The organism is Planococcus sp. FY231025, assembly GCF_052078085.1.
Taxonomy (GTDB): domain Bacteria; phylum Bacillota; class Bacilli; order Bacillales_A; family Planococcaceae; genus Planococcus.
In genome coordinates, this window is sequence record NZ_JBQJJG010000004.1 from 228,488 (window position 1) to 636,846 (window position 408,359).

Sequence of the window (408,359 nt, forward strand, 5' to 3'; positions counted from 1 at the left end):
TCGCCAACCAGGTGCCGATGCGCGTGGACCAGGTGGTCGCGAATCACCGCGTCCTGCTGGATGCCTTGCGCACGCGGGATAAGAAAAAAATCCAAAAAGCGTTCTCCAATCATTACACGGCGGCGCTGAAGGATCTGGCAAAAGTATCTGCAACCAAAGATTGAAGGGTGGTGGAAGCATGTTATTGGAAGTCAACAATATGTCGCTGGCCTTGAAGCGCGCTGGGAAATATTCGAAAATTCTGGAAGGACTCACGTTCTCGATGGAGCAAGGGGAAACGCTCGGCATTGTCGGCGAATCGGGCTGCGGAAAAAGCATGACCGCCTTGTCGCTCATGCAGCTCCTTCCTGAGAAAGCCCGGCTCGGCGGGGAAGTGAAGCTCCAGGGGGAAGCGATTTCGGGTTACTCGAAGCGGAAATTGGAAAAAATCCGCGGCAACCAGATGTCGATGATTTTCCAGGACCCCTTGACTTCGCTGAATCCGCTGCAGACCGTCGGCGTCCAAATCGAGGAATCGCTTATCCTGCACACGAAGAAAAGCAAAGGGGAGCGCCGGGCCCGTGTGCTGCAGCTCCTGAAAGCGGTCGGGCTGCCCCGTGCTGAAGAACTGATCGATGAATACCCGCACCAGCTGTCGGGCGGGATGCGGCAGCGGATCATGATCGCCATTGCGATGGCGTGTGAACCGCAGCTCCTGATCTGCGACGAACCGACAACCGCACTCGACGTCACGGTACAGGCGCAGATTCTGGAATTGATGAACGACATCAAACGGCAGACCGATATGGGGATCATCATGATCACCCACGACATGGGCGTCGTGGCAGAAGTCTGCGACCGGGTCATCGTCATGTATGCCGGAAAAATCGTGGAGGAAGCGCCGGTCGTCGAATTGTTTGAAAATCCGAAACACCCTTATACCCAAGGGCTGCTCGCATCCATCCCGAAACTCGGCCAGCGGAAAGAAAAGCTCGGATCGATCCCGGGGACGGTCCCGACGCCGGGGAGCATGCCAGTGGGCTGCCGGTTTGCAGACCGCTGCCCGCACGTCATGGATATTTGCCGGAACGTAACGCCGGAGATGATCCGCATCAAAGAAGGCCATCAGACCGCTTGCTGGCTCTACGATGAAAAGGAGGGGAAAGCGAATGCCGCTGCTGGAAGTGACCAACTTGAAACAGCACTTCACAACTAAAAAAGGTTTTATGGGCGATAAGACGGTCGTCAAAGCGGTCGACGGCGTCTCGATTACGATCGATGAAGGCAAGACGCTCGGCGTCGTCGGCGAATCGGGCTGCGGCAAATCGAGTTTGGGCCGCTCCATCCTCCGCCTGGTGGAACCGACCGAAGGAAGCATCAAATTCGAAGGCAAGGAAATCGTCGGCATCTCCGCCAAGGAAATGAAAGAACTCCGCAAAGAGATGCAAATCGTCTTCCAGGATCCCTACGCTTCCCTGAATCCGAGGCGCACCGTGCGCCAGATTCTGGAGGCGCCGCTCATCATCCATGGAGTCGGGGATAAGAAGGAGCGCAAAGAGCAGATTGAAAGCCTTGCCGGGAAAATCGGGCTGCGCAAAGAGCAGCTGAGCAATTACCCGCATGAATTTTCCGGCGGCCAGCGCCAGCGGATCGGCATCGCCCGTGCGCTCACGCTCAATCCGAAGCTGATCATCGCGGACGAACCCGTTTCCGCGCTTGACGTCTCGGTGCAGTCGCAGGTGCTCAACCTGATGCTTGATCTGCAGCGGGAGCGGAACTTGAGTTATATGTTCATTTCGCATGATTTGTCGGTCGTCCAGCATATTTCGGACAAAGTTGCGGTCATGTACCTCGGCAAAGTGGTGGAGATTGCCGATGTCGCCAAAGTTTACGATACGCCGCTCCATCCGTATACACGGGCGCTGCTGTCGGCGCTGCCAGTGCCGGATCCGACCCGCATCAAGAGCCGGATCATCCTGCAGGGAGATCTGCCGAGCCCGTCCAATCCGCCGTCGGGCTGCACATTCCATACGCGCTGCCCGATGGCCACAAAGGAATGTGCCGAAATCGTGCCGCCTCTTGAGGAAAAGGAGCCGGGCCATTTCGCAGCCTGCATCCACGTGTAGAAAAAAGTGACAAAAGGGGGACAGCCTAATGGACGCCTTACGTTTTATCGGAAAACGCCTGCTGCTGATGATTCCGATCCTGATCGGCATCAGTATCCTGACTTTCGCTATTTCCAATACCATCCCCGGAGACCCGGCGCGGCTCATCCTGGGCCCGAAAGCGACTCCCGAAGGGCTGGAAGCGCTGCGGGAAGATATGGGCTTGAACGATCCGCTCTACGTGCAATACGCCAAATACATGGGCGGGATCTTCCAGGGCGATCTCGGGGAAAGCACGTATTCCCAGCGACCGGTCATGGACGATCTGCTGCGGTACTCGCCGGCGACATTCGAACTGACGCTGTTCGCGATGTTCATTACATTGCTCGTCGGCATTCCGTTCGGCGTCATCAGCGCCAGCAGGAAAGACAGGATGGCCGACCAGTTCACCAGGGTGTTCGCGCTGATCGGCGTGGCCATGCCGGCGTTCTGGCTGGGCCTGCTCCTGCTGTTGTTCTTCTATTTGAAGCTCGGGGTGCTCCCGGGATCCGGCCGGCTCGACGGAGGGATGTCCCCACCGGACTACATCACCGGCATGTATACCGTTGATGCCCTCCTGACCGGGAATTGGCCCGTATTCTACGCCGCCGTCATGCATTTGATTCTCCCGGGTATCACGCTTGCGGCCGTGACGGTCGGCATGATCACCCGGATGACGCGGTCGAGCATGCTGACGGTGCTGCAGAGCGATTACATCCGCACCGCCTTCGCAAAAGGCGCCCCGGAAAACCGGGTGCTTTACGGCCATGCGCTCCGAAACGGCATCATGCCGGTCATCACGCTGCTCGGGATGGCATTCGGCCATGCGCTCGGCGGCAGCGTCCTGGTGGAAGCCGTATTTTCCTGGCCGGGGCTGGGGCAGTATGCGGTCAATGCCATCAATTACCTGGATTTCCCGGCGGTCATGGGTGTGACGATGCTGATTGCGGTCATGTTCATCATCGTCAACCTGATCGTCGATACGCTGTATTTCTTCATTGATCCGCGCTTGAAACATAATTGAAGGGAGTGGTCGAGTTGGTGCGAAGAATCTTCAGCAGCCCGTTGACAGTGCTTGGGCTCTTCATCGTATTGGTCATATTGATAGCTGCATCGTTTGCTCCGCTGATCGCCACCCACAGCCCAACGGAAGTGGATCTGCTCAGCAAGCTGGAAGCGCCGAGCGCCGAGCATTATTTCGGCACGGATGAAGTCGGCCGGGACATTTTCAGCCGGATCATCTACGGCACGCGGATTTCATTGCGCATCGGGCTCTTGGTGGTTTTAATCGCCTTCCCGATCGGCACCATCCTCGGGGCGATCGCCGGATATGCGGGAGGGCGCATCGATCAGGTCATCATGCGCATCACCGATGTGTTCCTGTCGTTCCCGGGCATCATCCTGGCGATGTCGATTGCGGCAGCGCTCGGGCCGTCCATCGAGAACGTCATGCTGGCGCTCGCCGCCACCTGGTGGCCTTGGTATACGCGGATCGTCCGCTCGTCGGTGCTGTCGATCAAGCATTCGGAATTCATCGAAGCTTCCCGTGCGCTCGGCGCCAATCCGTTCCGGATCCTGTTCAAGGAAGTCATCCCGAACTCGATCGCGCCGGCCACCATCCAGGCATCGCTTGATCTCGGCTTTGTCATCCTCTCCGCTGCCGGCCTCAGCTTTATCGGCCTCGGCGCACAGCCTCCTTCTCCGGAATGGGGAGCGATGCTGTCAAACAGCCGCGAAATACTGCGCGAAGCCTGGTGGGCAGCTACGTTCCCCGGCCTTGCCATCCTGTTGACCGTGCTGGGCTTCAATTTGCTCGGCGACGGCTTGAACGATATTTTGGATCCGAAACAACGCTGAGCCTGTGCTGAAACCATTGAAAGGGGGATAGAGGTTGTCTGCTGCTGCCGTTTCCGTAAACAACACTCAAACAAAGGGGGAAATACAGTGAAGTTCAAAAGCCAATGGTTGAAACTATTCCTATTCCTTATCATCGCTGTGTTAGTGCTTGCAGGCTGCCAGAATTACAATGAAGAATCAGAAGGTGCAGAAGGCACGGATTCACCGGAAGGCACTGCAGCAGAGTCGAATGAAAACTTCGATGCAGAAGTCTTCAATTTCGCGACCAACCAGGACATTCCGGGGCTCGACCCCCATGGATCAGCGGCAAATACGACGTTCCGTGTCATCTATGAATTTTACGATCGCCTGGTGACGTATGAAGGCACATCGACTGATCCGACGCCGATGCTGGCTAAGGAATGGGAAGTATCCGATGACGGGCTCGAATACACATTCCATCTTGTCGAAGACGCAAAATTCCATGACGGCTCCCCGGTGACAGCGGAGGCGGTGCAGTATTCCTTCACGCGCGCCATCGATGTCGGGAAATCCGCAGCAGGGATCTTCAGCAAAGTCATCGACAAGGACAGCTTTGAAATCATTGATGACTATACGATCAAAATCACCTTGAAAGAACCGTTTGCGCCGTTCATCAGCACACTCGGCACGGCATTCGGGAACATCATCAACCCGGCGCTGGAAGAAAACCACGGCGATGACCTGGGCGAAAGCTTCCTGGCTGAAGCCGAAATGGGATCCGGCCCTTACGTTCTCGAGAGCTGGGACCGCGGCGAAACGCTTGTCATGAAAGCGAACCCGGATTATTGGGGAGAAGCGCCGACAATGGAAACCGTCAACATCCGGTTTATCACGGAAGCTTCGACTTCCCGCCTGATGCTGGAAAAAGGGGAAATCGACTTGATCGACAACACGGTCATTTCGCCTGAAGTACTCGAACAGATGAAGGACACAGAAGGCATTGAAATCCTGGAAGCGGATAGCTACCAGATCGACTATATGCCGATGAACACGGAAAAAGGCGCATTGGCTGATCCGAAGGTTCGCCAGGCGATCGCCCACAGCATCAATTACGATGCGCTCTTGGAAAGCGTTTATCTTGGCCAAGCAGAACGCATTGTCGGAGCGGTTCCGAAAGGGATGTTCGGGTTCAGCGAAGATGCCAAGCTTTATGATTATGACCTTGATAAAGCGAAGCAGCTGCTGAAAGAAGCAGGCCATGAATCCGGCCTGACGCTTGAAATCGCGATTTCCGAAGACAACGAAGTGCGGAGCAACACCGCTCTCCTTCTGCAGTCCGACCTGGAAAAAGTCGGTGTGACGCTGAACATCAAAACGTACGCATGGCCGACATTCCTAGATCTGGTGACAAGCGGCAAGCACGATTTCGGCCTGGTTTCCTGGACGCCGGATTATCCGGATCCCGATTATAACTTGTGGTACTTTGCCCATTCATCAAGCAAAGGCCCGGGATTCAACTTGGCGTTCTATGAAAACAGCGAAGTCGACAGCCTCTTAGAGGAAGCGCGGACTTCGACAGATGAAGCGCTCCGCGAGAAGAACTACGTGGAAATCCAGAACATCATGGCGGAAGAAGTTCCATATATCTTTGTCGCTCAGCCGAAAGTGCAAGCACCGATGCGCACTTGGGTCAAAGGGTATGAACTGAACCCGATGAACTCGTGGTACGTTCCGTTCCACAAAATCACAAAAGAAGAATAGGCAGACTGGGAGCGGTTGTGGACACACAGCTGCCTCCCTCTTTTTTAGAAAATGGAATTTAGTGCATCTTGAACAGTGCTGAAGGGAGGAAGACTCGTATGGGAGACACCTGGAAAATTGCCAATTTATCAGCTGCTGCCGACGAAAAAACAAAAGGCCGCCTGGAGCTGCCGTCAATCGAGGAGAAACTGCCGGCGTTTTTGGCGAATGGATCCCAAGAAGGCCCGGCTGTCCTGGTGATGGGCGGCATCCATGGCTGTGAATACACATCCATCGACGCTGCTTTGAAAATCGGGGCCGCACTGGAACCGGAAAAGCTGAAAGGGAAAGTGGCGGTCCTGCCGATTGCCAATCCGGCATCCTTTTACGCGCGCAGCATCTATGTGCATCCGCGTGACGGAAAAAACCTGAACCGCATGTTTCCGGGAAGCGAACACGGGACGGACGCAGAGCGGCTGGCTTTTTGGCTCAACAAAGCGGTCTTCAGTGAAATGGACTACATCATCGACCTTCACGGAGGCGACATGATTGAAGCGCTCGTGCCGTTCACCATCTATCACGTTACGGAAGACAAGGGAGTCCAACAGGCTTCGAAGGAAATGGCGTCCCTTTTTGATATCGAGTATGTGATCGGCAGCAGCGGCCAGGTGCCCGGGTCTACATACGGCTGCGCCGCGGAACGGGGAATTCCGGCCATCATCGCAGAAGCAGGTCAGCAGGGGATTCTGGGCAAAGAAGAATCCAGGGTGCTGCAGGACGGCGTCTGGAAGATCCTTGCGTCCATCGGCGTCCTGGAAGGCGGGACCGAAGCCGGTGAGAAGACGGATATTGCGGTGTTCGACTGGTACCGTTCCGATCTGCAGGGGCTCTGGTATCCGGAAATCAGCATCGGGGAGCGGGTGGCGGAAGGGCAGCTTCTGGGCCGCCTGGCGGATGAATTCGGCGAGACGGTCCGGGAAGTTTATTCAAATACCTCGGGAGTCGTCCTGTTCCTTGTCAGTTCGCTCGCCATCAATCCAAACGATCCGCTGCTCGCGGTGGGGGCGTAGCTATGGATCATCTCCTGGATCTCCCGCTTACCGACCTTGCCAAGCTGTACCGGAAGACCGAAGTGTCGCCGGTCGAAATCACAAAACTGGTTTTCGAGCGGCAGCGGAAGCTGGAACCCGCGCTCAACGCCTTCACTGAACTGGCGGAAGAGGATGCGCTGTTGGCGGCGGAAACGGCGGAAAAGCGTTTTTTGGCGCATAAGCCGTCCCATCTGCTCACCGGGGTTCCGTATTCTGCGAAAGACCTGTTCTATACAAAAGGCATCCGGACGACCTGCGCCTCGAACGTGCTGAAGGATTTTGTGCCCGACTATACCGCCACTGCCATCAGCAAGCTCCAGGCAGCGGGCGCCGTGCTGATCGGCAAGAACAACATGCTCGAATTCGCCTATGGCATTGTCCATCCCGATTTCGGCAAGACCAACAATCCGTGGGACCTCACGAAAACCTCCGGCGGCTCGTCAAGCGGCTCGGCGGCAGCAACCGCGAGCGGCATCGGCTTCTTCTCGCTCGGCACCGATACCGGAGGGTCCATCCGGATTCCGGCGTCGTACTGCGGTGTGGTCGGCTTGAAGCCGACCCGCGGCCTGGTCAGCACGCACGGCGTTTTTCCGCTGTCGTGGTCGCTCGACCATGCCGGGCCGATTGCGCGCAATGCGCTGGATGCGGCCGTCGTGCTCGAAGCGATCGCCGGGTTTGATCCGGAAGATCCGCATTCGCGCGCCGGCAGCCTCGGGGAAGTGGATGCCGGAAATTTTGCGGCGCTCGGCGCCAAGCATGTCGGCGTGCTGCCCGAGCCTTTGCTTGCCGGGCTTTCGCCGGATGTCCGCCGCGTTTACAAAGAGGCGCTCGGCCATATGGAGGCGCTTGGCTGGCACATCGAAGAAGTGGTGATTCCGGGTTGGCAGCACACGGAATCGATCATCATGGACGTGCTGCTCCCGGAAGCGGCGCAGATCCACCAGCCATGGCTCGCACGGAAAGCCGACTACGCCGAGATGACGTACCGGCAGATCCAGATGGGGCTGGAAGCGAAAGCGGTCGATTACCTGAACGGCTTGCGCGGCCTGCGGCAATATACGGACGCGGTATCGGAGCTGTTCACGACAGCGGACCTCCTGATGATGCCGACGGTGGCATTTGCGGCGCCGGCAGAAGATCCGGTCATCGGAAGCGAAGAGGAAGACGAAATGGTCTTCACGGGCCCGTTCAATATTTCCGGCCATCCGGCAGTCACTGTCAATATGGGGTTCACGGAAGGCGGGCTGCCGGTCGGCATGCAGCTGATCGCCCCGCATTTCCAGGACATCGAACTCCTTCGGGCCGCCCATCAGCTTGAAGAGCGGCGGCAGATGCCGAAACCGCCATTGATCAGAAAAGGAGTTTAGCCGATGCCAACTATTCTGGAATACCTGAAACAGCATTCGACAGATATGGAAGAGACGCTGGTCCGGCTCGCCCGGGCGGAATCGCCGTCGCGCAACAAGCGGCTGTCCGACCGCTGCGGCCGGGTGCTGGCGGATTTGTTCAATGAACTTGTCGGCGGCGAAACGGAAATGATCGAACAGGAAATCGTCGGCAATCAGTACCGCTTCACGTTAGGCAGCGGCACCGGGCAGATCCTCATAATCGGCCATTACGATACCGTGTGGGACGAGGGCGACATTCCGCTGCGCGAAGAAAACGGGCTGCTTTACGGCCCGGGGGTTTTCGACATGAAAGGCGGGCTTGCTATTACTTTATGGGCGCTGAAGGCACTCAAGCATGCGGGCGTACCATTCAATAAAAAAGTCGTCTTCCTGGTGACGTCGGACGAAGAGATCGGCAGCCTCCATTCGCGCACGCTGATCGAGGAAGAAGCGAAAAAGAGCGAATTGGTGCTGGTGCCGGAATCGAGCATCTCGAATTCGGGGGCGGTGAAGACATTCCGCAAAGGAATCGGCATCTTCCGGCTCGAAGTCGGCGGCAAGGCGGTACACGCCGGCATCAATCCGTGGGAGGGCGTCAGCGCGATCGATGAACTCGTGCTGCAGCTCCAGGACCTGAAAGGTCTCGATGACCGGGAAGCCGGCGTGTCGGTGAACATCGGCACGATTTCTGGCGGCACCCGCACGAATGTCGTGGCCGATTATGCGGAAGCCGTGATTGACGTGCGTTTCCGGACCCGGGAACAAGGGGAGGCGCTCGAAGCTGCTTTTCAGAGCCGTCCGGCATTCACGGCGGGAGCGGCTGTCCACGTCAAAGGCGGCATCAACCGCTATCCGATGGAAGAAACCGAGGAGGTGCTCGCGCTTTACAGCGAGCTGAAAGCCATTGCCGCAGAGCACGGCTATGCACTCGGACACGGCGGCTCCGGCGGGGCGAGCGACGGCAATTTCACAGCAGCGCTCGGCATTCCGACCATCGATGGGCTGGGGCCGGTCGGAGACGGCGCCCATGCCGTGCACGAACAGGTCCTGCTTGAAAATCTGCCGTACCGCGCAGCTTTGATTGCGCAATTGCTTGAACGCCATTTGGACTGAAGGGAGCATGCCGCTAATGGATATGATGACAATGAATTTAAGCGATTTTGAAGAAATGCAGAAGACCGTCAATACGGTGCTCTTGCCGATCGGCATGATCGAAGCGCACGGGCCGCATTGCGCGCTCGGGACGGATGTCCTGATTCCGCGCGAATTCGTACGGCGGCTGGAAGAAGCGAGAGGGGACCGCCTCCTGATGGCGCCCGAAGTGGCATACGGCCATTCCTGGGGCCTTGCGCCGTTTCCGGGGACGATCGACGTTTCCGCGGAAGCGTTCGGCAATTACGTATTCGAGATTTGCAGAGGGTTCCACCAGAACGGCTTTACGAACATTATCCTGTTCAATGGGCACGGCGGCAACATCTCGAGCCTCGACATTGTGACGGAGAAGCTTGCAGACCTCGGGGTGCGGACACTGACAATCAACTGGTACATCGACTACCGCGAAGACATCAAGAAAATCGCGCCGGATCCCGGCCATGCGGGGGAAGATGAGACGTCGCTCGTCCTGGCGATCGATGAGCGCTACGCGTTCACTGAAGGGGTCGGCAGCCATGAAATTCCACTGGCGAAGCGCTTCCGGTTCAAGAACGGCGGCATCGCCCTCTACCCGGAAGCCTTTTCCGGCAATGCAGAAGCGGCGACGGCCGAAAAGGGCGCGCAGCTGTACCGCATGATGGTCGATTTGGTGCTCCAAGACATTGATACGCTTTGGGAAATTGAACAGCAACTCGAAAGGGGATAGAAGAATGACGTTACGTTGGACTCCGCAGCCGACAGGCGATGCGATTGTCGATATTGTACTGAGCTTGAACGAACAGGCGAAAGCGATGCACGGAACCGAAGTGGCGACGGCAAGCTACAGCAGCCTCAAGCCGTCGCTTACAAGCCTCGATGCCATCGCCCGGAAAATCGAAGAGGTGGAAAAGGACATCCGGAACCTCGAAGGCCACCCGGGCAGGTACCTGCGTTCGATGCTCAATGCCAAAGGCTATTTCGTGCGCAGCCTGCAAGGCGACGATCTGCCATATGCCGAATATATCGCGAACATCCAGGAGCTTCCGTCTACGCTGATTCCGGAAGAGGCCATGGCGGGCCACCGCGAGCTGGTGGAAGCGGGGCTCACGAATCTCGGCTACCAGGGAACTTTAAAGGAAAAAGCGGAAAGCTGGCTGAAGGAGACCTTGATTGCGCCGGACAATGTGGTCGAAGTGGCGGAATCGATGAAAGACAAAAGCAAAATCGGCACGCTGCAGCGTGTCATCGGGCTGCCGGAAGAGGACGGAATCGATTACATCAAGTCCATCCGCGGGGTGTTCTGGAGCGGCTATTCCAAGTACACCGGCGATTTCCGCGGAAACCTGACATTCAATATCGACCGCCCGTGGACCGAACCGGTACTGGCGCAGATTATGACGCATGAAGGCTATCCGGGCCACCAGGCGTTCTATTGCCGCTGGGATTACCTGTTCCTGCAAGGAGAGCTGCCGCTTGAAGCGTCGTACTACCTCATCAACACCCCGACAAACGCCTTGTTCGAAGGCGGGCCGGAAAGCGCCCTGCATTTCCTCGGCTGGGATCGGGACGAAGAAGAGACGGAAGGGATTCCGCTTGCCCAAAAAGCGCAGTACAAGCTTGCGCGCGACTGGATCGACATGCAGCGCATGGCGATGACGAACGCCTGCTATCTGTTCAATACCGGCGAAATGGACAAGTCGGAAGCGGTCGCCTACATGATGGAGAAAGGGCTGCTCGGGGAGATCGAAGCGAACAATTGCTACCGCTTCTTCTCGGACCCTATCCAGAAAACCTATTATCCGTCCTATTATTATGGGCGGTGGATGGTGGGCAAAGCGTATGATTCAGTTGCGAAAGAGCAGCGCGCCGACTTTTTCAAAATCCTTTACGACACGCCGCATACCACGAACACCTTCATTGATGCCGTCAGTGATTTGAGCGGGAGGAAATTTCAGCCGTTTGAACAGGTGAAGACGGCAAAAGAGGATTTCGTCCTTTGATCGTCGGAGGATAAAGGCAGCTTGTCAGAGAAAGGAAGTGTTGGGCATGGCCACCGATTTGAATGAATTGCAAAAGGGTCTGGTGGAGGCCGTTTCTGCCGATGGACTGATGGCCTTCACTGCGGCAATCGCAAAAGAAGTGCGGCTTTCGGGTTCGCCCGAAGAACTGCGGGCGTTCGAATATGTGAAAGGGGTGCTTGACGGCTTCGGAGCGGAAACTGCGTTGACGTTCCATGACGGGCTGATCAGTCTGCCGGTTTCGGCAGAACTCGAAGCCGGGGGCGTCCGCTTTCCGTGCATCACCCATTCGATGTCCGTTTCGACCGGCGACGGAGGGATGGAAGGGGAACTGATTTACAAAAAATCGTTGGCTCCAGGCATGGAAGCGGCGGGTAAAATTGTGCTGACCGACGGCATTGCGACGCCCGGCGGGGTAGAAGCCCTGGAGAAAGCGGGGGCACTTGCCGGCATATTCATCAACGGGTCGATCACCCACGAAATGACCGTGTCCCGTGTATGGGGCAATCCGACTCCCGAAACGAAGGGCGAGTTTCCGAAAATCCCAGTGCTGTCGGTCACGGAAACCGAAGGTGCGGTGCTGCTTGAGCAATTGGCGCGCTCCAACGAACCGGTGAAAGCGTGGCTGAAAACGGTGGTCGATACCGGATGGCGGAAAATCCCGACGCTGACCGCGGATTTCAAAGGCGAAACGGAACCCGAGAAATTCATCCTGTTCAGCGGACATATCGACTCCTGGCATTACGGCGCGATGGACAACGGCAGCGCGAACGCGGCGATGCTGGAAACCGCGAGGGTGCTCGTGGAAGGGGAGGTGCCGCTCCGCCGGACGCTGCGGCTCGCGTTCTGGTCCGGACATTCACATGGCCGTTATTCGGGATCCGCCTATTACAACGACATGCACTGGGAAGAGCTTCATGAAAACTGCCTCTTGCACGTTTACGCCGATTCGCTCGGCGGCAAAGGTGCGGTGATCCTCGGCGAAAGCAATTGCATGGCCGAAACCCGCGAATACGGGGGTTCATTCGTCAAGGCGCTGACCGGCGAAGAATTCATCGGCAAGCGCTTTGGCCGAGGCGGCGACCAGTCCTTCTGGGGAACGGGGATTCCAGCGCTGTTCATGGGCATGTCCGAACAGCCCTTGAGCGACGATGTGGCATCGCAGACGCTGGTCCGGCTGTTCGGCGGCATCAAATCCGGCGGTTTCGGCTGGTGGTGGCATACGACCGAAGACACGCTCGACAAATTGGACCCGGCCAACTTGCGCCGCGACTGCCAGGTCTATGTGTCGGTGATCCACGATGCCTGTACGCGGAAGGTCCTGCCGTTCGACCATGCGGCGGGCGCAAGGGAGATCCGGATCGCGCTTGAGGGCTATCAGCAAGTTGCTGCCGGCAGGCTGGACCTGTCGCGGGCGCTTGAAAGGGCCGCCTTGCTCCAATGGCTCGGTGAAGAGCTCAAGAAAGCCGTAGAAGACAGGGACTGGACCGATGAAGCGGCCAAAGCGTTCAACAGCGGGATGCTGTCGATAGCGCATGAGCTCATTCCGCTCAACTACATCAGCGGGGACCGGTTCGACCAGGATCTGGCAATGAACCAGCCGGTGGTGCCGCTCCTGAAAGACATCGGCCGGCTCGCTTCGGCGGAACCGGGAAGCGAAGAGGAGCTGGAATGGCAGACATTCCTGAAAAGGCGGCTCAATAAAGTCGAATACGGACTCCTGAAAGCATGCCGCATTGCTGAAGGGCTAATTGAATAAGGAGGGGAAGAGATGTCTGAAGTGAACGGAAAAGTCATCGTCATCACCGGAGCCTCAAGCGGCATCGGCGAGGCGACAGCACGGAAATTCGCAGAGGAAGGAGCAAAAGTGGTGCTCGCTGCCCGCCGTGTGGACCGGTTAGATGCGCTGAAGGCGTCCATTGAAAAAGGGGGCGGCGAAGCGGCAGTGAAAGTGACGGACGTTACGTCCCGACAGGAGATGGAAGACCTTGCGCAATTCGCAATCAGCACTTTCGGCCAGCTCGACATCATGTTCAATAACGCCGGCCTTATGCCGCTGTCGTATATGGACAAGCTGAAAGTCGACGAATGGGACCGGATGGTCGACGTCAACATCAAAGGGGTGCTCTACGGCATCGCGGCGGTGCTGCCGCATATGCAGGAGCGCAACAGCGGACACATCATCACGACCGCGTCAGTTGCGGCCCATGGGGTCTTCCCGTCCGGAACCGTCTACTGCGGCACAAAATACGCGGTCCGCATCTTCATGGAAGGGCTAAGCAAGGAGTTGGCACAGACCAACATCAAGACGACAAGCATTTCGCCCGGGGTCGTCGAGACGGAATTGGCGTCATTCATCACAGACGCGGACGTCAAACCGCGCTTTGAAGACCCGAACATCCCGTCGCTAACCAGCGAAGACATCGCAAACGCCGTCTTCTATGCCGCTTCGCAGCCGCTCGGCGTGGCAGTCAACGAAGTGATTGTGCGTCCGCTCCAACAGGGATAAGAACAAAAGGCGGTCCTTTGGGATCCGCCTTTTTCATTTTCCGGGAAATATGGCTAGCTCCGAACCGGAACGGGTATACGGAGAGCAAAGGGAAATTTACGAAGGAGGCGAAGGCATGCCGAAACTTGGAATGGTCGGCGGGACGGGCCCGGAATCGACAGTTGAATACTATCAGGCAATCATTAAGCGCTATCAGGACAAAACCGGCAACCCGGAAGAACTCCCGGAATTCTTGATCCACAGCATCAATATGTATAAAATCTTCGACTTGCTGGACAGCGGTGAAGAAGGGGAACTGGTGGCATACTTGGCGGAAGCTGTCCGCGACCTGCAGAAAGCAGGAGCCGATTTCGCCGTGCTCGCCGCCAATACGCCGCATATCGTCTTCGAGGAAGTCCGGCAGGAATCCGGCGTTCCGATGATCAGCATCGTTGAGGAAACGTTCCGGGAAGCGGACCGGCTGAATCTTGGAAATGTAGGACTGATCGGCACGAAATTCACGATGGAAAACGACTTTTTCAAAGAGCCGTTTCTGGCGAACGGCAAGAAGCTCGTGGTACCGAATGGGGCCGAACAGGATTATATCCACGAAAAAATCGTCGATGAACTGGAAAAGGGTATCGTCAAGCCGGAGACGAAGGACGAATTCCTGAACATCATCTCCCGGATGGTGGAAGAGGATGGGATCGATGGCATCATCCTGGGCTGTACGGAACTGCCGATGCTCATCAAGCCGGAAGACACAAAAATCCGTCAGCTGGATACACTGGAAATCCATGCCGCTGCAATTGCAGAAGCGATGGTGGGGGAATAAAACCGGTACAGAAGAGGCAGGAAACTGCGCAACGGCTCAAGTTTTTGAAAATGCACCTTTTCCTGTAACCATTTTTTTCCTGGAAGCGTCTACTCAGTGAATTATAAAACCACTGGGGGTTTTTCCATGAAAAAATTATCATTTTTATTGCTCTTTTCCATAATTCTCTCAGCTTGCGAATCGGCTAATGCTGTCCCCAACCAGAGCGGGGAAGATGTTGAAAAACAGAAATTGCACCAAAAGGAGGAAACGGCGACTATCATTGATTGGGTGGATTTCGTCCAATTTGAAGGCACGCATTATGTTTCAGCCGACTCTGCTGTCCTCGCCGAAAAGAACAGCATCGGAAAGGAGATTGGAGTTGTAGCTTTCCAAGTGGCAGACAACATTAATGACCCGTATTACAAAGTCGAAAATGGCGATGCGGCTTTTTGGAAGGAGGGCACCGCGCTTTTCGGCGTCAAGGAGATGCCGGACTTCCTCGCTATCGCCGATGAAAGCAAAGTGAATGGCTACCAGCTCTATTTGGCAGAACAGAAGGGTGAAGAATTTCCCCCTCATTTCAAAGACGTTAAACTCGAATCGGTGGACCTTGTTGAAATATACGCAACCGCTAATGAGCCGGAACTGCTGAACCGCATTGAGGGAGAGAAGCTGGATACCTTCAAAGAGTTGTTGAAGCAAGGAGCCGAACCTCCCGCTGGAGGCCGGGTTTACAGCCAGGAGGACCCCGAAATTTACCAAATGATCCTCTATACCGGTGAACCGTTTGCCCACGCCTTCCATATTTACAACGAAGGTGGACAGTGGTTATGGTATCCGTGGGATGAAGAACTTCTTTCCGGAGAGATAGAACATTTCATGATTCCATAACTCTGATATCTTTTTAGAAAGCCGGAACATTTGAAGCACTGCTTGGCAGCCGATACACTGAAAAAGCAATAACTTATCAAGCGGAAGGAGGTTCAAAACATGGTGAAAGCGATAGACTCAGCAGAATACGCCGAGCGCGTGAAGAACAGCAAGCCGTTCGTGCTCGATTTCACTGCCGACTGGTGACCCAGCTGCCGTTTTTTGGGGCCGGTGGTCTCAAGCGCAGCTGAACAACTGGATTCAGCAGATTTTTATGAAGTGGACGTTGACCAATCGCCGGACTTGGCCCGGCAATTCGGTGTGCAAAGCATCCCGACATTGATCCTGATCATAGACGGCGAGGAAGTGAAACGGTCGGTCGGCTTTATTCCGGAAGAGGCAATCATCGAATTTGCCCGCTCGTAATCAAAAAAGAAAGGATTCCCGAATTAAGGGAATCCTTTCTTTTTGCATTTAATTTTAAAAATTCGGCAGCAAAGAAAATCCGTAGCCTTGGTTCCGGATCGCCCGGATCAGTTCCGGCAGGAGATCGGCGGTGTGCTGCAGTTCGTGAAGCAGGATCACGGCCCCGTCTTCGAGGTTGTCGATGACCGTAGAAATCACCTTTTCCGGCGTTTTCTGAAGCTCCCAGTCCATCGAAGCTACGCGCCACATGACGGGCACCATGTCCAAAGCTTTTACCGCTTTCAGCGTATCATCATTGAACTGGCCGAACGGGGGACGGAAATATTTCACGGTACCCCCGGTTACGAGCCGGATCTTTTCGACGCTGTTATTGATGTCGTCGTACTGTTTGGCGTACGGGAGAGCCGCCAGATTGCTGTGCTTGAAGGAATGCGAGCCGATCTGATGGCCTTCAGCCAATACGCGCGCCCATGGCCGCGAAGGATGCAGGAGGCGGCTTTGCCAGAAGAAGACTGCCTGCACATCCGCCTCCCGCAAAGCCTCAAGAATGCGTGGCAGTGCCCGGCTAGGGCCGTCATCAAAGGTCAGGACAACGCTCTTTTTATCCGGTGCCGGGCTATGTGTCAGGATGTCAGGGTTGGAAGAGCCGTACACGACTCTGGAAAAGTCAACTGCTCAAGGGCTTTTGGTCATGCCCATTCCTCCTTGTCCGTTCAGATTTCAGCGCCAAAGAAATAATCCTGGGACTGAGACTCGTATGTTTCTTGGTATTCCGTTTCCGTGAAGTCTTGCGGCAGGCCGTCAAAGATCACTTTGCCATCCTTCAACGCGACGATGCGGGTCGCATAGCGTTTGGCAAGTTCGATGTCATGCACATTGATGATCGTCAACAGGCCGTGCCGCTCGTGCATTTCTTTCAGCAGCGTGAAGATCCGGTTGGACGTGCCGGGGTCCAGGCTTGCGACGGGTTCATCCCCGAGCAGTACATTCGGCTGCTGGATCAGGGCGCGGGCGATGCCGACGCGCTGTTTCTGTCCGCCGCTCAGCTGTTCGACCCGGCGGTCCATCATTTCGGAAAGCCCGACTTCAGCAATGACGCTCCTTGCAAATTCCAATTCCTCGGCGGAAAACCAGCCGATCAGGTTTTTGAACGACGGCCGGTAGCCGAAAGTGCCGGTCAATACGTTCTGCAGCACGCTGAGGCGGGGGATCAAGTTGAAATGCTGGAAAATCATCCCCATTTCACGCCTGATTTTCCGCAGCTCGTCTTCGCTGGCATTCGTGATGGTGTTGCCGTTCAGGAGGATTTCCCCGGACGTCGGCTTCTGCAGGCCGTTGATGCACCGGATGAACGTGGACTTGCCGGCGCCGCTTTTACCCAGCACGCAGATAAAGTCCTCTTTCTCGAATGACAAGTTCACGTCAGAAAGCGATTCCTCGGTGTTTCCTTCGTAGAGGACAGAGAGGTTTTTTATTTCGATCATGGAAAGGGCCTCCTTCATATAATCCGCTTCCTGACGGAGCTGGCCAGGAAGTCGATGATGATGACCATGATCATGATGATCAGCACGTCCAGTGAGACGGAAGAGTACTGGAAGGTTTTAAAGTCGTTGAACAGGCGCTGTCCGATCCCGCCGCCGCCGATAAACCCGAGAATCAGGGACGTGCGGATGGCCACTTCGAAGCGGTAGAAAAACTGGGACAGCACGTTCGGCCAGATTTGCGGCAGGATGCTGAAAAGATTGGCGACCCAGGTTTTCGAGCCGACCGCTTTCATCGCTTCCTGCGGCCCCGGGTCTGCCGCTTCGATCAATTCGGAGATCAATTTGCCGAAAACGCCGACATTATGGAACATGATGGCGATCACGGCCGGAAACGGCCCAAGCCCGAGCGTCGTCAGCAGGATCAACCCGAAGACGATCTCCGGAATCGAGCGGACAAAGCTCAGCACGATGCGCGAGGTTTGGAATAAAAACGGCGAAGGCGACGTGTTGCGCGCTGCGATAAAGCTGATCGGCAATGCGATCACCAGGCCGAGCACGCTTCCGAGGAAAGCCATCGCCAAGGTTTCGAGCGTATCCTGCACCATGTCCGGCAGCAAAGAGAAATCCATCGGGAACCATTGCGACAGAAAGTCGATCATATTGCGGAAATCCTTGAATTTCGACAGATCGAATTCCGTCAGCCGCATGCTGAGGAACACGAACAGGATCAATATAGCCAATGTCAGTAGATTGCTTTTTTTAAACCACACCCGTAATCAACTCTATTCTTTAATGATTCCCTGCTTGATGGCTGCCTGTTTGATGCTTTCGTAATCTGCATTTGTAGCTTCCGTGAAGCCGCTCGCACCGAAAGCGTCGAGGATTTCAGGATCTTCGATGGCCAGGAACGTTTCCTGCAATGTCTTGATGGTTTCCTCATCCGTGCTCTCCAGGACTGCCCAAGGGTATTGGAACAATTCCTCGGATTTCCAGATGGTCTTGAACTGGCTGCCGTCGATTTTTCCGGATTCCACCAGCTGGTCGTAGATGGCGCTGTCGATGGCGCCGGCATCCACTTGCTTGTTCAGGACTGCCAATGCTGTCGCATCGTGCGAACCGGTGAAGCGGACTGTGGCGAATTCGTTGTCATCTTCCGATGTATAGACGCCGCGGTCCTGCAATTCGATTGAAGGAATCAGGGAACCGGAAGTCGAGTTCGGGTCGCCGAATGCAAAATCGGTTTCGCCGGCTTTGGCCACCAGGTCTTCAATGGAAGCCAACGGGCTGTCTTTGTGGGTAATAATGTATGAATGGTAATACGGCTTGCCGTCGATCAATTGCGTGATGATTGCTTTGGCATTGCTGTTGGCTTCGGCGATGACGTACGTCAACGGCCCGAGATAAGCCATGTCGATCTGGTCGTAGTTCATCGCTTCCACTACGCCGTTATAATCCGGATACACTTCGATGGAAACTTCGCGGCCCAGTTCCTCGGTCAGGAGGGTCTGGAGCTTTTTCATCGCCGTATCCATTTCGCCTTCCGTCTGTGCAGGGATGACGCCGATCGTAAAGGCATCCTTGTCCGGTCCGCTGCCGGATGATTCTTCTGAACTGCTTCCGCAAGCTGCCAAGACGGTTGTCAGGAGCAGGAGGAAAGCGAGCAGGCTCCATTTTTTCAATGGGAGCACCTCATTTCGTTTATTTTTTCATATAGCACTTTCGGGCATTATGTAAAACAAGGACTCGAGCGGAGTCCTTGTTTCAGAATTAAATCACGTGGATGCGGCCGGCGTTTTCGCTCGTTACTTCGCCGATGACGGCTGCCTGGACGTTTTTATCTTGCAAGTCGCGCAGCAATGCGTCCGCTTCTGCAGCCGGCAGGGAAATCAATAATCCGCCGGATGTCACAGCGTCGCAAAGGATCAATTGGTCGAGCATGGAGATGCTTTCATCGTAATCGATGTCTTTGGCCAGCCAGCTGTGGTTCTTGTACGTTCCGCCTGGAATGACTTTCTTTTCCGCAAGCTCTTTCGCTTTTGAAAGGACCGGCACGTCTTGATTCGAAATGGTCACGCCGACGCTGCCGCCTTTGGCGATTTCCATCGTGTGGCCGAGCAGGCCGAAACCGGTAATGTCCGTACAGGCGTTAACCGTGTAGGAATCCATGGCTTCCGCTGCCGCTTTGTTCAGCGTCGCCATGACGTTCATCACTTCATCCAAATCCTCTTTGTCCAAAAGGCCCTGCTTGAGGGCGGTCGTCAGGATGCCGACGCCGATCGGTTTTGTCAGGATCAGGCGGTCGCCCGGACGTGCACCGGCATTGGAGCGGATGCGGTCCGGATGGATTGTGCCGGTGACCGACAGCCCGAATTTCGGCTCCTGGTCATCGATGGAATGCCCTCCGACCAATGTGGCGCCGGATTCTTTCACTTTATCGGAAGCCCCGGCAAGGATGTCTGCCAGGATGCCCTTATCAAGCGTGTTGATCGGGAACGCGACGATGTTCATGACGGTCAGCGGTTTGCCGCCCATCGCATACACGTCGCTGAGCGAGTTGGCGGCGCCGATCTGTCCGAACATATACGGATCATCCACGATAGGCGTGAAGAAATCCAATGTCTGGACGAGCGCGACGTCCTCGCTGATTTTATAAACGCCTGCATCGTCTGCTGTATCCAGCCCGACGAGCAGATTAGGGTCTTCTACATTTCTCGGTAAGTGGCGCAGAACCTGCGCCAGGTCCTCAGGACCAATTTTGCAGCCTCAACCGCCTTTAGATGATAAAGATGTCAATTTAACCATATCTTTTTCAGTCATTTTGATTCGCCTCTTTTCCTTTTGTTTTAACGCTCTTGCTGCACGATGCTGCGGTATATTTCCAGCAAGGCTTCCGCTTCACGTGAGGCGGAATGCCGATCGGCAGCATACTGTTTTGCCTGCTGCCCGATCTGGCGCCTTGCGTCGCCGTTTTCCATAAGCTCTCGAGCAAAGTGGAAGAATTCTTCCTCATCCTTGTACAAATACCCGGTCCTGCCATTCTCAACCATGCCGCTGTTGCCGGGGACGTCCGATACCAATACCGGCAATCCATAGCCCATCGCTTCGGTAATCGCGGCAGGCTGGCCTTCCGATAAGGAAGAGTTCAGCACGGCATCGGCATTCTCATAAACAGCACCCATCTCTTCGTGGGGCAGTTCGCCGAGATAGCGGACCCAGCCGGCATGCTGCTCGACAAGGCGGAGCACGGTTTCCGCTTCCGCCTCTTCAAGCACCGGACCCACGAGCCAGAGCCGCAGCTGCGGGAACTCCGCGTGCAGCTTGGCCAGCGCCGATATGGCGAAGGGGATGTTCTTCACTTTGCGAATCCCTGCTGGCAGCACGAATAAAAACGTGCCCGCTTCCTTGCGGATTTCCGGATGGCCGGAAGGGAATTCGCCGGCGCCTTGGGGGATTGGGAATACCTTGTCGTCAAATTGCGGTGCTTCCTTAAGAAGCGCTTCTTTAGCCGCTTCGTCGAACACGTGGATCGCTTTTGCGCCGGCCAGCGTTTCTAGGACACCGCTGCGTTTCTCGGGATGGTACAGGTCCACATTCAGATCGGTGCCGGTCATCGTGATGATATAGGCATCCGGCTGTTGGCCGAGCTGCTGCAGAAACTGATGGAAATAATAAGCATGAAAGCCGTGCACCAGGTCGGCAGGGGGCAGCGAATGCGCCCTGTGGCTGCCGGTCGCAGCGACGATTTCGGTCTCGACGCCGAGTTTCTCCAAGTTTGCGGCAATTCGCCGGACCGTCACAGTATTGCCCCGCGGCTGCGGGTAATTGGGCGCGGCCAATACAATTTTCATGGAAGAATCACCCCCCTTTTTCTGCTCCGTACAGTATGGAACGTGGCCAAACGGCGGAAGTATTCATTCCATCCTTTGATTATCCTGAAACTAGGGGAGTTTGTCATCTCTGGACCCTCCGGCCAGCCGGATTATTTTGATAGAAAAAGGCCGCCCGGCAGGCGGCCTTTTTGAGTGGTCGAGAAAATACAACTCTTCCGCGCTCTATTTAGTGTCGAGACTTCAACGGCCAGCTCCTCGGGACATAAGTCAACCCAGCTGTGTGGCAAAGACCGCCACTTCGCTGGTTTGCCTTATGCCTTTCAGAGCTAAACGGGCCGTTTCCGCTTTTCGTATTGTATGTATGGCGGGATCGTGTGGGAATCGAACCCACCGAGCCTGGCACGCAGGCCCCTCAGGGTTTTGAAGACCCAGGAAGACACCAGTCACCCATCCAACCCCGTATCGTTGAAGCGTATTAATTGTATATCGGAACGGCCTGAACTGCAAGGAAGGTGCTCCGGAAAACAGCCTGCCGGACCATTCGAAAAGCGGTTTTTGCGATTCAGGGCGCCCTTCGCTTGAAACCCCTGCGGCGGAAGCTTAAAGTGAAGATAAGATCAATCAAAAAAGGCGCGTGAGGGCATGGAAGAGACTTACTACACAATCGGCATGGCCGGGCATATCGACCACGGAAAGACAGCGTTGACGAAAGCGCTGACAGACGTCGATACGGACCGGCTGAAAGAAGAAAAAGAACGGGGCATCTCAATCGAACCGGGCTATGCGCCGCTGCAGACGGAAGACGGCACGCACATTTCCATCATCGACGTTCCCGGGCATGAACGTTTTATCCGCCAGATGATTGCGGGAGTGGCCGGCATCGATTTGGTGGTGCTTGTGGTGGCAGCGGATGAAGGCGTCATGCCACAGACCGAAGAGCATATTGAAATCCTCCGTTTTCTCGGCATCAAACAGTGCATCGTCGCGATCACCAAAATCGACCGTGTGGATGACGTCATGCTGGAACTGGTCAAGGAAGACATTGAAGAGCGCCTGGCGGGGACCATTTTCGGTGGTGCGCCGAGCGTTATGGTCGACAGCCTGTCGGGAAAAGGCATCCCGGAATTGAAGCGAACGATTTTCGAAGTACTGAAAAAGGTGGAGTTCCGCGATGCTTATGGTTCATTCCGCCTGCCGATCGACCAGGTCTTCACCGTGCAGGGGCAAGGGACCGTCGTCCGAGGCACGATCTACGAAGGGGCTATCCGAAGGGGCAGCCAGCTGACGCTGCTCCCGAAAGGGTTGAAAGTCAAGGCGCGCCAGATCCAGGTCCATCATGAGGAGCAGGAGAACGCACGGGCAGGCCAGCGGACAGCGATCAACCTGGGCGGAGTCGACCGGGACCAAGTGGCACGGGGCGACGTTCTCGTTGCGTCCGATCATTTTATTGCGACCGGCACGATTGATGTGGCGCTCACGCTTGCTGGCGGCAAATTCGCGCCGCTCAAACAGCGGGCACCGGTGAAAGTCCATACCGGCACTTCGGAAGTGATGGGGAAGATCGTCTTTTTCGACCGCAACGAACTAAACGGCACGGACGAGGAAGTGCTGTGCCAGATCCGGCTCGATGAAGAGATCGTCGTCCGGCGCGGCGACCGCTTTATCCTGCGGCGGCCGACGCCCGTCGAGACGCTCGGCGGCGGCTGGATCATCCAGCCCGAAGGCGGAAAATACCGGTTCGGCGCAGAAACGGTGGAAAGGCTTCGTGCGATGAAAGAAGGGACGCCGGAAGACTTGGTCGAGGACGCGCTTGCAAAAGGGATTCTGCTGGATGCCAAAGGGCTGATCCAAGGGACGTCGCTCGATGAACACGTGCTGCAGGAAGCGATTGCGGCCGGCTTAGACAGCGGGCGGCTGCTCGAATTGCCGCACCAGAAATACACCCTCGCCAAAACATTCTCGAAAATCCGTGGTGAAATCACCGGGCGGCTCGAAAGCTACCACGACGAGTTTCCGATGCGCCCCGGCATCCCGAAAGCGGAATTGCTCCAGTCGCTCGGAGCCGGCTATCCGAAAACGTTCATTGAATACAGCCTGAACGCGCTGGCCGAAAAGGGCGAAGTGCGGAAGGACGGTCAATTCATGGCGCTGGCTGGTTTCAGCCCGCACTTGCCGAAGCAATGGAAGGTGCGGATGGAAGGGATCATCACGTCGCTCGAGAAAGACGGGCTCCAGGCGAAGAAATGGGATGAATACCTTGAAGGGACGCCGCTGCCAAAAGGCAGCATCCCGGATTTCACCGCCTATCTGCTCCAGAGCGGAGAGGCTTACCGCTTGGCGGAAGACACGCTGATCCACCGCACCGCATTTGCCGAATCGGCTTCAAAACTGAAAAGCGGCACCGGAGCGGCGTTCAGCTTGAAAGAGGCGAAAGATGCACTCGGCGTCTCGAGAAAATACCTGATCCCGTTTTTGGAGCTGCTCGACTCGCTGGGCGCCACAGTGCGCGAAGACGAACAGCGCCGCTGGGCGGATCCGGCACAATAAAGGAGGTGGCACGCATGAAGCACGAAATCAGAATCGAATTTTGCATGCAATGAAACTACGCACCCAAAGCCGCAAGTTTTGCGGCAGAACTGTTCAATCATTTCCGCACGGACATCGCATCACTGGAACTGGTCCCGAGTTCCGGCGGGGCATTTGAAGTTTTTGTGGATGGAAACATGATCCATTCGAAACTGGAGACCAAACAATACCCGGTGCTTGATGAAGTCATCCGGGCAATTGAGACATGAATGCTGCAGCTGGAGGAGAAACGGGACGCCCCAGGCAAAGCAGTTAATAGATGGAGGATCCCAAAATGAAACAATATTTGCGCCAGCTCCCCCCGATACATGAATTGCAGAAAGACCGCCGCTTCCAGGAACTTTTGGCCGCATCCGGACTTTCTGCCGAACAAGGAACAAAATTCATCCAGCAGGAAGTGGACCTTTTGCGCAACAGCCTGCTCGAAGGGGAGGCGCCTGTTTCTCCGTCCCTGGAAAATTTCAGCGGCCTTATTTTCAGCGAGGCAAGCAAGAAGGCGTCCTTGTGGACCGGCGACCGTTTGAAGGGGGTCATCAACGGAACCGGGACGGTGCTGCACACCAATCTTGGGCGGGCCAGGTTGAGTGGACGGGCGGTGGACCATGTCGTCCGTGCAGCACAGAACTATTCGAACCTTGAATACCGGACGGCTGAAGGCAAGCGCGGTTCGCGGCACGATATCTTGGAAGATCTGCTCATAGGGGCGACCGGGGCGGAAGCAGCGATGGTCGTAAACAACAACGCTGCGGCAGTGTTCCTGGTGCTGAATGCGCTGGCGAAGGACCGGGAAGCCATCGTCTCGCGCGGCCAGCTGGTTGAAATCGGCGGGTCTTTCCGCATTTCTTCGATCATGGAAGAAAGCGGCGTCCGGCTGGTGGAAGTGGGCACGACAAACAAGACGCACCTGGCTGACTACGAGCGGGCGCTGAGCGGCGACACCGCCATGATCATGAAAGTCCATACGAGCAATTTCCTGATGCTTGGTTTTACGGAGACGGTGGAGACCGAGGCTCTGGCGGAATTGAAGGAGCGAAGCGGGGATGTCATTTTTTACGAAGATCTTGGAAGCGGAGCCCTCTATGATTTCAAGAAGTATGGCATCGGGGACGAGCCGCTGGTCCGGGACGTGCTCGCAGCCGGCGCCGATCTTGTTTCCTTCAGTGGCGACAAGCTGTTGGGCGGCCCCCAGGCCGGCATCATTGCCGGAAGGAAGAACCTGATCGACCGCTTGAAAAAACACCAGCTTGCCCGGGTGCTGCGGGTCGACAAGCTGACGTTTGCCGCACTGGAAGAAACGCTCAAAGCTTACCTCGATGGAAGCGCCGAGCGGGAAATTCCGGCAGTGCGGGATATCATGCGGCCGGCTGAAGCGATCCGGCAACAGGCCGAAGCGTTTATCCGGAACGTGGAAGCGCAGACATCCGCTTATCGGCTGGAAGTGCTGGAAAGCACATCGCAGATCGGCGGCGGCACGATGCCGGGCGTCGAATTGCCGACTTTTGTCGCCGCTGTCAGCCACGGCGGCATGCCGGCGCATGACCTTGCAGCCCGGCTCCGCGAATGCCGGACGCCGGTCATCACCCGGGTGCAGGAACACAAGGTCTGCATCGATTTCCGGACGGTAAGCGAAGCGGAAGCGGCGGCAGTGGCGGAAAGCTTGGCAGAAATCGCGCAAAACTGGTAGGAATCAAGCGGTGGATGTGGAATAAAACAAAGAGGGCTGTTTCGCCCGAAAAGGAGGAGATTACGTGCTATTGGAAAAAATACAAGATGTAGAGCTGACAGGCATGGATGGCCAGAAAGTGAAAATCAGCGATTTCAAAGGGAAGAATACCCTGATTTTCATGTGGGCTTCCTGGTGACGCTGCCGTGGACAACTGCCAGGTTGGCAGAAAGTGTATGAACAATTCAAAGACGAGAACTTCGAAATCCTTTCGGTCGCCGTTGATGGACGGGGGCCGGAAGCGGCGAAGCCGTTTGTCGGCGGCACCTCATTCCCGACAGTGGTCGACGAAAACAACCAGTTGGTGAATCTGTTCGGCTTCAAAATCGTACCAAACGGAATTTTCATCGACGAAAAAGGGACCATCCGCATGATCAAAGAAGGCTTTAAGGTGGAGAACCCTGAACACGTCAAAGCCGTAGAACAATTGCTGAAGGGAGAAGCCGAAACGGTCCGGTTCGATGAAGAAACTGCTAAGAATGAACCGCCGAACCTTCAGCTTCAGCTGGCCCAGACCAAATTCAAACTGGGCATGGAATATGTTAAGCAAGGGCGCCAGGAAGAAGCGCTGAAGGAACTGGACGATGCCATTCTGCTGGATCCGGACAATTTCACCATCCGCAAACAGCGCTGGTATATCCGGTACCCTGAAAAATTCAGCCCTAATATTGATTTTGACTGGCAGAAAGGCCAGCTGGAAAAAGAGAAACGGGAAGAAGAGGAGCATCGGAACCAAGGGCTGATTTGCGGCCCTGACGGCTGTTTTCTTCCGGCAAAATAGCAGCTGGTCATCAAAAATCTATAAAAGGAGAGACCGCCATTCCCATAAGGCACCAATGGGATGGCGGTTTCTTTTATAGCTTGGCGGCATCGCCGCTTTTCGATGAAAGCCCATTTGACAACACGGGGCAATGCGAGTAGATTTTAGCTAACGAAGCTTGCTGAGGAGAGGATTCAGCAGGCGATCTTATGGACATCTTAGAAAAGAGGGAATGCACGTGAAAAAGCAAGTGGTGGTCATCGGCCTCGGCCGGTTCGGAACCAGCGTCGTCAAAGAGCTTAACCGCCTTGGCCATGAGGTGCTGGGAATCGACTCAAATATGGAGCGGGTGGACGCGGTCCGGGACTTCGCGGCGCACGCAGTTGTCGCAAATGCCACTGACGAAAGCGAGCTCAAGTCGCTCGGCGTCCGGAATTTCGAACACGCCATCGTCGCAATCGGCGATGATCTGCAGGCGAGCGTACTGTGTACACTTATGCTGAAAGAAATCGGCGTCGCGAAAATCTGGGTCAAAGCGCGTGACCTGCAGCACCAGAAGATTCTCGAGAAGGTCGGCGCCGACCGGGTCATCCAGCCGGAATTCGAGATGGGCGTGCGTGTCGCACAGCACGTGGGCTCCGAGAAAATCGTCGATTACATCGACTTATCGAAAGACTACAGCATTCTTGAGTTTGCGGCGACAAGCAAAATCGCCAACAAATCGCTGTCGGAGCTGAATATCCGGGACCGTTACAAATGCATCGTCCTTGCCATCAAGCGGGGAGAAGAAGTGAACATCGCACCGGTTCCAAGCGATCCGGTCCGGCTGAACGATGTCCTGATCGTCATGGGGCACCGGGATGATTTGAAGCGCTTCGAGGAAAGAGGCTTATAAGGGAGAAACCACCGTTCAATCGAGCGGTGGTTTTTTATTTGGCATACCATTTTATTTTATATAATATTAATATTGCCTTTATTAGGACTTATCTATATACTTCAGATTAATATGGTATACCATTTTATGGAACAAGGAGTTTTCCTATGATTGAACTGAATGAAGTGAAAAAGAACTCCGTCTACGACTACCTGTTCAATGCCATCCGTTCGGGCGACATAAAGCCGGGGCAGACGCTGACGGAGCGAGGGCTTGCCGAGAAGATCGGCGTCAGCCGCACACCGGTGCGCGAAGCGATCCGCAAGCTCGAAGAACAGGGCATCGTGACGCACGAACCGCATAAAGGCGTGAAGGTCATTACGCTGTCAGAAGAAAAAGTGACGCAGCTCTATGAGGTGCGGGAGCTGCTCGAAGGACTCGCTGTCCGCAGGCTAGCGGAGCGCCAGACGCCGCAGATAATCGAAGAGCTGCGCGGTTTTATCGAAAGGGCTGAAAAAGAAGCGGTCGAAAATAATGTCAGGGAAATGGCCGAGATCAATTCGGAATTCCATCTGGCGCTTGCCCGCTTGTCAGGCAATGTCTACCTCGAAACGATCATGAACATGCTGCAGACGCAGATCAGCCTGATGATGTCGGCTTCCTTGTCTACATCAGGACGGCCGCTGCAGAACATCGAAGAACACAAGGGGCTGATCGACGCCATCCGTTCAGGCGACGGCGAGTTCGCGGAAAGCATTGCCAAGCACCATGTAAGAAAAGCGCGTGAACACGCAATGAAAAAATTGGCAGGAGGCGAATGAAGATGGTGACAAAACAATTGGTGGAAAACTTATTGAAGACAAAAATGGGCGATATTCCGGAAGAGGTCAAACTCCACGGCAAAAAGAGCCTCTACAACTGGATGGGCGTGGCGATCGGCGCGGCCCACCACCCTTCAGTCGATATGGTGCTGGGGTTAAAAGAGGATATCGAGTCGGCAGGACAGATTTCGGTATTCGGGCGCACTGAAAAAGTGGATATCTTGCTGGGAAGCCTGATCAACGGCATGTCATCGCATATTTTCGACTATGACGATACTCATCTTGATACGATCCATCATCCGAGTGGCCCGGTGGCACCGGTCGTTTTGGCGCTCGGAGAGAAGATGAATCTGACGGGCGAACAGGTCCTCCATGCATTCATTCTCGGCTGCGAGGCAGAACTGCGCATTGCGAACGCCGTCTATCCGAGCCATTACCATCTCGGCTACCACATCACGAGCTCCACCGGGGTATTCGGAGCGGCTGTCGCGGCGGGCATCCTGCTCGGGCTGGACGAAGAACAGATGGCTTGGGCTCTGGGCATCGCCGGTACGCAATCGTTCGGCCTGCGAGAGATGTTCGGCACGATGACCAAGCCATTCCATCCCGGGAAAGCGGCGCAGAACGGCCTCATGGCGGCGCTTCTGGCGAAAAAGAACTTCACGAGCTCCACGGAAGTGCTGGAAGCAAAACGCGGGTTTGCGAATGTCCTGGCGCCGCAGCATGATTTGTCGAAAGTGAACGTCCGCTGGGGCACCGACTGGGAGCTTTTGAAAAACGCCTTCAAACCCTACGCATGCGGGATTGTTCTCCATCCGTCAATCGACGCGTGCATCGCACTCGGAAAGCAGGCGAAAGCGGAAGACATCGAACGCATTGAATTGACCGTCAATCCGTACGTGCTGGAGCTGACGGGGAAACCGACGCCGCCGACCGGGCTTGCCGGCAAATTCAGCATCTACCACACCGGTGCCATTGCATTCCTCGAAGGCGATGCCGCCGAAGCGCAGTACGCGGATGAGAAAGTCCATGATCCGGCGGTGGTAGCATTCCGGAAGAAAATCAAACCGAAAGTCGATCACTCCGTGAAAGAAGAAGAAGTGTATGCGAAAGCGTACCTGAAAGACGGCAGCATCATCGAGCAGACCGTCAAACATGCCACTGGCAGCATCGAGAATCCGATGGACGACGCAGCACTGGAGCGCAAGTTCAACAACCTGGTGCATCCGATCATCGGAGCGGAACAGGCGGAAGCGCTGCGAAAATCTTTATATAAATTAGATGAAATTAATAGTCTTGGCGATTTAATAAACTTAACAAATCCAATATATTAAATACTTTCTTAAATTCTATTTAGAAAGAGCTTCCTTAGAAATTTGGTTGCTCTTTCTTTTCTATAAGAAAAATATTTTAAATTTGTTTCTATTTTATAAAAGCTTATAAGTGAATAAATATTATATTAGCCAGATTATTTATTGCTCTATTTTAAGTTAATTGAAGTCAGTTTTAATATTGAATTAAAAATTACTATGCAAATTTAATTCGTATATTATTTCAGAGTAAAGTAATTGGAATAATATATTAAAAAAATATTGAAAATTCTAAATATATAAATTACCATGACATTATAGTGTCGGCTGTCGACAGTATAATGCCGACAGCATTTGATTAATTGATATGAGGGGGGAAGGTATGCAGCAAAAAACTTTAGAAAAAGCAGAACCCTACTACATGCAGTTGCAACAAACTATAAAAGAAAGAATTTGGAGTGGATATTATAAACCAGGAGATCGATTATATGAAGCCCAGCTGGCTAAGCAATTTGAAGTTAGCAGAAGTCCGGTTCGCGAAGCAGTAAGAACTTTGGTTAATGAAGGACTCCTTTCTGTTGGATCTAATTCAGAGATAACTGTTTATGAACCTTCCTTGCAAGATGTACAGGATATCTATGAGTGCCGTATTGCACTTGAATCAACTGCTGTAGCTCTTACGGCTAAAAAAGCAAGTCTTGAACAATTAAAGGAAATTGAAAGTGTTCTCTTTGAAACTCAAGAAGCCATAGAGAAAGGAGACAAAGAGAAAATAGTAGAGTGCAATGTCCATTTTCACGAATTAATAATTAATATAAGCGGAAATATTAGATTGAAAAAAATAATCGAAGATTTGCATTCATTAATTTATTATTATCGCATGCTTAATACTGATGAAGGACATCGCGGAAGCACAATTTTAAAAGGTCATCAAAAGATTTTTGAAGCTATAAAAGAAAGAGATTCTGAAAAAGCAGTAGAGTGTATAGCAATGCATACTAAAGAAGATTTGGAGAACCTGGTAACACTTTTCAAAGAAAAAGAAAATGAAGTACTCAGAAATTATTGAAGTAAATTAATGAGTAATTTAAAAAAATTTCACCGCATTTAAGAAAGCGCTTACAAATCTATTTGTTTTACCAATCAGTTATTTAAAGAAAAAGTAATATATAAACTTTTAGGAGGTGATGGCTTAACTAGTACATGATTGAAAGTGCTAAATAGCCGTAAAGTCACGGGTTTTTTTGAAAGTCAATTCAAAATTATAGGGGGTAAATTATGAGAAATTCAAAAAGAAATTTTCTGGTTCTTCTTTCCATTACGATGTTGTTAATTTTATCGGCTTGCGGAAGCGGCGGTTCCTCTTCAGAACCTAGTTCTGCTGGGGAAAACGAAGTGCAAGAAGTGACAATTAAACTTGCTCATGAAGTAGCTGAAAATACATCTCAACATGTTGGGTCAGTGGCAGTCAAAGATTACATTGAGAAAGAATCGGAAGGTAAAATCAAAGTTCAAATTTATCCAAATGGACAGTTATTTGGAGATAAGGATGTTTATCAGCAATTAGTCGCAAACAATGTTCAAATTACACAAATTGATTTATCGAAATTAGTGGGAGAAGACCCGCGTTTCAATATTCCTTCTATGCCTTACCTCTTTAATGGGGACGATGAAGCAGTTAAGTTTTGGGATAGCGAAAAAGGTATGGAAATACTAACTAGTTTAGATAGTGATGGAATTTATGGAATAGCTATGTGGCCAAACGGTCCGAAACATTTAACGAATGCTGTAAAACCACTTAAGAAGCCTGAAGATCTAGAAGGGTTGAAGTTCCGTACACAAGGTGGTCAAGTCCTCGAGTCAGTCTTTTCTACTCTTGGTGCCGGTTCAGTTTCGATTCCATTCACTGAGCTTTATACTGCCTTGCAGCAGGGTACGGTTGATGGACAAACAAATACTTTTGTGAACATCGATTCAAAAAAGTTTGATGAAATCCAAAAGTATTTGACGGTTTCTGGAGAAACACGTGTGGATCTTGGGTTGTTTGTGAATCAGAAATTCATGGATGGTCTTAACGAGCCTACAAGAAAGATTGTTGAAGATGGCTTAAAAGCGGGCACTGAAGAAGCGCGCAAAGCTGCAAAAGTAATGAATGAAGAAAGCCGTAAAAATCTAGAAGAAAGAGGAGAAATTGAAATTTATGAGCTTTCTGAAGAAGAAATAGAAGCTTTCAAAGAAGCTTGGGCTCCTATTTACGATGAATACACATCGATTATCGGTGAAGAGTACATTGAAGCTGCAAAACAGGCAAATGAATAAGAAGTTTACACAAGATTACAGCCTAGGCTGTAATCTTGTTATTAATCATTGCCTAATAGATGCAAAGGAGGTTGGCTGAAATGAAAAAAGTTCTGTGGATTATAGAAAAAGTAGAAGAGAGTATAGCTGCTTTCTTTTTTATTGCGGGATCCTTAATCGCAGTTTATGGCGTATTTATGCGTTATATTTTCAACAGTCCAGCGGCTTGGACAACTGAGATTTTTGAAATGTTCATGATAATAGCCATTTTTATTGGTTTTGGCATGGCTTTGAAAGATGATCGGCATATCGTAGTTGATTTGCTTTATGACAAGATGCCTCCATTAATTAAAAGAATTTTTAACGTAGTAAGCAATGTGCTAGGGGCTGCTTTTAGTGGTTTTCTCACCGTAATGGGAATTGAAATGGTCAGCATTGCACGTATCCAAGGCGGGGCAACTGTCGATGTTGGAATTCCAATTTGGATTACCTATTTAATTATGCCAATTGGTATGGGACTGTTGACATTCTACTTCCTAATACGAATTGTAAGGTCACTGCGCGACCCTCTTCCAAGTGAGGAGCAGGAAGAGAGAGACCGTATTAACAATGCCATATAAGGAAGGGAGGAATTTTTATGAGTCCAACACTTGTTTTACTGATTTCTTTTTTTGTCCTTTGTTTAATTCGAGTTCCGATTGCTGTAAGCCTTGGATTAGCAAGTTTATTCTCATTAAGTATGATTGATTTCACAATGTATGCTGTAATACAAAAAATGTTCACCTCAGTAAGTTCTTCGGCGTTAATGGCGATTCCTGGTTTTATTTTTGCCGGAATCATAATGTCGAAAGGCGGAATTTCTTTTCATTTGATTGCAGCATTAAGATCATGGATTGGCCACTTTAGAGGTGGACTTGCTCTTGTTACAATTTTTGCCTGTATGATTTTCGCGGCTATTTCAGGGTCTAGTCCTGCAACTGCGGCTGCTGTCGGCGCGATTATGATTCCCGCAATGGTAGAAGCTGGGTATAGCAAACGTTACTCGATGGGGCTTGTTGCGGCTGCTGGCACTCTGGGCATATTGTTGCCTCCTTCTATTCCACTCATAATTTATGGAGTCGTTTCCGAACAATCCATTGGAGATTTATTTACGGCTGGTATTCTGCCAGGTTTGTTCTTAGGCTCTTTGTTGGTGATATCCGCTGTGATAAATGCGCGAATAAATAACTATGGTACGTTGCCGAAAGAAAGCATGCGAGAAAGAATGCGTAAATCCCGAAAAGCGATATGGGGTCTTGTATTGCCTTTCTTAATCCTTGGAGGAATTTATACAGGAGTTATGACGCCAACGGAGGCCTCTTTCATGGCAGTTCTTTATTCTGTAATTATTTCGGTATTTGTATATAAAGAAATGAAGATTCCTTTATTCGGAAAAATAGTAAAAGAATCAATAAATGTGACGGCAATGATTTTCCTCATTATCGCCGCCGCAAATATTTTTGGAATGTTCCTTACTACTGAACAAATTCCTCAATTGGCTACAGAGTGGATCCAATCAAGTGCAGCAAACGTCTGGATTTTCTTAATTGCTGTTAACTTAATGTTTTTTGTATTAGGCATGTTCCTAGACGCAGTTTCTATTATTTTAATTACCTTGCCAATTTTGCTTCCAATTCTCGCATTGTTCGATTTAAACTTGATTCACTTTGCGATAATTATGACCATAAACATGGAATTAGGGATGATAACTCCTCCTGTAGGTTTGAATTTATTTGTAGTAAGCGGCATTACCCGAGAGAAAATAGGAAATGTCGTTCAAGGTGTTTTACCATTTTACGCTGTATTGGTAGTTGGTTTAGTGATAGTTATTGCATTTCCAGCAATCTCTTTATGGTTAATTCAATAACTGTAGAACGAGTTAATTGAAAGGCGGAGAATAAATGAAGACGATGGAAGAATTATTAACTTACGATATCGAAAAAGTCGCGAAGCTTATTGAAGAGCAGAAAATTTCTCCAGTTGAATTAACGAAACAGTTGCTTGAGCGCATTGAAGAAATTGATCCATTAATTAACTCTTTTATTACAGTGAATAAGGAAAAGGTTCTGGAACAAGCAGTTAAAGCCGAAAAAGAAATCGAAAATGGGAAATATAGAGGTCCGTTACATGGAATACCTATAGGATTAAAAGATTTGATCTATACTAAAAACTTGAAGACAACGATGGGTTCAGATATATATCAGAACTTCATTCCAACATACGATGCAACGGTAGTAGAAAAATTAGCAGAAGCAGGCGCAATTATAATCGGGAAATTAAACACTCACCAATTTGCCTATGGACCGACAGGTGACCGCTCCTTTTTTGGACCTGTACGGAATCCCTACGATTTAGAAAAAATGACAGGAGGGTCGAGCAGTGGCTCCGCAGCTGCAGTTTCAGCTTGTTTATGTTTCGGATCATTAGGTACTGATACAGGTGGATCAATAAGAGTTCCAGCTTCTTTCTGTGGTGTAGTCGGAATGAAGCCGACGTATGGGCTTATCAGTAAACATGGAGTCTACCCTCTTTCCTGGACACTTGACCATATTGGGCCGTTAACTAGAACTGTTAAAGATAATGCATTATTGTTGAACGCTCTTGCAGGTTCTGACCCAGCGGATCCGCTTTCTGTTACACATGAAAAAGAAGATTATACAAGAGATATTGGAAAAGGAATTGAAGGGATGGAATTTGGATTGCCTTCAAGCTTCTTTTTTGAAGATATGAATGAAGAAGTTAGGATGGTAATTGATAAAACTATTGAAGTCTTACGAGATATGGGTGCTATTGTTACTTCAGTGGATTTGCCTAATATAGAGAAGTTCTCTGATGCACATAAAGCAATACTGCGAAGTGAAGCTTTTGCAGTGCATGAAAAAAACCTGAATGATTATCCGGATAAATGGGACGATGAGGTAAAGGAAAGATTATATACTGCCTTAGAAACAAAAGGGTATGAATACGCTCAAGCTTTGCAGACCCGGCAACTTGCAAAAGAGGAATTTAATCAAATTCTTACAGAAGTTGATGTAATTCTAACTCCTACTTTACCTATTCTTCCACCAAAAATTGAAGAGCGGCATGTGAATATTGAAAAATATATTGGTCAACATATTCGATGGTCAATCATTAAGTTAACTGCTCCAACTAATTTGAATGGTTTTCCAAGTCTATCAATACCATGTGGTTTTTCTAAAGAAGGAATGCCAATCGGTATTCAGCTCATTGGTAAAGAATTTGATGAAGCTCTTTTGTATAGAGTTGGTTATTCACTAGAAAAAGAGTTATCAATTGATACAGCAAAATATGAAATCAACCATAAGTAATGAAAAACTAGTTCAGTAAATTATGATTTGTTGGTTAGCAAATGGAGGGATAGAGGATGGATGAAACGAAAAAATTCAAGCTGGCTGTAGTGCCGGGAGACGGCATCGGCAAGGAAGTGATAGCAGCAGGGCTGCAGGTGCTGGACCATATGGCGGAAGAATCAGGCGGCCGCTTCGCTTTCGAGAAAGACAGCTTCCCGTGGGGGTGCGAATACTATCTCGAGCATGGCAAGATGATGGACGAAGACGGCGTAGAAAAAATGAAGGAATATGACGCCATCTATTTCGGGGCGGTCGGCTTTCCGGGCGTACCGGACCATGTATCGCTGTGGGGACTGCGCCTGGCGATATGCCAGGGGCTCGACCAATGGGCGAATGTGCGCCCGATCGAGTTTCTGCCCGGGGTGCCAAGGCGCCTCAACCATCCCGACGTCGATACGCTCAATTGGGTGCTTGTCCGCGAGAATTCGGAAGGGGAATACTCCGGCATCGGCGGCCGCAATTTCGCAGGACGCGGCCCGGGCAAGGAAGTCGCTGTCCAGTCCGCGCTTTTTACGGAACACGGCTGCGAGCGCATCATCCGTTTTGCCTTTGAACTTGCCCGCACGCGCAAGCGCAAACGGGTGCTCAGCGTCACCAAAAGCAATGCCCAGCAATACGGCATGGTCCTGTGGGATGAAGTGTTCGCCCGTGTCAGTAAAGAGTACCCGGACGTCGAAGCGGAACAGGGGCTGGTCGATGCCGTCGCCGCCCACTTTGTGCTGCGTCCGGAGGAGCTAGAAGTAGTGGTGGCGTCGAATTTATTTGCCGACATCCTTTCCGATCTCGGCAGTGCGCTTGCCGGCAGCCTCGGCCTTGCGCCGAGCGCCAACCTGGACCCCGAACGGAAAGCGCCGAGCATGTTCGAATCGGTCCATGGCTCTGCGCCGGATATCGCCGGACAAGGCATCGCCAACCCGATCGGCTCGATCGCCAGCGCCGCGATGATGCTCAGCCATCTTGGGCTCGAAGAAGAAGCGGAACAGCTCAACCGGGCGATTGCCGAAACGACGCGCCAAGGCATCATGACGCGCGACATCGGCGGCACGCACGACACCGCAGGTGTGACGGAAGCCATTATCCGGAACCTCGCAGCAGTCAAAGCAACCGAATAAAACCTAAAACCCCCGTTCCGGAAAGTTCCCGGGACGGGGGTTTGTGCGTCACTCCAAATCCAATTCAACGTAGACGAAATATTCATCAATGGTCACTCCATCGTCAAAAAGTGTCAGCACCAAGTCGTCCTCAGCATTTGAGAAGGTGAGGGTGCCTTCGGGTTCCGGCAGCTCCCATTCGTGCGTCTCCTCCCGGCGCCCGCTGTTGATGGCCTCGATGGCTTCTTCAATTTCGCGCGCATCTTTGGTCTCGAAGAAGGTCATCCCGCCTTTTGCGGCTTCCATGCGGCTGTATTCGCCGGTGATCAACGGAGGGCCATTGAAGCAGCCGGCGAGCAGGAAGAGCGGCAGCAGCAAGATTCCATGCAACTTTTTCATAAGCGGCTCCGTTCACGGTTTCTTTTCATCATATGCTGTTGGAAGCGAATTTACAATAGTGGAAAGGGCTTCCGGAAGCGAAAGGTGATAGGATGGAAACGGTACATAAGCAAGGGAGGTTTTAGTTTGAGTGGAAATGCCAAGAAGTTGTTGTTCCTCTTGGGAGCGGGAGCGGTCCTTGTTGCCGTCTTGCTGTCGGCCAAGGCCTACTTCAGCTACAAGGAAACCACAGCTGTGGCGGATGCCTGCTATGAAAAAGGCGGGTTCCCGGCGATCAAGAAAAGCGGCCTGAAAATCGTCTATTTCGAATGCCATATGGACGCCGCAAATTGAAAACAAGGACTCCCCATTCCCGGGAAGCCCTTGTTTTCAGCATGGTAAGAAAGACATAAAGTGCTTTTTTAATTGGTCAATCGATATTCCGCAAAACAGCTTCGCTCCATATCTTAGATAGCACTTTAAAAAAGAATAGAGTCACCTAATTCTTAATAAACATAACCAACGCCGGCGCGTCCACGGGCTAGGCAATAAAATGGCCCAAAAGCAGTTTGGGTCATTTTATTTGCGACGAAGCTAGTGCAGCGATGCAGGAGCAGAAGGCTTCTCGACAAATTGAAAACAAGGACTTCCCATTCCCGGGAAGTCCTTGTTTTTTTAGAATGCATATTGGTACAAACCGTAATAAAGCGGCCCGAGCAGGATCACCGTCGACAGGGCAAGGAAGAACGTGCCGGTCAGGCCGGCGACTTCTTCGCGTTCGCCTGCGAATTCCTGCTTGAGCTTGAATGCGAAAAGGATGTCCCAGAGCAGTCCGCCGAAAAAAACGAACTTCCAGACAATCGGTTCGAAAAACTGGTTGCCGGTGACAAAGCCGAACAGGCCGATCCATGTCACGACTGAGACGGCCAAATCGAATTTGACCGGAAAATTCAGCGGCCCGCTGTGGATGATGAATCCGACGGTTGCAGTGCCGAGGATAGCTGCATAGATAAACCATAAAATTTGTTCCATTTGGTAAAACCTTCTTTGTTTAAGACTCTCCTCATTATAGAAGAAAAAGAAAGGGAAAGAAAACCTTTTCCGGAAATCAATCCGGAAAAAACAAGGGAAAAGCGCGGCTACGCGTTACGGGCAGGCTCGGTTTTGCTGAGTCCGACTTTGTGTTCCACGATTTCCCGGATATACTTCATTGTCCGCTTCTGGGCTTCCTCCGGCGTGTAATGGTTCCGGTTGTTCAGCAAGGTGGTGAACATCCCTTGCCAGACAAGATTGGTCAGTTCGTTCACTTCTTCGGCCTGGATTTCGCTCAACAGTCCGGCTTTTACAAGTGGGCCGATCGTAAAACGCCCGCGGTCTGCGATATTGCGCTCCATCAATGCCGGCTGCAGTTCTTCCGGTATTGCCATCAAATCTGATGGGTAAAGCTCATAATAACTTGCAAGTAGGGTTTTTGGATGGTCTCCCAGGTCCATCAGGAAGACCGTCTGGAAAATATCCGGGATCTTGAACGAATATTCACTGAAGCATTCCCAGGCAATAAGGTACTTCTCAACCGGGTCATCGGTCTTTTCCATTTCCCGGCTGACTGTTTCCAGATATGGCTTCAAAAACTTCAAGGAAGCAAAAAACAGCAGATGCGAGAGTTCGCCGAAGTAATTATAGATGGTGGCACTGTTGTAGCCCGCCTTGTCCGCGACTTTTCGGATGGTCACCTGCTGGAAACCTTCAGTCTTGATCAGTTCTTCAGTTGCGTCGATAAAGAACGTCCACATGCGCCTTTTCTTGAGTTCTTTATTATCCATAATGCCCGCACATCCTTGAAATTAAAATATTTTGAAAATACATTGATTATTATTATAGTCTCATGATACCCTATTTAACAACAAAAGTAATCATGATTATAAAATAACTTTGATTACTATTGGGGAGAATTCAAAAGGGGAGTATTCATGGGGAAAGTAAAGATTGATCCACTGGTATTTTGGTTATCGTTGAGCGTCATCGTTGTAGCAACTCTGACGCTGGTCATTTTTCAGGATTCCGCTGAACCGGTACTGAACAAAATGATGACAGGCATCACTTACAATCTGGACTGGACGTTTCAATTCCTGACGTTCGGCTTGTTCATCCTGCTGATCTGGCTGGTCTTCAGCCGTTACGGCAAAGTGCGCTTGGGGGAAGAAGCGCCGGAGTTTTCCACATTCAGCTGGGGCGCCATGCTGTTTTGTGCAGGCATGGGAACGAGCATCATGTTCTGGTCAATGATGGAGCCAATGTATTACTATATGGGGCCGCCATTCGGCATAGAGCCGAACAGCGGTCAAGCCGCGGAATGGGCTGTTGCATACGGCATGTTCCATTGGGGGATTTCCGCCTGGTCGCTTTATGCACTGCCGACTGTGACGATTGCGTATTCCTTTTTTGTGAAGAAAAACCGCTCGCTGAAAATCAGCACAGCGTGCCGTGGCATTTTGGGCAGGCATGCAGACGGCCCAGTCGGCAAAATTATTGATATCCTGGTGATTTGGAGCCTTGTGGGCGGTCTCGGGACTTCTCTTGGACTGGGCGTTCCGATGGTTTCTGCAGTCATCGGCGAAATCTTCGGTGTCCAGCAATCGCTGCAGCTGAGCATCATCATCATTGTTATCTGGACCGTCATCTACAGTGCCAGCGCTTACATGGGCTTGTACAAAGGCATCCGGAAGCTGAGCGACTGGAACGTCTACCTGGCTTTGGGCTTAGCGCTGTTTGTGCTGTTAGCTGGTCCGACTTTGTTTATCCTTTCAAATTTCACAAATAGTTTCGGGTTGATGCTGCAGAATTTTGCCATGATGAGCTTTTCGACAGATCCGGTCGCCAAAGGCGGATTCCCGCAGGCATGGACCGTTTTCTATTGGGCCTGGTTTGCTGCGACGGCGCCGTTCATCGGGTTGTTTGTAGCGCGCATCTCCAGAGGCCGCACCATCCGCGAACTGATCATCCACATCCTGTTATGGGGTTCGCTCGGAAGCTGGATTTACTTCGGCATATTCGGCGGCTATACACTGAACCTGCAGTTGACCAATCAATTGAATGTCGTGGAAATACTCAATAGCAGCGGCGGTCCGGCGGCCATCGTCGAGGTTCTGAAAACGATTCCGCTCAGCTTTTTGGTGATGCCGTTCTTCGCGGTGCTCGCTTTCATCTTCCTGGCGACGTCGCTCGATTCGGCCACTTATATCCTATCGGCCATCGCCACCAAAGAATTGGTCGGGGAACAGGAACCGGCGCGCTGGCACCGGATGCTGTGGGGAGCAGTGCTGGCGGTACTGGCGATTTCGCTGTTGATGATCGGCGGGCTGAAAGTCATCCAGACTTCGTCCGTCATCGTCTCGGTGCCGGTCATTGTCCTCTATGTCCTTCTGACGCTGTCGCTGCTCAGATGGCTGAAGCAGGATTATCCGGAAGTGCCTGCACGCGAGCCGGCAGAAGTGCAGGAAATCCGGCACACTAGCGCAGAAGGAAGAGAGAAAAACGCATCAAAAGTGGTTCTGAGACAAGCTAAAGAGGTGAAGGAATAATGGTTTTTAACGTACGGGAAAGCACACGCGGCACGAGGAGGGAATTTCCGCATGAAGTGGAAGTGACGGACCACATCTGGATCCCGATGTCCGATGGCACGCGCCTGTCTGCGAAGCTGTGGATTCCGAAAGGGGCAACCGCCCATCCGGTTCCGGCCATCCTGGAATACCTGCCTTACCGCAAAAATGAGTTCACTGCGCTCCGGGATTCGATCCGCCATCCGTATTTTGCGGGCCACGGCTATGCGAGCGTGCGGGTGGACATGCGCGGATGCGGCGATTCCGAAGGCATCCTGACAGACGAGTACGCCAAACAGGAGCAGGACGATGCACTCGAAGTGCTCGACTGGATCGGTAAGCAGGACTGGGCAACCGGCTCGGTGGGAATGATCGGCAAATCGTGGGGCGGGTTCAACGGCCTCCAGGTTGCCGCGCTGCAGCATCCGGCACTGAAAGCGATCATCACGCTATGCTCGACCGATGACCGCTATGCAGACGACGTGCATTATAAAGGCGGTGCCCTGCTGGCATCCGATATGCTGTGGTGGGCGTCCACGATGCTCGTCTATAATGCACGGCCGGCCGACCCGGCACATGTCGGGGGCGCGTGGCGCGAAAACTGGCTCGAGCGGCTGGAAAAAACGCCACCATTTGTTGAAGAGTGGATGCGCCATCAGCGCAGGGACGAGTACTGGAAGCACGGCTCGGTATGTGAGGATTACAGTGCCATCAAAATTCCGGTCTATGCCGTGGGCGGCTGGGCGGATGGCTATACCAATGCCGTGTTCCGCATGATCCAGAACTTGAAAGGGCCGAAGAAGGGGCTGATCGGGCCGTGGGCGCATGAATATCCGGAAGTCGCCGTTCCCGGGCCGCAAATCGGCTTTTTGCAGGAATGCCTCCGCTGGTGGGATCAGTGGCTGAAAGAAGAGGAAACCGGCATCATGGACGAGCCGGTCCTTCGCGTGTGGCTGCAGGATGCCGTGCCGCCGAAGACCGATTACCATGTCCGTCCGGGCGAGTGGGTGCTGGAAAACAGCTGGCCGAGCCCGAATGTGCAGGAAAAGGCCTACTACCTCGCCAGCCAGCAGCTGTCAGAAGAGCCGGGACATGGGACAGAAACATTAATGACCCATCAGCACCACGGGCTTTACGCCGGCGTATTCTGTCCGTTCGGCCAGGAAGGGGATATGCCTTCTGACCAGGGAATCGAAAACGGGCTGTCGAACACGTTTACAAGCGAACCGCTGGTGGAAGAGCTGGCAATCCTCGGTTTCCCGAAATTGCAGGCGAAACTCCTAAGCAGCAGCAAACGGGCAAACCTTGCCGTGCGTCTAAGCGATTTGTCGCCTGCCGGAACGTCGAAATTGATTTCCTGGGGACAGCTGAACCTCACGCACCGGAACAGCCATGAATTCCCGGAAGATGTGCCGGTGGGGGAAGAGTTCATCGTGACAGTGGAGCTGGATGCGATCGGCTATAAACTGCCGAAAGGCCACAGGCTGCAAGTTTCATTGTCGCCCGTCTACTGGCCGCATATGTGGCCAACGCCGGAAGAAGCGGAACTCACGGTGGTGAAGGATGCAGATACGCGGCTCATTCTGCCGGATTACACAAACACCACGGAAGAAGCGGAGATTGTTCCGTTCGAACGTCCGGAAACGGCAGCAGTCATGGAGCGGGAAGTGCTGCGCGAATCCGGCCGTACCCGTGAAATCCGCCACAACACCGTGACGAACGAATGGATCCTGGATGACTTTTCGGATGAAGGCTGCCGGCGCCTGCCGGCAAACGGCCTTGAATACGGCAGCACGAATCAAAATATCTATCGCATCACAAAAGGCGATCCGCTGTCTGCTTCCGTCCAGTGCGACTGGACCCTGACAGTCGGCCGTGGAGAATGGCAGACCCGCCTGGAATCGACGAGCACCATGAAGGCGGACGAAAGGAAGTTCTATGTCTCTAGCCAACTCAGAGCTTTGGAAGGCGATTTGGTGGTTTACGATACCACCCGTAATTTTGAAGTTGAACGCGATTTCAATTGAGGCCATTTTGGAGATAGGCAGGTGACCCTGTGAATTCCATCTTTTTTCTCATCATCATTATTAATGTCTCGTATATGACGCTGTTCACCCTGCGGCTGATCCTGGTCATCAAGGGCTACCGGAAAACGGCATCCTTCCTGTCCATGATCGAAGTGTTCATCTATTTGATGGGATTGACGATCGTGCTTGATAATTTGGATGATCCATTGAACATTGCCGCTTATTGTGCCGGCTGGGGGCTTGGGGTCTATCTTGGCGGAATTATTGAAAACCGCATGGCGCTTGGTTATATCGTATTCGACATCATCGTAGATGCCCATGAATCCAGCTTGCCCGCGCTGATCCGCGAGAAAGGCTACGGCGTCACTGCATGGCCCGCTGAAGGAAAAGACGGAATGCGGATGTGCATGAAAGTATTGGCCAAGCGGAAAAATGAGAAGAAGCTGCGTGATCTTGTAACCGGGAAATGCCCAAAAGCGTTCATCATCTCTTATGAACCGAACCGGTATAACGGAGGATTCCTGACAAACCCCATCAAATCCACCGGCTGGATCGGCAGAAGAGCTTAAAATTTCGAAGCGGGCGCAATTGCGCCTGCTTTTTTCATTGCCGAGCCGCTATAATGGATGAAACGGGACGGAAATCGTTCGCCGTTTGGAATCTTCAGGGGGTGCAGGTATGGGAACGAAAAGCCACGGCCTGAAACACGGCTGGACATTGATTGCGGACAAATCTTTCAAACTGTTCTCCAACGCCAACGACTATATCCTGGTGGATTACGAGCAGGATACCGTGCTCCATTTCACAGTCACCGATTCCGAGCTGGAAGTTGTCTCCGCAAACTGGGGGCTGCGCTTTAAAGTGATCCTTGGCTTCAAGACGATTAAAATCCTGGAAGTTGCAGAGGAAGAATAAAAGCAAAAAGAGCATTCCGATTTTCCGGAATGCTCTTTTCTATTGGGAAAAAATCAGGCTCTGTAGCCAAGTTTAACGGAAATTCGATCGCCCGTCTCTTTCGCTTGATCAATCAAATAATCGAGCCGTTCATCTGTAAGTGTGTAGCTGACAACACCAATGCTGAGGGCTCCCTGCACCTTGCCGAACCGGTTCAGGATCGGTACGCCGACAGAAGAGGTTCCTTCCGTCCGTTCACTGTGGCTGATTGCATAGCGCTGTTCCCGTATCTGCTCCAGCAGCTGGCGGAAAGCGGCTTGGTCTTCTTTGGCAATAAATGCATTGAGGATCTTCTTTACATCGCCATTCGGCATGAAGGCAAGCATCGATTTATTGGCGGCTCCGATATGCATCGGAATCCGGGAGCCGAGCTTGTCATAAACCCGAATGGCGTGGTTCTCATTGTCGATGCGCTCAGTGATCAGCGCCTCATTTCCCATGGGCTGGCTCAGGTAGACGCTTTCTCCGGTCAGTTCCGCGAGCCGCACCAATTCAGGCCGGATCGTGCTGACATAGTCGATTGTATCGTACATATGCAGACCATATTCAAGCCAGATGTTGCCGAGGTTGTAGCGCTTCGTTCTTTCATCCTGCTCGATCATTCCGTGGACCGCCATCGCTTTTAAGATGCGGTGCATCGAACTCACGGGAAGCCCACATTCGTTGGCGAGTTCCGTGATGGAGAGGCCTTCTTCAGAAGCATTCGCCACCAATAATTTCACAATTCCCATAGCCCGGTCGATTGACTGCATAATTCACACCTATCCTTTGAAAAATAAAGTTGTTGGAACATTTAAAACTTATTGACATTATAACACGGCTATTTTATATTACTAAAAATATGTTTTCGCATTATGGAATAGTTTTCCGCATTGTGGAAAAGGAGGATGGCAATGAAATATAACTCATCAATGTTTGAGCCGCTGGAGCGGGTGATTGTCAAGGACCCGGCGGATGCATTCATCAGTCAGGAGCACATTGAAAAAGAATGGCGAAAGGTCAATTACCTTTCAGAACCCGATTTCGTAGAGGCACGGAAAGAATACGCAGCGTTCATCGCGCTTCTGGAGCAGCACGTAACAACCATCGATTACCTGCCTAAGTCGGATGCCGTCAGCATGGATTCCATCTATGCGCACGATCCGGTCAAATTCACACCGGACGGGGCAATCATCCTGAAATCCGGAAAGGCACTGCGCCAGCCGGAAGCGGAAGTTTATAAGAAGTTCCTCGAGGAGAAAGGGATACCGGTGATCGGGGAACTGACGGGCGGGGCGACAGCAGATGGCGGAGACATCGTCTGGCTGGATGACCGGGTGCTGGCTGTTGGAAACGGTTACCGGACCAATGCAGAAGCAATCCGCCAAATCAAGAACATGACAGCGCACCTCGTTGATGAATTTATTGAAGTCCAGCTGCCGCATGCAGATGGCGAGGAAGAATGCCTTCATCTGATGTCATTCATCAGCCTGGTCGATAAAGACCTGGCAGTCGTCTACTCGCCTCTGATGCCGGTCGCTTTCAGGAAACTGCTGCTGTCGCGGGAGATAAAACTCATCGAAGTGCCGAAAGCGGAATACGACCTTCTTGGCTGCAATGTGCTCGCGGTTGCCCCGCGCGTCTGCATCATGGTGGCAGGGAATGACTCCACCAAACAGCAATTGGAACAGGCAGGGGCGACGGTATACGAATACAATGGGGAAGAAATCAGCATCAAAGGAACCGGCGGGCCGACATGTCTGACAAGTCCGGCGGTAAGAGTGCCAATAAAAGAGAAAAGGGGATTGACGCATGTTTAAGAATGTCATTGTAAAAACACCAGGGAAAAGCTACGTAAATGGATTGACCACTTCGGATCTTGGAAAACCGGATTATGGGCGGCTGCTTGAACAGCATGCGGCATATGTCGAAGCGCTGAAAGCATGCGGCGTCGAAGTGACGCACTTGGCCGAAAGCGAGGAATATCCCGATTCGACGTTCGTTGAAGATGCAGCGGTCGTGACGCCGGAATTCGCCATCATCACTAATCCGGGAGCGGAAAGCCGCAACGGTGAAAAAGAGGAAATCGAAGCGGTGCTGAAAAATTTCTATTCCAAATTCCATTACATTACGCTGCCTGGAACGCTTGACGGAGGAGATGTCCTGCAAGTGGACAAGCATTTCTATGTTGGCATTTCAGAACGAACGAACCGTGAAGGCGCTGAGCAGTTCAAGAACATTGCCGAAACGGAAGGGTATACAGCAACGATTGTGGAGCTGCAGGAGTTTTTCCATCTGAAAACAGGCATCGCTTATCTTGGGGACAATACGATTGCCGCGGCAGGAGAATTTTTGGATCATCCCGATTTTTCCGAGTATGAAAAAGTGGAAATTCCGGATGCAGACGAATACTCTGCGAATTGCATCAAAGTGAATGATTTCGTCATCATTCCAAAAGGCTTTAATGAGACGAAACGCAAACTTGCCGAACGCGGATTGAAGACCATCGAACTTGAAATGTCTGAATTCCAGAAGCATGACGGCGGCCTGAGCTGCTTGTCGCTGCGGTTTTAAGAATCAATAAGGGGTGCAAGAAAACATTGGGGAAGGGGAATGTAAATGATTAAAACACCGGAAGTGCCTGCTGCGAATCAGTTGAACCGTTCCATGAAAAGCCGCCACCTGTTCATGCTGTCACTTGGAGGCGTTATCGGGACCGGATTGTTTTTGAATGTAGGGTATACAATCAACCAATCGGGAGCCGGAGGCGCATTAATCGGCTATTTGATTGGCGGGTTGATTTTGTACATGGTCATGGTGTGCCTCGGGGAACTGGCTGTCCATATGCCGGTCACCGGTTCTTTCCAGGTCTATGCTTCAAAATACATTAGCCCATCAGCAGGTTTTTCGCTGGGCTGGATGTACTTTGTGGGATCCGCCGCCACGGCAGGAGTTGAGTTCACCGCTGCCGGCATCCTGATGAAATATTGGTTTCCGGAAACGCCGATCTGGATATGGTGCGCTGTATTTGTAGTCCTCCTGTTCTTCCTGAATGCGCTGACGACAAGAGGTTTTGCCGAAGCGGAGTTCTGGTTCGCCGGTATCAAAGTGGTAGCGCTTCTGCTGTTTATCGGCATCGGGGCAATGGCGATATTCGGTTTTATTCCGTTGGCTGACCGCCCAGCGCCGTTCATGGAGAACCTGGCTCCGAAAGGGCTGTTCCCGGCTGGCATCGCAATCATCTTCGTGACCATGATGAATGTCATTTTTTCTTATCAAGGCTCGGAACTTGTTGGAATCGCTGCAGGGGAGACGGAAAACCCGGAAAAGAACATCCCGAGAGCTATACGCAATATCCTTTTCCGGATCATTGTCTTCTATATCGCTTCCATTATTATTCTGTCCGCAATCTTCCCAGCGTCAGAACTCGGCCTGCTTGCAAGCCCGTTTGTCACGCTCATGGAAGTGGCAGGCATCCCGTATGCCGCAGGCATCATGAACTTTGTCATTCTGACAGCGATCTTGTCAGTGGGGAATTCTTGTTTATATGCTTCAACCCGACTTCTGTGGGCCATGGCCAATGAAGGCATGGCGCCCCGGATTTTCAGTACGCTGACCAAACGGAAGGTTCCGCTTATGGCGTTGATTTTCACGATGTCGTTTTCATTGCTGTCGCTATTGACGAGTGTCATGCAGGCAGATACCGTATTTATCCTCCTGATGTCCATTGCGGGGATTTCCGTCACGATTTCCTGGATGGGCATCGCCGCCTCGCAGCTGATGTTCCGCTACCGGTATATCAAGGCGGGCGGAAAGACGGAGGACCTTAAATTCAAGGTTCCATTCTATCCGTTCGTGCCGATTTTCTGCATAGCCTTCTGTCTGCTGATCCTCGGGTTTTTGGCTTTCGATCCAACGCAGCGAATTGGCTTGCTGTACGGCATCGGATTCTTCGTTGCCTGCATGGTGTTCTACAAAGTGAAATTGGAAAAAGTGAATGGTGCCCCATCCGAAGTAGAAGTGGAAGCGGAACCGGTCAAATAAGGAGGAAATGGGAATGGAAAGATTGTTGTGGGGGACGCCTGCATCGTTGAAATCGCTGTTGTGTGAGCTGGTCAGCTGGGAGAGCCGGACATTGACGGAAGGGGAAAAAGAATTCCCCTATAAAGTCAGGGAAAAGCTGTTTGGCCTTCAGTATTTCCAGCAACATCCTGAGCTTTTGGCAGTTCATGAAGCGGACGCTGGAAGGAATTTGCTGATGGCGCTTTATACGCATTCGGAAGCAGCCGACACCATTGTCCTCATCAGCCATTTCGATACGGTACAAACGGAAGAATACGGAGATCTTGAACTGCTGTCCTGTCGCCCGGAAGAGCTGACGCGTATGCTGCATAGCCGAAAGAGTGAATTGCCTAAAGAGGCGCGTCTGGACCTGGAATCGGGGGATTATCTTTTCGGCCGCGGCACGATGGACATGAAAATGGGCTTGGCGCTGCACATGGCGCTCATTGAACGGGCGAGCGTGGAACAGTGGCCGCTCAACCTGGTTCTGCTTACAGTGCCGGATGAAGAAGTCAATTCGGCTGGCATGCGTGCAGCCGTCGAAGAACTGGTGAAACTGCGCAACCTGCATGGGCTGACGTATAAAATGTTCTTCAACAGCGAACCGGCCTTTTCCCAGAAGCCGGGTGACGAGAAGCATTACATCTATTCAGGGACGCTCGGTAAAATCATGCCCGCTGCTTTGTTCTACGGGAAAGAAACGCATGTCGGAGAACCGCTGAAGGGAATGACCGCAAATTACATCGCTTCGTATCTGACCCAGGCGATGGAATGGAGCGAGCTGTTCCACGAAACGGCTTTCGGTGAAAGCACGCCGCTGCCGGTCTCGCTCCAGCAGAAAGATTTGAAGGCGCAGTATTCGACCCAAACGCCTTACCGGGGCACCGCACTTTATAACATCTTCCTCATGAAGCGCAATGCCGCAGAAGTGATGGTGCTGTTTGAACAAGCCGCAAAGCAGGCTGCCTTGTTGTGCAATACGGCATATGGCGAGCTCTGCAAGCGGGAAGGCATACACGGCATCGGCGAGGTTCGGGTTCTGCGCTATGAGGAATTGCTGGCGTATGCAGAAAACAAACGCGGATCGGCGTTTGTCAGCGGCCTCAAGGCCGAAGTTCTGCAGCATACAGGTTGGGACGAACGCGAAAAATCCCTCCGCATCGCTGATAAATTGATGATTCAATGCCATGAATTGGCGCCTGCCATCGTTCTGCTGTTCGCACCGCCTTATTACCCGGCAGTCAACTCTTCGGAAGATCCGCTGATTGAGGAATGTGTGGCCACCGTGAAAAGGGCAGCCGGTGAAATCGGCATCGAAGTGGAGCAGATCCATTATTTTAACGGACTCTGCGATCTGAGCTACGTGAATTACCAAGACAGCGGAGAAGGCTGGAACTCCTATGAGCGCAACACGCCGGTCTGGGGAAAAACCTACAGCATTCCGTTTTCGGACATGCTGCAGCTGCAGGCGCCGGTATTGAACGTCGGGCCGTTCGGGAAAGACGCTCACCAGTATACAGAGCGGCTGCATATGGATAGCGCCTTTGTCCACACACCGTATCTGCTGGAGAGCCTGATGAAGAACCTTTGCAAACAAGTGGTTGAAACCGTCTAAGGATTCCAAGGACAACCCGCAAGGATGGACTGGAAATGAAAAAAGAGCTGCCGGGAGGTTCCCGGCAGCTCTTTTGCTCTTTTAGATTTGCACTAATTCCTTTGTTTCACTCTCAGCTTGGGCTGCTTTCGCTTCCTGGCGGTAAACGTCGAGCAGATCGCACGGGCGGCCGATGAAATCGGTGCAGCCGTCTTTGATCTTGACGATCCGGTCTGCCAGGATGTGGGCATCTTTTTCGTCATGCGTCACAAAGATGGACGTGATGTCGGCTTTTTTCAAGATGTCCCGCAGTTCCTTGCGGATCTTCTCCTGCAATTCCGCGTCCAGATTGCTGAACGGTTCATCAAGCAGCAGAAGGTGGGGGTTCGGGGCGAGCGCACGGGCGATTGCCACCCGCTGCTGCTGCCCGCCGCTCAATTGATGCGGATAGCGCTTCTCGTAGCCCTCCAATTCAACCAATTCGAGCACTTCCTGAAGGCGCTTCTTCTTTTCCGCTTTTTTCATGCGGAATAGTCCGAAGAAAATGTTCTCGGCAACGGTCATGTGTGGAAACAGGGCATAATCCTGGAACACCATGCCGATGCCGCGCTTTTCAGGCTGCAGGAATGTCCGGTCGTCGAAGAGGACCTGTTCCTGGATGGCCACTTTGCCGGCAGCCGGCATTTCCAATCCGGCAAGCAAGCGCAGGACGGTGCTTTTTCCGCTGCCGCTGCGGCCAAGGATGGAAATGACTTCGCCTTTTTCAATCTGCAAAGAGAAGTTGTCGAGTGCGGCGGTTTTTGCGTTCGGGTACGAAAAACATAAGTTTTCAATCGATACAAACATAATTAATCCGACTCCTTTTCCAGAAACTTATAGAATACGATAATGGCTAACGCGCTGATGCCGACGATCAAGAGCGAAGACTGGGAAGCCTCCATGATCTTTTCATCGCTGGCGTATTGGAATGCTTTCGTGGAAAGCGTATCGAAATTGAATGGGCGCAGGATCAACGTCAGCGGGATTTCCTTCAGCACATCGATAAACACCAGGATGAAACCGCTGGCGATGGCGCCTTTCATCATCGGCATGTCCACTTTAAAGAAGGTTTTCGTCAGGCCGGCACCGAGCAGGCGGGAAGCATCCCGGAAGTTGGTGCCGATTTTGTCGTAGCCGGTCTCAATGGAACTGTAGCCAATGGCGAAAAAACGGATGATGTAAGCCGACATGAGAAGGACGATGCTGACGCTGAGGACGAGCGTCGTATCGAGCCCGGCCATTCGGTAGAGTGGCGCCAGGAACCCGTCCAAAGCGATGAAGGCCGTGACGACCGCTACCGCGATGACTGCACCGGGAATCGAGTAGCCGAGCACGGTCAGCTTTGGCAGGAGCTTCGCAGCCCGTCCCCGGACCATGCGGGCGAAATTGCCGACGATCAACGCAAAGACGATGATTGCGGCGGCGCTGAATCCGGCCACAAAGACGGAGTTCCTAATATAGGAAAGAAAATCATCTGCCGGAATGGTGCCGAATGTCAGGATCGTCCAGTCGACCAATTGGATGATCGGGATGAAGAACCCGAGCGACAAGACCGTCAGGCCATAGCCGGTAGCGGCGAATGCTTTCCAGCCTTTCAGCCGGATCAGCGGCAAAGGCCGGACTTTCGTAGTGGAATAGCTGTACTGGCGTCTGCCGCGCAGCACTTTCTCGATCAGCAGGATGATGATGACAAAGCCCATCAGTGATGCGGCGAGCTTGATTGACGATTCGATGTCGCCCAAACCGAACCAGGTCTGGAAGATCGCCGTTGTGAATGTCTGGATGCCGTAGTATTTCACCACGCCGTAATCGTTCAGCACTTCGAGGACCACCAGGCTGGCGCCGGCGATGATCGAAATCCGGGATATCGGAACCACCACCTGGAAGAACGTGCGCCAAGGGCCTTTGCCGAGGAGCCGTGTGCTTTCGATCAGGGAAGCGGATTGCTGCGACAGGAAAACCTGCGTAATGGTATAGACGTAAGGATACAGGAACACCGTGTAGATGAAAATAGCACCCGGCAAGTTCATAATGTCAAAGAACGCCGGATCCAGCGCCATCCCGAAACGCTCCCGCAGCGTTGTCTGCACCACGCCGGTGTAATTGACGATGCCGTGGTACGTATAAGCGCCGATAAACGGCGGGATGGACAGGGGCAGGATTAACGCCCATTTCAAAAACCGCCGGAAAGGGAACTCGTACTGGGCAATCAGCCAGGCGAGGCTCAGCCCGATAAAAATCGTTGAAGCCGCGGTCGCCGTGACAAGGATCAAGGAGTTCTTAATAAATGAAACCAGAACGAATTCCTTCATGTGCTCCCAGTTTTCATTGGAGGGAGTGAACAAGCCCGATACAATCGTCAGATTCGGCAAGAACAGTGCGGCAATGATGGCGAGGGCGCCGATTGTCCACATATTGATGTTCGCCATTCTTCTTTGCATGTCTTAGTTTCTCCCTTCCAATCGCAAGAAATCCCTTGCCGCGAAGACACGCAGCAAGGGGATTGCTTATTGTTTATTTCCAGCCGACTTCATTGAAGATCAAGATTGATTTCGCGTTGTGCTCTCCAAGAGTGGACAACGGAATATCCTGTTCCTTGAATTCGCCCCATGATTTCAGCAGCTCGGAAGGTTCGACTTCTTCGTTTACCGGATATTCATAGTTGGCTTCTGCGAATGTTCCCTGAGCTTCAGGTGCAGAAAGGAATTCAAGCAATTTGATGGCATTTTCTTTGTTTTTCGATGATTTGACAACGCCGGCACCGCTGACATTGACGTGTGTTCCAGTTGTTTCTTGGTTCGGGAAGAACAGGCCAAGCCCTTCAGCCACTTCGACTTCTGCAGGATCTTCGGAATTCAGCATCTGGCCGAAATAGTAGCTGTTCATGACAGCGACATCGCCGACACCGGCAGCAATCGCTTTCGCCTGGTCGCGGTCTCCGCCTTCAGGGTCGCGGGCAAAGTTCTTCACAAGGCCGGCTGCCCATTCTTTCGCTTTTTCCTCGCCATCGATTTCAATGAATGACGCAAGCAGCGACTGGTTGTAAACATTTTCGGAGCTGCGGATCAACACACGCCCGTTCCATTGGTCTTCCGTCAACGCTTCGTAAGTTGACAAGTCTTCAGGTTTCACAGTTTCTTTGTTGTAGACAAGGACGCGTGCACGTTTCGTCAAACCGTACCACATCTGGTCGGTATCGCGGTAGTTTTCCGGAATCTGTTTGTCCAGCGTTTCACTTGAAACAGCTTGCAGCAAGCCGTCATCTTTTGCACGGAACAGGCGTCCGGCATCTGCAGTCAGGAATAAGTCGGCTTCGGTGCCGTCCCCTTCGCGTTTGATGCGTTCAAGCAGTTCGTCCGCTTCGCCTTTGATCAGGTTCACTTTGATGCCAGTTTCTTCTTCGAATTTCTTATATAGTTCATCATCCACATCGTAATGGCGGGCCGTATAGAGATTGACTTCTTTGCTTTCAGTTGATTCTTCCGGTGCTTCTGTAGCAGCCGGTTCGGATGCCGTATCGCTTCCGCAAGCCGTCAAGACCAGAAGCACGAATGCTATTAAAAGATAAAAAAGTTTTTTCATCATTGATTCTCCCTTTGCTATGTAATTGAAAACTGTTCTCAATCTCAATTATAGGGACGCAATTGAGAAAGTCAACCGCATTTGGTGAACACTATTAAAAATTTTATATTTTGTTTCGAAGTTGAGCAACGAGAATGGGCCTTAAGACCTTCGAAGGAGAATAGGGCTTTCCACTGTAAAGAATGAAAACAGGCAAAAAACGCTGAAATAAAGTATAATTCCATTAAAATTCATTAAAAAGCATCAAGCCCCTTCTTGTACCCGGTGGCGTAAAATTCTTGAACCAAAAAGGTTTCAAATGCCGGAATCGGGTATAGAGAGAGAAATGCAGCGGTTACAGAAACGCGGCGGTGCCGGATACGCGAGCCGCCGCACGTATGGCCGTTGCATTCCATATTCAATTCCGGCACGACCCCTTCAAATCAGAAGGCCTTCCTTAATGGGAGGCCTTTTTTGTGTTGGGGTGGATAAATTAGAAAAAGGTATAAATAGTTTAAAAAGTTGTATTATTTGCGCAATTAATATTACACCCCATTCTTTATACTGAATAATCAACAACGGCATACAGCGATTGAAGAGGAGGGAAACGATGATTGATTTGCTTTTGGTGCATGGAACGGTAATAACGATGGATCCCAGCCGCCGGATCATCTACGGGGGAGCAGTAGCGGTCCATGAAAGCAGGGTTTTGGAAGTGGGAAGCTCTGCGGAATTAATGGAGAAATACGAAGTGCAGCAGATAATTGATTGCAGCCATCATTGTGTATTGCCTGGTCTGATTGATGTCCATGGGCATGGCGGACACTCCATGTTCAAAACGATTGCTATGGAGAACCTGGAGCAATGGATGCCCATCATGACCAATACATACAACCATTACGTTACGGATGACTTCTGGTATTACGAAGGAAAGATTTCAGCGCTTGAACGGCTGAAAGCCGGCATCACCACGGGCGTCTCCGTTATTGGCTCCACGCCGAGGTCGGATGACCCTATTTTCGCGTTGAATCATGCAAAAGCCTATAACGAGGTCGGCATCCGCGAGATTGTCTGCACGGGTCCGGCAAATCCCGTTTGGCCGAAGCTTTATAGCCGCTGGAAAGACGGCAGGAGAATTACGAAGGAAGTCGACTACGAGGACGTCCTGAAAGGGGCGGAAGCGGTCATCGAAGCGCTGCATCATGCGAACGATGACCGGACGAGGGCGTTCATTACGCCGTTTGTCATTGTCACGTCCATTGAAGGTTCGGGACCTACGCCGCCTTCGAGGCTGCATTGGCTGACTGATCACGACCGCTACCAGGCGCGTAAAATCCGGGAAATTGCAAGAAAACACGAAACGAGGATCCACTCGGATGCTTTTGGCGGGATGATCCATATGGCGATCCAGGACAAAGACTATGCCTTGCTTGGGCCGGATGTCCACTTGCAGCATTGCCGCGGCATTTCATTTGATGAAGCAAAGATTCTCGCCGATACCGGGACGAATGTCAGCACCAGCCCGAGCGTCACCCAAATCAGCGCAAGAACGCCGATTGTGGAATTGATCGAACTTGGCGCGACTGTTGCCATTTCAACAGACGGGACTTCTCCATCGACGAGCTTCGACCTGTTCCAAGCGATGCGGAAAACTCAGCTGATCCATCAGGCTGCCATGCGGGATGAGCATTATTTGCCGCCAGGGAAGCTGTTGGAAATGGTCACCATTGATGCTGCTAAATGCGTCGGGTGGGACGATGAACTCGGTTCGATTGAAGTCGGGAAAAAGGCGGATCTTATCACTGTAAACATGAAGCAGGCGCACCTGACCCCGGAAACTATGCACGTCCACCGCCTGGTCCATCAGGCGGTTGGAGGGGATGTCAATCATGTCATTGTCGATGGGAAAGTTTTAATGGAAGAAAGAAAGACGGCGGCAGTGGATGAAAACCGCATTATCGAAGAAGCGAATGCAGTGGCGCTTGAAACCATTGAACGCGCCGGTTTGGAAAAGTACATGGCGCCTACCGATTATTTCTGGGGGCACACACGGGCATATGTCGACGAGAAACGATTTGATGAAACGGATTATCATTTTACGATCACCGAGGAGGAAGGGCTATGAAGACGAAACTGAAAAGCAGCTATGTTATAGGGTATGACGGAGGGGATCATGTTCTCTTGAGGGACGCGGAAGTTGTCTACGAAGGAGATTCCATCATTTATGTCGGGAAAGCGTACGCAGGGCAAGTAGATGAAACGATTGACTGCGGAAACGCTGTGCTAAGCCCGGGATTCATTGATTTGAATGCATTGGGAGACATCGACCATGACATCCTCCATATTGAAGCGGATGCCGAAAAGTCGAAAAATCTATTATGGTCGCAGGCGTACATGGATCAGGGGCCGCATGAAGCCATGATGGCTGAAGAAGAGGCGTTCAAATCGCTGTACGCCTATACACAATTGATCTTAAACGGCATCACGACTGCCATGCCGATTACGTCTGTCTTCTATAAGAAATGGGCAGAAACCTATGACGAGTTGGCGGCGGCAGCCCACCATGCAGGGGAACTGGGACTCAGAACGTATTTGGGGCCGAGCTATCAGTCCGGAATGCGTGCTGTTCAGCCGGATGGCGAGATCCGGTTGGTATGGGATGAGGAAGCGGGCAGAAAAGGGCTGGAGCGAGCCGTTCAGTTCATAGAGGAATTTGACGGTGCGTACGATGGCCTCATCAAAGGCATGCTCGCGCCGGAGCGGGTGGAATGCCAGACGGAAGAAAGCTTGAAGCAGACAAAAACCTATAGCGAGCAATTGGATGTGCCGATCAAGCTCCATGCTGCGCAAGGAAGCTTTGAATATCATACAATTGTCGATAAATATGGCGTAACTCCGATTCAGTTTTTAGGCAAGTTAGGGTTTTTGGGGCCAAAAACTGGAATTCCGCACGCGCATTTCATCGCCGGCTACAGTGAAGCGATGGCAGGAGAAGGAGATGACATCGGCATATTGGCGGACACAGAAACGACCGTCATCCATTGTCCGCTTATCATGGGTAGGCACTCGGGCGGCTTGGAATCATTTGCGAAATACCAACGTTCCGGCGTCAACTTGGCCATCGGAACCGATACATTCCCTCCCGATATGTTCCAGAACATCCGCACAGGAAGCATGATTTCCCGCTTGCATGAAAAAAAGGTGGAAGATTCCACATTCGCCGATTTCTTCCGGGCTGCGACGCTTGGCGGCGCAAAGTTTTTGGGAAGAGACGATCTGGGCCGCTTGGCGCCAGGAGCAAAAGCGGACATCATCGCAGTGGATTTGGATGGCTATCATATGGGGACAACCGATGACCCGATCCGCACGATAATCATGAGCGGTTCCGGCAGGGACGTCAAACTGTCCATCATCAATGGAAGGATCGTCATGCGGGACCAGCAGATTCCAAACGTTGATTTGAAGGAAATTCAACGCAAAGGACAGGGCTATTTTGAAAAGATGAAGCGTGCATATCTTGAAAGGGATTACCAGAAATTGCCGGAGCAAGCGCTGTTCAATCCATCCTTCCCCCTGGTTGATTCACTCGAAAATGATTCACGTAAAGATTATGTAAAAGTAAGTAAAGAAAGTGAAACTTAATTATCAGAATATTTTTTATAATGAAACCAGCAAAAAAATCGAAACTCGAGGGGGAAGCAATGTGGGGAAATTGATACGGATAAGAAATGGACTTGTTCTGGCATTGATCATTATGTTTATGGCGGGCTGTTCAATCGGAGAAAAAGCGGCATCGACAGAAGACGGCGAAGCAAAAGCCGCAGGCGCGGAAGATACGCTGATCATCGCCAGGCTGTCTGATGCGGAAAACTTGGATCACCAGTTCATGTCGACCATCAACGCAGCAAGTGTCACGCACGGAAAAATCTACGAAGGCCTGGTCGGCCGTGACAAAAATGCGGAACTGCAGCCGCTTTTGGCAGAAAGCTGGGAACAGCTGGATGACACGACATGGGAATTCAAGCTGCGCCAGGACGTCACCTTCCATGACGGAACGGATTTCACTGCCGAAGCGGTGAAAGCGACCTTCGACCGTCTATTGGATCCGGAAGTCGGATCGCCGCGGGCCGGTGTCTTGGCTATGGTGGATGAAGTGAAAGTCATCGATGACTATACGGTCCAATTCCTATTATCCCAACCTTATTCACCGCTCCTCTCGATTTTGGCCAGCCACGAAGGGGGCATCATCAATCCGAAAACAATCGAAGAGTTCGGCGCGGAAGTGATCCAGGAACCGAATGGCACAGGACCGTTTGTCTTTGAATCCTGGACGCCTGGACAAGAAATTGTCTTAGTGAAAAACGAAAGCTACTGGGGAACGCCAGCAAAAGTAGGTAAAGTGGAATTCAAAGTAGTGCCGGAAGAAGCGACGCGCACGTCGATGGTTGAAACGGGTGAAGCCCATATTGCCGAGCCGTTGTCCATCTCCCAATTTGATGCCGTCAACGCTTCACAGAATTCCGAAGTTTATCAAAGCGAAGGTTTCGGGACAGAATACATCACGTTTAACGTCGAAAAAGAGCCGTTCAACGATGTCAGAGTTAGAAAAGCGGTATCCCACGCAATCCAGATGGATGCCATCCGAAAAGGCGTCTACAACAATATCGGAGGGGAAGCGAATTCGCTGTTAGGTTCGAAAGTTTTCGGCTACCACGAAGGGCTGGAAACTTATGAATATAACCTTCAAGAAGCCAAGCGGCTGCTCGCCGAAGCCGGCTACTCGGACGGCCTAGAAATCAAACTGACAACGATGGACAGCAAAGAACGAATCAGCTTGGCGGAAGTGGTCCAGTCCCAGCTGAAAGGCATCGGTATTAAAGTGAACATTGAAGTCATGGAATACGGGACATTTGTCGATACCACAAGCTCAGGCAATACGGAAATGTTCATCATCAGCTGGCGGAATGCCACGGGAGATGCTGATTATAACCAGTACAATCTCATGCATTCGAGCTCAAAAGGCGGCAGCGGCAATACCTCCTTCTACAGCAATCCCGATGTGGACAAGCTGATCGAGGAAGCACGTATTGAATCGGATTCGGAAAAGCGCATCGAATTGTATGCCAAAGCACAGGAAATTCAAATGGAAGAAGCTGTTTATATCCCGGTGCGCGTGATTGAGAACGTAGCGGCGATGTCCAAAGACGTCAGCGGCTTCGCCATCAGCCCATCCGGCTACTTGGAAATCAACAACGTATCCATCAAATGATCGGAATGAAAGGGATATCCGAAAGGGTAGCCCTTTTGTTTTGTATAATGAAGGCAAAGTGGAGAAATGGGAGGCATGAAGATGTATGTATTAAAGAACATTTTATTGGAAACGGGCTACACCAGAGAAAATGGCCGGGTCCTGGCAACAGAGACAAAGACCGTCCATCTGAAAATCAGCGACGGGTTCATCACGGAAATCATGGATGCGGAAAAGCCGCTTGCAGAAGAAGGGGAAACGGTGGAAGGCAATGGGCTGCTCGCTTTGCCGCCTTTTGCAGAAAAACATGTGCACCTAGATAAAACGTATATGGGAGAGCCGCGGCGCGCATGCATCCCGGCAAAATCCGTCATCGAAAGGAGCACCATCGAAAAGAATATCCTTTCCGAAATCGGCACCCCTACGGAAAAAAGGGCGGAAAATCTGCTGGATGTCCTGCTGTCCCATGGATCGACTGCCGTCAGAACCCATGTCGACATTTATCCGGAAGCAGGACTGAGCAATCTTGAAGGCGTCCAGTCGGCGTTGGCAAATTACACGCATAAAGTGGATTCGGAAATCGTGGCGTTTGCCCAGCACGGGCTTCTTCGCGGCAACACGCCCGCCCTGATGAGAGAAGCGGTGCGAAACGGCGCAGGCCTTGTCGGAGCAGTCGATCCGGCAACAGTTGATCTGAACATCGAAGCGTCGCTCGTCGAACTGATGGACATCGCGGTCGAAGGCGGTGCGGGGATCGACTTGCACCTTCACGACCCGGGACATCTCGGCACCTTCACCATGAAGCGGCTGGCAGCCCTCACAGAAGAGGCGGGCTGGCAAGGGAAAGTGGCGGTCAGCCATGCATTCGGGCTAGGGGACGTGTCGCCCCAGGAAGCAAAAGAGGTGGCGCTGTTATTGAAAGAAGCAGGCGTATCGATCATCTCAAGCTTGCCGGTCGGTCGGAACGTGCCGCCGGTCGCCTTGCTGGATGAAGTCGGTGTCAACGTAGCGCTTGGCAATGACAATATCTTCGATTCCTGGTGGCCGACGGGGAACGGGGATGTGCTGGAGCGGCTCGGAAGATTGGTCGAGATGAGCCGGTGGACCGATGAATTGTCGCTTTCGCAATCACTTCGGTTTATCACGGATGGCCTGACGCCGCTGACGAAGGACGGCGAGCAGGTGTGGCCGGTGGAAGGAGACCGCGCCAATTTCGTGTTGGTCGATGCGACGTGTTCCGCTGAAACGGTCGCCAGACGCTCGCAGCGGAAAGCGGTTTTCCATAAAGGCACCCTCGTTGCAGGCGAATTGAAATAAAGAAAAGGCGCTGTCCAAAAAGGCTGTTGTCCATTGCGGCGGACGCTTTCCGCGGGCTTGCGACGAAGTGCGCAGCACTGCAACGGTTTTTCATGTCCCGAAGCTAGCGCAGCGATGCAGGGACAGGAGCACAATGTTTGCACTCGCCGCCTCCATTCCCAACAGCCATTATAGGATAAAGAGAAAGTCAGATGAGAAAAGCATTGCTTTTTCTCCTCTGGCTTTTTCGTTTTGGGCTTTTTAGACAGCCTTTTTTTATTTGAGCTGTTTTTGGATAAAAACGGTTTGGACCCAATAGAAACTGATATACAGAACGGCAGAAACGGCGATTCCCAAAAGCGAGGACATTGTATAGAACACTTCAAGGGCATCAATGCGGCTGCCGAGCAAGCTCAATCCGCCTGCCAGAACAGTGGCGAGCAGAGCTGGTACCTGGAAAGAGGCGGCGGGCTGCTTTCCGGGGAGGCCATAGACCGTGTCCAGATCAATCATTTTTTTGGAGATGAAATAATAATGGATCAGCATCACGCCGATCACCGGACTCAACAGCGCCCCGACCAGATTAAGAAATGCGAAAATGCTTGTGGCGTTCTCCATAAGCTTCCAGGGCAGCAGCACAACCCCGATGGCGGCAACGGCAAACGCGCTTTTTTTGAAATTCAATTTGTCGGGGAACAACGAGGTCAATTGATTGGCTGCCGGGATGACGTTCCCGACGATATTCACGGACAAAGTGGCAAGTGCAAGTGTCGTCAGAGAAAGGATGACCGCGAAGACGCTATCGAATTTATCGACCACTTCGAGGACGTTCCAGACCGGTACGCCAAAAGCAATTTCAGAACCGATAATGATCGAGATGCTGGCAAGCGCGAACAGCAGATAGGTGGCCGCAATCCCGGCGAACTGGCCGGTCGAATGGGCGCGGTCCGAACGCGAATAGCGGGTGATATCCGAAACGCTCAAAATCGGTGCCACCCATGTGGCGACAATTGCGGATACGCAGGAAATCAGCAGGAAGAGGCTGACATTCCTGCTGCCCGCAGGTTCGAACGCGAGAATCGGGGCGATGCCGCCCGCCAACTGGATGGACCAGACGGACATTCCGCCGAACACGATAAACACAAGGACCGTTACCGTTTTCGTCAATTTCCCGAGCGTATTGACGTCAGCGAAGATAAAGAGGATGTTGATGAGCCAGAAAAGCACGAACGACAGCAGGCTGGGTAAACTGAGGCCTAAAAAATCGAAATTGCCGCCCATTGTCAGAAAGCCAGGAAAAAACGTGCCGATAAAGATGGAGACGGCAATGCTGCCGGCATAGGTCTGGAGGCCGAACCACATGATGCCCGCCACGATGCCGCGGAAAAAGCCCGGAAGGATAGCCCCTTTGCCGCCGTAGCTGGCACGCAGGAGGATGGAGAACGGGATGCCGTATTTATTGCCGGCGTGGCCGTTCAGGACGAGCAGGATGGCGACCAGCAGGGCTGCACACGCGATGACAGCGAAAACCTGGCCGGTGGAGAGGCCGAGCGCAAAAAATCCTCCGATCGTGACGTAGGAAGGGATGTTATGGACTGAACCCATCCATACCGAAAAGTAATGGCTGAAACTCCACGTCCGGTTTTCCGGCCCGGTCGGGAGCAGATCCAGGTTGATGGAAGGGGGATTTTTAGGCAAAACATTATTTTGTGTCATACGGCGGATCCTCCAATTTCAGGCTTTTGCGGAATCGGTTTCGGACAGCTTTTTTAATGATGAAAATCCCGCAGACAATGCCGGAAAGCAGAAAGCTGACCCAAACGGATTCGAAATACGTAGTGAATGGATAGGAGGCGAAACCGGACGCGATTCCGACAAACGACGACAGGACCGGCGCAAGCGTCTCCCGGCCTTTGCTGAAGACGATATAAAGGATGGCGAAAATCATGGAACTGTAAATATTGCCGAAAAAGAACAGCAATTGCAGCGGATAGGGCGTCAGGAGAAGGGCTGCCAAAAATAGGATGGCAATCAGCCCCAGCGAGAAAACATTCTTGTACTTGAACTGCTGTTGGGTCGACAATTCGCGGAACTCACCGGCGACATTGCGGATGAAAAGGGAATTCAGCGAATGCAATTCCGAACTGGCGGCTGACAGGACCGCTGCGAAGCAGAACAGGATGAATACAAAAATCAATGCGTTCGATTCCAGGATACTGACCAATTCGAAAATGAGCGAATAGGTGTTTTCAAACGTGCGCCCGGAAATGGCCAGCAAAAAGAGCGAGGTGATGGCGATCGGAATCGTGAACCAGATCATGCCGGTCAGCACGAACGCCATTTTGACCTTTTCTTTTTTGATGATGAACACACGCTGCCATGTCGCCCGATCCGTCAGCATCTGCCCGGAAAACACTAGCAACCCTGTAAAGATGAACCACAGGGATTCCTGGTTTTTCGTAAACAGCAAGTAGGGATGGTACAGTTGGATGCCTTCGAAAATGACCGTCACTCCTTGCTGCATATACGAATAGACAGGAATGAGGATGATGGTGCCGAAAATCAGGATGACGCTGATCCCCGCCAGCTGATGGATGCGGTATAGGCCGCCGATGCCGCCAACCAAGTACAAGAGGGCAAGGAAGAACACCATGCCGATGGCGAGCGGAATCGGGAACAGCATATACAGCAGCAGCCCGGCGCCCATCACCTGGATAAAGAGCGAATATACGCCCATGATTAGCAGCAGCGTCATCATATACCAGTAGCCGAACGGACTCAGCTTCTCTTTCAGCACATCGCCGATTGTCATCCGGCCGGCAAAGGCATAGGCGATTTTGCGGGCGATAAAGCCGAAAAGGACAAGCGCGAGCCCTCCCATGAACGCATAGCCGATGCCGCCGATCAAGCCATAGCGGATAAGCGTTTCCGGAGAGGAAAGAATCGTATTCCCGGTGATCCAGCGGGCAAGGACGCTGACCACCCCGAAGGCGATTCCCAGCTGCACAGCACCTTGGATGTAAAAATCAAAGCTTTTCTTCTTCACTGGCCGATCTCCTTCAGCCGATATTCCCGGGGGGACAATCCGGTCTCTTTCCGGAACATCTGGCTGAAGTAATGCTGGCTGTTGAACCCGCATTTCTCGGAAATCTCCCCGATGCTTGCCTCAGGTTGATCGGTCAGCATTTTCTTGGCCATCATCAGCCGGTAGTGATTGACGTATTCGGAAAACCCGACGCCCACTTCTTCCTGGAATTTGCGGCTTAAATAAGCCGGATTGATATGGATCTTCGAAGCCAGGTAATTGAGCGTAATCTTCTCCTCGTAATTCTGGTGAATCAGCTTCAGGGACTGCTGAATCTGGTTTGAATAGCGGATAAGCTGCGAATAATTGTTGAGCACTTTTACCAGATCCTCTTCGATCACGGGTTTGGTGATGTAATCCACAACGCCCACTTTAATGGCCGCATGGGCATATTCGAAATTCTGGAAAGCGGTGACCATGACGATATCGGCTTTGGAGATGGCTTTCATTTCTTTGGCCAGCTCAAGGCCGGTCTTGCCTGGCAGCTGGATATCCAAAAACGCCAGAAAGATGTCCACCTGGTTCAGGATTTTCATTGCTTGCGAAGCGTCCTGTGCTTTGTGGACTTCCCACATGGGAAAATTCTTGTTGATCAAATACTCCATTTGTTCCAATTCCAGCGGTTCGTCATCGACAAGCAGAATATTCACGGCGGAAGCTCACTCCTTTAGGTCAGATTTGTAAACAAGCGGAAACACGACTTCCACTTTGGTGCGATGCGGAGAATGGGAGATGCCGACGGATTTTTCTTCATCCGGAAACAGCAGGTCGAGCCTTTTCGAAATATTGGAAAGGCCGATGCCTCCGTCAGCTGAAACGGACTCGCCTTCATTGGGCAGGCTGTTAGCGACGGTGATGCGGAGTGCGGAGCCCTCCGCTTCGATGTGGATGGCAAGCTCGGCTTTTCCGGCTTTTTTCTCGAATGAATGCTTAAAGACATTTTCAACGAGCGTCTGGATCAGAAAAGGCAGCGTGATGGCTTGCTGGACATCGGGTTCAGCCGTGATCTGGTAGTCAAGCCTGTCGCGGAAGCGGATTTTCTGGATTTCCAAATAGGAAAGAACATAGGACAATTCCTCTTCGATGGTGATGAACGTCGTATTGGTCTTGTATTTGTGCTTAAGAAGCTTTGAGAACGTTTCGATGGAATGGATCAATTCCTGCTTCCGTTCCAGGCGGGCCAGGCTCAGAATCGAGTTCATCGTATTGAAAAAGAAATGCGGCTGTATCTCCTGGTTCAGCTGATTGTACCGGGCTTTCTGCAGTTCGCTTTCCAGCGCGATTTCGTTTTTTTCCTTCTCGATCAAATCGATGCGCTTTTCAAACACAAACAGGAACAGCAATGTAAAGGCGCCGATCAGCGGGGCAAGGACACATATCATGATGTATAGGGAAAAAGCTTCGATTGTCAGCATCTCATGCACTGCTCCTTGCTTTTTGGATATGGGGCGGATGAATGAAAGGAGAGCACTCCAGTTCCGGGGGCGCTGTAACCTAAAGCTAACCCGAAAAGCAGAAATGCTCAATAGTTATATTACTTTATTTTGTTTTGGGGGGAAGCAAGGGCTCCGGACTGAACAACTCCTCAGCGTAATGGCAGCTGACAAAATGGTTTTCGCGCAGCTCGCGCAGGGCCGGTTCTTCCGTTTTGCACCGGTCCGTAGCAAATGGGCAGCGCGTATGGAAGCGGCAGCCGCTCGGCGGATTGATCGGAGAAGGCACATCGCCTTTCAAAAGGATCCGCTCGTTTTTCACGGAAGGGTTCGGCACCGGAATCGATGACAGCAACGCTTTCGTATACGGGTGCATCGGTGCATCGAAGAGATCCTTTTTGTCCGAGATCTCCACGATTTTCCCGAGGTACATCACCATGACGCGGTCAGAGATATAGCGGACCACACTCAAGTCGTGGGAAATGAACAGGAACGTCAGCTGGAACTGCTTCTGCAGTTTTTTCAGCAAGTTCAGGATCTGAGCCTGTATGGAAACATCAAGCGCTGAAACCGCTTCGTCGCAAATGATCAGTTTCGGATCGACCGCGAGCGCCCGGGCGATCCCGATGCGTTGCCGCTGCCCGCCGCTGAACTCGTGGGGGTAACGGTCCAAGGCTTCGCCCGGCAGGCCGACGAGGTTCAGCAATTCAATCATCCGGTCCCGCTGCAGCGGTTTTGCGACGGATTTCTGGATGGTCATCGCCTCTCCGAGAATCTGCTTGATTGTCTGCCGCGGATTCAAGGAAGCGAAAGGATCCTGGAAAATGACTTGCAGGTCGCCCCGCAGTTCCCGCATTTCTTTTTTCGACAGATCGACGATGTTCTTTCCGGCATAAAACACTTTCCCGTCTGTTGGGTCGTCAAGCCTCAGAATCGCGCGACCGGTCGTCGATTTTCCGCAGCCGGATTCGCCCACGATGCTGAGGGTTTCGCCTTCATTGACGACAAAGGAAATGTCGTCGACGGCTTTGACATATGCTTTTGGCTGGAAAATGGAATCTTTCTTCACGGAGAAGTATTGCTTTAAGTTTGAGACTTCCAAAAGGATCTTTTTTTCTTCGAGTGTCTTCATCAGCTGAATACCTCCTCCTGTGGTTTGGGGCCGGTCCATTGATCTGAATACATCCAGCAGCGGACTTTCGAGCCGTCCGGCTGTTCCAGGAGCTCCGGCTGTTTCTGCAGGCAGACCGCTTCGGCGAACGGGCAGCGGGATGCGAAACGGCATCCCTGGGGCATGCTGTACGAACTCGGCACGCTGCCTTCGATGGTGTATAGCTCTTCTTTGTCTTCATTGATTTTCGGCAGGGAAGCCAGCAACCCGCGCGTATATGGATGCTTCGGCTCGTCGAATAAATTCTGTGTCGGTGCATGTTCAACAATATTCCCGGCGTACATGACGGCTACTGTATTGCAGGTTTCAGCGACGACGCCAAGGTCGTGGGTGATCATGATGACGCCCATGCCGAGTTTCGCCTGAAGGTCTTTGATCAGCTCCAGGATCTGGGCCTGGATGGTTACATCCAATGCGGTGGTCGGCTCGTCGGCGATCAGCACTTCCGGGTTGCATGAAAGGGCCATGGCGATCATGACGCGCTGGCGCATGCCCCCGCTCAATTGGAACGGTTCCTGTTTTGCCCGTTTCTCAGGGGAAGGGATGCCGACCAGCTTCAGCATGTCGACCGCTTTGGCGCGTGCTTCTTTTTTGTTCATTTTCTGGTGGAGGCGGATCGCTTCAGCGATTTGTTCGCCTACCGGGATGACGGGATTCAGCGATGTCATCGGTTCCTGGAAAATCATCGAGATTTCATTGCCGCGGATTTTGCGCATTTCGTTGTCCGGAAGCGAGACGAGGTCCCGGCCCTTGAACAGCACTTGGCCGCCTTCGATTTTTCCTGGCGGGGTCGGGATGAGCCGCAGAATCGAAAGGGACGTGATGCTCTTGCCGCATCCGGATTCGCCGACAATGCCGAGCGTTTCCCCTTTTCTAAGTGAGAAGTCGATTCCGTCGACCGCCTTGCTGACGCCGCGCTTTGTATAGAAGTAGGTTTTCAGATCTTTGACTTCCAAGATCGTTTCGTTTTGTCCAGCCATAGTGGCACCGCCTTTTAGTTTAGTTCGATCCGTTTATTGAAGAATCTGTACAGAATATCCACCAGTAAGTTGACAGCTACGAAGACGAGGGAGGCGACCAATACGCCGCCTTGGACCATCGGCAGATCGCGCATCCGGATCGAATCGACGATCATGCGGCCAAGGCCGTTGATGGCAAAGATCGATTCGACGAGCACCGTGCCGCCGAGCAGCGCCCCGAACTGGAGGCCAACCACTGTAATGACCGGGATCAGCGCGTTGCGGAGAGCGTGCTTGTAAACGATGACGCGTTCTTTCACGCCTTTTGCCCTTGCGGTGCGGATATAGTCCTGCCGGATGACTTCGAGCATGCTGGAGCGGGTCATGCGGGCGACAATTGCTGCACCGCCGGCACCCAGTGTGAAGGCGGGCAAGACAATGTGGGCGATGCTGTCCCAGCCTGCTACCGGGAAAATCTGAAGTTTGACGGAGAATCCGTACATCAGCATCAAGCCGAACCAGAAGCTTGGCAAGGAAATCCCGAGAAGGGCGATGACCATGACAACGGTATCGGTGATCGAGTAGGGTTTTACAGCCGAGATGATGCCGGCAGCCATGCCCAGGACAATCGTGATCATGGTGCTGAAGATGGCCAATTCAAGCGTGATCGGCAGGCGCAGCAGAATTTCATCCAGCACGGGCTGATTGTTCTTCAGCGAAGTTCCAAAATCTCCTCTGAAGATGTTGGAGACGTATTCCACGTATTGGACGTAAAGCGGCTGATTCAGCCCGAGCTGCACCCGGAGTGCTTCAATCGTTTCTTTTGTTGCGCCTTCACCTGCCAACAGGACGGCCGGATCGCCGGGAACCAGCTGCATGATGATGAATACGACGATGGTGACCCCGAAGATGACGGGGACGGTTTGGACAAGCCGGCGGAGAATGAACATTAGCATGGTAAAACCTCCTCTTAATTTCCTGGTTTATTTTTTCATGCGCGGGTCGAAAGCGTCCCGCAAGCCGTCGCCGAAGATGTTGAACCCAAGGACCAGAAACGCGATGGCAAGCCCTGGGAAAATGGCGATGTAAGGAGCCGAGAACAGGAAGTCGCGTCCGCTGCTGAGCATCGTGCCCCATTCGGAAGAAGGCGGCTGGGCGCCCAGTCCAAGGAAGGAAAGGCCGGCCGCCGATAAGATGGCAGTGGCTACCCGCAAGGTGCCTTGTACAATGATCGGCGACATGATATTCGGAAGGATGTGCTTGAAAATGATGGTGCCGTCTTTTGCGCCGAGCGAACGGATGGCATCGATATATTCCAGCTGCTTCACTTCGAGCGTCGAACCCCTGACGATGCGGGCGAACAAAGGGACTGAAAACGCGCCGACTGCAATTGTCACGTTGATCAGGCTCGGCCCGAGCGCACTGACGATGGCAAGGGCAAGCAGGATTCCCGGGAAAGCCAGAAGGACATCCATACACCGCATGATGATGGAATCGATCCATTTGCCGTAATAGCCGGCAATCAGCCCGAGAGTGATGCCGAAGAAAGCGCCGAAGATGACGGCGGCAAAACCGACTCCCATCGATAATCTGGATCCGTAGAGAATCCGGCTCAGGATATCTCTTCCTTTGTCATCGGTGCCCATCCAGTGTTCCGTGGACGGCGGCATGAGTTTATTCTCCAGGTTGATGTCATGCGGATGGTAAGGCGCAAGGACAGGTGCGAAAACCGCGATAAAGATATAGAAGAGAATGATGAGGCCTCCTACTACTGCAGCTTTGTTCTCAAGGAAAACGGAGAAGAAGCTGCCGAAGACCGATTGCTTCGGGTGGTCGAGTGTCTGGGTGACGATTAGCGGTTTTTCCTTATTCAATTCGATTGCCATAATACCCCTCCATAACGGATTATTTTTTTGGAACGAAAAGCGTCTGCGAGTCCTTAAGGTGCAGGGCGATTTATTTCAAATTATCAGAATCTCAAGGAAAGTAAATGCAATTGGGCATAGTAGTCGAAATAGTGAAATTATTTGTAAAGATAGTGTAAATAATCTTCTGTCTATTCTCTTATCATTAGGGATGAGCTCACCAAAGAGATTTTCACTGCCCATATGCAGCGCAAGAAAAATCACAAGGAGAAAGAGGGATTCATTATGAAGAGAAAAAGCGTTAAGCACATTGCGTTGGCATTCATGGTGGTGTTCAGCCTGCTTTTGGCAGCCTGCTCCACCAACTCAGCACAGTCCGGCGACAAAGAAGCAACTGCCAAGGAAAATTCGACAGGAGGGACGCTGAACGTCGTGCGGCTTTCGGATGCCACCAACTTGGATCCGCATTTCATCACCGACATCCCGTCAGCAAACATCAATTACCAGAAAGTCTATGAAGGCTTGGTGAAGCCGGACAAAGATTTCGTCCTGCAGCCATCGCTCGCGAAAGAATGGAAAGTGATTGACGATACGACATGGGAATTCAAGTTGAACGAAGGCATCACGTTCCATGACGGCGCGCCGTTTGATGCAGAAGCGGTCAAAGCGACATTCGACCGTCTGCTGGATCCTGCAACAGCTTCTCCGCAGCGCGAAAAGTTCTCCATGATCAAAGAAGTGAAAGTGATTGATCCGACAACTGTCCAATTGCTGTTGGAATACCCGTACGCACCGCTTTTGTCCATCCTGGCGAGCCAGGAAGGAAGCATCATCAGCCCGAAGGCGTTAGCGGAAAACCCGGAATCCCTGAAAGAAAAACCGGTGGGTACCGGACCGTTCGTCTTTGAAAGCTGGAAGAGCGGACAGGAAATCTCGTTGACAAAAAATGAAGAATACTGGGGCGAAAAGCCATCCATCGACCGCGTCGTCTTTAAAGTGGTTCCGGAAGATGCCACAAGGCTGGCAATGATCGAAACCGGGGAGGCACACATCAATGACCAAGTGCCGGTCACAGAAATCGAGCGCATCGAAGCTTCTGAAACCATGGCCCTTACCCGTACGGAAGGGCTGGCAGTGGAGTTCCTCGGCTTCAACACCCAAAAAGCACCGCTGGACGATGAACGCGTGCGCAAAGCGATCAGCCACGCCATCGAACGCGAATCGATCATCTCAGGCGTCTATAACAATGTCGGAACATTGGCCAACTCGGCCATGAGCCCGAAAGTCTTCGGCCACAGTGAAAACAGCAAGCCGGCAGAGTACGATTTGAACGAAGCGAAAAAACTGCTGAAAGAGGCAGGCGCTGAAAACCTGAAGATTTCCTTGCTGACCAGCGACCGGAAAGAACGCATCAATATGGCGGAAGTCATCCAGTCGCAATTGAAGGGCATTGGCGTCGAAGTGGAAATCCAGGTCGTGGAATATGGAACATTCATCGAAATGACGAATAGCGGAGAACACCAGATGTACATCAGCGGCTGGGGCAATGCAACCGGAGACGGCGACTATAACCAGTACAACCTTTTCCATACGGCATCCCACGGACCGGCTGGCAACTCGTTCTATTACAGCAATCCGGAAGCGGACAAATTGATTGAAGCGGCGCGTGAAGAAACGGACGAAAACAAGCGCTTGGAGATTTATGAAGAAGTTGCACAGATCGAGCTTGATGAAGCAGTCTACGTGCCGATCCGCAATTACGAACACATCGCAGCACACAATAAAAGCGTCAGCGGCTATTGGCTGAACGCTGCAAACTACTTGATGATCGATGAAGTCGAAATAGCTGAATAACAAACAGAAAACAGAAAAAGTGCTGCCCCCTGGTGCTTTTTCTGTTTTTCACTGGAGGGAAGAACATGGAGAACCGATGGATCACCAATGTCCGGCTGGAAAAAGGATTCAAGAAAGACGGCAATCGCATCACAGGAACCGAAACGGAAATCGTGCACCTGGAAATCGAAGGCGGCAAGATCAAGTCCATTTCGGGAAAATTGCCAACAGGCGCTTTTGCGCAATACGATGCAGGCGGCGCACTCCTGCTGCCTTCGATGCGGGAAATGCATATCCACATCGACAAGACCTATTACAGCGGACCGTGGAAAGCCTGCACCCCGCTGACCAAAGGAATTTTTACACGCCTCGAAGAAGAAAAAGCGCTCTTGCCGAAACTGCTGCCGACCGCCCAGGAGCGGGCGGAGAACATGATTGAGCTGCTGATCCGCAACGGGCACACCCATATCCGCACACACTGCAACATCGATCCGGTCATCGGACTGAAAAACCTGGAAGCGACCGTTCGGGCACTGGAGAATTACAAAGATGCCATCACTTATGACATCGTCGCTTTCCCCCAGCACGGGCTGTTGCGGAGCGATTCCGTATGGCTGGTGCGGGAGGCGATGAAGAACGGGGCGACGCTGGTCGGCGGGGTAGATCCGGCAACGGTCGACCGCCACATCGAGCGGTCGCTGTCGGCCGTCTTCGATATCGCGGCGGAACATGATAAAGGCATCGACCTCCACCTCCATGATCCCGATACACTCGGCGCCTTCACATTCAGCCGGCTTGCCGACTACACGGCACAGGCTGGCATGCAGGGCCGCGTGACCATCAGCCATGCGATGGCGCTCGGCGATTTGGAAGGGGACGCCTTGTCCTCGATGCTTGCAGAACTGCGGGAGCAACGGATTGATGTGACGACCACCATCCCGATCAACCGTCCGACGATTCCGGTGGTGGAAATCGACCGGGCCGGAATCGGCGTCTCGCTCGGCCATGACAGCATCACCGACCACTGGTCGCCGTTCGGAACAGGGAACACCATCCGGAAACTGGGCGTGCTGGCGGAGCGGTTTAAAACCATCGATGAATTTTCACTGAACCGTTTGCTGAAATATGCAACGGGCGGCGTGACGCCGCTTGATGAAAGCGGACAAAGAGTTTGGCCGATGGCCGGGGATGCGGCATCCATGATGCTGGTTGACGCGAGCTGTACAGCAGAGGCGATTGCGAGAAGAGCGGACATCAAAGCGGTGTTTTTCAACGGCAACGAAATCCGAAACAAGCTGCTTCAACTGCAGTGAAGAGAAAGAAGGGAGGAACTCTTATGAAGACATCGGTATGGCTGAAAAACGTATTTTTGGAAGCGGGGCTGGAGCCTGGCGGCAACGGTTCCGTGGAGACCCGCACGGCACTTTACGATCTGAAGATCGAAGACGGAAAAATCAGCTGGATACAGCCGGCAGGCGAACCCGTGGAAGCGGACGAAAAGACCATGGACGCCAAAGGGCTGCTGGTCCTGCCTTCGTTCAAGGAAATGCACAACCACTTGGATAAGACGTATCTTTCGCTCGACTGGAAAGCCTGCCAGCCGGCCTTTAATCTGAAGCAGCGACTGGAGCTTGAAGCGGCGGAATTGAATGATTTGGCCGAAACGGCTGAACAGCGGGCTTCGGCGATGATCGGGCTGCTCCAGTCAAAAGGGGCGACCCACATCCGGACGCACGTCAACATCGACCCGTATATCGGACTGAAAAACTTGGAAGGCATACGGTCCGCCCTCGAAGCCCATAGGGATCAATTGACGTATGATATCGTCGCTTTCCCGCAGCACGGCTTGCTGAACGGCGGCGTCCCGGAACTGATGAAAGAAGCGATGCGTTCGGGCGCGACGATGGTCGGAGGGCTCGATCCTGCCGGCATCGACCGGAATATTGAGAAATCACTGGATGCCATGATGGAAATGGCGACAGAATTCGACGCCGATGTGGACATCCATCTGCACGACAGCGGGAATGTCGGATTCTACACAGTTGAAAAATTGGCCGGTCTGGTGCGAGAGGCGGGTTGGCAGAACCGGGTTGCCGTCAGCCACGCGTTCAGCCTCGGCGAAGTGGCGATTGCCCAGCAGGAGAAAATTGCGGCTGAACTGGCGGAAACGGGCGTGGCGATCATGTCCACTGTGCCCATCACCAAAACGATGCCGCCGATTGAGCTGCTGGATCAGCGCGGCGTGAAGGTCCACTTCGGCTGCGACGGATTCTACGATTCCTGGTCGCCTTACGGAACAGGAGATCTCCTGGAAAAAGTCTCACGTTACAGTGAACTTTACCGGAAAAGCGATGAACGCGGTTTGGCGAATTCGCTGAAATTCGCAACGGGCGGAATCGTTCCGCTTTCGGATGAAGGGGAAATGCTGTGGCCAAAAATAGGCGACGATGCCGATTTCGTCTTTGTGGAAGCATCCTGTTCTGCCGAAGCGGTCGCGCGGACGCCGGAGCGGAAAGCCGTCATGTTCCAAGGCCGTCTGGTCTATGGAGGCCTGTAAGATGGAAGCGCATGTAGCCGATGACTTTCTCGTGCTGGCGAGCGCCTTGGGAGATCCGGAGAAAGTAAGGGAACTTCTAGGGCGAAGCGCCAACGTCCATTACCAGAATGAATTCGGGCAAACGGCGCTGATGGCTGCAGTCCTGTCCAACCGCCTGGAGGCAGCGGAGATGCTCCTGTTGGCAGGGAGCGATCCGGATGCCAAGGACCGGAACGGTTTGAGCCCGTTCATCGCCGCAGGAGCACATGGCTATGCCGATCTTTTGAAAGGGATGGCAGAATACGGAGCAGACGTCACCAGCGTCAACCGCTTCGGTGGAACGGCGCTGCTGCCTTCAAGCGAAAAGGGATATGCCAAAACGGTCCAGTACGGCGTGAAGGCAGGTGTGCCGGTGAACCACGCCAATAGACTCGGATGGACGGCTTTGCACGAAGCGGTGATTCTCGGCGATGGCGGCTTTCTTTATGGATTGGTGATCCGCCTTCTGCTTGAAGGAGGTGCAGATATTCACATTAAGGACCGTCAGGGGTTGTCCCCTCTTGAACATGCCCGTCTCCTTGGCCAGCAACGAATCGTCGAACTCTTAGAAAATATGGGAACGGAAAATGCGTGTCTGGAAACTGAACTGCTTGCCCTCTATAAGGAAGGCCGCTATGAAGAGGCTTTAAAAATCATCGAAAAGGCAGTTGCTGAAGGAGTGGATGACGGGATGTCACTCCATTTCTGGGCCGGGTTGCTGCTGCAGGAGGAAAAATGCTATGAAGAGGCGGTGACTGCCTACCAGAAAGAAATGCAGCTATCTGGCGCCGGAAGTGAATTCCACTTCTGCCTAGCAAACTGTTTCCGTCTGATGGACCGGCCCGAAGAGGCGCTGGAAGCGTTCGACCAGGGAAGCGAAGAAAATCCGCACTCCACTTTTTTTCTTTATCATAAATCCAACTACTTGCGTGAACTTGGGAGACACGCGGAAGCAGTCGCCACAATGGACGAACTGCTAAGCAGATTGCCGGGCCGTCCGGATTTCCTGTTCCATAAAGCGAACAGCCTCCGCTCCCTTGGAAAGCACGAGGAAGCGGTCCGGGCAATGGAAGAAGCCATCGCAATCGATCCCGGCAATGACCTTTTCAGCGAACATAAAAGCCGCTCAATCGAATTGCTCGGGAAAAACCGGCAGGGTCAAGCGAATATGGGTTAACACCCGAACAGGAAGCAGCCTTCAAGGGCTGCGGAGCTTGTAGACAAAAGAGTATTATATTTCACTTAAAAGATAGACATACATTTAGGAGAAGCTATCCCAAATCCTCCACTACAGGCGGACGCTTTCCGCGGGCTCGCGCCGAACTAACTCGGACTGGCGTCCGAGTGGATTTCGGGACTTCGCTATCCCGCAGGCAAAACCGATGCAGGAACATGGTTTTTCAGTGACGAGGAGACTGAAGCCGAGCCCACGGAAAGCGAAGTGGCCAGCCCGGTCAGGCTGATACATCTCTATTCATCTTAATTCGACTTTGTCTATAGTCTGAGCAGCCTTCAAAGGCTGCTTTTTCTGTATTTAAGAAACATAACAGAGATAAAATTACAGTTCGATAAACCGGAATAGTCAGATAATTGTTTGACTGGACAACCGAACTTCGCAATAATGGACGTACATCCTGTTTTGCTGCTGGGCCACGGAAAGGCGATTGGGTACATAAAAGGAGGAAGCGCAATGGATTACCGTACAATTGGGAAAACGGGCATCAAAGTATCGAGCCTTTGCTTCGGGACGATGTCATTCGGGGGCAATGCCGATGCGGAAACGTCGCGGGCGATGTTCAACCGCTGCCGGGAAGCGGGCATCAATTTCTTCGACTGCGCCAATGTCTACAACAAAGGCGAGTCGGAAGAGATCCTGGGCTGGTGCATCGCGGACAGCCGGGATGACCTGGTACTGACGACAAAGGTGAACGGAAAAATGGGTCCCGGAGTCAACGACCGCGGCCTTTCGCGCCGCCACATCATGCGGGAAGTGGAGAACAGCCTGAAGCGGCTGAACACGGACCGCATCGAATTCTATTTTGTCCACGCCTTCGATCCGGATACGCCGATCGAGGAGACGCTGCGGGCGATGGACGACCTGCAGCGCCAGGGCAAAATCCTCTATCCGGGCGTCAGCAATTGGGCCGCCTGGCAGATCGCGACGTCGCTCGGCATTTCCTACCGTGAGAGCCTCGCGCGTTTCGAATGCATCCAGCCGATGTACAACCTCGTGAAGCGCCAGGCGGAAGTGGAAATCCTGCCGCTTGCCGCAGCTGAACAGATGGGCGTCATCACCTACAGCCCGCTTGGCGGCGGCCTGCTGACCGGGAAATATGCAGGCGGACAGAAACCGGCGCAAGGCCGCCTCGTTGAGCAAAAAAACTACGAAAAGCGCTACGGCGATAAAACCTATTTCGAAACGGCCGACCGCTTCACACAATATGCCGAGGAGCAAGGCCATCATCCGGCATCGCTTGCTGTCGCCTGGGCGATGACCCATCCGGCTGTCACGGCGCCGATCATTGGCGCCCGGAACCTGGAGCAGCTGGAGCCGTCACTTGCTGCGCTAGACATCGACATGACGCCGGAATGGCGCAATGAAATCTCCGGCCTGTCGACCGCGCCGCCGCCGGCAACGGACCGCACGGAAGAGGTATAGGAGCAACGCCATTCAAAAAGCACGCCTGACAATTGCGTCAGGCGTGCTTTTTTGAGATGTTTTATTCGTGGACCCTGCCGTTTGGGGAGTGTTCTATTTCTGCCCTAGTTCTTTTCCCATCCCTTTCAGGAAGTTCAACCCGAAACGGATCGAGCGGTTGACGTCCGGATCGCGCAGCGCTTTCCACAGGCCCAACGGACCGATTTTCCGGCGGGCTGCCTGTGCCTTTTCCGCTTCGTGGAAGCCGCCTTGGACTCCCGCTGCGAGCTTCGCGGTCGTGCCTGGGTCAATCGACGTCAAGGCGCCCGCTGCGTTCATTACATTGTTGATGAGCGTCGTCACAGGTTCGCGCGCGGCCTGGTGGACCGCAATTTCGGTCAGGTTTTCCCGCGCCTTGACCATCGCATTCACGGCATCCAGGATGCCGGCCTTGTCCAGTTCGCCGGTGATTTCGAGTAGCTTGTGGAGCGCCTGCTGCTGCTCGGCTACTTGGGTTTCGAGTTCAAAGAGCCGCTGGAGCTTGAGTTCCGCGGGCGTCAGCTGCTTTTTATGGATTCGTGTAATCGGTGTCGCCAAAGCACATCACCTTTCTTCCGGTTGGTCGGTCAGCGGCACATGGTCCGGTCGCTGCCATTTGCGTTCGACTTCCACGCCCCGTGTCGGGTGGCGCCGTTTAGTGCGGTGGTTCGTCTTCGGCAGTGGATCGTGGCCGTCTTTCTGCAGCACTTCCATCCGCACCATCGTCTGCTTGAAGGCCGGCGTGTTGGTCCGCTGGTCGGTCGCGGGTCCGGTCAGGAAATTGATAGCGCGTTCCTTTTTCACCGAATGCATCGGCAGGAACAGCTCGTTGCCCTGGACCCTGCCGGTCACGACCACCGGCACTTTCACGGCGCCGTAAGGAGAAACGAGCCGGACGACCGAACCGTTTCGGAGGTCCCGCGCCTCTGCGAGTTCCGGCGACACTTCGACGAAATTCTCCGGCACCTTCTCGTGGATGCCGCTAGAGCGGTCTGTCAAGTTGCCTTCGTGGAAATGTTCGAGCATGCGCCCGTTGTTGATGTGCAAATCGAATTCATCCGGGAATTTCACCGGCTCGACCCAGTCGGACAGCGCAAAACGCGCTTTCTTGTCATCGAAATTAAAGCCGTCGGCATACAGCAGCGGGGTGCTCGATCCGTCGAGGCTGCCCCATAGGAAGCTGTTCCAGCCTTCGAGTGATTCGTAGTCCGCTTGAGCAAACAGCGGCGTCAGGCTGGCCATTTCGGCGAAGATCTCGCCCGGGTGGCTGTAATCCCAATCGGCGCCGAGGCGCTTTGCGATTTCCTGGACGATCCACCAGTCGGGCTTCGCCCCTCCAAGTTCCGGCAGCGCCTGGTAAAGCCGCTGCACGCGGCGCTCCGTATTGGTGAACGTGCCTTCTTTTTCAAGCGATGGCACCGCCGGCAGGATGACATCGGCGTATTGCGCCGTGCGGGAGAAGAAGATGTCCTGCACCACGAAAAAATCCAGTTTCGACAGGACTTCGTCGACATGGTTCGAATTGGAGTCGACAAGCGCCATGTCTTCGCCGACGACATACATCGCCTTCATGATGCCTTCGTCGACGGCCCGCAGCATCGACACGTTGTCGAAGCCCGGTTTGTCTGAGATCTTGACGCCGTAGGCCTGTTCGAACTTCGAACGCGCCGCGTCGTCGGAGACGTGCTGATAGCCCGGCAGCCAGGCAGGGAGGGAGCCCATGTCGCAGGCGCCCTGCACGTTGTTGTGCCCGCGGAGCGGATAGGCCCCGGCGCCCGGGCGGCGGTAATTGCCGGTCGCCAGCAGCAGATTCGAGATGGCGGCGGACGTATCCGAACCGCCGGTGTTCTGCGTCACGCCCATGCCCCATAGGATGCATGTGCCGTCCGCATCGCGGATGGCTTCGGCAATCGCGATGAGTGTTTCCTGCGAAAGCCCGGTTTCTTGTTGGGCATAGTCAAGCGTGTATTTTCCGAGCACTTCTTTGAACTCCCCGAAATGGTGGACATTCTCATCGATAAAGCGCTGGTCGTGCCAGCCCTGGTCGATCAGGTATTTGGTGACGGCCATCAGCCACACCTGGTCCGTGCCCTGTTTCGGGCGGATGAAGATGTCGGCGCGTTCGGCCATCTCGTTTTTCCGCAAATCGGCGACGATCAGCTTCTGGCCGTGCAGCTTATGCGCCCGCTTGACGCGTGTCGCAAGGACCGGATGCCCTTCGGCCGGATTGGCGCCGACGATGATGACGAGCCCGGCGCTTGCGATGTCTTGGATGGTGCCCGCATCGCCGCCCATGCCGACAGTGCGGAACAGGCCGTCCGTCGCTGGCGTCTGGCAATAGCGCGAGCAATTGTCGACGTTGTTCGATTCGAACACTTGGCGCGTAAGCTTTTGGATGACGTAATTGTCCTCGTTGGTGATCTTCGAAGACGAGATGATGCCGACGCCGTCCTTGCCGTGTTCCCGGCGGATCTCCCCGAGGCGCAGGGCGACCAGGTCGAGCGCATCTTCCCAGGAAGCTTCGATGAATTCATCGCCGCGGCGGATGAGCGGCGTGGTCAGCCGTTCTTCGCTGTTGACGAAATCCCAGCCGAATTTCCCTTTGACGCATGTCGAAATGGCGTTCGCCGGCGCTTCCGAGACCGGCTGGATCTTCAGGATCTTCCGGTCTTTCGTCCATACTTCGAACGAGCAGCCGACGCCGCAGAACGTGCACACTGTCTTGGTCTTTTTCGTCCGGGTCTCGCGCATCGCCGCTTCCGCGTCGGAAATTGCGAGGATGCCGCTGTAGCCCGGTTCGACATCTTTCACCAAGTCGATCATCGGCGTCAGGATGTCATCTTTCAGGCTGGTCATGAAGCCGGCTTCGCCGAGCATGGAATTTTCCATGAGGGCATTGCACGGGCAAACCGTGACGCAGTGGCCGCAGCTGACGCAGGACGAATCGTTGATCTTCGCGCCGCCGTCCCACAGCACAATCGGGCGGTCCCGTTCCCAGTCCATCGACAAGGTTTCATTGACCTGCAGGTTCTGGCACGCTTCGACGCATTGCCCGCAGGCGATGCACTGGTTCGGGTCGTAGCGGTAGAACGGATTGGTGAAATCGACGGCATCCGTTGAACATTTCGGCTCGAACGGATATTTCTGGTGCTCGATCTCCATCATGTCCACGGTGTTGTGGACCTTGCAGTTGCCGTTGTTATTGTCGCAGACCGTGCAGTACAATAGATGATTCTCGAGGATCCGGTCCATCGCTTCCGTCTGCGCTTCTTTCGCTCGCGGGGAAGCGAGGCGGATGTCCATCCCATCGATGGCTTTCATCGAACAGGTCCGTACGAGCCGCCCGTCCACTTCCGCGATGCACGTGTCGCAGGTTTCAATCGGATCGACTTCCGGCAAATAGCAGATCTGCGGATGCGCAATCCCGTGTGCATTGGCCACCTGGAGAATCGTCTGCCCTTCCTCGAACTCATAAAACGAACCGTTTATCTTGACCGGCATGCCGGCACCTCCTTTTTCATCATGGCTGATTGGGGCAATGGATGATTTCTGGTTTCACTTCACGGAGCGGCTGGAGCAATTGATAAAGAACGAACGCTTTTATCCGGCTTGCCGAAAAAACCGGCGCCATTCCTTTCACAGCCCATTCCCGTTATGATTGTATTATAATCAATTTAGCAGAGCGCTACAATGAATTTACGGAATAGTCAAACTAATGGCGGCGTCATAAAGGAGAAGGGTTATGGAGAACAAACAGCAGACCGCCCGGAAAGTGCTCCGCTACGAAAAGGGAGCGTTCTCGGAACGGGAGGAAAGGGTCGTCACCGAACAGCCCGTCATCATCTATATCAATGGACGCGAATTTATCACGATCGTCTGCACGCCGGAGTTCATCAAGGACATGGCGGTCGGCTTTCTGGCGTCCGAAGGCATCATCCCGAATCCGAAAAACATCTGGGACATCCGCGTCGACAGCGAAAAGGGCATCGTCCGGGTTGAAGCGGACAAAGTCCACCCGTTTTTTGAAAACCTGCAGAACAAGCGCTTTATCTCTTCGTGCTGCGGGATGAGCCGGCAAGGCTTCGTGTTTGCCCATGACGCGCTGACCGTCAAAGGGATGGAATGGAAGGCGTCCGGACCACGCTGACGCCGGAAGGCTGTTTTTCCCTGATGCGGCAGCTGGAAGAGAGCGCGGAGACATTCCGGAAAACCGGCGGGGTCCACAATGCTGCGCTTTGCAGCGCCGATGGCTTTTTCCTGCCGCGCATGGACATCGGCCGGCACAATGCGCTCGATAAGATCTACGGCCATTGCCTCCGAAACGACATCGATGTGCGCGACAAGGTCATCGCCTTCAGCGGCCGCATCTCCTCGGAAATCCTGCTGAAAGTTGCGAAGATCGGCTGCGCCGTCATCCTGTCGAAATCCGCGCCCACGGAACTCGCGCTGGAGCTCGCAGAAGAGCTCGGCATCACCGCGGTCGGCTTTGTGCGGGGCGAATCGTTCAACCTGTATACCCATCCCGAGCGGATCGTGGAACAGAATAAAAAATAACCCCTGCACCCGGCGACGGAAGTCCGAGAGGATTCCGCTGCCGGGTGTATTTGGATTTTGTATCCAAAGTATTTACATTCCTCCTTAGAAACTGTATGATGGTAGAAAATTCTGAAAACGTTTTCAGAAGCATTCGGAGGAGCTGTTTGAATGGAAGAAAATCGAAAACTGCCGCTTGAAGGGCTGCGGGTCATCGATGCGTCGACGGTGCTCGCAGGGCCGATGCTTGCGACGTACCTGGGTGACTTCGGAGCGGACGTCATCAAAGTCGAGCATCCGGCGGGCGACCCGCTGCGCAACGCCGGCCGGCACAAGGACGGAGAATCGCTCGAGTGGAAGCTCGTGTCGCGCAATAAAAAGCCCATCACGCTGAACTTCAGCACCCCAAAAGGCCAGGAACTGTTCCATAAGCTCGCCGAAGGAGCGGATATCGTCATCACCAATTTCCGGCCGCAGACGCTCGAGAAGTGGAACATCACCTATGAATCGCTTTCCCGGCTCAATCCGGGGTTGATTCTCGTGAAAGTCTCAGGATTCGGCGAAGACGGGCCGTACAAAGAGCGTCCGGGGTTCGGCACGCTCGCCGAAGCGATGTCCGGGTTCGCGCAAGTCAACGGCTTCCCGGACCGGGGGCCGGTGCTGCCGAGCTTCGCGCTCGCCGATTACGCGACGGCGCTCATGGGGGCGTATGCCACGATGGTCGCGGTGTACGAACGCGACCATTCGGAAGACGGACGGGGGCAGTACATCGACTTGCCGATCTACGAAGCGCTCATGGGAATGCTCGGCAACCAGGTGATGGAATACGACCAGCTCGGCGTCATCCCGGGGCGCAAAGGCAACCGCACAGGCTGGACGGTGCCGCGCAATCTGTACGAAACAAAAGACGGGAAATGGCTCGCCATCTCCGGTACCTCCCAGCCGATTGTCGAGCGGATCTTCAAGGCGATCGGCCGGGAGGACCTGATCGCCAATCCGAAGTTCGCGAACAACCAGAAACGGCTGGAACATGCCGATGAGCTCGAAGCGATCATCGCCGAGTGGATGAAAGGCTATACGCAGGAAGAGGTGCTGGAGCGGTTCATCCGCTTTGATGCGACGATTGCGCCGGTCTACACGGTCGAAGACATCGTAGAAGATCCGCATTTCAATTACCGCGGCAACATCGCCGAAGTGCCGGATGCGCATTTCGGCAGCGTCAAGATGCTCAATGCGGCGCCGAAGCTTTCCCGCACGCCGGGGGAGATCCGCCATGCAGGCCTTGAGCTCGGCTCTTCCAACCGGGAAGTGTACGGCGGGCTCGGGCTCAGTGACAGCGAAATCGAAGCGTTGAAAAAGGACGGCATTATTTAAAGGGAGGGGCCAAATGATGATCTACCGAAGTTTGATGTTCACACCGGGCACGAAAAAGGAGCGGCTGCTGAAATCCGTCAGCAGCGAAGCGGACGCATTGCTGTGGGATCTGGAGGACGCGGTCCACATAGACGACAAGGAAGGCGCGCGGGAAACCATACGCCAAGCGCTTGAGGAACTGGGCGACGGACCTGCGAAACCTATCTTCCTGCGGGTCAACCAGTACGGCACGCCGTGGTACGTGGAAGATGTCAAGCTGGCGCGGCATGAAAACGTCACGGGCATCATGCTGCCAAAAGCCGAAAGCGCGGCGCAGGTCGCTGAAACCTGGGAAGGCATGGGTGCTTCGGGTGAGCTAATCGTACTCGTCGAGACGGCGCTTGGAATCATCCGCCTTGAAGACATCTTCAGTGGCCCGAACGTCTCCGGCGTCGCTTTCGGCGCCATCGATTACGCGGTCGACGCCGACCTGACGCTGACCGAAGCCGGGCTTGAGGCGCTTTACGCGCGGTCCCGCATCGTCACGTACGCAAAAGCTTTCGGCATCCCGGGCATTTACGACACCGTATTCCCCGATGTCCACAACGATGAAAGCCTGCGTACGCGTGCCGCGTCGGCGCGTGCGCTCGGCTTCAACGGCCAGATGGCGATCCATCCGAAGCAACTGCCCATCATGCACGATGTCTACAGCCCGTCCCGCGACGAAATCGACTGGGCGATGAAAGTGCTCGATTACGCGGAGAACGAAGCGAAAGGCGCCGGCGTCTTCATGCTCGACGGCAAGATGGTCGACCGGCCAATCATCGAAAAAGCGAAGCAGATCTACAGCGCCGGCGAGCGCTACCAGCTCATCATCGGCGGCTGACGGCAAAGGAAAGGAGAGGAAGTGATGGAGCCCCATCGCTTCCTCTCCTTCTTGTTTTCGCATGCTTGTATTGAAGTGAATAAGGATTCTGCGATTAGCAAATCCGGTTTTTTTCTGCCTACTGTGTTATAGTTTATTCAGATTTTCTGCATGGAAGCCATGCGCGGGGCGGGAATTGAAAATAGGGCAGTCTGGCAAACAGTCAGAAGCAGGTGGAAGGAAGTGGAACATGCAACAGAAGATACCGGAACTTGCACTGGAAATCCGTAAAGGAGCCGGGGCCCATGTCTTTTACCTGACGGAACAAACGGGATTGTATATCGAGAACGTACTGGTTTTCATTTTGGACGGAATCAAGAACGAAGACTATGTTCTGATTGTAGAAAGCAAGCGGCTCACTCCGATCATCAAGGAGCGCCTGCAGAATATATTGACAGCAGAAGAATTCGCGAAGGTTTATTTTTTCGACAATTTCAATCTGTATTGGCAAAAAGGCAATTTTATGCCGAGTTCCATTATTGAATACTTCCGGGAAACGTTTGAAACCTCCCTTTTAGAGGAAGGCAACTTTCGGACATGGGGGCATATTGAATGGAGCACCCAGGACAGTCTGGAAGAAGAACTTTTGACGTATGAAATGGAAGTTGGCCGTTTGATTTCAGAGCACAACCTGATTGCCGTATGCGTATACGACGCGATGCGGGTCAATGAGGACCTGCAGGAACAACTGGGCACGTACCATAATTACCTGATGAAGGATGACGAGATTACAGCGTTATAAGCCGAAAAGAAGCAGCGAGTGGCGGATTTTGCCATTGCTGCTTCTTTTTATGGACATTTGCGGGCTGAGTATTGGAAGGCATGCATAGAACAAGTAATGTGAAATAATGAACGCATCATTTGTTGCGCCATTTGAACTGGACGAAAGGAGCATCCATCATGAGCGGTGCTCATTTCAAATGAATTACGGAAGTTTATCACTGGAACCCAAAAGCGTCCGCAGAATGCCTCATCCCTTCTGCGGACGCTTTCTCTTATTTCACTGGTCCTTTATTGGTCTCCGTCAGCGCAGGATTCACCGCGAAAATTTTGGCGTTGACGCCTGTGATGCCGAATCCGGCCAACCGTTCCGTATGCATTTTCACATAGTTTTCAGCGGTTTCTTTGGTTTCGAAAAGGTAGATGCCGCCGGCTTCCTTGGTCTCGGGGCTTTCCGTCCAGATTTTCCAGATGAAGCCTTCTTCGTCATTGATGCTTTTCGCCAGATCCGAAAATCCGGCGGCCATCTCATCTCCGAACGGTCCGTCCATTTTAAAATCCACTTGTGCGATATACGCCATGTTTTTCTCCTCCTGATTATTACTTCGTTGTGTAATACGCTTCGCCGAGGATTTCCTTCTCCTCGTAGCTGCCGGGCGAAAGCTCTTTTCCGATAAAAGCGGCAATGCCTGTTTGGTTTACATCATACATGACTTCAATTTCTTTGGAAAACAGCAGTTTTTCCTTTTGGAGCAAATGCGCAAGCGGCGGCTGCGGGGCTGCTGGCAGCTGTTCCTGTCCTAAAACTTGTTTCAAACCGTCCACATAAGCTTCAAGCGGCCGGCCGCCGGTGATTTTCACGCCCTGGTTATCTTCATTGACCATGATGATGGTCGGGAAGCCTCTGGCGCCCAAGCTTCTCGCGAGTGCGAAATCCGCATTCAGCGCCTGCTGCCCGGCCGGACCTTCCGCTTCCCGCACAATGGCTTGACCGTCGAGTTTCATCTGATTGATAATGTCGGCCAAAACCGGGAGCTCTGAAATGTTCCGGTTGAATGCGAAAAGCGCTTCTCGGGCACGGCGCAGGAATTCCGCGGCTTTTTCCGGGCCATGCGTTTCCTGGATCACTTTAAAGGCGCGGGACGGCGGATACGAAGACTGCACCGGGTTGTCGACCATGAGCGAGCCATCAATCGGCATTCTGGAATGTTCGCCGACTTCCCGCCAGTGGGGCGCCACATCGGCCGGCTTGTAGATGCCGTTCGCCGGGTCGATGGGTCCGTCATGCCATTTCTCCAGCAAGCCGCCCATCACCGTCTGGACGTTAAGATAGGTGCCGTACTGTTCCATAAAACGGCGAAGCACCGGTTCGATCGCCCAGCAATGGGAGCAGATCGGGTCGGTCACATAATACAGCGTGGCTGTTTTCTGCGGCCGGCTAAAATCGATCAGACCGGTTTCTTCTTCCTCGGCCACTCCGCAAATTCCGGTTTCGAGATCACACATCATTCCGTTATTGTCCTTCATTCCTTTTTCCTCCTCGTTTCAGCTTGCCGCTTTGCAAGCCGGCAGCGCATTCTGGACTGGCAGGGTTGCTTTACATTCAAATCGTAAGCCATAATGAAAACAAACAACACCAATAATTCCGGCGATGTGTCGCTTATCCAACACATTGGCGATATTGTCTGAAAAGGAGTGGAGAAAATGGTGCAACCCAAGACGGACCCACGCGTCGTCCGCACCCGGAAGCTGATCATGGATTCTTTCATCACGCTATCGGAAGGGAAAGAATTCAAGGATATCACGGTAAAGGACATCACAGCGGAGGCCATGATCAATCGGGCCACGTTCTATTACCATTTCGAGGACATTTACGATCTGCTCGAAAAGGCCTTGAGCGAAGTGCTGCTGGTGAATCTGGATGTGGAAACGTATCAGGACGGGGAACTGGATGAAGAAACGATCGTCAAGATCTTTGAAGCGGTGACGAATTTCCAGAAGTCGCTGTCGCACCATTGCCACAGCGGCTATGAAGACACCATCGCCCGCATCATCCGCGAGCAGCTTGAAGTCCTTTTCCATCAGCTGCTCAGAAAACGAAGGGGTGCGGAAAACGAGGACGCGCTTAAAATGGCTGCGGTCATGCTGAGCTGGGGGATCTTCGGAGCGTCGGCTGAATGGAGACGGAACAGCAACGTGCCGCCGGAGGCATTCATCAAAGCGGCCATTCCTTTTATCCGGCATGGAATGGATGGCGTAGAATAGCCGCCGCATTTGAGGCAGGGAGAGGTTGACGATGACAGGACAAATCGAGAGGGTCGCTGCCCGCAAGTTTTTAGCCACATTCTTTTCGGTGTTCATCATGTTCATGGCCTGGAGCACCTGGAGCATTGCTGTGTCCGATGACGTGGTTTATGAGACAGGCACTGAATTTTCAGGAATGACGTTTGTATTCTTTCTTTACATCGGAATGTTTGTGCTGATTTATGGGAATCTGGTGTCGCTCGCCATCGAGGCCCTGCAGCGGAAGTGGTTTGAAGGGGCGGACTGGGCGTATGTCCTGATCCTCGGAGGATTTGGGGCGGCCATCGGTCTGCTGTTTCCGATTCCCCACTTCGTTTTCATCGGCGTTCTGACAGCCGTCCTTTATGGCATAATCGACAAATGGCTGCTGAAAAGGCAGGTGCAGGAGAAAGCGAATAAAGCATTCTGCATTGCGCCGTTCCTCGTCTTTTTGCTGCTGTGGGGCTATTTCCAGAACGCTTCTGCAGCACTGCCGCCCTATACGGCAGCGGAAGCTATTGGATTTGCGACCAGCGGGGAAGGGACTCCGATCGACCGGTTCCCGACAGAAGCAGGGACGTGGGAAGGGCAGGTTGAAGGCTACCAGGTGCGGAGAACAACCGCTGCCGAAAAAGTGGACGACGGCGTTTTCGAGGTGATCTTTAAAGAGGACTGGGAAACCGATGCGGCGGCAGGTTCCTGGATGATGTCCTATATTGTGGACCGGGAAAGTTCAATGTTCCACCGTGAAGAAGGGGTAATACCGCCTTATGAACGGTAAGGGACAGAAAATGGGACAAGGGAAATTGTTTCTAATTTCTGGAAAAACGTGTTAAGGTGGCCTCACGGAAGCCGGACAATTGCGCCGGTTCCTTTGAAAGTGCCTACCGTCCCTAGAGCAGAGATCTCATCATCTCTAGCCTGCTAAAGCCCTTGTAACAATCGCGTGCCGGGGAACGGCCGGTCTGCTGAGGATTTTGAATAAAGAATAGTGCCTTCCGCCTGAACCGGTGGAAGGCTTTTTTTGCGTCGATTAAACCTCGAAAGGAGCAAGCGCCTCAAGCGCTTGCTCCTTTTAAACGTGTTTTCTTATGAATTTCCACCGTTGTTATTGCCGCCGCTATTGCTGTTTTGTCCGCCTTTGCGTCCGGCTTCTTCCTTGCTCATCTTGCCGCCGGAATCGTTTCCATTACTATTGTTGTTGTTGTTGTTGCCGCCGGAATTATTGCCGCCGCTGTTGCTGTTCTGTCCGCCTTTTGATCCAATCTCTTCATAGAATTCCTTGCCGTGGCTCTCAGATGTTGCTTCGCCGCCTTTGCGTCCTGCTTCTTCGCGGCTCATTTTGTTATCATCGTTTTGGTTTGCCATGTTCAATTCCTCCTTAAGATTGTAATGACTTACACCCTTCTGATTCCCGATAGTTTTTGGGGAAAACGCCTTTTTCGCTTTTGTTAAGAACTTGTAATATTTCCCATATTCTATCAAGGTAAATACCTTGACGGAAGGTGAGACGGCGATAAAATTGCCTGGAATTTTCGTTATACCTTATTGTTCGAGCACGTTTAATGCTGCCGCCAGACGTTCCGCGAAATGTTCCGGCGGTTCCACTGATTCCAGGCAGACGCTGATGATATGGGGGTTCACGTTCTGCCACTGCCGAAAATCGGGAGGAAACGGAATCGGATGTTCGCTTAATGCCAGAAAGAAAGCCGGGTATTCCTCCGGAAGCAGGAACACTTCCGCTTTGTTGCGGGTTGCGCCATCTTTAAATTTTTTCTCGAACGAAATATCATGGTCGAGCACACAGAAGAAGCGCTGGCTGTCTGCAACGATTTCCAGCATCCGTTTCTTTTTCACGATGACTAAACCGGGTTCCTGTTCAATCTCTGCGTCCAATAACTGCGCGACTTTTTCTTTTGCGGACTCTACCGCCGTTTTCATTTCTTCCATTGAAATCCTTTCCTGTCCTGTCGGGTATCAGGATTTTTCCTGTGAAATTCGGTCCTTAAAGGCATCAAGGTTAAACGGAGGCATTCCAGCATTTCTCGAGAAACTCTTTTGTTGCCGGTGTCGAGCACAGAGCAAGCGGTTCATGCAGCTGCTGTAATTTCTCCACCATGGCTAGCCCGATGCCTTCGTTCCGGAAAGAAGGGTTGACGGCAATATCATGGACAGTGAATGTGTATTCTGCAATTTCAATTCCGATCGCGCCGATGACATCCTCATCCTGTTTCCATAAATAAAGCTGCCAATCCGGGTCCTGGCCATATCGCTCCAACGTTTTCTGAAGTTTAGGCAAATCAGGCTTGTCCTGCATAAATGACAACAGGCCCATGGCGATTTTTTCATTCGATTTCTTGTATTTGATCAACACAGACAACCTCTCCTAAAGATATAAAGTAGTCGAACGGCGCTTTTTGGCAGCCTCCGGGCATTTATGGTTAATAAAAAAACGCCAAAAAGAATGAAACATCCTTTTTGGCGTTATTGTCAGCGCTATGGTCTGCAATATTGTGCCGAAGCATTATGATTTTCGCTGAAAATAAAAGCCCCACAGAGTAAATGCCACTTCTCTCAGAAGAAGGGGATATTTCCTAACGCAAGATTATTACCTACAGAGTACCTAAAGAATTATACAAAGTAAAGAAGGATGCTTCGAGGGTTTCAGAAGAAAAGCTTCTATAATCTATTCCTGCAAAAATATATAAAAAAGAACAACAGCCTAAAAAGCCATTGTTCTTTGTGAACGGGTGCATCGGCAAGCGGGAAGAAGCGAATGCTAAGTTGTCTTTCCCAAAGCCAATACGGCGTACCCTTTATCTTCATCAAAGTTCCAGTCGACAAATATCCCTGTAATGGGCCGTTTCAGGATGCCTGTTAACTGTGAGTGCAAGAACAGATTGTACTCAAGCGGCCGTTTCGCCAGCTTCAGTGACTCTACCAAGCCGTTTTTGATAAACTCTTTCTCAAGCAAAGTGAAGATGCGGGAGCGTTTGATGAGGAGCGTCCGGTCGCTCAACCAGAAAAGTTCCGTCTTCTCCGGTTCTTTCTGGCCAAGTATGCTGACTCGGACAATTTCCTGATGAAGCGCTTTGGCGTCGACTTCTTTCGGCCACGGTTCCTTTCCGGGTACTTCTTCAGTTAATACGCCGAGCAGTACACCGGTTTTATCTTCCAAATTCCAGTCGGCGTATAATTCGCTGATTTCGAGTCCGGCCTCTTTCCAAAACATCCGCTTGAACTCTTCCTCGATTTCGATCATCAATAAATCCCGCATTTCAAGGACCCGGTTTCGTTCTTGCTTATCGAGCAGAATCTTCTCCATCGGTGCCAAAAAGTCCCGGGCCTGGATGCAGACATAAGCTTCTTTGATTGTGACATAGACGGAACAGGGTCCCTTGCCGAAATGAGACCGCAAAATCGCAGAGGTGAATCCGCTGATTGTCGATTCAACCGTTTTCTCTTTTTCCATGGTAATGCCCCTTTGAACGAAAGCATTCGATTCTCTCCGTTTGACCAAGTATAGGGGTCGCAGGCAGTATATACAAATTATTCTTATTATTAAGGGATGGAAACCAGTTGCCCTGGCTGCTGGATTTTCGGAAACCGGTTTTAAAACCGAAAAGGGGGTATGGAGTAGTAATCTGTCTTCTATTCATTAAGAAAAATGAACCAAGGGGTGGAGTCGATGACGTATTTGGATATTGGCTTGAAGCTGTTTTTCGGGTTGATCGCGTTGCTGCTGTGACGCGGCTGCTGGGGAAAAAGGAGATGTCCCAGCTGACGCCTTTTGATTTTATTTATTCCATCGTCTTGGGAGGCATCCTGGAAGAAAGCATCTACGACGACAAAGTTTCCGCGCTCCACGTATGGTTTGCGGTGGCCGTCTGGGGGCTCCTGCTGTTCATCATTGAAAAACTGACCAAGCGCTACGACAAAATCCGGATTTTCTTGAAAGGGGAGCCGTCGATTCTGATCCGCGACGGCGAATTCAACGTCAAGGCGCTGGAAGCGAACCATCTGGAAATGGAGCAGTTGCGCTCGATGATGCGCCAAGAAGGTGTGTTTTCGCTGCAGGAAGTGCGCGACCTGTACCTGGAGCCCGGTGGCACCATCAGTTTGAAAAAGTATGCGAAATCCGGTTCGGTCACGCCGGCCATGCTCAACCTGGACCCGGAAGACGAACCGCTGAATTTCCTCTTTGTGGATGAAGGGAAGATTAATGAGGAAATCCTGCGGTATGCCGGAAAGTCTGAAGAATGGCTGTATGATGAGCTGCAGAAAGAAGGCTATAGCAACGTGGAAAGCGTGCTGTACGCCGAATGGTCGGAACCGGGCGGCTTTTTCATCAAGCCTTATCCGAAAGACAACGGCGAGCAGGACAGCGGGAATTGAAAAAGAGGAGAAGCTTAACCACTGGCTTCTCCTCTTGCTTTTTATGTCGGGATGTTCGCGGCTTTCAAAGGCGCATGCCCGGAAACAGAAGCCAGCCTCTTTACCCCGTGAACACCTGGTCGTACGGATAGCGGTAATGCTCTTTTTTAGGTTTCACGAGCAGGAAGAACAACGTGAGCGGGCCGATCCGGCCGATGAACATGAGAACGCTCACCAGCAGCTCGCCAATGCTGCTCAAGTCGCCAGTGATGCCCATCGACAGGCCGACCGTCCCGAACGCGGAAACGACTTCAAACGCGAGCGGCAGGAACGGGATGTCTTCGGTGACGGCCAGCAAAAATAGGAACAGCCAGACGGTCAACACGCTGATCGCGGTGATCGCCAGGGACCGCAGGATGATCTCGATGCGGAGGGTGCGGCCGAAAATTTCCGGTTCGCGCTCGGACCGCAGGAACGAAATCGTCGCCAGCACGACCACGATGAACGTCGTCAACTTGATGCCGGAAGCGGTGGACGCGCTGCCGGCGCCGATAAACATCAGAATCATCGTCAGCAGCAGCGTCGGGTCTTCCATCGCGCCGTAGTCGACGACGTTGAATCCGGCGGTCCGGGGTGTCACGCCGGTGAAATAGGACACAAAGAGCTTATCGAACAGCGGCAGCTTGCCGATCGTTTCGGAATTGTCATACTCCAGCACCAACACCAGCACAGTCGCCAGAAAGTTGACGAGCACCGTACCAGTGATCATCAATTTCGTATGGAGGGACCAGTGGCGGAAGCCCTTTTTTTGAAAGACGTCGACCACGACCGTGAAGCCGATGCCTCCGACGATGAACAGGGCCGACAGCAGCAAGAGGACAAACGGATCGCTTTGCTGGCCGACGAGATTATCCGGAAACAGCGAGAACCCGGCGTTGTTGAATGCGGAAATGACATGGAAGATGCTAAGGTGCAGGGCATCCGCGAGCCCGTATTCCGGAATCCAGTACAGCGTCAGGGCGGCAATTCCGATGCCTTCGGCGGTGAACGCGAAGATCAGGATGTACTTGACCAGCCGGATGATGCCGCCGAACGAGTACTGGGAATAGGCTTCCTTCAAATAAAGCCGGTTTTGGAGGCCGATCTTTTTCCGGAACATCATCAGGACGGCCATGGCGAACGCCATGAGCCCGATGCCGCCGAACTGGATCAGCACGAGCAGGACGCCTTCCCCGAAGCCGGTCAAAACCGTTCCGGGATCGAAAACGCTCAATCCCGTCACCGTCGTGGCCGATGTGGCGACGAAGATGGCGTCGGTCCAGGAAATCGGCACAGTTGTGGCGGCGGGCAATTTCAGCAACAGCGTCCCCGCAAAGATCAGGAACAGAAAGCTGCCTGAGATCAGAAGCGGGGGTGAAATTTTGATTTTCTTTTTGGTGAGCTTTCTCATGATATGAGCGTCCTTCTTTCACGGAAATTTCGCCTTGGCCGCTGCCGCCGGAATGGAAGAATTAAAAAAGACCATTCCAAATAGAACGGTCTTAGGGGTTCCCTATGGCCTTCCTCTTTACAGTTTCAACGCTTGCGGAGTTAGCTGTCGGATTAGGGACCAAGAGTATCCCTTCTTACACAAGTAAGATTCACCCCGAGATAGCTGTAGCTATCGGAAATGGTTCCCCCGCTCGTAAACGATTCAGCGATTCAAAGGTTGTTGAGTTTCAGTGGTGATAAGCTAAAAAATACGCCTGTTCCCCGAGCTTGTCAACTTCTTTTTGGAACCGTGCAAAAAGGGGAGATGCGCTCAGCTGAGAGGGGCATGCCCAAAGAAAAAAACCCTGCGCTGGCAGGGCTCGTTCACTGTGAAAAATGGGCTTGGATATAAGCGGCTTCCTCCTCCTGGGTCATCAGCCGGGTGGCCTTGCCGATCGTGCCGCCGTGGAGGTGCCAGATCTTGTTGTGGACATCGACGGCATTAACAAAGTCGCCGTCCCGCCACGCCTCGAGGGTCCGGCGGTAATACGCCCGGTCCTTGAAGTCGCTCGCTTCGACGACCTCAAGCAGGCGGTCGATGTTTTCCTGGCTGATCGGCCGCGCTTCGCCCCATTTATCCTCGGCATAGACTTTGCTGTGGGTCATTTCATGGAGGAAAAACTGCAGCTTGGCTTCGTTCATCTTGCCGGACGTCTCCGCCTCGATGGTGCCGACGCCATCGAAAACCGCCGGCTGGATCCGGCTCTTCGCCTCGCCGGCTGCTGCAGGGCGTTCCTCCTCTTCCGGCGCTCCGTTCTGGATGAACAGGAAACCGGCGATTCCGATCAATGCGATGATCGCAATGCTGATCAAAGCGGTGGCCGCTGTCTGTTTCATGGATTCACTCCTCAAGTCGATTTTCCAAATGCACCTCCTTCCATTCTACCAGTTATGGAATTTTATTCCCAGAAGCGATTTTCTTCCGGGCGCCTGCAATGATACAATTCCAGTATGCACCCATACAGGCCAGCGATTGGCCGGACTGGAGGAACCCATGGATTTACGTACATATCTGACACTCGACGCTACTGCGATGGCGGAGGGAATCGCGAAAAAAGAGACGAACGCGGAAGAACTGCTCGCGCTGAGCTTCGAACGGCTGAAAGAAGTGAACCCTGCAGTGAACGCATTCACGTCCACCCGGCAGGAAGCGGCGATACAAGCGCTGGATGCCAATAAAACCGGTCCTTTTGCCGGCGTGCCGATGGCGTTGAAGAACATTTCGCAGTCCTTTGAAGGCGAGCCGCTGACTGCCGGTTCGAAGCTGCTGGAAGGTTCTGTTGCTAAGCACGATTCGCATTTCGTCTCGAAGCTGAAAGTGTCGGGCGTATCAATTGTCGGCCACACGAACACGCCGGAATTTGGTTTGAAGAACATCAGCGAACCGGAACTGCACGGCGCTTCCCGCAACCCGTGGAACCCGGACTTCTCTCCGGGCGGCTCAAGCGGCGGCGCGGCTGCAGCGGTGGCATCCGGCATCGTGCCGTTTGCCGGGGCAAGCGACGGGGGCGGCTCGATCCGCATCCCCGCGTCGTTTACGGGCCTGTTCGGATTGAAGCCGACCCGCGGCCGGACGCCGGTCGGGCCCGGCGCCGGCAGGCAGTGGCAAGGGGCATCGATCGACTTCGCTTTGACCCGCACGGTACGTGACAGTGCTGCATTGCTTGATGTACTGCAGACGGTCCAGCCGGAAGCCGCGTTCCAGGCGCCGCTATTTCCCGGGAAATATACGGACGCGTTGAAAGTGCCGGAAATGGGGTTGAAGATCGCCTTCACGCTGGAGTCGCCCGTCGGTACGCCGGTGTCCGAAGATGCCAAAGAAGCGTTGCAAAAAACCGTGCGATGGCTCATCGACGCCGGGCATGAAGTGGAAGAGGTCCACAACGGCATCGACGGCGTCCGCCTCATGCAGGACTATTACTTGATGAACAGCGGCGAGATGGCGCTCCTTTCGCGGACCCTTGAAAAAGCGATGGGGCGCCCGATGATGGCGCCCGATATGGAGATTGAATCGTGGCTCCTGAGTGAAGCCGGAAGGAACGTGTCGGCAGCCGATTATTCCGCGAGCCTTGCTTCTTGGGACGCAGCCGCTTCCAAAATGGCGTCGCTGCACCGCACATATGATTTCTATCTGACGCCGGCAACCGCGTTCACGGCGCCGAAGATCGGCGAACTGACGCATTCAGTAGAGTCGAAGGGGGCGCTCCTCGAACAATGGGCGAAAGCTGGCACGATGCAGCGCCAGCAGGACGTGATCTATGAGATGTTCCTGCCGAGCCTAACGTATACGCCGTATACGCAGCTTGCGAACCTGACCGGGCAGCCGGCGGTATCCGTTCCCGTCCACGTGTCGGGTGCCGGCCTGCCGATCGGCGTCCAGTTCATGGCGCAAAAAGGCGAAGAGCACCGGCTGCTGGGGCTCGCCGCCGCAATCGAAGCGAGCGGTTTGTGGGCCGGACAAAAAGGGAATCCGGCGCTCAGCCACTAAGCCCTTCAATGGAAAACGGCCTCGATATCAAGTATCATTAGACCTAACAGAACGTTAAAGGTGGTGGTATAAGGTGGCAATCAAAAATCTTTTGTCAGCGTCAGCACTCACTCATGCAAAGCCTGGTATCCGGGAAGGCGATACTTTGTGTGGGGCAGACAGGAAATGACCATCGCCCGCATGGATGCGCCGGTACACGGCTTGCTTCTATATATTCCGTCCATCCCAACGAATAAGGAGTGTAGCATATGATCCATGTCAAAGAATCATCCGGCAGAACCGGGAACGCAACGGATCTTCCGGAGGCGTTCATCCGCAATGACCAATTCAATTTCATCAAGGAACAGGCGGGGATCCTCGTCTCGGGGCAGGCGACCGGCAACGACGCCGAAGTGCTGAACGTGCTTCGCCACTTGGCGCACGAGAAGGTCTTTAAGCTGTTCCCCCAGCTTACCGAAGAGCAGAAAGCGGTGCTCAATCCGCTCGCTAAAGTGAAGGAGACCGCTGAAGCGGAGGCGTTCCTGGAACAACTCCGACCTTACGTCATCCCTTTTAAAACCGTGACGGAACAAAGCCTCAAGAAGCTGTTCCCGAAAGCGAAAAAACTGAAAGGGCCGAAGCTGGATGCGCTCGATTTCAAAAAGCTCTCGTACATCGCCTGGATTGAAAGCTCGACGCTGATGTACCTCGTCGCCGAAAAGGACGGACGCTTCGAAGGCATTCACGGCACGATGACGCGCAGCCATAAAAAAGGCATCTGCACGATCTGCAACCGCCACAGCGAAGTCGGCCTGTTCACGGCGAAAACGAAAAGCTCCGGGCAGGACCAGTTCGTCAAACGCGGCAACTACGTCTGTCTGGACAATGAAGCCTGCAACAGCAACATCAACGGATTGGAGCGGCTCAACGAGTTTGTTGAGCGGCTGCAGAAATAATATAGGGAAGGCCTCTCCTGGGATATGGAGAGGCTTTTTTTGCTTGGAAGTTAACGGGCATGTGGCTTGAAGTAGGAAAGAAGAGAATTTGATGGACAGTATTCAAGCGCTTAAGATGTTAAAAAGGTTAGTTTTTCGAAAAAACTGAACATTGTTTATTGGAAATGGTATAGTGTCATAAAAATGAAACTGGAGGGGAGTGAAGAGGAATGGCGATTTTCACTGACGTGGTTCTGCCGGTCTTGCTAATATTTTTAGCCGGATTCGGACTGCAAAAGTGGAAAAGACTTGATATAAAGCCCTTTTCAACAGTAGCGATCTATATCTTGACACCAATGCTCGTTTTTCAGAATGTCTACCAAGCGGATTTGGATCAGCAGTATGTCAGTATGGTCGTAGTTTCTGTCATTTTGTTGGCTGTACTTATTTTCCTGAATAAGCTTTATTGTTATGTACGGAAGAAAGGAAGGGCGACAGAAAGCGGGTTGATTTTGTCGACAGCTTTCATGAATTCCGGAAATTACGGTGCACCAATCGTTTTATTCGCTTATGGGGAGCAGGCATTCGGCTACGCCGTTTCGCTGATGGTCATCCACATTATCCTAATGAACTTCTTCGGCATTTATTATGCTGCACGGGGAGCGGGTGGCGTCAAGACGGCGATGAAAGCAGTATTTGAAATGCCGCCAACCTACGCGGTGCTAGTTGCCATATTTCTCAAAATGTTCGATATCGGGGTGCCGGCTAACATTCTTTCCGTTGTCGATCTGCTTGCTCCAGCTACCATCCCGGTCATCATGGTCATTCTGGGAATGCAGTTGGCCGAAATCAATCTTTCCAAATTGGAATGGGAGAAAGTCTCGTTTGCTGTTATACTTCGCTTGTTTATTTCACCAGCGGTTACATTCGGCATTGTGCTTATTCTGCCTATGGATGATCTCCTTGCAAAAGTACTGATTTTAATCTCAGCGATGCCATCAGCTGCGAACACCGTTATATATGCTGTGCAATACGACAGTGAACCAAATCTTGTTTCGAGCATTACCTTAATCACTACATTACTGAGTATACTGACCATTACCTGGATGCTGGTTTTATTAGGTTAGGCCCTAAAATAAACTAATATTTCTGCTCCTAGCGACATGATATTTGCAACAGGATTCCCTGAAAGAAGAAATAAATACTAAAAAACGCGTTGACTTATCAGACAATTCAATTTATGCTAAATTTACAGAAAATTTATCAGGTAGAAAGAGGTGACAATGGACTGCTATGAAATTCAGGGATGAGAAGCTTTTGCGGCAAGCGCAGCAGAATGACGAAACAATGGAAGAATTGTTGCAAACAGAAGATGCGGAAAAGTTCATCCAATACGTCATCAAGTCATTCACCAAAAGGCCGGCTCTGTTCATGCGGCATCACAAAGTAGAATGGGAAGATCTGTATCAAGGCTGTTTATTCGGCCTGTATAACGGCATCAAGAAAATAGACCTCAACCTAGACCCCAACGAATGGATCCGGTATTTGTATTTAAGCATACAAGGCGAGATAAGAAATTTCTCAAGATCCAACAACTCCAACTCCATGAAAATCAGCCAAAGAATAAGAGGATTGTATCCGAAGTATTTGGTTTTCCACAAAAAGCATTTCGCAGCATACAAAAAAGACCCCACTATCAAAGAAACAATGGAAGCATTCGGCATTACCCAAGAAGACGCCTTTGATTTGGTATATGGCATCCAGGAACTGCTTAGTTTAGAACAGCCATGTGGCTCAAGTGAAACAAGCCAGGCTTTGTCCAATTACATCAAAGATCCGGTTCAGAGCGTTGAGAAGAACGTTATTTCGAAGTTAACTCTGGAATCGTATTTTGCAGGTATCACTGAAGTGCAGAAAAAAGTTGTCTATATGCATTATTTCATGGGATACAATAAAACCGAAATTGCTGGAGTCTTAGGTGTTTCAGATGCGATGATCCATAAACACATAAAAAAAGCATTAGTAGCAATTAGAGACATTGCATAATAAATTCCGGAATAGTTTGTCTGACAAACCTACATGCTGAAAATTTTGGACGGAAAAAGAACCAGAAAGCTGGTAAAGCTGAGAAAGAGAGGAGGAATTACTTTTTTACTTTCTTCGCTTGCTAAAACTTATAACTTAAAACCGTTTCTCCAAAATCTTCAAAAGTTTGTCTGACAAACCTACCTGGAAAATAAAAATTTTTTAGTTTGCAATGAAAGCGCTCTCAACGCTTTCGTTCTTGCTATCAACTGTCAAAGGTTAACGAATTTAAACATGTTTCCAGCTATTTATTACATTGGCCGGTTTTAACTTTAACCGAACCTTTCTGCATACTTTATAAAAATAAAATGTCGCAGAAAGTTGAAAGCAATATCATGCGACCATTCTTTTCAATGAAAATACAATCGATCAAGGAGGAATTACTTTGAAGATGAATCGAAAAAGTATTTTGTTTTTCATGATCTTAATGTCATCGGTGCTAGCGGGATGTGGCGGCGGAAGTGAAGGAGGGGCTGCGGGCGAAGCGGAAGCGGTCACATTGAAGCTTGGCCATGTTGGGCCGGCGGAAGCTGACCACCCATGGGAGAAATACGCTTTAGAGTTCGGTAAGCAAGTTGAAGAACAGACGGATGGTGCTGTGACGATTGATACGTATCCCTCCTCTCAGCTCGGTGCTGACCGGGTAATGGCCGAGTCCATTCAACAAGGTACCTTGGAAATGGGCTTGATCAGCACAATCGCGATGGGCAACTTTGTACCTGAGCTGCAAGTATGGGATTTGCCATATATTTTCCCGACAGACAATGCCAAAGTGGATGAAATTCTGAATGGGCCGGTTGGAGAGCAGTTGGCAGAAGCAGCGCTTGAAAAGCAATTGGTCATCCTCGCTTATTGGGAAAATGACTGGCGTGCTATGTCTAACTCAACGCGCCCGATTGAGACAGCAGATGATTTAAAAGGTCTTAAGATGCGTGTGGTTGAAAATCAGCCTTCACTAGACTGGTTTGAACGTGTAGGTTCTACTCCGACCCCAATGGCTTTCAATGAACTTTACACGGCACTTCAACAAGGGACAGTTGATGGACAGGACAACGGCGCCATCTTGACCTACGGTTCCAAATTACACGAAACACAAGGCTATTTCACTGCAACAAACCACATGTATGCGCCATTGGCGATGGTCATGAGCGTGCAGGCATGGGAAGGTTTGGATGAAGAAACACAGAAAACGGTGAAAGAGCTGGCCGTATCCATCGGCAATGAACAGCGTGAGTACAACCGTGAAGTTGCAAAAGAATATATGCAGTTGATTGCGGACTCGGGTGTTGAAGTCATTGAAGAATTATCGCCTGAAGGCTATGAATCATTCCAGCAAAGCGCACAGGAGACTTATGAAAGCCTCTCTTCTGTAGTTGGACAGGATCTGATCGATCAAATGCTTGAGTACAAGGATGCACAGTGATGAAAAAAATCGCTGAAATAGAAGAGTGGACAGCTGCCGTTTTGCTTATCGCCGTATCGGTGCTGACGCTGCTGCAGGTGATCATGCGCTATTTCTTCAGTCTCCCGTTACCTTGGGTAGAAGAAGCAGCCCGTTATTTGATGATTTTCATGATCTTCATTGCCAGCGCTGCAGCTCTTTACCGAAAAGAACATCTGAATATCGAGATTCTGGATTTTATCCTATCAGATAAAAAAATCCGGATTCTCAGCATTTTTCAACAGGCTGCCGTTACAGCATTTACGATTGTCTTGGCATACGTGGCCTATGAGTTCGTTATGACCCAAATCGCCATCGGCCAAAAAAGCCCTGCTTTGCAATTGCCGATGGCAGGTCCGATGAGTGCGGTGCTGATTGGCGCCGTTCTTATGGCAATCAGCGGCATTGGTTCTATTTTCATGATTTTCACTGCAAGGAAGGGAGGCTGACCCATTGAGCGTAGTCGGTTTTATCATCTTGTTTTTTGTGCTAGTGGTAATAGGAATTCCGATTGCCTTCAGTTTTGGCATCAGCGCACTCCTTTACTTGCTGCTTGAAATGCCGAACAACCTGACAATCCTTGTCAGCCAATCGTTCAGCGCACTTGACTCATTTGTCCTGCTCGCCATTCCGCTTTTTGTTTTCGCGGGGGATGTCATGAAAAGCGGCGGGATATCAAGAACGATCGTTGATTTTACCTATTTCTTTGTGAAAAAAATCAAAGGCGGCCTTGCCCACGTTACTGTCATTGCCAGTGCTTTTTTTGGTGCCATATCCGGATCGTCTGCAGCGACAGTTGCGGCAATCGGAGGCATCATGATTCCTGAAATGATCAAGCGCGGCTACAGCAAGAAATATGCTGTGGCAGTCGCATCAGCTGCCGGGGTGCTTGGAATTATTATTCCGCCAAGTATCCCGATGATCATTTACGCTATGACGACAAACGTTTCGATTGCCCGATTATTCTTGGCAGGAATCGTCCCCGGTGCTTTGCTGGTGCTGGTATTTGTTCTGGTAAATGTCCTAATGGAGTCGAAATACCGTATTTCTGAAAAAGTGGAAGAAATGGTCCCGGAACCCGGAGCGAAAAAGAAAAAGCCTTGGCATGCAGTGCCTGCGCTTATTATGCCGGTTATTGTACTTGGCGGAATTTACTTGGGTATCTTTACGCCGACTGAGGCCGGGGCAGTCGCGCTAATTTACGGCGTTCTCGTCGGGATGTTCTATTACAAGGAATTGAGTTTTAAAGAATTGATGCGCACCAGTAAGGAATCAGCTTATACAAGCGCACTGATCATGCTCATCATTAGTATGGCCGGCATTTTCGGCTGGCTTATTACAACCCAACGGATACCTGAGTTGTTCACAGCATTCATCACCGGCATTACAGACGAGAAATTCCTGATTCTATTAATACTGAACGTGTTTTATTTGATTCTCGGGTCGTTTTTGGAAACCATCACAGCAATTCTGATTACGACACCGATTTTTCTGCCGTTGGTCGTTTTGTTAGAAATTGATCTGGTTCATTTCGGTGTGATTCAGACATTGAATCTGGCAATTGGGCTGATTACACCGCCTATGGCACTGAATCTGTTAGTAGCTTCCAGAATAAGCGGCGTACCCATGATGGATGCAGTAAAACCTTTGATGCCTTATTTGTTGGCGACACTGATTGTACTGCAATTGGTCACATATATCCCAGAAATTTCATTGTTCTTACCAGACCTGTTAATGGGTGAATAAAACAGGTTTAGTTCTCACTGTCCTTGTCGGACAAACATACAAATAGAGAGGGTTCTTTTATGTTTAAAAAAATTCGGAAGAAAAAGAAATTTGAAGAAGTGTTGGACCAATTCCGCTATCTTTTGATGTCTAACACCTTGGTGAAAGGACAGCGGCTGCCAAATGAAATAGACTTGTCCAAATCAATGGGCATCAGCCGCTCCTCACTGCGTGAATCACTGAAAATCCTTAGTTTGCTCGGTATTATCGACGGGCGGCCGGGAGAAGGAACCGTTATCAAAGAAGCGGAACCTGAAAACCTGAAAAGCATCATCTCGCTTGTCCTTGTTTCAAAAGAGATGAATACTCAGGAGTTGTTCGAAGTCCGGGTCATTCTGGAATCTTCCGCGACCGGCTATGCAGCGAAACGCAGAACGGAAGCGGATCTGAAACGACTTCACAGCATCCTGACCAATCTGGATCAGAGCTATAAAGACGGCAATGAGAAAATGGCAACGACATACGATATGCTGTTCCATCAGGCGATTGTACTTGCCTCGCAGAACAAGGTGCTGATCATGCTTGAAGAAATGATTTCGGATCTGCTGGAAGAACAAATCACGATGACGCGTACAGTGTTGTCATCCGCACCGGCAATCTTAGACCGTTTTCAAAACGAGCACTGGGGAATCTATAATGCCATTGAGGAAATGGCCCATGCTGAAGCGGAAATGCTGATGAAAGCCCATTTGGAAAATTCTCAGACGGAAGTGAATGTTGAAATCGAAGGGGGCTAGGAGGGAGCCGCATGAAAAGCAGGGAGGCTGAGAAATTGGAGGATCTGAGCAAGATTTTTGAGGAGAAAAGCGACGTTGCATTAGGGAAATTGGTTAAAGAGGTGGAAAACCAGACGGGACGCCGAGTGGAGATCTTAAAGCAAAGCGCGACCCGGGTAGGCAAAGCCCACATCATTGGAATTACAGGACCACCGGGCGGCGGTAAAAGCACGCTCGTCAGCAAAATTTGCAAAGAGCTGGCAAAGGAAGGTCTTCAGATTGCGGTTGTCTGCGTCGATCCGACTAGCCCGTTTACACACGGGGCACTTCTCGGCGACCGGGTCCGAATGCTGGAACTCGCTAAATTCCCGAATGTCTTCATTAAGAGTCTCGCAACCCGCGGGAATCTCGGAGGATTGGCGGCTTCAACAGCTGAAATTGTTCAAGTCTTCGATGCGTTTGATAGAGATATCATAATCATCGAGACGGTAGGCGTTGGCCAGGTTGAATTTGATGTTTTAGAAGTCGCCGATACTGTTGTGCTGGTGAACGTCCCCGGCCTTGGCGACTCCATGCAAACGTTAAAGGCAGGCATCATGGAAATCGCAGATATCTTCGTGATCAATCAGGCAGATCGGCCGGGTGCAGATGAAAGCGTGAAAGATCTAAGGATGATGATCAATGAATCGCAGCCGAAAGATTGGAAGCCGCCGATCCTGAAAACTACAGCTACATTGGAGGAAGGCATCACGGAACTCATCTTACAAATCGAAGAACATAAAAAATACCTGCAGCAATCCGGCAAATTCAAGGAAATTCGGGAGAGCAGGAACTTGAAGATGTTCAAAGAACAGCTCGCCAGCCGGTTTTCCGAAATGGTGGAAAGCTATATAAGTGCCGATGAATCAATTCAACAGGATATCGAACAAGTAAAACGCGGAACGTTGGACCCATTCACGCTGGCAGAAAAAATCGGGGAAAAAGTAACAATCAAATAAAACATAAACCGGAGGTTACTATGACAAAAAATGCGAATGTACCTAATGAATCTCAAGCGCTATTCAATGAAGAAGTCATCCAGGAAATTTCAAAGCAGAAGGAAAGATGGGAACAGCAGACCGCTAAGGGTAAAGTTACGGAAGAGGAATACACTTCGGACTCGGGAATTCCGGTCAACCTTCTGTACACGCCGGAAGATGTCAAAGACATTGACTATATGAAGGACATTGGATTGCCAGGTGAAGCACCTTATGTACGCGGCGTTTATCCGAACATGTATCGCGGCCGCCTGTTCACCGTTCGTCAAATTGCAGGCTATGGAACACCGGAAGACACGAATGAACGCTTCAAGTTTCTTTTGAAAAATGGTGCGACCGGAACAAGCGTCGTTCTCGATCTTCCGACCATCCGAGGCTATAACTCTGACGATCCGGAAGGAGAAGGGCATGTCGGAGCTGCGGGCGTAGCCATCGACTCGCTTGAAGACATCGAAGCCTTGTACGATGGGATTCCGATTGATGAAGTATCCAGCAATATCGTGACGCATCTTCCGAGTACCACGGTTGTACTGATGGCGATGTTTACTGCCATGGCGGAGAAAAAAGGGATTCCGCTCGAGAAGCTCTCCGGCACAAACCAGAACGACTTCTTGATGGAAACGACCATCGGCAGTTCGCTCGAAGTGCTGCCGCCGAAAGCATCTTTCCGCCTCCAGTGCGATGCCATCGAGTTCGCGAGCAAAAATCTGCCAAGATGGAATCCTGTCAGCTACAACGGCTATAACCTGCGTGAAGCGGGAACGACCGCCGTCCAGGAAGTCGCCTGTGCGATTGCGAATGCAATCGCCACGAGTGAAGAGCTGATCCGCAGAGGCAATAAAATAGACGATTTCGCCAAGCGCCTGTCGTTCTTCTGGAATTTGTTCAATGACTTTTTCGAAGAAATTGCAAAATGCCGAGCTTCACGCTTGGTATGGCACGAAGTGATGAAAGATCGGTTCAAGGCGCAGGAAGCAAAATCCCATTTGATGCGCTTCCATGTTCAAACGGCAGGCATCACATTGACAAAAGTAGAACCGCTGAATAACATAGCCCGTTCAGCCATCCAGGGGCTCGCAGCCGTTCTTGGCGGTGCACAATCGCTTCATGTGGATTCCTATGATGAAGCTTACTCAGCTCCGACCGAGGAGTCGGCGTTGATTTCCATCCGTACCCAGCAGATCATCCAGACCGAAACAAATGTTGTCAATACTGTTGACCCGCTTGCAGGCTCATATTTTGTTGAAAAACTGACTCAGGAAATGGCGCAGCGCATCCGTGATTATGTCGCATTAATCGAATCAAAAGGCGGCTTAGTTTCAGTTGTTGAAACGGGGTGGCTTCACCGCGAAATTTCCGACTTTGCCTATAACACACAAAAGGATATCGAAAGCGGCAAACAGAAAATCGTCGGCTTGAATTACTTCCCGTCCGAGAACAACCAAGCGAAAGTGGAAGTATTCCGCTATCCGGAAACAGCAGAGAAGCGCCAAAGAGAAAAACTGGAAAAACTCCGTGCTCGCCGTGACAATGCGAAAGTTAAAGAGACGCTCCAGGCATTGAGAGACAAATGCCATGAGGATGTCAACCTGATGCCGTATATCAAAGATGCGGTATCCGCGTACGCCACTTTGGGTGAGGTTGCTGAAGTATTCCGCGAAGAATTCGGTCTATGGCAGTTCCCGTTAGCATAAACTAAAAAATCATGAGGAGGAATACGGAATGCACATAAAAGTGGTAATGGCTAAATTAGGGTTGGATATACATTGGCGCGGGGCGCTCGTTGTTTCCCGCATGCTCCGGGATGAAGGGATGGAAGTCGTCTACATCGGGAACCAGTTCCCGGAACAGATTGTAGACGTCGCGGTTCAGGAGGGTGCGGATGTCATCGGTCTGAGTACGCTGGGGGGGAATCATTTGACGCTCGGGCCGAAAGTCGTCCAGATAGCCAAGGAACGGGGTGTCGACGCCCTTATAATCATGGGAGGCGTCATTCCGGAAGACGATATCCCGCTTTTGAAAGAAGCTGGGATCGCCTCTGTTTTCGGTCCTGAAACCCGGATTGAAAGCATCGCGGATTTCATCAGAGAACAGGTGCAGGACAAAATCTCATAGATAACCGATAAAGAGGGCATTTTACTGCTCCTCTATTCAAATAGCTATCCGACAAATCGCAGAGGAGGAGAATGATGGTTAAAAAATCTACGGTACAAGCTTGGCCGCCTGTTTATGATCCTAATTACATTCCGCAAAAAGATGAACAATACTGGGATAGGGAAGTCGAAACTGCTTCAAAAGAAGAATTGGATGAAATCATTTTTCATAAGATTAAGCACGTGCTGAATTACGCGCAGGAAAAATCCGGGTTTTATCAACGCAAATGGGCGAAAGTTGGCTTTCATCCAGAAGATATCACTAGCCTTGAACAGTTCGAACAAGTGCCGATCACGACAAAAGAGGATATACGGGAAGATTTGGAACAATATGCACCTTTCGGCACCAATGTCTGCATCCCTTATTCAGAAGTGCATCGAATCCAAGGGACGTCCGGAACGACCGGAAAGCCTACTGTCTTTTCATTCGGTAAAGCAGACTGGGAGCGAATTGCCTATCAGCATGCACGGATCATGTGGAGCTTCGGAATGCGTCCTGACGATCTGATGTTCATCGGTTCTCCATTGAGCTTGTATATCGGCAGCTGGGGCGCCTTGATTGGAGCGGAAAGACTGGGAGCGAAAACTTTCCCGTTCGGAGCAGGACAAGCGGGCCAGACGGAAAAAGCGATAGCGTGGCTGAAAGAAATCAAAGCTACCGTTTTTTACGGAACGCCTTCCTATGCACTGTATCTTGCTGAAAAAGCTAGAGGCATGGGTGTCGACCCGAAAAGCTTCGGATTCAAAATCCTCTTCTTCTCCGGCGAACCGGGGGCTGGCGTGCCGTCGACCAAAAAGAAAATCGAAGATATCTACGGGGCCATCTGCATCGACTCGGGCACCATGGCAGAAGTCACACCGTGGATGAGCAATACGGAATGTGAACATCGCCAAGGAGTGCATCTGTGGCAGGATGTCGTTTATACAGAAGTGGTCGATCCACAGACCAAAAAGCGGATGCCATATGGAAGTGAAGGCGTGCCGATCTACACGCCGCTCGAACGGACTTCCCAACCAATCATCCGTTACTGGTCAGGGGATCTGACGACATGGACGGACGAACCTTGCCCATGCGGAAGGGTTTATCCGCGACTGCCGAAAGGCATCTACGGAAGAATCGATGACATGGTCACAATACGCGGTGTGAATGTGTATGCAAGCTTGGTCGAAAACGTTGTAAGAAGAATTGATGGGTTGAGTGAAGAATTTCAGTTGGTGGTCACACGTCCTGATATTATGGATGAAATTACAGTTCAATGTGAAACGCTGGGAACCAGAAGCGATGAAGAATTGTTAAAGCAGATTTCACAGGACCTCAAAAGCGAGACAGGCGTGACCTTCAAAATCGAATTGCTGCCATCGGGCACGCTCGATAGAACGCATTTCAAAGCTAAACGCGTCGTGGACAAGAGAAACTTCAAGGAATCATGACGGTTTTCGGAAAGAGGGATGAATTGAATGAGATTAGAAGGCAAAGTGGCATTGATCACCGGAGGGGCAGGCGGAATCGGCAAAGTGACGGCGGAGCGATTTTTAAAAGAAGGCGCGATCGTAGTCATCAGCGATTTTAATGAACAAGCCGGTAATGCCTCGCAGAAAGAATTGGAGAAATTCGGCGAGATTTCTTTTATACAGGCGGATGTTTCAAATACTGCCCAGATTGAATCGTTGGTCGAGGCAGTTTTGGAAAAATATAAAAAAATTGATGTCCTCATTAACAATGCTGGAATCACTATTGATGGGCTGTTGACGAAGATGGATGAAGAATCGTGGGAAAAAGTGCTTTCCGTCAATTTGTCGGGTGTTTTCAAATGTACGAAAGCTGTCGTTCCTACGATGCTCGAACAGGGGTCCGGCGTCATCTTAAACGCTTCTTCCGTAGTCGGCATCCACGGCAATATCGGCCAAACCAATTACGCTGCAACAAAAGCCGGCGTCATCGGCCTTACAAAAAGCTGGGCAAAAGAATTCGGTCCAAAAGGCATCCGGGTAAACGCTGTGGCCCCCGGATTTATCTCTACAGACATGACTGCCAAAGTTCCAGAAAAAATTCTGGAACTGATGGAATCCAAAACACCCCTTCGCAGACTGGGCGTGGCTGATGATATCGCTTCCGCTTACCTCTATTTGGCTTCCGATGAAGCCAATTATGTAAATGGAGCTATCTTGAGTGTCGATGGCGGACTGGTTGTTTAATAGAAGAAAGAGCTACTTAATAGGAAGAAGGACATTTTATAAAAGGTTCGTTAAAGAGACTGCACATCAGTTAGCTGTGCGGTCTCTTTGTGTCTGTAACTATAGGAAAGTTAGGGATTCCGAATCCGCTGCTCTTTCTGGAAAATCCATAGCGCCACTTGCAGGATCAGGGCCTCCTCGAAGTTCTTTGGATCATGGCCCGTATCATCGATGATTTTCTTCAGCCGGTAGATCAAGGTGTTGCGGTGGAGGTACAACGCATCCGCAGTCTGCTGGATATTCAGGTTGTTGGCGAAAAAAGCAGCCAGCGTCTCGGCTTTCGCTTCGTCGAAATTTTTCAATACGCGGTGGGCAAAGCGCTCAGCGACGTCGGCATCCACTTGGTAAAACAATGATTTCACTTCGATATGGGCAAAAGAGACACATTCTTTATCCTTTCGTGTGATCTCAAGTGCAATTTCGCAGTCCTTGTAAGATTGATGGAATTGATGCAGGTGATGGAAGGGCAGGCTGTAAGCCATCCGGAAACGGATGTCCAGTTTTTTCAGCAGCTGGAGAAGCGCCTGGATCGCCGCGCCTGTTTCTTTCTCTTCGATGCCGTTCAAGCCGATGAACAGGCGATTGACATTGATAAAGCTGACAAGCGCCCGCTGTTGTCCGAGCATCCCTTCAATTGCCTGGATGATGGTGCGGTTGGCGGCTGAACGTTCCGCTATCTGGACGATGACTGACGTGAAGGGCGGCGTCAGCGTGAAGCCGAGCAAGCCGAGGTTCTCCTGGACGGAGGTGAACGAGGGCGACCTTTTCAGCAATTGATCGACCACGGTTTCCTTTGTGCGCTGCTGCCATTCCATCTGGGAATCCATGAATGCCTGTTTGATCATCAGCTCCGTAGTCATCTTGACCAATTCCCCGATTTCCTCCAGTTCAGCAGGCACGCCTGTGATGCCGATGACTCCGATAATATGGTCCTGGAAGACGATGGGCAGGTTGATGCCCGGCTGAGCGCCTTTCAGCTCCTCGCCTTCGTGGATCACGAGCATTTTTTTTGTTTCCAATACTTTCAAAGCCCCTTCGTGGATTGCCCCGATCCTTGACTTGTCCATAGCCGAAAGGATAATCCCTTCGGTATTCATGATATTGACGTTGCGGTGAAGGCGGAGAGAGGTCTCCCGGACAATTTCATTCGCGATTTTCTTGGTAAGCATTTGCATAAATAATCTCCCTCTTTGGTTGGTATGCACAATAAAATCGGTTCAGCAACCTATATCTTTAGATGGTACAGCCATAGACGAATCGAGTCAATATTCTTATAATTTAGACTATGTTTATGAAAGCGCTTCCGAAGGGGGGATTCGATGAAAATCATCATAGCACCAGATTCATTCAAAGGCAGCTTGACCGCAGTACAAGCGGCAAGCGCAGTCAATAGAGGCATTCTCAAGGCGTTTCCGGAAGCGAAAACCGTTCAGCTTCCAATTGGGGATGGCGGAGAAGGCACCATGGAGACGTTGGTGGCTGCGACCGGCGGCGAAATCCGGAAGATGCAGGTGACCGGCCCACTGAATCAGCCGGCCGAAGCCGCTTATGGCATATTGGGGGACGGCAAGACGTGTGTGGTGGAAATGGCGTCAGCATCCGGCCTGCACCTGGTTCCGGAAAACGGACTTTCCCCGCTGAAAGCCACCACTTATGGGACCGGCGAGTTGATCCGCCAGGCACTCGACGACGGGTTTACAAACTTTATCGTCGGCCTTGGTGGTTCTGCCACCAATGACGGGGGCGCCGGGATGCTGCAGGCGCTCGGCCTCAACATCCTCGATTCCGAAGGCGATGAAATCGGCTTTGGCGGAGGGGCGCTTTCGGATGTCAGCCGGATCAATACCAGCTCGCTTGACGCACGCATCAGCGAAAGCACGTTCATCATCGCATCGGATGTGCAGAACCCACTGATCGGCCCGGACGGGGCATCGCACGTCTTCGGACCGCAGAAAGGGGCGGATCCGGAACAAGTGGAGCTGCTTGACCGGAACCTTGCCCACTGGGCGGACCGAATAGAAGAAGCGACCGGCATCCGGCTCCACGATCAGGCCGGTGCAGGCGCAGCCGGGGGCATCGGCGGCGCATTCCAGGCGTTCTTCCCCGTGACCGTGAAGCGGGGTGTCGACGTCGTTTTGGATTATATCCACCTGGACCAGGAACTGGCAGGCGCGGACCTGGTCATTACCGGAGAAGGGCAAGTCGACCGCCAGACGGCTTTCGGCAAGACGCCGCTCGGAGTGGCGCAGCGGGCCGGCAGCCAAAACGTCCCGACCATCATCCTGGCAGGAAGTGTCGGAGAAGGGGCGGGCGTCCTGCATGAGCACGGCGTGGTTAGCATACACAGCATCGTCAACGGGCCCATGGCTTTAGCCGAAGCCTTTGAAAGGGCCGAGGAATTGCTGGAATCCAGTGCCGAACAGGTTGTTCGCACATATTTTTACCAAAACACACACATTAAAGGGAGGTTAGAAGTATGAACATCAAAGATACCATTGAAAAAGTTCCCGGAGGCCTGATGGTCGTTCCGTTGCTGCTTGGCGCCACATTGAATACAATTGACCAGCTTCACTTGCCGTTTGTCCAGAGCATCCTGAAGTGGCTGGGTGCGGCACCGACGGAAGACGGTTTTTACGAGTTTCTCCGCATCGGCGGATTCTCCCAGGAATTGTTCAAAGACGGGGCGCTCGTGCTGATTGCCTTGTTCCTCTTCTCGATCGGTAGCCAGATGAACATGAAAATCGGCGCCAAGGCGCTGAAAAAAGGTGTGCTTTTGACCGGTGCCAAATATCTTGGCGGCGTTATTGTCGGGATCTCGTTCGGACTCATCTTTGATCCATGGCACGGCCTGCTCGGCCTCTCGACACTCGCCATCATCGCCGGGATGACCAATAGCAACGGCGGACTCTACGCGGCATTGACCGGCCAATACGGCAACCGTTCGGACGTCGGCGGCTTGTCGATCCTGTCGCTTAACGATGGCCCCTTCTTCACCTTGGTGGCGCTTGGCCTGATGGGCACAGCGTTCCCGGTGATCGCGTTCATCGCGGTCCTGTTGCCGCTTGCCATCGGCATGATTCTGGGGAACCTGGATCCGAAAATCCGCGAATTCCTGAAGCCGGGTGAAACGATCACGATTCCGTTCTTCGCCTTCGCGCTCGGGGCAGGGATGAACCTGGCCAACTTCTTCAATCCGGAAGTTCTGGCTGGCGGACTTGCACTTGCTTTCCTGACGTTCTTTGTGACAGCAGCACTTGGCATATTGGCATTCAAGATTTTCAAGGAAAAAAGCTTTATCGCTCCGATTGCGGAAGCTTCGACAGCCGGAAACGCAGCTGCGACGCCTGCAGCAATCCTGGCAGCCGCTGCGGTGGCCGTAAGTTCAGGTGCAATGTCGGCAGCGGAATATGCACAGCTTGAAAGCATTGTGCCGATCGCGACCGCCCAGATCTCCATTTCCACCATCACCACGGCATTGCTGTGCCCGCTCGGCGTGATTTTGATGGACCGCTACCAGCGCAAACGGGGCATTGACGGCCGCGTGGATGAAGTGGAAGCGGCACCAAGAAACGTGAAAACCAAAGAAGTCATCGACAATTAAAGAACCTGTCATCCCCCTATTTCCGATAGGGGGATCACGTGTTATTTTGCACCCGAACAAAATCTACCGGCAAAGCGAGGCATCCCGTATGAAAACAGAACTGCTCTATGGAAAAGACGGTATCACGTTGGACCTTCCCGACAATGCATTTGTCATCGAACCGAAAAATCTGCCGAAAATGGAAAATGACCGCGAAGCAATCCGGGAGGCGCTCCGCAACCCGATCAATTCAAAGCCGCTGCGTGAATCCGTGAAGGCTACGGACATCGTATCGATCGTCATCTCGGACATCACGCGCCCGACGCCCAACCATATCCTGGTGCCGGCGCTGATCGAAGAGCTGGACCACGTGCCGCTCGAGAACTTCGTCGTCATCAACGGCACCGGCACCCACCGCGATCAGACCCGCGAGGAATTCGTCGGCATGCTCGGTGAATGGGTCGTCGACAATATCCGCATCATCAACAACCATTGCCACGACAAGGAAACGCTGGTCAAGGTCGGCCACAGCCGCTTCGGCTGCGACGTCTACCTGAACAAGGATTATGTCGAATCGGATTTCAAAATCGTCACCGGTTTCATTGAACCCCATTTCTTTGCGGGCTTTTCCGGCGGACCGAAAGGCATGATGCCGGGCATCGCGGGCATCGAGACCATCATGACGTTCCACAATGCCCGCATGATCGGCGACCCGCTCGCAACCTGGGGCAATATGGTCAACAACCCGGTGCAGGACATGACGCGCGAAATCAATGGCATGTGCAAGCCGGATTTCATGCTCAACGTGACACTGAACCGGGAAAAGGACATCACGGCCATCTTCGCCGGCGAACTTTTTGAAGCGCACGACCGGGGCTGCGCGTTTGCCAAAGAGCACGCCATGCTCCGCTGCGAGGAGCGCTTTGACGTCGTCATCGCGTCCAACTCGGGCTATCCGCTCGATCAGAACCTGTACCAGGCAGTCAAAGGCATGAGCGCCGCGCATAAGATCGTCAAAAAAGGCGGCTCGATCATCATCGCCTCTGAATGCTCGGATGGGCTGCCGGACCACGGCAATTATTCGAAGATCTTCGAGATGGCGAATTCGCCGCAGGAGCTGCTCGACATGATCAACAATCCGGATTTCAAGCTATTTGACCAGTGGCAGGTGCAGAAACAGGCCGTCATCCAGGTGTGGGCGGATATCTTCGTCTATTCGAAGCTGACCGACGAGCAGGTGGAGAGCACCATGCTCAAGCCGACGCACGACATTGAAGCGACCATCGAAGAACTGAAGAAGAAATACGGCGAAAACATGACCATTGCGGTGCTGCCGCTTGGCCCATTGACCATCCCGTATGTCGAAGAAACCGTAACGGTCGAATAAACTAAAATGAAACGAGGCGGAAGTTATGACAACAACTATCGAAAAAAATCACAAGCTCGGTGAAATCCTGAAAGACATGAACCGCGTCATCGTCGCATTCTCCGGCGGCGTGGACAGCGCACTTGTATTAAAGCGCGCGCAGCAGGAACTCGGAAACGACAACGTCCTTGCCGTCGTTGTGGCATCAGAATTGTTCCGCAAAGAGGAATTCGCGGGCGCTGTGGACTTGGCAAAAGCGCTCGGGGCGAACGTCCTGGAGGCCGAGATCAAGGAACTTGAAGACGAAGGCGTCGCGGCGAATACGCCGGACAGCTGGTACCACAGCAAGAAGCTCCTATACAGCCACCTGAACGGGCTGGCTGAAAAACTGGGCTACGATTATGTGCTCGACGGCATGATCATGGATGACCTGGACGATTTCCGCCCGGGCCTTCGTGCGCGCACCCAAGCTGGCGCGCGCAGCGTCCTGCAGGAAGCGGACCTCTACAAGCGCGAAGTGCGTGAACTGTCGAAGGAGCTGGCGCTTCCGGTATGGAACAAGCCGGCATCGTGCAGCCTGGCTTCCCGCATCCCGTACGGCATCCGCCTAGACAAGGAGAAAATCCGCCAAGTCGATGAAGCGGAGAAATTCATCGGCAAGCTCGGGTTCGGCATGGTCCGCGTCCGCCATCATGAACACACCGCCCGCATCGAAGTGGCAGCGGAAGAGATGGCAGAGCTCCTTGAGCACCGCGAACCAATTTTATTGAAACTGACTTCACTCGGATTCAAATACATTTCCATCGACCTCCGCGGCTACCGTACAGGCAGCATGAACGAAGTGCTGAGCGACGAACAGCTCGAAGCGGAAGCGAACTGACCCTTGCGGACCCGTCCTGGATGGGACGGGTTCGTTTCTATGCCAAGAAGGATTCTGGAATGGGCGCACGAAGCCTTTTTCCAAGACTAAGACAGCAGGTGAGAACATGGAGAATTTCGAAGACTTGGGCTTCAGCAAAGTGGATTACGACAGAGAAAAACGGCAGGGCTTCCCGGAAGTCATCTACGGGGAAGGGAAAGCCATCGAACATATCGGACCGATCATGGGCAAACTGATCGGCCGGCACGGCAAGGTCATGGTGACACGTTTGGACCAAGAAAAAGCGGAGCATCTGCTCGGCCTGTATCCGGACGCGCGGTACGACCGGATCTCCCGCATCCTGACAGTGGGTAAGCCTGAACTGGCATTCGGCGGGCAGGTGATGGTGCTTGCTGCCGGCACGTCCGACCTTTTCGTGGCGGAAGAAGCGGCCCTTACAGCGGAATGGATGGGCTGCAATGTCCGGCGGCTTTATGACGTCGGCGTCGCCGGCATCGACCGGCTGCTCGCATACCGGGATGAAATCACCCAGGCGAGCGTACTGATCGTCGTCGCCGGGATGGAAGGGGCGCTTCCGAGCGTGGTCGGCGGGCTCGTCGAGCGTCCGGTCATCGCCGTTCCGACATCCATCGGCTACGGGGCGCATCTCGAAGGCATCACACCGCTCCTCGCCATGATGAGCTCGTGTGCATCCGGCATGAGCGTCGTCAACATCGACAACGGCTTCGGCGCCGCCTATCAGGCTGCCATGATCATGAAACTAGTTTCCGAGGGGGTCCACCATGAAAGTCCTATATCTTGACTGCCAGTCCGGCATCTCGGGCGACATGACGCTGTCAGCGCTCATCGACCTGGGAGCGGACATCACCTATATCAGCGATGAACTGAAAAAACTGCCGATCGACTCATTTTCCCTGAACGTCAAACAGGTCGACAAGCGCGGCATCTCCGCCAAACTGCTCGACCTGCAGTTCGAGGAGACGGAAAGTGATGGGCATTCCCATGAACACGGCGAGGGCCATTCGCACAGCCATTCCCATGGCGAGGGCCATACACATAGCCATGACCATTCGCACAGCCACAGCAATTCGCATGAGCATTCACACGATCATTCGCACGACCACGACCACGGCCATAGCCATACGCATTCCCACAGCCACTCGCACAGCCACCTCGACGAGCACGGCCACGAGCATGCACATGACGACGGCCACCATTCGCATTCGCACCGGAAAGCGTCGACCATCCTCGGAATGATCCGGGACAGCAGCCTGGCGCCGCGCGTCAAACAGCGGAGCCTGGCGGTGTTTGGCGTCATCGCGCAAGCAGAAGGGAAGATCCACGGCATGGACCCGGAAGAAGTGCATTTCCACGAAGTGGGCGGCATGGACTCGATCATCGACATCATCGGCGTCTGCCTAGCGCTTGAAAGCCTGAGCGTCGACCGCATTGTCTCTTCGCCGGTGCCGACCGGCCACGGCAAGATCATGATCGCCCATGGGCTCTATCCGATTCCAGCTCCGGCGACTGCCGAAATCCTGAAAGGCGTGCCGCTCGCGGATTTCCATGTGCGCGGCGAATTAACGACGCCGACCGGCGCGGCATTCGTCAAAGCGCTGGCCAGCGAATACGGCCATCTGCCGGCGCTCGCCATCGAGAACATCGGCTATGGCGCGGGCAAAAAGAATTTCGAACACCCGAACGTCATCCGGGCGGTCCTCTTCAATGAAGAGCCGGCTGCAGCACGCGAGAAGATCTCCGTCCTTGAATGCCAGCTCGACGACACGACCGGCGAAACGCTCGGTTATGTCATGGAAAAGCTGCTCGCAGAAGGAGCGCTAGACGTCTATTACACGCCGGTTGCCATGAAGAAAAGCCGACCCGGCACGCTCATCACCGTCCTCGTGAAGCCAGAGCACGCCTTCAGGCTCGAAGACATCCTGCTGCGCGAAACGAGCACATTCGGCGTCCGCAAGACGGAGTGGACGCGCCGCATCCTCGAGCGCGATTTCAAGGCCGTCGAAACGGCATACGGCCCGGTGACGGTAAAAGTCGGCATGCTCGAAGGCGAAATTATCAAGCTGTCACCTGAATTCGAAGACGTGAAACGGGCGGCAATCTCACACGGTGTCCCGCTGCGCGATGTGTTCCTCGAAGTCCAGAAAGAGGCGGGCGCACAGTTCGGGAAGAAGTACAGCGACGTGGGGTTATAGGCATGGGTGAGTTGAATCTCTGGTCCATCCTTGCCATCGGCTTTGTCCTTGGCATCAAACACGCGCTCGAACCTGACCACATCATCGGCGTCTCGACGCTGGCGAGCGAAAGCAAAAAGCTCTGGAAATCGTCGCTTGTCGGCGTCTTTTGGGGCATCGGCCACACCAGTACGCTGCTCGTAACCGGTTTGCTTCTGATCGTCCTCAAAATCAGCATCACCGAAAAATGGGCGATGAGCCTTGAGTTCCTCGTCGGCATCATGCTCGTCTATTTCGGCGTGGCGGCTATCCTGCACAAGAAAGGGACACACCGCCAAACGGAAGCGGGAGCAGGCGGAAAATTCCACTACCGCAAACCCTTGTTCATGGGCTTCATCCACGGCCTTGCCGGCAGTGCTGCCATGATCCTCCTGACGATGAGCACCGTCGACAGTGTCTGGCAGGGAGCGGGCTATATCCTCGTATTCGGCTTCGGGACGATTGTCAGCATGCTTCTGTTCAACACCGTCATCGGCATCCCGTTCGTCATGAGCAAAAACAAGGCGTCGGTCAACAAGCCTTTGATCCAGTTCGCGGGGCTGATGAGCGCTGCGTTCGGGTTGTATTATATGTATAACTTGGGGATTAATGAAGGATTGTTTCGGCTATGGTTATGAAATAATTAAATTAAAAAATTTTAGAGATTAAGCGTATAAATAAAATCAACCAAAACAATTTTAGTCCAACAAAAGGAGTTTTCCGTGAAAACGGAAAACTCCTTTTTAATTGATTTTCCAATAAGGAAATTAGAACAGTATTTATTATTATTTTATAAAATCTTCAAAAATTATTTTTATATAGCTTGATGATTTATTTCGAATTAGTATGGCGCTTTCTGATATTTTCTGCCACCTTTTTCAAATGACTCGACATGGCAACGCGTGCTCTTTCAGCATCTTTTTCTTGAAGAGCGGCAACAATTTCATCATGTTCACCGATGGAAATGCTTTTTTGTTCAGGGACTAAGACAGGTAATTGGGGAGGAATCCCTTCCCATAATTGTGCGATTAAGTTTTCCAATCTATTGCTCTCGGAAGCTGCCCAGATGGCTTTGTGAAACTCTTCGTTGGCCGCTGAGTATTCATGGCTGTCGTTATTTTCCACAGCTTCCTTAGCTCTTTTCTGCGCCGCCACAACTTTTTCAAGATCGGCATTTCTCATGCACGCACGAGCGGCTGCTTCTCCTTCGAGAAGAGCTCGGATATCTATATGATCGGCAATATCTTCTAGAGACATGCCCATCACTACCGTTTTGCGGTTTTTGGTGGAAATAAGGCCTTCTCGTTCTAGAATCTGGAATGCTTCCCGGACAGGCATACGGGAGATGCCCAATTGTTTCGCAATTTGCTCTTGGCTTAGTTCCTGGCCTTTTACCAATTCTTCTTCAAAAATAGCTTTTCTTAATTGTTCAGCTACTTGCTCTCTGGCAGGCAAAATAATAATTTGCTTCATTTAAATTCCTCCTGTACGAAACTGATGGATCCAACATCCCAAATATTAAGTAATATAAATCTATTATAAAAGAGGAACCAGGTCAAGGACGAAGCGCTGTCCATTAGTAGTTGAATACATATTTTACTGAAATAACATTAAAAATTTATTGAAATACGAAAAATTTCCTGTTGACTAATCAGAATTGTTAGAATTATAATGTAATTCAGTTGGATCCAACATCCGTTATGTTTGATGCAATAACAATACAGAGAGGAGTTTTGGCTATTAAAGACCATTTACCACAACAGTTTGAAGTAGGAATAATCGGTTTCGGAGAAGTTGGCCAGGTGATTGCAGCTGGTCTAAAAGCGAACGGCCAAAACGTAATGATTTATGACACTCGTCTTTTGGATGACCGGGATCCATTAATTGAAACTGCAGAGCGATTAAAGGTTGAGACTGCAAAAACCTTATTGCAGTTGGCTGAAAACTGCAGCCTTGTTTTTTTATTAGTTCCAAGCAATGCATCAACGGCGGTTTCCAATGAGTTTTCTGCAAGTCTTCAGCCGGGTACTTTCTTTTTGGATTTGACTACAAGCCTGCCTTCAGTGAAAAAGGAAAACGCGTTAAGCATTCATAAGTCAGGCGGCAAATATACAGACGTCAGTATTATGGGGACTGTGGCCACTGAGCAATATAATGTGCCGCTATTGCTTGCGGGAGAGCATGCCGGTGAAGTTCAAAAGATTTTTGGAGCCTTCGGTTTGAACTCTAAAGTAATTTCTGATGCAGTAGGAGCCGCCGCCAGTATAAAAATGCTGCGAAGCATTTTCATGAAAGGAATCGAAGCGCTTCTGTTTGAAACAATGCTCACGGCTGAAAAATACCAAGTCCGCGATGAAGTCATGGACAGTATTTCCACAACAATGAAAAATAATGATTTCGAAAAGCTTGCAGACACCCTGATTATTACGCATATCAAGCACAGGGGAAGGCGGCAAAAGGAAGTGAAAGAAAGCATTTCGCTTGTAAAAGAAGCGGGGATTTACCCGTTTGTTACAGAAGGTGTACTTTCGTTCTTTTCAAATTCAATTGCGGCAGCAAAGGCAGATTCGGCGATCCGAGAAAATGTGAGAGACATCCTTCAGCACGAATTGGAAAAAATTTAAAAAGAAAGAGTTGAGGACACCTTGTCAAATGTTGGATTTAGAGTATTCGAAAATGTGAAAAGAGCAGATCAAGCACTTATTAATGGATTTGAAGGAATTGCTACACCGAATATTGGCGATGTAATGGGGCGGATGTTTGCCATGGACCACTCGATAAAAAGCATCAACAAACCCGGCATTCACATTTTTGGAAGCGCTTTAACGGTGCGGACGCATCCCGCTGATAATTTAATGGTTCATAAAGCGATGGACTTAGCGCAGCCTGGAGACATCATCGTGATCGATGCCTGCGGAGACATGGGAAATGCAATTCTCGGCGAGTTGATGTGCCATTACGCGAAAACAAAAGGCATAGCCGGATATATTGTCGACGGATCCGTCCGGGATTTGCATGGCATAGCCGAAATGGGCTTCCCGGTTTTCGCTAAAGGAGGAAGCCCGCGCGGCCCGTATAAAGAAGGACCGGGCGAGATCAACACCATCATCAGCTGCGGAGGTGTTTCAGTAAGCCCGGGAGATATTATAGTCGCAGATGACGATGGCGTGATCGCCATTCCAAAAGATGATGCGCCTACGGTTTTAGCAAACGCTAAAAAAGTTCAAGAAAAAGAAAAAGCTGTCATTGAATCGATTTACAAAGGTGAATGGGACCGAACGTGGGTAGATCAAACCTTGCAAGACAAAGGATGTGAAATTATTGGGGGATAGACTTGTTTCAAAAGAGGATTTGACTGCTTATGTACAAGCTATTTTTCAAGCGGCTGGCCTGTCTGAAAACGACTCCTCCATCATCACCCGCCACCTAGTTCTCGCAAACTTAAGAGGACATGATTCACACGGGGTCAGCAGAGTCAGTATTTACTGCAAGAGGCTCGAACTGGGCCTGACCAATAAAGTGTTTGAACCGGAAATTGAACGCGAAACGCCTTCGAGTGCGCTGATCAACGGAAAAAATGCTTCCGGCATTCTGCTGGCAACAGCCGGGATCAAGCTGGCAGTTCAAAAAGCAAAAGAAACCGGAATCGCGGTGGTCGGTGTCAACAATTCCAATCATTGCGGGATGCTTGCCGATTACACCAAGTATGCAGCCGAACAGGGATGCATTGCATTGGCAACGACCAACGCGCCTGCCAATATGGCGCCGTGGGGAGGCGTTGAACGGTTTTTTGGCACAAATCCGTTTGCATACGGAATCCCGGCAGGCGAAGGAAAAGACATCGTTTTTGATATGGCAACAAGCGTGGTAGCCCGCGGAAAAATTATCATGGCAGAAAAAAACCATCAGAAGATCCCGCTGGGTTGGGCGATTTCCAAAGATGGCAAGCCGACTACTGACCCTGCAGAAGCACTTGACGGATTAGTGCTGCCGGTAGGAGGGCCGAAAGGGTCAGGCATAGCGCTTTTGGTTGAAGTGCTGTCCTCGCTGTTTACGGGCGCTTCATTTGGCCCGCACATTGGCGATCTTTACAGAAATTTTGATGAGCCGCAAAATGTCGGCCACTCTTTTATCGTAATGCGTGTGGATTTATTCCAGACTGCTGAAGAATTTAAAAAACGCATCAATCAGATGATCGAAGAAATGAAAAGCATGGAACTGGCTGATGGAACCGATCAGATTTACATGCCCGGAGAAATTGAAGCGAACAAAGCAAAAGAAAGGGAGGCCAACGGAATTCCCATCAGCGAAGAAGTTTTGCGCGAGTTAGCAGAAGTAAGCCGCCAGTATGGGGTCAAATCAAAGTTAAGCGAAACGCAGTATGGCTAATTTATTTGCTTTATAAAAAGAGGAGGAATTTCATTGAAAAAGATAAATGTTTTGCTTGTCGGTTTATTGCTGTTAATCTCCGGATTTCTGGCAGCATGTTCACAAGGCGGGGAAGAGGCCACAGGTTCTTCGGAAAGTTCATCTTCTGCTGAAAGTGATTTTCCAACTGAACCAATTACGGTCATTGTTTCATTCTCGCCTGGCGGCGGTACAGATGTCGGCGCCCGTATCTTATTGCCATATGTAGAGGAAGAACTGGGAGTTCCTATCAGTGTAGTCAATAAACCAGGCGGCGGCGGCTGGGTTGGCTGGAATGAACTTGTCAATGCAGAGCCGGACGGCTATACAATTGGCTACTTAAATACTCCGAACTTGATCACGGGTTACTTAAACCCGGAATTGAACAGAGACAATACGCTTGATGATTTCGATTTGATCGCTAACCACGTAACGGATTACGGGGCTATTGCTGTTGCTGCGGATGACGACCGCTTTGAGACGATTGAAGATTTGATGGAATACGCAAAAGAAAATACGGTAACGACCACGTCTACTGGATTGGGAAGCGATGACCACTTGACGGCGCTCAGAATCAATAAAGAAGTTGGAACGAAATTTGAGGCGGTCCACGGTGAAGGAGCCGCTAACGGAAAAGCAGGAGTGCTTGGCGGCCACGTCGATGTTTATTTTGCTAACGTAGGTGAAGTTGCAGAGCCCGCGAAAAATGGCGAGCTAAAAGCTTTGGCAGTCGCTGCACCTGAACGTTCAGAATTTATGCCGGACGTTCCAACGCTTGAAGAATCCGGTTTTGGCGATATTTACGCTTTCTCAGCTAGAGGCTTGGGCTACCCTGCAGGGGTGGATGAAGAAAAAATGAAAGTGATTCAAGATGCTTTTGAAAAAGCATTAAACAACCCGGAACACATTAAGAAAATGGAAGAGATGGGCTTGAAAGTAGATCCGCTTATCGGAGATGAATACCGTGAATTCTTGGAAGCGGAAGAAGAAGAAGTGAAAGGTTTGACAGATTTGCTGGGCTGGTAATTTCAAAGATCTAAATTAAAAAGCAGCAGGAAATAGTCAGGTTTAACACTGGAGATTATCGTCCTGCTGCTTTTTATTATTACTTTATCCGCGAAGGAAAAAATTGAGAACCTATTTCAGTGCAAGAGAGGTGCCAAAATGAAACGATTGCATCAAGATTTTTATATCGGAGCAGTCATTTTTCTGTTTTCTTTATACTTCTTTATCAGATCTACTGACCTGCCGGAAGGAGCGAATACCTTTCCCTATTATATCTTCGGGATACTCGGGATATTTGGATTGCTGATCGCGTTCTTCGGATGGAGAAAAAGAGCACATAAAAACATAGAAAAGGCAGAAGACGAAATCAATTTTAAAACCATTAAATTGCCGATGTTTAGTTTCCTGATTATCGTACTTTATGCAAGTTTAGTGAATGTTCTGGGGTTTTTCATCTCTACTTCAATATTCATTGCTCTATTCTTGCTTTTTTATAAAATCAAAAACGTGCTGATAATTGCCGGAACCATTGTATCGATCAATTTGTTCATTTATCTTCTTTTCGTTTATCAATTGAACGTCCGATTACCTGCTGGACTGTTATTCTAGCTGATTAAGGGGTGAAAACATGAATGTAGAACTCTTTTTAGAAGTCATTCGAAACCTGATGACTTTAGAAGTTTTGGTGGCAATGCTCGTGGGGGTAATCGGCGGCATCGTAGTCGGCGCCTTGCCCGGGCTCAGTGCAACGATGGCTGTTGCGCTGCTTATTCCAATTACATTCGGAATGAGTCCGATAGCCGGGTTGACGATGTTGACAGCAATTTACACTTCTGCAGTGTATGGCGGCTCAATATCCGCTATTCTCCTGCATACGCCAGGGACACCGGCTTCGGCCGCTACTGCATTGGACGGGTATGAGCTTACCAAAAAAGGACAGGGCCTGAAAGCTCTGGGCATAGCGACAATTGGCTCAATGTTCGGCGGTTTTGTCAGCGCGGTTATGCTGCTGTTCCTAGCGCCGCCGTTATCGCTGATTTCGCTGAAGTTTTATGCGCCGGAATATTTCCTGATTGCCATTTTCGGATTGACGATTATTGGGAGCCTTTCTTCCGGCAATATGGTGAAAGGATTGGCTTCGGGAGTGTTCGGGCTCGCTCTGGCGCTGGTCGGCCTTGATATTTTAACCGGGTTTCCCCGATTCACTTTCGGCAATACGAATTTGGAGTCAGGAATCTCGCTTGTACCTGCATTGATTGGGCTATTTTCTTTATCCCAGGTACTTATTCTAGTAGAAGAAATGCATGTGAAAAAACAGAAGTTCAAAGGCGATTTGAAAGGAAGCGTTCTTCCATCCTGGAAGGAATTAAAAAATATTTCCCCGACTATGATCAAATCTTCCATTATTGGCGTATTTGTAGGAATCCTGCCTGGTGCAGGAGGCGACATTGGGTCATGGGTCAGCTACAACGAAGCGAAAAGAGCTTCGAAGAATCCCGAGAAATTCGGCAAAGGGTCAATCGAAGGTGTAGCAGCTTCTGAAACGGCAAACAATGCGGTAACAGGCGGAGCAATGATTCCCCTTTTGATCTTAGGAATCCCGGGAAGCGCCGCTACGGCAGTTCTTCTCGGCGGATTTGTCATTCAAGGCCTTGTGCCGGGGAGAGAGCTGTTTACGATAAATGCGGGGATAACTTACTCCGTCATTATCGGGTTTGTCATTGCAAATATTTTGATGGGAATCGCGGGATTGCTGATGGCCAAATATGTGGTTCGTGTGACCGAAGTGCCAAACGGCATTGTGGCACCGATCATCGTTGTGCTGTCAGTCGTTGGGTCATATGCCATTAACAACAACGTATTTGATGTTTATCTGATGATCGGCTTCGGCTTGCTGGGTTATTTTATGCGGAAATTCAATTTCCCGACGGCGCCTGTGGTCCTCGCCATCATATTGGGTCCGATGGCAGAGAAAGGCTTCAGACAATCTCTGGTCTTGGCACAAGGTGAAGTAATTAGCTATTACTTAACGCGTCCATTATCAGTTATATTGATTGTTTTAACGTTGCTGGCGCTCCTTACGCCATTGATTTTGAACATGCTGAAAAAACCGCAAAGCAATTAAAACCGAAATGTTCTATCTAAATAAAGGCGAGGAGGAACCGGCTTGGCACACAATGTGATTTATTTTGAAAAAGTGGTCCCAGAAACTCAAAACATTATTAATAGTTTCAAAGAACAAGGAATGGAAATTTCCTTCTGGAGCAATTTGACCGATACGGAAAAAGAGGAAGCGCTGCTTCAGGCCAATTATTTGATCGCCGCTTCCTATCCTATTACCCGTGAACTTTTGGAAAAAGCGCCAAATGCAAAATTGATCCAAAAAACAGGAAGCGGCACAGACAATATTGATCTGCAAGCAGCAGCGGACCTCAATATCAAAGTTGCAACAACGATCGGAGCCAATGCTTCAAGTGTGGTTGAAATGACGATCGGGTTGATCATAGGCTTGTACCGCAAACTGAACCTTCTGGATCGCTTGACCAAAAGCGGGGAATGGCGAATGTGGGAGTACCGGCCATCCATGTTTGAGATGAATGGCAAAACCCACGGCATCATCGGCATTGGCCATATCGGCAAAAAAGTAGCGGAATTGTCTCAAGCCTTCGGCACAAACGTGATGTATTATGACGTAAACCGTCTGACGCCGGAAGAAGAAAAACAGCGATCTTTAACTTACAGCCCTTTCGAGGAGCTGTTGGCCCAGTCAGACATCATCAGCCTTCATATTCCGCTGATGCCGTCTACTGAGAATTTGATCAGTGATAAGGAATTGAAGCTATTAAAGCCGACCGCTATTTTGGTGAACGTGGCGCGGGGCAAGATCATTGATGAAAGGGGATTGGCCAACGCGCTGGAAAACCAGCAGCTCCTCGGAGCGGGAATAGATACGTGGGCAAATGAGCCGGTCGAAAGCGATAACCCGCTGCTGGCATTTGATAATGTACTGGCAACTCCCCACGTTGCAGGCGGGACGAGAGACGCTTTGGAAAAAGTATTAGGCTTGTCTTTTGAAAATATTAAAATGGTCGAAAAAGGAATGGAACCGAATAATTCTATAAAGCTTTCAACAGTCTGAATAAACGACCCTAAGGAGGAAGATTATGCGTCTGGCAACAATAACTCTCAATAATGAAGAAGCAGCAGTAATAGTCGGCAGTGAAGGAGCCGTTTCAATAGCGGAGCTTAACAAGGTCTACGATAAAAACTGGGAAACGAGTATTTTCGAGCTGATCCAATCCGGGCAGCTTGACGAGTTAACAAGCTGGTACAACAAAGAAGGCAAGAACGCCATCGCAAGCCAGGAAATCGATTTTGTTGAAGAAGAGCTTCTGGTATACGGTCCGCTGTACAAGCACCCGCGCAAAATCTGGGGCATCGGACTCAACTACGTTGACCATGCGTCAGACTTGGGTGAAAAAGCACCGAATACCGAACCGGCCAGCTTTATGAAGCCGGATACCTCGATCATCGGGGCGGGCGACACTATCCGAATTCCGCTGCAGTCCGATCGGACGACAGCGGAAGCGGAACTTGGAGTCATTATCGGCAAGATCTGCCGGAATGTAGAAGAAAAAGACGTTGAAAATTATGTGGCCGGCTACACGACGATCATCGACATGACAGCGGAAGACATTCTGCAGAAAAATCCGCGCTACCTGACCCGGTCGAAAAGCTTTGACACGTTCTTCAGCTTCGGTCCGCAATTTGTGACCAAAGACGAAATTGATAACCTACATAATTTAGAAGTTTCTACGGTTATCAATGGAGAGGTTTATCGCAAAAACACGGTCGACCATATGACGTTCAGCCCCGAGTACCTGGTGTCGTTTCATTCGAAAGTGATGACGCTGCTTCCGGGCGACATCATCTCCACCGGTACACCGGGAGCGGTGCATATTCAAAACGGGGACACTGTTGAATGCCGGATTGAAGGATTTGAGCCGCTCATCAATCCTTGTGCAGATCTGAAAGTATTGCAGGAAGCTTAAGCAATTCGAGGAGGAACCCAAATGGATTTAGGATTAACAGGCAAATCCGTCATCGTCATGGCGGGCAGCAAAGGTCTCGGCAAAGCGACCGCGCTGGAATTCGCACGGGAAGGCGCGAAAGTTGTCATCGGCAGCCGGAACAAAGAGGAGCTTGAAAAAACGGCTGCTGCTATTTCCGAAGAAACAGGGAACGATCATATCTCATGGAAAGTATGTGACATCACGCAAGCATCTGATATCAAAGAACTGATCAATTTTGCCGGTGAAACGAACGGCGGTGTGGACGTGCTCATCAACAACGCGGGCGGGCCGCCGGCAGGCGGCTTCGACCAGTTTACGGACGAAGACTGGCAAAAAGCGTACGAGCTCAACCTGCTCAGCTATATCCGCGCGATCCGCGAAGTGCTGCCGCACATGCGCGAAGGTGGAAGCGGGCATATCCTGAACTTTGCTTCGTCGTCGATCAAGCAGACGCTGGATAACCTGCTCCTGTCGAATACATTCCGCGCCGGCATTGTCGGGCTTGCCAAAAGCCTGTCCCAGGAATTCAGCAAAGACAATATCCTGATCAACACGCTTGGTCCGGGAAGAATTGCGACAGGGCGGGTAGAGGAACTGGACCGAATGCGCGCAGGTAAACTGGACAAAAGCTATGAAGAGCTAAAAAGCTCTACAGAAAAAAGCATCCCGATGGGCCGCTACGGCGATCCAAGTGAATTTGCCAGACAGGCCGTATTCCTGTGCTCCGGCGCCAATACGTATGTAACCGGCCAGACCTTGCTGGTGGACGGCGGTTTGGTGAAAGCATTATAACGTAAAAATTTAAAAAGAGCGCTGCATTCCGCTGGAAACGGAGTGCAGCGCTCTTTGCGTGTTTAAAACTTTAGGGATTGCATTTTATAGTAGAAACTCAAAAAGAGATTAACAAGTAAAAGTATTCTGAAAAACATCCTTGATTCTCAAGTTGTCCTATTGTAGACTTGTATTACAGCTTTCGTTAAAGCGCTTACAAAAAGGGGGATATTGTTTATGAGGAAAATTCAATTGTTATTGATGGCAAGTCTATTGTTGGTCTTGGCAGCTTGCGGATCAGAAGGTTCGGGTTCGGCTGCAGGCGGAAAGCAATTCATCACGATTGCCACCGCTTCTACTGGAGGTACATATTATCCAATCGGTGTTGGCTTAGGAAATCTTTGGTCTCAGGAGCTTGGGGATGAAGGGATCAATGCAAGCGGCCAGTCTTCTGCAGGGTCGGTGGAAAACATTGACTTGATGAAGGAAGGCGAAGCCGACTTCTCAATTTTACAGGGATTGATCGCTGACCAAGCTTATAAAGGCGAGGGCAGCTTTGAAGGAAATGCATACAAAGATTTAAGATCGGTTGCCATGATTTGGCCGAACGTTGAACATTTTGTTTTGAAAGACAGCGAAATCAAAACAGGCTCCATTGCAGACATTGAAGGGCAGACCTTCTCCGTTGGACCGCAAGCAAGCGGTACGGAACAATCGACGCTTGTGATGATGGAAGGGCTTGGCCTGACAAAAGAAAACATCACACCGGAATACTTGGGCTATGACGATACGATTTCTGCAATGCGCGATGGGCGCTTGAACGGCGGTTCGCTTCCTGCCGGTGTACCGGTAGCGGCGATTACGGATATGTACGCAAGCAACGTCGGCGCGAGCATCTTGGAAGTGACCGATGAGCAGTACAAGAACATCACTGCCATTTCAAATGCTTGGTACCAATATGAAATTCCGGCTGAAACATATCCAAACCAGACTGAAGCAGTCAAAACGATCGCACAGCCGAACATTCTTGCCGCTTCGATCGACTTGGACGAAGAAACCGTCTACCAATTGACTAAGACAATGTTCGAAAACCTTGATTTCATGTATGAAGTGCATAACTCTGCAAAAGCAATGACTTTGGAGACCGCGTTGGACGGCCTTCCGACACCGCTTCACGCTGGTGCGTATAAATACTTCCAAGAAGCTGGCATTGAAGTGCCGGATGAACTGATTCCACCGGAAGCAGAGTAATAAATAAAATAGAGATGGGGAAATCCCATCTCTATTTTCATACTTATAAAATGAGGTGAATCCTTTATGGAGAAAAATCAACACACTGACGCCATCATTGAGAATGAAGCAATCGTTGATACGGAGGCAGGCGGAGGAAAAAGGAATTTTACGGGATGGATGAAAATCGTCATGGTTGCGGTAGCAGCCGGCCTTTCCATTTTTGCGATCTATACAAACGGGTTTTCAACGATACAAGAAGTTTACCGCAACGGCATCTTTCTTGGCTTTCTTCTTGCCCTGACATTTATTCTTTATCCGGCAACCAAAAAGTCCAATAAAACCAAAATGAGCATTCTCGATATCGTGCTGCTGGCTCTCGGCTTGGCCGGTGTCGGCTATATTGTCCTTTTCTATACCGAGATTCACGTGGAAAGACAATCCCAAGCGATTATGCAAGATTACATATTTGCGATTATCACCATCGTGGTGCTGCTTGAAGCGTCCCGAAGAACAATCGGGATTTTCATTCCGCTGCTTTCGGCCATCGCGATTGTTTATGCAATGTTCGGTCCGTATTTCCCGGGCATGTTCGGCCATGCGGGCTTCAGCATTGAACGGCTTCTCTACAGAATGTACATGACGACGGAAGGCATCTTCGGCATGACGCTGTCGATCGCTTCGACGTATATTGTGCTCTTCATTCTTTTTGGAGCATTCCTGACTGTGAGCGGTGCCTCCCAGTTCTTCAACGAACTGGCACTGGCCATTGCGGGCAGAAGAAGAGGCGGACCGGCACAGGTTGCGGTCATTTCGAGCGCGTTGACCGGCTCGCTCAGCGGCAGTGCCGTCGCAAACGTTGCAACAACGGGAAGCTTCACAATTCCGTTGATGAAGAAAATCGGTTTGACGCCGCGTTTTGCCGGAGCGGTTGAAGCGACGGCCTCGACAGGCGGTATGATCATGCCGCCGATCATGGGCGCTGCTGCGTTCATCATGGCCGGATTCCTGGGGATTTCGTATACGACCATTATCCTGGCTGCGATTATTCCGAGTATCCTGTACTACGCTTCGCTGATCATCGCGATTGACATCGAAGCCAAAAAGCAGGGACTGAAAGGGCTCAGCAAAGAATCGATTCCTGATGTGAAGCGGGTCATTCTGGAACGGGGAATTCTCGTCCTGCCGATTATCATCGTCATCGGCGCCCTCTTGATGGGCAGAACGCCGTTGTATGCCGGCTTTGCCGGAATCATCTCGGTCATCATTGCGAGCTGGCTGACAAAAGACAAATCGACGCGCGTTACGCCGAAAAAAGCATTTGATGCCTTGGTCGACGGCGCACGGGGAACCATCCAGGTCGGTGTTGCGTGTGCATCCATCGGTATCATCATCGCGGTTGTCACGATGACCGGCCTCGGCTCTACATTCGCCTATAACATCATTGATTTGGCAGGCGGCGTCATGATCTTGATCTTGCTTTTGGTCATGGTGACGTGCATCATCTTGAGTCTCGGCTTGCCATCTACTGCGCTGTACATCGTCGTAGCGGTAACAGCTGCACCAGCACTGATCAATTCGGGGATCAACCCGCTTGCGGCCCACTTCTTCGTTTTCTGGTTTGGAGCACTTTCGAACGTGACTCCGCCAGTGGCGCTCGCAGCCTACACCGCTGCAGGTATCGCCGGCGCGGATCCGATGAAGACGTCCTGGACCGCGTTGAAGCTGGCTTTGCCAGGATTTATCGTGCCGTTCATGATTGCCTACAATCCGATCCTGATCATGCAGGACCCGGCAGGCGGCACCGCGTCGTTTGCTTCAGTGATTGTGCCATTCATTACGGCAGTGATCGGCATCTTCGCGCTGGCGATTGCCATCAATAACTTCTACAACATCAAACTTAGTATCATCGAACGGATTGGCTTCTTCGCCGGTGCAATGCTGATGATCAAGCCGGGCATCTTAACAGACGGCATCGGGATTGCCATCTTAGCAACCATGATGTTGTTGCATTTAGCGAGAGAAAAACGTATGGTTTCCTCAACAGTCAATAATTAAGCAAACGGGGGAGATCCAGTTGATAAGTCCGATTAGAAAAATGAAAATGTCCGAACAGATTCTTGAACAGCTGAGAACGATGATTCAGGAAGGGGAGTTCCCGCCGGAAAGCAAGCTGCCTTCTGAAAACGAACTCGCCAAAATGTTCGGAGTCAGCCGTGCGCCGGTCCGGGAAGCGATCAGTGTCCTGGCCGCCAGCGGGCTGGTGGAATCACGCCAAGGCGGCGGCAGCTATGTCAACAAAGTGCTGCTGGTCAACATGCTCGATTCAGTGGCGCTTGAGATGGTGTCGGCGGAAGAAGTGTACGACCTGCTTGAACTCCGGACCGTCATTGAAACCGAAGCGGCCGGCTTTGCAGCGGCGCGGCGCACTGAAGATGACTTGGTGAAGATCAAAGCCGGATTGGATAAATTTGCGGTGACCATCCAGGATGAACAGGAGATCGGCCACGAAGCGGATTTCCTGTTTCACCAGGAAATCGTCGCCGCCTCAAAAAACAGCTTTATCATTCAGACCGTGAGCAATTTACGGGACCTGTACAAGCAGACCTTGAATTTTTCATTGAAGCAGAATATTGGCTTTGCCCGCAAACGCCAGCAAGTATACGAAGAGCATTTGGCGATTTATGAAGCGATTGCCAAGAAGGATCCGGAAGCGGCGGCTTATTCCATGAAGCGCCACCTGGTAAATGCGCGGATCAAGCTGGGCGATACACGGGTAGAAGCATTGGAAGACAAATTAGGAACCTGAGGGAAGAATCCGTTCTTCCCTCTTGCTTTACCGAACTGGACCAACCAGTGAACCTCTAACGGGAGGAGCAAGGGAATTGAAACCGATCAAAAAGAAAAACCGGCTGTACCACGAGGTCGTCAATGAAATCTTCTCATCCATCGCCAAGGAGAACCTGAAGCCGGGCGACAAGCTGCCGTCTGAACGGACCATTGCGGATTCGCTCGAAGTGTCGCGGACAACCGTAAAAGAAGCCATCTCGGTGCTAGAAGCGAACGGCATCGTTTCCATCAAGCCGGGTGTCGGCGTGTTTCTCGTCAACCAGTCGAAGAAAGTCATCCAGCAGGAAATGCTGGATGCCCTGAGCCCCGGACGCCACAATTTGGCAGAACTGATCGAGTTGCGGCAGGCAATCGAAGGGGACGCTGCCTACTACGCGGCAGAGCGCATGACTCAAGCGCAGCAGAAGGAACTCGAAGCGCGGTACCGGGCGTTGGAGGAAGCGGAAGGCAACGGGGAGCTCGCGATCGAAGAGGACTACGCGTTCCACAAAGCCATACTCGCCGCCGCCAATAATGCCATGATGCTGGATCTGATGGAAGTGATTTCCGAGAAGGTATATTCGTTTATCCGGCAAAACCGCATGGAAACGATGCTGCAGCCTGCAGAGATCCGGGTGGTCATGGACGAGCACCGCCTGATCTACGAAGCCATCATCAACAAAGACGCTCAGGCTGCCAAAAAAGCCATGTGGGAGCATCTGCATTCGATCAAGGTACGGCATAACTACGAATAGGAGGGCCTGCATGAAAGTGACTGACGATATATTAGCAAAACTGAAAGAGATCCTTGCAGATCCCGAGCGGCTCCTGACAAGCGACGCCGACCTCTACAGCTTTTCTTTCGACGCGTCGTTCGGCCTGCACAAACCGGAAGCGGTGTGCCAGCCCGTCTCGACGGAAGAAACAGCGGGGATCGTCCGCCTGGCAAGCGAGTATGAAATTCCGCTTTGCCCAAGGGGGCGGGGCACGAGCTTAAGCGGCGGCCCCCTCCCGGTGCGGGGCGGCATCGTTTTGGATTTTTCCCTGTGGAACTCGAAGCTTGAGGTCGACGCGGAAAACCTGATTGCGGTTGTGTCGCCAGGCGTCATCACGGCGGACATCAATAACGCAGCGGGCGAGTTCGGCCTGATGTACCCGCCGGACCCGAGCAGCGCCCACGTCTCGACGATTGGCGGCAACCTGGCGGAAAACGCCGGCGGACCGCGCGGCTTGAAATACGGCGTGACGAAAGATTATGTCCTGGGCCTTGAAATTGTCACCGCGGACGGCAAAGTGGTCCGTACAGGCGGCAAGACCGTTAAAAACGTCACGGGCTATGATTTGACCAAACTGATCGTCGGCTCCGAAGGGACGCTCGCCATCATTACAGAAGCCACACTGCGGCTGATCCCGAAACCGCAGGCGTCCCTGACCGCCATGGTGCTGTTTGACGAAATCGTCGATGCCGGGCGGGCCATTTCGAAAGTGCTGGGCTCCGGCATCATGCCGTCGAAAATGGAAATCATGGACCAAAGCTCGATCATTGCCGTGGAGGAATATGCCGCGCTCGGGCTTCCGGTCGATGTGGAAGCGATCCTGCTCATCGAATTGGACGGCCATCCGCTCGCAATCGAAGAGGAAATGGAACGGGTCGCAGCGGCCTGCAAAGACGTCGGTGCGAGAAGTGTGCAAGTGGCGAAAGACAAGGAGGAAGAAGCTGAATTATGGCAGGCGCGAAAGCTTGTTTCTCCAGCCATCGTGAAGATCAAACCGACAAAAATCTCCGAAGACGCCACCATTCCGCGCAGCCAGATTCCGGAAATGTTCCGGCGGCTGAAAGCGATCAAGGAGAAATACGACATCCACCTCGTCGTCTTCGGGCACGCGGGTGACGGCAACCTGCACCCGAACATCATCACCGACCAGCGCGATGAAGAGGAAATGCGGCGCGTCGAACTCGCGGTCGAAGAAATCTTCAAAGCGGCCATCGAACTCGGCGGCACGCTTTCGGGGGAGCACGGCATCGGGACGATGAAGTCGCCGTTTATGGAAATGGAGCTCGGTGTTGACGGGCTTGCGCTGATGAAGAGCATCAAAACGGCATGGGATCCGAAGAATATCCTCAATCCCGGAAAAATTTTCCCTGAACCAGGAGAAAGGTTTGAATTGCGAAATGGCTGATACTGCATTGCTCCGAAACCAACTTGCTTACGAAGAAACGTTCAGCTGCGTCCAGTGCGGCTATTGCCTGCCCGCCTGCCCGACATACCTGGCATTCGGCAAGGAAAGCCATTCGCCGCGCGGCCGCATCCAGCTGGTGAAGCTGGCGGCGGAAGGGAAAATCGAAATCGAGGACCTTGAGAAGCCGATCGATCTGTGCCTCGGCTGCCGGGCGTGCGAAACGGTCTGCCCAACCAACGTCGAATACGGCAAGATTCTGGATTCAGCTGTCGATGTCCTGGGTGAATACCGCCGGAAAAAACGGTCCCTCGGGGAGAACGCGGTACGGAACTTGGTATTCAAAAAAGCGCTGCCGAACAAACGCGTCCTGAAACTTGTCGGCACCGGTCTGCGGCTTTACCAAACGACCAAAGCGGACAAGGCGGTGCGCAAGGCCGGCATCATCGGGAAAGTGTCCCCGTCGCTTGCCGCGATGGAAGCGATCACGCCGAAAATCGAAAAGCCGCTTGTGCGCAACCATTTCTATGAACGAGCGGAAGTGAAGCCGGCCGTGAAGGTCGCCTTTTTCACCGGCTGCATCATGGACACGTTCTTCGCACGCGTCAACGACCTCAGCATGAAGCTGCTCGAGCGTGCGGGCTGCGAAGTGGTGCTCCAAAAAGAGCAGACTTGCTGCGGCGCACTGCACCAGCACAGCGCGGAAAAAGAAACCGCGATCGAGCTTGCGAAAAAGAACATTGTGGCTTTTGAGGGGCTCGACTGTGACTATGTCGTCAATGCGATCGGCGGCTGCGGCGCCGCCCTTGTGGAATACCACCACCTGTTTTCAGAAAGCGATCCGTGGCACGAACGGGCGAAAGCCTTTGCAGCAAAAAACAAGGACGTCAGCTTTATCCTTTCGCGGATGGGGCTGCCGATCCGCAAAGCGATTCCGATGCGGGCGACATACCAGCCATCGTGCCATTTGACGAATGTGCAAAAGGTCGTCAACGAACCGCTGGAGCTCATCAAAAAGATCCCGGGGCTCGAATTTACCCCGCTGAAAAACCAGAACCTGTGCTGCGGCTCCGCAGGCATTTACAACATAGTCCACCACGAAGAATCAATGAAAGTGCTTGATATGAAGATGAAAACCGTCCATCAGGCTGCACCGCATCTCATCATCACGACCAATCCGGGATGCCATCTGCAGATGATGCTGGGCGTCAAACGCGAAGGCCTGGAATCGCAGGTAAGCGTCAAGCACATCGTGGAAGTGCTCGCAGAAGCGTGCGAAATCGCTTAATCAAAGGGGGAGACAGTATGTATGATTACATGATAATCGGCGGCGGCATTGTCGGCCTGGCAGTCGGCAGGTCCATTCTGCAGCGGCAGCCGAACGCCAAAGTATTGATTTTGGAAAAAGAGAAAAAACTCGCGCAGCACCAGACCGGCAACAACAGCGGCGTGATCCATTCGGGCATCTACTACAAGCCGGGCAGCTTCAAGGCCAAGTTCGCAAAAGCCGGAAGCGAAAGCATGCGCCAGTTTGCGGCAGAGCACGGCATCCGCCACGATATCTGCGGAAAAGTCATTGTGGCGACGTCCGATAAGGAACTGGTCCACCTGGAAAACCTCTATAAGCGCGGGCTCGAAAACGGCCTTTCAATCGAAAAATTATCGAAAGAGCAATTGCTCGAGAAAGAGCCGCATGTCAACGGCCTCGAAGCGATTCATGTGCCGGCAGCGGGCATCATCGATTACAAGGAAGTGTCGGAAAAGCTCGCGGAACTGATCCGGCTTCAAGACGGCGTCATCGAGAACAGCGCGGAAGTGCGGTCGATTGATGAAGGTCAAGACCACGTCACGATCGAAACGGCAGCGAAAACCTACACCGGCAAATTTCTCGTCAACTGCGCCGGCCTGCAAAGCGACCGGATCGCCAAAATGGCCGGCTACCTCATCGACATGAAAATCGTGCCGTTCCGGGGCGAGTATTTCGTGCTGAAGGAAAACAAGCAGGACCTGGTGAAAAACTTGATCTACCCGGTGCCGAACCCGGACTTTCCGTTTCTTGGCGTCCACTTCACCCGGATGATCAACGGCAAAGTCGATGTCGGTCCGAATGCGGTCCCGGCGTTCAAGCGTGAAGCGTACAAGAAAACCGATTTCAACATGAAGGACTTTGCGGAAATGATGACCTACCCAGGCTTCCTCAAGCTCGCGATGAAATATCCGCTCGACGGCATGGGCGAGATGTACCGTTCGTTCGTCAAATCGAAATTTGTCCAAAGCGCCCAAGTGCTCATTCCCGACATCACGGCAGACGACCTGATTCCGGGACCGGCGGGCGTCCGGGCGCAGGGGCTAAAAGCAGACGGTACGCTGGTCGATGATTTCTTCATCGTCAACGGCAAGAAAAGCATCCACGTCTGCAATGCGCCATCGCCGGCTGCGACAGCCGCGCTCGAGATCGGGAAATCCGTAGCTGAACAGATTCCGGCACTCGCCGCGTTTACATCAATTAGCAAGTAATAAAAAGACAGGGGGAAAAGAGTTATGGAAACCAAACTGCAGGGATTATGTGTTATCGCCATCACACCGTTTCAGGAAAACGGCGCATTGGATGAAGGGAGCCTGCGTAGCCTCGTCGATTTCTATATCGGCCGAGGCGTCCACGGATTGACGATTCTCGGTATCATGGGCGAGGCCCATAAATTGCTGGAGAGCGAACGGCAGCGGGTGCTCGACATCGTCATGGAGCAAAGTGCCGGAAGAGTGCCGGTCGTGGCCGGCTGCACCGCCAACAGCACCCATGTCGCTGTCCATCTGGCGCAGAAAGCGGAAGCGGCAGGCGCAGCAGCCGTCATGGTCGCGCCGCCGCAAAACGTCAAAAACGAGGCGCTCCTGCTGGAGCATTACACGGCAATTGCCGACAGCATTTCGATTCCGATTGTCCTGCAGGACGAGCCGGTGACGACCGGGGTCATCCTGACGCCGGACTTTATCGCACGCCTCGCCGAAGCAGTTCCGGCAATCCGCTACGTCAAGCTGGAAGAAGCGCCGACGCCGATGAAAATCACAAAGATTCTGGAGAAGACCGACCGCCTGGAAATCTTCGGCGGGCTCGGAGGCGGCTCGTTCTATGAGGAAATGGCAAGAGGCGCGAGCGGCATCATGACCGGATTCGCGTTCCCGGAAATCCTGGTAACCGTCTACGACCTCTTCACTTCGGGCCGGAAGGAAGAAGCGCGTGCGCATTTCTACAAGCACCTGCCGCTGATCCGCTTCGAGTTCCAGCTCGGCATCGGCGGTGTGGCGATCCGGAAAGAAACGTTCAAGCTGCGAGGCGCCATCGCAAGTTCCCATGTGCGCAACCCCGCTCCGCCGCTGGATGTGAAAACGATGGACGAATTCAAAGAGCTTGTCGACTACCTGGGCGTCGCCCTGTAATCCGGAAGGAGAGAAGAGAATATGCGTATGGCAACCGTAATAACCGGCACCGGCGAAGGGGCCGCCATCATCACCGGCGGTAAAGCTGCCATGCTTGAAGAGGTCAATGGAACCTATCGCGAAAACTGGCCGACCGACTTGTTCAGTCTCCTTGAATCCGGCCGGCTCGAGACGCTGAAAAACTGGTTCAATGAAACAGGGAAAGCCGCCATCGAAAGCGGCGAACTGCGTTCCGAGAGAGCAGAAGATCTGGCATACGGACCGCTGTACAGGCATCCCCGCAAGATCTGGGGCATCGGCCTCAACTACGTTGACCATGCGTCAGACTTGGGTGAAAAAGCGCCGAATACCGAACCGGCCAGCTTTATGAAGCCGGATACCTCAATCATCGGGCCGAATGATACCATCCGGATTCCGCTGCAGTCCGAACGGACGACCGCAGAAGCAGAACTTGGCGTCATTATCGGTAAGACCTGCCGCAATGTGGAAGAAGGGGAAGTTGAACCTTACATAGCCGGCTACACAACAATCATCGACATGACGGCGGAAGACATCCTGCAGAAAAATCCGCGCTACCTTACCCGGTCGAAAAGCTTTGATACGTTCTTCAGCTTCGGTCCGCAATTGGTCACCGCAGATGAAATCGAGGATCTGCACGCACTCGAAGTCGCAACCGTCGTCAACGGCGAGGTCCACCGAAAGAACACGGTCGACCACATGAGGTTCAGTCCTGAATACCTGGTGTCGTTTCATTCCAAAGTGATGACGCTGCTTCCCGGCGACATCATCTCCACCGGAACGCCGGGAGCGGTCCATATCCAGGACGGCGATACCGTCGAATGCCGGATCGCGGGATTCGAATCCCTCAGCAATCCGTGCACAGACCTGAAAAAATAAAATCGTAAAAGATAATAGAGGAGGAACCCAAATGGATTTAGGATTAACAGGCAAATCCGTCATCGTCATGGCGGGCAGCAAAGGGCTCGGCAAAGCGACCGCTCTGGAATTCGCACGGGAAGGCGCAAAAGTCGTCATCGGCAGCCGGAACACCGCGGAACTGGAAGCAACCGTTTCGGAAATTAAAGAAGAGACCGGCAATTCGGATATTTCCTATCAGGCATGCGACGTCACCCAACCGGGCGATATCCAGAAGCTCGTGGCATATGCCGCAGAAACGAACGGCGGCGTGGACGTGCTTATCAACAATGCGGGCGGCCCGCCGGCAGGCGGCTTCGACCAGTTCACGGACGAAGACTGGCAAAAAGCATATGAACTTAACCTGCTCAGCTATATCCGCGCGATCCGCGAAGTGCTGCCGCACATGCGCGAAGGTGGAAGCGGGCATATCCTGAACTTTGCTTCGTCGTCGATCAAGCAGACGCTGGATAACCTGCTCCTGTCGAATACATTCCGCGCCGGCATTGTCGGGCTTGCCAAAAGCCTGTCCCAGGAATTCAGCAAAGACAATATCCTGATCAACACGCTCGGACCGGGCAGAATCGCCACCGACCGGGTCGCAGAACTCGACCAGATGCGTGCCGACAAACTCGGCAAGAGCTACGAGGAACTGAGAAGCACCACCGAAAAAGGCATCCCGATGGGCCGCTACGGCCGCCCCGACGAATTCGCCAAACAGGCGGTCTTCCTATGCTCTGGTGCCAACACTTACGTAACGGGACAGACCCTGCTCGTGGATGGTGGACTGGTGAAGGCGCTGTAAGTCCAAATTCAACAACCGAAAAGGCTGCCATGTCCACTCTTCAGTGGAATACTGGCAGCCTTTTCGATTAAATCCACGTGCGAGCTGCATTTTTGATACGGAGAAGGCACTCGCCGTGTCGTCAATTGACTTTCAATTCAGATTAAGGGAGTATACAATTCAACGTGAATGTCGGTTGATGAGAAAGGAGTGCAAGCGCATGGACAAGGTAGTGCCCCCCTGTTGTGTAGCAAGCAGGCCCCAGGAGGCAAAGGAGGAACCAGCAGGTCCGGAAACCGGTCTGGTGCGAAAGAGCAGCAAAGGGATCCGATTTAAAGAAAAAATGGTTTTGATTGAAGGCGGCGAGTTTTGGATGGGCTCGGACAGCGGCGAAGGGCATCCGGCGGACTTTGAAGACCCTGTGCGGAACCGGCGCGTGGATCCGTTCTACATGGACAGCATGGCTGTGACCAATGAAGAATTCGGCCAATTTGTAAAGGAAACGGGTTACCGGACGGAAGCGGAGCGGTTCGGCTGGTCGTTTGTGTTTTATCAGTTTCTGGCCCCCGGCACGGAAGCGGCGGCCAGGCGGGTGGCCAACACGCCGTGGTGGTGTGCGGTGGAGGAGGCTTTCTGGTTTCAGCCGGAAGGGGCTGGGAGCAGCATCGGAAACCGCATGGACCATCCGGTCGTCCATGTGTCCTGGCACGATGCCGCCGCGTATTGCCGCTGGGCAGGGAAGCGGCTCCCCAATGAGACGGAGTGGGAGTATGCTGCCCGCGGGGGGCTTGAACAAAAGAGGTATCCGTGGGGCGACGAGCTGAATCCCGGCAGTGAACATCGCTGCAACATCTGGCAAGGGGAATTTCCCGCGCTGAACACGGAAGAGGACGGGTACGCAGGAACAGCGCCTGCCGCTTCCTACCGGCCGAACGGTTTCGGCCTTTACAACATGGCAGGAAACGTATGGGAATGGTGCGCGAACGCATTTGCGGAAAATGCCGGACCGTTGAAGGAGCAAGGCATGGACGCTGCAGCACCCGACTTGGCAAAGGCGATGCGGGGCGGTTCATATTTATGCCACGAATCCTACTGCAACAGGTACCGGGTAGCCGCCCGTTCTTCCAATACCCCAGACAGTTCCGCCGGGAACATCGGATTCCGGTGTGCGGTGAGCATTTGACTGGCGGCAGGAATGTCCGCCTGACCCAAAAGGCAGCAACCAAATCACAAGGAGGCGCAAAACGAATGGAAAAACCGAATATTATCATGGTGATTTCCCATGATACAGGCAGGCATCTAGGGAGCTACGGGCGCAAAGTGGCGACGCCGGAACTCAGCAGGATGGCGGAAGAAGGAATCCAATTCGACAATTACTTTTGCACACAGCCCCAGTGCAGCCCGAGCAGGGGCAGCATCCTGACGGGGCAATACGGGCACAACCACGGGCTGATGGGCTTGACGCATCTGGGCCACACGATGAAAAGCGGCATCCGGACCCTGCCTTCGGAGATGAAACGGGCCGGCTACAGCACATGGCTCTTCGGCTTTTTCCATGAATCCATCGCCGGCGTCTACGAAGGGGAGAAACTAGGCTATGAGCATGTCGTTAAAGTTCCGGGGAACGCAGCGGCAAACGTGACGGATGAGCTGGAAAAATTTTTAACCGGCAGAATGGAAGCCGGTGATGATGCCCCTTTCTATGCTTCAGTCGGATTCGAAGAAACCCACCGGCCTTTCGATGCGTTTGAGCCCGGCCCCCTTGAGGAGATCCAAGTTCCGCCGTACCTGCCCGACACGAAAGAAGTCCGGGAAGATGTAGCCCGCTTCCAAGGGTCCGTCAAAGAGCTGGACCAGGCAATCGGGCGGATCAGAATGTTGCTAGAAGACACCCGGCTGGACGGCAACACCCTCCTGATCTACACGACAGACCACGGCATCGCATTTCCAGGAGCCAAAGGGACGCTGTCGGATGCGGGGCTGGAAACGGCTTTGATCATGAAACTGCCAAACGGGATGGACCGGAAAGGGATCCGGCAAAACGAGCTCTTGTGCAACATCGATTTGATGCCGACGCTCCTGGAGTTTGCAGGGGCTGAGGTGCCGGCGGGAATCGACGGCAAGAGTTTTCTGCCGCTGATCACAGAGGAAAGCTACACTGAACGGACGCATTTTTTCTGCGAGATGACGTGGCATGACCGCTACCATCCGATGCGGGGCGTGCGGACCGCCAAATTTAAATACATCCGGAATTTTGAAGACGGCCCGAAAGTGTTCCTGCCGTTCGATATCCATGAAAGCCTCTCCGGCCAAGCGGTGAGGGAAGCATTCTATGTCCCGAACGCCAAAGAAGAGCTGTACAACCTGGAAGCGGATCCGCTGGAGCACAGCAACCTCGCTGAAAGCAGCGAACACCAGCACGTCCTGAAAAGGTTGCGCTCGGAAGTTGAACGCTGGATGATCGAAACGAAGGATCCGCTGCTGTCCGGCCCTGTAAAAGGGGAGGAAGCGGAAGAGTGGAAAAAGGAAATCAGGGACGGAAATGTCTACAAGCCCTGAAAGGGATTGGAAGCAAAATTTCAACAAGCAGAATTCGGTAATTGGATGTAATTATAGAATTCTGCTTTTTATTTTACAGATTTGATTTTCTTGACTATTCAAAAAAGAGCCCCTATAATAAAACAATGTAAGCGCTTTCCAGAAAAATGCCATTAAGTGCCTTTTTTCGAGGGAAAGTCTGCTTAAGGAAAAGCGCAAAATGCTTTTAACGGACGCTTTTATATTTTTTTCGCACAAAACTAAAACGTTTTCGTAAACGGAGAAGGAGGCGGCTGCAATGATGGATTACTCGACCGGAACCGGGGAATTGAAAGGCTGGATTATAGCAGATACTGCCTTTTCAGCCGATTCCCTGGGGAAGAGCGAAGCCGTTATGATGCTCGGGAATGGCTATATGGGATTGCGTTCCGCAGCAGAAGAACCATACATACAGGAAAAGAGAAATTTGTTCATCAATGGCACGTTCAATAAATCACAGGAAAATGAAGTGACCGAGCTGCCAAATACGGCGGACATCACCCAGCTCGACATCCGGGTCGACGGCGAATGCTTCAGCCTGGAACTTGGGAAAACGGCCGAATACATCAAACAGCTCAATCTGAAAACAGCCGAGCTGACACGGTCGTTCCTCTGGGAGTCGCCCCAAGGCAAGCGTTTGCGGTTTCAGTTCAGCCGCTTCGTGTCGCTCGCGGACTTGCATCTGATCGCGATGAAGGTCGAAGTGGAAAGCCTCACCCAACCGGTGTCCGTTTCTTTTATCAGCGGCATCAATGGACGGATGACTAATTCAGGCGCGCAGCATTTCCTCGAGGGCGAACGGCGGATATTGGACGGCCGCTTTCTCCAGCTGGATCAGAAGACCAGTGAATCGGGCGTGGAGATGGTGTTCAATGCCGTACATAATTTCAGCTTGAACGGCGAGGCCATCACCCCGCCTGCGGACAAGGACATGGGGCGCCGGAAAGTTTGGATGGCTTATGAGTTTCAATTGGAGCCGAACGACAAGCTGACCGTGGAAAAACTGGCTACGGTGCACACGAGCCGGGATAGCGTGGACGGGCCAGAGCCGAAAAATCTCCAACAGCTTCGCGGCCGGTCGCTGGGCGAGCTGCAGCAGCATGCGGAAAAAGGATACGACGCGCTGTTCGGCCAGCATCGACAGGCATGGCAGGAGCAGGTATGGGACAAGTACAATCTCGAAGTGGAAAGCGAAGAATCATATGATGCCTTGGCGCTCCGGTTCTCGCTGTATCATTTGACGGCCATGCAGCCGCCTCCGGGCCGGGAGCATCTAGGCGTTGGGGCGAAAGCGCTGAGCGGGGAAGGCTATAAAGGCCACACGTTCTGGGATCTGGAAATCTTCATCTTGCCGTTCTTCATCTATTCGGATCCGGAAGCCGCCAGACGATTGCTCACCTACCGGTATCACGGCCTCGAAGGCGCCCGCAGGAAAGCAGCCGACAACGGCTATGCCGGCGCGATGTATCCGTGGGAAATGGCTTGGCCGGATGACGGCGAGACCACGCCCGTCTGGGGAGACATCGACATCGTGACAGGGGAGCAGTCGAAAATCTGGTCGGGCTTTATCGAACAGCATATTTCGGCAGACATCGCTTTTGCGGTGTATCAGTACGAGAAGGTGACAGGCGACCGGGAATTCATGGAGCGCTTCGGCTACGAGATCGTCTTCGAGACCGCGAACTTCTGGGCGAGCCGGTTGGAGTGGATCGAGGAGCGGAATCGGTATGAGATCCGCAATATCATTGGGCCAGACGAATACAAGGAGCATGTCAGCAATAATGCCTTCACGAATTACATGGCGTATTTCAATTTGAAGTTCGCGGAGCGCTGCGCCGAAGAGCTTTCGGCCCGGAATCCGCAGCTTCTCGGAAGGTTCGGCCTGGGCGATGCCCGGGAGGACTGGAAGCGCAAAGCGGAGGAGCTGTATATGCCGGAGCCGCGCGAAACGGATCTGGTCATTCCGCAGGATGAAACGTACCTGCAGCTTCCTGAAATAGACCTTTCGAAATACAAAAATCAGGCGAAAGTGAGAACGATCTACAGGGACTTCAATTCAGAAGGGATCAACGGCATTCAAGTGACCAAGCAGGCGGATACGGTGCTGCTGTTCTACTTGCTCGAGCAGACATTCCTGCACGGGGACGCCCGCTTGTCGAACGCGGCGAAGCTCGCAAACTACCGGTACTACGAGCCCCGGACGCTCCACGACTCTTCACTGAGCCTCGCGGTGCACGCCGTGGTCGCGAACGATCTGGGAGAAGCCGATAAGGCCTATTCGCTGTTCCGGCAAGCATGCGACATCGATCTCGGGGAAGCGATGGACACTTCGGATGAAGGAATCCATGCAGCGGCGATCGGCGGCATTTGGACATCGGCGGTTTTCGGCTTTGCCGGGGTCCGGCTCTCGGATGAGGGGCTGCGGATCAATCCCCATCTGCCAGAGCACTGGAGCCGGATGCAGTTTACAATTCTTTGGCAAGGCACGCCATTAACGCTCGAAATCACCCATGAGTCGCTCAAAGTCACTTCGCACGGCAAAGAGGCGGCGTTTGAGACAGGGGGCATGGCCTACAAGGTGAACGGCACGATCCAAGTGCCGCTCGCAAACGGAATCGGGATCCATTCACGATAATCACGGCAGTAATAAAATGATCTTTTCATTTTATTTACTATAAACAACCAAATCAAAGGGGGCTTTACACATGGTGTTTAACAAGAAGTTCATGACGGGCGTAGCATTTGCTGCGATGATGACAGGCCTGGCTGCATGCAGCGGCGGCGAAGAGACGGCAACGGAAGGCGAAGAAGGCGGAGCTGAGAAGATCACGATTTTCCAGACGAAAGTTGAAATCTCCGACCAGCTCGAAGCGGCGGCAGAGACCTATACGGAAGAAACTGGCGTGGACGTGGAAGTGATCGGTACGACCGGAGATGACTATCTCCAGCAATTGCAGATCCGCCTGAACAACGGAACAGGGCCTTCCATCATGAGCCTGCAGAATTCAACTGTGGCTGAAAGCTTGAAATCCTATGTATATGACTTGAGCGATGAAGAATTTGTCAGCAATATCGCGCCGAACATGGCGTTGACGCTTGACGATAAAATTGTCGGCATCCCGTACGGCGTAGAAGGATTCGGGCTTGTCTACAACAAAGACATGGTGAAGCCGGAAGACATCAAGGACTTGGAATCATTCACCAGCACATTGGAGAAATTCAAGGCTGAAGACATCAACGGCCTCGGCTTGTCGTCGGAAGATTATTTCTTGATCGGCCATATCAGCAACTACCCGTTCTCGCTTCAGGAAGATCCGGAAGCATTCATGGATAAATTGACGAACGGAGAAACGACTATGGCGGAAACGGAAGAATTCCAGCGTTTCGGCGAATTCATGGAAGTGATCCGAGCGAATACCCCAAGCCCGCTTGGCGGCTCTTATGACCAGCAGGTCGGAGATTTTGCAGCCGGCAAAACAGCGATGATCCACCAGGGCAACTGGGCATCAGGCTTGCTGAAAGATTTCGAAGTGGACTTTGAAGTCGGCATGGCGCCATTCCCGCTTGAAGGAAATGACAAGCTTGCAGTCGGCGTCGGAAGCAACTGGGCCGTCAATGCTGAAAAAGAACCGGAAGAAATCGAAGCAGCTGTAGACTTCCTTGAATGGCTGCACACGAGTGAAACCGGCCAGAAGATCATCGTGGAAGAGTTCGGATTCATCCCGGCGATGACGAATATCGAAGCCAATGATTTGGACCCATTATCCAAAGCGGTGTTTGAAGCTTCAAACAGCGGGGAAACCATTCCTTGGTCGCACAACTACTACCCAGCGAACATGGTGCCGAATGATTTTGCCCCAGCGGCAGAAGAATTCTTCGCGAACGAAGACATGACAGGCGAAGAATTCATCAGCAATCTGGATGCAGCTTGGCAGAACGCAGTAAAATAAACGAAGGCCCATAAAAAAAGAGAGCACGCCTTTGCAGGCGTGTTCTGCTTTTTCTCAACTAAGAACCATTAAGCAACGGAAAGAGAGGGATGGACGTGGCAAACAAGAAGAATATCAGCTGGTACCTGCTGTTTACGCTGCCGCTGCTCATTATTTTTACAATCATTGTCGTCATTCCGTTTCTAATCGGAATCTATTATGCATTTTTTGAATGGGATGGGATCAACGCCAACCCAAAAGTATTCGTCGGCATGGAAAATTTCCTGAAGCTGTTCACGGATGAGCGGTTCATGAAATCCACCTGGCTGACGGTGCTGTTTACGGTGCTGTCCGTCATTACGGTGAATATCGCAGGGTTGGCGTTCGCTTTATTGGTCACGTCGAAGCTGAAACTGGCCAATCTGGCGCGGACGATGTTCTTTATGCCGTACCTGATCGGCGGCCTGATTCTGGGCTATATCTGGCAGTTTGTATTTTTGGACGTCTTCACCTTTCTCGGCGAAGTGACCGGGCTCGAGAACATCTTCTTCAACTGGCTGGTCAATGAGAATTTCGCGTTGTTTGCCCTGGTATTCGTATTTACATGGCAGATGGCGGGCTACGTCATGATCGTCTACATCGCCGGAATCCAGGGTGTGCCTGGCGAACTGATCGAAGCGTCCAAGATCGACGGCGCCACCCCTTGGCAGCGCTTGACGCGGATCACGTTCCCGCTGCTCATGCCCGCCTTCACCATCTCGCTGTTCCTGACGCTGTCGTACGGCTTCAAGATCTACGACGTCAACTTGTCATTGACGGGCGGAGGCCCTGCGAACGCGACCGAGCTTTTTGCGATGAATATCTACAATGAAATCTTTGGCTACGGGAATTACGGGTACGGGCAGGCAAAAGCCATCCTGTTCTTCGTGATCATCTCAGCCGTTACATTGACACAGGTCTACCTGACGAAAAAACGGGAGGTTGAAATGTAATGCGCATACTAAGCAACTGGTCGAGAGAGATCTTGCTGTTTCTGGTCGCTTTGATCTTTTTGTCTCCCATATACATCATCCTGGTCAACTCGTTCAAGACGAGACAGGAGCTGTACGAAGGGGCGCTGGCCCTTCCGAAGCAATTCGACTTCCGCTACTATACGGAAGCGATGGAACAGATGGATTTCCTCAGCGCGTTCACCAATTCGCTGTTCGTGACGATCGTTTCCGTGGTGTTCATTGTCGTCCTATCCTCGATGACGGCCTGGATGCTCGCCCGGTCCGGCAGCCGCATCAGCACGATCATTTTCATGTGCCTCATCGCCACGATGCTGATTCCGTTCCAGACGCTCATGATGCCGCTGATGCAGCTGGTGATCGGCATTACGAACACTACCGGCATTCCCTTGTATAATACGCTCAGCGGGCTGATTTTCATGAATATCGGTTTCCACGCGGCGCTTTCCGTTTTTCTTTACCACGGGTTCATCAAGTCAATCCCGATTTCGCTCGAAGAAGCGGCGACCATTGACGGCGCTTCGAAATTCGGCGTGTTCTGGCGGATCATCTTCCCGATTTTGACGCCGATCACCGCCACCGTCATGATCTTGAACGTCATCCTGATCTGGAATGACTTCCTATTGCCTTCTCTGACGCTCGTCGACAAAGAGCTGCGGACGATTCCGTTGTCTGTCTTCTACTTTTTCGGGGAGTTCACGATTGAATGGAACTTGGCCATGGCCGGCCTGACGTTGACGATCATTCCGGTTGTCATTTTCTATATGCTTGCACAGAAATACATCATTAAAGGAATCGGGGAAGGGGCAGTCAAATAAGCCCTTTCCGAAGGAGGCGGAAACATGCAGGACTTGAACGGGCTTATGGGCGTGATCTATGGGGCAAGCGAATGGTTTTTGAAAATGGCAATCACCAATTTCATGTGGTTTTTAATGGGCCTCCCGCTATTCGCGGCGTTTTTGGCCATCGACATCAGCAATGCCGCCGGAATCATACTTTTCAGCGCGCTGGTCCTGCTGTTTGCGCCGCTCCTGTTTTTCCCGGCGACGGCCGCTGTATTTGCGTCCGCTCGGGACTGGCTGCTCGGCAATGATTCTTCCGCCGTGAAGATGTACATTGCTCACTTAAAGGCGAATTACAAGGAAAGCGTGAAAATGGGTGTGCCGTTTGCAGCCGTCTGGCTCTTCTGGTACCTCGCCTATTTTTATCTCGGAACGGGAAGCGGCGCCCTCAATTGGCTGTTTCTGGTCACGGGGCTGGCCTTGTTCGTCTATATCGTCAACTTCTTGTCCATCAGCGTTCATTACCGCATGAACCGCAAGGAAAGGCTGCTGAATGCATTTTTTGTATCAGCCGGCAGCCCCTTGCTGAGTCTGGTCATCGTGGCCGGCAACGGCCTGCTCATCTGGATCACCGCGGTGAAGCTGCTCCTGCTGCTGCCGCTCCTGACGGCGTCACTGGGCGTGTTCGTGTCGTTTTCGGCATTCTACAGTTTTACGCTGCGGGTCAAGAACAAACAGGAAGCCAAAGCTTCGGCCTGAGAAGGCGCCTTATCAACTCATGTAGGAAGTGAAACAGCCATGCCCACAATAAAAGATGTTGCCAAAAGAGCGGGGGTATCCGTGAGCGTCGTTTCCAAGTCGTTCAATAATTACGCCGATGTGAAAGAGGAGACGCGGCAGCGCATCCTTGCGATTGCCAAAGAACTGAACTACTCGCCGAACATCAATGCCAGAAACCTGTCATCAAAAAAGAATTCGACGCTCGGGCTGATTTCCTCCGGTGTGCTCAATGACAACGAAAAGGACAGCAATGCGTTCAATATTTTCAAAGGCGTCTACCAGGAAGTCACCAACAGCCGTTTTGAGCTGTCGATCTACCTGATCGACTCCCATCAGCAAAAGCAGCAAAGCTACGTCCGCTATTGCCGCGAACGGAACATCGGCGGCGCGATCCTGCAGGGCATCCGGACAGACGACCAGTACTACATGGAATTGATCGACTCGAGCCTGCCCTGCGTCGTGCTCGACATCATGGCCGAAACGGCGAACGGGCTAATCGGCAGCGTGTCGATCGACAACGCCGAGGCAAGCCGGGAAATCGCTCGCCACCTCTTGGAGCGGAACCACCGCAAGATCGCAGTCATGTCAGGCACAAGGGAAACGTACGTGAATTCAGAACGCATGAAGGGCGTGGCGGAAGCGTTGGGCGAGTACGGCATGGAGCTTGGCGGCATCGATATCCTGGAAGCTTCGTTTTCGGAAGAAATGGCCTATGAACTGGCGAAGGCGTATTTGCTGGAAAAACAGCCCACCGCTTTTCTCTGTTTCAGCGACCTCATGGCCTTCGGGGTCATGCAGGCGGTGAAAGAAGCGGGCCTGCGGATTCCGGAAGACATCTCCGTCACCGGATTCGACGACCTCCTGCTGAGCCGCTACACCCAGCCGCCGCTGACGACGATCCGTCAGGACTTTATGGAAATCGGAAAATTATCCGCGCGTTTGCTCTGCGACATCATCGAGGGCAAATTGGAGCGGCAGCATATTTGGGTCCCGCACGAACTGACGGAGCGGGAAAGCGTGAAACGATTGCCAAGCGAGCCTTTGGCGGAAAAAGAAATGAGGGAAATCATATGACATACGAGCCGAAGCTCATCATCTACGACCTGGACGGCATTTTGACCGATACCGCCGAATTCCATTTCCTGGCGTGGCAGAAACTGGCCGAGGGGCTGGGCCTTTCATTCGACCGTGCATTCAACGAACAGTTGAAGGGCATCAACCGCATGGATTCCCTGGACCGCATACTCGCGCTCGACTCGACCATCGGGGCGTTTTCGGATGAGGAAAAGCTGAAACTGGCAACACAGAAAAACGACTATTACCTGACGCTGATCGAAGAGATCACGCCTGCCCATATCCTACCGGGCATGCTGGCGTTCCTCGATGCCAATAAAAAGACGGATGCCAAGATCGCGCTCGGCTCGGCAAGCAAGAATGCGCCGGCCATCCTGGAGAAGCTGGGCCTTACCGGTTATTTTGATTACATAGTGGACGCAGCAAAAGTGAAAAACGGGAAACCGGACCCGGAGACGTTCACCGCCGCGGCAGACGCGCTGGGAATCGATTACCGGGACTGCATCGGTATCGAAGACGCCAGCGCCGGCGTGGAAGCGGTCAACCGGGCCGGTATGTTCTCGGTCGGCGTCGGGGACCGCGAGCACCTGTCGCACGCGGATTACCTGGTGGCGGAGACGTCCGAATTGGAATTTGAAGAAGTGGTCCGGCAGTTTAGAGAGAAAAACGCCGGCTTGTAAAGGAGTGGGAGCATGACCTGGACATTAACGAAGTTTGAACTGGATAACCCGAACCTTTTGGTGAACGAAAGCCTGCTTTCCCTGGGGAATGGCTATTTGGGCGTCAGAGGGAATTTCGAAGAAGGGTACGGGGATGGATTCAAATCGATCCGCGGCGCCTATATCAACGCGTTCCATGATGAAACCGAAATCACCTACGGAGAGAAATTGCACGGGTTCCCGGAGACGCAGCAAAAAGTCCTGAATGTCATCGATGCGCAGACCGCCGAGATCTATCTGGACGGCGAACGGTTTTCCCTGTTCGAAGGGGAAGTAGTGTTTTGCGAACGCAAGCTGAACATGGATGCGGGCTTTGCGGAACGCAGCGTCCACTGGATATCGCCGCAAGGCAGGGAAGTGAAAATCCACTTCCGGCGCTTAGTGTCGTTTGTCACCAAAGAATTGTTCGCAATCGACATCCGGGTGGAGCCAGTTACTCCGGTCGATGAAGTGAAGATCGTTTCGACGCTCAATGGCGACGTCTCCAATTATGTCGACAAAGAAGACCCGCGCCTCGCCTCGGGCCACACGAAACGCCTACACGTCACCGATGTGCGGCGCGAAGGGCCCTTCAGCATCGTCAAAGACACGACCTACCAGACCGCGTTGGAAGTGGCGTGTGCGTCGGTGTCGGTAATCCAGGCGGAGAGCTGTGAACCGGAGGGCCGCGTGACGGACGCCGCTGTCGAAGAAACCTTCACCTGTTCAGGCGCAGGCCCGGTGCAGTTCACTAAATACGCCGTCTATACGGATACACTGCGCCACGGCGAAGATGTCACCACCCGCGCGCTCGAGGTGCTGGAGCTCGTGCAGAACAAGCCGTTCGATGAGCTGCTGGCCGAGCAGAAAGCCTATCTCGACGAGTATTGGGCGTTTTCGGACATCGCGATCGACGGCGATGAAAACGTGCAGGAAGGCATCCGCTTCAACCTGTACCAGCTCCTGCAATCGGTGGGCAAGGACCCGGCGAGCAACATCGCCGCGAAAGGCCTGTCCGGCGAAGGCTACGAAGGGCATTATTTCTGGGACACGGAAATCTACATCTTCCCGGTGTTTCTGATGACCAATCCGGACATCGCCAAAAATCTGCTGCTGCACCGCTACTCGATCCTCGACAGCGCGCGGCAGCGGGCGAAGGAGATGGGCCATGAACAGGGCGCCCTGTTCCCGTGGCGCACGATCACCGGCCCCGAGAGTTCGGCCTTCTTCCCGGCCGGCACCGCGCAGTACCACATCAGCGCGGACATCGCCTACAGTTATATCCAATATTACCTGGCCACAAAAGACGAAGCGTTCCTGAAAGACTACGGGGCGGAAGTGCTGTTCGAAACCGCGCGCCTGTGGGCGGACACGGGGCATATGCAAAACGGCGAGTTCCGGATCGACAGCGTCACCGGGCCCGATGAATACACGTGCATCGTCAACAACAACTACTACACGAACTCCATGGCCAAATACAACCTGTTGTGGGCGGCGAAAGTGTTCGATGAGCTGAAAGAGCGCGACAGCGAGCGGCTGCAAGGGCTGACCGGCGCGCTCCAGCTGACGGAGACGGAAGTGGCGGGCTGGCGCACGGCTGGCGAGAACATGTACCTGCCGTACGACGAAACCTTAGGAATCAACGCTCAGGACGACAGCTTCCTGCAAAAGGACCGCTGGGACCTGAAAAACACGCCGGCGGAGAAATTTCCGCTGCTGCTCAATTACCATCCCTTGACGCTGTACCGCTATCAGGTGCTGAAACAGGCCGACACGGTGCTCGCGCATTTCCTGCTCGAAGACGAGCAGGACCTGGAAACGATGAAGAATTCCTATGATTATTACGAAGGCATCACCACCCACGATTCGTCGCTGAGTTCCTGCGTCCACAGCATCATGGCGTCGAAACTCGGCTATCACGAAAAGGCTTATGATTATTTCAATGAAACCGCGCGCCTGGACCTCGACAATACGCACGGCAACACCAAAGACGGGCTGCACATGGCGAACATGGGCGGCACGTGGCTCGGCATCGTCTACGGATTTGCCGGGTTGCGGCTGAAGGAAAGCGGCCTGAGCTTCGCGCCGGCGCTGCCGGCCGAATGGAATTCCTATGAATTCCGCCTGCAGTACCAGGGCCGGCTCCTGAAGATCCGCAAAGACCGCGAAGGGGCGAGCTACACGTTGCTGCGGGGTGACGGGCTCACCATCACCCATAACGGCGAACGGCTCGTTCTGGAAAGCGAAAAAGAGCAGTGGGTCCAGTAACCCAGGAAAAAACAGGACGAGATCTGGCATAAGACCTGTACAAAGCCTGCTTTTTCGACCCGGCTTCCGGGTTGCGGATCAAATAGAATTGAATCAAAGACAAACCCAAAGCCATCCTCTGGAATCGATCGATTTCCGAACGGGTGGCTTTTGTTTTACGGCTGGGGGTAAGATGCACGGGTGATAGATACGGCAAAGGCGAGGGAACGAGGATTCCCGCATCTCCACCTGTCAATAAACCCTGACATAGCATGATAGAAAGGGCTGCTCGGCGGCCGGCTGGTTAAAGGGGAAGGGAATGTGGTATAACGGAAGGGCAAATAAAAGCATGAACATCGCACACAGTTTCTGCTCTGCAAAGGCGCTCCGGCGCTCTCGGAAACTCTGCAAGAGCCCTTCGGCCAAGCACGTCTCATCATTTTAGATTTCGAGGAGGAAAACCATGAAAAAGCTATTGCTGACAGGTTTCGAACCATTTTTGAAATTCACCGTGAACCCGACGATGAAGATTGTTGAAGAACTCGACGGCCAAACGATTGGCGGATACGAAATCGTGGGCAGGATCATGTCCGTCGATTTCCATTCGTCCGGCAACGAGCTGCTGGCGCATATCGAGGATACCCGTCCCGATGCGGTCATTTCCCTCGGCTTGGCAGGCGGCCGCTACAAGATCACGCCGGAACGCATCGCCATCAATGTCAAAGACGGGGATGCCGACAACGAAGGGCATATTCCCGTGGACGAGCCAATTGCCGAGGACAGTGTACCAGCTTATTTTTCGACGCTGCCGATCCGCGCCATGGTCAACAAGCTGCAGGAGAACGGCTTCCCGGCGGAAGTGTCCAATACCGCCGGCACGTATCTCTGCAATAACGTCATGTACGAAGGGCTCCGGTATGCAAATTCACAGGACCGGCCGATCCCTTCCGGATTCATCCACATCCCGGCTTCCCATGAACTGGCGATCCAGCACGGCAAGATTCCGAGCTGGGCGCATGAGGATCTGAAGAACAGCATCCGTATCTGTATTGAAGTGCTTGGCGAAGAAGTTAGGGAAATATAAAGAAGTCTGACCCGATGAAACAGCTATAGGGTTATTGAAATACACAAAGCCGGTCCTTTATGGGCCGGCTTTGTTTGTTCTAAAATGGCTTTTTTAAAAAAATTGAAGCCCTCTTTCATGTCTTATACGCTGACTATATCTTTAATATTTTTTTAAAAGATAGAAAAAAGTTATTACAACAAAATTAGTTATATTAACCTATTAATCATTATACAAAAACAGCCGATAATACCTGTAACAGAAATAGAAGTATTTTACTTTAACGAATAAAAATAAGAAATAAATGTATTTTTTATTATATTTAAAAAGTGTAAATGCTGCTAATAAAGCTTTTTTCGTAAGGAGGTTGGTTATGTTTATATTCAAAAGGAAACCATCTTTAAGTGAGTATGATATGTTAGAGCTTAAGGATATTGTTGGAAGAACAGTGGAACTTGCGCTTGAATCCAATGAAGAGACAATCCATTTTCTTAAACAATATGATTTAATATTAATACTTTCTTGGGAATTCGATTACATGGAATGTGCTATTTATAACTATACCGCTTTTGAGATTTCGGAAAACGGATCCAGCCGCCTAAAGAATCCGGCCCTCTACACAGAAAAGCGGGATTTAATAAGAAGAGACGATACAGTAGTGTATATAGACGATGAAAAAATTAAAAACCTGTCTAAACGAAATCTTCTTGCATTCTACTGCCTAAGCGAATTGATCAATGTCTTTGATGTTGAAGTTCATGCAACTAATTTATACAAATGCATTTGGTAACTCAATTCAGATGCCTTTTGTCGAATCGTTTGATTGAATTCGAAGTAGAAGGGAGTTTATTGAGATGAAGCATATCGCTAATAAATTTTTCATGGAGTTGATAGAGACAAATACACCAATGGGCACTGCATTTTACCAAGAGATGTTTGAGGTCACAGTGCAGAACGCTCCCATTAGCATGTATGTCTTAAAAGAAGATTCCTATTCATTCATCAACAAGCATTTTTGTGAACTTCTCGGCTATGCTGAATCAGAAATCCTTAATGGCCAAATTACTTTTACGGACTTGGTCCATCCCGACGATATAAGCATTATGAAGGAACGGCTGGTAAAAAGGGTTGAGGAGCAAAACAAGTCTGATCAATACCGCATCCGTTTTTTCAAGAAAAACCGGGAAATGATTGTTGTAGAGGTATATGGGAAAAAGATGGTCTGGAATGGAGAAACGTTTTTAGTGGGGGCGATTGTTGATGTGACAGCTGAAGTGCAGGCAACCGCGCAGATGCTTGAAACGCAGGAACGGTTTAAATCGCTGTTCGATAATAACCCGGACGCGGTGTACACTTTCGATTTGGTAGGCAATTTTATCGACGCAAATCCCGCTTGTGAACGGTTGACGGGATATTCGGCTGCGGAACTCGCAGATATTGCGTTCATGCCGCTCGTTGTTCCTGAGGATCTGCCGACCACACTTTATAATTTTAATAAAGCCATACTTGGCGAAACTGTTACGTATGAAATCTTCATTACGCCAAAAGACGGGCAGCGAAGAGCTGTGCAAATTTCCAATTTCCCTATGAAGCTTAAAGGGGAAGTCATTGGCGTGTATGGAGTCGCTGTAGACATTACCGAACGAAATGAAAACAAGAAATTGATGGAAGAACTTATATTCTTTGATTCCTTGACGAAACTTCCAAACCGCAAGCTTTTCGAAGACCGTTTAAGACAAGTTTTTAAAATTTCGCAGCTTCACAACCACAAACTGGCTGTTTTGTTTCTCGGTCTGGATCGATTTAAATTCATCAACGATTCACTCGGCCACTATATGGGAGATGAATTTCTGAAGGCCGTTGCCCAATGCTTAAAAGAGACTGTAGGGGAAGCGGATACGGTGGCACGGGTAGCAGGAGATGAATTTGCTATACTATTGCCGGATGCAAAAGAAGAGGAAGTCCATCTTTTGGCAGCAAAACTTAACCAAGTGATGGCAGAACCGTTTAAAGTCCTAGGACATTCTCTTTCGGTTTCCTGCAGCGTAGGCATTGCTTTCAGCGGCAGGGAAGAAGAGACAGTGGAAGAGTTGATCAAGAAGGCCGATGCGGCGATGTACTTTACCAAGAAATACGGAAAAAACAATTACACGGTGTATTCGGATGAACTGGACCAAAAGACGGCATACAAGCTGATTATTGAAAAGGACTTGAAAGAGGCGGTCCAGAATAACGAATTTGTGCTCCATTATCAGCCGATCACGAACCTGAAGACTGGAGAACTGAGTGCAGTGGAAGCACTGATCCGTTGGAATCATCCGACGCTTGGATTTGTCTCGCCCGCTGATTTTATTCCGATTTCAGAAGAAACCGGACAGATTATTTCACTTGGAAAGTGGGTATTGCATACCGCTTGTGCGCAGATTAAAGAATGGCAGGAAATGGACTATCCGCCATTTGGAATTTGCGTCAACATCTCAACAATCCAATTGCAGCAGCCTGATTTCGTCGAAACGGTAAAAGAGGCGCTCCAACAGACGGGGCTTGATGCCAAATGGCTTGAACTTGAGGTGACCGAAAGTATTTTAATCGAAGATACAAAGATATTAAAACAGAACTTGGTGGATTTAAAAAAATTAGGCATTTCAATTTCAATCGATGATTTCGGCACCGGTTTTACGTCCCTCAGTTATTTGCAGCAATACTCGTTTGACCGCGTGAAAATCGATCGGAGCTTCGTGTCGGACATCAACGAAGAGCTGAAAGGAAAAACCATCACTTCCACCATCATTTCTCTAGCCCATCAATTGAACATGAGTGTCATTGCAGAGGGAATCGAGGATGAACACCAGCTGGCCTATTTAATCCAGGAAAATTGCGATGAAGGACAAGGGTATTATTTCAGCCGCCCCGTGCCTGCTGAAGCCTTTGGGGTATCTTTGGTATCGAAGAAATTTTGCTGATGGTGAAAAAGCGGAAAAAGCGGCTGCAAAATCTGATTCCATAGAAATGAAATAAATTAATAAAGGACTTCCCATAAAAACGGGAAGTCCTTTTCACATATGAAGAAAAGGCTTTCCAGGAAACCGGAAAGCCTTTATGATGTCCTGACCACAAAACCTGCAGCTTTAAGGGGTACTTCTTACGCCAACGATTTGCTGTACGTGTAACTGTGCTTCGTATAGACAAACCCTTCCAGGATCATGCGGGCAGTGCGGACGACTTTGATGTTGCTGATGTGTCCCGCGATCATGTCCACTTTCGTTTCGATGATGCCGGACGGGTGGCCTAAGCGCAGGACGGTGTTTTCGACTTCGATGACGTCGCTTAGAATCGTGTCTTTTAAAAAGGCGCCAGCCGTAGTGCAGATGGCTCCGGTGATGGCCAAAGCCTGATGCGGCTTTTGCATCGACATCATCCGGATGCGGCAATCCATTCCGTCCGCTTTCCGTTCCACGCCGTTGACGTCGAAATAAGTCTCAGGAGGCGCAATGATCGTCAGTTTCGGCACAGCCGGCGATTTCACGGTCGCTTCTTCTTTCGTCGAAAACAGGCACATTTCAGCGGCGGCTGAGCGGATCTCTTCCAATTCCGCCAGCTTTTCCGCGGTAAATTCATGCGGCAATTCGGACCCCGTCAATCCGACATCTTCCGCTCTCACAAAAACCAGGGGATTGGCGACATCGATGATGGACACATCAATCGGACCGTTCCGTGTTTCGATCCGGTCAACCGGGTTGTCGGTCGGGAACAGCTTGCCGGTGACGGCGCCTTGCGCGTCGGTAAACGACAAGTAGATGGGGGAGCCGGTCCCCGGAACGCCGGGGATTTCGCATTGGCCTTCCGTTTTCACCCGCTCATTCTCCACTTCAACTTCCGCGATGATCACTTTCCGGGTGTTCGTATTGAAGATCCTGACCGCCGTCACCGGTGCCACTGCCGAAACAAGCCCTTGTTCAATGGCATACGGGCCAACGGCAGACGAGATGTTCCCGCAATTCCCCTTGAAATCTACCAGCTGGTTTTCGATGCTGACCTGCGCAAACGTATATTCCACGTCGATTCCGTCCATCTCCGACTTTTTGATGATGGCGGCTTTGCTGGTGAGGGAATTGCCTCCGCCCAGGCCGTCGATTTGCCGCTGGTCGGGGCTTCCCATGATGTCGAGCAGGAAGCTGTCCCAAAGCACACGGTCCTCCGGCATTTCCTCGTAATTGATAAATACTCCCTTGCTGGTTCCGCCGCGCATCACGGCAATCGGCACTCTCATCGGATGAACCACCTTTCTGAAAATTCTATTGCTTCTAAAAACAGATTATGGTATTTTGAGTCATAAGTGAAATAGATATTTTATTCAATACCTTATCGAAAATACTTATAACATAGATGGAGTGATCGAAATGGATGAAAAAGATTGGGAAGCGATGCAGGTCCTATATGAAGAAAAAAATATCAGCCGCGCCTCGGAGCGGCTGTACATCTCGCAGCCGGCCTTGACATACCGTTTGAAAAACCTCGAAAAAGAAGTCGGGACAAAGCTTTTCTTCAAGACGAAAAAGGGGATTGAGCTGACTTCGGAAGGGATCTACCTGGCACAGTATGCAGAGGAAATGGTCACGAAGCTGCAAAATACAAAAGATTACCTCCAGAACATGCAGCAGGAAATCCGGGGAACGATCCGTCTCGGCGTTTCGAGCAATTTTGCGCAATACAAACTGCCGCCGCTGTTAAAGGAGTTTTTGACGGCCCATCCAAATGTCCAGTTCAGCGTCAACACGGGATGGAGTGCGGATATCATGGGGCTGCTCAATTCGTCAGGCGTCCATTTGGGAATCCTTCGCGGTGATTACAACTGGACGGGGGCGAAGACCTTGCTGCAGACGGAGCAGTTGTTTCTGATCTCCAAGAAAGAAGTCGACCTGAAGCAAGTGCCGGAACTGCCGTTCATCAATTACAAGACGGACAGTTCGCTGAAGGACATCATCAGCAGCTGGTGGCATAACCGCTACACCGAGCCGCCGATGATCACCATGGAAACCGACCGGCAGGAAACCTGCAAAGAGATGGTGAAAAACGACCTGGGCATTGCCATCTTGCCCGAAATCTGCCTGCGCCCTTCAGACGAGCTCTACAAATACCCGTTGTTCTATGAGAACGGCGAACCGGTGACGCGGGATACGTGGCTGATGTACAACCAGGAATTTCTGAAGTTGTCGACGGTGCAGAAATTCATCGACTTCCTGAATGAACGCTCCTCCTTTTAATAGCGGACAGAGAATGGGTTATAAGTTTTTTTATTGATTTCTAATAAAATTTATCTATTTTACTTATTGGAGTAGATGAAATATTCTTATAACTAATTCAAAACACAAGCAGTCAAGGGGACTCAGCAATATTTGGTGAATTGTAAGCGAATACATTCAAAGGGGGTAATTGTTATTCTTACATTTTTAGGAGTGTCGATGGTTGTTGTCTTTACGTATCTGATCATGGCGAAAAAGCTGTCGCCGGTGGCGGCATTGGTCGTGGTGCCGATTGTCTTTGCGCTGATCGGCGGGTTCTGGTCGGGGCTTGGCGGCATGATGATGGATGGGTTGAAGCAGGTGGCGCCGTCTGCGGCGTTATTGCTGTTCGCGATTTTGTTCTTTGGCATTCTGATCGATGCGGGCTTGTTTGATCCGCTGATCAATAAAGTCATGAAACTGGTGAAAGGGGACCCGGTGAAAATCGCACTGGGCACAGCCGTCATTGCAATGATTGCGTCTTTGGACGGCGACGGGACGACGACGCATATGATCACCATCTCAGCGATGCTCGCGCTTTACCTGCGCTTGGGAATGAATCCCTTGGTGCTGGCGACCATCTCGGTATTATCGGTCAGTATCGTCAGCGGCATGACGCCGTGGGGCGGGCCGGCTACACGGGCCATCGCCTCGCTTGGCCTCGATGCCAATGAATTCTTCATTCCGATCCTGCCGACGATGCTGGCGGGGATGCTCAGCATTCTGGGCGTCGCGTATCTGATGGGCAAAAAAGAGCGGGCACGGCTTGGCATCATATCTGTGGAGAAGATTCCGGCCGGTTCGGAAAGCATGCTGCAAGTAGCGGCTACCCACGCGCTGGAAACCGACTTGAAGCGGCCGAAACTGATCTGGGTCAACCTGGTGTTGGCTGTCACCATTATGACGGTCCTGGTGATGGGCTTGTTACCGGCTCCGATCAGCTTCCTCATCGGGTTCGTCCTGGCTGCGGCGATCAACTACCCGAATTTGGACCTGCAAAAAGAACGGATTCTGGCGCATTCCGGAAATGCCATTACCGTGGTCGTGCTGGTGTTTGCAGCCGGGATCTTCTCGGGCATCTTTTCCGGAACGCAGATGGTCGATGCGATCTCCAATTCGCTGATCTCCATCATTCCGGCGTCCGTCGGTTCGTACTATCCGCTGGTGGTGGCGATCACGAGCATGCCGTTCACGTTTGCGCTTTCGAATGACGCCTATTATTTCGGCGTCCTGCCGATCCTGGCAGAAGCGGGAGCCGCATACGGCGTCAGCCCGCTGGAAATTGCCCGGGCGTCTGTTCTGGGCCAGCCGATCCACTTCCTGAGCCCGCTGGTCGCTTCAACGCTGCTGGTTGCCGGCATGGTGCAGAAGGACATCGGCGAACTGCAGAAGTTCGCATTCAAATGGGCATTTATCTGCTGTCTCGCCATCATCGCGGTGGCGTTCATCACAGGAGCGATCTAACACGAAAAGGGATTCCGCCAAGAATGGCGGAATCCCTTTTACTGTTCGCTGTCGAGGATGAACTGCGTAATGAGTTTGGCCAGTTTCATGACCGTATGGAGGCGCGTGTCGTTCAAAAACTGGGAGCTCGGCAGCGGGTCGAGGTAATTGACGATGCCTTGGAAGTGATAGTCGCCCACTTCCGGAAGCATTTTCTCAAGCGCCTTTCCCGGTACCAGCGGGCCTTCGTTGAACAGCACATCGCCCACCTGCTCTTTTGTGCCGAGGCTCGCGTCAATGCTGATGACGAGCGGGTTGCTGTTTTTCTTGTGGATGTCCTTCAAGGCGGTTTTCAAGTTAAAGGCATGGACCGGTTCTTCCAAGGTGCCGTATACGGGATGTGAAACGCCGTTCTCCACCAGCATGCTGCCGATCAGCGGCCCGAGCGAATCCCCGATGTAGCGGTCTGAGCCGATGCACAGGAAAACCACCGCGCGCTGCTGCTCTTTCGCTTCTGAAAAGATGGCCTTCAGCTTCGCAATCAGCCCCGCCATTTCTGCGGTGCCGGTCTCTTCGTTGAAATGCAAGGGCGCTTTGACTGGCACCTGCAGATGTGAATTTTTATATTTGCGAAAAGTATGCATGAACCCATACCACCTTCGAGTGTATTTACCATAGAATCCTGCCTTCATTATAGCGTTAGCACCGGGAGGATTGGAAGAAAATAGCGTTTCTTTCTGGAGGCAAAAGAGATGGGCTTCTATGATAAATAAAAACTATATAAAACTTTGTTTTAGATAAAATTCCTTTATGACAAATGATAGTTTTTTTCAATTTTATTTTCTGACAATTACCGCCTATCATGAAAGCAAGAAGACTTTTAAGGAGGAATCATGATGGCAGAGAAGATATATGATGTAGTGGTGGTAGGCGCGGGGAATGCAGCGCTTTGTGCGGCGATTTCCGCGCATGAATCCGGAGCAGAAGTGCTGGTGCTGGAAAAAGGGCCGAAAGAGAAAAGAGGCGGCAACTCGTTCTTCACGGACGGCGCGATCCGCTTCGCCTATAACGGGCTGGAGTCCATCAAGGAAATCGTCAATATCTCGGAACAAGAAGCGGAAAAGATCGAGATGCCGAATTACGGCGAGGAAGATTACTACAACGACCTCATGCGGGTGACCGGCAACCGGAGCGAGCCGGGCCTTGCGCGCCAGCTGGTATCGAAGTCGTTTGAAACGATCGCCTGGATGAAAGACAACGACATCACGTTTGAACTGATCTACGACAACCAGTCGTTCGAGAAAGACGGCAAGCGGCATTTCTGGGGCGGGCTGCCGGTCAAGACGGCCGCCAAAGGCGTCGGATTGATCAAGCAATTGAACGAACGCGCCGCGAAGCTCGGCATCGAGGTCTGGTACGAAGCGGCGGCAACCGGTCTGCAAAAAGAAGCGGGCCGGATCACCGGCATCACAGTCAACCGCCAAGGCGAGGAGCTGGCGGTAGAAACGAACGCGGTGGTGCTCGCGTGCGGCGGCTTTGAAGCGAACAAGAAAATGCGGATGGAGCATTTGGGCGAAGAATGGGAAGCGGCCATTGTGAGAGGGACGGAATTCAATACGGGCGACGGGCTTTCGATGGCCGTGGCAGCGGGCGCCGCGACGTTCGGCCAGTGGTCCGGCTGCCACTCGATCGGCACGGACTACAACGCGCCGAAAGTCGGCGATTTTACCAAACCGGGCGACATCTTCAAAAAGCATTCGTATCCGCTCGGCATCATGCTGAACAAGGACGGCAAGCGCTTTGTCGACGAAGGCGCGGATCTGCGGAATTACACGTATGCCAAATACGGCCGCGAAATCCTGAAGCAGCCGGACCAGATGGCGGTCCAGATCTACGACGCCCAGGTCCGGCATCTGCTCCGGAAAGAATACGATCTGGAAGAGGCATCGGAATACAAAGCGGACACGCTTGAAGAACTGATTGCGCAATTGCCGGTCGATGGGGAGCAGTTTTTGGCGACGATCCAGGAATACAACGCGGCTGTCCAAGAAGGCGAATACAGCCCGAACGAGAAAGACGGCAAAGGCACACGGGGCATCACGCCGCCGAAATCGAACTGGGCATTGAAGATCGAACAAGGCCCGTTCTATGCATATCCCGTTACGTGCGGCGTCACGTTCTCGTTCGGCGGGCTGCACGTGAATCCTGACGGTGAAGTATTAGACGAAGGCGGACAGGCGATCGACGGACTGTTCGCAGCAGGCGAAATGATCGGCGGCATTTTCTACGACAACTACCCAGGCGGATCCGGATTGATGTCCGGTGCCGTCTTCGGAAAAATCGCCGGCGCGACCGCGGCATCCCGTTCAAAGCAAGCGAAGGTGAATGCATAAAGAAGAGACAAGTTGAAACCCCCGGCTTCAAATCAGCCGGGGGTTTTGTCTTTTCTATAAAATCCTACTACATAGAAGGGCCATCCGATGCTCCCGGTTCACCAGGAGCGGAAGACTGGATCAGAAAGTCGATGAAGTTCTGGACCGCCGGATACAGGACGTCCGTTTCTTTGTAGATCAGCCAGGTGGGCCGGTCGAGCGGCTGCCCGTTTTGGTCCCGCAAAATCACCTTGTGGAGGTCCGACATGTCCGTGACGGCAAGCTCCGGCACGATGGCGTAGCCGAGGCCTCGAGAGACGAGCTTCGTGCACGTTTCGATATTGTCGATCTCCATATTGATGGTAGGCGGCTGCGAGTAATTGCTGTACCACCAGCCGTCCATCATCTGCTGGAGTTTCGGGTCGGTATTGAAGACGATCCGCGGCTCTTTCGGGAGGTTCGGCAAGTTGATGGGATCCTTCGAAATGATGCACAGGTTTTCCCGGTTCAGCAGCACCTTGTTGCTCTGCCAGTAGATGTCGCCTCGCACGATTCCGAGGACGATATTGTCCTGTTCCATCTCCTTCAGCACTTCATAGCTCCAGCCGGTGAAGACCTTGAACTGGACGTTGCTGTATGTGTCGGAAAACTCCTTCAAGACGTCAGGCAGGATGAAGCGGGCATAATTGCTCGATACGCCTAGGCGGATCATGCCAGCGAACTCCTCGCTCGTGTTGAGCAGGTAATCCTTCGTTTGCTGGAGCTTCATCAGCATTTCCTTGGCGTACTGCACGACGTATTCGCCTTGGGGCGTGAACTTGATGCCTTTCTTATGGCGCCAGATGAGGCGCACGCCGACTTCCTCCTCCAACTGGTTCAGCCGGTACGTGATCGCCGGCTGCGAAGTGAAGAGCTTGTTCGCCGCTTTCGTGATGTTCTTTTCCTCATAGATCGTCGTAATGATCAACCAGTCTTTTTCATCCATCGCAAGCAACTCCTTAACCGAATTATACTACATCCGGAAAGCCCTTATTTCCACAATTCCCACTTTTAAAGAGGTATAATGGAGGGCAGTAGAAATAGGCGGCCAAAAGCAGGCGCCTTAGCAAACAGGGGGAAAGACGATGAACAAAAAAGAACTGATCCAGGCCGTCTCACATAAAAGCAAACTGACCAAGGACCAAGCGGGCAAGGTCGTCAACGAGATTCTGGCTGGCATCTCCCAAGCTCTGGCAGACGGGCGGGAAGTGAAGATCAACGACTTCGGTGCTTTCCAGATAGCCGAGAAAAAAGAGCGCAAAGGCCGCAACCCTCAGACCGGGGAAGAAATCAGTATTCCGGCTTCCAAGACGCCGCAATTCAAAGCCGCAAAAGTATTGAAGGATTTCATAAACCAGCGCGACTTTATCGAGAAGTTTCTTGAAACCGGGAAAGTGACGGAAGAAGAGGCGCGTGTGCTGCGATACGTTGTGGAAGAAAGCCAAAAGGCGGGAGACGATAACCCGAATAAAATCATCGAAACAGAGAAGATCTCCCAGGATTTGAATATAGCTTTCAAAGATGCGGAGAAGACCGTCAACCGCTTGATCGGCAAACGCATTTTGAACACGGAAGTGTATACGAGCCGGATTGACAGTGTGTTTTTGAGAGGGAATTACAGAAAGTATCTATAAGTAATCAAGGTTTTCAACATAAAGAAAGGGGTTTTCCATCCAACGGAAAGCCCCTTTCTTTATTTAGAATGAAATTAGTATACGCTCGAACAATGTTTTTTTTCAGCAATCAAAATTTTTTTTCAAAAAACTGGATTGGCGCAGCACTAATGGTGGTATAAAATAAGAACAGGTGTTCTTATTTTTAAGGGGTGGCTATGATGAAGACATTAGATCTGCCGGAACGCGTCATCGCCTGTTTGGACATGCGCAGTTTTTACGCAAGCTGCGCGGCGATCGACGCGGGACTCGACCCGATGGAAGCGCATATTGCAGTGGTCGGCAACCAGGAGCGCAAAGGAAGTGTCGTCCTGGCGGCTTCGCCCCGGATGAAAAAGGACTTCGGCGTCCGGACCGGTACCCGGCTCTTTGAGATTCCGGGAGACCCGCGGATCCGTCTTCTGGAGCCGAAAATGGAATTCTTCCTGAAAGTCTCGATGGCAATCACCGAGCTGCTGGGGGAGTATGTCCCAAGAGAAGCCGTGCACGTCTACAGCGTGGACGAGAGCTTTATCGAACTGACGCATGTCCAGAAGCTTTGGGGCGGGCCGGAGGCCATCATCCGGCACATCCAGGATGCCTTGATCCGCCAGTTCGGGCTGCCGTCGGCGGTCGGGGTGGGGCCGAACATGCTGCTCGCAAAGCTCGCCCTCGATTTGGAAGCGAAGAAGAAAGGCTATGCCGCGTGGGGCTATGAAGACGTCCCGGCGAAACTCTGGCCGGTCGCGCCCCTCAGCAAGATGTGGGGCATTGCGTCGCGGACGGAACACACCTTGAACGGCATGGGCATCTTTTCGGTCGGGGACCTGGCTGCGGCGGATGTGGCGCAGCTCGAGCAGCAGTTTGGCATCATGGGCCATCAGCTCTTTCAGCACGCGAACGGCATCGACCTGTCGGAACTCGGGGCGCCGCTCGTTGAAGGGCAGGTCAGCTACGGCAAAGGGCAGATCCTGTACCGGGATTACATAGAAGTGGAAGACATCATGACGATCATCCTGGAGATGTGCGAGGCGGTGGCGATGCGCGCACGGCAGGCAGGGCGCGCCGGACGGACGATCCAGTTGGGTGTCGGCTACAGCAAGACCGCGTTCGGCGGCGGCTTTTCCCGGTCGCGCTCGATCCATGAGGCAACGAACGAAACCATGCAAATCTACCGGGTCTGTCAGGAGCTTTTCCACGAACACTACATCGGCAAGCCGGTTCGGCAGATCTCTCTGTCCATCAGCAACCTCGAAGAGGAGTCGTCGATGCAGCTGAGCTTGTTCGAGGCGCGCAAGTGGGAGAACCGGAAGCTCGGCGCTGCCATGGACAACATCCGGAACCGATACGGGTACGCGGCAATCTACCGGGCGGTGTCGGGGACGGAAGCGGGGACCGCAATCGCACGGACTCGTTTGATCGGCGGACATAAGAAATGACGACATAAAAAGCCGAGCGAAGTCTGCTCGGCTTTAGAACATTGATAAAATAGATATTGTTATTAGAAGGATAAGAGAGTGAATTAATAAAAGGAATAGTTAAAAAAATAGTAGTGGGATACAACGAAATACGAAAAATAGTTAAACTAAGCTGTCGCAAAAAAAGAACTAGAAAGCAGCTTTTAATTTTTATTATAATTTTTGAGTTTTACCATCGATATAGAACAATATGGCGTAAGCGATATTTATAACGAATCTTGCTTCATTTTCCCCTAAAATATCATCGGTTGGGTGAGCATATACATATTTATTTCGAACGTCATTTATATTTTCAAGGAACTTACTGATTGCATTTACTGTTTGATTTATCGGTTTTTGAGAATCTTTCACATCGACATTGAAATTCGGATGATCTGTTTTCATTTTTGACCACACGTCCTGAATTTTCACTAATTCAGAATCAAATGTAATTCCCTCTTCTTTGCAAAGGTCTTTTAAATAATAGTGAATAGCCGAGTGAGTTCGATCAACAGCAGTAGAGTAAGAGTGGTTAGTGATTAATGTTTTTGCTTGTTCTAAAGTACTTCGAACGAATTCTTTATCGTGCTTTAAATTATCAAATTCAAATATTTCTCCTTTTAACATATCGACAAGCTGAATCAATATTTCACGAAGCTCTTCTTTTTTCTTAAAATCTCTTTCTGAAAAAGTTATATATGAACTTTCGAGTTGATCTTCAAAATAAGAGGTAGGGTATCTTTCGAGAATACCTTGAATGATTTTGGCTTGAACATTAACTTCCGATTCCGTCAGTATTTTCTCGAACCGATTCTTTGCTGTGCCGAAGTAACTTTCACCAAAAGGCTCAATATCTAATTCATTATCAATATAAAATTGCTCTAGCTTTCTGTAAGTGAAATCTCCTAAATATCCGCCTTCTCCACCGATGAAAGTCATTATTTTTTGTATGTCCATTCTTTTTAATTTAGTCATTTTAAATATCCCCCATAGTTCATTTTGATTTAAATAAATTATACCTGTTACTTCAAGTGGTTTTAGAACAAACTTCAGATTTGTCTAAAGGACTGTTCATAATTTCTATAGCTGCTGAAAGAAGCAGGTGAATAATTTACAACATCTCGCTACACCAGTCGATAACAAGAAAGTGTACTTATCGGATCATTGGATGTAAGATAGAAAAATTTATCATTATCACTTAGTTTTCTTTTTATGATTTTTAAAAGCTTTTAGTATTAGAGGATTATCCATAGAAAAAACATTTAAATAAATCATCAAAAGTATCGATTTTAATGCGAACCATCACGTTTAACTGGTCAAACGTGATGGTTGCCACATTAAAACGTCTAGTAATATAGAAACAGATAAGTAAAGATGAATCCTTGAATCCTTGGTGAATATGTAACAATTTACTAATAAATGATAATATAAAAAAAAGCCTCTTAACGGGCTCTTATTAAAATGCGCAGTGTTCTTAGCTTTTCTAATGATAGATGTAATTATTATTTATAATTTGGTTTTAAATTGGTGCTTTACTTGAACAAGGAGTAAAGCTTTTTCCTTCTTCAGCTAATGCAACGATTGGAGGTGTACGATGGACTGTATCATTTGTGGGAAACAAGTAGTAAATGAAAACAATCGGTTGCAAAAGAAAGTGAAAGATTATCTGAGAACAGCCAGCGAACTAGATGTAAAGCATCAATGGATTAAACAATGGAAAATCTGTTATGACTGTAGTGAATCGTATACGAATGACAATCTTATAGATGATTCTGAAGTTCTACAAAAAATAGAGGAACAGAAAAAGCGTAAGAAACAACTAGGAAAAGCATTACGTCATAAAAGAGAACAAGAGCCTTTGGCAGAATTACGAGATTATTACATCGAGAGATATATTGATTATGCTACGTGTAAAGCAGAGCAAAAAGGTCAACATATAGTTAAACCACCACCCTTGAGAAACAGTCGACAATACGATGCCGCCTATATTGCATATGTGAAAAGCAGTGAATCTACCGCTGTGTTGATTGTGCGGGATATTGTAAAGGATGTAGACACAAAGGGAAAATGGATTGATGTAAGGCATATGGAGAAGCGATTTTTGTCTCATTCTGAGGGGGATTTTTCTTTTATCATTGTAGAATTATTTTCGAGAAAACAAAAACCAACTTATCCGAAGAAAATGGCAGAAGAGACGAATTTGGATTACAAAAGTCGTATAGCGTATATCACATGGCAAACCGCAACGGCTGACATACATGATCAGCGAACTCAAGGGATAAAAGGAGACGTATATATCGTGTTGCCCTGTCTAAAGAACGAACATGAGAGCACGTATGATAAGCATTATATCGTATGGGATCATTCGCATCTTCACTTTAAGCGCGTTAGAGAAAGCAATCAATATGTAAATGTTTTGAAGCCGCCTATATGGGGATATGATATCGTTGCTACAAAAAAAATAAATCATCAACAGCTGCGTTATATTGAAAAAAACTTGTATCAAATCATTGGCAAAACCCATAAAAAAAGGGCCGTTACTCTTTCCATTTTTAGCCCGCAAAAGAAAAAAGAGACTGCATCAAAATCGAAAAGGGAGCTAAAAGGAGAAAGGGATAGGAAAAACTGATCCACGTCCCGTTTAAAGAACAGTTTATAAAAAAGTACCCTGCGGCTAGGCTGCAATTAGATGACTTCGGTATTCTGCCGGAGTCATCTTTTTTTAGTTTCCCTAAATGATTTAAACATGGTCAACAGAGGATTATTGTTAGCTATAGGAGCACCAAAAAAAGCATGGAGAAATGCACTCATGAAGGAAGCTGTGATATAAAGAGCGAAATTATCATATACTGATTTTAAGAAGAACTAAGAAAGGTAAGGTGAAGTTATGTCACTCTCTGTTGTAACTAGCATGGCAAATAAGGGAAAACGAAATTTTACTTTGCACTGGAATTCTATTGAATTCAAGTATCAGGATAGCCTCTATATTTCAAATTTAATTACAGAAGATGAATTTTATTTCTACAATATACAGATCAAAATTTCGGAAGATTTATTTGAAAACCAATCATCAGTTATAGTAGAAGCAAGTAAAAATCGTTTAAAAGTTATTCAAAATACTAAGGGAGATTATGAGTTAACATCGAAATTTAAATTGCCAATAAGTAAAAGTGAATATAAAAAGCAACTTTTATCAGAAGAAGAATTCGAATTTAGTTTTCACGCAAAATATAAAGGTCCTCTTAATAAAGTTGAGCACTACAATGATCTTATGAAAAGAATTAAAAAAGCAGAAAAAAATAGAAAAGGATATTCAGACAGACCTATCAAAGTATTTTTAGGTGGATCGCCGGGTTCAAAATAAAAAATAGTGAAGGTTTTCGATTCGTACAAGATGCAATAAAATATAAAAACCTCCTGTATCTTTGAACTGAGCCCTTATTAACGGACAGTCCAATAAAAGCTCGAATCGGAAATTTTTTATTGGAAATCCATAACTGTGGCGAAGATGCGCTGAGGATTGAATTTATATCAGTGAGGCGTTTTTGGAATGAATAAAGAAGTATGTGAGCCCGCAAATGTCTGCAAAACAAAGAATGCCCACCTAGACAACGGGTGAGCATTCTTTGGCTGCTTTACTGACATTAAAAATTGCATTAGTAATGGCAGATTCTAAGCTAAGAACTAAATGCTTTCAGTTCAAGTGTACTCCACCGGCAAGGTTGATTTCTGTTTCCGGCGGTAAACTACCATTGATAATAAAACACTGCATTCATATAAAAACAGCAGTGGGATAATAACAAGGATGTCTGAAAGTAAATCTGGCGGCGTAATCAGCACAGCGGTTACAATCAAAACAAAATATGAATACTTTCTGGCTTTTTGCAAACGGTAAGGATTCAGCACCCCGAGACTTGTTAAAAACATAATGACAACAGGAAGTTCAAATAGAAAACCGAAGGGCAGGATCATATGAATTAAAAAACGAAAGTATTTCTCTGTCGTGAAAAATTCCATGAACATGCCTTCTGACAGCGATAATAAGAATTGAAACACTAACGGGAAAATGACGAAATAACCAAAAGAAATACCGCCGATAAAAAGAAAAAATAGGGCTGGTATATAAGCCAATGTTACTTTCTTCTCTTTTTCGGATAATGCAGGCCGTACAAATAGCCAAATCTGATGGGCGGCAATTGGGATCGTACCAGCCAATGCAATCACAGCTGCAAGCATTAAATAAACCCACAGAATATCACTTGGACCAAGAACTGCCAATTTTATTGATAAATCTTGGATCAACCAAAGATAAATATTCTTTACATAGATTAAAGCCAAAGTTACTAATAACATAAAACAGCCGACGATAATAATCAAGCGTTTCCGCAATTCACTTAAGTGGTCCACAAGATCCATCTTTTGGATATCCATTACATCACCTCTAAAAAAGAAGATGAAAGCATGGGAGCTACCTGCATCTTCTAATGTCTATTATTTATTTAAACTGCTTTTCCTTTTTCTGCTTCATCTTTGTCTTTGTTTGGCTCATCATCGGATACCAGCTCACGTGTTGATTTTTTAAACTCTTTTAGTGTCGTTCCAAATGCGCGGCCAATTTCAGGCAGCTTGGATGGGCCGAAAATAATTAATGCAATGACAAGCAAAAGAATCAAACCAGGTATTCCTATATTCTGTATCATTTAGTAACCTCCATTGTTTTAATAGCTCGTTTTCTTTGATGAAAAAAGATGTAAACCATACAAAGCGTTAGCTTACATCTTTTTTTATGACATCCTGTAAAACAATTTAACTCATTTTTACCCCATGTCTTTCAAATGCGGCTGCTTCTAGAACGGACATTCCTTGCGCTTCGGCAGCCTTGGCCACTTTTTCTGAAACTTGCGGTGCAAGGTGCGCAGGAGCAGCATAAGACATTTCCCTTGCGCGCGCAGAGTTTCTGCGCTGGAACGGTCCCCAAATGGCAAAGGTTTTGCCTGGGCTTTGGATGTTGACGAAAAGTGTGTGTCCATCTGGCGAGAAGGTTGGACCGCATAATTCAGAGTCGCTTAGGCGGTTAGCGGCAAAAGGATAAACTTTGCCTTCCGGGGTAATTCCCATAATGCGATCCTGGCCGGAACCATCCTCTGCATACCAAAGGTCCCCCCATGGCGTACAGCAGATATTATCCGGATATTCCATTTCTCTTGCATCATTTCCCTCATAGAAAAGCTCCAATGTATTCGTATGAGGAACATAGCGATAAATGCGTCCAAGTTTTTTGTCCCCGGCAGAGGTGTCGTCGAACCAGAACACACCCTCTTGGAAGAACGCCCCCTCGAGTCTGCTGAATTCGATGCATTTTTGTGCCTTTGCGTCCTCACGGCATAAATGAGGATCTAGTTCCTTCCAAACAATATTGAATGTTTGTCCTGTTTTAAATGTGCTTGCTGATGGATCCGTTACTGCTTCAATTGCCGCTGCATATAGTTTGCCGCCTTTTTGCAACGAACCCGGTTTTTGGCTCAAGTCATTTGGAATAAAACGGTAAAGGTAACTCGGATTTGAATCTTCGGTTAAGTATACATATCCTGTCGAAGGATCAATGGCACACGCCTCGTGAGAGAAACGCCCCATTTCCTTGATTGGCGTTTTGGACAAATCGTTTTCCGGCTGCTGTGGATCTACTTCAAATACATATCCGTGTGTTTCGGTGCGTGTTTCTTCACAAGTCAACCAAGTTCCCCAAGGTGTTGCTCCTCCAGCACAATTTCGGATGGTTCCTGAAGATGCAACATATTCTTTCGTGACATTGCGATTTGGACCTACAACTAGAGCGGTTGTACCACCATTAGCATTCGCATCGTAAGGATTGCTTCCAAATGCCGGACCTCCCGGTAATTCATGATTGCGAACCAGAATGGTGGTATTATTAGGTCCTTCGAAAGCTGCCATTCCATCAAAGGCTCCAGGAATCTTCGTTCCATCGGTCATCAGGTCGCCTTCTCTGGAAATGATTTCATAGTGAAAGCCTTTTGGAAGATCAAGAATACCCTTCGGATCCGGCACTAAAGGGCCGTACCCGCCAAATCCGCTCGTTGGATTAACACTGGAATCCGCAAGTGTCTTTGAACCGAGGCCAATTACACCAGTCGAACCAATAGTAAGGGCAAGTGCACCCATTCCTCCCGCTTTTAAGAAATCTCTTCTGTTCAAACCGTTTTTGGAATTTGCATTTGTCATACTGTATCTCTCCAATACTATGTATTTTTGAATCTATTAATAGAGTAGAGGGAAATTATTAAGAGGAAACTTGAATTTTATAAAGATTGTGTAAAAAAATCTGGAAAATGTAAGGAGTCTATTTGATTCTACATTCTAATCGTCTTAAGTTGTCTCGTTTGTATTAAGTAACTTAAAACTGAGCTGCCAATGCAATTGAAGTCTTGTGAATGCGGTTGTCCCGTTCCAATAACGAATGGACGCGGTTATCGTGTGAATGGTAAGCAACAAAGATGTTCACCATAAAGAAAGGCCTTTCCATTCAACGGAAAGACCTTTCTTTATTAGAATAAAATTAGTATATGTTTAAGCTATGTTGAATGTTTTTCTTGTTTCTTTGTCCGAATTTCCTTAAGCCATTTCCTGTACTTCCGCTCATCGGGCTCCCAATCCTGAATCACAACCTGCAGCTTCAGCAATTCCTTCATGTACCAATAGATTTCGGCAGAAAAAATGCCATCACTGCCTTCAAGCCGGTAATAGTCCCAAAACGGTTCCAGCGTTTCGTCCAGCCATTCAATCAAATCGGGCTTTTTCGGGTAGCCGAAATAAACGCTTTTGTGCAAATCGTCCTCGTAATGCAGCAGCCAATCGCTGTAAAAACGCCTCATGGATTCGTAATCATCAATGTACGGATGCTCGAAATCATCTGGTCCGTCTCCAAACTCCTCGAAACAATCGTCGCTACAAAAAACATTCCCTACACTGTCTACTCGCCGCTCGATCTTTGGTTTCTTTTTGCATACTTTGCATCGTTTCATTTTATCCCTCCTATGTGAATGCTAGTTAAACATATACATAGGTTTATATAAAAATTGATATTTTAGTGGTAGGTTAAACTTATATTAGCAAAAGAATTTAAATAATTAATGCAGAAAAGGCTCTCAAGTGGCTTGAAAATATAAATTAATTTTTTACTAGCAAAGACGTAAATAGAATTAAAGCATTGTATTAAAATAGTTGTGGAATTAATAATTACTTTTAGATGTTTGTTCTTTACTTTCGTTTATGAAATTTTTGATGAGCAGTATGCTTCCTTCAAAATCATTCTTAAAATCATGCTCCCAAATCCTCATAATATGCCATTGTTTTTTCAAATAATAATCAGTTACTTCTTTATCTCTTTCAACATTTCTGTTTAATTTTGCTTCCCAAAATTCTTTGTTGTTCTTAGGCCTATTTCCATGGACGGGACAAGAGTGCCAAAAGCAGGAGTCGATAAAAATTACGATTTTATATTTCTTGATAGCAAAATCTGGTTTTCCATAAAGTGATTTAACATTTCGACGTATACGGAAACCTTTCGCCCATAACGCTTTTGAAATTCTATCTTCGAGCTTCGAAACTGAACGAATAGCACTCATATTTTTAGAACGTTGCTCTTTGGTAATTTTTTCGCTCATTCAAATACCTCCTAAAATACTATAAAATAATGACGTTGAAATTAAAGGTAATTATTTCAAATTTAATATATTAAGGTATAATTATTATAATAAGAATAAATTTATAAAGAAACTATTAAAGGGGTTTTGACATGAGCAACTATTCTCAACCAAAATATGATTACATTTTAAACATGATAGAAAAAATGCGGATAAATGATAGAAGTTGGGATCAAATTAAATATGGTGGAGGTAGTAAAATTGAGGATCTAGAAAAATTTATTGATATGCAAAAGATGGTAGGAGCTTTTTCAAATGATATTACAAAAGAATTATGGCTTGATAGAGTATCTTGGGCAAAAAATACAGAAGAGCAGCAAATTCAGTTAGAAAGAAGTTCTGATCGAACAATCATTCTTTCAGAAAATGCGGACAGCGATGCTGAAGTGCCATTGAACCCTAAATCTTCATGGCAATTATATAAAAATAAGTTGAAAGAAGAGAATTGGTCCATAGAATCTATTAACGAAATTGAGAAGTCTACGATTAACCTTTTAAGAAAATTAAATCCTGATACAGCGGAAGCTGAAGCGGTAAAGGGGTTAGTTATAGGGAACGTGCAATCCGGGAAAACTGCAAATATGGCTGGACTTATGGCTATGGCAGCAGATCATGGATGGAACATGTTCATAATTCTTTCGGGTTTAATCGAGAACCTAAGGAAGCAAACTGAAGAACGATTATTTAGTGACCTTAACCATCCTGGGATGTTTAGTTGGCAAGCATTGGATAATCCTTCTAAAAAAACTCCTCTATCAAAGCATACTCAATTTTTACATTTACAGAGTAAGGACCGAGAGAGATATTTAACAGTTTGTTTAAAACATAAAAGCAGATTGGAAAATCTGATTAAATGGTTAACTGCCGATAAAATAAAACATAAACAAATGAAGATATTGGTAATTGAAGATGAAGCCGACCAAGCAGGTATAAATACTTTAGATATTGAGTCTGAAGAAAGAGCGAAGATAAATAGTTTGATTGTGGAGCTGGTGAACGGAAAACCAAATGCTCAATCAAAACCTCGGTCAATGAACTATATAAGCTATACAGCAACTCCGTATGCGAATGTTTTAAATGAGACTTCTAAAGAATCCTTATATCCTAAAGATTTTATCGGTATATTAAAAACTCCCAAAGAATACTTTGGGCCCAAAGAAATTTTTGGGTTATATGAGACCGATGATTATCCAGGGTTAGATATTATTCGAGATATATCTGATATTGAATTAGATCAATTAATTGAAGTCCATAAAGATTTGTCAGATGATCTTCCTGAAGCAATGAAAAAATCAATTTTATGGTTTTACTGTGCAGCTGCTGCACAGCGGTATTTGAAATATCAAAAACCGGTAAGCATGCTTATACACACAAGTCAGGTACAAAATCATCACAAAAAAGTAGCAGAATCAATTGATGGATGGTTAGACTCTTTGTCTACAGAAGAGTTCTTAAAAAAATGTAAGGATATCTATTCATATGAAACTCAAAAATTTACACTAGAAGATTTTCGTAGTGGTTATCCTAAATACGGAGTTAAAAACTCTGATATTAAAAATTATCCTAAATTTGATGAAATTATTGAAGGAATTAGAGAGTTGAAAGAAAAAAGATCTCATATAGAACTCGATCAAAAAGGAGATCTTAACTATCACAAGGGAGTCCATTTATGCATTGATAACTGCGCGAATAATGGAGTTAATGATGAAAATCAATTTGTGCGACTAGCTTATCCTAAAAAAGGAATATCAAAGTTAGAATCTAATGCCCCTGCATTTATTGTAATTGGAGGAAGTACTTTATCTCGTGGATTGACGATTGAAGGTTTAGTAAGTACATTCTTTCTTCGGTCAACTAAACAAGGTGACACATTGATGCAAATGGGAAGATGGTTTGGGTACCGGAAAGGATACGAGCTTCTACCTCGTATTTGGATGACAGAAGATACACAGAATAAATTTAGATTCTTGGCCTCTTTGGAACATGAAATGAGAGAAGATTTTCATCCTTTTGTTGAATTAGGAATGCGCCCTGAAGAATATGGTCCTCATATTAAAAATTCACCAGAATTATCCTGGCTTAGAATTACAGCTAAAAACAGAATGCAAAGTGCGATAGAAACTAATTTGGATTTTTCCGGAGTCTCCAGCCAAACAGTAGTTTTCAAAAATGATAAAAATACATTAGAGAATAATATACAAGTAGCTGAGCAATTTATTGAAAGATTAGGACCAAGCGCTTTAACTTATGATAAATCCGGGTTATTGTGGAAAGATATTGAGTTTGATGAAATTAAGCAACATTTTTTTGATAAGTTTATATTTGAAAACTCACATGTGTTTGATCAAATAGATGGATTTTCTGAATGGTATAAAAAAGTTGAGAAAGAAGAAGGGTTTACTGGATGGAATATCTTAGTTGTTGGTAAAGGAAAAGTGGACGAAAATCGCAATGGATGGAAAATAAATGGTCATCAAATAGGGAAAGTTCAACGTACGAGAAAGGGAAAATATTCAGTTGAAGGTGATAAGGTTAGTGTAGGAGTTCTAAGAAATCCTTCAGATCTTTATAAAGATATGAGCTTGAAAGAGTTGGAAAGAGCAGGTGCAAACTTTAAGGATCTTAAGGCGGATAATTTATCTGTTCATAATATCAGGAAAAAAGCAGGTTTGGACAAAACTGCTCAACTCATTATATATCGAATCGACAAAGATTCTTCAGTAAGAAATTCAACCGGTAATAAAAGTGAAAGATATGATTTGGAATTTGACGAAGACATTATTGGTGTGAGTGTATTGGTTCCTGGTAAGCGTAACAAGAGCTTGGCGAAAAAGTTAACCGTACATTTAAAAGCAACATCAGAGAAAGAAGCAGAAATCGGAGAGGAAGAACTATGAAGATTGAGGTAGCTAAGCATGAAAGAATGGCAGAAAGAGGGAGTTCGTTGCTGAAATTATTGCAAAACAATGATACTCCCTTGTTAGATCTGCTAATAAGAGAATCGGTGCAGAATAGTTTGGATGCTGCATTACAAAAATATGATTCTGTAACTGTAGATGTAGGAACAAAAGAATTTAATAGTGATTTATTAATTCGGCATTTAGAAGGAATTCAAACAGGACTTAATAAGCGCTTTGGAGGAAAGAATGCTAAGGCTCTTTATATTTCAGATACAAATACAGTAGGGTTAACAGGTCCTTTTTACGCAGAGGAAGTAGAGGATAATAATTACGGAAACTTACAAAAATTAGTTTATGAGATCAGTATACCCCAACAAAAATCTGGAGCTGGAGGTTCTTGGGGATTGGGCAAAACAGTCTATTTTCGATTTGGTATTGGATTAGTTTTTTATTACTCCAGGATACTGAAAGAGGATGGGAATTATGAAGAGCGATTAGCAGCTACTATGGTTGAGGATGAAAAAAGCGAAGATGCTATTTTGCCATCAAAAGATAATAAACCAAAAAGGGGAATCGCTTGGTGGGGGCAAATTTCTAAGGATGAAGGAACTGTACCAATAACAGATTCTGAAGAAATCAAAGAAATCCTTAATACCTTTTCGATTGAAAATTTTAGAGATCAAGAGACCGGGACTAAAATCATCATTCCGTTCATTGATGAAAATAAACTACTCCCTAAAGAGGATTTATGGTGGAATAGTTCTATCGAAGAATACTTTAAAGTGAGTTTTCAAAGATGGTATGGGACCCGTATTGATAATCCTCTTTATCCATATGGCAGTTGGTTAAACGCTCATGTAAATGGTAAGCAAATTACCTTTAACGAAATGGAACCTTTGTTTCAAATTATACAGGTTTTATATAATGGGGCATTAAGTATAAAGAAAGAAAAAGAAAAAGAAAGCGTGGATCAGCGCTTTAAGTTTAATTTCAATATTAGTGAGATAAATTTGCGCGGGGATTTTAAAAATACCTCTGGAGGCAATGCAGGGAAAGTAGCATTTTCTAAATTCACGCAAGAAAATCTTAAAATGCTTCCACCTGAAAATCGTTACAGTCCTTACACCTATATAAATTCAGAAAATAACTCGGAAAATGGAAATCCTCCGATATTAGTCTACTTGAGAAAACCCGGTATGATAATTAATTATGAAACTGATGGTGCATGGTGTAATGATATACCAATGACTACTGAGAATGAATTTATAGTAGGAGTGTTTGTTCCAAACTCTGACAGTGAGTTCAAAAACGGACATATGGAAGAGTATGGGGTTTTGGAACAATACCTTAGAAGAAGTGAAAAAGCTGATCATACATCGTGGAAAGATCTGATAAGTTCAGAAAAAAGAATCACTGTAATATCGAGAATTCAAAATAATGTTGCTAAAGCTATAAGAGAAAAGTATATAGAAGATAAAGAAAAGGCCCAAAAAGGTAAAAGAAGTGCATTAAGCAAATCTCTAGCTAATAAATTGTTGCCACCACAGAACTTTGGGCGAAAACCAACGGATCCGCCTGGAAAGCCTGGGGGAACAACTAAAGGAAGAAAACTTACTAAAACTCAATTTCAAATCAAAGAACAACATATTGATAAACAAGGTATATTGAATCTCGAATTTGAAATTCAATCTCCTAAATTGCATAACTCTACTTTGGAGCTCGTAGTTCTATCTGAGAATGGGTTAATTAAAGGAGATACATGGGAAAGTGATAATGGCGTAGGTACGGACTTTCCTTTGGTACTTAAAGAAGTGAAAATTAGTAGCTTTGGGAGTATAGATCATAAAGAAAAAGAGACTCAAAGTTCTGAAGAAGATTTAACGTTGCCAATTAAATTAGTAAGAACAAAGAAGACAGGAATAGTATGTGGGATAGAGTACTCGAGTGGTCGAAGTAATGGTTTATTAAGCGGAGTTTTAAAAGTAGAAAGAAAAGATCCTTTTATTCAGCCCTCGATTTCTCTTTCATCAGTAGGGGTGGATAAAAATGACAAATGACTTAAAATTTTTTAAAGAATTAGATGAAAAGCTATTTATGAAAATAGGATATCAAACTTCTGAAATGACTTTTTCCTATACTAAAGATGGTCAGAAGTTCAATTTGGAATTAGAAGAACAAGAAAGTTCATTAAATAACCAAACCATTTTCCTGGACGATAAGCAAGGGATTTGGGATCCTAATAAACATGATTTTACGATTCAGATGAATTATTCTTTGAATAATCCTGGTTTTCTTTTTAAAGAGAATGGTCTAGCGGATCCGGGTTCAACGATAGGAGTGGCATTGAGTTGGTATTCCAAGAGTTCAAGTCAAAGAGGGATTGAAAAAATAGGTTTAATAACTGCAAATATAATCGGCGCTTTTGAAGGAGAAATAAATCATACATTCAGTAAAAAGCAATTAATTGGTGAAGTAACTGTTGAAGTTATCCTATATTTAGAATCACCGTCAAGCGTTAAACAACCACATTACGCTGATCAAGCAGGAACCATTTTCGGACTGTTAGACAGTAGAGTTATTATCATTGATGGACAAGGTTCTGTTTTCCCAATAACAGAGGTTTACGCTCCAGAGCGCCCGCTTTGGTTTGTTACTTTTAATTTTACAGATCCTATGAGTGATCCATTTACAGAAGATTATATATGCATTAACTTAAATTCTGCTCATAGAAACTTCCACTTAATCAGCGGTAAAAAAGGTACATCAGACGGACCTTTATTAAGCGAAGTTATTGCTGGAGCGCTGCAAGTAATTATTCAAAAAGTAATGGAAGACTCTGAGAGTGAAAATATATTAAATGGAATTGGATTTGAAGATGGTACAATTGCACAGGCAGTGTATTACTTCCTTACAAACTTTGAATGGGATATCTCTTCTCCTGAAAGGCTTGCAGAGACTATTCGAAAAGATTGGGAAACGAGAATTGGGAGTGAATATGCTTAATGTTTAATTTAAGTAAGAAAGATGCTGCAGAACGCTTTAGATCACTGGAGATTTCTGGAATAGAAAGTTTTTCGCCTGATGACAACTACAGTGAACTCCATACAACTCTTTTAAGAAAATATAATGATATAAAAAAAATTGAGGGTACCAATCTTTATGAAAAAGACTTGCGATTTGCTATTTATTTATTTGAAAATTTAAATCGTAATTTGGATTTTTCAGAAAGAGATGCTTCAAGTGATGATAATTGGAGATATATATCATTAAACATTCTTGCAGATATTGTATATGATAGATGGGGTAGTTTTCATGAAGGAAGATTTTATAATGATTCAAGACGTATATGGCTTAAGACATTATGGTGGTATATTTTCTTGTCTTGGCAAGGAACTTCATCTGCCACATTTGAAATTTTAAGAAATAACACAACCGATGATTTGGTTCAAATGGTAGAGAGACCAGGGAATAAAGGATATCGTGTAGATTTATCCAGAGCTCTAATGAAACATTATAGTTTAATTGAAGGAACAAGCAGAAATAAACTGTTTCGAAAAGTTATGAAACTAAATACAGCACGCGTAAAAGTAATAGAACCTTCTTTGGTTCCAGGAGGAAATGAGCAATACGCAAAGGAGCTATTTGAATACTTTGACTAAAATTATAACTGAACAATTAGAAGTAGTTGATTTATTTTCAGGCTGTGGTGGATTGGCATTGGGTTTTCAGGAAGAAGGAATGCACATCATTAGCGGTATGGAATTAAATGAGGCGGCTGCTAATACTGCTTCTTATAATCTTCATTGGAAACATGGCATTGAGAATGAGCATTTGTGTGGCGATGTTACATTAACGGATGGCAGTGTTTTCTCGAATCATAACAATCCTATTGTAATAGGTGGCCCGCCTTGCCAAGCATATTCTATGATTGGAAGAGCCAAGCTTAATTCCTTAGGAGAAGAAAGAAGCGCATTTAATGACAGTAGAGGAGCTTTATTCCATGACTTCTTAAGAATTGCATTAGATCTAAATGCAAGAGCAGTAGTGATGGAGAATGTTCCTGAGTCAGTGAATTACAACGGAATAAATATTCCGGAAACAGTTTGTGAAATGTTGTCTGAAAATGGTTATGAAGCAATTTGGACTGTTTTAAATTCTGCTGATTTTGGAGTCCCGCAAACACGTGAAAGAGTTTTTGTAATGGCTGTAAAAAAAGAATTGGGGACTATAAATTTTATGCCCGCTCCTACTCATAAGAGACCTGATTCTTCATTTAAGACAATGACAGAAATGAGGTTTCCTAAATTTACTCAAACTAAGTATTTTAGAATGCCTCTAACGGCGAATTCAGACATGCCTAATTGGGTTACAGTAAATGAAGCGTTATCAGATTTACCGATTTTATTTCCATCCTCCAAATCTCTTTATAAACTGCATAAACCAGAGTTGACGCTTCCTTATCAATCCCCTCCGCAAAGTGATTATCAAATAAAAATGAGAAAAACTTCTCTTTTGAAAATGGAAGGCGTTAGTGGAAATGGTTTTAGAAATACAAAAAGAGATTTTAGGATTTTTGAAAAAATGAAGGTCAATGATAATTATAGAGATGCACATGATATAGCAATGAAAATACTTGCAAGTGAATGCATAAAAAAGGGGATTAAAGCAAAAACGCATCCGAATCAATATGAAGTTCTTAAAAAGAATATAGTACCTCCTTATTCTATTGAGAAATTTCTGACTAAGTGGAAGAAGCTTGATCCGGAGAAACCATCACATACAGTTGTGGCGCATTTAGGAACAGATACTTACAGTCATATTCATCCTTGGGAGCCTAGGGGTATTTCAGTTAGAGAAGCGGCAAGACTGCAGTCATTTCCAGATGATTTCTACTTCAATTGTTCTATGACAGAAGCATTTAAACAAATTGGCAATGCCGTACCTCCTTTGCTTTCAAAAGCTGTAGCATCAGCGTTAAGAAAAAATCTTGGAGAAAATTGAGGTAATTGCATGATGAAACCAATTGAAGAAATTAGAAATTACTTTTCCTCTGTAAAACCAGGGAATATTGTCCAGCTAAAAAGCTATGGAGAAGATTATTCAGCATGGGTTTTTAGAGATCATGGGAAATTTGGTGTTGCAATTGAAGTATCTGCTAGACACACAATTAACGAGCGATTTTCAAATTCAAAATTTTATACTGAGACTATTAAATTAAACGATAGAGAACCAAATTTTTTATGGTTATCTTCAGGGTCTGAAGAGTTACGACATGAGTTTGCTTCTATATGTGCAGTTTTCCTTGATCCTGGAAGAAATGGCGAAGACAGAAAGAGGCTGTCTGAAAACCCTTTAGATTGGTGGAATAGTTATAAAGAACTTGTAGGAAACAAAACATATATTAAAGAACCTTACAGCGTATTAGGGGAATTGATTTCGTTTTTCTATATTTATATGAATGATAAAAGTGCAAGTTGGGGAGGCCCTCATGCTGCCAGTGTAGACATTCAGACAAATAACGAATTAATTGAAGTTAAATCAACTGCTTTAAGGTATGACAATGTTGTTCATATTTCCAGTCAGTATCAATTAAGTGTCGATAGAAATCAAAGTTTATATTTTTGCCGTTTTGAAGAAGCGAATTATGGATTTTCAATTAATGATTTAGTCAATAAACTTATTGTGTGTGGATATCCTGAATATAAAATCGAAGAAGCTTTATCTCTACAAGGATTTGAAAAAAATACTTCTATTAGAAATAAAAAATATGAATTGCTTGAAATGAAAAGCTATAAAGTTGATAAAGATTTTCCTTTAATTGATTTTAATTCTGCAGTACCACCAAAATTCACAGATTATGTTATTAAAATTAATTATTCAATAGATTTATCTGGGATTGATTCAGTGGCCATAGACAAAAGTTTTTTAAAAGATGTTAAGTAAAAAATGCCCGTAATTCGTTAAGAGTTACGGGCATTATAAAATATTCGAAAGTAAAGAGCTAGCGAGAATTAATCATAAATATTTATGAGAATAACGTTTAAAAACACTTGAGGAATGTGTGTTCGTGTATAATTAGCTATAAGTTTTATTGAAGGAGTGAGTAAGGTGTTCGAAAGAAAACCTACAGTAATAGATATGTTTTCCGGGTGTGGCGGTCTTTCGAGAGGATTCATGGACGCTGGTTATGAAGTATTACTTGGAGTAGATAACGAGGAGATTGCACTAAAAACTTTTAAAGAAAATCATAACGGAGCAAAAATATTAAAGACAAATTTATTTGATCCGCAAGCAATTAGTGAAATGAAAGAAATAATTGGCGAAACAAAAGTGGATTTAATTGTAGGTGGTCCACCATGCCAAGGTTTTTCATTAACGGGAACTAGAAAAGAAGATGATGAAAGAAATACTTTATTCCGTTCGATGGTAAATGCAGTAAAGTTTTTTAATCCACAAGCGTTTGTATTGGAGAATGTTCCGGGCTTGGCCACCTTGTACAAAGGGAAGGCTAAAGAAGAAATATTGGAAAGTTTTCATGAGTTAGGATATAAAGTTTCATATAAAGTGCTCTTTGCTCCAGATTATGGGGTGCCTCAAATCAGAAAAAGAATTTTTTTTGTAGGTGTAAAAGGTGAAGAGAAGTTTGAATTTCCTTTTCCCACCCATGAACCTAATAATTATATAACTTGCGAAGAAGCTATTAGTGACTTGCAAGATAGAGTTGAAGACTTTGGAGATGAAGAGGATGATTATATTAATCCTCCATTATCGGATTATCAAAGAATAATGAGAAGAAATTCATCTAAATTATTTAATCATGTGGGAACTAAACATACAGATTTAGTGAAGCAAGTAATAGCTCAAGTTCCCGAAGGAGGAAACTATAAAGATTTGCCTCCAGGAGTAGGAGACAGCAGAAAGTTTAATGAAGCTTGGACGAGATACCACAGTAAGAAACCATCTAAAACTGTAGATACTGGTCATAGAAATCATTTTCATTATAAATTTAATAGAGTACCTACTGTTCGAGAAAACGCCAGATTACAGACATTTTCTGATGATTTTATTTTTTATGGAACAAAAACTCAGCAATATAGACAAGCGGGAAATGCCGTGCCGCCATTATTAGGGTATCATATTGCATTGAAATTAAAATCATATCTTTGTATAGAAGAAGAAGTGAAAATATAATGACACAATATAATACTATTGACATTTTTGCTGGCTGTGGTGGTTTGACTGAAGGCTTCAAAAAAGCAGGTGTATATAATTTAGTTGGGGCTGTAGAGTGGGAAAAAGCACCAACTTTAAACTTAATTAATAGATTAAGAACTAAATGGAACTATTTAGATGCAGAAGAAAGAGTATTAAGATTTGATTTGCAACGCACTGAAGAGCTTTTTCGAGGATGGAGTGGTGATTCGGAATACTTTGCTCATGATGGATTGGACAAACTTGCATTTGGAAAAGAAGTGGATGTTATTATAGGTGGCCCGCCGTGTCAAGCGTACTCATTGGCAGGGAGAATCAGAGATAAAAATGGAATGAAGGATGATTATAGAAATTATCTTTTTGAAAGTTACTTAAAAGTTGTTAAAAAATATAAACCAAAAGCATTTATTTTTGAGAATGTCCCAGGAATATTTAGTGCTAAACCAGGTGGCATACCTGTAACGGATTTGATTCGTAAAGAAATTGAAGATGCTGGTTATACGATTGTTGAAGATCTTAGGAAACATGCATTGATAGATGTTACTGAATATGGAATTCCCCAAAAAAGAAACCGAGTAATTATTTTGGCTTTAAGCAAAGAATATTACATCAATCCTAATGATGTGTTACTTGACTTTTATGATCGAATTCTTCCATCACATAAAGAACCGAAAAAAACAGTCAGCGATGCAATAAGGGATCTTCCAAAATTAATTCCAGCAGAAGAAGATTATAAAATTGATGGAAAAAAGTATTCGCATATAAAAAATAATAATAGTATACCAAATCATTTACCTAGATATCATAGCAAAAGGGATATTGAGATTTTCAGAGAGTTAGCACTTGATATTGAGAATAAAACATACAAATATGTCTCTGCTGAATCTTTAAAAAATCTGTACACATTAAAAACAGGGAAATTTTCTAATGTTCATAAGTATTACGTTTTAAAGTGGGATTCTCAAAGTAACACTATTCCAGCGCATCTTTATAAAGATGGTTTACGGCATATTCATCCTGATTCATCTCAAGCTAGATCTATTACTGTTCGAGAAGCGGCAAGATTACAAACGTTTGATGATGATTATGAATTTATTAGCACCCCCAGTGAAAATTACAAAATGATTGGGAATGCTGTGCCACCGAAGCTTGCCGAAAAGTTAGCGGCTGCCCTCAGCGAAATACTTTCACCCGAGTACAAAGTAGAATCAAAACTTTCCAATAACCTATTTTCATTTATTGAGAGCAGCTAAATAGCTGCTTTTTTTTGTGGGTTAATATAATTTTATTTATTAATTTCCTTATAATAACTTATATATACATCTAAAGATCTGTATTGTAGACTAAAAGAATATAGGGGGTATTAAAAAATGTTTCTAACAAATAATTTGGAAGAAAAAATTTTTAGTGTTCATAAATACATCGAGTGCGATGAACTCCAAATTCTTTCAGGATATGTAGGGCCGAACCCAGTTAAAAAGCTTATTGACTTACCACTTTCTACAGTTGTTATTTATGGAATGTATGGGAGTGAATTAGTTCCTGAAGCTCTTCATAATGCCTTAAAGAAAAATCATATTGAAGGTGCTCATGAAATTTTGTATTCAGATATCCCTATACATTCGAAATGTTATGTATGGAAATTAAATGGGAGTATAGTATATGCATTAGTTGGTTCAGCAAATTTCAGCAACAGTGGCTTATGTGTTTCAAATAGAGAATCGTTGGCTGAGATAACAAGTGATTCTTTTAAAGACCTTGAAACTTACATGACTCATATTCAAGGGAATTGTTTAAAGTGTACATCCCCCAATGTTAAGTTGCTTACAAGAAATTCAGCTAGCCACCCTGCTAATAGTGAGTGCAGTATGCTCTTGTACAATCCTCAAACAGGAGAAGTACCACTAGGCAGTGGTTTAAATTGGGGACATAGTGTAAATGGACATACCAATATTGGGGATAGTTATATCACTATTAGAACGTCTCATTTAAGAAATTATCCTATGCTGTTTCCGAAAAAACAAATTAATACTAATTTAATCGATGGTGTTCCTAAAGGGCATAGAAGAAGTGACCCTATAGAGTTAATTTGGGATGATGGACAAATAATGCAAGCTTTGTTAGAGGGAACTCAACCAATGGATGAAACTAGATATCCTAAACAAATCAGTTCTTTTCCAAGTAAAAATATTTTGGGAATATATATAAGAAAACGTATGGGTTTGCCGCCAAATGCTTTAATAACAATGGAAGATCTTGAGAAATATGGTCGCAAGGATATTAAAATTTCTTTATTAAAAGATGGAACTTATTATATAGATTTTGCAGTGTAAAATATTAAATTTAAATAATTAATGTGAGGTAAAGGTAGATGGTGGGACATATAATATTGGGAGTTAACATAGATACCCCTTTTTGGATCTCGAAATTAAGAGCAAGGAAAGAAGTTAATATTATAGTAATATGCTATGAGTATATAGGCAGACCTTATGAAAGGGATGATGTTATATATATGTCCCCAGATGATTTTAAAATGTATCGCATTATGTATACGTCTTTATATTTTTATAAGTCAATGTACGTCTTGCCTGGTTTGTACGAAATTAGAAAATATAATAAATAAAAAAATGGAATATTAATATTATTTAGAATGTATTAATTAAATTTCATGGAAAGCGAAAAAGGAAATGAATAAAAAAATAAATGAAACTTTAATGGATTTAAATGATTTAGAATTAATTAGTGTATATGGTATTTGGTTAAAAGAATTAAAGCAACGTAATCTAATTAGAACAAATAATGTAATTGGTGAATTAGGTGAATCAATTGCAATTAACTTATATAGAAGTACTCCTAATTTGCCAAGGCTGCAAGCAGCGCCAATAGGCACTCAAAATATAGATGCTATATCATCTGAAGGGAATCGATATAGTATTAAAGCTACTACAGGTAAAGTGACAGGTGTCTTTTTTGGTCTTTTCGAACCTAATGCAGAAGGTATAGAGCCTCAAAAGTTTGAATACGTAATAATAGTAGTTTTTACTAAAGAACTTGAATTGAAAGCTATATACGAAATTGATTGGCAGAATTTTTTAAAACATCGTAAATGGCATAGTAGAGTAAGAGCATGGAATCTTACAGTGACTAAGGCTTTAAAGAATGACGCTAAAATTATTTTTGAAATAAGTGATCATCCATAATATAAAAAAACTTAATTCGAATAGAAAAGATTTCGATTTTTATCCTATCGCTATTTTAATATTGCTAGGGAAACTCCCAATTCATGCTTTTATTAAGATAGTAGTTTTATAAGAAACATAGCAATAAACATTTAGAATCCTTAAAATATTAACTTCAATTGGTCAAAGAATTTTTTTTGATAATTATTTAAATTTAACTTACAAGGCATAATTGATTTAAGAGGAAAGTATTCAAGAATATGAAGTCGGCGCTTTGCTGATCTCATATTTTTTTTGTTCTAAATTAAAAGTTTAGACCAAAGATTAATAACACCTAAAATGTAATTATTTTCAAAAAATTATGTTAATGTATTTATATAGTATAGTACAAGTCATTAATTTAAAAGGAAGTGAACTATCTTTGAATCATAAATATTTAAAGTCGACTTTTCAAGAATGGATGTTACGCCAAAAAAAATCGAATGGTGGTGCATACAAAGAAAGTACTATAGCTACTTATAGTAATGCACTTAGAAGCAGCAGTGCAAAGTTACAGATTCAAAACCTTCCAATAACAGATTTGTTTAAAATTACTTCTTCTAAAGAATTTGAAGAGGTGCATAAAGTACTTATTGCTGCACCTAATTTTAAGGAAGTAGATGAAAAAGCCGGAAACAAAGCATATTCTGCTTCCATGGCTCTGTATTTAAAATATCTAAAGGAACGAGAAGAGTCTTCAACATGGATATTTCAAGGGTATCCCAATTTTTATGATGTTGTCAGCGCAATTAATGATCACGATAAAGTTACTTTGACAGTTAATCAATATCAAAAACAAATCAAAGAAGGAGATAGAGCATATATTTGGCTCTCCGGCTCAAGTGGCGGAATTGTTGCTTGCGGCTATGTTAGCTCCAACCCTGAGATTAGAGAGCCTTCCGAACAAGAGGTGCACAGCCGAAGTGAAGAACTGAACAGTAACCCTTTTTTTGCGGCAGATATTCAGATTGAACAGAGGCTTACAGATTCTATTGTTGAGAGAACGCTTCTGCTTGCCGATGAGAGGACTAAAAATATGCAAGTTTTGACTGATCCGGATGCCACTAATTTTCAGGTTACGAAAGAAGAGAGTGCAGTTATTCAAAGTATTATCGATGGAAGCTATGAACATATTCCTGCTTCTACACCAATAGATATTCAAGTGAAAGACAAAAAACGATACTGGATGTATGCCCCAGGAGAAGGGTCTCGCTTTTGGGAAGAGTTTCATCAAAAGGGAATCATGGGGATCGGTTGGGAAGAAATTGGAGATTTAAAGCAATTCCCCACTAAAAATGCAATCAAGGAAAAAATGAGACAGGTTTATGAAGAAGATCTTTCCTATATGAATGCAGGCCATGCTACTTGGCAATTTGCCAATGAAATCGAAATCGGTGATGTTGTCTTTGTGAAGAAAGGGCTCAAAAAAATTATCGGGCGCGGAGTAGTAGGTTCTGATTATTATTTTGATGAGTCACGAGCAGAATATAATAACCTTCGGAATGTCGACTGGACTCATAAAGTCGACTGGAATCATGAAGGACAAATTGTCTTAAAGACCCTCACGGATATTACGCCTTATACCGATTATTGTGCAAAGCTGGAAGCTGCTTTCGAAGGGACAGCGGATACGCCGCTTGAGTCGGAAGAAAATGAATCCCATTATGAAAATTACCGTGAAGAAGATTTTCTATCAGAAGTTTATATGAGTAAAGAAAAATATCATACTTTGAAAAATCTGCTGATCAGAAAGAAAAATATAATTCTACTTGGCGCTCCGGGCGTTGGGAAAACTTATACTGCTGAAAGGCTGGCTTATTCCCTGATGGGCAAGAAAGACAAGAGCCGTGTACAGGTGGTCCAGTTCCACCAAAGTTACAGCTATGAGGACTTTATAATGGGATATCGTCCGGATGACAACGGCTTTTCTTTATCCAAAGGTCCATTCTATGAATTCTGCAAGAAAGCGGAACCGGATGACCGGCCATATTTCTTTATTATTGACGAGATCAACAGGGGGAATCTGAGCAAAATATTCGGAGAGCTGCTGATGCTGATTGAAGATGACAAAAGGGGGAAGAAATTGCGTCTGCTTTATTCGGATGAGCAATTTTCTGTTCCGGAAAATGTCTATATTATCGGCATGATGAACACGGCTGACCGCAGTCTGGCGATGATCGATTATGCCCTGCGCCGGCGCTTTGCCTTTTTTGAATTCGAGCCTGCTTTTCATAGCGAAGGGTTCAAGGAGTATCAGGAAAGCATAGGAAATGAGAAGTTCGATAAATTGATCGAGACTGTGTCCGTGATGAACAATGCAATTGCAGAAGACACATCCTTAGGCAACGGCTTCCGCATCGGCCATAGTTATTTTTCCACCCGGCTCGACATAGACGATAATTGGTTATCCGAAATTGTAGAGTACGAATTGATTCCGCTGATCAATGAGTATTGGTTTGATGAACCTTCACAGATGGAATATTGGAACAGCAAACTTCGGAGCTCCGTCCGTGATTAGGCTGAAAAACGTCTATCATATGCTTTCCTATGCTTACCGGATTTTGAACGAAGATGGCTATAAAAGTATACAAGGCGAAGAATTTAAAAATATTCATGATTTGATGGCTGCCATTCTGATACAAGGTGTCACTAACCAATGCAAACGCGGACTTCATAAGGACTACATCGAATATACAGAAGTGACCGGAAGTTTGCGCGGGAAAATCGATGTAACCAATTCCGTTAAGCAAAGTACGTTGCTGAGAAAAAGCATGGTCTGTCACTTTGATAATTTTTCGGAAAATATTTTAATGAACCAGATCATTAAGACCACAATGAAGCTTCTCATTCGCAACGGAGAAGTAAAAACAAGCAACCGCAAAGAGCTAAGAAAGCTGAGTTTATTCTTTGAGAATGTTGAAGAGATCGAACCGCAGTCAATTAACTGGAGTGCATTATCCTATCATCGGAACAACGCTACTTATAAGTTGCTTATGAATATGTGCCAGATGATCCTTAAAGGGCTTCTATTGACTACAGAAAGCGGCGAGCACAGGATGAAGCAGTTTTTGGATGACCAACAGATGCACCGTTTATATGAAAAGTTTCTGTTGAGTTATTTCAGAAAAGAACATCCAGAGCTTTCTGCCAGCGCTTCATTTATTGAGTGGAATGTCGATAACGGCATTAAAGAGTTTCTTCCAGCCATGAAGACGGATATTACTCTTTCAAAGGGAAGTAAAACGTTGATTATTGATGCCAAATATTATGGAAACACTATGCAGACCCATACCCTATTCAACAGCAAAACACTTATTTCCAGTAATTTATATCAAATGTACACTTATGTTAAAAACAAAGACAAATTTAGTACGGGAAATGTAAGTGGACTGATCTTATACGCCAAGACAGATGAGGAAATCACTCCTGATAATGAGTACCAAATTGACGGTAATAGAATTGTTGTAAAGACATTGGATTTAGGAGCGGAATGGGCACAAATTGTTGAGCAGTTGAATAATATTCCTTTGCTCATAGAGTAATTACAAGGATATACATGGAGTATCAGTATTTATTTTACCAACAGATTAATCGCAGGCTATTCAGTGAGGAGAAACGAAATGAAAAGAATGATTATTATTGTGGCTGCGAGTATTCTTCTTCTCGTCATTACCTTGGTGAGCTGTACTGGAAATTCAAATAAACATGAAGGTGAAGCAAAAACACCATCAGGGTCGAGTATTCAACAAGGCAAAGATTATCAAGATGTTGTTGATGAATTTAAGGAAGCAGGATTCAAAAATGTTGAAATAGAAAAGTTGGAAGATCTTATAACAGGCTGGTTGACCAAAGATGGCGAAGTTGAAGCTGTTTCTGTAGATGGCGACAAGGAATATTCTGCAGATGATTGGTATGCTGATAACGTAAAAGTAGTCATTACTTATCATACTTTTCCTTCGGAAGAAGAAAAGCCTGAGCCAACTCCTGCAAGTGAAAAAGAAGAACCTAAAAAAGATGAAGAACCCAAAAAAGAAGAACCTAAAAAAGAAGTGCCTCAAAAAGAAACCGATGGTGAAGCGGTACTTGAAGCTATTTTCCCTGTTGAAAATGCGAAACGGTCTGCAGTCGTCGCCATAACTAACGGCTATGCAGTAGACGTATTTGAAGAAGATGGAAACACATATGATACTTCGAAATTCCATAGCTATGCAGATACATCAGGCAATGTTGATAACTATTTTATGACAGTAAAATCATGGGGTACTTGGAGCGCAAAGGATGAAAAAACATGGCATGTAGATTCGCTCATATTAGAGAATTCTTTTGGCGTCATTGCCGACGCGGCGGTCGATGTTAATTTTGATGGATCCAAATATGTGGTTTCCAACATAAATGGCACTTTTGGAAATCCTGGAGTATCAGCTGATAATTTATTGGATTTAAGTGACATAGAGTCTGGAAGCGATGTTCCTTACCTTACAGTTCTGCCAGAATTAATAAAGAACAACCGTTGAAATTCGTACATTATAAAATGAAGAAATTATAAATGGCTTTGAAAATAGACAGCAATAAATGACGTTCTCTATAGTGAATGGAGTGAATAACCAAATATCATTGAACGGAGAAGAAGAAATGCCGCAAGCCACAACCGACAGATTAAAGATCATCACCTTCGAACTCGAAATGATCAAGTCGCTGCTGGAAGGGCCGGAACAGCTAGCCAAGATAGTGCCTTACCAAGTGCCACCTGAATATCCAATGGATGTCTACAAGCAGTTATTTCCATACAAAATTGAGCGGTTTACCCAACAGCCGGAAGAGAACGTATGGGAAGGGCTGATTATCCACAAAGAGACCCAAATGGTCATTGGCGACATCGGCTATAAAGGCGGACCGAACGACAAAGGCGAAATCAATCTGGGCTACAGCGTTCTCCCGCGTTTCCAGGGCAATGGCTATGCAACAGAAGCGGCCGCCGCAATGGTCCAATGGGGGCTGGATCAGCCGGGCGTCCGAAAGGTGACAGCTTCTTGTTCTCAGGGAAATGGGGCTTCGATCCGCGTGCTGCAAAAAGCGGGGTTGAAGCAGCTGCGTGAGGATGAGCATAAAATCTATTGGTCGTCTTGAAGATGCCGAGGGAAACAGCGGGGAAGAAGATAAGGAATTGAATGTAGAGAAACACCGGTTCAGGACGAATCGGTGTTTTTTATTGGAAATTTTCGCGCCTCCTAACATGTCTTTCTTCATTCTCTTCATGGAATTATCATTTATTATGAAAAATAAAAAAGCATATTTATGGAAAATGAATTAAGATAGATTTATTACGCTTCCCGCTGCAGAAAAGCGGGAACAACAAACTCCAGGAGGCACGTGCATGCGCAATTCAAGCGAAAAAGGGATCCGGCATAAATATTTGAGATTGACCATTTCTTCGCTGCTCGTTTGTTCATTATTGATCGCGGGCATTTATTTTTACATGAACAAGCAGCAAGAGGCGCAGACGGCCAAATACGCCGAGCTGACGGAGAAGCAGGAAACGCTGAAGGAGCTTTCGGGCTCGCTGAATCAGCTGTTTTTCCGGATCCGGGGCTTTTATTCGTTCCAGAATGAGCGGGAGCTGGGGCTTGCCTATGCGGAGCTTGATAAGTTGAAGGGCTCGATTGCAGAGATGGACAGGCTGTCCTTGACCTCGGCGGAACGCGAGCCGATTGCGGATCTGAGCGCGTTTCTTGAGACGTACGAAAGCGAAGTCCTGCCGAATTCGACTGCGGCGGTCCGCGCGGAGGATTATGAACTCCTGCGGAGGCTCTCGCGCGACGGCACCAACACGGCGGTGAACGAATTCGTCGCCTTTGCCGATGAGTACGAGACAAGCTCCGAACAGGAATTGCGGCAATTGAACGAGGCTATTCTGGCCGACGCGGAGAATTTCGCCTTTGTGCTGACGCTGCTGTTCCTGCTTCTGTTCCTCGTGATCGGCCTGATTATCCTGCGGGCGCTGAACGATATCGTGAAGCCGCTCGAGGGCATGCGGACATCGATCGAGGGCTTTGTCGACGGCGGGGAAGTCGCCTACAAGCCGCTTGAGCGGACGGACGAGCTGGGCGTGCTGTCGATGACGTTCCACAACATGATCCGGACGATCCAGGGGAACCAGGAAGAGCTGACGGCGCAGAACCAGGCGCTCTTATTGAACAAGGACGAGCTGCAGGAAAAGCAGGCCCGGCTGGAGGAATCGCTCGAAGAAACCGGGAAGACGAAGGACCGGCTCATCCGCTTCAACGATCTGAACCATATCCTGTCCTTTACGCTCGACAAGCAACGATTAGCCAATGCGACGCTCCAGTATTTCAAGGAGACGTATGACATTGACAGCGGGGTGATGTGGCTGCCGAAATCCGGCGAATTCGCGCTGGAAGCCTTCACGGCAGCCATGTTCAGCCAGTTCCAGCAAGAGCGCATCCCGTACCTCGAGGAGCGGCTGAAGGGCCGTGAATCGTTCACGATGAAGCGGGAAGCGTTGCACGAAAAAGGCCTGGCGGCAGGGACGGTCTACATCTACGACCTGTATGCCGCCACTAAGAATGAAGGACAGGAAAGCATCGCGCTGATCGGCCTGTCGCGGGTCGGCCGGGGGTTCTCGAAAGAGGAAGAGATGGACATCAGCGGGCTCTTGAACCAGATTCGCCTGGCGATCGACCGCATCCAGCTCTACGATGCCGCGGTCCATGAGCGGACGCTGAACGAACGCATTATCAACAACATCAACGAGGGCATCCAGTTCATCGCGAAGAACGGCCAGATGATGCAGCATAACGAGACGATGGGCACGATGCTCGATTGCGGCGGCCTGCCGCTCGATGCACGGGTCGATCAGGAAGTCTGGATCCAGTCCATGGCGCTGCAGACGGCCGAGCCCGAGGCGATGATGGAATTCCTGCGCCAAAGCATCGATGAACAGGAGCTGGCGTCGAATACATTCCAGTACACCATCAAAGAACCGTACGAACGCGTCATTGACGTCTACAGCACGTCGGTCGTGGTGGACAAAGAGAAGACGGGGACGATTTTCGTGCACCGGGACGTGACGCAGGAGCACGAAGTGGATAAGATGAAGTCCGAGCTGGTCAGCACCGTAAGCCATGAGCTGCGGACGCCGCTGTCGAGTGTGCTCGGCTTCACCGAGCTGCTCTTGAACAAGCAGCTGAAACCGGAAAAACAGGAGCGCTATTTGAAGACAATCTACAAAGAAGCGAAACGCCTGACCAATCTGATCAACGACTTTTTGGACCTGCAGCGCATGGAATCCGGCAGCCAGGTCTACCGTATGGGCAGGCTGTCGATGAGCGAACTGGTCGTCGAGACGGCTGAGAAGTTCCGGACGCAGACCCAGCACCCGATTGTCTTTATCGACGACGCTTCCGATGTCATCGTCGAAGGGGACCGCGAGCGCCTGGCGCAGGTCTTGACGAACCTGATCGGCAACGCCATCAAGTTCTCGCCGCAGGGCGGGAATGTGACGATTTCCTTGAAAAACGACTTCAAGAACCTGCAGGTGTCGATCCAAGATGAAGGGATCGGCATTCCGGCTGAGGATATCCCGAAACTGTTCTCCAAATTCCAGCGCATCGACAACAGCTCGCGCCGGAAAATCGGCGGGACCGGACTGGGCCTGGCGATCTGCCGGGAAATCATCGAGAAGCACGACGGGAAGGTCTGGATCGAGTCGCAGGAAGGGCTTGGTACGTCGATCCATTTCGAATTGCCGCTGCTTTCTGAAACAGCCGAATACGCCGCACAGGAAGGCGCCGAAGGGAATCCGCCGGTGATGATCGTCGAAGACGATATGAGCCTCGCGCTCTTGCTGTCGGAGGAGCTGAAGCAAAATGGCTTCAAGGTGATCTACCACACGAATCCGGAAGAAGCGTTCAAAGAGGCGAAACGCACCCCGCTCGTCGGGGCCGTAGTCGATATCCTGCTCGGCGAGGAATTGAGCGGCTGGGATCTGGTCGACATGATGAAAAAAGACGAGGGAACGAAAGATATCCCGATCGTCATTTCATCCGCGCTGGACCCGGAAGCGGACGTGCAGCAAATAACGAAGATCAGCCATTACCTGACAAAGCCTTACGCACCAGTCGATTTATCGAAAGTAATGAAGGACTTGATGGACGGCCAGCACCAGGAGGGCGTCATTTTCTACCCGGAGAAAGAATCGCTGGCAGGCAGACTTGGGGAGTGAGCCGGGGGAATAAATCTTCATACACGCTGCACGGTTTTGTCTGCAGCTGAAGGTGAAATTTAATAGAAATTGAATCAAAAAGTGAATGTCAATATACCGCTTCGGCGCTTTGGGCATGGCTTTCGCCATGAGCCGAGAAGACCGCTCGTCTCATCGCTTCGCCCAGCCCTTGGACGCGCCGGCGCTGGTATCGTTCATTGAAACTGATAATTTCACCCAGTTAGCAGTACTATCTAAGATATGAAGCAAAACAGCGGAGACGCCTGCGAGAAAGCGAGACGGCTGAGACCCCGCAGGGAGCGTAGCGACTGAGGAGGCTTAGACGCGAGCCCGCGGCAAGCGAAGCTGTTTTGCGGAATATTGGTTTATCAAAAAAATATTTTATATTTCTCTACAACCGAAAAAACGAACAGACCCGCACTGGGTCTGTTCGTTTTTTTAGGATGCCAATATTTTCTCGACGAGTTCGAGGAGTTCCATCGGACTGAACGGCTTGGACATGAAGAAGTCCGCGCCTTTTTGGATCGCCTGTTCACGGTCGGCGTCCTGTGCTTTTGCGGTGAGCATCAGCACCCGGGTGTCGTTTCCTTCTTTCCGGGCTTCTTCGAGCACTTCGAGGCCGGTCATGTACGGCATCATGTAATCGAGGAGGATCAGGTCGTAGTCATTGTCCCTGATTTTCTGGAGCGCCTCTTTGCCGTCTTCCGCTTCTTCGACCGCGAAGTCGTCTTCAAGCGTATCGGCAATCAGGATGCGCAGGATATCTTCATCGTCTGCCACCAATATTTTTTTCATGTGTGTCTGCCTCCTAAAACTAAGTAGAAATCCCTTTGCGCTTCATGTCGCCCCAATGGGCTTTTTTGCGGAACGCTGCGAAGATTCCTTGGACCCGCCAGACAACCATGAGCGGCCGGTACCAGAAGGCTTCGGTCAGCGCCCAGAAATACAGGCGTGCGAGATGCGAGACTTTCGGGTATTTATGGAGCGTCAATTCCTCCAAGAGGACGGCCAGCGCAGAAATGAGCGAGCCGTAGAAGATCGTCACCATGAAGAGGACGATGGTTGTATCCGTATTGACGAGCGAGAAGAAAAGGCCGCCGAAAATGATGAAATACCCGACAAACTCGAACACAGCACCGAGCAGTTCGACAAACAGGAAGTACGGCATGGACAGCAGGCCGATGGAGCCGTATTTCGGATTCAGCATCATCTTCCGGTGCGACCACATGGTCTCGAACAGACCGCGCTGCCAGCGGATACGCTGCGCCCGCAGGACTTCGAGCGATTCCGGGGCTTCGGTCCAGCAGACGGGATCGGGGATGTATTCGATCCGCTGCTTGGACTTTTCCTCCCGGAGCAGCCGGTGCAGCCGGACGACGAGTTCCATGTCTTCGCCGACGGTGTTTTTATTGTAGCCGCCGGCCTGGATCACGCGCTGCTTGTTGAAGACGCCGAACGCGCCGGACACGATGAGCAGGATGTTCAGGTGGCTGAGTGCGAGCCGGCCGATCAGGAACGCGCGGAAATACTCGACGATCTGCATCAGCACGACCGGATGCCTCGGCAGGTCGATCACTTCGACTTTGCTCCGGGAAATGGTGGAGCCGTTGGCAATCCGCACCGAGCCGCCGGTGACGATGATCTGGCCATCCGATTCGATGATCGGCTTCATCGTTTTGAGGAGCCCGTCATTTTCGAGGATCGAGTCGCCGTCGATGGCGCAGAAATACGGGTACGAAGACAAGTTGACGCCCGCGTTCAGTGCGTCCGCTTTCCCGCCATTCGCTTTTTTGATCAGGCGGATGTACGGGAAGATGGTGGATTGGTAGATCGCTTCGATCGGCGCTGTTTCGATGTGCGTGCGCACCGCGAACGGAATCGGTTTCATCGCGAACTCCGCAATCATGCGGGCGGACGTCTCGTCTTTTGAGCCGTCGTCGATGACGATGATCTCTTTTTCCGGGTATTCGAGCGCCAGCAGGGAGCGGACGGTGCTGACGACGCCGACTTCTTCGTTATAGGCGGGGACCAGGATCGACACGGGGTACGTATTCTGGTTCCGCAGGAAGTCTTCTGTGGACTCCCGCCGGTCGAGCTTGTCCTCCCGCTTCACTTTCCGGAAGGCCAAAAGGAAAAGGCCCAGATAGCTCAAACTGGAGAACAGCATATAAGCGATGATCGCATAAGCCAAAAACTCAAAAAAACTTTGCATTACGTTTCACTTCCTAAAAGGGACGATTTCCACTGCGCTGCCATATCCCGGGCGTAGCGGTCGGGGTGATTGGCGGAAAGATGGGAAAGCAGGATATCCCCATCCGCAAACTGCACGAGCGCTTCGGCCGCTGAATAGCGGACCCACCAAACGGGGTCGCCGAGCAGCCCGCTGAGCACTTCTTTAGAGCGGGACAGCTGCAGCTTCCCGGCGATCCGGGAAGCGAACATCCGCTCCTGCCACGACGCTGATTCGAAGAACGGCAGCAATAAATCCGGGTCGCTCAGGTATTGCAGGTGATGGATGGCCTTCAGCGCCTGGATGCGCACCTCGCCGTCCTCCGCCTTGAGCTCGTCCTCGATGCGGGGGAGGAACGCGATCAAGCCCGCCATGCCGATATAGGAGATGGCGGCGTGCTTCATGGCGCTGTTTTCGGTTTCATTCCGCAGGGCGGCATCGAGCGCTTCGGTCCGGGTGTGTTCTGCGAGCCGTTTGAAGACGTCGATGTAGAGGCGCACCGGCGCTTCGGGATGCGCTGCGAGCGCCGAAAGGGCGTCCGGCTCATTCAGGGACGCGAGCGTCCGGATCAGCTGCTGCGCCTCCTGGTCCAGCCGGGTGCTCTTGCCGAGCTTCTCTTTCAGCAGGGGCGCAAGGGACTCCATATGGAAATCCTCGATAAAATACAGTGTGTTCATCCGAATCGCCCAGTTGCTTTGCGTGAGCTGCTTCGCGTAGCGGGATGCCAGGAATTCCTCCGACAGCTTGGCGACGAGCGGAGACGTGACGCCGCCTTTTGTCACGGAGACATAGCCGTTCAAGAGCCGTTCAAGGACGGTGATGTGATGCGGCGCGGTGCGGATCTCCCGGAGGAACCTGTCGTCGGCAGGGTCCATCATGTAGGAACTGAACGCATCGGTCAATGCATCGTATTGCTGGGTGATTTCCTGCTCTTTCGCCGCCATCTTTTTCTTGCGCCAGGCTAAGGCGAGCAGGAGGGCGAGCTGGCCAAGGAGCAGGGAGACACTGAGGATCCAAAAGAATGCCATCGTCAATTGAACATCCTCATGGTCAGCCGCTGGACGCGGGCGACAACTTCCTGCGCGTAGAATGGTTTGACGATATAATCATCTGCACCGCTTTTCAACGCCAGCACGATGTCGGATTCGTTGTTGCGGGAAGTGAGCATCGAGACGACGATGTTTTCATGGGGATACCGGCTGCGCACGTGATTCAGCACTTCGAGACCGTCCATTTTCGGCATCACGCCATCCAGCAGGATCATGTAGTTCTCCTCCGGCTTGTACCACGGCGACTCCACGAAACTGGCGCCGTCGACGTGCTCCTCGATGCGCAGTTCGAACTCCTCCGGCTTCCAGGCCGAGAACTGCTTGGCCACGAGCCGGCGGACGAGGGCGTCGTCGTCGACGATGATGATATTGAGGCGGCGCCTGAACTCGCCGTCCACCGGTTCGTAGACGGCCGTCTGGCTGCGCCCGTTTTTCTTCGCCAGGTACAGAGCCTGCTCTGCCGTGCTCACGAGCGAATCCTGATTGGGCCGGTATTCACTGATGCCCGCTGAAAATGTGACGTGAAACGGCTCAGGCGGGGCGGCGGAAAAATCGGTTTCCGCAAAGGCGGAACGGATCCGTTCGACGAGCGCAGCGGCAGCCTGCGCTTTGGTATCCGGAAGGATCAAAGCGAATTCCTCGCCGCCGTACCGGAAGAAACTGTCCGACTCCCGTTTCATGTCCAACAGGAGCCGGCTGAAGGCGCGCAGTACGCTATCCCCGGCAGGGTGGCCGTACTGGTCGTTCACTTTCTTGAAATGGTCCAGATCCAGCAGGACGAGCGTGAAGGCGGACCGGGTCCGCTTCGACAGCGTCATCGTCTGCAGCAGCACTTCATTGAAGTACTTCCGGTTCCCGGCGCCTGTCAGTTCATCGTAAAACGTCCCTTGCGCGATCGCTTCCTGGTTCCGCAGGCGGTTCTTGACGTACGGGACGAAAACGGGCATGTTCAGGGGCTTCGCAAGAAAATCGGTGGCGCCGAGCTCCATCGCGCGGATCTGGTTGTCGATCCGGTCATCCGCACTGATGACGGCAATGGGCAGGAAACGGCTTTTGGCCGCTTCGTGGATCCGTGCGACCAGGTCGAATCCGTCGGCATCCGGCAAGTGCCGGTCCAATAGGACCATCTGGGGCTGGAGGGTGTAGAAAAATTCCATCCCTTTTTTGCCGTCGAGGGCGATGACGACCGGAATGCCCTGGCCTTCCAGGCTTTCCTTGACGGAAGCGGCGAACTCGACGTCCGGATCGATGACGAGGACAAATGATTTTTTGGCAGGGGCGGTCTCGGTAGAATTCGCGGGTGCTGCAGGAGCGGACTCTTCCGAAGCGAAAAAGGCCGTGAGCGCTGCCATGAAGCGTTCCAAGGACTGGAGGGGCAGCAGCGCCGTGCTGTCTTCTTGGTAGTAGGCCATCTGCGCAGCGCAATACTCGGACAGTTCCGTAAGCCCGATTGTGCCCGCGGTGCCTTTCATTGTATGTAAAAAACGGTAGACTTCCCGTTCCTGGACGTGCTGCTGCGCTTCCCATTGGGCGAAGTCCTGCTTCATCCGGCTGGCAAGCATTGCTTTGTAATTGACTGGGGACATCTGGGTTCACCTTCTTTAATGAGAATTTCTGGATGATTGCTATTATACTATATAGGTTCCTAACAAGGGATATTTGTAAACCATAATTTGTAAAGACATGCATATATAGAAAGTTTTTTATTGCGCCCGATTGGCGGGCACGGATTCCCACAGAAAAAGACCCGCTGATGGCCTGCATCAGCGGGTCTTGGGGGTTAAGGCTGCAGCGTCATCCAGCTGCCGACATGGTGGACGGCGATTCCTCTGTAAGCCGGGTTGCCTGCATAATGGGCAGCGACGGCCGCCAGTTCCTGATTCATGAACGCTTCGCCTTCTTCGGCAAATGTGATGATGCTGCCTTCATCGGTCACACCGGTTTCAACGCCGACGATGACGCTTTTGCCAAGGCGCTCGGCCATGGCCATTTCGTTTTTGACGATGTCGATGATCATCGGCGCGGAATCTCGGTACGCCATGATCGCGACGCCTGCCGTATTGGCGATGACCCACTCTGCGAGAAGGCCGCTGCCGTAAGTGTTTTTATAAGGGATCTCGTCAAACCAGAACGGCATATCGGCTTCCAGGGGAAGCGCGAATTTTGCCGTGCCGGTCTGGGCTTTTTTGAGGAGCGCCTGGAACGATTTCACGGTGGCGGCGCGGTTGGTATTCCAGCCGCTGTACAGATAAGGCTCGACGTCCAAATGGACACCCGCAAACCGGGCGTTTTCCGCTGACTTGCCTTGGTAATCCGCCACCCAGGCGAGGAACCGGTCCAGGTTGATATCGCCTTTCGGCGCAACCCACGAAGGGGCCCCGTCCAGCGCATACACGCCGATGCCCGCCGCTTTCGCTTTCCCGATGAAACTGCCGTAGGCTGACAGGGGGATGTCCCGGTCGATTTGGACATAGACTTTATTCAGTCCTTTGCTTTCAATGAATGCCAATGTGCCTGCTTCGTCATTCACGAACATCCAGGGGTTCCACAGCCAAGTCGCCCGGACGGATTGGGGCGCTTCGCTTGCCTGCACTTGCCCCGGATTGCCGAGGGCCATCAATGAACATATTGCCATGACCATCACCACCGCTTTTTTCAGCATTTTTTCTGTTCCTCCATTCTGTCAGCCGGGGCCCGCAGAATGGGTGCCTGGCAGCCTGACGACCGTGCACTGGTGATCAGTGGGCAGGCTCATGGCTTTGCGTCCTTACCTTTCGGATAAGTTTGCCTTTTTCAGATGATTTTCCTTATTGTACTGCTTTTTAAAGACTTTAGTCCAATTCCTATGGAACTATTAATGGCTATATGTCCGAAGCGGTTTTACAGGATTACCGCGGCTCTGTGCCTAAAGGGAAATACGGGCCGGCCAGGAGTTGGCGAAAGCCCTGCGAAACAGGTATCATAAAAGCAGCTGCTGCAGTTGCAAAGCAGTCCATTCACCTTCATGAAATCAACATTTTAAAAGTTTTACAATATATTTTGCGGAGGGGGACCATCAATTGCCATATCAATTAAGAAAGAACTTCAAACTCTTCACCTTGAATTCAAATCCGGAACTGGCGAAGGAAATCGCCGACCTGCTCGGCTGCGAGCTGGGCAAAAGCTCCATCAATCGCTTCAGCGACGGGGAAGTCCAGATCAACCTGGAAGAAAGCGTGCGCGGGACGGAGGTCTACCTGGTCCAGTCGACAAGCCAGCCGGGAAATGAGCATGTTATGGAGCTCCTGATCATGATCGATGCGCTGAAGCGGGCATCCGCGGAAACCATCAACGTGGTCATCCCGTATTACGGCTATGCGCGCCAGGACCGGAAAGCGAGTTCGCGCGAGCCGATCACGGCGAAGCTAGTGGCGAATATGCTGGAAACCGCAGGGGCGACCCGCATCATCACGATGGATCTCCACGCGCCGCAGATCCAGGGCTTTTTTGACATGCCGGTGGATCAGCTGCTCGGCGAGACGGTGTTGGCGAAGCATTTTCTTGAGAAGGGACTGGAAGACGCGATTGTCGTGGCACCGGACAACGGCGGACTTGGGAGAGCGCGCAAGCTTGCAAGTGACCTCGACGTGCCGATCGGCTTTATCGACAAGCGCCGGATGAACCCGGGCGAGCCGGAAACGGTGAACATCGTCGGGGACATCCAGGGCAAGAACGTCATCATCATCGTCGACATCATCGATACGGCCGCCACGATTGCGCTCGCCGCCGATGTTCTGGCGGAGCGGGGCGCGAAAGCCGTCTATGCGTGCTGCACGCATGGCGTGTTGTCCGGCGGGGCGATCCAGCGGATCCAGGAGTCGGCCGTCACGGAAGTGGTGGTCACGAACACCGTCCGCATCGCGCCGGAGAAGCGCATTCCGAAACTGACCATCCTGTCAGTCGCGCCGCTGCTGGCGGAAGCGATTGAGCATGTGCACAACGAGAAGCCGGTCACGCCGTTGTTCGAGTGATGGCAGAGGCTCTTAGGCGATAGAATAAATTCAATAAAGCGAGAGTCCGCAATCCTGCGGGCTCTTTTTCTATTGGCTGCTGCTGGAAGGGGCCCCGGGCAGCAAGAACAAAAAGGATGCCTTTGTCCTTCCCATATGAGTGCATCCATATAGGAGCTAATCCATTCAGCAAATTAAGCTGTATGAATAAATATAATAAATTTAACAGAATAATCAGATAAATATGGTATACTGGAAAGAAAATGGGTGTTGGTACATAGAAGCGGTTTTTCAGTCAAACAGCAAGCGGTATTGGGCATTTATTGAACTAAAGACAGTATGCATCGGAGGTGGAGAGTGGACGGAGAACAGGGCAAGGCCAATCGAAGGAAAGGAGAATTACCGTGGGGAAACTGCCTGGCAATATCCTTTTGGCCGTGGGGCTGGTTTTAGGACTGGGCGCATGCGGGCCGGAACAGGAAGCATCCACTAATGGAGATGCCGAAGAAGGAGCGGTTGAGGAAAGCGCGGAATTGGAATTGGTCGAGCTGCCGAAGGCGCCTGCAGCCGGAGCCGGTGAAACCTTGGGCTACGGGTTTACGGCAGACGAAAGCAGCGGGGCGATGACCAGTTTTTTGGAGCTCGCGATCAACGACGTCCACAGCATGTGGGCGGAGATGATGGTGCAGGGAGGCTACAGCATGCCGGTCGTCGACTATATCCTGACGTATGAAGGGGAAACGGAAGCGACGGGCTGCACCACTTCCGGGGAGACGGGTCCCGGCGATGCCTTCTATTGCTCGGAGGAAGACCTGATCGTGTTTGTGAACGAGTTGGCGATGGAGATTTGGAGAAGCGCAGCGGAAGCGGACGGGAGTCCAGAAGCCGGCGCTAAAGCCGGGGATTTTGCGGTAGCGGCTGCGATGGCCCACCTCTATGCGCATTCACTCCAAGGCGAATGGGGCTGGCTGCCCGCCGAAGCGGGCCAGGAAAGCCCCGTGCCTGCCGGAGGGATGGAGCTGAACGCAGAATGCCTGACAGGAATATGGGCACAGTCTGCGTACGGCAGTGACATGCTGGATACCGGTGCTGTGGAGCGGACGATGGAGACCTTGGCCGGCGCCGGCCAATTTGACGGAGCCGAAAACGAGGGGGAAGCAGCGACGTCCGAGCGCGCAGCTGCGTTCATGGCCGGGTTCGACAGCGGCATGGTGAGCAGCTGTGATCCGTATCTGGAGGGCGAAGGTGCAACACAGAAATGAAGGAAGCTAACGCGCAAAAGAAACGAGCCTGCAGCGATGCAAGCTCGTTTTTCGTTGGCTTTTATTTTTACCTTTGCACTTTTCCGGCCACAAACCCATCAATTACATAAGGAGTCCCCTTTTCCGCCGTTTTTCCCTATCTATAAGATGACCGGCCAGCACATCCGGATCACTCGGAAGGAAGGTGAAGAGATGGAAAAGGACTATTTCATCAAGAAGGTTCCGCATGAACGATACGGGGAGCTGTATCAATTTTTAGAGGTGGACAGGGAAACAGGGGAGGGGGCGGTTGTCGATCCGTTCGAAGCGGGCTTGCTTGTGGGGATGCAGCCACAAGAGCACCCGTTGCTTTTCGTGAAATCGAAGCGCGGAGCGGATGCAAGGGGATTTCACCGCGGGCAAGGGTTCGTGGTGCAGAAAGGCTCGAAATTCGCCGCGTCGGTGTCGGCGAAATGCCCCAAGAAGCATATCCGCCGCCGGGAAGAGCTGATGCTCGCCAAGCTGCTCGTGCCCTTGCATACCCAGCTGCTGGTGATGGAGGACATCGAGTTCGACAGCCCGATAGCCGCGCTGGGTGCAGCAATCGGCGGATGGGCACGGGCGGAGCACGGCTGGAAAGAGCAGGAGAGGTGAAGCGACGGGAGATTGGCGTGTTCCATGGCAATGAAAAATATCGCTTGCAGGCTGCTTGTGCCCGGAGTTTCCGGGTGCGGGGCAGCCTGTTTTTATTGGTGACAGCCGGTGTTTCTTGAAATCCGGATCCTCCGAAAATTATTTTTTATTCACGCAAGCAGTTCGCTTGATATCTATATACCCCCTATGGTATATTTTATTTATCCACAGGGGGCATATAAATTAGAGGAGGAAGCGAATATGGCAAACCAAGTTACAGTTTATACGACGAACACTTGCCCGTATTGCACCATGATCAAAAACTTCCTGGACCAGAACAATGTCGCGTACACCGAAGTGAACGTGCAGCGTGACCCGGTTGCGGCCAACCGCCTCGTGCAGGCGACCGGCCAGATGGGCGTCCCGCAGACGAACATCAACGGCCAATGGGTGCTCGGGTTCGACCCGAACCGCGCCGCTGAACTACTGAAAAACTAAGGGGTGAGGGGCATGCGGTATTCAAAATCGGTGAAGCATCGGATCGCCCGCGTGGATGGCCAGCTGGCCGGTGTTGTCCGCATGCTCGAAGGCGGCCGCGGCTGTGAGGACGTTGTCGCACAGCTCAGCGCCGTCACCCACGCGCTCGACCGCGCACTCGGCGTCATCGTCAGCGAGAACCTGGAGAGCTGCCTCCAGGAAAGCGGCGCGCCGGAAGACGATGTCGAGATCAAGGTCAAAAAAATGATTGAGCTTTTAATGAAATCGGAGTAAAAAAACAAACCAATTAGGAGGAATTATCATTATGAAATCTATTACAACTCAGGAATTGCAATCACTATTGGAACAAGGCAAACGAGTGAACATCATCGACGTGCGCGAAACGGCGGAAGTGGCAAGCGGGAAAATCCCGGGCGCTGTCAACATTCCGTTAGGCTTGGTCGAATTCAAAATGAACGAATTGGACAAATCGAAAGAATACTACATCAGCTGCCGTTCCGGCGGACGCAGCAGCTCCGCGTGCCAGTTCCTGGACAACCAGGGCTTTAACGTGACCAATGTCGAAGGCGGCATGATGGCTTGGGAAGGCGACGTCGAAGGATGAAAAAGCCATTATTCCTGCTGCTGGCGCTCATCGGCGTCTTGCTGCTGTCGGCATGCGGACAGGACGCCGGCTACGAAACAATCGGAATCGATGAAGTGGCCGCCAGGCAGGAAGCGGGCTATACCGTGCTTGACGTCCGCGAACCGTATGAATTCGAGCAGGGGCATATCCCGGGAGCGGAAAACAAACCGCTCACCGCACTTCAAAGCGGGGATTTTGATGGCCTGCAGGAAGATGCGCAATACGTCGTGATCTGCCAGTCGGGCAACCGCTCGAAACAGGCGAGCGACATCCTGCTCCAAGAAGACTATGAGTTCGTCAACGTCAACCAGGGCATGGGGTCCTGGGAAGGCGCTGTAGAGTAACGGAGTACGTCAATGAATAATGGAACGACATGAAAAGACCACATCTTAAAAATGTGGTCTTTTTTCTATGCCTTTCATTGAACGCTGGGCGCAATTTCGTTCTTTATTTACATAAATGAGTTTTTTTCTTGTGCGGCAACTCTTTTGCAATATAGAGTTGTATTTCAAAAAAATGGGCAGTGGAAGGGATTAGATATGGAAAGATTCTATCCTGAAAACGTATTGAAAAAATAAATAAAATTAAGTTGTCAAACTATATTGACTATTTAAAATACTACAACATATAATACTAATTAATATAACGTCATATGACGTTATAAATTTTGGAGGTGTTGAAATGAAACAGGATCAAGGCACATGGGTTGAAGAAGCGGTAGGCGGAATCGTCAATGAAGTACAGGAAGTGAACATGAAACCCGAACACATTGCCCAGATTTCTGCGGTGGCGGAAGCGGTGAAGGCGAAGGAAATCAAGAACGTCTACTTTGTGGCATGCGGCGGATCGATGGCTTCGCTGTCATTCGGCGAGTATTTCATCAGCAAAGAAACGGACGTGCCAAGCTTTGTCTACACGGCAAATGAATTTATCCATCGCAACCCGAAAGGCGTCGGCGAAAACACGCTGGTCATCCTGCGCTCCCATTCCGGCACGACGCCTGAAACGGTGAATGCGGCAAGCTTTGCCCGCGAAAAAGGTGCCTTGACGGTAGCGATCTCGATGGAAGCGGAGTCGCCGCTTTGCCAGGCGGCCGAATACACCATCCATTACAATTACAAAGACGGATCGGATGCCATTGACGGCGAAGTCGGGATTTTCTACACGCTGTTGTTTGAAGTGCTGAACGTGCTCGCGCCGAACGAAAAATTCAAGCGCGTCATCCGCCAGCTGCCGAACGTCGGTGAATTGATTGGGAAGAACATCGAACAATTTGCGGATGCGGCAAACGAATTCGGCAAAAAGAACAAGCGCGAAAAAATCATCTACACGATGGCGAGCGGCGCTTACATCCACCACGCCTACTCGTTCACAAGCTGCCTGTTGATGGAGATGCTGTGGATCCACTCCAACGCCATCCATTCCGGCGAGTTTTTCCACGGACCGTTTGAAATCACCGATTACGATGTGCCGTTTTTGGTCATCAAAGGAGACGGACCGAGCCGTCCACTGGATGAACGGGCATTGGATTTCGTCCAGAAATTCAGCGATAAAGTGGAGGTAGTCGATATCGAAACATTGGATTATGATGGGATCGATGAAGATTTGAAAGAATACTTCGGGCCGGCGCTGGCTGGGTCGGTTATGCGCTTATACGCAGATGCACTGGCAGAGCATACGGGCCATCCGCTGTCCGTCAGAAGATACATGTGGAAAATGGATTACTAAAAATAAAACCGGGGTTCACGAGAAAGGGGATACGAAATGAAGAAAACACTGCTTTTTTCGATTTTGTTGCTTCTGCTTTCAGCGTTTCTGGGTGCATGCAATTCAGGTGAGGAAAAAAACGCCAGCGCGGATGGAAAAACGGAGATCGACTTTTTCCACAGATGGCCGAACGAACCGAGAAAATCGTTCTATGATGAAAAAATCAAGGAATACATGGAGCAGAATCCGGATGTCCACATCAACGTGGATTATGTCCTGAACGATGCTTACAAAGAAAAGATCCGCGTCCTGGTTTCAAGCGATAAATTGCCGGACATCTTCACAGCCTGGTCCGATTCGTTCGCTGAGAACCTGGTTTCATCCGAACGCATCATGCCGTTGAATGACGTCATCAAGGAAGACGAGGAATGGTCGTCGAAAATCATCGACTCCCAGTTCGGCGGCTTCACGTTCGATGACACGACCTACGGCATCCCGTTCACTGTAGACGGCAAAGCGTTCTTCTACAACAAAGCGATCTTTGAGGAAAACAACATCGAAGTGCCGAAAACCTACGATGAGCTGACTGCGGCACTCGACAAGCTGCAGGATGCCGGCTACAAAGAGCCGCTTGTGGAAGGCTTGACGAACACTTGGGCCATCTCGCATTACCTGGGAACCATCTTCGAACGCGTAGTGGATCCGGCAGTACTCGACAAGGATTATAATGCCGAAACGGCTGAATTTACAGACCCAGGCTATATCCAGGGGCTTGAGATCTTCGAAGAGCTGACGGGCTATATGGGCGATGTTTCCACTGCGATCGATCACGAAGCGGCGCGCAATATGTTCGCAGCCGGTGAAGTTCCGGTGCTGTACATGCAGTTCGCAGAAATCAAGATGGTTGAAGAAGCGGGAGAAGTGGAATTCGGATTCTTCGACTTCCCGGAAGTTGAAGGCGCGAAAGGCGACCCGACTGCATTGACAGGCGCACCTGAAGGGTGGATGGTCAGCAAAAACGCACCGGAAGAAACGATCGATTTCCTGAAATTCCTGACGTCGGAAGAAACGGCGGCCGATTTCACGAAAACGGACGGCCAGCTGAACGCCGTTGAAGGGGCGGTCACTGCAGACAACGTCAACCCGACGAGCCTGGAAGCCTACGAGCTGATCACCAATGCTTCTTCGACAGCTCCTTGGTTCGACAATGCAGTCAACATTAACGTAGCGGATGTGTTCATGCGCGGCGGACAAAGCTTGGCAACCGGGCAGACCACACCTGAAGACATCCTGAAAGAAGCGCAGCAAGAAGCACAAAATCAGAAATAACAGCAGTGCAGAACTGGATAAGTCCTAATGTTCACTTGAATATTAGGACTTATTAAAATGAAAGAAGGTGCAAGTATGATCGCCAGAAGAAACCGCATTGTCCCAGTCCTGTTCATATTGCCTAGCTTGTTGATTCTAGGCATCTTCATTTATATGCCACTTGTCCAAAACTTCTATAACAGCTTTTTCGATTTCAGCGTCTTTTCCCCGACAAAGGAATTCATCGGTTTTTCCACCTTTGAACAATTGTTCGGCGATAAAATCATCATGACGGCCCTAGCCAACAACATCAAATACGCGGTCATTTCGGTGATCTTCCAGGTGGCGTTCGCACTGGTCCTTGCCACTATTCTTGAAGACAAACTGTTCCGGCGGATCGCTCCGCTGCTGCGGGTCATCTATTTCATCCCGGTGATGATCTCGATTTCCGTCATTGCGCTGCTTTTCAACTTTATCTACAATCCCCAAATGGGCTTGTTGAACAGCTTCCTCGAATTGATCGGCCTGGGGAATCTGGCTGTTCCATGGCTCGGGAACGCGACGACTTCCATTTATGCCGTCATTGCCATGTCACAATGGCAGAGCATCGGCTTTATCACGATGCTGTTCATCGTGGCGATCCAGAAGATCCCGAAGGAATTGTATGAGGCTTCGGAAATAGACGGCGCCGGCAAGATCCGCCAGTTTTTCAGCATCACCGTCCCTCAGGTGAAAGAAGCCTTGTTCGTCAATATGCTGATCACCATCACAGGTTCCATGCTCGTTTTCAACGAACCGTATATCCTGACCAACGGCGGGCCGGGCACGAGTTCGATGACGCTGTCGGTCTACATGTACCAGCAGGGATTCTTCAAAGACAATATGGGGTATGCATCGGCTGTCGCCACATTGATTTTTGTGATAACCGCAATTTTCGCCCTGATCCAAATCAAGGTTTCGGGAACCGGAAAGGATGAGTAGGATGATAAAAACAAATGAAAACCTCAAAGTGGATGTGCTTGAGCGCGAAAAGCAGACAAAGAAGGAGCGGCCTGCCAAAGGAGCCAAAACCGCGATGAAAACCAATCTTCAAGGAAAACTGACGAAAAACATGGTTCTCCTTGGGCTGCTGCTGTTTGCTTTTATCATCCTGTATCCGCTTTTCTGGATGGTGGTTTCTTCGTTAAAAAGTTATGATGAAATCTACAACAATGTCTGGGGCTTGCCATCTGTCTGGCATTTCGAGAATTACGCGACGGCCTGGTCGATGGGGATTTCCGGCTACTTTTTCAACAGCTTGTTTGTCACACTGGCCACCATTGTGCTGGTCGTCCTGATCGGCTCGATGGCAGCGTTTACACTGTCGCGCTATAAATCAAGATGGATCGACGTGGCGCTGATTTTCACCATCGGCGGCATCATGATGAACCCGCAGGTCGCGCTGATTCCGCTGTTTGAGCTGTTAACTTGGCTGGATTTGATCAACACCCATTGGGCGCTGATTTTGTCCTATGTGGCCTACCGGCTGCCGCTGACGATTATCTTGATCCGTGCGTTCTTCCTGAGCATCCCGAAAGAGCTGGAAGAGTCGGCGATCATCGACGGCTGCAGCGAGTTCGGCATCTATGCCCGCATCTATCTGCCGCTGTCGATTCCGATCATTGTCACGACGATTGTACTGACGGCATACTTTGCCTGGAACGAATTTATGTTTGCAACGGTGTTTATTGATTCAGATGCGTTGAAGACCATTCCGTCCGGCCTGATGAACTTCAGGGATGCGCTGCGGACCGACTGGGGCGTGCTGCTTGCCGGCATGGTCATCGCAACGATTCCGATGGTGATTCTGCTGGTGTTCCTGCAGCGCTATTTGGTCAGAGGGCTGTCGGAAGGATCTGTGAAAGGATAAGAGGGGGAAAAGAGAATGAAGTTGATTGCGGTTGGAGATAATGTGGTGGATTGCTATTTGGATCAGGAGAAATACTACCCGGGCGGGAATTGCGTCAATGTGGCGGTCAATGCCCGGAAAAACGGAGCGGAAGAGGCCGCCTATATCGGGATATTTGCAACGGACGACAAAGCGGCGCACATCAAATATGCGCTCGGGCAAGAAGGAATCGGGTTCGGCCTTTCGCGGACAGCAGAAGGCATCAGCGGCCAACCGCGTGTGGCGCTGACAGAAGAAGGCGACCGCGTATTTGTCAGCGGGCCGAAAAACACGGTCCAGCGGCGCTTCAAGCTCCAGCTGATCGACGAGGACCTGGATTTCATCAAAGGGTTTGATGTATGCCACGTCAGCTGCTATTCGTCGATGGAAAGCGAATTGGCGAAGCTCTCGGAAGTGATTGACATCTCGTATGATTTCTCCAATCATCTGGAAATGGAGCATATCGAAAAAGTTGCACCGTTCATCGACTACGCTTTCTTTTCGGCAGCGGATTTATCGGAAGCCGAGCTGAACTGGTTCATTGAAAAGCTGAAGAGCTTCGATTTTAAAGCGGCTGCCCTGACAAGAGGCAGCGAGCCGGCTTTGTTCATCAGCGGCGGGAAGGTTTATGCGCAAAAGCTGAAGAAAATTCCGGTCGTCGACACGATGGGGGCCGGAGACAGTCTGATCGGCGGGTTCCTGGTCCATTACCTGGACGGGGCCGGCATGGAAGAGGCGATTGAAAAAGCCACAGAGTCGGCAGAAGCGACATGCGGTTTTTACGGAGGTTTCGGCTACCCGAAAGCCTTCTAAAAATTGTCTTAAAAGCACTCCTCGTGTACAGTTGAAATAACAGAACTATCAAAATTCAAGTATAGGGGAGTCTTTATGAAGAATCAGAACACGACAAATATGGATAGTCCTATATTGCTTTATGACCAGATCAAAGCCGGCATCAAGGAACTCATTAAAACGAATCACCTGAAGGCGGGAGACAAGATTCCGAACGAATCGGAGCTGTGCGAAATCTTCAATGTCAGCCGGATCACCATCCGCCGCGCCATCAAGGAGCTCGGGCAGGAAGGCGTTATTGAAGTGATCCGCGGCAAAGGGACATTCGTCAAAGCTTCCAAAAAAGACCTTCATTTATTGAATCTGAAAGGGTTTACGGAAGGCCTGTCGACAGAAGAGAACAATATCGAAAAAGAGATTCTGTACAAGCGGATCATCAAAGACGACTCTGAAATCGCCAAGGCGTTCTCGTATGTGCATGACGAATTCGTGGAGCTTGTGCGGATTGTCAAAGATGCCGAAGGGCCGTTCAGCGTCGACTATGCGTATTTGCCGCTCGACATCTATCCGGGGATCTACGATAAACTCGATAATAATGTATCGACGTTCGCGATGATCCGGGAAGAGTACAAAGTGCCGTTCACCAAAGTGAAAAAAGAAATCGAGTACGTCCATCCATCGGCGGAGATTTGCGGCTATCTGGGCATCAATAAAACCTCGACGGTCATTCTCGTCAAGAAAATCATCTACCGCCCGGATGGAATCCCTGTCCACTACTCGAAGTATTACTTGGCAGGAGACCGGGTGAAGTTCTACATCGATGCGGATTACACTGAATAAAGGCCTGCTTCTATTTATAGGAAGGGAAGATGGACGATGATCAAAGGAATTATTTTCGATTTTGATGGTTTGATCCTTGATACCGAAACGCATCATTTCCGGATTTTGCAGGAGATGTTCGGCGAGCACGGCACCGAAATGCCGATCGAGCGCTGGCAGCAGGAAATCGGGACGCAGTCCGGGTTTTCAACCTTCGGTTATTTGCAGGAGCAGATCGGACGCGAAATCGACCAGGAAGGGCTGAAGCGCGAATTGGAAGAACGGTTCCATTCGACGCTCGCGGAAGAAGGAGCGCGCGACGGCGTAGAGGATTACCTGAAGAGGGCTAAGGAGCTGGGGCTGAAGATCGGGCTTGCTTCGAGCTCGGATTACGGATGGGTCTCTAAATACTTGCGGAATCTGGGATTGTTCGACTATTTCGAGTGCATCAAAACAAGCGACGATGTCGAAAAAGTGAAGCCGGATCCTGCCTTGTACCTCCAGGCAGCACATTGTTTGGGGCTTCAGCCGGAACAATGCCTGGTATTTGAAGACTCGGCGAACGGCGCATTGGCCGCAAAAAGGGCCGGTATGGGATGCGTTATCGTACCGAACGCCGTGACCCATACGATGGATTTCTGCGAAGTCGAACACCGGCTGGATTCAATGGCCGACATGCCGCTTCACGACCTCATCGAACACATCAAAAGCCGGAAAGTTTCCAACTAGCAGCCTGCAAAAACGTTACAGCGGGTTGTATACATAAAACGGCATGTGGATAAGGAACAGAGAGGGAACTTACCCACATGTGGATAAGTGCGGCAAGGGGAGAGTTATCCCCGATTTCAAGCTTTTTCAACCACATATCCAAGTGAACCGCCTTTCCAGTGCACAGTCGCCGGAGAGGCGGTTTTTTGTATGGCAATTATAACGGGAAGGTTTTATCATTTCTTGAAAATAATAAAATTAATCTTTATTTAAAGAACTTAGTATTTAAAAAATGAACACTGTATTACCTATTTTACAGCAAATTTAATTCAACTGCCTTTTACTTTTCTGAAACAAGGTATACTCAGAATTGTATTCTGACTTTTTAAATAATTATAGATTTAATCCACTTATGTAAGGGATAATTAGATATGGGAACTATGAGTAAAAAAGTAAGCTACATTAAATCATTTATACTGCTAATTGCTCCGACATAAGTAGTTGTATAAAGAGCATTCCTATTGCATCTCTGCACTTTTCCTAACCATTTAAGGCGAATTTACCAACATGGAATAGTCGAAATCTATTCATCTTTTTTACTATTTACTAATTGCAGTAATAACAGCACTGCCCCACAGTGAAGAAGTTTATACCGCCATAAAAGTGACTTAACTGGGAAGAAGGGATTGTAATATGGGAAAAAACAAGTCAATCAAATTTAGGCTATTACTGATTTTAGTCATTCTGTCTTCCGTATTCTTGGCTGGAAATTGGGTATCCAATAACGCTAACAATGACATTAGACATGAATACAATCTTTATTTAGATAAAAACACCAAATTAAGCACACTGCCTGTACTAATTAATGAACTGGCGACTAACTTTGATATTTTAACAAGAAACAGAGGAAAAGAAACAATTGCGCAGATTCGTTTATTAAACGGAGAAGTTTCTTCTATTTTGGATTCGATTGAGCCGACAATAAAAAACGATAGGGAAAGTCTAATGTATTTTAGAGCTTTATCCAATATGCACACATATCAGCAAGAAAAGGTGAAAAACATTATATTGGTTCAGCAATACGACAGTGAAAGCTATAAAGACGTGGTGTATATCAAGAGCCTATACAATTATATGAATAGCTCTTCACAGTCTTTGATGATGTCCTATCAGGAATCCAGCAGCAAAAATTATGCACAAGCTATGGAGGAAATCAGGAAAGAAGAAGTAAGCATCAATTCGATGCTCGTTCTTTTCGGTTTCTTTAGCATGATCTTTGCATTCATGCTTTCAAAGGATATTTTCAAGACCTTGAAGGAGTTGTCTACAAACGCAAAGCTATTGGCTAACGGAGAATGGCACATGCCTGATATTCCGCAAATCTATTATAAAGAACTGGATCATGTAGCAAACGCCTTTAACAAAATGAAAGAGGATATCAATATTTACATTATGGAAGTGAATAAAAAAGCTGAAGTTGAACTTCAGCTTCAAAAGCAGAGCTTATTGACTATTGAGAAGGAGAAACTATTAAAGGAATCGCAATTGCTGAATCTGCAAATGCAGATGAATCCGCATTTTTTGTTTAATACGTTGAACATGGTGGGAAGAACTGCCATGTTGGAGGATAATCAGTCCACTATCAAATTAATCGAATCGATTTCTGTTATGCTGCGCTTCAATTTGGAGAACGAAGGGAAGATGGTTCCGCTAGAAGATGAATTGAACGCTTTGCAGGCTTATATTTTCATACAAGGTATGCGTTTTCAAGAAAGGATTACGATCTGTTTGAACAATGAAATGGATATGGAACCATTTCTGATTCCTCCTTTAAGTCTTCAGCCGATTGTAGAAAACTGTCTGATACATGGCCTCTACGATATTAAATCAGGGGGAGAAGTGAATATCAGAATAAGCGGGAAAGAAGATGCCGCTGAAATTACCATTCAAGACAATGGGAAAGGGATAGATGAAGAGAGATTGAACTGGATATTGAACTCTGAGGAAGAGGAACAGTTGCCAAGGGAGAAGAAAAAAAGCATCGGCCTCGCCAATGTGAAAAAAAGATTGGAGCTTACTTTTAATCAGGAAGACCTCATGCAGATCAAGAGTACATTAAACGAAGGCACGACCGTGCACATCAAATTACCAAGGAAAGTGAGATGATCCCATGCTGCAATTGATGATCGCAGAAGATGAAGTCATTGAAAGAAAGTCCATCAACTTTATTTTGAAGAAGTATTTTAGTGAGAAAATAGATATCGTCGGCGAAGCATCAAACGGGGCAGAAGCTGTGGAGAAAGCGCTGGAAATACGGCCAGATATTATACTAATGGACATCAACATGCCGGAGATGGACGGTCTGACGGCCTCAGCGGAAGTGAAAAAAGAGTTTCCGGAATGCGAAATTATTATTTTAACGGCATATGGCCAATTTGATTATGCAAAGAAATCGATTGAGATTGGCATTACCGATTATTTGGTCAAACCATATTCCAATGAGGATTTCTGCAAGTCATTGGAAAGAATCATTCTTAAAGTGAACCAAAAGAAAAATGAAAACAGCCATGTAAACTCATTGAAAAAGCGGACAGAGCGAATGTCCCAATTTATCGAAAGAGAAATGATTATGGAAATGGTGCACTCAAGAGAGATTTCGATGGACAAAGTGCTGCAGCTTAAAGAGTTTTTGGAAATTCAGGATGAAAAATTCAAATGCTTAATTTACCGGTCCACGTTGGAAGGGAAATTTAGCGACTCCGTTTTATCAAAAGTCATAACAAGTTATAAAGAAATAACCCCCCACATCATCTGCTTTTCATTTTTCAGTGAATTCGTCCTTTTTTTATTTTCCAATGACTTAGAACAAAGAACGGCAAGCCCGGTTTTTAAAGACCTTCATAACAGAGTGCAAGAAGACCTGAAACAAGTGGATTCTTTGCAGATCTTACTGGGAGAAAGTGCGGTCTATCAGGATTTAGGGAACATCAATGATTCTTACAAAGAGGCAAAAAAACAATTTCATCGCAATCTATCCCTGTTGAGCCAAGAGCTGAATATTAAAAGACCCAATTTGTATAAGCAAGAGAATGTGCTGTGCGAAAAAATAATGAACACAGAGATCAATGAATCTATGTCGCTTTTGAAAGAGATACTCCTGGAGATTAAAAGCAAAGGAGAACTCAGACAAGTCAAAAGCTATGTACAGCAACTATGTATTTTAATCGAAAGGCGCGTTATCCAGTTTTACGAGGGGAATTTCAAGTTGAAAGACGTTGAAAATGTTCTGGAAGAAATTGAGCAGATTGAAGAGATGAAAGAACTGGAGTTTTATTTGGAAGAAATTGTGATGGATATCATCATTTATATTGAGGAGCAGCGTCAAGACCAGCCAAATCGCATGACGGAGAAAGTAAAGCTGTATTTGAAAGAGAATTATAAGAACTACGATATTTCCCTCAATCAAATGGCTGACCATATTGGGGTCAGTTCGTTTTATCTCAGCCGTTCATTTAAAAAACAAGAAGGCATGACATTCAAGGAATTCCTTACAAAAACAAGAATGGGGGAAGCTATCCGCCATATGGAAGAAGGCAAGAAAACCATTCAGGATATTGCGCTGGAAGCAGGATTCACAGACCCGAACTATTTCAGCAAGGCTTTTAGGAAATATACTGGACTCTCCCCAAGAGAATATATGCAAAACCTTAAAAGATGAAAACTAGGACAAAAAATCACCGGTATGGCAACTTATCACCGTAGTTATCGGAATATTCAGATGCTATCCTTTAGACAGAAACTAAAAGGGGGAGAGGAAATGCAAAACAGGAATGTAAGCGTTATCATTCTTAACGGCCAATGGATAAATAAAAAATTATTCGGTATGTACAAATCCATGGAAGGGGAGATGCAGGGATGAATAAAAATCTAAAAATTATCCTAACGCTTTTTGTCATGATGATGATTCTTGTTTTGGCTGCTTGTGGAGGATCCAACGAAACGACCAGCACATCCGCTGGAGGAGATTCGGAAAATAAAGCGGGCGCAGCAGAAGCGCAAGAAAAGGTGGTTCTTAAATTTGGAGAACTCAATCCCGACACTCATATCGTCACAAAATCGATTTACGAATTTGGCCGACTGATTGATGAAAAAACAGATGGCCGCATCACAGTTGAAGTCTTTCCTTCAGGACAATTAGGAGATCAGCAAACAATGATTCAATCATTGCAAATGGGTGCTTTGGATTTGTACAGAACGAATCCTTCCTACTTGTCGGATTTGGGGATGGCGAAGATGAATGTGCTGCATCTGCCATTTCTTTTCAGAGATGTGGACCATGCTTGGAACGTCATCGATTCACCGGTTGGCCAGGAATTTCTGGATGTTATCAATGACTCAGGACAACAAATGATCGGTTTGGGTTATTTAGCGGAAAGTCCACGTAACTTTTTCTTCCGTGATCAGCCGGTCACTAAACTGGAAGACATGAAAGGGCTGAAGCTGCGCGTTCCGCCTAGCCAGATGTATCTTGATATTGTTCAATCGTTTGGTGCGAGTCCGACACCGATTGCTTTTTCGGAGCTATACAGCGCCTTGCAAACTGGAATCGTAGATGGAGCTGAGCAGCCGATCGCGGGATATGATGCCAACAATTATCAGGAAGTCGCGCCTTACTATACGATGAATGGCCATGAACTGGCACCAAGCGTCATTCTGGTTTCCGAGCTTACTTGGAATTCTTTGAGCGAAGAAGATCAGAAATTGATGAAAGAAACGATGAAAGAAACGGAAGACTTCATGCACAAACTAGGAAAAGAGGAAGATGAGAATTCCCTGAAGGCTATGGAAGAAGCTGGAGTGACGATTTCCGAATTGGAGGACCGTGAAAAATGGGTGGAAGTTGTAAAACCGCTATATGAAAAATACGGTGCTGATTATTTGGACGTCATTGAGGAAATCCAAGCAACTCAATAATTATATGTAAATAAGTCGATTTCATAATGCTTCACGATCTAGGGATGAAATCAGTAGAGAGGAATTTTCCTAGATAATATATCGAGGGAAATTCCTTTTCATATTGACAGGGAAGGCGGGAGAGTCAATGCCTAGTTTAAAAAGAATATATGATGGGTTTTTCTCGATCATTTTAACTTTATGTAAAATCATGCTTGCTCTGCAGGTTATCATCACCTCTTACATTGTATTTGGAAGATATGTCTTAAACAGTACACCTCCATGGGGAGAACCAGCAATCCTTATGTTGATGGTTTGGTTTTCACTTCTTAGCAGCGCGCTGGCCTTTAAGGACAACACTCATATCAGAATGAGTGTCATTGACTTGATATTGCCTCGCAGAGGTTTAAGGGTTTTTCAAAGAATGTACTATCTTCTTACGTTAGTCTTTGCCTTGTTTATGGTCAAAGCGGGTTATGAATTGATTCAATTGACATCTAACAGCCTGATTCCAGGATTAAAAATCTCTTCTGCTTGGCTCTATTCATCCGTCATGGTAACGGGAGTTTGTATATTAGTAGTCTTATTTGGGAAAGCGAGGAGAGTAGCATGATTACAGATCCAATAGCAGTCACTATCCTTCTGGGAACCTTCATTGTGCTGATTGTCTTGGGCTTTCACATTGTTTTTGCAATTGGAATTGCCACGGTTGCTACTACCGTGTACATCGATATTCCATTAATGACAGTAGCTCAAAACATGGTTAAAGGAGTTAACGTCTATGCGTTAATGGCTGTTCCGTTTTTCATTATTGCCGGGGAAATAATGGGTTCCGGAGGGATTTCAAATCGCTTGATTGAATTCTCCAACTCGTTAGTAGGCTGGGCCAGAGGCGGACTAGCACAAGTGAATATTGTAGCCAGTATGTTTTTTGGAGGGATTTCCGGGTCTTCTGCAGCAGACACTTCCTCAATCGGCTCTGTATTAATCCCGATGATGAAAAAATCCGGGTATGACTCGGAATTTTCGACATCGGTTACGATGACAAGCTCGGTTCAAGGGATCCTGATCCCTCCAAGCCACAATATGGTGCTTTTCGCACTAGTTGCAGGTGGTGTTTCAATAGGGGAATTGTTTTTGGCAGGGTTAGTCCCAGGCGTTCTTCTCGGGTTGGCGCTAATGGTTTATGTATACATCCTGGCTGTTAAACGGAAATATCCAGTTGGTGAAAAATTTAATCTGAAAGCCACGATTGCCTCCTTTTGGAAGTCGATTCTAGGGCTGGGCACGATTTTCATTGTAGTAGGCGGAGTTGTTTCTGGTGTTTTTACCGCTACTGAATCAGCGGCTATTGCAGTTGTTTATGCATTGATCATCACGTTTTTTGTCTACAGGGAAATTCCATTGAAAGAAATCAATGGGATTTTGGGAAGAAGCATCATGACATTATCCATTGTCATGATTTTGGTCGGGGTATCCAGCGCTTTTGGCTGGTTGATCTCTTATCTCAAAATTCCTGCTTTCATTTCAATGAGCATTCTTGGTTTTTCTGATAGTAAGTTCATCGTCATGCTGATTGTGCTGGTTTTACTTTTGATACTCGGCATGTTTATGGATATGGCTTCACTGATCCTAATTATGACTCCAATCCTTTTGCCGATTGTTGTGCAAGTAGGCGTAGACCCCGTTCATTTCGGAGTCATTATGATCTTGGCATTAGGGGTCGGTTTGGTAACGCCGCCAGTTGGTTCGACCTTGTTCATCGGCAGCGCTATCGGAAAAGTCAGTATTGAAAAATTATCGATTGCCATGCTGCCTTTTTACGGAGTAATGATAGTGACCTTGCTAATCATCACGTTTATTCCCGATATTGTCCTGTTCTTGCCTAATTTATTAAGCGATAAATAAAAAATGAATAGATGGGAGGAGGAATATGAAAAGCCCGATTAAAAGAATTACTGCTGAAAACTTCTCTAAATACGGGGGCGTTTTAGGACAAGGCGGAGAAACAGGGTTTAAGGTCTTTTTCGATGAAGACGAAAAAGTTGGTTGGAGATTGGCAGTGTCTACCTTTGAAAATACAACTATAAAGAAACTGGCGCGTCATCCGAATACAGTGGAAAGCTTCTCCCCGCTTCAAGGAGTTTCACTTCTTTGTGTAGCCGATTCCGAAGTCCCGGGAGAAGTTGATGCTTTCTTGCTGGACAGACCGATTTTCATCCACAAAAATATCTGGCATGGAACGCTGGCATTGACAGAGCAAGCTGTTCTTTCGATATGCGAGAACTCATATGTGGAATCGGAAGAATACGAGTTGGAAAATCCTTTTGAAGTATTGGTGACAGGAGGCGTATAAGCAAGTGGAACTCTTTCCAGGTGTCCATAGAATCGAAGTGCATTATCATAACCGCTATCTGTTTCAGCATATTCTAGTCGGAGAGGAGAACCTTCTTTTTATTGATTCTGGAGTTGCTGCAACACCGGCCGAGGCGATAAGACCCTACGTTGACAAGGAAAAGATACTGGAAGGGCAATCACCCTTTCTATTGGTCACTCATGGGGATTCAGATCATAGCGGAGGGAATTCTGCACTGAAAGAGTTATTCCCGCAACTGACAATAATGGCCCACCGATTCGACAGCGAAAATATAGAAGATCCAAACCAGCTATTGAAGAACCGGTATAACGAGCTGGCATATTTAGGGATAGCTAATAGCGAAGAAAAAAACAAGCAGTCGTTAAAGAATATGGGAGACAAATGCAGCTTGGACCTGGCCTTGAGCGGAGGGGAGACTTTCCGTTTATCAGATGACTGGAAAGTGCATTTACTGCATTCTCCCGGACATACAAAAGGGCACATGATGGTATATGATCCGCGTCATCGTATGGCAATTATTGCAGACGCCATTCTGGGAAAAGGGGTTCCGGCAAGACAGGGAGGAATGGCTCTTTGTCCCACCAACCGCTATACAGGGATGTATCTTGAAACCATTGAAAAAATAGAAGCACTGGATATTGATCATCTTCTGACAAGCCACTTCCCGCTTATTTCGGGAAAAGAAGAAATCGATAAATTCATAGCAGAAAGCAGAGAGTTCGTCTCCATGGCAGAAGCATATATTTTGGAGGAAACAGAAAAAGCTGGTTCTGTTTCTGTAGGTGATTTGATCCTTCATGTGGGACAGAAGCTAGGGGATTGGCCGGAAGAAAGAAACTTTGATTTGTTTTACTGCCTGCAAGGCGGGCTGGAGGAGCTGGCCCGAAAAGGGGTTATGATGCCCGAAGAAAACCCGGAAGGAATTGTTTGGCGAAGAAGAAGTTAGGAAGGTGCAGGTATGAAAACAGCGATTGTAACAGGAGGCGGCTCTGGTATTGGAAAAGCCATTGCAAGAGAATTGGCCCGCGAAGGTTACCGCGTAGTTGTGGGAGATCGGAACGAAGAGAATGCAGCCCTTGTCGCAGAAGACATCAATAAAAGCGGAGGGGAAGCCCGTGCGCTGCTTGTGGATATTGCAGATGAAGAATCCATTATCCAAATGATTGAAAAGACGGTGGAATGGACCGGGGAAATCGACTTGCTGGTGAACAATGCAGGCGTGAACTTTCAATATAGTGTTGAAGATTGCCCGCCGGATGAGTTTGACCGCTGTATCGCGATCAATTTAAAAGGACATTATTTGTGTTCAAAGCATGCAATCCCTTTGTTGAAAAAAGAACAGGGTTCAAACATCGTGAATATTGCTTCAACCCATGCGATTCGTACCCAGCCAAATTTTTTTCCCTATAATGCCACCAAAGGAGGCATTATCAGCATGACAAAAGGAATGGCGATCGACTTGAGCAAATACGGGATTAGGGTGAATGCAGTTTGTCCCGGTTTTATACAGACTGCTATCATGGATCCGGAGCTTTATGAAGAAAGCGATTATTTGAAAAAGGTTTTGCCTTATCACCCTGCAGGGCGCATCGGCCAGCCGGAAGATATCGCTTATGCGGTGGCTTTTCTGGCATCTGAGAAAGCATCGTTCATCAATGGAGAGGCAATGGTTGTGGATGGAGGGAGGAATGCACTGACTTACACCTTGGAATAGGAGGAAGGCGATGCAAACTTTTATTCAAAGCAAATATCTTCATATCTCAATTGATGATGTAATAGAGATTCTCAGAGAGCTGGAGCAGCAAAAGCATAAATCGGTATGGGATCATCCTGTCTTTTCGTTTTTCAAGAAGCTAAATGAGCAGTATGGAGCGGTTTTCTCCTTGTATTGTTTTTATTTCAGCAATGATGGCCGCTGGAATTTAGGCCAAATGCCCGAACACTTCAAAGCAGAATTTGAACAATCCTCCAACTGGATGCGGTTCGGGTTTCATTCCTATCATCCTGAAAGCAAGTATGGCTTATCTAATAAAAATTTGTCGGCGCAGGAAGCATTCAAGCATTACTCCTTGATAACGGAGTCAATTTGCAGATTTGCCGGTGCCCAGGCGATCGATACCGTACCCAGAATCCATTTCTATTTGGGAACCAGGGAGAAAATCACGGTCTGGAGGGATGCGAAGAATGGAATCGAGGGACTGCTCACCGCAGATGATGACAGAGAAGAAGTCTATTATCTGGATGAGATTCAAAGAGGGAACCTGATGAGAAAGGGATATCTTTTCGACTCTGCTGAGAGCCTTTATTTTATTAAAACAAATTTGCGCCTTGAAAATGAAGCAGCCCCCGTAGAAAAACTGGAGGCCAGAAAAAACGATTACCAAGAACAGGGACATATCCAATGCATTTTTACACATGAGGAAAAGCTGAATTCCCGAATCATTAAAAAGAAGATAGAAGACTGCTGCGAATGGGCAAGCTTGAACGGCTATGAATTCCTGTTTCCAATGGATGCCTTGCCGAAATGCCAGAAAGGAGAGCTGTATGCCTCTGCATCCCGAAATCCAAAAATTCCTGGAAGCTCAACCGGTGCCGGCAGCTGGACATATTCCGACTGTTGAAGAACTTCGAATGAGAAACAAGGAGTTGACGGTTCCCATTGAGCAGCGTCCTTCTGTCTTTTCTGTTGAGGATATGCAGATTTTACTGGAGAAGAGAACCATTAATATCCGGATTTACACACCTGAAGGGGGAGGGCCCCACCCGCTTTTTATCTATTTTCATGGTGGAGGGTTTGTTTTGGGAAACTTGGATACGCATGATGTGATTTGCCGGGAAATAGCTAAGTACAGCCAGCATCAAGTTGTTTCGGTGGATTATCGGCTGGCTCCGGAATCTCCATTTCCAGCAGCGCTCGAGGACGGTTATGAAGTGTTGGAGTGGCTGTGGCTAAATGGCGATCAGCTTAATGGAGACCGGTCCAGAATTAGCATCGGTGGAGACAGTGCAGGAGGGAATCTGGCGGCGGCTGTCTGTTTAATGGCCCGTGACCGGCAGAAAGACATGGTATCGAAACAAGTGTTGCTGTATCCCGTCATTGACTATTTTCAGGCTGAAGAAGAGACTGTCTATGGGTCATACGCTGCGTTTGATCGGTATGGATTGACTCGCATGAGAATGGGCATGTTCTGGCAGCATTATGTAAAGGTGCCGGAAGCCCGAAACCATCCATATGCTTCGCCTATAAAGGCTGAAAGTCTCCGCAACTTGCCGCCGTGCCTGATTATCACGGCAGAATATGATGTGCTGCGAGACGAAGGGGAGCATTATGCTGGACGGTTGAAGCATGAAGGAACCTATGCAATTTCTAAAAGGGTACCGGGAGTAAATCATGGCTTTTTAAATCGGTTTTATGAATTGGAAGAGTCGAAAAAAGCATTTCGTGACATAGCTGAATTTTTAAATCAGTCCACTAAAGTCTTTGAGAAACAACCGGATGAAATCAAGGAGTATGAATAAAAACAATGAAGGAGGTTTTTATATGGATTATTCAAAGTTCAGCAAAGAGCTGGAAACCATTTCAGGAATCAGCTTAACCCCGTTTAAGGAAGGGACAAAAGAAATCGACTGGGATGCGGTAAAGGAGAATATAGAGTTTCTGATTGGCAACGGGGTTGAAGTGATTGTCCCATGTGGAAATACAAGTGAATTCTATGCTTTGACCATTGAAGAGGCAAAAGAAGAAGTGAAAAAAGTAGTAGAAGCCGTTAATGGGCGGGCAAAAGTTGTGGCAGGCATCGGCTATTCGATGAAGACTGCGATAGAGCTGGGGAAAGATGCCGAACAGGCAGGGGCAGATGCAGTGATGATACATATGCCTGTCCATCCTTATATCACAGATGGAGGATTGATTGATTATTTCAGCGGAATTATCGAAGCCCTTCATATCCCTTCTCTGATTTACTTCAAGGATCCCTCTGTCAGTGATGACGTCATCAAGCAATTAGCTTCCATAGACAAATTAGTGGGGATTAAATACGCAATCAATGACTTGCCGCGTTTTGCAAAAATCGTATCTGAAGTTCCAGCAGATGAAAATAACCTCACATGGATTTGTGGAACAGCCGAAAAATGGGCTCCATTCTTCTACAATGCGGGTGCTAAAGGATTTACTTCCGGACTTGTCAATCTCTACCCGCAAAAGTCATTCGAGCTTCTGGCTGCATTGCAGGAAGGGGATCAGGAGACGATTTGGAGAGTATGGAAAGAAGTGTTGCCGTTTGAAGATTTACGCGCTAAATACAATAACGGCAATAACGTGGTCGTGATAAAAGAAGCGATGGAGTTGGCAGGATTAAGAGCAGGAGTAACTAGAGAGCCGGTAGGTCCGTTGAATGCATCCGACAGGCAGGAAGTTATGGATTTGCTGAAGGTATGGGGCTTTGAATTGAAGGGTGAAAATGTGATTTCTTAAGGCTGAAGAGCCGAAAAAAGTAGTAGTCTGACTCGAAAGAACTGGAGAAGGGGGAAAAACAATGATGAAAATAACGGATCTAAGACTTACTGTAGTGGGAATTCCAAGACATACGGGTTTTGTTAATAAACATGTGATTGTGGAACTGTTTACAAATGAGGGAATCACAGGGATAGGCGAGATGTCTGATTTCTCGCATTTACCCCGGTATGCCATAGATATAAACGACTTAACCAATGTTTTAAAATCCATGCTGGTGGGCAAAAATCCTTTTGATATTTCGTTGATCAACAAGGAACTTCTGGATAATTTTCCAGAAGCCATGTACTACTACGAAAAAGGGAGCTTTATCCGAAACGGTATTGACGCAGCGTTGTACGACCTTTGCGGAAAGTATTTGAATATCTCTGTCGCAGAAATGCTCGGCGGCAGGTACCAGGAGAAGATTAAAGTTTGCTATCCGATATTCCGTCATCGCTTCATGGAAGAAGTGGAAGAGAATGTAGAAGTGGTGCGGCAGCGCTACGCCCAAGGATTCGATGTTTTCCGTTTATACGCCGGGAAGAATGTGGATGCAGATGAAGCGTTTTTAGATGCTATCCAACAGGAATTCGGTTCTAAAGTCAAAATAAAGTCGCTTGATTTCAGTCATTTATTGGATTGGAAGGAAGCGTTGAAGATTGTAAAAAGATTATCAAAATATGATTTCGAAATGGTCGAAAGCCCGGCTGTCAGAAATGATTTTGATGGGCTGTATCATATCCGTACCCGCATAGATCAGCCAATCAGTGAGCATGTCTGGAGCAACCGGCAGCAATACGAAATGATCAAACGCGACTCAGTTGATATTTTCAATATCTCACCTATCTTTATCGGGGGCCTCACAGCTGCAAAAAAAGCGGCATCGGCTGCAGAAGTTGTAGGGAAAAGTGTTCTTTTAGGTACGACGCAAGAACTTTCGATCGGTACTGCGGCAATGGCGCATTTAGGCAGCACATTGCTGAACCTCAACTATACTTCTGATCCGACAGGGCCTGAACTGTATGTTGGGGATGTCGTAAAAAATAAAATCCAATACGAGAACGGTTATCTTCATGTTCCGAATAGAGATATACCTGGATTGGGCGTTGAGTTGGATTGGGATTTGATCGAGAAATACAGAATGAAAGATTTAAGCTGGGGCGAAGTGACGGTGCATCAATTGCAGGACCGCACTGCACAAGTGAAGTGAAAAGCGATAGCACAGTGGAATAAAATCCAGGAGGGATCTTTAATGACAATTCAGACGGAGACGAAAACTTATTTGAATTATATAAACGGTGAATGGAAAGCATCCGATACAGGGAAAACGAGTGACAGCTTCAACCCTTCCAATAGTCAGGAAATACTTGGATCTTTCCAGATGTCTTCAGCCAACGACCTGGATGAGGCAGTCAATGCGGCGAAGGCGGCTCAAAAAACATGGCGCAAACTTTCTGGCGCGGCAAGAGGAGATTTTCTGTTCAAAGTGGCAGCCGTCCTGGAAGAAAAAACAGCATACGTGGCAGAAGCGATGACCAAGGAGATGGGCAAGACCTTTGCGGAAGCGAAAGGTGAAACGGCACGTGGTGTAGCGATTCTCCGTTATTACGCAGGAGAAGGCATGCGTCCGGTCGGTGATGTCATCCCTTCATCTGACAGTGAAGCCCTGATGTTCACAAACCGTACCCCGCTTGGCGTAGTCGGCGTCATCACACCATGGAATTTTCCAGTCGCCATTCCAATTTGGAAAATGGCGCCCGCTCTCATCTATGGAAATGCAGTCGTTCTAAAACCTGCAAGTGATACGGCAGTCACTGCGGCGCGAGTCGTTGAGTGCTTTCACGAAGCCGGTCTGCCCGCTGGTGTCTTGAATATGGTGACGGGTTCTGGATCAGTCATTGGTCAAGGGTTAGCAGAACATCCGGGAGTGGACGGCATCACATTTACAGGATCTAATGCAGTCGGAAAGCAGATTGGCCGGGCGGCTCTTGACCGTGGCATCAAGTATCAGTTAGAAATGGGCGGTAAAAATCCAGTGATTGTCGCAGATGACGCAGATTTAGACTTGGCTGTAGCAGCGACCATCAGTGGAGGATTGAAGTCGACCGGCCAGAAATGCACGGCCACCAGCCGTGTCATTGTCCAGCAAGGCGTTTATGAGGAGTTTCGGAATAAGCTTCTGCAGAAAGTAGCAGAAATTACAGTAGGAAACGGAATGGAAGAAGGCAGCTGGATGGGGCCGGTTGCGAGCAAAAACCAGCTGGAGAATGTCCTTTCCTATATCGAGAAAGGCAAAGCAGAAGGAGCTGAATTGTTGCATGGCGGAAATCGAGTAACGGATAATGGGCTCGGCGATGGCTACTTTATCGAACCGACCGTATTCGATCAAGTCACTGCAGAAATGACAATTGCTCGTGAAGAGATTTTTGGACCGGTCCTGGCATTGATGAAAGTAGAGACCTTGGAACAGGCAGTCGAACTTGCCAATGATTCCGAATATGGTTTGAGCGCTTCCATTTTCACAACGAATATCGGCAATATGCTGGAATTTATCAATGACATGGAGGCAGGCTTGGTTCGTGTCAACGCAGAAAGTGCAGGTGTGGAATTGCAGGCGCCTTTCGGTGGTATGAAACAATCGAGCTCGCATTCGCGCGAACAAGGACGTGCGGCTATTGAATTTTTCACCTCAATAAAAACTATATTTATTAAGAAATAGAAAAGAGCTATGCGATTAAGGGGCTATTACCTCAATCGCATAGCTTTTCTTAATAAATATCATTTAAAATTTTATTTCTCACATTTATAAACTCACTAAGTTTATATAAAAAGTACGCTAATCTGTAAATGGAGAAAAGGTTTGAAATATGGAGGAATTGCCATGAGTAAAGGAGAAAGATACCAAGTAGAAAGTTATATAAGGAGGATCCCTATGTTCAACGAAGTCCAGGACGTATTCAAAAATTACGAAGAAGCGGTATCCGAAAAAGACGTGAAAAAGTTTTTGGCGGGCTATGCACCAAATGTCCATCTGTTTGATTGCTGGGGCAAATGGGAGCATAACGGAATCGGGGAATGGAAGGCTGCCGTTACGGAATGGTTCGACGGCGTGGAAGAAGAAGGCGTAGGGCTACGGGCGGAACTGATGGAGGAAGTGGTCATGGAAAACGAGGGGCTCGCCCATGTGCATGGCGCCATCAAATTTGCTGGACTCGATGAAGAGGGCAAGGAATTCCGTAGTGTCACGAACCGCTTCACATTTCTGCTCGAAAAAGTCGACGGGTCGTGGCGGATCACCCACGAACATTCTTCGCTGCCGATCAGCACAGAGGACGGGAAAGCGATTTTTGGATAACTTTTGAGAAATTGCTCGGATATTAGTTTGTGAAAATAAAGGCGGCATCAAGTTCTATTTCATAGAACTTGATGCCGCCTTTTAAATTTTCATTGTGGTTGTTTATCGTCTTTAAGAAAGTATTTGAACTTGTCACTGTCTGTCACTGTCTTTTTAGCACGCTTCATTACTTCTTGAAGGATGGAGTTTATTAAGGACATTGTGACCGGTCCTTTATCAAACAAGGAATTATTGCCTGCTTCTACTAATGCGACAATGTCAGAATGATCGATTATAGGAGCCAAGCGTGAATCTGTGAAGGCAATTACTTTGATGCCTTTTTTCTTTGCGTCTTCTGCAAAGCGAATAGTATCTAGTGCATACCTAGAGAATGAAAAAACGATTACGCACGAATTTTTAGGAAGGAAATCAAAGACTAGTGCATCAGTTTCTGGTCGGTACAAAGAGGCGTTGCCAAGAGTATAGTTGAGATTGAAAAATAGCCAGTGGGCAAAAGTGAAAGATTGGTAATACCCAGCGATGACAATGCGCTCGCTATTAATAATCGTTTCTACAATCTCTTCAAATTTCTCATAATCTAAATTGCGAATATTATTTTTCAAGAGTTTAATATCTTCCATGAGATGTTCTCCGAAATGGTTTAGCTCTGTTATTTCATTTGTTTGGGCCTCGTTACTATCTTTCGTTTGTAGCAGTAAGTGATTGCGTACATCTTTTTGAAGGCCGCTAAAACCTTCATATCCAATGGAAAGGCAGAAACGGATGACCATCGTTTCGCTAACACCTATAATTTCCCCTATCTGCTTTGCAGAATGGCGCGCAAATATTGAGGAATCGTTTAAAAGGGCATCAGCCACTTTTTTTAATCCTTTTGTTAATTCCGGAAATTTTGTTTTAGTTTCGTGTACATAAGTAGGTATCATAATCTCTTTCTCGCTTTCTTAAAGTTTTAACAATATTTCCTATTGCAATAAAGTATATACTTCAATATAATGATAAACAAGTCCAAACTTTCTGACAATGGAGGAGGTTTACTACATTTTCTTAAAAAAAAATCAAAGAAAAAGGGAGGAAATTTGAATGACAATTAACAAGAAATCGAATTTATTGATGGTAATTCTGCTTGCAGTGTCTTTGTTTATTGCAGGATGTAATTCAGAAAGTGCAACTCCTGCCAAAGAAGCAAATGCCGGCGGTGAAGCTGCTAAAGCCACGGGAGGCACAATCAAAGTTGCATATCCTACGCAACCCCAAACCCTGGATCCTCATGCAACAACCGCAGAAGCGACTCGTGACGCTGCTAAACTGATTTACGAAGCTTTGGTAACGTTGGATAGCAATTATGAAGTGATGCCTCAACTGGCAGATTCATATGAAGTAAGTGAAGATCGGAAAACAGTGACATTCAAACTTAGAGAAGGCATCAAATTTCATAATGGCAATGACATGACTGCAGAAGACGTAATCGCTTCAATGAAAAAATGGGGCGCCGACTCTGCGGAGCTTGGTGAACATGAATGGACGGTTGAAGATGAAAGCACTGTAAAGCTAACTTTAACAGAACCTTCTTCTCTTGTTATGTATTTCCTTGCGGATCAAGGGAATATTGCGGCTATCATGCCGAAAGACATAGCAGAAGCTGCTGATGCAGCTGGCGCAAAAGAATATATCGGCACGGGTCCATTTAAATTCATCGAATGGAAACAGGACGAAGTCGTAAAGTTCGAGAAATTCGAGGATTATGCTCCAGACACGGATGAGACAGATGGCTTAGGCGGTAAGAAAGAAGCCTTTGTCGACGCAATTGACTGGCAGTTTGTTCCGGATGCATCCACACGAGTGAATGGATTGATTAGTGGTCAATATCATTTCGCCCATATGTTGTCGTACGATTCAATACCTCAAGTTGAAAACTCTCCTGGCAGTGTGGTTGATGTCTGGCCATACGGTATCGAAGGATTAGTGTTCAATAAAAAGCAGGGAGTTTTCAGTGATGTGAAAATGCGTCAGGCAGTTAATGCTGCGCTTGATATGGAAGTCATTATGAGTTCCGCTTTCACGGATAAGGAATTCTACCAATTGGAAAACAGCTTGTTCCTTCCTAGCCAAAAAGCTTGGTACTCAGATGCTGGAAAAGAGAACTACAACCAGAAAGATACAGAAAAAGCAAAATCCTTATTGAAGGAAGCGGGCTATAACGGAGAAGAAGTAGTTATCCTTACAAGCCGCGACTATGAACATCACTATAATGCAGCAGTTGCTACGCAGCAGCAACTCGAAGAACTCGGAATAACTACAAAATTAGATGTGTACGATTGGCCGACATTATTAGAACGCCGCGGTGATCCAGAGGCATATGACATCTTCTTCACTGGATTCTCGACAACTTCAACACCGAATCAGTACGTTTTCTTGGATTCTCAAACTGCTTGGCCGGGATGGACAGAAAATGCTGAAATCGATCGATTACTCAAAGAAATCAAGGTAGAAGAAGATTCTGCGAAAGCATTGGAATTGACTGCTGAGTTGCAAGGTATCATGTGGGAAGACCTGCCGATTATAAATACAGGCCATAACTCGCGTGTATCAGGCTACTCCGAAAAACTCCAGGGGTATAACCAAATGCTTGGGCCGATATTCTGGAATGTCGGTTTGAATGAGTAAAATCCGGTTCTACCCATCAACCTTCTATGTTTCATAGAAGGTTGATCTCTTTTATTCCCTATACCCCATCGTAAGGAGGTTAGATCCTTTGAAATCTTATATTTTGAAACGGCTGCTCTCCATGATACCGGTGCTGCTTATAGTAGCAGTCATTGTTTTTATGATCATACATCTGATACCTGGCGATCCAGCGTCCGTTATGCTTGGAGAAGAAGCGACTCCACAGGAAGTCCAGGCACTTAGAGACGAACTTGGCCTGAATTTACCAATCTACGAACAATTCGTGCAGTGGTTTGCTGGCATTTTTCAAGGGGATTTCGGCAATTCCATCTATATGAATATGCCTGTTCTGGAAGCATTTCTCGGCCATATCGGTCCGACGCTCTCTCTCGCATTGCTTGCTCAAAGCATTTCGATAATCATCGCAATCCCAATCGGTGTAATCGCAGCGAAGCGCCGCGGCACATATGTCGATCAAATGTTCATGACGATTGCCATGCTGGGATTGTCTCTCCCGAGTTTTCTCCTGGCACTATTGCTGATGCTGTTGTTCGGGGTCAATCTTAATTGGCTGCCAGTTGCCGGGTATGCCCCGGTCAGTTCAGGATTATGGAATCATCTTCAGTACATGATTCTTCCTGCCATTTCCCTCGGGGCTATTCAAGCGGCTGTCATTTCTCGTATGAGCCGTTCATCCATGATAGACATCTTAAGCATGAATTACATTAAAACCGCCAAAGCGAAAGGTGTAAAAGACCGTGTGGTCATTTACAAACATGCTTTGAGAAATGCCTTTATTCCCATCCTGACAATTCTCGGGGAAACATTCGGTTCTCTCATCACAGGAGCGGTCGTTACAGAAACGGTATTCAACTTGCCTGGCATTGGGCAACTGGTGATTAACGCAATCGTCAGACGGGATTATGCAGTTATTCAAGGAACGATATTGATTATTGCACTCGCCTACCTGTTGCTGAACCTGCTCATCGATTTGCTGTATGGCCTTGTGGATCCGAGAGTCCGATTCAACCGGAAATAGAAGGGAGAGAAAAAGAATGACTACAGAGGCGAAAGTAAAAGCTGATATCGGCATCAGCGGTTTAAAGGTAATGAAAAGTGATTTGAAAAAAGAGCAACGGCGCCTATTTTTCCGCCGCTTCTGGTCTAATCAGTCAGCAGTGGTTGGGAGTGTTCTGCTTGTTATATTGAGTCTATTTGCAATTTTCGGACCAATGATCAGTCAGTTTACACCGCTTGAGCTGGATCCAGTGGACCGTCTGGCAGCACCGAATTCTGTGCACTGGTTTGGAACCGATAATTTTGGGCGTGATTTGTTCAGCCGGGTTGCTTCAGGTGCCCAAGTGTCCATGGGTGTCGGTTTTTCGGTAGCAATCTTGACTGCGGTAATCGGCATGATTATCGGCCTGTATGCCGCTTTCTATTCGGTGCTCGATCATATTCTTATGCGAATATGTGATGCCTTGATGGCATTTCCTGATATTCTCTTGGCAGTAGCGATTATGGCAGTATTGGGGCCACAGCCGATTAATGTAGTAATAGCGGTAACAATAGCAAAAATACCAACAATGGCAAGGATTGTACGTTCTTCTGCCCTTGTTGTGAAGGAACAAACTTATATTGAAGCGATGAAGTCTCAAGGTGCAAGCTCTTTCAGAATTATTTGGCGGCATATAGTTCCGAATGTCATGTCTCCTTTGATTGTTCAGACTACCTATGTATTTGCAATTGCCATAATTCTAGAAGCGGCATTAAGCTTTTTGGGAGCTGGCATCCCGGCACCGGACCCGAGTTGGGGAAACATTTTATATGACGGAAAAATTGTCATATTCAGTGCTTGGTGGATGACGGTTTTCCCTGGTGTGTTCATCATTTTAGCGGTTTTAGGGCTGAACCTGTTCGGGGACGGGCTCCGTGACCTACTAGATCCTCACTCAAGTAAAGCAAATAAATAATTAAGATTGTCCCTCATGCTGATCTGTTTTTGGGAAAGTGAAAGCAGCGGAGTGAAAGGAGGATGAAAATGGATAAGCAAAATTTATTGGAAATAGATGGGTTGAGAACTACTTTTGCTACTGAAAACGGTCCTGTAACAGCTGTCGATGGTGTTTCCTTTTCCATTGCTCCAGGCGAAACGCTTGGGGTTGTAGGAGAGTCGGGATGCGGGAAAAGTGTGACGGCTGAATCGATTATGCGCTTGCTGAATGAAAAGTCGACAAGTTACGAAGGCGCTGTAAACTTCAAGGGCGAAAATTTACTCGCATTATCAGAGCAAAAGATGCGGGATATCAGAGGAAATGAAGTATCGATGATTTTTCAGGACGCAATGACTTCCCTGAATCCGGTCTACACCATCGGCAACCAAATATCCGAATCCATCATGATCCATCAGAAGTTGAATGCAAAGCAAGCGATGGAGAAGTCCATTGAAATGCTAAGGTTAACTGGAATTCCGTCTCCGGAAAAACGTGTGCATGAATACCCGCACGAAATTTCCGGCGGAATGCGGCAGCGGGTCATGATTGCCATGGCATTATCGTGCAAGCCGAGCTTGCTGATCGCTGACGAACCCACCACTGCATTGGATGTTACAATTCAGGCGCAAATCATCGATTTGATTAATGATTTAAAAGAAGAATCGAATATGAGCGTTATGATGATTACCCATGATCTCGGGGTGGTTGCGGAAGTGTGCACGCGTGTAGTAGTAATGTACCTTGGTCAAGTTATTGAAGAGGCGGATGTAGATACTTTGTTTTCGAAACCGCTGCATCCCTATACAAAAGGGTTAATCAAGTCCATTCCAAGAATTGATGGTGATCGGACGCAGAAGCTTCATATGATTCCAGGTACAGTGCCGTCTCTAAGCAATATTCCAAAAGGTTGCAGATTTGCCCCGCGCTGTGCGTTTGCTGATGAGAAATGTTTAAACGAAGCGCCGGTCCTGGAGGCAGCAAATGCCAGTCAAAAAGTAAGGTGCTGGCATTTTGAAAAAATCGAAAACGGGGAGAAGGTGCCGCATGAAGCAATTGCAAATGGAGTCTGAATACACAAAAGATAGCGTCCCCCTGTTACAAGTTAACGGACTGAAAAAATATTTTCCGATTCATTCTCCCTTTGGCCGGACTATTGGGCATGTCAAAGCGATTGAAGATTTAAATTTTAATTTGTATGAAAAAAAGACATTAGGGCTAGTAGGGGAATCTGGATGCGGGAAAAGCACATCCGGCAGAGCGCTGCTCAGATTAACAGAACCAACCGAAGGCACCGCTCTTTATAAAGGGCGAGACATTTTCCAACTGAAAGAAAAAGAGTTCACAAAAATGCGGAAAGAAATGCAGATGGTATTTCAAGATCCTCATTCTTCATTAAATCCTAAAAAACGCATTGGTGAAATTATAGAAGAGCCGATGAACATCCACAATATCGGATCAAAGCAAGACCGAATGGAAATGGCAATGACTTTGTTGGAGAAGACAGGTATTCGGCAGGATCAATATTTCCGCTACCCTCACGAATTTTCTGGCGGCCAAAGGCAGCGGATCGGTTTGGCGCGGGCTCTTGCTTTGAATCCAAATATTGTCGTATTGGATGAACCGGTTTCAGCTCTGGATGTCTCGATCCAGTCACAAGTTATAAATCTATTGCAGGAGATACAAGAAGAGTTCAGTTTGGCATATTTATTCATTTCCCATGATTTAAGTGTGGTTCGTCACATTGCAGATGAAATTGGAGTGATGTATCTAGGCCACTTGGTGGAAAAAGCGCCTACAGATGAATTGTTCGCAAATCCGCTCCATCCGTATACGAAGGCACTCTTATCTTCTATACCTTTGCCGACTCCTGGACTTAAACGTGAGCGGATCATCCTTAAAGGGGATGTTCCGTCCCCTATCAATCCGCCCTCAGGATGTGTCTTCCACACACGCTGTCCTTTTGTGATGGATGTATGCAAAACAGTAAAACCAGAATCCCAGATCCAGACACCCGGCCATGAAGTGGCCTGTCATTTATACAACTAAAATCTGAAGGAGTGGTAATGTTGGAGATTAACAAAATTGTGTTGCGCAGGATGAAGATGGATTTAGTTTCGCCGTTCCAGACTAGTTTTGGAGTACAGACGGATAGAGAATTCATGATAGTTGAACTTCATGGAGATAAACACATCGGATATGGTGAATGTGTCGCATCGGCGAGACCCCTGTACAGCGAAGAAACAGTTGGCACAGTTGAAGTGATATTGGAAGATATCTTGATACCTGCATTATTGAATAAAAAAGATATCAAGCATCCCGATGAACTCAACGAACTTTTTAAGCCTTACCGACGAAACAACATGGCAAAAGCAGCATTAGAGGGAGCTTATTGGGACCTATATGCAAAAGAAAATGATATTCCCTTACATGCGGCCCTTGGCGGTACGAAAAACGAAATAGAAGTGGGCGTAAGTATTGGCATCCAGGAGTCGCAAGAAGCTTTATTGGAATTGGTAGAAGGATTCCTTAATGAAGGGTATAAGCGAATTAAATTGAAAATCAAACCAGGAAATGACATGGCGATTCTAAAAGCTGTTAGAGAAAAATTCCCGAATATTAAAATGATGGCTGATGCAAACTCTGCTTATACGCTAGAAGATACTGAACTGTTCAAAGAAATGGACAAGCTCGATTTGATGATGATTGAACAGCCTTTGGCACATGATGATATAATCGACCATTCAAAATTACAACCGGAAGTCCAAACTCCTATTTGTTTAGATGAAAGCATACATTCTTTAGAAGATGCAAAACAAGCGGTCAGCTTGGGCAGCTGTAAAATCATCAATATTAAAATTGGACGAGTCGGCGGACTGACTGAAGCAAAGAAAATTCACGATTATTGTCAAAGCCGAAGCATCCCGGTCTGGTGTGGAGGAATGTTGGAATCTGGTATAGGGCGGGCACACAATATTGCTATCTCTAGTTTGCCTAATTTCACTCTTCCGGGGGATACTGCTGCCTCTTCTAGATATTGGCATGAAGACATAATCACTCCTGAAGTAGTGGTGAACCAAGGGATTATTCCGCTTCCAACTAACTCTGGCATAGGTTTTGAGCCGAATATGGAATTGATGGAGAAGTACACAACGGGAATCAAAGAAATTATTCCGCAAAAAATAACTTCTTAAAAACACATAACTGGAAATTCATTGAATGACATTTACGGAAAGAAACCATTCAGCAAGAGATTGCGGGAATGGTCTTCTTTCTGCCAAAGGAGTGGAGAATGATGCAAGAAATTCTAAAGGAGATAAAACCTGTAGTGGAAGAGGTATTTCAACATTTGCATGAGAATCCGGAAATCAGTTGGAAAGAAGAAAAAACAACTCAGTACTTGGTTGAATTACTTGAAAAAGAAGGCTTTGAGACGCAAACATTTAAAGATTCAACAGGATTGGTAGTTACTGTCGGGACGGGAGAACCAACCGTTGGATTACGCACGGATATTGATGCGCTTTGGCAAGAGGTGGATGGAGAATATCGAGCTAATCATTCATGTGGGCATGATGCTCATATGACAATGGCTGTTGGGACAATGCTTGTCTTGAAAAAACTTGGCATCCCCAAAACTGGACGCTTAAAAGTGCTTTTTCAACCAGCTGAAGAAAAAGGGAAAGGTGCTCTATCTTTCATTGAAAAAGGGCTAGTTGACGATATCGACTTTCTGTACGGTGTCCATTTACGTCCGATACAGGAGATTGGAAACGGCTATTCTGCACCAGCCATTATGCATGGAGCAACGAAAATGTTAAAAGGGTCTATTTTAGGAAATGATGCTCATGGAGCGCGGCCCAATCAAGGTCAAAATGCAATTGAAGTGATGGCTCTTCTTGTGAACGCTATCCATTCAATCCATCTGGATTCGACTATTCCGCATTCTGCTAAAATAACGATGTTTAAAGCGGGAGGAGAATCAGCAAACATTATACCTGGAAATGGAATTTTTAGTATCGATATGCGAGCGCAAACTAACGAATTAATGAAGGTCCTTTTAGCAGAAGTCGACAGAGCAATCCAGTTTGTCGCTGAATTTTCAAAAGTTCAAATCTCTTATGATATCGCTTCTGAAATTGCTGCAGCACAAGTCGATGATGAAGCTGTATCACTGCTGGCAAAAGGGATTGCAGATACGGTTGGAGAAGAATTTCTGGCAGCACCGATCCTCACGCCGGGCGGGGAAGATTTCCATTATTACACCTTGAAAAGACCTTCGATTAAAGCGACAATGTTGGGGTTAGGGTGCGGATTGGCGCCAGGGCTACACCATCCGAAAATGACATTTGATCAAGAAAGTATGCTGACAGGAATAGAAATTTTGACGCGTACTGTTTTAAATACCTTTGAAAATTTTGAGGGAAGCAAAAAAGAAAACGAAACTGTCGGTCTTAAAGCTTAATATCAAAAGCGAAAACGATTCAGCTTAATAGGCCGAACCGTTTTTCTTTCTGGAAAAAACCGAAGGGTCCTGGCGGATCACCCACGAACATTCTTCGCTGCCGATCAGCACGGAGGACGGGAAAGCGATTTTTGGATAACGATGAAGAGGACGAACGAAAGGGAAAACGCCTTTGAACCGATTGAAAAGGTTCAAAGGCGTCTTTTATTGGAACCTTCGGACAGTTCGTCCGTATGATTAGGAAGAGAATGGAAAGGGGGAGGGCGCATTGGAGTTTATTTTGGTTCTCATCCTGCTCCTTTTATGGGTTTTCGTAGCTGAAAGAGTGGTGCGGAAAGTCCTGAAAGTCGAGAAGACCGATCTCGAGGATACACCGGGAGCAAAAACCCGTGCCTGGGGCCAGGGCACCATCATCTTCCTGTCGCTGTTGATTATCCCTTCTGCAGATATGGGCTGGCGAGAAGGAATGATGTGGATCTGGAGTATCTACTTGACCACTTTCACTGCAATTGATGCGTTTCTGCAGCGGAAATACATACCGGAATCGCAGGAGCACCTTGCAACGCTTACCATGTTCCCAATAGGGGTGGGCACGCTGGTCGGCATCAGTTTCTTGCTGTTTTGAAACACGATTTTTAGAATCCCCTCACCGATGTTTCATGAACACCGAATAAAAGAAGGGAGGGAGCCGGATGGAGTTTTTCATCATTCTCGCCGTATTGCTCGTGCTGTTTCTGGCAGTCGACAAAGCGTTGCGGAAAGGGTTCAAGGTCGAGAAAAAGCGGCTGTCGGACAGCCCGGGGAAAAAGGCGGACGCTTGGAGCCGGGGCATCATCCTGGTTGCGGCACTGGCCTTTATCCCGTTCGTGGTAACGGAAACGGGCGATCGGCTGATCTGGTTCTGGATCGTCTACCTGACGGGGCTCCATCTGGTCCAGGCGTTCCTGCAATGGAAGTACATACGGGAGTCGCGGGAGCATCTCGTGACGCTGAGCCTGCTGCCGGTCGGACTTGCCGCGCTCCTGTTCATCCGGTTTTATTTCTTTTGAGCGGTGTGCGCAGCTCCCGGTTGAGCAGCAACGCGAGCACCGGCCCGATGACCGGAATCCAGGCGAGCGCTTGGTGCCGGGCTTCCGGGTAGAACCGGCGGACCGTATAGACGGACAGGCCCCACAGCACGAACCAATCCACCGTCATGACGGAAACCAAGCTGGACGCAAAGAACGCTTCCCGGTAGGCGGCCAGGGAAAAACCTTGGAGCAGCGTCAATAGGTTGCCGATCGAAAGCGCGATCAATGCGATGAGCCAAATGGGCGACGCCAGGAAGCGCACGAGCCATTTTGGTGCGCGAAGCTTCCGTTCGGCGGGCTTCTGGCCAAACGCAAAATACGGCAGCAAAGCGAATGCGCCGATGCCAAACGACGCAAGGGCGAATGGCCAGGCCGGCCAGCGCTGCCGGTCATTGAGCCCCAGCAGCGTCAAAAAGACCGCCGGGAACAGGCCGAGTGAATTGAACACCGCAAAGACGAGCGGGTCAATGCCGCCCCATTCCATGCTGAGGATTTTCGAGAAGACCGCGTCGGCATCGCCGCCGGGTGCGAGAAATACGGCATAGCCGATCAACAGGATCCAGATTACGAGGAAGATCAAAATGCGTCACCCCTTTTCTTCCATCATACAGGACGAAGAGGAAAACCGCGCGGCATATCCGCGCCGAAAAAATCCGAAAGAGGAGGAATGAAATATGAACGAATTGACGAAAAAACGCGTTATGGCTATGGGAATCGATACGGTGGTGTCTTCTGTGGTGTCATCGGCTTTGGAGCCGATGGTGAAAAAGAAGGTGAAGGGCAGCTTTGTCCCGGTCGTCATCCTGCCGTCCGTCGTTTTGTGGGGGCTTGAAGCGGCACAGATCAGCCTTTTCGGGCAGACGCTCGGGCAAAAGGCCGTTGGCATCAAAATCATTACGGAAGACGGCGAAAAGCCGGAAGCAGGGCAGATCCTGAAGCGCTCCATGCACCGCGATTCGGTGAGCGCCATCAGCTATTTGAAGGACCGCAAAGCGTTTGACGCGAACGGCGGCATCATTTTCCCACATGACCAGTATGCCGAAACACTTGTGGTGGCCAGTAAATAACCACAAAAAATCGTAGGGGCGTGGGTTGGATTGTTTTTGGCTTTCCTATCCTTCCTAGTATTCCGGTTGTCACCCTCAGCGACTATATGGCGTATTAGAATCGGATCATCAAAAGCCAGGAAGACCAGAATGGTTTTATTGCTTTGATGGAAAAAACAGCAGTCAGAAAGCCCCTTTGCCGTTGCTGGCAAAGGGGCTTTCTCACATTGGTCATTATTCGTTCAATAATTTCTCTTCCAGATCATCTAGCATCAAGTTCGCTGCCATGACGCCGCCAGCTGTGTTCCAGATGGTGTCGCTGACTTCGTAGGCTTTGCCTTCCTGGACCGCTTTCAAGTTGTTCCAGATCGGGTCTTTCACCCATGCGTCTTCCGCTTGCTGTCCTTCTTTTTGTTCGTTCTGGTAAGTGAAGTAGAAGATGACGTCGCCGTCCATTTCCTCAATGCGCTCTTTTGTTACGCCTTGAGCCGCAAAATCATCCACGTCCTGGGATTCCGGACGGGCCAGGCCGATTTCTTCCAGGATGATGCCTGAGAATGAATCTTTGTGGTATATGCGCACATCATCCGGCATGAAGCGGACCATCGATACTTTGGTGTTGATTTTGTCGCCAAGTTTTTCAGTCAGCGCCGCCACGCGTTCATTATAAGCGTCAAGCACTTCCTGGCCTTTATCTTCCTTGTTGATCGCTTTGGAAATCAATTCGAAATTGACTTTCCAGTCGCCGCGAAGCGTTTCTTCAAACACTGTTGGAGCGATAGCGTTTAGCGCCTGGTAATGTTCTTCCTGGCGCATCTTATTTCCGATAATGAGGTCCGGCTCCAAAGCGGCAATCGCTTCCAGGTTGATTTCGCTTTCCGTGCCCACCACTTCCACGTCTTCCATATCAGCTGCAATGTGTTCATACCATGGGTCACCTGTCCACGACTGGACAGCGCCGACTGGCGTCACGCCCATTGACAATAAGGCTTCTGTTCCGTGGTTCGTCAAGACGACGATGCGTTCAGGCTCGCCTTCGATGGTTGCAGTGCCCATTGCGTGTTCTACTTTATAGCTTTCAGTGCCTGCTGTTCCTTCAGTTGCTTCTTTTTCCGCTTCAGGCTCTGCATTGCCGCATGCTGCCAATAGCAGAACGAGTGCCGCCAGCAGGACAAGCAGTGAGTACGATTTCTTCAACATTTATGTTCCTCCTAATAAACTCCTAATTGATAATGATTTTCAATACATTCACATCGTAATATCACAGGACCGGCATGTCAAGAGGTTTTCAAGAATAATTGACAATGATTCTCAATGAATTTATACTTTGATAGAACTGACTTGAAATGATTCACTTTAATTATAGAAAGAAAAGAAACGTGGGAAATATAGGAGAAGTGTAGCTGTTATGATTAGAAACAATCGAGCCAAAACTTTCGGACTGATCATTGGCGTCCTTGTCATTGCTGCCCTTGTCTGGTCGAGCATCGTTCTGGGCCTAACAAAAGTGTCAGCGCAGATGGTTTTCGATGCCATATATCATTTTGACGGATCGAATGAGCACATCATCATCCAGGATACGAGAATCCCGCGGGCGTTTATCGCTGCCGCTGTCGGTGCAAGTCTGGCTGTTGCAGGCGCTGTCATGCAGGGCCTCACACACAACCCGCTAGCTTCTCCAGGTATTCTCGGCATCAATGCTGGAGCGAGTTTTTTCGTGGTTTTTGGCATCAGCTTTCTCGGGTTATCGTCGCTTACGGCGTTTGCCTGGCTGGCCTTTCTTGGCGCCGCAATCGCATCGGTTGTGGTTTATGTGTTCGGCTCCATGGGCAGTGAAGGGCTGACGCCCATCAAGATTACGCTCGCCGGTGCAGCGATTGCAGCGATGTTTTCATCAATGACGCAAGGCATGCTGACGCTGGATGAACGCGCACTTGACCAGGTCCTGTTCTGGCTCGCCGGATCCATCCAGGGCAGGGACCTCGAGATCCTGCTGTCGGTGCTGCCATACCTTGCGATTGGCTGGCTCATCGCCCTGGCATTTGGAAAACAGATGAATGTCCTCGCGATGGGGGAAGACCTCGCAAAAGGCTTGGGACAGAAAACAATGCTTGTGAAAATCATGGGCGGCGTCATCGTCGTCCTGCTCGCCGGCGGTTCTGTCGCTGTAGCAGGTCCGATCGGCTTTGTCGGCATCATTATTCCGCATTTCGCCAGATGGCTTGTCGGCACCGATTACCGCTGGGTCATCCCGTACAGCGCTTTGCTCGGAGCGGTTCTGCTCCTGGCTGCGGATATCGGTGCACGATATATTCTGATGCCGGCTGAAGTGCCGGTCGGCGTGATGACCGCCATCGTAGGCGCACCTTTCTTTGTCTACATTGCAAGGAGGGGATTTAACGAATGAAAAAATACCGCAGCCTCCGCATGGGAAAAGCATCTTTTTTAATCGATAGAAAATCCTTGTTTATCCTGGTTTTATTGACCGGATTAACGTTTTCACTTATTGTTCTGAGCCTTGGAATCGGCCAGCTTGCGATCAATCCGATTGATGTCGTCAAAGCGATTTTCGGCGCCGGCACCGATATGCACAACTTGGTTGTCCAATCGTTCCGCATGCCGCGCATATTGCTCGCGGTGTTTGCCGGAGCCGGCTTGGCCATGTCGGGAGCGATTCTTCAAGGAATTATCCGCAATCCGCTTGCCTCACCGGACATCATCGGGATCACGGCTGGTGCTTCGTTCACGACTGTCGCTTTTCTCGCATTCTACAGCGACCGTAGCAATACGCTTGCAGTCAGCATTCACTGGCTGCCGCTCGCTTCATTCATCGGCGCAGTGGGCATGGGCTTTCTCGTCTATGTGCTGTCCCAGAAATATGGACAAGTCGCGCCGGTCCGGCTCGTCTTGATCGGCATCGGCCTGTCAGCAGCAGCCCAAGCGCTGACGACAATGATGATGATCCTCGGCCCGATCTTCACGGCCTCCCGGGCGAATATCTGGATTACAGGGAGCGTCAACGGAACAAACTGGACCGAAGTTTTGACAATTATTCCGTGGATTTTCCTGCTCACGGCCGTTCTGTTCTTTTACGCAAGGCGGCTGAATATCCAGGAGCTGGGTGATGAGCTGACGGTCAATGCCGGCAGCCTGGTACAGCGGGACCGGCTCGTCCTGTTGTTTCTTAGCAGTGCACTGGCTGGCGGCGCTGTGGCGTTTGCCGGAGGCATCGGCTTTGTCGGCCTGATGGCCCCTCACATGGCGCGGAAGCTAGTCGGCTCGGCATTCGGGGCTTTGCTGCCGGTTTCCGCCTTGCTTGGCGGCTTGATCGTGCTGCTCGCCGACCTGATTGCCCGAACGGCATTTGCGCCGTTGGAAATTCCTGCGGGCGTCTTCACTTCTGCCATCGGGGCGCCGTATTTCATCTACTTGCTCTACCGCACCCGGAACCGATAATTCCTGCCACTGGCCCGTTTTGTTTGCTGAAGAAGGAGGAAATGTAATGGATGCATTATCAACAAAAGGTTTAACACTTGGATATGGGGAAACGAGCATCATCAATGAGTTGGATTTGTCGATTCCGAAAGGCGAAATCACCGTTCTCATCGGGAGCAACGGCTGCGGCAAATCGACGCTGCTCCGCGCGCTTGCGCGCCTCTTGAAACCTCAGGAAGGTTCTGTCGTGCTTGACGGCCAGGAAATTGCCAAGACGCCGACACGGAAAATTGCCAAGCAATTGGCCATCCTGCCCCAGACGTCCATCGCCCCTGAAGGGCTGACCGTCCTGCAATTGGTCAAGCAGGGTCGCTATCCGCATCAGAGCTGGCTTCAGCAATGGTCGGAGAAAGACGAGGAAGCGGTATTCGGTGCGCTCGAAGCGACCGGACTGACGGATCTCGCGGAGCGCAAAGTGGACTCCTTGTCAGGCGGGCAGCGCCAGCGGGCATGGATCGCCATGACGCTTGCGCAGGACACGGACATTATCCTGTTGGATGAGCCGACGACCTATTTGGATCTGACGCACCAAATCGATATTCTCGATTTGCTGTACGATTTGAATCAAACAAAAAAACGCACGATTGTGATGGTGCTTCACGACCTGAATCTTGCCTGCCGCTACGCAGACCACATCGTAGCGATCCATGACCAAAAAGTCTATAAGCAAGGCGCGCCGAACGACATTATCACGCCTGATCTGATGCATGCAGTATTTGGTCTCCAATGCCAAGTGACGTGTGATCCGGTCTGTGGAACCCCGCTGTGCATTCCGTTCAGCAAAGGAAGACATTTAAAAGGTGGTACGGGCAATGTTGTGCCGATTAGCAGCTGAAGAACGGACTTTCTTATCGGAACATTTCCGGCTCCTCGAAGAGCAGCGTGAAGGCGTTTCATTGGAGCAGTTAACAGATCCGGTACTCTTGCCGCACTTCCTGGAAGCGGTGAAAAAGGAGCTGGGCACAGACAGCACACTAGCTGCCGCTTCGCAGCTCATCAAGCGCGTGGGCTATTTGGTAGTCGTGCCGTCACTGTATGCTGCTGCCGTTTTCGGCAAAGCGATTGAGATGGATTTTGGCCGCTGCTTTTTGGTCCAGCACCGGCAGGGCGATTTGTGGATGCCTCAGCTATCCCTTTCGGATTCATCTGCAATGGACCTTGGCGAAAAGGAACGGCACGTCCGGTTTGGGCTTTTTGCCCAGCAGCTGTTCAGCGAACTGGCTGGAGTGATCCAAGCCGTTTCGTCGACCGCTTCCGTTCCGAGGGGCATGTTATGGGAGAACGTCGCTGTCTATGTGTACTGGATTTATGAAAGCCGGCTGATGGATGAAAGCGATCCCAGCGTGCGCCAAAAAAGCCAGCGGGATTTTGACTTTATCCTTCATGAACTGCCGGCTTCGGTATTCGGGGAACGGGTCAACCCGCTTCGGAAATTCCACATGGAAAAAGCTGCGGCTCCTGGAACCGGTGAAGCGGTGCGAATTCGCCAGACTTGTTGCTTTGCTTACGAAACGGGAAAAAGCTTTTGCAAGACTTGCCCGAAGAAAACTAAAAAGCTTTCACTATGAAAAGCATCCAAAGCTCGTGCTCTGGATGCTATTTTATTTGGAGGCTAAAAAGTTTCAAAGACCCTCGTTAAACATGAAGTGTTGATTACGTTCTTTATATTTATTACATTAGTAATTTAAAAATGTTAAATATAAACAAAATGTGATTAACCATTTGGAGCGGTGGTAAACAGACCGTGCAAGGCTATTTTTCAATCAAGGGAGGAACTACCAAGATGAAGAACACGCTATTGAAATTGACTGCGCCAGCTTTAGCAGCAGGTCTGGCATTCTCCGGAACAGGCGGCGCACTCGCGGCCGGGCCAGATGCACATGCCAATGTGAAAGCCCAAGTGAAAGTGGAGCAAAGCGCGAAAGTGAACGGAGCGGACTTGTCGCATCGCCTACTGCCGATTGAAAAGCGCATCTCGTCAGTGGATTTTGATGTCGTGGCATTGACTGCGGAACTCGAAGCCAAGGAATCCCTCAGCTATGAAGAATGGGTCTATTATCAGGAAGGCTTGAACGCCTTGTTCGGCCAAGTGGGGGCATCGACGAACCAGTTGATGGCCGTAACGAAGAAGTTCGGTGAGGATTCCGCTGAAGTGGCGGAAGCCAAAGGGGAGATCAATGAAGCATTCAGCACCTTGGTGCAAGTGCAGGCATTGCTCGACTCTATCGAAGTGACCGTGGAAGTGCCGGAAGTGGAAACGCCTGAAGTGCCTGAAGCTCCAGAAGTGCCGGAAGCACCGGCTGAAGAAACCGTCACTTTGTAATAATGTTTCATTCCACCGCCAAACCGAATTGAAAAGCCCGTTTCCTCGACTAGAGGAAACGGGCTTTTTCGGTTTAAGCAGTAAAAGGGTAAATGGTTATCAGCGTCCGCCGGGTTTTTCCAGAAGTGCCGGGAACTGCTGCAATTCTGCTGGCATCGGGCGGCTGAAGTAATACCCTTGCCCTTCATCGCACAGCTCATCCGACAGGAACGACAGCTGAGTGTCGTCTTCGATGCCTTCGGCGATGACGCCCATGTTCAGTTTATGGGCGAGCGCGATGATCGTCGAGGTAATCGCTTTGCCGTTTTGACCGCTGTTGATATCGCCGATAAAGCTGCGGTCGATTTTGACGCGGTCGAATTCGAATTCGCGCAGGTAGCTGAGCGACGTGTAGCCGGTGCCGAAGTCATCGATCGCGATAGAGAGGCCGAGCGCCTTCAGGTTCTTGAAGCAGCGTTTCAGCCGTTCGGTGTCTTCCATCAGGATGCTCTCGGTCACTTCAAGCTCCACCCATTTCCCGTCGAGTCCCGTCTCTTCAAGGATCGCTTTGACCTTTTCGGCAAAATCCGGGCGTTGCAGCTGGATTGTCGAAACGTTGACGCTGATTTTGAACGGGCCGTAACCCGCTTCCTGCCACGCTTTGTTCTGGCTGCAGGCGGTGCGGAGCACCCATTCGCCGATCGCGACAATCTGGCCGCTTTCCTCGGACACCGGGATAAAGCGGTCCGGCGGCACCAGGCCAAGTTCGGGATGGTGCCAACGGATCAAGGCTTCCATCGAGCTGACTTTGCCGTTCTTCAAGTCCATGATTGGCTGGTAATGCAGGACAAATTCATTGTTTGGGATGGCGGCCTTCAGCCCTTGTTCGACGAGGAGCTTGAAGGCGCTGCCCTGGTCGAGTTCCGGCTTATAGACGGTATGGTTGTTCTTGCCGGACCTTTTGGTGAAGTACATCGCGACATCCGCTTTTTTGACGAGGCTGTCGACGCTTTCTTCTGCCGAACAGCTGTAGGCGATGCCGATGCTGGCGGAAACCGACAGTGAGTGGCCCAGCACATCGAACGGCTCCGACAGGGCGGCATTGAGCCGCTTGGCCAAGGTCACCGCTTCTTGCTCGGTGGCGCCCGGCAGGAGGACGGCGAATTCATCCCCGGCGAACCTGGCGACGGTATCCGTTTTCCGCACCTCCGCGGAAAGGCGCTGCGCCGTGATTTTCAGGAATTCGTCGCCCATGTGGTGGCCGAGGGAATCGTTGATGAACTTGAAGCGGTCCACATCAAGGAACAGCACGGCGAGCGGCTGCTGGTTCGTTTTGGACAGGTGCAGCACCTGGCTCAGCCGGTCTTCGAACAGTTTTCGGTTCGGAAGCTTTGTCAACGGGTCGAAATAGACCATTTCCTCCAACAGCTTCTGGTGCGCGCGTTTTTCCGTGATGTCCTTGGCGATGCCGTAGACGCCGGTGATTTCGCCGCGCTGCTTCACCGGGAACGCCGTGACTTCGAGTCTGCGCAGCTCGCCGTCCTCGTGCATGGCCGACAGTTCATAGCGGGAATGGATGCCTTGCGCCGCCATCTGGAAATGGGTGAATGCCGTCCCCAGATCCTCCGAAACGATCAGGGGCGCAAACGACATATCCAGCAATTTCTCGGCGCTGTAGCCGACGAGGTCTGAGCACGCCGGATTGACCATGGTGAATTTGCCTTCAAGGTCGAACTTGAAAATGGCATCGGGGTTGTTGTAGAAAAGGGACTCGAAACGCTCCTGGTTTTCCTGCAGCTGGAGGTCCGCCATGACCTGTTCAGTGACATCGATGATGGTGCCACATGTCACCGCTTTGCCGTCCTGCAGCATTTTGGATGCGTGCACTTCGATATGGTGCAGGCTTCCGTCCTTCTTGCAGAAGCGGACCCGGTAGCGGGCTTCCTCCGTCCGCCCTTCGAGCCGGTCATTGACGCTCGCCCGAACGATGGGCAGATCTTCCGCGCAGATCAGGTCGGGCATCGTGACACGTCCGCTGATGAACTCATCTTCTGTGTAGCCGGTGAGTTCGCACAACTGCCGGTTGACGTACAAAAAAGAAGAGCCTTCCAGGATGTACATCGCAGCAGGCGAGTTCTGGATCATGGTGTCGAACATGTCTTTATAGTAAGCTCCGGGGCTGGAGATATCGGTTTTGTTTCGGTTGGTCGATTTCATGGTGCACACCTCCTGTGGTCGGAAAAATTGCGGTTGAACGGGCATAGAAAGCCGTTAGGGAATTTCAGCAGAACGTTTATGTTAAATAAAACCAAATATAATTTAAGATTTCTAATTTATACTAACTCATTATACGGGAAATTCCGGCATTTCGATAGTGGGGGCTGAAGAGGGGCAATATTTTATTCAGCCTGCCTATCCTGCCGGTGAGGGTTTTCCCGGGGCTTGAAAGGCATCTGGAAACCTGCGGGAAAAGTAGCGGGCTGCAAAGAGCAGATGCTGTTTATTCGCATGGGAATTCCCTATAATAAGCAAAAAGAAGGCACGGCGAGGGCTTTCAGGAGGGGGAGAGGTTCAATGGAACAGCGATGGGAAGAGGCGGCGAAGGCATTGGAAGGGATCCGGGTCACGGCCAACCCGGACAACGAGCCGGTGACGATCGAAGGTACGGCGGAAGGGCTGCGCTGCGTCGGCGTCGGCACGGATGCGGCGGTGTTTCAGTCGCTTGATGCGCCGGAGTTCGCCTTCAAGCTGTACGCAGAAGGCAAGGAAGACAAACTGCGGGCGGAAGCGGAAGTCTACCGGCAGCTCGGGGAATCTTCTTTTTTCACGGAATGCTACGGGGAAGCGGACCGCTTTCTCGTACTGAAATACGAAGAGGGGCCGACGCTGTTTGACTGCCTGCTGCAGGGCATCCGGGTGCCGGAAGCGGCGGTGCAGGACGTGGAGGCCGCACGGAAAGTGGTCCGCGCGAAAGGCCTGAATCCGCGGGACATCCACTTGAAGAACATCCTGCTGCAGGACGGGCGGGCGAAGCTGCTCGACGTCTCCGAATACATCAAGCCCGGCAACGATTTCCGCTGGGAGCATCTGAAAAAGGCGTATGAGGAATACTACCCGGTATTCGACGGCAAGCCGGTGCCGTTCTGGCTGCTCGACACGATTCGGAAATGGTACCACCACTGGAACCGCTATTCGGCGTCGTTCGACGAGTTCATGCGCATCGTCTCGAAGCAGCTGGGCTACCGGAAATAAACCAAGGAAATGGCTGATGTCGCTGAATCGGAAACGAAAGGGGACGGAACGCATGAAACTGTACAAGGAACTGGCTGACTGGTGGCCGCTGATGTCGCCGCATACGGAATACGAGGAAGAGGCTGGGCTGTACTTGGACATCATCCGGCGCCATCATCCGAATGTCCAAACAGCGGTGGAGTTCGGATCGGGCGGCGGCAGCAACGCCTTCTACCTGAAGCAGGCGTTCGGCATGATGCTGACTGACCTGTCGCCGGACATGCTGCGGGTGAGCCAGGCGCTGAACCCGGACTGCCGCCACCTGCAGGGCGATATGCGCACGATAGATGCAGGCGCGGATTTCGATCTCGTATTCATCCACGACGCCATCACGTATTTCACTGACAAGCGGGACCTGCTTAAGGTCATGCAGAATGCCAAAAGGCACCTCAATGAAACCGGCATCCTCCTGATCATGACCGACCAGTTCACGGAAACCTTCCAGCCCGCCACGAACCACGGCGGTGCGGACGGCGGCGGGCGCGGCATGCGCTACCTGGAATGGACATTCGACAGCGATCCCGATGATCACGTGACCGAGACGGAATACCTCTACATCCTGAAGGACCGGGACGGCAGCGTCTCGTACGAGCACGACAGCGCGCGTTCCGGCCTGTTCCCGATGCCGGAATGGGAAGCGCTGCTTCAGGAAGCGGGATTTGCGGCAGTGTTTGAACAGGTCGACTATTCCGCGGAACCCGGCACCTATTACGCCATCGTCGCCCGGCAGCACGCGTGAACCAAGTAGTAAAATGCAAAAATCCCCCGGCCGGTTTGACGGTCAGGGGATTTCAGGTTTTATGCGCGGCTCGGATGCGGCAGGCCGGATTTCAGCATCGATGTGAACTGTTCCGCTGGCAACGGCCGGCTGAACAGGTAACCCTGGATTTCGTCGCATCCCAGCACCCGCAGGGATTCAAGCTGCTCGAGCGTCTCGACGCCTTCAGCGATGACGGACATGCCCATGCTGTGGGCCATCGAAACCATCGTCGCAACGAGCGCCTTGTCGGCCGGGCTCGTCTCCATATCCTGCACAAACGGCTGGGCGATCTTCAGATTGGTGACCGGGAAGCGCTTCAAGTACATCATCGAAGAATAGCCGGTGCCGAAGTCGTCGATCGCGATGCCGATGCCGAGCTTCCGCAGCGCTTCCATCCGGGCGATGGCCATCTCGGCATCGTAGACGGCGACGCCTTCGGTGATTTCAAGTTCCAGCGAGGAAGCAGGAAAGCCGGTCTTTTCGAGTGCGCCCCGGACAATCTCCATCAGGCTCGCGTCAAGAAATTGCAAAGGCGACAGGTTCACGGCCAGCTTCAAGTGGCGGTGGCCTTCGTCGTGCCAATTCTTCGCCTGGCGGCAGGCATTCACGAGCACCCACTCGCCGATCGGCAGGATCAGCCGGGTTTCTTCGGCCAGCGGGATGAACTCCGCCGGAGACACCAGCGTGCCGTCTGCGGTGCGCCAGCGAATTAGCGTTTCCATGCCGGTCACTTTGCCGGTCGCACCATGCACCTGCGGCTGGTAATGGAGGAGGAATTCCTCGTTCGCCAACGCATTGCGCAAGCCGTTTTCGAGCTGCACCTTGCGCGTGAGTGTAGCGTTCATATCTTCCGAGAAGAACTGGTAATTGTTGCGGCCATGTTCTTTGGCATGGTACATCGCGATGTCTGCGTGCTTCATCAGCTCTTCGGTGGTCGCACCATCGCCTGGGTAGATGGCGACGCCGATGCTCATCGAGATGTCGAGTTCCTGCCCGTTGACGGTGACCGGCTGCTCGAGCACGGACTGGATGCGCTTAATGAGCGGCACAATGTCTTCTTCTTCCGAGATTTTATTGAGGATCAGGGCGAATTCGTCGCCGCCCTGGCGCGAGACGGTATCGTCCTTGCGCAGGTTTTCCGCCATTTTGCGGGAAAAGCCTTTCAGCAGCAAATCGCCGAATTCATGGCCGTACGTATCGTTAATGTTCTTGAAGCGGTCAAGGTCGACAAAGACGACCGCCACTTTATGCGAATAGAGCCGGGCTTCGGCCATGGCGGCCGTCAGCTTGTCGAGGAACAGCCGCCGGTTCGGCAGGCCGCTCAGCACATCATGGTACGCCATGTGCTGCATCTGGTGCATCGCTTCGGTCAATTGCTCGTTCTTCGAGCTGAGTTCGCGCGTGCGCTGGCCGATTTTCTGCTCGAGTACTTCATTGAGGCCGTGGTACTGCTCGAGGAGCCTGTGGTTTTCGGTAAGCGCCATGATCTGGCGGGCGAAAATGAGCAGCACCGAGACGCCCGCTCCGGCAATCAGGCCGTTCATGTCGTTCTTCTGTTCGAAGATCATGACGACAAACAGCAGCGCCATGCTCAGGTAAGGCAGCAGCCCCACGCTGGTGTCGGGTTTTGCCGGCGCAAGGGGCGGAGCCGGTGCAAGTTGTTCGTCGAGCGCAAAGAGTCCGGCTAGCGCCATCAGCAGCAGCGAAAGCGACCACAGCGGGTCGTAGAAGCTGCCGGAGCTGTAGATGCCGGTCGCGGTCTCGTACAAGTAGATGCTGTCGGCGACGATCTGCAGCAGCAGGCTCGCGGCAATCAGGTGGAGCACGCTGCGGGAAAACAGCGGGACTTTGCTGATGTAGAAACTGGCCAGGCCGAACAGCAACAGCAGGCTGCCGATGGGGTAGCCCGCCGAAACGGCGAGCGTCAGCGGCGAAGCGGTGCCGCCGATCAGGTCCTTGATGATGAAATGCCAGCTGAGCGCCGAAAAGACGGCCATGATGATGGTCACATCAAAAGCCAATCTCAAGAGCTGCAGATCCCGCCTCCCGTGCCAGCCGTGGTACAGGAGCGCGGCGAGATAGAAGGCGATCTGGAAGAAATAAAACAGGTCGGCCCAGCCGGGATACGGGATTTCCTCCCCGAGTACATTCTCGGAATAGATCCACAGACCTTCGGCGATCACGTAGCTGAGGCAGCCGAGTGCGATGAGCAGCCAGAACATTTTCTCCTTGCCGGAGATCTTCCGGTATACCGCGAACAGCACAGCTGCGGCAACGAGCGGCGCCAGCGCGGAAACCAGGTTAGCAGGCAGCGTAGGATTGCCGCCTTGTAAAATCAGCACGTAATAGACAGTGATGTGCAGGGCGATATAGATTGCGAAAACTTTTTTGGCGGATAGGATGGCGATGGCGGTTCACCTCTTTTATTAGAAAGTCCAGGGGCTGCGGTCGGCATAAAAATAAAAATTCATCGTTTTCATTGAACGTTTGCTCTTTTTCCTTATTATAGTTAATTATTCCTGAAATTGGAACAACCTTTTACACAATAAAATCTTCGGTCGCTAAGCCCTTCTGCACCCCTTTGCTGTACCAAAGGGAGGGGTGAGCGGATTCGTAACACCGTAGCCCAATAAAAGATATACTGATGTCAGGGCATTTATTGTACATAAGAAGGGATGGATGGACATGGAGAACTACCGGATTGACCCGGCCAAGGGCATGGAGTTTGGCATCTACACGCTCGGCGACCATTTGCCGGACCCGCGGACAGGCGACCGCATCTCGGCAGGGGAGCGGATACGGGAAATCATCGCGTTTGCAAAACTAGCGGATGAAGCGGGGCTGGATTTCTTCAGCGTCGGCGAAAGCCACCAGGAATTTTTTGCGACCCAGGCGCATACCGTCGTCCTCGGCGCGATTGCGCAGGCGACAAAAAATATCAAGATTGCGAGTTCGTCGACGATCATCAGCACATCGGACCCGGTGCGGGTCTACGAGGATTTCGCAACGATCGACCTGATCTCGGAAGGGCGTGCGGAAATCATCGCCGGGCGCGCATCGCGCATCGGCCTGTTCGAACTGCTTGGCTACGATGTCCGCTATTACGAAGAACTGTACGAAGAGAAATTCGGTCTCCTTTTGCAGATCAATCAGCAGGAGATCGTCAACTGGAACGGCCGCTTCCGCGCGTCGCTGAAAGACGCGCAAGTGATTCCGCGCCCGCAGAACGGTTCCTTGCCGATCTGGCGCGCAGTCGGCGGCCATCCGGCGAGTGCGGTGAAAGCGGGGCATGCGGGCGTGCCGATGATGCTCGCGACGCTCGGCGGACCGGCGGAGACGTTCAAGTATACGATCGATGCCTACCGGGAAGCGCTTGAAGAAGGCGGATTCGACCCGGCGGCCTTCCCGGTGGCGACCGCGGGATTCTTCAATGCCGCGGAAACGACCCAAAACGCACTCGCGGAAGTTTATCCACATGTGGATAAAGGCATGATGCGTACGAACGGCCGCGGCTATCCACAGTCCGCGTTCATGCACGGCGCCGAGAAGGAAAGCGTCATGAACATCGGCAGTCCGCAGCAAATCATCGAAAAGATCCTCTACCAGCACGAAATGTTCGGCCATCAGCGCTATATCGCGCAGATGGACTTCGGCGGCGTGCCGTTCGGACGGCTCGAGCGCAATATTGAACTGATCGCAACGGAGATTCTGCCGGCGATCCGGAAATACACGAAGAAATAAACAGCTTTATATAGAAGGAAGACGGCCGTCCCGGTGTGGGGCGGCTTTTTTTATGGGAAAGTCGCTGAATCGGGCTTGAGTGCTCATAGAGCTTCGATGAACGCTCATAGAATCTCAAAAACCGCTCATAGAACAACAAGAACCGCTCATAGAAATAAAACCGTCTGGACTTTTCGGCTGTTTCCCTTTTATTGTCCGTTTCAAGTATCCGATTACAGTGCTGCAAGCTGTTCAGAACCAATCCGAAAAAAGTTTTCAAAATTCTTTTTAAAAAAGGTGATCTAAAAAGAATCCATCTGCGTTTAGTAGGCAGAACGAAAAAACACACAGGAAAAAGGAGATGTTCATTTATGAAACTCAACAAACTATTGGTCGCTCTTCCATTAACGCTATCCCTATTGGTGCCGACGGCGGCACTTGCGGACAGCCACGGATCGCACGCAACAACATCACACGCTTCAAGCGAAGCAGCTAACACGGCGACGCCGGCAGGGGAACTGCGAATCGCTCTTGATACCATCTTGAACGAGCACGCCTTCCTTGCAGTGGAAACGATGAGAAAAGGTGTCGACGGCGCTGAAGATTTCGACCAGGCATCCGGTGCCTTGCTGGCGAACGCAGATGATTTGAAAGCGGCAGTCGCTTCCGTCTATGGAGATGAAGGCGCAGCGGCATTCGACGAAATTTGGAAATCGCATATCGGCTATTTCGTGGATTACGTAACGGCAACAGCGAAAGAGGACCAGGCTGGAAAAGACAAAGCATTGGCTGAACTTGAAGAATACAAGAAAACCCAATCAGCGTTCTTTGATACAGCAACTGAAGGCCGTTTGCCGGCAGCAGCAGTACAAGAAGGATTGGACATGCACGTCGATCAATTGATCCAATCATTTGACGCTTACGTTGCAGGAGACTTTGAAAAATCATATGCCCTAGAGCGTGAATCGATCCATCACATGAGCATGTTCGCAGAAAGCCTTTCCATTGCGATTACAGACCAGTTCCCGGACAAATTCGAAAACACGAGCCCGGACACACCGGCAATTGACCTTCGCGCAGCTTTGAACACAACGTTCACTGAACACGCAGGGCTTGCGGTAATGGCGATGCAAGACGGCGCTGACGGAGCGAAGAGCTTCGACCAGGCTTCTGCAGCATTGCTTGCAAACGCGGATGACCTGACAGCTGCTGTAACATCAGTTTACGGTGAAGAAGCGGGCGCGCAGTTTGATGAAGTTTGGAAATCGCACATCGGCTACTTTGTCGACTATGTAGTGGCGACAGGTGAAGGCAATGCCGAAGCTCAGGAAAAAGCGAAAGCGGACCTGGATGCTTACATCGTCGAACAGGCAGCACTTCTTGACGCAGCGACAGAAGGCCGTGTACCGGCAGATGCACTTGAAGAAGGCTTGACTGCGCACGTATCGCAATTGATCGGATCGTTCGATTCATATGTGGCAGGCGACTATGACGCAGCGTACAGCTCGCTTCGCGAAGCATATGCGCATATGACAATGCCGGCAGCTGGATTATCAGCAGCGATCGTTGACCAGTTCCCTGAACAATTCAAAGGAACGGAAATGCCTTCTGAAATGCCGAAAACAGGCATGGGCGGCACTGAAACATCATCCATGGAATTTATGTGGTTGGTGGGCGGCTTGATGCTTGCGGGACTACTGACAACAATCGGCCTGCGCACTCGCCGTCAGAACTAAGAGATTATGACGGAAACCAGCCTTAACCGGCTGGTTTTTTTGTGGTTTCAATAAGTAAGGAATGGCTGAATAGAATTGAAGGATGATGGAATACCTTGGAGATGAAAAAGTGCTCAATGAAAAAAGCGAGGTTTTTGAAGGGAGAACGAGTAATTTAGGAGAAAGAATAAAATAATTAGTTAGGCGGCTAAGTTATTGTTGACAGGGAAGTTGCATGATGATATATTTAGCGGGCTAAACATTATAGCTAGTGGAGGGAAATCTATGAAAGCTTCCGTAGATTGCGATATCCGTGAGTCTTTAGATAAAGTATCATCCAAAATGCGTCGGGATTATAGTGAAAGTTTAAGAGAAATTAACCTCTATGTTGGGCAGGACAATTTGCTCGCCCGTTTATGGGAAGGGGATGGAATCACTCAAATGCAATTAGCTGATCATTTGAAGTGCGAACCGCCCACTATCACCAATATGGTTAAATCGTTGGAGCAAAACGGCTTCATAATCCGCAAGCGCGATGAAATCGATGGCAGGGTGATGCGAATTTATCTGACTGAAAAAGGAAAAGAGATAGAAAAACCGGTTGATTTCAAATGGAAACAGCAGCAAGAAAAACTACTGCATTCCATTTCCCCGGAAGAACGCATCGTATTAAGGGATTTGATGAAGCGGATGGAGAGAAACTTATTTTAAGTCCTCTCCAATTATTTATTTAGCCTGCTAAATAGAAGTGCTTTCTAAAACCTTAAGGTCCCTTTGAAATCGGCTTTAAAAAGTGTGAGGTGCAACCGATGGAAATCGATAAAAATATTCTCGTATGTATAAAGGAACATCCGGGAATAAGTGCAAGGAAGATTGTTTCGTGTATGGATTCAAACATCAGCCGGCCATCCGTTGCTGAAGAAACGGCCTCCCAATTTTCTATTTATAAGCAATTGCGCAGATTAAAAAGAAATGGGAATGTCCATAATAGAGGAGATCGCTGGTATATACTAAATCGTACTGAATAGGCAAAAAACCTTTTAAACTTTATAGACAAAGAAAATACTTTGTAAATAGGGAATTAACAGCTTCGGCAATCGGTGATAATTTATTGGGATAGAAAGAGCATATGCGAGTGAATCACACGGAAATACTTAGTAGGCTAATTATGTGCAGCTTCTTTATTTGATAAAACTGATTGAATAAAGATCCTTAAGAGGCTTCTGGTTAATTGGATATTATTGAAAACGGAGGAGAATAGAGACATGACAAACAGAAAAGAGATGCAACTGGGATTACAGATGGTTTCCGGCTATGGAGGCGAATTCAGTGCTTGGAGAGTGCCTGGCACTGATCCCGCAGCCTATACGAATATGGACAATTATGTGGAACGGGCGAAAATAGCGGAAAAAGGGAAATTCCAGATGATTTTCATTGCAGATACACCGGCATTAACCGTCGACTTGGGACACCAGACGCCAAGTTTTCCGATGGACCCGATGCTGGCCCTTATGGCTGTGGCCAGGGAAACAGAGCATATCGGCCTTGTGGCAACCCATTCCACAACGTTCAATCATCCCTATAATATTGCGCGCCAGTTCAAAGCGCTCGATGTCATCAGCCGCGGACGTGTCGGCTGGAATGCGGTCACTTCATCCATTCCAGCAGCAGCAGCGAACTTCGGCATGCAGGTTGCCGGCAGGAAAGAACGATACGCCATGGCGCATGAATCGATCCAAATTGTCCAGGCGCTGTGGGGCAGCTGGGAACCGGACGCATGGACGTTGGATACTGAAGGCGGCACATTTGCCGATATGGACAAAATTCAGCCGATCAACCTTCAAGGGCAGTACTACGCTTCCCGAGGTCCGTTGCCAATTCCGCCTTCAGAACAGGGGCAGCCGGTACTATTCCAAGCCGGCGGCGGAGATGAAGGGCTGGAACTAGCGGGGAGATACGCATCCGGCGTCTATGCGAACCCTTATGATATTGACTCGGCCCGGCAACACCGGCAAGCGCTCCGGCAAAGTGCGGCCCGTTTTGGCAGAAACCCGGATGATATCAAGATGTATGCCGGCTTTATGTTCTCGATCGGCGCGACGGAAGAAGAAGGCTTGGAGCGGCGGAGACAGTTGATGAGTTTCAATCCGGAAGAGATTCCAAGCCGCGTCAGCTACTTGGGTTCCATGGTGGGGTTAAGGTTATCGGTGCACACAATAGATATCGATCAGCCCTTGCCGGCTGACCTGCTGGCTCGTGCTTATGCTAGTCCTCAGGATCCCCGTTCTCCTAGAGCGTTGGAGCTGCTAAAACAAGGGATTTCCATTCGGGATGTTCTGGCGCACGGCGTCATTAACTATCACCCGGTCGTTGCCGGTACCGCTGTGCAAGTGGCAGACTTCCTGGAAGAATGGTTTTTGGCAGGCGCGGCAGACGGTTTTTCGGTTGTTCCGGATATCGCCTACGACGGCGTGGCAGATTTCGTGGAACAGGTCGTCCCGATTCTGCAGGAGCGCGGATTGTTCCACAAAGAGTATGAAGGAAACACATTGCGCGAAAATATGGGCGTCCCTTACCAGTATGGGAACGCTGAGATCGAGTAATTTAGAGAAGAAAATATTCGTTTGAATCATTGCCTTAAATAACTATAAGAAATGCGGTTCTTCAAAAAAGAAGTAAACAGCAACTCATGCTTATGGAATTTTGGAAACGTAGCTTTGCAAATAACAAACCATTATTAAGTTAATTAGGTTACTAGGAGAGAAAAAATGAAGAAACAATACAATACAAAAGCGATTTTGGCGTCGCTGTTGATCGTCGGGTTTGTGGGCATGTTCAGCGAAACTGCTTTAAACATTGCCATGGTGAATTTAATGGACGTATTCCAAATTTCGGCGGCAACTGCCCAATGGCTGACGACGGGATTCCTGCTGACGCTCGGTATTTTGATGCCGATCAGCGGCTTGCTGCTGCAGATGTTTACGACAAGACAGATGTTCATTGGAGCGCTTATCAGCTTGATTACAGGGACATTGATTGCAGCGCTCGCGGTCAATTTCGAGATGCTGATGGTTGCCCGCGTACTGCAGGCTGCAGGCATGGGCTTGCTGCTTCCGCTGATGTTCAATACGATTCTGGTCATCTATCCCCCTGAAAAGCGGGGGGCGGCCATGGGGTTTGTCGGACTGGTCATCATGTTTGCGCCAGCAACCGGCCCGACCATAGGCGGTTTATTAATCGAATACTTAACGTGGCATTTCATTTTCTGGTTCTCGCTGCCATTCCTGGTCATGGGACTGCTGATCGGGCTGAAGTATCTGGAAAACGTCACCGAAGTGACGAAACCGCGGATCGATCTGCTGTCAGTCCTGCTGTCAACTGCAGGTTTTGGAGGAGTGGTCTTCGGATTCAGTAAGGCCGGTGAAGGAGAGGCGGGATGGGGCAGCATGGTCGTTGTCACGTCCATCATCATTGGGCTGGTTGCTTTGTTCTTCTTCGTGCTGCGCCAGAATTCGATGAACGATCCGATGCTGGACCTGAGGGTTTTCAAATTTCCGATGTACGTAATCGGGCTGCTTCTGGTGATGATGTCTATGTTGATTATTATGTCGAGCATGATCATTCTGCCGATGTTCCTGCAGACAGGTGCCGGATTGTCTGTCTTTATTGCCGGGCTTATGCTATTGCCTGGTAGTGCGTTGAACGGGCTTCTCTCGCCCATTATTGGACGGTTATTTGATAAATTCGGACCGAAATGGCTCGTCATTCCGGGTCTTATCGTCGTCACGACAATGTTATGGTTTTTCAGCACGCTCACCACTGCTTCTTCAGTGGCGTTTATCGTAGCGCTGCACATTGGCCTGATGGTAGGGATCGCAATGATTTGGATGCCGTCTCAAACGAACGGCTTGAATCAGCTGCCCCCTGAATTATATCCGCACGGCACGGCGGTCATGAACACATTGCAACAGGTTATTGGTGCAATCGGGACAGCAGTAGCTGTCAGCATTTTGACAGGCGGTATGGAAAACTATTTACATGGATCCTCTGCACCGACCCGGCCGGCTGAAGTTGCCAATGCGATGGCTTCAGGATTGCAAAACGTCTTTCTGTTTACAGTAGGGGTCGCGATCATCGGCCTGATCATGGGATTCTTTATCCGCCGGGTCACAGTGCGGCGCGAAGTGATCAATTCGCCTCATTAATACTATAGAAACGGACGTACTCGTTAATAGTTAGAAATGCAGCTTACTTAAGAAGAAATAGAGTCTGTGACATATTAAATATGCTGGATTAAGCCAATTAAGAAACCTTTCACACGGTATGAGAAGCAGTTGGCTAAATGAAAAACACAAAAAATGAAGCTCAGTAGCTTAAAAGATAACTACTGAGCTTCATTTTTTTTCCTTTTTACGGATGCATAAAAATTTTTCATAGCCATGAACAGCAGGGGTTCTAGAATTAAGAATTATAGGTCTCCCGGTTAATTCTCACAATATCTTCATGTGTCATTCCAGCTGAAAACTTCTCCATGACCTTATCCCGCTGAATGGGTGCTTTTTCTTTATCGGCCTTATTCAAGGCTTCGATGAGTTCTTCTTTTGTCAGTTCGGTGCAGTAGGCAGGGGTTCCCGGCTGCTCTCTCCAGGAATCACTCAACGAGCCGCCATCCACTGCGTCGAAGCCAAGTTCATTCACGACATCGATCATCAATTGCTTTTGTGCGGGGTCATCACCGGCAATTGCCATGGCAATGCGGCCAGCCGTGCCTTCGGGAGTGCCTTTATTTTCTAACGTATAAGCTAACTGATTGCTGAATGCTTTGATGACCGGTCTTCCTATCTGGTTTGAAACCCAAACGCTTTCAACCATTCCGTTCTCAATTTCATCGATTTTATTGTCTCTGAATGGATAATAATTGGATGTGTCTGCAATGGTGACGTCCTCCCCAACCTGATCGACGATAGGACGAATGCTCGGCATGACATGAAGGGGGAGAGAAAGTAAAAGGATATCGATGTCGGCGATAACTTCTTCTGCATTCACAGGTGTTCCCGCAATGTCCTTGCTTTCCAGATGTTTAATGTCCCGGGCATCGGCAATTTTGACCTCGTGTCCATTTTCAACTAATTTTTTCGAAATGCTTGCTCCAATGGGGCCTGCCCCTATAATTCCAAATTTCATAACTTTTCCTCCTCATGTGAATTTATTTATATAGTAGTTCTATCTGCAAACTTTAAATGTGTCTGCTCCTTTCTAAGGTGCCAATAGGTGTCCTTAGTACATTTACATTGCCTTCTTCCTAAACTGCAAAGGAAACTTGCATGATTGAAGCAGGGCGATGGAACTTTATCAAATAGATTTATTCTCAAAAGCTTAGCCCCTTGCCGGAAATTTATTTAGTAGGCTAAATAAATTATAACACAAGAGAGGAAGGATGAAAAATGCAAACGAGGGGAATCCTGCTTAAACTTTCCATTTTGGAATTGGTGCAAATGTATAAAGGGAACGACCCAAACGGCTTATCTATCCTTAATGAGCAAGCTAGCTAAACGGAAGGCGCATAAAATCTGATGAGAAAAATTTGCCTGAGTACAGCTGCTAATTATCAGGCAATACAACAGAACGAAGCTGAAGGAATTACTGGTGAATAAAATGTATTTAATTACTATTTTTAACAATAATTAAATTAAAAACAGATATTAATATCTATACTTTAAAAACCTCTTCGCCTTTATGATTGAGATAAATGAAGAAACCCGCTTCATTGAGAAAGGCAAACTTATTGAAAAATAAGGACGCAAAGCCACGGGCCTAAGGCATGGCTATGGCCGCCGGGTTGCCAAAGAGAAGGGTTTTCCTTTTCCTTGGGGATCAGAAGGGAAAATAGAGGAGGAAAAGGAATGGTTAGAAAAAAGGTGTTTGCAGTAACGTTGTCTGCGCTGCTATTGTCCACATCAATCTCAAGCGGCGTATACGCAGCAAAAGATAACAGAAAAGGTGTCGAAATCACTTTCAAGGATACGGCAGAAATGACATGGGTGAAGGATTCCATCGGCCGTATGAAGTCGAAAGAGATTTTCCTGGGCCATAGCGACGGCTTGTTTGAGCCGTATGCTCCGGTTTCAAGAATCCAGTCGATCATCACGGTTGTTCGGTTAACGGGATTGGAAGACGAGGCATTGAAAAAGAAGGTGACAACTTTACCTTTTAAGGATGCGAGTTCGATCAATCCGAAGTACTATGGGTATTTGTCTGTTGCCCTTGAAAACGGCTTGCTTTCAGCAGATGAAAAGGTGTTTTCAGCGAACAAGCCGGCGACCCGGGTCTGGGTCTCAGAACTTTTGGTGAAAGCGCTAGGATTGGTTGAAGAGGCGGAAGAAGCGGCACAGGAAACACCTGAGTTCAAAGATGCCGATGAAATGTCTTCGGAAGAAGCTGGGTTCGTCAACGTAGCTGCAGAATATGAAATTTTTGCCGGCACTTTGGAAGGGTTCTTCAATCCGGGACATAATATCACAAGAGCCCAAATGGCTGCCGTCCTCGATCGCACGTATGGCACTTTGCTTGAAGAAGAAGGGGCTTTGACTGTCAACGGAGCGGTAACGAAAATCGAATTCATTAATGGGATAGGCTCAATCACCGTCAAAAACTTTAATGGCGAAGAGAAAGTGTACCAGATTGCAAAAGACCTGCTGGTCCAATTCCAGACGCGTTTCCTGACAGCTGATCAAATCCGGATTGGCGATACGGTGGAATTGTATGTAGAGAACGGCGTTGTCGTGGAAGCGTCCATTTATACAGAGACTGCAGGAGAAAGCCTGCTGCCGGGCATTCAGGAAGTGAAGGCCGAAGCAGAACTGGCAGACGGCACGAAGCTTGAACTTGCTTACTCCAATAAAAAAGGAAAAGAAAAAGTGAAGTTTGAAAGTAAGAGCGACGATGAAAAGATCGAATACCAAGGCAGTGAAGCTTTGACGTTTATCAAGGGTTATCTGACACAGTGGAACCTGTCCCCGGACATGGCGAAAGAACAACTGGAAGCTGTGGTTCTTGCTTCCTTCGGGCAAGAAGTGAAAGAACTGGAAGTCAAAGTGAAGTTTTCAAATGGCGAGAAACTGAAGCTTGAAGTTGAAGAGCAAGATGATGAAGACGAAAAAGAAGAAGATGAAACATCAGAGTCTGAAAACGAGTAATTAAGAGGTAATTCTAAAGGTTTGAAAGGGCAGCCGATTCGGCTGCCCTTTTTATCGTCTATGGAATGTATAGGGCTTGATGCTTGCCGGCAGAACTAAGGGAAATGATGAAAACCAGCCTTAACCGGCTGGTTTTTTATTATGGGTTGAAGAAGACAGGGAAGTTACAGCGATGAATGCCCTTTCATTTCATCACCGGACCTGCCCCTGAACTTATCAATCCCATAGCCAATCAGCGCTGCTAGAAACGCTGGCAGGACCCACCCCAGTCCCTGGGCAAAAAACGGGGCCCAACTGAGCCATTTGTTTACCGAGTCAAATCGATAGCCGAGGCTGTCCAGAACCTGATGAAATGCATAAATAGACGTTACCACTACTGAGAACCGGTACATCATCCGGCTTTTTCCGCCGATATGCTCGAATAAGGAGAGGATAATCAAGACAATCGCAATCGGATAAATAAACACCAATAAAGGAACGGCCAGCTCCAGAATGGAATTCAAGCCCAGATTGGACACCAACAAGCCGATTACGGAGAAAATAGCGACATAGCCGGTATAGGTTATCCTTGGATAAATTTCGTTGAAAAATCTGGAGCAGGCATTGATCAGACCGATCGCTGTCGTGAGGCAGGCGAGGATAACGATCAAACCGAATAGGAGGCCTCCACCGCCAGCGAACAAGAGACTGGCTGCTGCCGTCAGGATTTCCGCTCCGTTTTCGAATCCGTTCCCCTTTGGAATAACCCGGCCGATCCAGCCGAGTGAAAAGTAAACAACGGCCAATCCCAGGCCCGCTATGAGAGCGGCTCCCAATGTGCCTTGGACCAGCTCTTTTTTGGATGATGCTCCCTTATCTTTCAAGGCATTGATTACCACGATTCCGAACGCCAGGGCTGCGACTGCATCCATCGTGAAATAACCTTCCAAGATTCCGCTGGCCAAGGGGGCGGAAACAAACTTCCCGACAGCAGGCGAAGAGACGTTCTCGAATGTGAGAAAAGCCCGGATGACTAGCGTGGCTAAAACAAGCAGTAAAAGCGGCGTCAGGTATTGGCCGATCCGGTCCACGATTTTTTTAGGATTCAGGCTTAGAAAATAAGTGATGCCGAAAAACACAAATGAGAACAGAGCGAGCGCAAGTCCGCCATCAATATTGAAAACTTGTTTAAATCCCAATTCATAGGCAACATTGGAAGCTCTCGGTATTCCGTAGAAAGCGCCGATGGAGAGATAGATGATGATGGCAAACACCAGACCGAAGAGGGGATGCACCCGGCTCCCCATGGAAATCAGGCCATTGTCCGACATCGCCACGGCCATAATGGCCAAGAACGGCAATAAGACCCCTGTGATCAGAAAGCCCGCAATCGCCGGTCCGAAATTGCTTCCCGATTCCAGCCCGAGAAGCGGAGGGAAGATCAGGTTGCCCGCGCCGAAAAATAAAGAAAAGAGCATGAATCCTGCAAATATTACATTCATTCGACTCATCGTAATTCCTCCTGGTTTTTAATGCAATGCCCGGCATTATTGCACCTGCTATAGCTAGATCTGCGATCTTAAAATTTATTCATCGTAAAGCTTGTTCAACTGGTCCAGCTGGCCGGACGAAGAAGCCATTCATGAGTGATAAGCAATTTTGTTGCCGTCACCTTAAAAAGTTTTTCTGCTATTTTAAATTAATTATATATGATTAACGGGTAAGAGTTCCTTAAATACAAAAAGAGAGAAGACATTGGGGAGAACCTGTCTTCTCTCTTGGTATGCTTTTGAGAACTGAGCGGAACTGGCAAAGCTCATATTCTCTTTGAAAGCGGCGGTTGGCCAGCTTATATCGTGTCATTGAAAATTTCAGCATCATTTTCAAGATCGATTATTTTCAGCCGGGAAGTGGCTTTGATAAATCTCGTCCTATCGTTTGGCTTTTTTGCTTTAAAGCTCTTTGATAATTTTTCGTTGGACGGCTTCTGCTAAATGGATCAGCTTGAAAAGATTTTCGGTCTCCATTTGTTGCCAGGCATCATCCATTTTACTTTGTATATCCTTCAACGATGGCATGGAAATCGGGTTCGGAGGCGTAATAATGTTCTCCTATAGTGTTAGATGTGAAGGAGAGCGTTTCATCCCCATCTTCAAACAAGTGTACCGAGTAAATATAGCCTTCCCCGGCTGACTGGTCTTGGAGCGGGGTGAAAGTGACGCCTTCCATGTCTTCGAGAAATGCCTCAATCGTGCGAGCATCAGCAATATTGGTTTTTTCACCTGTCCGCCCGTCGACAATTGAAATTTCCGATACGTCCCCAAGATCTTCTTTATACAGGTCGGCAAGCGTTCCGGACGGCAAGGCGCACGCCGCCAGAAGGAACGGACAGCACAGCAGGATACATAAGCAACAGGTTTTATTCATATTCATCGCTCCTTCAGAATGTGTTCCAGCCAAAAGTCCCTTCCGGTAGGTTCGCTATGTGGCTGCTGTATTCCTGTAAGAAAAAGGCATTAGGCGAATAAAACCCTGATCCAAAATCTCTGCGGGAGAGATCGGATTAGGGTATCTTATCTTTTATTCAGATTTCTGGGCTTCCGCCTTCTTGGACTCGTTCAAGTCGACATCGACCGACGTGACATAATAGCGCTTGTCCGCAGTGTTTTCGATTTCGATCTTCTTGCGGTCGAAAAGCGAGACAGTAGCGATTTTTTTCTTTTCACCGGTCGTCAGGTCTTCTTCATAGACGCGGTAGCCGATGATGGCGTCATCACGTACTGCGTGCCATGACAAGTTAAATGAAGTCGCGGCCACATCCGTCGGCGGGGCAGGCGGTTGTTGCTGCATGTCGGTATCGGAGATCAGTTCGGCTGAAACTACAAGGCGTTCTTCATGGGAGCCGATGGAACGGTTGAAGTCGCCGGTACAGGTGATCAGGTTAATCATCCGTTTGTCGGAGGCTCCAAAAATTTCTTCGATCGGTGCCTCGTCCGTGATATAGCTCGTGATTTCCTTCACTTCAAAAACCATCTTGCGGCCGTCGGCGTCGGTCACGGCCACTTCATCGCCGATCTTCACTTTCTTTAAATCATAGAAGATGGCTGGACCCGTCAGGCTGTCGACATGGCCTGCAAGCACCGAATTGCCTATGGCGCCGGTTTTGAAACCGGGCTCGAACCAACCTACCTGGTCGACATCCTCAGGCACGCCCATTTCTCCGTTTTCAAGGATACCGGTCGGCTCAATGGCCGCTTCGACACCGATGGAAGGGATCTCGATCTTAGCCGGTTCCATGCCTTTGATGCTTTCCTGGCGTTCCTTTTGAAGCATTTGCAGCTTTTCCCGCTGAGCAGGCAGGATGGGGAATTCGGCAATTTTGTCTTCTTTTTCGATGGTGCTTCCTGCAGCTGCAGATGCGGTTTTGACGTCAGAAGCTGGCTGAACGGCCGCTTCTTCTTTGAGAAGGGTATTATTTTCGAGCGGTTTCATAATAAAGAACAGCGCCACTGAAAGCAGCAGCGCAATCCCCATCGGAATCCATTGCTTCATGATCCATCCTCCCTTTCAACAGGAATAGAGAGAGCGCACGGCCCTCTCCTGAATTTTAATCTTGCTTTCTTTGACGATACGTCACAGTTCCGGCTGCGGTAATGAACAACAAGCTCAACGCTGACCAAATCATCAATTCATTGGACGAATTTTCTGTGCCGCCAAAGCCGGTTTTCGGCATTTTTTCGGGTGCGGCAGTCTGGAACTTTTCAGGGAATTGATCCGTGACAGCGGCGCTCAATCCTTTGCCGATGCCGAACATGGTGGCATAGCCTTCGCGGTAGGTCGCGTAGGAAGCGTCATAATCGCCTGAAGTGTATTGGGTAAATGCATCCACGACCGTGGTTTCATGAGCAGTGATCCCATCGATGGTCGCTTGGAGCGGCATGCGCTCTTCCGTCGCGGTGCTCAGAAAAGTTCCCAGCTCTTCCGCAAAGGTGTTTTTCAACGTACTGGCGGCTTCTTTTGCGGCAGCTGCGTCATCTGAAGCGGCGGCTGTTGCCAGGTCGCCTTGCACGGAAATGTGTTCATTGTTCCAGATGCGGACGAACTCGGTTCCGGCTTCCTCGCCGTAAATCGAAGCGATGGCTGCCCGGAACTCTTCCGTATTCTGGTCCTGTGCCCAGTCGGCGAAATCGAAATCTTCCGCTCCGCTAAACCCTTTGGTCATGCTGAGTTGGGCCAAAGCGAAATGCTCAGCCGCAATCCGGTTCACGTCAGCGCGGAAATCGCCGGCTGCTGTATTCGGATCCGTAAACTGGTCCGGGAATTGTGCAGCGATTGCGCCGCTGATGGCACTGCCGGCTCCGAATATCTGCTTGAAACCTTCCAAGTAAGATGTATAGGCGGCGACATAATCACCGGCTGCATACAGATCGAATGTGTTCTGGACAAAATCTTCATGGGTCCGCAATGCCTGCTGCGCGCCTTCCTCCGGCAGTTTTCCTTCCGTGGCTGTGGCTAAGAAAGCAGCCATTTCTTCCGTAAACGATTGGATTTCCTCCAAGGACTGCTGTTTCAAGTCATCGTTTCCTTCTTTGACAGCCAACGCATAATCCTCGGTGCCCATATTATGCTCTTCGAAAATTGCTCCAAAGGCGGCTCCGCCTTCTTCGCCGTAGACAGAAGCGATCACTGGCTCCATGTCTGCGGCATTTTCGGCAAGCGCTGCAGCGGCAGCCTCTGCGCCTTTGTCTCCGTCATAGGTTTTCATCATGGAATCGACCGCTAACGCATAATGTTCCGACAGCAGGGAATCCAAAGTTGCCCGAAGTTCCACCCCTGTCGTATCTGTCTTCGGCAGCTCATCTGCCAATGCGGTTGTTCCGAAGCCCGGCGCCAAAAGCGCTGCGCCAAGGACCGGCGCCAATAATTTTTTCCATTTCATCTCTCCACACTCCTCGCGTTTATTGTTCTTGTCTACCTAACGGAGCGAGAGGGGAGATAGATCACTTTTTTCAGGATTTTTTTAAAAAAAGAACCGCTTTTCACCGGGGTTCTTTGGATGTGAAGAAAGAGATGCTTTCCAACGCTAGATTTGGGGTCCAGGTGACGGCACTTTTCTTGTGCAGAATCGTATTTCTTGGCTAGCTGTGCGTAATTTAACCTTTGCTGTGCGTATTTTAACCTTCGTTGAGCGTAATTTAACATTCACTGTGCATATTTAATGGAATTAAAGGAAAACCCGTCCAGCAGATTCAGCTGGACGGGTTTCGCTGATTTATTTCGTTTTCACGCCTGAGCTTTTCAGGAAGCGGATCATTTCGGTATTGAACTTTTCCGGTTCGTCGCCGTTCATGCCGTGCCCGCTTTTTTCGAAAGGCACAAGGACTGAGTTCGGAATCCCTTTTTTCAGTTCTTCGGCAAGCCCGTAAGCACAGATCTGGTCTTTCTTGCCATGGAAGATGGCGGTCGGCAAGGAAATGCTGGCAATTTCATCCCGCAAATCTTCGTCTCTTAAGGAAATGGCGGAATTCACGGTTGAATGCCCGCCGGCTTCAAGGCCGAGCGATTCGAACCAGCGCAGGAATTGCGGCGATTTCTTCTGTTCAAAGAACATGTTCGCAAAATCTGCAAGGAACGCCGGACGGTCCGCTTTGACCTGGGCAATGATTTGATCGACTTCTTTCGGCTTCATGTTCAAGGCGAAACCTTCACGCTGCGTGAACGAAGGGGCTGCAGCGCCCATCAGCAGGAGCTTATCGATGCCTTCTTCACCGTACTTCGTTAGATAGCGGATGGCGATTGGGCCGCCCATCGAAAAGCCAGCCAGCACGAAATCCTCCAGTTCCAGATGATCCACGACCGCCTTCACGTCGCTTGCTGCCGTATCGTAATCATAGCCGGACCACGGTTTGTCGGATTTCCCATAGCCGCGCAAATCGATGCCGATAAAGCGGAAGCCGTTGGCAGCCAGCTCGCCGATCTGTGATTCGAATGCCTTGTGGTTCAATGGCCAGCCATGTATGAAAACCACCGGCTGCCCGATGCCGATGTCTTCTGCATAAACGTTCACGCCGGATTCTACTTCAATAAAATGTCCCAATTAGATTCCTCCTCGGATTTTTCAGATTTATTCTCTTCTGTCTTTTCCCCGATCCTATTTTTATAAACAATTCCTTAAGACTGTTGGACTAGAGAGATTCCACTTGTATAAGAAGATTTGGCTGAAATGGCACGAAAAATATCTTCAGAAAAGAATGCTCTGGAGGTAGCAACGCCGCTGCATTCATAGACAGGAGGAATCTGCACAGGCATTGATGAAATTTGAGCTTCATCTCCTTCATAGGGGACGGGCAAAAAATAATTCGCCGAAAAGTGAACTGAAAAGCTGTTGCCGACGTTTTATCAGCAAATGCAGAATCGGCTAAATAAAGAGAAGGCCTGCCCCCAAGGCTAGCCGCTCTGCTGGGGAATCCCGAATTTTCTGCATGCATCCGTTTTCCTGCACGGCAAGTTGTAGTAAGCTTGAAGCATGACAGTTGAAAAAGGGGCAAGTCGATGGAGAGAAGTTCAGACTTTACGCTTTATACTCGCATACAGAATAAAGACAAAGACGCGCTTGAACAATTGTACGACCGCTACGAGAAGATCCTATTCTCGTTCATCCTGAAACTGACGGAAGACCGGGACCTGGCGGAAGAAGCCTTGCAGGAAGTCTTCATCAAACTGTGGCGGGGCAAAGGGGAGTACAATGAAAGCAAAGGGAAGTTCACTTCCTGGCTGTTTACGATGTCGCGCAACGTGGCGATTGATTTGATTCGCAAACGGAAAAAGCCGTCCGTGCCGCTCGATGAGATCGGGGATCTGGTGGATACCGATTCAACCGTTGAACACCAAGCGGAATGGCAGGAAGAGAAAACACAGATCCAGGCCGCGGTGCAAAGCTTGTCTGCGGAACAGCAAAAAATGATCCAGCTGTTTTATTTCAAAGGCTATACCCACGAGGTCATTGCGGATAAGTGCGGCATCCCGCTTGGGACCGTGAAAAGCCGGATCCGCCTGGCGCTTGGGAAATTGAAAAAATCATTGCACGATGTGCAGGAAAGGGGGGCTAACGATGACTAGAATGGATTGCGAACATGTGGTGGATTATTTGAATGGTTCATTGACGGCGGATGAGGCTCGAGAATTCGAAGAGCATCTGGCGGGCTGTGAAGACTGCCGGGAAATCCTGGCCGCAGCCGGCGAGCTCCCTTATCTTGCGGAAGCCGCCGAACCGCCTGCCGGCATGAAGGAACGGATTCTCGGCAATGTATTCGCTGAAGAAGAAACAAAGGACGGACGGTACGGGCTGAAGGCAGTGCCGGTACATGAAGAAGATTTTGAATTGGAAGCGCAAGCGCGGTCGCCGAGAGAGCGCATCTGGTGGCGGCCGATTCTCGCCGCTGTGCTGCTGTTCTCGCTGCTTGGCAACGCTTATGCGTTTCTGCAGCTGGCGGAACAGGAAGAACCTGCAGCCGAAACGGCTTTCCAGTCGGTGGATCTGCAGCCGAGCGAACAATTCCCTGGAGCGGGAAAAGCGGCCATCATCCGCGATGAAGCTTCGCTCGAGCTCGTAGTGCAGGCAGAAGGCCTTGAAGCGCTTGAAGGCAATGAAGTCTATCAGGTCTGGCTGCTGAAAGACGGCCAGCCGATTCCCGCAGGCGCATTCACGCCGGGTGAAGCCGGAGGCGGAAGCACTTACTTCACCCTCGAAGAAGACATCGAAGGCTGGGATACGATCGCGGTCACCAAAGAGCCGGAATCAGGCAACGAATTGCCTGAAGGGGACATCGTCCTAAGTTCGAGTTTATAAAGCCGCTTTTCGAAGCGCCCCAATAGAAAAAGCAAAAGACCGCTGCATGCCAGGCGGTCTTTTGCTTTTATTTTTGGCTCAGTGTTTCAGCGGGGCGGTAACGGACGAGAATCATGTCCTCTCCTTCATCAGAAACGACTTGGAGCGTTTGGTAAATTTTCTCGATGGCATCGTGCAGTTCTTCGAGCGATCCTGCGACAAGGTTGAAGCGCCCGAACATCGGGGAATAGGAGCCGGTATGCTGGATGACATCGCCCACATGCCGGCTGGAAACGAACGACAGCACTTCCGGCATCGCCAGCACGTCCTCGAGGCCCCTAATTTCAGCGATAGTGCCATTGTCCAGCAGGATCGGCAGGTTGCAGGACGGATATGGGATATAGCTGTCATCGAATGCGGAAATGTCATATTTTCCGAGTTCTTCTCCGACTGCATGGTCGAGCATCATTTCGAGCAGGTTGATGCCGGTCTGCTTTTCGACGATCGTATAATGCTGGGATCCGCTGATGCGGAAGCCCATTTCGTAGATGAAAAACTCGCCGTTGTCGTAAAGCGCCTGGATCATGAGCACGCCATTCCGGATGCCCATGCCTTTCAGCATGGCGCGCACTTGCGGATCGACGGCCTCCAGGTAAAGCTCGCGGTGGACGGAAGGGAACGCCACGGCGATCGGCAGCGGCGGCAGATCCTTAAAATGCTGGTGGACGTGGCGGTCCGTGACAGCCGACAAATACACTTCGCCGTTTTGGACCGTATAGTACATCATTGTTCCGTAGCTGTTGTCGATGAACCGTTCCACGATGACGCCGCCGGATTTCGATTGCTCCGCCGCTTTTATGTAGCCGTCTTTCAGTTCGTTTTCGCTGTAGCAGATGGTGATGCCCTGGCTCGCGTAGCTGTCGACCGGCTTGACGATGACAGGGAAGCTGAGTCGGGCGATGTCTTCTTCAGCCAGCTGACTGTCCAATGCGTATTCCTCGATGACAGGCACCCCGAATTTGCGGCAATGCGCTTTGAATTGGTCTTTGTTGGAGCAGATTTCCAGTTGTTCTTTTGTGGCGTAATAAGGCAGGTTCAGGCGTTCGCACAGTGCCAGGGCATTCCACGTATTAAGGTCGTCAAATCCGTTGAAAACCCCGTGAACGCCTTCAGCCCGGGCGATTTCCGCGAGCTGTTCAATATCCGAGGTGCTGATATCGTAATGCTTGTCGGCGACCGCTTTGGCCGGGGAGCCTGGCGACTTGTCGGTCACAATTGTATAAAACCCCATCTTTTTGGCGGTTTCCACGACATTCACCATATGCGCAATTCCGCTGAGGATTAAAATCTTCTTTCCATCGAAATGATCCACCTTGTAGCCTCCTTAACTTTGATGAGCTTCATTGCACTCGATACACTTTCGGTCTATGCCAAATTTATCAGCCGAAAAAAAATTTGTCAACAAAATACCTAAATATTCAAAAAATTAAATGTATCTTTAATCACCTTTACATGCCATCAATAAAGAATTCGGAAAATGGAGAAGGTTTATGTCGGTTTGAAGTACTCAAAACCAATATAAAAAAGACAGCCCGGAGGCTGCCTTTTCATCTTCTTCCTTATTAGAAACGGTCACGGTCTTTGCGGTCGTTATCTAGAATGCCGCGGTCCTTGTCCGTTACATCGCCGTCGATGTCCGCCACTTCCTTGCGGACGGTTTCGTTGACATGCTCGGTATCCTGGACTTTGCGCTTGCCGACGACAATCTCTTCCGATACGACGTCTTTTTTCGTTACGTCCACGCGCTCTTCAGTCAGCGGTACGCGGATCGTTTCGCCTTCTGTATAAGCGTCTTTCGAATCAAACGTTCCGTCGCGGTCCGTGTAAGTTGCAGAATCTTCGTTGACCGGACGGCGCTCAACAAATACTTCCTCGCGCTCAACTGGTACTTCGATTGTGCGCTCTTCTTCCACGACGTGTTTGCCGACGTTCACTTCGCCCGTTTTCACGCGCTCTTTGCCGACATTCAAACGTTCTTCGTGAAGGCGCAAGTGTTCCTCTTCATTCGTTGAAGTGGTATCCGTTGTAGTGCCCGATGTGAAGTTCGCACCTGTCGTGCCGCGGCGCTCATTGTATTCGCGGTATGACGAGTCGTAATCGCTGTCCACATAAACCAGCAGTTTGCCGGATTCCAGGTGCTGGCGGTATTCATCGTCCAATCCCATGCGGTTGTATGCTTCGTTTGAAGCTTCTTCGCCTGCGAGCAGGTTCATGAATTTGCCCATGAAGCCTTCCTCTTTCTGGGAGCTTCCTGTTGAACCGGTTGATCCTGTTGAATCGGTATCCACGTGTACGTCTGTCTGGCGTTCGACCATCGACAGCTGGTCGTGGTCCTGCGCTACTACATAGATATGGTCCTCGCTATATCCCTGCTGCTTTAATTCCGTAATCTTGTTCAATACTTCAGCCTGTACATCAAATGCTCCGATCAGTTTATCACCATGTTTTTTCATGTTATATTCCTCCTAAGTTTTGATGCTTTACCTGAAAGTTAAGGTATGGGTAGTGTACCCGGCATCTTCTGCTTGATAAACATTCCACCCGGATTTTAGGTCTTTTGGATTTGAAAGTTATACAAAAAGAAAGATGAGGAAAAAGTTTCCTCATTAAAGCGCTGTTTTAATCGGAAATCAGGGGTTTTGAGCCGTGAAACGTGTTTTTCTAAACAGGAAAGGGGTATTTGGCTAGCAATCGCTTTTATTTTCTACCTACAGGAGGGAAAGCGGATGGACGGGAAAACTTCACGGGTTGGATTGACGGTGGTCGTGACGGGTGCTTCTAGCGGATTCGGCAAAGGCATGGCGCAAAAACTCGCTTCACAGGGGGCCAATGTGGTGCTGGCTGCCCGCAGGACCGCATTGATCGAAGAGCTGGCGGAACAATTGGGGCCGAACGCGCTCGCGGTGACGACGGACATCAGCAACGAGCGGGATATAGCGCATTTGATGGAGGAAGCGCTTCGGGCGTTCGGGAAAGTCGATGTCTGGATCAACAATGCCGGGCTCGGCATCATCGGGCCGTTCACCGAAGTGCCGCTTACGGACCAGCGGCGCCTGGTGGAAGTCAATCTTCTCGGCACGGTCTACGGCAGCCACCACGCGATGCGGCATTTTCTGGAGCGCGGACGTGGCACGCTCATCAATCTGTCGTCGTTTGTCTATTATGTGCCTCTGCCATACGGGGCTGTTTATTCCGCCACCAAATTCGGGATTTCTGCACTTACCCAAGGGCTGTATCAGGAAATGGAGCTTGAAGGCAGAAAGGATATTCATGTCTGCGCCGTCCATCCATGGGTGACGGACACGCCGTGGACCTATCATGCCGGCAATTACAGCGGCCATTCCATCGACATCGGGCCGGCGGATGATCCGGAAAAAGTGATTGATGAGATCCTCGGCTTGATCGACTCGCCAAAAGAAACATTGGAAATTGGCTTTAAGGTGAAAGGGGCCATCTTTGCTCACCGGTTGATGCCGGAGCTGACCGAAAAACTGGACGGCCAATTCTTGATGAAGATGCTGCAGAACTCCCCCTACACGCCGGCGACTTCCGGCAGCCTGTTCGAACCGCAGCCGGAAGGGACGGAAGTGTCGGGCGATTTGCGGGAACGGTGGAAGCACAAGCAGCCGTTGGAAAAAAAACGGACAGGAGGAGAAATCCATGGGAAAGACAGCTAAACGGAACGGCCTGACGATCGTCATCACCGGCGCTTCGAGCGGTTTTGGAAAAGGGGCGGCTCGCCGGCTGGCGGAAGAAGGAGCGAACCTTGTCCTGGCTGCACGGCGCACCGCACTGCTAGAAGAACTGGCAGAAGAATGCGGGGAGAACACACTGGTTGTGACGGCCGATGTCAGCCTGGAAGCGGATGTCGCCAAGATAGTAAAAGAGGCGCTCAAGCGTTTCGGGCATATCGATGTCTGGATCAACAATGCAGCAGTGGGGGCAATCGGACCGTTCACCGAAGTGCCGGCAGAAGACATCACCCGGGCTGTCCATATCAATGTGCTCGGAACGATGTTCGGCAGCCATTTTGCGCTGCGCCATTTTCAGGAACGGAAATCGGGTATCCTCATCAATGTCGGTTCGATTGCCGGCAAGGTCCCATTTCCCTATTACACCCCTTATAGCATGACCAAATTTGCTGTGAACGGCCTCAGCGCCGCATTGCAGCAGGAAATGGAGCTTGGCGGTTATGACGGAATCCATGTCTGCACACTCCATCCGTGGGCAACGGATACGCCGTGGTTTGAACATACGGCGAATTACACCGGACATGCTGCTGAGATGAAGCCGATGGACGATCCGCAGGAGGTCGTCGATGCCATGATCGGACTGATCGACAATCCGCAGAAGAACGTCGATGTCGGCGGCAAATCCTCAGCTGCTGCCATCTCCCGGAAACTGATGCCGGGCGTTGCGGAAAAGATGAACGCCAAGCAGGTGCAGAAAGTGATCCGGGAAGCACCGCCGGCCCCTTACACATCGGGAAGCCTCTACCATCCGATGGCGGGAGGCACGGAAGTTTCCGGCGGGGTGCGGGAGCGGATGGAGCGGGAAGGAAGAGGCTGACCGGCAACCGGCCGGCTTTTTTCTTGTCCGTTCGGGTCATCTTCAGGAAGAGGGAAATGGGAATAACCACATATGTATTGGTACTTTTTTCAACAAATGCTATGATAAAAGTCGGTTAAGCACGATGGGTTTTCATTAAAAAAGTACGTTTTTACATACAAGGGAGAGAGTTTCATGCTTGAACAGATCGTCAAACGCAATAACGTCAAACTGCTTGGCCACGGCCGCCAAGTGCTGGTATTCGGCCACGGATTCGGCTGCGACCAGTACGTCTGGAGCGAAATCGCGCCGGCATTCGAAGACAAATACCGGGTGGTGCTGTTCGATTATGTAGGATCCGGAAAAAGCGACAAATCGGCCTATTCGACCGAACGCTACGGAACCTTGCACGGCTATAAGCAGGATCTGCTCGAACTGTGCGACGCGCTCGAATTCGAGAAAATCGTCTTCGTCGGGCATTCGGTCTCAAGCATGATCGGCATGCTGGCCTCGATCGAGCGACCAGAACTGATGGACAAACTGGTGATGATCGGCCCTTCGCCATTCTATATGAATGAAGATGGCTACTACGGCGGCTTTGAACAGACGGATATCAACGAATTGCTCGATATGATGGAGCTCAATTATAAGGAATGGGCGAAATACCTGGCGCCTGTCGTCATGCAGAACAAAGACCGCCCGGAACTGGCGCAGGAGTTTGAGCAGATCCTGTGCTCGAACGATCCGGTGATTGCCCGGCAATTCGCGGAAGTGACGTTCACTTCCGATGTGCGCGAGGAGCTGGAGAAAGTCTCCGTTCCGACGCTAATCCTGCAGCCGCAATTCGATGCCATTGCCCCGCCGGAAGTCGGCCGCTTCGTCCACAGCCGGATCGGCGGCAGCGAACTGATCGTCATGGAGGCAATGGGCCATAACCCGCATATCAGCGATGCGGAAGAGACGGTCGCTCATATCCAAGCGTTTTTAGACAGATGATCGGAGGGGATGGACATGGATGAACAATTGAATCTTGCGCCATTCGGCTATCTGGTCATCGACCGCACGAACCGCATCATCGAAATGAACCAAGCGATGCGGGAGATGGCGGGCACGGAGCGCGCGCCGGTGCATGTCCATGACCTGCTGACGGTCGCTTCAAGAGTTTATTTCCAGACGTATTTCATGCCGTCAATTACCTTGCATGGCAAAGTGAACGAAATGTTCTTGACGCTGAAAAGCGCGGAAGGGCCGGTTCCAGTGCTGATGAATGCAGCAGAACGGAACGGCTTTTTTGAATGCGCCATGATCGGGATGACCGTGCGGGATGAATACGAGAAGGAATTGCTGCTGGCCAAACGCGAAGCGGAAAAGATCAACCGCGAGACCGCTGATGCGTATGAAAAATTAAAAGCGCTGCTGGCGGAAGTGGAGGCCAAACAAGGGGAACTCGAAGAACTCAATGAAAACCTCTACCAGCTCGCCGCGCTCGATCCGCTGACCGGCTTGAAAAACCGGCGCAGCCTGGAAGCGCTGCTTGAGGAATTGACCGGGAAAGCGGAAGGCGGCATGGAGTTGTCGCTCCTTGCAGTCGACATCGATTTCTTCAAACGCGTCAATGATACATACGGCCACCAGATGGGCGATGCGGTGCTACAGGAACTGGCCTGGAAACTGGAAGCGGAAATCGGAAATAGAGGCGTCGTGGCCCGGCTGGGCGGCGAGGAATTTGTCATTGTGCTTCCACAAAAAGGGAAGGAGGCGGCGCTGGAGCTTGCGGAAGGGGTGCGCCGCGGCCTCGAAAGGGCAGAATGGCTCAATGTCAGCATAACCGTCAGCATCGGCGTGGCCGCCTTTATGCCGGGGGATGATTCCGACACGCTGTTTGAGCGGGCGGACAAAGCGCTCTATGAGGCGAAAAGCGCTGGCCGAAACCGCGTGGCAGCGGGCTGAGAAACATGGGAGGCCTGCAAATATAAAGCTTTCGCAAAGGTGCTGTTGATGGTTATAATGAATTCAGACTGTGACTAATGTTATTAGCGGAGGTAACCATGGAAAAAGAAGTGAAAATGCTCGGAGAACGAGTAGAAGCAGATAGATATTTAATCGCCGGCCTGATTCAGGAAGAGGCTTTGAAACATAAGACTCCTCAAGAATTAGAAGAGCTAGCAGGTTTGCTTGAAACCGTCATCGAGTTCCGGGCCAGCCTGATCGGCCTGATCGGAAAATCGATCCGGAATTATTTTGATGCGAAAACGGCTTTCGCTGAAATTTCGGAATGGGGGCATTCGACCGGGAATTATTTTCTGGAGCAGGGAATGATGCTTGACCAGGCGCTCGGGGAAACCCATCTGTACCGGAAGCATATCGCTAAAGTGCTGAAGTCGGAAGCAGTCCATGAAGGCATGGAGTTTGAAATGCTTTTGGATGTCCTGGAATTTTTCCACTCGCTCCTTGACCATGCGGCCCATTCCTATAGCTTCTCTTATATCAATGCTTACCAGAAGAACTTAAGCGATGCGCGGAAGCAATTCCTTGAGCTGTCTTCGCCGGTCGTCCCGGTGAACGATGAAATCGCCATCCTGCCGATTGTCGGCGACATCGAGATGGACCGTGCCCATTACCTGTTGGAGAAAACGCTGATTGCGGTCTCGCGCCTTCAGGTATCAACACTCATCATCGATTTGTCCGGCGTTGTCAAAGTCGATGCCATGGTAGCAGAGCAGATCATCAAACTGACTGAATCGCTGAAACTGGTCGGCATCCGCGGCATCTTGACGGGCATCCGTCCTGAAATCGCCCAGACCATCACCAATCTTGGCGTCGACATCAGAGGACTAGCCCTCGGCGGCAGCCTCAAGCAGGCGTTCAAAAAACTGGCCGCTGAATCCGAATAAAACCAAAAAACCCGCTGAAGCATCGCTTCGGCGGGTTTCTAGCATGTTGAGAAAGATATAGATTTAATTTCTTTTAAAATAAATAACCGATATTCCGCAAAACAGCTGCGTAAAACCCTGTGCTCCTGCGCGCTATGCGCTCGTCGCAAAGAGATGGCTCAAACTTCCTTAGAGCCATCTCTTTGCCGCGGGCGAGCGCCAAGCCTCCTCAGTCGCTTCGCTCCCTGCGGGGTCTCGGCTGTCTCGCTTTCCCGCAGGCAAGACTTACCCGAAGCCTGCGAGGGCAAGTCTTTGCGACGAAGCGCGCAGCGCTGAAGGAGCAGTACGGTTTTCTCCGCCGTTTTGCTCCATATCTGAGGTAGCACTGTTAAAACGGGTAGAGTTATCAGCTAATAAGAGAGAAACCAGCGCCGGCGCGTCCACGGGCTAGGCAATAAAATGGCCCAAAAGCAGTTTGGGCCATTTTATTTGCGACGAAGCTAGCGCAGCGGTGCAGGAGCAGAAGGGTTTTGCTATGAGACGGGTACTTTTCCCGGCTCATAGCGAAAGCCATGCCCTAAGCGGCCGAAGCGGTGTGAAAAATTCGTTTTTTAGGATTCATTTTATAGGAATTTTCTCGACAGCCTTAAAACCCGCTGAAGCATCGCTTCAACGGGTTTCTTTTTTTATTAAGACTGCTTGGCTTTCATTTGTACGACAGGAGCTAAAGCTTCCTGTAAGGTTAGGGTTTCCTGCTCTGTGAGCGGCACCATCGGCAAGCGGACTCCGCCAACCGGCACGCCGGTCAGGTTGAGTGCGGTTTTCACCGGCACCGGATTCGGCGCGGCGAACAGCGCGTTCATCGCCGGAAGCAGTTTCCGGTGAATCTGGGCCGCCTTCTGCGTATCACCCGTTTTGAAGCTTGAAACCATTTCCTGCATTTCACGGCCGATCACGTGGGCGGCAACAGAGACGATTCCGGTTCCTCCGATCGAGAGAAGCGGCAGCGTCAAGCCGTCATCGCCGCTGTAGAGTGTGAAGCTTTCCGGTGTGCGTTCGATGATTTCAGCGGCAGCATCGAGGTTTCCGCTCGCTTCTTTGATCGAGACGATGTTCGGGATCGCCGACAGGCGCACGACTGTGTCGACAGACAAGTTGACGACGCTGCGGCCCGGGATGTTGTAGAGCATAACCGGCAGGTGGGTTGAAGTCGCAATGGCCTGGAAATGCTGGAACATGCCTTCCTGGGAAGGTTTGTTGTAATAAGGCGTCACGAGCATGATGCCGTCGACACCCGCCTCTTCGGCGCCTTGGGTCAAGGTGATCGATGCGCGTGTATTGTTCGAGCCGGTTCCAGCGATGACCGGGATGCGGCCTTGGACCGTTTCAACGACAAACTTGAAAAGCTCGATTTTTTCATCCGCTGACAGGGTTGGCGATTCGCCGGTGGTGCCGGCGACGACAAGTGCGTCCGAGCCGTTTTGGATCAGGTGCTCGACCAATGCGGCAGTTGCGGGGAAGTCGATGTCTCCGTTGGCGTCAAATGGCGTCACCATTGCTGTTACTACTTGTCCGAAATTCATAAATACCACCCTTTTCTCATTTTTTTAGTAAAATCAGAGGTGATGAGTCTATCGAAAAAAACAAAAAAACAGCAACGAGGGTCTCGTTGCTGCCATAGAACCGGTGTGTGTACCGCCCAGCTCTTGCATCAGATAGCCCTCCATATAGTCTCCTATATGACAGTCCTGCATCTATTGAATGCAGGCCCAGCGGGTTCGGCGATGAGCGCCTCTCCACTTCGGCAAAAACCCCTTTCAGCAGCCGTCGCCGGACCTCATCGTCCTCGGGCTGTCTACTGATGGTGTTTGCACCTCTATCCTCACTCCGGAAGACCGGAGCAAGAAATTATTGAATTAGCTAGACTTTACCAAATTCCGCCGAAAATTGCAATAGCAGCGCAGCGGAATTTACAGGGAAAGGGGAAATGTTGATGAATGAACGCCAGCAAGACGCCGATTTGAACATACGGACTGAAGGGATCCAGCAGGGATTCCATGACTCGCTCCACCACAACCGCTATGAACCGACCCCTTATGCCTTGCTTGCCGAGCTTTTCGCGGCCTACCGGCTGGCGCCGGGGGACCGCCTCGTGGATTTCGGCTGCGGCAAGGGGCGGCTTGCATTTTACGTCCACCACCTGTTCGGCAGTGAGGCTGTGGGTATTGAAATGGACCCCGGCCTGTTCGAGGAAGCGATGCAGAATTTGATCCGCTATGAAAAAAGGACCCCCAGCGCAACAGGGCGCATCCGCTTCCAATGTGAATTTGCGGAGAATTACCGCGTACAGCCTGAGGATAACCGGTTTTATTTCTTCAATCCGTTTTCTGTCCAGATTTTCATGAAAGTGGTGCAGAATGTGCTGAGGTCTGTGGAGAAAATCCAGCGGCCTGTCGAGCTGATCCTGTTTTTCCCGTCTGAGGATTATATCGAGTTTTTGGAGTACCGCACGGGCTTCGAGCGGGTGCAGGAAATCGCTTTGCCCGGGTCGGAAGCCGATTTCCGGGAACGGTTTTTGGTCTACCGGCTCGCTTGAGGGTTAAGGGAAGTACGGAACGGGGTATAGGCTTAAGAAAAAAGGCTAACAGGCGAGGAGAGAAGCGCGATGAAATGGAAAGGCAGAGCAGGGAGCGGAAATGTAGAAGACAGAAGGGGAAGAGGAGTGGGCGGCGGAACAATTGCCGCTGGCGGCGGGATCGGCGGTTTGCTGATATTCCTGCTGGTGGCGTTTCTCGGAGGAGACCCGGGCGCCGTCCTGAACGGCATGGGCGGCGGAGCGCCGGCGCAATCGGGTGAGCCGTATGTGGCGACGGAACAGGAAGAGGAACTGGCGGATTTTGTGTCGGTCGTCCTCGCGGATACGGAGACGGTCTGGTCGCAGGTGTTTGCGGAAGAGGGGCTTGAATATGTCGAGCCGACGCTCGTTCTGTACACCAATAGCGTCGAATCGGCCTGCGGGACAGCGGGATCGGCGGTCGGGCCGTTCTATTGCCCGGGAGACCAGAAGCTTTACATTGATCTGAGTTTCTATGAAGAGCTGCAGCGTCAGTTCCAGGCACCCGGCGATTTTGCGATGGCCTATGTCATCGCCCATGAAGTGGGGCATCATGTGCAGAATTTGCTCGGTGTCATGGAAAAAGTCCAGCCGATGCGCAATCAGCTGAGCGAGGAAGAATACAACAAGCTTCAGGTGCGGCTTGAGCTTCAGGCGGATTATTACGCGGGCGTCTGGGCGCATCATGCGGAGGGCATGGACGTGCTTGAAGAAGGCGACTTGCAGGAAGCGCTGCGTGCAGCGAGCGCAGTCGGCGATGACACGATCCAGAAGCGTTCGCGCGGCTATGTCGTGCCGGAAAGCTTCACTCACGGCACTTCCGAACAGCGCCAGCGCTGGTTCTACCGCGGCTTTGAATACGGCGACATCCAAAACGGCAATACGTTCAACGTACGCAATCTGTAAACGGAACAATTGTGAAATCTGAAAAAATGAAGGGCCGGGCGTTGATATTTTTCCTCAGGTGATTCATTATTGAAATAGACAGTCTTTTCGCGGTGCCGCGGAAGGAAATTTAACTCTAATGAAGGAAGTAACCCCATGCATGAAGATAATATTACGCGCCTCCATATCGACGGGCGCGAGTTCATCCTGATCGGAACTGCGCATGTGTCGCGGCAAAGCGCCGTGCAGGTCAAAGAAGTCATCGAAGCCGAGCGCCCGGACTCGGTGTGCATCGAGCTAGACGCGCAGCGCTACCAGTCGGTGACCGAAAACAGCAAATGGAAAGAGACGGATATTTTCAAAGTCATCAAGGAAAAGAAATCGAGCCTGCTTCTGATGAACCTGGCGATCTCCTCGTTCCAGAACCGGCTGGCCGACCAGTTTGGCATCAAGCCGGGGCAGGAAATGATCCAGGGCATCGAGTCGGCGAAAGAGACAGGCGCTGAGCTGGTCCTTGCCGACCGCAACATCCAAGTGACGTTCGCGCGCATCTGGAGCAATATCGGCTTTATGGGGAAATCCCAGCTGCTGACGTCCGTATTCTTCAGCATCTTCAGCAAAGAGACGATCTCCGAAGAGGACCTTGAGAAGATGAAATCGCAGGATACGCTGAACGCCGTGCTGAATGATTTCACCCAATCGTTCCCGAAACTCAAAAAACCGCTCATTGACGAACGCGACCAGTACCTCGCGCAGAAGATCAAAGATGCGCCGGGCCAGAAAGTGGTGGCAGTCCTTGGTGCGGCACACGTGCCCGGCATCACGAAAGAGATCCATAATGAACATGACCTCGAAGCGCTCGCACAGGTGCCGCCCAAGTCGAAATGGCCGAAGATCCTCGGCTGGGCATTGCCGATCCTTTTGGTCGTGCTTCTCGCCATCACATTCTACAACAACCCGGCCGCCGGCATCGACGGCACGATCAGCTGGGTGCTGTGGACCGCGTCGCTCGGTGCAATCGGAGCAGCCCTTGCGTTCGGCCATCCGCTCGCCATCCTGACCGCATTTGTCGGTGGGCCGGTCGGAGCGCTCCACCCGCTGCTTGCTGCAGGCTGGTTCTCCGGCCTCATGCAGGCATGGGTGCGCCGCCCGAACGTCGGCGATTTCGAAACGCTTTCCCAGGACGTCTTCACCTTGAAGGGCTTCTGGGACAATAAAGTCACGCGCGTCCTGCTGGTCGTCGTGCTGACAAACCTCGGGACTTCCGCCGGCAACCTGATCGGCGGCGCCGATGTCATTCGGCTGTTCCTGAAAAACCTGTAAACAGATACCCGCTGCAGGCGGCCTCCCACCCGGAGGCGCCTGCAGTTTTTCATTGTCTGTAGCACAGGAAATTTTTCTTTTCCCCTTCTGCTGAAAGGGTTTCAGAGCGGGTATAGAGAAGTAGATAGATAATAAAATACGGTTGGGGAGGAACAATATCATGGGCTTATTCCTGATGGGAATTCTGCTCTGGTCGCTCGTCATCGCATCGGTCGTGCTGCTGGTTTACGGGTTATGGAAACGTTCCTGGAAAGCGTTGCTTTGGAGCGGGGCGGCTCTACTGGTCCCGATGGCGCTGATTGCATTTGACGGAAGCGGGAGTCTCTGGTTCAAATTGAGCATAGTTCCGCCGTTGCTGATTTTCGCCGCCGCGTATTTGATGAAACACCGTAAAGCCCATTCCTTGTAGCGTTGACGGCCGGAATCCACCGGCCGTTTTTTTATTTTTTCCGAGAGTTGGCAATGGCGTCTTCTGAAAATTAGTTATACAATAGTTATACAAAAAAGAGGGGGCGCATTATGAACTATTTACTGGAGCGGAGTAAACTATTCCTTTTCCTATTCTTTATTCTCATGCTGATCGGAGCGTACGTCTTTACGACGCTGCCGCAGCGGGAGATTCCGGAGACGCCGCCGAACCTTGTGCTCGTATCGGCTATTTTACCGGGAGCCGGGCCGGAGGAAGTCGAAACTTCCCTGACCAATCCTTTGGAGCGGGAACTGCAGAAAGTGGACGGCGTTTCATCGATGCAATCCGTTTCCGCCAATTCCGCCTCCATCATCACGCTTGAGCTGGAAGACGGGTTTGACCCTGACAGCCTGGTGAGTGAGATGCAGCAGCAGGTGCAGCGTGCATCGGGAGGGTTCCCGGAAGGCGCGCAGGCGCCGACCGTCGAAAAGCTGGATCTGACCTTCCCGCTTGTCTCCTATATGTTCTACGGGGATGAAGCGGGACTTGCCGGCATGGGCGAAGAGCTTGCCGCATTGTCCGAAGAAGTGGAAGCTGTCAACGGGGTCGCGGGCACGACGGTCAAAGGCTTGAACAGCCAGCAAGTGCTGATCGAGCTCGATTCCGATGCGCTCGCCGAAAACCGGCTCCAGCCGTTTGAAGTGCTGCAGTCGCTGCAAGGGGCAAACCAGCCCTTGTCGCTTGGCACACATGACAACGGCAACGAACAAGTGGTGCTGACGGTCGAGCAGGGCGAAGGCATCGAAAAGCTGCAGGCGCTCCAAGTCGGATCGGCTGCAGTACCGCTCGAAGACATTGCCACCATCGAAAGGGTCGATGAAGCCACAACGGACATCGTGACGTTCGAAGGTGAACGGGCGATTTCCTATACGGTCTTTCTGCAGACCGGGCAGGATGTACCGGGCGTCGATAGAGGCGTTTCGGAACGGATCGAAGAGTTTACGGAAGGGCTGCCGGCTGGCGTCGAAGCGGAACGCTACGAATCCCAGGCGGAAAATGTCACGACAATCTTCGAGGGGCTTTACGAAGCGCTGCTGATCGCCGTGCTTGCTGTGCTCATCGTCACTACAGCAGGATTGACGCTGTTCGGGGCCTTAACCGTTGCGCTCACCGTCTTGGTCACGGTGCTCACCGGCCTCATCCCGATCCCGTTCATGGGTGTCGACTTGAATCAGATTTCCGTCATCGGCCTGATCATCGCCATCGGGATCCTCGTCGATGACAGCATCGTCGTCAACGACAATATCCAGCGGCGCTACAAGCTGGGCGATTCACCGAAAGACGGCGCCATCAACGGCGTCAAAGAAGTGTATTCATCGATCATTTCATCCAGTCTCGCCATCGTCGTGACGTTCTCGCCGCTCCTGCTTCTTTCCGGCGGCAACGGGGCGTTCATCAAGGCGCTGCCGAGCATCCTGATCACGACGATCATCGCCTCGACAATCTTGTCAATTACGCTTGTGCCGATGATGCAATACCTGAAAACGAAGCGCCGGCGGAAGCCGATTTCCGATACGCCGGGGTTCCTTGGAAAGCCGCTTGAAAAGCTGGCAGGGTTTTATTCCAATAAGGTTCTACGCGGCGTCATGAAACGCCCGCTCCTCGTCGGCATCGGCGGGCTGGTGGTTGCGACTGCATTCCTTGCGCTTGCCTTCTTTACGCCATTCGAGTTTTTCCCGGCTGCAGACCGCCGCGAAGTGACGATGGACATCCGCTTGGCGGAAGGGACGACCATCGAAGAAACCGATGCGTTCATGGCTGACGTAACGGAAGAGCTGCGAAATGAAGACGGAAATGTCGATGAAATCGCCGTCTTCACTGGTGAAGGCTTGCCTAGCTTGTTCGCAGCATCGATGGACAACACCGGCGCCAATACCGGGCAGGCGGCAATCCGCATCGACCGCGAGGCGACGACTGCTGCGGCCTTTATCGAAAAATGGCAGCCGGAGCTGCGCGAGCGCTACCCGGAAGCTGAAATTTTCCTGGATACGATTGTCCAGGGGCCGCCGGTGGGCGCACCGGTGACAGTGACCGTCACCGGTCCGGAACTTGCTGAGCTGGAAGCGATCCGCGACCGCCTGAAAGAGAATATGCTCGCAGAAGGCGCTGACGTGGTGACCGACAACCTGGGTGATCCGGTTCCGGCCATCGAATACGTGCCGAATGAAGCGGCGCTGCAGGAAAACAGCATCGCGCTCAGCACGGTGACCAACCAGCTCCAGCTGCTGACGCAAGGCGTCCCGCTCTACAGCATTTATGAAGGTGCGACGCCGTTAGGGGTGACGCTGAAGCAGAGCGGGATCGAGGAAGGGCAGCCGATCGATCTTGCCTCGTTCCAAGTGCCGGCGGCCGCAACTGAAGGCCCGCCGACCTTTGTTGGCCTCGAAGGATTGCTGACGGCTGAAGAAACCGAAGTGGTCGCGCAGATTCCGCACCAATCGGCGGAACGCGCCATCACGCTGAAAGCATTCGGCGAAGCGGAAGATTTCGAGAACAGCATGCTTGCCGTCGCTGACGCTGAAAAAGCGCAGCTGGCGGAAGGCTTCGAGATTTCGACCGGCGGCGAGAACTCGGACCAGGAAGCGTTCTTTGCCGAAATCGGCGTCCTGTTCCTTGTCGTCATTCTGCTGGTGTACTTGGTCATCGCGTTCCAGTTCAAATCGTTCGGCTTGCCGTTCCTTGTGCTGATTGCGGTATACCTCGGCATTTCAGGCGCCATCCTCGGCCTGTTCCTGACGCAGACGCCGCTCAGTTTCCTCGGTGTGATGGGGATTGTGTCGCTGACCGGGATCGTGGTCCGGAACGCGGTCGTCCTGATCGACTTTGTCGAGGTGCGGCGTTTGTCCGGCAATTTCAACATCCAGGAAGCGATCATCGAATCGGGCTATGCCCGCATCAAGCCGATCGTCCTGACGTCGATCACGTCGATCGTCGCATTGATTCCGGTCGCCTTATCGGGCGATCCGCTGTTTGAAGCGCTGGCCATCACGATCATTGCCGGGCTGACATTCTCCGGCCTATTCACGCTGGTGATGATTCCGGCTTTGTATTTAGTGTACTACCGCTTCACGCACCGCAAAGAGAAAGCCGCTTGACCTCCTGACGCGCAGCCATTTCCGGCTGCGCGTTTTTTTCATCGATGCGAATAAAATCGGCATAATTGGACTTTGCCCGGGTAAGTAGTGTATAGAAAGCAGTTTCGGGAGGAAACGAGCATCCGGCAGAAAGGGAGGTGGCGTCTTTGGCGAATATCCAGGAAGTCCCGCGAGGCGAAGGCATAAGAAAAGGGCCGCTTCTCGGAGTGCTGATGGCTGGCGTATTTGTCGCCATTCTCAACCAGACGCTCCTTGCCACCGCCTTGCCGCATATCATGGAGGATCTCCGGATCAACGCCAACACCGCCCAATGGCTGACGACGGTTTTCATGCTGGTAAACGGCGTGATGATTCCGGTCACGGCGTTCCTGATCGGCAAATTCTCCACCCGCGCGCTGTTCATGGCGGCAATCGGCCTGTTCGCAGCCGGCACGATCATCTGCGCGCTCGCACCCGGATTTTCAGTGCTGCTTGCCGGGCGCATCATCCAAGCATCCGGTGCGGGCATCATGATGCCGTTGACGCAAACGGTGCTGTTCGTCATCTTTCCGGTTGAAAAACGGGGACAGGCGATGGGCATCTACGGGCTGGTCATTTCATTCGCGCCGGCGCTCGGCCCGACGCTGTCCGGCTGGATTGTGGGCCAGTATCCGTGGCGCGCGCTGTTCTATATCGTCATCCCGATTGCATTGATCGATCTTTTGCTGGCCTATTTCTTTTTGAGGAATGTTACGAAGCAGACATTCCCGACACTCGATATCCTTTCGGTCATCCTATCGACCGCAGGATTCGGCGGAATCCTCTACGCTTTCTCCAGTGCCGGGTCAATCGGCTGGGGAAGCGCTCAGTTCCTCCTTTCGATCGGCATCGGCGCCATTGCGCTCGTGCTGTTTATCCACCGCCAATTGCACTTGAAAGAGCCGCTCCTTGAGTTCAAGGTGTTCAGCTACGGCATATTTACCCTTTCGACCGTACTCAGCGTCATCGTTTTCATTTCCATGATGGGGAGCGCAACGATCCTGCCGATCTACATGCAGAACATGCACGGCTTCACCGCGTTTGAGTCAGGCTTGATGCTGCTGCCGGGGGCGATCGTCATGGGTGTGATGAACCCGGTCACCGGCCGCATCTTTGATGCCGTCGGCGGCAAATGGCTGGCGGTGGTCGGCCTGTCCCTCGTGACGGCGAGCACCTTCCAATTCACAGTGCTGACGACCGAGACGCCGTTCGCTTATCTCGCCATCAGCCACGCAGTACGAATGCTCGGCGTCGCTATGGTCATGATGCCCGTAACGACTGCGGGGCTCAATCAATTGCCGGAACACCTGATTCCGCACGGGACCGCAATGAGCAACACGATGCGCCAGGTTTCCGGCTCGATCGGCACCGCACTGCTTGTGACGATTATGACGGGGACCGCGCTGGACGCGAGCGAGTACGGCATGCAGGGTCTGGTGCGCGGCGTCAACATTTCGTTCATGGTCGCGGGCGTATTGAGCGGCATCGGGATCATCATGGCCTTCTTCCTTAAAAAGCCGGAAGGGGAAGGCTGAGTTTTTAGTAGTCGAAATGTTCCCGATATTGCAACTTTTTTGGATAAGAATTTGTCACATGATGTACATTTACTTCTTTGCACGGTTTTGGTAAGATGTCAGACGACGGAAGACTAGTTTCGGCAAATACCGGAATGGAATGAAAGCGTTTCAAACCGGAGAAAATAATGAGGTGAAGTTGTGAATTTATTATGGGGCATCTTTGGCGTATTCGTGGTTCTTGGAATCGCCTTCTTATTATCAAGCGGCAAAAAAGCCATCAAGCCGCGGACGATTCTCGGCGGTCTGGCCATCCAGATCACGTTCGCATTCATGGTACTGGAATGGGACCTTGGGAGAAAGGCGCTTTTGGGCCTCTCGAACCTCGTCCAGAACGTCATCAACTATGCGGGTGAAGGGATTTCCTTCGTATTCGGCCCGGCGGCTGACGTACAGGGCTTCGGCTTTGTCTTCGCGTTCCAAGTGTTGACGATCATCATCTTCTTTTCTTCTTTGATTTCAGTGCTTTACTATTTAGGTGTTATGCAGTTTATCATCAAGATCCTCGGAGGGGCGCTATCGAAACTTCTCGGAACGAGCAAAGCGGAATCGATTTCAGCTGCGGCGAACATCTTCGTCGGCCAGACGGAAGCGCCGCTGGTCATCCGCCCGTTCATCGCGGGCATGACCCGCTCTGAGCTGTTTGCGGTCATGACAGGAGGACTGGCATCAGTAGCCGGTTCGACGCTTGCGGGTTACGCACTTCTCGGTGTGCCGCTGGAATACCTGCTCGCTGCGAGCTTCATGGCAGCGCCTGCCGGTCTGATCATGGCGAAAATCATGATTCCGGAAACGGAAGAAGTCATCGAGAAAGACTTCGTTATGGAAAAAGACCAGACATCGGTCAATGTCGTTGACGCTGCCGCGCGCGGCGCCTCCGACGGCTTGCAGCTGGCGCTGAATGTCGGTGCAATGCTCTTGGCGTTCATCGCTTTGATCGCACTTCTGAACGGCATGCTCGGCGGGATCGGCGGCTGGTTTGGCAATGACGACCTGACCATCCAAAGTATTCTCGGCGTCATCTTCGCCCCGCTTGCGTTCGCAATCGGCGTACCGTGGGAAGAAGCGGTCCGTGCCGGCAGCTTCATCGGGCAGAAATTGGTGCTCAATGAATTTGTCGCTTACACTTCGTTTGCCCCGCAAATCGAAGACTTGTCGCCCAAGACAGTCCTCGTTGTCAGCTTTGCGCTTTGCGGCTTCGCAAACTTGAGCTCACTTGCTATCCTTCTTGGCGGACTTGGAGCGATGGCGCCAAGCCGCCGCCCGGACATCGCTCGCCTCGGCATCCGTGCTGTTGCGGCCGGTATGCTTGCCTCACTCCTGAGTGCAGCAATCGCCGGGATGTTCATGTAATAAAAGCGCGTGTTTCACCAACCGCCTGCGGGATTTCCCGCAGGCGGTTTTTTCATGCAGCGATTCCAAACGGATCCGGGATGCGGCTTGGGAGATTGGGTGCTTTCCGCTTGCGGGAAGCGCCCTTCTTTTAGGAGCAAACGCGGCAGCGGTTGCTTTAGGCATTCGGGGGTTTGGCGTTGGAGTGATTTTGGATGGTTTTTGGCAGGGAGATGCGCTTTTTTGGAGGCGGTTTGGAGAGCGGCGGCGTGAAGCGGAGATGGGGCGGTGCCAAAAAGGGCGGGAATGCCTGGCATTTCGCAGGCGAAATGCGAAAGGGATAAGGGACGTGGCGGTTTAAGGCAGGAAAGAAGTGCCGTTTTTCTTCTGAAGCGGGGCAATCCGTTGGTTTTTTATCTTTTTGGAAGTTGGAGATAGGTGATATTCGAAGAGGAAGTGATTTTATGATCGTTTAGGAGAATTTATGATCGCTCAGGAAGTTTTGTGCTCGTTCAGCAGTAGTAATGATCGTTCAAAAATTTTTATGATCGCTCAGCGGTACTTTATGATCGTTCAACAATTTTCGACAAAAAACCTCCCGCGAAAATGTTCGAAGGAGGCATCCATCTATTGATTAATTTTCAAACGGTAGACTCGGGCTTTTAGATTTCCAGCAACTTCTAAATCGAGTTGGCTTAACAGTCTTGAAGCGACATGCCGCGATTCCACTCCGCAAAACCGCCGGAATTCCTGATTCGTCAGGACGCTGCCGACGAGCGAGAAGTATTCGCGCACCGCAAATTCGTGTGCGAGCGGGTCGCGTCGGCCGCAGCTGCTGCAGGTCCATCCGCGCTTCATGCGTTTCATGGTGAGTGTTCGGCATTCGCGGCACAGGACGCCGGTTTTCAAGTCGGCTGCATCAATTGAATAGTGTTGGCAAAGAGGGTTCCGTCTAAAAGGGGTTTGATGGCTGAGAAGCAGCTTGCTGATTTTCGGGAGTTTGGGGCTCGCAGCGTTGGGGGGATACGACTGCCAGATGTTCAGCAAGTATTCGGGCATTTGATAAGCTTTGCAGATGGGTGCGCCACGCGGCTTCGAAGCGAATTCGCATTGCTTCGCCGTGAAGACAGAGAGTCCGGTGACCGGCAGCGAAATCTTCCGCAGCCGGAACCAGCGTTCCAGGAAGCGGACATGCTTGGCGAGCTGGACGCGCGGGTCTTCCAGGGTGGTTTTATTGCCATCCGGGGTGATGCGGAAAAATTCGCCGGTCGCTTCATCGAAATGGATTTCGTCGCTGATGTTCTTTGATTCGATAACGACCGCGCAGCGTTCGGTCAGCAATAGGCCGTCGATCTGGACGGGCCAGTCGCCGAGCGTGAGGCTGACGTCCCAGACCGCGGTAAACTCCTCCTCAATCCAGAATTCCTTGAAACGCGCCTTCAGCCGTTCTTCGCCGCGCTTGCCGCCAGCCGTCCGGTACCGCTGCTTCTCCAGAAAATCACGCTGCGGATGCCTTTCCGCCAGGCGCAGCAGAAGCGTTCCGAGCGCTTCGGTTTTATTCAACAATTCCAATCCATCACCTCCTGGGGAATTAGTTGAATTATACCATCGCCGAAAAGATCGGGCTAGCTGGGATGACAAGCTCCAACCCTTGACATGGCGGCGTTTTGGGATTACAATTTTGACTTGGCTTGCCTATGGTTTCCATAGGAAAAGCGGGTAGGGAGAGGGCTAATTTAATAGAAGGTCGTATAAATGAAACATTGGATGGACCGGTTTTTCGGTCTTCAAAAAAACGGCACCACGGTGAAACGCGAGATGACCGCCGGCTTGATCGGCTTCTTTACAGTGGTCTACATCATCGCGGTCAATTCGCTGATTTTGTCTGAAGGCGGCATGCCGCTTGAAGCGGCGATCGTTGCGACAATTGGGGCATCGGTATTCGGGGCGTTCGTCATGGGATTCTGGGGCAACGCGCCGATCCTGCTCGTTCCGGGCATGGGCATCAACGCACTGTTTTCCTATACGCTGGTCCAGTCGATGGGCTTGTCGTGGCAGGAAGCGCTCGCAGTCGTCTTTGTCACCGGCGTCATCTTCGTAGCCGTCGCATTTACGCGGTTCGCGAAAGTCATCAGTTCGGCCGTTCCGCATTCTTTGAAAGAAGCGATCACCGTCGGACTCGGGCTTTTCCTGATGCTGCTCGGCCTTGAAAAAGGCGGGCTCGTCATCCGCGGCGAAACGTCGATTCTGGCGCTCGGTTCGCTGTCAGAGCCGCAAGTGCTGGCGACAGCGCTGACATTGATCGTCGCGATCGTCCTGTTTGTCCGCAACGTGCCGGGGAATTTCCTCATCACGATCGTGGCAGGGACGGTCATCGCTTCGTTTTTCGGCTTGATCGACACGAGCGTTCTGGACGAGCCGTCGCTCAATATGCAGGAGGCGTTTGCCGGATTCGGCGCGCTGGCATTCGACAGCTTTCTGTCGATGACGTTCTGGGTGGCGGTCTTCTCGCTGACGATGGTCATGGTGTTTGAGAACATCGGCCTTGTCCACGGACAGGTCAACCTGATCGGGCAGCCGGAGAAATTCGGGCGCGCGTTCCAGGCGACTTCCCTGGGCGCCATGGCGTCAGCAGTGTTCGGCACGAGCCCGACCGTCGCTTCGGTCGAAAGCGCCGCAGCGATGACGGCAGGCGGCCGCACGGGGCTGACGGCGATAACGGCAGGCGTCCTGTTCCTGGCGTCGGCGTTTTTCATTCCCGTCATCAAACTGATCCCGGACAGCGCAATTGCGCCGATCCTGATCATCATCGGCGGGCTGATGCTGCAGACGATCCGCAACATCGACATGAAAGACATGAGCGAGACATTTCCAGCGCTCCTGATCATTGCGCTCATTCCGTTTACGTACAGCATCGCTGACGGCATCGCCATCGGCTTTATCCTGTACCCAATCCTCAAGATCGGCATCGGCAAATGGCGCGAGGTATCGGTTCCGCTCTACATCATCTCGGGGCTGTTCCTCATGAACTTCGTGCTGCATTATATGTAAAACCGGAAAACGCATTTGCCTGTGCAAATGCGTTTTTTCGGTTGTGGAAAGCAAAATTTCCCGCTCTTTATTTGGTGTCTAGACTTCAGCGCCCAGCACCTCGAGTCGCTTCGGTTTTGCCCGACATGGCAGAAAGCGCCATGACTGCTAAACCCTCTAGCGCTTGTCTAGTCTCCAGTGCCTAGCTCTTCGGGACAAAAGCCGATCCAATTACGTGGCAAAAACCGCCACTCCATTGGTCCGTCTTATGCCTGTCAGAGCTGAACAGGCACTTCTGCTTTTCTCGAGTCAGGGCTAACCGGGCGCTTCCGCTTTTCTTCTGAACGATGATATAATAAAACCAAAGAGACCGGAAAGGAGTTGCATTTCCCATGAAATACACGAAATCGAAAATGGAACAGCTGGTCAGCGATCATCCGGAACTTAAAAAGCGTTTGAAAACGTTGATGAAGGACATGGACCTCGAGAAGAGTTTTGCGCTCAAAGCGCTGTACCATTCCGAAGTCACCGACAATGGCCCGTACCAGAAATATTACCAGGACCTGGACCTGCTTTAAGCAGAGAACGCGAGAGAGTCCCGGGTTTCTCTTTTCTGTCTAGACTCCGGTGCCTAGTTCCTCGAGATGCTTCAGTCTTGGGGGGCGATGGCAAGAAGCGCCATCGCCTCCAAGCCTTCCAACGCTTGTCGGAACTGGCGAGGCACCTGCGCTTTTCTGATAAAGACGCAAAAACTCCCGTTAAGCCCTGCTTAACGGGAGTTTTTCTTTGAAGTCGTTGAGGCGTTCCTGCCACGATTCGTACATCGGGCCGAGGAACAGGGTATTGCCGGCATCCAGCGCTTCGATCACGCCTTGGCCGCCGACAAGGAAGCGCATGTCGGGATTCGCATCGGTAAGCTGATTGATGTAGTTCTCCGCAAGCGGCCGGAGCTCCGGGTCCGAAATGGCTATGCAGACAATCTGGACATCCTGTTGGAGCGCAGCTTCCGGCAAGCCGTCGATCGGCGTGTCCGCACCGATGAACATGACGGGGAATGCGTTCTCGCGCAGGAACAGCGTGAAGAGCATAAGGCCGAGGTAATGCTGTTCGCCGCTCGGGCAAAGCGCCATGACCTTCGGCAGATCTGGGGAAGTCGGGAACACGCGGAAAAACTGCGTGAAGCGCTGCTCAACGATGTGGCTGATCATGTGTTCATGCGCCACGGTCAGCGTGCCGTTTTCCCACTCTTTGCCGATCTGCACCATCAGCGGGACGATGATGGAAAAGAACACCGTACGGTAATGGAACATGGAAAAGTTCATATCGAGCAAATAATTGAAACGCTCTGTATCCATTTCCGCCGCCGCCAAAAAGAGCTCCTGAATCTGCTTTTCATAAGCCTCATTGCCGAAATGCTCCGGCAATTCCTTTTTCTCAGCCGGCATCCGCTTTGACGCGTGCAATTGCTTTACCGCTTCGCTGATTTTGACGCCGTGCTCCTGCACCTGGATCTTCAGCCATTTGAGGTCCTCAAGGTTCTGGTCCGAGTACAGCCGGTGTCCGGTTTCGGTGCGGGCAGGGGTGATGGCATTGTAGCGGGTCTCCCAAGAACGGATCGTCACTTTCGGCATATCTAAGATTTTGGCAGCTGCTTTGATGTTGTACATAGCATTACCCACATTCCTTTAGATTTTGTATAATAATTATACAACTACCCTGAGCTTCCCGTAAAGCTGTGAGGCTCTAAAAAGCGCACCATTCCGGGAAATCGGGGAAACGGTTTCGGGTTTGATAATAAAAATCGGCGGCTTTCTGTAAAAAGGTGCCTATCTATTTTGGGGAATCGGCATAAAGTTGCTTTTTCCCTAATTTGTGGCAATCTGCATGCAGGATAAAAACTTATACATCCTCAATATGAAAAAACCGGAGCCCTTTCCAATGAAAGGGCTCCGGTTCTGTGTTTTATTGGAGTGCTGCTGTTTTAGCGTTCCGGGATCGGTGCCAGACAATCGTGATGGTCCAGGTGATCATCAGCATGATGAGCCCCAGGATGAACGGGAAAACGATGTTGATGTCGTAGAGCGCACCGGCGAGCAGCGGCCCGAGAATATTGCCGACGCTCATATAGGCATTGTTCATGCCCATCGCGAAGCCGACTTCGCCTTCCGCCATCTTGGAAATCAACGTGTTCAGCACCGGCCGGAGGATCGAAGTCGCCAGGAAGATGATGAGCGATACGCTGAAGAACATCGCGTAGCTGCTGGCAAACAGCGACAGCAGGAAGCCGAATGCGGCAACGCCGATGAATGCGAGCAGGATCACTACTTCGCCGAACCGGCGGACGATTCGGTCGACCACGAACAGCTGGACAATGACGCTGACAACGCCGGTCGCGGTAATCATGAACGCGATGTCTTTCGCGGTCGAGTTGAACTGGTTGTCGAGGTAAAGGCCGATGACCGATTCATAGGCAAGCAGACCGAAGCTCATGACGAGCGTAATGACCAAAGGAATGAAATACGGCATTTGGACAGAACGGGCGATTTTGGCGAGCATCGCTTCCTGCTGCGTCATGTCCATGGTAGTTGCCGGATCCGCTTCGACGGCGTCCTGTTCTTTCAGGAGCGCGACAGAAAACAGGACGGCGGCAAGCGAGACGAGCGCCGATACCAGGAACGGCAGCTTCAGGCTGTAGTCGGCGAGGAATCCGCCGATGCCGGGACCCACGACGATGCCGAGCGACATGGCAGCCGACACCAGGCTTGTGCCTTTGGCGCGCTGGTCGAATGTTGTGATGTCGGCGATATAGGCGAAAATCGCCGGAATGAGCATGGCTGCGCCGATGCCGCCGATGACGCGCGACAAGTACAGCACCCAGATGCCGTCCGACAAGTAAAAGACGAACATCGAAATGGTAAGGCCGAGGAGGCCGTAGATGATCATTTTGCGGCGGCCGTATTGGTCCGCCCATCTGCCGGAAATCGGCGAGAACAGGAACTGGGCGGCTGCGAAAATGGCGATCATCAAGCCGGCCGCCATGCCGCCTTCACCGATTGATTCAAGGTAAGCGGGCAGGATCGGGATGACGATGCCGAAGCTGCCGATGGCGATGAACATATTGATCATCAGGATATATATTTTCTTGCGTTGGTCTGCAGTCATGTGGTGCCTCTTTTCTTTTCGTGATACGAATGATTTATTTGCTCAACTTTTCCATATTAGAGGAGCTTCCACATCTTGTCAAACTTAACAGCAAAAGCTGAACCGTCATATGAGCGGTTCAGCTTCTGGAAGTTCTGTGCGCATGCGGGCGGCGGCTTTCGCTGCGTGCGACGAGCGCCAAGCGATGGCAATCGTCAGCGTCACAAGCAAGAGGCCGAGGCCGAGCATGAACGGATAATTGATGTTGAAATCGTACAGCAGACCGGCGGACAAGGGGCCGAGGACGTTCCCGAGGCTCATATAGGCAGTGGTCATGCCCATCGCGAACCCGACTTCGCCTTTCGCCATCTTGGAAATCAGGATATTCAGCACCGGCCGGAGAATGGCCATCGCCATGAAGATGACGGTGGTGACGCCGAAGAACATTACGTAGCTGCCGGCAATGAACGACAGCAGGAAGCCCGCGGTGGCAAGGCCGAGGAACGTGATGATGACCGGCACTTCGCCGAAGCGGCGCACGAGGCGGTCGACCACGAACAGCTGGACGATGACGCTGATGGTGCCGGTTGCAGTGATCATCAATGCGATGTCTTTCGATGTGGACGCGTATTGCTCAGTCAAGTACAGACCGATGACCGACTCGTACGCCACAAGTCCGAAGCTCATGACGAACGTGATGATGAGCGGCACGAAATACGGCATTTTCGCCGAGCGGCCGATCCCTTCGAGCATCGATTCATCGACGTCGAATGTGACAGCGGCTTTATTGGCCGCGCGGGTTTCGTCGCTTTCCTTCAATAGAAGGACTGAGAACAGGACAGCTGCGAGCGTGACAATAGCGGAAACCAGGAACGGCAGCTTCAAGTCGAACTCCGCAAGGAATCCGCCGATACCAGGTCCGATGACCAAGCCGAGCGACATTGATGCGGTCACCATGCCGGTCCCTTTCGCACGCTGCGAAGGCGTCGTAATGTCCGCGATGTAAGCGAAAATCGCTGGCACCAGGAATGCGTCGCCGATGCCGCCGATGATGCGGGAAGCATACAGCACCCAAATGGAGTCGGTTGCGTAGAACATACCCATCGACGCAGCAAGCAGGCTGAGTCCGAGGATGATCATATTGCGGCGGCCGTAGAGGTCCGCCCATTTCCCGCCGAGCGGGGAGAACAGGAGCTGGGCGCCGGCAAAGATGGCGATCATCAGTCCGGCGGCTGTACCGCCCTGGTTGATGGACACAAGGTAAGCGGGCATAATCGGGACAATGATCCCGAAGCTCGCGATGGCAATAAACATATTCACCATAAGCAAGGTGATTTTCTTTCTTTGTAGGGGAGACACAGGTAAATCCTCATTTCTATTTCTATATCGTGGTTTTTATTGGCAGGGGCAAGGCGTCGGGAGAAAGTTGGAACAAGGCGGAAACAACAGGGGCGGAAGACAAACTCTACATGCTAAAAATTATATTATTATTTCTTCTGAAATTAACAACTTTCCTATATTATGATGAATAAAAGGCAAAGTCAAGGTGGTAATCCGATATAAATATTACAATTCTGTTGTTATTTATTATTCCATAATAGGAATAGTCTGAAAACTTTCGGACATGGCTATCTGGAAAGCCCGCCCCTAAAGGGATGTAAACCCTTGCAAGCGGAGTCAATTGAGCCGCCTGCACACGGCGCATTTTCCCTGCCATTTGTTACAGCGGTGTGAATGGTTCTTTCCATATAGGCGGAAAGGAGAGCAGGGGTGTATTTGGGTCCGGCGGAGGTAAGGTATAATGGAAACATACAAGGAAGACATTCAGGCTATGAAAGGTGACAGTGATGGAAAAAACCATAGAACGCATCAAAGCCATTCAATTGCAGGAGCGGGTCATCGAAGCGGAAACCGCAGCTTCGTGGATCCAGGACGGAATGACGCTCGGGCTCAGCGGGTTTACGCGCGCCGGGGACGCAAAAGCGGTGCCGCTTGCGCTCGTGAAGCGGGCAGAGACGGAAAGCTTTAAAGTGAACGTATTTACCGGGGCCTCGCTTGGCTCGGATATCGATAAATTATTTGCCGAAGCGGGCATAGTGGGCAAGCGGCTGCCCTTCCAGGCCGATCCAGCCATGCGGAAAAAGATCAATGAAGGCGAAATGCTGTTTGTCGATGACCATTTGTCGCAGACCGCGGAATGGATCAAGGCGGACGTCATCTCTTCCATCGATTTCGCGATTGTTGAAGCACTCGGCATCACGGAAGACGGCCTCATCATCCCGACGACATCGGTCGGAAACTCGGCTCTATTTGTTCAGTACGCGAAAAACGTCATTGTGGAAATCAATACCGCACAGCCGGAATTGTTCGAAGGGGTCCACGACATCTATGACACGGGCAAGCAGGGCGAGCGTGTGCCAATTCCGCTGACCCATGTTGATGACCGCATCGGCGTGCCGGGCATGCCGGTGGATTTGGAGAAGGTGCGCGGCATCGTATTTACGCACCAGGCCGATTCGCCTTCGACTATCGACCCGGCGGATGAAGAGACGGACCGGATTGCGGATCATCTCCTGGAATTCCTGCGCTCCGAAGTGCGGGCAGGGCGCCTGACCAATAAACTGGCGCCGCTGCAGTCAGGCATCGGGACAGTCGCGAACTCGGTGCTCCACGGGATGCTCGATTCCGAATTTGACGACCTTGAGGTGTATTCCGAAGTGCTGCAGGACGCGGTGTTCGAGCTGATCGACGCCGGGAAAGTGCGGTTTGCCTCGGCCTCGTCCATCACGCTGTCGGAAGAGAAGATGAAGCAGGTATTCGGCAATTTCGGCCGCTACCGCGACAAGCTCATCCTGCGGCCGCAGGAGATTTCCAACCATCCGGAAATCATCCGCCGCTTGGGGCTGATTTCGATCAACACGGCGCTCGAATTCGATATCTACGGCAACGTTAACTCGACCCATGTGTCAGGAACGAAAATGATGAACGGCATCGGCGGATCCGGGGATTTCGCCCGCAATGCACGGCTCTCCATCTTTGTCACCAAGTCGATTGCCAAAGGCGGGCGCATCTCGAGCGTCGTGCCGTTTGTGACGCATGTCGACCATACGGAGCACGACGTCGACATCGTCGTGACGGAACAAGGCTATGCGGACCTGCGCGGGCTTGCCCCGCGGGAGCGCGCGACGCTGATCATCGAGCAATGTGTGCATCCGATGTATAAGGAAAAGATGCGTGCGTATTACGCAGAAGCCTTGACACGCGGCGGCCAGACGCCGCATGTGCTGGAGAAAGCCTTCTCGTGGCATGCAAAACTCGCACAGACCGGCACGATGCTGTAAGCCGCAAGTTGAATACCGGACAGCTGCCCATTGAGGGCGGCTGTTTTTATTTGGAGGAAAGAGGTGCAGAGCTGCAGTAAAATTTGTAGAATGTAAGTTGGCTTATTCGTTTTTAAAGGACGATTTTCTATATTAATGAAATAATCACCGCCGGCGCGTCTACGGGCTAAGCGATAGATAGCAACACTCATTCGTTCATTTACATATGTTAGAAAAACAGGAGGCGCATTATGGAGAAACTGACACTTGATTCGCTATTGGACGTTATCGGCGAATTGTTTTCGGACGAAATTTCAATTGCGGTATCGGATACGGAAAGGTATGTGTATTACCGGCCGAGCAAGCGGATCGACCTGAAAATCCATGTCGGGGACCCGGTGAAGCCGGGGACGATCGCGTTCAAGGCGCTCGAAACGCAGCAGAAAGCTTCAGAGTTTATTGACAAGGAGGTATTCGGAGTGCCGTACCACGGCATGGCAGTCCCCTTTGAGCAGGACGGCATCGTGCAGGGCGTGGTCATGGCGATCTACCCGGCATTCACTGAAGGCAAGTCGGTCGTGACCGTGAAAAGCGCCGACGGCTGGAAGCCGATCCCGTTCGGCGACGTGAAGTACCTGGAAGCGAAGGACCGCAAAACCTATGTGCACGCTGACGGCTTCTGGGGGACGAATAAAAACTCGCTGCAGGAATTCGAATTCTTGCTGCCGCGCGATTCCTTTATCCGCTGCCACCGCTCGTATATCGTCAATGTGCATCATATAGAAGAAATCCATCCGGATACCCATTCAACATTTGTCCTGGCAATGGACAACGGCGAACGTATCCCGGTCAGCCAGTCGTATTCGAGCTATTTCCGGAAACTGCTCGATTTCTGAAAAATCTGCTGCTCTATCCGCCGGCTTCGCTGCTTCGGCGCGAATAACGCTTTTCCGCGCAGTGAAACGCTCTTTCGAAAGAAGATAAGTTAAAATTATCTAATAATTAACCTTCATTAGATAATGACAACCTATACTCTTTTCAGGGAAAGCGGCGACGCTCATCCGAGCGGACGCTTATGAAAACGCTTTATCTTGAAAGTGGGAAATTGCTAGCTTATTAAATTTGAAAGAGAGTGATGGATATGGAAAACAATCTTGGACGGATCAGAGCAGCCGAATTGAAGGACCGGGTCGTGACGCCGGAAAGAGCCGCATCGTGGATTGGCGACGGCATGACGTTGGGGCTCAGCGGTTTTACACGGGCGGGAGACGTGAAAGCGGTTCCTTTTGCGCTGGTCAAACGCGCAGAAACGGAAAGCTTTAAAGTGAACGTCTTTACCGGTGCCTCGCTGGGGTCGGACATCGACCGCCTGTTCGCGGAGGCGGGCATTGTCAATAAACGCTTGCCCTTCCAGGCGGAGCCTGCGATGCGCAAGAAAATCAACGAAGGCGAAATGCTGTTTGTGGACCACCATTTATCCCATACCGCGGAATGGATCCGCTCGGGCGTCATCGAACCGATCGATTTCGCGATTGTGGAGGCGCTGTCGATTACGGAGGACGGCATGATCATCCCGACGACTTCTGTCGGCAACTCTTCCGTTTTCGTGAAGCACGCTAAAAATATCATCGTCGAAATCAACACCGCGCAGCCGGAGCTTTTCGAGGGACTGCACGACATCTACGATACCGGCAAGCAAGGAGAGCGGATGCCGATTCCGTTGACGACGGTTGACCAGCGCATCGGCACGGTCGGCATTCCGGTCGACATGGACAAAGTGCGTGGCATCGTCTTCACCGAGCAATTGGATTCACCGTCGAACATCGTGGCGCCGGATGAAGAAACGAAAATCATGGCGGACCACCTGCTGGAATTTTTCCGCTCGGAGATCCGCGCCGGCCGCCTGACCGAGACGCTTGCGCCGCTGCAGTCGGGCATCGGGTCTGTGGCGAACGCCGTGCTGCACGGCATGATCGACTCTGAATTCGAAGGCCTTGAAGTCTATTCGGAAGTGCTGCAGGACGCGGTGTTTGATTTGATCGACGCCGGCAAAGTCGAGTTCGCTTCCTGCTGTTCAATCACGCTGTCGGAACCGAAGATGAAGCAGGTCTTCGGCAACTTCGATAACTACCGCAATAAAATCGTCATGCGCCCGCAGGAAATTTCGAACCATCCGGAACTCATCCGCCGCTTAGGCCTCGTTTCGATCAACACGGCTTTGGAATTCGACATCTACGGCAACGTCAATTCGACGCATGTGTCCGGCTCGAAGATGATGAACGGCATCGGCGGTTCCGGCGACTTTGCCCGCAATGCGCGGCTCGCGATATTCGTCACGAAATCGATTGCGAAAGAAGGGCGGATTTCAAGCGTCGTGCCGTTCGTTTCGCACATCGACCACACCGAGCACGACGTCGATGTCGTCGTCACCGAGCAGGGCTATGCGGATCTCCGCGGCCTGGCGCCGCGCGAGCGGGTCGGCGTTATCATCGAAAACTGCGTGCATCCGATGTACCGCGAAGCGCTGCGCGAGTATTACGCCGAAGCGCTGACGCGCGGGGGACAGACGCCGCACGTGCTGGAAAAAGCCTTTTCGTGGCACACGAATTTGGCCGAATACGGCTCGATGCTCGTGAAAAAAGAACAGACGGTATAGCCTTATGCGTAAAGGCGCTGTCCAAAAAGGGCCGCTGTCCATTGCGGCGGACGCTTTCCGCGGGCTCGCGCTGAACTAACTCGGACTAGCGTCCGAGTGGATTTCGACACTTCGCTATCCCGCTGGAAAAACCGATGCTCCTGCATCGCTTCGCTGCTTCGTCCAACTTGCTCGCCGCCTCCATTCCCAGCAGCCATTTATAGCAAATAAAAAAGACCGGAGGAGAAAAAGCAATGCTTTTTCTCCTCCGGTCTTTAGTTTGAAGCTTTTTAGACAGCCCCTTTTTAAATGCCTAAGAAAGTATGGCTTTTAAAGGCTGAACGGGCGCTTGCGCTTTTCTTATTTATTGCCGTACATTTCGGATGTGTTGCGGCTCGACAGTTCCAGGATATTGCCGAACGGGTCTTCCATATAAACCAGGTAATGGTTCTTGTCCTTGGTCGTCTGGTGGATTTTGCTGCGCTGACGGCCGCCGTGCAGGACGATCCGTTCGATCGTCTCGATTAGGTTCTCTACAACCAGGCAGACATGGAAAAAGCCCCGGTGCGGCGAAAGCTGTTCCCCCTTGATGTCCGATTCCTGGAACTCGAACAATTCAATGCCGACTCCGCCGAGCGACATGAGGTGGATGTTCCGCATTTTGGTAATCTCCGGGCCTTGCAGATCCAGTGTCATGTGGTCCGGTTCTTCGGTGGCCGCATCGAATTCGAACGGGCCTGACAATATGTAAAAGCCCAGGACTTTGCAATACCATTCCGCTGCGCGGTCAAGGTCGGGAACGGCCAAGCCGATATGTGTAATTTCCGCCATTTGATCGCCTCCTCTGTATAAAGCTTTTACCCGATTTCCACCCCTTTAATCCGGCAAAAAAAGCAGAGTTTTCAGTCTAAACGAAAATAGTTGTTGTCAAGCTCTAAATTTAGTATTATAATAAGCAATTGTGAAATTCCGAAATGAGGGTACTAATAATGAAAAATTCCATCTATGGATTGACAGTAGATCAACTAAAAGAATGGTTTTTAGAAAACGGCCAGAAGAAGTACCGTGCTGAACAAGTATGGGACTGGCTATATATCAAACGCGTCACTGAATTCTCGCAGATGAACAACCTCAGCAAAGAGGTCATCGCGCTTTTGGAAGAGAACTTTGCCATCCGGACATTGGAAGAAGCAGTCAAACAGGAATCTGCCGACGGCACGATCAAATTCCTTTTCCGCCTGCAGGACGGCAACTTGATCGAAACGGTCTTGATGCGTTTTAAATACGGCAACTCGGTCTGTGTTACGACACAGGTTGGCTGCAACATTGGCTGCAGTTTCTGTGCAAGCGGACTTTTGAAAAAGAGCCGCGATTTGAACGCGGGCGAAATCGTCGAGCAGATCATGCAAGTGCAGGCGCATTTTGACGCGCAGCAAAAAGACGAGCGCGTGAGCCACATCGTGGTCATGGGCATCGGCGAACCATTTGACAACTATTCGAACTTGATGGACTTCCTGACAGTCGTCAACTCCCAAAAAGGACTGGCGATCGGGGCGCGCCACATTACTGTATCGACAAGCGGCATCGTACCGAAAATCTACGATTATGCGGACGAAGGCCTGCAAGTCAACTTGGCGATTTCCATCCATGCGCCGACGAACGAATTGCGTTCGCGCATCATGAAAATCAACAAAGCGTATCCGATCGAGAAATTGATGGATGCAATCGATTACTACTTGGAGAAATCCAACCGCCGCATCACATTCGAGTATATTTTATTGCGCGACGTCAACGACCATGTCGAAGAAGCGAACAAGCTCGCGAAGCTGCTCGAAGACAAGCGCCATCTGTCGTACGTCAACCTGATCCCGTACAACTCGGTCAGCGAACACGATCAGTACCAGCAGAGCACGCCGGAAGCGATCAGCGCTTTCTACGACGCTTTGAAGAAGAAAGGCATCAACTGCGGCGTCCGCCACGAACAAGGCGCGGACATCGACGCAGCTTGCGGGCAACTCCGCAGCAAGCAGATCAAAAAAGAGAAAACAGCAGCAGTGTAAGCAATCTGCGCATTCAGGGCATCCTTTCGGGGATGCCTTTTTTCGTGTCGAATTTTGTTGAACGAGCGTAAAGTGCTGCTGAACGCGCGTAAAATTTTCTGAACGAGCATAAATCTCCCTGAACGAGCATTAAACTCCGTGAACGAGCATAAATCCTCACGAGCGAGCATAAGCATTAGAGAAGTCGAAAATTCATTAATTCATCCCACAAAAAACACCCTCCGCGCCCAGGGCGCAGAGGGTGTATCGCAAACCGGACCTTATTTTCCGCCGGACTGCAAGTTGATGCCCTGGATAAAGTACTTCTGGAAAATGAAGAAAATCACGATGACAGGCAGCAGTACAAGCAGCGAGCCGGCCATCAGGTAATTCCACTGCGTGCTCAATTGGCCTTTGAACACTTGCAGGCCAATCTGCAGCGTATACAGATTCTCGTCGTTCAAATAAAGCAATGGCCCGAGGAAGTCGTTCCAGGCGCCGTTGAACGAGAAGATGGCGACTGTCGCGATGGCCGGTTTCGTGAGCGGCAATCCGATTTTCCACCAGATATAGAAATGGCTCGCGCCTTCGATCTTCGCCGCTTCGATCAATTCGGTCGGAATCGTCATATAGAATTGGCGCAGCAGGAAGATGTTGAACGCGCTGCCGAAAAACGCCGGCACGATCAGCGGGTAGTACGTATTGATCCAGCCGAGGTTAGCGAACAGGACGTATTGTGGGATCAATGTGACAAACCCCGGAATCATCATCGTCGCGAGGACGATGGCGAATAAAACGTTCTTGCCCTTGAACGGGATCTTGGCAAAACCGTAGGCGATGAATGAATTGGACAGCACGTTTCCAACCACCACGAACGTCGTGATCACCAGCGTGTTGATGGTGTAGCGGGTGAACGGCGCTGCTTCCCATGTGCGGATGTAGTTGCTGAACAGCCAGTCTTCCGGGAAGAAGGAAGGCGGGAAAGACATGACTTCCGCCATCGTCTTCAAGGAAGTCGCAAACATCCACCAGAGAGGGGAAAGGATCAACAGGCTCCCGATTGCCAGCAGGATGAAGTTGAAGATCACCAGAAAGTTCTTCCGGTTTCCCCGGTGTTCAAAGAAACTCGGATTCTCATTGCTTTTCTCGATGGTCTTCAGGTCATCCGCACGGTCAAGGTAATCCAGGTTATCCGTCGGCTTATCCATCTACTTCTCCTCCCCTTCGTAGTGCACCCAACGGGGAGCAAGTTTCAGGTTGAAAATCGTCATGATGAAAACGATGACGAATAGGATCCAGGACATTGCCATGGCATAGCCCATATTGAAGTTGGTGAAGGCCTGCTTCCACATGTACAGGTTATAGAACAGCAGCGAGTTGGCGGGTCCGCCTTCGCCGTTATTCGACATGACGTATGCTTCCTGGAAAATCTGGAAGCCGCCGATGAGGCTGGTGACGACATCAAAGAAAATGACCGGCGTGATCATCGGAATCGTGATATGGAAAAATTTCTTCCACGTGTTTGCGCCGTCGATTTCGGCCGCTTCATAAAGCGACTTCGAAACCCCCTGCATGCTGGCGAGATAGAGGAGCATCGAACCTCCGACGCTCCATAATTTCATGAAAATAATGGAAGGTTTTGTCCAATCCGGGTCGAACAGCCAGTTCGGACCGTCGATGCCCACCCAGCCCAGCACCAGGTTGACCATTCCGGTACCGGGATCCAGGAGCTGCATCCACAGCATGTAGACGCCGACGCCCGACAGGACGGCCGGCAGGTAATACAGCGTCCGAAAAAAACGCATGCCGGGAATGTCCTGATTGAGCAGGGCGGAAAGGAAAATCGCGCCCATCGTGGTCAACGGTACAGAAAAGATGACGAAATACAAGGTGTTCCAAAGGGAGGTCCAAAAAAGACTGTCCTCTGTAAAGAGTCCTTGATAATTCTCCGCGCCGACAAAGTCCATCTGAGATGTAATATTATAGTTTGTAAAACTTGCCACAAAAGAAAATACCAAAGGTCCCGCAGTAAACGCGAGAAATCCGATGATCCACGGCAACACGAAAATATAGCCGTAAATGCTTTCTTTGCGCCGCATGGTCAGCCTTTTTTTCCCCAAGACGGTCCCTCCTTGCTTACTGGTTTTTCTGGATCAGGTTTTCCACATCCGCCTGCGACTTCTCAAGCGCCTGCTTAGCGGTCATGGAACCGAGCATGAATTCATCCACGTTAGGGTTGATTAGACTGCTGAAATCAGGTGCGATGACCGGAACCGGCGTCAACAGCGTATGATCCATGTTCTCGAGGGCCATTTCATAGACCATTTTCCCGTCTTCAGTGAATTCGTCCGATTTGGCAGCTTCTTCGGCTGCTTCAATATTAGCGACGTTGTCAAAGTTCTTCACTGCCCAGTATTTTTGTGCATCTACGTCGGTCAAATACTTGATGAACTCCCACGAAGCTTCAGGATTTTTGGCGCCTGCCGGGATTTCAGCGACAAATCCGCCGCCCCAGCTCGTATTGCCGTTGCCTTCCTCATATTCCGGAAGTGTCGCAACGCCGAAATTCAAATCCTTTGCGTAATCGCGGATCTGCGTATAGAAAGTCGGCGTCTGTGCAATCATGGCCAAGTCACCGCTGAAGAACGGGTGGCCCTGCTGGCTGTCGATCTGTGCCTGGTAGGAGTTGATGACGTTTTCGCCATAGCGGTCTTTCCAAGTCTTAAGCCAGTTCAAAACCTGTTCATTTTTCGCTGTATCGATTTCGAAATTGTTCTGCTCATCGAAGTAGTTCTGGCCGTTGGCATTCAGCAGCCAGACGTCATAGCCGATTCCCCATAGCGGATAGAATCCGATGCGCTCGTAGTCCTCGCCGGATTTCTTATCCAGCTTTTGTGCGTATTCCTCAAGCTCTGCCCAAGTAGTAGGCGGCTTTTCGGGATCCAGGCCGGCTTCTTTGAAGGCGTCTTTATTGTAGAAAAGAATGCGTGTGTCCGTATTGAACGGAACGCCGTAGGAATCGCCTTCATGCAAAGTCGCTTTCCATAATTCCGGATAGAAGCGCTCAGAGATATCGTCTTCTTTCAGGAGGTCCGCCAAGTTCATGGCCTGGTTCTTTTCCCCCCGGAGAGCGGTGGCGTTGATGTCATTGATTACAACATCCGGCGGATTGCCTGCTGCGATAGCAGCCAGTTCTTTCGTCCAGATATCACCGAACGGAAGGTAAGTGTGCTTCACTTCAATTTCATCTTGAGACTCGTTGAAGTCAGTGATGATCTGCTCGATGATCGGACGGCGGATTTCAGAACCCCAGAAAGTCCAAAAATCGATGACGGTCTTACCTTCTTCATTGGTGGCGGGTTCCTCGTTGTTGCTGGTCTGGAAGCCGGAACAGCCGCTGAGCAGCAGAACCAACCCGACAATCACGATGCCGAACGCTTTTAGTTTGTTCATTCTTCTCCACTCCTTCTGTTGGTATGATAAATAAATGATAAGAAAATAAATTCACTTCGACTTACGAAGTAAACAGCCTCTCCAATTCTTTTTGCTTCTCCGGCGGCCGAATGTAAAACTGGTAAGAACTGAATATTCTGCTTTTCGCAAACCTAATTAGAAGTATATACCAAGTGCTGGCCCTTTTCAAAGAATGATAGAATTTGTAATATACTGAGAAGCGTTTATAATTAAAAGAAAAAACCAAAGGGGACCAGACAAAATGGCAGAGATTCTCATCCAAAACCTGGGCAAGACTTACGATAATGGCGCAGTTGCCGTTACCGATTTTAATCTTGATATTAAAAACGAAGAGTTTATCGTTTTCGTCGGTCCATCCGGCTGCGGAAAATCCACGACCTTGCGGATGATTGCCGGCCTCGAAGAAATCACGGAAGGCGAGTTTTACATAGACGGCAAACGGATGAACGACGTCCAGCCGAAAGAACGCGATATTGCAATGGTGTTCCAGAACTATGCGCTTTACCCGCACATGACCGTTTATGAAAATATGGCGTTCGGGCTGAAGCTGCGCAAGTTCAAAAAAGATGAAATCAAGCGGCGCGTCAACGAGGCGGCGGCAATCCTTGGACTCGAGGAATACTTGGACCGCAAACCGAAAGCGCTTTCGGGCGGCCAGCGCCAGCGTGTCGCTTTGGGCCGGGCGATTGTCCGGGATGCGAAAGTGTTCCTCATGGATGAGCCGCTTTCCAATCTTGACGCCAAGCTTCGCGTCCAGATGCGCGCCGAAATCGCGAAGCTCCACCACCGCTTGAAGACGACTACTATTTATGTAACGCATGACCAGACAGAAGCGATGACGATGGCGTCGCGGATTGTCATCATGAAAGACGGCCATATCCAACAGGTCGGCAGCCCGAAGGAAGTCTATGACTATCCGGCAAACCGGTTTGTCGGCGGCTTTATCGGTTCACCGGCGATGAACTTCTTTGAAGGGCATCTCGAAAACGGCACGTTCAAGCTTGGCGAAAAAGCGGTGGACATTCTGCCGGAACAGCTCGAACTTCTGAAGAGCCAGGGCTTCGACGGAGCGGATCTGACACTCGGCATCCGCCCTGAGCATATCCACGTCAACAGCGAGGACTTGTCGCGGCTGCCGGTCAGCGAATTTGATGCGACGATTACCGTGTCGGAGCTGACAGGTGCGGAAACGATCATCTATGCTGTCTATGCAGAGCAGGAATTCATCGCTCGCGTCGACGCCAACACTTCGATTGAACCGGGGCATACTGCACGTCTCGCTTTCGATATGTCGCATGTGCATTTCTTCGACCCGAAAACCGGCGAACGCATCAAATCAGGAAGTTCAGACCGTTTGGCGGAAACGCCTGCTTCTGTCCAATAATTCTCTCCAGCTGCTTTCCTTATAGGAAAGCAGCTTTTTTTCTATAGCCGTTTTTGGGGTCCCTCAAACACGGAATTGTTAAGAGTTGCGGTTATATTAAAAATATTTCATTTGCATTGGTGTGTTTATAGCCGTGTAAATCAGGGGAAATAAAGGAGTATACACAATTACCGGAAAAGGGAGTGGAGAAAAAATGGTCAAAGTAGCAGTAGAAGAACCGTTTGTTTCAGTAAAAGATGCACTTGAGAAAAAAGGATATAATGCCGAGATGCTGAAGGACAAAACCGATGCAGTGGATTATGACTGCGTCGTTGTCAGAGACCAGGAAAGCTTATCGGATTTCCACATGAACGTGCCGTTAGTAGAAGCGCACGGCCGTACATTATATGAAATCGTGGAAGAAGTCGAAGAGCGCCTTGTGCGCAGCGGCAAGATTCCAGCTCCTCAAATTTATGAAGAAAGCGGCAACGGCGGCAGCGGATTCATCAAAGGCGCTGTAACCGGCGCAATCGTCGGAGCAGCTGCAGGATTGCTGCTGACACCGAAGAGCGGCAAGGACATGCAGGCGACTTTGAAAGAGAAGACGGCCGGCTCGAAGGAAAAACTGAGCGGTACAGTGGAGCAGGTAAAAGGCAAGACCAGCGGCGTAACGGACAAAGTGAAAGACAAGACGGGCGGCGTTACCGAAAAAGCCAAAGGCAAAGTCGATGAATTGAAAGCAAAACGCGAAGACAAGAAAGAAGAGAAAGAACTGAAAAAGCAGGAAAAAGAAGTGGAAAAAGAAATAAAAGCTGAAGAAAAAGCACAAAAAGAGCACGAAAAAGCTGAAAAAAAGGCTGAAAAAGAAATCAAGAAAGCTGAAAAAGAAGCTGCACAGGAAAAGGGCGGCATCGAAGTCGTGGAATTCGGCGCTTCTGATGTAACGACTACCGGCTCGGGCAGCGCGACCATCACACCAAAAGACACCGACAAAAAATAAAGGCAAAACGAAAACCTGTCCAAGGCGCATGCCTTGGACAGGTTTTTGTCATTCTGCGACGGCTTCCTCGACAGACGGGTGCTCTTCCGGTTCCGGCACACGCGACAGGATCGCGAGCCCGATGACGAACAGCACGACGAGGCTGAAGACGCCCATGCTGGAATTGCCGGTGACCTGGGAAGTGACGGCAACCAGCAGTGGGCCTAGAATCGCTGCGAATTTGCCGAAGATGTTATAGAAGCCGAAAAATTCGTTCGAATTTTCTTTCGGCACCAGTTTCGCAAAATACGAGCGGCTGAGTGCCTGGATGCCGCCTTGGCTGGTGGCGACCAACATCGCCAGAATCCAGAAATCGGTGATGGTCTCCAGGAAATACGCATAGATGCAGACGACGATATAGACGCAAATGCCGACATACAGCATCTTTTTCCCCGTGAAGCGTTCGGACAGGCGGCCGTAAAGAATCGCGAACGGCGCTGCGACGACCTGGGTGGCGAACAGGACAATGAGCAAGCTGGTCGACGACAGCCCGAGGTCCGTCCCGTAAGCGGTGGATAGCGCAATGATGGTGCCGACGCCGTCAATGTAGAAGAAGTACGCCAATAGGAACAGGAACAATGCGCGGTATTGGCGGATTTCCCGGACGGTCTTGCCGAGGCGCTTCATGCTCTGGCGGACCGGGCTCGGTTCACGCTGGATAAAGTGGCGCTGATGGACGCGGCGGAATAGCGGGATGGAAAATGCGAGCCACCACACGGCGGTAATCAGAAACGCGATGCGGCTGGCGTTGATCGTCGATACCGGGATCATGTCCCGTGATGCCAAAAGGATGATGGCAATCGACAGGATGAACGGAATGGTTGAACCGATATAGCCGAGCCCGTAGCCGAATGCGGAAACGTTGTTCATGCGTTTCGGCGTGGTGACGTCGACAATAAAGGCGTCATAAAATACATTTGCGCCGGTTGCTCCCAGTGCTGCAAACGTATAGCAAATGAGCAGCATGAGCCAGTTGTCGCTCGGCACGAATGCGAGCAGGGCGGTGGAGACGGTTCCGAGCAGGAAGAACGCAGTGAAAAACTTCTTCTTCAGCCCTTCGTAGTCGGCGATGGTGCCGAGGATCGGGCCAATCATGGCCAGGATGAACGTAAAGATGGCGATGGTGTAGCCCAGATATGCGGTAGAGTCGGCCAACGGGACGCCTGCTTCGGTCGCGGCAGCCTTGTAGAAAAGCGGAAACACCGCGGTCGTGATGATGATGGAATAGGCAGAGCTCCCCCAGTCATAGAGCGCCCAGCTTTTCTCTTCTTTTGTGAATTTCTTCATAGCTCATTCCCCTTGCGTGATAGATAAGTCCATTGTACAAGAAGGTCTGATAAAAAGATGCACTATTCAAAGAATTTACTGTATTTTTACAGAATTTTACTCTAAATGGCAATAAAACACACGGTTTGAGAAGAGCCTTTTTTTTCGGTACACTGGGGAGACGAGATTGAAAGAAGGTGCAGCATTGAAACTGGTGTCATGGAATGTCAACGGCCTTCGGGCTGTGATGAAAAAAGGGTTCATGGATTTTTTTAAAGCGGCAGATGCAGACATATTCTGTCTCCAGGAAATCAAATTGCAGGAAGGCCAGATCGAGATGGACCTTCCGGGTTACCATACATATTGGAATTATGCAGAGAAGAAAGGCTATTCCGGAACTGCCATCTTTACGAAACAGAAGGCGCTTTCGGTGCAATATGGGCTAGGCATTGACGAACACGACCGGGAAGGGCGCATCATCACGCTTGAATTCGAGGAGTATTTCGTGGTGAATGTCTATACGCCGAATTCCCAGCATGGCTTGCTGCGGCTTGATTACCGGCTTGTTTGGGAGGATGCCATTTTGTCCTACGTCAGAGCGCTCGATCGGCAAAAGCCGGTCATCCTGTGCGGTGACCTGAATGTTGCTCATGCCGAGATCGATTTGCGCAACCCGAGAGCGAATTTGAAGAACTCCGGCTTCACGCCGGAGGAGCGGGACAAGATGAGCCGGTTTTTGGACAGCGGCTTTATCGACTCGTTCCGCTATTTTTATCCGTACCGGACGGACAGCTATTCCTGGTGGTCGTACCGGACGAATTGCCGCGAGCGGAACATCGGTTGGCGCATCGACTATTTCATTGTATCGAAACGGCTCGCCCCCAAACTGCAGGGAGCGGCAATCCACAGCGATGTACTCGGCTCCGACCATTGTCCGGTGGAACTGGCTATTGATCTATAAAAAAATCCCTCACGCTGCGTGAGGGATTTTTCCGTTATACGACATGAACTTCAAGGCGGGTGATGCCTTTGCCTTTGTTTTTGGTAGTATCAAGTACAAAGCGGCCGATTTCTCCGGTTTCCCGGACATGGGTGCCGCCGCAGGCCTGTTCATCGATGTCGTCGATCTTCACCAGCCGGACTTTTTTTACGGATTCGGGGATAAGGTTGACGACTGTCTTGATCGCGCCTGAAACTCCTTCCGCTTCTTCCCGTGGGAGCGTCCTGGTGGAAACGGGATGGTTGCGGGCGATTTCTTCATTGACTTTATCCACCAGCCGGTCGATCTCCTTCTGGTCAAGATCTGAAATTCCGGTCAGGTCGATGCGAGCTTTGTCCGGGTAAATCTGGTTGCCGGTGCATAAGGAATCACGTTCCCCGTTAAAAACCGTGGCGATGACATGAAGCAGGGTATGGTGCTTCATCAGGTTTTCTCTCCGTTGCCAATCCACTTGTGCATTTACTGGCCCAATCCTCAGTTTTTCCGGTTCACTGACGTAATGGTAAATCTCGCCGTCTTCTTTTTTTACCTTTGTCACTGCTATCTCCTGACCGTTCTGGATCAATACGCCTGTATCGGTCTCCTGTCCTCCGCCAGCTGGATAAAAAACAGTCTGGTCCAACGATACTTTATCTCCATCAATTGCTGTAATTTCTGTTTCGCATGTTTTTAAATAACTGTCTTCCAAGAATAATTCTTTTGTCATGATATCCATCCTTTATTTTAAGAATTAAATTCAACAAACATACTATATCACAAAAAATTTAAAGAATTCAAAAAAATTGTTGAATTGAGTGAAAGTTTTGACATAGAATGAAGTCATGGAAAAAGGAGGAGAACCATGACAATCGAACAGCAGTTGATAGAGCGCGGCCTCGAATGGCCGAAGTCACCCCCAGCCGCTTTGGCGAATTATGTGACAGTGAGAAGAACGGGGAATTTGTTGTTTGTTTCAGGAGCCGGTCCATTTGTGGAAGGACAGACGGCTTATACAGGAAGAGTCGGAAAAGACGTTTCCCTGGAGGATGCAAGGCAAGCCGCGAGAATTTCGGCAGTCAATCTGCTGAGTATGATCCACGGAGAAGTGGGCAGCCTGGAAAATGTGAGAGTGGTGAAGCTGCTCGGCTTTGTCAGCAGCGCGGAAGATTTTTATGCACAGCCATCTGTTATCGATGCGGCTTCGGATTTGCTGGCAGAGCTGCTTGGAGAACAGGGGCGCCACGCCAGGTCAGCAATCGGCACGAGCGTTTTGCCATTTAATATCCCAGTGGAAATTGAAATGATTGCAGAAATCCAAAACTAGAGGGGAGTTCTTTCATGTACGTCACATTGCAGCAAATCCATCAGGCGAAAGCCAATCTTGCGGGAGTGATTATTCCAACTCCGCTGCAGGACAGCCGTACTTTTTCTGAACTGGCAGGAAACCAGATTTACTTGAAGACGGAAAATCTTCAGAAAACCGGATCATTTAAAATCCGGGGCGCTTATAACAAAGTCGCCAATCTGACCGATGAAGAAAAGGAAAATGGCATCGTAGCTTTTTCTGCCGGCAACCATGGGGCAGGAACTGCCTATGCGGCACAGCAGCTTGGCATCAGTGCCACAGTTGTCATGCCGACAAATCCGGTAGCGAGCAAAAAGAATGCCATCATGCAGTATGGCGCCCAAGCAATTGAATACGGCACCACTTCAATTGATATGTACGAAAAAGCGCTTGAACTTCACCGCGAAGAAGGGCGGACAATGATTCATCCGTTTGAAGACCCGTACGTTATTGCCGGACAAGGGACAATCGGCTTGGAAATTTTGCACGACCTGCCGGAAACAGATGCGGTGATTGTGCCGGTAAGCGGCGGTGGATTGATATCGGGTGTCGCAGCCGCATTGAAGGAAATCAAACCGACGCTGAAAGTGATTGGCGTGAATACAGAAGGTGCGATGGCGATGTACACGTCGCTGCAGCACGGGAAGCCGACTGAAGTGGACAAGGTGGAAACAATTGCCGACGGGTTGATGGCGAAAAAACCGGGAGATCTGACATTCGCCCATACGCAGCGTTATGTGGACGACTTGGTACTGGTGTCGGAAGCGGAAATTGCCAATTGCGTAGCATTTATGGCAGAGCGCGCCAAGCTTGTGGTGGAGCCGTCAGGTGCTGCTGCAATGGCGGCGATGCTGAGCGGGAACGTGAATTTGAAAGGAAAGAAAGTTGTTGTCATGGTCAGTGGCGGAAATATCAGTTTTGAATTGTATCAATCATTGATTCAACAATACAACGAAAAAAACTATATAAAACTGTGAGGTGCGGCCTGTGTACAAACTGACGAATATTCGGATTCTCACTTTCGGCAGCGATGATGTGATTGAATCTGGAGAAGTTCTTTTTAGTGAAGAAGGCATTTTGGAAGTCGGCCACACTGTAGAAGAGAGAGGCGGAGAAGCGACTCTTATTGACGGCACCGGAATGACGGTCCTGCCTGGGCTAATCGATTCTCATGTACATTTGGGAATGGACGCATCTCCAGATCCTTTCGCAAAAATGAAGGACGAAAGCCCAGCCGATATATCATACCGAGCGGTTCAGCAAGGCATGGAGTTCTTGGCAGCAGGCATCACATCCGTCCGAAACCTTGGCACCCGCTACAATGCGGATATAAGCTACCGTAACGCGGTACAGCAAGGAACAATTATCGGCCCTCGGGTCTTTGCTGCCGGTCGCCCAATTGTGATGACCGGCGGACATGGGCATGTCATGGCGATTGAAGCGGATGGAGTGGATGCTGTCACACGTGCAGCCCGCGAGCAGCTTAAAGCCGGAGCAGACGTTCTAAAGGTGATGGCAACTGGCGGAGTACTGACAAAAGGGACCGATCCTGGCGCTGTGCAATTGTCAGAAGAGGAAATGCGCTGCGTCTGCCAGGAAGCGGAGCATGCTTCCAAAACGACTGCTGCCCATACAATTGGCACCGAAGGCATCAAAAATGCAATTCGTGCCGGCGTCACCACTATTGAACACGCTTATATGCTGGATGTGGAAGCGGTAGAGTTAATGCTTGAAAAAGGGACGTTTCTCGTGCCAACGCTAATCGCCCCGCGCCTAATTTTGGAACAGCCTGGCTCCGTGCCGGATTATATGATTTCTAAAGTGGAGAAGATAATTGATGACCATTCTGTCAGTTTCCGCCTGGCACTCGAAGCCGGGGTACCGATTGCAGCTGGGACGGATGCCGGCACCCCTTTCAATGTTCCGGGTCTGCTTGCAGAAGAGTTGGAATTGATGGTTTCAAACGGCATGGACAGTAAAGAAGCGATAAAGTCAGCAACGCTGATGGCTGCTAAAGCGGTCAAGTCGGATTCGATGATTGGAACGATTGAAAAAGGGAAACTGGCCGATCTGCTCGTCGTAGAAGGCAACCCTCTTGAAGACCTGAAAACGTTGAAAAAACCCAATTATGTATTTACGAACGGCCGGCTTTTCCGCGGGCTGGATAGAATACCTGTACAAGAGGTGCGGTCGCTGTGAACAAAGATGTGGTAGCTGAATCTGTTCATCCCATTCTTCAAAGCTATATCCCGATTGCAGAAGGTATTGCCCGTACCTTCGGTGATTTCTGTGAGGTTTCTGTCCATGACTTCACCAATGTCGGCGCATCAATTGTTGCTATTTTCAATCGCCATGTAACCGGGCGGAATGTTGGATCTCCAATAACTAGCTTGGGGCTGGAAATTCTTCGGCAGGGGCAAAGTGGAGAAACTATTCTTGTCAATTACCCAAGCCTTTCCCCCTATCAAAAGAAAATGAAATCAAGCTCTATGATGATCCATGATGAGACAGGGAATCTGATAGGCTGCTTGTGCATCAATCTCGATTTGACGCATTTGATGGGAGTGCAGGCTATAATGGACGGCCTGACATCAGCAGGTCCGAAAAAAGGCTCGGACGAAGCGTTTTCCATTACAATCAACGAGTTGGAAAATCAAATTGTCCAGGAAGGCATTGATGCAATCGGCAAACCCATCACTGCCATGACAAAAGAGGAGCGGACCGCTTTTTTGACCTACTTGGACGAAAAAGGGCTTTTCTTGATAAAAGGGGCGGTCCAACGCATGGCGAAATTGATGGACGTCTCCAAATATACGCTCTACAACTATTTGGATAAGTCCGGAACCTGAATAGCAAAAAGCACCTGCAAAATCGTGTGAACCGATTTTGCAGGTGCTTTTTCTTTTGTTCAGACACCCAGCACTTTTTCAGCAAGACGTTTGCAGTTCTGGTGGTCGAAGAAATCGATGTACTGCGTGGCCAAGGGATGCCAGTCGTTGGTGCTGATCTTTTCTTCGACGATTTTCTTCAGATAGCCGTAGACTTCTTCGATTGTATCGGCTTTATAGCCGTACAGATCTTTTTCCAAATCGAGGTAGCTTCCGCGTTTTGCGATGTATTCGTCGCGGTCGAACATATTGAAGATGATGGGTTTATTCAAATAAAGGAAATCCCACGACACGCTGGTGATGTCGGTCAGCAGCAGGTCGTTCTCTTCAATGGCTTTTTCGATGGTGTGGTATTTGGCATCGAGGAACTGGATGCCGGCATCGCTGTTTTCCAGCCCGATGAAATGCTTTTCGAATTTCTTCATGAACGGATGGAGGGCTACCTGCATATGGAGCCCGTTTTCAGCGATCAGCTTCCGGATGCCGGGATGGCTGATCAGCCCCATCGTATTTCGGAAATAAGCGCTTTCAATAAATTCTTCTTCGGTCAGGTCGAAAAGCCATTCGCGCCAGGTCATCATCATGAGGATGTTCTTCACTTCCTTGGCGGGCTTATGCAGCTCGTAGCGGTCAAAACGCGGCAGGCCGGTGACGATAAGCTTGCGTTCAGGAATGTTCCACTTTGTCAATTTCAGTTCTTTTTCATACTCTGACGCGCAATTGAAGTAATTGGTCCGCTTCAGGAGGGGAACGTCCTCTTTTTGGATGAGGATTTTCTTGAATCCTTCAATGCCGTGGCTGACATGCGTGATGATGGTTTTTCGGTTGAGGAACAGAAATTTATCAACGGAAGGCGCGATATCATAGAGCAGAGAATGTCCGTGGAAGGTGTAATCGGCTTGGAAAAACAGCAGGTAATTCCGGAAGCTTCCCAGGGGAACGGCATTCTGGATATTGCCGTCCAGGGCGTAGGAGGTTTTCGGGTCATACATCCAATAGGCTGTCACTTGGTCAGCGTGGTTGTTCACCAAGTACTTATGGAAGACGGCTGCATTATCCTCATATTTTTCTCCCAGGTTTCCGCCGATCAATACGATTTTTTTCTTGTTTTTCCGTGGGGCGAAAAAGGAAGCCAGATAGGCGGCCGTTACTTTTGCTGCTACCTTCAAGGGATCCCATCTCCCTTTTTCTTTTAATACAACACTCATTTCCAACCCTGCTTTCTCTCTAACGTTCTTCTCCAAGTTTTTCATATTCCGGCGGTTTTGTCTATCTGGAAGAAATAAACTTATAACTTGTTGCTCATTTCTTGTTTAATTGCCGCAGAAAGGGGAAGGATATGGGGTGATAGACTAATGTGGAGGAGGATTTTCATGAAGGAGAAGAATGAAGATTTCAAGAACCGGAAAGGCACGGGCGAAAGCGAAGAAACATTGACGACCCGCCAAGGCCATCCGGTGAAAGACAACCAGAATATCCGGACGGTGGGCAATCGCGGACCGGCTACACTTGAAAACTACCATTTCATCGAAAAAATCTCACATTTTGACCGGGAAGAAATTCCGGAACGGATTGTACACGCACGCGGTGCCGGTGCGTTTGGCTACTTTGAAACTTACGGCAAAGTCGGCGATGAGCCGGTGGAAAAATACACGCGCGCGAAAGTGTTCTCAGGCGCAGGCAAGCAGACGCCGCTCCTGGTGCGCTTTTCTACAGTGGCAGGCTCCCGGCACTCCCCGGAAACTGCACGCGATCCGCGCGGATTCGCCGTGAAAATGTACACGGAAGACGGCAACTGGGATCTGGTCGGCAACAACTTAAAAATCTTCTTTATCCGCGATGCGATGAAGTTCCCAGATATGATCCACGCTTTCAAGAACGATCCGGTCTCCAACGTGCCGGACCCGCAGCGCATGTTCGACTTTGTTGCGCGCAGCCCGGAAGCGACGCATATGATTACATTCCTGTTCTCGCCATGGGGCATCCCGGCGACGTACCGCCATATGCAAGGTTCCGGCGTCAACACATACAAATGGGTCAACGACAAAGGCGAAGCAGTCCTCGTCAAATACCATTGGGAGCCGAAGCAGGGCATCCGCAACTTGACGCAGGCAGAAGCCAATGAAATCCAGGCAGAGAACGTCGGCCACGCTACGGAAGACTTGTTCGAATCGATCGAACGCGGCGATTATCCGGAATGGGAGCTGTTCGTTCAAATCATGAGCGATGATGAGCATCCGGAACTGGATTTCGATCCGCTTGACGACACCAAACTATGGCCGCAGGACAAATTCCCGTTCCTTCCTGTCGGCAAGATGGTATTGAACCGCAACCCGGAAAACTACCATGCCGAGATTGAACAGGCTGCCTTCGGTACAGGGGTCCTTGTAGATGGAATGGACTTCTCGGACGATAAGATGCTGCAAGGGCGTACCTTCTCTTACTCCGATACGCAGCGCTACCGCATCGGGGCGAACTACCTGCAGCTGCCAGTCAACGCGCCGAAAAAGCGTGTGGCGACGAACCAGTACGGCGGCCAGATGGACCGGCCAAGCGAACATGTGCCGAATCCGCACATCAATTATGAACCGTCAGTCCTTGGCGGCGTGAAGGAAGTCGATGAACCGACAGCGACTCATGAACCGGAATACAGCGGCAAGGTGGTCAGCCAGCCAATCGACCGCACCAACAATTACGGCCAGGCGGGCGAGACGTACCGCAGCTTTGAGGACTGGGAACGCGAAGAGCTGATCAACAACCTGGGCGATGCGTTGTCTGTATGCGATCCGCGGATCCAGGAAGAAATGATCCATCACTTCACGCAGGCAGATGAAGAGTACGGCCGCCGTGTCCGTGAGAACATGGAGCAGAAAATTCAATACATCAAAGAGATGAAAGAAAATGGACCGAAAGTCTACGGCAAGCCGGCAGCGAGCAAGGTAGCACAAGCTGCAGCTTCCAAAGGGCACGAAGCAGATCCATATTAATAGAAATGCATGATACCGGCGAGCTGAAAAGCTTGCCGGTATTTTTTTTATTTTTTTCAAACACTTTGCCCGGTTCATCCGTTATCTTATTGAAAGAGGCAGCAAAACAGAAAGCGGGGAATGGAATGGAAGCAAATGCAATGCACGAAAACCTGAAAGATGATTTGATCCGTTTTGCCCGTTCCATTTCCCGGCATGATCAGGAAGCATACGACCAGGTGCAGGATGCGTGGGAGAAATCCTTGAAAGAAAGCGCACTTCAGGATCTGCCCATCCACAAGCAGCGGGCCTGGTTTTTCCGGGTGATGAAAAACCGGCTGATCGACGACCGGCGAAGGGACCACCGGTTGTCCGCTTGGGAAACAGACATGGATTTCCCGGATCCGCGGTACGCTGCAAGCGGCATGGAAATGGCGGAACTGCTCGGCAAACTTTCGCCGGAACTGGGCGATCTCGTATTCAAGCGGTACTGGCTCGGCATGACCAGCCAGGAAATTGGGAAAGGGTTGGGGATTCCAGCGGCCACTGTCAGGTACAAACTGCACCAGGCCATTAAACGGCTAAGAAAACATTTGGAGGGTGATCTTTGATGGGACAACGAATCGGCAATGTGGGGCTACTGAATTTATTGAATGCAACACCTGAAAGCATCCAAGCGTATGAGGAAATCGGCAACGTGGGGGCGGTGCTTTACCGGACAGGCCAAGCGCATCTGCTTTCCCTGCTGAACATCGGGAACTTGGGGCGTGCCATTGAAGTACCGGAAAGCTATGGCTATTACAACGGCGATTTGACAATTGATACGGCTTATCTGGACGCGCTTGATCAAGAAGTGAAGATGGTCATCAATGGGCTGGTGATCCTTGCGCCGGATGTCGATTCGGAAAAGCTGGCGGACGGTCGGCTGCAATTGAACATCAACGGAGATGTATATGCACCGCCCGGACTGGCAGGAACCGCTAGCCGTGTTTTCACCGAAGGCAGTTTTTCGGTTAAGAGCTATACGGGAGCATTGCCCCGTTTTGAAAACGGCCATCTGGTTTTGAGCGATGCTTATTTACAGGCAGCCGATTCTCCACTCAATTTGATTGTCAACGGCTTGCTGACTTTGCCGAAAGACTTGGACATGGAATTGTTCAGCAGAAACATACAGAATATTGACATCAACGGGATGGCGGTCGTCCATGAAGAGCAGGCCGTTTACCTTTACCGGAAAATGAATGCTGGCCCTAACGGAGCGATCGACATTATCCCTGCTGGCTATGAAAATGTACGGAAAATGCTTCGCCTTAATTCCCGTTCAATCCGAAGTTTTAAAGGAAAAAAGCTGAAAACGAAAAAGCCGCTGATTTTAGAGGACGGTATTTCCCGGGAAATGTTCGAAAGTGCATTTGAAAAAATCGATTCCAAGTCATTCATCGTCTGCAGTGAGGAAATTGAGGACTTGGTCTATGAGAGACTCGACCGGATGGAAACAGAAGTGCTGTCTTATGCAGACCGGTTCGCCTACATCGAAGGGGAGGAAGAATGGTCCGAGAACGAGCTGCTGGAAGCAGAGGAAACACTGAATTTCATTGTGGAAGGGCAGCTGGTTCTGAACGATGACGTAACGGCAGAGACCTTGAAAGCGAAGGTGGCAGCAATCGACCTGTACGGCAGCATCCGTACAGCAAATCCGGAACTGAAAGGCGTACTACGCAGCAAACTCCGCGTCAGTGAAGGGGAGTTTGCCGGCAAAGGCGAAGATGCGGCCGCCAAACAAACGCAATTGCAGAATATCGGCGAGCTGGCCCTTTAAAAGGGCTCTGGCAGTTTCCTTGTTGATATCTTCAAACCGGCCCTGGGCATTTGAATTCAACATTGAAAGCCAATAGAGCTAATAAAGGAGGAGAGCTTTATGTTCCGAATCGAAGAAACCGAAATGCACGAGCATATGCAGGCGATTAAGCAGCAAGTCGAAAAAGGGCGAATGAAAAGCGAAGTGTGGCGCGCGAAAACAGAAACAAGCCCGCCATACTGGATCGTCTTGTTGACATTTCTTCACCTGCGGAAATAAAGAAAGGGATTGTCCTAGAATGGCTGCTGTCCATTGCGGCGGACGCTTTCCACGGGCTCGCGCCGAATTAACTAAGAACCTGTGCTCCTGCGCAAGCTCGTCGCAAATACTTGCCCTCGCAAGCTTCGGTCAAGCATTGACTGGCGTCCGAGTGGATTTCGGCACTTCGTCGCTACGCTGCCCCGCTGGAAAAACCGATGCTCCTGTCTCTGCATTGCACCTGCATCGCTACGCTAGCTTCGGTGCATGAAAAACCGTCGCTGCGCTAGCTTCGAGACATGAAAGGGCGTTGCATCGCTTCGCTGCTTCGTCGCAAACAAGTTGGCCGAAGTGCCTTCGTCCAACTTGCTCGCCGCCTCCATTCCCAGTAGCCGTTTATAGAATATGGAAAAGAGCAAAGGAGAAAAAGTGCGACTTTTTCTCCTTTGCTCTTCAGTTCTGGACTTTTTGGACAGCCCCTAAGTTTATGGACAAGAGAATATTTATTTCTCTTAAAGAATGATGATACATTTAAGAAAAGCTGTGCTTGCTAATCCACTTCAGGCTAAAGGGATGGAATCCATAGGATTCCATCCCTTTAGCCTTTTTATGGAGTGCTTGGTTTGTTCAATGAAGAATGGTTGACCCCGAAGACTTCTTCGACATCAATCAAAAAGGCGATGCCTTGTCCAGGGGAATAGAGATCGATGGCATTTTCGATGCTTTTCACTACGGCGTGTGCATAGCTTTCCGGGACCAAGGTCAGGACAACATCTTTTTCGGGATCGATGGAGAAGTTCATGAATTTATTCTGTTCATTTACGCCGGTACCGCGTCCAGTGAGGATTGTGCCGCCTTCTGCTCCGGCTTCTGCGGCAGCGGCCACCACTTTCTGGGAATCTCCGCTGTTGACGATGGTGACAATCAATTGAAATTGTTCATGGGTCGAATTCAATTGGCGTTCCCCTTTCTTCGGTTTCACGAATTTAATGCGGTCGGACAGGTGGGGCACCCCGAGAAGCTGGTTCAAGTGGACTGTGAATCCGAGTCCGTTGCCTGGAAGCCCGAGCTTCGCACAGCTCGATACAGCTTCCGCTACAGCCATTTCTATGCTACCGTCCACTGCGATGAAAATGATGTCTTTTTCATGGGTCGCAGGAAGACCGAGGAATGTCGGTTTTTCATTCCGTCCGATTCCTTCGCCGTACAGGATTGTTGCGCCATCTGCTCCTGCCTTCTTCGCTTCGGCAATAACGGCCCTTGAGTACCCGCGTTTTACGATGGCGACCATCAGTCTGTGGTTAAGATTCATCTTGGCCGGCGCCTCCTTTCCTTGTAAAGATCAACCCGACGATAAGGACTGCGATAATCGGCGTCAGGGCCACGAGGGCAATCAGCCCGAATCCGTCTGTCAGAGGGTCGCGCCCTTCGGTTGCGGTAGCGATTCCGACCGACATGGCAGAGATGAATGTCACGGTCATAGGGCCGGTCGCCACTCCGCCGGAATCGAACGCGATGGCGATGAAGGTCTTGCTTGAGAAAAAGATCAATATTAAAGCCAGTAAATAACCGGGAACAAGAAAATACCAAAGGGAAATGCCATACAGGATGCGGACCATGGATAGGGCGATGGAGATGCCGACCCCGGTCGAGACCGTGTACAGCATCATTTTTTCCGATATATAGCCGCCGGTCACCCGGTCGACTTCACCGTTGACGATGCTGACGGCCGGTTCAGCGAAAGTTGCCGCGAATCCGAGGACAAAGCCGATTGGAATGACCAGCCAGATGCGGTCGCTTTTCCCAAGGGCCTGTCCCATCATATCACCAATCGGGAAAAAACCGATGTGGACGCCTTGCAGGAAAAAAGCCATTCCGAAGAACGTAAGCACGAATCCGAGGATGACCTGAAAGATGCGCTGCCTGGGGAGATGGAGCATCCACACTTGGAAAAGCGTGAAAAACAGGATGAGCGGGACCAGGGCCAGGCTTACTTCTTTGAGGATTTCGGCAAAACCCTCAAATACGTGGAAATTCACTGGAATAGCACCCCCAACACCATAAGGGCCAAAATGGGGCCGATGGAAGCGAGTCCGATCAGCCCGAATCCTTCACTCGAAGCGGGAGAGTCGCTGCGCAGGACGCTTGCGACACCGACGCCAAGCGCCATGATGAACGGGACGGCCATCGGCCCTGTTGTCACTCCGCCGGAATCAAACGAGATCGCCACATATTCGTGCGGCACGAAAAAGGCCAATGCAAAAACCAGAGCGTATCCGCCCACCAGGAAATAATGGAGGGGGATGCTGAAAATCGTACGCACCATCGCGAGTGCGACAAAGATGGCGAGGCCGAGAGCAACGGACAGCACCAGGACGCCTGAGGAAATCTCGCCATGGGAGACTCCGTCGATCTGCCGGGCCAGTACGCGGACATCGGGCTCTGCGATTGTGACGACCAGACCGAGAAGGAATCCGGTGCCGATGATGAGGGACTTTTTCTTTGTCCTCGGCAGCCGTTTTCCGATCAGCTCACCGACGGGCAGGAGCCCGGCAGTCACGCCAAGCAGGAACAGGAAAAAGCCGATGCTGACAAATGCCGCTCCGATCAGGAATTGCAGAAATGCTTCGAGCGGCAGGCGAATGAGGGTGACTTGCAGGATCAAGACAACGATTGTCACGGGCAGGATAGCAGCGGCGACTTCTTTGAATGTGTCTTTGACATTTTGCATCATGCATCCCCTTCTACCGCTTTTTCCCTTCCTATTCCCTATGTCTTCCGATATAAACTTAGGGAATAAAGCAAAAAAATGACAGGCATCCTGGGGGGCTGCCTGTCATTTCTCTGTGCGATCCGGATGGAGCACTTCTTTCAAAGCGTCTTCTGTCGAGGAATCCGAGAGTTTGACGTGCGACCGGTAAGCCGCCCGCGTGATGAGGTGGCCGGCGACCGGTGCTGTCAGGAAGACGAACGCGATGCCCAGCAGAAGCCGGACGCTGATGAAGTTCTCTGCCGCCCAGAAATAGATGAATGTGCCGGTCAGCGACAGCAATACCGCAAGCGTCGAGCTTTTGGTGGCTGCGTGCGACCGGGTATAGACGTCGGGAAGGCGCAGGATTCCGATTGCACTGATGACGGCCATAATCGAACCGATCAGGATCAGGAAAGCGCCAAGGTATTCAAAGCTTCCGTTTGTGCTCAACGATATCTCCCCTTTCCACGAACCGGGCCAAGGCGATGGTGCTGATAAATGCCAGGATGCCGACAATCAAAATGACTTCCAGAAAGGCGCGTGTCTCAAGTGCGACAGAAAAGACCGCCACTGCCGAAATCAAGTTGACGCCGATCATATCGAGTGCAACTACCCGGTCTGGCATCGATGGCCCACGGATGATGCGGTAGAGCGCAAGCAGAATGGCCAGGATGAACAGCGATAACGCCACGGTAAGCATGGTTTCAATCATCCTCTGGTCACCTCCATAATGGCTTTTTCAAAAACTTTGATGGACCGCAGGACATCGTCGCGCGACTCTTCGACGTCCATCGCATGGATGTAGAAGGTCTTGCCATCCGGCGAAACTTCCATGACGACCGAACCCGGCGTCAGGGTCAGCAGCAAAGCGAGCGTCGTCAATTCATACGGGCCGACCATGCTGTGTTCATAAGTGAAGATTCCGGGTTTTATTTTCAGTTTTGGGCTCAAGATTTGTTTCATGATCAGCAAGCTGGACTGCGCTAGCTCCGAGATGAAGATGAACAGCAGCTTAAGCGTTGAATAGACGCGCAACAGATAAAATTTGGTGCCGAAAAAGCGGTGCATGAAAAATAGGATGCCGATGCCGGTGAGGTAGCCGGCGATGAAAGTCGATAAGTGGAACGCATCTTCATCCATCAGCAGCGTCCACAGCACAGCGATCAGTATATTCAGCAGAAATTGGGCCGGCATCAGCAGCCACTCCTTTCATCGGTTTTTCGGGAAGGGCGGTGTAGGGGCATCATTGGCCATCCCCTTCCAATATGGCATCGGTATAAACGTCCGGGTTCATCAGCGTATCAGCCGCATCCGTGACGTATACGGAAAGCGATTCTGTGCCGAAGCCGAGGCCGAACGTCAACAGGACCAGGATCAGCGTCGGGACTAGGAAGCGGTTTTGAAGCGGCACCTGGTCCTCTTTGCTGATGATGGTCTCGCCCCAGAAACTGCTTTTGAAGATGCGCAGCAGCGAGTAAAGGACAAAAAGGCTCGATAACAGCGCCAACGCCAGCAGGACGTAATTGCCGCCTGCGATGGCTCCCTGGGAAATCAGGACCTTGCCGATGAATCCGCTGAGCGGCGGAATTCCCGCAAGCGACAGCATGGCGATGAAGAACGACCAGCCGAGAAGCGGGTAGTTTTTCATGAGGCCGCTCATCTGGCTCAGCTGGGTGGTGTCGGTCATGGAAATCATCGTGCCGATCAGCAGGAACAGGAGCGCTTTGGCGACCATGTCGTGGATCAGGTAATAGACAGCGCCTTCGATGGCTTCCGGTGTAAAGATGGCCAGCCCGGCAAGCAGGAAGCCGACCGAGATGACGATGTTGTAGGCGGCGATCTTCCGGATATCGTTATAGGCGATGGCACCGAGGCTTCCGCCGATCAGCGTCAAGGCCGCCATGACGCCGATGATGGTATGGGTGATGTCGGGATGATGATTGAAAATCAGGGAAAATATCCGGAATAGTGCATAGATGCCGACTTTCGTAAGCAGTGCTCCGAACAAAGCGGAAACCACCGTCGGCGGAGTGCTGTAGGAGCCCGGCAGCCAGAAATAAAGCAGCAGGCCGGCTTTCAGGCTGAAGACAGTCAGGAAGACGATGCTGATTGTGGTCAGCAGCGGACCTTGTCCGGCTTCTGCAACCCGGACCGCGATATGGGCCATGTTCAACGTGCCGACCGTCCCGTACAAATAAGCCAATGCAACCAGGAAAAACCAGGAAGAGACGATGTTGATGGCCACGTATTTGACGGCTTCGCGCAATTGGCGCTTCGAGCCGCCGAGCGTAAGCAGGACGTAGGATGACAGAAGCATCACTTCGAAACAGACGAACAGGTTGAACAAATCGCCGGTCAGGAATGAACCGTTGACTCCTGCGATGAGAAACAGCACAGTCGGGTAGAAATACATCGATTCAAGCAGTTTGCCTGTAGTGAACAGGGCATACAGCAGGCAGACCAGAGCGACGACGCTCGTCGTCAGGACAAGCAGCAGCGAAAACGAATCGGCAACGAACAGAATGCCAAAAGGCGGCGTCCATCCGCCGAAATCGAGCCGGAGGATGCCTTCGGTCTGGATGCTGTGCAGCAGGAAGGCAGATATCGCGGCAACGGAAACCATTACCGCAATGCTGAACCAAGCCTGCAGCCGGCCGAACGTGCGCAGGAAAATCAGCGTGACGCCCGCCAGGATTGGCAGCAGCATCGGCAGCAGGATAAGGTTATTCATCGTTTGCCCCCCTCATGTCGCCGAGGTCGTCGCTGCCGAGTTCCTGGTATGCCCGGTAAGCGAGCACAAGGATAAAGGCAGTGACAGCGAAACTGATGACGATGGCCGTCAAGATCAGGGCTTGCGGAAGTGCATCCACATAACTCTCGGATTCTTCGCCGAGCAGCGGGACAGTCCCTTTTTTCAAGCCGCCCATCGCCAGGATAAGAAGATGGACAGCATGGGACAGGATGGCCGTCCCGAGGATGACGCGGATGACATTGCGGGACAGGACTAAGTAGATGGCGACAGCCGTAAGGACGCCGACCAATATGATGATCAAAGATTCCATGGGCTATTCATCCTCGCTTATGCTTAAGATTATATTGACGACGACCCCGACAACCGTGAGAGCGATTCCGGCTTCGAAAATGGTCACCGTGGCCAGTTCGGTCTTGCCGAAAAGCGGCAGATCGAAATAGCCGAACGACTGGCTGAGGAACGGCTGGCCGAAGAACATCGGCACAGTCGCGCTGGACATCGCCAGCAGGACGCCGAGCGCCGACAGCTTCTTGAAGTCGAACGGAATGGCGTCGCTGACCGTCTCGGATTCGTAGGACAGAAACATCAAGACAAACGCGGAAGCGAGAACGAGGCCGCCGATAAAGCCGCCGCCCGGCTCGTTGTGGCCGGACATGAACAGATAGATGCCGAATGTAAAGATGATCAGCACGACAGCTTTGACGACCGTTTGAAGAATGACATCATTGATTTTCATGTTTTCTCGCCCCCTTTTTGCCTTTATAGCGGATCAATGTAAACACGCCGAGGCCGGCGATGAAAAGGACCAGCGATTCAAGCAACGTATCGAATCCGCGGAAATCTCCGAGGATGGCATTAACGATGTTTTTCCCGCCTGCCAGCTCATAGGAATTTTCGTAGAAGCTCGAAATCGTCTCGAACAATCGGGTGCTGTTGACCGTCAACCCGATCAGCATCACCGTCAAGCCGCCGACTATTGCAATGATGGCGTTGCGGACCTTCACCCGTCTTGGAGAGTTTTCGGGCCGCCATTCAGGCAGCTGATAAAAGACGAGCAGGAAGAGCACGGTGGTCACCGTTTCAATGACCAGCTGCGTCAGCGCCAGGTCCGGTGCCCGGAACAGCACGAAAAATATGGCGATAGAATAGCCAAGCACGCCGTTCAATAAGGTGGCGGTCAGCCTGGACTTGGCAAACACGATGGCAACCGCCGCTGCCATCATGGCGAACGCCAGCAGGAATTCGTAAACCGGAACCGGGGCATCGTTCGCGAAGTCGAGCGACAGCGCACCGGAAAACAGGAGCGTCCCGCCGGCCGCAGCTGCGAAAAATGCAAATATATAAGCGAAGTAATGTGGCAGGTGTCCGGTCATGTACGCGGATGTGAACGCTGAAGCATTCCGCTCCATGCCGGAAAGCATCCGGCTGTAGAGCGAGTTGAACGCCCATGAGTCGGGCAGGAGCCCGTAAACCCATTTCCAGCGGTGGCGGAAAATATACAGCAGGGCGCCGAAAAGGACGACTCCGGCTGTCATCAATAGCTCTGCATTGAAGCCGTGCCAAGCGGAAATATGCGGCGCGGCATCGATGCCAGGCAACAGGCCGGCAAGGGCGGGTGCGAGCAGGTGGTCGCCGAGCAGATTCGGAGCGAAGAAAATCGCAATGATTAGCAACGACAGGATGGCGGGCGGAATCAGCATGCCCAACGGCGCCTCTTTCGGCTTTTTATCCAGCTTCTTCGGATGATAATTGCCGAAGAAGGTTTGGAAAACGATGACCATCGAATAAACAAAGGTCAGCACACTTGCCGTCCAGGCGATGGCCGGAATCAGCCAGCCCCACGTTACTGCGGAGAATATCGGCATGGACATGGCATTCAGCGAAGCGGTGAAGAACATCTCCTTGCTGAGGAAGCCGTTGAAGAAAGGCAGGCCAGCCATGGAGAAACTGCCGATGACGCCGAATACCATGGTGATCGGCAAAAAGGAAATCAGCCCGCCGAGGCGGCGGATATCACGTGTTCCGACCTGATGGTCAATGATGCCGACCACCATGAACAAGGCTCCTTTGAATGTGGAGTGGTTAACCAGATGGAACAGCGCAGCGAACGTGGCAAGGCCATAAAGCGCGCCTTCCGGTCCGGCCCCGAAGCGGATCGCTGCAGAACCCATCCCGAACAGGCTCATGATCAAGCCGAGCTGGCTGATGGTCGAATAGGCAAGAAGCGCTTTCAGGTCGGTCTGGCGGACAGCGTTGAATGAGCCCCAGAAAAGCGTCACGAGGCCGACTAGCGTAACGGTCCAGAACCAGGCGGAAGTCCCGCCGAATATCGGCGTGAAGCGGGCGACGAGATAGATGCCCGCTTTCACCATGGTCGCGGAATGCAGATAAGCGCTGACCGGCGTCGGCGCTTCCATGGCATCCGGAAGCCAGATATGGAAAGGGAATTGGGCGGATTTTGTAAACGCGCCGAGCAGTACCAGAAACATCGCCGGATAGAACAGGGCATGCTCCGTGTACTGCGGAATGGATGCGGCCATTTCACGGATGCTGTAAGTGCCCGTCATGGAATGGATCATCAGGAAGCCGGCAAGCATCGCGAATCCGCCGAATACGGTGATGAGCAAGGATTTCTGCGCACCGGCCCGTGAATTTTTCCTGTGATACCAGAAAGCGATCAGCAGAAAAGAGGAGATGCTCGTCAATTCCCAGAAAACATAGAGGACGAGCAGGTTGTCGGATAGGACGACCCCGAGCATTGCGCCCATGAACAACAGCAAATAAGCATAGAAATGCGGCAAGGAATCCGCTGGAGATAGATAGTAGATGGAATAGAGTACAACAAGCGCGCCCATGCCGGAAATCAGCAGGGCCAGGATCAGGCTGAGACCGTCCAGATAGATTGAAAAGTTGATGCCGAGGGAGGGGATCCAGTTGAGTGTGGCATTGACGGTTTCCCCTGAAGAGACGAGGGGGATCTGGAAAACCAAAAGCCCGAACAGCATCAGCGGCACAAGAAGCGCCAGCCAGCCGATGTTCAAGCGCCCGATGCGCCTGTGGATGACGGGGACAAGGGCAGCTGCCAGGAACGGGAATAAAATGGCAAGAATCAAGACATGCACAGCAAAACCTCCAAAAATAATATCGCAACTCAGCTATTGCACAGCTGAGGCATTCAGTCCAAATTATACAGGAAAGAAAGCTTGCTTTCATGCCTCAGCTCAGCTATGGTTCAGTTAATGGTGAAGATTCCTGGGGACAGCTGCCTGAATTGCAGCCTCGCCTTCTTGATTTTTGGCGGCATTCGCAGTACAATGTCATAGTTTTGAATAAAGAGATCCGGAAATATCAAACCCTGGAGGGTGAATACAAATGAAGAAAATCAGAGGACGGATGGACGAAAGCATTTTGGTTTGTGTGTTTTACGGACCGAACGGCGAGCGTTTGATCAAACGAGGGAACAAGCTGGCGGAAATGCTGGATTGCCCATTGTATATACTGACAGTGGATGCCTTGCCGTTCGATGAATTCGATGCGGAGAAATCAGCTTATGTCGAGCGCTGGAAAGAGCTGGCTGATGAATTCGGGGCAGAAGAATTCGTCATCCGCGACAATGAAAGCCGGCCCTCTGCAAAAGTCATTGCGGAAGTAGCGCATGATTTGAATATTACGCAAATCATCATCGGGCAGACTGCACGCAGCCGGTGGGAAGAAATCACAAAAGGCTCATTCATGAATTCGCTGCTGCGGGAAATCCCTTTTGCAGATTTTCATGTGGTATCGGTCGACCGGACCATCAAAGGCGACGAGCACGAAGAGTTTGAAAAAGGGGTCCGCTGTTATTTGGTGAAGGATGCGGACACCTACAAAATCAGCTTTTCCCAAACCAAGGAATGCCAGTACGAAGGCATCTTCTTCAAAGAGATCGGCACCGATTTCAACAATGGAATCTTCAAGTTTATGCACAATAATAAGCTGTACCAGGTGGAAGTGACGGATGACCGCATCGAAGAACCGGGCGTTGTCCGTTCGTGCATTGAAAAAGTGCCCTCCCTGAAATAACAGCATGAAGAAACGGCGGCTGCTCCGCTTGCGAAGCGGCCGCTTGTTTCTATAGGAAGGGGCAGCCCATGAAAAAAACAAAGCGTTCAGCACCGTCCATACCGGAAGAACTGGAAGTGGTGCCATTTTCGTCCGCTATGGACGACCATTACATAAGCAAATGCAAAATCTCGCAGGAAACGATTGATTTCGCGGCGCAGGAAGGGCTGCGTGTGGACCAGGTGGTGTTCGAGAACGTCAACTTTGCGGAAGCTGTATGGCCGCGCAGTGAATTCGTCGATGCCCTCTTCATCAATTGCGACCTGTCCAATGCCGATTTCAGCCGCACCGTTTTTCACCGGACGGAATTCCGTAATTCGAAGCTGGTCGGGACCAATTTTGCCGAAGCGGGAATCCGCCACACACTGTTTGCGGATTGTGTGCTCAATTATGCGGCATTCGGCTTTTCACTGTGCAACACGTCCCGGTTTGAAGGGTGTTCGATGCGCTATGCCGACTTTTACGAAGCGGAGCTGAAGAACACGGAATTCGGCCGCTGCAATCTGAACGATGTCAATTTCGCGGAGACGGGGCTCAGCGGTGTCGACCTCAGCAGCAACTCGTTCGAGAACATCCAAGTAACGGTCGAAAAGCTGGCAGGCTGTACGGTCTCTCCGGAGCAAGCTATGGCGTTCGCCCGTCAAATGGGGCTCGTCATAAAAGAAAATTGATGCAAAAAATCCCGGAAGCAAGTCTGCTTCCGGGATTTTCTTCTTGTTGAGAAAGATATAAAATACTTGTCTTTTAATCGATATTCCGCAAAACAGCTTCGCTGGCCGCGGGCGAGCGCCAAGCCTCCTCAGTCGCTTGCGCGACTTGCGGGGTCTCGGCTGTCTCGCTTTCCCGCAGGCAAGTACCGGCCAAACAGCATCTGGCCGGTACTTTGCGACGAAGCGCGTAGCGCTGCAGGAGCAGTATGGTTTTCTCCGCTGTTTTGCTTCATATCTCAGATAGCGCTACTTAAATGGATAAAGTGGCAAGTTTTAAAGAGCGAAACCAGCGCCGGCGCGTCCACGGGCTAGGCGAAGCCAGGAGACGGGTGTTCTTTCCCGGCTCATGGCGAAAGCCATGCCCAAAACGGCCGAAGCGGTGTGGAAAGTTTGTTTTATTCATTGAGAAATTTATAAAAGGTCTCTCGAAAGCCAAAAAATCCCGGAAGCGAGTCTTCTTCCGGGATTTTCTTCTTTATATTAGCGCACGCCGCGCATATAGCGTTGGATGGTTGGAGCTAACAGGAACAGGATGATACTCAGGACGATGGATGCTCCACCGATCAAACCGAAATACATCATTTCATTTTCAGCTGAGTAGAATTTAACAAGTTGTGCGTTGATTGCTTGTGCGGCTGCGTTTGACAGGAACCACAGGCTCATCGTCTGCGCCGAGAAAGCGGCAGGGGCAAGTTTAGTGGTTGCTGACAATCCGACCGGCGACAAGGCAAGTTCGCCCAATACGATGATCAGGTAGCTCAGTACAAGCCATAATGGATTCACAAGTGTATCCGGTCCGCCGAAATACGCAGGCAGCAGGATGACCAGGAATGAAATTCCGGCAAACAAAAGGCCGAGTGAGAATTTCTGCGGGATGGACGGCTGGCGGCTGCCTAGTTTAACCCACATCCACGCGAATACCGGTGCCAACGTGATGATGAACAGCGGATTCAACGACTGGAACCAGGCAGGGGAGATGGTGATTCCGGCGAATTCCAGATCCGTGCGGGTATCCGCGTAAGCTGCAAGGATCGTCGACCCCTGCTCCTGAATGGCCCAGAACATGACAGAAGCGATGAACAATGGAATGTACGCAAGGATGCGCGAACGTTCCACTTCTGTCGTTTTCTTGCTGCGGTACATGACCACAAAATAAATGGTAGGAAGCAAGATTCCCAGAACACCGACGGTCGCGATAAAGCTGTCAAATGTCAGGAATCCGAATTGCAGGCCGAAATAGACGATTGCGGCAATGGCGATTGCGCCGACTGCCAAGGAAGTGAACGTTTTTGTCCGTTCAGCAGGAGAAAGCGGATTCGGTACCACTGTCCCGGCGTAGCCAAGATTTTTCTTTTTCGTTGCAATGAAGACGACCAAACCAAGGAACATGCCGACAGCGGCGATGCTGAAGCCCAGATGGAAATTGATTTTCATGCCTACTGTTCCGACGATCAACGGTGCAAGGAATGCACCCAAGTTGATGCCCATATAGAAGATACTGAAACCGGCATCCCGGCGGTCGTCGTTTTCTGCATAAATTTCACCAACAACGCTCGAGACGTTCGGCTTCAACAAGCCCGTACCCAGGACGATCAAGACCATGGAGACGAAGAATAGGGACAGGCTGCCCGGAATGGCAAGTGCAATATGCCCAAGCATGATCAGGATACCGCCGTAGAAGACGGCTTTCGAGGTTCCGAATATCCGGTCGGCGAGCCAGCCGCCGATGATCCCCGACATATAGACGAGGGATCCATAGATGGACATGATGGAAAGCGCGACAGTCTGGTCGAGCCCCAGCCCTCCTTGCGAAAGTTCATAGTACATGTAATAGACAAGGATCGCTCTCATTCCATAATAAGAGAAGCGCTCCCAGAATTCAGTGAAAAATAAAGTGAACAGCCCTTTTGGATGGCCGAAGAATCCTTTTTGCGGCACACTGTTCACGATGTCTTGGCGACTTAACTTGTCAGACATCTTACTACCCCCTTTTAATGTATGCTACTATAATACTTTTTTTAATTAAATAAATCAAAATAAATATGAAAATTAGTAAAATAGGCAGAATTATTGGGGATTCTTAATAATTCAATTTACGGGAATATCATTTATTATTTTTTTAAAATAATAAATGAATTTAAAAGAGTAGAACTTTTCTGCACAAGGAAAAGAAATTTAGATTGGCGAGGTATCTAAGGAAGCTGTCGGTAAAAAAAGTAAAGCAATTTGCCTATATAATGGAAAAAATCGCGAAAAATGTCGAAGTGGGTCATAAAAAAGACATATTTATGTCTGAATATTATAGAAATATATTGTGTAATATTCCAAGATACAGTATATTTAAAATAGTTAGAATATAAATAAAGGAGTAGGAAAACTAATGAATGATTTGGGAAAGAAAATCAGAGACCTGCGCGAAGCAAAAGAATTGTCTCCGGAACAATTGGCTGAAAAAGTAGGCTTTGCTAAAAGTGCGATCTGGGCATATGAAAGCGGGAAAAAACAAATAACAGTAAGCCATCTTTCTCGCTTGGCTGACTTTTTCGATGTATCTGTAGATGGGCTGCTGGACCGAACGGAGAAAATTGTCGATTTGGACCTTCAAAATGCTTCTGTGATAAATGATTATAATTTGATGCTTGATAATAAGCCGCTGGATGAACAAGAGATTGCGGAGGCTGCTTCGTATATCCAAGTGAAGCGACGCATGGGAAGTTATGGCGCAGCGAATTAAACAACCATTATTTTACAAAAGCATTCAGGAGTCCATTCGATATGAATGGGCTTTTTTTGTTAATTATTACCACAGTAAGGAATAAGAATTTCAAAAATTCGGAATTATTTAAACACTGGAACAAGTTCCGGTAAAATGGAATCAGCAGACTACCAGACATTGGGGCGAGACGGGCGGTGGAGTATGGACAGGTATATTTTATATGAAACATACCGGTTGGCAATGCTGATCGATTTGGTCCGCCCGGAAGAGCTGATCGAAAAAGTGGATGCATTTATCACGGAAACCCCGGTCAACCAAATACCGCATGCATTTTATGTGCTGTCCTTGACCCGCAACCGGCGTGCGATGATCGAAATGCTGACCGATTTGGCCAGGGGCGTTGACCAGAGCCTGCCGAGCCTTATTGTTGCCGGCATGCTGGCTCAAAGACAAGGAGAGTACGAGACGGCGGAATTGTATTTAAAAGCCGGGATGCTCGCTTCGCTGCTGGCAGACCCTGACGAGGACGTGGCTTTTGAATTTCGTGTTTTGAAGGAACGGAATGATGCCGTGCAGGAAGCTTATGGCACCCGGTTCAAACGCAAAAAAACAAGAGAGCGGATGCTTGCGAAAAACGAGTTGGAACTTCAGCGGGCGCTCCAAAAATATGTGAAATATGCTGAACAGTTCAACATGTATAAGTGGGGAACGTGAGTATACTATAGAAGGAAGTGGAACAAAGCCGGCCAAGAGGCCGGCTTTTCAAACTATAGACAAAGTCGAATTATGATGAATAGAGATGTATCAGCCTGACCGGGCTGGCCACTTCGCTTTCCGTGGGCTCGGCTTCAGTCTCCTCGTCACTGGAAAACCATGCTCCTGCATCGCTGCGCTAGCTTCGTCGCAAAGACTTGGCAGGTTAAGTCTTTCCTGCGGGGCCTTCAGCTCGAGTCGCTTCGCTGCTCCCACAGGAGTCTCCGTGGCCAGCCCAGCCGGGAGCGTCACCTGTATCAAAAGATAAGGTTAGGATACTGATTCTGTTTTGTATGTTAGGTACAAGCCGCTGGCTTCAGGACCGCAACGGAAGGCGGAAAGTGCAAACATTGTGCTCCTGCAGTGCTTCGCACTTCGTCGCAAATCCAATGACCGAACTGCCTTCGGCCATTGGATTTCCTGCGGGATAGCGAAGTGCCGAAATCCACTCGGACGCCAGTCCGAGTTAGTTCGGCGCGAGCCCGCAGAAAGCGTCCGCTTGAAGTGGAGGATCCGGGATAGCTTCTTTCAAATGTAACTTCATTCTTAAAGAGGGATAAATATTCTTTTATCTATAAGCTGTAAAGCCGGCCGTGGGGTGGGCTTTTTTTGGTTTACCCGCATGGCTGCAGGGAAAGCAAGGGGTAAGAAGAAAAATAGGAGGATGATTGGATGAGTAAAACAATTTTCATTACAGGAGCGGGCAGCGGCCTGGCAAAAGGGACGGCGCTTGGGCTTGCGAAAGAAGGGCACCGTGTCATCGCGCCGGTGGAAATTGCGCCTCAGGTGACCGAACTGCGGGAAGCGGCAAAAGCCGAGGGTGTGGAACTTGAGGTATTCAAGATGGACATCACGAATCCTCAAGATTTGGCACAGATTCTGGAATACGACTTTGATATATTCGTGGCGAACGCCGCAATCAATGAAGGCGGCCCACTCGGAGAAGTGCCAATGGCCAATTTCCGGAAGCTCTTTGAAGTGAATGTTTTCAGTACGCTCGAAACGGCGCAGATTGCCGCGCAGAAGTTTGTTGCGAAAGGAAAAGGGAAAATCATCTTCATGTCATCGATGGCCGGCATAATGGCGACGCCGTACGTCGGTCCGTATACAGCGACAAAACACACAATCGAAGCCATCGCCCAGACGATGCAAAAGGAATTGAAGGAATTCGGCGTGCAGGTGGCCACCATCAATCCAGGTGCATATGATACAGGGTTTAATGACCGCAGTGCAGAAGCGAAATGGAAATGGTACGACGAAGATCTCCATTTCACCAAAAAAGCGGACATGGAAGAGGCGGACAAGGCGCTTGAGGACCAGTACGACCCTGCTGATATGATTGCAAAAATGGTGGAGATCATACCGCAGGATTCGCATAAATTCCGTACGGCGTATCCGCCGGAGACGGAGAAGCAGATGAAGGAAGAAGAAGCGCAGCGCTGGGAAATGGACATTTAAGGGATGCCGGAGATGGGAGCTGAATCGGAATTCCTGAAAATTGCTGAAGCTGGCGAAACCGATACCCATACCGCTTGCCGGCTGTTCGATGAACTGGGAGCGGTCCGTCCCGAAGAACTGCTCGGTGTTTGGCGGGGGCGTGAGCTCCGTACCGGGCACCCGCTCGATGGGGTGATGAAGAAATTGAATTGGTACGGAAAGGCTTTCCATGATGCCGAGAATGTCGATCCGCTTCTTTTCGAGCTGCCCGGCGGAAAAATCGTCGCGGTCGATCCGGCGCCGGTTTACGACAAGGGAAAACTGCTGAAGGCGACGGGCGGAAAAGCGCGCATGCGCCGCATCGAGCACCGTGGAAAAGTTGGTGCAGCCATGGTATACGACAATTTGCCGATCATCGATCATTTCCGCAAAGCGGGAGAAGGTGTGCTCCTCGGCATGATGGACAGAAAAGGCGATAAGGCCCCTTACTTTTTTATATTGGAGAAAACAACAGCAGTTCCAGGGGCATGAGCTTTTGGGACTGTTTTTAATTTTGGCCCTTTTCTTCGGTTTCGCAAGAAGAAAAAGGGGGCCTGGATGTGATAAGCTGTTTAGTACGATACGATTTTTAGGAGTGTTTGATTTTGTTGGAAGAAGCAAGAAAATTACTGCAGTCGCACTTTGGCTATGAGTCCTTCCGGACGGGGCAGGAGCAGGCGATATCCCAGGTCTTTGACGGGCAGAACACCATTTGCGTCATGCCGACCGGCGGCGGGAAATCGATGTGCTACCAGATTCCGGCCCTTGTCATGGAAGGCACGACAATCGTCGTCTCTCCGCTGATTTCATTGATGAAGGACCAAGTGGATTCACTTTTGGCTGCCGGCATCCCGGCGGCGTATATAAACAGCTCGCTCGGCTTTGAAGAAGTGCGCGAAACCCTCTATGATGTGCAACGCGGTGCGATCAAACTCCTCTATATTGCGCCGGAGCGGCTCGATTCGGAAATGTTTCTGAATGAACTGCAAGGTGTCCATGTGCCGTTGATCGCAGTGGACGAAGCACATTGTATTTCCCAATGGGGACATGATTTCCGCCCAAGCTACCGGCTTATCAGCCGGATGGCCGGCTTGTTTCCGAACAACCCGACAGTGCTCGCTTTGACTGCGACGGCAACGCCGCAGGTGCGGGAAGACATCTGCCGCCTGCTTGATATCGAAGCGCAGAATTCCGTCATGACCGGTTTTGAGCGTGCCAATTTGACGTTCTCGGTAATCAGGGGGCAGGACCGAGACCGGTTCGTGAAGGAATATGTTCAGAAAAACGAAAAAGAAGCGGGCATCATTTACGCTGCGACCCGGAAAACGGTGGATTCCGTGTACGAAATGCTCATTAAAAAAGGCGTCAAGGCTGCGAAATACCATGCAGGCATGCCGGATCATGAACGCAAAATCGGGCAGGAGCGTTTTCTGAACGACGAAGTGACCGTGATGGTCGCGACAAATGCATTCGGCATGGGGATCGATAAATCGAATATCCGCTATGTCATCCATTATCAGCTGCCGAAGAATATGGAGAGCTATTACCAGGAAGCGGGACGAGCGGGGCGTGATGGATTGCCGAGTGAGTGCATCGTGCTGTATGCGTCGCAGGATGTCCAGACGCAGCGCTTTCTGATCGACCAGGCGCAGGATCCGAGCCGGATTCCGGGCGAGCTGGCGAAACTTCAGGGAATGGTCGATTATTGCCATACCGAAAATTGCCTTCAGCAGTTCATCATCCACTATTTCGGCGATACGGGCGCAGAACCTTGCGGCCATTGCAGCAGCTGCAGCGATGACCGGGAAAGCAAGGACGTGACCCAGGATGTGCAAATGGTGCTGTCGTGCGTTATCCGGATGGGCCAGAAATTCGGCAAGATGATGACGGCGCAAGTGCTGACAGGTTCACGGAATAAGAAAGTGCTCGATTTTGGTTTTGATAAATTGTCCACATACGGCATTTTAAAGCACCAGAACGCAAAAGAAGTGGCGAACTTGATCGAGTTCATGATCTCGCAAGAACTTCTTGCCGTCGAACAAGGATCATTCCCGACAATCTATGTGCCGGACGGCGGACGCGATGTCCTCCTTGGGAAGCGCAAAGTGCTGCGCAAAGGGGCGGTTGTCACCAAACAGATCACCCAGAACGATCCGCTGTTCGAAGAGCTGCGGAAAATCCGCAAGGAGCTGGCAGACGATGCCGGTGTACCGCCGTTTGTCATCTTCTCGGACAAAACACTTCAGGATATGTGCGCACGAAAGCCGCAAACAGAAGACGAATTCCTTGAAGTGAACGGCGTCGGCGCCAATAAACTCGAGAAATACGGAGAAGCTTTCCTGGAAGCGATCCGCAATTTTCCGATGGAAAGCAGCCGGGAATAATGATTGATGAAAAGGCCTATTATACATAGGTCTTTTTTTATTTGAATTATTATCATGCATAATTATTCATATTATAATATATCGTTCGGAGCAATTAAAGCCTATTTGTAAGCGTTTTCAAGAGAATTCTTCAATTCTTTTTACAAGAAATAAATTTTTTTCGCATAAAATATGTATATATATTCATTGTCTATGATATAATTTTCTGATAATATGACACTCTAGCACATTAAAGGGGGCGGTTTGATTGATAAAGAAAGAATATCCATTACCACAAGGGCTTTACCACCCGGATCAGGAGCATGAAGCATGCGGCATCGGAATGATCGCAAATATCAATGGCGAGAAATCGCATTCCATCGTCCAGAATGCGGTCAATATTCTTTGCAATCTTGAACACCGCGGCGGCCAATCGTCCGATACCAGCACAGGAGACGGAGCAGGCATTCTGACGCAGATTCCCCATCGCTTTTTCCTCAAGCAATGTGAAAAGGAAGGCATAAAACTCCCGGCGGAAGGCCGGTACGGCATCGGCATGATGTTCATGCCGCAGGATTATGACCTGCGCATGAAAGTGAAGGAGATCATTCAACTGATCGTCCAGGAAGAAGGGCAGCAATGCCTGGGCTGGCGCCCGGTGCCGGTCAACGATTCATTTGTCGGTAAAGTGGCTGCAAAAACAAAACCGGTGATCCGCCAAGTGTTCATCGAAGCTTCGGAAGATTTGACAGGCCGTATGGACGTGGAGCGGAAATTGTATATCATCCGTAAGCGCATCGAGTTTGAGATGGGCAAGGAAGAGGCGTTTAAAGATGTGTATTTCAGCAGCCTGTCTGCGGGGACGATTGTCTATAAAGGCATGCTCATCCCGGAACAGCTGGATTCGTTCTACATCGACCTCAACCACCCCGAATTCAAATCGGCCCTTGCACTCGTCCACTCCCGCTTCAGCACGAATACGTTCCCGAGCTGGCAGCGTTCACACCCGAACCGCTATTCCATCCATAACGGCGAATTCAATACGCTAAGAGGGAATGTCAACTGGATGCGCGCACGCCAGCAGATGTGCACTTCCCCTTACTTCAACGAAGAGGATCTTGCAAAGGTGCTGCCGGTCATCGATGAAAGCGGCAGCGATTCCTCAATGTTCGACAATTGCTTTGAATTCCTGCATCTGTCGGGCCGCTCGCTTGCCCATACGGCCATGATGATGGTCCCTGAACCTTGGGTGAACGATCCGACCATTAAACAGGAGAAGCGGGATTTCTACGAATATCACAGCACGCTCATGGAACCTTGGGACGGGCCGGCGGCGCTGGTCTTCACGGACGGTAACCAGATTGCGGCATGCCTTGACCGCAACGGGCTGCGCCCTGCTCGCTATTATGTGACCAAAAGCGGCATGATTGTCCTGGGGTCGGAAGTCGGGGCGCTGGATATTTTTGCGGACGACATCGTCTATAAGGAGCGCCTGCACCCGGGCAAGATGCTGCTGGTTGATCTCGAAGCCGGCAAAATCATTCCGGACGAAGAAATCAAATTGCAGATTGCGGCGGAACTGCCATACCGCGACTGGATTGAAACGAATATGCTCGATTTGGAGGACCTCCCGGAACCGGCGGCTTCCCAGAACACTACGGATGCGGCAGAGTTGTTTGAACAGCAAAAAGCTTTCGGCTATACGACAGAAGAAGTCCAGAAAATCATCAAACCGCTCGCTGCGGAAGGGAAAGACCCGGTCGGTTCGATGGGCTATGATTCGCCGCTGGCGGTGCTATCGAAAAAACCTCAGCTCTTGTACAGCTATTTCAAGCAATTGTTTGCGCAAGTGACGAATCCACCGATCGATGCAATCCGTGAGCATATCATCACAGCGGCACGGACTACCATCGGAGCAGAAGGCAACCTGGTGCAGCCGGACCCTGACTGCTGCCGCCAAATCCGGCTGGAGTCGCCCGTCTTGTCGAATGGGCAATTGGAGCGACTGCGCCAACAGCAGCTGCCCGAATTCAAGGCAGTGACGCTGCCGATTTTATTTGCAAAAGAAGGCGGAGCGGCCGCGATGGAGCAGGAGCTTGAAGCGCTGTTCGAAAAGGCGGATGCGGCATATGAAGAAGGTGTGACTTTGCTGATCTTGTCCGACCGCGGCGTCGATAAAGAACATGCGGCAATCCCGGCCCTATTGGCCGTATCCGGCTTGCACCACCACCTGATCCGGAAAGGGACGCGGACAAAACTGAGCATCCTCCTTGAATCCGCGGAACCGCGGGAAGTCCACCATTATGCTGTGCTTCTCGGGTACGGTGCGGAAGGAATCAATCCGTATTTGGCGCTCCGTTCGGTAGAGGAGCTAGCCTTGTCCGGTGATCTTGCCGGCGCAGCATATGACGAAGCGGAAGAGCGCTATATCAGTGCTGTGACGGACGGCATTATTAAAGTGCTGTCGAAAATGGGCATTTCGACCATCCAGAGTTACCGAGGCGCCCAAATCTTCGAAGCCGTCGGCATCCATATGGACGTTATCGACCGTTATTTCACCCGTACGCCATCACGGCTAGGGGGCATCGGGCTGGATATCATCGCTGAAGAAGTGCTGATGCGCCACAGGCAGGCTTTTCCTGAACGGGAGGGCGGCGAAGGAGCTCTTGAGCCGGGAGATGAATACCAGTACCGGGCAAACGGCGAAGCGCATGCGTACAATCCGGTCACCATCCATACCCTGCAGCAGGCATGCCGCACCAACAATTACGATACGTTCAAAAAATACACCGGCCTATTGACGGGCGAAACCTCAGCCGTACAGTCGCTGCGCGGCTTGCTGGAATTCAAGAAGCAAGAGCCGGTGCCGATCGACGAAGTGGAAACGATCGAGCAGATTTGTGCGCGCTTCAAAACCGGCGCGATGTCGTTCGGCTCCATCAGCCAGGAAGCGCATGAAGCGCTGGCGATCGCGATGAACCGCATCGGCGGCCGCTCAAATTCCGGCGAGGGCGGAGAACAATCCGATCGCTTTGTTCCGGATGCGAACGGCGACAGCCGCCGGAGCGCGATCAAGCAGGTGGCGTCAGGGCGATTTGGCGTGACGAGCCATTATTTGGTGAATGCCGATGAAATCCAGATCAAGGTGGCCCAAGGGGCGAAACCGGGAGAAGGCGGCCATCTGCCGGGCAAGAAAGTTTATCCGTGGGTAGCGGAAGTGCGCGGTTCAACGCCTGGCGTTGAACTGATTTCGCCGCCGCCGCACCACGACATCTATTCGATCGAAGACTTAGCGGAATTGATCTTCAATCTGAAGAACGCCAATCCGCGCGCCCGAATCAGCGTCAAGCTGGTCTCCGCAGTCGGCGTCGGGACAATCGCCGCCGGCGTTGCAAAAGGCCGGGCGGACGTCGTCCTGATCAGCGGCTATGACGGGGGGACCGGCGCTGCGCCTAAGACCAGCCTGAAGCATACCGGACTGCCATGGGAAATCGGCTTGGCCGAAACCCATCAGACCTTGCTTCTGAACGGCTTGCGCGACCGCATCGTCGTAGAGACGGACGGCAAAATGATGACCGGCCGCGATGTCGTCACGGCAGCGCTGCTGGGCGCGGAAGAGTTCGGCTTTTCTACGGCTCCGCTCGTCGTGCTCGGCTGCATCATGATGCGCGTCTGCCATATGGACACATGTCCGGTCGGCATCGCGACACAGAACCCGGAGCTCCGCAAAAAGTACATGGGTGATCCCGAGCATGTCGCGAACTTCATGCGCTTTATCGCAAGGGAAACCCGCGAACTGATGGCGGAACTCGGCTTCCGCACAGTCGATGAAATGATTGGAAGAACCGATGTGCTGCAAATGAAAGAAGACATCGACCACTGGAAAGCGAAAGGGCTGGATCTGTCGGTGCTGCTGCACCAGCCGGACCTTCCAGAAAAAGTCGGCCGCTATGCCACGGTCAAACAAGATCATGGCCTTCGCCAGACCTTGGATTACCAGGAACTCCTGCCGCGCTGCCGGAATGCAATCGAAACCGGCGAACCGGTGGAAGTGACGACCGCGATCCGCAATATCCACCGGGCGACCGGCACGATTATCGGAAGCGCGATTTCCAAGCGCTACGGAGCCGAAGGGCTTCCGGAAGATACCGTCAGATTCAATTTCCAGGGCTCTGCCGGCCAAAGCTTCGGAGCGTTCATTCCAAAAGGCATGACGCTGAAGCTTGTCGGAGATGCCAACGATTTTGTCGGCAAAGGCTTGTCGGGAGGCAAGATCATCGTCTTCCCGGCGCCGGATTCGACGTTTGTCCCTGAGAAGAACATCATCATCGGCAACGTGTCGTTTTACGGGGCTTCCTCTGGAGAGGCGTATATCCATGGAGTGGCCGGCGAACGTTTTGCCGTCCGCAACAGCGGCGCGCAAATCGTCGTAGAAGGCGTGGGAGACCACGGCTGTGAATATATGACGGGCGGACGCGTCGCCATCCTTGGCCCGACCGGCAAGAACTTTGCCGCCGGAATGTCCGGCGGAGTGGCCTATGTCCTTGATGAGGACGGCACGTTCAGCAGCCGCTGCAATCCTGAGATGGTCCACATGCAGCCGCTTGCGGAGCCGGCCGAAAAAGAGGAATTGCGCGAAATGCTCCAAAAGCATGTCCAATACACGGACAGCAGCAACGGCAAACGGATTCTGGCGTTCTGGGACATCTTCTCGGAGAAGTTTGTCCGCGTCATTCCGAAAGCCTACTTGAAGATCAACGACCGCATCGACAAGCTGCAGAAGAGCGGCATGTCGAAGTTTGATGCCGAAATGGCGGCTTTTGAAGAAAGCAAGATGGCGGGAGCCGGAAAATAGATGTTTAAGGAGGGGTTGGATGGGAAAAGCGACAGGCTTTATGGATTACAGCCGCCAGACGATCAAAGAGCGGAATCCGGCGGAACGGACCAAGGATTGGACCGATTACACGATTCCCTTGTCAGATGAAGAAGTCAGGAAGCAAGGGGCCCGCTGCATGGATTGCGGCGTGCCGACCTGCCAATCGGGAATGGAGCTGGCCGGTGCGACGACGGGTTGTCCGGTTTATCACCTGATCCCTGAATGGAACGACCTGGTCTACCGCGGACAGTGGAAAGAGGCGCTGCACCGGGAACATGTCATGAACAACTTTCCGGAATTTACGGGAGCTGCCTGCCCGGCGCCGTGCGAAGGCGCCTGTGTGCTGGGAATCAACGAGCCTCCTGTAGCGATACGGACGGTGGAGCGCTCCATTATCGAGAAAGGCTTTGCGGAAGGCTGGGTGGTTCCGGAGCCGCCGAAAACGCGGACCGGCAAAAAAGTGGCGGTCATCGGTTCCGGGCCGGCCGGCTTGGCTGCAGCAGCCCAGCTGAATAAAGCCGGACACCTTGTCACAGTATTCGAACGCAGCGACCGCGTCGGCGGCTTGCTGACATATGGCATCCCCGAGATGAAACTGTCGTATGATACCGTCCTGCGCCGGGTGAAGATCCTCGAGCAGGAAGGCATTACGTTCATCACCAATACGGAAGTCGGAAAAGATTATCCTGTTTCTTCGCTCCGTTCGGATTTTGATGCTGTCGTCATGTGCGGCGGAGCAACAGTCCACCGTGACGTCCAGCTGGAAGGGCGGGAGCTGAAAGGCATTCATTACGCGATGGACTTCCTCCATAGCAGCACGAAGAGCCTGCTGGATTCGAATTTTGAAGACGGCAACTTTATCTCCGCAGAAGGCAAGGACGTCATCGTTATCGGCGGCGGAGATACGGGAACGGACTGCCTGGCCACTTCGGTGCGCCAGAACTGCCGGGACCTTGTACAGTTTGATGTCTACGATAAAAAAGGCGCGATCCGCGACGAAGCCGGAAATCCATGGCCGCAGTATCCACGCATTCACCGCGTGGAATATGGCCAAAAAGAAGCGGCTGCCGCTTTCGGCCATGACCCGCGAGCGTTCGCAGTCATGACGAAAAAATTCGTCGGAGACGAAGAAGGCAACGTCAAGGAAGTGCATACCGTAAACGTAAAACTGAAGATTGATGAGAACGGCAACCGCATCCGTGAAGAGATTCCGGGCACCGAGAAAGTCTGGAAAGCGGACTTAGTCCTGCTGGCCATCGGATTCAGCGGCCCTGAACAAGGGCTGATCCAGCAGCTGAATGTGGAAACTACCGAGAAATCAACAGTCAAAGCAGCGTACGGCAAGTACGCGACGAACGTGGAAGGCGTTTTTGCAGCCGGCGATATGCGCCGCGGCCAAAGCCTGATTGTGTGGGCGATCAATGAAGGGCGCGAAGCCGCAAGAGAATGCGACCGTTTCCTGATGGGATCAACTGTATTGCCATAAATCGAGAAGAACCAGGAGCTTGCGCTTCTGGTTCTTTTTATTATGCAAGAACGGAATAGTACATAAGGTTTTAATGAATGTTAAGATTTGGTGAATATTGTTGTACTATATACCCGGTTCTTATATACTAAAGGAGTTGGGCCAGCTATTTTACACCGGTCTATGTACTGGAAGTTCAGGGGGAACCTCCACTATATCGCCAGCCGGCTGGCATGATTGTTACCGCAACAACCGACCTGATTGGAGGAATGAGAATGTTTAAGAAAAGTGCAATTGCTGCCTTGTTTTCGGTGATTCTTACGGTGATGCTCGGCACTTCGGCCTTTGCGGCAGAAGAGGGAATCAGCCCGGAAATCGCTGAAGCATTGGCGGAGGTTGAAGAAGTAAATGCAGAGATATATGCAGAAATCGCTGAAGTGCAAGCAGAAGCGGAGGCCTTGTACGCAAAATACCTTTTCGCGTATGCCAACGAAGCAGATGCTGAAAAGCGCGCTTTGTTGACGGCGAAATATGATGAAAAAGTGGACGCTCTGATCAATAAATTGGACGTTAAAACGCAGGAAATGACGCGCATCGGTGTCGAAAAAGCTACTGCTGCCGGCGTGAAAGTGGAAGTTGTATGGATTCCGGTCCAGTTTGCTGACCGGGTTGCTATGATTGATCCGATTCACGTTATTGATTGGTAGAATAGATTGTACTTAGATGGGTTCATCAATTACTATGAGAGTATAGGATTCCTATGCTCTCATAGTTTTTTTAGAAGGAAGTGGATTTGTGAAAGGCTTAAATATACTGAAAGATAATTATCTTGAAACAGTTAGCAATGGGTCCACTACACTCAGTCTTTTAGGGCGTAGCGATGGAGTGGAACTGATGGTACAAACTGTATTGAAAGATAAAATGTTTGTGCTGCTTCCTGGAGAAGGCGAGAATGTTCAAGAATTTTTCTATATATTAGAAGGAGAAGTTGAAGCAGAATTAGACGGAGAAAAAGTTCAGATTAAAAAAGGCGGGTTTATTTCTGCGATAGGGATTGAAGAGACTGTATATTTCCTAGCAAAGACAGAAGTGAAAATTCTTTCTGTTTCTAACACTCCTACTTTTCATTATCTTAGCGAAGAAATAAAGGATTTACGTAAAATAGGCGAAAAAGTAGAATTAAAAGACCGATATACCTTTAAGCATAGCTCCAGGGTTTCTAAATATGCAGTCAAAACAGCTACGAAAATGGGAATGGAAAGAGCCCGTATCCATAATTTATTCATTGCTTCTATCCTTCATGACATCGGCAAGATCAACATTCCGGAAGAAGTGCTCAAAAAACCGGACAAATTAACAAACGAAGAATTCGCACTGGTAAAAAAGCATCCCGGCGACGGAGCGGAAATGCTGCGCCAAACCGCATACGCCGATCTGGCGGATATTGTCGAACAGCATCATGAGCGCGTCAACGGCCGCGGATACCCGTTCGGCTTGAAAGATGAAGAGATTTTGACGGAAGCGAAGATCATCGGAGTCTGCGACACATTTGACGCGATGACCGAAGACCGCGCCTACCGGAAAGCTTTTACGGCAGAATACGCGATGAAAGAACTGAAAGATCTTGCAGGAATCCAGTATGATCCGGCGGTAGTGGAAGCTTTCGAGCAAGTGCTGCAGGAAGAAGGCAAAATAGTATAAGGACGGCCACCCAAGACACCTCATCCAATGAATGGTGTCTTTTATTTTTTTCATGAAAGGTTTGAAAATATTTGAAATAGTCAATACTAATTAATACAGTACATTTTAAAATGATGAAGGAGTGGTAGATATGGCTAGAAAATCTGGCGGTACATTCGGCAAGTTGGTTTTATTGGGAGTAGGAGCATTGATTGGGGCTGCTATGACCCAGAAGAAAGAAGGGCAAGGCGGAACTTCAACTACTCAGGCAGGCAATTTGAAAGAATCGGTCGTCAAGGGCTTGGACCGTTTGAATGAGCAGTCCGGCGGCATGGTCGATAAAATGAAACCGACTGTCAACAAAGCGGTGGAAGCTGTCAAAGGCGCAATGGAAGGTCAACAGCAGATGCTGGACAAGGAAAAAGATGCACTCGACAAAGCCAATGAAACGCTGAACAAAGAAGTCGGCGGATCGACAAGTTCCGGTTCGACAGGCTCCGGGACTACAGGCTCTTCTGCTGGATCCACTTCAGGAATGTCGAGCTCCGACAAAGCGGGAAGCGGCACTTCCGGTACAGCCGGCGGTTCTTCAGGCTCTTCATCGAGCACATCTTCAACCGGAACGACTCCAAGCGGGGGCGTTTACGGCGGCAGCACTGCCTACAGCGAATCGTTGAAAAAGAATGTGGATGAAGATGACAAGAAAAAATAAGTTTTCAGAAAATTTAACATTTTAACGTTAAAATAGGATAAAATGAACTCAGAGAAAAGCTATAGCTCCCAAGAAAAGAGCCATAGCTTTTTTCTGCCTTTACAGGTGCAATGCAGTTAATCCACTTCACAAGGAGGGTCCATATGTTCGAGTCTTACAGCACCAAACCGTTTTTTGATGAAATGTTTGATGAAAATGGAACTCCAAAGCCCCATTACAGGAAGTTCTATAATACACTCCGCAAGTTCTCTGAAGAGGAACTGAAAGAAAAGCACGAAACAGCGCAATTATCGTTTTTGCGGGAAGGCATTACCTTCACGGTCTACAATAACAATGTCGGCACAGAGCGGACGATGCCCTTTGATTTTGTGCCGATCATCATCTCCCCGGAAGAATGGGAAACGATAGAGAAAGGCATGATCCAGCGGACCGAAGCCCTTAACCGTTTCCTTGACGATGTCTACCACGAAGGCAAGATCCTGGATGACGGCATAGTTCCGCGCAGGCTGGTGGAGGAAAACCCCTATTATTATGCCAAGCAGGTCCAAGGCATCGACATCCCGCTGAAAAATCACATTTTCCTGGCTGGCATTGATTTGATCCGGGATGAACACGGCAAGTACCACGTGCTCGAGGATAATCTGCGCAATCCTTCGGGAATGTCCTACGTCTACCAGAACCGCTACGTCATGCGGCAAGTCTATCCCGAATTCTTCAGCAATCATTCCGTCCATGCCCTTGAACACCAGATGTCCTATCTGCACGAAGCCATCCTCGACCACGCACCTAAGACCACCAATGAAAAGCCGTTCGCCGTCCTTCTGACGCCGGGCATGTACAATTCCGCTTATTACGACCATGTTTTCCTGGCCCAGCAGATGGGCATCGACCTTGTGGAAGGCCGGGATCTCCTGGTGAAGGACAATATCGTCTACATGAAATCCATCCGCGGCCTTCAACGTGTCGATATCATCTACCGCCGCATCGATGACGATTTCCTGGACCCGGCAGCGTTCCGGGAAGACTCTGCACTGGGCGTCCGCGGATTGACGGAAGCCTACCGCCAGGGAAATGTCGCAATTTTGAACGGCATCGGAAACGGCGTGGCGGACGATAAAGCGATCTATGCCTATGTGCCGGAAATGATCCGCTATTATCTGGGCGAAGAGCCCATTATCGATAACGTGAAAACCTATCTGCTTGATAACGAAGAAAACAAGAAATGGGTACTTGAACACCTGGAAGAACTGGTCGTGAAAAATGTCGGTGCTTCCGGCGGCTACGATATGCTGGTCGGCCCTCATGCCTCCAAGGAAATGATCGAGCTGTTCCGTGAAAAAATCATTGAAGCGCCGCATCAGTATATTGCGCAGCCGACCATCAAGCTTTCAAGGGCGCCGGCCTACCAGGGAGAAGAATTCTATCCGTGCCATGTCGATTTGCGCGTGTTTGTCATGAGAGGGGAAAACACCCGCGTCCTGCCCGGCGGCTTGTCCCGCGTGGCGCTGAAAAAAGGTTCGCTCGTCGTCAATTCTTCCCAGGGCGGCGGCGGGAAAGACACCTGGGTCTATAAAGAGAAGGAAGAAAGGGGGGCGTTGTGATGCTGAGCCGAGTTGCGAATTCGCTGTACTGGCTGTCACGGAATGCGGAGCGGGCGGAGAATAACGCCCGCATTCTGGATGTCCAGCTCCTTCAGATGATCGAAGCGTCTGACGAAGAGCTTGTCCGCGACAGCGACTGGAAATTGATTTATGAAATCTGTGCTTCAAGCGAAAAATTGAATGCGCTGAAATCACAATCCGATTATAATGAAGGCCAGCTGGTGAGTTATTTGGCGGTAGCTGAAGAAAATCCCAACTCCGTCGCGAATTGCGTGCGCACAGCCCGTGAAAACGCCCGGGTCAGCCGGGACCATATCACCGACGATTACTGGAAAACCTGGAACCGCTGCTATCTGGCCCTCCAGGACATGGACACCCGGAATTGCCAGACGGCTGAAATCCGTTATTTCCTGGACCGGGTGAAAAACACGTCATTGACCTCCCAAGGGATCGTCGAAGCGTCAATGGCCCGCGGAGTGGAATACCAGATCATCAAAATCGCAAAATGGCTGGAGCGCGCGGAAAAAACAGCGCGCATCCTGAACGTCGTATGTGAGCGGACGTATGAACAGCAGCTGAACGCCCAGACGGAAAATTATTATTACTGGCTGTCGGCGCTGCGCATGACGAACGCCTATGACGCATACTTGAAAGCCAATCCCCCAAGAATGGATCCGCGCCAAGTCTTGAGTTTCCTGATTGCCAATAAAACCTTCCCTAGATCCATCCGCTATTGCCTTGACCATGTCAGGGAAGCGATCGATGAACTTGAGGAAGGAAAGATTTCCCATTATTCCTGGGAACTTTACGCCAAGCTTGATCAAGTACGGACCGAATTCGAAGAAGTGGACCTGGATGAATTGTCGACAGACGGCATGCTGGAGTTCCTGAACCACTTCCAGGACGGCTGCAATGAAATCGGCCAGCTGTTCTCCAAAACCTATTACCTGATCGATCCGTCTGTTGAAGAACAGGCGGCCAGCCAGACACAAACACAATCCATGAGTGCGAAGGGAAATGCATCTATGAAATATAAAATTGAGCACACGAATATCTTTGAATACGAAACCATTGTCGACCAAAGCATGAACTCCATCCGGCTCAAGCCGAGGTCCGATGAATGCCAGCGGCTGCTTTCATACCGGGCGGATATCACGCCGGCATCCCTGACGAAAGAACATATCGACATCTGGGGAAATAACGTCGAGACGTTCTTCATTGCCGAACATCACCGCCATCTTGAAGTGAAGGCGACGTCGACGGTCAGCATCCAGAAAAGCCCGTTCATCCACCGCATCGATTACTCGCCGGAAATGGAGGCCATCTTCCATTCAAAGCTGTTCGCGGAACAATACTTGGCCTACCTCAGCAACACGTCCTATACGTACCTGACGCCTGAGCATATTGGGCAAGTGAATGGGGCGCTCGGCGAAATGATCAATCCGGTCCAGTATTCGATCGATGTCATGAATTACCTGCACGACCGCTTTACGTATGACGGCGAATCAACGACGGTTTCGACACAGGCGCAGGAATCATTCGAGCTTATGAAAGGCGTCTGCCAGGACATCACCCACGTTATGCTGGGCATCCTGCGCGCCAAAAACATTCCGGCCCGCTACGTCAGCGGCTATCTGTACGTCGGCGAAAACTCTGCCCTGGTCGGGGACGCGGCAAGCCATGCCTGGGTCGAAGTGATGGTTCCGGGAATCGGCTGGGTGGGCCTCGATCCGACGAATAACGTGGAAGCGCTCGAACACCACATCATGGTGGGGGTAGGGCGCGATTACAATGACGTCAGTCCGGTGCAGGGCGTTTATCGGGGCGGCAGCCAGTCGCTGGACGTCAAGGTGTCCGTCAGCCTGCTCGATCAATAAGGGAATAAAAGCGGTGGAATTTTCCTGCCGCTTTTTTTTGCGCTGCGGCACCGGCGATAAAATTCAATAATCGTTTAAAGGGAGAAAAACGGGGATCCGTGCGATAATAGAGAAACGTGTCTAATTTGGACGGAGAAGGAGCAATAACAAAATGAGCGAAAAACAATTCAAGGATTTTCAAATAAGCGAACCGATCATCAAGGCGCTGGAAGGTTTAGGCTACGAGAGCCCGACTGAGGTGCAGGAGAAAGTCATCCCGGTCGCACTCAGAAAAACCGATGCTGCAGTCAAGTCGCAGACAGGGAGCGGGAAAACCGCAGCATTTGGCATCCCGATCTGCGAACTCGTCGAATGGGAAGAAAACAAGCCGCAGGCATTGATTCTGACGCCTACCCGCGAACTCGCGGACCAGGTGAAGGAAGACATTACGAATATTGGCCGGTTCAAACGCATCAAAGCGGCTGCCGTCTACGGCAAGCAGCCTTTTGCGTTCCAGCAGGCCGAACTGAAACAGAAATGCCACGTCGTCGTCGGGACGCCTGGGCGCGTCTTGGACCATATTGAACGGGAAACAATCGATCTGAGCCGCATCGAATACCTCGTGCTTGATGAAGCGGACGAAATGCTGAATATGGGCTTTATTGAACAGGTGGAAACGATCATCGGCAAATTGCCGAAACAGCGCACGACGATGCTGTTTTCTGCGACGCTGCCGGAAAATGTCGAGAACTTGCAGCGCAAATACATGGTCGACCCGGTGCATATCGAAATCGCCTCTTCGGAAACGATCACGGAGCGCATCGAACATTCGCTGATCCGGGTCGAGGAAAAGAAGAAGTTCGCTTTGCTGCGGGATCTGACGATTACCGAGAATCCGGACAGCTGCATCATTTTCTGCCGGACAAAGGATAACGTCGATTTTGTCATGGAGCAGCTTGAAAAGCACCATTACACGTGTGAAAAACTGCACGGCGGCATGGTCCAGGAAGACCGCTTCGACGTCATGAATGAATTCAAAAGGGGCGAATTCCGCTACTTGGTGGCAACGGATGTTGCCGCGCGCGGAATCGATATCGACAGCATCACCCACGTCATCAATTTCGATATTCCGCTTGAGAAAGAAAGCTATGTCCACCGGGCAGGCCGGACAGGACGTGCGGGGAAGACCGGCAAGGCAATCACATTCGTTACGCCTTATGAGGATAAATTCCTTGCGGAGATCGAAGCGTATATCGGCTTTAGCATCGAAGAGCGCACCGCACCTTCCGAGCGCGAAGTGCATGCGGCGCTGCCTGCTTTCACGGAAAAGCTGGAAAGCCGGCCGAAGCTGAAAAAGAATAAAAACGAACAGGTGAACAAAGATATCCTGAAGTTGTATTTCAACGGCGGCAAAAAGAAAAAGCTGCGGGCATTCGATTTTGTCGGCACTCTTACGAGCATTCCGGGCGTCACGGCCGAAGACATCGGCATCATCAAAATCCAGGATACCGTCACCTACATCGACATCCTGAACGGCAAAGGGCCGATGGTCCTGAAAGCGATGAAAGACAAGACCATCAAAGGGAAGACCTTGAAAGTCCACAAAGCCAATAAATAAATAGCCAGTGCGGATGCTCTCTTGAGCATCCACTTTTTTATGTCCAAAAAGCCGTTTTTCCATCTCCTTGGCGTTCTTTTGTACCCCTTAAAGAGGATTTGAAATGACATAATGAGCATTATTGTCATGAAAAATAGTCGAATTGTAATGAAATGCCCCTCCAACTGTTACACAACTGTAATGTTTACGTGTTATTTTGTTTGTACTGCAAAAACAAACAAAGGAGAGAACAAATTGAAAAAACTACTAATCGTCTTGAGTTTTGCACTAGTTTTATTTCTTGGTACATCTCTAGAAAGTTCAGCAGCTTCAAATACATACACAGTAAAAAGTGGGGACACTTTATATAAAATTTCTAAAATGCACAAAGTATCGGTGAACAGCTTGATCAGCTGGAACAAATTGAAATCCACTACCATCAAACCAAAACAGAAATTGAAAGTAACCGGCAAAGCGGTTAAAACAGCTTCGAAAGCCAAAACACCATCACGTGCAGCTTCCGGCACGGTTGTCAGAGAATTCACAGTGTCAGCTTCAGCTTATACAGCATCATGCAAAGGGTGTTCCGGAATTACAAGAACAGGCCTTAACTTGAAGAAGAACCCGGGATTGAAAGTGATTGCGGTTGACCCAAGAGTGATCAAACTTGGAACGAAAGTTTACGTTGAAGGTTACGGCTATGCAGTAGCCGGCGACACAGGCGGCGCCATTAAAGGAAACAAAATCGACGTCTTCATCCCATCGAAAAGCGCAGCGCTTAAATGGGGACGCAAAAACGTAAAAATCAAAATCCTTAAATAAGATCGGATATATATAATAGAAGAAAAGCAGCAGGGGACCCGGAAAGACCGGTGTCCGCCTGCTGCTTTTTTGTTTGATCCGAATCCATAAAATGGCCCGGCGCAACGGATGCGCCGGGCCATTGTTTCTTATTTGAAGATGTGCACTTTCCCGACTGATCCGTCAGAGCTTTCGCCAGTCACACGGAATTTCAGGCCGGTGCTCAGGACGTTGCGCCCTGCGTCGTCCATTCCCGGGTTGCTGTAGTCAGCGCTGTCATCAAACAGCGGGTTGCGTTTTGTAAAGTTGTCGGCCAACGACAAGCCGTTGATCACACGGTAATCAAGGAACATCTTAGAAGATTTGTTCAAGCTGAAAGCTGCATCGTTCAACTGGTAGCGTGAAGAACCGACAGCGCCGTCGCTCCAGAAGTTCGTGTGCTGGTCAGCATCGACTACGCCAAGGAAGCCTTCGCCAGGGTGCAGTCCAGTCCAGTTGTCTGTGTAGAAGGTATCCACGTACCAGACAAGCAGGCCTTTATCGTAGCTCATCAAGCTTGCTCCACGGCGGATGTTGGCTAAGCCTTCATCAACACCGTTGTGGGAACGCCAGTCAAGCAGATAGTATCTTTCAGAATAGACTTTTCCTTCATCTTGCGTGAAACCGGCGAGCGTGAAAGCAGGAGTGCCTTCTGCGTCGTCAGAAACGATCGTCTCGCCGTCTGCAGTGATGACAAGATCGTCAGCGTAGAAGCCTGGGTTGATTGCTGCTACGTCTGTCCAATAGTTCAGTTCAACCGTCACTTTTTGCCCTGCAAAAGCTGAAAGGTCGAAGCTTGCATCCACCCAGCCGTTTGAAGAGCCGGTGATGCCGTGGCCTGGGTTCTGGTCGTGCGGATTTGTATCTGTCGTGATATTTCCTTGGATAGATTTTCCGTTCACTTTGACAGAAGCATAATCCCAGTCTGTTTCAATGTCGTACCAAGCTTTAAAGTTCAAAGCCGCTAAAGTGGCATTCGTCAAGTCGACTTCAACTGACATCGAGTTGTCCAGTTCATCGCCTTTGCCGCTGAAGTATTCTTTTGTGCCGCTGAATGGTGTGTTCACATCCGTCGCTTTTTCCGGCAAGTCGACGCGCACTGTGTCGTTGTTCTTGCCTTTCGTAACGTTTTCATCAATCAATACAGTCGTTCCTGCTGCTGTAATGTCTTTTTCGTTCAGTGTAGTCCCTGTCAGCCAATTGCCGCCGTGGACTGCTTGAAGCATTTCTTTCGCATAAGGGCTGAACGCGGTCGGCTCAGTTCCAGGTACTTTCCCTGCCCAGCTGCCGCTTGACATGATGGACCAGTAAGCTACCGCTTCACCGGTTCCTGAGTACTGCGTATCGTATTCATCCGGCAAGCCGAGATCGTGGCCATATTCGTGCGCGAACACGCCGCCTGCGCCGTCTTCCGGTTCGATTGTGTAATCAGAAGCGGCTAACACTCCGCCCCAACGGTCGCTGTTGGATGTGCCGCCTGGTACTGCCACCAAGCCAAGGCTTGAACGGTGAGACCAGATAGCGTCTCCGCCAAGTTTACCGCCGCCGGCTTCTTCGCCGACACCAGCATGGACAACCATCAAGTGGTCGATGATGCCGTCCGGCTCATTGTAGACGCCGTCGCCATCGTAATCGTCACGGTCCCAAGCGTCGTATTCAGTAAGATCGATTGATGGATCCTGCCCCGCTTTTTTCAACGCTTCTCGGACTAGAAGCCGAGCTGCGCGGTCACTGTCGTCAGGTCCAGGATAGTTGCCGCCATAGAAAGCTGCAGGATTGTCAGCTGTATACCAGCCGGCTACTTGGCCGTCGAATGTATAGCTGCCGCCTGACTGCTGTTCGTAATATTGTTTCATGGAGACGAAATTCTCACCATTCGGGCCTTTATAGCCGTTGTCGCCGAAGACCATGTCTTCAAAATGCGAGGTCGGATAATCTTCATAGAACATATCGCTTTCTTCCGGTGTGATAGAACCTGTTTTATAATCCGGGAAGTCGATGGCGAGGACAAGCACTTTGTCTTTGCGGACTTCGCCGTCAAACGCTTCGTTCTCGACAGGAGCCACAGTGGCTTTATTGGCTTCGCCGAGCTTGTTGCCTTTGCCGTTTGTCAGGCCTTGGCCGCTCGCTTTATCCCTCAGGGAATTCTCATGTTTTTTAGTGAGAGGATTTTGCGCTTCGGCTTTTCTGTTACTTTCAGCTTTTCCTTTCAGAAATGCCTGCAATGCTTTTTGGGCATCTTCAGGGCTTGCGTCTTTCGCCAAACGTCCGTCTTTTTTGAGCATTTCGATTAGCCGTTCGTCATTGGCCACGCCCAGATCCGCGGGTGTTCCAGAGACTTCGGTAAAGCTGGATAATGCATCAGCCGCCTTGGTGGTCGGCGCTGCATAGACACTGCCTGTAGCCAGCGCGCTGAATCCAAGAACTGCAGCTAAAGTCGTGCTGACAAAGATGTTCTTCTTCAAATTCGTTCCCCCTCGTAAGAGATATAATTTTCATAACATTTAAAATATATCTGAGAGAAATGGAAAATACTATAAAAAATTTACATAAAATATAAAAAAGAAGAATAGTACCTATAGTAGTATCAGTTTGTTAGATATATTAACACTTTTTAATGTAAATATTTAGATAATCGAAAGACTTTAGGAAGCTTAATAAAAGTCATAAACCTTCTAGCCTAGCCCACAAGTTTTTTTGGAAAACCTTATCTTCCAATTCCTTCAATAACATCACTGCTTCGTTTTAGGTTTAAAGCGCTGCGTAATAAAAGTAATTTTTCAAGAAAAATGTTAAGATTATTGAAAATTCACTACTCTTTCTCTATCCTTATTGCTGGTTAAAATTATAAAGCTTATATATAATGTATGTATAAGTAATGTCTAACTTTTGTAGCGAGTTGGACTGGACGGAGGTTAAGTCATGAAAGAACGGATGATTGTTATTGGAGCAGGGCCTGGAGGCTTAGCCGCTGCCATGCTGTTGGCAAGTCAGGGGTATGAAGTGGATGTCTACGAGAAGCAGGATTGGGTAGGAGGGCGCAACGCCGAGCTGCGGCTGGGGGATTTCGTCTTCGATACAGGACCGACTTTTCTGAGCATGATCCATCTGGTAGAGGAGCTTTTCAGCATTGCCGGCAGGGATTTGAACGATTACATGGATGCCGTGAAATTGGATCCGATGTATGAATTGATTTTTGAAGACCAAAACCTCGTGATGACACATAATTTTGAGGAAATGAAAAAACAGATCGACGAAAATTTTGACGGCAGCGGGGAAGGCTACGTCCGCTTTATGAACGAGACAGGCAGGAAGCTTGAAGCATTAACGCCGCTCCTTCAATCACGAATGGACCGGCTGATCCACATGATGCAGCCGAAAGTGATCAAGGCGCTGCCGGAACTTGAAGTCAGCAAGACCCTGTATGAGGTGCTCTCGCGTTATTTTAAAGATGAGCGGCTCAAAATGGCTTTCGCATTCCAGTCGAAGTATCTGGGGATGTCCCCTTGGGAATGCCCTGGTGCATTTACAATCTTGTCCTATATGGAGCATGCATACGGCATCTACCATCCGATCGGCGGAGTCAATCAACTGTCCCAGGCGATGGCGAAAGTGGTCAAGGAACTGGGCGGCCGCATCCATACGGGCAGCGGCGTCAACAAACTGGTGATCGAAAACCGGGCAGTAAAAGGTGTGGAACTTGAGAACGGTGATGTTGAACTGGCTTCCGAAGTGATCATCAATGGCGATTTTGCCCATGTGATGACCCATCTGGTGGAGCCGGGGATCCTTAAGAAATATACGCCCGAAAAACTGGAGAAGAAGAAATACTCCTGTTCAACGTTCATGATGTACCTGGGGCTGGACAAAAAATACGATTTGTCCCACCACACCATCGTCTTTTCAAAGGATTACAAGAAAAATGTAGAAGAAATTACCAATACGCGCATGTTGTCTGCAGATCCGTCCATCTACATCCAGAATGCCAGCGTCACCGATCCGACTCTCGCGCCTGACGGGAAATCGGCTTTGTATATCCTGGCACCGGTTCCGAACAATTTCAGCGATATCGGCTGGGAGCAGGAACAAGAGACATTCCGCGAGCTGGTCCTCGACATCATCGAAGAAAAAACTGAATTTAAAGGCCTGCGCAGCCACATCGTCGAGGAGAAGCTGCTGACTCCGATGGGCTGGGAAGAAGATTACTCCGTTTACAAAGGCGCAACGTTCAATCTCGGGCATCAATTGTCCCAGATGATGATTTTCCGTCCGCACAATAAATTCGAAGAACTGGATAATTGCTGGCTTGTCGGAGGTGGAACGCATCCGGGCAGCGGGCTTCCGACCATTCTCGAATCGGCGCGGATCACCACGAACGGCATTTTCGAACAGCACGGGAAAGCACCGATCCCGATCATGCCGCTGCCTGCATGGGAGGGGTCCCGATGAAACTGGCAATTGTAGGCGGTGGAGTCGGCGGGCTCATGAGCGCACTTTTCCTGACCAAACAGGGATTTGATGTCACCATCTTTGAAAAAGAGGATAAGCTTGGAGGAAGGCTGACGTTTGTGGAACGGGACGGTTTCCGGATCGACGAAGGGCCGACCATTGTCCTGCTGCCGGAGATGTTCAAGAAGCTGCTCCAAGAAGCAGGCGTCGGAAAGGAGCGGTACGAACTGCTCCTTTGCGACCCGCTTTATACGATCCGTTTTCCGGACGGAAAGGTCTATACGAAGTATCCAGATTTCGAGCGCCAATTGGAAGAGGTGGAAAAGGTCTTTCCGGGTGAACAGGAAGGGTTCTGCCGCTTCATGAAAGAAGGCAAAGAACGGTTTGATGTCGGCGCATCGGCATTTCTCGAGCATTCATTCGTCAACAAGGCGGACTTCTGGACACCGGGGAACATCAAAAAACTGATGAAGCTGAAGCCGCAGCAGTCGGTGAAAAAGCTGATGTCCAATTATTTCAAAGATGAACGCCTGCAGCTGGCTTACACCTTGCAGGCGCTTTACATCGGCGGAGACCCCTTCAATGCCCCGGCAATCTATTCGCTTGTGCCATTCAGCGAACACGAACACGGCGTCCATTATTTGAAAGGCGGCTATGGCAGCCTGATACCGCTCCTGGAAGAGGAATTGAGGAGCCGTCCGAACGCAGCCATACATACCGGGACGCCGGTGAAAAATTTAGTAGTCGAAGAAGGAACTGCCAAAGGTATTGAAACTGAGGCAGGATTCCAGCCATTCGACGGCGTAATATATAATGGAGACTTTCCGTCGATTGCCTCGGTGCTGCCCGGTATAAAAAAGAAGGAGTTTATCCCTTCATCGGGCTGTGTGCTGCTTTACTTCGGGCTCGACAAAGTATACGAAGATGTAAATGTCCACCAGTTCTTTATCGGTTCCAGCTATTCTGGACATATGGACAGTGTGTTCAGCAAAAAGAAATTGCCTGAGGATCCCGCATTCTATACGTTCCATCCTTCCAAGATCGATTCTTCGCTTGCGCCTGAAGGAAAAGGCGTGCTGTATGTGCTCATTCCGGTCCCGGCAGGTTCAGATGTCGATTGGGCATCGGAAACGGCCTGGATTGACGAAGTAGTGGACCGGGCCGAACAACTGGCATTTCCGGGGTTAAGGGATGCAGTGGTATGGATGGAAGTGCGGACACCTTCTGAAGCGGAAGCATTCGGATTGTTCAAGGGCGGCAGTTTCGGCATCGGCCCGACGCTATTCCAATCCGGCGTTTTCCGGCCGCAGGTCAAACCGTACAAGACGCGCGGCCTGTTTGCTGTTGGCGCATCCGTCCATCCGGGCGGCGGCATCCCGATTGTCATGCAGGGAGCAAAGCTGCTGGCGGAAGAAGTGGAGCTCGAGTTCAACAGTGAAAGGAGCGGTTCATGATGGATGTAAGGGAAGCCTACAATCGCTGTGAAGAAATTATTGCTGCCAATTCTAAAAGCTTCTACAAAGCCTTTTCGCTGCTGCCGAAGGAAAAACGGAAAGCGGTCTGGGCCGTCTACGCGTTTTGCCGTACGGTTGACGATATCGTGGATGAGGGGGGGAATCCTGCAGTGGAACTGGCAAGGTTCAAAGGGGCTTTCCAGCAATTCCTCTCCGGCTCGTTTGATGCGGAAAATCCGATGTGGGTCGCGCTGCATGACGTCTTCACAACGTTCCAGATGGACGAGGAAGCATTCAATTGCCTGATTGCCGGACAGGAAATGGATCTTGTTGACAGCCGTTATGAAACGCTTGAGGATTTATTGGTCTATTGCTACCATGTCGCAAGCAGCGTCGGCCTCATGCTGCTGCCGGTCCTGGCGCCTGGCAAAGAGGCGGTGCTGAAGGAAGGCGCAGTATCACTCGGCTATGCGATGCAGATCACGAATATCCTCCGGGACGTGGGACAGGACCTGCAGATTGGCAGGATTTATCTGCCGGAAAAAATCATGCGCAAGCACGGACTGACAGAAACCCATTTGCGTCAAAACGAGGTGAATCAGCCGTTTGTAGCGGTATGGGAAGAACTTGCCGCTGAAGCTGAGCGCTATTACCGGCATTCGTTCGAGACGATCCAGGAATATCCGCTCCAGTCCCGCCTGGCGGTAAAAGGGGCCGGACTCGTCTACCGGGAAATCCTGTTTGCGATCCGTGAGAAAGAATATAACGTTTTCCGTGAAAAGCATTATGTCTCGGAAAAATCCAAGCAAGCGATCCTCGCTTGCCTATAAAAAAGCTTCAGCACCTTTTACGGCGCTGAAGCTTTTTTATGTCTTGTGCTTGCTGATGATCTGCCTCGCCAGATTCTGCCCGCCCATGGTGACGATAGGGGAGCCGCCTCCAGGGTGCGTGCTGCCTCCGATGAAGTAGAGGTTTTCAATGTCTGTGCTGGCATTGGCCGGCCGCAGGAAGGCGTCCGCTTTGCGGTGGGAGGAAGGGCCGTAAAGGGCGCCCCGGTATGCATTGAATGTATCCTTCAGGAAAGCTGGCGTGAAGACCCGCTCTTCTGCCAAGTGGGTCCGGATGTCGATGCCGTAGGTTTCAAGGAAATCATAAATCCGTTCCTTGTATTGTTCCGGTTCAATTTGAAGGCTGCCATCTGGAGCCAATGCCGGGGCGTTGACCAGTATGAACAAATTGTCCCCCTCCGGTGCCGCCTCGGGATCGGTATAGGAAGAATTGCTGATGTAGACAGTCGGTTCTTCGCTGTAACGGCGCTTGCTGAAAAGATCGTCGAATTCCTGCCGGTAATCGCCCGAGAAAAAGACGTTATGGTGTTTCAGGCCTGGAAGGCGGGTGCTCAGTCCCGCTGTGATGACAAAAGCCGAGATGGAAGGCTCGAAGCGGCTGATTTTCGCATCCGTAAACGAGGGCCGGAATCTTTCTTCAACAAGCTTCGGATAAGCCGATAGCAAATCGCCGTTCAAGATTAGCAGGTCCGCTTCGAACGTGCGCCCGTCTGCCAGTATAACGCCGGTTGCCTTGCCGTTTTCAATCATAATTTTTTGGACTTCCGTTTCCGTGTGAAGAATAGCACCATGCTTTTGTGCGACAGCCGCAAAAGCTTCTGCAATCCGCACATTTCCGCCCTTTGTGTAATAGACACCCTGTGCAAGTTCAAGATGGGCGATCATTGAAAAGGTTGCAGGAGCTTTGAACGGCGACGAACCGATGTAAGTAGCATAGCGGTCGAGCGACTGGATCAGCCGCTTATCGGAAAAGTAGCGGCTGAAAAAGTGGTGCAGCGTTTCGGCCGGCCGGGCGCGCAGCAACGCAAGGCCGAGCGAAGGCGAAACGTAATCTTTCCAGGACTGGAATGTAGCCGGGAAGAAATAGCGCTCAGACATCCCATAAAGCCGGGCCACTTCTTTTAAAAACGCGGGATAATTGGCGGCGTCGCGGGCCGAAAAGCGGGCAATCTCCTTTTCCATCTCCGTGGCATCCGATGAAAAATCAAAGGTCGCGCCATCCGGGAAGTGGTTCCGTGTGTGGCTTTGGAGCGGGAGGAGGTCGAAGTAATCTTCCGTACGTTCCCCGGTCTGCTCGATGATCCCTTTGAACACTTGGGGCATCGTTATGGTGTTGGGGCCGAAATCAAAGGAATAGGAGCCGAGGCGCATCGGCATCAACTTGCCTCCGAGATGCGGGTTTTTCTCGAACAGGCGGACATGGAATCCGGCGTGCGCAAGCGTGACGGCAGCTGCTAACCCGCCAAGGCCGCCGCCGATGATGATGATTTTTTTCATGTATAATGCCTTCCTTTCCAGGAATACGGTTTTTTTCGCCAGCTTTTCCACATCGACTGCATCAAGACCGCAATCATGGCTGCGGCCTGCAGCGGAATCAGAGGCGCCAGGTACAATCGCTGGCGCGTCCTGGCCATGACGTACCCCTGCTGCAGGACCGCGAGCCCATAAGGCACAGTGTAGATCAGGTCGCCAGAAATGATGCCGTAAACTGCCAAAAACAGCGGGAGGATATAAAAGATGCTGTAAAAAGCAGCCAGTCCGGCGGCGAGCAAGGGGGAGCGGCCGATGCCCGAGTAACTGTTCTTCAAAAACCCTTCCCAAACGTCATGATTGGTTTCGTACATGCGGCAGCGCACATCTCCGGTGATGTTCGCCAGAAGCATCTTTTGGCCGGAAGCCTTGATGCGCCGGGCGAGGTGAACGTCTTCGACAAGAGAATCACGGACGGCGGCATGTCCGCCGGCCGCATCATAACCGCTCCGCTCGAATAGCATCCACATGCCGTTGGCGGCCGTTGCGGCTGGGAAATTCATGAGGTTCGCTGCAGCCAGCGGCAAATGGAAAAACACGACGAAATGCTGCATCGGCACAAGCAGCTTGCTCAGGAAAGGCGGTACGTCGAAGGCCGGAAAACCGGACAGCAATTGGGCCTTCCGCCGTGTCAATAAAATCAGCGACCGGCCGATCGCATCCGGTGTGAAACGGATGTCTGCATCGATAAAAAGCAGGAAACGGCCGGTGGCGTGCTGCTGCAATTGATGGCAGGCGTGGACTTTGCCGACCCAGCCCTTTGGCAGTTCCTTCCCTTCGATGACAGTGAACCTGGAATCGCCTGCCGTATGCTGTTCCAGGAGGCGGGCTGTGCGGTCGGTCGACTGGTCGTTCAGAATGATGAATTCGATATTGGGGTAAAGGGACGCTTTTAAGGCGGCAACCAGTGTTTCGACATTGCGCTCCTCATTGCGCATCGGGATCAGGACGGACACCAGCGGCGGATCCTCCATCCGAGAAGCCTGGGGCAAGGAAGGGAGGAAAAAACTGTTGGCGATTGTCCATAGAAGAAAAGCGGCAAGCGCTGCAATCAGAAACAGCATGCTAATCCCCCTTTCCTAAATAATTGCGGAAGGCATCTGTTTCTTCAGTGACGACAAAACTCTTCAGGTGGTCCAATTGCCGGATGGCCGCTTCTTCGATTGCTGCTGTTTTCTCTTTCCGGCTAGTCCCGGGAAGGCTGCTGTAAAGGAAGGGTTCGCCCTGCTGCACCCATACTTCCGGTTTCTTCTCATGGCGGAAGGAGTAATAGAACGAAATCGGGACAACCGGCATATCAGGGCAGCGTTCCATCAGATAGGCGATGCCGGTACTGTACCCGAGCGGGCGGATCTCTTGATGGTATTCATCGCCCTGCGGGAACAGGACGACCGTCTTTCCGCTGAGCAGCAGCTGTTCTGCATACTGCAGCGAAGCGAGGATGTCTTTCGGTTTGCTGCGGTTGATGGAAAAGGCGCCAAGGTATCGGAAAAACCCATATTGCTTCAGCCCTTTTTCATCCATCATCATGTGGATGTCATGGCGCCACACAGTCCGGTTGAAAAAGAAGAACAGCAATCCGTCCCACCAGGAACTGTGATTGGCAATGAAAATGGCCGGCTTCGGAGTCGTCGGCGCGATGCCGTTGCCGAACACGTTGGCAAAAGACCTGCGCAGGAGCGGATTTAAATATTTTTCGAATACATTTTCAAACAAAGGGGACTTTTTAGCAGTAATCATGCGGACCTCCTCTTCCGGGCCGTTGCAACAAAGGCAGCGGCGCCAAGCGTTGAAGCGGCAGCTGCCAGCCATAAGCCGCCGAGCAATCCAAGCAGAACGAACATCGCTGTCACCAATATGTAGAGCAGCACCATCCGCTTTTCAAGAATGCCAAAGCTCCATTTGTCGCCCTTTGCCTTCATCAGCCTGTCGATCAAGAGATGCAGCACAAAGGCGACAGCAAACCAGCCGGTGAAATTTGTCCACGGAATGCCGTAGTAAAGGCCGGTATCTTCCCATATCCAATAGCCCTTCAAATGGAAGGCGACAGGGTCGATGATCAAATCCATGACGACTGCTCCCACGCCGCCTGCAGCCGCATAACGCCAACCTCCCTCAGGAAAGATGGAAAGCGCAAGTACATGGGTCGTTGCCATGACCATCAGCCAGGCAAACCCGATGGCGATCGGCACCCCGAAAAGGTTCGGGGCGAAACGCTCTGTATAATCATAGGAACCGAACAGGAAATCAGCGCCGGCACCTGCGCCCTCTACGATGAAGGTAAATACGAAAATCACTGCGCCCAGAATGCCTCCAGCCGTATTACCGAATTTCCGGAAGAAATAAAGGAAGCCGAGTGAACCGGCAAGCATCAGGAAAAATGCATTGGCCCATTCGAGCCATGGCGGAAGCAAGTCAAAACTGAGCAATACAATGCCGATGCAATACCAAATGATAAAAAGGCGAAAAATCCTTGTATCCCAAACCATGCTATCCACTCCAATACTATTCTTATACAAATATTATATTTTTATTCTAACTTATAAGGTTCCATGAATCTATCAGAAGCCTCTCATAAGGTAGATTCGCGCTCTTCCCTTTCCATTCCTATTATTTTCACAAAATAGTTATAAACAGCGTTTGAATAAGAAGAAGCGAGGGAATATTTTCTAAAAACTGAATTCTGAAGCAAATCCTTCATTTCCCCCCTCCAAAGCGGACCGGATGCCAAATGGGTTTTTCCGCACTCTTTTTTCTAGGACTTTATTATGCCGAATATCTAAAAAATACTTAACATAAGAAATACATAGCTTATACCATGGAATATTCGGAATAGAAAATAAGCAAAAAGATTCAACGAATATTCAGAGAAGTATTGCAGGATTTCCTGCAAAAGGTTATACTTTTTATAGGCATTTGAGTAAGTTCTTGTTTTGGGGGCGGAGATTATGCAGGATTTACTGCGGAGTGTGTCGGAATCTTATAAAGATTTCAGTTCCGGCCAAAAGAAAGTCGGTGATTTGTTTTTCCGGGAACCCATATTCCTCGCATTTTCTTCAGCTCTGGAAGTCGGGAGAAGGGTGAACGTCAGCGAGTCGACAGTGATCCGCTGGACGCAGAAACTGGGTTATAAGGGATATGCAGAGTTCCAGCAAGTGGTGCAGCGTAAGCTTGCGCAGGAAAGGCTGGAGCAAGCGGAACAGGAAACGCTTGAGCCGAATGCAGACCAATCTTTTCTGGAGAATCTGCTGGATGCAGACATCCTCAGCATCGAGAAGCTGAAGCAGTCGATCGATGAGGAGAAGCTGCTGCAAGTAGTGGATATGATCAGTTTTGCAGACCATATCTATGTCACCAGCAACTTTTTCGATTACGGCCTGGCCCATTGGTTTTCCGGATGGCTGAACATGGCCATCGACCAGACGGAAATGCTCGTCCCGTCGGACGGCCAGTTCTACAGTCAGCTCTCACGCGTCGGTCCGGGGGATATTGTCATCGCTTTTGTTTTCCCGCGGTATACAAAAGTGGTGCTTGAAACCCTCCAAACAGCAAAAGAGCAGGGGGCGGAAGTGATTGTGCTGACAGATTCAGCAGACTCGCCTGCCGCTGAATTTTCGGACATCGCGCTTCCGGTGGCGGTGAATTCCAACCTGAACATCGATTCCTATACGGCGGTGCATGCGCTTCTGACGTCGATTATGCGTTTTGTCTACGTCAAAGAGCACGCCAAAGTGAAAGGGAATCTGGCGCGGATCGAAGAGATGTACAAGAAGAAGGATATTTTCTATTAAGAGTGTTTAATTTGCCGGCAAGCCCCGAAACGCCTAGGCGTTTCGGTCAATTCATAAAACGAAAAGGGGAGAACAGCATGAAAAAGAAATTATCATTTTTAGGTGTAATTTTATCAACAGGGATGCTCATGGCAGCTTGTGGAGGATCAGAAGACTCGGCCGGATCGGGAGAATCGGGCGGAACAGGCACAGAAGGCGGCGGAAACGAACTGAATCTGCTTGAAGAAGGCAAGTTCACGACGGCAGCCAGCGGGCTTTACAAACCCTTCAACTATGAAGAAGGCGGGCAATTGACAGGCTTTGATATTGAAATCGGCGCGGCGTTGTCAGAAGAGATGGGACTTGAGCATAATCCGGTGACAAACCCGTTCGAGACGATCATCCAAGGCCTTATCGGCAAGAAGTATGATGCGGTACTCGGTTCAATGGCCATTACAGATGAGCGTGCGAAAACGGTAGCATTCTCGGATCCGTACTATTTGTCAGGCGGGAAGATTTGGGTCGCTGAAGGCAATACAGAAATCAAAGAGCCGGCAGACCTTGAAGGCAAGAAAATCGGGATTGTAGCGCAGACGACCTACGAACCGGCGGCAAAAGAATTCACAGATGATATCCAGTACTACAATAGCGATGTTGTCGCGTTGCAGGAATTGGTCCCTGGGCGTGTAGATGCCGTCATCACTTCGGACGTTGTCGGATTTGAAGCACAGAAAGCCGGTCTTGAAATCAAGGACATCGGTGAAAACCTTTGGATTGAAGAAGCTGCCATTGCAGTCCGTCCGGAAGATGAAGCTCTGCTAGAAGAAATCAACAGAGCATTGGATGCCATCGTTGAAAATGGCACTTACGCAGAGATTTCCGAGAAATGGTTCGGCACTAACCTCCTCGAAGTGGAGACAGAAGGAATCGAAGTTCTGCGCTAAACGGAGAGGGGAATAGTCATGGAGAGCATTCAAACGATAATTGATATATTTTTAACCACTTATCCAGGGTTTTTGGATGCCGTCATCATCACGCTGGAATTGACAGCGATTTCCGTTGTCCTCGGTACGGTGCTGGGCTTGGTCTTTGCCCTGATGAAAATATCGAAATCCAAAATCCTGCAAGGCATTGCTAATTTGTACATCACAATCATCCGCGGGACGCCTTTACTGGTGCAGATCATGTTCCTTTATTTCGGGATCACGCAAATTGTCGTCCTCGATAACTTCTGGGCCGGGGCACTGGCTCTCGGTGTCCATAACGGGGCATATATTGCCGAGATTTTCCGTGGGGCGATCCAGGGGATCGACCACGGTCAGACGGAAGCGAGCCGTGCGCTCGGGATGACAAACAACCAGCTCATGCGGAGAATTGTCTTCCCGCAGGCGCTGCGCCGTTCCATCCCGCCGCTAGGCAACCAGTTTATCATCACATTGAAGGATTCCTCCCTGGTCTGGATGATCGGGGTGGCGGAGCTGTTCTCGGTGGCCAACCGGGCAGCCGCAAGTTCTTTCAAACAGTTTGAAACATTCATCGTAGTTGGCTTCTATTATTTGGTCCTGGTCATGATTTTCACATACATCGTCAGATGGTATGAAAACAGGCTGGATGTAGACAAAGTGTGAGGGGGTTAAGATCATGATTATTGGCGAAAACATCCATAAATCATTTGGTGATTTGGAAGTGCTGAAAGGCATCGATCTGCATGTAAAGCCCCAGGAAGTGGTCGTTCTTGTGGGAGTCAGCGGATCCGGTAAAAGTACGCTGCTGCGCTGCTTCAACTTTTTAGAAGAAATGAACAGCGGAAAAATTACGATAGACGGACATACCATCGATCCGAAAAAGGACAAATTGCCGGATATCCGGGCGGAAGTCGGAATGGTCTTCCAGCATTTCAATCTGTTCCCGCACAAAACGGTATTGGAAAACGTCATCGAAGCACCGATCATTGTAAAGAAAATGGACAAACAAAAAGCGAAGCAATTGGGTTTGTCCCTGCTTGAAAAAGTAGGGCTCGGCGACAAGGCGAACGTTTACCCGAGCAAACTGTCGGGCGGACAGAAGCAGCGGGTGGCAATCGCCCGTGCGCTAGCAATGGAGCCGAAAGTGCTGCTGTTTGACGAACCGACGTCAGCACTGGATCCTGAACTCGTGGGCGAAGTGCTTCAGGTCATGAAGCAGTTGGCTGAAGAAGGCATGACGATGGTTGTTGTCACCCATGAGATGAAGTTTGCCAAGGAAGTTGCAGACCGTGTCATCATGCTGGACAAAGGCGTCATCATTGAATCTTCCGATCCGAAGACGTTCTTCGAAAATCCGAAGCATGAGCGTACGCGCCAGTTTATCCAAATGGTCGAATAAACTACATCACGTAAAAATCCAGGCTCCGTATTGGAGCAGAGCCTGGATTTTTTTCTTTTTCAAAAAGATGTTTGTTCTTTGGGAAAACGGATAAGGAGATACTAAGGAAAAAATAAAAAAGGGGGGTCCGTGAAAGTAAAGGCTACTCGGAATTTCTTATATTAAGGGCGGAAGACGCTGTTCAAGGAATAAGTGAGCCAGAAACTTTTAAAATTGGAGGCGTAATATCATGAAGGTTACTGAAATTATGACAGGTAATGTAGACACTTGTACGACAGAAGCAACGCTTCAAGAAGTGGCTTCTAAAATGAAAGAACTGGATGTCGGGTCCATTCCGGTCGTCGACAATAATAAACTAGTGGGAATCATCACGGACCGTGACATTGTAACGCGTGGAATTGCAGAACAACTGCCGTTGGACAGCCCGATATCCGGAATTCTTTCTTCGGATGCAGTCACTGGAAGCACCGACATGTCCGTTGAAGATGCGGCCAATTTAATGTCCAAACACCAAATCCGCAGGCTGCCGATTGTCGATGGAGGCGAAGTGGTGGGGATTCTGTCGTTGGGCGACATTGCCGTTAAAGACACTTCGTACGACAATGCTGAAATTGCATTGGATGACGTCTCTGAACCCGCAGAACCTGAGCGGTGACGCAAAAAACCAGCTTGAAAAAGCTGGTTTTTTTGATGGGCCGTCATTATTATTGGGCTTCGATGACAGAAGCGGCAACGACCGGCAGATTTTCCTCGCCCAGTCCTTCATAGATGCCGCGAATGGTCACAGCATCGCCTGCTTCTACAGGCGTCTCGGCCATGTTCCGCACGAAAACCTTGTGTTCTTCATCCCCGAAGATGAAGGCGGGGAACGCACCGTCGTCCGTCAGCTCCTGGATGGTGGCAGTCAAGGCGACAGCTGCGCCTTCTTCAATATCCCCATTTACAATAGCGGAAAGGTCGACAGTTTCCGCTTCATCCACTTCCTCTGGTGCTGTCGGATCGAGCTCCCCTTCCGGAGCGGAAACCTCCGTTTGGGAATCGCCGGCTTCAGGTTCGGGTGGTTCATTGCCGCAAGCGGCCAGTGAAGCTGTCAGCAGGATCGGAAGAAGCCATTTTCTCATCACTCATCACTCCCGGGTGATTCGGATTTGCTATTATTACAACATACCCGGAAAAAGCCATTTTCAAAACAGAATAAGAAATCCATTTGTAAAAAAACCGTCCAGGTAGTATAGTGAAAAGCAAATTCATTGTAGAGGGGTTTCGTATGGGCAGAGTGACAAGAAAAGTGGAAATATTACATGCAGCATCAAAAATAGTCAGTGAAAGAGGGATTTTCAATCTGACATTAGAAGCGACAGCAGCTGAAGCGGGCGTCAGCAAAGGCGGCCTCCTGTACCACTTCCCTTCGAAAGAAGCGTTGGTTCAGGGGATGGTCGAACATCTGGCGGAAAATTACCGTGAGAAGATTGCAGCTGCGGCACACGAATCCACCTTGGAAAAAGGGAAATGGCTCACGTCCTACGTGGATGTCACATTCAATAACCCTTATAAAAAGACAGACATGAATGCGGGCCTTTTGGCTGCAAAAGCTGTAAATGAGGAACTGCTGAACCCGATCCGGGACCTGTACATGGAGTGGCAGTCGGAAATTGAAAACGATGGGATCGATCCTGTAAAAGCCACCATCATCCGGCTCGCCACAGACGGCATCTGGCTCAATGAACTTTTCGACCTCAACCAATTGACCGATGAAAAAAAAGCAGCTATTTATAAAAAGTTAATCTCCTGGGCCAGCGAATAATCGGCCGAAAATCCACGTCCTCTTCGGAGGATGTGGATTTTTTTCGTTAAAAAAACTGACCCAATCTGGTTTTTGGAAAACCTTTAAGGGCAGTATTTGAAGCCGGCAAAAAATAAAACCTCGCTTTAAAGCAAGTAGGAATTCTTAAAATGACCTTGAAACATTACCGTCCAGATGGTACAGTTTAAAAGCGCAGAAAAAATGAGAAATAATTATAATTACAAAATACATAAAAAGAATGAGCCGATAGAACCAAAAAAGGAGGAATTGAATTGAAACAAAAAGTATTATTAACGGCAGCAGTGACAGGTGCAGGCGACACAACAGCAAAGAGCAGCTATGTGCCGGTAACGCCAAAGGAAATCGCCGAATCAGCCATCGAATCGGCGAAAGCAGGAGCGACCGTGGCGCATGTCCATGCACGGGATCCCAAGACTGGCGGCATCAGCCACGACCTGAATCATTACAAGGAAATTGTGGAGCGGATCCGCGAATCGGAAACAGATGTCATCATCAATATCACTTCAGGCGGCGGGGGGGATTTCATTCCGAATCTGGCGAATCCGGAAGCCGGCGGCGAAGGTACGGACATGCAGGTGCCGCGTGAACGGCACGAACCGGTAGGCTCGCTTCTGCCGGAAATGTGTACGTTGGACTGCGGAAGCGTCAATTTCGGAGACATGGTCTATATGAGCCCGACAAATTGGCTGCGCGAACAAGCGAAGCTGATCCAGGAAAGCGGCGTGAAGCCGGAGCTGGAGTGCTTTGATACCGGCCATCTGCGTTTTGCAAAGCAACTGATCGAGGAAGGCTTAGTTGATGGCGATCCGATGTTCCAGTTCTGTCTGGGCATCCCGTGGGGAGCGGAAGCGGATGAGGAAACAATGCTGTATATGAAAAACCGCCTTCCGGAAAATGCCTACTGGTCTGCATTCGGAATCGGGCGCATGCAGATGCCGATTTTAGAAATGGCAGCACAGCATGGCGGCAATGTAAGGGTAGGTCTTGAAGACAATCTTTACTTAGGGAAAGGTGTATTTGCGACGAACGAACAGTTGGTCGACCAAGCAGTGAAGAAATTGCACGGAGCAGGCATCGAAGCCATGACTCCAGCAGAAGCAAGAATCCACTACCAGCTCAGAAATCCATATGGAGGAGGAAAATCATGAACAAAGGAAATCACGGAATCAAAAATATAACCGTAGTCGGAACCGGAGTAATCGGCAACGGCTGGATAGCCCGGTTCCTGGCGAATGGGTTCGATGTCATCGCATTCGATCCGGCTGAAGGCGCAAAAGAGCGGACAACAAAAGCAATTGCGCAAGCGTGGCCGTCCTTGGAGAAATTGGGATTGGCAGAAGGTGCGCATCAAAGCCGCATCACCTTCAAAGAAACGGTCGAAGAAGCGGTGCGCGGAGCGGACTATATCCAGGAAAACGTTCCGGAGCGTGAAGCGTTGAAGAAAGCGGTATTGGCGGACATCGACAAATACACCAAACCGGAAGCAATCATCGGCTCCAGTACCTCCGGCATCGTCCCTAGCATTCTCCAGGAAGGCTTGAAGCATCCACAACGGCTGATTGTCGCCCATCCGTTCAACCCGGTATACATACTGCCGCTTGTTGAACTGGTCGGCGGAAAACAGACGGATGCAGCAATCATGGAATATGCACGCCAGTTCTTTGAAGGGATCGGAATGAAGCCGCTGATCATCCAAAAGGAAATTGAAGGGCATTTGGCAGACCGATTGATGGAAGCTTTGTGGCGCGAGGCGCTGCACATGGTTAATGACGGAGTTGCGACCACGGAAGAAGTGGATGCAGCTATTGTATACGGCGCCGGGCTCCGTTGGGCGCAGATGGGACCGTTCATGACATTCCATTTGGCAGGCGGAGAAAAAGGCATGCGGCATATGCTCGATCAATTCGGCCCTGCGCTGAAGCTGCCCTGGACAAAGCTTGAGGCTCCTGAACTGACGGATGAACTGAAAGGAAAAGTCATCAACGGCTGCGAAAGCCATGCAGGAGACACGACCATTGCTGAATTGGAAACCAAGCGCAATGAGTTCCTGGTGGAGCTGCTGGATCTAGTCGAGTCCTACTGGCCGGAATCGAAAGCCGCTGTAAAAAACTGAAGATCTGTTAGGAGGAAGCACGATGGCGGATACAAACCTGAGATTTCAAGTTTCAGTTCAACCGGATTGGGTCGACTATAACGGCCATATGAACGATGCCGCGTATGCCAAAGTTTTCAGTTTGGCTGCTGATGAATTTATTGAAGCTATCGGTTTGGATGCCGAAGCACGCAAACAATACATTTACACAATGTTTACGCTGGAAACGCACCTTTGTTATTTGAAGGAAGCCCATGAAGGTGAACCGTTGCGTGTCAGCTACCAGCTTTTGGACAGCGATGCCAAACGCTTACACATCTTTTTGGGGATGGAAAATGCGGCTGGTGATATCGTAGCGACGAGCGAACAGATGCTGATGGGCATGGACGCTGAACAAGGGCGGCCCGCACCGTTTCCGAAGCCAGTTGCTGAAAAAGTTGAAAAGATTCAAGACGAACATAAAGGGCTGGACTTGCCGAAACAAGTCAGCCGAACGATCGGATTCCGGCGTTGAGACTGGAACAAGAGAATAGAGGAGAATGTTGATGAAAAAGATTGAAGTGAACAACTTAACGAAAATCTTTGGCGCTCATCCACAGCAAGGGCTCAAACGTTTGAAAAACGGAGAACAAAAGGAAGATATATTGGCCAAGACGGGCATGACAGTCGGAGTCAACCAAGCCAGTTTTTCAGTTGAACCGGGTGAATTCTTTGTCATTATGGGGTTGTCGGGCAGCGGGAAATCGACGTTGATCCGCCTGATCAACCGGTTGATCGAACCGACTGACGGCGAAGTGCTGATTGACGGACAAGACATTACCAAGATGGATAAGAATGAACTGATCAAAGCAAGACGGGAAAAACTAGGCATGGTGTTCCAACAGTTCGGGCTGTTCCCACACCGGACAGTTTTGGAGAATGTCGCTTACGGGCTGGAAATCCAAGGAGTCAAGAAAGAAGAGCGCAGCAAGCGTGCCCAGAAATCGATCGAAGATGTCGGGCTGCAGGGCTACGAAAAAAGCTACCCTAAAGAACTGAGCGGCGGCATGCAGCAGCGCGTCGGACTTGCCCGGGCTTTGGCGAACGATTCGGATATCCTGTTAATGGATGAAGCGTTCAGTGCACTTGATCCGCTGATCCGGAAAGAGATGCAGGATGAATTGCTGAATCTGCAGAGCAAATTGGGCAAGACGATTCTATTCATCACCCATGACCTGGATGAGGCGCTGAAACTGGGCGACCGCATCGCCATCATGAAGAACGGGGAAATCGTCCAGGTCGGGACTGCGGATGAAATCCTGGAAAATCCGGCCAATGAATATGTTTCGAATTTCGTAAAAGACGTGGATCGCTCCAAAGTGCTCATGGCATCGCATGTCATGAAAAAGCCGATTGTCCATATGGCAGACAAGAGCGGCGCGCTGGCAGCAGTGAAGAAGATGGAAGACGCCGGCGTATCAAGCATCTTCGTAGTTGATAAAAACAATAACTTCCAAGGTCTGTTGACAATTGATGATGCCATCAAGGCTTATAAAGAAAGCGCGCCGATCGGAGAGGTGCTCATCAAAGACATTCAAAGCATCTCGCCTGATACGCCGTTGAATGACCTTTTCGGCATCGCAGTGGAAGCCAAATACCCTCTCGCGGTCATAAAGGACGAGAAGCTGTTGGGGATTGTTTCACGGGTCTCCATTCTTTCGGGGCTGGTCTTAGGAAAAGATGAGGTGGCGGCTGTATGAACTACTTCGACCTTCCGCTTGAACAATGGACAAATGAATTCGTAGATGGATGGCTGTTGCCGGTTACCGGTGAATTTTTCGGAGCCATCAGCAACGGGCTGCGGACGTTTGTCGATGGAATGACGAATCTTCTGATCTCCATTCCGCCTGAATTGCTGACCGTCTTGCTGGTGCTGCTTGCCTGGAAAATCGCCGGAAAAGGCGTCGCGCTCTTTGCGCTGGCAGGCGGCCTCTACCTTGGCTCGGTCGGCTTATGGGAATCGGCGATGCAGACGGTAGCCATCGTCATGGTTTCTACATTTATATCGGTTCTGATCGGCGTTCCATTCGGCATCCTTGCAGCAACGAACAAAACGATAGCGAATATTGTGCGCCCCGTGCTGGATTTCATGCAGACATTGCCAAGCTTTGTTTACCTTATTCCGGCAATCCTGCTGTTCGGCCTTGGCAATGTGCCGGCAGTGATTGCGACGTTCGTTTTCGCGACCCCTCCGGCAGTCCGGATGACTACGCTGGGAATCCAGCAAGTCCCGGCTGACGTCGTAGAAGCTTCCAAGGCGTTCGGTTCGACAAAATGGCAGCTGCTTTCCAAAGTCCAGCTGCCGCTCGCAACGCCTTCCATCATGGCAGGCATCAACCAGACGATGATGCTTGCCTTGTCGATGGCAGTCATCGCTTCGATGATCGGCGCGCCCGGACTCGGCTCGGTTGTGCTGCAAGGGATTTCGACCGTTAATGTCGGTCTTGGCCTGACAGGCGGTTTGGGAATCGTCGTCCTAGCCATTATCATGGACCGGATCACACAAGGATTTGCACGCAAACTCTAAAAAATGAAAAGAGGAAATCAAAAATGAAAAAAGTTCTACTGACACTTACCATTATTTTATTGGCTGCATTTGCAGCAGCCTGTTCATCGGAAACTGCTGAAACGGAAGAAGGGACAGCTGGCCAATCCCAAAAAACCATTACGTTTGGGGTAACGCCGTGGACCAGCACAGTGCCACCGACAAAGATTGCCGGCTTGATCCTGGAAGATATGGGCTATGAAGTGAAAGAGACCGAAGCGGATGCCGGCAGCGTCTACATGGGCCTTTCACGCGGAGATCTCGATGTATTCATGGATGCGTGGGTGCCGATGCACCAAAACTACCTGGACAAATTCGAAGGCAAAATCGAGAGTACTGCTGTAAGCTATCCGGAAGCGGATACCGGTTGGACAGTTCCGGCTTATATGGAAGACATCAATTCCCTTGAAGACTTGAAAGGCCGTGAAGGCGAATTCAACAACGAGTTCTATGGCATTGAAAAGGGAGCGGGTGCTTCCATCGAAAGCGATGAAATCATCAAAGCTTATGAGTTCGACTTTACACAAGTTAATTCATCTGAAGGCGGCATGCTTGCACAGGCGCAGCGCATGATGGAACAGGAAAAGCCGGTGGTCTTCTACGGCTGGAGACCGCATACGATGTTCAATAAATTCGACCTGAAAGTACTAACGAATGAAAAAGGGTTCTTTGAAACTTCTTCAGTGGAAGTCATCACGAACAGCGAATTGAAAGAAAATGCGCCAGAAGCTTATGAATTCCTTAGCAACTGGAACATTACAATCGATGAAGTTGAAAAAATGATCGTGAAGATCGAAGAAGGCGGAGATCCGGTGGCAGTCGCCCAGGAATGGATCGACAATAACCCTGACAAAGTAGCGGAAATGAAAGGCGAATAACAGAATAAAAACCGGGGCTTCCAAGTGAAAAGGAAGGTCCCGGCTTTTTTCTGTCGAATAGAGTTAAGAAAGAGGAGGGTGAATGATGGAATTGATCAATACGCCTTATTACTTGAATGAGAAAAATAAACACATAAATAAAGTGCTGAACTTCGGGAAAGTGAATGTCGTCAACATGCAGCTCCAGTTGGGCGAGGAAGTGGCGGAACATGATGTGGATGCAGATGTCCTGATTATTGTAAAGACAGGGAAAGTGGCCTTTACGGTAGAAGGGGAAGAAGTGGAAGTGTCGCCGCAGAACGTCCTTCACATGAACCTTGGCGAACGGCATAGTTTGAAAGCTTTGGAAGTCAGTGACTTTCTCGTTTTGCAAATCAAGCAGGCATAAGAGAACCCGCGCTGAATCAGCGTGGGTTCTTGATGTTTTGGGACATTAATAAAGCAAGTTAGCTACAAAGACAGGTTTCTTATTATGCCCGTCGAATCTATCAAGGCGCCTGCGCTTTTCTCTTGTCCAGCTCCGGCGCCTAGGCCCTCGAGTCGCTTCGGTCTTGTCCCGAATGGCAAAAAGCGCCATTCATGCCAAGCCCTCCAGCGCTTGTCGGGCCTTGCAAGGCGCCTGCGCTTTTCTCTTGTCCAGCTCCGGCGCCTAGGCCCTCGAGTCGCTTCGGTCTAGTCCCGAATGGCAAAAAGCGCCATTCATGCCAAGCCCTCCAGAGCTTGTCGGGCCTTGCAAGGCGCCTGCGCTTTTCTCTTGTCCAGCTCCAACGGCCAGGTTCTCGGGTCGTAAGCCAGCCTGGCTGTGCGGCAAAATGCGCCGCTTCGCCAGGCCGTTAAACCCCTCTGCTCCTGCAGTGCTTTGCGCTTCGTCGCAAAGAGATAGCCCAAACTACTTTTGGGCTACCACTTGCCTGTCGAACCTAAACGGCCGTTTCCGCTTTTCTATTCACCAGTCGATTTGTTCTGGGTATTCGGCTTTGAACTGGATTTCGTGTATGGCTTTTTTTGCCGGGGTGGCAGCTGTCAGGACTTGTTGGCGGAACGCCTGGTAGTCGTTATCCTGCACGGCAATTTTTACCGCGACAACAGGGAGCGTATTCTCGCGCTGCTGTTTGGGCATATCGATAAACTTTAGATTCAGGAAGTCGATGTATTGGACGGCGTAATCGCTGACCGTCGGTGTCTGGCTGAATGTTTTCAGGATGGTCTGGTACTGTTCCTCGGGCACCTGGCCATGAAGGCAATCGAGCACAAGCGCCTGGAAATGCCGGATCAGGTGGAGCTCGGGATCCCAGTCGGGAAATTCGACATCCGCCTGATGGAGGCGGACAAAATCATTCAAAGCCACAATGGCATACAAAATCTCCGGCCATAGCACTTCGGCCGAGAAATAGATGTTTTTGTCCGGCGCAATAAAACGGTGCTGCTTTTTTATATGCTCGGTCATGCCGTTGAAGACCGGTTCGATGTTGCGGTCGCCTTGGGCTGCATGCCGGATTTCGTAGGCAATCCCTAAAAGGCGGGTGCGCGACCCGGTGTAGTTATGGTATTTGTTTTCGTCGCCGATAACGTGGTAGATCGCTTTGTTCAGTTCGTCCAAGTCGAAATAATCGCCGCTAATTTTTACGCCCGCATGATTGGGGGTGTTCTGTATCGTCAGCATATCTACATCTCCTATTCCTATCGTTTCGGTTTATAGTCAAGTTCGCGGAACAGTTCGTTCCGTTCGCTGTCGGTCAGATCACGCCATTCGCCGACTGCAAGGCTGCCGAGATGGATGTTCATGATGCGTACGCGCTTCAAGCTTCTCACTTCGTAGCCAAGCGCTTGGCACATGCGGCGGATCTGGCGGTTGAGCCCCTGTTTGATGGTCAGGCGGAACGTATATTTCGAGATTTTCTCAGCTTTTGCGGGCAGCGTTTTCGTATCCAATATTTCAACGCCTTCCGACATCTTCTTCAAAAAGGACTCCGTGACCGGCATATCGACTTTCACGATATATTCTTTTTCGTGCTCATTTTCAGCCCGCAGAATTTCGTTGACGATGTCGCCGTCATTGGTCAATAAAATCAGCCCTTCTGAATCCTTGTCGAGCCTGCCGACATGGAAAATCCGGAGCGGATGGTTGATGAAGTCGACAATATTGCCTTCGATATGGCGTTCAGTCGTGCTGGTGATGCCGACCGGTTTGTTGAGGGCGATATAGACATATTCCTCTTTTGGCTGTTCGATCAGTTTGCCGTCTACATGCACCTGGTCCTCCGGCAGAACCTTGCTCCCGAGTTCGGCCAATTGCCCGTTGATGGTCACCCGCCCGTCTTCGATGAATTTATCCGCCCCTCGGCGGGAAGTGATGCCTGTTTCGCTTAGAAATTTATTGATTCGCATAGTAATATCCCTTCATTTGCTTATTTTCTGCTTTTATTTATTATACCCTTGCAGGCCATTAAACAAAACGGGGCCATATATTCCTAAAAAGGGTTGCAATTTTCCAATTCTTTTGACAATATAGAAGGGAAGCTGTTTCTTTGCATGCGTTGGAGTACAACTTTTGTGTAAGCGCATACAAAGAAGCGAACTATACAAATAAAGGGAGGAAACAGAATGGTAATGGAATACGCAATGCCGAATACGCAAGGAGCGAAGCACTCGTTTAAAGAACGGTATGAAAACTATATAAATGGGGAATGGCGTGCTCCGGCAAAAGGCCAGTATTTTGACAACGTTTCCCCGGTAAACGGCAAGAAATTCACGGAAGTTGCACGCTCTACAGCTGAGGATGTGGAAGCGGCGCTTGATGCTGCTCATGCGGCAAAAGATGCATGGGGCAAGACTTCCGTTACGGAACGGGCGAATATCCTTTTGAAAATCGCTGATCGGATGGAAGAGAACCTGGAAATGTTGGCAGTTGCGGAAACATGGGACAACGGAAAAGCTGTGCGTGAAACGCTGAATGCCGACATTCCATTGGCCATTGACCACTATCGCTATTTTGCAGGGGTCATCCGTGCACAAGAAGGATCGCTCAGCCAGATTGATGAAAATACAGTTGCTTATCATTTCCACGAGCCGCTTGGCGTGGTAGCGCAGATCATCCCTTGGAACTTCCCGCTGCTGATGGCGACTTGGAAATTGGCGCCAGCCTTGGCTGCAGGAAACTGTGTGGTATTGAAACCTGCTGAACAGACACCGGCGAGCATCATGGTCTGGGCTGAACTGGTCGGCGACCTTCTTCCGCCAGGCGTTTTGAATATCGTCAACGGCTTCGGACTGGAAGCAGGAAAACCGCTTGCGTCGAGCCCGCGCGTCAGCAAAGTGGCATTCACCGGTGAAACGACAACCGGCCGGATGATCATGCAGTACGCATCGCAAAACCTGATTCCGGTCACGTTGGAGCTGGGCGGCAAATCGCCGAACATCTTCTTCAAGGATGTCATGGACCAGGACGATGCATTCCTCGACAAAGCGATCGAAGGATTTGTCATGTTCGCGCTGAACCAGGGCGAAGTATGTACATGCCCATCCCGCGTATTGATCCAGGAAGACATTTACGAAGAGTTCATGGCCCGCGCCTTGAAACGTGTTGAAGCGATCAAAATCGGAAATCCGCTGGATCCGGAAACGATGATGGGGGCCCAAGCTTCCAAGGAGCAAATGGAAAAGATCATGTCCTACCTGGATATCGGCAAGCAGGAAGGCGCTGAAGTCCTTGCAGGCGGAGACCGCAATGCATTGGAAGGCGATCTAGCTGAAGGCTTCTATATCAAACCGACCGTATTCAAAGGAAACAACAAAATGCGCATTTTCCAGGAAGAAATCTTCGGTCCGGTCGTTTCCGTGACCACTTTCAAGACGAAAGAAGAAGCAATGGAACTTGCGAATGATACGCTATACGGCCTTGGAGCGGGCATCTGGACACGTGATACGCATACGGCATACCGTTTCGGCCGCGGCATCCAAGCAGGACGCGTCTGGACAAACTGCTACCACCAGTATCCTGCGCACGCAGCATTCGGCGGCTACAAAATGTCCGGTTTCGGCCGTGAAAACCACAAAATGATGCTTAGCCATTACCAGAACACGAAAAACATGCTCGTCAGCTACAGCGAAGACAAGCAAGGGTTCTTTTGATTAGAAAGAAGGGATAGGCTATGGTCGAACGTGTAATTGCGACAGACGAAGCGCTCCAATTGATCGAGCTCTTGAAAAGCAAGCACGGGCCGGTCATGTTTCATCAGTCCGGAGGCTGCTGTGACGGCAGCTCCCCAATGTGCTATCCGGTAGGCGATTTGTTTTTGGGCGACCAGGATGTGCTACTCGGCGTAATCGGCGGCAGTGAATTCTATATGCACAAGAACCAATTCGACTATTGGAGCCATACGCAGCTGATCATTGACGTAGTGGAAGGGCGGGGCGGCATGTTCTCGCTCGAAGGCGTCGAAGGCAAGCGGTTTTTGACCCGTTCCCGGCCGTTTACGGCAGAGGAGACGAAAGAATTGCAACAGCAGGCGTAGCGACAACCGGGTGCTTCAGGCACCCGGTTTTGTTATGCCGAAAAATCGCCGGAAGCGGCTGGAAACCCTTTCAGAATCGGGGTTCAGGATGGATTTCGGGGCCCGGAAATGGTACAATAAAGGAATGAAAGGTGGTCATGATCTTGACGAAATTAGTTAACCGTGTTTCCCATGAACAAGCCAACCACGCGATTTCTTACGCATCCCACTCTCTAGTTACGGAAGGGTTTGATGTAACCAATGAGGATGAGAATTTTGTTCGGTCGGTTTTGACTGGTGAACGGACGGAAGCTCAATTCCACCGGGCCATTAAATCGAAGTTCGATGTCTAAATACCAGCATACATCGATGTATTGCTACCCTGACACGGATATCCTCATCAATCTTTTTGATTTGAAGGACGAAGAGAAGTTGAAGGAACTGGAGAAAGTCTATACGCTGTTCCGTCTGTCGGAATTGCGGATCCGTCCGCCTAAAGACCCGCTTGATATGGAGGCTTTCCTGGAAATTCATCGGTATATTTTGCAGGATGTCTACCCATTCGCCGGTGAACTGCGGAAAGAAATGATTTCAAAAGGTTCTTCTTCTTTCGCCCATCCGAAATTCATCGATGTAGAAATGCGCAAAATCTTTGCCGGGCTGGCAGAGGAAAATTACTTGAAAGGGCTGCCGCGGGAAAAGCTGATTGCCCGTCTGGCCCATTACCTGGCAGAATTGAATGCCCTTCATCCGTTCCGGGAAGGGAACGGACGCACCGTACGGGAGTTTGCCCGACAGCTGGCATTAAATGCGGGATACCGGCTTGATTGGGAAAAGATTGCCGCTCCAGCTGAAATCATCAATGCGTTTGTGGATTCTTTCAATACGAATAACGAACGGCTTGAAAATCTTTTAGATGAAGTCATTGCAGCATAAAGCCTGCCAGCGAAATTCGCGGGCAGGCTTTATTATTGTCCCTCTTCTATAGGAGCCGGATTGGCTTTCAGCCAGTCAATGCCGAATTCCACCAATGGGCGCATCTCTACAAGTTTCACTTCCGCCTGCCCGAGCATGCCGGTCTGGATTTCACCGGGATATGCTTTGGCTAGCTCTGGAAACCGGTCGGCATCCATATCTACACATTGGAACTCCACCCATTGCCGCTTGCCGTCTTTCATGACAGCCGCGCCTTGGGGAGAAGTTGTCCGAGTTTCCTGGACGAACTCTGCGTAATGCAGCGCCGTACAGGAATCAAAACCGGTCCCAATCAGCAGAATCTTCACTTCGCTTTCCATCATTTTTCCGAGAGGCGACCCGGGGCCGAACGAATTCTCGATCGGCTGTTTGCTCATCCAGTCAGCCGCCTGCTTGCCCCAAGCGATGAATGAATGGGAAGGGTGCGGGCTGCGGATTGTCCCGGGATGGCGATGGAAGGTTTCCGGTATCTTGCCCATGCCGCGCATCGGCGTCAGGTGCGGGTCGAAAGCCGGCAATCCTTCGCGAAGCGGCTGATGCCAGTTTTCCGGGATGGGCGGGTTCATCCAATAGGAAGGCTCTGAGTTGTCCGTAGACTGCGCGGGCATGATCAATGTCCCTTCGGCGGTTACGTTCTCCAATAACGCTTCTACGACAGCCTGAGGGCCGCCGGCGATCCATCCCATCGATTTTAGCGAGGAATGGACGATGAGCGAGTCGCCTGGATTGATGCCTAGGGCTTTTAATTGGCCTTTTAGCGTTTCTTTGGATTGAAATTCAGGTGTATTCAAGATTCTCAATAATTCTGTCATAACGGTTCCCCCTCATTTTTACTATATCATAATAGAAGAAAACGGCTGTTCAAGTTCTTAGGAGAAACGGAGTGTTGAAAATGGAAGCAAGGCCTATGAAAGAATCCCGCACCATCCAGACAAAACTCGTATTGCCGCCCGATACCAATCATATGGATTCTATTTTCGGAGGGAAAGTGCTTGCCTACATCGATGAGATCGCCGGAATTTCTGCGATGAAGCATTCGCGCTGCCAGGTCGTGACAGCATCGATCGATTCGGTCGATTTCCTGTCGTCGGCCCATGTCGGCGATGTGCTCGAATTGGAAGCGAACGTCACATCGACCGGCCGCACATCGATGGAAGTCTACGTCCGCGTCAAATCGCAGAATCTCCAGACCGGTGAAGAACGGTTGACGACCGAGTCGTTCCTGACCATGGTGGCGATGGGGGAAGACGGCAAGCCGGTGGCAGTGCCGAAAGTCATTCCGGAGTCCGAAGGGGAAAAGCTGTTCCACGAAACGGCGCCTGCACGCCGGGAACACCGGAAAATGCGTGTGAAAACGCCGAGATAAAGCAAAAAAGTTCCGGAACCATCCGGAACTTTTTTATATTTTCCTATCCGATTTTACATTCGCCAACGTATCGCCCGTGTGACCGCTGATGATGGATAGGCTTCCGTCGGTTTCGAGCACGACGGCTTTTACACCCTCCATGTCGCCAGTGCCTTGGTTGCGGACCGCCTGCAATATTTCGGCTTTATTGATCCGTTCCTTTTTCATGGCTCCTTCAAGAAATGAACCATCCAAATAAAGCAATTGCGGTTCGGATTTGATGAATTTGCTGAAGCCGTTCCAGCGGACGGCCATGAAAGTGATGGCATACTGCATTAAAATCAGCAAAGCGAACGCCGTCAAGCCTTCCAGCAGGCTTACATCCTTGCTGAGAAGAATGGTAGCTAGCGTAGAACCGAGCGCCACCGTCACCACCAGGTCGAAAGCGTTCAGTTTGGTGAGTGTCCGTTTTCCAGACGCGCGCAAAAATACCACGAGCCCGATATAAGCAAGTATGCCCACGGAAATGATGCGGATAAAGCTGTCCAGCGTGATCGAGAACATTGTACCTCCCCTTTCAATGAAAAGTTTCGCGTCTTGGACTTATCAACATGTGGATAAGCCCATATTAGCTCCCGAAATTCCAAAAAGGGGCCTGTTATCCCCCGGTAGAGGAGGATATCCCCCATATTATGTGCATAACGAAAGTTATCCACCGAAAAAAGGGGAGCTTGCGGCTTTTCCATCTTCCTTTATTCTTTACTTTCCCTGTGAAGCCGGCAGCAAACGGAATTACGGCAGTTTCCGATTGTCGATCCAATCTTTTCCGGTATATCGGCTGAAAGGCGGAAATGAAAAAAGGGCAGCCGGAAGCTGCCCTTTTTTGATGGATTAATTTTTCGCCAAAAGCTCTTCGAAATAAGAACCGAATTCTTTTGAACGTTTTAGGATCGTACTTGAAGAAACGCCGAATTTTTCGCTCAGATCTTTAGGAGCAAGCATCGGCCCTTTGATCAATTCATGATCCTGAAGGAATCTCCAATACCCTGCAACAAGTGCTTCGGGCTTTTGGACCGACGGCTGCTGGCTTACCAGGTAGCTGTTGAGGATGCTGGTTACATTGTCGACGGTTTCCGCATCGAAATCAGCTTCTTCAACATGCTTGGCAAGTTCTGCCATAACGGATTCGTGTTCAGGGGAAAGCTCGATGCTTTCGTCAACCGTACCCGTCGAGTACTTCACGATCATTTCCACGACCGCCAAGTAATTGTCGCGCAGATAAGCGGCTCCGTCTGTAGCATTCGCTTCGGCCATCTTCGCTTTCACTCCTTCAAAGAGTGGATCGAAGTCGCCGACGACTGTCAGGTAGCCGTTCAGGAACAATGCGCCGTCTTTTCCGATGCGGGAATCCGGCAGAAGGATGGCAAGGAGGCCTTGGCCGTCCTGCATATCCGTCGGCGGCTGGTCCGTCATCTGGATGGTTTCACCGGTAAAAGCATCTTTGAACTGCGCAGACGCTTCATTTCCTTCGACGTATTGCCCAAGGAACACTTTGGCGTCTTTCCAGTTTTCAAGTACTTCTTTAGTGGACGGGCGCTGGGCGAGCTCCACTTGTTTCGTCAGGAAAGCTTCCCAAAGTTCAGGCTTTTGCATGAACAGGAAGTTCTCGATGACAAATGCCTGTGCATCGTTTTCCGCCATGGATTGCATCAAGCGCGGCTGCCATTCCTGCTGAAGTTCGCGGAAAGCCGGCAGCTGTTCCTGGTTCGGGTTTTCCGAAAAGAATTGCTGGCGAACTTTGAACAATTCTTCGTTCACCAAGTCATTGATGGAAACCGTCTGCTGCTTTCCGTGGCATTTCTTGTATTTTTTTCCGCTGCCGCATGGGCAAGGGTCATTTCTTCCAACCATTCTAATCACCTACAGTTTTTCATTGAGTGTAACATAAAATGGCGCTGCGCTCAAAAGTCCGATGATTCAGACGCCAATTTGCCGTATAAATACATGTCATGGCGCTTGCCGTCCCGCTGCAGAAATTCACGGAACACGCCTTCTTTTTGGAAGCTCAGTTTTTCATACATGGCCATCGCGGGTGCGTTGTATCCGAAGACCGTCAACTGGAGGCGATGGAGGTTGAGTTCGTTCCAGGCGTAATGCATCAGCAGGCGCATCGCCTCCGTCCCGCATCCGCTGCCCTGGTAATCTTCGCCGAGTGCGATGGAGAGCCAGCCGACCCGGTGGGGCCATTCAATGTCTTCGATGGCGCAGACGCCCATGAAGTTTTCGTTATCAACCGGGCGGATCGCGAAGCGGAAATCCTTGTCCGAACTTTCCTGGAACCATTCCGTTGCCTGTTTTTCTGAAACTTCTCGGATAGGGCTGGAATTATAGTTGCGCCCGAAAGCGGCTTCGCTGTTCCACGTTCTGTAGATTGGCAGATCTTCTGCCCGCATTGCGGTCAAACGGATTTTTTCTCCTTTGAACATAATCTGGCCCCTTTATGCAAACAATTTAATTCCCAATGAATCCAGTACGTGCTGCGGCACGAAGAAGCGGGCAGTCACAAGCGGATCGACCACTTGGCTGATCTGTGCGTCCCCTGCTGCACTCATCAGCATCGTCATTTCGCTGACGCTCATATCGGTATGCGGCAGCAGCAGGTCGATCGTCTCTTCAACCGCAATTTTGATCGCTTCATCGAGCGTCATCGCGGAAACAAGCAGCGCAAAACCGTCTTCGTTCTGGAGGATCGGGTATTTGGAATGCGTCCCTTTGATGACATCGAACGTCACGGTGGCGCGCCCGGGCACTTCGATGCCGGAAACGCTCACTTCGCCGTCGCCCATGGCCGCATGGAAATCGCCCAGTGCGAACAGCGCGCCTTCAGCGAACACCGGGAAGTAGAGCGTGGCGCCTTTGGTGATGAGCTTTGTGTCCATATTGCCGCCGTGCGCGCCGGGCGTCCCGCAGGACACCGGAGCGCCTTCAGGGGCAACGCCGATGACGCCGATCATCGTATTCAGCGGCAACTCCAATTGTTCATTGAATACGGCTTTCCCGTCTTTGATCGGAACGATCTTCGATTCCATCGCTTCCATGCGATGGCCCATGACTCCGAGCCCGGGGCCGGTCACCATGACGCCTTGGCTGCCGATTTCAAGGTCGTCGATCGTTACTTTGAGAAGGTCGCCGATTTCTGCCCCCTCGATGAAGATCGGGCCGGTAGCCGGGTTGATTTCATTCCAGTCGATCGCCGATACTTCCTGCTCTTCGGACTGGATCTGGTTCTGGAAGCAGTCATAGGTGTCGATGGCCACCGTATCGCCCGGTTTGGCGTGCATAACGGGCTCGTTCATGGACGAAAAGCTGTAGATGACTTTATTTGTAGATAAGGTTTTCATGTAATTGTCCTCCTATTTTTAATATTTACATAATTGTATCAATCCGGAATGCGAATAGCAAAACCGAATGTGCAACTGCCGGAGGGCTGTAGTAAGATGAAAATACACTATTGAAACAGGGGGAAGGGCATGAACGAACAAGCCATACGAGAGCTGGTTGCCTGGATGAAGATCATCCTGCTTACTGCCTTGATCATCCTGGTTTTCCGCCAGTTCCTGTTCGAACCGGTATCGGTGCATGGCCGGTCGATGATGCCGACGTTCGAGGAGGACGATAAGGTGCTGCTGGTGAAGATCAGTCCGATCGAAAATTTCGACCTCATTGTTTTTAAGGCGCCGGAAGGCAAAAATTTTATCAAGCGGGTGATCGGGACTCCCGGCGACCGGCTGAAGATGGAAGAGGATCAGCTGTATTTGAACGGCAGGAAAGTGGACGAGCCTTATTTGAAGGAAAACCGGGAGTGGGCAAAAGAGCAAGGCTATCCGCAGCTGACAACCGAATTCGGGGAATTCACGGTTCCCACCGGCTATTATTTTGTCCTCGGCGACAACCGGCTGAACAGTGTGGACTCCCGGACCATCGGCTTTATCCGGCGGGATGCGGTGCTTGGCGAAGTGAAATACCGGATTTCGCCGCTCCGGCATTTCGGTCCGGTGGAATAATCAAAGGAAGCAGGTGAAAGCGTGGACATTGCCATTCTGTCCCGGAACGCCCTCGAGGCCCAAGGGCTCCAATGGGTCATTGAATCGCATTTGAACGGGGTGCAGGTCGCCTTCACGGAAAAAGAAAGAGCGGCAGACTGCCTGATCGTCGATATGGAGTTGTGGACGCCTGAATTAGAGCGGTGGCTGTCTGCGTCCAACCAGACCTGGGTCGGGCTCTCCTCCGACCGGACTTTCTTGACCGCATACCGTGCCTTGCAGGGAAAAGCGGAAGACCTGCTGTTCCGGCCGTTTGATCCGATGGTGTTTATCAAACTGGTTCAGCAGATCCGGTTCCGGCTGCGCAATTCCCCGGCGGAAGCCGGATTGAATATCCGCCAGGCACTCGCCTATGAGGATTTCTTCAACCGCGCCGAGCCGCTCGGCGGCATCACGATGGCCGCACTGGTGGCTGCGGACAAGGAAGTTTACCTTGCCCTTTCCGAAGTATTGCGGGGCTATCCGTTCAATGAGCCCGTAGAAGTCTTCAATTTTTCCGATTTTGTGCTGATCGTCTACCGGTCGGAAGATGAAGAGGCATGCATGGAGGAATGCCGGAAGTTCTATGCCGCATGGAGCGGGGAGAGCGAAGAGCCGTTGTCAATTTTCGTCAATGCAAACCAGGGCGAGCCGGTAAAAGCCTATTACCAGACGACGCGTCAGATGACCTCGCTGATTTTCTACGAAGGTTATGACATCACCGTCCTTGGGCATGGGATGCTCCGGTGGACGGAACTCGATCCGTTCCTGACGCCGCTGGAACAGCGGATCTGGATAGAAATGCTCGAAACGAGGGACGCCCAGGCGATGCGGAAGTGGATGGAGGGGGAATTTCTCCATTACGAGCGCCCGTATCCGGATCCTGAAATGGTCCGTATCCGGCTGACAAGTGTGCTGGCCCAGGCTCGGCGGTACATGAAAGCGGTCGGATTGAAAGATGACCGCTGGGAGAAACGCTACCACGAAGTGTTCGAAGTCATCGTCAGAGGTCCGGTCGTCTACGGCATTGTCGACGAAACCGCCGGCTTTATCGCTGAATTGGCAATGGCGGAAAGGGAAGAGCCGGGCAAGGGGACAGGGGTGGAAAAAGCGCTGGAATTGATCGAGGCGAATTATTGGGATCCGTCCTGGAGCTTGGCAGCGTGTGCGGAAACACTCCGCATGGGCAAGAGCACATTAAGCCGGAAGTTCCAGCAGAAGACCGGCAAGAAATTCAGTGCCGCGCTGACGGAGCGGCGGCTGCAGGAAGCGAAAAAGCTGCTGCAGGAAACGCGCCTGTCGCTCGAGGAAGTCGCCCGCCTTTCCGGTTTCTCGAACGCTTCTTATTTCAGCGCCATCTATAAAAAGTTCGAATCGACCACGCCGTCGCTTTTCCGAAAACAGCATATGCAATATGTTCCTTGAGAGTTTCTTGCAAAAGAAGCTCTTTTTTTATTGTTTTAACGCAATAAAACAACATTATATAAAAATAAAGAATAAAAAAAGAAATAAATTATAAGAAATGAACAAAATTATAAAAATATAGATTGAATAGTTTCTATAAACTGAAATTAAGAAAAAGGAGGAGAAGAAAAATGAAAACCCTTTCACAAGAAAAAGTCGTCCGCTACCGCGGCACTGAATTGAATACAAAAGGCTGGCAGCAGGAAGCGGCGCTCCGCATGCTGATGAACAACCTCGACCCTGAAGTGGCTGAGCGCCCGGAAGACCTGGTCGTTTACGGAGGCATCGGCAAGGCGGCGCGGAACTGGGAAAGTTTTGATGCCATCGTCAAATCATTGAAAGAGCTGGAAAACGACGAAACGCTCATGGTGCAGTCCGGAAAACCGGTGGCAATTTTTAAAACCCATGAAAATGCCCCGCGGGTCCTGATTGCGAACTCCAATATCGTGCCGGCTTATGCCAATTGGGAGACATTCCATGAACTCGACAAGAAAGGCTTGATGATGTACGGGCAGATGACGGCGGGGAGCTGGATTTATATCGGCTCGCAAGGCATCGTCCAAGGAACATACGAAACATTTGCGGAACTTGCGAAGCAGCATTTCGGCGAATCGCTGAAAGGCACCATCACATTGACTGCCGGCCTCGGCGGCATGGGCGGGGCGCAGCCGCTTGCCGTAACGATGGCGGGCGGCGTCTGCATCGGCATCGAAGTGGACGAAACTCGGATCGACCGGCGCATCGCGACGCGCTACACCGACGTGAAGACGGATTCGCTCGATGAAGCGATCCGCCTGGCGGAGGAAGCAAAAGCCGAAGGCAAAGCGCTGTCGATCGGCTTGCTCGGCAATGCGTCGGACGTACTCCCTGAAATGCTCGAACGCGGATTCACGCCGGATGTGCTGACGGATCAGACGTCGGCGCACGATCCGTTGAACGGCTATATCCCGTCCGGCATGGCGTTGAATGAGGCAGCCGCGCTGCGGGAGTCGGACCCGGCAGAATACGTGAAGCGTTCAAAAGCATCGATGGCGAAGCATGTCCGCGCCATGCTCGAGATGATGGACCGGGGCGCGGTGACGTTCGATTATGGCAATAATATCCGCCAAGTGGCAAAAGACGAAGGCGTGGAAAATGCTTTTGATTTCCCGGGGTTCGTTCCTGCTTATATCCGTCCGCAGTTCTGTGAAGGGAAAGGGCCGTTCCGCTGGGTGGCGCTATCGGGCGATCCGGAAGATATCCGCAAGACCGATGAAGTGATCCTGCGGGAATTCAGCGCCAATACGCACCTTTGCAATTGGATCAAAATGGCGCAGGAGAAAATCCAGTTCCAAGGGCTGCCGTCGCGGATCTGCTGGCTCGGCTACGGGGAGCGCGTGCGTTTCGGGAAGATCATCAATGACATGGTGGCAAGCGGCGAGCTGAGCGCGCCGATCGTCATCGGGCGGGACCATCTCGACTCAGGCTCTGTCGCGTCTCCGAACCGGGAGACCGAATCGATGAAAGACGGCTCGGACGTAGTAGCGGACTGGCCGATCCTGAATGCTTTGGTGAATGCTGTCGGCGGTGCCACATGGATTTCCCTGCATCACGGCGGGGGAGTCGGTATGGGGTATTCGATACACTCCGGCATGGTCATAGTTGCGGACGGGACGAAGGATGCGGAAGCGCGGCTGGAGCGCGTGCTGACGACCGATCCGGGGATGGGCGTCGCCCGCCACGTTGACGCAGGCTATGAAATTGCTGAAAAGACGGCGCGTGAAAAAGGGATCCGCATCCCGATGATGAAAGGGGATGGCGGATACAATGGCTAAGCCGGTATGGATCAAACACGCATTGCTCGCGACATTGAAAGGACAGACAGGCCCGCGGTCAGGTGCTGCTATGAGCGAACTTGGCATCATTGAAGACGGCAGTCTTTGGCTGGAAGACGGCATCGTTCAGGCTGTCGGGACGACCGATGAACTGATGCTCACGTATGGGGAGCGTTCCGGTGAAGCGGAAGTGGTCGATGCAGCAGGCCGCCTGGTCACGCCCGGATTGGTCGATCCGCATACCCACGTGGTATACGGAGGCAGCCGCGAAGGGGAGTACGAGAAGCGGCTGAAAGGCGTTTCCTATATGGAGATCATGAATGCCGGCGGCGGCATCCATGCCACGATGCGCATGACCCGGGAAGCCTCGGCGGATGAATTATACGAACAGAGCCGGAAGCGGCTGGATGCTTTCTTGGAGCACGGCGTCACGACAGTGGAAGGGAAAAGCGGATACGGCATGGATCTTGAAACTGAGATGAAGCAGCTCGAAGTCATGAAGCGGTTGAATGCGGAACACCCGATCGACCTGGTGCCGACATTCATGGGCGCCCATGCGGTGCCGGCCGAGTTCAAAGGGCGGGAAGATGATTACGTGGATTATTTGATAGAAGAGATGCTGCCCAAAGCGGCCGGACTAGCGGAATTCAATGATGTTTTCTGCGAACGGAATGTCTTCACGCCTGAGCAGTCGGAGCGCATTCTTGAAGCTGGCAAGCGCTACGGGCTGACGCCGAAAATCCATGCGGACGAAATTGTTTCCTATGGAGGAGCGGAACTTGCGGCTAAAGTCGGGGCCATTTCAGCCGAGCATTTATTAAAGGCATCGGACGAAGGAATCAGAGCGATGGCGGAAGCCGGCACGATTGCCTGCCTGCTTCCGGCGACCGCTTTGTATTTGCGGGAAGAAGCGGCTGAAGGGCGGAAGATGATTGACAGAGGCGTCGCGGTTGCCGTGTCGACAGACTGCAATCCGGGATCTTCACCGACCGTTTCGATGCCGCTTGTCATGAACCTGGCATGCATTTCCATGCGCCTGACACCGGCAGAAGCACTCGCCGCTGCGACCTATAATGCGGCGTGCGCGATCAACCGCCAGGACCGGGTTGGTTCGCTTGAAACAGGCAAAGGGGCGGACGTTGTGCTGTGGGACGTGCATAGCTATCAGGAACTGCAGTATCTGTTCGGCGTGAACCATGTTGAGTCCGTCTGGAAAAACGGGGAGCGGGTGGTTGGATGAGCTATTTAAAAAAACCTGAATGGATCTGGCAGCCGGAAGGTGAAGCGACCCATGTGCATCAATGGGTGAAGCAGGAAGGGCAAGCGGATGTTGTGCTGTTTGGCGCACCATTGTCGCGCTCGTCGATTTCTGCATCGGCCGCATCCGAATATCCGGATGCATTCCGGAAGATGTGGAAGGGCTTCGCTGTGTACAACTTGGACGAGCGGGTGGACCTCAGCCGGATTTCCGTGCGGGATGCAGGAAACGTCTCTATGCACACAACGGATATCCTGGAATCGCACCGGCGGATCGAAGCGGTGGCCAAAGAGCTGGCAGGCGAAACGACGTGCATGATCGGCGGAGACCATTCGACGACCGCTTGCGCTGTCAGAGGCATCAAAGCCGCTTTCCCGGAAGAGACCGTCGGCATCCTGCAGCTTGATACCCACCTCGATGTCCGGGATCCCGCTGAGCTCGGTCCGGCGAACGGCACGCCGATCCGCCAATTGATTGACGGGGGGACGGTGGAAGGCCGGAACGTGGTGAACATCGGGCTGCACGGCTATTTCAACGCCAAGCCGCTCGTCGATTATGCGGATGCGCACGGCATCCACATGGTGACGATGCGGGAAGCACGGAAGAGCGGGATGGCGGCAGCCATCGCGGAAGCTGCCCGGAAGCTTTCGGGCACTGACCGGATTTACGCCACCATCGACCTCGATGTCCTGGACATCAGTGCGGCGCCGGGCGTCCCCGCTTCAACGCCCGGCGGCATGAAAGCGGAAGAATTGTTTGAAGCATTGCTGGAAATCGGCAAACTGCCGAATGTGAAACACATCGATTTTGTCTGTCTGGATCCCGCAAAGGATAATCATGTGGCCGCCACCGTTAAAACAGGGGTGTATGCGTGGCTGCAATTCATGACAGGCTTTGCTCTGCGGGCATAAACTAATGGAATGGGGATGGAGATATGGTGGTAAAAGGGATTAAAGAATCAGATTTTGTGCCGGCTAAAAAGACGGCGGCCATGTGGAAGTTTTTCGTATACAGTTTCATCGGTGCATTCATGTTCTTTGTTCCAGTGACCATTGCAGGGAAAAGTTCCATCATGCTCGACCATATCGTCACTTTCATCCGCACAAATGCCGGAGGCGCTGTTCCGTATTACGCGCTCGCGGTCATTGCGGCAGGCGCTCTTTACCCGTTCGTTTCCGGGACTTGGAGAAAATCGGCAGTGGATCTGGTCTTCTCCATGTTCAAGGTGGTCGGCCTAGGCGTCGGCATCATGGTGATGTTCAACATAGGGCCTGCCTGGCTCTTTGCGCCGGACATGGGGCCGTTTCTCTTTAATGCGCTGGTAGTGCCGGTCAGTCTGCTCGTCCCGATCGGAGCCGTCTTTTTGGCTCTGTTGGTCGGCTATGGCCTGTTGGAATTTATCGGGGTGCTGGTCCAGCCGATTATGCGGCCCTTGTTCAAGACGCCGGGGAGGTCCGCCATCGATGCGGCTGCCTCGTTCGTCGGAAGCTATTCGCTCGGCCTTCTGATCACCAACCGGGTTTATAAAGAAGGAAAATATTCAGCGAAGGAAGCCGCCATCATCGCGACCGGCTTTTCCACCGTCTCGGCAACGTTCATGGTCGTTGTTGCTTCGACACTCGGCTTGATGGATATGTGGAATACGTATTTCTGGGTCACGCTGGTGGTGACATTCCTCGTAACGATGGTAACGGTGCGTATCTGGCCGCTTTCGAAAATAAAAGACGATTACCACCCGGAAGCGACGCCGCAGCCGGAAGGGAAAAACGACGGCAGCAGATTTTCCAATGCATGGAACGAAGCAAGAGAGACCGTTGCCGCTTCCCCGAAACTCGTCGATAACATTATCCAGAACTTGAAAGATGGCTTCCTGATGACGATGGCCATTTTGCCGACCATTCTTTCCATCGGACTGTTGGGCCTTGTCCTGGCTGAATTCACGCCGGTCTTTGACTGGCTCGGTTATTTGTTCTTCCCGTTCACCTGGGCTATGCAATTGCCGGAACCGATGCTGATTGCAAAAGCGAGTGCGCTGGGAATCGCGGAAATGTTCTTGCCTGCCTTGCTTGTAGCTGAAGCAGCAATCATGGTGAAATTCGTTGTCGCAGTGGTGTCGGTATCGTCAATCGTATTCTTTTCGGCGCTGGTGCCGTGCATCGTGGCGACAGATATTCCGCTTTCGATTCCTAAACTTGTGGTTATCTGGGTCGAACGCGTAATCTTGACCATTGTATTTGTTACGCCGATTGCTTACCTCATCCTTTAGTGCGCTAATTCACTGCCGCTGTATCTTGTTAAAATTTGGTAATTAATCCTTGAGCTTTGTTTTCAGAAAATTTATACTGAGGATAATCGGAGATGCGGCAGCCCAAGCTACCGCATTTTTTTGAAGGGCGGGAATTTGAATGATTCGATTAACAGGAAATGATTTGACGATTGAACAGCTCCGCAGAATTGTTTTTGAAAATGAACAGATCGAGCTGGACAAGGATTCGATGGAGAAGGTCCGCAAAAGCCGTGAGGCTGTCGAACGGATTGTGGCTGAGAACCGGACCGTTTACGGGATCAATACCGGATTCGGAAAGTTCAGCGATGTGGTGATCGCCGAAGGGGATTGCAACCCGCTTCAATTGCATCTGATCCGTTCACATGCTTGCGGAATCGGAGCACCGTTTCCGGAGCCGGTGTCCCGGGCGATGGTCGTGCTGCGGCTGAATGCTTTGCTGAAAGGTTTTTCCGGCATCCGTCCGATTCTGGCTGAACGCCTGGCAATGATGGTCAATGAAAGAATCCATCCCGTGATTCCGCAGCAAGGCTCGCTCGGCGCATCCGGAGATTTGGCGCCGCTGTCCCATCTGGCTCTCGTGGCAATTGGAGAAGGGGAAATTTGGCGCAGCGGGGAACGTGTTCCGGCAGAAGGCGTTTGGAACCGATTTGGCTTGGCGCCGCTTGAACTGGAAGCGAAAGAAGGGCTTGCGCTGATCAACGGCACGCAAGCGATGACTGCCCAAGGGGCGCTCGCTTATATAGAAGCGGAAACATTGGCATACCAGAGTGAATGGATTGCAGCACTGACATTCCAGGCGCTCTATGGCATCACGGATGCATTCCATCCGGCTGTCCATGAAGCCCGGGGCTATAAAGAACAGACGGCAGTAGCCGAACGGATGCGCTGGTGGCTTGAAGGCAGCCGGCTGGCGACGCGCCAAGGCGATGTCCGGGTCCAGGATGCCTACTCGCTCCGCTGCATTCCGCAAGTCCACGGCGCCACTTGGCAAGTGCTCAGCTACGTCAAAGAAAAACTGGAAATCGAGATGAATGCAGCCACGGACAATCCGCTGATTTTCGAGGACGGGGAAGTGGTGATCTCAGGCGGCAATTTCCACGGCCAGCCGATCGCTTTTGCTGCAGATTTTTTGAAAGTCGGCATGGCGGAACTTGCCAATATTTCAGAGCGCCGCATTGAACGGCTGGTGAACCCCGCATTGAATGAGGGACTGCCTCCGTTTCTGAGCCCGCAGCCTGGGCTTCAATCGGGTGCGATGATCCTTCAATACGCGGCAGCGAGCCTGGTGTCGGAGAACAAGACCTTGGCGCATCCTGCGTCGGTGGACTCGATTCCGTCTTCAGCAAATCAGGAAGACCATGTCAGCATGGGGACAATCGGCGCACGCCATGCGCGAGATATCATCGAAAACGCAAGAAGGGTACTGGCAATTGAAGCATTCTGCGCCGCGCAGGCTGTTGAATACCGGGGAGCTGAAAAATTGTCCGGCCGTACAGCGGAACGCCTGCAGGCGATCCGGAAAGTTGCCGGGTCGATTGATGAAGACCGGATCTTCAATCCGGACATCGAACGGATTGCGGGCTTGCTGCTTGAAGAAGCGAAGCAAGGGAACCGCCAGGCAGTTGCGACGTGACCAGAAAGCCCGGAATTTTCCAGGCTTTCTTTTTTTTCGGGATTTTGGGGAACGGTTCGAAAAATGACAGAAAAAAGAACTTTTTACACATGCACAGGCTATTAATGTGTAAATTGTCGGAGAATAAGGTTCCTTTTTATCCAGAAAAGGTGTAGGATATAATAAAAATCAGAAATATCAAATAATAATGTTGAATATTGGCTGTCATAACCTTTCTTACATTAATTGGATTATAGCTGAATTCAAATATCCACTTTTTTTGCCGATGGTATAGGCAAAGTTTCACTTTTAATGCTTCTCTGCAAATCTTCACTCACACTCGATTAATATCCTTTTTTTCCCTTTATTGATCTGCATCGAATTTGCCCTTTCTGCACATTGCACCTTGATGGAATCTCTTGGAATGGAGTGAAGATAAATGGTCAAAGCACCGATGAAATTCAGCACATTTAAATCTTGGATAAAACCGGCGCTGTTTTTGAGTCTCGTCTTTTCTCTTGCCCAGCCTTCCTATGCAGCAGCGGGGACGACTGCGACTTCACTTTCCATGGCGGAAGCACCTGCATATGCCCAGTCTGATGTCCGTCTAGGGCGCAAACTGCTGGGTTTCTCAGGCAGTTACCAGGAAGAGTTCGATCGGTTTTATTTGCTCCTCGACCGCAAAGGGCCTTCCGTCTTCCCCAAGCCGTCGCGCTATTTGGCAAGTGCCCTCGCATTCGCGCCTGGCAGCAATGAAAGTGAGATGAACTTTTCCTGGTACTCTCCAGCAACCGGCACCCCTGGCGTCATCGAATACGCCAAAGTGACCAACCAGTTCTCCAAAGAAGCTGAGCCTGTCCAGGCGAAAAAGGCCATCGCCAGACTGGCTGAAGCATCTGATGGCTATTCGGCAAATGAAGCGGTAATTACAGGGCTGGAGCCGTCGGCTGAATATATTTACCGGTTCGGTGACGGTTCCGGAAAATGGACCGATACTTACCGGTTCCATACCCGGCCGCAGGATTCTTATAATTTCCTCCTCATGGGCGACCCGCAGATCGGCGCTTCAGGCAATTTGAATGCGGACATCGCCGGATGGAATGACACGCTGGAAAAAGCGTTGGAGAAATTCCCTCATACAAGTTTTATACAATCAGCGGGCGACCAGGTCGAGACCCGCTACCTCGAAGAAGAATACGATGCCTATTTCGCGCCGGAAGTCCTGCGGAAAATTCCGACCGCTACGACAGTCGGAAACCACGACAACACGATCCATTATGAATACCATTTCAACGTGCCGAACCAAAATCCGGAACTCGGAAATTACGACCGGTCGGGCGGGAATTATTATTTCACATATGGCGATGCGCTGTTCATCAACCTGAATTCGAATCAGACGGAAGCCGAGCAGCATATCCGCTTTATGGAAGAAACAGCGGCAGCCACTGACAGCCAGGATTTCAAATGGAAATTCGTTGTTCTGCACCATTCCATCTACAGCGCAGCCGTACATTCGAGGAGCGATCATGTAGTGGGCTTGCGCGAAGCATTGGTGCCGGTAATTGACCGGCTTGATATTGATGCTGTCCTGATGGGGCATGACCATTCTTATGTCCGGACCCATCAAATGCGGGAATTCGAACCAATTCAGAATTTGAAAGTGGAAGACGGGGCGGCAATCAATCCCGAAGGCACTGTTTACTTGACCGGGAATTCATCCAGCGGAAGCAAATTCTACCAGATGTATGAAACGCCTGAACCTTATGCAGCAGTCCGTGAACAGCTCGAGCTGCCGACATTCATGAATGTCGAAGTCACGCCGGCAAGCCTGGAATTCACGACGTACCGGACGGATACGATGGCAGTGGTGGACACCTATAAAATTATCAAGGATGAGTCGATCCAAGTGGTCTTCCCGGAGCTTGAAAGTGCTGAACTCACTTTAAGCAGCGATATACTCGCAACCGAGCCGACCGAGTTTTATCTGGAAGTGAAGCTTGATGTGGAAGGCACCAACGTAGAAGGCGGACCGTTCGATTTGTTCCAGGATGACGTCACTTTCAGGACTGAACCCGAAGGGCAGATTCAAATCGCGCCGACAGGGTTAGTTACTGCGGCAGAAAACGCTTCGCCGGGAGATGTCGAAGTCTGGGCGGAAGTCGAGGCGGACGGGAAATCCATCACGACCGACCGGACAACGATTTCGCTCGTTGAACATGCGGAAACCACCCTTCTGGAATCGGGCGCCGAGTGGGCTTACCTCGATGATGGCTCGGAGCAGGATGAAGAGTGGAGGCAGCCGGACTTTGACGACAGCGATTGGGAGGCCGGCAACGCACCTCTCGGCTATCCGGAAGAGGAAGAGCATTCAGATTACGGAGCTATCCAGACGGAAATCGGCTACGGGGATGATGAATCCGATAAACATCCGGTTTCCTACTTCCGGACTTCCTTCAACGTAGACAACCCAGATGAAATCGGCAATCTCGGACTGATCGACTTTGCGGCGGATGACGCAGCGGTCGTCTACTTGAACGGCGAGGAAATCGGCCGGTACAACCTGCCGGAAGGGGAGATCCCGTCCGATTCCTACTTGCTCGATTTTGCTGGAGAGGAAATTCCAGAAGAAAACAAAGACCAGCGCATCCGGCTTGATGAAGAAGCGCTCGGCCTTCTGGTTGAAGGCGAAAATGTCCTGGCCGTGCAAGTGCACCAGGACAGTCCGCAAAGCTCCGATGTCTTTTGGGAAATGAAATTCATCACAAACCTGAAAACCGGTTCCGGTGAATGAAAAAAAGGAGAGCCCGGCGGCTCTCCTTTTTACATTGTTCATTTTCGGAACAGATTCAATTTCTCGATGCGCCGGATGGCTTCGGCAATCCGTTCTTCGTCCACCAAAAGGCCGACGCGGATAAAGCCTTCGCCGCTTTCGCCAAATCCGCTTCCGGCCGCAACCGAAATATCCGCTTTTTCGAGCAGAAGGTCTGCGAATTCAACGCTGGTAAAGCCTTGAGGTACAGGAAGCCAGGCAAAGAAAGAACCTTTGGGCGCGGTGATGTCCCAGCCGATGCGGGCACATTCCCTTGCCAGAACTTCACGGCGCTTTTCATAAGTTTCCACCAAATCAGTGACGCATTCCTGGCTGCTTCTCAGCGCTTCGGCCGCTGCCAATTGAAGCGCAGGGGAAAGGCCGGCAAACAAATGGTCCTGGATGATATTCAATGCTTCGATCATCTTGGCGTTTCCGACAGCAAAACCGATTCGCCAGCCGGCCATATTGTAGGTTTTCGAAAGGGTGTACATCTCGATTCCGACTTCTTTCGCTCCTGGCGATTGGAGGAAGCTTGGCGGTTTTGCACCGTCAAAGCCGACAGCTCCGTAAGCGAAATCATGCACAACCGCAATGCCATGCTTTTTGGCAAATGCCGCTGTTTCGTCGAAAAACTCCGGCGTTGCAACTGCGCCGGTCGGATTGTTCGGGTAGTTCAAGTACATCAGTTTAGCGCGGTCAACTGCAGAAAGGGGCAATTCCCCGTAAACCGGCAAAAACCCGTCTTCTTCTTTCAACGGCATGGTTTCGAATTGCGCTTCGGCAAGCGGTGCGCCGGACAGGTAATCCGGGTAGCCGGGATCCGGCAGCAGCATAAGCTCTCCCGGATTCAAAAAAGCGAGCGGCAATTCGACAAGTCCGATTTTGGTGCCTGCAAGCACCGCGACTTCCGTAAAAGGGTCGATTTCGACATCGTATTCGCGCTTGTAAAATTCCGCAGCCGCGCGGTGGAGTTCCGGAATGCCACGGAACGGCGAATATTTATGGTTTTTCGGGTCCGCTACCGCTTCCTGCATCGCCTTGACGATGTGGGGAGGCGTCGGCTGGTCCGGATTCCCCTGGCCCAAATTGATGACGTCGCGGCCTTCGGATATGGCCTGGAAAGTCCTGGCGGCGAGCTTTGAGAAGAACTGCGGCGGCAATTGCTGCAGGCGATTTGAAAATTCCATGTATAAGTCCCTCATTTTCTTAATAATTGCACATCTACTCCAAATCTTATAGAGTTTAGAGTAACTTGTCTACTGGAGGGAGAATCATATGAAAATTGCATGCGTACAGATGGATATCGCGTTTGGACAGCCGGATGTGAACTTTCAGCAGGCTGCCAAATACATGGAGGAAGCCGTGCGGAACGGGGCAGAGACGATTGTGCTGCCCGAGATGTGGAACACGGGGTATGCCTTGACGGAACTGGAGGCACTTGCCGATAGCACGAACCGGACTTTGGACTTTTTGGTGGGGTTTGCAAAAGAGCATAATGTGAATATTGTCGGCGGTTCGGTCTCGACTAAAAAACAGGGCGGGTTCTACAACACGATGTATGTCGTCAATAATTCCGGGGAACTTGTCTCGGAATACGACAAAGCCCACCGATTCGGGCTGATGGATGAACATATCCATCTGGAGGAAGGAAGCGGGCTGGGGACATTCGAATTGGACGGCACGGTATGCGGCGGCGTCATCTGCTACGATATCCGCTTTCCCGAGTGGATCCGCGCCCAAGCGCTCAACGGTGCAAAAGTCGTATTCGTGCCGGCTGAATGGCCGGAAGCACGGATCGACCATTGGCGCATTCTGCTCCAGGCGCGCGCCATCGAGAACCAGTGCTTTATCGTCGCAGTGAACCGGGTCGGAAGCGACCCGAAAAACGAATTCGGGGGCAGTTCCATGGTCATTGCCCCTTGGGGGGAAATCCGCCTCGACATGCAAAAACAGGAAGGCATCGGCTATGCAGATATCGACTTGTCCGAGGTGGAGGAAGTGCGGAAGCGCATTCCGGTTTTTGCTGACCGGCGCGACCCGCTGTACGACAGCTTCAAGAAAATCGATTAGATCCAAAAAAACCGCCCTGATCCGAAAATCAGGGCGGTTTTCTATTGGACGGTTTTCACCATGTGATGGAACGGCTCTCCGATGATTGTCCAGGGTCCGGCAATTGTGTAGCCGAGCCGGCGATAGAGCCGGATGGCCCCTTCTTTCGCGGTATCCACATTCAGCGCCAGCTTGCCGCCTCCGTTTTTGGAGACCAGCTCTTCTGCATGGCGGAACAATGCGGAACCGATCCCTTTTCCCTGGAATCCGGGATCCACAGAAACCGTGTCGATATACCACTCGTCGAGATGGGCTTCCGGTTCGATGGTCCGGTCGTGCCCTTGTTTCTTCAATTCATCGTAAAGATAGCGGTCGAGCGCTTCGGCTTCGCTGCCGTGGTAAAGCACCAAAAGGCCCGCCACAGAATCATCCGCTTCTGCCACAAAAGTGAAGCGATGGCTGTGCCGGGTTCTTTGGCCGCGGACCATCGCTTCCACTTTCCCGAGGACGGCACGGGAATCATCTTCGGCGGTCATATGGTTCGCGATGCTGCCGATGGCATTGACGATGAGCGGTGCAGCTGCCTCGGCGTCGCTCGGCACTGCCTGCCGGATCGTAAGATTCATCTTCATCCACTCCTTTTGCTTGCGTAAATACGGAACTCCCTGAAATAATGGAGGAAGAACCGGAAAGCGGAAATTCCATTTGGATTTACAACTAATACGTTACCATTAAAGGAGAATAGCTGCATGGCTTTGCATAGTTTTCACTTAAAGGCGGATTGGCCAGGCCTCCGCAATGACGTCGGCGATATAGAAGCAGGCAATTTGAAGACCCGAATTTCCATCCCGCCTGAGATGGACGGCCCGGGAATCGGAACGAATCCGGACGAAATGCTGCTCGGTGCGGCCGCGACCTGCTACATCATTACGCTTGCCGCGATGATGGAGCGCAGCAAATTGGAGAAGGAATCGTTGACGATGGAGTCTGAAGGCATTGTCGAAGTCGTCAAAGGCGTCATCACTTATAAAAAAATCATCCACCGGCCGCTTGTGGTCCTAAAAGCAGATGCATCAGAAAAAGATATCTCGCTTGCGCATAAGCTTGCTGAAAAAGCGGAGTCCTCGTGTATGATCAGCCGTGCTATTAAAGGAAATGTCGAAATTGAATTGCAGGCAGAAATCATGCTGCTGGGTAACTGAATCTGAAAGTCCTGCTTCATTAAACTGAAGCAGGGCTTTTTTCTATTTTAATGGGTAACACCAGAAATAAAGGCTTTTTATATTAGGTCCATTAGCATAAGGATACTGAATATTATGAAACTTAAATACTGTTTTTACTTTTATGGAAGGATTTAACGAATACAAAACTGAATATCCTTTGGAACACGAAATTATTAAAGGAGGGCTTTGTCGAGAAAAACAACATCATTAAAGAGTAAAGAGATTACACAAAACCAAAAGGAGTGTTGGATGAATGAAAATGGAATATGCAAAACGGGGAAATGGAAAACAAAATGGGACAAAAAAGAAATTGATGGCTTTTTCACTGGCTGGAGCTTTGGTGCTCAGCGCATCGCCGTTTACAGCACCGATCGCGGAAGCTGTCGGAAACGGGCCGGGCTATGGCGGCAATGAAACGATCAATACGTCCATTTTGCATACGTACGACGAAATGGCAGATTTCCTGAAAACGCAGGAAGCCAAGCAAAGCAATATGGAACTGGAAGTGATCGGCCAAAGTGTGAAGGGGCGCGACCTGTATTTGGTGAAATACATGTCCAATCCGGAAAACCCGACAATCCTCTTCCTGACGCAGCAGCACGGCAATGAGCAGCTGACAACAGAAGGGGCGCTCGAGTTCATCAAGCACATGGGATCCGGCAAGATGAAAGGTGTGGCGGACAACGTCAATATCCTGATCGTGCCGATGCTGAATGCAGATGGAGCCATGGGTGATGTGGACTTTTCGCTGGAGGATTATGTGGCCAGCGGGGACCGGAACCTGACGCGCTATAACGCCCGTGAAGTGGACTTGAACCGCGACCATGTCAACAAGATCCAGCCTGAAACACAGGCGCTCCATACGAATGTGATGGCGAAGTACAATATCGACTACATGATCGATCTGCATCACCAAGGCACCATGAGCGAACGGGACGGCGAGCTGGTATCGGGATCCATCCTTTACCCGACGACACCGAATGTCGATCCGGATGTTTTATTGAAATCCAAGCAGCTTGGCGCCGTAGTTTTTGATGCAGTCGATTCGACAGGCTGGGGCCATATCGGCAAATACAACGGCGGAAATGCGGAAACGATCAGCCGCAACGGAATCGCCGTAGAATACGGCATTTCGACTTTGCTTTTTGAAATGCGCGGGATGTCCGACCATGAATACGAGCCATATGTACTCGGGCAGAAGAGCAACGGCTATTTGATCAAGCAGACGATTACGGCACTTGATGCTTCAGTGCGCGCCATCGCGGACGGCTCGATCGAACAGGCTGATATCTCTTTCTGGGATACATTGGCCACCCAGACAACACGTCCGTCAGACGAATAGGATCATAGCAGAAAAACAGGTAGAACTAGCTGCTTTTGCATTCAAACCATGAACGCCCGCAGGTCTGCGGGCGTTTTTTGTTGCGGTTCTATCAAATGCGATAAAAGAAAAATTCCTTTCCTTCAAAAAAACAGCAGCCTCACGGTTACCGATGCCTGCCGGCTGAGTGGCGTCAGAACCATCCGGCTTCTTCCACAGTTTTGTCTTCAGACATAAAATATCTTAGGGTTTTCCTGTTGATTGATTATTTCGCGTTTTCAGTAAATTAATAAGGGAATCAAGAAAATAACAAATAATTTAAAGACAAGGAGTAGAGGCATGAAGAAATCGAATGGAGACGAAACGAGCAAAAGCAGGCAATTGGACCAATTTCGTACGGATGACCGCGATCAGGCGATAACCACTAACCAAGGATTGAAATTATCGGAAGATGAGCATTCATTAACAGCGGGCGTGCGCGGACCGACTTTGATAGAGGATTTCCATTTTCGTGAAAAGATGACGCATTTCGACCATGAGCGGATTCCGGAACGCGTCGTCCACGCGCGCGGTTTTGCGGCGCATGGCGAATTCGAAGCATATGGGACAGCGGAGCCCTATACAAAAGCCGGATTCCTTAAAAAAGGGAAGAAAACACCGGTTTTCGTCCGCTTCTCGACGGTTGTAGGATTCCGTGGTTCTGCAGAAACTGTCCGCGACACCCGTGGTTTTGCGACAAAATTCTATACCGAAGAAGGGAATTACGATTTGGTCGGGAATAATATGCCGGTATTTTTCATCCAGGATGCAATTAAGTTCCCGGATCTGGTGCATGCGATCAAACCGGAACCGCATACTGAAATGCCGCAGGCAGCTGCCGCACATAATACATTCTGGGATTTCGTTGCCAACAATACGGAATCCGCCCATCATGTGATCTGGAATATGGCAGATCGGGCAATTCCGCGCAGTTTCCAGATGATGGAAGGCTTCGGTGTTCATACTTTCCGCTTTATTAATGATGAGGGCAAATCACATTTTGTGAAATTCCATTGGAAACCGAAGTTGGGAGTCCATTCACTGGTATGGGACGAGGCACAGAAAATTGCCGGCAAAGACCCCGATTTCAACCGGCGTGATTTATGGGAATCAATCGAGGCGGGAGATTTCCCTGAATTTGAGTTCGGTGTCCAGCTGTTGCCAGAAGAGGATGAGTTCAAATTCGATTTTGATGTGCTGGATCCTACAAAACTTTGGCCGGAAGAGGACGTTCCTGTGACGATGATCGGCAAGATGACTTTAAACCGGAATGTTGATAATGTTTTTGCGGAAACTGAACAAGTGGCATTCCACCCCGGCCATATTGTACCAGGGATTGACTTTACAAACGATCCGCTTTTACAGGGCCGCCTTTTCTCTTATACCGATACGCAATTGATCCGCCTGGGCGGGCCGAACTTTCATGAAATTCCGATCAACCGCCCTGTATGCCCGTTCCACAACAATCAGCGGGACGGCTATAACCGCCAGACCATCAATAGGGGCCCGGTAAGCTACCATCAAAATTCCATAGCGAACAACACCCCTGCACCTGTGAGTCCGGAAGAAGGCGGGTTCGAACATTATCAGGAAAAAGTGGAAGGCCGGAAAGTACGTGCCCGGAGCGAAAGTTTCAGCGACCATTTCTCTCAAGCAAAACTTTTCTGGAATTCAATGAGTGCTCCAGAGAAGAAGCACATCATTGAAGCCTATAGTTTTGAACTTGGAAAATGCGACATGCCGATCCGGGAAATGAATATAGACGTACTCAAGAATATTGACTTGGAGCTTGCCCGGCAGGTAGCCGGGAACATCGGAGTGTCTCCGCCTGCAGAAGGGGGTTCGGATAATGCCAATTCATCACCGGCTCTCAGTCAGGAAAACACTGCGAAACTGCCGAACTCCCGGAAAATCGGAGTGCTGATCGATAATGGATTCAATGGCAAAGAAGTGATGAAAGTCCTTGAAGAATTGGAAGCCCGGAATATGAAATACGAGACTGTCGGTGAAAAGCAGGGAACTGTCAAAGGGGCGGATGGCACAGAATTGAAAGTCGCCCATAATTTCTCCACAACTGACGCTGTCCTCTACGATGCGCTTTACGCTGTCGGAGGGCCGGACGTTTCGAAGCCGTTTGCGAAAAATGCCGCTAAATTTCTGGGGGAAGCCTTCGACCATTATAAAGCGATCGGGGCTGCGCAAGAAGGGGAGAAATGGCTGGAAGCAGCAGGCATGCTCGGCCAGCCAGGGATTATTACAGAAGGGAATAAACCGGACTTCGCAGAACGTTTGATCAAAGCCGTTTCAATGCATCGCCATTGGGACCGGGAAATCAATTGAGCCGCTTTCTATATAGTTGATATTTCAAACTGTGATTCTTTAGAAAAGTAAAATGGCATCGGATCAAACGATGCCATTTTTATGTGTGTTCTGGCTGCGGCTGATTTCCACGATCCTGTCAGAGGGATAGGTGAAAACGCCGGCCGGGGCGCTTTGTGCCGCATTGTGCATCGCAGCTGCTACGCGCCGGGCGCTGACCGGTTTGTATTTCCGCAATTTGCCGACCATCAGCGGGCTGTAGAGGGGGCTTAAGAATGCCGCAAGCTTTTCGCCAAGCCGGAATTCCTGCCGTTCGCCCATTAATAAGGAGGGCTGGAAAATATGGATCGCAGACAAGCCCGATCTCTTCAGCTGTTCTTCCATCTGCCCTTTGGTGCGGCTGTAGAAAATCCGGGAACCCGCATCGGCTCCGAGCGCCGAGACAACAAGAAAACGTTCCGCGCCCTGCTCTTTTGCCAGCAAGGCAAGCTTCACCGGGTATTCGTAATCGACTTTCCTGAATGCCTCCTGCGAGCCTGCTTTTTTAATGGTGGTTCCGAGGCAGCAATAGACGTCGGTGGCGGAAAGGTGCTCGCGCCACTGCTCCAAATGATCGAAATCGGCAAGGATCTGCTCCAGTTTCGGATGCCGGACGTCCATCGGCTTCCGGACTACAGCCTTTACTCGGGCATAGTTGGGGCTTTCAAGCAGAATATGCAATAATTCGCTTCCGACCAATCCGCTGGCTCCTGCGATCAACGCTGTTTTTTCATTTGCCATCATTCCTCCGCCTTTCTGTCCAACAGCCGGCTTGCCTTCCAAGCGCATGGCTGATGTGCATATCGAACCTATTTTGATTATACTACTGACTATTTCTGTTTCCAGTGGATTCTAAACTTTTAGGAAAGGGAATAAAAGATGCAAAGGCAGAAGAGGGAAGTGATGGCTTATGGGTGAAGCATTGTTCATACTTTTGTATTCCGCAATTATGTGGCTGGTCATTGAAATTGCCGTGGTGCTATTCGTTTACACCGGGCTCAACAAGCAAATCGCGCGTTTTCAAGTCATTTCCATGTTGACGGCCACCGGATTTACGACAGATGAGTCTTCACTGATCATCGACCATCCGATCCGCAGGAAAATCAGTGCGGGCGTCATCCTTTTCGGATATTTCTCGCTTGCGGTCATGATTTCATCAATTGCCGCCCTCTTGTCCAATGATTTGCGCGTCAATTTGCTGGGCATGATCATTCTGGTGTTTTTCGCCATTCTGGTCGTTTTGCGCAACCGGAGAGTCACCGCTTTATTGACCGACAAATTCGAGCATGAAATGGACACGGAGTACGATTTGGAAGATTGGCCCTTAAAGACGGCACTGGGCCTTGAAGACAACGATATGGTGGCGATGCTTGAAATTACGGAAGGGTCTGGCTATGAAAATGCAGCATCCGAAAACCTGCTGATGCGAGATGATGATCTCCATTTGCTTTTCATCAAGCGGGGGAATGTGATCCTCCGGAAATCCCTGTTCCAAGTGAAGCTGCTGGCCGGAGACCGGGTCATGGTTTTCGGCGATGAAAAAACGATCAAAGAAAAGTTTGGGGACATGCTGACCGAAGATGCCCGCTGAAGAGGGGGAGCGTTGCAGCTATCAAATCTCTTTGCTTTTTGCGGAGACGGGGTACAATAAAAGAAAGGGTAGAAATGAAAGGGCGTATCGAATTGAAACCAGTAATCGTGGCTGAGAAGCCGAGCCAGGCAAAAGCATATGCAGAAGCCTTCAAGACAACCAAAAGGGACGGCTATATGGAAGTGGCGCCGGATCCGATTTTTCCGGAAGGCGCATTCATTACGTGGGGCATCGGCCATTTGGTTGAATTGAAAGAACCGAAAGCCTATGACCCGAAATGGGGCAAATGGAAGCTTGATGCGCTGCCGATCCTGCCGGTAGAATACCAATTTCAAGTGGCACGAGGCAAGGCGCAGCAATTCAGCATCATCAAAAAGCTCATCAATGGGACTGATACAGTTATCAACGCATGCGATGTCGACCGCGAAGGTTCGAATATTTTCTACAGCATCTTTTACCAGACCGGCGCCAAGAACAAGAAAATCCAGCGGCTGTGGATCAACTCGCTCGAAGTGGACGAAGTGAGGAAAGGCTTCCAGCAACTGCGCGACAATAAGCAAGACCTGCTTCTTTACCAGGAAGCACGGGCGCGGCAGATCAGCGACTGGCTCGTCGGAATGAACGGCTCGCGCCTTTACTCGCTGCTTTTGCAGGAGAAAGGGATCCGTGAAGTGTTTGCCATCGGACGGGTCCAGACCCCGACGGTGTTTTTGATCTACCAGCGCGAAAAAGAAATCGAAGCGTTCGTGCCGGAGCCTTTCTACGAAATTGAAGGCGTGTTCCAGGCAGAAAAAGGGCGCTATAAAGGGAAGGCGAAAATCAAAGCGAAGGAACGAGTGGAAGCGGAGCAATTGCTTCAGAAACACAGCATCTCCGGAAAGGCGGACGGGGTGGTCGCCGGATTGAAGACAGCGGAAAAACGCATGCCGCCGCCGCTGCTCCATTCCCTTTCGACGCTGCAGGCCGCTGCCAACCGCAAATGGAAGTACAGCCCGGCGAAGGTATTATCGGTCATGCAAGGGTTGTATGAGAAGAAATTAGTGAGCTATCCGCGGACCGATGCCCAGCACATAACGCCTGCAGAGTTCGGCTACCTCGCAGGGCAAGTGGAGTCCTATCAGAAACTGATCGGCGCCGAATTTCCGGTTGCTTCCCGGACTCCAAAAAAGCGCTTTGTCGACAGCGCCAAAGTGCAGGAGCATTATGCGATCATTCCGACGAAATCGATTCCGACAGCACGGAAGCTGGAAGGCTTGGCGCGCGATGAGCGCAATTTATATGAAGAAGTCCTCCGAATGACGCTTGCCATGTTCCACCGCGACTACCGCTATGCGGAAACGAAAGTGACGACCGAGGTCCAGGGGCTGGCGTTTTTCACGACCGGCAAAACCGATCTGGATATGGGGTGGAAAGAGCTGTTTCCGCCGGCGAAAGAAGCGAAGCAGGAGCCGGCACTCCCGGAGCTGCGGGAACAGGAACCGGTGAAAGCCGATATCGGCATAAAGGAAGGCATGACCACGCCGCCGAAGCCGTACACTGAAGGGCAGCTGATCGCCATGATGAAAACCTGCGGGAAACTGGTTGAGGATGCCGAAGAAACCGAGATCCTCAAAGAAATCGAAGGGCTTGGAACGGAAGCGACGCGAAGCGGCATCATAGAAACGATCAAGCGCCATGAGTATATAAAAGTGACCAAAAACATTGTTTCCATTACTGAAAAAGGGCGGATCCTGTGCCAGTCGATCGAAGGGAATCTGCTCTCGAGCCCATCTATGACCGCGAAATGGGAAACATATCTTAAGAAAATCGGCAAAGGGGAAGGATCGCCCGAAGTCTTTCTTTCGACTATCGGCAAGTTCATCCAGAAGCTGCTGGATGAAGTGCCTGCCCAGATGAAGCAGAACGGGCTGCCGGAACAATTAGCGGCGCCGGAAGGAAAGGACGAAATCGCCCTGTGCCCGCGCTGCAAAAAAGGCATGATCGTCTTTCAAAAAGGGTTCTACAATTGCACAGAGTACGCAAACGGCTGCAAGCAGTCATTTCCGGCCACGTTCTTGAAAAAACGCCTCACAGCAAAGCAGGTGGAATATTTATGCACCAGAGGCAAGACGCCGGTCATCAAAGGGTTCGTCTCCAAAAACGGCAAGAAATTCAACGCAAAATTGGTTCTGGAAGACGGAAAGCTGAAAATGGAATTTTGATTCCTGCATTATCCGGGTATATAAAGGCTAACCTCTATTTGGAAGGATGAGTTGCAATGGAAACAATCACGATATTTGTCAAAGAAGCGATTTCCGAAAAGCCGATCCAGGAGCTGGAAGCTGTCGTGTCAACGATAGAAGGCGTAGAACGGGCATTGGTGGATACGGGAGATGGAGAAGTCAAAATCACTTTTGACACCAAGCGATTGTCGAAAGAGGAGATTTTCAAGAAAATCCGGGAAGACGGTTTCCATATTGTGGATGATTCCGGGCAGTGAATCCCTTTACGCGGGAATAGAAGTAAGGTAAGATGGATATACCCGGAAAACAATAGCGTTTCCGATTTGGAAGAGCAAGCTGAATGAAACAAACGAAGAACATCCGGCATCCAACCGTTTGGAGCCTTTTAAAAGCGAATAATTTGGTGACATGTTTCAGACAGTAGAGCTGTAGACAAAGCCGAAAAGAATCTCCTTGATTCTTTTCGGCTTTTTTTGATTTTTTGCGGAGGGAGAAGGGTTTCATGCAATTTTTCGTCGATCACAAATACAGACGGATCCATCAAAGGCAGTTCGCAGGCGACCGATGCGGTTTTTTTGAAACTCCTGTAGAAAAAAGAGAATTCACCGACTCGGAAGATTATGTCGGACAACTGGAAAACCAGGACCTTTATGAAGTTTGTCCGCATTGCCAGTCAGCGCAGACGGTCATCAATTAAGGAGCTGGATCGGGATGGAGCAGGCAAAAAGGATAGCCGAACGGATCGCCCTGCTTATGGGCGCTGAAATCGAAGAAACGTCCGGCAGGTACCAACTTAAGAAAAGCCGGACGCTTGAAATCGATATGCAGGGTACCGTTTTTAAATGTGTACTGGATCTGGATATCTATTTCGAAGGGCTGTCGGAAGACGGTAACGCATTCAACAAAGCGGAAATCCTGCTGCTGCCGAAAGAATGCAAGACATTCCTGATTGCCTTGATCCAGTACGGCATCCCGCTGCCGCCTGTTTACCGCCAGTGGCAAGTCGCCAATCCGAATATTGTAGCCCTTTACCTGGAAGCGGTAGAGCCGCCGGAGCATTTCGCAGGGCGGTTGGCGGAAGCATTCCAGGCAATCGAAAATTAGCAGCACATAAAAAAACACACCGCTCTGGTGAGTTTTTTTATGTGCGCAAATATATGGACAAAGAGTTATTTTGGCAGAAGGAGCAGATGGCATATGCCGAAAGAAAGAATGATTGAAAAAGAAGTGGGAAGCTATATTTCTACGCTGCTGCGTGATTATTTCGGAAAAGGCCCTTCCTCGGTTTACGTGACAGCAAATCCTCCTTATATCACCATCCAGCTGCGGGGTTTTCTGGCCCCGACGGAGAAATTCCTCTTAAGGCAGAAAGAAATCAGGCGAATTCTTGAAACCCGGGATTTGCTGATGAAAGATCTGAAAGAACAGATTGCCGGGGAATTGAGTGGCATCGGCGAATTCATTGTAGGCGATATGTATACCGATTGGAATCTGGAAGAGCAGACCGGATTGATCCTTGCAGTCCTTGAAAATGGAACGGAAGGCGCAGAAAGCGGATGGCCAAAACCCATCGATAACGCGGGGTTCCGTGAAACCATCAGCAGATTCAGCGAAAAAGCGCAAAAAATTCCCGAGAAGGTGGAAGCGTTCTGGCTCAACAACCGGACCCTCCTTGTTAAACGTTCAGGAATATTCATACATATTGAAAAGGAATTGATTGAGGCGGGTTTTGATGATGAGCTGAAGCTGGTCAAACGTCCGATGGAGCGCAGAATGCTGATGGAAATCAATTGGAGGCCGGTCATTGGGCGCGGCGTCCAGGAAGTCTATATGGATTGGAACATCCTGGAAGACCACGGTTATATCATCCTCATACTTGATCCCGAAGAGAAATGACCAGCCGAACAGCGCGGTTTCGAGCGTTGCGGAACAGGGTACTTTCAAACTACAAGGAAGCTGAGTGCGGGATGAAAGAACCAGCAGAAGGAGGATGTCCATGATCGCCAGCCCTCAAGGTGCAAATGCCTACTCGAATTTCCGGAACCGGCTGGTCTACATAAAACGCAATTTCTGGTCCGGTTTTTTGTTCGGGATCGGATTGGCTGCTTTTGTTGATGAAGTGGTTTTTCACCAATTGCTCCAATGGCATCATTTCTATGACCGTTCGACCACAAGCGCCGCCTTGGTTTCGGATGGCCTGTTCCATGCGTTCGGATGGTTTGCGACGGTCGCCTCGCTATTTCTCTTCGCCAGTTTGCGCAGAAGAAACGCCCTTTGGCCGAAAAGGTGGGCAGGAGCAGTTTTGTTCGGAGCAGGAATTTTCCAGCTGTATGATGGCATCGTCCAACACAAGCTGCTGAAGCTTCATCAAATCCGGTATAACGTGGACCTTCTGCCTTATGACATTGTCTGGAATGCATCTGCAGCAGTATTGATCATTGCCGGGACCGTTCTGCTGCTGCAGACGCGGAGGGAAATATGGAACAAGAAGAAAGATGAAAAGCTGAACTCCAAACCGGATAACCGGAAGTAGAGTTCAGCTTTTGGTTTAGATGTATGAAATTTTTAAACGGTGCAGCCGGGTCATTCATATTTTCCTTTGAGCGGCACAAAACGCACAAAATTGATGACAGATGTGCTGATGCTGCCGCCCTCGCCCTTTTCGATCAATTTCAATTCCTGCAAAGAAGGAGTGCCGACGGGAATCAGCATTTTCCCGCCCTCCTTCAGTTGGGCAACCAGCTCATCGGGAACGGCTGCGGCTGCGGCCGTGACCATGATCCGGTCATAAGGGGCGTGCTCTTCCCAGCCAAAGCTGCCGTCATCGAGCTTGAAATTAATATTGGTAAAGCCGGCGTCCGCCAACCGTTCTTTCGCGCGCGCATGCAATCCTTCGATGCGTTCAACCGAATAGACTTCTTTTGCGAACTTAGCCAATAAAGCGGTCTGGAAACCGGATCCGGTGCCGATTTCAAGCACTTTCGAATCAGGATGCAAATCGAGCGCAAGCGTCATTTCCAGCACCAGAGACGGCTGGGAGATCGTTTGGCCAAAGCCGATGGGAACAGCTTCATCCAAGCCGGCCAAGTCTTTGTGGGTGTCCATAAAAAAGCGGCGGTCCAATTCACGGAAATAGGCAGTGATTTCTTTTTTGCGGTTTTCCATGTGCCTCACTCACTTTCATTAGTGGAATATGGAACTTCCGGTTCTCCAAAGCTTCAGCGTCGGAATGCGTTTGTTTCCATTACTGCGATTTTCTTGAAAGGGCGATGGAGCTCGCCAAGCGGTCGATGACCGGAACGGTGCTCGTCCGGGTGTTCTGGGTCAACATGGTGAAGACCAGCCATTCCCCATCCCGTGTCTTGGCATAGCCAGACAATGCACTGACCCGGTCAAGGCTTCCGGTTTTGGCCAGCACATTTCCTTTGACGCCAGTACCGGCCAGACGTTTTCGCAGTGAGCCGCCAACCATCCGTTCGCTCGCGCCGGACACCGGCATGCCTTTTAGGAGGCTGCTGTACCAAGGTTCTGAACGGACGTGCAGCAGCAGTTTATTCAGCTCGGCAGCGGTCGTCTTGTTGGCATGGGACATGCCGGATGCATCTTCAAACTTCCATTTGGCCATGTCCAATCCTACAGAAGCGCCGTATTCCCGCATGACGCGAATGCCGAATTTCCAGCTGCCTTCCCCATACTTTACTTTACCCATTTCTTTAGCTAATATTTCTGCATGCGTGTTATTGCTCAATTTTAAAAATGGAATCATCAATTGCTCCAGGGTCATCGACTGTTTGGCCAATAATACCCGGGCGCTTGAAGGCGCTTTTCCGGAAACCGTGCGGGAAGTGGATACAAAGCTGATGCCTTTTTCCTTCAGCGACCGCTTGAACACATCAAGCGCATAGGCAGTCGGGTTGGAAACAGCAATCCATTCTTTTGTTCCTGCGTTGCCGATCGGGGCATTGCCGGTGATGTAGACTTTCTTCGTTCCGTATTGACGCTCGATTTTCAACGTGTTGCGCGTCCCTTTGGCAGTTGTCTTGGATTTATTGATGAATTGGAATATGCCGGTGGCAGGCGCCAAAGAGACAGCGGCCGGTTTTCCAAGCGCCGAAGCTTTGGCGTGCACGATGACAGAACCCGCATCATAATCGGTATTCGGCGACAGAGTCAAAGCCGAGATCTGGGCGGCGTAATAATAGGATTCGTCTTCTTTTGAAATCCCCGGAGACAGACGGTCTGCATCAAACCAGGTATCATCTCCAATCAGATGGCCGGAAATGCGCTTGACGCCGCGTTTAGCGAGGACTGATGCAAATGCATCCAGATCTTTTTCCAAAAGCGTGGGGTCGCCCTTGCCCTTGAGGTATAAATTGCCATAGAGCGTGCCGTTGGAAACTTGCCCGTTGGTCAGCACTTCTGTCGTGAACCGGTGATTCTTTCCGAGGGTCTCCAATGCCGCGGCAGCGGTCAGGATCTTCAAAGTCGAAGCAGGCGTGACAGCCTGATCCGGATTTTTTCCAAAAACTTTTGCGCCGTTGGCGGCATTTTGGATGCTGACGCTGTGCACAGAACCGGCCAAGCGGCTGTCGGCCATGATCGAACCGGCAGAGCCTTGCAAGGTGCGGTAAGGAGAAGCGGCTTCAACAGGGATGGATGAAAAAGGGGCACCACTGAAGAAAACGGAGAAAGCGACAACACCGGCTATCATTTTTTGTTGGATTTTCATATAAACCTCCTGGTTTTTTATAAGATATTTCCATATTATCATCTTTTTATTAATAAATACTGGAAATTTTAAATATAATTTGAAAAAAATACACTATTGAGATATCACTTTTGGAGAGGCGGGTAAACATGGATAAAACAATCGGGGATATCGAAAAAAAACTGCTCACAGGACGCCGCCTGGAAACGGCAACGTTCGGGATGGGCTGCTTTTGGGGACCGGAAGCGCGGTTCGGCAGTTTGCCAGGGGTGTTGCGCACACGTGTCGGCTATGCGGGTGGGACCTTGCCCAATCCGACGTACCGTCAAATGGGCGATCATACAGAAACCCTGCAGATTGATTTCGATCCAGCAGTTCTTCCTTATGAAGAGGTGCTGCGCCATTTTTGGCGCAACCACTACCCGAACCGGGACCAGTACAAGGGGCGCCAATACATTTCGCTGCTGCGGGTCCATGGAGCGGAACAGGCAAGTGCGGCTGCCAGGGTGAAGGAAGAGATGGAGGAAGTCCTCGGTGAAGTCATCGAAACGGAGATTGGTCCCTTTACTGGCTTTGCTCCAGCGGAAGAGCGCCACCAGAAATATTATTTGAAACGCTATCCCAAAACGCTTGAGCAGTTAGACAGCCTTTACCTCAAAGGGCAGGGTCTGGAAGACTCGACGTTTGCCGCCAGATTGAACGGCTTTGTCAAAGGGTATGGCAACCGTGAGAACTTAAAAGAGGAAATCGGGAATTGGCCGGTCGGTGAAGAAGACCGGCAATGGGTCATTGCGCAATTGATGAAGTTGAAGTGGTAAGCGTGAGAAACCGGGAATGGGGTAAACGTATAACAAAGCGGCTTTTGCCGTTGCAGCCGGAAACGGAAATCCGGATGGTTTTTGTTCAATTTACCCATTAGGAGGAACCTGTCATGGACTTTCTGCCGCAGGATTATGTGTTGATTGTTGCCCGGCTGCTGCTTGCAGCAGCCTTGAGCGGTCTTATCGGCATAGAAAGGGAATCAAAGCAGCAGCCGGCCGGGCTGCGGACCCATCTTCTTGTCGGCACCGGGGCATGTCTAATGATGATTTTATCGGTAACAGGATTTGACGCTTTTCTGTCAGAAAGCAGCGATGTTGTGAGGTTCGATCCCGCCCGCATTCCTTCCTATGTCATCAGCGGCATCGGCTTTCTCGGCGCCGGCACGATCCTAGTGCACCGCGGTTCGGTCCGCGGCCTGACAACGGCCGCCTCTATCTGGGTAGCTGCCGGAATCGGGCTTGTCGCGGGAATCGGGATGTACTTTGTAGCGATTTTGGCCACAGCGATTGTTTTGATTACGCTTTATATACTGGAGAAAATTGAAAAAAAGTATTTGCCGAGCCACAACCGCAAAGCGATTCTCATTATCGCGGAAGACCGGGACAATACATTAGCTGAACTCCAGCGCCTGTTCAGTGAAGCTGGCGTGGAAATCATGGATCTCCATATCGAAGGCGTCGAACCATACAGCAGCCGCCGTTTGTCGGAATACACCTTTGTTATTCAGGAAAGCGCACTGGACAAGGAACTGGAATTGCTGAAAAAACTGCAGCAGCACGATGCGGTCTACAACTTGAAAATTTAAGCTCAAGGAGCTGTTCTAAAAGGGCTGCTGTCCATTGCGGCGGACGCTTTCCGCGGGCTCGCGCCGAACTAACTAAGAACCTGTGCTCCTGC

The 408,359-nt window shown here is 50.3% G+C and carries 367 protein-coding genes, 1 tRNA gene, 3 pseudogenes and 4 riboswitches (1 of these 375 cut by a window edge); of the genes and pseudogenes, 269 read left to right on the forward strand and 102 right to left on the reverse strand.

What is annotated here, in order from left to right:
- From ACTL32_RS04465 to ACTL32_RS04540, 16 genes are all read left to right on the forward strand, one after another.
- Nucleotides 1-164: the final stretch of a GntR family transcriptional regulator gene (locus ACTL32_RS04465; RefSeq protein WP_441340331.1), read on the forward strand. Its footprint begins 496 nt before the window's first position; 164 of the gene's 660 nt are visible here — the last part of the coding sequence; its start codon lies off the left edge, out of view; its stop codon occupies nt 162-164.
- A 14-nt stretch (nt 165-178) separates the two neighbouring features.
- On the forward strand, nt 179-1,195 hold the full coding sequence (locus tag ACTL32_RS04470; RefSeq protein WP_441340332.1) for an ABC transporter ATP-binding protein: 1,017 nt from the start codon (nt 179-181) through the stop codon (nt 1,193-1,195).
- A complete protein-coding gene (locus ACTL32_RS04475; protein WP_441340333.1) occupies nt 1,149-2,105 on the forward strand; it encodes an ABC transporter ATP-binding protein in 957 nt (318 codons plus the stop codon). The genes ACTL32_RS04470 and ACTL32_RS04475 overlap by 47 nt, the downstream gene beginning before the upstream one ends.
- A 28-nt stretch (nt 2,106-2,133) precedes the next feature.
- A complete protein-coding gene (locus tag ACTL32_RS04480; RefSeq protein WP_441340334.1) occupies nt 2,134-3,147 on the forward strand; it encodes an ABC transporter permease in 1,014 nt (337 codons plus the stop codon).
- A gap of 17 nt (nt 3,148-3,164) precedes the next feature.
- Complete coding sequence (gene nikC, locus ACTL32_RS04485) at nt 3,165-3,980, forward strand: nickel transporter permease (RefSeq protein WP_441340679.1); 816 nt, start codon at nt 3,165-3,167, stop codon at nt 3,978-3,980.
- Nucleotides 3,981-4,067: 87 nt separating this feature from the next.
- The gene (locus tag ACTL32_RS04490) at nt 4,068-5,702 is read left to right on the forward strand and encodes an ABC transporter substrate-binding protein (protein ID WP_441340335.1); all 1,635 of its coding nucleotides are present in this window, start codon (nt 4,068-4,070) and stop codon (nt 5,700-5,702) included.
- Nucleotides 5,703-5,800: 98 nt separating this feature from the next.
- A complete protein-coding gene (locus ACTL32_RS04495; RefSeq protein WP_441340336.1) occupies nt 5,801-6,751 on the forward strand; it encodes a hypothetical protein in 951 nt (316 codons plus the stop codon).
- A gap of 2 nt (nt 6,752-6,753) precedes the next feature.
- Entirely contained in the window at nt 6,754-8,139 is a 1,386-nt protein-coding gene (locus ACTL32_RS04500) for an amidase (protein ID WP_441340337.1), read from the forward strand.
- A 3-nt stretch (nt 8,140-8,142) separates the two neighbouring features.
- A complete protein-coding gene (locus ACTL32_RS04505; protein WP_441340338.1) occupies nt 8,143-9,273 on the forward strand; it encodes a M20 family metallopeptidase in 1,131 nt (376 codons plus the stop codon).
- 16 nt (nt 9,274-9,289) lie between these two features.
- Nucleotides 9,290-10,018 (forward strand): creatininase family protein, encoded by a 729-nt coding sequence (locus ACTL32_RS04510; protein WP_441340339.1) that lies wholly within the window; start codon nt 9,290-9,292, stop codon nt 10,016-10,018.
- Between the two features lie 4 nt (nt 10,019-10,022).
- Nucleotides 10,023-11,291, forward strand: coding sequence for a hypothetical protein (locus tag ACTL32_RS04515; protein WP_441340340.1), 1,269 nt, complete (start codon nt 10,023-10,025; stop codon nt 11,289-11,291).
- A gap of 46 nt (nt 11,292-11,337) precedes the next feature.
- Nucleotides 11,338-13,068 (forward strand): M28 family peptidase, encoded by a 1,731-nt coding sequence (locus ACTL32_RS04520; RefSeq protein ID WP_441340341.1) that lies wholly within the window; start codon nt 11,338-11,340, stop codon nt 13,066-13,068.
- A 12-nt stretch (nt 13,069-13,080) separates the two neighbouring features.
- Entirely contained in the window at nt 13,081-13,818 is a 738-nt protein-coding gene (locus tag ACTL32_RS04525; protein WP_441340342.1) for an SDR family oxidoreductase, read from the forward strand.
- Nucleotides 13,819-13,933: 115 nt separating this feature from the next.
- Nucleotides 13,934-14,632, forward strand: coding sequence for an aspartate/glutamate racemase family protein (locus ACTL32_RS04530; RefSeq protein ID WP_441340343.1), 699 nt, complete (start codon nt 13,934-13,936; stop codon nt 14,630-14,632).
- A 126-nt stretch (nt 14,633-14,758) separates the two neighbouring features.
- Nucleotides 14,759-15,505: a hypothetical protein gene (locus ACTL32_RS04535; RefSeq protein ID WP_441340344.1), complete on the forward strand. Its 747-nt coding sequence runs from the start codon at nt 14,759-14,761 to the stop codon at nt 15,503-15,505.
- Between the two features lie 201 nt (nt 15,506-15,706).
- Entirely contained in the window at nt 15,707-15,910 is a 204-nt protein-coding gene (locus tag ACTL32_RS04540) for a thioredoxin family protein (RefSeq protein ID WP_441340345.1), read from the forward strand.
- A gap of 54 nt (nt 15,911-15,964) precedes the next feature.
- Here ACTL32_RS04540 and ACTL32_RS04545 read toward each other — a convergent pair whose 3' ends face one another.
- The 7 genes from ACTL32_RS04545 to ACTL32_RS04575 form a co-directional block, all read right to left on the reverse strand.
- Nucleotides 15,965-16,564: a polysaccharide deacetylase family protein gene (locus tag ACTL32_RS04545; RefSeq protein WP_441340346.1), complete on the reverse strand. Its 600-nt coding sequence runs from the start codon at nt 16,562-16,564 to the stop codon at nt 15,965-15,967.
- A 59-nt stretch (nt 16,565-16,623) separates the two neighbouring features.
- A complete protein-coding gene (phnC, locus tag ACTL32_RS04550; protein WP_441340347.1) occupies nt 16,624-17,394 on the reverse strand; it encodes a phosphonate ABC transporter ATP-binding protein in 771 nt (256 codons plus the stop codon).
- Nucleotides 17,395-17,408: 14 nt separating this feature from the next.
- A complete protein-coding gene (gene phnE, locus ACTL32_RS04555) occupies nt 17,409-18,164 on the reverse strand; it encodes a phosphonate ABC transporter, permease protein PhnE (RefSeq protein WP_441340348.1) in 756 nt (251 codons plus the stop codon).
- 12 nt (nt 18,165-18,176) lie between these two features.
- Nucleotides 18,177-19,073, reverse strand: coding sequence for a phosphate/phosphite/phosphonate ABC transporter substrate-binding protein (gene phnD, locus ACTL32_RS04560; RefSeq protein WP_441340349.1), 897 nt, complete (start codon nt 19,071-19,073; stop codon nt 18,177-18,179).
- 88 nt (nt 19,074-19,161) lie between these two features.
- On the reverse strand, nt 19,162-20,211 hold the full coding sequence (gene selD, locus ACTL32_RS04565) for a selenide, water dikinase SelD (RefSeq protein ID WP_441340350.1): 1,050 nt from the start codon (nt 20,209-20,211) through the stop codon (nt 19,162-19,164).
- 26 nt (nt 20,212-20,237) lie between these two features.
- Nucleotides 20,238-21,242 (reverse strand): glycosyltransferase, encoded by a 1,005-nt coding sequence (locus ACTL32_RS04570; protein ID WP_441340351.1) that lies wholly within the window; start codon nt 21,240-21,242, stop codon nt 20,238-20,240.
- A 344-nt stretch (nt 21,243-21,586) separates the two neighbouring features.
- Nucleotides 21,587-21,683, reverse strand: a tRNA-Sec gene (locus tag ACTL32_RS04575).
- Between the two features lie 183 nt (nt 21,684-21,866).
- Here ACTL32_RS04575 and selB point away from each other — a divergent pair.
- From selB to ACTL32_RS04645, 14 genes and pseudogenes are all read left to right on the forward strand, one after another.
- On the forward strand, nt 21,867-23,771 hold the full coding sequence (gene selB, locus ACTL32_RS04580) for a selenocysteine-specific translation elongation factor (RefSeq protein WP_441340352.1): 1,905 nt from the start codon (nt 21,867-21,869) through the stop codon (nt 23,769-23,771).
- Between the two features lie 65 nt (nt 23,772-23,836).
- Nucleotides 23,837-24,019, forward strand: a pseudogene (locus ACTL32_RS04585) (Rdx family protein); the annotation flags it as partial.
- Between the two features lie 65 nt (nt 24,020-24,084).
- A complete protein-coding gene (gene selA / locus ACTL32_RS04590) occupies nt 24,085-25,494 on the forward strand; it encodes an L-seryl-tRNA(Sec) selenium transferase (protein WP_441340353.1) in 1,410 nt (469 codons plus the stop codon).
- 64 nt (nt 25,495-25,558) lie between these two features.
- On the forward strand, nt 25,559-25,672 hold the full coding sequence (locus ACTL32_RS04595; RefSeq protein WP_441340354.1) for a peroxiredoxin family protein: 114 nt from the start codon (nt 25,559-25,561) through the stop codon (nt 25,670-25,672).
- 15 nt (nt 25,673-25,687) lie between these two features.
- Nucleotides 25,688-26,314: a thioredoxin family protein gene (locus tag ACTL32_RS04600; RefSeq protein WP_441340680.1), complete on the forward strand. Its 627-nt coding sequence runs from the start codon at nt 25,688-25,690 to the stop codon at nt 26,312-26,314.
- Between the two features lie 211 nt (nt 26,315-26,525).
- The gene (locus ACTL32_RS04605) at nt 26,526-27,188 is read left to right on the forward strand and encodes a potassium channel family protein (protein ID WP_204891594.1); all 663 of its coding nucleotides are present in this window, start codon (nt 26,526-26,528) and stop codon (nt 27,186-27,188) included.
- Between the two features lie 146 nt (nt 27,189-27,334).
- Nucleotides 27,335-27,988, forward strand: coding sequence for a GntR family transcriptional regulator (locus tag ACTL32_RS04610; protein WP_441340355.1), 654 nt, complete (start codon nt 27,335-27,337; stop codon nt 27,986-27,988).
- 2 nt (nt 27,989-27,990) lie between these two features.
- On the forward strand, nt 27,991-29,322 hold the full coding sequence (locus ACTL32_RS04615; RefSeq protein ID WP_441340356.1) for an MmgE/PrpD family protein: 1,332 nt from the start codon (nt 27,991-27,993) through the stop codon (nt 29,320-29,322).
- A gap of 358 nt (nt 29,323-29,680) precedes the next feature.
- Complete coding sequence (locus ACTL32_RS04620; protein ID WP_441340357.1) at nt 29,681-30,367, forward strand: GntR family transcriptional regulator; 687 nt, start codon at nt 29,681-29,683, stop codon at nt 30,365-30,367.
- A 209-nt stretch (nt 30,368-30,576) separates the two neighbouring features.
- Nucleotides 30,577-31,617, forward strand: a complete 1,041-nt coding sequence (locus tag ACTL32_RS04625; RefSeq protein ID WP_441340358.1) for a TRAP transporter substrate-binding protein — start codon at nt 30,577-30,579, stop codon at nt 31,615-31,617.
- 80 nt (nt 31,618-31,697) lie between these two features.
- Nucleotides 31,698-32,216: a TRAP transporter small permease gene (locus ACTL32_RS04630; RefSeq protein WP_441340359.1), complete on the forward strand. Its 519-nt coding sequence runs from the start codon at nt 31,698-31,700 to the stop codon at nt 32,214-32,216.
- A 17-nt stretch (nt 32,217-32,233) separates the two neighbouring features.
- Nucleotides 32,234-33,502 carry a TRAP transporter large permease gene (locus ACTL32_RS04635; RefSeq protein ID WP_441340360.1) on the forward strand — a complete coding sequence of 423 codons (1,269 nt, stop codon included), beginning with the start codon at nt 32,234-32,236 and terminating at the stop codon, nt 33,500-33,502.
- Nucleotides 33,503-33,536: 34 nt separating this feature from the next.
- Nucleotides 33,537-34,964, forward strand: a complete 1,428-nt coding sequence (locus ACTL32_RS04640) for an amidase (protein WP_441340361.1) — start codon at nt 33,537-33,539, stop codon at nt 34,962-34,964.
- A 56-nt stretch (nt 34,965-35,020) separates the two neighbouring features.
- Entirely contained in the window at nt 35,021-36,118 is a 1,098-nt protein-coding gene (locus ACTL32_RS04645; protein WP_441340362.1) for a tartrate dehydrogenase, read from the forward strand.
- 48 nt (nt 36,119-36,166) lie between these two features.
- Here ACTL32_RS04645 and ACTL32_RS04650 read toward each other — a convergent pair whose 3' ends face one another.
- The gene (locus ACTL32_RS04650; RefSeq protein ID WP_441340363.1) at nt 36,167-36,496 is read right to left on the reverse strand and encodes a hypothetical protein; all 330 of its coding nucleotides are present in this window, start codon (nt 36,494-36,496) and stop codon (nt 36,167-36,169) included.
- A 126-nt stretch (nt 36,497-36,622) separates the two neighbouring features.
- On the opposite strand from ACTL32_RS04650, the gene ACTL32_RS04655 reads away from it, so the two are divergent.
- Nucleotides 36,623-36,829, forward strand: a complete 207-nt coding sequence (locus ACTL32_RS04655; RefSeq protein ID WP_441340364.1) for a hypothetical protein — start codon at nt 36,623-36,625, stop codon at nt 36,827-36,829.
- A gap of 321 nt (nt 36,830-37,150) precedes the next feature.
- Here the strand turns inward: ACTL32_RS04655 and ACTL32_RS04660 are convergent, their stop codons facing one another.
- Nucleotides 37,151-37,507, reverse strand: a complete 357-nt coding sequence (locus ACTL32_RS04660) for a hypothetical protein (RefSeq protein ID WP_204891586.1) — start codon at nt 37,505-37,507, stop codon at nt 37,151-37,153.
- A 107-nt stretch (nt 37,508-37,614) separates the two neighbouring features.
- Entirely contained in the window at nt 37,615-38,298 is a 684-nt protein-coding gene (locus ACTL32_RS04665) for a TetR family transcriptional regulator (protein ID WP_441340365.1), read from the reverse strand.
- 147 nt (nt 38,299-38,445) lie between these two features.
- On the opposite strand from ACTL32_RS04665, the gene ACTL32_RS04670 reads away from it, so the two are divergent.
- From ACTL32_RS04670 to ACTL32_RS04685, 4 genes are all read left to right on the forward strand, one after another.
- On the forward strand, nt 38,446-40,056 hold the full coding sequence (locus tag ACTL32_RS04670) for a BCCT family transporter (RefSeq protein ID WP_441340366.1): 1,611 nt from the start codon (nt 38,446-38,448) through the stop codon (nt 40,054-40,056).
- On the forward strand, nt 40,056-42,101 hold the full coding sequence (locus tag ACTL32_RS04675; RefSeq protein WP_441340367.1) for a CocE/NonD family hydrolase: 2,046 nt from the start codon (nt 40,056-40,058) through the stop codon (nt 42,099-42,101). The genes ACTL32_RS04670 and ACTL32_RS04675 overlap by 1 nt, the downstream gene beginning before the upstream one ends.
- A 29-nt stretch (nt 42,102-42,130) precedes the next feature.
- Complete coding sequence (locus ACTL32_RS04680; protein ID WP_441340368.1) at nt 42,131-42,670, forward strand: DUF2179 domain-containing protein; 540 nt, start codon at nt 42,131-42,133, stop codon at nt 42,668-42,670.
- A gap of 109 nt (nt 42,671-42,779) precedes the next feature.
- Nucleotides 42,780-43,016, forward strand: coding sequence for a hypothetical protein (locus ACTL32_RS04685; RefSeq protein WP_204891582.1), 237 nt, complete (start codon nt 42,780-42,782; stop codon nt 43,014-43,016).
- 53 nt (nt 43,017-43,069) lie between these two features.
- On the opposite strand, the gene ACTL32_RS04690 is transcribed toward ACTL32_RS04685, so the two are convergent.
- Nucleotides 43,070-43,807: an IclR family transcriptional regulator gene (locus ACTL32_RS04690; protein WP_441340369.1), complete on the reverse strand. Its 738-nt coding sequence runs from the start codon at nt 43,805-43,807 to the stop codon at nt 43,070-43,072.
- Between the two features lie 141 nt (nt 43,808-43,948).
- Here ACTL32_RS04690 and ACTL32_RS04695 point away from each other — a divergent pair, with 141 nt between their 5' ends.
- Genes ACTL32_RS04695 through ACTL32_RS04710 form a run of 4 tightly spaced genes read left to right on the forward strand, consistent with a single transcriptional unit; the run spans nt 43,949 to nt 48,711 of the window.
- The gene (locus tag ACTL32_RS04695) at nt 43,949-44,854 is read left to right on the forward strand and encodes a dimethylarginine dimethylaminohydrolase family protein (protein WP_441340370.1); all 906 of its coding nucleotides are present in this window, start codon (nt 43,949-43,951) and stop codon (nt 44,852-44,854) included.
- Nucleotides 44,847-45,608: a dimethylarginine dimethylaminohydrolase family protein gene (locus ACTL32_RS04700; RefSeq protein WP_441340371.1), complete on the forward strand. Its 762-nt coding sequence runs from the start codon at nt 44,847-44,849 to the stop codon at nt 45,606-45,608. The genes ACTL32_RS04695 and ACTL32_RS04700 overlap by 8 nt, the downstream gene beginning before the upstream one ends.
- Before the next feature lie 45 nt (nt 45,609-45,653).
- On the forward strand, nt 45,654-47,078 hold the full coding sequence (locus ACTL32_RS04705) for an amino acid permease (protein ID WP_441340372.1): 1,425 nt from the start codon (nt 45,654-45,656) through the stop codon (nt 47,076-47,078).
- A gap of 13 nt (nt 47,079-47,091) precedes the next feature.
- A complete protein-coding gene (locus ACTL32_RS04710) occupies nt 47,092-48,711 on the forward strand; it encodes a M20/M25/M40 family metallo-hydrolase (protein ID WP_441340373.1) in 1,620 nt (539 codons plus the stop codon).
- A gap of 81 nt (nt 48,712-48,792) precedes the next feature.
- Here the strand turns inward: ACTL32_RS04710 and ACTL32_RS04715 are convergent, their stop codons facing one another.
- The 3 genes from ACTL32_RS04715 to ACTL32_RS04725 form a co-directional block, all read right to left on the reverse strand.
- Complete coding sequence (locus tag ACTL32_RS04715; RefSeq protein WP_204891576.1) at nt 48,793-49,536, reverse strand: ABC transporter ATP-binding protein; 744 nt, start codon at nt 49,534-49,536, stop codon at nt 48,793-48,795.
- A gap of 2 nt (nt 49,537-49,538) precedes the next feature.
- Nucleotides 49,539-51,170 carry an ABC transporter permease gene (locus ACTL32_RS04720; RefSeq protein ID WP_441340374.1) on the reverse strand — a complete coding sequence of 544 codons (1,632 nt, stop codon included), beginning with the start codon at nt 51,168-51,170 and terminating at the stop codon, nt 49,539-49,541.
- Nucleotides 51,171-51,243: 73 nt separating this feature from the next.
- Nucleotides 51,244-52,311, reverse strand: coding sequence for an extracellular solute-binding protein (locus ACTL32_RS04725; protein ID WP_441340375.1), 1,068 nt, complete (start codon nt 52,309-52,311; stop codon nt 51,244-51,246).
- Nucleotides 52,312-52,900: 589 nt separating this feature from the next.
- On the opposite strand from ACTL32_RS04725, the gene ACTL32_RS04730 reads away from it, so the two are divergent.
- The 4 genes from ACTL32_RS04730 to ACTL32_RS04745 all read left to right on the forward strand — a co-directional run bounded on the left by ACTL32_RS04730 (nt 52,901) and on the right by ACTL32_RS04745 (nt 58,855).
- Nucleotides 52,901-54,415: an amidohydrolase family protein gene (locus ACTL32_RS04730; RefSeq protein WP_441340376.1), complete on the forward strand. Its 1,515-nt coding sequence runs from the start codon at nt 52,901-52,903 to the stop codon at nt 54,413-54,415.
- Entirely contained in the window at nt 54,412-55,932 is a 1,521-nt protein-coding gene (locus ACTL32_RS04735; protein ID WP_441340377.1) for an amidohydrolase family protein, read from the forward strand. The genes ACTL32_RS04730 and ACTL32_RS04735 overlap by 4 nt, the downstream gene beginning before the upstream one ends.
- A gap of 112 nt (nt 55,933-56,044) precedes the next feature.
- Entirely contained in the window at nt 56,045-57,559 is a 1,515-nt protein-coding gene (locus tag ACTL32_RS04740) for a glutathione ABC transporter substrate-binding protein (protein WP_441340681.1), read from the forward strand.
- A gap of 81 nt (nt 57,560-57,640) precedes the next feature.
- Nucleotides 57,641-58,855, forward strand: coding sequence for an amidohydrolase (locus ACTL32_RS04745; protein ID WP_441340378.1), 1,215 nt, complete (start codon nt 57,641-57,643; stop codon nt 58,853-58,855).
- A 255-nt stretch (nt 58,856-59,110) separates the two neighbouring features.
- Here the strand turns inward: ACTL32_RS04745 and ACTL32_RS04750 are convergent, their stop codons facing one another.
- From ACTL32_RS04750 to ACTL32_RS04785, 8 genes are all read right to left on the reverse strand, one after another.
- Entirely contained in the window at nt 59,111-60,550 is a 1,440-nt protein-coding gene (locus tag ACTL32_RS04750) for a cytosine permease (RefSeq protein WP_441340379.1), read from the reverse strand.
- The gene (locus ACTL32_RS04755) at nt 60,537-61,880 is read right to left on the reverse strand and encodes a sodium:solute symporter family transporter (protein ID WP_441340380.1); all 1,344 of its coding nucleotides are present in this window, start codon (nt 61,878-61,880) and stop codon (nt 60,537-60,539) included. Before ACTL32_RS04755 ends, ACTL32_RS04750 begins: the two co-directional genes overlap by 14 nt.
- Nucleotides 61,877-62,569: a helix-turn-helix domain-containing protein gene (locus tag ACTL32_RS04760; protein WP_441340381.1), complete on the reverse strand. Its 693-nt coding sequence runs from the start codon at nt 62,567-62,569 to the stop codon at nt 61,877-61,879. The genes ACTL32_RS04755 and ACTL32_RS04760 overlap by 4 nt, the downstream gene beginning before the upstream one ends.
- 9 nt (nt 62,570-62,578) lie before the next feature.
- Complete coding sequence (locus tag ACTL32_RS04765) at nt 62,579-63,334, reverse strand: sensor histidine kinase (RefSeq protein WP_441340382.1); 756 nt, start codon at nt 63,332-63,334, stop codon at nt 62,579-62,581.
- A 124-nt stretch (nt 63,335-63,458) separates the two neighbouring features.
- Nucleotides 63,459-64,484, reverse strand: a complete 1,026-nt coding sequence (locus ACTL32_RS04770) for an ABC transporter ATP-binding protein (protein WP_441340383.1) — start codon at nt 64,482-64,484, stop codon at nt 63,459-63,461.
- Nucleotides 64,484-65,503: an ABC transporter ATP-binding protein gene (locus ACTL32_RS04775; RefSeq protein ID WP_441340384.1), complete on the reverse strand. Its 1,020-nt coding sequence runs from the start codon at nt 65,501-65,503 to the stop codon at nt 64,484-64,486. The genes ACTL32_RS04770 and ACTL32_RS04775 overlap by 1 nt, the downstream gene beginning before the upstream one ends.
- A gap of 14 nt (nt 65,504-65,517) precedes the next feature.
- On the reverse strand, nt 65,518-66,438 hold the full coding sequence (nikB, locus tag ACTL32_RS04780) for a nickel ABC transporter permease (protein ID WP_204891564.1): 921 nt from the start codon (nt 66,436-66,438) through the stop codon (nt 65,518-65,520).
- A 27-nt stretch (nt 66,439-66,465) separates the two neighbouring features.
- The gene (locus tag ACTL32_RS04785; protein WP_204891563.1) at nt 66,466-67,368 is read right to left on the reverse strand and encodes an ABC transporter permease; all 903 of its coding nucleotides are present in this window, start codon (nt 67,366-67,368) and stop codon (nt 66,466-66,468) included.
- 264 nt (nt 67,369-67,632) lie between these two features.
- Between ACTL32_RS04785 and ACTL32_RS04790 the strand changes: the two genes are divergently transcribed.
- From ACTL32_RS04790 to ACTL32_RS04810, 5 genes are all read left to right on the forward strand, one after another.
- Nucleotides 67,633-69,201, forward strand: coding sequence for a glutathione ABC transporter substrate-binding protein (locus ACTL32_RS04790; RefSeq protein WP_441340385.1), 1,569 nt, complete (start codon nt 67,633-67,635; stop codon nt 69,199-69,201).
- A gap of 65 nt (nt 69,202-69,266) precedes the next feature.
- Complete coding sequence (locus tag ACTL32_RS04795; RefSeq protein WP_441340386.1) at nt 69,267-70,493, forward strand: amidohydrolase family protein; 1,227 nt, start codon at nt 69,267-69,269, stop codon at nt 70,491-70,493.
- 23 nt (nt 70,494-70,516) lie between these two features.
- Nucleotides 70,517-71,737, forward strand: coding sequence for an amidohydrolase family protein (locus ACTL32_RS04800; protein ID WP_441340387.1), 1,221 nt, complete (start codon nt 70,517-70,519; stop codon nt 71,735-71,737).
- 1 nt (nt 71,738) lies between these two features.
- Entirely contained in the window at nt 71,739-72,932 is a 1,194-nt protein-coding gene (locus tag ACTL32_RS04805; RefSeq protein ID WP_441340388.1) for an ankyrin repeat domain-containing protein, read from the forward strand.
- 513 nt (nt 72,933-73,445) lie between these two features.
- Entirely contained in the window at nt 73,446-74,414 is a 969-nt protein-coding gene (locus ACTL32_RS04810; protein WP_441340389.1) for an aldo/keto reductase, read from the forward strand.
- Between the two features lie 93 nt (nt 74,415-74,507).
- On the opposite strand, the gene ACTL32_RS04815 is transcribed toward ACTL32_RS04810, so the two are convergent.
- Together ACTL32_RS04815 and fdhF are read right to left on the reverse strand one after the other, a co-directional pair.
- Nucleotides 74,508-74,990, reverse strand: a complete 483-nt coding sequence (locus ACTL32_RS04815; protein WP_441340390.1) for a DUF1641 domain-containing protein — start codon at nt 74,988-74,990, stop codon at nt 74,508-74,510.
- A gap of 6 nt (nt 74,991-74,996) precedes the next feature.
- Nucleotides 74,997-77,933 (reverse strand): formate dehydrogenase subunit alpha, encoded by a 2,937-nt coding sequence (gene fdhF, locus ACTL32_RS04820; RefSeq protein ID WP_441340391.1) that lies wholly within the window; start codon nt 77,931-77,933, stop codon nt 74,997-74,999.
- 241 nt (nt 77,934-78,174) lie between these two features.
- Here fdhF and fdhD point away from each other — a divergent pair.
- The 4 genes and pseudogenes from fdhD to ACTL32_RS04840 all read left to right on the forward strand — a co-directional run bounded on the left by fdhD (nt 78,175) and on the right by ACTL32_RS04840 (nt 81,985).
- Nucleotides 78,175-78,986 (forward strand): annotated as a pseudogene (fdhD, locus tag ACTL32_RS04825) (formate dehydrogenase accessory sulfurtransferase FdhD).
- A 150-nt stretch (nt 78,987-79,136) separates the two neighbouring features.
- Complete coding sequence (locus ACTL32_RS04830) at nt 79,137-80,339, forward strand: CaiB/BaiF CoA transferase family protein (protein ID WP_441340392.1); 1,203 nt, start codon at nt 79,137-79,139, stop codon at nt 80,337-80,339.
- Nucleotides 80,340-80,352: 13 nt separating this feature from the next.
- Nucleotides 80,353-81,204: an HpcH/HpaI aldolase/citrate lyase family protein gene (locus ACTL32_RS04835; protein WP_441340393.1), complete on the forward strand. Its 852-nt coding sequence runs from the start codon at nt 80,353-80,355 to the stop codon at nt 81,202-81,204.
- Nucleotides 81,205-81,433: 229 nt separating this feature from the next.
- Nucleotides 81,434-81,985: an MEDS domain-containing protein gene (locus ACTL32_RS04840; RefSeq protein ID WP_441340394.1), complete on the forward strand. Its 552-nt coding sequence runs from the start codon at nt 81,434-81,436 to the stop codon at nt 81,983-81,985.
- A 253-nt stretch (nt 81,986-82,238) separates the two neighbouring features.
- On the opposite strand, the gene ACTL32_RS04845 is transcribed toward ACTL32_RS04840, so the two are convergent.
- Both ACTL32_RS04845 and ACTL32_RS04850 read right to left on the reverse strand, forming a co-directional pair.
- Nucleotides 82,239-82,544 (reverse strand): monooxygenase, encoded by a 306-nt coding sequence (locus tag ACTL32_RS04845; protein WP_441340395.1) that lies wholly within the window; start codon nt 82,542-82,544, stop codon nt 82,239-82,241.
- Between the two features lie 19 nt (nt 82,545-82,563).
- Nucleotides 82,564-83,490, reverse strand: a complete 927-nt coding sequence (locus ACTL32_RS04850; protein ID WP_441340396.1) for a DsbA family protein — start codon at nt 83,488-83,490, stop codon at nt 82,564-82,566.
- Nucleotides 83,491-83,667: 177 nt separating this feature from the next.
- Between ACTL32_RS04850 and ACTL32_RS04855 the strand changes: the two genes are divergently transcribed.
- The gene (locus ACTL32_RS04855) at nt 83,668-84,228 is read left to right on the forward strand and encodes a TetR family transcriptional regulator (protein WP_441340397.1); all 561 of its coding nucleotides are present in this window, start codon (nt 83,668-83,670) and stop codon (nt 84,226-84,228) included.
- 31 nt (nt 84,229-84,259) lie between these two features.
- The gene (locus ACTL32_RS04860; RefSeq protein ID WP_441340398.1) at nt 84,260-85,027 is read left to right on the forward strand and encodes a hypothetical protein; all 768 of its coding nucleotides are present in this window, start codon (nt 84,260-84,262) and stop codon (nt 85,025-85,027) included.
- A gap of 308 nt (nt 85,028-85,335) precedes the next feature.
- Here the strand turns inward: ACTL32_RS04860 and ACTL32_RS04865 are convergent, their stop codons facing one another.
- The 4 genes from ACTL32_RS04865 to ACTL32_RS04880 form a co-directional block, all read right to left on the reverse strand.
- A complete protein-coding gene (locus ACTL32_RS04865; RefSeq protein ID WP_441340399.1) occupies nt 85,336-85,614 on the reverse strand; it encodes a KGG domain-containing protein in 279 nt (92 codons plus the stop codon).
- 177 nt (nt 85,615-85,791) lie between these two features.
- The gene (locus ACTL32_RS04870) at nt 85,792-86,196 is read right to left on the reverse strand and encodes a hypothetical protein (protein WP_441340400.1); all 405 of its coding nucleotides are present in this window, start codon (nt 86,194-86,196) and stop codon (nt 85,792-85,794) included.
- 70 nt (nt 86,197-86,266) lie between these two features.
- Nucleotides 86,267-86,620 (reverse strand): GNAT family N-acetyltransferase, encoded by a 354-nt coding sequence (locus tag ACTL32_RS04875; protein ID WP_441340401.1) that lies wholly within the window; start codon nt 86,618-86,620, stop codon nt 86,267-86,269.
- A 405-nt stretch (nt 86,621-87,025) separates the two neighbouring features.
- On the reverse strand, nt 87,026-87,718 hold the full coding sequence (locus tag ACTL32_RS04880) for a DUF2294 domain-containing protein (protein WP_441340402.1): 693 nt from the start codon (nt 87,716-87,718) through the stop codon (nt 87,026-87,028).
- 299 nt (nt 87,719-88,017) lie between these two features.
- On the opposite strand from ACTL32_RS04880, the gene ACTL32_RS04885 reads away from it, so the two are divergent.
- Nucleotides 88,018-88,641 (forward strand): DUF421 domain-containing protein, encoded by a 624-nt coding sequence (locus tag ACTL32_RS04885; protein ID WP_441340403.1) that lies wholly within the window; start codon nt 88,018-88,020, stop codon nt 88,639-88,641.
- 100 nt (nt 88,642-88,741) lie between these two features.
- Here ACTL32_RS04885 and ACTL32_RS04890 read toward each other — a convergent pair whose 3' ends face one another.
- On the reverse strand, nt 88,742-90,070 hold the full coding sequence (locus ACTL32_RS04890; protein WP_441340404.1) for a TrkH family potassium uptake protein: 1,329 nt from the start codon (nt 90,068-90,070) through the stop codon (nt 88,742-88,744).
- Nucleotides 90,071-90,184: 114 nt separating this feature from the next.
- Nucleotides 90,185-90,329: riboswitch (cyclic di-AMP (ydaO/yuaA leader) on the reverse strand.
- 145 nt (nt 90,330-90,474) lie between these two features.
- Nucleotides 90,475-90,987, reverse strand: a complete 513-nt coding sequence (locus ACTL32_RS04895) for a DUF6241 domain-containing protein (protein WP_441340405.1) — start codon at nt 90,985-90,987, stop codon at nt 90,475-90,477.
- Between the two features lie 157 nt (nt 90,988-91,144).
- Here ACTL32_RS04895 and ACTL32_RS04900 point away from each other — a divergent pair, with 157 nt between their 5' ends.
- The 13 genes from ACTL32_RS04900 to fabG all read left to right on the forward strand — a co-directional run bounded on the left by ACTL32_RS04900 (nt 91,145) and on the right by fabG (nt 104,965).
- On the forward strand, nt 91,145-92,638 hold the full coding sequence (locus ACTL32_RS04900; protein ID WP_441340406.1) for an amidase: 1,494 nt from the start codon (nt 91,145-91,147) through the stop codon (nt 92,636-92,638).
- A gap of 248 nt (nt 92,639-92,886) precedes the next feature.
- Nucleotides 92,887-93,573 (forward strand): FusB/FusC family EF-G-binding protein, encoded by a 687-nt coding sequence (locus ACTL32_RS04905; protein WP_441340407.1) that lies wholly within the window; start codon nt 92,887-92,889, stop codon nt 93,571-93,573.
- 209 nt (nt 93,574-93,782) lie between these two features.
- Complete coding sequence (locus tag ACTL32_RS04910; protein WP_441340408.1) at nt 93,783-94,679, forward strand: AEC family transporter; 897 nt, start codon at nt 93,783-93,785, stop codon at nt 94,677-94,679.
- A 220-nt stretch (nt 94,680-94,899) separates the two neighbouring features.
- Nucleotides 94,900-95,598 (forward strand): sigma-70 family RNA polymerase sigma factor, encoded by a 699-nt coding sequence (locus tag ACTL32_RS04915; protein ID WP_441340409.1) that lies wholly within the window; start codon nt 94,900-94,902, stop codon nt 95,596-95,598.
- A 430-nt stretch (nt 95,599-96,028) separates the two neighbouring features.
- Nucleotides 96,029-97,060: a TRAP transporter substrate-binding protein gene (locus tag ACTL32_RS04920; RefSeq protein WP_441340682.1), complete on the forward strand. Its 1,032-nt coding sequence runs from the start codon at nt 96,029-96,031 to the stop codon at nt 97,058-97,060.
- Nucleotides 97,060-97,527: a TRAP transporter small permease gene (locus ACTL32_RS04925; protein WP_441340410.1), complete on the forward strand. Its 468-nt coding sequence runs from the start codon at nt 97,060-97,062 to the stop codon at nt 97,525-97,527. Before ACTL32_RS04920 ends, ACTL32_RS04925 begins: the two co-directional genes overlap by 1 nt.
- 4 nt (nt 97,528-97,531) lie before the next feature.
- Entirely contained in the window at nt 97,532-98,824 is a 1,293-nt protein-coding gene (locus ACTL32_RS04930; RefSeq protein WP_441340411.1) for a TRAP transporter large permease, read from the forward strand.
- 59 nt (nt 98,825-98,883) lie between these two features.
- On the forward strand, nt 98,884-99,600 hold the full coding sequence (locus ACTL32_RS04935) for a FadR/GntR family transcriptional regulator (RefSeq protein WP_441340412.1): 717 nt from the start codon (nt 98,884-98,886) through the stop codon (nt 99,598-99,600).
- 11 nt (nt 99,601-99,611) lie between these two features.
- Nucleotides 99,612-100,577, forward strand: coding sequence for a methylmalonyl Co-A mutase-associated GTPase MeaB (gene meaB, locus ACTL32_RS04940; protein WP_441340413.1), 966 nt, complete (start codon nt 99,612-99,614; stop codon nt 100,575-100,577).
- A gap of 20 nt (nt 100,578-100,597) precedes the next feature.
- Nucleotides 100,598-102,310, forward strand: coding sequence for an acyl-CoA mutase large subunit family protein (locus ACTL32_RS04945; RefSeq protein ID WP_441340414.1), 1,713 nt, complete (start codon nt 100,598-100,600; stop codon nt 102,308-102,310).
- Between the two features lie 28 nt (nt 102,311-102,338).
- Entirely contained in the window at nt 102,339-102,731 is a 393-nt protein-coding gene (locus ACTL32_RS04950; RefSeq protein ID WP_441340415.1) for a cobalamin B12-binding domain-containing protein, read from the forward strand.
- A gap of 74 nt (nt 102,732-102,805) precedes the next feature.
- Nucleotides 102,806-104,200: a phenylacetate--CoA ligase family protein gene (locus tag ACTL32_RS04955; protein ID WP_441340416.1), complete on the forward strand. Its 1,395-nt coding sequence runs from the start codon at nt 102,806-102,808 to the stop codon at nt 104,198-104,200.
- Nucleotides 104,201-104,227: 27 nt separating this feature from the next.
- Nucleotides 104,228-104,965: a 3-oxoacyl-[acyl-carrier-protein] reductase gene (gene fabG / locus ACTL32_RS04960; protein ID WP_441340417.1), complete on the forward strand. Its 738-nt coding sequence runs from the start codon at nt 104,228-104,230 to the stop codon at nt 104,963-104,965.
- Nucleotides 104,966-105,075: 110 nt separating this feature from the next.
- On the opposite strand, the gene ACTL32_RS04965 is transcribed toward fabG, so the two are convergent.
- Nucleotides 105,076-106,179 (reverse strand): CdaR family transcriptional regulator, encoded by a 1,104-nt coding sequence (locus ACTL32_RS04965; RefSeq protein ID WP_441340418.1) that lies wholly within the window; start codon nt 106,177-106,179, stop codon nt 105,076-105,078.
- 144 nt (nt 106,180-106,323) lie between these two features.
- Here ACTL32_RS04965 and ACTL32_RS04970 point away from each other — a divergent pair, with 144 nt between their 5' ends.
- The 7 genes from ACTL32_RS04970 to ACTL32_RS05000 all read left to right on the forward strand — a co-directional run bounded on the left by ACTL32_RS04970 (nt 106,324) and on the right by ACTL32_RS05000 (nt 113,699).
- Nucleotides 106,324-107,484, forward strand: coding sequence for a glycerate kinase (locus tag ACTL32_RS04970; protein WP_441340419.1), 1,161 nt, complete (start codon nt 106,324-106,326; stop codon nt 107,482-107,484).
- Nucleotides 107,481-108,605 carry a 2-keto-3-deoxygluconate permease gene (locus tag ACTL32_RS04975; RefSeq protein ID WP_441340420.1) on the forward strand — a complete coding sequence of 375 codons (1,125 nt, stop codon included), beginning with the start codon at nt 107,481-107,483 and terminating at the stop codon, nt 108,603-108,605. The genes ACTL32_RS04970 and ACTL32_RS04975 overlap by 4 nt, the downstream gene beginning before the upstream one ends.
- An 88-nt stretch (nt 108,606-108,693) precedes the next feature.
- Nucleotides 108,694-109,971, forward strand: coding sequence for a nickel-dependent lactate racemase (larA, locus tag ACTL32_RS04980; RefSeq protein ID WP_441340421.1), 1,278 nt, complete (start codon nt 108,694-108,696; stop codon nt 109,969-109,971).
- 25 nt (nt 109,972-109,996) lie between these two features.
- On the forward strand, nt 109,997-110,830 hold the full coding sequence (gene larE, locus ACTL32_RS04985) for an ATP-dependent sacrificial sulfur transferase LarE (RefSeq protein WP_441340422.1): 834 nt from the start codon (nt 109,997-109,999) through the stop codon (nt 110,828-110,830).
- Nucleotides 110,831-110,936: 106 nt separating this feature from the next.
- Entirely contained in the window at nt 110,937-111,632 is a 696-nt protein-coding gene (gene larB, locus ACTL32_RS04990; protein ID WP_441340423.1) for a nickel pincer cofactor biosynthesis protein LarB, read from the forward strand.
- Complete coding sequence (gene larC / locus ACTL32_RS04995) at nt 111,613-113,043, forward strand: nickel pincer cofactor biosynthesis protein LarC (RefSeq protein ID WP_441340424.1); 1,431 nt, start codon at nt 111,613-111,615, stop codon at nt 113,041-113,043. The genes larB and larC overlap by 20 nt, the downstream gene beginning before the upstream one ends.
- 2 nt (nt 113,044-113,045) lie before the next feature.
- Entirely contained in the window at nt 113,046-113,699 is a 654-nt protein-coding gene (locus tag ACTL32_RS05000) for an urease accessory protein UreH domain-containing protein (RefSeq protein ID WP_441340425.1), read from the forward strand.
- Between the two features lie 193 nt (nt 113,700-113,892).
- On the opposite strand, the gene ACTL32_RS05005 is transcribed toward ACTL32_RS05000, so the two are convergent.
- Entirely contained in the window at nt 113,893-114,534 is a 642-nt protein-coding gene (locus tag ACTL32_RS05005; protein ID WP_441340426.1) for a GntR family transcriptional regulator, read from the reverse strand.
- 260 nt (nt 114,535-114,794) lie between these two features.
- Between ACTL32_RS05005 and ACTL32_RS05010 the strand changes: the two genes are divergently transcribed.
- The 32 genes from ACTL32_RS05010 (at nt 114,795) to ACTL32_RS05165 (ending at nt 151,811) form a co-directional block, all read left to right on the forward strand.
- Nucleotides 114,795-115,685: an NAD(P)-binding domain-containing protein gene (locus ACTL32_RS05010; RefSeq protein ID WP_441340427.1), complete on the forward strand. Its 891-nt coding sequence runs from the start codon at nt 114,795-114,797 to the stop codon at nt 115,683-115,685.
- 21 nt (nt 115,686-115,706) lie between these two features.
- Nucleotides 115,707-116,393 carry an RraA family protein gene (locus tag ACTL32_RS05015; RefSeq protein ID WP_441340428.1) on the forward strand — a complete coding sequence of 229 codons (687 nt, stop codon included), beginning with the start codon at nt 115,707-115,709 and terminating at the stop codon, nt 116,391-116,393.
- A complete protein-coding gene (locus ACTL32_RS05020) occupies nt 116,383-117,450 on the forward strand; it encodes an Ldh family oxidoreductase (protein WP_441340429.1) in 1,068 nt (355 codons plus the stop codon). The genes ACTL32_RS05015 and ACTL32_RS05020 overlap by 11 nt, the downstream gene beginning before the upstream one ends.
- Nucleotides 117,451-117,483: 33 nt before the next feature.
- On the forward strand, nt 117,484-118,494 hold the full coding sequence (locus tag ACTL32_RS05025) for a tripartite tricarboxylate transporter substrate binding protein (RefSeq protein ID WP_441340430.1): 1,011 nt from the start codon (nt 117,484-117,486) through the stop codon (nt 118,492-118,494).
- Nucleotides 118,495-118,632: 138 nt separating this feature from the next.
- On the forward strand, nt 118,633-119,082 hold the full coding sequence (locus ACTL32_RS05030) for a tripartite tricarboxylate transporter TctB family protein (RefSeq protein WP_441340431.1): 450 nt from the start codon (nt 118,633-118,635) through the stop codon (nt 119,080-119,082).
- A 19-nt stretch (nt 119,083-119,101) separates the two neighbouring features.
- Entirely contained in the window at nt 119,102-120,598 is a 1,497-nt protein-coding gene (locus ACTL32_RS05035; protein WP_441340432.1) for a tripartite tricarboxylate transporter permease, read from the forward strand.
- A 42-nt stretch (nt 120,599-120,640) separates the two neighbouring features.
- Complete coding sequence (locus ACTL32_RS05040) at nt 120,641-121,612, forward strand: 2-hydroxyacid dehydrogenase (protein WP_441340433.1); 972 nt, start codon at nt 120,641-120,643, stop codon at nt 121,610-121,612.
- Nucleotides 121,613-121,637: 25 nt separating this feature from the next.
- Nucleotides 121,638-122,525: a fumarylacetoacetate hydrolase family protein gene (locus tag ACTL32_RS05045; protein ID WP_441340434.1), complete on the forward strand. Its 888-nt coding sequence runs from the start codon at nt 121,638-121,640 to the stop codon at nt 122,523-122,525.
- Nucleotides 122,526-122,546: 21 nt separating this feature from the next.
- The gene (locus ACTL32_RS05050; RefSeq protein ID WP_441340435.1) at nt 122,547-123,338 is read left to right on the forward strand and encodes an SDR family oxidoreductase; all 792 of its coding nucleotides are present in this window, start codon (nt 122,547-122,549) and stop codon (nt 123,336-123,338) included.
- 216 nt (nt 123,339-123,554) lie between these two features.
- Nucleotides 123,555-124,568: a TAXI family TRAP transporter solute-binding subunit gene (locus tag ACTL32_RS05055; protein ID WP_441340436.1), complete on the forward strand. Its 1,014-nt coding sequence runs from the start codon at nt 123,555-123,557 to the stop codon at nt 124,566-124,568.
- A 66-nt stretch (nt 124,569-124,634) separates the two neighbouring features.
- Entirely contained in the window at nt 124,635-126,605 is a 1,971-nt protein-coding gene (locus ACTL32_RS05060; protein ID WP_441340437.1) for a TRAP transporter permease, read from the forward strand.
- Nucleotides 126,606-126,624: 19 nt separating this feature from the next.
- Nucleotides 126,625-127,356: a FadR/GntR family transcriptional regulator gene (locus ACTL32_RS05065; RefSeq protein WP_441340438.1), complete on the forward strand. Its 732-nt coding sequence runs from the start codon at nt 126,625-126,627 to the stop codon at nt 127,354-127,356.
- A 76-nt stretch (nt 127,357-127,432) separates the two neighbouring features.
- Entirely contained in the window at nt 127,433-128,131 is a 699-nt protein-coding gene (locus tag ACTL32_RS05070; RefSeq protein WP_441340439.1) for a FadR/GntR family transcriptional regulator, read from the forward strand.
- 10 nt (nt 128,132-128,141) lie between these two features.
- The gene (locus ACTL32_RS05075) at nt 128,142-129,557 is read left to right on the forward strand and encodes an FAD-binding oxidoreductase (protein ID WP_441340440.1); all 1,416 of its coding nucleotides are present in this window, start codon (nt 128,142-128,144) and stop codon (nt 129,555-129,557) included.
- Nucleotides 129,550-130,842 (forward strand): (Fe-S)-binding protein, encoded by a 1,293-nt coding sequence (locus tag ACTL32_RS05080; protein WP_441340683.1) that lies wholly within the window; start codon nt 129,550-129,552, stop codon nt 130,840-130,842. Before ACTL32_RS05075 ends, ACTL32_RS05080 begins: the two co-directional genes overlap by 8 nt.
- Nucleotides 130,843-130,859: 17 nt before the next feature.
- A complete protein-coding gene (gene lhgO / locus ACTL32_RS05085) occupies nt 130,860-132,071 on the forward strand; it encodes an L-2-hydroxyglutarate oxidase (protein ID WP_441340441.1) in 1,212 nt (403 codons plus the stop codon).
- A gap of 24 nt (nt 132,072-132,095) precedes the next feature.
- Nucleotides 132,096-132,989: a dihydrodipicolinate synthase family protein gene (locus tag ACTL32_RS05090; protein WP_441340442.1), complete on the forward strand. Its 894-nt coding sequence runs from the start codon at nt 132,096-132,098 to the stop codon at nt 132,987-132,989.
- A gap of 27 nt (nt 132,990-133,016) precedes the next feature.
- Nucleotides 133,017-133,886, forward strand: coding sequence for a fumarylacetoacetate hydrolase family protein (locus ACTL32_RS05095; RefSeq protein ID WP_441340443.1), 870 nt, complete (start codon nt 133,017-133,019; stop codon nt 133,884-133,886).
- A gap of 31 nt (nt 133,887-133,917) precedes the next feature.
- Complete coding sequence (locus tag ACTL32_RS05100; RefSeq protein WP_441340444.1) at nt 133,918-134,709, forward strand: SDR family oxidoreductase; 792 nt, start codon at nt 133,918-133,920, stop codon at nt 134,707-134,709.
- A 199-nt stretch (nt 134,710-134,908) separates the two neighbouring features.
- Nucleotides 134,909-135,871 (forward strand): formylglycine-generating enzyme family protein, encoded by a 963-nt coding sequence (locus ACTL32_RS05105; RefSeq protein WP_441340445.1) that lies wholly within the window; start codon nt 134,909-134,911, stop codon nt 135,869-135,871.
- A gap of 65 nt (nt 135,872-135,936) precedes the next feature.
- Nucleotides 135,937-137,247 carry a sulfatase family protein gene (locus tag ACTL32_RS05110; RefSeq protein WP_441340446.1) on the forward strand — a complete coding sequence of 437 codons (1,311 nt, stop codon included), beginning with the start codon at nt 135,937-135,939 and terminating at the stop codon, nt 137,245-137,247.
- Nucleotides 137,248-137,524: 277 nt separating this feature from the next.
- Complete coding sequence (locus ACTL32_RS05115; protein ID WP_441340447.1) at nt 137,525-139,900, forward strand: glycoside hydrolase family 65 protein; 2,376 nt, start codon at nt 137,525-137,527, stop codon at nt 139,898-139,900.
- 70 nt (nt 139,901-139,970) lie between these two features.
- Nucleotides 139,971-141,215, forward strand: coding sequence for a sugar ABC transporter substrate-binding protein (locus ACTL32_RS05120; protein WP_441340448.1), 1,245 nt, complete (start codon nt 139,971-139,973; stop codon nt 141,213-141,215).
- An 89-nt stretch (nt 141,216-141,304) separates the two neighbouring features.
- On the forward strand, nt 141,305-142,186 hold the full coding sequence (locus ACTL32_RS05125) for a carbohydrate ABC transporter permease (protein ID WP_441340449.1): 882 nt from the start codon (nt 141,305-141,307) through the stop codon (nt 142,184-142,186).
- On the forward strand, nt 142,186-143,022 hold the full coding sequence (locus ACTL32_RS05130; RefSeq protein WP_441340450.1) for a carbohydrate ABC transporter permease: 837 nt from the start codon (nt 142,186-142,188) through the stop codon (nt 143,020-143,022). Before ACTL32_RS05125 ends, ACTL32_RS05130 begins: the two co-directional genes overlap by 1 nt.
- A 24-nt stretch (nt 143,023-143,046) precedes the next feature.
- Nucleotides 143,047-143,745: a YesL family protein gene (locus ACTL32_RS05135; protein WP_441340451.1), complete on the forward strand. Its 699-nt coding sequence runs from the start codon at nt 143,047-143,049 to the stop codon at nt 143,743-143,745.
- A gap of 39 nt (nt 143,746-143,784) precedes the next feature.
- The gene (locus ACTL32_RS05140; protein ID WP_441340452.1) at nt 143,785-144,840 is read left to right on the forward strand and encodes a LacI family DNA-binding transcriptional regulator; all 1,056 of its coding nucleotides are present in this window, start codon (nt 143,785-143,787) and stop codon (nt 144,838-144,840) included.
- Nucleotides 144,837-145,520, forward strand: coding sequence for a beta-phosphoglucomutase (pgmB, locus tag ACTL32_RS05145; protein ID WP_441340453.1), 684 nt, complete (start codon nt 144,837-144,839; stop codon nt 145,518-145,520). The genes ACTL32_RS05140 and pgmB overlap by 4 nt, the downstream gene beginning before the upstream one ends.
- 12 nt (nt 145,521-145,532) lie before the next feature.
- Nucleotides 145,533-147,806, forward strand: coding sequence for a glycoside hydrolase family 65 protein (locus ACTL32_RS05150; protein WP_441340454.1), 2,274 nt, complete (start codon nt 145,533-145,535; stop codon nt 147,804-147,806).
- A gap of 442 nt (nt 147,807-148,248) precedes the next feature.
- Entirely contained in the window at nt 148,249-148,869 is a 621-nt protein-coding gene (gene pcp / locus ACTL32_RS05155; RefSeq protein ID WP_441340455.1) for a pyroglutamyl-peptidase I, read from the forward strand.
- Between the two features lie 352 nt (nt 148,870-149,221).
- Nucleotides 149,222-149,638 carry a hypothetical protein gene (locus ACTL32_RS05160; protein WP_441340456.1) on the forward strand — a complete coding sequence of 139 codons (417 nt, stop codon included), beginning with the start codon at nt 149,222-149,224 and terminating at the stop codon, nt 149,636-149,638.
- Nucleotides 149,639-149,702: 64 nt separating this feature from the next.
- The gene (locus ACTL32_RS05165) at nt 149,703-151,811 is read left to right on the forward strand and encodes a sensor domain-containing protein (RefSeq protein WP_441340457.1); all 2,109 of its coding nucleotides are present in this window, start codon (nt 149,703-149,705) and stop codon (nt 151,809-151,811) included.
- 179 nt (nt 151,812-151,990) lie between these two features.
- Here ACTL32_RS05165 and ACTL32_RS05170 read toward each other — a convergent pair whose 3' ends face one another.
- Nucleotides 151,991-153,118, reverse strand: coding sequence for a 2-methylaconitate cis-trans isomerase PrpF family protein (locus ACTL32_RS05170; protein WP_441340458.1), 1,128 nt, complete (start codon nt 153,116-153,118; stop codon nt 151,991-151,993).
- 130 nt (nt 153,119-153,248) lie between these two features.
- Here ACTL32_RS05170 and ACTL32_RS05175 point away from each other — a divergent pair, with 130 nt between their 5' ends.
- Nucleotides 153,249-154,112, forward strand: a complete 864-nt coding sequence (locus ACTL32_RS05175) for a LysR family transcriptional regulator (RefSeq protein ID WP_441340459.1) — start codon at nt 153,249-153,251, stop codon at nt 154,110-154,112.
- 174 nt (nt 154,113-154,286) lie between these two features.
- A complete protein-coding gene (locus ACTL32_RS05180; protein WP_441340684.1) occupies nt 154,287-155,594 on the forward strand; it encodes a CitMHS family transporter in 1,308 nt (435 codons plus the stop codon).
- Nucleotides 155,595-155,632: 38 nt separating this feature from the next.
- Here the strand turns inward: ACTL32_RS05180 and yyaC are convergent, their stop codons facing one another.
- Nucleotides 155,633-156,217 (reverse strand): spore protease YyaC, encoded by a 585-nt coding sequence (yyaC, locus tag ACTL32_RS05185; RefSeq protein WP_441340460.1) that lies wholly within the window; start codon nt 156,215-156,217, stop codon nt 155,633-155,635.
- A 249-nt stretch (nt 156,218-156,466) separates the two neighbouring features.
- On the opposite strand from yyaC, the gene tcuA reads away from it, so the two are divergent.
- Nucleotides 156,467-157,966 carry an FAD-dependent tricarballylate dehydrogenase TcuA gene (tcuA, locus tag ACTL32_RS05190; protein ID WP_441340461.1) on the forward strand — a complete coding sequence of 500 codons (1,500 nt, stop codon included), beginning with the start codon at nt 156,467-156,469 and terminating at the stop codon, nt 157,964-157,966.
- 67 nt (nt 157,967-158,033) lie between these two features.
- On the opposite strand, the gene ACTL32_RS05195 is transcribed toward tcuA, so the two are convergent.
- Nucleotides 158,034-158,930 carry a LysR family transcriptional regulator gene (locus tag ACTL32_RS05195; protein ID WP_441340462.1) on the reverse strand — a complete coding sequence of 299 codons (897 nt, stop codon included), beginning with the start codon at nt 158,928-158,930 and terminating at the stop codon, nt 158,034-158,036.
- Between the two features lie 139 nt (nt 158,931-159,069).
- Here ACTL32_RS05195 and ACTL32_RS05200 point away from each other — a divergent pair.
- Nucleotides 159,070-159,336, forward strand: a pseudogene (locus ACTL32_RS05200) (HU family DNA-binding protein); the annotation flags it as partial.
- Nucleotides 159,337-159,818: 482 nt separating this feature from the next.
- The gene (locus ACTL32_RS05205; protein ID WP_441340463.1) at nt 159,819-161,075 is read left to right on the forward strand and encodes a Y-family DNA polymerase; all 1,257 of its coding nucleotides are present in this window, start codon (nt 159,819-159,821) and stop codon (nt 161,073-161,075) included.
- A gap of 192 nt (nt 161,076-161,267) precedes the next feature.
- Here ACTL32_RS05205 and ACTL32_RS05210 read toward each other — a convergent pair whose 3' ends face one another.
- Nucleotides 161,268-162,068, reverse strand: a complete 801-nt coding sequence (locus ACTL32_RS05210; RefSeq protein WP_441340464.1) for an abortive infection family protein — start codon at nt 162,066-162,068, stop codon at nt 161,268-161,270.
- 619 nt (nt 162,069-162,687) lie between these two features.
- Between ACTL32_RS05210 and ACTL32_RS05215 the strand changes: the two genes are divergently transcribed.
- The gene (locus ACTL32_RS05215; RefSeq protein ID WP_441340465.1) at nt 162,688-163,722 is read left to right on the forward strand and encodes a hypothetical protein; all 1,035 of its coding nucleotides are present in this window, start codon (nt 162,688-162,690) and stop codon (nt 163,720-163,722) included.
- A 258-nt stretch (nt 163,723-163,980) separates the two neighbouring features.
- A complete protein-coding gene (locus ACTL32_RS05220) occupies nt 163,981-164,457 on the forward strand; it encodes a hypothetical protein (RefSeq protein WP_441340466.1) in 477 nt (158 codons plus the stop codon).
- A gap of 335 nt (nt 164,458-164,792) precedes the next feature.
- Here ACTL32_RS05220 and tatC read toward each other — a convergent pair whose 3' ends face one another.
- The 5 genes from tatC to ACTL32_RS05245 form a co-directional block, all read right to left on the reverse strand.
- Nucleotides 164,793-165,524, reverse strand: a complete 732-nt coding sequence (tatC, locus tag ACTL32_RS05225) for a twin-arginine translocase subunit TatC (RefSeq protein WP_441340467.1) — start codon at nt 165,522-165,524, stop codon at nt 164,793-164,795.
- Nucleotides 165,525-165,592: 68 nt separating this feature from the next.
- Complete coding sequence (locus tag ACTL32_RS05230) at nt 165,593-165,793, reverse strand: twin-arginine translocase TatA/TatE family subunit (protein ID WP_441340468.1); 201 nt, start codon at nt 165,791-165,793, stop codon at nt 165,593-165,595.
- Between the two features lie 106 nt (nt 165,794-165,899).
- Entirely contained in the window at nt 165,900-167,333 is a 1,434-nt protein-coding gene (locus tag ACTL32_RS05235) for an alkaline phosphatase PhoX (protein WP_441340469.1), read from the reverse strand.
- A 350-nt stretch (nt 167,334-167,683) separates the two neighbouring features.
- Nucleotides 167,684-168,133: a hypothetical protein gene (locus ACTL32_RS05240; RefSeq protein ID WP_441340470.1), complete on the reverse strand. Its 450-nt coding sequence runs from the start codon at nt 168,131-168,133 to the stop codon at nt 167,684-167,686.
- Nucleotides 168,134-168,340: 207 nt separating this feature from the next.
- Nucleotides 168,341-168,775, reverse strand: a complete 435-nt coding sequence (locus ACTL32_RS05245; RefSeq protein WP_441340471.1) for a very short patch repair endonuclease — start codon at nt 168,773-168,775, stop codon at nt 168,341-168,343.
- A 131-nt stretch (nt 168,776-168,906) separates the two neighbouring features.
- Between ACTL32_RS05245 and ACTL32_RS05250 the strand changes: the two genes are divergently transcribed.
- The 15 genes from ACTL32_RS05250 (at nt 168,907) to ACTL32_RS05320 (ending at nt 190,386) form a co-directional block, all read left to right on the forward strand.
- Nucleotides 168,907-171,711, forward strand: coding sequence for a Z1 domain-containing protein (locus ACTL32_RS05250; protein ID WP_441340472.1), 2,805 nt, complete (start codon nt 168,907-168,909; stop codon nt 171,709-171,711).
- A complete protein-coding gene (locus ACTL32_RS05255; RefSeq protein WP_441340473.1) occupies nt 171,708-173,771 on the forward strand; it encodes a hypothetical protein in 2,064 nt (687 codons plus the stop codon). Before ACTL32_RS05250 ends, ACTL32_RS05255 begins: the two co-directional genes overlap by 4 nt.
- Nucleotides 173,761-174,717, forward strand: coding sequence for a hypothetical protein (locus ACTL32_RS05260; RefSeq protein WP_441340474.1), 957 nt, complete (start codon nt 173,761-173,763; stop codon nt 174,715-174,717). The genes ACTL32_RS05255 and ACTL32_RS05260 overlap by 11 nt, the downstream gene beginning before the upstream one ends.
- Entirely contained in the window at nt 174,717-175,373 is a 657-nt protein-coding gene (locus ACTL32_RS05265; RefSeq protein ID WP_441340475.1) for a hypothetical protein, read from the forward strand. Before ACTL32_RS05260 ends, ACTL32_RS05265 begins: the two co-directional genes overlap by 1 nt.
- Entirely contained in the window at nt 175,333-176,715 is a 1,383-nt protein-coding gene (locus ACTL32_RS05270; RefSeq protein ID WP_441340476.1) for a DNA cytosine methyltransferase, read from the forward strand. Before ACTL32_RS05265 ends, ACTL32_RS05270 begins: the two co-directional genes overlap by 41 nt.
- Before the next feature lie 9 nt (nt 176,716-176,724).
- The gene (locus ACTL32_RS05275; RefSeq protein ID WP_441340477.1) at nt 176,725-177,657 is read left to right on the forward strand and encodes a PD-(D/E)XK motif protein; all 933 of its coding nucleotides are present in this window, start codon (nt 176,725-176,727) and stop codon (nt 177,655-177,657) included.
- Nucleotides 177,658-177,822: 165 nt separating this feature from the next.
- Entirely contained in the window at nt 177,823-178,905 is a 1,083-nt protein-coding gene (locus ACTL32_RS05280; RefSeq protein WP_441340478.1) for a DNA cytosine methyltransferase, read from the forward strand.
- A complete protein-coding gene (locus ACTL32_RS05285) occupies nt 178,905-180,179 on the forward strand; it encodes a DNA cytosine methyltransferase (RefSeq protein ID WP_441340479.1) in 1,275 nt (424 codons plus the stop codon). Before ACTL32_RS05280 ends, ACTL32_RS05285 begins: the two co-directional genes overlap by 1 nt.
- A 117-nt stretch (nt 180,180-180,296) precedes the next feature.
- Nucleotides 180,297-181,259, forward strand: coding sequence for a restriction endonuclease PLD domain-containing protein (locus tag ACTL32_RS05290; RefSeq protein ID WP_441340480.1), 963 nt, complete (start codon nt 180,297-180,299; stop codon nt 181,257-181,259).
- 354 nt (nt 181,260-181,613) lie between these two features.
- Nucleotides 181,614-182,126 (forward strand): hypothetical protein, encoded by a 513-nt coding sequence (locus ACTL32_RS05295; protein WP_441340481.1) that lies wholly within the window; start codon nt 181,614-181,616, stop codon nt 182,124-182,126.
- Between the two features lie 400 nt (nt 182,127-182,526).
- Nucleotides 182,527-184,662: an AAA family ATPase gene (locus ACTL32_RS05300; RefSeq protein WP_441340482.1), complete on the forward strand. Its 2,136-nt coding sequence runs from the start codon at nt 182,527-182,529 to the stop codon at nt 184,660-184,662.
- Nucleotides 184,655-185,686, forward strand: a complete 1,032-nt coding sequence (mcrC, locus tag ACTL32_RS05305; RefSeq protein ID WP_441340483.1) for a 5-methylcytosine-specific restriction endonuclease system specificity protein McrC — start codon at nt 184,655-184,657, stop codon at nt 185,684-185,686. Before ACTL32_RS05300 ends, mcrC begins: the two co-directional genes overlap by 8 nt.
- A 78-nt stretch (nt 185,687-185,764) precedes the next feature.
- A complete protein-coding gene (locus tag ACTL32_RS05310) occupies nt 185,765-186,658 on the forward strand; it encodes a hypothetical protein (RefSeq protein WP_441340484.1) in 894 nt (297 codons plus the stop codon).
- Nucleotides 186,659-186,776: 118 nt separating this feature from the next.
- Complete coding sequence (locus tag ACTL32_RS05315) at nt 186,777-187,271, forward strand: GNAT family N-acetyltransferase (RefSeq protein WP_441340485.1); 495 nt, start codon at nt 186,777-186,779, stop codon at nt 187,269-187,271.
- 247 nt (nt 187,272-187,518) lie between these two features.
- Nucleotides 187,519-190,386, forward strand: a complete 2,868-nt coding sequence (locus tag ACTL32_RS05320; RefSeq protein ID WP_441340486.1) for a hybrid sensor histidine kinase/response regulator — start codon at nt 187,519-187,521, stop codon at nt 190,384-190,386.
- Nucleotides 190,387-190,824: 438 nt separating this feature from the next.
- On the opposite strand, the gene ACTL32_RS05325 is transcribed toward ACTL32_RS05320, so the two are convergent.
- The 5 genes from ACTL32_RS05325 to ACTL32_RS05345 form a co-directional block, all read right to left on the reverse strand.
- On the reverse strand, nt 190,825-191,181 hold the full coding sequence (locus ACTL32_RS05325; RefSeq protein ID WP_441340487.1) for a response regulator transcription factor: 357 nt from the start codon (nt 191,179-191,181) through the stop codon (nt 190,825-190,827).
- A 19-nt stretch (nt 191,182-191,200) separates the two neighbouring features.
- The gene (locus ACTL32_RS05330) at nt 191,201-192,598 is read right to left on the reverse strand and encodes a glycosyltransferase family 2 protein (RefSeq protein ID WP_441340488.1); all 1,398 of its coding nucleotides are present in this window, start codon (nt 192,596-192,598) and stop codon (nt 191,201-191,203) included.
- The gene (locus ACTL32_RS05335; RefSeq protein WP_441340489.1) at nt 192,598-193,644 is read right to left on the reverse strand and encodes a HEAT repeat domain-containing protein; all 1,047 of its coding nucleotides are present in this window, start codon (nt 193,642-193,644) and stop codon (nt 192,598-192,600) included. The genes ACTL32_RS05330 and ACTL32_RS05335 overlap by 1 nt, the downstream gene beginning before the upstream one ends.
- 2 nt (nt 193,645-193,646) lie before the next feature.
- Nucleotides 193,647-195,251 (reverse strand): diguanylate cyclase, encoded by a 1,605-nt coding sequence (locus tag ACTL32_RS05340; RefSeq protein ID WP_441340490.1) that lies wholly within the window; start codon nt 195,249-195,251, stop codon nt 193,647-193,649.
- A 194-nt stretch (nt 195,252-195,445) separates the two neighbouring features.
- A complete protein-coding gene (locus tag ACTL32_RS05345) occupies nt 195,446-196,327 on the reverse strand; it encodes an amidase (RefSeq protein WP_441340491.1) in 882 nt (293 codons plus the stop codon).
- 46 nt (nt 196,328-196,373) lie between these two features.
- Nucleotides 196,374-196,464: riboswitch (cyclic di-GMP riboswitch) on the reverse strand.
- Nucleotides 196,465-196,724: 260 nt separating this feature from the next.
- Here ACTL32_RS05345 and ACTL32_RS05350 point away from each other — a divergent pair.
- The 28 genes from ACTL32_RS05350 (at nt 196,725) to ACTL32_RS05485 (ending at nt 223,092) form a co-directional block, all read left to right on the forward strand.
- On the forward strand, nt 196,725-197,675 hold the full coding sequence (locus tag ACTL32_RS05350) for a ribose-phosphate diphosphokinase (RefSeq protein WP_441340492.1): 951 nt from the start codon (nt 196,725-196,727) through the stop codon (nt 197,673-197,675).
- Nucleotides 197,676-198,058: 383 nt separating this feature from the next.
- Nucleotides 198,059-198,916 (forward strand): neutral zinc metallopeptidase, encoded by an 858-nt coding sequence (locus tag ACTL32_RS05355; RefSeq protein WP_441340493.1) that lies wholly within the window; start codon nt 198,059-198,061, stop codon nt 198,914-198,916.
- Nucleotides 198,917-198,952: 36 nt separating this feature from the next.
- Nucleotides 198,953-199,549 (forward strand): methionine sulfoxide reductase, encoded by a 597-nt coding sequence (locus ACTL32_RS05360; RefSeq protein ID WP_441340494.1) that lies wholly within the window; start codon nt 198,953-198,955, stop codon nt 199,547-199,549.
- Between the two features lie 240 nt (nt 199,550-199,789).
- The gene (locus ACTL32_RS05365; protein WP_441340495.1) at nt 199,790-200,026 is read left to right on the forward strand and encodes a glutaredoxin family protein; all 237 of its coding nucleotides are present in this window, start codon (nt 199,790-199,792) and stop codon (nt 200,024-200,026) included.
- A 12-nt stretch (nt 200,027-200,038) separates the two neighbouring features.
- Nucleotides 200,039-200,299 carry a metal-sensing transcriptional repressor gene (locus tag ACTL32_RS05370; protein WP_441340496.1) on the forward strand — a complete coding sequence of 87 codons (261 nt, stop codon included), beginning with the start codon at nt 200,039-200,041 and terminating at the stop codon, nt 200,297-200,299.
- A gap of 31 nt (nt 200,300-200,330) precedes the next feature.
- Complete coding sequence (locus ACTL32_RS05375; protein ID WP_441340497.1) at nt 200,331-200,630, forward strand: rhodanese-like domain-containing protein; 300 nt, start codon at nt 200,331-200,333, stop codon at nt 200,628-200,630.
- A complete protein-coding gene (locus tag ACTL32_RS05380) occupies nt 200,627-200,995 on the forward strand; it encodes a rhodanese-like domain-containing protein (RefSeq protein WP_441340498.1) in 369 nt (122 codons plus the stop codon). The genes ACTL32_RS05375 and ACTL32_RS05380 overlap by 4 nt, the downstream gene beginning before the upstream one ends.
- 337 nt (nt 200,996-201,332) lie before the next feature.
- Nucleotides 201,333-202,379, forward strand: coding sequence for an SIS domain-containing protein (locus ACTL32_RS05385; protein ID WP_441340499.1), 1,047 nt, complete (start codon nt 201,333-201,335; stop codon nt 202,377-202,379).
- Nucleotides 202,380-202,415: 36 nt separating this feature from the next.
- Nucleotides 202,416-203,687, forward strand: a complete 1,272-nt coding sequence (locus tag ACTL32_RS05390; RefSeq protein WP_441340500.1) for an ABC transporter substrate-binding protein — start codon at nt 202,416-202,418, stop codon at nt 203,685-203,687.
- 78 nt (nt 203,688-203,765) lie between these two features.
- Nucleotides 203,766-204,647 carry a carbohydrate ABC transporter permease gene (locus tag ACTL32_RS05395; RefSeq protein WP_441340685.1) on the forward strand — a complete coding sequence of 294 codons (882 nt, stop codon included), beginning with the start codon at nt 203,766-203,768 and terminating at the stop codon, nt 204,645-204,647.
- Nucleotide 204,648: 1 nt separating this feature from the next.
- Nucleotides 204,649-205,575: a carbohydrate ABC transporter permease gene (locus tag ACTL32_RS05400; RefSeq protein WP_441340501.1), complete on the forward strand. Its 927-nt coding sequence runs from the start codon at nt 204,649-204,651 to the stop codon at nt 205,573-205,575.
- A 15-nt stretch (nt 205,576-205,590) separates the two neighbouring features.
- Nucleotides 205,591-206,406: a PfkB family carbohydrate kinase gene (locus tag ACTL32_RS05405; protein ID WP_441340502.1), complete on the forward strand. Its 816-nt coding sequence runs from the start codon at nt 205,591-205,593 to the stop codon at nt 206,404-206,406.
- A gap of 75 nt (nt 206,407-206,481) precedes the next feature.
- Nucleotides 206,482-207,225, forward strand: a complete 744-nt coding sequence (locus ACTL32_RS05410) for a GntR family transcriptional regulator (RefSeq protein WP_441340503.1) — start codon at nt 206,482-206,484, stop codon at nt 207,223-207,225.
- Nucleotides 207,226-207,261: 36 nt separating this feature from the next.
- Nucleotides 207,262-207,933 carry an HAD family hydrolase gene (locus tag ACTL32_RS05415; RefSeq protein ID WP_441340504.1) on the forward strand — a complete coding sequence of 224 codons (672 nt, stop codon included), beginning with the start codon at nt 207,262-207,264 and terminating at the stop codon, nt 207,931-207,933.
- Nucleotides 207,934-208,605: 672 nt separating this feature from the next.
- Complete coding sequence (locus ACTL32_RS05420; RefSeq protein ID WP_441340505.1) at nt 208,606-210,078, forward strand: sensor histidine kinase; 1,473 nt, start codon at nt 208,606-208,608, stop codon at nt 210,076-210,078.
- 4 nt (nt 210,079-210,082) lie between these two features.
- Complete coding sequence (locus ACTL32_RS05425) at nt 210,083-211,630, forward strand: response regulator transcription factor (RefSeq protein WP_441340506.1); 1,548 nt, start codon at nt 210,083-210,085, stop codon at nt 211,628-211,630.
- 197 nt (nt 211,631-211,827) lie between these two features.
- The gene (dctP, locus tag ACTL32_RS05430; protein ID WP_441340507.1) at nt 211,828-212,886 is read left to right on the forward strand and encodes a TRAP transporter substrate-binding protein DctP; all 1,059 of its coding nucleotides are present in this window, start codon (nt 211,828-211,830) and stop codon (nt 212,884-212,886) included.
- Between the two features lie 127 nt (nt 212,887-213,013).
- Complete coding sequence (locus ACTL32_RS05435) at nt 213,014-213,478, forward strand: TRAP transporter small permease (RefSeq protein WP_441340508.1); 465 nt, start codon at nt 213,014-213,016, stop codon at nt 213,476-213,478.
- On the forward strand, nt 213,475-214,773 hold the full coding sequence (locus ACTL32_RS05440; protein ID WP_441340509.1) for a TRAP transporter large permease: 1,299 nt from the start codon (nt 213,475-213,477) through the stop codon (nt 214,771-214,773). Before ACTL32_RS05435 ends, ACTL32_RS05440 begins: the two co-directional genes overlap by 4 nt.
- 25 nt (nt 214,774-214,798) lie before the next feature.
- A complete protein-coding gene (locus ACTL32_RS05445; protein ID WP_441340510.1) occupies nt 214,799-215,221 on the forward strand; it encodes an ureidoglycolate lyase in 423 nt (140 codons plus the stop codon).
- 4 nt (nt 215,222-215,225) lie between these two features.
- Complete coding sequence (locus ACTL32_RS05450; protein WP_441340511.1) at nt 215,226-216,188, forward strand: MBL fold metallo-hydrolase; 963 nt, start codon at nt 215,226-215,228, stop codon at nt 216,186-216,188.
- A 12-nt stretch (nt 216,189-216,200) separates the two neighbouring features.
- On the forward strand, nt 216,201-216,956 hold the full coding sequence (locus ACTL32_RS05455; protein WP_441340512.1) for an SDR family NAD(P)-dependent oxidoreductase: 756 nt from the start codon (nt 216,201-216,203) through the stop codon (nt 216,954-216,956).
- Between the two features lie 10 nt (nt 216,957-216,966).
- Entirely contained in the window at nt 216,967-217,863 is an 897-nt protein-coding gene (locus ACTL32_RS05460; RefSeq protein ID WP_441340513.1) for a hypothetical protein, read from the forward strand.
- On the forward strand, nt 217,787-218,761 hold the full coding sequence (locus ACTL32_RS05465; protein WP_441340514.1) for an alpha/beta hydrolase: 975 nt from the start codon (nt 217,787-217,789) through the stop codon (nt 218,759-218,761). The genes ACTL32_RS05460 and ACTL32_RS05465 overlap by 77 nt, the downstream gene beginning before the upstream one ends.
- A gap of 22 nt (nt 218,762-218,783) precedes the next feature.
- Nucleotides 218,784-219,716, forward strand: coding sequence for a dihydrodipicolinate synthase family protein (locus ACTL32_RS05470; RefSeq protein WP_441340515.1), 933 nt, complete (start codon nt 218,784-218,786; stop codon nt 219,714-219,716).
- A gap of 64 nt (nt 219,717-219,780) precedes the next feature.
- The gene (locus ACTL32_RS05475; RefSeq protein ID WP_441340686.1) at nt 219,781-220,947 is read left to right on the forward strand and encodes a mandelate racemase/muconate lactonizing enzyme family protein; all 1,167 of its coding nucleotides are present in this window, start codon (nt 219,781-219,783) and stop codon (nt 220,945-220,947) included.
- 42 nt (nt 220,948-220,989) lie between these two features.
- Nucleotides 220,990-222,456, forward strand: coding sequence for an alpha-ketoglutaric semialdehyde dehydrogenase GucD (gene gucD, locus ACTL32_RS05480; protein WP_441340516.1), 1,467 nt, complete (start codon nt 220,990-220,992; stop codon nt 222,454-222,456).
- A 213-nt stretch (nt 222,457-222,669) separates the two neighbouring features.
- Nucleotides 222,670-223,092 carry a YybH family protein gene (locus tag ACTL32_RS05485; RefSeq protein WP_441340517.1) on the forward strand — a complete coding sequence of 141 codons (423 nt, stop codon included), beginning with the start codon at nt 222,670-222,672 and terminating at the stop codon, nt 223,090-223,092.
- Nucleotides 223,093-223,181: 89 nt separating this feature from the next.
- Here ACTL32_RS05485 and ACTL32_RS05490 read toward each other — a convergent pair whose 3' ends face one another.
- Nucleotides 223,182-224,015 (reverse strand): MurR/RpiR family transcriptional regulator, encoded by an 834-nt coding sequence (locus ACTL32_RS05490; RefSeq protein WP_441340518.1) that lies wholly within the window; start codon nt 224,013-224,015, stop codon nt 223,182-223,184.
- Between the two features lie 157 nt (nt 224,016-224,172).
- Here ACTL32_RS05490 and ACTL32_RS05495 point away from each other — a divergent pair, with 157 nt between their 5' ends.
- The 9 genes from ACTL32_RS05495 to ACTL32_RS05535 all read left to right on the forward strand — a co-directional run bounded on the left by ACTL32_RS05495 (nt 224,173) and on the right by ACTL32_RS05535 (nt 233,258).
- On the forward strand, nt 224,173-225,756 hold the full coding sequence (locus tag ACTL32_RS05495; protein WP_441340519.1) for an ABC transporter substrate-binding protein: 1,584 nt from the start codon (nt 224,173-224,175) through the stop codon (nt 225,754-225,756).
- An 88-nt stretch (nt 225,757-225,844) separates the two neighbouring features.
- On the forward strand, nt 225,845-226,795 hold the full coding sequence (locus ACTL32_RS05500; protein WP_441340520.1) for an ABC transporter permease: 951 nt from the start codon (nt 225,845-225,847) through the stop codon (nt 226,793-226,795).
- Nucleotides 226,796-226,811: 16 nt separating this feature from the next.
- Nucleotides 226,812-227,729, forward strand: a complete 918-nt coding sequence (locus ACTL32_RS05505; RefSeq protein ID WP_441340521.1) for an ABC transporter permease — start codon at nt 226,812-226,814, stop codon at nt 227,727-227,729.
- A gap of 68 nt (nt 227,730-227,797) precedes the next feature.
- A complete protein-coding gene (locus tag ACTL32_RS05510; protein ID WP_441340522.1) occupies nt 227,798-228,820 on the forward strand; it encodes an ABC transporter ATP-binding protein in 1,023 nt (340 codons plus the stop codon).
- Nucleotides 228,795-229,796, forward strand: coding sequence for an ABC transporter ATP-binding protein (locus ACTL32_RS05515; protein WP_441340523.1), 1,002 nt, complete (start codon nt 228,795-228,797; stop codon nt 229,794-229,796). The genes ACTL32_RS05510 and ACTL32_RS05515 overlap by 26 nt, the downstream gene beginning before the upstream one ends.
- A 20-nt stretch (nt 229,797-229,816) precedes the next feature.
- Complete coding sequence (gene menC, locus ACTL32_RS05520; RefSeq protein WP_441340524.1) at nt 229,817-230,941, forward strand: o-succinylbenzoate synthase; 1,125 nt, start codon at nt 229,817-229,819, stop codon at nt 230,939-230,941.
- 98 nt (nt 230,942-231,039) lie between these two features.
- Complete coding sequence (locus ACTL32_RS05525; protein ID WP_441340525.1) at nt 231,040-232,209, forward strand: M20 peptidase aminoacylase family protein; 1,170 nt, start codon at nt 231,040-231,042, stop codon at nt 232,207-232,209.
- Between the two features lie 268 nt (nt 232,210-232,477).
- Entirely contained in the window at nt 232,478-232,834 is a 357-nt protein-coding gene (locus ACTL32_RS05530; protein ID WP_441340526.1) for a hypothetical protein, read from the forward strand.
- A 67-nt stretch (nt 232,835-232,901) separates the two neighbouring features.
- Complete coding sequence (locus ACTL32_RS05535; protein ID WP_441340527.1) at nt 232,902-233,258, forward strand: DUF4181 domain-containing protein; 357 nt, start codon at nt 232,902-232,904, stop codon at nt 233,256-233,258.
- Here the strand turns inward: ACTL32_RS05535 and ACTL32_RS05540 are convergent.
- Complete coding sequence (locus ACTL32_RS05540; RefSeq protein ID WP_441340528.1) at nt 233,236-233,859, reverse strand: hypothetical protein; 624 nt, start codon at nt 233,857-233,859, stop codon at nt 233,236-233,238. The genes ACTL32_RS05535 and ACTL32_RS05540 overlap by 23 nt on opposite strands.
- Nucleotides 233,860-233,953: 94 nt before the next feature.
- Between ACTL32_RS05540 and ACTL32_RS05545 the strand changes: the two genes are divergently transcribed.
- A complete protein-coding gene (locus ACTL32_RS05545; RefSeq protein WP_441340529.1) occupies nt 233,954-234,346 on the forward strand; it encodes an RDD family protein in 393 nt (130 codons plus the stop codon).
- Nucleotides 234,347-234,559: 213 nt separating this feature from the next.
- Here the strand turns inward: ACTL32_RS05545 and ACTL32_RS05550 are convergent, their stop codons facing one another.
- Nucleotides 234,560-235,525, reverse strand: coding sequence for an ABC transporter substrate-binding protein (locus ACTL32_RS05550; protein WP_441340530.1), 966 nt, complete (start codon nt 235,523-235,525; stop codon nt 234,560-234,562).
- A gap of 208 nt (nt 235,526-235,733) precedes the next feature.
- Between ACTL32_RS05550 and ACTL32_RS05555 the strand changes: the two genes are divergently transcribed.
- From ACTL32_RS05555 to ACTL32_RS05575, 5 genes are all read left to right on the forward strand, one after another.
- On the forward strand, nt 235,734-236,732 hold the full coding sequence (locus ACTL32_RS05555; RefSeq protein ID WP_441340531.1) for a FecCD family ABC transporter permease: 999 nt from the start codon (nt 235,734-235,736) through the stop codon (nt 236,730-236,732).
- The gene (locus ACTL32_RS05560; RefSeq protein ID WP_441340532.1) at nt 236,729-237,781 is read left to right on the forward strand and encodes a FecCD family ABC transporter permease; all 1,053 of its coding nucleotides are present in this window, start codon (nt 236,729-236,731) and stop codon (nt 237,779-237,781) included. Before ACTL32_RS05555 ends, ACTL32_RS05560 begins: the two co-directional genes overlap by 4 nt.
- Before the next feature lie 46 nt (nt 237,782-237,827).
- Nucleotides 237,828-238,655: an ABC transporter ATP-binding protein gene (locus ACTL32_RS05565; protein WP_441340533.1), complete on the forward strand. Its 828-nt coding sequence runs from the start codon at nt 237,828-237,830 to the stop codon at nt 238,653-238,655.
- A complete protein-coding gene (locus ACTL32_RS05570) occupies nt 238,633-239,388 on the forward strand; it encodes an IucA/IucC family C-terminal-domain containing protein (RefSeq protein WP_441340534.1) in 756 nt (251 codons plus the stop codon). The genes ACTL32_RS05565 and ACTL32_RS05570 overlap by 23 nt, the downstream gene beginning before the upstream one ends.
- Nucleotides 239,389-239,603: 215 nt before the next feature.
- Nucleotides 239,604-240,143 (forward strand): hypothetical protein, encoded by a 540-nt coding sequence (locus ACTL32_RS05575; RefSeq protein ID WP_441340535.1) that lies wholly within the window; start codon nt 239,604-239,606, stop codon nt 240,141-240,143.
- 99 nt (nt 240,144-240,242) lie between these two features.
- Here the strand turns inward: ACTL32_RS05575 and ACTL32_RS05580 are convergent, their stop codons facing one another.
- Nucleotides 240,243-242,339 carry a putative bifunctional diguanylate cyclase/phosphodiesterase gene (locus tag ACTL32_RS05580; RefSeq protein WP_441340536.1) on the reverse strand — a complete coding sequence of 699 codons (2,097 nt, stop codon included), beginning with the start codon at nt 242,337-242,339 and terminating at the stop codon, nt 240,243-240,245.
- Between the two features lie 357 nt (nt 242,340-242,696).
- Here ACTL32_RS05580 and ACTL32_RS05585 point away from each other — a divergent pair, with 357 nt between their 5' ends.
- Both ACTL32_RS05585 and ACTL32_RS05590 read left to right on the forward strand, forming a co-directional pair.
- Nucleotides 242,697-243,374, forward strand: a complete 678-nt coding sequence (locus tag ACTL32_RS05585; protein WP_441340537.1) for a serine/threonine protein kinase — start codon at nt 242,697-242,699, stop codon at nt 243,372-243,374.
- Between the two features lie 52 nt (nt 243,375-243,426).
- On the forward strand, nt 243,427-244,152 hold the full coding sequence (locus ACTL32_RS05590; protein WP_441340538.1) for a class I SAM-dependent methyltransferase: 726 nt from the start codon (nt 243,427-243,429) through the stop codon (nt 244,150-244,152).
- 59 nt (nt 244,153-244,211) lie between these two features.
- Here the strand turns inward: ACTL32_RS05590 and ACTL32_RS05595 are convergent, their stop codons facing one another.
- Nucleotides 244,212-246,515: a putative bifunctional diguanylate cyclase/phosphodiesterase gene (locus tag ACTL32_RS05595; RefSeq protein WP_441340539.1), complete on the reverse strand. Its 2,304-nt coding sequence runs from the start codon at nt 246,513-246,515 to the stop codon at nt 244,212-244,214.
- A gap of 343 nt (nt 246,516-246,858) precedes the next feature.
- Here ACTL32_RS05595 and ACTL32_RS05600 point away from each other — a divergent pair, with 343 nt between their 5' ends.
- The 5 genes from ACTL32_RS05600 to ACTL32_RS05620 all read left to right on the forward strand — a co-directional run bounded on the left by ACTL32_RS05600 (nt 246,859) and on the right by ACTL32_RS05620 (nt 253,813).
- Nucleotides 246,859-247,914 carry an LLM class flavin-dependent oxidoreductase gene (locus ACTL32_RS05600; RefSeq protein WP_441340687.1) on the forward strand — a complete coding sequence of 352 codons (1,056 nt, stop codon included), beginning with the start codon at nt 246,859-246,861 and terminating at the stop codon, nt 247,912-247,914.
- 350 nt (nt 247,915-248,264) lie between these two features.
- On the forward strand, nt 248,265-249,629 hold the full coding sequence (locus ACTL32_RS05605) for a copper amine oxidase (protein ID WP_441340540.1): 1,365 nt from the start codon (nt 248,265-248,267) through the stop codon (nt 249,627-249,629).
- A 264-nt stretch (nt 249,630-249,893) separates the two neighbouring features.
- Nucleotides 249,894-250,319, forward strand: a complete 426-nt coding sequence (locus ACTL32_RS05610) for a MarR family winged helix-turn-helix transcriptional regulator (protein ID WP_441340541.1) — start codon at nt 249,894-249,896, stop codon at nt 250,317-250,319.
- Between the two features lie 554 nt (nt 250,320-250,873).
- Entirely contained in the window at nt 250,874-252,211 is a 1,338-nt protein-coding gene (locus ACTL32_RS05615) for an NtaA/DmoA family FMN-dependent monooxygenase (RefSeq protein WP_441340542.1), read from the forward strand.
- A gap of 165 nt (nt 252,212-252,376) precedes the next feature.
- Complete coding sequence (locus tag ACTL32_RS05620) at nt 252,377-253,813, forward strand: DHA2 family efflux MFS transporter permease subunit (protein ID WP_441340543.1); 1,437 nt, start codon at nt 252,377-252,379, stop codon at nt 253,811-253,813.
- Nucleotides 253,814-254,069: 256 nt separating this feature from the next.
- Here ACTL32_RS05620 and ACTL32_RS05625 read toward each other — a convergent pair whose 3' ends face one another.
- Nucleotides 254,070-254,792 (reverse strand): NADPH-dependent F420 reductase, encoded by a 723-nt coding sequence (locus ACTL32_RS05625; RefSeq protein WP_441340544.1) that lies wholly within the window; start codon nt 254,790-254,792, stop codon nt 254,070-254,072.
- Nucleotides 254,793-255,373: 581 nt separating this feature from the next.
- A riboswitch (cyclic di-GMP riboswitch) is annotated at nt 255,374-255,455 on the forward strand.
- A 56-nt stretch (nt 255,456-255,511) separates the two neighbouring features.
- Between ACTL32_RS05625 and ACTL32_RS05630 the strand changes: the two genes are divergently transcribed.
- Nucleotides 255,512-256,804: an S-layer homology domain-containing protein gene (locus tag ACTL32_RS05630; protein ID WP_441340545.1), complete on the forward strand. Its 1,293-nt coding sequence runs from the start codon at nt 255,512-255,514 to the stop codon at nt 256,802-256,804.
- A gap of 164 nt (nt 256,805-256,968) precedes the next feature.
- On the opposite strand, the gene brnQ is transcribed toward ACTL32_RS05630, so the two are convergent.
- The 5 genes from brnQ to ACTL32_RS05655 all read right to left on the reverse strand — a co-directional run bounded on the left by brnQ (nt 256,969) and on the right by ACTL32_RS05655 (nt 262,880).
- Complete coding sequence (gene brnQ, locus ACTL32_RS05635) at nt 256,969-258,294, reverse strand: branched-chain amino acid transport system II carrier protein (protein WP_441340546.1); 1,326 nt, start codon at nt 258,292-258,294, stop codon at nt 256,969-256,971.
- Nucleotides 258,295-258,832: 538 nt separating this feature from the next.
- On the reverse strand, nt 258,833-259,210 hold the full coding sequence (locus ACTL32_RS05640; protein ID WP_441340547.1) for a hypothetical protein: 378 nt from the start codon (nt 259,208-259,210) through the stop codon (nt 258,833-258,835).
- A 153-nt stretch (nt 259,211-259,363) separates the two neighbouring features.
- Nucleotides 259,364-260,335, reverse strand: a complete 972-nt coding sequence (locus ACTL32_RS05645) for a sortase domain-containing protein (RefSeq protein ID WP_441340548.1) — start codon at nt 260,333-260,335, stop codon at nt 259,364-259,366.
- 55 nt (nt 260,336-260,390) lie between these two features.
- On the reverse strand, nt 260,391-261,722 hold the full coding sequence (locus tag ACTL32_RS05650) for a hypothetical protein (protein WP_441340549.1): 1,332 nt from the start codon (nt 261,720-261,722) through the stop codon (nt 260,391-260,393).
- A 333-nt stretch (nt 261,723-262,055) separates the two neighbouring features.
- The gene (locus ACTL32_RS05655) at nt 262,056-262,880 is read right to left on the reverse strand and encodes an alpha/beta fold hydrolase (RefSeq protein WP_441340550.1); all 825 of its coding nucleotides are present in this window, start codon (nt 262,878-262,880) and stop codon (nt 262,056-262,058) included.
- Between the two features lie 455 nt (nt 262,881-263,335).
- On the opposite strand from ACTL32_RS05655, the gene ACTL32_RS05660 reads away from it, so the two are divergent.
- Nucleotides 263,336-263,902 carry an RNA polymerase sigma factor gene (locus ACTL32_RS05660; protein WP_441340551.1) on the forward strand — a complete coding sequence of 189 codons (567 nt, stop codon included), beginning with the start codon at nt 263,336-263,338 and terminating at the stop codon, nt 263,900-263,902.
- Nucleotides 263,895-264,632: an anti-sigma factor gene (locus tag ACTL32_RS05665; protein WP_441340552.1), complete on the forward strand. Its 738-nt coding sequence runs from the start codon at nt 263,895-263,897 to the stop codon at nt 264,630-264,632. The genes ACTL32_RS05660 and ACTL32_RS05665 overlap by 8 nt, the downstream gene beginning before the upstream one ends.
- Before the next feature lie 67 nt (nt 264,633-264,699).
- Here ACTL32_RS05665 and ACTL32_RS05670 read toward each other — a convergent pair whose 3' ends face one another.
- Nucleotides 264,700-265,983, reverse strand: a complete 1,284-nt coding sequence (locus ACTL32_RS05670; protein WP_441340553.1) for an ATP-binding protein — start codon at nt 265,981-265,983, stop codon at nt 264,700-264,702.
- Between the two features lie 250 nt (nt 265,984-266,233).
- Nucleotides 266,234-267,124, reverse strand: coding sequence for a DUF2382 domain-containing protein (locus tag ACTL32_RS05675; protein WP_441340554.1), 891 nt, complete (start codon nt 267,122-267,124; stop codon nt 266,234-266,236).
- A gap of 273 nt (nt 267,125-267,397) precedes the next feature.
- Between ACTL32_RS05675 and ACTL32_RS05680 the strand changes: the two genes are divergently transcribed.
- The 5 genes from ACTL32_RS05680 (at nt 267,398) to ACTL32_RS05700 (ending at nt 272,113) form a co-directional block, all read left to right on the forward strand.
- Nucleotides 267,398-268,348, forward strand: a complete 951-nt coding sequence (locus ACTL32_RS05680) for an SDR family NAD(P)-dependent oxidoreductase (RefSeq protein ID WP_441340555.1) — start codon at nt 267,398-267,400, stop codon at nt 268,346-268,348.
- Nucleotides 268,332-269,240: an SDR family NAD(P)-dependent oxidoreductase gene (locus ACTL32_RS05685; RefSeq protein WP_441340556.1), complete on the forward strand. Its 909-nt coding sequence runs from the start codon at nt 268,332-268,334 to the stop codon at nt 269,238-269,240. The genes ACTL32_RS05680 and ACTL32_RS05685 overlap by 17 nt, the downstream gene beginning before the upstream one ends.
- 174 nt (nt 269,241-269,414) lie before the next feature.
- Nucleotides 269,415-270,215, forward strand: a complete 801-nt coding sequence (locus ACTL32_RS05690) for an alpha/beta fold hydrolase (RefSeq protein ID WP_441340557.1) — start codon at nt 269,415-269,417, stop codon at nt 270,213-270,215.
- A gap of 15 nt (nt 270,216-270,230) precedes the next feature.
- Nucleotides 270,231-271,169: a diguanylate cyclase gene (locus ACTL32_RS05695; protein WP_441340558.1), complete on the forward strand. Its 939-nt coding sequence runs from the start codon at nt 270,231-270,233 to the stop codon at nt 271,167-271,169.
- Nucleotides 271,170-271,267: 98 nt separating this feature from the next.
- Nucleotides 271,268-272,113, forward strand: coding sequence for an STAS domain-containing protein (locus ACTL32_RS05700; protein ID WP_441340559.1), 846 nt, complete (start codon nt 271,268-271,270; stop codon nt 272,111-272,113).
- A 668-nt stretch (nt 272,114-272,781) separates the two neighbouring features.
- Here the strand turns inward: ACTL32_RS05700 and dapA are convergent.
- Nucleotides 272,782-273,675, reverse strand: coding sequence for a 4-hydroxy-tetrahydrodipicolinate synthase (gene dapA, locus ACTL32_RS05705; protein ID WP_441340560.1), 894 nt, complete (start codon nt 273,673-273,675; stop codon nt 272,782-272,784).
- A gap of 125 nt (nt 273,676-273,800) precedes the next feature.
- A riboswitch (Lysine riboswitch) is annotated at nt 273,801-273,979 on the reverse strand.
- A 106-nt stretch (nt 273,980-274,085) separates the two neighbouring features.
- Between dapA and ACTL32_RS05710 the strand changes: the two genes are divergently transcribed.
- The 7 genes from ACTL32_RS05710 (at nt 274,086) to ACTL32_RS05740 (ending at nt 283,423) form a co-directional block, all read left to right on the forward strand.
- The gene (locus tag ACTL32_RS05710) at nt 274,086-274,688 is read left to right on the forward strand and encodes an SAM-dependent methyltransferase (protein WP_441340561.1); all 603 of its coding nucleotides are present in this window, start codon (nt 274,086-274,088) and stop codon (nt 274,686-274,688) included.
- Between the two features lie 69 nt (nt 274,689-274,757).
- The gene (ypfJ, locus tag ACTL32_RS05715) at nt 274,758-275,612 is read left to right on the forward strand and encodes a KPN_02809 family neutral zinc metallopeptidase (RefSeq protein ID WP_441340562.1); all 855 of its coding nucleotides are present in this window, start codon (nt 274,758-274,760) and stop codon (nt 275,610-275,612) included.
- A gap of 135 nt (nt 275,613-275,747) precedes the next feature.
- Nucleotides 275,748-276,914, forward strand: a complete 1,167-nt coding sequence (locus ACTL32_RS05720; protein ID WP_441340563.1) for a TraB/GumN family protein — start codon at nt 275,748-275,750, stop codon at nt 276,912-276,914.
- A gap of 160 nt (nt 276,915-277,074) precedes the next feature.
- Nucleotides 277,075-277,323, forward strand: coding sequence for a hypothetical protein (locus ACTL32_RS05725; RefSeq protein WP_441340564.1), 249 nt, complete (start codon nt 277,075-277,077; stop codon nt 277,321-277,323).
- 110 nt (nt 277,324-277,433) lie between these two features.
- Entirely contained in the window at nt 277,434-280,478 is a 3,045-nt protein-coding gene (locus ACTL32_RS05730) for an efflux RND transporter permease subunit (RefSeq protein ID WP_441340565.1), read from the forward strand.
- 212 nt (nt 280,479-280,690) lie between these two features.
- Complete coding sequence (locus ACTL32_RS05735; protein WP_441340688.1) at nt 280,691-282,031, forward strand: DHA2 family efflux MFS transporter permease subunit; 1,341 nt, start codon at nt 280,691-280,693, stop codon at nt 282,029-282,031.
- Nucleotides 282,032-282,211: 180 nt separating this feature from the next.
- A complete protein-coding gene (locus tag ACTL32_RS05740) occupies nt 282,212-283,423 on the forward strand; it encodes a NupC/NupG family nucleoside CNT transporter (protein ID WP_441340566.1) in 1,212 nt (403 codons plus the stop codon).
- Nucleotides 283,424-284,029: 606 nt separating this feature from the next.
- Here ACTL32_RS05740 and ACTL32_RS05745 read toward each other — a convergent pair.
- Nucleotides 284,030-284,974 carry a nuclease-related domain-containing protein gene (locus tag ACTL32_RS05745; protein WP_441340567.1) on the reverse strand — a complete coding sequence of 315 codons (945 nt, stop codon included), beginning with the start codon at nt 284,972-284,974 and terminating at the stop codon, nt 284,030-284,032.
- A gap of 183 nt (nt 284,975-285,157) precedes the next feature.
- Between ACTL32_RS05745 and ACTL32_RS05750 the strand changes: the two genes are divergently transcribed.
- Nucleotides 285,158-286,453, forward strand: a complete 1,296-nt coding sequence (locus tag ACTL32_RS05750; RefSeq protein WP_441340568.1) for an NCS2 family permease — start codon at nt 285,158-285,160, stop codon at nt 286,451-286,453.
- Nucleotides 286,454-286,824: 371 nt separating this feature from the next.
- Complete coding sequence (locus ACTL32_RS05755; RefSeq protein ID WP_441340569.1) at nt 286,825-287,010, forward strand: hypothetical protein; 186 nt, start codon at nt 286,825-286,827, stop codon at nt 287,008-287,010.
- A gap of 180 nt (nt 287,011-287,190) precedes the next feature.
- Here the strand turns inward: ACTL32_RS05755 and ACTL32_RS05760 are convergent, their stop codons facing one another.
- From ACTL32_RS05760 to ACTL32_RS05770, 3 genes are all read right to left on the reverse strand, one after another.
- Nucleotides 287,191-288,099, reverse strand: a complete 909-nt coding sequence (locus ACTL32_RS05760) for a MerR family transcriptional regulator (protein ID WP_441340570.1) — start codon at nt 288,097-288,099, stop codon at nt 287,191-287,193.
- Nucleotides 288,100-288,394: 295 nt separating this feature from the next.
- Nucleotides 288,395-289,594, reverse strand: a complete 1,200-nt coding sequence (locus ACTL32_RS05765; protein ID WP_441340571.1) for an MFS transporter — start codon at nt 289,592-289,594, stop codon at nt 288,395-288,397.
- A 105-nt stretch (nt 289,595-289,699) separates the two neighbouring features.
- On the reverse strand, nt 289,700-290,932 hold the full coding sequence (locus ACTL32_RS05770) for an MFS transporter (protein ID WP_441340572.1): 1,233 nt from the start codon (nt 290,930-290,932) through the stop codon (nt 289,700-289,702).
- 488 nt (nt 290,933-291,420) lie between these two features.
- Between ACTL32_RS05770 and ACTL32_RS05775 the strand changes: the two genes are divergently transcribed.
- The 3 genes from ACTL32_RS05775 to ACTL32_RS05785 all read left to right on the forward strand — a co-directional run bounded on the left by ACTL32_RS05775 (nt 291,421) and on the right by ACTL32_RS05785 (nt 295,549).
- Entirely contained in the window at nt 291,421-292,914 is a 1,494-nt protein-coding gene (locus ACTL32_RS05775; RefSeq protein ID WP_441340573.1) for an acetyl-CoA hydrolase/transferase family protein, read from the forward strand.
- Between the two features lie 230 nt (nt 292,915-293,144).
- Nucleotides 293,145-293,789: a LytTR family DNA-binding domain-containing protein gene (locus ACTL32_RS05780; RefSeq protein ID WP_441340574.1), complete on the forward strand. Its 645-nt coding sequence runs from the start codon at nt 293,145-293,147 to the stop codon at nt 293,787-293,789.
- A gap of 245 nt (nt 293,790-294,034) precedes the next feature.
- Nucleotides 294,035-295,549 (forward strand): acetyl-CoA hydrolase/transferase family protein, encoded by a 1,515-nt coding sequence (locus ACTL32_RS05785; RefSeq protein WP_441340575.1) that lies wholly within the window; start codon nt 294,035-294,037, stop codon nt 295,547-295,549.
- 339 nt (nt 295,550-295,888) lie between these two features.
- Here the strand turns inward: ACTL32_RS05785 and ACTL32_RS05790 are convergent, their stop codons facing one another.
- Nucleotides 295,889-296,359, reverse strand: coding sequence for a VOC family protein (locus ACTL32_RS05790; RefSeq protein WP_441340576.1), 471 nt, complete (start codon nt 296,357-296,359; stop codon nt 295,889-295,891).
- A gap of 158 nt (nt 296,360-296,517) precedes the next feature.
- Between ACTL32_RS05790 and rlmN the strand changes: the two genes are divergently transcribed.
- Complete coding sequence (gene rlmN, locus ACTL32_RS05795) at nt 296,518-297,588, forward strand: 23S rRNA (adenine(2503)-C(2))-methyltransferase RlmN (protein WP_204891423.1); 1,071 nt, start codon at nt 296,518-296,520, stop codon at nt 297,586-297,588.
- A 260-nt stretch (nt 297,589-297,848) separates the two neighbouring features.
- On the opposite strand, the gene ACTL32_RS05800 is transcribed toward rlmN, so the two are convergent.
- The 3 genes from ACTL32_RS05800 to ACTL32_RS05810 are packed head-to-tail and all read right to left on the reverse strand — an operon-like array spanning nt 297,849 to nt 301,020.
- Entirely contained in the window at nt 297,849-298,775 is a 927-nt protein-coding gene (locus tag ACTL32_RS05800) for a carbohydrate ABC transporter permease (RefSeq protein WP_441340577.1), read from the reverse strand.
- Complete coding sequence (locus ACTL32_RS05805; protein ID WP_441340578.1) at nt 298,776-299,687, reverse strand: carbohydrate ABC transporter permease; 912 nt, start codon at nt 299,685-299,687, stop codon at nt 298,776-298,778. It lies immediately after the preceding gene.
- A 16-nt stretch (nt 299,688-299,703) separates the two neighbouring features.
- Nucleotides 299,704-301,020: an ABC transporter substrate-binding protein gene (locus tag ACTL32_RS05810; RefSeq protein ID WP_441340579.1), complete on the reverse strand. Its 1,317-nt coding sequence runs from the start codon at nt 301,018-301,020 to the stop codon at nt 299,704-299,706.
- A 262-nt stretch (nt 301,021-301,282) separates the two neighbouring features.
- Here ACTL32_RS05810 and ACTL32_RS05815 point away from each other — a divergent pair, with 262 nt between their 5' ends.
- Nucleotides 301,283-302,425 (forward strand): ABC transporter ATP-binding protein, encoded by a 1,143-nt coding sequence (locus ACTL32_RS05815; protein WP_441340580.1) that lies wholly within the window; start codon nt 301,283-301,285, stop codon nt 302,423-302,425.
- 193 nt (nt 302,426-302,618) lie between these two features.
- The gene (locus ACTL32_RS05820; RefSeq protein ID WP_441340582.1) at nt 302,619-303,404 is read left to right on the forward strand and encodes a YkuS family protein; all 786 of its coding nucleotides are present in this window, start codon (nt 302,619-302,621) and stop codon (nt 303,402-303,404) included.
- A 48-nt stretch (nt 303,405-303,452) separates the two neighbouring features.
- On the opposite strand, the gene ACTL32_RS05825 is transcribed toward ACTL32_RS05820, so the two are convergent.
- Nucleotides 303,453-304,730, reverse strand: coding sequence for an MFS transporter (locus ACTL32_RS05825; protein ID WP_441340583.1), 1,278 nt, complete (start codon nt 304,728-304,730; stop codon nt 303,453-303,455).
- A gap of 184 nt (nt 304,731-304,914) precedes the next feature.
- Here ACTL32_RS05825 and ACTL32_RS05830 point away from each other — a divergent pair, with 184 nt between their 5' ends.
- On the forward strand, nt 304,915-305,670 hold the full coding sequence (locus ACTL32_RS05830) for an exodeoxyribonuclease III (RefSeq protein ID WP_441340689.1): 756 nt from the start codon (nt 304,915-304,917) through the stop codon (nt 305,668-305,670).
- Between the two features lie 34 nt (nt 305,671-305,704).
- Here ACTL32_RS05830 and ACTL32_RS05835 read toward each other — a convergent pair whose 3' ends face one another.
- The gene (locus ACTL32_RS05835; protein ID WP_441340584.1) at nt 305,705-306,415 is read right to left on the reverse strand and encodes an alanyl-tRNA editing protein; all 711 of its coding nucleotides are present in this window, start codon (nt 306,413-306,415) and stop codon (nt 305,705-305,707) included.
- A gap of 135 nt (nt 306,416-306,550) precedes the next feature.
- Between ACTL32_RS05835 and ACTL32_RS05840 the strand changes: the two genes are divergently transcribed.
- From ACTL32_RS05840 to ACTL32_RS05855, 4 genes are read left to right on the forward strand one after another with little or no spacing between them, the layout of a single operon-like run.
- A complete protein-coding gene (locus ACTL32_RS05840; RefSeq protein ID WP_441340585.1) occupies nt 306,551-307,012 on the forward strand; it encodes a RidA family protein in 462 nt (153 codons plus the stop codon).
- A gap of 14 nt (nt 307,013-307,026) precedes the next feature.
- On the forward strand, nt 307,027-308,010 hold the full coding sequence (gene ilvA / locus ACTL32_RS05845) for a threonine ammonia-lyase (RefSeq protein ID WP_441340586.1): 984 nt from the start codon (nt 307,027-307,029) through the stop codon (nt 308,008-308,010).
- Between the two features lie 10 nt (nt 308,011-308,020).
- Nucleotides 308,021-309,232 carry an amidohydrolase family protein gene (locus ACTL32_RS05850; protein WP_441340587.1) on the forward strand — a complete coding sequence of 404 codons (1,212 nt, stop codon included), beginning with the start codon at nt 308,021-308,023 and terminating at the stop codon, nt 309,230-309,232.
- The gene (locus ACTL32_RS05855) at nt 309,229-309,882 is read left to right on the forward strand and encodes a helix-turn-helix transcriptional regulator (protein WP_441340588.1); all 654 of its coding nucleotides are present in this window, start codon (nt 309,229-309,231) and stop codon (nt 309,880-309,882) included. The genes ACTL32_RS05850 and ACTL32_RS05855 overlap by 4 nt, the downstream gene beginning before the upstream one ends.
- A gap of 59 nt (nt 309,883-309,941) precedes the next feature.
- On the opposite strand, the gene ACTL32_RS05860 is transcribed toward ACTL32_RS05855, so the two are convergent.
- Nucleotides 309,942-311,129: a CDP-glycerol glycerophosphotransferase family protein gene (locus tag ACTL32_RS05860; protein WP_441340589.1), complete on the reverse strand. Its 1,188-nt coding sequence runs from the start codon at nt 311,127-311,129 to the stop codon at nt 309,942-309,944.
- A 165-nt stretch (nt 311,130-311,294) separates the two neighbouring features.
- On the opposite strand from ACTL32_RS05860, the gene ACTL32_RS05865 reads away from it, so the two are divergent.
- From ACTL32_RS05865 to ACTL32_RS05880, 4 genes are all read left to right on the forward strand, one after another.
- Nucleotides 311,295-312,908 carry a catalase gene (locus tag ACTL32_RS05865; protein ID WP_441340590.1) on the forward strand — a complete coding sequence of 538 codons (1,614 nt, stop codon included), beginning with the start codon at nt 311,295-311,297 and terminating at the stop codon, nt 312,906-312,908.
- Between the two features lie 125 nt (nt 312,909-313,033).
- Nucleotides 313,034-313,498, forward strand: coding sequence for an RNA polymerase sigma factor (locus ACTL32_RS05870; RefSeq protein ID WP_441340591.1), 465 nt, complete (start codon nt 313,034-313,036; stop codon nt 313,496-313,498).
- Complete coding sequence (locus tag ACTL32_RS05875; protein WP_441340592.1) at nt 313,498-314,706, forward strand: hypothetical protein; 1,209 nt, start codon at nt 313,498-313,500, stop codon at nt 314,704-314,706. The genes ACTL32_RS05870 and ACTL32_RS05875 overlap by 1 nt, the downstream gene beginning before the upstream one ends.
- Before the next feature lie 99 nt (nt 314,707-314,805).
- Nucleotides 314,806-314,964 (forward strand): hypothetical protein, encoded by a 159-nt coding sequence (locus tag ACTL32_RS05880; RefSeq protein WP_441340593.1) that lies wholly within the window; start codon nt 314,806-314,808, stop codon nt 314,962-314,964.
- Nucleotides 314,965-315,550: 586 nt separating this feature from the next.
- Here the strand turns inward: ACTL32_RS05880 and ACTL32_RS05885 are convergent.
- The 10 genes from ACTL32_RS05885 to ACTL32_RS05930 form a co-directional block, all read right to left on the reverse strand.
- Nucleotides 315,551-316,255 (reverse strand): P-II family nitrogen regulator, encoded by a 705-nt coding sequence (locus ACTL32_RS05885; protein WP_441340594.1) that lies wholly within the window; start codon nt 316,253-316,255, stop codon nt 315,551-315,553.
- Entirely contained in the window at nt 316,245-316,982 is a 738-nt protein-coding gene (locus ACTL32_RS05890; protein WP_441340595.1) for a DUF1538 domain-containing protein, read from the reverse strand. The genes ACTL32_RS05885 and ACTL32_RS05890 overlap by 11 nt, the downstream gene beginning before the upstream one ends.
- On the reverse strand, nt 316,979-317,674 hold the full coding sequence (locus ACTL32_RS05895; RefSeq protein WP_441340690.1) for a DUF1538 domain-containing protein: 696 nt from the start codon (nt 317,672-317,674) through the stop codon (nt 316,979-316,981). Before ACTL32_RS05895 ends, ACTL32_RS05890 begins: the two co-directional genes overlap by 4 nt.
- Nucleotides 317,675-317,779: 105 nt before the next feature.
- A complete protein-coding gene (locus ACTL32_RS05900; RefSeq protein WP_441340596.1) occupies nt 317,780-318,145 on the reverse strand; it encodes a Na+/H+ antiporter subunit G in 366 nt (121 codons plus the stop codon).
- A complete protein-coding gene (locus ACTL32_RS05905; protein ID WP_441340597.1) occupies nt 318,123-318,407 on the reverse strand; it encodes a Na(+)/H(+) antiporter subunit F1 in 285 nt (94 codons plus the stop codon). The genes ACTL32_RS05900 and ACTL32_RS05905 overlap by 23 nt, the downstream gene beginning before the upstream one ends.
- Nucleotides 318,404-318,889: a Na+/H+ antiporter subunit E gene (locus ACTL32_RS05910; RefSeq protein ID WP_441340598.1), complete on the reverse strand. Its 486-nt coding sequence runs from the start codon at nt 318,887-318,889 to the stop codon at nt 318,404-318,406. Before ACTL32_RS05910 ends, ACTL32_RS05905 begins: the two co-directional genes overlap by 4 nt.
- 49 nt (nt 318,890-318,938) lie before the next feature.
- Nucleotides 318,939-320,426: a Na+/H+ antiporter subunit D gene (locus ACTL32_RS05915; protein WP_441340599.1), complete on the reverse strand. Its 1,488-nt coding sequence runs from the start codon at nt 320,424-320,426 to the stop codon at nt 318,939-318,941.
- On the reverse strand, nt 320,419-320,757 hold the full coding sequence (locus tag ACTL32_RS05920) for a Na(+)/H(+) antiporter subunit C (protein ID WP_204891404.1): 339 nt from the start codon (nt 320,755-320,757) through the stop codon (nt 320,419-320,421). The genes ACTL32_RS05915 and ACTL32_RS05920 overlap by 8 nt, the downstream gene beginning before the upstream one ends.
- Nucleotides 320,758-320,760: 3 nt before the next feature.
- Entirely contained in the window at nt 320,761-321,183 is a 423-nt protein-coding gene (locus ACTL32_RS05925) for a Na(+)/H(+) antiporter subunit B (RefSeq protein ID WP_441340600.1), read from the reverse strand.
- Nucleotides 321,170-323,569, reverse strand: coding sequence for a Na+/H+ antiporter subunit A (locus ACTL32_RS05930; protein ID WP_441340601.1), 2,400 nt, complete (start codon nt 323,567-323,569; stop codon nt 321,170-321,172). The genes ACTL32_RS05925 and ACTL32_RS05930 overlap by 14 nt, the downstream gene beginning before the upstream one ends.
- Nucleotides 323,570-323,819: 250 nt before the next feature.
- Here ACTL32_RS05930 and ACTL32_RS05935 point away from each other — a divergent pair, with 250 nt between their 5' ends.
- A complete protein-coding gene (locus ACTL32_RS05935; protein ID WP_441340602.1) occupies nt 323,820-324,509 on the forward strand; it encodes a universal stress protein in 690 nt (229 codons plus the stop codon).
- A 68-nt stretch (nt 324,510-324,577) separates the two neighbouring features.
- Entirely contained in the window at nt 324,578-325,219 is a 642-nt protein-coding gene (locus ACTL32_RS05940) for a pentapeptide repeat-containing protein (RefSeq protein ID WP_441340603.1), read from the forward strand.
- Nucleotides 325,220-325,738: 519 nt separating this feature from the next.
- Here the strand turns inward: ACTL32_RS05940 and ACTL32_RS05945 are convergent.
- Nucleotides 325,739-327,235 carry a peptide MFS transporter gene (locus ACTL32_RS05945; RefSeq protein ID WP_441340604.1) on the reverse strand — a complete coding sequence of 499 codons (1,497 nt, stop codon included), beginning with the start codon at nt 327,233-327,235 and terminating at the stop codon, nt 325,739-325,741.
- A 403-nt stretch (nt 327,236-327,638) separates the two neighbouring features.
- On the opposite strand from ACTL32_RS05945, the gene ACTL32_RS05950 reads away from it, so the two are divergent.
- From ACTL32_RS05950 to ACTL32_RS06015, 14 genes are all read left to right on the forward strand, one after another.
- Nucleotides 327,639-327,992: a helix-turn-helix domain-containing protein gene (locus ACTL32_RS05950; RefSeq protein ID WP_204891398.1), complete on the forward strand. Its 354-nt coding sequence runs from the start codon at nt 327,639-327,641 to the stop codon at nt 327,990-327,992.
- 183 nt (nt 327,993-328,175) lie between these two features.
- Nucleotides 328,176-328,688, forward strand: coding sequence for a hypothetical protein (locus ACTL32_RS05955; RefSeq protein WP_441340605.1), 513 nt, complete (start codon nt 328,176-328,178; stop codon nt 328,686-328,688).
- A gap of 711 nt (nt 328,689-329,399) precedes the next feature.
- Complete coding sequence (locus ACTL32_RS05960) at nt 329,400-330,185, forward strand: SDR family oxidoreductase (RefSeq protein ID WP_441340606.1); 786 nt, start codon at nt 329,400-329,402, stop codon at nt 330,183-330,185.
- Between the two features lie 12 nt (nt 330,186-330,197).
- Complete coding sequence (locus tag ACTL32_RS05965) at nt 330,198-330,695, forward strand: DUF4334 domain-containing protein (RefSeq protein WP_441340607.1); 498 nt, start codon at nt 330,198-330,200, stop codon at nt 330,693-330,695.
- A gap of 113 nt (nt 330,696-330,808) precedes the next feature.
- Nucleotides 330,809-332,587, forward strand: a complete 1,779-nt coding sequence (gene recQ, locus ACTL32_RS05970) for a DNA helicase RecQ (RefSeq protein ID WP_441340608.1) — start codon at nt 330,809-330,811, stop codon at nt 332,585-332,587.
- Between the two features lie 247 nt (nt 332,588-332,834).
- Entirely contained in the window at nt 332,835-337,421 is a 4,587-nt protein-coding gene (gene gltB, locus ACTL32_RS05975) for a glutamate synthase large subunit (protein WP_441340609.1), read from the forward strand.
- A 19-nt stretch (nt 337,422-337,440) separates the two neighbouring features.
- Nucleotides 337,441-338,928, forward strand: coding sequence for a glutamate synthase subunit beta (locus ACTL32_RS05980; protein ID WP_441340610.1), 1,488 nt, complete (start codon nt 337,441-337,443; stop codon nt 338,926-338,928).
- Between the two features lie 254 nt (nt 338,929-339,182).
- Nucleotides 339,183-339,614: a hypothetical protein gene (locus ACTL32_RS05985; RefSeq protein WP_441340611.1), complete on the forward strand. Its 432-nt coding sequence runs from the start codon at nt 339,183-339,185 to the stop codon at nt 339,612-339,614.
- 88 nt (nt 339,615-339,702) lie between these two features.
- The gene (locus ACTL32_RS05990) at nt 339,703-340,608 is read left to right on the forward strand and encodes an HD domain-containing phosphohydrolase (RefSeq protein ID WP_441340612.1); all 906 of its coding nucleotides are present in this window, start codon (nt 339,703-339,705) and stop codon (nt 340,606-340,608) included.
- A 130-nt stretch (nt 340,609-340,738) separates the two neighbouring features.
- Nucleotides 340,739-341,299 carry a hypothetical protein gene (locus ACTL32_RS05995; RefSeq protein WP_441340613.1) on the forward strand — a complete coding sequence of 187 codons (561 nt, stop codon included), beginning with the start codon at nt 340,739-340,741 and terminating at the stop codon, nt 341,297-341,299.
- Between the two features lie 143 nt (nt 341,300-341,442).
- Nucleotides 341,443-342,900: a circularly permuted type 2 ATP-grasp protein gene (locus ACTL32_RS06000; protein WP_441340614.1), complete on the forward strand. Its 1,458-nt coding sequence runs from the start codon at nt 341,443-341,445 to the stop codon at nt 342,898-342,900.
- The gene (locus ACTL32_RS06005; protein WP_441340615.1) at nt 342,900-344,777 is read left to right on the forward strand and encodes an alpha-E domain-containing protein; all 1,878 of its coding nucleotides are present in this window, start codon (nt 342,900-342,902) and stop codon (nt 344,775-344,777) included. The genes ACTL32_RS06000 and ACTL32_RS06005 overlap by 1 nt, the downstream gene beginning before the upstream one ends.
- A 151-nt stretch (nt 344,778-344,928) precedes the next feature.
- On the forward strand, nt 344,929-346,374 hold the full coding sequence (locus tag ACTL32_RS06010; protein WP_441340616.1) for a DEAD/DEAH box helicase: 1,446 nt from the start codon (nt 344,929-344,931) through the stop codon (nt 346,372-346,374).
- A 234-nt stretch (nt 346,375-346,608) separates the two neighbouring features.
- Nucleotides 346,609-347,175: a 3D domain-containing protein gene (locus ACTL32_RS06015; protein ID WP_204891385.1), complete on the forward strand. Its 567-nt coding sequence runs from the start codon at nt 346,609-346,611 to the stop codon at nt 347,173-347,175.
- Between the two features lie 128 nt (nt 347,176-347,303).
- On the opposite strand, the gene ACTL32_RS06020 is transcribed toward ACTL32_RS06015, so the two are convergent.
- Nucleotides 347,304-349,658, reverse strand: coding sequence for an immune inhibitor A domain-containing protein (locus ACTL32_RS06020; RefSeq protein ID WP_441340617.1), 2,355 nt, complete (start codon nt 349,656-349,658; stop codon nt 347,304-347,306).
- A 457-nt stretch (nt 349,659-350,115) separates the two neighbouring features.
- Between ACTL32_RS06020 and ACTL32_RS06025 the strand changes: the two genes are divergently transcribed.
- Genes ACTL32_RS06025 through ACTL32_RS06035 form a run of 3 tightly spaced genes read left to right on the forward strand, consistent with a single transcriptional unit; the run spans nt 350,116 to nt 353,926 of the window.
- Complete coding sequence (locus tag ACTL32_RS06025; protein WP_441340618.1) at nt 350,116-351,642, forward strand: phytoene desaturase family protein; 1,527 nt, start codon at nt 350,116-350,118, stop codon at nt 351,640-351,642.
- Nucleotides 351,639-353,096 carry a phytoene desaturase family protein gene (locus tag ACTL32_RS06030; protein WP_441340619.1) on the forward strand — a complete coding sequence of 486 codons (1,458 nt, stop codon included), beginning with the start codon at nt 351,639-351,641 and terminating at the stop codon, nt 353,094-353,096. The genes ACTL32_RS06025 and ACTL32_RS06030 overlap by 4 nt, the downstream gene beginning before the upstream one ends.
- The gene (locus ACTL32_RS06035) at nt 353,093-353,926 is read left to right on the forward strand and encodes a phytoene/squalene synthase family protein (RefSeq protein WP_441340620.1); all 834 of its coding nucleotides are present in this window, start codon (nt 353,093-353,095) and stop codon (nt 353,924-353,926) included. The genes ACTL32_RS06030 and ACTL32_RS06035 overlap by 4 nt, the downstream gene beginning before the upstream one ends.
- Nucleotides 353,927-353,962: 36 nt before the next feature.
- Here ACTL32_RS06035 and ACTL32_RS06040 read toward each other — a convergent pair whose 3' ends face one another.
- Genes ACTL32_RS06040 through ACTL32_RS06055 form a run of 4 tightly spaced genes read right to left on the reverse strand, consistent with a single transcriptional unit; the run spans nt 353,963 to nt 357,963 of the window.
- Nucleotides 353,963-355,441: a phytoene desaturase family protein gene (locus ACTL32_RS06040; protein WP_441340621.1), complete on the reverse strand. Its 1,479-nt coding sequence runs from the start codon at nt 355,439-355,441 to the stop codon at nt 353,963-353,965.
- Entirely contained in the window at nt 355,438-356,538 is a 1,101-nt protein-coding gene (locus ACTL32_RS06045; RefSeq protein ID WP_441340622.1) for a glycosyltransferase, read from the reverse strand. Before ACTL32_RS06045 ends, ACTL32_RS06040 begins: the two co-directional genes overlap by 4 nt.
- Nucleotide 356,539: 1 nt before the next feature.
- Nucleotides 356,540-357,214, reverse strand: a complete 675-nt coding sequence (locus tag ACTL32_RS06050; RefSeq protein ID WP_441340623.1) for a lysophospholipid acyltransferase family protein — start codon at nt 357,212-357,214, stop codon at nt 356,540-356,542.
- Nucleotides 357,211-357,963 carry a carotenoid biosynthesis protein gene (locus ACTL32_RS06055; RefSeq protein ID WP_441340624.1) on the reverse strand — a complete coding sequence of 251 codons (753 nt, stop codon included), beginning with the start codon at nt 357,961-357,963 and terminating at the stop codon, nt 357,211-357,213. Before ACTL32_RS06055 ends, ACTL32_RS06050 begins: the two co-directional genes overlap by 4 nt.
- A gap of 459 nt (nt 357,964-358,422) precedes the next feature.
- Here ACTL32_RS06055 and ACTL32_RS06060 point away from each other — a divergent pair, with 459 nt between their 5' ends.
- From ACTL32_RS06060 to ACTL32_RS06080, 5 genes are all read left to right on the forward strand, one after another.
- Complete coding sequence (locus ACTL32_RS06060; RefSeq protein ID WP_441340625.1) at nt 358,423-359,265, forward strand: MurR/RpiR family transcriptional regulator; 843 nt, start codon at nt 358,423-358,425, stop codon at nt 359,263-359,265.
- A gap of 77 nt (nt 359,266-359,342) precedes the next feature.
- On the forward strand, nt 359,343-360,188 hold the full coding sequence (locus ACTL32_RS06065) for a transporter substrate-binding domain-containing protein (protein ID WP_441340626.1): 846 nt from the start codon (nt 359,343-359,345) through the stop codon (nt 360,186-360,188).
- A gap of 18 nt (nt 360,189-360,206) precedes the next feature.
- Nucleotides 360,207-360,872, forward strand: coding sequence for an amino acid ABC transporter permease (locus ACTL32_RS06070; protein ID WP_441340627.1), 666 nt, complete (start codon nt 360,207-360,209; stop codon nt 360,870-360,872).
- A 13-nt stretch (nt 360,873-360,885) separates the two neighbouring features.
- Nucleotides 360,886-361,608, forward strand: coding sequence for an amino acid ABC transporter ATP-binding protein (locus tag ACTL32_RS06075; RefSeq protein ID WP_441340628.1), 723 nt, complete (start codon nt 360,886-360,888; stop codon nt 361,606-361,608).
- 229 nt (nt 361,609-361,837) lie between these two features.
- Nucleotides 361,838-362,263: a CBS domain-containing protein gene (locus ACTL32_RS06080; protein WP_441340629.1), complete on the forward strand. Its 426-nt coding sequence runs from the start codon at nt 361,838-361,840 to the stop codon at nt 362,261-362,263.
- Between the two features lie 49 nt (nt 362,264-362,312).
- On the opposite strand, the gene ACTL32_RS06085 is transcribed toward ACTL32_RS06080, so the two are convergent.
- Nucleotides 362,313-362,729, reverse strand: coding sequence for a hypothetical protein (locus tag ACTL32_RS06085; protein ID WP_441340630.1), 417 nt, complete (start codon nt 362,727-362,729; stop codon nt 362,313-362,315).
- A 146-nt stretch (nt 362,730-362,875) separates the two neighbouring features.
- Here ACTL32_RS06085 and ACTL32_RS06090 point away from each other — a divergent pair, with 146 nt between their 5' ends.
- The 8 genes from ACTL32_RS06090 (at nt 362,876) to ACTL32_RS06125 (ending at nt 369,375) form a co-directional block, all read left to right on the forward strand.
- Nucleotides 362,876-363,412 carry a TetR family transcriptional regulator gene (locus ACTL32_RS06090; protein WP_441340631.1) on the forward strand — a complete coding sequence of 179 codons (537 nt, stop codon included), beginning with the start codon at nt 362,876-362,878 and terminating at the stop codon, nt 363,410-363,412.
- Nucleotides 363,413-363,684: 272 nt separating this feature from the next.
- A complete protein-coding gene (locus tag ACTL32_RS06095) occupies nt 363,685-364,581 on the forward strand; it encodes a 3-keto-5-aminohexanoate cleavage protein (protein WP_441340632.1) in 897 nt (298 codons plus the stop codon).
- Nucleotides 364,578-365,546, forward strand: coding sequence for a 3-hydroxyacyl-CoA dehydrogenase NAD-binding domain-containing protein (locus tag ACTL32_RS06100; RefSeq protein ID WP_441340633.1), 969 nt, complete (start codon nt 364,578-364,580; stop codon nt 365,544-365,546). The genes ACTL32_RS06095 and ACTL32_RS06100 overlap by 4 nt, the downstream gene beginning before the upstream one ends.
- Before the next feature lie 22 nt (nt 365,547-365,568).
- Entirely contained in the window at nt 365,569-366,039 is a 471-nt protein-coding gene (locus tag ACTL32_RS06105; RefSeq protein ID WP_441340634.1) for a thioesterase family protein, read from the forward strand.
- 31 nt (nt 366,040-366,070) lie between these two features.
- Nucleotides 366,071-367,264 (forward strand): quaternary amine ABC transporter ATP-binding protein, encoded by a 1,194-nt coding sequence (locus ACTL32_RS06110; RefSeq protein ID WP_204891368.1) that lies wholly within the window; start codon nt 366,071-366,073, stop codon nt 367,262-367,264.
- The gene (locus ACTL32_RS06115) at nt 367,261-368,091 is read left to right on the forward strand and encodes an ABC transporter permease (RefSeq protein ID WP_441340635.1); all 831 of its coding nucleotides are present in this window, start codon (nt 367,261-367,263) and stop codon (nt 368,089-368,091) included. Before ACTL32_RS06110 ends, ACTL32_RS06115 begins: the two co-directional genes overlap by 4 nt.
- Nucleotides 368,092-368,114: 23 nt before the next feature.
- On the forward strand, nt 368,115-368,987 hold the full coding sequence (locus tag ACTL32_RS06120) for a glycine betaine ABC transporter substrate-binding protein (RefSeq protein ID WP_441340636.1): 873 nt from the start codon (nt 368,115-368,117) through the stop codon (nt 368,985-368,987).
- Between the two features lie 85 nt (nt 368,988-369,072).
- Nucleotides 369,073-369,375 (forward strand): hypothetical protein, encoded by a 303-nt coding sequence (locus tag ACTL32_RS06125; protein WP_441340637.1) that lies wholly within the window; start codon nt 369,073-369,075, stop codon nt 369,373-369,375.
- 558 nt (nt 369,376-369,933) lie between these two features.
- On the opposite strand, the gene ACTL32_RS06130 is transcribed toward ACTL32_RS06125, so the two are convergent.
- The gene (locus tag ACTL32_RS06130) at nt 369,934-370,650 is read right to left on the reverse strand and encodes a DUF6904 family protein (RefSeq protein ID WP_441340638.1); all 717 of its coding nucleotides are present in this window, start codon (nt 370,648-370,650) and stop codon (nt 369,934-369,936) included.
- A 17-nt stretch (nt 370,651-370,667) separates the two neighbouring features.
- On the reverse strand, nt 370,668-371,375 hold the full coding sequence (gene rluF, locus ACTL32_RS06135) for a 23S rRNA pseudouridine(2604) synthase RluF (protein WP_441340639.1): 708 nt from the start codon (nt 371,373-371,375) through the stop codon (nt 370,668-370,670).
- Between the two features lie 222 nt (nt 371,376-371,597).
- On the opposite strand from rluF, the gene adh reads away from it, so the two are divergent.
- The 4 genes from adh (at nt 371,598) to ACTL32_RS06155 (ending at nt 374,416) form a co-directional block, all read left to right on the forward strand.
- Nucleotides 371,598-373,118 carry an aldehyde dehydrogenase gene (gene adh, locus ACTL32_RS06140; protein ID WP_441340691.1) on the forward strand — a complete coding sequence of 507 codons (1,521 nt, stop codon included), beginning with the start codon at nt 371,598-371,600 and terminating at the stop codon, nt 373,116-373,118.
- A gap of 20 nt (nt 373,119-373,138) precedes the next feature.
- The gene (locus ACTL32_RS06145; RefSeq protein ID WP_204891362.1) at nt 373,139-373,501 is read left to right on the forward strand and encodes a DUF779 domain-containing protein; all 363 of its coding nucleotides are present in this window, start codon (nt 373,139-373,141) and stop codon (nt 373,499-373,501) included.
- A gap of 137 nt (nt 373,502-373,638) precedes the next feature.
- Nucleotides 373,639-373,833, forward strand: coding sequence for a hypothetical protein (locus ACTL32_RS06150; RefSeq protein WP_441340692.1), 195 nt, complete (start codon nt 373,639-373,641; stop codon nt 373,831-373,833).
- Complete coding sequence (locus ACTL32_RS06155) at nt 373,826-374,416, forward strand: Fic/DOC family protein (protein WP_441340640.1); 591 nt, start codon at nt 373,826-373,828, stop codon at nt 374,414-374,416. Before ACTL32_RS06150 ends, ACTL32_RS06155 begins: the two co-directional genes overlap by 8 nt.
- A 32-nt stretch (nt 374,417-374,448) precedes the next feature.
- Here ACTL32_RS06155 and ACTL32_RS06160 read toward each other — a convergent pair whose 3' ends face one another.
- Nucleotides 374,449-375,267, reverse strand: a complete 819-nt coding sequence (locus ACTL32_RS06160; RefSeq protein WP_441340641.1) for an aminoglycoside N(3)-acetyltransferase — start codon at nt 375,265-375,267, stop codon at nt 374,449-374,451.
- 80 nt (nt 375,268-375,347) lie between these two features.
- Between ACTL32_RS06160 and ACTL32_RS06165 the strand changes: the two genes are divergently transcribed.
- Nucleotides 375,348-375,821 carry an acyl-CoA thioesterase gene (locus tag ACTL32_RS06165; protein WP_204891358.1) on the forward strand — a complete coding sequence of 158 codons (474 nt, stop codon included), beginning with the start codon at nt 375,348-375,350 and terminating at the stop codon, nt 375,819-375,821.
- Nucleotides 375,822-375,854: 33 nt separating this feature from the next.
- Here ACTL32_RS06165 and ACTL32_RS06170 read toward each other — a convergent pair whose 3' ends face one another.
- The 4 genes from ACTL32_RS06170 to ACTL32_RS06185 all read right to left on the reverse strand — a co-directional run bounded on the left by ACTL32_RS06170 (nt 375,855) and on the right by ACTL32_RS06185 (nt 379,201).
- On the reverse strand, nt 375,855-376,364 hold the full coding sequence (locus ACTL32_RS06170) for a DUF421 domain-containing protein (protein ID WP_441340642.1): 510 nt from the start codon (nt 376,362-376,364) through the stop codon (nt 375,855-375,857).
- Between the two features lie 327 nt (nt 376,365-376,691).
- Nucleotides 376,692-377,711, reverse strand: coding sequence for an SEC-C metal-binding domain-containing protein (locus ACTL32_RS06175; protein ID WP_441340643.1), 1,020 nt, complete (start codon nt 377,709-377,711; stop codon nt 376,692-376,694).
- Nucleotides 377,712-377,761: 50 nt separating this feature from the next.
- A complete protein-coding gene (locus ACTL32_RS06180) occupies nt 377,762-378,286 on the reverse strand; it encodes a GNAT family N-acetyltransferase (protein WP_441340644.1) in 525 nt (174 codons plus the stop codon).
- Between the two features lie 12 nt (nt 378,287-378,298).
- Nucleotides 378,299-379,201: an acetamidase/formamidase family protein gene (locus tag ACTL32_RS06185; protein ID WP_441340645.1), complete on the reverse strand. Its 903-nt coding sequence runs from the start codon at nt 379,199-379,201 to the stop codon at nt 378,299-378,301.
- A gap of 129 nt (nt 379,202-379,330) precedes the next feature.
- Here ACTL32_RS06185 and lepB point away from each other — a divergent pair, with 129 nt between their 5' ends.
- The 8 genes from lepB (at nt 379,331) to ACTL32_RS06225 (ending at nt 391,108) form a co-directional block, all read left to right on the forward strand.
- Complete coding sequence (gene lepB / locus ACTL32_RS06190; RefSeq protein WP_441340646.1) at nt 379,331-379,864, forward strand: signal peptidase I; 534 nt, start codon at nt 379,331-379,333, stop codon at nt 379,862-379,864.
- A 21-nt stretch (nt 379,865-379,885) separates the two neighbouring features.
- Nucleotides 379,886-381,307, forward strand: a complete 1,422-nt coding sequence (locus tag ACTL32_RS06195) for a helix-turn-helix transcriptional regulator (protein WP_441340647.1) — start codon at nt 379,886-379,888, stop codon at nt 381,305-381,307.
- A 170-nt stretch (nt 381,308-381,477) separates the two neighbouring features.
- Nucleotides 381,478-383,160 (forward strand): urocanate hydratase, encoded by a 1,683-nt coding sequence (gene hutU, locus ACTL32_RS06200; RefSeq protein WP_441340648.1) that lies wholly within the window; start codon nt 381,478-381,480, stop codon nt 383,158-383,160.
- Complete coding sequence (gene hutI / locus ACTL32_RS06205) at nt 383,153-384,400, forward strand: imidazolonepropionase (RefSeq protein ID WP_441340649.1); 1,248 nt, start codon at nt 383,153-383,155, stop codon at nt 384,398-384,400. The genes hutU and hutI overlap by 8 nt, the downstream gene beginning before the upstream one ends.
- Entirely contained in the window at nt 384,397-385,329 is a 933-nt protein-coding gene (locus ACTL32_RS06210; RefSeq protein ID WP_441340650.1) for an agmatinase family protein, read from the forward strand. The genes hutI and ACTL32_RS06210 overlap by 4 nt, the downstream gene beginning before the upstream one ends.
- 23 nt (nt 385,330-385,352) lie before the next feature.
- Complete coding sequence (locus ACTL32_RS06215) at nt 385,353-386,684, forward strand: YjiH family protein (RefSeq protein ID WP_441340651.1); 1,332 nt, start codon at nt 385,353-385,355, stop codon at nt 386,682-386,684.
- 139 nt (nt 386,685-386,823) lie between these two features.
- Entirely contained in the window at nt 386,824-388,338 is a 1,515-nt protein-coding gene (gene hutH / locus ACTL32_RS06220) for a histidine ammonia-lyase (RefSeq protein ID WP_441340652.1), read from the forward strand.
- Between the two features lie 418 nt (nt 388,339-388,756).
- A complete protein-coding gene (locus ACTL32_RS06225) occupies nt 388,757-391,108 on the forward strand; it encodes a fibronectin type III domain-containing protein (RefSeq protein ID WP_441340653.1) in 2,352 nt (783 codons plus the stop codon).
- 38 nt (nt 391,109-391,146) lie between these two features.
- On the opposite strand, the gene ACTL32_RS06230 is transcribed toward ACTL32_RS06225, so the two are convergent.
- Nucleotides 391,147-392,316 carry a pyridoxal phosphate-dependent aminotransferase gene (locus ACTL32_RS06230; protein WP_441340654.1) on the reverse strand — a complete coding sequence of 390 codons (1,170 nt, stop codon included), beginning with the start codon at nt 392,314-392,316 and terminating at the stop codon, nt 391,147-391,149.
- A gap of 88 nt (nt 392,317-392,404) precedes the next feature.
- Here ACTL32_RS06230 and ACTL32_RS06235 point away from each other — a divergent pair, with 88 nt between their 5' ends.
- Complete coding sequence (locus ACTL32_RS06235) at nt 392,405-393,199, forward strand: carbon-nitrogen family hydrolase (RefSeq protein ID WP_441340655.1); 795 nt, start codon at nt 392,405-392,407, stop codon at nt 393,197-393,199.
- A 41-nt stretch (nt 393,200-393,240) separates the two neighbouring features.
- Here the strand turns inward: ACTL32_RS06235 and ACTL32_RS06240 are convergent, their stop codons facing one another.
- Nucleotides 393,241-393,804, reverse strand: coding sequence for a GNAT family N-acetyltransferase (locus ACTL32_RS06240; RefSeq protein ID WP_441340656.1), 564 nt, complete (start codon nt 393,802-393,804; stop codon nt 393,241-393,243).
- 123 nt (nt 393,805-393,927) lie between these two features.
- Between ACTL32_RS06240 and ACTL32_RS06245 the strand changes: the two genes are divergently transcribed.
- The 3 genes from ACTL32_RS06245 to ACTL32_RS06255 all read left to right on the forward strand — a co-directional run bounded on the left by ACTL32_RS06245 (nt 393,928) and on the right by ACTL32_RS06255 (nt 398,101).
- Nucleotides 393,928-394,380: an OsmC family protein gene (locus ACTL32_RS06245; protein WP_441340657.1), complete on the forward strand. Its 453-nt coding sequence runs from the start codon at nt 393,928-393,930 to the stop codon at nt 394,378-394,380.
- 334 nt (nt 394,381-394,714) lie between these two features.
- The gene (locus tag ACTL32_RS06250) at nt 394,715-395,743 is read left to right on the forward strand and encodes a M14 family zinc carboxypeptidase (protein ID WP_441340693.1); all 1,029 of its coding nucleotides are present in this window, start codon (nt 394,715-394,717) and stop codon (nt 395,741-395,743) included.
- 318 nt (nt 395,744-396,061) lie between these two features.
- Complete coding sequence (locus tag ACTL32_RS06255) at nt 396,062-398,101, forward strand: catalase (RefSeq protein ID WP_441340658.1); 2,040 nt, start codon at nt 396,062-396,064, stop codon at nt 398,099-398,101.
- Nucleotides 398,102-398,164: 63 nt separating this feature from the next.
- Here the strand turns inward: ACTL32_RS06255 and ACTL32_RS06260 are convergent, their stop codons facing one another.
- The gene (locus ACTL32_RS06260) at nt 398,165-398,860 is read right to left on the reverse strand and encodes an oxidoreductase (protein WP_441340659.1); all 696 of its coding nucleotides are present in this window, start codon (nt 398,858-398,860) and stop codon (nt 398,165-398,167) included.
- A gap of 169 nt (nt 398,861-399,029) precedes the next feature.
- Between ACTL32_RS06260 and ACTL32_RS06265 the strand changes: the two genes are divergently transcribed.
- From ACTL32_RS06265 to ACTL32_RS06295, 7 genes are all read left to right on the forward strand, one after another.
- Nucleotides 399,030-399,710 carry a TrkA C-terminal domain-containing protein gene (locus ACTL32_RS06265; protein WP_441340660.1) on the forward strand — a complete coding sequence of 227 codons (681 nt, stop codon included), beginning with the start codon at nt 399,030-399,032 and terminating at the stop codon, nt 399,708-399,710.
- A 92-nt stretch (nt 399,711-399,802) separates the two neighbouring features.
- Complete coding sequence (gene topB, locus ACTL32_RS06270) at nt 399,803-401,911, forward strand: DNA topoisomerase III (protein WP_441340661.1); 2,109 nt, start codon at nt 399,803-399,805, stop codon at nt 401,909-401,911.
- Nucleotides 401,912-401,967: 56 nt separating this feature from the next.
- Complete coding sequence (locus ACTL32_RS06275; RefSeq protein WP_441340662.1) at nt 401,968-402,189, forward strand: heavy-metal-associated domain-containing protein; 222 nt, start codon at nt 401,968-401,970, stop codon at nt 402,187-402,189.
- A gap of 245 nt (nt 402,190-402,434) precedes the next feature.
- A complete protein-coding gene (locus ACTL32_RS06280; RefSeq protein ID WP_441340663.1) occupies nt 402,435-402,629 on the forward strand; it encodes a hypothetical protein in 195 nt (64 codons plus the stop codon).
- Nucleotides 402,630-402,643: 14 nt separating this feature from the next.
- Complete coding sequence (locus ACTL32_RS06285) at nt 402,644-403,036, forward strand: DUF1259 domain-containing protein (protein WP_441340664.1); 393 nt, start codon at nt 402,644-402,646, stop codon at nt 403,034-403,036.
- Nucleotides 403,037-403,129: 93 nt separating this feature from the next.
- Entirely contained in the window at nt 403,130-403,828 is a 699-nt protein-coding gene (locus ACTL32_RS06290; RefSeq protein WP_441340665.1) for a Na-translocating system protein MpsC family protein, read from the forward strand.
- A 100-nt stretch (nt 403,829-403,928) separates the two neighbouring features.
- The gene (locus tag ACTL32_RS06295; RefSeq protein ID WP_441340666.1) at nt 403,929-404,465 is read left to right on the forward strand and encodes a DUF2243 domain-containing protein; all 537 of its coding nucleotides are present in this window, start codon (nt 403,929-403,931) and stop codon (nt 404,463-404,465) included.
- A 50-nt stretch (nt 404,466-404,515) separates the two neighbouring features.
- Here ACTL32_RS06295 and ACTL32_RS06300 read toward each other — a convergent pair whose 3' ends face one another.
- Both ACTL32_RS06300 and dacB read right to left on the reverse strand, forming a co-directional pair.
- Complete coding sequence (locus ACTL32_RS06300; protein ID WP_441340667.1) at nt 404,516-405,097, reverse strand: protein-L-isoaspartate(D-aspartate) O-methyltransferase; 582 nt, start codon at nt 405,095-405,097, stop codon at nt 404,516-404,518.
- Between the two features lie 79 nt (nt 405,098-405,176).
- Nucleotides 405,177-406,661, reverse strand: coding sequence for a D-alanyl-D-alanine carboxypeptidase/D-alanyl-D-alanine endopeptidase (gene dacB / locus ACTL32_RS06305; protein WP_441340668.1), 1,485 nt, complete (start codon nt 406,659-406,661; stop codon nt 405,177-405,179).
- Between the two features lie 128 nt (nt 406,662-406,789).
- On the opposite strand from dacB, the gene ACTL32_RS06310 reads away from it, so the two are divergent.
- Nucleotides 406,790-407,458, forward strand: coding sequence for a peptide-methionine (S)-S-oxide reductase MsrA (locus ACTL32_RS06310; RefSeq protein ID WP_441340669.1), 669 nt, complete (start codon nt 406,790-406,792; stop codon nt 407,456-407,458).
- 113 nt (nt 407,459-407,571) lie between these two features.
- Nucleotides 407,572-408,267, forward strand: coding sequence for an MgtC/SapB family protein (locus ACTL32_RS06315; RefSeq protein WP_441340670.1), 696 nt, complete (start codon nt 407,572-407,574; stop codon nt 408,265-408,267).
- Nucleotides 408,268-408,359: the final 92 nt, after the last annotated feature.

Bases quoted from the DNA above. Each gene is read 5' to 3' on its own strand.
- ACTL32_RS04745 (WP_441340378.1), top strand. From the start codon at position 57,641: ATGTATGTATTAAAGAACATTTTATTGGAAACGGGCTACACCAGAGAA.
- ACTL32_RS06300 (WP_441340667.1), bottom strand. From the start codon at position 405,097: ATGGAAAACCGCAAAAAAGAAATCACTGCCTATTTCCGTGAATTGGAC.
- ACTL32_RS06040 (WP_441340621.1), bottom strand. From the start codon at position 355,441: ATGAAAAAAATCATCATCATCGGCGGCGGCCTTGGCGGGTTAGCAGCT.
- ACTL32_RS04625 (WP_441340358.1), top strand. From the start codon at position 30,577: ATGAGAAATTCAAAAAGAAATTTTCTGGTTCTTCTTTCCATTACGATG.
- ACTL32_RS04860 (WP_441340398.1), top strand. From the start codon at position 84,260: ATGACAGGACAAATCGAGAGGGTCGCTGCCCGCAAGTTTTTAGCCACA.
- ACTL32_RS05690 (WP_441340557.1), top strand. From the start codon at position 269,415: ATGCTTGAACAGATCGTCAAACGCAATAACGTCAAACTGCTTGGCCAC.
- ACTL32_RS04865 (WP_441340399.1), bottom strand. From the start codon at position 85,614: ATGGCAAACCAAAACGATGATAACAAAATGAGCCGCGAAGAAGCAGGA.
- ypfJ (WP_441340562.1), top strand. From the start codon at position 274,758: ATGAAATGGAAAGGCAGAGCAGGGAGCGGAAATGTAGAAGACAGAAGG.
- ACTL32_RS05275 (WP_441340477.1), top strand. From the start codon at position 176,725: ATGATGAAACCAATTGAAGAAATTAGAAATTACTTTTCCTCTGTAAAA.
- ACTL32_RS04710 (WP_441340373.1), top strand. From the start codon at position 47,092: ATGGAAAGATTGTTGTGGGGGACGCCTGCATCGTTGAAATCGCTGTTG.
- ACTL32_RS05330 (WP_441340488.1), bottom strand. From the start codon at position 192,598: ATGCAAAGTTTTTTTGAGTTTTTGGCTTATGCGATCATCGCTTATATG.
- ACTL32_RS06120 (WP_441340636.1), top strand. From the start codon at position 368,115: ATGAAAAAAGTTCTACTGACACTTACCATTATTTTATTGGCTGCATTT.
- ACTL32_RS05380 (WP_441340498.1), top strand. From the start codon at position 200,627: ATGAAAAAGCCATTATTCCTGCTGCTGGCGCTCATCGGCGTCTTGCTG.
- ACTL32_RS05005 (WP_441340426.1), bottom strand. From the start codon at position 114,534: ATGAAGCAAATTATTATTTTGCCTGCCAGAGAGCAAGTAGCTGAACAA.
- ACTL32_RS05680 (WP_441340555.1), top strand. From the start codon at position 267,398: ATGGACGGGAAAACTTCACGGGTTGGATTGACGGTGGTCGTGACGGGT.
- ACTL32_RS05675 (WP_441340554.1), bottom strand. From the start codon at position 267,124: ATGAAAAAACATGGTGATAAACTGATCGGAGCATTTGATGTACAGGCT.
- ACTL32_RS06035 (WP_441340620.1), top strand. From the start codon at position 353,093: ATGATGGATGTAAGGGAAGCCTACAATCGCTGTGAAGAAATTATTGCT.
- larA (WP_441340421.1), top strand. From the start codon at position 108,694: ATGAAAACAGAACTGCTCTATGGAAAAGACGGTATCACGTTGGACCTT.
- ACTL32_RS05325 (WP_441340487.1), bottom strand. From the start codon at position 191,181: ATGAAAAAAATATTGGTGGCAGACGATGAAGATATCCTGCGCATCCTG.
- ACTL32_RS04785 (WP_204891563.1), bottom strand. From the start codon at position 67,368: ATGGCAATCGAATTGAATAAGGAAAAACCGCTAATCGTCACCCAGACA.
- ACTL32_RS04800 (WP_441340387.1), top strand. From the start codon at position 70,517: ATGAAGACATCGGTATGGCTGAAAAACGTATTTTTGGAAGCGGGGCTG.
- ACTL32_RS04535 (WP_441340344.1), top strand. From the start codon at position 14,759: ATGAAAAAATTATCATTTTTATTGCTCTTTTCCATAATTCTCTCAGCT.
- ACTL32_RS06180 (WP_441340644.1), bottom strand. From the start codon at position 378,286: ATGTTCAAAGGAGAAAAAATCCGTTTGACCGCAATGCGGGCAGAAGAT.
- ACTL32_RS04630 (WP_441340359.1), top strand. From the start codon at position 31,698: ATGAAAAAAGTTCTGTGGATTATAGAAAAAGTAGAAGAGAGTATAGCT.
- ACTL32_RS05660 (WP_441340551.1), top strand. From the start codon at position 263,336: ATGGAGAGAAGTTCAGACTTTACGCTTTATACTCGCATACAGAATAAA.
- ACTL32_RS04765 (WP_441340382.1), bottom strand. From the start codon at position 63,334: ATGCTGACAATCGAAGCTTTTTCCCTATACATCATGATATGTGTCCTT.
- ACTL32_RS06310 (WP_441340669.1), top strand. From the start codon at position 406,790: ATGGATAAAACAATCGGGGATATCGAAAAAAAACTGCTCACAGGACGC.
- ACTL32_RS05955 (WP_441340605.1), top strand. From the start codon at position 328,176: ATGGACAGGTATATTTTATATGAAACATACCGGTTGGCAATGCTGATC.
- ACTL32_RS04915 (WP_441340409.1), top strand. From the start codon at position 94,900: ATGGAAGAATTGTTGCAAACAGAAGATGCGGAAAAGTTCATCCAATAC.
- ACTL32_RS04690 (WP_441340369.1), bottom strand. From the start codon at position 43,807: ATGCAGTCAATCGACCGGGCTATGGGAATTGTGAAATTATTGGTGGCG.
- larB (WP_441340423.1), top strand. From the start codon at position 110,937: ATGGAGAATTTCGAAGACTTGGGCTTCAGCAAAGTGGATTACGACAGA.
- ACTL32_RS05230 (WP_441340468.1), bottom strand. From the start codon at position 165,793: ATGATACAGAATATAGGAATACCTGGTTTGATTCTTTTGCTTGTCATT.
- ACTL32_RS04895 (WP_441340405.1), bottom strand. From the start codon at position 90,987: ATGAAACAGACAGCGGCCACCGCTTTGATCAGCATTGCGATCATCGCA.
- ACTL32_RS04835 (WP_441340393.1), top strand. From the start codon at position 80,353: ATGATGATCTACCGAAGTTTGATGTTCACACCGGGCACGAAAAAGGAG.
- ACTL32_RS06055 (WP_441340624.1), bottom strand. From the start codon at position 357,963: ATGGTTTGGGATACAAGGATTTTTCGCCTTTTTATCATTTGGTATTGC.
- hutI (WP_441340649.1), top strand. From the start codon at position 383,153: ATGGCTAAGCCGGTATGGATCAAACACGCATTGCTCGCGACATTGAAA.
- ACTL32_RS04675 (WP_441340367.1), top strand. From the start codon at position 40,056: ATGGTTTTTAACGTACGGGAAAGCACACGCGGCACGAGGAGGGAATTT.
- hutH (WP_441340652.1), top strand. From the start codon at position 386,824: ATGATTCGATTAACAGGAAATGATTTGACGATTGAACAGCTCCGCAGA.
- ACTL32_RS04515 (WP_441340340.1), top strand. From the start codon at position 10,023: ATGACGTTACGTTGGACTCCGCAGCCGACAGGCGATGCGATTGTCGAT.
- ACTL32_RS05835 (WP_441340584.1), bottom strand. From the start codon at position 306,415: ATGACAAAAGAATTATTCTTGGAAGACAGTTATTTAAAAACATGCGAA.
- ACTL32_RS05645 (WP_441340548.1), bottom strand. From the start codon at position 260,335: ATGAAGCAATGGATTCCGATGGGGATTGCGCTGCTGCTTTCAGTGGCG.
- brnQ (WP_441340546.1), bottom strand. From the start codon at position 258,294: ATGAGTCGAATGAATGTAATATTTGCAGGATTCATGCTCTTTTCTTTA.
- larE (WP_441340422.1), top strand. From the start codon at position 109,997: ATGACAACAACTATCGAAAAAAATCACAAGCTCGGTGAAATCCTGAAA.
- ACTL32_RS06060 (WP_441340625.1), top strand. From the start codon at position 358,423: ATGCAGGATTTACTGCGGAGTGTGTCGGAATCTTATAAAGATTTCAGT.
- ACTL32_RS05535 (WP_441340527.1), top strand. From the start codon at position 232,902: ATGGAGTTTTTCATCATTCTCGCCGTATTGCTCGTGCTGTTTCTGGCA.
- ACTL32_RS05095 (WP_441340443.1), top strand. From the start codon at position 133,017: ATGGCAACCGTAATAACCGGCACCGGCGAAGGGGCCGCCATCATCACC.
- ACTL32_RS04720 (WP_441340374.1), bottom strand. From the start codon at position 51,170: ATGCAAAGAAGAATGGCGAACATCAATATGTGGACAATCGGCGCCCTC.
- dctP (WP_441340507.1), top strand. From the start codon at position 211,828: ATGAATAAAAATCTAAAAATTATCCTAACGCTTTTTGTCATGATGATG.
- ACTL32_RS05800 (WP_441340577.1), bottom strand. From the start codon at position 298,775: ATGGATAAGCCGACGGATAACCTGGATTACCTTGACCGTGCGGATGAC.
- ACTL32_RS05115 (WP_441340447.1), top strand. From the start codon at position 137,525: ATGATGGATTACTCGACCGGAACCGGGGAATTGAAAGGCTGGATTATA.
- ACTL32_RS04725 (WP_441340375.1), bottom strand. From the start codon at position 52,311: ATGAAAAAACTTTTTTATCTTTTAATAGCATTCGTGCTTCTGGTCTTG.
- ACTL32_RS05870 (WP_441340591.1), top strand. From the start codon at position 313,034: ATGGAAGCAAATGCAATGCACGAAAACCTGAAAGATGATTTGATCCGT.
- ACTL32_RS05335 (WP_441340489.1), bottom strand. From the start codon at position 193,644: ATGGCATTCTTTTGGATCCTCAGTGTCTCCCTGCTCCTTGGCCAGCTC.
- ACTL32_RS06125 (WP_441340637.1), top strand. From the start codon at position 369,073: ATGGAATTGATCAATACGCCTTATTACTTGAATGAGAAAAATAAACAC.
- ACTL32_RS04905 (WP_441340407.1), top strand. From the start codon at position 92,887: ATGATCCATGTCAAAGAATCATCCGGCAGAACCGGGAACGCAACGGAT.
- ACTL32_RS05365 (WP_441340495.1), top strand. From the start codon at position 199,790: ATGGCAAACCAAGTTACAGTTTATACGACGAACACTTGCCCGTATTGC.
- meaB (WP_441340413.1), top strand. From the start codon at position 99,612: ATGAAAAGCAGGGAGGCTGAGAAATTGGAGGATCTGAGCAAGATTTTT.
- ACTL32_RS04885 (WP_441340403.1), top strand. From the start codon at position 88,018: ATGTCCCAGCTGACGCCTTTTGATTTTATTTATTCCATCGTCTTGGGA.
- ACTL32_RS05555 (WP_441340531.1), top strand. From the start codon at position 235,734: ATGATTAGAAACAATCGAGCCAAAACTTTCGGACTGATCATTGGCGTC.
- ACTL32_RS04470 (WP_441340332.1), top strand. From the start codon at position 179: ATGTTATTGGAAGTCAACAATATGTCGCTGGCCTTGAAGCGCGCTGGG.
- ACTL32_RS04805 (WP_441340388.1), top strand. From the start codon at position 71,739: ATGGAAGCGCATGTAGCCGATGACTTTCTCGTGCTGGCGAGCGCCTTG.
- hutU (WP_441340648.1), top strand. From the start codon at position 381,478: ATGAAAACCCTTTCACAAGAAAAAGTCGTCCGCTACCGCGGCACTGAA.
- ACTL32_RS06265 (WP_441340660.1), top strand. From the start codon at position 399,030: ATGGGTGAAGCATTGTTCATACTTTTGTATTCCGCAATTATGTGGCTG.
- ACTL32_RS06075 (WP_441340628.1), top strand. From the start codon at position 360,886: ATGATTATTGGCGAAAACATCCATAAATCATTTGGTGATTTGGAAGTG.
- ACTL32_RS04880 (WP_441340402.1), bottom strand. From the start codon at position 87,718: ATGGAAAAAGAGAAAACGGTTGAATCGACAATCAGCGGATTCACCTCT.
- ACTL32_RS05385 (WP_441340499.1), top strand. From the start codon at position 201,333: ATGAAACAGGATCAAGGCACATGGGTTGAAGAAGCGGTAGGCGGAATC.
- ACTL32_RS05685 (WP_441340556.1), top strand. From the start codon at position 268,332: ATGGGAAAGACAGCTAAACGGAACGGCCTGACGATCGTCATCACCGGC.
- ACTL32_RS05940 (WP_441340603.1), top strand. From the start codon at position 324,578: ATGAAAAAAACAAAGCGTTCAGCACCGTCCATACCGGAAGAACTGGAA.
- ACTL32_RS04890 (WP_441340404.1), bottom strand. From the start codon at position 90,070: ATGAGAAAGCTCACCAAAAAGAAAATCAAAATTTCACCCCCGCTTCTG.
- ACTL32_RS04735 (WP_441340377.1), top strand. From the start codon at position 54,412: ATGAAGACGAAACTGAAAAGCAGCTATGTTATAGGGTATGACGGAGGG.
- ACTL32_RS04950 (WP_441340415.1), top strand. From the start codon at position 102,339: ATGCACATAAAAGTGGTAATGGCTAAATTAGGGTTGGATATACATTGG.
- ACTL32_RS04520 (WP_441340341.1), top strand. From the start codon at position 11,338: ATGGCCACCGATTTGAATGAATTGCAAAAGGGTCTGGTGGAGGCCGTT.
- ACTL32_RS05390 (WP_441340500.1), top strand. From the start codon at position 202,416: ATGAAGAAAACACTGCTTTTTTCGATTTTGTTGCTTCTGCTTTCAGCG.
- adh (WP_441340691.1), top strand. From the start codon at position 371,598: ATGGAATACGCAATGCCGAATACGCAAGGAGCGAAGCACTCGTTTAAA.
- ACTL32_RS05440 (WP_441340509.1), top strand. From the start codon at position 213,475: ATGATTACAGATCCAATAGCAGTCACTATCCTTCTGGGAACCTTCATT.
- ACTL32_RS04840 (WP_441340394.1), top strand. From the start codon at position 81,434: ATGCAACAGAAGATACCGGAACTTGCACTGGAAATCCGTAAAGGAGCC.
- ACTL32_RS05310 (WP_441340484.1), top strand. From the start codon at position 185,765: ATGAAAAGAATGATTATTATTGTGGCTGCGAGTATTCTTCTTCTCGTC.
- ACTL32_RS05340 (WP_441340490.1), bottom strand. From the start codon at position 195,251: ATGTCCCCAGTCAATTACAAAGCAATGCTTGCCAGCCGGATGAAGCAG.
- ACTL32_RS05945 (WP_441340604.1), bottom strand. From the start codon at position 327,235: ATGTCTGACAAGTTAAGTCGCCAAGACATCGTGAACAGTGTGCCGCAA.
- ACTL32_RS04925 (WP_441340410.1), top strand. From the start codon at position 97,060: ATGAAAAAAATCGCTGAAATAGAAGAGTGGACAGCTGCCGTTTTGCTT.
- yyaC (WP_441340460.1), bottom strand. From the start codon at position 156,217: ATGCATACTTTTCGCAAATATAAAAATTCACATCTGCAGGTGCCAGTC.
- ACTL32_RS06130 (WP_441340638.1), bottom strand. From the start codon at position 370,650: ATGCTGACGATACAGAACACCCCCAATCATGCGGGCGTAAAAATTAGC.
- ACTL32_RS04920 (WP_441340682.1), top strand. From the start codon at position 96,029: ATGAATCGAAAAAGTATTTTGTTTTTCATGATCTTAATGTCATCGGTG.
- ACTL32_RS05895 (WP_441340690.1), bottom strand. From the start codon at position 317,674: ATGCAAAATGTCAAAGACACATTCAAAGAAGTCGCCGCTGCTATCCTG.
- ACTL32_RS05575 (WP_441340535.1), top strand. From the start codon at position 239,604: ATGAAGAACACGCTATTGAAATTGACTGCGCCAGCTTTAGCAGCAGGT.
- ACTL32_RS06090 (WP_441340631.1), top strand. From the start codon at position 362,876: ATGGGCAGAGTGACAAGAAAAGTGGAAATATTACATGCAGCATCAAAA.
- ACTL32_RS04855 (WP_441340397.1), top strand. From the start codon at position 83,668: ATGGTGCAACCCAAGACGGACCCACGCGTCGTCCGCACCCGGAAGCTG.
- ACTL32_RS04610 (WP_441340355.1), top strand. From the start codon at position 27,335: ATGATTGAACTGAATGAAGTGAAAAAGAACTCCGTCTACGACTACCTG.
- ACTL32_RS05875 (WP_441340592.1), top strand. From the start codon at position 313,498: ATGGGACAACGAATCGGCAATGTGGGGCTACTGAATTTATTGAATGCA.
- ACTL32_RS04910 (WP_441340408.1), top strand. From the start codon at position 93,783: ATGGCGATTTTCACTGACGTGGTTCTGCCGGTCTTGCTAATATTTTTA.
- ACTL32_RS05465 (WP_441340514.1), top strand. From the start codon at position 217,787: ATGCCTCTGCATCCCGAAATCCAAAAATTCCTGGAAGCTCAACCGGTG.
- ACTL32_RS04660 (WP_204891586.1), bottom strand. From the start codon at position 37,507: ATGGAACAAATTTTATGGTTTATCTATGCAGCTATCCTCGGCACTGCA.
- ACTL32_RS06295 (WP_441340666.1), top strand. From the start codon at position 403,929: ATGATCGCCAGCCCTCAAGGTGCAAATGCCTACTCGAATTTCCGGAAC.
- ACTL32_RS04480 (WP_441340334.1), top strand. From the start codon at position 2,134: ATGGACGCCTTACGTTTTATCGGAAAACGCCTGCTGCTGATGATTCCG.
- ACTL32_RS06215 (WP_441340651.1), top strand. From the start codon at position 385,353: ATGGTGGTAAAAGGGATTAAAGAATCAGATTTTGTGCCGGCTAAAAAG.
- ACTL32_RS05435 (WP_441340508.1), top strand. From the start codon at position 213,014: ATGCCTAGTTTAAAAAGAATATATGATGGGTTTTTCTCGATCATTTTA.
- ACTL32_RS06045 (WP_441340622.1), bottom strand. From the start codon at position 356,538: ATGCTGTTTCTGATTGCAGCGCTTGCCGCTTTTCTTCTATGGACAATC.
- ACTL32_RS04500 (WP_441340337.1), top strand. From the start codon at position 6,754: ATGGATCATCTCCTGGATCTCCCGCTTACCGACCTTGCCAAGCTGTAC.
- ACTL32_RS05235 (WP_441340469.1), bottom strand. From the start codon at position 167,333: ATGACAAATGCAAATTCCAAAAACGGTTTGAACAGAAGAGATTTCTTA.
- ACTL32_RS06185 (WP_441340645.1), bottom strand. From the start codon at position 379,201: ATGAAAACCTTATCTACAAATAAAGTCATCTACAGCTTTTCGTCCATG.
- ACTL32_RS05460 (WP_441340513.1), top strand. From the start codon at position 216,967: ATGCAAACTTTTATTCAAAGCAAATATCTTCATATCTCAATTGATGAT.
- ACTL32_RS05130 (WP_441340450.1), top strand. From the start codon at position 142,186: ATGCGCATACTAAGCAACTGGTCGAGAGAGATCTTGCTGTTTCTGGTC.
- ACTL32_RS05725 (WP_441340564.1), top strand. From the start codon at position 277,075: ATGGGCTTATTCCTGATGGGAATTCTGCTCTGGTCGCTCGTCATCGCA.
- ACTL32_RS06100 (WP_441340633.1), top strand. From the start codon at position 364,578: ATGAACAAAGGAAATCACGGAATCAAAAATATAACCGTAGTCGGAACC.
- lhgO (WP_441340441.1), top strand. From the start codon at position 130,860: ATGTATGATTACATGATAATCGGCGGCGGCATTGTCGGCCTGGCAGTC.
- ACTL32_RS05260 (WP_441340474.1), top strand. From the start codon at position 173,761: ATGACAAATGACTTAAAATTTTTTAAAGAATTAGATGAAAAGCTATTT.
- ACTL32_RS05090 (WP_441340442.1), top strand. From the start codon at position 132,096: ATGGAAACCAAACTGCAGGGATTATGTGTTATCGCCATCACACCGTTT.
- ACTL32_RS04730 (WP_441340376.1), top strand. From the start codon at position 52,901: ATGATTGATTTGCTTTTGGTGCATGGAACGGTAATAACGATGGATCCC.
- ACTL32_RS05755 (WP_441340569.1), top strand. From the start codon at position 286,825: ATGAAATACACGAAATCGAAAATGGAACAGCTGGTCAGCGATCATCCG.
- ACTL32_RS04635 (WP_441340360.1), top strand. From the start codon at position 32,234: ATGAGTCCAACACTTGTTTTACTGATTTCTTTTTTTGTCCTTTGTTTA.
- rlmN (WP_204891423.1), top strand. From the start codon at position 296,518: ATGAAAAATTCCATCTATGGATTGACAGTAGATCAACTAAAAGAATGG.
- ACTL32_RS06000 (WP_441340614.1), top strand. From the start codon at position 341,443: ATGTTCGAGTCTTACAGCACCAAACCGTTTTTTGATGAAATGTTTGAT.
- ACTL32_RS05055 (WP_441340436.1), top strand. From the start codon at position 123,555: ATGAGGAAAATTCAATTGTTATTGATGGCAAGTCTATTGTTGGTCTTG.
- ACTL32_RS05265 (WP_441340475.1), top strand. From the start codon at position 174,717: ATGTTTAATTTAAGTAAGAAAGATGCTGCAGAACGCTTTAGATCACTG.
- ACTL32_RS06010 (WP_441340616.1), top strand. From the start codon at position 344,929: ATGAGCGAAAAACAATTCAAGGATTTTCAAATAAGCGAACCGATCATC.
- ACTL32_RS05815 (WP_441340580.1), top strand. From the start codon at position 301,283: ATGGCAGAGATTCTCATCCAAAACCTGGGCAAGACTTACGATAATGGC.
- ACTL32_RS05000 (WP_441340425.1), top strand. From the start codon at position 113,046: ATGGGTGAGTTGAATCTCTGGTCCATCCTTGCCATCGGCTTTGTCCTT.
- ACTL32_RS05885 (WP_441340594.1), bottom strand. From the start codon at position 316,255: ATGAATCTTAACCACAGACTGATGGTCGCCATCGTAAAACGCGGGTAC.
- ACTL32_RS04605 (WP_204891594.1), top strand. From the start codon at position 26,526: ATGCACGTGAAAAAGCAAGTGGTGGTCATCGGCCTCGGCCGGTTCGGA.
- ACTL32_RS05295 (WP_441340481.1), top strand. From the start codon at position 181,614: ATGAATAAAAAAATAAATGAAACTTTAATGGATTTAAATGATTTAGAA.
- ACTL32_RS05590 (WP_441340538.1), top strand. From the start codon at position 243,427: ATGAAACTGTACAAGGAACTGGCTGACTGGTGGCCGCTGATGTCGCCG.
- ACTL32_RS05445 (WP_441340510.1), top strand. From the start codon at position 214,799: ATGAAAAGCCCGATTAAAAGAATTACTGCTGAAAACTTCTCTAAATAC.
- ACTL32_RS05765 (WP_441340571.1), bottom strand. From the start codon at position 289,594: ATGACTGCAGACCAACGCAAGAAAATATATATCCTGATGATCAATATG.
- ACTL32_RS04870 (WP_441340400.1), bottom strand. From the start codon at position 86,196: ATGGAAGAAATGAAAACGGCGGTAGAGTCCGCAAAAGAAAAAGTCGCG.
- larC (WP_441340424.1), top strand. From the start codon at position 111,613: ATGAAAGTCCTATATCTTGACTGCCAGTCCGGCATCTCGGGCGACATG.
- ACTL32_RS05490 (WP_441340518.1), bottom strand. From the start codon at position 224,015: ATGATACCTACTTATGTACACGAAACTAAAACAAAATTTCCGGAATTA.
- ACTL32_RS05665 (WP_441340552.1), top strand. From the start codon at position 263,895: ATGACTAGAATGGATTGCGAACATGTGGTGGATTATTTGAATGGTTCA.
- ACTL32_RS05920 (WP_204891404.1), bottom strand. From the start codon at position 320,757: ATGGAATCTTTGATCATCATATTGGTCGGCGTCCTTACGGCTGTCGCC.
- ACTL32_RS05730 (WP_441340565.1), top strand. From the start codon at position 277,434: ATGAACTATTTACTGGAGCGGAGTAAACTATTCCTTTTCCTATTCTTT.
- ACTL32_RS05060 (WP_441340437.1), top strand. From the start codon at position 124,635: ATGGAGAAAAATCAACACACTGACGCCATCATTGAGAATGAAGCAATC.
- ACTL32_RS05415 (WP_441340504.1), top strand. From the start codon at position 207,262: ATGATCAAAGGAATTATTTTCGATTTTGATGGTTTGATCCTTGATACC.
- selB (WP_441340352.1), top strand. From the start codon at position 21,867: ATGGAAGAGACTTACTACACAATCGGCATGGCCGGGCATATCGACCAC.
- ACTL32_RS06315 (WP_441340670.1), top strand. From the start codon at position 407,572: ATGGACTTTCTGCCGCAGGATTATGTGTTGATTGTTGCCCGGCTGCTG.
- ACTL32_RS05720 (WP_441340563.1), top strand. From the start codon at position 275,748: ATGCATGAAGATAATATTACGCGCCTCCATATCGACGGGCGCGAGTTC.
- ACTL32_RS05165 (WP_441340457.1), top strand. From the start codon at position 149,703: ATGAAGCATATCGCTAATAAATTTTTCATGGAGTTGATAGAGACAAAT.
- ACTL32_RS06240 (WP_441340656.1), bottom strand. From the start codon at position 393,804: ATGAATCTTACGATCCGGCAGGCAGTGCCGAGCGACGCCGAGGCAGCT.
- ACTL32_RS04900 (WP_441340406.1), top strand. From the start codon at position 91,145: ATGGATTTACGTACATATCTGACACTCGACGCTACTGCGATGGCGGAG.
- ACTL32_RS04740 (WP_441340681.1), top strand. From the start codon at position 56,045: ATGTTTATGGCGGGCTGTTCAATCGGAGAAAAAGCGGCATCGACAGAA.
- ACTL32_RS06105 (WP_441340634.1), top strand. From the start codon at position 365,569: ATGGCGGATACAAACCTGAGATTTCAAGTTTCAGTTCAACCGGATTGG.
- ACTL32_RS05860 (WP_441340589.1), bottom strand. From the start codon at position 311,129: ATGAGTGTTGTATTAAAAGAAAAAGGGAGATGGGATCCCTTGAAGGTA.
- ACTL32_RS05170 (WP_441340458.1), bottom strand. From the start codon at position 153,118: ATGAGAGTGCCGATTGCCGTGATGCGCGGCGGAACCAGCAAGGGAGTA.
- ACTL32_RS05320 (WP_441340486.1), top strand. From the start codon at position 187,519: ATGCGCAATTCAAGCGAAAAAGGGATCCGGCATAAATATTTGAGATTG.
- ACTL32_RS06225 (WP_441340653.1), top strand. From the start codon at position 388,757: ATGGTCAAAGCACCGATGAAATTCAGCACATTTAAATCTTGGATAAAA.
- ACTL32_RS05580 (WP_441340536.1), bottom strand. From the start codon at position 242,339: ATGAAATCGACCAACCGAAACAAAACCGATATCTCCAGCCCCGGAGCT.
- ACTL32_RS05150 (WP_441340454.1), top strand. From the start codon at position 145,533: ATGACCTGGACATTAACGAAGTTTGAACTGGATAACCCGAACCTTTTG.
- ACTL32_RS04810 (WP_441340389.1), top strand. From the start codon at position 73,446: ATGGATTACCGTACAATTGGGAAAACGGGCATCAAAGTATCGAGCCTT.
- ACTL32_RS05125 (WP_441340449.1), top strand. From the start codon at position 141,305: ATGGACGTGGCAAACAAGAAGAATATCAGCTGGTACCTGCTGTTTACG.
- ACTL32_RS05905 (WP_441340597.1), bottom strand. From the start codon at position 318,407: ATGATTGAAACCATGCTTACCGTGGCGTTATCGCTGTTCATCCTGGCC.
- ACTL32_RS05135 (WP_441340451.1), top strand. From the start codon at position 143,047: ATGCAGGACTTGAACGGGCTTATGGGCGTGATCTATGGGGCAAGCGAA.
- ACTL32_RS04775 (WP_441340384.1), bottom strand. From the start codon at position 65,503: ATGGCTGGACAAAACGAAACGATCTTGGAAGTCAAAGATCTGAAAACC.
- ilvA (WP_441340586.1), top strand. From the start codon at position 307,027: ATGTACGTCACATTGCAGCAAATCCATCAGGCGAAAGCCAATCTTGCG.
- ACTL32_RS05985 (WP_441340611.1), top strand. From the start codon at position 339,183: ATGTTTAAGAAAAGTGCAATTGCTGCCTTGTTTTCGGTGATTCTTACG.
- ACTL32_RS06290 (WP_441340665.1), top strand. From the start codon at position 403,130: ATGCCGAAAGAAAGAATGATTGAAAAAGAAGTGGGAAGCTATATTTCT.
- ACTL32_RS05470 (WP_441340515.1), top strand. From the start codon at position 218,784: ATGGATTATTCAAAGTTCAGCAAAGAGCTGGAAACCATTTCAGGAATC.
- ACTL32_RS05160 (WP_441340456.1), top strand. From the start codon at position 149,222: ATGTTTATATTCAAAAGGAAACCATCTTTAAGTGAGTATGATATGTTA.
- ACTL32_RS05220 (WP_441340466.1), top strand. From the start codon at position 163,981: ATGTCACTCTCTGTTGTAACTAGCATGGCAAATAAGGGAAAACGAAAT.
- ACTL32_RS05760 (WP_441340570.1), bottom strand. From the start codon at position 288,099: ATGTACAACATCAAAGCAGCTGCCAAAATCTTAGATATGCCGAAAGTG.
- rluF (WP_441340639.1), bottom strand. From the start codon at position 371,375: ATGCGAATCAATAAATTTCTAAGCGAAACAGGCATCACTTCCCGCCGA.
- ACTL32_RS05030 (WP_441340431.1), top strand. From the start codon at position 118,633: ATGAAACGATTGCATCAAGATTTTTATATCGGAGCAGTCATTTTTCTG.
- ACTL32_RS06110 (WP_204891368.1), top strand. From the start codon at position 366,071: ATGAAAAAGATTGAAGTGAACAACTTAACGAAAATCTTTGGCGCTCAT.
- selA (WP_441340353.1), top strand. From the start codon at position 24,085: ATGAAACAATATTTGCGCCAGCTCCCCCCGATACATGAATTGCAGAAA.
- ACTL32_RS04955 (WP_441340416.1), top strand. From the start codon at position 102,806: ATGGTTAAAAAATCTACGGTACAAGCTTGGCCGCCTGTTTATGATCCT.
- ACTL32_RS05525 (WP_441340525.1), top strand. From the start codon at position 231,040: ATGATGCAAGAAATTCTAAAGGAGATAAAACCTGTAGTGGAAGAGGTA.
- ACTL32_RS05510 (WP_441340522.1), top strand. From the start codon at position 227,798: ATGGATAAGCAAAATTTATTGGAAATAGATGGGTTGAGAACTACTTTT.
- ACTL32_RS05610 (WP_441340541.1), top strand. From the start codon at position 249,894: ATGAAAGCTTCCGTAGATTGCGATATCCGTGAGTCTTTAGATAAAGTA.
- ACTL32_RS05515 (WP_441340523.1), top strand. From the start codon at position 228,795: ATGAAGCAATTGCAAATGGAGTCTGAATACACAAAAGATAGCGTCCCC.
- ACTL32_RS05570 (WP_441340534.1), top strand. From the start codon at position 238,633: ATGTTGTGCCGATTAGCAGCTGAAGAACGGACTTTCTTATCGGAACAT.
- dapA (WP_441340560.1), bottom strand. From the start codon at position 273,675: ATGAATTTCGGACAAGTAGTAACAGCAATGGTGACGCCATTTGACGCC.
- ACTL32_RS05750 (WP_441340568.1), top strand. From the start codon at position 285,158: ATGAAACATTGGATGGACCGGTTTTTCGGTCTTCAAAAAAACGGCACC.
- ACTL32_RS05360 (WP_441340494.1), top strand. From the start codon at position 198,953: ATGCAAGCTCGTTTTTCGTTGGCTTTTATTTTTACCTTTGCACTTTTC.
- ACTL32_RS06210 (WP_441340650.1), top strand. From the start codon at position 384,397: ATGAGCTATTTAAAAAAACCTGAATGGATCTGGCAGCCGGAAGGTGAA.
- ACTL32_RS05785 (WP_441340575.1), top strand. From the start codon at position 294,035: ATGGAAAACAATCTTGGACGGATCAGAGCAGCCGAATTGAAGGACCGG.
- ACTL32_RS04705 (WP_441340372.1), top strand. From the start codon at position 45,654: ATGATTAAAACACCGGAAGTGCCTGCTGCGAATCAGTTGAACCGTTCC.
- ACTL32_RS06085 (WP_441340630.1), bottom strand. From the start codon at position 362,729: ATGAGAAAATGGCTTCTTCCGATCCTGCTGACAGCTTCACTGGCCGCT.
- ACTL32_RS05605 (WP_441340540.1), top strand. From the start codon at position 248,265: ATGAAACTCAACAAACTATTGGTCGCTCTTCCATTAACGCTATCCCTA.
- ACTL32_RS04750 (WP_441340379.1), bottom strand. From the start codon at position 60,550: ATGACACAAAATAATGTTTTGCCTAAAAATCCCCCTTCCATCAACCTG.
- ACTL32_RS05290 (WP_441340480.1), top strand. From the start codon at position 180,297: ATGTTTCTAACAAATAATTTGGAAGAAAAAATTTTTAGTGTTCATAAA.
- ACTL32_RS05215 (WP_441340465.1), top strand. From the start codon at position 162,688: ATGGACTGTATCATTTGTGGGAAACAAGTAGTAAATGAAAACAATCGG.
- ACTL32_RS05825 (WP_441340583.1), bottom strand. From the start codon at position 304,730: ATGAAGAAATTCACAAAAGAAGAGAAAAGCTGGGCGCTCTATGACTGG.
- ACTL32_RS05965 (WP_441340607.1), top strand. From the start codon at position 330,198: ATGGGAGCTGAATCGGAATTCCTGAAAATTGCTGAAGCTGGCGAAACC.
- ACTL32_RS06025 (WP_441340618.1), top strand. From the start codon at position 350,116: ATGAAAGAACGGATGATTGTTATTGGAGCAGGGCCTGGAGGCTTAGCC.
- ACTL32_RS05485 (WP_441340517.1), top strand. From the start codon at position 222,670: ATGTTCAACGAAGTCCAGGACGTATTCAAAAATTACGAAGAAGCGGTA.
- ACTL32_RS04700 (WP_441340371.1), top strand. From the start codon at position 44,847: ATGTTTAAGAATGTCATTGTAAAAACACCAGGGAAAAGCTACGTAAAT.
- ACTL32_RS05790 (WP_441340576.1), bottom strand. From the start codon at position 296,359: ATGGCGGAAATTACACATATCGGCTTGGCCGTTCCCGACCTTGACCGC.
- ACTL32_RS05035 (WP_441340432.1), top strand. From the start codon at position 119,102: ATGAATGTAGAACTCTTTTTAGAAGTCATTCGAAACCTGATGACTTTA.
- ACTL32_RS04665 (WP_441340365.1), bottom strand. From the start codon at position 38,298: ATGGATAATAAAGAACTCAAGAAAAGGCGCATGTGGACGTTCTTTATC.
- ACTL32_RS05650 (WP_441340549.1), bottom strand. From the start codon at position 261,722: ATGAAATGGAAAAAATTATTGGCGCCGGTCCTTGGCGCAGCGCTTTTG.
- ACTL32_RS05475 (WP_441340686.1), top strand. From the start codon at position 219,781: ATGAAAATAACGGATCTAAGACTTACTGTAGTGGGAATTCCAAGACAT.
- ACTL32_RS04795 (WP_441340386.1), top strand. From the start codon at position 69,267: ATGGAGAACCGATGGATCACCAATGTCCGGCTGGAAAAAGGATTCAAG.
- ACTL32_RS06155 (WP_441340640.1), top strand. From the start codon at position 373,826: ATGTCTAAATACCAGCATACATCGATGTATTGCTACCCTGACACGGAT.
- ACTL32_RS05270 (WP_441340476.1), top strand. From the start codon at position 175,333: ATGAGCAATACGCAAAGGAGCTATTTGAATACTTTGACTAAAATTATA.
- ACTL32_RS05375 (WP_441340497.1), top strand. From the start codon at position 200,331: ATGAAATCTATTACAACTCAGGAATTGCAATCACTATTGGAACAAGGC.
- ACTL32_RS05245 (WP_441340471.1), bottom strand. From the start codon at position 168,775: ATGAGCGAAAAAATTACCAAAGAGCAACGTTCTAAAAATATGAGTGCT.
- dacB (WP_441340668.1), bottom strand. From the start codon at position 406,661: ATGAAAATCCAACAAAAAATGATAGCCGGTGTTGTCGCTTTCTCCGTT.
- ACTL32_RS04505 (WP_441340338.1), top strand. From the start codon at position 8,143: ATGCCAACTATTCTGGAATACCTGAAACAGCATTCGACAGATATGGAA.
- ACTL32_RS05810 (WP_441340579.1), bottom strand. From the start codon at position 301,020: ATGAACAAACTAAAAGCGTTCGGCATCGTGATTGTCGGGTTGGTTCTG.
- ACTL32_RS05700 (WP_441340559.1), top strand. From the start codon at position 271,268: ATGGAAAAAGAAGTGAAAATGCTCGGAGAACGAGTAGAAGCAGATAGA.
- ACTL32_RS06175 (WP_441340643.1), bottom strand. From the start codon at position 377,711: ATGGTTGGAAGAAATGACCCTTGCCCATGCGGCAGCGGAAAAAAATAC.
- ACTL32_RS06260 (WP_441340659.1), bottom strand. From the start codon at position 398,860: ATGGCAAATGAAAAAACAGCGTTGATCGCAGGAGCCAGCGGATTGGTC.
- fdhF (WP_441340391.1), bottom strand. From the start codon at position 77,933: ATGCCGGTCAAGATAAACGGTTCGTTTTATGAGTTCGAGGAAGGGCAG.
- ACTL32_RS04975 (WP_441340420.1), top strand. From the start codon at position 107,481: ATGAACATCAAAGATACCATTGAAAAAGTTCCCGGAGGCCTGATGGTC.
- ACTL32_RS05550 (WP_441340530.1), bottom strand. From the start codon at position 235,525: ATGTTGAAGAAATCGTACTCACTGCTTGTCCTGCTGGCGGCACTCGTT.
- ACTL32_RS06150 (WP_441340692.1), top strand. From the start codon at position 373,639: ATGATCTTGACGAAATTAGTTAACCGTGTTTCCCATGAACAAGCCAAC.
- ACTL32_RS04790 (WP_441340385.1), top strand. From the start codon at position 67,633: ATGAAGAGAAAAAGCGTTAAGCACATTGCGTTGGCATTCATGGTGGTG.
- ACTL32_RS04670 (WP_441340366.1), top strand. From the start codon at position 38,446: ATGGGGAAAGTAAAGATTGATCCACTGGTATTTTGGTTATCGTTGAGC.
- ACTL32_RS05935 (WP_441340602.1), top strand. From the start codon at position 323,820: ATGAAGAAAATCAGAGGACGGATGGACGAAAGCATTTTGGTTTGTGTG.
- pcp (WP_441340455.1), top strand. From the start codon at position 148,249: ATGAAAAAGCTATTGCTGACAGGTTTCGAACCATTTTTGAAATTCACC.
- tatC (WP_441340467.1), bottom strand. From the start codon at position 165,524: ATGGATATCCAAAAGATGGATCTTGTGGACCACTTAAGTGAATTGCGG.
- ACTL32_RS04650 (WP_441340363.1), bottom strand. From the start codon at position 36,496: ATGAAAAAGTTGCATGGAATCTTGCTGCTGCCGCTCTTCCTGCTCGCC.
- ACTL32_RS05285 (WP_441340479.1), top strand. From the start codon at position 178,905: ATGACACAATATAATACTATTGACATTTTTGCTGGCTGTGGTGGTTTG.
- ACTL32_RS05205 (WP_441340463.1), top strand. From the start codon at position 159,819: ATGAAGACATTAGATCTGCCGGAACGCGTCATCGCCTGTTTGGACATG.
- ACTL32_RS04570 (WP_441340351.1), bottom strand. From the start codon at position 21,242: ATGAAAATTGTATTGGCCGCGCCCAATTACCCGCAGCCGCGGGGCAAT.
- ACTL32_RS05600 (WP_441340687.1), top strand. From the start codon at position 246,859: ATGGAGAACTACCGGATTGACCCGGCCAAGGGCATGGAGTTTGGCATC.
- ACTL32_RS05630 (WP_441340545.1), top strand. From the start codon at position 255,512: ATGGTTAGAAAAAAGGTGTTTGCAGTAACGTTGTCTGCGCTGCTATTG.
- ACTL32_RS04715 (WP_204891576.1), bottom strand. From the start codon at position 49,536: ATGTTTGTATCGATTGAAAACTTATGTTTTTCGTACCCGAACGCAAAA.
- ACTL32_RS04530 (WP_441340343.1), top strand. From the start codon at position 13,934: ATGCCGAAACTTGGAATGGTCGGCGGGACGGGCCCGGAATCGACAGTT.
- ACTL32_RS05080 (WP_441340683.1), top strand. From the start codon at position 129,550: ATGGCTGATACTGCATTGCTCCGAAACCAACTTGCTTACGAAGAAACG.
- ACTL32_RS06115 (WP_441340635.1), top strand. From the start codon at position 367,261: ATGAACTACTTCGACCTTCCGCTTGAACAATGGACAAATGAATTCGTA.
- ACTL32_RS05620 (WP_441340543.1), top strand. From the start codon at position 252,377: ATGAAGAAACAATACAATACAAAAGCGATTTTGGCGTCGCTGTTGATC.
- ACTL32_RS05980 (WP_441340610.1), top strand. From the start codon at position 337,441: ATGGGAAAAGCGACAGGCTTTATGGATTACAGCCGCCAGACGATCAAA.
- pgmB (WP_441340453.1), top strand. From the start codon at position 144,837: ATGACATACGAGCCGAAGCTCATCATCTACGACCTGGACGGCATTTTG.
- ACTL32_RS06255 (WP_441340658.1), top strand. From the start codon at position 396,062: ATGAAGAAATCGAATGGAGACGAAACGAGCAAAAGCAGGCAATTGGAC.
- ACTL32_RS05045 (WP_441340434.1), top strand. From the start codon at position 121,638: ATGCGTCTGGCAACAATAACTCTCAATAATGAAGAAGCAGCAGTAATA.
- ACTL32_RS04640 (WP_441340361.1), top strand. From the start codon at position 33,537: ATGAAGACGATGGAAGAATTATTAACTTACGATATCGAAAAAGTCGCG.
- ACTL32_RS05865 (WP_441340590.1), top strand. From the start codon at position 311,295: ATGAAGGAGAAGAATGAAGATTTCAAGAACCGGAAAGGCACGGGCGAA.
- ACTL32_RS04685 (WP_204891582.1), top strand. From the start codon at position 42,780: ATGGGAACGAAAAGCCACGGCCTGAAACACGGCTGGACATTGATTGCG.
- ACTL32_RS04770 (WP_441340383.1), bottom strand. From the start codon at position 64,484: ATGAAGACACTCGAAGAAAAAAAGATCCTTTTGGAAGTCTCAAACTTA.
- ACTL32_RS05505 (WP_441340521.1), top strand. From the start codon at position 226,812: ATGACTACAGAGGCGAAAGTAAAAGCTGATATCGGCATCAGCGGTTTA.
- ACTL32_RS04945 (WP_441340414.1), top strand. From the start codon at position 100,598: ATGACAAAAAATGCGAATGTACCTAATGAATCTCAAGCGCTATTCAAT.
- ACTL32_RS04850 (WP_441340396.1), bottom strand. From the start codon at position 83,490: ATGAAGGACAATAACGGAATGATGTGTGATCTCGAAACCGGAATTTGC.
- ACTL32_RS04935 (WP_441340412.1), top strand. From the start codon at position 98,884: ATGTTTAAAAAAATTCGGAAGAAAAAGAAATTTGAAGAAGTGTTGGAC.
- ACTL32_RS05545 (WP_441340529.1), top strand. From the start codon at position 233,954: ATGAACGAATTGACGAAAAAACGCGTTATGGCTATGGGAATCGATACG.
- gucD (WP_441340516.1), top strand. From the start codon at position 220,990: ATGACAATTCAGACGGAGACGAAAACTTATTTGAATTATATAAACGGT.
- ACTL32_RS05560 (WP_441340532.1), top strand. From the start codon at position 236,729: ATGAAAAAATACCGCAGCCTCCGCATGGGAAAAGCATCTTTTTTAATC.
- ACTL32_RS04965 (WP_441340418.1), bottom strand. From the start codon at position 106,179: ATGCAAATGCTTACCAAGAAAATCGCGAATGAAATTGTCCGGGAGACC.
- ACTL32_RS05195 (WP_441340462.1), bottom strand. From the start codon at position 158,930: ATGGATGAAAAAGACTGGTTGATCATTACGACGATCTATGAGGAAAAG.
- ACTL32_RS06285 (WP_441340664.1), top strand. From the start codon at position 402,644: ATGGAGCAGGCAAAAAGGATAGCCGAACGGATCGCCCTGCTTATGGGC.
- ACTL32_RS06170 (WP_441340642.1), bottom strand. From the start codon at position 376,364: ATGTTCTCGATCACGCTGGACAGCTTTATCCGCATCATTTCCGTGGGC.
- ACTL32_RS04645 (WP_441340362.1), top strand. From the start codon at position 35,021: ATGGATGAAACGAAAAAATTCAAGCTGGCTGTAGTGCCGGGAGACGGC.
- ACTL32_RS05735 (WP_441340688.1), top strand. From the start codon at position 280,691: ATGGCTGGCGTATTTGTCGCCATTCTCAACCAGACGCTCCTTGCCACC.
- nikB (WP_204891564.1), bottom strand. From the start codon at position 66,438: ATGCTAATGTTCATTCTCCGCCGGCTTGTCCAAACCGTCCCCGTCATC.
- ACTL32_RS05240 (WP_441340470.1), bottom strand. From the start codon at position 168,133: ATGAAACGATGCAAAGTATGCAAAAAGAAACCAAAGATCGAGCGGCGA.
- ACTL32_RS05880 (WP_441340593.1), top strand. From the start codon at position 314,806: ATGTTCCGAATCGAAGAAACCGAAATGCACGAGCATATGCAGGCGATT.
- ACTL32_RS06065 (WP_441340626.1), top strand. From the start codon at position 359,343: ATGAAAAAGAAATTATCATTTTTAGGTGTAATTTTATCAACAGGGATG.
- ACTL32_RS05710 (WP_441340561.1), top strand. From the start codon at position 274,086: ATGAATGAACGCCAGCAAGACGCCGATTTGAACATACGGACTGAAGGG.
- ACTL32_RS05210 (WP_441340464.1), bottom strand. From the start codon at position 162,068: ATGACTAAATTAAAAAGAATGGACATACAAAAAATAATGACTTTCATC.
- ACTL32_RS04970 (WP_441340419.1), top strand. From the start codon at position 106,324: ATGAAAATCATCATAGCACCAGATTCATTCAAAGGCAGCTTGACCGCA.
- ACTL32_RS06250 (WP_441340693.1), top strand. From the start codon at position 394,715: ATGGCTTTTTCACTGGCTGGAGCTTTGGTGCTCAGCGCATCGCCGTTT.
- ACTL32_RS06050 (WP_441340623.1), bottom strand. From the start codon at position 357,214: ATGATTACTGCTAAAAAGTCCCCTTTGTTTGAAAATGTATTCGAAAAA.
- ACTL32_RS05840 (WP_441340585.1), top strand. From the start codon at position 306,551: ATGACAATCGAACAGCAGTTGATAGAGCGCGGCCTCGAATGGCCGAAG.
- ACTL32_RS05780 (WP_441340574.1), top strand. From the start codon at position 293,145: ATGGAGAAACTGACACTTGATTCGCTATTGGACGTTATCGGCGAATTG.
- ACTL32_RS06235 (WP_441340655.1), top strand. From the start codon at position 392,405: ATGAAAATTGCATGCGTACAGATGGATATCGCGTTTGGACAGCCGGAT.
- ACTL32_RS05250 (WP_441340472.1), top strand. From the start codon at position 168,907: ATGAGCAACTATTCTCAACCAAAATATGATTACATTTTAAACATGATA.
- ACTL32_RS06230 (WP_441340654.1), bottom strand. From the start codon at position 392,316: ATGGAATTTTCAAATCGCCTGCAGCAATTGCCGCCGCAGTTCTTCTCA.
- ACTL32_RS05410 (WP_441340503.1), top strand. From the start codon at position 206,482: ATGAAGAATCAGAACACGACAAATATGGATAGTCCTATATTGCTTTAT.
- lepB (WP_441340646.1), top strand. From the start codon at position 379,331: ATGAACGAACAAGCCATACGAGAGCTGGTTGCCTGGATGAAGATCATC.
- ACTL32_RS05425 (WP_441340506.1), top strand. From the start codon at position 210,083: ATGCTGCAATTGATGATCGCAGAAGATGAAGTCATTGAAAGAAAGTCC.
- ACTL32_RS05495 (WP_441340519.1), top strand. From the start codon at position 224,173: ATGACAATTAACAAGAAATCGAATTTATTGATGGTAATTCTGCTTGCA.
- ACTL32_RS04830 (WP_441340392.1), top strand. From the start codon at position 79,137: ATGGAAGAAAATCGAAAACTGCCGCTTGAAGGGCTGCGGGTCATCGAT.
- ACTL32_RS05255 (WP_441340473.1), top strand. From the start codon at position 171,708: ATGAAGATTGAGGTAGCTAAGCATGAAAGAATGGCAGAAAGAGGGAGT.
- ACTL32_RS06275 (WP_441340662.1), top strand. From the start codon at position 401,968: ATGGAAACAATCACGATATTTGTCAAAGAAGCGATTTCCGAAAAGCCG.
- ACTL32_RS06030 (WP_441340619.1), top strand. From the start codon at position 351,639: ATGAAACTGGCAATTGTAGGCGGTGGAGTCGGCGGGCTCATGAGCGCA.
- ACTL32_RS06070 (WP_441340627.1), top strand. From the start codon at position 360,207: ATGGAGAGCATTCAAACGATAATTGATATATTTTTAACCACTTATCCA.
- ACTL32_RS05565 (WP_441340533.1), top strand. From the start codon at position 237,828: ATGGATGCATTATCAACAAAAGGTTTAACACTTGGATATGGGGAAACG.
- ACTL32_RS05615 (WP_441340542.1), top strand. From the start codon at position 250,874: ATGACAAACAGAAAAGAGATGCAACTGGGATTACAGATGGTTTCCGGC.
- phnC (WP_441340347.1), bottom strand. From the start codon at position 17,394: ATGATCGAAATAAAAAACCTCTCTGTCCTCTACGAAGGAAACACCGAG.
- ACTL32_RS05075 (WP_441340440.1), top strand. From the start codon at position 128,142: ATGAAAGTGACTGACGATATATTAGCAAAACTGAAAGAGATCCTTGCA.
- ACTL32_RS06145 (WP_204891362.1), top strand. From the start codon at position 373,139: ATGGTCGAACGTGTAATTGCGACAGACGAAGCGCTCCAATTGATCGAG.
- ACTL32_RS05625 (WP_441340544.1), bottom strand. From the start codon at position 254,792: ATGAAATTTGGAATTATAGGGGCAGGCCCCATTGGAGCAAGCATTTCG.
- ACTL32_RS06245 (WP_441340657.1), top strand. From the start codon at position 393,928: ATGGCTTTGCATAGTTTTCACTTAAAGGCGGATTGGCCAGGCCTCCGC.
- ACTL32_RS05110 (WP_441340446.1), top strand. From the start codon at position 135,937: ATGGAAAAACCGAATATTATCATGGTGATTTCCCATGATACAGGCAGG.
- ACTL32_RS05175 (WP_441340459.1), top strand. From the start codon at position 153,249: ATGGATGAAAAAGATTGGGAAGCGATGCAGGTCCTATATGAAGAAAAA.
- ACTL32_RS05640 (WP_441340547.1), bottom strand. From the start codon at position 259,210: ATGAATAAAACCTGTTGCTTATGTATCCTGCTGTGCTGTCCGTTCCTT.
- ACTL32_RS04495 (WP_441340336.1), top strand. From the start codon at position 5,801: ATGGGAGACACCTGGAAAATTGCCAATTTATCAGCTGCTGCCGACGAA.
- ACTL32_RS06080 (WP_441340629.1), top strand. From the start codon at position 361,838: ATGAAGGTTACTGAAATTATGACAGGTAATGTAGACACTTGTACGACA.
- ACTL32_RS04475 (WP_441340333.1), top strand. From the start codon at position 1,149: ATGCCGCTGCTGGAAGTGACCAACTTGAAACAGCACTTCACAACTAAA.
- ACTL32_RS05100 (WP_441340444.1), top strand. From the start codon at position 133,918: ATGGATTTAGGATTAACAGGCAAATCCGTCATCGTCATGGCGGGCAGC.
- ACTL32_RS05585 (WP_441340537.1), top strand. From the start codon at position 242,697: ATGGAACAGCGATGGGAAGAGGCGGCGAAGGCATTGGAAGGGATCCGG.
- ACTL32_RS05910 (WP_441340598.1), bottom strand. From the start codon at position 318,889: ATGCCGGCCCAATTTCTGCTGAATATACTGATCGCTGTGCTGTGGACG.
- ACTL32_RS04510 (WP_441340339.1), top strand. From the start codon at position 9,290: ATGGATATGATGACAATGAATTTAAGCGATTTTGAAGAAATGCAGAAG.
- ACTL32_RS05105 (WP_441340445.1), top strand. From the start codon at position 134,909: ATGGACAAGGTAGTGCCCCCCTGTTGTGTAGCAAGCAGGCCCCAGGAG.
- ACTL32_RS05960 (WP_441340606.1), top strand. From the start codon at position 329,400: ATGAGTAAAACAATTTTCATTACAGGAGCGGGCAGCGGCCTGGCAAAA.
- ACTL32_RS04615 (WP_441340356.1), top strand. From the start codon at position 27,991: ATGGTGACAAAACAATTGGTGGAAAACTTATTGAAGACAAAAATGGGC.
- ACTL32_RS05925 (WP_441340600.1), bottom strand. From the start codon at position 321,183: ATGAAAATCAATGATGTCATTCTTCAAACGGTCGTCAAAGCTGTCGTG.
- ACTL32_RS06280 (WP_441340663.1), top strand. From the start codon at position 402,435: ATGCAATTTTTCGTCGATCACAAATACAGACGGATCCATCAAAGGCAG.
- ACTL32_RS05315 (WP_441340485.1), top strand. From the start codon at position 186,777: ATGCCGCAAGCCACAACCGACAGATTAAAGATCATCACCTTCGAACTC.
- ACTL32_RS05120 (WP_441340448.1), top strand. From the start codon at position 139,971: ATGGTGTTTAACAAGAAGTTCATGACGGGCGTAGCATTTGCTGCGATG.
- ACTL32_RS04620 (WP_441340357.1), top strand. From the start codon at position 29,681: ATGCAGCAAAAAACTTTAGAAAAAGCAGAACCCTACTACATGCAGTTG.
- ACTL32_RS05050 (WP_441340435.1), top strand. From the start codon at position 122,547: ATGGATTTAGGATTAACAGGCAAATCCGTCATCGTCATGGCGGGCAGC.
- ACTL32_RS04845 (WP_441340395.1), bottom strand. From the start codon at position 82,544: ATGGCGTATATCGCACAAGTGGATTTTAAAATGGACGGACCGTTCGGA.
- ACTL32_RS05400 (WP_441340501.1), top strand. From the start codon at position 204,649: ATGATAAAAACAAATGAAAACCTCAAAGTGGATGTGCTTGAGCGCGAA.
- ACTL32_RS04695 (WP_441340370.1), top strand. From the start codon at position 43,949: ATGAAATATAACTCATCAATGTTTGAGCCGCTGGAGCGGGTGATTGTC.
- ACTL32_RS04525 (WP_441340342.1), top strand. From the start codon at position 13,081: ATGTCTGAAGTGAACGGAAAAGTCATCGTCATCACCGGAGCCTCAAGC.
- ACTL32_RS05420 (WP_441340505.1), top strand. From the start codon at position 208,606: ATGGGAAAAAACAAGTCAATCAAATTTAGGCTATTACTGATTTTAGTC.
- ACTL32_RS05820 (WP_441340582.1), top strand. From the start codon at position 302,619: ATGGTCAAAGTAGCAGTAGAAGAACCGTTTGTTTCAGTAAAAGATGCA.
- ACTL32_RS05915 (WP_441340599.1), bottom strand. From the start codon at position 320,426: ATGAATAACCTTATCCTGCTGCCGATGCTGCTGCCAATCCTGGCGGGC.
- ACTL32_RS05455 (WP_441340512.1), top strand. From the start codon at position 216,201: ATGAAAACAGCGATTGTAACAGGAGGCGGCTCTGGTATTGGAAAAGCC.
- ACTL32_RS05995 (WP_441340613.1), top strand. From the start codon at position 340,739: ATGGCTAGAAAATCTGGCGGTACATTCGGCAAGTTGGTTTTATTGGGA.
- ACTL32_RS06160 (WP_441340641.1), bottom strand. From the start codon at position 375,267: ATGACAGAATTATTGAGAATCTTGAATACACCTGAATTTCAATCCAAA.
- ACTL32_RS05695 (WP_441340558.1), top strand. From the start codon at position 270,231: ATGGATGAACAATTGAATCTTGCGCCATTCGGCTATCTGGTCATCGAC.
- ACTL32_RS05370 (WP_441340496.1), top strand. From the start codon at position 200,039: ATGCGGTATTCAAAATCGGTGAAGCATCGGATCGCCCGCGTGGATGGC.
- ACTL32_RS05345 (WP_441340491.1), bottom strand. From the start codon at position 196,327: ATGCTGAAAAAAGCGGTGGTGATGGTCATGGCAATATGTTCATTGATG.
- tcuA (WP_441340461.1), top strand. From the start codon at position 156,467: ATGATGGCAGAGAAGATATATGATGTAGTGGTGGTAGGCGCGGGGAAT.
- ACTL32_RS06005 (WP_441340615.1), top strand. From the start codon at position 342,900: ATGCTGAGCCGAGTTGCGAATTCGCTGTACTGGCTGTCACGGAATGCG.
- ACTL32_RS06165 (WP_204891358.1), top strand. From the start codon at position 375,348: ATGGAAGCAAGGCCTATGAAAGAATCCCGCACCATCCAGACAAAACTC.
- ACTL32_RS05405 (WP_441340502.1), top strand. From the start codon at position 205,591: ATGAAGTTGATTGCGGTTGGAGATAATGTGGTGGATTGCTATTTGGAT.
- fabG (WP_441340417.1), top strand. From the start codon at position 104,228: ATGAGATTAGAAGGCAAAGTGGCATTGATCACCGGAGGGGCAGGCGGA.
- ACTL32_RS05950 (WP_204891398.1), top strand. From the start codon at position 327,639: ATGAATGATTTGGGAAAGAAAATCAGAGACCTGCGCGAAGCAAAAGAA.
- ACTL32_RS05775 (WP_441340573.1), top strand. From the start codon at position 291,421: ATGGAAAAAACCATAGAACGCATCAAAGCCATTCAATTGCAGGAGCGG.
- ACTL32_RS05140 (WP_441340452.1), top strand. From the start codon at position 143,785: ATGCCCACAATAAAAGATGTTGCCAAAAGAGCGGGGGTATCCGTGAGC.